Source organism: Virgibacillus ainsalahensis, assembly GCF_055380755.1.
Map to the genome: position 1 here is coordinate 3171926 of NZ_AP043943.1, position 461373 is coordinate 3633298.

The 461373-nt window shown below is 40.3% G+C and carries 445 protein-coding genes, 22 tRNA genes, 9 rRNA genes, 1 other RNA gene, 6 pseudogenes, 5 riboswitches and 3 other annotated features (2 of these 491 only partly in view); of the genes and pseudogenes, 157 read left to right on the forward strand and 326 right to left on the reverse strand.

All coding sequences use genetic code 11. From position 1 onward, the window contains the following. The 3 genes from thrB to ACZ427_RS15650 form a co-directional block, all read left to right on the forward strand. A protein-coding gene (gene thrB, locus ACZ427_RS15640; protein WP_461177013.1) for a homoserine kinase crosses the window boundary here: on the forward strand, positions 1 to 780 show its 3' portion. Its footprint begins 138 nt before the window's first position; the window shows 780 of its 918 coding nt (coding positions 139-918); the start codon falls outside the window, past its left edge; the stop codon is at positions 778 to 780. Positions 781 to 930: 150 nt separating this feature from the next. Continuing rightward, positions 931 to 1848 carry a LysR family transcriptional regulator gene (locus ACZ427_RS15645; RefSeq protein WP_461177014.1) on the forward strand — a complete coding sequence of 306 codons (918 nt, stop codon included), beginning with the start codon at positions 931 to 933 and terminating at the stop codon, positions 1846 to 1848. 99 nt (positions 1849 to 1947) lie between these two features. Further along, a complete protein-coding gene (locus tag ACZ427_RS15650; protein WP_461177015.1) occupies positions 1948 to 3081 on the forward strand; it encodes a 5-methyltetrahydropteroyltriglutamate--homocysteine S-methyltransferase in 1134 nt (377 codons plus the stop codon). A 146-nt stretch (positions 3082 to 3227) separates the two neighbouring features. On the opposite strand, the gene ACZ427_RS15655 is transcribed toward ACZ427_RS15650, so the two are convergent. The 6 genes from ACZ427_RS15655 to ACZ427_RS15680 all read right to left on the reverse strand — a co-directional run bounded on the left by ACZ427_RS15655 (position 3228) and on the right by ACZ427_RS15680 (position 9286). Further along, on the reverse strand, positions 3228 to 3911 hold the full coding sequence (locus ACZ427_RS15655; RefSeq protein WP_461177016.1) for a uracil-DNA glycosylase: 684 nt from the start codon (positions 3909 to 3911) through the stop codon (positions 3228 to 3230). Between the two features lie 22 nt (positions 3912 to 3933). After that, positions 3934 to 5130, reverse strand: a complete 1197-nt coding sequence (locus ACZ427_RS15660) for a class I SAM-dependent rRNA methyltransferase (protein ID WP_461177017.1) — start codon at positions 5128 to 5130, stop codon at positions 3934 to 3936. A gap of 92 nt (positions 5131 to 5222) precedes the next feature. Further along, positions 5223 to 5747: a hypothetical protein gene (locus ACZ427_RS15665; RefSeq protein ID WP_461177018.1), complete on the reverse strand. Its 525-nt coding sequence runs from the start codon at positions 5745 to 5747 to the stop codon at positions 5223 to 5225. Positions 5748 to 6424: 677 nt separating this feature from the next. Next, positions 6425 to 7720, reverse strand: coding sequence for an aminotransferase class I/II-fold pyridoxal phosphate-dependent enzyme (locus tag ACZ427_RS15670; RefSeq protein WP_461177020.1), 1296 nt, complete (start codon positions 7718 to 7720; stop codon positions 6425 to 6427). Between the two features lie 16 nt (positions 7721 to 7736). Beyond that, positions 7737 to 8840 carry a histidinol-phosphate transaminase gene (gene hisC, locus ACZ427_RS15675; protein WP_461177021.1) on the reverse strand — a complete coding sequence of 368 codons (1104 nt, stop codon included), beginning with the start codon at positions 8838 to 8840 and terminating at the stop codon, positions 7737 to 7739. Positions 8841 to 8989: 149 nt separating this feature from the next. Further along, a complete protein-coding gene (locus tag ACZ427_RS15680; protein ID WP_461177022.1) occupies positions 8990 to 9286 on the reverse strand; it encodes a DUF3219 family protein in 297 nt (98 codons plus the stop codon). 151 nt (positions 9287 to 9437) lie between these two features. On the opposite strand from ACZ427_RS15680, the gene ACZ427_RS15685 reads away from it, so the two are divergent. Further along, a complete protein-coding gene (locus ACZ427_RS15685) occupies positions 9438 to 9686 on the forward strand; it encodes a hypothetical protein (protein ID WP_464883456.1) in 249 nt (82 codons plus the stop codon). Between the two features lie 82 nt (positions 9687 to 9768). Here the strand turns inward: ACZ427_RS15685 and ACZ427_RS15690 are convergent, their stop codons facing one another. Both ACZ427_RS15690 and ACZ427_RS15695 read right to left on the reverse strand, forming a co-directional pair. Next, positions 9769 to 10245: an acyl-CoA thioesterase gene (locus ACZ427_RS15690; protein WP_461177070.1), complete on the reverse strand. Its 477-nt coding sequence runs from the start codon at positions 10243 to 10245 to the stop codon at positions 9769 to 9771. Between the two features lie 145 nt (positions 10246 to 10390). Then, a riboswitch (cobalamin riboswitch) is annotated at positions 10391 to 10578 on the reverse strand. A 94-nt stretch (positions 10579 to 10672) separates the two neighbouring features. Beyond that, complete coding sequence (locus tag ACZ427_RS15695) at positions 10673 to 11188, reverse strand: GNAT family N-acetyltransferase (RefSeq protein WP_461177023.1); 516 nt, start codon at positions 11186 to 11188, stop codon at positions 10673 to 10675. 294 nt (positions 11189 to 11482) lie between these two features. On the opposite strand from ACZ427_RS15695, the gene ACZ427_RS15700 reads away from it, so the two are divergent. The 4 genes from ACZ427_RS15700 to ACZ427_RS15715 all read left to right on the forward strand — a co-directional run bounded on the left by ACZ427_RS15700 (position 11483) and on the right by ACZ427_RS15715 (position 14707). Further along, a complete protein-coding gene (locus tag ACZ427_RS15700) occupies positions 11483 to 11956 on the forward strand; it encodes a YaiI/YqxD family protein (RefSeq protein WP_461177024.1) in 474 nt (157 codons plus the stop codon). Next, positions 11937 to 13076: a conserved virulence factor C family protein gene (locus ACZ427_RS15705; RefSeq protein WP_461177025.1), complete on the forward strand. Its 1140-nt coding sequence runs from the start codon at positions 11937 to 11939 to the stop codon at positions 13074 to 13076. Before ACZ427_RS15700 ends, ACZ427_RS15705 begins: the two co-directional genes overlap by 20 nt. Positions 13077 to 13430: 354 nt before the next feature. Further along, positions 13431 to 13778: a winged helix-turn-helix transcriptional regulator gene (locus tag ACZ427_RS15710; protein ID WP_461177026.1), complete on the forward strand. Its 348-nt coding sequence runs from the start codon at positions 13431 to 13433 to the stop codon at positions 13776 to 13778. After that, positions 13775 to 14707: a DsbA family oxidoreductase gene (locus ACZ427_RS15715; protein WP_461177027.1), complete on the forward strand. Its 933-nt coding sequence runs from the start codon at positions 13775 to 13777 to the stop codon at positions 14705 to 14707. Before ACZ427_RS15710 ends, ACZ427_RS15715 begins: the two co-directional genes overlap by 4 nt. Positions 14708 to 14794: 87 nt before the next feature. Here ACZ427_RS15715 and ACZ427_RS15720 read toward each other — a convergent pair whose 3' ends face one another. Further along, the gene (locus ACZ427_RS15720) at positions 14795 to 15697 is read right to left on the reverse strand and encodes a macrolide 2'-phosphotransferase (RefSeq protein WP_461177028.1); all 903 of its coding nucleotides are present in this window, start codon (positions 15695 to 15697) and stop codon (positions 14795 to 14797) included. Positions 15698 to 16200: 503 nt separating this feature from the next. On the opposite strand from ACZ427_RS15720, the gene ACZ427_RS15725 reads away from it, so the two are divergent. Next, positions 16201 to 16782: a Uma2 family endonuclease gene (locus ACZ427_RS15725; RefSeq protein ID WP_461177030.1), complete on the forward strand. Its 582-nt coding sequence runs from the start codon at positions 16201 to 16203 to the stop codon at positions 16780 to 16782. A 99-nt stretch (positions 16783 to 16881) separates the two neighbouring features. Here ACZ427_RS15725 and ACZ427_RS15730 read toward each other — a convergent pair whose 3' ends face one another. Further along, a complete protein-coding gene (locus tag ACZ427_RS15730) occupies positions 16882 to 18069 on the reverse strand; it encodes an amidohydrolase (protein ID WP_461177031.1) in 1188 nt (395 codons plus the stop codon). Positions 18070 to 18378: 309 nt separating this feature from the next. Between ACZ427_RS15730 and ACZ427_RS15735 the strand changes: the two genes are divergently transcribed. Next, positions 18379 to 18933 carry a hypothetical protein gene (locus ACZ427_RS15735; protein ID WP_461177071.1) on the forward strand — a complete coding sequence of 185 codons (555 nt, stop codon included), beginning with the start codon at positions 18379 to 18381 and terminating at the stop codon, positions 18931 to 18933. Positions 18934 to 19465: 532 nt separating this feature from the next. Further along, positions 19466 to 21043, forward strand: coding sequence for a Vga family ABC-F type ribosomal protection protein (locus ACZ427_RS15740; protein ID WP_461177032.1), 1578 nt, complete (start codon positions 19466 to 19468; stop codon positions 21041 to 21043). 16 nt (positions 21044 to 21059) lie between these two features. Here ACZ427_RS15740 and ACZ427_RS15745 read toward each other — a convergent pair whose 3' ends face one another. Then, positions 21060 to 22247 (reverse strand): amidohydrolase, encoded by a 1188-nt coding sequence (locus ACZ427_RS15745; RefSeq protein ID WP_461177033.1) that lies wholly within the window; start codon positions 22245 to 22247, stop codon positions 21060 to 21062. A 1005-nt stretch (positions 22248 to 23252) separates the two neighbouring features. Next, on the reverse strand, positions 23253 to 23894 hold the full coding sequence (locus tag ACZ427_RS15750; RefSeq protein ID WP_461177034.1) for an NAD(P)-dependent oxidoreductase: 642 nt from the start codon (positions 23892 to 23894) through the stop codon (positions 23253 to 23255). Between the two features lie 164 nt (positions 23895 to 24058). Here ACZ427_RS15750 and ACZ427_RS15755 point away from each other — a divergent pair. From ACZ427_RS15755 to ACZ427_RS15770, 4 genes and pseudogenes are all read left to right on the forward strand, one after another. Further along, positions 24059 to 24991: pseudogene (locus ACZ427_RS15755) on the forward strand (aldo/keto reductase). 547 nt (positions 24992 to 25538) lie between these two features. Then, complete coding sequence (locus ACZ427_RS15760; RefSeq protein WP_461177035.1) at positions 25539 to 25967, forward strand: MarR family winged helix-turn-helix transcriptional regulator; 429 nt, start codon at positions 25539 to 25541, stop codon at positions 25965 to 25967. Between the two features lie 3 nt (positions 25968 to 25970). After that, positions 25971 to 26909: a ring-cleaving dioxygenase gene (locus ACZ427_RS15765; protein ID WP_461177036.1), complete on the forward strand. Its 939-nt coding sequence runs from the start codon at positions 25971 to 25973 to the stop codon at positions 26907 to 26909. Between the two features lie 159 nt (positions 26910 to 27068). Continuing rightward, positions 27069 to 27671: an alpha/beta hydrolase gene (locus ACZ427_RS15770; RefSeq protein WP_461177037.1), complete on the forward strand. Its 603-nt coding sequence runs from the start codon at positions 27069 to 27071 to the stop codon at positions 27669 to 27671. Positions 27672 to 27792: 121 nt separating this feature from the next. Here the strand turns inward: ACZ427_RS15770 and ACZ427_RS15775 are convergent, their stop codons facing one another. The 3 genes from ACZ427_RS15775 to ACZ427_RS15785 form a co-directional block, all read right to left on the reverse strand. Beyond that, the gene (locus ACZ427_RS15775; RefSeq protein WP_461177038.1) at positions 27793 to 28746 is read right to left on the reverse strand and encodes a calcium/sodium antiporter; all 954 of its coding nucleotides are present in this window, start codon (positions 28744 to 28746) and stop codon (positions 27793 to 27795) included. A 191-nt stretch (positions 28747 to 28937) separates the two neighbouring features. Beyond that, positions 28938 to 29363, reverse strand: coding sequence for a DUF2935 domain-containing protein (locus ACZ427_RS15780; protein ID WP_461177039.1), 426 nt, complete (start codon positions 29361 to 29363; stop codon positions 28938 to 28940). Between the two features lie 194 nt (positions 29364 to 29557). Then, on the reverse strand, positions 29558 to 30421 hold the full coding sequence (locus ACZ427_RS15785; protein WP_461177040.1) for a VOC family protein: 864 nt from the start codon (positions 30419 to 30421) through the stop codon (positions 29558 to 29560). A gap of 186 nt (positions 30422 to 30607) precedes the next feature. After that, positions 30608 to 30652, forward strand: a riboswitch (PreQ1 riboswitch). 8 nt (positions 30653 to 30660) lie between these two features. On the opposite strand from ACZ427_RS15785, the gene ACZ427_RS15790 reads away from it, so the two are divergent. Together ACZ427_RS15790 and ACZ427_RS15795 are read left to right on the forward strand one after the other, a co-directional pair. After that, positions 30661 to 31146 (forward strand): QueT transporter family protein, encoded by a 486-nt coding sequence (locus tag ACZ427_RS15790; protein WP_461177041.1) that lies wholly within the window; start codon positions 30661 to 30663, stop codon positions 31144 to 31146. Between the two features lie 290 nt (positions 31147 to 31436). After that, entirely contained in the window at positions 31437 to 32204 is a 768-nt protein-coding gene (locus ACZ427_RS15795) for a DUF3891 family protein (RefSeq protein WP_461177042.1), read from the forward strand. A gap of 63 nt (positions 32205 to 32267) precedes the next feature. Here ACZ427_RS15795 and yfkAB read toward each other — a convergent pair whose 3' ends face one another. Continuing rightward, positions 32268 to 33392: a radical SAM/CxCxxxxC motif protein YfkAB gene (gene yfkAB, locus ACZ427_RS15800; protein ID WP_461177043.1), complete on the reverse strand. Its 1125-nt coding sequence runs from the start codon at positions 33390 to 33392 to the stop codon at positions 32268 to 32270. A gap of 273 nt (positions 33393 to 33665) precedes the next feature. Here yfkAB and ACZ427_RS15805 point away from each other — a divergent pair, with 273 nt between their 5' ends. Beyond that, positions 33666 to 35279, forward strand: coding sequence for a catalase (locus tag ACZ427_RS15805; protein WP_461177044.1), 1614 nt, complete (start codon positions 33666 to 33668; stop codon positions 35277 to 35279). Positions 35280 to 35506: 227 nt separating this feature from the next. Then, positions 35507 to 36667, forward strand: a complete 1161-nt coding sequence (locus tag ACZ427_RS15810) for an AI-2E family transporter (protein ID WP_464883457.1) — start codon at positions 35507 to 35509, stop codon at positions 36665 to 36667. Positions 36668 to 36733: 66 nt separating this feature from the next. On the opposite strand, the gene ACZ427_RS15815 is transcribed toward ACZ427_RS15810, so the two are convergent. After that, complete coding sequence (locus ACZ427_RS15815) at positions 36734 to 37177, reverse strand: SRPBCC family protein (protein ID WP_461177046.1); 444 nt, start codon at positions 37175 to 37177, stop codon at positions 36734 to 36736. 226 nt (positions 37178 to 37403) lie between these two features. Between ACZ427_RS15815 and ACZ427_RS15820 the strand changes: the two genes are divergently transcribed. Genes ACZ427_RS15820 through ACZ427_RS15835 form a run of 4 tightly spaced genes read left to right on the forward strand, consistent with a single transcriptional unit; the run spans position 37404 to position 39636 of the window. Further along, complete coding sequence (locus ACZ427_RS15820) at positions 37404 to 37787, forward strand: GntR family transcriptional regulator (protein ID WP_461177047.1); 384 nt, start codon at positions 37404 to 37406, stop codon at positions 37785 to 37787. Beyond that, entirely contained in the window at positions 37777 to 38649 is an 873-nt protein-coding gene (locus tag ACZ427_RS15825) for an ATP-binding cassette domain-containing protein (protein ID WP_461177048.1), read from the forward strand. Before ACZ427_RS15820 ends, ACZ427_RS15825 begins: the two co-directional genes overlap by 11 nt. A 1-nt stretch (position 38650) precedes the next feature. Then, a complete protein-coding gene (locus ACZ427_RS15830; RefSeq protein WP_461177049.1) occupies positions 38651 to 39421 on the forward strand; it encodes a hypothetical protein in 771 nt (256 codons plus the stop codon). A gap of 14 nt (positions 39422 to 39435) precedes the next feature. After that, a complete protein-coding gene (locus ACZ427_RS15835) occupies positions 39436 to 39636 on the forward strand; it encodes a hypothetical protein (RefSeq protein WP_464883458.1) in 201 nt (66 codons plus the stop codon). 95 nt (positions 39637 to 39731) lie between these two features. Here the strand turns inward: ACZ427_RS15835 and ACZ427_RS15840 are convergent, their stop codons facing one another. Continuing rightward, positions 39732 to 40451 carry an EcsC family protein gene (locus ACZ427_RS15840; protein WP_461177051.1) on the reverse strand — a complete coding sequence of 240 codons (720 nt, stop codon included), beginning with the start codon at positions 40449 to 40451 and terminating at the stop codon, positions 39732 to 39734. Between the two features lie 275 nt (positions 40452 to 40726). On the opposite strand from ACZ427_RS15840, the gene tatA reads away from it, so the two are divergent. Together tatA and ACZ427_RS15850 are read left to right on the forward strand one after the other, a co-directional pair. Further along, the gene (tatA, locus tag ACZ427_RS15845; RefSeq protein ID WP_461177052.1) at positions 40727 to 40933 is read left to right on the forward strand and encodes a twin-arginine translocase TatA/TatE family subunit; all 207 of its coding nucleotides are present in this window, start codon (positions 40727 to 40729) and stop codon (positions 40931 to 40933) included. 292 nt (positions 40934 to 41225) lie between these two features. Next, a complete protein-coding gene (locus ACZ427_RS15850; RefSeq protein WP_461177053.1) occupies positions 41226 to 42212 on the forward strand; it encodes an acrylyl-CoA reductase family protein in 987 nt (328 codons plus the stop codon). A gap of 81 nt (positions 42213 to 42293) precedes the next feature. On the opposite strand, the gene ACZ427_RS15855 is transcribed toward ACZ427_RS15850, so the two are convergent. The 6 genes from ACZ427_RS15855 to ACZ427_RS15880 form a co-directional block, all read right to left on the reverse strand. Beyond that, positions 42294 to 43271 carry a M23 family metallopeptidase gene (locus ACZ427_RS15855; protein ID WP_461177054.1) on the reverse strand — a complete coding sequence of 326 codons (978 nt, stop codon included), beginning with the start codon at positions 43269 to 43271 and terminating at the stop codon, positions 42294 to 42296. A gap of 678 nt (positions 43272 to 43949) precedes the next feature. Then, positions 43950 to 45407 (reverse strand): MDR family MFS transporter, encoded by a 1458-nt coding sequence (locus ACZ427_RS15860; protein WP_461177055.1) that lies wholly within the window; start codon positions 45405 to 45407, stop codon positions 43950 to 43952. Between the two features lie 142 nt (positions 45408 to 45549). Further along, the gene (locus ACZ427_RS15865; RefSeq protein WP_461177056.1) at positions 45550 to 47283 is read right to left on the reverse strand and encodes an ABC transporter ATP-binding protein; all 1734 of its coding nucleotides are present in this window, start codon (positions 47281 to 47283) and stop codon (positions 45550 to 45552) included. A gap of 83 nt (positions 47284 to 47366) precedes the next feature. Next, positions 47367 to 48968, reverse strand: a complete 1602-nt coding sequence (locus ACZ427_RS15870; protein ID WP_461177057.1) for an ABC transporter permease — start codon at positions 48966 to 48968, stop codon at positions 47367 to 47369. Continuing rightward, complete coding sequence (locus ACZ427_RS15875) at positions 48968 to 49876, reverse strand: ABC transporter ATP-binding protein (RefSeq protein WP_461177058.1); 909 nt, start codon at positions 49874 to 49876, stop codon at positions 48968 to 48970. The genes ACZ427_RS15870 and ACZ427_RS15875 overlap by 1 nt, the downstream gene beginning before the upstream one ends. A gap of 10 nt (positions 49877 to 49886) precedes the next feature. Further along, the gene (locus ACZ427_RS15880; protein WP_461177059.1) at positions 49887 to 50513 is read right to left on the reverse strand and encodes a TetR/AcrR family transcriptional regulator; all 627 of its coding nucleotides are present in this window, start codon (positions 50511 to 50513) and stop codon (positions 49887 to 49889) included. A gap of 307 nt (positions 50514 to 50820) precedes the next feature. On the opposite strand from ACZ427_RS15880, the gene ACZ427_RS15885 reads away from it, so the two are divergent. Both ACZ427_RS15885 and ACZ427_RS15890 read left to right on the forward strand, forming a co-directional pair. After that, the gene (locus ACZ427_RS15885) at positions 50821 to 51393 is read left to right on the forward strand and encodes a transposase (RefSeq protein WP_461177060.1); all 573 of its coding nucleotides are present in this window, start codon (positions 50821 to 50823) and stop codon (positions 51391 to 51393) included. 130 nt (positions 51394 to 51523) lie between these two features. Further along, the gene (locus ACZ427_RS15890; protein WP_461177061.1) at positions 51524 to 52192 is read left to right on the forward strand and encodes a GntR family transcriptional regulator; all 669 of its coding nucleotides are present in this window, start codon (positions 51524 to 51526) and stop codon (positions 52190 to 52192) included. Between the two features lie 41 nt (positions 52193 to 52233). Here the strand turns inward: ACZ427_RS15890 and brnQ are convergent, their stop codons facing one another. From brnQ to glgB, 8 genes are all read right to left on the reverse strand, one after another. Next, positions 52234 to 53589, reverse strand: a complete 1356-nt coding sequence (gene brnQ, locus ACZ427_RS15895) for a branched-chain amino acid transport system II carrier protein (protein ID WP_461177062.1) — start codon at positions 53587 to 53589, stop codon at positions 52234 to 52236. 544 nt (positions 53590 to 54133) lie between these two features. Further along, entirely contained in the window at positions 54134 to 55015 is an 882-nt protein-coding gene (locus ACZ427_RS15900; RefSeq protein ID WP_464883459.1) for an IS3 family transposase, read from the reverse strand. Between the two features lie 26 nt (positions 55016 to 55041). Further along, positions 55042 to 55350, reverse strand: coding sequence for a transposase (locus ACZ427_RS15905; protein ID WP_464883460.1), 309 nt, complete (start codon positions 55348 to 55350; stop codon positions 55042 to 55044). Between the two features lie 288 nt (positions 55351 to 55638). Continuing rightward, positions 55639 to 58068 carry a glycogen/starch/alpha-glucan phosphorylase gene (locus ACZ427_RS15910; RefSeq protein WP_464883461.1) on the reverse strand — a complete coding sequence of 810 codons (2430 nt, stop codon included), beginning with the start codon at positions 58066 to 58068 and terminating at the stop codon, positions 55639 to 55641. 13 nt (positions 58069 to 58081) lie between these two features. Further along, positions 58082 to 59506 (reverse strand): glycogen synthase GlgA, encoded by a 1425-nt coding sequence (gene glgA / locus ACZ427_RS15915; protein ID WP_461176754.1) that lies wholly within the window; start codon positions 59504 to 59506, stop codon positions 58082 to 58084. Positions 59507 to 59651: 145 nt separating this feature from the next. Beyond that, positions 59652 to 60752, reverse strand: a complete 1101-nt coding sequence (gene glgD, locus ACZ427_RS15920) for a glucose-1-phosphate adenylyltransferase subunit GlgD (protein ID WP_461176759.1) — start codon at positions 60750 to 60752, stop codon at positions 59652 to 59654. A 9-nt stretch (positions 60753 to 60761) separates the two neighbouring features. Further along, positions 60762 to 61919, reverse strand: a complete 1158-nt coding sequence (locus ACZ427_RS15925; protein ID WP_461176753.1) for a glucose-1-phosphate adenylyltransferase — start codon at positions 61917 to 61919, stop codon at positions 60762 to 60764. After that, on the reverse strand, positions 61916 to 63829 hold the full coding sequence (gene glgB, locus ACZ427_RS15930; protein WP_461176752.1) for a 1,4-alpha-glucan branching protein GlgB: 1914 nt from the start codon (positions 63827 to 63829) through the stop codon (positions 61916 to 61918). Before glgB ends, ACZ427_RS15925 begins: the two co-directional genes overlap by 4 nt. 326 nt (positions 63830 to 64155) lie before the next feature. Here glgB and pulA point away from each other — a divergent pair, with 326 nt between their 5' ends. Further along, entirely contained in the window at positions 64156 to 66270 is a 2115-nt protein-coding gene (pulA, locus tag ACZ427_RS15935; protein WP_461176751.1) for a type I pullulanase, read from the forward strand. Between the two features lie 83 nt (positions 66271 to 66353). On the opposite strand, the gene ACZ427_RS15940 is transcribed toward pulA, so the two are convergent. The 5 genes from ACZ427_RS15940 to ACZ427_RS15960 all read right to left on the reverse strand — a co-directional run bounded on the left by ACZ427_RS15940 (position 66354) and on the right by ACZ427_RS15960 (position 73262). Then, on the reverse strand, positions 66354 to 66596 hold the full coding sequence (locus tag ACZ427_RS15940; protein WP_461176750.1) for a phage holin: 243 nt from the start codon (positions 66594 to 66596) through the stop codon (positions 66354 to 66356). Between the two features lie 702 nt (positions 66597 to 67298). Beyond that, positions 67299 to 69020 (reverse strand): thiol reductant ABC exporter subunit CydC, encoded by a 1722-nt coding sequence (gene cydC / locus ACZ427_RS15945; RefSeq protein WP_461176749.1) that lies wholly within the window; start codon positions 69018 to 69020, stop codon positions 67299 to 67301. Then, complete coding sequence (cydD, locus tag ACZ427_RS15950) at positions 69017 to 70750, reverse strand: thiol reductant ABC exporter subunit CydD (protein WP_461176748.1); 1734 nt, start codon at positions 70748 to 70750, stop codon at positions 69017 to 69019. The genes cydC and cydD overlap by 4 nt, the downstream gene beginning before the upstream one ends. A gap of 152 nt (positions 70751 to 70902) precedes the next feature. After that, a complete protein-coding gene (locus tag ACZ427_RS15955; protein WP_461176747.1) occupies positions 70903 to 71916 on the reverse strand; it encodes a cytochrome d ubiquinol oxidase subunit II in 1014 nt (337 codons plus the stop codon). Then, positions 71916 to 73262 (reverse strand): cytochrome ubiquinol oxidase subunit I, encoded by a 1347-nt coding sequence (locus ACZ427_RS15960; protein ID WP_461176758.1) that lies wholly within the window; start codon positions 73260 to 73262, stop codon positions 71916 to 71918. The genes ACZ427_RS15955 and ACZ427_RS15960 overlap by 1 nt, the downstream gene beginning before the upstream one ends. Before the next feature lie 385 nt (positions 73263 to 73647). On the opposite strand from ACZ427_RS15960, the gene ACZ427_RS15965 reads away from it, so the two are divergent. The 4 genes from ACZ427_RS15965 (at position 73648) to ACZ427_RS15980 (ending at position 77740) form a co-directional block, all read left to right on the forward strand. After that, a complete protein-coding gene (locus ACZ427_RS15965; RefSeq protein WP_461176746.1) occupies positions 73648 to 74400 on the forward strand; it encodes a GTP cyclohydrolase II in 753 nt (250 codons plus the stop codon). Further along, entirely contained in the window at positions 74393 to 75493 is a 1101-nt protein-coding gene (gene ribD, locus ACZ427_RS15970; RefSeq protein WP_461176745.1) for a bifunctional diaminohydroxyphosphoribosylaminopyrimidine deaminase/5-amino-6-(5-phosphoribosylamino)uracil reductase RibD, read from the forward strand. The genes ACZ427_RS15965 and ribD overlap by 8 nt, the downstream gene beginning before the upstream one ends. Before the next feature lie 13 nt (positions 75494 to 75506). Further along, a complete protein-coding gene (locus tag ACZ427_RS15975) occupies positions 75507 to 76073 on the forward strand; it encodes a 5' nucleotidase, NT5C type (RefSeq protein WP_461176744.1) in 567 nt (188 codons plus the stop codon). A 770-nt stretch (positions 76074 to 76843) separates the two neighbouring features. Further along, complete coding sequence (locus tag ACZ427_RS15980; RefSeq protein ID WP_464883462.1) at positions 76844 to 77740, forward strand: patatin-like phospholipase family protein; 897 nt, start codon at positions 76844 to 76846, stop codon at positions 77738 to 77740. 137 nt (positions 77741 to 77877) lie between these two features. Here the strand turns inward: ACZ427_RS15980 and ACZ427_RS15985 are convergent, their stop codons facing one another. The 7 genes from ACZ427_RS15985 to ACZ427_RS16015 all read right to left on the reverse strand — a co-directional run bounded on the left by ACZ427_RS15985 (position 77878) and on the right by ACZ427_RS16015 (position 86019). Then, complete coding sequence (locus tag ACZ427_RS15985; protein WP_461176742.1) at positions 77878 to 78480, reverse strand: methyltransferase; 603 nt, start codon at positions 78478 to 78480, stop codon at positions 77878 to 77880. Between the two features lie 231 nt (positions 78481 to 78711). Then, complete coding sequence (locus ACZ427_RS15990) at positions 78712 to 78921, reverse strand: hypothetical protein (protein ID WP_461176741.1); 210 nt, start codon at positions 78919 to 78921, stop codon at positions 78712 to 78714. Positions 78922 to 79098: 177 nt separating this feature from the next. Further along, the gene (locus tag ACZ427_RS15995) at positions 79099 to 79980 is read right to left on the reverse strand and encodes a YitT family protein (RefSeq protein WP_464883463.1); all 882 of its coding nucleotides are present in this window, start codon (positions 79978 to 79980) and stop codon (positions 79099 to 79101) included. Positions 79981 to 80435: 455 nt separating this feature from the next. Beyond that, on the reverse strand, positions 80436 to 81938 hold the full coding sequence (locus ACZ427_RS16000; RefSeq protein ID WP_461176739.1) for a flotillin family protein: 1503 nt from the start codon (positions 81936 to 81938) through the stop codon (positions 80436 to 80438). Positions 81939 to 82249: 311 nt separating this feature from the next. Continuing rightward, positions 82250 to 83101: a DUF72 domain-containing protein gene (locus ACZ427_RS16005; protein WP_461176738.1), complete on the reverse strand. Its 852-nt coding sequence runs from the start codon at positions 83099 to 83101 to the stop codon at positions 82250 to 82252. A 137-nt stretch (positions 83102 to 83238) separates the two neighbouring features. Then, entirely contained in the window at positions 83239 to 84204 is a 966-nt protein-coding gene (locus ACZ427_RS16010) for a DMT family transporter (RefSeq protein WP_461176737.1), read from the reverse strand. A 225-nt stretch (positions 84205 to 84429) separates the two neighbouring features. Then, on the reverse strand, positions 84430 to 86019 hold the full coding sequence (locus tag ACZ427_RS16015) for a solute:sodium symporter family transporter (protein ID WP_461176736.1): 1590 nt from the start codon (positions 86017 to 86019) through the stop codon (positions 84430 to 84432). A gap of 470 nt (positions 86020 to 86489) precedes the next feature. Here ACZ427_RS16015 and ACZ427_RS16020 point away from each other — a divergent pair, with 470 nt between their 5' ends. From ACZ427_RS16020 to ACZ427_RS16035, 4 genes are all read left to right on the forward strand, one after another. Next, positions 86490 to 87662, forward strand: coding sequence for a galactokinase (locus ACZ427_RS16020; protein ID WP_461176735.1), 1173 nt, complete (start codon positions 86490 to 86492; stop codon positions 87660 to 87662). Between the two features lie 29 nt (positions 87663 to 87691). After that, on the forward strand, positions 87692 to 88693 hold the full coding sequence (galE, locus tag ACZ427_RS16025; RefSeq protein ID WP_461176734.1) for a UDP-glucose 4-epimerase GalE: 1002 nt from the start codon (positions 87692 to 87694) through the stop codon (positions 88691 to 88693). Further along, a complete protein-coding gene (gene galT, locus ACZ427_RS16030) occupies positions 88690 to 90180 on the forward strand; it encodes a UDP-glucose--hexose-1-phosphate uridylyltransferase (RefSeq protein WP_461176733.1) in 1491 nt (496 codons plus the stop codon). Before galE ends, galT begins: the two co-directional genes overlap by 4 nt. A 219-nt stretch (positions 90181 to 90399) precedes the next feature. Further along, positions 90400 to 90981 carry a Maf family protein gene (locus ACZ427_RS16035; protein ID WP_461176732.1) on the forward strand — a complete coding sequence of 194 codons (582 nt, stop codon included), beginning with the start codon at positions 90400 to 90402 and terminating at the stop codon, positions 90979 to 90981. A gap of 126 nt (positions 90982 to 91107) precedes the next feature. Here ACZ427_RS16035 and ACZ427_RS16040 read toward each other — a convergent pair whose 3' ends face one another. The 5 genes from ACZ427_RS16040 to ACZ427_RS16060 are packed head-to-tail and all read right to left on the reverse strand — an operon-like array spanning position 91108 to position 95179. Beyond that, entirely contained in the window at positions 91108 to 91716 is a 609-nt protein-coding gene (locus tag ACZ427_RS16040; RefSeq protein ID WP_461176731.1) for a response regulator, read from the reverse strand. After that, positions 91694 to 92791, reverse strand: coding sequence for a sensor histidine kinase (locus ACZ427_RS16045; RefSeq protein ID WP_461176730.1), 1098 nt, complete (start codon positions 92789 to 92791; stop codon positions 91694 to 91696). Before ACZ427_RS16045 ends, ACZ427_RS16040 begins: the two co-directional genes overlap by 23 nt. A 29-nt stretch (positions 92792 to 92820) precedes the next feature. Next, positions 92821 to 93507, reverse strand: a complete 687-nt coding sequence (locus ACZ427_RS16050) for an ABC transporter permease (RefSeq protein ID WP_461176729.1) — start codon at positions 93505 to 93507, stop codon at positions 92821 to 92823. Further along, entirely contained in the window at positions 93504 to 94235 is a 732-nt protein-coding gene (locus ACZ427_RS16055) for an ABC transporter permease (RefSeq protein ID WP_461176728.1), read from the reverse strand. The genes ACZ427_RS16050 and ACZ427_RS16055 overlap by 4 nt, the downstream gene beginning before the upstream one ends. Next, positions 94235 to 95179, reverse strand: a complete 945-nt coding sequence (locus tag ACZ427_RS16060) for an ABC transporter ATP-binding protein (RefSeq protein ID WP_461176727.1) — start codon at positions 95177 to 95179, stop codon at positions 94235 to 94237. Before ACZ427_RS16060 ends, ACZ427_RS16055 begins: the two co-directional genes overlap by 1 nt. 225 nt (positions 95180 to 95404) lie before the next feature. Here ACZ427_RS16060 and ACZ427_RS16065 point away from each other — a divergent pair, with 225 nt between their 5' ends. From ACZ427_RS16065 to ACZ427_RS16075, 3 genes are all read left to right on the forward strand, one after another. Next, complete coding sequence (locus tag ACZ427_RS16065) at positions 95405 to 95788, forward strand: SLAP domain-containing protein (protein ID WP_461176726.1); 384 nt, start codon at positions 95405 to 95407, stop codon at positions 95786 to 95788. Positions 95789 to 95898: 110 nt separating this feature from the next. Beyond that, positions 95899 to 96000: riboswitch (SAM riboswitch) on the forward strand. Positions 96001 to 96110: 110 nt separating this feature from the next. Then, a complete protein-coding gene (locus ACZ427_RS16070) occupies positions 96111 to 97214 on the forward strand; it encodes a 5-methyltetrahydropteroyltriglutamate--homocysteine S-methyltransferase (protein WP_461176725.1) in 1104 nt (367 codons plus the stop codon). A gap of 167 nt (positions 97215 to 97381) precedes the next feature. Next, on the forward strand, positions 97382 to 98275 hold the full coding sequence (locus ACZ427_RS16075) for a fructose bisphosphate aldolase (protein ID WP_461176724.1): 894 nt from the start codon (positions 97382 to 97384) through the stop codon (positions 98273 to 98275). A gap of 63 nt (positions 98276 to 98338) precedes the next feature. Here the strand turns inward: ACZ427_RS16075 and ACZ427_RS16080 are convergent, their stop codons facing one another. Both ACZ427_RS16080 and ACZ427_RS16085 read right to left on the reverse strand, forming a co-directional pair. Then, positions 98339 to 98581, reverse strand: a complete 243-nt coding sequence (locus ACZ427_RS16080) for a hypothetical protein (RefSeq protein WP_461176723.1) — start codon at positions 98579 to 98581, stop codon at positions 98339 to 98341. A 35-nt stretch (positions 98582 to 98616) separates the two neighbouring features. After that, on the reverse strand, positions 98617 to 99684 hold the full coding sequence (locus ACZ427_RS16085) for a VWA domain-containing protein (RefSeq protein ID WP_461176722.1): 1068 nt from the start codon (positions 99682 to 99684) through the stop codon (positions 98617 to 98619). A 435-nt stretch (positions 99685 to 100119) separates the two neighbouring features. On the opposite strand from ACZ427_RS16085, the gene ACZ427_RS16090 reads away from it, so the two are divergent. The 3 genes from ACZ427_RS16090 to ACZ427_RS16100 all read left to right on the forward strand — a co-directional run bounded on the left by ACZ427_RS16090 (position 100120) and on the right by ACZ427_RS16100 (position 102812). After that, positions 100120 to 101139, forward strand: coding sequence for a DUF3231 family protein (locus ACZ427_RS16090; RefSeq protein WP_461176721.1), 1020 nt, complete (start codon positions 100120 to 100122; stop codon positions 101137 to 101139). Positions 101140 to 101340: 201 nt separating this feature from the next. Then, the gene (locus ACZ427_RS16095) at positions 101341 to 101925 is read left to right on the forward strand and encodes a TetR/AcrR family transcriptional regulator (protein WP_461176720.1); all 585 of its coding nucleotides are present in this window, start codon (positions 101341 to 101343) and stop codon (positions 101923 to 101925) included. Positions 101926 to 101942: 17 nt separating this feature from the next. After that, the gene (locus ACZ427_RS16100) at positions 101943 to 102812 is read left to right on the forward strand and encodes a nucleotidyltransferase domain-containing protein (protein WP_461176719.1); all 870 of its coding nucleotides are present in this window, start codon (positions 101943 to 101945) and stop codon (positions 102810 to 102812) included. A 247-nt stretch (positions 102813 to 103059) separates the two neighbouring features. Here the strand turns inward: ACZ427_RS16100 and ACZ427_RS16105 are convergent, their stop codons facing one another. The 16 genes from ACZ427_RS16105 to ACZ427_RS16180 all read right to left on the reverse strand — a co-directional run bounded on the left by ACZ427_RS16105 (position 103060) and on the right by ACZ427_RS16180 (position 115090). Continuing rightward, positions 103060 to 103713, reverse strand: coding sequence for an ABC-2 transporter permease (locus ACZ427_RS16105; RefSeq protein WP_461176718.1), 654 nt, complete (start codon positions 103711 to 103713; stop codon positions 103060 to 103062). Further along, a complete protein-coding gene (locus ACZ427_RS16110) occupies positions 103710 to 104567 on the reverse strand; it encodes an ABC transporter ATP-binding protein (RefSeq protein WP_461176717.1) in 858 nt (285 codons plus the stop codon). The genes ACZ427_RS16105 and ACZ427_RS16110 overlap by 4 nt, the downstream gene beginning before the upstream one ends. Further along, positions 104545 to 104883, reverse strand: coding sequence for a YfzA family protein (locus ACZ427_RS16115; protein WP_461176716.1), 339 nt, complete (start codon positions 104881 to 104883; stop codon positions 104545 to 104547). Before ACZ427_RS16115 ends, ACZ427_RS16110 begins: the two co-directional genes overlap by 23 nt. 91 nt (positions 104884 to 104974) lie before the next feature. Continuing rightward, positions 104975 to 105832, reverse strand: coding sequence for an ABC transporter ATP-binding protein (locus tag ACZ427_RS16120; protein ID WP_461176715.1), 858 nt, complete (start codon positions 105830 to 105832; stop codon positions 104975 to 104977). After that, a complete protein-coding gene (locus ACZ427_RS16125; RefSeq protein ID WP_461176714.1) occupies positions 105832 to 106209 on the reverse strand; it encodes a GntR family transcriptional regulator in 378 nt (125 codons plus the stop codon). The genes ACZ427_RS16120 and ACZ427_RS16125 overlap by 1 nt, the downstream gene beginning before the upstream one ends. Positions 106210 to 106644: 435 nt before the next feature. Next, positions 106645 to 107226, reverse strand: coding sequence for a GrpB family protein (locus ACZ427_RS16130; RefSeq protein ID WP_461176713.1), 582 nt, complete (start codon positions 107224 to 107226; stop codon positions 106645 to 106647). Positions 107227 to 107277: 51 nt separating this feature from the next. Further along, positions 107278 to 108366 carry a HAMP domain-containing sensor histidine kinase gene (locus ACZ427_RS16135; RefSeq protein ID WP_461176712.1) on the reverse strand — a complete coding sequence of 363 codons (1089 nt, stop codon included), beginning with the start codon at positions 108364 to 108366 and terminating at the stop codon, positions 107278 to 107280. Beyond that, positions 108359 to 109042: a response regulator transcription factor gene (locus ACZ427_RS16140; RefSeq protein WP_461176711.1), complete on the reverse strand. Its 684-nt coding sequence runs from the start codon at positions 109040 to 109042 to the stop codon at positions 108359 to 108361. Before ACZ427_RS16140 ends, ACZ427_RS16135 begins: the two co-directional genes overlap by 8 nt. Before the next feature lie 154 nt (positions 109043 to 109196). Next, positions 109197 to 109955, reverse strand: coding sequence for a cytochrome c biogenesis CcdA family protein (locus ACZ427_RS16145; protein WP_461176710.1), 759 nt, complete (start codon positions 109953 to 109955; stop codon positions 109197 to 109199). Further along, positions 109955 to 110602: a hypothetical protein gene (locus tag ACZ427_RS16150; RefSeq protein WP_464883464.1), complete on the reverse strand. Its 648-nt coding sequence runs from the start codon at positions 110600 to 110602 to the stop codon at positions 109955 to 109957. Before ACZ427_RS16150 ends, ACZ427_RS16145 begins: the two co-directional genes overlap by 1 nt. A 352-nt stretch (positions 110603 to 110954) precedes the next feature. Continuing rightward, positions 110955 to 111215: a metal-sensitive transcriptional regulator gene (locus tag ACZ427_RS16155; protein ID WP_461176708.1), complete on the reverse strand. Its 261-nt coding sequence runs from the start codon at positions 111213 to 111215 to the stop codon at positions 110955 to 110957. A 184-nt stretch (positions 111216 to 111399) separates the two neighbouring features. Next, positions 111400 to 111627 carry a sulfurtransferase TusA family protein gene (locus ACZ427_RS16160; protein ID WP_461176707.1) on the reverse strand — a complete coding sequence of 76 codons (228 nt, stop codon included), beginning with the start codon at positions 111625 to 111627 and terminating at the stop codon, positions 111400 to 111402. 18 nt (positions 111628 to 111645) lie between these two features. After that, positions 111646 to 112776 (reverse strand): MBL fold metallo-hydrolase, encoded by a 1131-nt coding sequence (locus ACZ427_RS16165; protein ID WP_461176706.1) that lies wholly within the window; start codon positions 112774 to 112776, stop codon positions 111646 to 111648. Positions 112777 to 112832: 56 nt separating this feature from the next. Then, the gene (locus tag ACZ427_RS16170; RefSeq protein WP_461176757.1) at positions 112833 to 113324 is read right to left on the reverse strand and encodes a DsrE/DsrF/DrsH-like family protein; all 492 of its coding nucleotides are present in this window, start codon (positions 113322 to 113324) and stop codon (positions 112833 to 112835) included. A 167-nt stretch (positions 113325 to 113491) separates the two neighbouring features. After that, positions 113492 to 114088: a TlpA family protein disulfide reductase gene (locus ACZ427_RS16175; RefSeq protein ID WP_461176705.1), complete on the reverse strand. Its 597-nt coding sequence runs from the start codon at positions 114086 to 114088 to the stop codon at positions 113492 to 113494. Between the two features lie 447 nt (positions 114089 to 114535). Then, entirely contained in the window at positions 114536 to 115090 is a 555-nt protein-coding gene (locus ACZ427_RS16180) for a cysteine hydrolase family protein (RefSeq protein WP_461176704.1), read from the reverse strand. 118 nt (positions 115091 to 115208) lie between these two features. Here ACZ427_RS16180 and ACZ427_RS16185 point away from each other — a divergent pair, with 118 nt between their 5' ends. Beyond that, positions 115209 to 115652 (forward strand): Lrp/AsnC family transcriptional regulator, encoded by a 444-nt coding sequence (locus ACZ427_RS16185; RefSeq protein ID WP_461176703.1) that lies wholly within the window; start codon positions 115209 to 115211, stop codon positions 115650 to 115652. A 978-nt stretch (positions 115653 to 116630) separates the two neighbouring features. On the opposite strand, the gene ACZ427_RS16190 is transcribed toward ACZ427_RS16185, so the two are convergent. Next, on the reverse strand, positions 116631 to 116969 hold the full coding sequence (locus ACZ427_RS16190; protein ID WP_461176702.1) for a winged helix-turn-helix transcriptional regulator: 339 nt from the start codon (positions 116967 to 116969) through the stop codon (positions 116631 to 116633). A gap of 192 nt (positions 116970 to 117161) precedes the next feature. On the opposite strand from ACZ427_RS16190, the gene ACZ427_RS16195 reads away from it, so the two are divergent. The 14 genes from ACZ427_RS16195 (at position 117162) to mnmA (ending at position 130010) form a co-directional block, all read left to right on the forward strand. Then, positions 117162 to 118052: an SIR2 family NAD-dependent protein deacylase gene (locus ACZ427_RS16195; protein ID WP_461176701.1), complete on the forward strand. Its 891-nt coding sequence runs from the start codon at positions 117162 to 117164 to the stop codon at positions 118050 to 118052. A gap of 311 nt (positions 118053 to 118363) precedes the next feature. After that, positions 118364 to 119230: an SIR2 family NAD-dependent protein deacylase gene (locus ACZ427_RS16200; protein ID WP_461176700.1), complete on the forward strand. Its 867-nt coding sequence runs from the start codon at positions 118364 to 118366 to the stop codon at positions 119228 to 119230. Positions 119231 to 119428: 198 nt separating this feature from the next. Beyond that, the gene (locus ACZ427_RS16205; protein ID WP_461176699.1) at positions 119429 to 120274 is read left to right on the forward strand and encodes a Sir2 family NAD-dependent protein deacetylase; all 846 of its coding nucleotides are present in this window, start codon (positions 119429 to 119431) and stop codon (positions 120272 to 120274) included. A gap of 39 nt (positions 120275 to 120313) precedes the next feature. Then, positions 120314 to 120892 carry an HD domain-containing protein gene (locus tag ACZ427_RS16210; protein WP_461176698.1) on the forward strand — a complete coding sequence of 193 codons (579 nt, stop codon included), beginning with the start codon at positions 120314 to 120316 and terminating at the stop codon, positions 120890 to 120892. 71 nt (positions 120893 to 120963) lie between these two features. Further along, on the forward strand, positions 120964 to 122427 hold the full coding sequence (locus ACZ427_RS16215) for a nicotinate phosphoribosyltransferase (RefSeq protein WP_461176697.1): 1464 nt from the start codon (positions 120964 to 120966) through the stop codon (positions 122425 to 122427). A 316-nt stretch (positions 122428 to 122743) separates the two neighbouring features. Further along, the gene (rpoD, locus tag ACZ427_RS16220; RefSeq protein ID WP_461176696.1) at positions 122744 to 123874 is read left to right on the forward strand and encodes an RNA polymerase sigma factor RpoD; all 1131 of its coding nucleotides are present in this window, start codon (positions 122744 to 122746) and stop codon (positions 123872 to 123874) included. A gap of 187 nt (positions 123875 to 124061) precedes the next feature. Beyond that, the gene (locus tag ACZ427_RS16225) at positions 124062 to 124586 is read left to right on the forward strand and encodes a GNAT family N-acetyltransferase (protein ID WP_464883465.1); all 525 of its coding nucleotides are present in this window, start codon (positions 124062 to 124064) and stop codon (positions 124584 to 124586) included. A gap of 195 nt (positions 124587 to 124781) precedes the next feature. Further along, a complete protein-coding gene (locus ACZ427_RS16230) occupies positions 124782 to 124982 on the forward strand; it encodes a hypothetical protein (protein WP_464883466.1) in 201 nt (66 codons plus the stop codon). A gap of 190 nt (positions 124983 to 125172) precedes the next feature. Further along, a complete protein-coding gene (locus ACZ427_RS16235; RefSeq protein ID WP_461176693.1) occupies positions 125173 to 126048 on the forward strand; it encodes an SIR2 family NAD-dependent protein deacylase in 876 nt (291 codons plus the stop codon). An 82-nt stretch (positions 126049 to 126130) separates the two neighbouring features. Beyond that, entirely contained in the window at positions 126131 to 126979 is an 849-nt protein-coding gene (locus ACZ427_RS16240) for an SIR2 family NAD-dependent protein deacylase (RefSeq protein WP_461176692.1), read from the forward strand. Positions 126980 to 127186: 207 nt separating this feature from the next. Then, on the forward strand, positions 127187 to 127837 hold the full coding sequence (gene nadD / locus ACZ427_RS16245; RefSeq protein ID WP_461176691.1) for a nicotinate (nicotinamide) nucleotide adenylyltransferase: 651 nt from the start codon (positions 127187 to 127189) through the stop codon (positions 127835 to 127837). Positions 127838 to 127984: 147 nt separating this feature from the next. Next, on the forward strand, positions 127985 to 128527 hold the full coding sequence (locus ACZ427_RS16250) for a cysteine hydrolase family protein (protein ID WP_461176690.1): 543 nt from the start codon (positions 127985 to 127987) through the stop codon (positions 128525 to 128527). A 23-nt stretch (positions 128528 to 128550) separates the two neighbouring features. Next, positions 128551 to 128769: a DUF896 domain-containing protein gene (locus ACZ427_RS16255; protein WP_461176689.1), complete on the forward strand. Its 219-nt coding sequence runs from the start codon at positions 128551 to 128553 to the stop codon at positions 128767 to 128769. A 125-nt stretch (positions 128770 to 128894) separates the two neighbouring features. Then, entirely contained in the window at positions 128895 to 130010 is a 1116-nt protein-coding gene (gene mnmA, locus ACZ427_RS16260) for a tRNA 2-thiouridine(34) synthase MnmA (protein ID WP_461176688.1), read from the forward strand. 519 nt (positions 130011 to 130529) lie between these two features. After that, a riboswitch (SAM riboswitch) is annotated at positions 130530 to 130623 on the forward strand. A gap of 80 nt (positions 130624 to 130703) precedes the next feature. Here the strand turns inward: mnmA and ACZ427_RS16265 are convergent. The 6 genes and pseudogenes from ACZ427_RS16265 to ACZ427_RS16290 form a co-directional block, all read right to left on the reverse strand. Next, positions 130704 to 131303 (reverse strand): class I SAM-dependent methyltransferase, encoded by a 600-nt coding sequence (locus ACZ427_RS16265; protein ID WP_461176687.1) that lies wholly within the window; start codon positions 131301 to 131303, stop codon positions 130704 to 130706. A 71-nt stretch (positions 131304 to 131374) separates the two neighbouring features. After that, a pseudogene (locus ACZ427_RS16270) lies at positions 131375 to 131494 on the reverse strand (5-methyltetrahydropteroyltriglutamate--homocysteine S-methyltransferase); the annotation flags it as partial. Between the two features lie 44 nt (positions 131495 to 131538). Beyond that, the gene (locus tag ACZ427_RS16275; protein ID WP_461176686.1) at positions 131539 to 132003 is read right to left on the reverse strand and encodes a DinB family protein; all 465 of its coding nucleotides are present in this window, start codon (positions 132001 to 132003) and stop codon (positions 131539 to 131541) included. A gap of 141 nt (positions 132004 to 132144) precedes the next feature. Further along, on the reverse strand, positions 132145 to 132351 hold the full coding sequence (gene copZ, locus ACZ427_RS16280; protein ID WP_461176685.1) for a copper chaperone CopZ: 207 nt from the start codon (positions 132349 to 132351) through the stop codon (positions 132145 to 132147). Positions 132352 to 132385: 34 nt separating this feature from the next. Continuing rightward, positions 132386 to 134731, reverse strand: a complete 2346-nt coding sequence (locus tag ACZ427_RS16285) for a heavy metal translocating P-type ATPase (RefSeq protein ID WP_464883586.1) — start codon at positions 134729 to 134731, stop codon at positions 132386 to 132388. 51 nt (positions 134732 to 134782) lie between these two features. Next, positions 134783 to 135085 carry a metal-sensing transcriptional repressor gene (locus ACZ427_RS16290; RefSeq protein ID WP_461176683.1) on the reverse strand — a complete coding sequence of 101 codons (303 nt, stop codon included), beginning with the start codon at positions 135083 to 135085 and terminating at the stop codon, positions 134783 to 134785. Between the two features lie 232 nt (positions 135086 to 135317). On the opposite strand from ACZ427_RS16290, the gene ACZ427_RS16295 reads away from it, so the two are divergent. Next, positions 135318 to 135941: a DUF3298 and DUF4163 domain-containing protein gene (locus tag ACZ427_RS16295; protein WP_461176682.1), complete on the forward strand. Its 624-nt coding sequence runs from the start codon at positions 135318 to 135320 to the stop codon at positions 135939 to 135941. A gap of 289 nt (positions 135942 to 136230) precedes the next feature. Here the strand turns inward: ACZ427_RS16295 and ACZ427_RS16300 are convergent, their stop codons facing one another. After that, a complete protein-coding gene (locus tag ACZ427_RS16300; RefSeq protein WP_461176681.1) occupies positions 136231 to 138354 on the reverse strand; it encodes a heavy metal translocating P-type ATPase in 2124 nt (707 codons plus the stop codon). A 233-nt stretch (positions 138355 to 138587) separates the two neighbouring features. On the opposite strand from ACZ427_RS16300, the gene ACZ427_RS16305 reads away from it, so the two are divergent. After that, positions 138588 to 138914 carry a four-helix bundle copper-binding protein gene (locus ACZ427_RS16305; protein ID WP_461176680.1) on the forward strand — a complete coding sequence of 109 codons (327 nt, stop codon included), beginning with the start codon at positions 138588 to 138590 and terminating at the stop codon, positions 138912 to 138914. Positions 138915 to 139218: 304 nt separating this feature from the next. Here the strand turns inward: ACZ427_RS16305 and ACZ427_RS16310 are convergent. The 3 genes and pseudogenes from ACZ427_RS16310 to ACZ427_RS16320 all read right to left on the reverse strand — a co-directional run bounded on the left by ACZ427_RS16310 (position 139219) and on the right by ACZ427_RS16320 (position 142981). Then, positions 139219 to 140310 (reverse strand): annotated as a pseudogene (locus ACZ427_RS16310) (PQQ-dependent sugar dehydrogenase). A gap of 292 nt (positions 140311 to 140602) precedes the next feature. Further along, positions 140603 to 141718, reverse strand: a complete 1116-nt coding sequence (locus ACZ427_RS16315; protein ID WP_464883430.1) for an IS4 family transposase — start codon at positions 141716 to 141718, stop codon at positions 140603 to 140605. Between the two features lie 222 nt (positions 141719 to 141940). Next, positions 141941 to 142981, reverse strand: a complete 1041-nt coding sequence (locus tag ACZ427_RS16320; RefSeq protein WP_461179131.1) for an NAD(P)-dependent alcohol dehydrogenase — start codon at positions 142979 to 142981, stop codon at positions 141941 to 141943. A gap of 117 nt (positions 142982 to 143098) precedes the next feature. Between ACZ427_RS16320 and ACZ427_RS16325 the strand changes: the two genes are divergently transcribed. Further along, the gene (locus ACZ427_RS16325; RefSeq protein ID WP_461179130.1) at positions 143099 to 143503 is read left to right on the forward strand and encodes a MerR family transcriptional regulator; all 405 of its coding nucleotides are present in this window, start codon (positions 143099 to 143101) and stop codon (positions 143501 to 143503) included. Between the two features lie 624 nt (positions 143504 to 144127). Here the strand turns inward: ACZ427_RS16325 and ACZ427_RS16330 are convergent. The 4 genes from ACZ427_RS16330 to ACZ427_RS16345 all read right to left on the reverse strand — a co-directional run bounded on the left by ACZ427_RS16330 (position 144128) and on the right by ACZ427_RS16345 (position 148733). Continuing rightward, entirely contained in the window at positions 144128 to 144643 is a 516-nt protein-coding gene (locus tag ACZ427_RS16330) for a hypothetical protein (RefSeq protein WP_461179129.1), read from the reverse strand. 266 nt (positions 144644 to 144909) lie between these two features. Next, a complete protein-coding gene (glmS, locus tag ACZ427_RS16335) occupies positions 144910 to 146712 on the reverse strand; it encodes a glutamine--fructose-6-phosphate transaminase (isomerizing) (RefSeq protein WP_461179128.1) in 1803 nt (600 codons plus the stop codon). Positions 146713 to 147228: 516 nt separating this feature from the next. Continuing rightward, positions 147229 to 148404: a DUF2812 domain-containing protein gene (locus ACZ427_RS16340; RefSeq protein WP_461179134.1), complete on the reverse strand. Its 1176-nt coding sequence runs from the start codon at positions 148402 to 148404 to the stop codon at positions 147229 to 147231. Further along, positions 148404 to 148733 (reverse strand): PadR family transcriptional regulator, encoded by a 330-nt coding sequence (locus ACZ427_RS16345; RefSeq protein ID WP_461179133.1) that lies wholly within the window; start codon positions 148731 to 148733, stop codon positions 148404 to 148406. The genes ACZ427_RS16340 and ACZ427_RS16345 overlap by 1 nt, the downstream gene beginning before the upstream one ends. Positions 148734 to 148839: 106 nt before the next feature. Here ACZ427_RS16345 and ACZ427_RS16350 point away from each other — a divergent pair, with 106 nt between their 5' ends. Both ACZ427_RS16350 and ACZ427_RS16355 read left to right on the forward strand, forming a co-directional pair. Beyond that, a complete protein-coding gene (locus ACZ427_RS16350) occupies positions 148840 to 149058 on the forward strand; it encodes a hypothetical protein (protein ID WP_461179127.1) in 219 nt (72 codons plus the stop codon). 180 nt (positions 149059 to 149238) lie between these two features. Then, entirely contained in the window at positions 149239 to 149583 is a 345-nt protein-coding gene (locus tag ACZ427_RS16355; RefSeq protein ID WP_461179126.1) for a DUF1801 domain-containing protein, read from the forward strand. 213 nt (positions 149584 to 149796) lie between these two features. Here the strand turns inward: ACZ427_RS16355 and ACZ427_RS16360 are convergent, their stop codons facing one another. From ACZ427_RS16360 to sigW, 10 genes are all read right to left on the reverse strand, one after another. After that, a complete protein-coding gene (locus ACZ427_RS16360; RefSeq protein WP_461179125.1) occupies positions 149797 to 151587 on the reverse strand; it encodes a S9 family peptidase in 1791 nt (596 codons plus the stop codon). Between the two features lie 358 nt (positions 151588 to 151945). Then, positions 151946 to 152605 (reverse strand): ABC transporter ATP-binding protein, encoded by a 660-nt coding sequence (locus ACZ427_RS16365; RefSeq protein ID WP_461179124.1) that lies wholly within the window; start codon positions 152603 to 152605, stop codon positions 151946 to 151948. Continuing rightward, positions 152602 to 153666, reverse strand: a complete 1065-nt coding sequence (locus ACZ427_RS16370) for an ABC transporter permease (protein WP_461179123.1) — start codon at positions 153664 to 153666, stop codon at positions 152602 to 152604. Before ACZ427_RS16370 ends, ACZ427_RS16365 begins: the two co-directional genes overlap by 4 nt. A gap of 69 nt (positions 153667 to 153735) precedes the next feature. Further along, a complete protein-coding gene (locus tag ACZ427_RS16375) occupies positions 153736 to 155112 on the reverse strand; it encodes a sensor histidine kinase (RefSeq protein WP_461179122.1) in 1377 nt (458 codons plus the stop codon). A 68-nt stretch (positions 155113 to 155180) separates the two neighbouring features. Next, entirely contained in the window at positions 155181 to 155864 is a 684-nt protein-coding gene (locus tag ACZ427_RS16380; RefSeq protein ID WP_461179121.1) for a response regulator transcription factor, read from the reverse strand. Positions 155865 to 156328: 464 nt separating this feature from the next. Further along, a complete protein-coding gene (gene glmM / locus ACZ427_RS16385; protein ID WP_461179120.1) occupies positions 156329 to 157675 on the reverse strand; it encodes a phosphoglucosamine mutase in 1347 nt (448 codons plus the stop codon). A gap of 86 nt (positions 157676 to 157761) precedes the next feature. After that, positions 157762 to 158991 (reverse strand): CdaR family protein, encoded by a 1230-nt coding sequence (locus ACZ427_RS16390; RefSeq protein ID WP_461179119.1) that lies wholly within the window; start codon positions 158989 to 158991, stop codon positions 157762 to 157764. Next, on the reverse strand, positions 158991 to 159806 hold the full coding sequence (gene cdaA, locus ACZ427_RS16395) for a diadenylate cyclase CdaA (protein WP_461179118.1): 816 nt from the start codon (positions 159804 to 159806) through the stop codon (positions 158991 to 158993). Before cdaA ends, ACZ427_RS16390 begins: the two co-directional genes overlap by 1 nt. A gap of 224 nt (positions 159807 to 160030) precedes the next feature. Continuing rightward, complete coding sequence (gene rsiW / locus ACZ427_RS16400; RefSeq protein WP_461179117.1) at positions 160031 to 160669, reverse strand: anti-sigma-W factor RsiW; 639 nt, start codon at positions 160667 to 160669, stop codon at positions 160031 to 160033. A gap of 15 nt (positions 160670 to 160684) precedes the next feature. Continuing rightward, positions 160685 to 161248 (reverse strand): RNA polymerase sigma factor SigW, encoded by a 564-nt coding sequence (sigW, locus tag ACZ427_RS16405; protein WP_461179116.1) that lies wholly within the window; start codon positions 161246 to 161248, stop codon positions 160685 to 160687. Positions 161249 to 161461: 213 nt separating this feature from the next. Here sigW and ACZ427_RS16410 point away from each other — a divergent pair, with 213 nt between their 5' ends. Next, the gene (locus ACZ427_RS16410; protein WP_461179115.1) at positions 161462 to 161614 is read left to right on the forward strand and encodes a Spo0E family sporulation regulatory protein-aspartic acid phosphatase; all 153 of its coding nucleotides are present in this window, start codon (positions 161462 to 161464) and stop codon (positions 161612 to 161614) included. 101 nt (positions 161615 to 161715) lie between these two features. Here ACZ427_RS16410 and rocF read toward each other — a convergent pair whose 3' ends face one another. From rocF to ACZ427_RS16465, 11 genes are all read right to left on the reverse strand, one after another. Next, on the reverse strand, positions 161716 to 162618 hold the full coding sequence (gene rocF / locus ACZ427_RS16415) for an arginase (protein WP_461179114.1): 903 nt from the start codon (positions 162616 to 162618) through the stop codon (positions 161716 to 161718). Between the two features lie 316 nt (positions 162619 to 162934). Continuing rightward, positions 162935 to 164038 (reverse strand): phosphomevalonate kinase, encoded by a 1104-nt coding sequence (locus tag ACZ427_RS16420; protein ID WP_461179113.1) that lies wholly within the window; start codon positions 164036 to 164038, stop codon positions 162935 to 162937. A 9-nt stretch (positions 164039 to 164047) separates the two neighbouring features. Continuing rightward, positions 164048 to 165025: a diphosphomevalonate decarboxylase gene (mvaD, locus tag ACZ427_RS16425; protein ID WP_461179112.1), complete on the reverse strand. Its 978-nt coding sequence runs from the start codon at positions 165023 to 165025 to the stop codon at positions 164048 to 164050. A 25-nt stretch (positions 165026 to 165050) separates the two neighbouring features. Further along, positions 165051 to 166013 (reverse strand): mevalonate kinase, encoded by a 963-nt coding sequence (gene mvk / locus ACZ427_RS16430; RefSeq protein WP_461179111.1) that lies wholly within the window; start codon positions 166011 to 166013, stop codon positions 165051 to 165053. Continuing rightward, positions 166010 to 167299 carry a hydroxymethylglutaryl-CoA reductase, degradative gene (locus ACZ427_RS16435; RefSeq protein WP_461179110.1) on the reverse strand — a complete coding sequence of 430 codons (1290 nt, stop codon included), beginning with the start codon at positions 167297 to 167299 and terminating at the stop codon, positions 166010 to 166012. The genes mvk and ACZ427_RS16435 overlap by 4 nt, the downstream gene beginning before the upstream one ends. A 277-nt stretch (positions 167300 to 167576) precedes the next feature. Next, positions 167577 to 167649: transfer RNA gene (locus tag ACZ427_RS16440), tRNA-Lys, on the reverse strand. Between the two features lie 121 nt (positions 167650 to 167770). Further along, positions 167771 to 167845, reverse strand: a tRNA-Gln gene (locus ACZ427_RS16445). Positions 167846 to 167858: 13 nt separating this feature from the next. Continuing rightward, positions 167859 to 167943: transfer RNA gene (locus ACZ427_RS16450), tRNA-Tyr, on the reverse strand. Between the two features lie 59 nt (positions 167944 to 168002). Continuing rightward, a tRNA-Thr gene (locus tag ACZ427_RS16455) sits at positions 168003 to 168078 on the reverse strand. A gap of 2 nt (positions 168079 to 168080) precedes the next feature. Continuing rightward, positions 168081 to 168156: transfer RNA gene (locus tag ACZ427_RS16460), tRNA-Val, on the reverse strand. A 4-nt stretch (positions 168157 to 168160) separates the two neighbouring features. Further along, positions 168161 to 168235: transfer RNA gene (locus ACZ427_RS16465), tRNA-Glu, on the reverse strand. 207 nt (positions 168236 to 168442) lie between these two features. On the opposite strand from ACZ427_RS16465, the gene fabI reads away from it, so the two are divergent. Then, the gene (gene fabI / locus ACZ427_RS16470; protein ID WP_461179109.1) at positions 168443 to 169219 is read left to right on the forward strand and encodes an enoyl-ACP reductase FabI; all 777 of its coding nucleotides are present in this window, start codon (positions 168443 to 168445) and stop codon (positions 169217 to 169219) included. A gap of 94 nt (positions 169220 to 169313) precedes the next feature. Further along, positions 169314 to 170036: a YwaF family protein gene (locus ACZ427_RS16475; RefSeq protein WP_461179108.1), complete on the forward strand. Its 723-nt coding sequence runs from the start codon at positions 169314 to 169316 to the stop codon at positions 170034 to 170036. Positions 170037 to 170157: 121 nt separating this feature from the next. Here the strand turns inward: ACZ427_RS16475 and ACZ427_RS16480 are convergent, their stop codons facing one another. Continuing rightward, positions 170158 to 170361 (reverse strand): Uma2 family endonuclease, encoded by a 204-nt coding sequence (locus ACZ427_RS16480; RefSeq protein ID WP_464883467.1) that lies wholly within the window; start codon positions 170359 to 170361, stop codon positions 170158 to 170160. Positions 170362 to 170946: 585 nt separating this feature from the next. Here ACZ427_RS16480 and ACZ427_RS16485 point away from each other — a divergent pair. Next, positions 170947 to 171597: a TerC family protein gene (locus ACZ427_RS16485; RefSeq protein WP_461179107.1), complete on the forward strand. Its 651-nt coding sequence runs from the start codon at positions 170947 to 170949 to the stop codon at positions 171595 to 171597. Between the two features lie 371 nt (positions 171598 to 171968). On the opposite strand, the gene ACZ427_RS16490 is transcribed toward ACZ427_RS16485, so the two are convergent. The 10 genes from ACZ427_RS16490 to ACZ427_RS16535 form a co-directional block, all read right to left on the reverse strand. Next, positions 171969 to 172295 carry a hypothetical protein gene (locus ACZ427_RS16490; protein ID WP_461179106.1) on the reverse strand — a complete coding sequence of 109 codons (327 nt, stop codon included), beginning with the start codon at positions 172293 to 172295 and terminating at the stop codon, positions 171969 to 171971. After that, positions 172296 to 172445, reverse strand: coding sequence for a hypothetical protein (locus tag ACZ427_RS16495; RefSeq protein WP_461179105.1), 150 nt, complete (start codon positions 172443 to 172445; stop codon positions 172296 to 172298). It lies immediately after the preceding gene. A gap of 262 nt (positions 172446 to 172707) precedes the next feature. Further along, positions 172708 to 172780, reverse strand: a tRNA-Thr gene (locus tag ACZ427_RS16500). Between the two features lie 7 nt (positions 172781 to 172787). Continuing rightward, positions 172788 to 172862: transfer RNA gene (locus ACZ427_RS16505), tRNA-Asn, on the reverse strand. A gap of 86 nt (positions 172863 to 172948) precedes the next feature. Continuing rightward, positions 172949 to 173064: ribosomal RNA gene (gene rrf, locus ACZ427_RS16510) — 5S ribosomal RNA — on the reverse strand. Positions 173065 to 173138: 74 nt separating this feature from the next. After that, positions 173139 to 176059 (reverse strand): 23S ribosomal RNA (locus ACZ427_RS16515). A gap of 101 nt (positions 176060 to 176160) precedes the next feature. Then, positions 176161 to 176233: transfer RNA gene (locus ACZ427_RS16520), tRNA-Ala, on the reverse strand. 16 nt (positions 176234 to 176249) lie between these two features. Beyond that, positions 176250 to 176326, reverse strand: a tRNA-Ile gene (locus ACZ427_RS16525). 88 nt (positions 176327 to 176414) lie between these two features. After that, positions 176415 to 177981 (reverse strand): 16S ribosomal RNA (locus ACZ427_RS16530). The 16S, 23S and 5S rRNA genes sit together here with 4 tRNA genes alongside, the layout of an rRNA operon. A gap of 417 nt (positions 177982 to 178398) precedes the next feature. Next, positions 178399 to 178620 (reverse strand): hypothetical protein, encoded by a 222-nt coding sequence (locus ACZ427_RS16535; RefSeq protein WP_461180028.1) that lies wholly within the window; start codon positions 178618 to 178620, stop codon positions 178399 to 178401. A 400-nt stretch (positions 178621 to 179020) separates the two neighbouring features. On the opposite strand from ACZ427_RS16535, the gene pdaB reads away from it, so the two are divergent. Beyond that, complete coding sequence (gene pdaB, locus ACZ427_RS16540) at positions 179021 to 179779, forward strand: polysaccharide deacetylase family sporulation protein PdaB (RefSeq protein WP_461180024.1); 759 nt, start codon at positions 179021 to 179023, stop codon at positions 179777 to 179779. 87 nt (positions 179780 to 179866) lie between these two features. On the opposite strand, the gene ACZ427_RS16545 is transcribed toward pdaB, so the two are convergent. Beyond that, positions 179867 to 180523 carry a KinB-signaling pathway activation protein gene (locus ACZ427_RS16545; RefSeq protein ID WP_461180023.1) on the reverse strand — a complete coding sequence of 219 codons (657 nt, stop codon included), beginning with the start codon at positions 180521 to 180523 and terminating at the stop codon, positions 179867 to 179869. A 162-nt stretch (positions 180524 to 180685) separates the two neighbouring features. Here ACZ427_RS16545 and gerD point away from each other — a divergent pair, with 162 nt between their 5' ends. Continuing rightward, entirely contained in the window at positions 180686 to 181348 is a 663-nt protein-coding gene (gene gerD, locus ACZ427_RS16550) for a spore germination lipoprotein GerD (RefSeq protein WP_461180022.1), read from the forward strand. Positions 181349 to 181480: 132 nt separating this feature from the next. On the opposite strand, the gene ACZ427_RS16555 is transcribed toward gerD, so the two are convergent. Beyond that, positions 181481 to 182542: an Mrp/NBP35 family ATP-binding protein gene (locus tag ACZ427_RS16555; protein WP_461180021.1), complete on the reverse strand. Its 1062-nt coding sequence runs from the start codon at positions 182540 to 182542 to the stop codon at positions 181481 to 181483. 98 nt (positions 182543 to 182640) lie between these two features. Beyond that, on the reverse strand, positions 182641 to 183366 hold the full coding sequence (gene cwlD / locus ACZ427_RS16560; protein ID WP_461180027.1) for an N-acetylmuramoyl-L-alanine amidase CwlD: 726 nt from the start codon (positions 183364 to 183366) through the stop codon (positions 182641 to 182643). A gap of 150 nt (positions 183367 to 183516) precedes the next feature. Here cwlD and ACZ427_RS16565 point away from each other — a divergent pair, with 150 nt between their 5' ends. Then, the gene (locus ACZ427_RS16565; RefSeq protein WP_461180020.1) at positions 183517 to 183945 is read left to right on the forward strand and encodes a DUF948 domain-containing protein; all 429 of its coding nucleotides are present in this window, start codon (positions 183517 to 183519) and stop codon (positions 183943 to 183945) included. Between the two features lie 132 nt (positions 183946 to 184077). Here the strand turns inward: ACZ427_RS16565 and ACZ427_RS16570 are convergent, their stop codons facing one another. The 3 genes from ACZ427_RS16570 to ACZ427_RS16580 are packed head-to-tail and all read right to left on the reverse strand — an operon-like array spanning position 184078 to position 185244. Further along, the gene (locus ACZ427_RS16570) at positions 184078 to 184314 is read right to left on the reverse strand and encodes a hypothetical protein (protein WP_461180019.1); all 237 of its coding nucleotides are present in this window, start codon (positions 184312 to 184314) and stop codon (positions 184078 to 184080) included. Beyond that, complete coding sequence (locus ACZ427_RS16575) at positions 184295 to 184753, reverse strand: DUF948 domain-containing protein (RefSeq protein ID WP_461180018.1); 459 nt, start codon at positions 184751 to 184753, stop codon at positions 184295 to 184297. The genes ACZ427_RS16570 and ACZ427_RS16575 overlap by 20 nt, the downstream gene beginning before the upstream one ends. Further along, positions 184750 to 185244: a DUF948 domain-containing protein gene (locus ACZ427_RS16580; protein ID WP_461180017.1), complete on the reverse strand. Its 495-nt coding sequence runs from the start codon at positions 185242 to 185244 to the stop codon at positions 184750 to 184752. The genes ACZ427_RS16575 and ACZ427_RS16580 overlap by 4 nt, the downstream gene beginning before the upstream one ends. 141 nt (positions 185245 to 185385) lie before the next feature. On the opposite strand from ACZ427_RS16580, the gene ACZ427_RS16585 reads away from it, so the two are divergent. After that, positions 185386 to 186237 (forward strand): YihY/virulence factor BrkB family protein, encoded by an 852-nt coding sequence (locus tag ACZ427_RS16585; RefSeq protein WP_461180016.1) that lies wholly within the window; start codon positions 185386 to 185388, stop codon positions 186235 to 186237. Between the two features lie 30 nt (positions 186238 to 186267). Here ACZ427_RS16585 and ACZ427_RS16590 read toward each other — a convergent pair whose 3' ends face one another. From ACZ427_RS16590 to spoIIE, 103 genes and pseudogenes are all read right to left on the reverse strand, one after another. Next, a complete protein-coding gene (locus tag ACZ427_RS16590) occupies positions 186268 to 187566 on the reverse strand; it encodes an efflux RND transporter periplasmic adaptor subunit (protein WP_464883468.1) in 1299 nt (432 codons plus the stop codon). After that, complete coding sequence (locus tag ACZ427_RS16595; protein ID WP_461180014.1) at positions 187563 to 188264, reverse strand: hypothetical protein; 702 nt, start codon at positions 188262 to 188264, stop codon at positions 187563 to 187565. The genes ACZ427_RS16590 and ACZ427_RS16595 overlap by 4 nt, the downstream gene beginning before the upstream one ends. A gap of 449 nt (positions 188265 to 188713) precedes the next feature. After that, on the reverse strand, positions 188714 to 189874 hold the full coding sequence (locus ACZ427_RS16600) for a GNAT family N-acetyltransferase (RefSeq protein WP_461180013.1): 1161 nt from the start codon (positions 189872 to 189874) through the stop codon (positions 188714 to 188716). Positions 189875 to 190323: 449 nt separating this feature from the next. Continuing rightward, positions 190324 to 191538 (reverse strand): multidrug effflux MFS transporter, encoded by a 1215-nt coding sequence (locus ACZ427_RS16605; protein WP_461180012.1) that lies wholly within the window; start codon positions 191536 to 191538, stop codon positions 190324 to 190326. A 777-nt stretch (positions 191539 to 192315) separates the two neighbouring features. Next, positions 192316 to 192708: a 30S ribosomal protein S9 gene (gene rpsI, locus ACZ427_RS16610; RefSeq protein WP_461180011.1), complete on the reverse strand. Its 393-nt coding sequence runs from the start codon at positions 192706 to 192708 to the stop codon at positions 192316 to 192318. A 19-nt stretch (positions 192709 to 192727) separates the two neighbouring features. Continuing rightward, a complete protein-coding gene (rplM, locus tag ACZ427_RS16615; RefSeq protein ID WP_461180010.1) occupies positions 192728 to 193165 on the reverse strand; it encodes a 50S ribosomal protein L13 in 438 nt (145 codons plus the stop codon). A gap of 151 nt (positions 193166 to 193316) precedes the next feature. Further along, complete coding sequence (gene truA, locus ACZ427_RS16620) at positions 193317 to 194078, reverse strand: tRNA pseudouridine(38-40) synthase TruA (RefSeq protein ID WP_461180009.1); 762 nt, start codon at positions 194076 to 194078, stop codon at positions 193317 to 193319. A 16-nt stretch (positions 194079 to 194094) separates the two neighbouring features. After that, entirely contained in the window at positions 194095 to 194898 is an 804-nt protein-coding gene (locus tag ACZ427_RS16625) for an energy-coupling factor transporter transmembrane component T family protein (protein ID WP_461180008.1), read from the reverse strand. Beyond that, positions 194895 to 195764, reverse strand: coding sequence for an energy-coupling factor ABC transporter ATP-binding protein (locus ACZ427_RS16630; RefSeq protein ID WP_461180007.1), 870 nt, complete (start codon positions 195762 to 195764; stop codon positions 194895 to 194897). The genes ACZ427_RS16625 and ACZ427_RS16630 overlap by 4 nt, the downstream gene beginning before the upstream one ends. Then, positions 195740 to 196582 (reverse strand): energy-coupling factor ABC transporter ATP-binding protein, encoded by an 843-nt coding sequence (locus ACZ427_RS16635; RefSeq protein ID WP_461180006.1) that lies wholly within the window; start codon positions 196580 to 196582, stop codon positions 195740 to 195742. Before ACZ427_RS16635 ends, ACZ427_RS16630 begins: the two co-directional genes overlap by 25 nt. A gap of 217 nt (positions 196583 to 196799) precedes the next feature. Beyond that, entirely contained in the window at positions 196800 to 197153 is a 354-nt protein-coding gene (rplQ, locus tag ACZ427_RS16640) for a 50S ribosomal protein L17 (RefSeq protein WP_461180005.1), read from the reverse strand. 168 nt (positions 197154 to 197321) lie between these two features. Beyond that, on the reverse strand, positions 197322 to 198266 hold the full coding sequence (locus ACZ427_RS16645) for a DNA-directed RNA polymerase subunit alpha (protein ID WP_461180004.1): 945 nt from the start codon (positions 198264 to 198266) through the stop codon (positions 197322 to 197324). 207 nt (positions 198267 to 198473) lie between these two features. Continuing rightward, positions 198474 to 198863, reverse strand: a complete 390-nt coding sequence (gene rpsK / locus ACZ427_RS16650; RefSeq protein WP_461180003.1) for a 30S ribosomal protein S11 — start codon at positions 198861 to 198863, stop codon at positions 198474 to 198476. Between the two features lie 19 nt (positions 198864 to 198882). Next, positions 198883 to 199248: a 30S ribosomal protein S13 gene (rpsM, locus tag ACZ427_RS16655; protein ID WP_461180026.1), complete on the reverse strand. Its 366-nt coding sequence runs from the start codon at positions 199246 to 199248 to the stop codon at positions 198883 to 198885. Between the two features lie 22 nt (positions 199249 to 199270). Continuing rightward, positions 199271 to 199384, reverse strand: coding sequence for a 50S ribosomal protein L36 (gene rpmJ / locus ACZ427_RS16660; RefSeq protein WP_010095733.1), 114 nt, complete (start codon positions 199382 to 199384; stop codon positions 199271 to 199273). 31 nt (positions 199385 to 199415) lie between these two features. Further along, positions 199416 to 199634: a translation initiation factor IF-1 gene (gene infA / locus ACZ427_RS16665; protein ID WP_010095735.1), complete on the reverse strand. Its 219-nt coding sequence runs from the start codon at positions 199632 to 199634 to the stop codon at positions 199416 to 199418. Beyond that, positions 199612 to 199947, reverse strand: coding sequence for a KOW domain-containing RNA-binding protein (locus ACZ427_RS16670; RefSeq protein ID WP_461180025.1), 336 nt, complete (start codon positions 199945 to 199947; stop codon positions 199612 to 199614). The genes infA and ACZ427_RS16670 overlap by 23 nt, the downstream gene beginning before the upstream one ends. Positions 199948 to 200131: 184 nt before the next feature. After that, positions 200132 to 200776, reverse strand: coding sequence for an adenylate kinase (locus tag ACZ427_RS16675; protein WP_461180002.1), 645 nt, complete (start codon positions 200774 to 200776; stop codon positions 200132 to 200134). Positions 200777 to 200810: 34 nt separating this feature from the next. Beyond that, complete coding sequence (secY, locus tag ACZ427_RS16680; RefSeq protein WP_461180001.1) at positions 200811 to 202103, reverse strand: preprotein translocase subunit SecY; 1293 nt, start codon at positions 202101 to 202103, stop codon at positions 200811 to 200813. Continuing rightward, on the reverse strand, positions 202103 to 202543 hold the full coding sequence (gene rplO, locus ACZ427_RS16685) for a 50S ribosomal protein L15 (protein WP_461180000.1): 441 nt from the start codon (positions 202541 to 202543) through the stop codon (positions 202103 to 202105). The genes secY and rplO overlap by 1 nt, the downstream gene beginning before the upstream one ends. A gap of 30 nt (positions 202544 to 202573) precedes the next feature. Further along, entirely contained in the window at positions 202574 to 202756 is a 183-nt protein-coding gene (gene rpmD / locus ACZ427_RS16690) for a 50S ribosomal protein L30 (protein ID WP_461179999.1), read from the reverse strand. 16 nt (positions 202757 to 202772) lie between these two features. Then, entirely contained in the window at positions 202773 to 203276 is a 504-nt protein-coding gene (gene rpsE, locus ACZ427_RS16695; RefSeq protein ID WP_461179998.1) for a 30S ribosomal protein S5, read from the reverse strand. Between the two features lie 23 nt (positions 203277 to 203299). After that, the gene (gene rplR / locus ACZ427_RS16700) at positions 203300 to 203659 is read right to left on the reverse strand and encodes a 50S ribosomal protein L18 (RefSeq protein ID WP_461179997.1); all 360 of its coding nucleotides are present in this window, start codon (positions 203657 to 203659) and stop codon (positions 203300 to 203302) included. 32 nt (positions 203660 to 203691) lie between these two features. Next, entirely contained in the window at positions 203692 to 204228 is a 537-nt protein-coding gene (gene rplF / locus ACZ427_RS16705; protein ID WP_461179996.1) for a 50S ribosomal protein L6, read from the reverse strand. 30 nt (positions 204229 to 204258) lie between these two features. Continuing rightward, the gene (gene rpsH / locus ACZ427_RS16710) at positions 204259 to 204657 is read right to left on the reverse strand and encodes a 30S ribosomal protein S8 (RefSeq protein WP_461179995.1); all 399 of its coding nucleotides are present in this window, start codon (positions 204655 to 204657) and stop codon (positions 204259 to 204261) included. Positions 204658 to 204686: 29 nt separating this feature from the next. Next, positions 204687 to 204872, reverse strand: a complete 186-nt coding sequence (locus ACZ427_RS16715; RefSeq protein WP_461179994.1) for a type Z 30S ribosomal protein S14 — start codon at positions 204870 to 204872, stop codon at positions 204687 to 204689. Positions 204873 to 204902: 30 nt separating this feature from the next. After that, complete coding sequence (gene rplE / locus ACZ427_RS16720; RefSeq protein ID WP_461179993.1) at positions 204903 to 205442, reverse strand: 50S ribosomal protein L5; 540 nt, start codon at positions 205440 to 205442, stop codon at positions 204903 to 204905. A 27-nt stretch (positions 205443 to 205469) separates the two neighbouring features. Further along, positions 205470 to 205781 (reverse strand): 50S ribosomal protein L24, encoded by a 312-nt coding sequence (gene rplX / locus ACZ427_RS16725; RefSeq protein WP_461179992.1) that lies wholly within the window; start codon positions 205779 to 205781, stop codon positions 205470 to 205472. 33 nt (positions 205782 to 205814) lie between these two features. Further along, a complete protein-coding gene (rplN, locus tag ACZ427_RS16730; protein ID WP_461179991.1) occupies positions 205815 to 206183 on the reverse strand; it encodes a 50S ribosomal protein L14 in 369 nt (122 codons plus the stop codon). A 43-nt stretch (positions 206184 to 206226) separates the two neighbouring features. Further along, positions 206227 to 206490, reverse strand: coding sequence for a 30S ribosomal protein S17 (gene rpsQ, locus ACZ427_RS16735; RefSeq protein ID WP_461179990.1), 264 nt, complete (start codon positions 206488 to 206490; stop codon positions 206227 to 206229). A 24-nt stretch (positions 206491 to 206514) separates the two neighbouring features. Next, positions 206515 to 206715, reverse strand: coding sequence for a 50S ribosomal protein L29 (gene rpmC, locus ACZ427_RS16740; RefSeq protein WP_390298270.1), 201 nt, complete (start codon positions 206713 to 206715; stop codon positions 206515 to 206517). Continuing rightward, positions 206705 to 207139, reverse strand: coding sequence for a 50S ribosomal protein L16 (rplP, locus tag ACZ427_RS16745; RefSeq protein WP_461179989.1), 435 nt, complete (start codon positions 207137 to 207139; stop codon positions 206705 to 206707). The genes rpmC and rplP overlap by 11 nt, the downstream gene beginning before the upstream one ends. An 18-nt stretch (positions 207140 to 207157) precedes the next feature. Then, a complete protein-coding gene (rpsC, locus tag ACZ427_RS16750; RefSeq protein ID WP_461179988.1) occupies positions 207158 to 207799 on the reverse strand; it encodes a 30S ribosomal protein S3 in 642 nt (213 codons plus the stop codon). 3 nt (positions 207800 to 207802) lie between these two features. Continuing rightward, positions 207803 to 208144, reverse strand: coding sequence for a 50S ribosomal protein L22 (gene rplV / locus ACZ427_RS16755; RefSeq protein ID WP_461179987.1), 342 nt, complete (start codon positions 208142 to 208144; stop codon positions 207803 to 207805). 18 nt (positions 208145 to 208162) lie between these two features. Then, complete coding sequence (gene rpsS / locus ACZ427_RS16760; RefSeq protein ID WP_461179986.1) at positions 208163 to 208441, reverse strand: 30S ribosomal protein S19; 279 nt, start codon at positions 208439 to 208441, stop codon at positions 208163 to 208165. Positions 208442 to 208496: 55 nt separating this feature from the next. After that, positions 208497 to 209327 (reverse strand): 50S ribosomal protein L2, encoded by an 831-nt coding sequence (gene rplB, locus ACZ427_RS16765; RefSeq protein ID WP_461179985.1) that lies wholly within the window; start codon positions 209325 to 209327, stop codon positions 208497 to 208499. 29 nt (positions 209328 to 209356) lie between these two features. Continuing rightward, entirely contained in the window at positions 209357 to 209644 is a 288-nt protein-coding gene (rplW, locus tag ACZ427_RS16770; RefSeq protein ID WP_461179984.1) for a 50S ribosomal protein L23, read from the reverse strand. Then, positions 209644 to 210267 carry a 50S ribosomal protein L4 gene (gene rplD / locus ACZ427_RS16775; RefSeq protein WP_461179983.1) on the reverse strand — a complete coding sequence of 208 codons (624 nt, stop codon included), beginning with the start codon at positions 210265 to 210267 and terminating at the stop codon, positions 209644 to 209646. The genes rplW and rplD overlap by 1 nt, the downstream gene beginning before the upstream one ends. Before the next feature lie 26 nt (positions 210268 to 210293). Beyond that, the gene (rplC, locus tag ACZ427_RS16780) at positions 210294 to 210926 is read right to left on the reverse strand and encodes a 50S ribosomal protein L3 (RefSeq protein ID WP_461179982.1); all 633 of its coding nucleotides are present in this window, start codon (positions 210924 to 210926) and stop codon (positions 210294 to 210296) included. A 30-nt stretch (positions 210927 to 210956) separates the two neighbouring features. Next, complete coding sequence (gene rpsJ / locus ACZ427_RS16785; protein ID WP_461179981.1) at positions 210957 to 211265, reverse strand: 30S ribosomal protein S10; 309 nt, start codon at positions 211263 to 211265, stop codon at positions 210957 to 210959. Continuing rightward, positions 211265 to 211420 (reverse strand): hypothetical protein, encoded by a 156-nt coding sequence (locus tag ACZ427_RS16790; protein WP_461179980.1) that lies wholly within the window; start codon positions 211418 to 211420, stop codon positions 211265 to 211267. Before ACZ427_RS16790 ends, rpsJ begins: the two co-directional genes overlap by 1 nt. A gap of 964 nt (positions 211421 to 212384) precedes the next feature. Next, positions 212385 to 213575 (reverse strand): elongation factor Tu, encoded by a 1191-nt coding sequence (tuf, locus tag ACZ427_RS16795; RefSeq protein WP_461179979.1) that lies wholly within the window; start codon positions 213573 to 213575, stop codon positions 212385 to 212387. 121 nt (positions 213576 to 213696) lie between these two features. Further along, on the reverse strand, positions 213697 to 215775 hold the full coding sequence (fusA, locus tag ACZ427_RS16800) for an elongation factor G (RefSeq protein WP_461179978.1): 2079 nt from the start codon (positions 215773 to 215775) through the stop codon (positions 213697 to 213699). A gap of 42 nt (positions 215776 to 215817) precedes the next feature. Continuing rightward, complete coding sequence (gene rpsG, locus ACZ427_RS16805) at positions 215818 to 216288, reverse strand: 30S ribosomal protein S7 (RefSeq protein ID WP_461179977.1); 471 nt, start codon at positions 216286 to 216288, stop codon at positions 215818 to 215820. Positions 216289 to 216328: 40 nt separating this feature from the next. Then, on the reverse strand, positions 216329 to 216745 hold the full coding sequence (rpsL, locus tag ACZ427_RS16810; protein WP_461179976.1) for a 30S ribosomal protein S12: 417 nt from the start codon (positions 216743 to 216745) through the stop codon (positions 216329 to 216331). A gap of 144 nt (positions 216746 to 216889) precedes the next feature. Further along, positions 216890 to 217144, reverse strand: a complete 255-nt coding sequence (locus ACZ427_RS16815) for a 50S ribosomal protein L7ae-like protein (RefSeq protein WP_461179975.1) — start codon at positions 217142 to 217144, stop codon at positions 216890 to 216892. 243 nt (positions 217145 to 217387) lie between these two features. Further along, positions 217388 to 220993 carry a DNA-directed RNA polymerase subunit beta' gene (gene rpoC, locus ACZ427_RS16820; protein ID WP_461179974.1) on the reverse strand — a complete coding sequence of 1202 codons (3606 nt, stop codon included), beginning with the start codon at positions 220991 to 220993 and terminating at the stop codon, positions 217388 to 217390. 169 nt (positions 220994 to 221162) lie between these two features. Continuing rightward, entirely contained in the window at positions 221163 to 224699 is a 3537-nt protein-coding gene (gene rpoB, locus ACZ427_RS16825) for a DNA-directed RNA polymerase subunit beta (RefSeq protein ID WP_461179973.1), read from the reverse strand. A 611-nt stretch (positions 224700 to 225310) separates the two neighbouring features. After that, positions 225311 to 225913, reverse strand: a complete 603-nt coding sequence (locus ACZ427_RS16830; RefSeq protein ID WP_461179972.1) for a class I SAM-dependent methyltransferase — start codon at positions 225911 to 225913, stop codon at positions 225311 to 225313. Positions 225914 to 226076: 163 nt separating this feature from the next. Continuing rightward, complete coding sequence (gene rplL / locus ACZ427_RS16835) at positions 226077 to 226442, reverse strand: 50S ribosomal protein L7/L12 (RefSeq protein ID WP_461179971.1); 366 nt, start codon at positions 226440 to 226442, stop codon at positions 226077 to 226079. Positions 226443 to 226516: 74 nt separating this feature from the next. Further along, a complete protein-coding gene (gene rplJ / locus ACZ427_RS16840) occupies positions 226517 to 227017 on the reverse strand; it encodes a 50S ribosomal protein L10 (protein WP_461179970.1) in 501 nt (166 codons plus the stop codon). Between the two features lie 29 nt (positions 227018 to 227046). Then, positions 227047 to 227197, reverse strand: a sequence feature (ribosomal protein L10 leader region). A 48-nt stretch (positions 227198 to 227245) separates the two neighbouring features. Then, the gene (gene rplA, locus ACZ427_RS16845) at positions 227246 to 227938 is read right to left on the reverse strand and encodes a 50S ribosomal protein L1 (RefSeq protein ID WP_461179969.1); all 693 of its coding nucleotides are present in this window, start codon (positions 227936 to 227938) and stop codon (positions 227246 to 227248) included. A gap of 187 nt (positions 227939 to 228125) precedes the next feature. Beyond that, the gene (rplK, locus tag ACZ427_RS16850) at positions 228126 to 228551 is read right to left on the reverse strand and encodes a 50S ribosomal protein L11 (RefSeq protein ID WP_461179968.1); all 426 of its coding nucleotides are present in this window, start codon (positions 228549 to 228551) and stop codon (positions 228126 to 228128) included. A gap of 167 nt (positions 228552 to 228718) precedes the next feature. Beyond that, complete coding sequence (gene nusG, locus ACZ427_RS16855) at positions 228719 to 229255, reverse strand: transcription termination/antitermination protein NusG (RefSeq protein ID WP_461179967.1); 537 nt, start codon at positions 229253 to 229255, stop codon at positions 228719 to 228721. A 218-nt stretch (positions 229256 to 229473) separates the two neighbouring features. Further along, positions 229474 to 229647 carry a preprotein translocase subunit SecE gene (gene secE, locus ACZ427_RS16860; RefSeq protein ID WP_461179966.1) on the reverse strand — a complete coding sequence of 58 codons (174 nt, stop codon included), beginning with the start codon at positions 229645 to 229647 and terminating at the stop codon, positions 229474 to 229476. A gap of 37 nt (positions 229648 to 229684) precedes the next feature. Then, a complete protein-coding gene (rpmG, locus tag ACZ427_RS16865; RefSeq protein ID WP_461179965.1) occupies positions 229685 to 229831 on the reverse strand; it encodes a 50S ribosomal protein L33 in 147 nt (48 codons plus the stop codon). A 95-nt stretch (positions 229832 to 229926) separates the two neighbouring features. Continuing rightward, positions 229927 to 230574 carry an RNA polymerase sporulation sigma factor SigH gene (gene sigH, locus ACZ427_RS16870; protein ID WP_461179964.1) on the reverse strand — a complete coding sequence of 216 codons (648 nt, stop codon included), beginning with the start codon at positions 230572 to 230574 and terminating at the stop codon, positions 229927 to 229929. A gap of 119 nt (positions 230575 to 230693) precedes the next feature. After that, positions 230694 to 231203 carry an NYN domain-containing protein gene (locus ACZ427_RS16875; protein ID WP_461179963.1) on the reverse strand — a complete coding sequence of 170 codons (510 nt, stop codon included), beginning with the start codon at positions 231201 to 231203 and terminating at the stop codon, positions 230694 to 230696. Continuing rightward, positions 231203 to 231949, reverse strand: coding sequence for a 23S rRNA (guanosine(2251)-2'-O)-methyltransferase RlmB (gene rlmB / locus ACZ427_RS16880; RefSeq protein ID WP_461179962.1), 747 nt, complete (start codon positions 231947 to 231949; stop codon positions 231203 to 231205). The genes ACZ427_RS16875 and rlmB overlap by 1 nt, the downstream gene beginning before the upstream one ends. A 1-nt stretch (position 231950) precedes the next feature. Then, complete coding sequence (locus ACZ427_RS16885) at positions 231951 to 232349, reverse strand: Mini-ribonuclease 3 (protein ID WP_461179961.1); 399 nt, start codon at positions 232347 to 232349, stop codon at positions 231951 to 231953. A 2-nt stretch (positions 232350 to 232351) separates the two neighbouring features. Next, positions 232352 to 233749, reverse strand: coding sequence for a cysteine--tRNA ligase (gene cysS, locus ACZ427_RS16890; RefSeq protein ID WP_461179960.1), 1398 nt, complete (start codon positions 233747 to 233749; stop codon positions 232352 to 232354). Continuing rightward, positions 233739 to 234398, reverse strand: a complete 660-nt coding sequence (cysE, locus tag ACZ427_RS16895; RefSeq protein WP_461179959.1) for a serine O-acetyltransferase — start codon at positions 234396 to 234398, stop codon at positions 233739 to 233741. The genes cysS and cysE overlap by 11 nt, the downstream gene beginning before the upstream one ends. Before the next feature lie 61 nt (positions 234399 to 234459). Then, positions 234460 to 234672, reverse strand: a binding site (T-box leader). Between the two features lie 46 nt (positions 234673 to 234718). Next, positions 234719 to 236188 carry a glutamate--tRNA ligase gene (gene gltX, locus ACZ427_RS16900; protein ID WP_461179958.1) on the reverse strand — a complete coding sequence of 490 codons (1470 nt, stop codon included), beginning with the start codon at positions 236186 to 236188 and terminating at the stop codon, positions 234719 to 234721. A gap of 181 nt (positions 236189 to 236369) precedes the next feature. Further along, positions 236370 to 237473 carry a PIN/TRAM domain-containing protein gene (locus ACZ427_RS16905; RefSeq protein WP_461179957.1) on the reverse strand — a complete coding sequence of 368 codons (1104 nt, stop codon included), beginning with the start codon at positions 237471 to 237473 and terminating at the stop codon, positions 236370 to 236372. 183 nt (positions 237474 to 237656) lie between these two features. Further along, complete coding sequence (gene radA, locus ACZ427_RS16910; protein ID WP_461179956.1) at positions 237657 to 239030, reverse strand: DNA repair protein RadA; 1374 nt, start codon at positions 239028 to 239030, stop codon at positions 237657 to 237659. A gap of 180 nt (positions 239031 to 239210) precedes the next feature. Next, the gene (gene clpC / locus ACZ427_RS16915; RefSeq protein WP_461179955.1) at positions 239211 to 241637 is read right to left on the reverse strand and encodes an ATP-dependent protease ATP-binding subunit ClpC; all 2427 of its coding nucleotides are present in this window, start codon (positions 241635 to 241637) and stop codon (positions 239211 to 239213) included. A 17-nt stretch (positions 241638 to 241654) separates the two neighbouring features. After that, the gene (locus tag ACZ427_RS16920; RefSeq protein ID WP_461179954.1) at positions 241655 to 242719 is read right to left on the reverse strand and encodes a protein arginine kinase; all 1065 of its coding nucleotides are present in this window, start codon (positions 242717 to 242719) and stop codon (positions 241655 to 241657) included. A 6-nt stretch (positions 242720 to 242725) separates the two neighbouring features. Continuing rightward, positions 242726 to 243262 (reverse strand): UvrB/UvrC motif-containing protein, encoded by a 537-nt coding sequence (locus ACZ427_RS16925; RefSeq protein ID WP_461179953.1) that lies wholly within the window; start codon positions 243260 to 243262, stop codon positions 242726 to 242728. Between the two features lie 13 nt (positions 243263 to 243275). Beyond that, positions 243276 to 243743 carry a CtsR family transcriptional regulator gene (locus tag ACZ427_RS16930; protein ID WP_461179952.1) on the reverse strand — a complete coding sequence of 156 codons (468 nt, stop codon included), beginning with the start codon at positions 243741 to 243743 and terminating at the stop codon, positions 243276 to 243278. A gap of 176 nt (positions 243744 to 243919) precedes the next feature. Then, the gene (locus tag ACZ427_RS16935; RefSeq protein ID WP_464883587.1) at positions 243920 to 244573 is read right to left on the reverse strand and encodes an MgtC/SapB family protein; all 654 of its coding nucleotides are present in this window, start codon (positions 244571 to 244573) and stop codon (positions 243920 to 243922) included. 384 nt (positions 244574 to 244957) lie between these two features. After that, a pseudogene (locus ACZ427_RS16940) lies at positions 244958 to 245156 on the reverse strand (transposase); the annotation flags it as partial. A 231-nt stretch (positions 245157 to 245387) separates the two neighbouring features. Then, positions 245388 to 245503 (reverse strand): 5S ribosomal RNA (gene rrf / locus ACZ427_RS16945). Between the two features lie 119 nt (positions 245504 to 245622). Continuing rightward, positions 245623 to 248542 (reverse strand): 23S ribosomal RNA (locus ACZ427_RS16950). 164 nt (positions 248543 to 248706) lie between these two features. Beyond that, positions 248707 to 250274, reverse strand: a 16S ribosomal RNA gene (locus ACZ427_RS16955). Between the two features lie 146 nt (positions 250275 to 250420). Continuing rightward, positions 250421 to 250496: transfer RNA gene (locus ACZ427_RS16960), tRNA-Ala, on the reverse strand. Positions 250497 to 250505: 9 nt separating this feature from the next. Beyond that, positions 250506 to 250582, reverse strand: a tRNA-Pro gene (locus ACZ427_RS16965). Between the two features lie 5 nt (positions 250583 to 250587). Then, positions 250588 to 250664: transfer RNA gene (locus tag ACZ427_RS16970), tRNA-Arg, on the reverse strand. A 3-nt stretch (positions 250665 to 250667) separates the two neighbouring features. After that, positions 250668 to 250756 (reverse strand) — tRNA-Leu (locus ACZ427_RS16975). 6 nt (positions 250757 to 250762) lie between these two features. Continuing rightward, positions 250763 to 250837 (reverse strand) — tRNA-Gly (locus tag ACZ427_RS16980). A 17-nt stretch (positions 250838 to 250854) separates the two neighbouring features. Beyond that, positions 250855 to 250939: transfer RNA gene (locus ACZ427_RS16985), tRNA-Leu, on the reverse strand. 3 nt (positions 250940 to 250942) lie between these two features. Continuing rightward, positions 250943 to 251018 (reverse strand) — tRNA-Lys (locus ACZ427_RS16990). Positions 251019 to 251058: 40 nt separating this feature from the next. Continuing rightward, positions 251059 to 251134: transfer RNA gene (locus tag ACZ427_RS16995), tRNA-Thr, on the reverse strand. A 2-nt stretch (positions 251135 to 251136) separates the two neighbouring features. After that, positions 251137 to 251212: transfer RNA gene (locus tag ACZ427_RS17000), tRNA-Val, on the reverse strand. A gap of 34 nt (positions 251213 to 251246) precedes the next feature. Next, positions 251247 to 251362 (reverse strand): 5S ribosomal RNA (rrf, locus tag ACZ427_RS17005). A 119-nt stretch (positions 251363 to 251481) separates the two neighbouring features. Further along, positions 251482 to 254401: ribosomal RNA gene (locus ACZ427_RS17010) — 23S ribosomal RNA — on the reverse strand. A gap of 164 nt (positions 254402 to 254565) precedes the next feature. After that, a 16S ribosomal RNA gene (locus ACZ427_RS17015) occupies positions 254566 to 256133 on the reverse strand. A gap of 1035 nt (positions 256134 to 257168) precedes the next feature. Continuing rightward, positions 257169 to 258656 (reverse strand): lysine--tRNA ligase, encoded by a 1488-nt coding sequence (gene lysS / locus ACZ427_RS17020; RefSeq protein ID WP_461178118.1) that lies wholly within the window; start codon positions 258654 to 258656, stop codon positions 257169 to 257171. 144 nt (positions 258657 to 258800) lie between these two features. Beyond that, complete coding sequence (dusB, locus tag ACZ427_RS17025) at positions 258801 to 259790, reverse strand: tRNA dihydrouridine synthase DusB (RefSeq protein WP_461178117.1); 990 nt, start codon at positions 259788 to 259790, stop codon at positions 258801 to 258803. Next, complete coding sequence (locus ACZ427_RS17030) at positions 259783 to 260028, reverse strand: helix-turn-helix domain-containing protein (RefSeq protein ID WP_461178116.1); 246 nt, start codon at positions 260026 to 260028, stop codon at positions 259783 to 259785. Before ACZ427_RS17030 ends, dusB begins: the two co-directional genes overlap by 8 nt. Next, positions 259998 to 260510 carry a 2-amino-4-hydroxy-6-hydroxymethyldihydropteridine diphosphokinase gene (gene folK, locus ACZ427_RS17035; RefSeq protein ID WP_461178115.1) on the reverse strand — a complete coding sequence of 171 codons (513 nt, stop codon included), beginning with the start codon at positions 260508 to 260510 and terminating at the stop codon, positions 259998 to 260000. Before folK ends, ACZ427_RS17030 begins: the two co-directional genes overlap by 31 nt. Beyond that, positions 260507 to 260872, reverse strand: a complete 366-nt coding sequence (gene folB, locus ACZ427_RS17040; RefSeq protein WP_461178114.1) for a dihydroneopterin aldolase — start codon at positions 260870 to 260872, stop codon at positions 260507 to 260509. Before folB ends, folK begins: the two co-directional genes overlap by 4 nt. Then, positions 260865 to 261698: a dihydropteroate synthase gene (gene folP / locus ACZ427_RS17045; protein WP_461178113.1), complete on the reverse strand. Its 834-nt coding sequence runs from the start codon at positions 261696 to 261698 to the stop codon at positions 260865 to 260867. Before folP ends, folB begins: the two co-directional genes overlap by 8 nt. Positions 261699 to 261967: 269 nt before the next feature. Further along, entirely contained in the window at positions 261968 to 262894 is a 927-nt protein-coding gene (cysK, locus tag ACZ427_RS17050; RefSeq protein WP_461178112.1) for a cysteine synthase A, read from the reverse strand. A 114-nt stretch (positions 262895 to 263008) separates the two neighbouring features. Beyond that, positions 263009 to 263908, reverse strand: a complete 900-nt coding sequence (locus ACZ427_RS17055; protein WP_461178111.1) for a peptidylprolyl isomerase — start codon at positions 263906 to 263908, stop codon at positions 263009 to 263011. Between the two features lie 30 nt (positions 263909 to 263938). Then, the gene (gene hslO, locus ACZ427_RS17060) at positions 263939 to 264808 is read right to left on the reverse strand and encodes an Hsp33 family molecular chaperone HslO (protein WP_461178110.1); all 870 of its coding nucleotides are present in this window, start codon (positions 264806 to 264808) and stop codon (positions 263939 to 263941) included. 34 nt (positions 264809 to 264842) lie between these two features. Further along, positions 264843 to 265610 carry a type III pantothenate kinase gene (locus ACZ427_RS17065; protein WP_461178109.1) on the reverse strand — a complete coding sequence of 256 codons (768 nt, stop codon included), beginning with the start codon at positions 265608 to 265610 and terminating at the stop codon, positions 264843 to 264845. A gap of 263 nt (positions 265611 to 265873) precedes the next feature. Beyond that, complete coding sequence (gene ftsH / locus ACZ427_RS17070) at positions 265874 to 267910, reverse strand: ATP-dependent zinc metalloprotease FtsH (protein WP_461178108.1); 2037 nt, start codon at positions 267908 to 267910, stop codon at positions 265874 to 265876. A 177-nt stretch (positions 267911 to 268087) separates the two neighbouring features. Next, the gene (hpt, locus tag ACZ427_RS17075; protein ID WP_461178107.1) at positions 268088 to 268630 is read right to left on the reverse strand and encodes a hypoxanthine phosphoribosyltransferase; all 543 of its coding nucleotides are present in this window, start codon (positions 268628 to 268630) and stop codon (positions 268088 to 268090) included. 10 nt (positions 268631 to 268640) lie between these two features. Beyond that, on the reverse strand, positions 268641 to 270035 hold the full coding sequence (tilS, locus tag ACZ427_RS17080; protein ID WP_461178106.1) for a tRNA lysidine(34) synthetase TilS: 1395 nt from the start codon (positions 270033 to 270035) through the stop codon (positions 268641 to 268643). Positions 270036 to 270094: 59 nt separating this feature from the next. Beyond that, complete coding sequence (locus ACZ427_RS17085; protein WP_461178105.1) at positions 270095 to 270397, reverse strand: hypothetical protein; 303 nt, start codon at positions 270395 to 270397, stop codon at positions 270095 to 270097. Next, the gene (locus ACZ427_RS17090; protein ID WP_461178104.1) at positions 270385 to 271017 is read right to left on the reverse strand and encodes a protein kinase domain-containing protein; all 633 of its coding nucleotides are present in this window, start codon (positions 271015 to 271017) and stop codon (positions 270385 to 270387) included. Before ACZ427_RS17090 ends, ACZ427_RS17085 begins: the two co-directional genes overlap by 13 nt. Then, positions 270980 to 271717: a hypothetical protein gene (locus ACZ427_RS17095; protein WP_461178103.1), complete on the reverse strand. Its 738-nt coding sequence runs from the start codon at positions 271715 to 271717 to the stop codon at positions 270980 to 270982. Before ACZ427_RS17095 ends, ACZ427_RS17090 begins: the two co-directional genes overlap by 38 nt. Before the next feature lie 468 nt (positions 271718 to 272185). Then, positions 272186 to 274636, reverse strand: coding sequence for a stage II sporulation protein E (spoIIE, locus tag ACZ427_RS17100; protein ID WP_461178102.1), 2451 nt, complete (start codon positions 274634 to 274636; stop codon positions 272186 to 272188). 341 nt (positions 274637 to 274977) lie between these two features. Between spoIIE and ACZ427_RS17105 the strand changes: the two genes are divergently transcribed. The 3 genes from ACZ427_RS17105 to ACZ427_RS17115 all read left to right on the forward strand — a co-directional run bounded on the left by ACZ427_RS17105 (position 274978) and on the right by ACZ427_RS17115 (position 277173). Continuing rightward, a complete protein-coding gene (locus ACZ427_RS17105; RefSeq protein WP_461178101.1) occupies positions 274978 to 275424 on the forward strand; it encodes a MarR family winged helix-turn-helix transcriptional regulator in 447 nt (148 codons plus the stop codon). Next, positions 275421 to 276959: a DHA2 family efflux MFS transporter permease subunit gene (locus tag ACZ427_RS17110; protein WP_461178100.1), complete on the forward strand. Its 1539-nt coding sequence runs from the start codon at positions 275421 to 275423 to the stop codon at positions 276957 to 276959. Before ACZ427_RS17105 ends, ACZ427_RS17110 begins: the two co-directional genes overlap by 4 nt. Positions 276960 to 277099: 140 nt before the next feature. Then, positions 277100 to 277173: transfer RNA gene (locus ACZ427_RS17115), tRNA-Met, on the forward strand. A 247-nt stretch (positions 277174 to 277420) separates the two neighbouring features. Here the strand turns inward: ACZ427_RS17115 and ACZ427_RS17120 are convergent. The 17 genes from ACZ427_RS17120 to ispE all read right to left on the reverse strand — a co-directional run bounded on the left by ACZ427_RS17120 (position 277421) and on the right by ispE (position 294027). Next, positions 277421 to 277807 carry a S1 domain-containing RNA-binding protein gene (locus ACZ427_RS17120; protein WP_461178099.1) on the reverse strand — a complete coding sequence of 129 codons (387 nt, stop codon included), beginning with the start codon at positions 277805 to 277807 and terminating at the stop codon, positions 277421 to 277423. 78 nt (positions 277808 to 277885) lie between these two features. Continuing rightward, a complete protein-coding gene (locus tag ACZ427_RS17125) occupies positions 277886 to 278266 on the reverse strand; it encodes an FtsB family cell division protein (RefSeq protein ID WP_461178098.1) in 381 nt (126 codons plus the stop codon). A gap of 5 nt (positions 278267 to 278271) precedes the next feature. Continuing rightward, positions 278272 to 278871 (reverse strand): spore cortex biosynthesis protein YabQ, encoded by a 600-nt coding sequence (yabQ, locus tag ACZ427_RS17130; RefSeq protein ID WP_461178097.1) that lies wholly within the window; start codon positions 278869 to 278871, stop codon positions 278272 to 278274. After that, positions 278868 to 279170: a sporulation protein YabP gene (yabP, locus tag ACZ427_RS17135; RefSeq protein ID WP_461178096.1), complete on the reverse strand. Its 303-nt coding sequence runs from the start codon at positions 279168 to 279170 to the stop codon at positions 278868 to 278870. Before yabP ends, yabQ begins: the two co-directional genes overlap by 4 nt. Before the next feature lie 63 nt (positions 279171 to 279233). Continuing rightward, positions 279234 to 279491 carry an RNA-binding S4 domain-containing protein gene (locus tag ACZ427_RS17140; protein ID WP_461178121.1) on the reverse strand — a complete coding sequence of 86 codons (258 nt, stop codon included), beginning with the start codon at positions 279489 to 279491 and terminating at the stop codon, positions 279234 to 279236. A gap of 5 nt (positions 279492 to 279496) precedes the next feature. Further along, positions 279497 to 280945 (reverse strand): bifunctional methyltransferase/pyrophosphohydrolase YabN, encoded by a 1449-nt coding sequence (gene yabN / locus ACZ427_RS17145; protein WP_461178095.1) that lies wholly within the window; start codon positions 280943 to 280945, stop codon positions 279497 to 279499. After that, a complete protein-coding gene (locus ACZ427_RS17150) occupies positions 280942 to 282537 on the reverse strand; it encodes a putative polysaccharide biosynthesis protein (protein WP_461178094.1) in 1596 nt (531 codons plus the stop codon). Before ACZ427_RS17150 ends, yabN begins: the two co-directional genes overlap by 4 nt. Positions 282538 to 282883: 346 nt before the next feature. After that, positions 282884 to 283420 (reverse strand): stage V sporulation protein T, encoded by a 537-nt coding sequence (spoVT, locus tag ACZ427_RS17155; RefSeq protein WP_461178092.1) that lies wholly within the window; start codon positions 283418 to 283420, stop codon positions 282884 to 282886. A 137-nt stretch (positions 283421 to 283557) separates the two neighbouring features. Further along, positions 283558 to 287082 carry a transcription-repair coupling factor gene (gene mfd / locus ACZ427_RS17160; protein ID WP_461178091.1) on the reverse strand — a complete coding sequence of 1175 codons (3525 nt, stop codon included), beginning with the start codon at positions 287080 to 287082 and terminating at the stop codon, positions 283558 to 283560. 75 nt (positions 287083 to 287157) lie between these two features. Continuing rightward, entirely contained in the window at positions 287158 to 287388 is a 231-nt protein-coding gene (locus tag ACZ427_RS17165) for an anti-sigma-F factor Fin (RefSeq protein ID WP_461178090.1), read from the reverse strand. Positions 287389 to 287517: 129 nt separating this feature from the next. Then, entirely contained in the window at positions 287518 to 288078 is a 561-nt protein-coding gene (pth, locus tag ACZ427_RS17170) for an aminoacyl-tRNA hydrolase (protein ID WP_461178089.1), read from the reverse strand. Positions 288079 to 288244: 166 nt separating this feature from the next. Beyond that, positions 288245 to 288871, reverse strand: a complete 627-nt coding sequence (locus tag ACZ427_RS17175) for a 50S ribosomal protein L25/general stress protein Ctc (protein WP_461178088.1) — start codon at positions 288869 to 288871, stop codon at positions 288245 to 288247. Between the two features lie 235 nt (positions 288872 to 289106). Continuing rightward, complete coding sequence (locus tag ACZ427_RS17180) at positions 289107 to 290060, reverse strand: ribose-phosphate diphosphokinase (protein ID WP_461178087.1); 954 nt, start codon at positions 290058 to 290060, stop codon at positions 289107 to 289109. A gap of 15 nt (positions 290061 to 290075) precedes the next feature. Next, positions 290076 to 291455, reverse strand: coding sequence for a bifunctional UDP-N-acetylglucosamine diphosphorylase/glucosamine-1-phosphate N-acetyltransferase GlmU (gene glmU, locus ACZ427_RS17185; RefSeq protein WP_461178086.1), 1380 nt, complete (start codon positions 291453 to 291455; stop codon positions 290076 to 290078). A 301-nt stretch (positions 291456 to 291756) separates the two neighbouring features. Beyond that, a complete protein-coding gene (gene spoVG / locus ACZ427_RS17190) occupies positions 291757 to 292044 on the reverse strand; it encodes a septation regulator SpoVG (protein ID WP_461178085.1) in 288 nt (95 codons plus the stop codon). A 241-nt stretch (positions 292045 to 292285) separates the two neighbouring features. Then, the gene (purR, locus tag ACZ427_RS17195) at positions 292286 to 293110 is read right to left on the reverse strand and encodes a pur operon repressor (protein WP_461178084.1); all 825 of its coding nucleotides are present in this window, start codon (positions 293108 to 293110) and stop codon (positions 292286 to 292288) included. A gap of 65 nt (positions 293111 to 293175) precedes the next feature. Then, positions 293176 to 294027 (reverse strand): 4-(cytidine 5'-diphospho)-2-C-methyl-D-erythritol kinase, encoded by an 852-nt coding sequence (gene ispE / locus ACZ427_RS17200; protein WP_461178083.1) that lies wholly within the window; start codon positions 294025 to 294027, stop codon positions 293176 to 293178. A gap of 84 nt (positions 294028 to 294111) precedes the next feature. On the opposite strand from ispE, the gene ACZ427_RS17205 reads away from it, so the two are divergent. After that, positions 294112 to 294528: a hypothetical protein gene (locus ACZ427_RS17205; protein WP_461178082.1), complete on the forward strand. Its 417-nt coding sequence runs from the start codon at positions 294112 to 294114 to the stop codon at positions 294526 to 294528. Next, on the forward strand, positions 294525 to 294722 hold the full coding sequence (locus tag ACZ427_RS17210) for a hypothetical protein (RefSeq protein WP_461178081.1): 198 nt from the start codon (positions 294525 to 294527) through the stop codon (positions 294720 to 294722). The genes ACZ427_RS17205 and ACZ427_RS17210 overlap by 4 nt, the downstream gene beginning before the upstream one ends. A gap of 14 nt (positions 294723 to 294736) precedes the next feature. Here the strand turns inward: ACZ427_RS17210 and ACZ427_RS17215 are convergent, their stop codons facing one another. The 8 genes from ACZ427_RS17215 to metG form a co-directional block, all read right to left on the reverse strand. Then, entirely contained in the window at positions 294737 to 294919 is a 183-nt protein-coding gene (locus ACZ427_RS17215; protein ID WP_461178080.1) for a small, acid-soluble spore protein, alpha/beta type, read from the reverse strand. A gap of 161 nt (positions 294920 to 295080) precedes the next feature. After that, positions 295081 to 295329, reverse strand: coding sequence for a biofilm formation stimulator Veg (gene veg, locus ACZ427_RS17220; protein WP_461178079.1), 249 nt, complete (start codon positions 295327 to 295329; stop codon positions 295081 to 295083). 336 nt (positions 295330 to 295665) lie between these two features. Further along, positions 295666 to 296535, reverse strand: a complete 870-nt coding sequence (gene yabG, locus ACZ427_RS17225; RefSeq protein ID WP_461178078.1) for a sporulation peptidase YabG — start codon at positions 296533 to 296535, stop codon at positions 295666 to 295668. 183 nt (positions 296536 to 296718) lie between these two features. Beyond that, positions 296719 to 297600, reverse strand: coding sequence for a 16S rRNA (adenine(1518)-N(6)/adenine(1519)-N(6))-dimethyltransferase RsmA (gene rsmA / locus ACZ427_RS17230; RefSeq protein ID WP_461178077.1), 882 nt, complete (start codon positions 297598 to 297600; stop codon positions 296719 to 296721). Continuing rightward, entirely contained in the window at positions 297593 to 298162 is a 570-nt protein-coding gene (gene rnmV / locus ACZ427_RS17235; RefSeq protein WP_461178076.1) for a ribonuclease M5, read from the reverse strand. The genes rsmA and rnmV overlap by 8 nt, the downstream gene beginning before the upstream one ends. A gap of 85 nt (positions 298163 to 298247) precedes the next feature. Beyond that, positions 298248 to 299600, reverse strand: a complete 1353-nt coding sequence (locus ACZ427_RS17240; RefSeq protein ID WP_461178075.1) for a ubiquitin-like domain-containing protein — start codon at positions 299598 to 299600, stop codon at positions 298248 to 298250. Positions 299601 to 299868: 268 nt separating this feature from the next. Next, complete coding sequence (locus ACZ427_RS17245; protein ID WP_461178074.1) at positions 299869 to 300639, reverse strand: TatD family hydrolase; 771 nt, start codon at positions 300637 to 300639, stop codon at positions 299869 to 299871. A gap of 60 nt (positions 300640 to 300699) precedes the next feature. Beyond that, positions 300700 to 302661, reverse strand: coding sequence for a methionine--tRNA ligase (gene metG / locus ACZ427_RS17250; RefSeq protein ID WP_461178073.1), 1962 nt, complete (start codon positions 302659 to 302661; stop codon positions 300700 to 300702). A 575-nt stretch (positions 302662 to 303236) separates the two neighbouring features. Between metG and ACZ427_RS17255 the strand changes: the two genes are divergently transcribed. Beyond that, positions 303237 to 303515: an AbrB/MazE/SpoVT family DNA-binding domain-containing protein gene (locus tag ACZ427_RS17255; RefSeq protein WP_461178072.1), complete on the forward strand. Its 279-nt coding sequence runs from the start codon at positions 303237 to 303239 to the stop codon at positions 303513 to 303515. Positions 303516 to 303569: 54 nt separating this feature from the next. Here ACZ427_RS17255 and rsmI read toward each other — a convergent pair whose 3' ends face one another. The 12 genes from rsmI to ACZ427_RS17315 all read right to left on the reverse strand — a co-directional run bounded on the left by rsmI (position 303570) and on the right by ACZ427_RS17315 (position 311572). Next, positions 303570 to 304442 (reverse strand): 16S rRNA (cytidine(1402)-2'-O)-methyltransferase, encoded by an 873-nt coding sequence (gene rsmI, locus ACZ427_RS17260; protein ID WP_461178071.1) that lies wholly within the window; start codon positions 304440 to 304442, stop codon positions 303570 to 303572. Next, entirely contained in the window at positions 304420 to 304713 is a 294-nt protein-coding gene (locus tag ACZ427_RS17265) for a GIY-YIG nuclease family protein (protein WP_461178070.1), read from the reverse strand. Before ACZ427_RS17265 ends, rsmI begins: the two co-directional genes overlap by 23 nt. After that, positions 304703 to 305446 (reverse strand): tRNA1(Val) (adenine(37)-N6)-methyltransferase, encoded by a 744-nt coding sequence (locus ACZ427_RS17270; RefSeq protein WP_461178069.1) that lies wholly within the window; start codon positions 305444 to 305446, stop codon positions 304703 to 304705. The genes ACZ427_RS17265 and ACZ427_RS17270 overlap by 11 nt, the downstream gene beginning before the upstream one ends. Positions 305447 to 305589: 143 nt before the next feature. Continuing rightward, positions 305590 to 305943, reverse strand: coding sequence for a DNA replication initiation control protein YabA (yabA, locus tag ACZ427_RS17275; RefSeq protein ID WP_461178068.1), 354 nt, complete (start codon positions 305941 to 305943; stop codon positions 305590 to 305592). Between the two features lie 14 nt (positions 305944 to 305957). Beyond that, positions 305958 to 306782 carry a PSP1 domain-containing protein gene (locus ACZ427_RS17280; protein WP_461178067.1) on the reverse strand — a complete coding sequence of 275 codons (825 nt, stop codon included), beginning with the start codon at positions 306780 to 306782 and terminating at the stop codon, positions 305958 to 305960. A gap of 6 nt (positions 306783 to 306788) precedes the next feature. Further along, positions 306789 to 307778, reverse strand: a complete 990-nt coding sequence (gene holB, locus ACZ427_RS17285; RefSeq protein ID WP_461178066.1) for a DNA polymerase III subunit delta' — start codon at positions 307776 to 307778, stop codon at positions 306789 to 306791. Between the two features lie 18 nt (positions 307779 to 307796). Then, positions 307797 to 308231 carry a YaaR family protein gene (locus tag ACZ427_RS17290; protein WP_461178065.1) on the reverse strand — a complete coding sequence of 145 codons (435 nt, stop codon included), beginning with the start codon at positions 308229 to 308231 and terminating at the stop codon, positions 307797 to 307799. 41 nt (positions 308232 to 308272) lie between these two features. Then, positions 308273 to 308602, reverse strand: a complete 330-nt coding sequence (locus ACZ427_RS17295) for a cyclic-di-AMP receptor (RefSeq protein WP_461178064.1) — start codon at positions 308600 to 308602, stop codon at positions 308273 to 308275. Positions 308603 to 308616: 14 nt separating this feature from the next. Further along, positions 308617 to 309243: a dTMP kinase gene (gene tmk, locus ACZ427_RS17300; protein WP_461178063.1), complete on the reverse strand. Its 627-nt coding sequence runs from the start codon at positions 309241 to 309243 to the stop codon at positions 308617 to 308619. A gap of 1 nt (position 309244) precedes the next feature. Beyond that, entirely contained in the window at positions 309245 to 310672 is a 1428-nt protein-coding gene (locus ACZ427_RS17305; RefSeq protein WP_461178062.1) for an aminotransferase class I/II-fold pyridoxal phosphate-dependent enzyme, read from the reverse strand. A 267-nt stretch (positions 310673 to 310939) separates the two neighbouring features. Continuing rightward, positions 310940 to 311131: a sigma factor G inhibitor Gin gene (locus ACZ427_RS17310; protein ID WP_461178061.1), complete on the reverse strand. Its 192-nt coding sequence runs from the start codon at positions 311129 to 311131 to the stop codon at positions 310940 to 310942. Between the two features lie 174 nt (positions 311132 to 311305). Next, entirely contained in the window at positions 311306 to 311572 is a 267-nt protein-coding gene (locus ACZ427_RS17315) for a pro-sigmaK processing inhibitor BofA family protein (protein WP_461178060.1), read from the reverse strand. A 383-nt stretch (positions 311573 to 311955) separates the two neighbouring features. Between ACZ427_RS17315 and ACZ427_RS17320 the strand changes: the two genes are divergently transcribed. Both ACZ427_RS17320 and ACZ427_RS17325 read left to right on the forward strand, forming a co-directional pair. Further along, complete coding sequence (locus tag ACZ427_RS17320) at positions 311956 to 313587, forward strand: acetolactate synthase large subunit (RefSeq protein WP_461178059.1); 1632 nt, start codon at positions 311956 to 311958, stop codon at positions 313585 to 313587. A gap of 16 nt (positions 313588 to 313603) precedes the next feature. Beyond that, positions 313604 to 315028 carry an aldehyde dehydrogenase family protein gene (locus ACZ427_RS17325; RefSeq protein ID WP_461178058.1) on the forward strand — a complete coding sequence of 475 codons (1425 nt, stop codon included), beginning with the start codon at positions 313604 to 313606 and terminating at the stop codon, positions 315026 to 315028. Positions 315029 to 315321: 293 nt separating this feature from the next. On the opposite strand, the gene ACZ427_RS17330 is transcribed toward ACZ427_RS17325, so the two are convergent. The 4 genes from ACZ427_RS17330 to dnaX are packed head-to-tail and all read right to left on the reverse strand — an operon-like array spanning position 315322 to position 318205. Beyond that, entirely contained in the window at positions 315322 to 315537 is a 216-nt protein-coding gene (locus ACZ427_RS17330; protein ID WP_461178057.1) for a YaaL family protein, read from the reverse strand. 16 nt (positions 315538 to 315553) lie between these two features. Beyond that, complete coding sequence (recR, locus tag ACZ427_RS17335; protein ID WP_461178056.1) at positions 315554 to 316150, reverse strand: recombination mediator RecR; 597 nt, start codon at positions 316148 to 316150, stop codon at positions 315554 to 315556. Between the two features lie 18 nt (positions 316151 to 316168). Continuing rightward, positions 316169 to 316483: a YbaB/EbfC family nucleoid-associated protein gene (locus ACZ427_RS17340; RefSeq protein WP_461178055.1), complete on the reverse strand. Its 315-nt coding sequence runs from the start codon at positions 316481 to 316483 to the stop codon at positions 316169 to 316171. A 33-nt stretch (positions 316484 to 316516) separates the two neighbouring features. Beyond that, the gene (gene dnaX / locus ACZ427_RS17345) at positions 316517 to 318205 is read right to left on the reverse strand and encodes a DNA polymerase III subunit gamma/tau (protein WP_461178054.1); all 1689 of its coding nucleotides are present in this window, start codon (positions 318203 to 318205) and stop codon (positions 316517 to 316519) included. Between the two features lie 80 nt (positions 318206 to 318285). On the opposite strand from dnaX, the gene ACZ427_RS17350 reads away from it, so the two are divergent. After that, positions 318286 to 318408, forward strand: coding sequence for a hypothetical protein (locus ACZ427_RS17350; protein ID WP_461178053.1), 123 nt, complete (start codon positions 318286 to 318288; stop codon positions 318406 to 318408). Between the two features lie 81 nt (positions 318409 to 318489). On the opposite strand, the gene ffs is transcribed toward ACZ427_RS17350, so the two are convergent. The 3 genes from ffs to ACZ427_RS17365 all read right to left on the reverse strand — a co-directional run bounded on the left by ffs (position 318490) and on the right by ACZ427_RS17365 (position 320375). Next, an RNA gene (gene ffs / locus ACZ427_RS17355) (signal recognition particle sRNA large type) lies at positions 318490 to 318755 on the reverse strand. 92 nt (positions 318756 to 318847) lie between these two features. After that, entirely contained in the window at positions 318848 to 319726 is an 879-nt protein-coding gene (locus ACZ427_RS17360) for a metallophosphoesterase (RefSeq protein WP_461178052.1), read from the reverse strand. Between the two features lie 76 nt (positions 319727 to 319802). Next, positions 319803 to 320375, reverse strand: coding sequence for a YkoP family protein (locus ACZ427_RS17365; protein ID WP_464883469.1), 573 nt, complete (start codon positions 320373 to 320375; stop codon positions 319803 to 319805). A 197-nt stretch (positions 320376 to 320572) separates the two neighbouring features. On the opposite strand from ACZ427_RS17365, the gene ACZ427_RS17370 reads away from it, so the two are divergent. Continuing rightward, the gene (locus tag ACZ427_RS17370) at positions 320573 to 321622 is read left to right on the forward strand and encodes an MGDG synthase family glycosyltransferase (protein WP_461178050.1); all 1050 of its coding nucleotides are present in this window, start codon (positions 320573 to 320575) and stop codon (positions 321620 to 321622) included. A gap of 11 nt (positions 321623 to 321633) precedes the next feature. Here the strand turns inward: ACZ427_RS17370 and tadA are convergent, their stop codons facing one another. Beyond that, positions 321634 to 322095, reverse strand: a complete 462-nt coding sequence (gene tadA, locus ACZ427_RS17375) for a tRNA adenosine(34) deaminase TadA (RefSeq protein ID WP_461178049.1) — start codon at positions 322093 to 322095, stop codon at positions 321634 to 321636. Positions 322096 to 322184: 89 nt separating this feature from the next. Here tadA and ACZ427_RS17380 point away from each other — a divergent pair, with 89 nt between their 5' ends. Both ACZ427_RS17380 and ACZ427_RS17385 read left to right on the forward strand, forming a co-directional pair. After that, a complete protein-coding gene (locus ACZ427_RS17380; protein ID WP_461178048.1) occupies positions 322185 to 322718 on the forward strand; it encodes a cysteine hydrolase family protein in 534 nt (177 codons plus the stop codon). 68 nt (positions 322719 to 322786) lie between these two features. Next, entirely contained in the window at positions 322787 to 324076 is a 1290-nt protein-coding gene (locus ACZ427_RS17385) for a LysM peptidoglycan-binding domain-containing protein (protein ID WP_461178047.1), read from the forward strand. 52 nt (positions 324077 to 324128) lie between these two features. Here ACZ427_RS17385 and ACZ427_RS17390 read toward each other — a convergent pair whose 3' ends face one another. Both ACZ427_RS17390 and ACZ427_RS17395 read right to left on the reverse strand, forming a co-directional pair. Then, complete coding sequence (locus ACZ427_RS17390) at positions 324129 to 324644, reverse strand: type 1 glutamine amidotransferase domain-containing protein (RefSeq protein WP_461178046.1); 516 nt, start codon at positions 324642 to 324644, stop codon at positions 324129 to 324131. Between the two features lie 69 nt (positions 324645 to 324713). After that, positions 324714 to 325151 (reverse strand): Rrf2 family transcriptional regulator, encoded by a 438-nt coding sequence (locus ACZ427_RS17395; protein ID WP_461178045.1) that lies wholly within the window; start codon positions 325149 to 325151, stop codon positions 324714 to 324716. A 135-nt stretch (positions 325152 to 325286) separates the two neighbouring features. Between ACZ427_RS17395 and hmpA the strand changes: the two genes are divergently transcribed. Then, the gene (gene hmpA, locus ACZ427_RS17400; protein WP_461178044.1) at positions 325287 to 326516 is read left to right on the forward strand and encodes an NO-inducible flavohemoprotein; all 1230 of its coding nucleotides are present in this window, start codon (positions 325287 to 325289) and stop codon (positions 326514 to 326516) included. A 300-nt stretch (positions 326517 to 326816) separates the two neighbouring features. Here hmpA and ACZ427_RS17405 read toward each other — a convergent pair whose 3' ends face one another. After that, on the reverse strand, positions 326817 to 327335 hold the full coding sequence (locus ACZ427_RS17405) for a hypothetical protein (RefSeq protein WP_461178043.1): 519 nt from the start codon (positions 327333 to 327335) through the stop codon (positions 326817 to 326819). A 207-nt stretch (positions 327336 to 327542) separates the two neighbouring features. After that, complete coding sequence (gene acsA / locus ACZ427_RS17410; protein WP_461178042.1) at positions 327543 to 329258, reverse strand: acetate--CoA ligase; 1716 nt, start codon at positions 329256 to 329258, stop codon at positions 327543 to 327545. A 182-nt stretch (positions 329259 to 329440) separates the two neighbouring features. Further along, positions 329441 to 329540, forward strand: a riboswitch (TPP riboswitch). A 799-nt stretch (positions 329541 to 330339) separates the two neighbouring features. Between acsA and tenA the strand changes: the two genes are divergently transcribed. After that, on the forward strand, positions 330340 to 331026 hold the full coding sequence (gene tenA, locus ACZ427_RS17415) for a thiaminase II (protein WP_461178041.1): 687 nt from the start codon (positions 330340 to 330342) through the stop codon (positions 331024 to 331026). Between the two features lie 50 nt (positions 331027 to 331076). Here the strand turns inward: tenA and ACZ427_RS17420 are convergent, their stop codons facing one another. Both ACZ427_RS17420 and ACZ427_RS17425 read right to left on the reverse strand, forming a co-directional pair. After that, on the reverse strand, positions 331077 to 332300 hold the full coding sequence (locus ACZ427_RS17420) for a dicarboxylate/amino acid:cation symporter (protein WP_461178040.1): 1224 nt from the start codon (positions 332298 to 332300) through the stop codon (positions 331077 to 331079). A 115-nt stretch (positions 332301 to 332415) separates the two neighbouring features. After that, positions 332416 to 332488 (reverse strand) — tRNA-Arg (locus ACZ427_RS17425). A gap of 132 nt (positions 332489 to 332620) precedes the next feature. On the opposite strand from ACZ427_RS17425, the gene ACZ427_RS17430 reads away from it, so the two are divergent. Both ACZ427_RS17430 and ACZ427_RS17435 read left to right on the forward strand, forming a co-directional pair. Beyond that, the gene (locus tag ACZ427_RS17430) at positions 332621 to 333265 is read left to right on the forward strand and encodes a deoxynucleoside kinase (RefSeq protein ID WP_461178039.1); all 645 of its coding nucleotides are present in this window, start codon (positions 332621 to 332623) and stop codon (positions 333263 to 333265) included. A gap of 18 nt (positions 333266 to 333283) precedes the next feature. Continuing rightward, positions 333284 to 333964: a deoxynucleoside kinase gene (locus tag ACZ427_RS17435; protein WP_461178038.1), complete on the forward strand. Its 681-nt coding sequence runs from the start codon at positions 333284 to 333286 to the stop codon at positions 333962 to 333964. A 69-nt stretch (positions 333965 to 334033) separates the two neighbouring features. On the opposite strand, the gene ACZ427_RS17440 is transcribed toward ACZ427_RS17435, so the two are convergent. From ACZ427_RS17440 to guaB, 8 genes are all read right to left on the reverse strand, one after another. Further along, on the reverse strand, positions 334034 to 334321 hold the full coding sequence (locus tag ACZ427_RS17440) for a TIGR04104 family putative zinc finger protein (protein WP_464883470.1): 288 nt from the start codon (positions 334319 to 334321) through the stop codon (positions 334034 to 334036). 7 nt (positions 334322 to 334328) lie between these two features. After that, the gene (gene proC, locus ACZ427_RS17445) at positions 334329 to 335144 is read right to left on the reverse strand and encodes a pyrroline-5-carboxylate reductase (protein ID WP_461178036.1); all 816 of its coding nucleotides are present in this window, start codon (positions 335142 to 335144) and stop codon (positions 334329 to 334331) included. Positions 335145 to 335733: 589 nt separating this feature from the next. Next, positions 335734 to 335826 (reverse strand) — tRNA-Ser (locus ACZ427_RS17450). Between the two features lie 442 nt (positions 335827 to 336268). Next, a complete protein-coding gene (serS, locus tag ACZ427_RS17455; protein WP_461178035.1) occupies positions 336269 to 337543 on the reverse strand; it encodes a serine--tRNA ligase in 1275 nt (424 codons plus the stop codon). Between the two features lie 153 nt (positions 337544 to 337696). After that, positions 337697 to 337932: a binding site (T-box leader), on the reverse strand. Between the two features lie 34 nt (positions 337933 to 337966). Beyond that, positions 337967 to 338557: a pyridoxal 5'-phosphate synthase glutaminase subunit PdxT gene (gene pdxT, locus ACZ427_RS17460; protein WP_461178034.1), complete on the reverse strand. Its 591-nt coding sequence runs from the start codon at positions 338555 to 338557 to the stop codon at positions 337967 to 337969. A gap of 15 nt (positions 338558 to 338572) precedes the next feature. Beyond that, positions 338573 to 339457: a pyridoxal 5'-phosphate synthase lyase subunit PdxS gene (pdxS, locus tag ACZ427_RS17465; protein ID WP_461178033.1), complete on the reverse strand. Its 885-nt coding sequence runs from the start codon at positions 339455 to 339457 to the stop codon at positions 338573 to 338575. Between the two features lie 27 nt (positions 339458 to 339484). Then, entirely contained in the window at positions 339485 to 340822 is a 1338-nt protein-coding gene (locus tag ACZ427_RS17470; protein ID WP_461178032.1) for a serine hydrolase, read from the reverse strand. 140 nt (positions 340823 to 340962) lie between these two features. Beyond that, positions 340963 to 342432, reverse strand: coding sequence for an IMP dehydrogenase (gene guaB, locus ACZ427_RS17475; RefSeq protein WP_461178031.1), 1470 nt, complete (start codon positions 342430 to 342432; stop codon positions 340963 to 340965). A gap of 172 nt (positions 342433 to 342604) precedes the next feature. On the opposite strand from guaB, the gene ACZ427_RS17480 reads away from it, so the two are divergent. Then, positions 342605 to 343567 carry a YaaC family protein gene (locus ACZ427_RS17480; RefSeq protein ID WP_461178030.1) on the forward strand — a complete coding sequence of 321 codons (963 nt, stop codon included), beginning with the start codon at positions 342605 to 342607 and terminating at the stop codon, positions 343565 to 343567. Between the two features lie 922 nt (positions 343568 to 344489). On the opposite strand, the gene ACZ427_RS17485 is transcribed toward ACZ427_RS17480, so the two are convergent. From ACZ427_RS17485 to dnaA, 8 genes are all read right to left on the reverse strand, one after another. Further along, positions 344490 to 345704 carry a carboxylate--amine ligase gene (locus tag ACZ427_RS17485; RefSeq protein ID WP_461178029.1) on the reverse strand — a complete coding sequence of 405 codons (1215 nt, stop codon included), beginning with the start codon at positions 345702 to 345704 and terminating at the stop codon, positions 344490 to 344492. Between the two features lie 307 nt (positions 345705 to 346011). Next, a complete protein-coding gene (gene gyrA, locus ACZ427_RS17490) occupies positions 346012 to 348522 on the reverse strand; it encodes a DNA gyrase subunit A (protein WP_461178028.1) in 2511 nt (836 codons plus the stop codon). A 76-nt stretch (positions 348523 to 348598) separates the two neighbouring features. Next, positions 348599 to 350524, reverse strand: a complete 1926-nt coding sequence (gene gyrB / locus ACZ427_RS17495; RefSeq protein WP_461178027.1) for a DNA topoisomerase (ATP-hydrolyzing) subunit B — start codon at positions 350522 to 350524, stop codon at positions 348599 to 348601. 89 nt (positions 350525 to 350613) lie between these two features. Then, the gene (gene remB / locus ACZ427_RS17500; protein WP_461178026.1) at positions 350614 to 350901 is read right to left on the reverse strand and encodes an extracellular matrix regulator RemB; all 288 of its coding nucleotides are present in this window, start codon (positions 350899 to 350901) and stop codon (positions 350614 to 350616) included. A gap of 19 nt (positions 350902 to 350920) precedes the next feature. Next, positions 350921 to 352033, reverse strand: coding sequence for a DNA replication/repair protein RecF (gene recF, locus ACZ427_RS17505; protein ID WP_461178025.1), 1113 nt, complete (start codon positions 352031 to 352033; stop codon positions 350921 to 350923). A gap of 3 nt (positions 352034 to 352036) precedes the next feature. After that, entirely contained in the window at positions 352037 to 352258 is a 222-nt protein-coding gene (gene yaaA, locus ACZ427_RS17510; protein ID WP_461178120.1) for a S4 domain-containing protein YaaA, read from the reverse strand. 194 nt (positions 352259 to 352452) lie between these two features. Next, positions 352453 to 353589, reverse strand: coding sequence for a DNA polymerase III subunit beta (dnaN, locus tag ACZ427_RS17515; protein WP_461178024.1), 1137 nt, complete (start codon positions 353587 to 353589; stop codon positions 352453 to 352455). 187 nt (positions 353590 to 353776) lie between these two features. After that, complete coding sequence (gene dnaA / locus ACZ427_RS17520; RefSeq protein WP_461178023.1) at positions 353777 to 355123, reverse strand: chromosomal replication initiator protein DnaA; 1347 nt, start codon at positions 355121 to 355123, stop codon at positions 353777 to 353779. A 649-nt stretch (positions 355124 to 355772) separates the two neighbouring features. On the opposite strand from dnaA, the gene rpmH reads away from it, so the two are divergent. The 13 genes from rpmH (at position 355773) to ACZ427_RS17585 (ending at position 368900) form a co-directional block, all read left to right on the forward strand. Beyond that, positions 355773 to 355907, forward strand: coding sequence for a 50S ribosomal protein L34 (gene rpmH / locus ACZ427_RS17525; protein WP_461178022.1), 135 nt, complete (start codon positions 355773 to 355775; stop codon positions 355905 to 355907). Positions 355908 to 356036: 129 nt separating this feature from the next. After that, positions 356037 to 356387, forward strand: a complete 351-nt coding sequence (gene rnpA, locus ACZ427_RS17530) for a ribonuclease P protein component (RefSeq protein WP_461178021.1) — start codon at positions 356037 to 356039, stop codon at positions 356385 to 356387. Positions 356388 to 356487: 100 nt separating this feature from the next. After that, a complete protein-coding gene (gene spoIIIJ / locus ACZ427_RS17535) occupies positions 356488 to 357252 on the forward strand; it encodes a YidC family membrane integrase SpoIIIJ (protein ID WP_464883588.1) in 765 nt (254 codons plus the stop codon). Further along, a complete protein-coding gene (gene jag / locus ACZ427_RS17540) occupies positions 357249 to 357860 on the forward strand; it encodes an RNA-binding cell elongation regulator Jag/EloR (RefSeq protein WP_461178019.1) in 612 nt (203 codons plus the stop codon). Before spoIIIJ ends, jag begins: the two co-directional genes overlap by 4 nt. 158 nt (positions 357861 to 358018) lie before the next feature. Further along, entirely contained in the window at positions 358019 to 358279 is a 261-nt protein-coding gene (locus ACZ427_RS17545) for a hypothetical protein (RefSeq protein WP_461178018.1), read from the forward strand. 1072 nt (positions 358280 to 359351) lie between these two features. Further along, positions 359352 to 360728, forward strand: coding sequence for a tRNA uridine-5-carboxymethylaminomethyl(34) synthesis GTPase MnmE (gene mnmE / locus ACZ427_RS17550; RefSeq protein WP_461178017.1), 1377 nt, complete (start codon positions 359352 to 359354; stop codon positions 360726 to 360728). Positions 360729 to 360765: 37 nt separating this feature from the next. Beyond that, positions 360766 to 362652 (forward strand): tRNA uridine-5-carboxymethylaminomethyl(34) synthesis enzyme MnmG, encoded by a 1887-nt coding sequence (gene mnmG / locus ACZ427_RS17555; protein WP_461178016.1) that lies wholly within the window; start codon positions 360766 to 360768, stop codon positions 362650 to 362652. Between the two features lie 21 nt (positions 362653 to 362673). After that, positions 362674 to 363390 carry a 16S rRNA (guanine(527)-N(7))-methyltransferase RsmG gene (gene rsmG / locus ACZ427_RS17560; RefSeq protein ID WP_461178015.1) on the forward strand — a complete coding sequence of 239 codons (717 nt, stop codon included), beginning with the start codon at positions 362674 to 362676 and terminating at the stop codon, positions 363388 to 363390. A 280-nt stretch (positions 363391 to 363670) separates the two neighbouring features. Further along, positions 363671 to 364534 (forward strand): nucleoid occlusion protein, encoded by an 864-nt coding sequence (gene noc / locus ACZ427_RS17565; RefSeq protein ID WP_461178014.1) that lies wholly within the window; start codon positions 363671 to 363673, stop codon positions 364532 to 364534. A gap of 1211 nt (positions 364535 to 365745) precedes the next feature. Continuing rightward, the gene (locus ACZ427_RS17570; RefSeq protein ID WP_461178013.1) at positions 365746 to 366519 is read left to right on the forward strand and encodes a ParA family protein; all 774 of its coding nucleotides are present in this window, start codon (positions 365746 to 365748) and stop codon (positions 366517 to 366519) included. Further along, entirely contained in the window at positions 366500 to 367339 is an 840-nt protein-coding gene (locus ACZ427_RS17575; protein WP_461178012.1) for a ParB/RepB/Spo0J family partition protein, read from the forward strand. Before ACZ427_RS17570 ends, ACZ427_RS17575 begins: the two co-directional genes overlap by 20 nt. A gap of 166 nt (positions 367340 to 367505) precedes the next feature. After that, a complete protein-coding gene (locus ACZ427_RS17580; RefSeq protein WP_461178011.1) occupies positions 367506 to 368210 on the forward strand; it encodes a DUF554 domain-containing protein in 705 nt (234 codons plus the stop codon). 57 nt (positions 368211 to 368267) lie between these two features. Beyond that, positions 368268 to 368900 carry a transporter gene (locus ACZ427_RS17585; protein ID WP_461178010.1) on the forward strand — a complete coding sequence of 211 codons (633 nt, stop codon included), beginning with the start codon at positions 368268 to 368270 and terminating at the stop codon, positions 368898 to 368900. A gap of 73 nt (positions 368901 to 368973) precedes the next feature. On the opposite strand, the gene yyaC is transcribed toward ACZ427_RS17585, so the two are convergent. Further along, the gene (yyaC, locus tag ACZ427_RS17590) at positions 368974 to 369600 is read right to left on the reverse strand and encodes a spore protease YyaC (RefSeq protein ID WP_461178009.1); all 627 of its coding nucleotides are present in this window, start codon (positions 369598 to 369600) and stop codon (positions 368974 to 368976) included. An 85-nt stretch (positions 369601 to 369685) separates the two neighbouring features. Here yyaC and ACZ427_RS17595 point away from each other — a divergent pair, with 85 nt between their 5' ends. The 7 genes from ACZ427_RS17595 to rpsR all read left to right on the forward strand — a co-directional run bounded on the left by ACZ427_RS17595 (position 369686) and on the right by rpsR (position 374601). After that, positions 369686 to 370711, forward strand: coding sequence for a YkvI family membrane protein (locus tag ACZ427_RS17595; RefSeq protein WP_461178008.1), 1026 nt, complete (start codon positions 369686 to 369688; stop codon positions 370709 to 370711). A gap of 21 nt (positions 370712 to 370732) precedes the next feature. Then, positions 370733 to 371629 (forward strand): mechanosensitive ion channel family protein, encoded by an 897-nt coding sequence (locus ACZ427_RS17600; RefSeq protein ID WP_461178007.1) that lies wholly within the window; start codon positions 370733 to 370735, stop codon positions 371627 to 371629. 80 nt (positions 371630 to 371709) lie between these two features. Further along, positions 371710 to 371910, forward strand: coding sequence for a DUF951 domain-containing protein (locus tag ACZ427_RS17605; RefSeq protein WP_461178006.1), 201 nt, complete (start codon positions 371710 to 371712; stop codon positions 371908 to 371910). 188 nt (positions 371911 to 372098) lie between these two features. Next, positions 372099 to 373199 (forward strand): redox-regulated ATPase YchF, encoded by a 1101-nt coding sequence (gene ychF / locus ACZ427_RS17610; RefSeq protein WP_461178005.1) that lies wholly within the window; start codon positions 372099 to 372101, stop codon positions 373197 to 373199. A gap of 308 nt (positions 373200 to 373507) precedes the next feature. Then, positions 373508 to 373795: a 30S ribosomal protein S6 gene (gene rpsF, locus ACZ427_RS17615; protein ID WP_461178004.1), complete on the forward strand. Its 288-nt coding sequence runs from the start codon at positions 373508 to 373510 to the stop codon at positions 373793 to 373795. A 15-nt stretch (positions 373796 to 373810) separates the two neighbouring features. Then, a complete protein-coding gene (ssb, locus tag ACZ427_RS17620; protein ID WP_461178003.1) occupies positions 373811 to 374335 on the forward strand; it encodes a single-stranded DNA-binding protein in 525 nt (174 codons plus the stop codon). Positions 374336 to 374370: 35 nt separating this feature from the next. After that, positions 374371 to 374601, forward strand: a complete 231-nt coding sequence (rpsR, locus tag ACZ427_RS17625) for a 30S ribosomal protein S18 (RefSeq protein WP_461178002.1) — start codon at positions 374371 to 374373, stop codon at positions 374599 to 374601. Between the two features lie 268 nt (positions 374602 to 374869). Here rpsR and ACZ427_RS17630 read toward each other — a convergent pair whose 3' ends face one another. After that, positions 374870 to 375367 (reverse strand): DUF1189 family protein, encoded by a 498-nt coding sequence (locus tag ACZ427_RS17630; RefSeq protein ID WP_461178001.1) that lies wholly within the window; start codon positions 375365 to 375367, stop codon positions 374870 to 374872. Between the two features lie 227 nt (positions 375368 to 375594). Between ACZ427_RS17630 and ACZ427_RS17635 the strand changes: the two genes are divergently transcribed. From ACZ427_RS17635 to dnaB (ACZ427_RS17650), 4 genes are read left to right on the forward strand one after another with little or no spacing between them, the layout of a single operon-like run. Beyond that, positions 375595 to 376539, forward strand: a complete 945-nt coding sequence (locus ACZ427_RS17635) for a YybS family protein (RefSeq protein WP_461178000.1) — start codon at positions 375595 to 375597, stop codon at positions 376537 to 376539. Positions 376540 to 376583: 44 nt separating this feature from the next. Continuing rightward, complete coding sequence (locus ACZ427_RS17640; RefSeq protein ID WP_461177999.1) at positions 376584 to 378560, forward strand: DHH family phosphoesterase; 1977 nt, start codon at positions 376584 to 376586, stop codon at positions 378558 to 378560. Then, the gene (rplI, locus tag ACZ427_RS17645; RefSeq protein ID WP_461177998.1) at positions 378557 to 379003 is read left to right on the forward strand and encodes a 50S ribosomal protein L9; all 447 of its coding nucleotides are present in this window, start codon (positions 378557 to 378559) and stop codon (positions 379001 to 379003) included. The genes ACZ427_RS17640 and rplI overlap by 4 nt, the downstream gene beginning before the upstream one ends. A 53-nt stretch (positions 379004 to 379056) precedes the next feature. Then, entirely contained in the window at positions 379057 to 380421 is a 1365-nt protein-coding gene (gene dnaB, locus ACZ427_RS17650; protein WP_461177997.1) for a replicative DNA helicase, read from the forward strand. An 834-nt stretch (positions 380422 to 381255) separates the two neighbouring features. On the opposite strand, the gene cdaS is transcribed toward dnaB (ACZ427_RS17650), so the two are convergent. Next, positions 381256 to 381879 (reverse strand): sporulation-specific diadenylate cyclase CdaS, encoded by a 624-nt coding sequence (cdaS, locus tag ACZ427_RS17655; protein WP_461177996.1) that lies wholly within the window; start codon positions 381877 to 381879, stop codon positions 381256 to 381258. A gap of 256 nt (positions 381880 to 382135) precedes the next feature. Here cdaS and ACZ427_RS17660 point away from each other — a divergent pair, with 256 nt between their 5' ends. Beyond that, positions 382136 to 383425, forward strand: coding sequence for an adenylosuccinate synthase (locus ACZ427_RS17660; RefSeq protein WP_461177995.1), 1290 nt, complete (start codon positions 382136 to 382138; stop codon positions 383423 to 383425). Between the two features lie 172 nt (positions 383426 to 383597). Here ACZ427_RS17660 and ACZ427_RS17665 read toward each other — a convergent pair whose 3' ends face one another. Next, a complete protein-coding gene (locus ACZ427_RS17665; RefSeq protein WP_461177994.1) occupies positions 383598 to 384098 on the reverse strand; it encodes a CarD family transcriptional regulator in 501 nt (166 codons plus the stop codon). 142 nt (positions 384099 to 384240) lie between these two features. Here ACZ427_RS17665 and ACZ427_RS17670 point away from each other — a divergent pair, with 142 nt between their 5' ends. Further along, the gene (locus ACZ427_RS17670; protein ID WP_461177993.1) at positions 384241 to 384669 is read left to right on the forward strand and encodes a MarR family winged helix-turn-helix transcriptional regulator; all 429 of its coding nucleotides are present in this window, start codon (positions 384241 to 384243) and stop codon (positions 384667 to 384669) included. Between the two features lie 48 nt (positions 384670 to 384717). On the opposite strand, the gene ACZ427_RS17675 is transcribed toward ACZ427_RS17670, so the two are convergent. Continuing rightward, entirely contained in the window at positions 384718 to 385131 is a 414-nt protein-coding gene (locus ACZ427_RS17675; protein ID WP_464883471.1) for a nuclear transport factor 2 family protein, read from the reverse strand. Positions 385132 to 385384: 253 nt separating this feature from the next. Next, the gene (locus ACZ427_RS17680; RefSeq protein WP_464883472.1) at positions 385385 to 385918 is read right to left on the reverse strand and encodes a hypothetical protein; all 534 of its coding nucleotides are present in this window, start codon (positions 385916 to 385918) and stop codon (positions 385385 to 385387) included. A 172-nt stretch (positions 385919 to 386090) separates the two neighbouring features. Between ACZ427_RS17680 and yycF the strand changes: the two genes are divergently transcribed. From yycF to ACZ427_RS17710, 6 genes are all read left to right on the forward strand, one after another. Next, complete coding sequence (yycF, locus tag ACZ427_RS17685; protein WP_461177990.1) at positions 386091 to 386792, forward strand: response regulator YycF; 702 nt, start codon at positions 386091 to 386093, stop codon at positions 386790 to 386792. 5 nt (positions 386793 to 386797) lie between these two features. Then, on the forward strand, positions 386798 to 388624 hold the full coding sequence (walK, locus tag ACZ427_RS17690) for a cell wall metabolism sensor histidine kinase WalK (RefSeq protein WP_461177989.1): 1827 nt from the start codon (positions 386798 to 386800) through the stop codon (positions 388622 to 388624). Beyond that, entirely contained in the window at positions 388624 to 389937 is a 1314-nt protein-coding gene (locus ACZ427_RS17695; protein WP_461177988.1) for a YycH family regulatory protein, read from the forward strand. The genes walK and ACZ427_RS17695 overlap by 1 nt, the downstream gene beginning before the upstream one ends. Then, the gene (locus ACZ427_RS17700; protein ID WP_461177987.1) at positions 389918 to 390853 is read left to right on the forward strand and encodes a two-component system regulatory protein YycI; all 936 of its coding nucleotides are present in this window, start codon (positions 389918 to 389920) and stop codon (positions 390851 to 390853) included. Before ACZ427_RS17695 ends, ACZ427_RS17700 begins: the two co-directional genes overlap by 20 nt. Beyond that, complete coding sequence (locus tag ACZ427_RS17705; RefSeq protein ID WP_461177986.1) at positions 390850 to 391635, forward strand: MBL fold metallo-hydrolase; 786 nt, start codon at positions 390850 to 390852, stop codon at positions 391633 to 391635. The genes ACZ427_RS17700 and ACZ427_RS17705 overlap by 4 nt, the downstream gene beginning before the upstream one ends. 75 nt (positions 391636 to 391710) lie before the next feature. Continuing rightward, entirely contained in the window at positions 391711 to 392922 is a 1212-nt protein-coding gene (locus ACZ427_RS17710; protein ID WP_461177985.1) for a S1C family serine protease, read from the forward strand. Positions 392923 to 393863: 941 nt separating this feature from the next. Here ACZ427_RS17710 and ACZ427_RS17715 read toward each other — a convergent pair. Next, the gene (locus tag ACZ427_RS17715; protein ID WP_461177984.1) at positions 393864 to 394247 is read right to left on the reverse strand and encodes a DoxX family protein; all 384 of its coding nucleotides are present in this window, start codon (positions 394245 to 394247) and stop codon (positions 393864 to 393866) included. A gap of 418 nt (positions 394248 to 394665) precedes the next feature. Here ACZ427_RS17715 and ACZ427_RS17720 point away from each other — a divergent pair, with 418 nt between their 5' ends. The 6 genes and pseudogenes from ACZ427_RS17720 to ACZ427_RS17745 all read left to right on the forward strand — a co-directional run bounded on the left by ACZ427_RS17720 (position 394666) and on the right by ACZ427_RS17745 (position 398356). Further along, positions 394666 to 394962: a 4a-hydroxytetrahydrobiopterin dehydratase gene (locus tag ACZ427_RS17720; RefSeq protein ID WP_461177983.1), complete on the forward strand. Its 297-nt coding sequence runs from the start codon at positions 394666 to 394668 to the stop codon at positions 394960 to 394962. 113 nt (positions 394963 to 395075) lie between these two features. After that, a pseudogene (locus tag ACZ427_RS17725) lies at positions 395076 to 395177 on the forward strand (cadmium resistance protein CadD); the annotation flags it as partial. Positions 395178 to 395590: 413 nt separating this feature from the next. Beyond that, positions 395591 to 396142 (forward strand): TetR/AcrR family transcriptional regulator, encoded by a 552-nt coding sequence (locus ACZ427_RS17730; RefSeq protein WP_461177982.1) that lies wholly within the window; start codon positions 395591 to 395593, stop codon positions 396140 to 396142. 17 nt (positions 396143 to 396159) lie between these two features. Next, positions 396160 to 397626, forward strand: a complete 1467-nt coding sequence (locus tag ACZ427_RS17735) for a DHA2 family efflux MFS transporter permease subunit (protein WP_461178119.1) — start codon at positions 396160 to 396162, stop codon at positions 397624 to 397626. A gap of 236 nt (positions 397627 to 397862) precedes the next feature. Then, entirely contained in the window at positions 397863 to 398132 is a 270-nt protein-coding gene (locus ACZ427_RS17740) for a hypothetical protein (RefSeq protein ID WP_461177981.1), read from the forward strand. A gap of 23 nt (positions 398133 to 398155) precedes the next feature. Next, positions 398156 to 398356, forward strand: a complete 201-nt coding sequence (locus ACZ427_RS17745; protein WP_461177980.1) for a hypothetical protein — start codon at positions 398156 to 398158, stop codon at positions 398354 to 398356. Between the two features lie 741 nt (positions 398357 to 399097). On the opposite strand, the gene ACZ427_RS17750 is transcribed toward ACZ427_RS17745, so the two are convergent. From ACZ427_RS17750 to ACZ427_RS17760, 3 genes are all read right to left on the reverse strand, one after another. Further along, positions 399098 to 399766 carry an RluA family pseudouridine synthase gene (locus ACZ427_RS17750; RefSeq protein WP_461177979.1) on the reverse strand — a complete coding sequence of 223 codons (669 nt, stop codon included), beginning with the start codon at positions 399764 to 399766 and terminating at the stop codon, positions 399098 to 399100. 29 nt (positions 399767 to 399795) lie between these two features. Then, complete coding sequence (locus tag ACZ427_RS17755; RefSeq protein ID WP_461177978.1) at positions 399796 to 401004, reverse strand: CynX/NimT family MFS transporter; 1209 nt, start codon at positions 401002 to 401004, stop codon at positions 399796 to 399798. Positions 401005 to 401518: 514 nt separating this feature from the next. After that, entirely contained in the window at positions 401519 to 402091 is a 573-nt protein-coding gene (locus tag ACZ427_RS17760; protein ID WP_461177977.1) for a histidine phosphatase family protein, read from the reverse strand. 191 nt (positions 402092 to 402282) lie between these two features. Here ACZ427_RS17760 and ACZ427_RS17765 point away from each other — a divergent pair, with 191 nt between their 5' ends. Continuing rightward, on the forward strand, positions 402283 to 402615 hold the full coding sequence (locus ACZ427_RS17765) for a DUF3889 domain-containing protein (RefSeq protein ID WP_461177976.1): 333 nt from the start codon (positions 402283 to 402285) through the stop codon (positions 402613 to 402615). A 3-nt stretch (positions 402616 to 402618) separates the two neighbouring features. On the opposite strand, the gene ACZ427_RS17770 is transcribed toward ACZ427_RS17765, so the two are convergent. Beyond that, positions 402619 to 403164, reverse strand: a complete 546-nt coding sequence (locus ACZ427_RS17770) for a GNAT family N-acetyltransferase (RefSeq protein ID WP_461177975.1) — start codon at positions 403162 to 403164, stop codon at positions 402619 to 402621. A 325-nt stretch (positions 403165 to 403489) separates the two neighbouring features. On the opposite strand from ACZ427_RS17770, the gene ACZ427_RS17775 reads away from it, so the two are divergent. Beyond that, on the forward strand, positions 403490 to 404656 hold the full coding sequence (locus ACZ427_RS17775) for a TraB/GumN family protein (protein ID WP_461177974.1): 1167 nt from the start codon (positions 403490 to 403492) through the stop codon (positions 404654 to 404656). Between the two features lie 51 nt (positions 404657 to 404707). Here the strand turns inward: ACZ427_RS17775 and ACZ427_RS17780 are convergent, their stop codons facing one another. Beyond that, positions 404708 to 405067, reverse strand: coding sequence for a Lin0512 family protein (locus tag ACZ427_RS17780; RefSeq protein ID WP_461177973.1), 360 nt, complete (start codon positions 405065 to 405067; stop codon positions 404708 to 404710). Between the two features lie 250 nt (positions 405068 to 405317). Between ACZ427_RS17780 and dacB the strand changes: the two genes are divergently transcribed. Then, positions 405318 to 406835: a D-alanyl-D-alanine carboxypeptidase/D-alanyl-D-alanine endopeptidase gene (gene dacB / locus ACZ427_RS17785; RefSeq protein ID WP_461177972.1), complete on the forward strand. Its 1518-nt coding sequence runs from the start codon at positions 405318 to 405320 to the stop codon at positions 406833 to 406835. A gap of 44 nt (positions 406836 to 406879) precedes the next feature. Here dacB and ACZ427_RS17790 read toward each other — a convergent pair whose 3' ends face one another. Continuing rightward, entirely contained in the window at positions 406880 to 406996 is a 117-nt protein-coding gene (locus ACZ427_RS17790) for a Spo0E family sporulation regulatory protein-aspartic acid phosphatase (RefSeq protein ID WP_464883589.1), read from the reverse strand. A 223-nt stretch (positions 406997 to 407219) separates the two neighbouring features. Between ACZ427_RS17790 and rlmH the strand changes: the two genes are divergently transcribed. Next, the gene (rlmH, locus tag ACZ427_RS17795; protein ID WP_461177970.1) at positions 407220 to 407699 is read left to right on the forward strand and encodes a 23S rRNA (pseudouridine(1915)-N(3))-methyltransferase RlmH; all 480 of its coding nucleotides are present in this window, start codon (positions 407220 to 407222) and stop codon (positions 407697 to 407699) included. Positions 407700 to 407882: 183 nt separating this feature from the next. Here the strand turns inward: rlmH and istB are convergent, their stop codons facing one another. Together istB and istA (ACZ427_RS17805) are read right to left on the reverse strand one after the other, a co-directional pair. Continuing rightward, positions 407883 to 408653, reverse strand: coding sequence for an IS21-like element helper ATPase IstB (gene istB, locus ACZ427_RS17800; RefSeq protein WP_461177969.1), 771 nt, complete (start codon positions 408651 to 408653; stop codon positions 407883 to 407885). Further along, on the reverse strand, positions 408650 to 410236 hold the full coding sequence (gene istA / locus ACZ427_RS17805) for an IS21 family transposase (RefSeq protein WP_464883473.1): 1587 nt from the start codon (positions 410234 to 410236) through the stop codon (positions 408650 to 408652). Before istA (ACZ427_RS17805) ends, istB begins: the two co-directional genes overlap by 4 nt. 622 nt (positions 410237 to 410858) lie before the next feature. On the opposite strand from istA (ACZ427_RS17805), the gene ACZ427_RS17810 reads away from it, so the two are divergent. From ACZ427_RS17810 to ACZ427_RS17820, 3 genes and pseudogenes are all read left to right on the forward strand, one after another. Beyond that, entirely contained in the window at positions 410859 to 411524 is a 666-nt protein-coding gene (locus ACZ427_RS17810) for an Ltp family lipoprotein (protein WP_461177468.1), read from the forward strand. 439 nt (positions 411525 to 411963) lie between these two features. Continuing rightward, positions 411964 to 412986, forward strand: a complete 1023-nt coding sequence (gene istA, locus ACZ427_RS17815; RefSeq protein ID WP_464883474.1) for an IS21 family transposase — start codon at positions 411964 to 411966, stop codon at positions 412984 to 412986. 228 nt (positions 412987 to 413214) lie between these two features. Next, a pseudogene (locus tag ACZ427_RS17820) lies at positions 413215 to 413513 on the forward strand (restriction endonuclease); the annotation flags it as partial. A gap of 473 nt (positions 413514 to 413986) precedes the next feature. Here ACZ427_RS17820 and betB read toward each other — a convergent pair. The 5 genes from betB to ACZ427_RS17845 all read right to left on the reverse strand — a co-directional run bounded on the left by betB (position 413987) and on the right by ACZ427_RS17845 (position 418627). Then, a complete protein-coding gene (gene betB / locus ACZ427_RS17825) occupies positions 413987 to 415456 on the reverse strand; it encodes a betaine-aldehyde dehydrogenase (RefSeq protein WP_461177938.1) in 1470 nt (489 codons plus the stop codon). A gap of 107 nt (positions 415457 to 415563) precedes the next feature. After that, positions 415564 to 416778, reverse strand: a complete 1215-nt coding sequence (locus tag ACZ427_RS17830) for an NAD(P)/FAD-dependent oxidoreductase (protein ID WP_461177939.1) — start codon at positions 416776 to 416778, stop codon at positions 415564 to 415566. A gap of 36 nt (positions 416779 to 416814) precedes the next feature. Next, complete coding sequence (locus tag ACZ427_RS17835) at positions 416815 to 417177, reverse strand: Rieske (2Fe-2S) protein (protein WP_461177940.1); 363 nt, start codon at positions 417175 to 417177, stop codon at positions 416815 to 416817. 17 nt (positions 417178 to 417194) lie between these two features. After that, positions 417195 to 417548, reverse strand: coding sequence for a Rieske (2Fe-2S) protein (locus ACZ427_RS17840; protein WP_461177941.1), 354 nt, complete (start codon positions 417546 to 417548; stop codon positions 417195 to 417197). Beyond that, positions 417548 to 418627, reverse strand: coding sequence for an amidohydrolase family protein (locus tag ACZ427_RS17845; protein ID WP_461177942.1), 1080 nt, complete (start codon positions 418625 to 418627; stop codon positions 417548 to 417550). Before ACZ427_RS17845 ends, ACZ427_RS17840 begins: the two co-directional genes overlap by 1 nt. Before the next feature lie 388 nt (positions 418628 to 419015). Here ACZ427_RS17845 and ACZ427_RS17850 point away from each other — a divergent pair, with 388 nt between their 5' ends. From ACZ427_RS17850 to ACZ427_RS17880, 7 genes are all read left to right on the forward strand, one after another. Continuing rightward, entirely contained in the window at positions 419016 to 420233 is a 1218-nt protein-coding gene (locus ACZ427_RS17850; RefSeq protein WP_461177943.1) for an ROK family transcriptional regulator, read from the forward strand. Between the two features lie 227 nt (positions 420234 to 420460). Further along, on the forward strand, positions 420461 to 421351 hold the full coding sequence (locus tag ACZ427_RS17855) for a glycine betaine ABC transporter substrate-binding protein (protein ID WP_461177944.1): 891 nt from the start codon (positions 420461 to 420463) through the stop codon (positions 421349 to 421351). 607 nt (positions 421352 to 421958) lie between these two features. Beyond that, a complete protein-coding gene (locus ACZ427_RS17860) occupies positions 421959 to 422156 on the forward strand; it encodes a helix-turn-helix domain-containing protein (RefSeq protein WP_461177945.1) in 198 nt (65 codons plus the stop codon). Between the two features lie 57 nt (positions 422157 to 422213). After that, a complete protein-coding gene (locus ACZ427_RS17865) occupies positions 422214 to 422990 on the forward strand; it encodes a DnaD domain-containing protein (RefSeq protein ID WP_461177946.1) in 777 nt (258 codons plus the stop codon). Continuing rightward, positions 422987 to 423316 (forward strand): hypothetical protein, encoded by a 330-nt coding sequence (locus tag ACZ427_RS17870; protein WP_461177947.1) that lies wholly within the window; start codon positions 422987 to 422989, stop codon positions 423314 to 423316. The genes ACZ427_RS17865 and ACZ427_RS17870 overlap by 4 nt, the downstream gene beginning before the upstream one ends. After that, positions 423306 to 424565, forward strand: coding sequence for a replicative DNA helicase (gene dnaB, locus ACZ427_RS17875; RefSeq protein WP_461177948.1), 1260 nt, complete (start codon positions 423306 to 423308; stop codon positions 424563 to 424565). Before ACZ427_RS17870 ends, dnaB (ACZ427_RS17875) begins: the two co-directional genes overlap by 11 nt. A gap of 275 nt (positions 424566 to 424840) precedes the next feature. Further along, a complete protein-coding gene (locus ACZ427_RS17880; RefSeq protein ID WP_461177949.1) occupies positions 424841 to 426256 on the forward strand; it encodes a PQQ-dependent sugar dehydrogenase in 1416 nt (471 codons plus the stop codon). 105 nt (positions 426257 to 426361) lie between these two features. Here ACZ427_RS17880 and ACZ427_RS17885 read toward each other — a convergent pair whose 3' ends face one another. The 3 genes from ACZ427_RS17885 to ACZ427_RS17895 form a co-directional block, all read right to left on the reverse strand. Further along, on the reverse strand, positions 426362 to 426922 hold the full coding sequence (locus ACZ427_RS17885; RefSeq protein WP_461177950.1) for a hypothetical protein: 561 nt from the start codon (positions 426920 to 426922) through the stop codon (positions 426362 to 426364). A gap of 100 nt (positions 426923 to 427022) precedes the next feature. Next, positions 427023 to 427118: a hexameric tyrosine-coordinated heme protein gene (locus ACZ427_RS17890; RefSeq protein ID WP_461177968.1), complete on the reverse strand. Its 96-nt coding sequence runs from the start codon at positions 427116 to 427118 to the stop codon at positions 427023 to 427025. 21 nt (positions 427119 to 427139) lie between these two features. Beyond that, entirely contained in the window at positions 427140 to 427337 is a 198-nt protein-coding gene (locus ACZ427_RS17895) for a hexameric tyrosine-coordinated heme protein (RefSeq protein ID WP_461177951.1), read from the reverse strand. 503 nt (positions 427338 to 427840) lie between these two features. On the opposite strand from ACZ427_RS17895, the gene ACZ427_RS17900 reads away from it, so the two are divergent. Then, the gene (locus ACZ427_RS17900) at positions 427841 to 428506 is read left to right on the forward strand and encodes a cysteine hydrolase family protein (protein ID WP_461177952.1); all 666 of its coding nucleotides are present in this window, start codon (positions 427841 to 427843) and stop codon (positions 428504 to 428506) included. 25 nt (positions 428507 to 428531) lie between these two features. Continuing rightward, the gene (locus ACZ427_RS17905) at positions 428532 to 429956 is read left to right on the forward strand and encodes a cytosine permease (protein ID WP_461177953.1); all 1425 of its coding nucleotides are present in this window, start codon (positions 428532 to 428534) and stop codon (positions 429954 to 429956) included. Positions 429957 to 430273: 317 nt separating this feature from the next. Here ACZ427_RS17905 and ACZ427_RS17910 read toward each other — a convergent pair whose 3' ends face one another. Further along, entirely contained in the window at positions 430274 to 430501 is a 228-nt protein-coding gene (locus ACZ427_RS17910) for a hexameric tyrosine-coordinated heme protein (protein ID WP_461177954.1), read from the reverse strand. A gap of 390 nt (positions 430502 to 430891) precedes the next feature. On the opposite strand from ACZ427_RS17910, the gene ACZ427_RS17915 reads away from it, so the two are divergent. From ACZ427_RS17915 to ACZ427_RS17925, 3 genes are all read left to right on the forward strand, one after another. Next, positions 430892 to 432232, forward strand: a complete 1341-nt coding sequence (locus ACZ427_RS17915) for a cyclic 2,3-diphosphoglycerate synthase (protein ID WP_461177955.1) — start codon at positions 430892 to 430894, stop codon at positions 432230 to 432232. A gap of 245 nt (positions 432233 to 432477) precedes the next feature. Continuing rightward, a complete protein-coding gene (locus ACZ427_RS17920) occupies positions 432478 to 433035 on the forward strand; it encodes a LysM peptidoglycan-binding domain-containing protein (RefSeq protein WP_461177956.1) in 558 nt (185 codons plus the stop codon). Positions 433036 to 433473: 438 nt separating this feature from the next. Further along, entirely contained in the window at positions 433474 to 434130 is a 657-nt protein-coding gene (locus ACZ427_RS17925; protein WP_461177957.1) for a LiaF transmembrane domain-containing protein, read from the forward strand. 256 nt (positions 434131 to 434386) lie between these two features. On the opposite strand, the gene ACZ427_RS17930 is transcribed toward ACZ427_RS17925, so the two are convergent. The 4 genes from ACZ427_RS17930 to ACZ427_RS17945 all read right to left on the reverse strand — a co-directional run bounded on the left by ACZ427_RS17930 (position 434387) and on the right by ACZ427_RS17945 (position 438162). After that, positions 434387 to 434557, reverse strand: a complete 171-nt coding sequence (locus ACZ427_RS17930) for a hypothetical protein (RefSeq protein ID WP_461177958.1) — start codon at positions 434555 to 434557, stop codon at positions 434387 to 434389. Positions 434558 to 435209: 652 nt separating this feature from the next. Then, positions 435210 to 435521, reverse strand: a complete 312-nt coding sequence (locus ACZ427_RS17935) for a hypothetical protein (RefSeq protein WP_461177959.1) — start codon at positions 435519 to 435521, stop codon at positions 435210 to 435212. Between the two features lie 132 nt (positions 435522 to 435653). Next, positions 435654 to 437369 carry a GMC family oxidoreductase gene (locus tag ACZ427_RS17940; RefSeq protein ID WP_461177960.1) on the reverse strand — a complete coding sequence of 572 codons (1716 nt, stop codon included), beginning with the start codon at positions 437367 to 437369 and terminating at the stop codon, positions 435654 to 435656. Between the two features lie 19 nt (positions 437370 to 437388). Continuing rightward, positions 437389 to 438162 (reverse strand): gluconate 2-dehydrogenase subunit 3 family protein, encoded by a 774-nt coding sequence (locus ACZ427_RS17945; RefSeq protein WP_461177961.1) that lies wholly within the window; start codon positions 438160 to 438162, stop codon positions 437389 to 437391. A gap of 223 nt (positions 438163 to 438385) precedes the next feature. Here ACZ427_RS17945 and ACZ427_RS17950 point away from each other — a divergent pair, with 223 nt between their 5' ends. The 4 genes from ACZ427_RS17950 to ACZ427_RS17965 all read left to right on the forward strand — a co-directional run bounded on the left by ACZ427_RS17950 (position 438386) and on the right by ACZ427_RS17965 (position 442167). After that, positions 438386 to 439759, forward strand: a complete 1374-nt coding sequence (locus ACZ427_RS17950) for a WD40/YVTN/BNR-like repeat-containing protein (RefSeq protein WP_461177962.1) — start codon at positions 438386 to 438388, stop codon at positions 439757 to 439759. 35 nt (positions 439760 to 439794) lie between these two features. Further along, positions 439795 to 439929: a hypothetical protein gene (locus ACZ427_RS17955; RefSeq protein ID WP_461177963.1), complete on the forward strand. Its 135-nt coding sequence runs from the start codon at positions 439795 to 439797 to the stop codon at positions 439927 to 439929. A 121-nt stretch (positions 439930 to 440050) separates the two neighbouring features. Beyond that, positions 440051 to 441262, forward strand: coding sequence for a Bcr/CflA family efflux MFS transporter (locus ACZ427_RS17960; RefSeq protein WP_461177964.1), 1212 nt, complete (start codon positions 440051 to 440053; stop codon positions 441260 to 441262). Between the two features lie 80 nt (positions 441263 to 441342). After that, a complete protein-coding gene (locus ACZ427_RS17965; RefSeq protein ID WP_461177965.1) occupies positions 441343 to 442167 on the forward strand; it encodes an aldo/keto reductase in 825 nt (274 codons plus the stop codon). 187 nt (positions 442168 to 442354) lie between these two features. Here the strand turns inward: ACZ427_RS17965 and ACZ427_RS17970 are convergent, their stop codons facing one another. The 5 genes from ACZ427_RS17970 to ACZ427_RS17990 all read right to left on the reverse strand — a co-directional run bounded on the left by ACZ427_RS17970 (position 442355) and on the right by ACZ427_RS17990 (position 449764). Next, complete coding sequence (locus tag ACZ427_RS17970) at positions 442355 to 443455, reverse strand: M24 family metallopeptidase (protein WP_461177966.1); 1101 nt, start codon at positions 443453 to 443455, stop codon at positions 442355 to 442357. Positions 443456 to 443469: 14 nt separating this feature from the next. Continuing rightward, on the reverse strand, positions 443470 to 444867 hold the full coding sequence (locus ACZ427_RS17975) for a sodium:solute symporter family protein (protein WP_461177967.1): 1398 nt from the start codon (positions 444865 to 444867) through the stop codon (positions 443470 to 443472). 597 nt (positions 444868 to 445464) lie between these two features. Then, positions 445465 to 446634 carry an IS256 family transposase gene (locus ACZ427_RS17980; RefSeq protein WP_461180031.1) on the reverse strand — a complete coding sequence of 390 codons (1170 nt, stop codon included), beginning with the start codon at positions 446632 to 446634 and terminating at the stop codon, positions 445465 to 445467. An 821-nt stretch (positions 446635 to 447455) separates the two neighbouring features. Next, on the reverse strand, positions 447456 to 448361 hold the full coding sequence (locus tag ACZ427_RS17985) for a nuclease-related domain-containing protein (RefSeq protein WP_461177467.1): 906 nt from the start codon (positions 448359 to 448361) through the stop codon (positions 447456 to 447458). Between the two features lie 170 nt (positions 448362 to 448531). Beyond that, complete coding sequence (locus tag ACZ427_RS17990) at positions 448532 to 449764, reverse strand: MFS transporter (RefSeq protein WP_461177454.1); 1233 nt, start codon at positions 449762 to 449764, stop codon at positions 448532 to 448534. Between the two features lie 1079 nt (positions 449765 to 450843). Between ACZ427_RS17990 and ACZ427_RS17995 the strand changes: the two genes are divergently transcribed. The 8 genes from ACZ427_RS17995 to ACZ427_RS18030 all read left to right on the forward strand — a co-directional run bounded on the left by ACZ427_RS17995 (position 450844) and on the right by ACZ427_RS18030 (position 459961). Further along, positions 450844 to 452352, forward strand: coding sequence for a malate:quinone oxidoreductase (locus ACZ427_RS17995; RefSeq protein WP_461177453.1), 1509 nt, complete (start codon positions 450844 to 450846; stop codon positions 452350 to 452352). 408 nt (positions 452353 to 452760) lie between these two features. Then, on the forward strand, positions 452761 to 453666 hold the full coding sequence (locus ACZ427_RS18000) for an Rpn family recombination-promoting nuclease/putative transposase (protein ID WP_461177452.1): 906 nt from the start codon (positions 452761 to 452763) through the stop codon (positions 453664 to 453666). A gap of 334 nt (positions 453667 to 454000) precedes the next feature. Continuing rightward, entirely contained in the window at positions 454001 to 454897 is an 897-nt protein-coding gene (gene rbsK, locus ACZ427_RS18005; RefSeq protein WP_461177451.1) for a ribokinase, read from the forward strand. Between the two features lie 570 nt (positions 454898 to 455467). Beyond that, the gene (gene folE / locus ACZ427_RS18010; protein WP_461177450.1) at positions 455468 to 456115 is read left to right on the forward strand and encodes a GTP cyclohydrolase I FolE; all 648 of its coding nucleotides are present in this window, start codon (positions 455468 to 455470) and stop codon (positions 456113 to 456115) included. A gap of 43 nt (positions 456116 to 456158) precedes the next feature. Beyond that, the gene (locus ACZ427_RS18015; protein ID WP_461177449.1) at positions 456159 to 456917 is read left to right on the forward strand and encodes an SDR family oxidoreductase; all 759 of its coding nucleotides are present in this window, start codon (positions 456159 to 456161) and stop codon (positions 456915 to 456917) included. Positions 456918 to 457127: 210 nt separating this feature from the next. After that, complete coding sequence (locus ACZ427_RS18020) at positions 457128 to 457316, forward strand: hypothetical protein (protein ID WP_461177448.1); 189 nt, start codon at positions 457128 to 457130, stop codon at positions 457314 to 457316. 164 nt (positions 457317 to 457480) lie between these two features. Then, a complete protein-coding gene (locus ACZ427_RS18025; RefSeq protein ID WP_461177447.1) occupies positions 457481 to 459307 on the forward strand; it encodes an ATP-binding protein in 1827 nt (608 codons plus the stop codon). A 279-nt stretch (positions 459308 to 459586) separates the two neighbouring features. Beyond that, on the forward strand, positions 459587 to 459961 hold the full coding sequence (locus ACZ427_RS18030) for an FAS1-like dehydratase domain-containing protein (protein ID WP_461177446.1): 375 nt from the start codon (positions 459587 to 459589) through the stop codon (positions 459959 to 459961). 11 nt (positions 459962 to 459972) lie between these two features. On the opposite strand, the gene ACZ427_RS18035 is transcribed toward ACZ427_RS18030, so the two are convergent. Together ACZ427_RS18035 and ACZ427_RS18040 are read right to left on the reverse strand one after the other, a co-directional pair. Then, positions 459973 to 460176, reverse strand: a complete 204-nt coding sequence (locus tag ACZ427_RS18035) for a hypothetical protein (RefSeq protein ID WP_464883475.1) — start codon at positions 460174 to 460176, stop codon at positions 459973 to 459975. Further along, positions 460157 to 460621, reverse strand: a complete 465-nt coding sequence (locus ACZ427_RS18040; RefSeq protein ID WP_461177445.1) for a hemerythrin domain-containing protein — start codon at positions 460619 to 460621, stop codon at positions 460157 to 460159. The genes ACZ427_RS18035 and ACZ427_RS18040 overlap by 20 nt, the downstream gene beginning before the upstream one ends. Before the next feature lie 143 nt (positions 460622 to 460764). Between ACZ427_RS18040 and ACZ427_RS18045 the strand changes: the two genes are divergently transcribed. Further along, positions 460765 to 460974: a hypothetical protein gene (locus tag ACZ427_RS18045; protein WP_461177444.1), complete on the forward strand. Its 210-nt coding sequence runs from the start codon at positions 460765 to 460767 to the stop codon at positions 460972 to 460974. A 185-nt stretch (positions 460975 to 461159) separates the two neighbouring features. Here ACZ427_RS18045 and ACZ427_RS18050 read toward each other — a convergent pair whose 3' ends face one another. Then, positions 461160 to 461373, reverse strand: partial view of an HAAS signaling domain-containing protein gene (locus tag ACZ427_RS18050; RefSeq protein WP_464883476.1) — the 3' portion only. 797 nt of this gene lie beyond the right edge of the window; only the last 214 of its 1011 coding nucleotides appear in the window; its start codon lies beyond the right edge, outside the window; the stop codon is at positions 461160 to 461162.

Sequence of the window (461373 nt, forward strand, 5' to 3'; positions counted from 1 at the left end):
CCTTTATTACCTCCTGAGTTGTCATATGAGGACAATTTAATTTATAAAATTGCTAAACAAACTGCCGAACGACATAACAAACAACTGCCTGCATGTAAGGTTATTGTAAACAGCGACATTCCTCTGGCACGTGGGTTCGGCAGCAGTGCTTCAGCGATTCTTGCAGGTATTGAAATAGCAAATCAGATGTGTAACCTTTCCCTATCCATAGAAGATAAACTTCTATATGGTACAGAGGTCGAAGGGCATCCGGATAATATAGCACCTGCTCTGTTTGGCGGATTCACCGTATCCGTACAAACACTTGAACATGAAGTTGACTGGGTGCAACTGCCTCTTCCTAAGACAGATGTAGTTGCGTACATTCCTAATTTCGAGCTAAAAACAGAAGCAGCAAGAGAGGTTCTGCCAGACAACTATTACAAAAAGAATGCCATTGCGGCCAGCAGCATAAGTAACCTCTTGATAGCCGCGCTTGCAACCAGTGACTATAAACTGGCCGGAAAGATGATGGAGCAGGATCTTTTCCATGAACCATTTCGTGCAGAACTAATTCCACTTTATCATGATATCAAGAAGGAAGCTAAAGGTGCCGGGGCTTATGGTACTGTGATCAGTGGCGCAGGCCCAACAATGATTTCCTTCACACCTGATGGGAAAGGAAATGCCATTGCTGAACAAATGAAAACTTTATTACCTGAATATGAAGTTGCCTCATTAAAGATTGACCCAAATGGAGTTCAGATTAAACATTTAAATGAAATGGCTGCGGAGGAATAACCCCCCCGCAGCTTTTTTTTTTTTTATAGTATAAAAGTATATCCATATTTATTTCTGCATAAGTACGGGCTTTAGCAATTCCCTAACCTATTGCGAATGCCAAGTTTTCTAATATAATTATGAGATAATTTACCTAGGGAGGAATAAAAGATGACATTACAACAATTAAAATATTTAATTGAAGTAGCAAGAAGCCGTTCCATTAGCAAAGCCGCACAGAGTTTGTTTATTAGTCAACCAAGCCTCTCTAACGCACTAAAAGAGCTGGAGAAAGAAATGGGAATTATTATTTTTTCACGAACCAATAAAGGAATTATACTTACCAGTCAAGGCTCGGAGTTTTTAGGTTATGCAAGACAGGTGGTTGAACAGGCAGAACTACTTGAAAATCGTTATACCAATACACAATCGCCTCAGCAGCATTTCTCTGTATCAGCCCAGCACTATGCATTCGCGGTTAGTGCCTTTGTACGATTACATAAAGAATATGACCGGGAGGAATATGAGTTCACATTACGGGAAACGAGAACATATGAAATCATTGATGACGTGAAAAATCTCCGTAGTGAAATTGGTATTTTATATGTAAATGAGTTTAATAAAAAGGTGATTCATAAATTTTTAAGGGAAGGAAATTTAAAGTTTTATGAGCTCTTTGAAGCAAAGCCTCATGTTTTTATTAGCTCAAGTAATCCGCTAGCCAAAAGGGATTATGTAACATTATCTGATTTGCTTCCATATCCATACCTCTCCTATGAGCAGGGGAACTATAATTCCTTTTATTTTTCGGAGGAGATTCTAAGCACCATTTCCAGACCGAAAAATATTCGGGTCAGTGATCGGGCTACTTTATTTAATTTGCTTATTGGATTAAACGGCTATACGATTTCAACAGGGGTCATTAGTCATAAATTAAACAGTAAAGACATTATTGCAGTTCCTTTAAAAGTAGAGGAGCGGATTAATGTTGGATATATTACCCATAAAAACGTGACAAACAGTCCACTTGCCAATATTTATATCAGATATTTAAAAGAAACGATTGATGAAGAATTACAGCAGATATAGTTTAAAGCTATAGCAAATGATAGATTTTATGTGTTACGCTATATTGATTTTCCCATGGTATACTTACCTTAATTCAAATAGCATAAGGGAGAGATTTACATGGGAGTAGACATTACAAAAGAAAAAAGATCAGTAGCACCATTTCGATTTGATAATGTAGGTAGCTTTTTACGTCCTGATAAGTTAAAAAAAGCACGTGCTTCATTTGCAGAAGGAAGCCTTTCAGAGAGTGAATTAAAACGTATTGAAGATGAGTTTATTGTCTATTTAATTCAAAAACAAAAAGATGTCGGCCTTCAAGTGATTACAGATGGGGAATTTCGCCGTTCCTGGTGGCATTTAGATTTTATGTGGGGATTAAATGGAGTCAAAAAAGAAACGATTGGTCAAGGTTATATTTTTAATGATGAAGAAACCCGACCAGAAACAGCTTGCCTGATAGGTAAAATCAGCGGCGAGAACCATCCATTTGTGGAGCATTTTTCTTTTATTCAACAATATGCAACAGATGGTGTGGTAGCTAGACAAACGATCCCGGCACCAGCTCAGTTTTTTGCTGAACTACAGCGTGCGGAAAATAAAGAAGTAACAGATCAGCTTTATCCTGATACAGATGAACTTGTTGCTGATATCGCAAAGGCATACCACACCGTTATAACAGATTTATACAACGCTGGCTGCAGAAATGTTCAAATAGATGACTGCACATGGGGGATGTTGGTCGGTACAAATAATAAGGCAGCCCAACAAGTAGGCGCAAATGGAGAAGAAGTTGGGGAGTTATATTTACGTGTCAATAATTTAGCAATTGAAAATCTACCAGAGGATTTGGTGATAACCACTCATGTTTGCCGTGGAAACTATCATTCTACCTGGGCCTCTTCTGGTGGGTATGACCCGATTGCGGATCTCCTATTTGCGAAAGAAAACGTTTCTGCATTTTATTTAGAGTATGATACCGATCGCGCCGGTGATTTTTCACCATTACAACATGTAAGTGACAAAAAGCTTGTTGTTTTAGGTCTTTTCTCATCAAAAACAGGTGAATTAGAGGATAGAGAGGTTATCAAATCCCGCATTCAAGAAGCATCAAAATATGTGGATATCAACCGACTTTGCATCAGCCCGCAGTGTGGTTTCGCTTCAACGGAAGAAGGAAATATCTTAACGGAAGAACAACAATGGAACAAACTTCGCTTAATTAAAGAAGTAGCGGATGATGTTTGGGGTTAAGAACACGGGCTTCTCAAATGAATTATATTTCAAGGCTGATTTCTAAAAGAGTGGGACTACGGGCCAAATAACAACAATCAATTCGCTGCTAAACATGACCACAGCTAAATATTAGTGAAACAGCAAAGAGGTATGAACGTTTATGGTCATACCTCTTTGCTATCTGGTAGATGCCAATCAATTTCCGGACGCCCTGCATCTTTTAAAAACTGGTTCGCGCGCGAAAATGGTCTACTGCCAAAAAAGCCCTTATGTGCAGAAAATGGACTGGGATGGGGTGATTTAATAATAAGATGATGCGTCCCTGTAATCAATTCTTCTTTTGTCTGGGCATTTTTCCCCCAAAGCATGAACACAACCGGATCAATCTTTGCATTAGCCTTTCGAATCACTTCGTTGGTGAAGTTTTCCCATCCTTTCCCTTGATGGGAGTTGGCTTGTCCCGCTCTCACTGTCAGAACTGCATTTAATAATAGGACACCCTGGTCTGCCCAACTTGTCAGATATCCATGATTTGGACTTGGAACGCCAATATCTTCCTGAAGTTCTTTATAAATATTTCTTAATGAAGGTGGTACTTTCACATGAGGCCTTACGGAGAAACTTAGCCCATGTGCCTGATTTGGACCATGATATGGATCTTGCCCAAGTATAACCACCTTCGTCTTTTCATATGTCGTGTAATGAAGCGCATTAAAAATATCGTGCATATCCGGATAAACCGTGTTCTCCTGATATTCCTTTCTCAAAAATGAGCGCAACTTCATATAATAATCTTTCTCAAATTCCTTCTCCATGATGGGAGCCCAGTCATTTGTTAATATTGCCATATCATCCCTCCTTATTGACTAATTAGCCAATCTTCTTTATGACTAGCACTTTCAAATAATTACTTTGAACAAAGTTCCGATTCACATGGAAATCTGCCGGTAAGGAAAATTCCTCCAGAATCTTATATTTTGCATTACTCTCACGGAAACCCTTTTCCACAAATCCTTTGAATTTTTTCATTCCAAATGTCGCGTTATTTGTGGAAGCAATGATAATGCCGTCTTTCTCCGTAATTGAAATTGTATCTTTAATCAAGTCCGGGTAATCCTTGGATGTACTGAATGTGCGCTTTTTAGAACGGGCAAAACTCGGCGGATCCAGAACAAGTAAATCAAATTTTAGTTTTTTCCTGTTCGCATATTTAAAATAATCAAAGACGTCCATTACAATTATATCCTGCTGTTCATAATCGACTCCGTTCACACTGAACTGTTCGATTGTCTTGCTTTTACTGCGTTTCGCTAGATCAACACTTGTCGTCTTCTCCGCTCCCCCGAGTGCAGCCGCTACCGAAAAAGCTCCTGTATAGGAAAATGTGTTAAGTACATGTTTCCCTTTTGAATACGTGTGACGAATAGCATCCCGGACATCGCGCTGGTCAAGAAAAACCCCGACCATGGCTCCGTCGTTTAAATAGACTGCATAATTTATTCCATTTTCCTTCACGATAATCGGGAATTCTCCGCGCTCACCCTTCACAAAATCATCATCATCCATATATTTCCCTTTGGTATCGAAGCGTTTCTTTTCATAAATTGCTTTATAATCACCTAGTTCAGTCAGGACATTAACGACTTTCTCCTTAAATGTATAGATTCCCTCACTATACCAACTGATCAGATAATACCCGTCAAAATAATCAATCGTTAGTCCACCGATTCCGTCACCTTCTCCATTAAAAATGCGAAATGCATTGGTGTTTTCATCTTTGTAGAAAGATTGCCTTTTATTCATTGCTGTCAGAATCTTATTCCTGAAAAAGATGGCATCGATCTTTTCACCTTTATCATAGGACAGCACCCAGCCAATCCCTTTATTCTGTTTGCCATAATAGCCTTTGGCGATAAACTGGTTACTTTCATCCAGTAAATGCACAATGTTTCCTTCATTGGTTAGGGTATCAGCATTCATAATGGCATCCTTGATGATGAGTGGATATTTATTTTTGTATTGTTTTATATAATTTCTTTTCACTTTTAAATCAATTTGTTCAGACATAATGTCACCCTATCTAACTTTTCCCCTATTATCGCATGTTAAGGCAAATAGGAAAAGGATGGCCATTATTAAGATACCTTTTTCCGTTCTGTTTAGAAATATGCCCTGTCTGGATCCTCCGTATTATATTGCTTATGAAAAAGAAACTGTTCAACATATGGTGAAGAAATATTGTGAAGCAAAAATGCCTCACCAAGCTCAATCATGCATCTTCTTGCTTCTTCGACTGTTCTTTTTCGATTTACAATATCATGAAACAAGTTTATTGATAACATATTCATTTCTTCCTTATCACAAATTGCGGTGACCTCTCCCTTTGTTCGGTCAGGACGGCAGCTGCCATCATAATAGGCTATCGCGTCATATGCATCTAACGGTGTTCGGTAATCAATCGTCTGTTCAAGAAAATCAGGGTGTGGCGTAGGAAAATTATGTGGAACAGCATCCCGATGAACAATCGTTCTTTTCCAGGGACCATTGTTATACCACATTAATCTACTTCCCGTGGCTTCTTCGGGCAATCCATATTTTTCAATTATCTTTATCGCACCATTTCGCTGTTGCTCAGGCCAAATGGCGATTATATTCTCTACGAATTCAGGAAATTCATTATTCATTCTGATTCCTCCCAAAATACAAATCCTTATATTTATATGGGAACGCCTATCGTTATGTGTTTAAACAGTTACCATCTATGTTCATTTGTTCTTTTACAGTGAAAATCAGATGAAGGACTTTTGCTTGTGATACGCCCAGGAATTGTACTTCATTACCTTGATGAAGGACTTTTTGCTTGTGATACGCCCTGGAATTGTCCTTCATTACCTTGATGAAGGACTTTTTGCTTCTGATATGCCCAGGAATTGTACTTCATTACCTTGATGAAGGACTTTTTGCTTGTGATACGCCCTGGAAATGTACTTCATTACCTTGATGAAGGACTTTTTGCTTGTACTACGCTCAGGAAATGTCCTTCATTACCTTGATGAAGGACTTTTGCTTGTACTACGCTCAGGAAATGTCCTTCATTACCTTGATGAAGGACTTTTTGCTTGTGCTACGCCCCGGAATTGTCCTTCATTACCTTGATGAAAGACTTTTTGCTTGTGATTCGACCAGGAAATGTCCTTCATTACCTTGATTTCATTTAATAAACATGAAAAATAGCAAGGAGTAATTTATTTTCAATTACACCCTGCTATTTTCAAATTCAATGGTAAATTCTAAAACGGATTTTTGTTTGTACTTTAAAAGAGAACGTCTTAGAGCACTTCCAAGGCTCTGTTCTTCTTTACTATTCTGTTAAGTCCTTCATTCCTTTATAAATAAGCTCGAATATTTCCTCGATATCATCTACCTCGACGCTGGAGAAAGCAATTCGTAAATCGGTAGCATTCACAGCGATGGTACCTACTCCGTAATTGTTCAGCAAATGAACACGCAGTTCTTCTGCATCAACACCTTTGAGTTCTAAACACATGAAATAGCCGGAATTAAATGGATATACTGACCAGTAATCTGCATATTTTTCCTGGGCCAGTACCTCTTTCACTTTTTTCGCCCTTTTTTCCATTACTTCAAACTTCTGCTGTTTTTCCTGCTCAAATTCAGCTGATTGCAGTGACTCTAAAATAACGGTTTGGGAAAGATGCGAACTGCTTGAGATCGTTCCTCTAACAAGCCCTTTTGTTTTTTGTTCAAATGCATCCAACACGTCAGGATTTTCCATTCCAAATGTGATAAAACCGACACGTAATCCCCAGACATAGTTCTCTTTCGTTGCTCCATCAATCTTGACAGGCAAAATTTTCGAATCCAGACCAATTAAGCGTCCGAATAACGATTCTTTTAAGGAATCTTCATAGAATAAACCAAAATAGGCATCATCCAGAAGGACTACAAGATTGATACCAGATTGAGCGGCTTCCTTTAGTACAGAAATAATTCCTTCTGCTTCCGCTTCATGAGGTGTGTAGCCTGTCGGGTTATTCGGGAAATTAAGTACGACAATGGCTTTTCCTGTTGATTTTTGCTTCATGACAGATTCTCTGAAGGAAGATACATTAAATTTCTTTTCCTCGTCAAAAAGCGCATAAGTCTCGATATTTGCACCACGACGCACTTTAAACGTCAGGTTATAGTTCCCCCAAAATTTATCTGCAACGATTACTGAATCCTCTGGTTCAACAAACATATCTGCGGCAATGCTTAGACCATGTGTCAGCGCATTTGTAACAATCGGCATGCCGAAATCCTTCCCTTGTAATGACGGGTTGTCTTCCATTAATTTTTGCTTCCAGGCTTCACGCAAACCCTGCTTTCCTTGGGGTGGCGCATATGGGTAAATATCTTCAGGTGCATATCCACCCAGATTATCCTGAATATGTTTAAAATGCATTGGCGAACCTTCTTCTGTTGCTATTCCAAGTGTCGCATTATATTTTGGTGTTGCCGCACTTTTAGCCTCTGCACTCTGACTCAGGATGCCTTTAGGATAAAATATATTTCTTCCCAGATCTGATAACATTTCATGTAAATTTTCATTTTCTTTCGTGATTTTTTCATTCAATTGTTTAGCAAGATTATTCACTGTCGTACCTCCGTTGTTATTTTTGCAAAATTGATGTTAACTCTTCGATTAGAAATTCATTCTCTTCAGCAGTCCCTATCGAAATACGTACATGCTCCGGCGTCCCCCATGAAGGCCCATATCTTACAATAACTCCTTTTGCAAGCAGTTCTTCACTCACCTTCTGGGCTTCAGGGCCAATTTTCAGAAGGATAAAATTAGCCATCGTTTCCGTGTAACTTAAACCAAGCTCTGAAAATGCCTGGTAAAGCTTTTCACGACCGGCAATATTCGCCTCCTTGGATTTTTCAACATGTTCATCGTCCGTAATAGCTGCCTTAGCCGCAACTTGAGCTAATGTATTCACATTAAATGGTTCTTTCACTTTCAGGATACTTTGAACGATATGTTCCGGTGCTGCGCCAAAGCCAACTCGCACACCTGCAAGCCCGTAAATTTTTGAAAAGGTCTGCAACACAACTACCGGATATCCTGCTTTTACATACTCAATGCCGTCTGTATAATCTTCCGCTGACGCATAATGACTGTATGCTCCATCGAACACGATTAATATATGCTTCGGCACAGCTTCAAGCAACCGTTCAAAATCGCTTTTTGACAAATATGTACCTGTCGGGTTATTTGGTGAGCAAATATAAATGAACTTTGTATGCTCCGTGACAGCAGAGAGAATATTATCCACATTAAACTGGAAACTCTCCCCCAGCTGAACAGGTACTACCTTTGCCCCCATTAAGTGTGCCCCAAAGTCATACTCACTAAAAGATGGGAAGGGTACAACGATTTCATCCTCTTCCTCGAGGAAAGCCTCCGACATTAAAGTAATTAATTCGTCTGCTCCATTTGTAACAATCAACTGTCCTGTTGACAAATTTAATTTTGCAGCGATTACGCTTTTCAAAGCACTTGTATCAGCATCCGGATAACGGTTAAGTTCTGCTAAATTATCGGTTATTGCTTGAACTCCTTTCGGGGAAGGACCTATGGGATTTTCATTTGATGCAAGCTTAACTACTTTATCCAGCTTCAAGTCTTCCTGTACTTCCCAAATTGGTTTACCCGGAGAGTATGGTTGTATTTTTTCCAATGCCAGACGCGGTTTAATTTGATTTGAAGTCATATTCATAACATCCCTTCTGTTCGTATTTAGCTGTTTGAAAATATGAAGTAGTGCCAGTTCTTAAACAGGGACCCTGGTTACACTAAACAGCAGATAATATTCCAGCTGATAAAATATCATTCCTAATAATCTACGCTTTACATTATAACCTATCCTGCCTTCTGAATTAACTCCAAATTGAAAATTCCAACATTGTTTTCCTCATATAAATTTGTAATTGAGGTAGAATAATTTTGAATGGTGGCAGAAAAATCCAGGTTTTCATCAGGAACCTTCACTGTAAAATCATTTTCATAGAGTAAAGCTGTAACAGCATGATAGTCACTGCTTGTCACTTCAAATTCAAAGCTGATCATAAGAAGCTGCCTACCATCTTTCACAACCGTTTGCTGATTAAAGTTTTTCGTATTAATTGTCCTATTATTAAGCATTACCTTCTGATTCATTACCTTCACCTCTCTATAGTGAATTTCATTTATATAATAAGATACTAGCAGTTTCAGACGTGTAACCCCAATATTTTGTTTAGGATAATGCTGCTTATATCATAAATGAAATAATGGTATCGAAACAGGGATTGACTATGAAGTTGCAACAATGCCTGCAGCAGGAATTCCGCGTACTCGAATCATTAAACAGACAGATGGACTCTTGAAAGCGCTTGTTGATTCGAAAACAAAAGAAATTTTAGGCTGTACCTTATTCTGTGCAGAGTCCAGTGAGATCATTAATACAGTCAGGTTGGCAATGGAAGCAAAGTTACCTTATACCTTTCTGCGGGATAGTATATTCACCCACCCATCCATGAGCGAATCATTGAATAATTTGTTTACGAAGATTGGCTGAGGAAAATGGTCAAGACCTCACGTTAAAAAGGGACTTGACCAATATTTCTATACTTATCAAACTGCTTTAGCTATACATGATATCAAGTTTTCTTCTTGCTATAAATAATGCGTTTCATTCGATGCTCCTTTCTGGATGGGGCTGTTGAATATAAAAGTTTTTCTTCCTCACTCTCCGGGGACACCTTAGGGACCGGAACCGGTACTCCTTTTTCATTCACCGCTACCATTGTAAGAAAAGATTCGGTAGTTAATTTCTGCTCATCTTTTATCAAATCATGCGCAGTTACTTTAACATATACTTCCATAGAACTTGTCCCCGTATATGTAACATAAGCTTCCAATGTTAATGAATCACCGACTTTCGCTGAAGACAGAAAATCCACAGAATCAATCGATGCCGTAACAACAGCACTATTTGCATGTTTCATTGCTGTTAACGCAGCGATTTCATCAATATATGCCAGTATTTTTCCGCCAAATATAGTATCCAAATGATTGGTGTCAGGTGGAAGTACCAATCGGGTTTGAACCGTTTTAGTATCCTTTATCGCTATCATGTTCACAAACAGTCTCCTCCTTAAAAAAACAAAAAACACCTCCTGAGCCGAAGATGTTAATAACTATTTTTTACAGATTCATACACTACAGCAAATTCATTTACCATATGTACGTAACGTAACACCCTCCTATCTCCCGTAGGATTAAATGCTCTTCCTTATGGCAGGTCTCCTGACTAAGATTCAACAACTCCTTACTCGCCTTCCCAATTTAAATAAACAGTGGCTACCCGAAGAAGTCTCCTCATTACAGTGGCGGGACCGTGTTGGATTTTAACCAACTTCCCTTTTCAACTTTGCCTAAGCAACGTCACCATAAAGCAAAAGTTATTCAGTTTTGTTTAGTATAACATATTTTTCCTCAAGCCCTTGAAAACCTGCGTTTATGCACATTAAAAATTAATTTGAACGAGTAAATAAAATTCACTTAATCAACACCAACGACACTACTCCTTCGCTCCAGCATAACAACATCACGCCATACCCCATTTAATCTACCAAGACGCCTCCGAACTCCCACTTCTCTAAAACCAGCATTTCTATGTAATTTTATACTTGTCACATTCTCCGGAAAAATCCCGGATTGCAGTGTCCAAAATCCGTTTGCTTCACTTGCTGTAATTAACTCGCTCAATAACCTTGTCCCTATTCCTTTACCAGCGCTTTTTGGGCTAAGATAGATGCTTAATTCTGCTACACCATAAAAAGCAGCTTTACCGTTCATTGGGAGCAATGCTGCCCAACCGATGACATTTCCCTCTTCCTTCACGACCAGTCTGCAAGTAGGTGCGTATTTTTCATTCCATTCCTCCCATGTGGGAGATTCTGTATCAAATGTGGCATTGCCTGTGTTGATACCTTCTAAATAAATTTCTCGAACCTGGTTCCAATCGGCTTTTGACATCTTCTCAATTACTATATTTTCCTTCATCCAATCACTCATCTTCCCCTAAATAATTAAAAGAAACACAATCAATTTCTTCATCATAACCGATAATGTTTTATTTGATAATAATTTTTACATAAATTATTACCAGTAAAGAAGTAATCCATCACAGCTTTCACTTCTTTGATATAAGTAAAAAAATCGAATACAATGAAATGAACGATTAAAATTTGGCTTTCACCAAGATTTTATTGCTAAAACAACCCAAACTTATGTAGTAAGAAGTTTTTATATATGCCAAAATAAGATGAGATAAAACTTGTGCTTATGGCGAATGTTGGAGGAAAATGTATGAAGATTTATGTGGATGCAGACGCATCTCCAGTTAAAAATATCGTTGTTTCAATCGGACAACAAGCAGATATCAGTGTTGTGCTCGTAAAAAGCTTCGCCCATTTCTCTCATGATAAGGAACCGAACGGAGTAGAAACGATTTACGTCGATACAGGGGCAGAAGCTGCCGATTACAAGATTATGCAACTTGCCAAAAAGGGCGACATAATTATCACACAAGATTATGGCCTGGCATCGCTGGGACTGGCAAAAGGCTGTACTGTTCTGCATCACAAAGGTTTTGCCTACACCAACCAAAATATTGAAGCACTTTTGCAATCCCGCTACGCCAGCGCCATGGCGAGAAAAAGCGGAAAACGGACAAAAGGCCCCAAGGCTTTTACACAAGCGGAAAAAAACAAATTTGAAGAACTTCTTATCGATACAATTAGGAATTATGAGGAGGATATAAATGAAAATAGTTTCAATTGAACCGACACCGAGCCCACACTCTATGAAAATAAATCTCGACGAGCAGTTACCGGACGGAGAAACAAGAAATTATAAGCTTGGAGATGATTTGGATAAAGCACCGGAATACATCAACAATCTATTTCAAATCGACGGAGTGAAAGGTCTTTATCATGTAATTGATTTTATTGCATTAGAACGCCATCCCAAGCATGCATGGGAGGAAATCTTACCAGGTGTCCGTGAAGTATTGGGATCTGCTGAAGAAAAGCCGGAAGAATTAGGCGAAAAACAAGCTTCACATGATGATACTTATGGAGAAATAAAGGTTTTTATCCAAATGTTCCGCAATATCCCGATGCAGGTAAAGCTTGAGGACGGAGACGAAGAAAGAAGGTTCGGCCTTCCTGAGCGGTTTACAAATGCAGCAATGGAGGCATCCGCAGCTTCTGACAATATGCTGATGGAAAGGAAATGGGTAGAACAAAGCCCCCGGTACGGAGATATGGAAGAAACCGGTCAAGATGTCGTTGAAGAAATAACGGCCAGCTACAATGATGAACGGGTACAGGAATTAGTGAAGGCTGCCATTTCTGGGGAAGGTGCTGAAACCTCTTCCCAAAGAAGTGAAAAGGTGACACTTGACATGCTGGATAACCCTAGCTGGAAAGAGCGTTATGCGGCATTGGACCGAATCATCGAACCTACCTTCGATGATCTGCCAGTTTTAAATAAAGCACTAGATGATAAAAAAGCATCCATCCGTCGTCTTGCAACCGCATTTCTCGGAATGATCGAAGAACCGGAAGTGCTCCCTTATTTATATAAAGCATTACAAGATAAGGCAGTTAACGTAAGGAGAACTGCCGGTGATTGCATATCCGACCTTGGCTTTAAAGAAGCAATGCCGGAAATGATCAAAACATTATCAGATTCCAGCAGACTTGTGCGGTGGAGAGCTGCCATGTTTCTCTATGAAATTGGTGATGAAACAGCAATCCCCGTATTACAGGAAGCACTGAATGAACCGGAATTTGAAGTTCGCATGCAGATTAAAATGGCGCTCGCCCGCATTGAAGGTGGAGAAAAAGCCAAAGGATCCATCTGGCATCAAATGACACAGGCAGCAAAACAAAAATAAGCTGTTTTGCGGTTGCGGCCGGGGATTGGGTTGCGGGGTTCAAGCCCCAAGATTCGGCGTTTGGAGATCGAGGTCCGGCGTTCACGGGCTCTTGTCCTGCGATCGGGCGTTCAGGTGCTTTTGTCCTGCCCTCGGAACTCAAAGTCCTGCGCTCAAGGCCCGAAGTTCAGCGCTCGAACCCCATATAACCTTGAGCTCAGATCCTTTTGTTCGCCTTGCGTAACCTGGATTCCAACCATAGTTAAACTAGCGCAGTATATAAATGCTGCGTTGTTTTAGACTTTTTAAATATATTTTTTATACTTGATATATTTTTTATACTTAGTATAATGAAATCATACGGGAGGTAATTTCATGAATATTTGTCCCTATATTGAGTCTTCTTTTGAAATATTAGCCAGAAAATGGAATGGTCAGATTATACACTATTTATCACTTTGCAATAATGGATGCGCACATTTTTCTGAAATGAAGCGCGATTTCAACCGAATTACTGCACGGGCACTTTCATTAAAATTGTCTGAACTCAAAGAATATGGGTTAATTGATAAAAAAGTGGAGGCAGGATCTCCTGTAACAATTTCGTATGAGTTGACAGAAAAAGGACGTTCCCTGGCAGATGCATTAAAGCCTATTCAGGAATGGGCGCAACAGAATCTGGATGTTAACATAACTACAAACAATGAGGAGAGAATAAAATGAAAACAAGAAACAATATGGTCTGTGACCCGGAAACTGGAGTTTGTGGAGTTGGTGAAGAGGAAACCATGCAAACGATCGATTTTAATCAACCTAAGAAAACCATTGACCTTTATTATGTGACGGACCCGATCTGTTCTCACTGCTGGGCACTGGAACCGGTGCTCCGCCGCTTTGTCGCGCAGTATGGACAATATTTCAATTTTAAAACAGTGATGGGCGGACTATTAGAGAAATGGGGAGATGGTGTTGTCGATGCAGCAAATGGAATCGGTGGTCCTTCCGACGTTGCTGGACACTGGAGAGAAGTTGGCGAGCATTCACGCATGCCCATTGACGGTTCATTATGGTATGTGGACCCAGTCCAATCATCATTTCCGCCATCCAGGGTTTTTAAAGTAGTACAAAAGCATAGTGATAAACTGGCTAACGTATATTTGCGTAAAGCTAGAGAAGCAGTCTTTGCATTTAATAAAAACATTGGAGACGAAAAGGTATTGACTGAAATCGTAAATGAGCTAGGTCTTGATGGAGAGACGATTGTGAAAGAAGCCAATCTTTCAAGTGGCCAGGATTTATTAAATCAGGATTTCACTCTCGCAGGACAGCTTGGTGCAAGGGGATTCCCGACAATTATTATGGTTAATGAAGAAAACAAAGGTGTAAAAATTGTCGGTGCACGTTCACTTGCAGATTATGCCAACGCACTGCAGCAGGTCATTACCAACGATGTAACAATACAACCAAAGGAACAGCCTCAACTTGCGGCACTTATGGAGAAGGACGATCTGTTATTTTCAAAGGAGCTTGAAGTGATGTATGACCTGCAAGAAAATGAAGTCGATGCATTTATTCAAGAAAAACTTCCTGCTGAAAAATACAACCGTAAAGAAATCCTTGGTGAAACGTATATCGAAAAAGAGGCAAGATAAATGCAATGAAGCGTAGGAAGTTTTACATTTTCCATTCCCAAATCCAGAAGCGCCCACTCCTTAACAGAACGGACGCTTCTGTTTTCATTAATTATTTACACCCAGCGTCTGCTTCGCCATTTTTTCAAAATCCTTCAAACCGGATTTCATCGCGAATTCAGCAACACCTACAGGAGTGGCAGCTTGCAGTTCAACAATATGTTCAAACATGGACGGCCATACATACCCTCCAGCTTTTTCATAGCTTTTAATCAACGCTTTCAAAGCGTCTTCGCCAAATGCCATTAAATGTCCTACAAAGTCATTGGCTGGATCATCGACTCGGGCTTCGGTCCAGTCAATGAGTCCTGTTACGCGGGAATTTTCATCAATTAATAGGTGACCAGGGTGAAGGTCACCGTGGATAAGTGCTGTCTGATTTGGCCAAAGAGAATCATTATCCAGCCATTTCTGCCAGCGTGCCCACAATTCTTCACTTACACCAAATCTTTCCTTTACTTTATCCATTCTCAGTTGCATCGATCTCCTGATTTGCCCATGCTTTTGCACATCAAGGCCAGTTTGCCGCGCTTCTTCATGATTAACTTGATGCAGTGCAGCGATGGCTCTTCCCAAGGTCTCATGAAAAATGACCGGAATATTCTTTTCATCTATTTCCCATACATATGCTTGTTTTTCGGAATCAACTGTTCCAGCCGGAATACCTTTCAATAGTTTGTAGGCAATCAATTCCTCTGTAAAAATTGCCCAGTTTGGTGCTTCGATAGGAATTCTCGGTCCCACCAAATCCAGAATCTCTTTCTCCTTTTTAGCAGTTGGCACTACATCCTCACGCCTTGGAATTCGTAGTACCCACTTTTCATCCTGCCTGTCACTTACGAATGCCACTTGAAAATCCAGCCCTGATTCATTAAATTCAAACGCATCTTCCTGTATCTCCAGTCCGTGTTTCTTCGCTATTTCCAGTACTTCTTTATCCGTTAATGCCATTATTTACACTTCCTTTATGATTCGTTATGCGCTGAACATATTGTCCATATTTTTCACAGTTGAATCCTTGCACGCTACGATAAGTTTCGTTCCTTCTGCTTCGTATTCTATCTGTTGTCCAATCCTTTGCAACATTTCATTTGTAAGCCCACGCTGCCTTCGTGATTATCTTTTTTAATTACTAGTTTACCCATTCCCTTATTTAAGAACTCTTACACTGCATTCATCATCGTTAATTTCCCCGCATTGGTGTATCAAACCAGCGACACAACAGGAATATCATTTTACACGCTTCTTTCTTTACGTCTTGCGCTGGTTTCTCCATTTGCCCCCGTTCCAATGTAGTGCGTCTGATTCACGCAATCCAGATTGCGGGTGGTTGACTTTTTGTCGCAACCGAATAAAATTAACAAAATTCTGTCTTTCATTCACTTTCCTGCTTGCACAGGAGGGTGATACTTGCTATGATTTACTAAAGCATGTTGTGTGAAGGAGGGTGCACAATGACGCATTTAGATAAAAATAAAACCTATACATTAGAGGAATTTCTCCTTTACGTAAAGGAAGAACGAGCAGAATTATATGAAGGTATCCCTGTCCTTATGTCTCCAGCATCCTACGAACATGAAGGTGTTATCGCAAATTTGATCAGAGAAATTGGAAGTGCTCTAAAAGGAAATACATGCCAGCTATTTGGCAGTAATCTCCAGGTTGTCTTCCCTTTTAAAGACGAAAAGAAAGGAAAAGACGATGTTATTGTTCTACCGGACATTTCCATTGTTTGTGATAAAACCAAATTGCGTAACAATCGCTGTTACGGGGCTCCTGATTTGGTTGTAGAGGTGTTATCCCTCAGTACAGCCCGGAATGACCGACTGCTTAAACGAAACTATTACGAAAAAGCCGGTGTGAAGGAATATATAATTATCGATTATCAAAACAGACACATGGAAAAATATGTGTTAAATAAAGATTCATATACCTTGGAAAACGTTTATGACCAAGAAGAAAACCAAACCTTCCATTCAACAAACTTCCCTGATGTTACTTTTTCAATAGAGGATATATTTTCATTTTTAGATTAAAGCAAAGAACCATCAAACACAAATTTGTATAGTGGTTCTTTATCTATTCGATAACTTGGCCGTCACCAAGCCTTTTTGGTGACGGCCAAAGCCCACACTTTAATCCATCTCGTAATAACTGCACACCACTTGGGCGACTGCCTTTGCTGCAACCAGCAGGGAATCTTCATCAATATCAAATTTAGGATGATGATTAAAGTACGCTTCTTCCACCCCTTTTGGTTTGCAGCCAATGAAAAAGAAAGAGCTTGGAACTTTTTCAGCATAATATGCGAAATCCTCAGAACCGGAGAATTTCGGAAATTCAGCCACTTGTTTTACATCCGGGGCATTCATCCCTTCAAGACTTAATCGGACCCTTTCTGTCATTTCCGGATCATTATATAACGGCGGATAATCAGCTGTATATGTAAGTTCACACGTCACACCAAATTCCGATTCAATCCCCTTTGTAATACGGTGCATTTCCTCCTCAATCATTTCCTGTGTTTCCGCTGTCATATAACGAACATCGCCTTCAATTTCAATTCGATCCTTGATTACATTAAAACTTCCTTTTCCATCAAAGGAGCCGATAGTAACCACACCCATTTCAAATGGATTCAAACGGCGGCTGACAATCGTTTGTACTGCTGTAACAAAGTGTGATCCAGCAATAATTGCATCGTTTGCCATATGCGGGGATGATCCATGTCCACCCTTCCCCTGAATCGCCAATTTAAAATAGGATCTGCCTGCCATGGTATAACCACCTCTATATCCGACTGTTCCTGCGGGATTTGTTGGAAACAGGTGAACGCCAAAAATATTATCCACATCATCCAAAAGCCCCGACTCTACAATACTCTTCGCACCACCCGGTGGTGTTTCCTCCGCATGCTGATGAATAATTTTGATCGTGCCTGCAAGCGATGACTTCAATTGAATGAGACAGTCGGCAAGTACCAGCAGGTATGCTGTATGCCCGTCGTGGCCGCATGCATGCATTACCCCAGCATTCTTTGATTGAAAGGGTACATCCGTTTCTTCGGTAATTGGTAAAGCATCGAAATCCGCCCGTAAGCCAATTGTTTTTCCCGGATTTTCCCCTTTGATGGTGACAACAATTCCATATCCATTCCCCACATTTCTCTGGATTTGTACATCCTTATCTTTGTAGAATTCAGCAATGTAGTTTGCTGTTTTTTCTTCTTTGAAAGAAAGCTCCGGATTCTCATGCAAATAACGGCGAATTTCAATCATTTCTTCGGTTCGATCTTCCAGCATTTTCATTAATTGATCGCGCATGTTTTCTCCTCCTTGGTAACATTTAGCTATAGTTATATTCTATCGGAGTGCATAACAGTCAGCAAATGAATGTACCGGTAAGGGTTTCCCCATCAATTTAATAAAACGGACGATCTATTTTCACAAGCATCCGGAAAAGTAAACGCTGTTATACGCCTTCAGACCTATCATTAAATATTACTCAGGCTGCTTATTCCGATTACAAAAACCCTTTAATATAATAGAAGAACAACAACCGAGATGCCAAATTTCAGACTTTCATAGGAGGAAGGTTTTCATGATCAACATGCAAGGAGATTTGATTTTATGATGGAAGAAAAAAAGATATATATCCTTTTGACAGACACAGGGACACTATTTACCAGGATGATCAAACTATATACAAAAAAGCCATACAATCATGCATCCATTTCCTGTGATTCCAATTTATCGACAGTTTACAGTTTCGGGAGAAAAAAACCCCGTAATCCATTTATCGGAGGATTTGTCAGGGAAAATACGAAAACAGGGCTATTCAAACACGCCAGAGGTGCCATCTATTGTTGTACAGTGAATGAAGAGCAGATTCAAAAAATCAACAACTATTTACAAAAATTAGATGAACACAAAGATCTTTATCGATATAACTTCATCGGTTTGTTTGGCGTTATGCTGAATAAACCGGTTAAAAGAGAAAATGCATTCTTTTGTTCTCAATTTGTTGCTACTGTATTGAAGGAATGTGACATTATTACCTTTCAAAAACCATTATCACTGGTAACACCACATGATTTACAGGAGGCGGAAAAATTTCAATTCGTGTATCAGGGTAAGCTGGCTGATTATGATATGGAGGAAAAGCATGCAATCATGACAAATCCTTGAATTAATGTGGTTCCAATTGAAATATGATTCATGGCTTTATATTCTTTTACTTATAATACATTGTAATGAAAAAAGCGAACGTAACATGATACATCAGGAAAATATTGATAAACTTTCGTGATTTTTATAATTCTACTGTCTATAGACATACACCATTATTTCATTTATAATAACGTTAACTAAAAACGTAAAGGGTGAACCAAGAGAACATGAAGTACTAATCCTATTTTTTCCGAAAACATTCAAGTGAAGGCATAACCGATAGACAGAATTATTCTGTTCTTTTCGTATGCCATCAGCTGTATTTTTCAGAATAGGATTGGATTTACATGTTTGGATTGGACAACAAATAGAGTGATCTCTTTTTGCTGTACACCTGTGCCTCCTATTCTGAAAAAAGATAGGAGGCATTTTTGGCAGTTAAGAAAGCATAGAACTATCTTACTGCATAAGTGCAACTAAGGCCTTTCGCAACAAGAGCCTACGAAAAGCCAAGTTTTCTAATCTCCCAAAATAGATTGGAGATGATTGGATGATTTTATTAGAAGCCAATAACTTAAAAATGTACATTAAAGATCGCCTGTTAGTCGATGCAGAGAAACTACGTATTCAAGCGAAAGACCGGATTGGTTTAGTCGGTGCCAATGGGAGCGGAAAAACAACATTATTGGAGGTACTGGCAGGAAAATCGCTGCCAAGTGAAGGGATCATAGATTCACAGGCAACACGTGAACTACTCCCACAATTGAAAAATACAAACACGACAAAGAGTGGCGGAGAAGTCACACAAGATTATATCAACCGCGCTCTCGCAAAAAAAGCAGATATACTGCTTGCAGATGAACCCACAACAAATCTTGATACAAAACATATGGAAAAACTCGAGAAACAGCTGACAAGCTGGCAGGGTGCTATCGTTATTGTTTCACATGACAGGGCTTTTCTTGATTCGATTTGTAAAGTGATATGGGAACTGGATGATGGAACAATAAAAGAATATAAGGGAAATTATTCTGAATATGTCACACAAAAAGAATTAGAAATTAGGCAGCAGGAAAACGCCTACGATCAATATATCAAAAAGAAAAAACAACTGGAAAATGCGCTGGAAATGAAAGAACAAAAGGCACAAAGAGCAACGAAAAAGCCAAAAAATGTCAGCGCTTCAGAAGCAAAGATAACAGGCGCAAAACCTTATTTCGCCAAAAAACAAAAGAAGATGCAAAAATCCGCTAAGGCGATAGAGACCCGGATGGAGAAGCTGGAGAAAGTAGAAAAGATAAAGGAAATCACTCCAATTAAGATGAATCTGCCAAATGAAGAAACTTTCAAGGGCAGGATTAATGTACGTGCAGAACATTTATCTGGTTCAATCAATGGCCGAATCCTTTGGAACCAGGCAAGCTTTCATATACGGGGCGAAGACAAGTTGGCCATCATTGGAAATAATGGCAGCGGGAAAACGACACTGATGAAGAAAATAATGAATGAAACAGAGGGCATCAGCCTTTCCCCTGGTATAAAGATAGGCTATTTCAGTCAAAATTTAGATGTACTGGATACCGATAAATCTATTCTGGAAAATGTAAGTTCTACCTCAAACCAGGATGAAACCCTGGTTCGGACCGTCCTGGCCAGACTCCACTTTTACCGGGAGGATGTCTACAAAAAAGTGGACGTTCTTAGCGGTGGGGAGCGGGTTAAAGTAGCCTTCGCAAAATTATTTGTCAGTGATATTAACACCCTGTTATTGGATGAACCAACCAATTTCCTTGATATTGAAGCAGTCGAAGCATTGGAAGAACTGCTCATGAACTATGAAGGAACAGTATTACTCGTTTCTCATGACCGGCGCTTCATCCAAAACATTGCTTCACGTATTCTGGCAATTGAAAATCAGGAAATTCAAGTGTTTGAAGGAACCTATGAAGCATACAAAAATGATATACCACAGGTAGAAGCTGATCCTTCCGAACAGGAATTAATGGTAATAGAAAATCGAATAAGCGAAATTCTAGGCAAGCTCAGTCTCGAACCGTCTGAAGTATTGGAAAGGGAATTCCAACAACTATTAAAAAGAAAAAATAACCTCAATAACGGCAGAAATTAATCTGCCGTTTTCTATTTTAATTCAAATCATAGTAACTACAAACAACCTGTCCGACTGATTTTGCTGCAACTAAGAGGGCATCTTCATCAATCTCAAATTTCGGATGATGGTTGAAATATGGTTCTTTTACCCCTTTTGGTGTACAGGCAATGTAGAAAAAACACGCCGGAATTTTTTCAGCATAATATGCAAAGTCTTCAGATGGTGCGAGTCTTGGAAATTCCTTCACTTCTTTAATATCCTTATCGTTCATGCTTTTCAAACTTTGTGCCACCATCTCTGTAACTTCAGGATCGTTATATAACGGTGGATAATCAGCAGTGTATGTGAGTTCACACGCCACATCAAACTCCACTTCAATCCCTTTTACTATCCGTTTAAATTCTTTGTCAATTACCTTCTGAACTTCCTCATCCGAATAACGGATATCTCCTTCCAGCTCGATACGATCTTTAATTACATTGAAAGTTCCTTTCCCATCAAAGGAGCCGACCGTAACGACACCAGATTGCATCGGATTTATTCTGCGGCTGACGATGGTTTGAATTCCTGTCACAAAATGAGCGCCTGCCACAATCGCATCATTGGCCTTGTGAGGAGAAGAACCGTGCCCACCTTTTCCTTGAATGGTCAATTTAAAATATGTTCTTCCGTTAAATGAATAACCACTATGATACCCCACAACACCGGCCGGGCCTAATGGGAGTACAAGAACGCCGAATATATTATCCAGGTCATCCAGTACGCCTGATTCCATCATACTTTTTGCTCCGCCGGGAGGTACCTCTTCTGCATGCTGGTGAATAATTTTTATGGTACCATGCAGCTCATTCTTTAATTGGATAAGACAATCCGCCAGAACGAGCAGGTATGCTGTATGAGCATCATGTCCGCACGCATGCATGACTCCTTCATTTTTGGATTTGAACGGGGCGTCGGCTTCTTCGGTAATTGGAAGTGCATCAAAATCTGCCCGAAGTCCGATCGTTTTCCCCAATTGCCCGCCTTTAATCGTTATTATTATTCCATAGCCATTTCCTATATTTCTTTCTATTTCCACATCTTTGCCTTCATAAAAATCAGCGATGTAGTTGGCAGTTTTTTCTTCTTCAAAAGAAAGCTCAGGGTTTTCATGTAAGTAACGGCGGATTTCAATCATTTCATTTTCACGTGATTCCAGCATTTTCAGTAATTCACTTCGCATCATTACTGACTCCTTTTACATATGTTATACATTTTCTGTAAAGTCACACATCATTATGGAGGGTTGTACATTGCTGTGATAAGCTGTAATTTCCTCTATTCGAATTATCCCCGTTTTGCTATCATTTAACCACACGAAAGGCATAGCGAAAGCAAAAAACTCACAGTGGCGTTCTTGCCACAGGTTTTCTAATTAATTGAGACCACAGTTACTCACCCCATCGAAAAGACTTGGGACTGCGATTACTCATCCCATCAAAAAGACTTGGGACTGCGATTACTCGCCCCACCGAAAAGATTTGGGATTGCGATTACTCATCCCATCAAAAAAACTTGTTGCTTTTGGCATAAAAGATATAAAAGACGAAGTAACTTTATCGTGGTTTTGCTTCTTCCATTTCTTTTGAACCCGAGTGCTATCACAATCGCTTTGGCAGAATACTTCGCTTTCCATGGGCGGCTTCAGCCTCGTGCTATTCCCACAGTTTACGTATTCTGCCTACGCTTGGAATGGTGTTCTGATTATAGAAAGGATAAAGTTCATGAACTCTATGTTTCATGGACATTTTCTCCCTGAAAAAGAAAGCTATTCTAAGCTGCTTAAAAAATGCGAGACTCCTTGAAAATACAAACCAATTTTCTTCGTGCGGTGTTGATTCATGAAGATAATTCAGGTCCAACGGGAAAAGGAACAGTCTGAAGACCCCGCAGCGGTGGTCTTCCGCGAGGAGGCTGAAGCGTTCCCCGTGGAAAGCGAGTATTTTTTAAGCAGCGCTATATTAGCACCTATTTTGTAAGGGATGAGAGGAAATCACTGTTAAATTACGTCGTCTTTTATATCAACTGTGACGTTAAAAAGCAACAAAATTTACCAAAAGGGCATTCTGGTTAAATTAGCTGTTTAGATTATAGATGTTGACAGCATACTCTTAGCCGCCATGTTGGTTTCTTATATCGCAAAAAAGGATATCTCAAAAGTTCAGCTTTCAAGATACCCTTTTTTTATTTATTCCGCTTCTGATACAACCGTAAACCTTTCATTTATATGCAGTGGTTTCTCTATCTCATCTACCACCACAATTGCGTAATCTGCATAACTTATATAGCTATCGCCTTTTGCATTCACGATAAGATTGTCTTTTCCTTTTTGATAGGATCCTGTTCGCTTCCCTTGTGGATCAAAGACTGCCGCCGGGCTGATAAATGTCCATTTGATGCCACTTGACTGCTGCAAGTCTTCTAGATTTTTCCCCTGGTTGGATGCTGTAGGATAAGCATTGTTCGGAAAATCCGCGGTGTCCTTCAGCACTGTCGTTTTCTCTTCATCGACATATAAACTTCCTGCCCCGCCGACAACCAGTAATCTCGTCTCAGGTAAGTGTGTCATAAGATCAATCAGCACTCTTCCAACATCTACGTGCAAATGCTCTTTCCCTGGTGAGGACCCAAAAGCATTCACGACCACATCAAAAGATTTCAGATCATCTACCTTCAAATTAAATACGTCTTTCTCAATAACAGCAATGTCTGTTTCCTGTAATTTAGAAGCATCACGTACAATTGCGGTTACTTCATTTCCTCTATCTATAGCCTCTTTCATGATAAGACTACCTGCTTTTCCGGTTGCTCCAATGATACCTACTTTCATGCTAGATCCCTCCATTTTCTCTTTGTTATACTAGTTTCCGTCATTGCCAAATTTAAAACACCTTAAGTGCTCTTGTTTGCATAGTAAATCAGCTCCTTATACAATTAAACCAATAAAAATAATTAGAAATTTACTTTTTTGGCTACTATAGGAGGAATCAAATAATGGCAACGAAAGTACAGCTTGGCAAGACAGACTTATATGTAAATCCAATTGGCCTCGGTACAAATGCGGTAGGTGGACATAACCTTTATCCAGATTTAGACGAGGAATTGGGAAAAAAAGTCGTACGAACTGCAATTGATTCTGGAATGAACTTTATCGATACAGCATTTAGCTACGGCAATGGACGTTCTGAAGAATTAGTTGGAGAAGCAATCAAATAAACAGGTAAACGAGATGAAGTTATCCTTGCTACAAAAGGTGCGCAAAGGTTTGAAGGTGAAGAAACAGTCATTGATAACTCACCAGCCTTCTTAAAACAAACAGTAGAAGATAGTTTAAAACGACTGCAAACAGATTATATCGATTTATTCTATATTCATTTTCCGGATCAAAATACACCGAAATACGAAGCGGTCGGGGCATTGAAAGAGTTGAAAGATGAAGGTAAAATCAGAGCAATCGGAACATCCAACCTTTCCATGGATCAGTTAAAAGAAGCAAACCAGGATAGCTATGTCGATGTTTTCCAGGGCCATTACAACCAGTTAAACCGTGATGCTGAGAAGGATTTTCTGCCATACGCTGCAGAAAATGATATTTCATTTGTTCCATTCTTTCCTTTTGCAGCAGGGCTTTTAGCTGGTAAATATACAAAAGATACGAAGTTCAACGACTTCCGCTCTAAAATGCCTCATCTCCAGGGCGAAGCTTTTGAGAAAAACCTGGAAAAAGTAGAACAATTAAGGGAAATCGCAGACGCCAAACAAGTGGAAGTACCCCATGTCGTTCTTGCCTGGTACTTGACACGCGCATCCATTGATACTGTCATCCCTGGGGCGAAGAAACCGGAACAGGTGCTTAATAATTTAAAGACACTGGAAGTTGGATTAACCAAAGAAGAAATTCAAGGAATAGAACGGATTTTTTCCTAATATCAAAAAACTGCTCATTCCTGAGCAGTTTTTTGTAACCAACTGACTACTATTTTACTACAGTAGTCTCTTTTTCTGTGCAGCTGGCAGCTTCTGATGCCCAATAAATATTTCTTAACATTCCTCTACAAGATCTGTGTCCTCTTTCCCTATGACGGTATTAGTTAACAATTGGGGAATCTAATCTTCCAAATACAATAATTGAATATTAAACGTATGCCTTATACCTCTTGCAAATGATACCTGAGAAGCAACTAGTCTTCCCCAGCCAGCAATTTGTCCTTTCCACCCAAAGAAATATCAAAAAGGTCTATTCTTGCTTTTTGAATATTGTTGTGCAAATTCTATACTTCCTTAATATCATATCCAGTTCTTACATATCTTTAGCAAATATAAACATATTAACGGTATATCCCCCTGTATTTCACTTCTATTGCTATTCAAACGCCGGGGATTGACATCTCTTTTAAAATAATATATTATGAATTCAATATAGTTTTTTTCAGTTTAATTAGATTAAATATTTATTACGTTGGAGGTAACAAAAGTGAGTGAAAATTTATCTCTAAAAACATTTGTTGTATTAATGAAATCATCAAAAGCAGTGATGGAACAAGTAAAAAAAGATATAAGCAGTTATGATATGAAAACATCTGAATTCACCATTTTAGAAGCTTTATACCATAAAGGGGAGCTGACCGTGAAACAGATTTCTGAAGCAGTGCTCATCAATACCGGCTCCATCACCTATGTCATTGATAAGCTGGAATCTAAAGGCCTACTGGAACGCCGCCCTTGCACAGATGACCGTCGTGTTGTCTTTATTCATATCACGGATCGCGGAAACGAGCTAATGGATGAAATTTTTCCAAAGCATCAAAAAGTCATTGAGAATCTATTTTCAGATATAACTGATGATGAAAAGGCAACGATTATTGACTCCTTAAAAAGGGTTGGGCAAAAAGGGGAAATGTAAAAAATGAAAAAAACAGCAGGTATACACCATATAACAGCTATTGTAGGCCACCCACAGGAGAATATTGATTTTTATGCAAGTGTGTTAGGACTCAGACTGGTTAAAAAAACAATTAATTTTGATGACCCTGGTACGTATCACCTCTATTTCGGCAATGAAGGTGGCACACCAGGTACGATTATCACCTTTTTCCCCTGGGCAAATGCTCGTCAGGGGAAAATTGGCGATGGCCAGGTAGGGGTGACATCTTATGTCATTCCAACTGGATCTCTAGCGTTTTGGGAAAAGAGGTTGGAGAAATTTAATATTACATTTGATAAATCCACGCGCTTTGGAGAGACATCATTAAGATTTTCTGATCCGCATGGGCTTCAGCTGGAACTTGTGGAAAGAGATGATGGCGAACAAAACACCTGGGACTTCGGGAACATTACTCCTAATGTAGCAATTAAAGGCTTTGGAGGAGCAACATTGCTGTCAGCTCAACCAAATAAGACAACCCAATTGCTTCAGAATGTAATGGGATTGGAAAGAGTCGGGGAAGAAAGTGGGTTGATTCGTTTCAAATCCTACGGCGATATCGGTAATATCATCGACGTAAAATCCGTTCCAGATACGAGAGGGCAAATGGGCGTCGGTATTGTACATCATATTGCATGGCGGGCAAAAGATGATGAAGACCAATTAGATTGGAAAAAATATCTTGGGGAAAATGGCTATGGCGTTACACCCGTTCGTGACAGAAACTATTTTAATGCCATTTACTTCAGAGAACACGGGGAAATTCTGTTTGAAATCGCTACAGATCCCCCGGGATTTGCACATGATGAGCCCCATGGAACAATGGGACAGGCATTGAAACTTCCGGAACAGTATGAAATGTACCGTGACCAGCTCAACCAGACATTAATCCCAATCCAAATAAGAGACCTGGATAATTAGAAAGAAGTTTTACTTTGCTTTCCTTGAATCCAAATAATCATACAGAAAGAGAATGATAAACTGTTAACAGGAAGTATTGTACGCAGGGGTTCAATGGAAAGACCGAAGTAACCCCACCTTGGCCTTGTATGAGGCAAGACAATAGAAAGGAGAAATACAATGAAACATATTTTTCAAAAAGGAAATGACCAGGTAAAACCAACTATTCTTTTACTCCACGGAACTGGAGGAACGGAACAGGATCTTCTTCCACTGGCAGAGCAGATTGATGCAGATGCAAATGTGCTGAGCGTTCGAGGAAATGTTTCTGAAAATGGTATGCCACGATTTTTCAAACGTCTAGCGGAAGGTGTATTTGATGAGGAAGACCTTATGTTCCGCACGAAAGAATTAAATGAGTTTCTTGATGAAGCAGCACAAAAATATGAATTCGACCGTCATAACATTGTTGCGATCGGATACTCAAACGGCGCTAATATTGCAGCAAACCTGCTATTCCATTATCAGGCTGCCTTAGCAGGAGCGATTTTGCACCATCCAATGGTTCCCAAAAGAGGTGTTGATTTACCGGATCTATCAGGCAAAAATGTATTCATTGGTGCTGGTACAAATGATCCGATCTGCCCGGCTCAGGAATCTGAGGAGCTAAAGTCCTTGTTGGAAAACGCTGGCGCCCGAGTTGAGATTCATTGGGAAAACAGCGGGCACCAGTTAACGATGGGTGAAGTTTCAGCAGCTGGAAAATGGTATCAAACAGTATAATATGATTGAAAACCGTTCTGTCTCTTTTAAAGACAGGACGTTTTTTTGCCTGGAAGCTAAGAAAATATACACTTTCTCACTGAATAAAGTGCGGGGATTGGCGAATATCCAGCTTTTCTCATTAATTTCGAATAATAATATAAACAAGATAAATGACATAAATCGCAGCAAGGATGATTCCCTCCGTTTTGCCGATTTTAAAGTTCGTTCTTGAGAAAACAAGCAATATTACGGTAAGTATAATCATAATCATTACATCCATGAAAACTTTACCATTAACCGCCAGTGGAGAAATAACAGCCGAGGCACCAAGTACAAATAATATGTTAAAAATATTACTTCCTACAATGTTACCGAGTGCAATTTCACTTTCTTTTTTCAATGCTGCAGAAATGGATGTTACAAGCTCAGGAAGGGATGTTCCTATCGCAATAATTGTTAAACCAACAAGTGTCTCACTCATTCCCAGTGAATAGGCTATCTCTGTACCATTATCCACAACCAAATCACCGCCAAACACAATTGCAGCAAGTCCAAGCAATGTGAAAACGATGCTTTTCCCCCATTTTATGTCCTCAGAAACTGCCTCATCCGCCGTATCCCTCCGACTTTTCAAGCCAATCTCAATGACGTAATACATAAAAATAGACAGAAACAGTAAAAAGATTAACCCATCACTGCGTGTTAATAAATTACTACCCAATCCTTGTAATATAATATCACTCATAAGAACAAACAATACTCCACTTGCCAATAAAGTAAAAGGAATTTCCTTTCTAACGGTTTCCCCTTCTACTTTTAAGGGATAAAGAAAAGCAGCAACCCCTACTACAAGTGTCAGATTAAAGATATTACTCCCTACCACGTTACCCAATGAAACATCTGCACTTCCTTCCAGTGCTGCAATAATACTGACTGTCGCCTCAGGGGAACTTGTTCCAAAAGCTACAATCGTCAAGCCGATTAAAATAGGCGGTATACGAAGCAGCCTTGCAATATTGGAGGAACCATCCACAAAAAGATCCGCTCCTTTAATGAGCAATGCAAAACCAGCAATTAATAAAATATAAGTCATTGATGCTCTTCCTTTATAACAGTATTTTTCTAGTAGTTTTTCCTATTCATTTCCTATTATTATAAACGAAAAAAGTTAAATTAAAATAATGATGTTAAAGGTGTTCTTATTTAATTTCCAAAAGAAAAAGCCCTTTATAATGGCTACCCCATTAATAAGGACTATTTCGTATTATTTTTATATTGACAGAATTACTGCTGATACAGGATTGTTTGTGCGACTCCAATAAAATACTCTGATTCAACAATAATATGATTCAATACAACCTTGGCTGTTTGATTGGTGCTAATAGGTTGACTTTCCTCCATAATTGTACGGCAAAATTCAATAAAGGCTTCACTTTGCTGCAAACAAAAAGTAACAAGCTGCATAATATCCTGATGAAGTGCTTGAGAAACCTGTCCATTTGAACGATTTACTGTCTCAATATATCTTGTTACTCGCTGATGTGCTTTCGCAAATTCTTTTTCCCAATCTTTTAATGCCTCTACATATTTCTGTTCAAGATTTCCCACAAGCTCCCTAATAACAACAGTATGTTCTTCTTCCTGATGTTTCCAAAACTCGGCCTCATCAAGAACACGTAAAGGCATCTGGTTCCCATAGTAATACTGCATTAATTACCCTCCATCCTATTTAACATCACTTCATATATATGTACAAGATGTCCAATGAAGAACAATAATTTAACATATTAAAAAAGGTCAGATTAAATCTAATCTGACCTTTTTTGTTCTCCAGCTATGCGGCTCTCTTCATTATTTACTATGATATTGAGTATTTCCTCCCAAAAGTGAGCCGTTTACATTTTTTAAACATTCACTCTCATCTGTATTGTATTACCAGATGGATCTTTCACAACATAATAATCATTTGCTTGAGTTACACCCGCACCAATCTTCTTTAATCGATCAACCGCTTCTCTTCTTACAGTCTCATCCGGAAATACAATCGTGTACCACCTTAATCCCGCACTATTTGTTGCCGGCTCTGGTGCGCCCGTTCCATTCCAGACATTTAATGCAATATGGTGATGGTAGCCACCGGTTGATGTAAAAAGCGCACCAGGGAAGTTTGTAACAATGTTGAAGCCAAGCCCCTGCATGTAGAATTCTTCCGTCTTTTCCAGTTCAGCAACATGCAAATGGATATGTCCCATTACTGTATCTTCTGGCAGCATATTCCATTCTTTATCACTTTCCGCAAGGAGCCCATCTCCATCCAGAGGCTCTGTACTCATCGTTACCTCGCCTTCTTTCCAATTCCATTCGGAAGACGGACGGTCACGGGCAATTTCTATTCCATTCCCATCCGGATCGGAAAAATAAAGTGCTTCACTTACAATATGGTCAGATGCTCCCAACCTTAATTGGGGGCCTCCCTTCTTAATAAGATTTCTTAGAAACGCTGCAAGGTCCGCACGTGATGGCAGAAGAATTGCAAAGTGAAATAATCCAGTGGTCCTTCCCTCTTTCGGTACAACATCTTCAGGTTGCTCAATCGTGAGTAAAGGTGTTTTCCCATCTGCTGTTAACACAGCTTTACGACCAGACTGTTCGAGCACTTGAAATCCGACAACATTCTTATAAAAAGTAAGTGAATTTTCCAGATCTGTTACGTTAATACTAACTTCACCAATATATGTCACCGGTTTTTCAAAAAACTTCTTTTCCATATTTATCTTCCTCTTCCTTCAATTTTCTTTTATATAAACACTTTTATTACAAGTCTTCACTTGGTTACTTTATGTAAGTATTATATTTCCTATTACACGTATTGTCAACTGACTTCTCTTCAATTTAAGCATGGCATTGAAATCCTCTTTTCATTCCTGTCTTTTTGTACTATACTAGTTTAGTTGCAAAACGTGGTTCGTAACCATCCCACGAAAAAAAACTAGGGAGCGAATGAAATATGAAATCGAAAACACTGGTAGTAAATGCCGTGTTGGCAGCATTGTATATTGCTGTATCCATGGTAATTCAGCCATTTGGATTTACGAATGTGCAATTCCGTATTTCCGAAATGTTTAACCATCTTATTGTTTTTAATAGAAAATACTTTTTCGGGATCGTATTGGGTGTGTTTTTAACCAATTTGCTTTTCTCACCGTTAGGAATTTACGACCTGGTATTTGGTGTGGCACATTCTGCTATTTCTTTGGGAATTATTATTTTTCTTGCAAAGTATATTAAAAACATTTGGATATTGCTGATTGCCAACACGCTCGTCTTTACATTCAATATGTTTATCATCGCATTCGAATTAAACTTGGCTCTTGCCCTGCCATTCCTGTTCACATGGCTAACAACAGCTGCAGGTGAAATTGTTGTACTCGCTGCGGGTATACCGATTATGTATGCATTAAATAAACGTTTACGCTTTGATAAACTTATATAGATGATGTACTTCACCATTCATTGCGGATGGTGAAGTTATTTTATGTAGATAAAACCAGCAAGGTGGCTAAGCGCATGCGTTGTTTTTCATACAAAAGTAAAACTTTCTTACTGTATAAGTCCGTTTTGGCTTTTGTCACAAGTTGGTAAAAGCCAAATTTTTCTAATACTCTTCCCGTTCCAGCCTATTTCATTATTAAAAACTGGCTCATTATATTTTGCCACTCCAACATTTTTGATTATACTTAGAATATACATGATGGGTAAAATGAGTAGAAAGGATGATCGTTGATGATAGTCAGGGAACGCACGAATGAATTTGTAATGATTGAACAGGATCACCATGCCCAGGTTTCAGGAAAGATCATGGCTAAATGGAAGGATGCATTATTTCAAGGGACAGAACAAAGAAAATCTGTGGAATATGCGATTCATATGCATGATTACGGCTGGAAGAATTTTGACAGGAAACCTTTTTGGAATGATAAACATCAAAGCCCTTACTCGTTTAACGATTTTCCTGATATTCCTAAAGTTATCCTTTATAAGCATGGGGTCGATGTGGTAGAGAAGGAAGACTCCTATGCAGGCCTACTTTGCAGTGAACATTATAAACAATTCCTGATCAATGAACCAGGGGATGAAATTCAGGTTTTTGTTAAGCAGGAAGAAGAGCGGGAAGAACGAATCATAGAGTCACTGGGTCAATTCAACAAACGTTTGTTTAACTTTCATTATGGTCTTGTTCTTCTTGGTGATGGTCTATCTTTATATGCCTGTTTAAACGAGCCCCTAGCCTCAGAAGAAAATGTGCATCCTTTCTTTAAGAAAGGTATACCTTTATCCTCTGATCTGGAACTGGGAGATACAATGCAGCCCCGTTGGGTAGATGAACATACGATTGCACTTGATCCATTTCCTTTCGAGGAGCCGATTGATATTAAAATCAAACAAAAAATCGTGGCGAAGGAGGCCATTTCAGCACAGGGGTTAATTGACAGTTATGAGCAGGCCCCTTTTGAGGAAGTCTCCATACGCTTAATAGCTGAAGAGAATTAATTTCTAATGCCACTGTCGATTGATTTTTGCGCCTTCGTCATACCCGGCGCAAAAATCTTCTTATTACATTCGAATCTTCGCTTCCCTCTTCCCAAAATCAATATCCGGATAATATGCATTTTTCACCAAAACATTTGGGCCGAGACATTTGACTGCTGAACAATGGCAGTTCAGACTTTTGGCAGTCTTTGACTCCAGCCATCGTGAATAGGCTTCTGGTAATGCGCCTGTTTGAATATTTCCCAATGAAGATTCATCCGCAAAGTCCGTTACGATAATATCTCCTGTAAATATATTTACATTTAGACGGGAGCGCCCATCCGGATCATTCCTAAGTGAAATATTTTTTTCCTTGTACAATCGTTTAAGTAAATTTAACGCTTCTTCCGAGGAGCTGCAAGCATAAAAAGGTAGTGTGCCGAACAACATCCACATCTCTTGATTACGGTAATCTAAAAGACGCTCAATACCTGTACGCATTTCATCCAATGTAAGTGTTTCCAGATTGCTGGCGAAATCTACCGGGTACATTGGGTGAATTTCGTGCCTCGCACATCCCATTTCATTAACATGATCATGGATCTCTTCAAGATATGGAAAGGTCCGCTTATTCAGCATGGTTTCTGCAGATACCATAACCCCCTCATCCGAAAGTCTTTGTGAATTTTCCACCAATCGATCAAAATACTTCTTTCGATTTTCCAACGAGGGTTTGCGTTCCATACGTGCAAATCCGGTTTCCGCAAATTCCTCCACTGTTCCCCAATTATGAGAAATATGCAGGACATCGAGAAATGGGGTGATTTGCTCATAGCGATTATAAGGCAGCGTCAAATTTGAATTCATCTGTGTTTTTACTCCGCGGCTATGTGCATATTCCAGCAAAGGAAGGACATAGTTTCTTACTGATTTTTTGTTCATCATCGGTTCTCCACCTGTGATACTTAATGTACGGAGATGCACAACTTCATCCAACCGTTTGATAAGCAAATCCATTGGGAGCGCATCCGGGTCGCTTGGCTGCAAGGTGTAGCCGACTGCACAATGGGCGCAGCGCATATTGCACATGTTTGTTGTTGTAAATTCGATATTTGATAAAGTCATTTCACCATGTTCTTCAACATCCCTATAGGCTTCCCACGGGTCATTGGCAGGTGTCATGGATTGAAATTTCTCTTTAGGTATCATTAATAAAAACTCCTTTTCTTAGAAGGTCAAACCAATAAATTTATACTTTTTGACATTGCAAACAATACCTACCTCATTTTAACACGTTTACCTATTCCCTCCATCTCCTTTTCAAATCAATTGTATTCAAATTTCTTCAGTTCCTGTTCGTCCTTTTTATTCATATCTAATTTTCTCAAAAAACGGGCATGATTTCCACGCAGGTCGGCAACACTGAGGATAGTGAAATGAAGAATCATTATAATCAAACTATATGAAAAAGGATGGTAATAAATGGCCGATAATCAATCAAACAACCGTAAAAATAAAACAAATATAGAGAACGAAGACACACTGACAACAAGACAGGGGCAGCCGGTTACAAACAACCAGGACATAAGAACAGTTGGGAGTCGGGGCCCTGCTACGCTCGAGAATTATGATTTTATCGAGAAAATAAGCCATTTTGATAGAGAAAAAATACCGGAACGGATTGTCCATGCTCGTGGCGCTGGAGCCCATGGATATTTTGAAACATATGGCTCGGTTGGAGATGAGCCTGTTTCGAAATATACACGTGCCAAATTGTTTCAGGAAAAAGGGAAACAAACTCCGGTATTTGTACGTTTTTCAACCGTCGTACATGGAACACATTCTCCCGAAACTGTACGTGATCCACGTGGTTTTGCAGTTAAATTTTATACAGAGGATGGTAACTGGGATCTGGTTGGAAACAATATAAAAATCTTCTTTATCCGGGATGCCATGAAATTCCCTGACATGATCCATGCATTCCGACCCGACCCTGTTACAAATATACAGGATAGTCAACGCTTCTTTGATTTTTGTTCGAATTCACCTGAATCGTTTCATATGGTTACATTTATTTATTCACCTTGGGGGATTCCGGCAAATTACCGGATGATGCAGGGATCAGGAGTTAACGCATACAGATGGATAAACGATGAAGGAGAAGCTGTACTTATTAAATATCATTGGGAGCCAAAGCAGGGCATAAAAAATCTGACGATGAAAAAAGCTGCAGAAATTCAGGCTGAAAACTTTAACCATGCAACACAGGATTTATATGATGCAATTGAACGTGAAGAATACCCGGAGTGGGAGCTTTTTGTTCAGATCATGAGTGACGAGGAACATCCGGAACTTGATTTCGATCCACTCGACGATACAAAATTATGGCCTGCAGATAAATTTCCATGGTTACCGGTCGGAAAATTGATTTTAAACAAAAATCCGGAAAATTATTTTACAGAAGTGGAGCAGGCATCATTTGGTACAGGCGTGCTTGTGGACGGTCTTGATTTCTCCGATGATAAAATGCTACAGGGAAGAACGTTTTCCTATTCAGACACCCAGCGCTACCGGGTAGGTGCAAACCACCTGCAGATTCCGATTAATGCTGCTAAGAAACGGGTGGCGACAAATCAGGAAGGTGGCCAATCACGATATGAGAATGATAAGGCTCCCGGCCAAAATAAACATGTTAATTATGAACCGTCTTCATTAGGAGGCCTGCATGAAGCGGTACAAACCGGGAAGGAACATACACCTGAAGTTGAAGGAAAGCTCGTGCGTAAACCAATTGAACGGAATGATAATACAAAACAGGCTGGAGAAACGTTCCGGATGTTTCAGGATTGGGAGCGGGATGAATTAATCAATAACCTCGTCGGGGATCTTTCTGAATGCATCCAGGATATCCAGGATAAAATGATTGCTCTTGCTGAAGAGGCAGATGAGGAATATGGCCGCCGGCTGCGTGAGGGGCTGGAAGAGGCAAAAAAAATGAAAAAGGATGGCTCCAGCATGAATCCGCTTGGCAACAAAGATGCGGAAAAAGCACCTGATCAGGCAGTAGAAAAAGGACATGACGCCGACCCTTATTAATCAAGGGATAGAACGGGTCTGACTCCTCGTAAAATCGGGGATCAGACCCATTTCTTTTGGTTAATCTCATTCGGAGTCATGAATTTCCTGAGACGATATAGTATCCTGTTAAGCTTCTCTATTACATTCCTAGCAGAGGAGTATATCATGAAATCGGCATACTATTGTGATAAAATATGAATAGTAACTTTCCTTTTATAAGGATTGAGGAACGCTAGGAAAGGATAATGACAATGAATCGTTGGGACACCTCGCCATTCTTCCGCTTCTTTGGCGGAAAAAATCTATTATACTTATTTGCTCTTTTACTTCTCATCGGGCTGAATATTCTTATCTTTACAGAAGTCTCGTTTATCTTTCAGCCGATTGCAGTTCTCATCGGAACAATCGCCCTTCCTTCTATTCTGGCTGTCATAGCGTTTTATTTACTTCGTCCGCTCGTCAGATTACTGGAGAGCTACAGCATAAAAAGGGGTTGGGCAATATTAATTGTTTTTATTGCACTTATTGGCGCGATTGCCTTACTCATTTTGCTGATTGTCCCCTTCCTGCAGCGGCAAATCACGAGTCTTGTTGATGAGTTTCCACAATATCTCCTGCAGATGGGAAACGGATTAGATCAATGGCTTAGAAGCTCTATTTTTGCCGGCTATTATGAGAACCTGTTTGCAAATATTGATACGTTATTTCAAAACCTTTTGGAAAATCTGTCCACATATGCCGGCAACACAATCGAAGGGATAACCGGTTTTATTTCCCAGGTTGCCACCATCGTAATTGCTATCGTGACAGTTCCCTTTATTCTATTTTATTTATTGAAAGAAGGGGAGAAATTTCCACGAAGAATCATACAGTTACTTCCCCCAAAATTACGCCCGGAGTTTAAAGAAGTCTTTGATGACATTGATCATCAGTTGAGTTCTTACATCGTGGGTCAAATATTGGTCAGCCTTAGTATTGGCGTAATGCTGTATATTGGGTTTCTGATTATTGGTCTTGATTATTCGCTGCTGCTAGCCGCAATCGCCAGTGTAACGAATTTTGTACCGTATCTGGGCCCTGCAATCGCGATTATCCCAGCATTAATTATTGCTGTGGTGACATCACCATTTATGTTTTTCAAGCTAGTCATTGTATGGACGATTGTACAATTACTGGAAGGTAAATTAATCTCGCCGCAAATAATGGGCAAAAGGCTCCACGTACATCCTATAACGATTATATTTGTTCTATTAACTGCAGGAAACTTGTTTGGAGTCGTAGGAATCCTCCTCGCAATCCCAGGTTATGCAGTGCTTAAAGTTATTGTAAGTCATCTGTTCATTCTATTCCAGCGCCGCCATAACAGGTATGCTGAAGAAAACAATCATTATGAGATTAAAAGCTGACCGGGTCAAAACGCTGTTTGATTCGGCTAATCCAAAGAGGGCTGTCCAAAAGGTTCAGCCCTTATTTTAATGGAAAAAACTTTCCTCAGATAATTGCTTGATTTTTTGTTTTGCTACAGCTGCAAACTCCGCTGATGCTTCATAATAATCTTTGCCGTTGTGCAATAACGCAAAATCTCCATGTCTCATTCTAAGCCTTGTACCATCACCATGTATCAATAGCTGATAAGCATATTTGATCTCCCCGGCTTTTGGCACTGCTCTCCAATTGGACATACACAAATCTAACTGTAATTCTTTATTTTTTTCTGCTTTAATCACTGTATGTTTCCAAAACCCGCCACTGGGTAAATTCCATTTCATTTCAGTTCCAACCTCCACCGTCTCTTCCGGGAAATTCTCCGGCAAATCATCCCATTTTCTTATATATTCCGGCTTTGCGAGTATATCCCATACCTTTGAAGGCGGCGCATGAATAATAATTTCATCCGTTACTATCAAAGTACTCATAAGCTGTTTCCTCCTGTTATCTAATGTATCGTCACGGCAAATTATTTCTCTTTTTATAGTATATTACCAAGCCCAACACTTATCCTCTTTCGTTTCAGTCAGCTCAAGACTCCAACATTTACGATTGACAAAATTAATATATGGTATTATGGTTATACACATAAGTATATAACCATAATACCATATCAGTATATATACAATTAAGAAGCAAGGTGGTGACGCTCCGTTGAATAAGACATTTGATAATAATAAACCGATCTTCATGCAGGTACGAGAACGTATCGAAGATCAAATTGTGAATGACCAATTAAAAGAAGGGAATCAGGCACCATCCACAACGCAATTGGTAAATTTCTATAAAATCAACCATGCTACTGTATCAAAAGGTGTCACTCAGCTGGTGGACGAAGGGATTCTTTATAAAAAGCGAGGTGTTGGCATGTTTGTCGCAGAAGGGGCCAAAGAAAAGCTGCTCCAAAAACGAAAAGAAGCATTTGTTGATAATTATGTCGTTCATTTAGTCCAGGAAGCGGACAAATTGGGAATATCGGAGAACGAGGTATTCGAATTAATTAAACAGGTAAAAGGAAGTGAAATAAATGACTTTTGATGTAGTAATGAAAAACTTATCCTTAAAATACAAAAATTTTGAAGCACTGAAGGATATCTCATTTAAGCTTGAGCACGGAAAAATATATGGACTTCTTGGCAGAAATGGTGCCGGGAAGACTTCTCTTCTCTCCCTCTTAGCCTCGTTCCGGGAAACAACAGAAGGTTCCATTAAAATTGGCGGGGAAGAACCGTTTGAAAATGCCGGTATCATGCAACATATATCCTTTTTATATAATGCAGATCTTTCAGAAGAAACGGAAAAGGTAAAGGGGATGCTCGAAATTGTGGAAAGATACCGGCCTTATTATAATGCGGAATATGCGAAATATCTCGTAAAACAATTTAAGCTACCCTTAGATAAACCGGTCAATCAGCTTTCGAAAGGGATGCAATCTGCGCTGGGTGTGACGATGGGTTTGGCAAGTCGGGCTCCTATAACGATTTTCGATGAAGTCTATCTTGGCATGGACGCACCAACAAGAGAAATTTTTTATCAGGAATTATTGGATGATCAAGCAAAACATCCGCGTACGTTTATCGTATCCACCCATCTCGTTTCTGAAATGGATTATCTATTTGATGAAGTGCTTATTATTGATCAGGGCAAGCTTGTACTGCAAGAAGACTATGAAACTTTGGCTTCACAAGGTGCTTCTATTACCGGGGCGTCTCAAGAAGTAGATGCGTTTGTTAGCGGAATGGAACAATTGAACCAGCAGCAATTAGGTGGAACAAAATCTGTAATGGTATACGGGGCACTCAGTGATAAGCAGATAAAAGAAGCACAGAAAAAGGGATTAGAAGTTGGTCCTGTTTCGCTCCAGGATTTATTCATACATTTAACAAAGGAGGATGGTTAGATTGAATCAAAAATCCATTTTCCCTAAAATTGCAACTGACCTGTTTTCCGTGCAGCTTATCTGGACACTTTGGTTTATAGGTTTTGTTTTAGCAGCACGTATCATAACGATTATTGTTCTTGTAAATACCGGCAATTCAATGGGAAACTTTTTACATTTTGCCCATGGATCCACCAAAATTTATATGCTCGTTATCGGGATTATATCCATCTATGGCTTTCTGGAATTCTATGTGAATCATGGAGTAACGAGGAGAGACTATTTTAAAGGATCATTCTTAGCAGCTGCAGGAATTTCCATGGCTCTTACTTTAATCTCTGCTACCCTGACTGGTGTAGAATATATTATTCTGGAACTTACAAATATTTCATCTGTAATTGAACCAGTAACAGGAGATAACCAAATTGGCTTTTATATACCAAAAGAAATTTTCGATTCATCCATCCTGTTAAACAGCACGAATTGGCTGTTGTCCATGATAATGTTCGTGTTAAATATACTAACCTTTTATGTCATTGGGTGGATTATAGGAGCAGGATACTACCGCTATGGGTGGATCATCGGGTTTGGATTTGTTGCAATTGGCATTGCTTCTATTTTTACTTCAGATTTACTCTGGGGCACAGAAATAGAAGAACCACTGTCCAACTGGCTGCCCTTTGATTCGATTAATTTACCGCTTTATGGATCTATCATAGGAAACATTATATTAATAGGGATTCTGCTGTCGGCTATACGACTGCTTACAAAAAGAATAGCAATTAAGATGTAAGGACAAAGGAGAATATGATGAAGTTTTTCAAGATAGTTTTTGACTGGATGACAGTAATCGGTCTGGTGTTATTATTGGGACGAATAATTACGGCTGTATTCTTATTACTGGATATACCGTTTACAACCTTTTTTAAGGATTACAGTCTTATTTCGATTGTTACTTTAATCATTGGTTTGATTGGTCAGCAAATGATGAAATCCAATAAAAAATAAACCTATTCAAAATACGTTCATTAAGTACATAGGTACTTAATGAACGTATTTTTTGCGGCATACTTGAACCACTGTTTTGTGACCTCAGGGATTTTTTAATCATCAGGAGCATTCAAATAACGCATTCGATATGCATTCAACGCTGTTTCTCCCAGCGTATCCATAAGATTATGGTTTGCATATGCTCCTACAATTGCGCCAAATCCGGGGACCAATTGAAGCATTTTAATTAAGTCTATATAATCACGATATTCCTGTTGAAATACATGCCAATCCATATCAACAAGTTTCTCCTTTTCCTTTTCCCAATTTTCTAGAATATAGAAAGTTTCCTTCCTTCTTTCATCACTGGAAAAAGCGAGTTGGAATACGTGTAGAATGAATAAACGTTCTTCATATTCCCTTGTATCATGCCCATAGATTGCTGCTACCTCAAACAAGAACTTCATTTTAATTGATAAAAGTAATGGAAAATCAGCAAGCCCCAGAAAGATGCCCCCTGCGCCAGTTCCAGCTCCTTCAATGACTGCAGTTTTTCGGTAAGATGTCAACTTCTCCTTAATGAGCTCATCGCGTTTATACAGACTTGTTTCACTTGATTGCAGCTTGCCTGTTGTGACATGTGAGCCGACTAAAGTTGCCTTTACCATATTTTTGATACTATCCGTAATAATTTTATGGGCTTTCTCAGGAATCATTCCATTCACTTTCGTTTGTGCCTTTTTCGATAATTGATTAAAGAGACCAGATCTTTTCAACACTTTTCTTCGCCAGGCCTTTAGGTCATTGACCACTTTCTCATCATATTCTTTCATTTCAATCATCCTCTTACTTTCGCTTGTATATCAGATATACGTTTTATCAAGAGAAATGATTCAATTTTATAAGCTTTTTCATTTCACTTTGATTAATTATACAATAAGCAGATATCATTAGAATTCCAGCAAAGGACTGGTAATTAATGTTTACGAATTTAATAATTGGACAGAATAAACAATGCGATTGCTAAATACGTATCGACTAATAAAAAAACCTTCTTGAACACATACTAAAACAAGCGTGTCATCCCAAAACAAAAGGAGTTAGCAAAATGGGCTTTACAAGTATAGGTATACCAGGTTTGATTCTCATTTTAATCATTGCTTTGATTATTTTCGGACCGAAAAAGCTTCCGGAAATCGGATCTGCTTTTGGCCAAACTCTTTCCGAATTTAAGAAATCAGCGCACAGTCTGATGAGTGATGAGGAAACAAAATCAGATGAGAAGGAAACGGCAGATCCACAGAAAGGAAAATAGTTATCTACACTTGGTAGTAAAGGCGAACAGAGTACTGTTCGCCTTTTTATACATCCATTAACTTCTCTACCGCAACAAACTCCTAAAGTATTTTCATCTATCCTACCTTGGTAATTTGGAATATACTTCATATTGACGCATAGAGTAAAAATGAATGCCAATGCGTTTTATTTTCCCGAAAAAGGGAATTAGATATAAATACGTTTAGAAAATCTGGTCTGTCGTCATTAGTTCCAATTATGCTGCAGGGAAACTTCATCCTTTCCCAACTGCCAAAGAAAGGAATGATAGAATGGAAAAGTTTAATGCACTTGTACTTGATCAAACAAATGAACAAACCAGCCTGGATATCAGAAATTTAACATTGAATGATTTGCCTGATGGTGATGTTGTCATCGAAGTTGCGTTTTCAAGCATTAATTACAAAGATGCAATGGTTGGCATTAATAACCAGATGGTCAAATCTTATCCTCATGTGCCGGGTATTGACTTAGCCGGTACCGTCATTGATTCAAAGGATAGTCGCTTTAAATCAGACGATGAGGTGATTGTTACGAGCTATGCTTTGGGTACAGGACATGCCGGAGGATTTAGTAAAGTAGCACGGGTTCCGGGTGAGTGGGTTGTCCCACTTCCCAAAGGGTTAACTCTTAAAGAGGCAATGATCCTTGGTACAGCCGGACTTACAGCTGGTTTATCCATACAGAGACTGGAAGATAATGGCTTAACTCCAGGCAAAGGTTCCGTACTTGTTGCAGGTGCCACAGGTGGGGTGGGCAGTCTTTGTGTTGATATGCTAGCGAAAAATGGCTATGACGTTACAGCAAGCACAGGGAAATCCAGTGAAGCGGAATACTTGAAAAAATTAGGTGCAAAAGAAGTTATAGACAGAGAAGCGGTCACGGATACAGACGGTACCCCAACCCGCAAGAAAAAGTGGGAAGCCGCCGTGGATCCAGTAGGTGGAGAGACACTTCAGTATATTTTGAGCAGCCTGAAATACGGAGGATCTGTAGCCACCAGCGGGCTAGTAGGGGGTATCGAAGTTTCTACAACCGTACTTCCGTTCATTTCAAGAGGAATAAACTGGCTCGGGATCGATTCTGTACAATGTCCAATGGATTTGCGCAAGAAAGTATGGAACCGTTTAGCAGATGATTTAAAACCTACCTTTCTCAATGAAGACATTGTCAATGAGGTGTCGTTACAGGAAGTCCCCCATGTGTTGGAAGAAATCCTGGAAGGAAAGGTTCGGGGAAGAACTCTTATTAAACTTTAAATATGAAAAAAGTAAAACCAGAGGCCTGGAATTCCTCCTGCCTCTGGTTCATCAATAATCAGTAGTGATATATGTTTGAACTTATTCCACAAAATCCCCTTGGATAAATTCTTCTTCGCGCTTGAAGTTAATTCGAATGGCTTTTGAATCCGTTGGGTCTGCAGAGTCAGCAACATGAAAATGGATATGTGGTTCACTGGAATTTCCAGAGTTTCCTACTATTCCAAGCAGCTCACCTTGTTTGACTTCATCCCCTTCCTTGACTTCAATTGATTGGTATTTGAAGTGAGCAAGATAACTGTATTCCTCATTACCATGGTCAAGGATGACATAATTGCCCATAGATGACTCCTCATTCATTTCACCAACCGGTTTATTATCTTCCACATCATTTTCTACTTTAACGACCGTCCCATCAGCTGGGGCAAGATATTCCTTACCAAATGCATAATAGCTTTCGTTTTTGGTTGGATCCCCTTCGTAGGTGCTGTTTTCGTTCATGATCAAGAAATCGTAAGCATAGCGCTGATTTTCATATTCATAATGGTAATTCAGCAAACTGTTCGTACCGCCCCAAACAACGAACCACTCATCCTGAAAAGGCAAATCAAATACTGTTTCAGTATATACTTCATCTGTTTTCGGGTAGACCGCGAGTGGCATAACCTGGAATCCCTGCAGAATATCATGCTCATCAAAGACTGCCACCATCCCTTTGGAACCACTGTCATCTGTCCAAACATATTGCTGCCCGCCATCAACATAAGGAACCTCAGATTGTAATGTATATGTAGTAACTCCTTTATTAAATTCTTCACCTATCTCCTGCAGTTGCTCCAGGGACACTTCATCCTGAAATGCTTTGCTCATCTGACCGTACATCCTCTCATAATCCCCTTCCAGGAAAACATCGGATAATTCTTCTGGTTTCATCGGTTCCTCCCCTTCATTTGTTTCTTCTTCCTGATTTTCTTCAGCACCTCCTTCTCCATTGTTACAAGCGGTTAAGAAAACAGTTAAAAAAACAACCAATATAAAAAACACCCTCAGATATCGCAATCATGCCCCTCCTTGTTGTGTCTTAATATTACTACGGATAAGTGCTGGGAGAGGTTTCAATATGGACCTTATATTAAAACAAGAGTTCGATGTGATTCACATAAGAAATGTCCTTCATATGCTTGATGATGACCATTTATCTTGTGATTCGCATAAGAAATGTCCTTCATTTCCTTGATGATGACCATTTATCTTGTGATTCGCATAAGAAATGTCCTTCATTTCCTTGATGATGACCATTTATATTGTGATTCACATAAGAAATGTCCTTCATTTCCTTGATGATGACCATTTATCTTGTGATTCGTATAAGAAATGTCCTTCATATGCTTGATGATGATCATTTATATTGTGATTCGCATAAGAAATGTCCTTCATTTCCTTGATGATGACCATTTATCTTGTGATTCGCATAAGAAATGTCCTTCATTTCCTTGATGATGACCATTTATCTTGTGATTCGCATAAGAAATGTCCTTCATATGCTTGATGTCATTTAATTAACATGGAAAAAATAGCAGGGGATAATTTATTTCAAATCACTCCCTGCTATTTTTATTCCAACTTAAATTCGATGCTAAATTCTAAGCGATTTACTTCGTCTTTTTCTTGTTTGCACTTTAAAAGAGTCCGACGTTTAGCCGGACTCAATCCTTTCATATCTCAAAAATTCTAATACTAATCCGCATTCACACCAGTCATTTCTTTTTCTTTTTTTGGAGATCTCAGGAATAATGAAAGGACTAACGCAATAAATGCGAGAATTGTACTTCCCATAAATGCCCATTCAAATCCTTCAACTTGTGCCAGTTGTGGTATCAGGCTTCCAGAGGTATTTACTCCAGGCTGATATTGCTGGGCTCCCACACTAACAAGCGTGACAAGGATTGCCGTCCCAATGGCTGCAGAGATTTGCTGCATTGTATTCGCCATTGCAGATCCATGAGCATACCATTTAACCGGCAATTGGTTCAGAGCCGATGTCATTACAGGCATGAGGGTAAAGGAAAGCCCAAACATCCTAATTGCATATACCACTGTTAAAAAAGTGAACGAGGTTTCCAGTGACAATTGGGTGAATAGAAACGTTGTTACCGTTACAATTGTAAGACCGGTAATCGCCAGCCACTTTGCTCCAAACATATCAAACAGGCGTCCTGTGATTGGTGACATAATTCCAATGACGATTGCACCTGGAAGAAGCATTAAGCCGGATTCAAGTGGTGTAAATCCAAGCACATTTTGCATAAATAAAGGAAGCAGGGTTTCTGCACCAATCAGGGAAATCAGTACAGCCATTGTAATGATAATCGCAAGTGTAAAAATATGAAATTTAAAGACACGGAATTCCAGCATTGGTGCTTGCAACGTGAACTGTCTCCATATAAATAGCCCAATCACAACCGCTCCACCTATAATGCAAAGAAGTACCACAGGACTAGTCCATCCCCTCTCTGCTGCAGTACTAAATCCATAAAGAAATCCTCCAAACCCGAACGAAGATAAAATAATGGAAGCAACATCAAGCTTTGGTTTGCCCAGTTCTGTCACATTTTTCAAGAAAATGGCAGCCACCGTAATCGTAATAGCAACGATTGGCAAGACAGTGAAAAACAAGGCTCGCCATTCAAAGTGCTCCAATAGCCAGCCGGAAAGCGTCGGTCCAATTGCCGGTCCAAAGGAAATGACAATCCCAATCATGCCCATTGCAGTTCCACGGCGTTCAATCGGAATAATGGCCAGAAGCACCGTCATTAATAACGGAAGCATAATTCCTGAACCGGAAGCCTGAACAATTCTTCCTAGGAGAAGGATAGAAAAAGCTGGCGCAACGGCGGAAATAAGTGTCCCTGTACCAAACAGACCTATTGCCGTTAAGAATAAAGCACGTGTAGAGAAACGCTCAATTAAATAAGCTGAAATCGGGATCATGATTCCATTTGTCATAAGAAATGCTGTCGTCAGCCATTGAACTTCCCCTTGTGTAATTCCAAATGCTTCCTGAATGGTCGGTAAGGCTGTTGCCAGTAATGTTTCATTTATAATCCCCATGAATGCACCAATTAACAAAGAGGCAATCATGGCCGCTTTTTGACCTTTGGGTAAATCCCATGATGTGTTCGCGGTAGAACTCATATATTAAACTCCTCTCTTACTTTTCATTGTTTAGCATTTTCAATTGAAATAGATAAGAAATTATACATCTACAAGCCATTTTAATCAAATCATTTGTTGTCAGCACAATAATAAGAGGCCCCCACTTTTAGAGGCCTCTTATTCAAGTCAATTGTTGGTCTGCAAATTCACGATACAACGCATGTGATGCCGTCAGCTCCACATGGGTACCGCTACCTGTTACTTGTCCCTGCTCAATAAAAAGGATTTTATCCGCATCAACGATGGTAGATAACCTGTGGGCGATAACGAAGGTTGTGCGCCCTTCCATCAACCGGGTTAATGCCTGTTGGACAACCTTTTCCGATTGGCTGTCAAGACTAGCTGTTGCCTCGTCCATCATCAGAATTTTAGGGTCTCGCAGGAATGCTCTGGCAATATTAATCCGCTGACGCTGGCCACCGGACAGTTTGATACCGCGTTCCCCAACTTTTGTATCCAGTCCTGCTGAAAAAGATTTAATAAATTGATCAGCATAAGCCATTTCAGCCACTTCCCACAGTCGTTCCTCTGGTATATTATCGGCATTATGTAATCCATATGTCAGGTTTTCACGAATGGTTCCGGCCATCATGGCGCTTTCCTGTGAAACATATCCAATTTGACTACGCCATGATTTCAAGGACAACTCGTTTATTGATGTGCTGCCAATTAGAATTTCCCCGGATGTTGGCTCATAATACCTTTCAAGCAAACCAAATAATGTAGTTTTCCCGCCACCACTTGGACCGGCAAATGCAATCTTTTCCCCTGGCTTAGCTTCAAATGACACATTTCTGATTACAGGTTCTGCTTCGTTATAACCGAAAGACACATTGGAAACCTGAATCGATTCATTGCCAATTTCTTTCTCTATTCCTTCCTGCCCTGCTTCTTGAGGCAATTCCAAAATTGCAATAATCCGCTCTGTTGCCCCTTTCGCTTTTTGCAATTGGGTGAAGAACATGGCAAATGTTGTAATCGGAAAAATGATTTGAAACAGGTAAAGCAGGAATGCAACAAGGGAACCGGTGGACATCGAACCCTCTGCCACACGGATACCTCCATAACCGATAATAACTACAACGACAAACATAACTATCATATACATCAGTGGACCAATCAAGGCAATAATCCGAGCTTCTTTCAAACCAAGCCCCAGCATTTTTCCAATACCGGATATACCTTTCTTTTCTTCCACGCCTTCAGCTGTTGAAGATTTCATTAATCGAATTTCAGCCAATGTTTGTTGAATACTCCCTGTAAAATCAGCTGTTTCATCCTGAAGGCTGCGTGATATTCTTGCCATTTTATTTCCTAATGGAAGCATTATAACCACCGTAACCGGTACAGAAATCATCATTAATAGTGTCATTTTCCAATCCATAATAAACAGTATAATGACAGCTCCTATAATCGATATGATTCCTGAAATGAACTGCGGAAAATGCTGGGAGATTAAATCCCGTACAATACCTGTATCATTAACCACACGACTGACTGATTCACCACTCGCATTTTTATCAAAATAGCTTACTGGCATGCGAATAAGCTTTAACCACATGAATTCCCGTAATCTCGCCACAATTCGCTGCCCCACTGCAGCCAGCAGGTAAGTAGAAAACCCATCAATAACCGCATGCAAAATAAATGCTAACACAATAGCAATAATGATTAGCGGGCTTAGAGATTCCAATGAAAATCCATCCACAAGCTCCCGTGTGAGCAATGGTATCGTAAGTCCTACAAGTGTTGTAATAAGACTGCCTATTAAACCCAATGTCAGTACCATTTTTGGGATATTTGTTGATAATATAAGGGATATAAAAGGCTTTAGTCCCCTTTGTTGTTCTTTCATGATATAACTCCAATCTTTTTAGCGGGGGTCTGTCCCCCACTACATTAACGCTTTAAAGTGATGGGGGACAGACCCCAAAAAATCTATCCTTCTATATCCCGCTTCCTATATCCTATGAAACCAGCAATCACTAACACAGCCGCAATGATTGTCAGAACAATAACCGGCATGGTTTCCATTTCTTCTACTGGAAGCTGGGGAATATAGCCGAACGGAGAGAGCTTTCCAACCCAGTCCGGAAATTGAAATAACCCTCCTAAATATAGCACAATGAAGGAGTAAAATACATAGAGCCAAATGAGGCTGGTGAGCTTTGGCAGAAAACCAATGAGCAATACAGCAATACCAATCATGACAAGTATTGCCGGATAATATACGAGTGCTGCTCCATAGATTGTTCCAAATTCAAAGCCGTCTTCCATGACAGCATCTCCTGCAGCCCAAAGACCAATTGCAGTAAGTGAAAGCATGATAAATCCATTCACCATAGCAATGAGAAGGTAACCGCCCATCAGCCTTATACGGGAAACAGCTCTTCCAAGTAAATGTTCAACGCGATTTTTCTTCTCTTCCCCATAAAGTTTATTTATTGCCATCACAGGAGGCACTGTTGCAAGTAAAGCCATTATGATCATTAACATGGGGATAAATTGCTCCGTTAATGTATACCCTTCCTCCTGCATCAGCATCTGCTCCATCATCTCATTACCTGAAAAAAATGCTTCCAGATCACCTAAAACAGAGCCATAGGAAAGTCCCATCACAAACATACCAACAGCCCAGGAAATTATTCCCGTACGCTGCAGCTTTAAACTGAGACCAATAGGAGTTTGCAGAAAGGCCGAAGCATATTTCCTGCCCGGTTTTGACGGAAAAAAACCAGCCCCCAAATCCCGAATGGCATTCAAATAATTTGCCAAGATGAATAGAATGATAGATACACCAATCATCAACAGCATCGGCCACCAATTATTATTCGAATAGATTTGCGTCTGGGGAACCCAACCTAAGGGAGAGATCCATGATAATGCTTCGTTACTTACATCAGCAACAGCGCGGATGAGATAGGCGATAAGCAACACGGCGATGGAATAACCGATTGTACCACGGGAGCTCTCTGAAAGCTGGGCGAAAATTGCTGTCACACCGGCAAAGAAAATACCGGTTGCGCCTAATACTGTACCGTATAGTAAAGATCCTTCCACCCCCATGCTTTCTATACCTAATGCATATAATCCAAAACCCGTAATCAGTGCCAAAATCACATTCGTTGCACTTATAACCAGTAACGTTGCATTTAGATTGGATAATCTCCCGACTGGCAAGGACCGGATCATTTCAATACGTCCATCTTCTTCATCTGCCCGCGTATGGCGAGACACTAATAAAATACTCATAAGTCCGGCAACAATCGCTGTAAAAAGCAGCATTTGATGTGCTGACATCACTCCAATTGTATAGTTATTCAAATCTGCCGGACCTACCATCGCTGTCATCGCGGGATTTTCCATTGTCTGAGCCATCCCAACTCTATCTTGCTCAGAAGGATATAAATCCGCAAAGGCAATAGGAACAATAAGCGTAAAGAATGTAATTCCAATTAACCATAATGGAATACGAATGCGATCCCTTCTTAGAATCAGCCTGGAAAGTGATCCGGTATTTTTAGAGATTGACCCGGCCATCAGGATACACCTCCTGCCTCAGTCTCACTCTTATTATCATAATGACGCATAAATAAATCCTCCAGGGTTGGTGGTGCACTTTCTAATTTCACAATGCCAAATTCACTTACATGCCTAATCACATTGTCCAATTCTTCTGTATCCACCTGAAATGACAACCCTTGCTCTGTTTCTTCCAAAGCATGAACACCGATTAATTGATGTAAACCAGAAAGTGGCTCCTTCGTTTCGACAAGCAAATTTGTACGTGTTAAATGACGCAGTTCACTTAACGTACCTGTTTCAATCATTTTCCCTTGGCGAATAATACCAACCCTGTCACATAATTTTTCTACTTCTGATAAAATATGACTGGACAGCAGAACACTCTTCCCTGCTCTTTTTACATCGAGGACACACTCCTGGAAGACCTGTTCCATTAATGGATCAAGACCAGACGTCGGCTCATCCAGGATATAAAAGTCTGCATCGGAAGCAAAAGCAGCAACCAATGCAACCTTCTGCCGGTTCCCTTTGGAATAGGTTCTGCATTTTTTGGTGGGGTCAAGGTCGAATTTTCTAATTAATTCTTCGCGTCGGTTTTTATTATTACCTCCACGTAACTTTACAAATAGATCAATAACCTCTCCGCCAGTTAAGTTTGGCCATAAATTTACATCACCAGGAACATATGCAATCCGCTTATGAATGTCAACAGCATCTGACCATGCATCTTTGCCGAAAATTTCTGCCTTTCCCTCTGTTGCCTTTAAAATACCGAGCAGCACACGGATGGTTGTTGATTTTCCTGCGCCATTTGGTCCAATGAAACCATATATTTCTCCTTCATTCACTTCCAGGTTCACTCCATCTAACGCGGTAAACTTTCCGAATTTTTTGGTTACATTACTAACCTTTAACAAACTCATTTTATCCCTCCTATTGGTTATAAAAACTCGTTTTTAATACGTCCAGGTATTCATAAAATTCATCCCAGTATGGCGTTAAATCGACGTAAGCAATTTTTTTATCTTTAAAGTGTGCCATTAACTCATTCTGATAACCTTCTATGGACCATCTAATGAGCTGAAAAGCTTTGTCTACATTAATATCATTGCGAAAAAGACTTTTATCGATATTCTCATAAATCATGGCATTTCCTTTTTTCTGGAATTCTATTAGGTGTGCATGTAATTCTGCAGGTATTTCTTCTTCCTCATTCAAATAAACAACACTTATGAAATTACTGACATTTGGATTTTCTTGCTGATATTCCCACTTAACCTGAGCAATCTGTTTTAAGCGTTCGATGAAGTCCCGTTCTTTCGTATCGATAAGATAAATATATTCATGAAGAAGGATGTTAATGGCATAATCAATCAGATAATGATAAAGATCCTTTTTATTATTGAAATAGTGAAAAAGCATCCCCTTTCCTATGCCGGCACTTTTAACGATTTGATTCGTTGAAGCCTTTTCATATCCATTTTCCGCAAACTCCTTCATTGCGGCATTCAAAATTCGCTTTTGTTTCTGAGTATCAAGGTTTTTAAATGTCTCATTCACATCAGCTCAACCCCATTTCATTATTTTAATGCTAATTACCAACCGCACAGACCACATCGGTCGATTACATAATAACACCATCGACCACCTTGGTCAACTGGGGGTCTGTCCCCCACTGCGCTAAATCGTTAAAGTAAAAACTATAAAACCGTATATTACACTATAATTCTCTCGCTGTTTTTAACTTTTCCATAAATAATTTTGAAATTCTCAATGGGTACTGGGAGCCAAAATGACTTATTCCCTCTTTGTTTAAACAGCTCAATTAGAGTATCATCAAGTTATCTTAGAAAAGGAGGCCCATTAAATGGCTCGAAAACACCGGGTATGGTTTCCAGGTGCGACCTACCATATTACAGCCCGTGGAATTCGTCGTGATAATATATTTTATGATTATTACGATTATCAGCATTATATAAATCTTCTCGGCTTATGTAAAAAGGACATTTCATTTTCTCTTCATGCATATTGCCTCATGCCAAACCATATTCACCTGCTTCTTGAAACAAAAAAAGAACCGCCTGGCACCATCATCAAATTCATCCATTCCCGTTACGCCATCTATTTTAATAAACGGTATGATTTAAGTGGTCATGTATTTCAAGGCCGTTACCACGGAAAACTGATTGATACAATCCAGTACTTTCTTCAGGCAAGTAAATATATCCATTTAAACCCAAAAGAAGCTAAAATGATGCTTAAACCTGAACAATATCTTTGGAGCAGCTATCATTATTATATAGATGATGCCAAAGACCATCCGTTACTAGAAACCAAACGAGTTTTATCATACTTTCAAGAACCCCAAAAGGAAAATTACTGTACCTATGTGGAAAACAAAGAACTCACTTCCGCAGGGACCTGGCCCTCACCACTTTAACGCTTTAACGTAACGGGGGACAGGCCCCTCACTTACAGGCCCCTCACTTAAATGCGATATATTGTATATCAATTTTATTCATTTTCGTGTATACTATATTTACATTACTTACTTTAAAGGAGGGGTTACAATGCCCATACCAAGTAGCCATTCAAAGCCAATTCGTCAATCGGCAAAGGAAAACGCATTCAATCAACTCCAGCAATGGATTATTGATGGAACACTGCTCCCTGGTGAGAAATTGAATGATACCGAACTTGCAAATGCATTAGGTGTCAGCAGAACTCCAGTACGTGAATCGCTGCAGCTTCTTGAAGTACAAGGTTTTGTAAAAATGTACCCGGGAAAAGCAACACAGGTGACTGAAGTGGAAAGAGAGTCGATTAAAGACCTTCTTCCTCCATTAGCAATGCTTCAAGCATTATCCGCTGAACTGGCCATAGAAAACCTTACAAAAGATGTCATTACATTGCTTAAAGAAACTAACAAAAGATTTGCAGAAGCAATTCGTTCGGAAAGCTATTATGCAGCTTTAAAAACCGATGAAGAATTTCATCAAATTATCGTAGATACAGCCAATAACTCCTATATTCCCGGCCTAATTGAATCACTGCAGCCACATGTCAGAAGGCTATTTTTCCATAATTCGGTTGGTTTAGCAGATAGGTCCATTGAAGAGCATGACAAAATCATAGAATTAATGAAGCAGGGTGAGAAAGAACAAGTTTCTTCAATAATGAAAGGAAATTGGTTACGTACAATCGAGGAGTTCCCTGTAGAAAATAGACAGAGAAAATAAAAGCCGGCTCCCTCTTATATGAGGAAACCGGCTTTTGTTTTTTATGCATTCACGGTAGATAATTTTTGTACACGAGCAATTACACCTGTAATCGCAATAACAATTACCGCCGGCAATAGCCATCCAAGGCCCTGATTATATAGTGGCAGTGTCTGTTCATAGAAGTTAACGACAGGTACCATCCAACTAAAATAATCAATTCCAAGTGAGTCACATAGTGATTTTAAACCGTCAAATACACTAATCAAAAATGTCACGGCAATGGTCGAAACATATACCATACGCGCATGATTAAATAATGGAGAAATGAACGTCAATAACATAAGCACAATTGCCAGAGGATATAGGAACATCAAAACAGGGATAGAATAAGTTATAATATTTGCCAATCCGAAATTTGCAATGATAAATGTGATTGTCGCAAAGAATACGACCAATGTTTTATAGCTAATTTTTGGGAATAGTGTATGAAAGTATTCCGCATTTGCTGTTGTTAATCCGATTGCTGTTGTCAAACAAGCAAGCGTAATAGCAACTGCCAGCAAAATAGATCCTATTGTCCCGAAATAGTAAGATGCGGCACTGCTAAGAACAGGCCCACCAGTTTCAAATATTCCAAAAACCCCAGTACTTGTTGCACCTAAATAAGCAATTCCAACATAGATAGAACCAAGCAATAAGATTGCCACAGTACCTGCTTTTGCTGTTGTAGTAAGTATTCCTTTTCTGGATGTTACACCCATGGAACGAATAGCACTTATTACGATAATACCAAATACCAGCGAAGCAAGTGCATCCATCGTATTATAACCTTCCAGGAATCCAGTTACGAATGCCCCACTTGCATAGGCTTCCTGAGGTGCCTCAAAGGTTCCCATCGGCTGAATAAAGACCATGATCAAAAGAATGGCTAGCAGAACAACAAGACCAGGTGCTAAAATTTTCCCCACATTGTCAACCAGCTTTGCCGGTTTCAATGAAAACCAGAGTGTCGCTGCAAAGAATATCAGTGTAAAAATAAGTAATCCGAGTTGTGCATTTCCCTCACCTACAAATGGCATGATACCTACTTCATACGCCACTGTACCAGTACGTGGAGCTGCAAAAAATGGTCCAATCGTCAAATAAAGAAGTGACGTGAAAAATATGGCATAACCCGGATGAACTCTACTTGCAAGTTCCTGAAGGTTTTTACTTCCAGAAAAGCTCATTGCGATGATACCCAGTAACGGTAGGCCAACCCCTGTTATTAAAAAGCCTACTATTGCCGGCCAAAGGTTAGTGCCGGCATTTTGACCAAGCTGCGCAGGGAAAATCAGATTTCCTGCACCGAAAAATAGTGCAAATAGCATAACTCCGATTGCTGTATAAGATGAAAATGACAGTTTTTCCTTCATGTTGCTACCCCCTATGATTGTTAATATAAATGCAGATGCTATTTTTAAATCAGTTAAAATCTATATGCAATATATTAGTGAAACCTATCATACTATCTTTTTTAGAGAAATGCAATATATCACAAAATATTTTTTGATAATTTCCGCAAATTTTGGATCTTCATCTCCCCCTCGGCAGGCGCGTTCCTTCATTGCGCTTATGAAGTAGGATAGTTCTATACTTCCTGATACCAAAAAAAGCCATTTATCCACAATAAGCGGATAAATGGCTTTGCTTTTATTTTGTAAATCGTTCCTGTTGTTATGGTTATATTACTAAGATACTAAGATCCAGGCAATATTCGAGTGATGGTTCACATGATTTGGGCGATGATCAATTCCTCGAGGGTGATGTCTCACTCGATTCGGGCGATGATGGACTTCTGTCAATAAAGTGGACAAAAACAGATGCAAAATTGAACCATTTTATTACTTCCGCGCGACTCTCTCCAAGTCGCTTGGATGCCTCTGCGTAAGGGAACGAATCATAAACCGATGCGTTCCCTTACGCAGAGGTTTTTTGTTCATTTTCGATCTCTGCTTTGTGGCCCATTTCATAGATCTTTTCTCGTTCCATTGGGCTCAAATAATCAATTGACGAATGCATACGTTTCTCGTTATAAAATTTGATGTAAAATTGAATTGCTAACATAGCTTCAGCTTTTGTGGGAAATACATGCTTATACAAAAATTCTTTTTTTAAAGAAGCGAAAAAACTCTCCACACAGGCGTTATCATAGGGATTCCCCTTCCGGCTCATACTGACTTTGGCAACAGATTCTTCAAGCGTGTTCAAATAAGCGTTAGCACAGTATTGAGATCCTCTGTCTGAATGGTGGATTAATCCTTCCTCAGGCTGACGTAGGGCAATTGCTTCCTTTAAGGCGTCCAGCGAAAGCTGCTGTCCCATGTGATCATCCACTCGATAGCTAATTATCCGACGTGCATAAAGATCCATAACCGGATTTAAGTACAGAAACCCTTCCCCTGTATGAACGTAGGTAATATCTGTCGCCCAAACCTGATTTGGTGCTTCGGGCTCAAATTCTCGATTCAAATGATTCGAAAAGGTCGGCTGTTTGTGACCTGAATCGGTCGTGTGAACGAACTTTTTCGGCGGCGTGGCATAAAGATCCAACTTCCTCATCCGGTTCGTCACTTTCTTTTTAGAGACATCAATATTGTCCCGGTCACGAAGCTTTTTGTGAATGCGCGGACTCCCATAAAAACCATGATTATCATGATAGTGAAAAAGAATACGCTCATCCAAATAACGATTAAACGCTTCTCGCTCTGTTTCCGCCCGTTCTAACCGTTTCACATATTCGTAATAACCAGAAGTCGACACACCAAGAACTTCGCACATCTTCGTAACGGTGTGCTCCATGCGATGATCATGGATAAATGCGAACCTTACTCCTTTTCCTGCGTGAAGATGTGCATCGCCTTTTTTAGAATCTCATTCTCCTCTTCCATTTCCAATCTATTTTGACGTTCCTTTTCATACAAATCCTTATATTCCGAGGCCGTGAGCAGTTGGTTCTGCTTCTCTTTCTCCGCCCTTTTTCGCCTATCTCTATACGCCTGAACCCATCTCCTTATAGTTCCATAAGGGATATCCAGCTTATTACTTATGTCAGTTTGTTTGTGACCATCCAGGACAACCATTTTCGTCACATATTCCATAAACTCAGTGCTATAAGTCTTGTATTTTTCAGCCATAGTGAACACGTCCTTTTAGATTTAGGTTTGATTAAAACATGGATCAATCCCTGTGTCCACTTTTTATACTAACTCTAATGATTACTTCCTCGAGGGTGATATTTCACTCGATTCGGGCGATGATCAATTCCTCGAGGGTGATATTTCACTCGATTAAGGTGATGATCAATTCCTCGAGGGTGATATTTCACTCGATTCAGGCGAATGATTACTTCCATGAGGGTGATAATCACAGAAACCTGAACGGCATCTCACAAGGTTTTAGACAACGATATTCCGCACCACCACCTAAACCTGTTTCAGTTTCCATATGTTTGTTGCGTATTGTTTAATCGTCTGATCACTCGAAAATTTTCCCGAATGAGCAATATTGGTCACACTCCGATTGAGCCATGTCAGCCGGTCCCTGTATGTCTGCTCCACTATTTCATGTGTTTCGATATACGGTTCGAAGTCCTTCAACACGAAGTATGGATCATTATGGGAAAGAATATTATAATAGATATCTTTAAATTCCATTTCCTGTGAACCAAATTCTCCCTGATTCAGTTGATCCATAATTCTTCTGACCCTGTCATCCGTGTTGTAAACGTCTGTCGCGTTATATCCTCCATGGTGGTAGTAGTCCAATACTTCTTCTGCTGTTAAGCCGAAGATAAACATATTCTTGTCTCCAACAAGGTCGTTGATTTCAATATTGGCACCATCCATTGTTCCAAGAGTCAAAGCACCATTCATCATCATCTTCATGTTTCCTGTACCGGATGCTTCCTTACTGGCAGTGGAAATCTGTTCACTAATATCCGCTGCCGGAATGATTTTTTCGGCAAGGCTGACATTGTAGTTTTCCAGAAAGATGACTTTCAGTTTCCCCCGAATATCCGGATCATAGTTCACAATGGAAGCAACTGTATTAATCAATTTAATTACTTCTTTTGCCAAATGGTAACTTGGTGCAGCTTTTGCTCCGAAAATAAAGGTACGTGGAGTCATATCCTGCTTTGGATTTTCCTTTAACTCATTATATAAATAAATGACATGAAAAATGTTGAGCAACTGCCGTTTATATTCATGGAGTCGTTTAATCTGTACATCAAATATGGATTGATCATCCACTAAAATACCGGTCCGTTCGTGAATAAAAGCTGCCAGTGCTCTTTTATTATCATGTTTCACCTTATCGAACTTTTCCAACAGTGGACGGTCCTTCGTATATTTCAATAGGCTGATCAATTGCTTCGGACGTTTAATCCATTGTGGACCGATTACCTCTGTTATTAATTCAGCCAATTTGGGATTCACCTGTAACAGCCATCGCCGATGCGTGATTCCATTTGTCTTATTATTAAACTTATCAGGGGTGTGAGTGTAGAAATTTTTCATTTCCTGTTTTTTCAAAATTTCCGTATGGATCCGGGCAACCCCATTCACACTAAAACTTCCGGCAATTGCAAGTCTTGCCATATGCACCTGATCATCCGCAATGATTGCCATTTCAGGGATTTTTTCACGCAGTTCCTTATGATCAAACCAAATCCCTTTGCAGAAACGCTCATTAATCTCATCAATTATCATGTAAATTCTTGGAAGGAGATAGTTAATCATTTCTTTTGGCCATGTTTCCAGTGCCTCACTCAATGTTGTATGATTCGTGTAAGCAAAGACTTTTGTGGTTATTTTCCATGCTGCATCCCAGCCTAAATGTTCCTCATCCATTAAAATCCGCATCAGTTCCGGGATCCCCAAACTCGGGTGTGTATCATTAATTTGAATAACTACTTTTTCTGGTAACCTGCCAAGTGGCATTTTATAGTTTTTCTTAAATTGATGAATAATATTTTGGATACTGGAAGAGACAAGAAAATATTGTTGCTTCAATCGCAATTCTTTTCCTTCATGACTTGAATCATCCGGATATAAAAAACCAGTAATTTGTTCAATAGAATGCTGATGCTCCAGATCATGATAAAATTCCGATTCACTTTCTATTATTTCTTCATCTTCGTGATAAACCGGCTCTGCACTCCAAAGCCTTAATGTGTTAGCCACTTCATTCTGGTATCCGACTACCGGAATATCGTACGGAACTGCCATCACTTTATCTGTATTTTCATATTTGAATTCCAACGATCCATCGTTTTTCTTGAACATATGTACATTCCCTTGAAAATGGATGACAATTGCTTCATCTTCTTTCCGGTTTTCCCAAGGGTACGGATCTTTTAGCCAATAATCCGGAAGTTCCACCTGGTTGCCATGAATAATACGCTGTTCAAATAAACCATAACGGTATCTGATGCCATAACCATGCCCTGGATAATGAAGAGAAGCAAGCGAATCAAGGAAGCATGCCGCCAAACGCCCCAATCCTCCATTTCCCAAAGCTGCATCATGCTCTTGAGCATAGACTTCCTCCGGATCATATCCCAGCTCCTCCAGCGCCTGATTTGAATTATGCAGCATTCCACAGTTAAGCAGATTACTTTCAATTAAACTGCCGATTAGAAACTCCATGGATAAATAATATACCTGCTTCACTTTTTTTTCTGTATATTTCTTATTTGTGTTCAGCCAGTCATTTCTGATTTCATCATTTACCAGTGACGCAAGCACATAATAGATATCTTTAGTGGTGGCATCCTTTACTTCTATCCCTTTTTCTTTTCTCAATTTAATCGTGATCTGTTCCTTTATGGTATCTGCTGTAAGCTGAGGCAAGAGCGCTCCACTCCTATCCATATATTGGTGTTAACTGTTCATACATTTCACTATATTCCCGGGCAGAATCCTTCCAGCTGAACTGACTCATATTTACATTCCTGGATAGTTGCTGCCACGATTCAGGATTATGATAGACTTTATGAGCGTACCGTAATACATTCAGTAAATCGTGTGCATTATAATTCGGAAAACTGAATCCATTCCCTTCTCCGGTCAATTCGTTATAAGATGAAACCGTATCCCTCAGACCGCCTGTTTCCCTAACAATTGGTACTGTTTTATACTGCAGGGAAATGAGTTGGGCCAAACCACAGGGTTCAAATTTTGATGGCATCAAAAAGAAATCAGCACCTGCATACATATGTCGTGCCAATCCTTCATCAAATGTTAACATTGCTGCAGCTTTTTGGGGATGCCGGTCAGCAACTCCTCGAAAATAGTCTTCAAATTCCTCTTCTCCGGTACCTAAAAGAATAAATTGCACATCATCCTCAAGGAATTCATCTAAAATACGCTGAATGAGATGGACACCTTTTTGCTCCGTGAGACGGCTAATCATTACGTAAAGCGGCATATCTCCATTAACAGGCAGTCCGGCTTTTTCCTGAAGGGCAATTTTATTTTCCCTCTTCTTCGCTCTGGAGGAACGATAATTTACAGGGATAAGTGAATCTGTTAAAGGATTGTATTCTTTTGTATCAATACCATTGAGCACCCCGGTCAGATCATCCGCTCTTTCACGAAGAATGGCATCAAGCCCTTCACCATAGTATGGATCTTTTATTTCCTCTGCATAACTTGGACTGACAGTAGTAATTCTATCCGCATGGAACAATGCACTTTTGAGACAGTTCAACATTCCGTTCCATTCCATGCCTCCAATATGCTCTCTGGATAACTGAAAAAAATCATCAAACGTTCCAAGCGGCATTACACCCTGGTATTGAATATTATGAATCGTAAATACTGTACTCATCTCTTCAACCGGCTGCATAATATGAGCCAGAGCGACAGTCATTCCTGCCTGCCAGTCATGTGCGTGGAGGATATCGGGTTTAAAATCGATGTGAGCAAGTGCCTCAATCACTGCCCGTGAAAAAAACACAAACCGCTCTCCATCATCGTAATATCCATAGACACCTTTACGTGTAAAATAATAATCGTTGGCGATGAAATAATAGACAATACCGTTATAGGTTAATGAATAGATATCCGCTTCCTGATTTCTCCACCCAAGTTCAACATCCAAAGAGGTATGATATGCCATTTTATCCCGCCACTCCGCGGAAATTTCATCATAAAGCGGCAGAATTACCCGGGCTTCTATTTGTTCATGCTGCTTCAAGCTTTGGGGCAGAGAACCGATTACATCTGCAAGCCCCCCGGTTTTAACAAACGGTGTACATTCAGAGGCAACAAACAGTACCTTCTTCATTTGATTTCTCCTTTTTTAAAAGATAAGATATATAATTTTTGGCAGAGAACAATTATATTAGATTACCTGCCACGTCCAGCTCCAGCGCCTACCCCTCTTGCCTTAGGATGACTAAGGCGCCCTGAGCTTTTGTCCGATCAACTATTTAGTAAACAATCTGCCTTTTTGCGACTACATATGGTTTATCTCTTGAGCCAATAAGCTTCTGGTCTGCTGTCACATGTACATCTTTATCCAAAATCACATTTTCCAGGTGAACACCATCTTCAATCGTACAGCGCTGCATAATAATGGAATTCTTTATGGATGCACCCTCTCCTACTTTTACACCTCGAAACAGCACACTGCGTTCTACATTACCGTCAATGACACAGCCATTTGCAAAAATGGATTGATTCACAACGGCATTATTACGGTATTTCACCGGTGGATAATTTGAGATTTTTGTCCGGATAAAATTAGTCTTGTAAAATAACTCCTTGTAATTCTCTTCCGCTAATAGATTCATATTATGCTGATAATAACTGTTAATTGTATTGATAAACGCATTGTACCCTTGATGCTCATATACCTGAATATTCAAATCCGCAAGTTTATCCTTAATTCCATGAATGAAAAAGTTATCATGGTGGTAAGCAATACAATAATCTACCAAATCTATCAGCAGATCTTTATTAATGATATACACACCAGTAAATAACCTTGGGTTCCTCTTGTCGTTTGTAATATTCTGGACCCACCCCAAATCATCTGATTCAATCCGGAAATATGGATCATGTTCCGGTCGTACCTTCTCAACATCTGTGGACACGAGCGTCACATCAGCCTCGCTTTCCAGATGTGCAGCAAAGGCATCCTTGTAATCCGTATTGGAAATGAATTGACTGCCACTAATCAGAACATAATCTGATTTTCCTCGGAGCAAATAGTCACGGTTATTATGGAAAAAACGTAAATCTCCTTTGGACATATCCGTCGGATCATTCCAGTCAGGAGGAAGGATAAATAACCCTCCATGCCTCCGGTCCAGATCCCAATTTTCACCTGTTCCAAGATGATCCATCAAAGAACGGTATTTATCCCGCACGAAAATTGCTATTTCATCAACATTTGAATTAACCATATTCGAAAGTGTAAAATCAATCAGCCGGTAGCGTCCCCCAAAAGGAATGGTTGCCGCATTGCGGAAATATGTCAATTCATTAAAAACATGGTGTTCATTACCCAGATTTATTAGACCCATCATTGTTTTCACTTAAATTTCTCCTCCTGTAACTGATGTCATCTGATTTAAGGTGTCCTGATCAATCACCAGCGGTTCCTCAGCTATCTCCACTTGAATGATTGTTCCATCCGGTATCACTGTATTTTCCATGACAATGACCCGATCAAGGAGCACATTTTTCCCAATGACCACCCCCGGATGCAAAATGGATTGACGAATGATTGCATCAGACTCAACTTCTACATTTCTGAATAACACCGAATTTTCTATAGTACCGTAAACCCAGCAGCCTGAATTAATCAGCGAATTCTTTACAAGTGCTGTCTCCCCAAGATATTGTGGCGGGTAATTGGATGCTTTCGTGTGTACCCTCCAACTATTATTCGTCAGAGATGGGGGGCCTCCATTTTCATCAAGAAGATCCATATTTGCTTCCCAATAACTCTGAACGGTACCGACATCTTTCCAATAACCTTCAAAGCGATAAGCAAACATTCGGCGTTTGTCCTCAAGCATTCCGGGTATGATGTCCTTTCCAAAGTCATGGCTGGAAGATGCATTTTCTGCATCCTCTTTTAAATAGGATTTTAATATTTCCCAAGAAAAAATATAGATACCCATTGATGCCAGGTTACTTTGTGGCTTCTCTGGCTTTTCCTCAAATTCATAGATTTCCAGATTTTCCGTTGTGTTGAGGATGCCAAATCGGGAAGCCTCCTCCCATGGTACGGATATAACAGAAATAGTCGCCTCGGCACCAGTTTGTTTGTGCTTTTCCAGTAATCGTTGATAATTCATCTGATAAATATGGTCTCCCGAAATCACAAGCACGTATTTCGGATTGTACTGATCGATATAATGAATATTTTGATAGATAGAATCTGCCGTTCCCGAGTACCAGTCTCCTCCGTTTTTCGCTGTAAAAGGGGATAGGACGGTTACGCCGCCATTACGCCGATCCATATCCCAGGGTTTTCCATTTCCGATATGCTTATGGAGCTCAAGCGGAGAATATTGTGTCAACACACCCAGTGTCTGAATGCTTGAATTGGTGCAATTACTTAAGGTAAAATCAATGATCCTGTATTTCCCGCCAAATGGAACTGCCGGTTTTGCCAGATTGTTAGTTAATGCTCCTAACCGTTTTCCCTCTCCTCCAGCTAACAACATCCCTACACATTCCTTCATTCTGCATCCTTCCCTTCATTTGTTAGTCGAGTAAATACTGCAATACCCAATGGCGGAACTTTTATCTTCAAATGGTGATCCAAACCATGCCACCTCTCAGGAAAGCTGAAATGCTCTGCTTCATTTATCTGACCGGAGCCCCCAAATTCTACCCTGTCCGAATTAAAGATTTCCTGATAGGTTCCTGGAGTTCGCACACCGACTTTATAGTCATAACTGACATGGGGAGTGAAATTACAAACAATCACTCGCTCACTATCTGAACCCTTGCTTTTTCTGAAAAAGGCAATAATACTTTGATCAATATTGTGTGGGTCTATCCATTCAAACCCCTCCGGATCGTGATCTAATTCATAAAACGCTGTATTTTCAAGGTAAAAATGATTCAATGCTTTCACATAATGGAACATTCCTAAGTGAAGCGGATATTCCAACAAGTGCCAGTCCAATTCTTGCTTATCCTTCCATTCTGCATATTGGGCAAGTTCACCACCCATAAATAACAACTTCTTCCCTGGATGTGCCATCATATAGCCATACAGTAACCTTAGATTGGCAAACTGCTGCCATTGATCTCCAGGCATTTTATCGAGTAAGGACTTTTTTCCATGCACCACTTCATCATGGGATAAAGGTAAAAGGAAATTCTCTGAATTGGTGTACATAAACGAAAAGGTAAGCAAATTATGATGCCATTTGCGATGAACCGTCTCTTTTTCCATATATGTAAGCATGTCGTTCATCCAGCCCATATTCCATTTGAAATTAAAGCCGAGTCCGTCTGCATACGTTGGTGCCGTCACAAGGGGAAGATCGGAACTGTCCTCTGCCAGCATCAGGGTATTTGGCTCATAGGAAAAAACAACCTCATTTAACTTGCGAATAAAAGCGAAGGCTTCCAAATTTTCTTCTCCACCATATGAATTGTAAATTTTCTCTTCGCCATCGGATTTACCAAAGTTCAGATAAAGCATGCTGGCTACCGCGTCTACGCGAATCCCATCAATATGGTACTCCTCCAGCCAGAAAAGGGCATTGGAAATCAGGAAACTCTGTACTTCAGGACGTCCGAAATCAAAAGTCAATGTTCCCCACGATCTTTTTTCAGCCTTGTTCGGATTGGAATATTCAAAAAGGGCTTCCCCATCAAACTCTCTGAGTGCAAAGTCATCCTTGCAAAAGTGACCAGGCACCCAATCCATAATGACACCAATATTTGCCCTGTGGCACTGATCAACGAAGTATTTGAAGTCTTCTTTAGATCCATATCTGGAAGTCACTGAAAAGTAACCGGAGATCTGATACCCCCAGGAAAGATCGTATGGATGCTCGGCAAGCGGAAGCAATTCGATATGGGTGTAACCCAGTGACTTCACATATGGAATCAATTCTTCAGCAAGTTCACGGTAAGTGTAAAATTCACCAGACTCTTTCGTTTTCCATGAACCTAAATGAACTTCATAGATGGAAACAGGGGAAGTATATGGATCGAAAGTTTCTTTTTGATTTTGCCAGACCTGGTCCTTCCATTCATAGGTAAGAGATTCTGGAATGATGGATGCGGTCAAAGGACGTAGCTCGGATTGAAGTGCATAAGGATCAGCTTTTAATATCACATGATCAGCAGAAGTTATAAGCTCATATTTGTAGGGTAATCCAGCGGAAATACCAGTGAAGAATCCTACCCATAACCCTTCATCATTCACCTTATGAAGTTCATAGTTTTCTCCTTTCCATTCATTAAAGTCACCGACAACACGGACGTTTTTCGCATGTGGTGCCCAGACAGCAAATCGAAAGCCTTGTTCCTCTTCCCATTCCAGGGGATGACACCCCAGAAACTGTTGACTGCGATAATTTGTACCTTGGTGAAATAAAAAGATTTCCTCTTCAGAGATGGTGTAGAACAAGATGCTTCCTCCTTTTGTATATTGTAAAATAACTGTAGTTTTGGATAAGTTTGGGATGAATAAAGTAAATTATAAAATCTATGGGTGGGTAATACAAGGAGTTAAAGGTTATTTTTCTGAAAATTCGTTCGACATTTTATTTATCGTTAACGTTTTCATTGTCAGTACTTGTCGAATCGATTCAACTTATTGTCAAAAAGGTTTAATGAATGGAAGATACGGCTATTATTTTGTTTAAGTAGAACTTTTCTAAGCTATAAGTTATCCTGATTAGGAATTATGGCATATACTAAAACAGATAAAGGAAAATCGAAGGAGTTGCTGTTGTGGAAACCCGTGTAGCCTGGATTGATGACATTCACAAATTAACTGTCATCTCCAACGATATAGATGAACTGATTCAAGATGAAAATCCACCCGTCATTTATTGGGAAGACAAAGAAAAATACTTTCAGACAAAAATGGAAGAGAAGATAGAACATTCCATTGTACATGTAAGCTTTTTTGAGGACCTTCCAATGGGAGAAAACCTTGTTCTTCTATGGGGGGGAATCGAAATACCTGTATATCCAGGCGCCATTGTACGCACAGATTGGTTTGATTATCATTACGGAGCACCCGACGCAGAGCTTGGGGCCATATATGAAAACTCTGCAACAACATTTGCTGTCTGGGCACCGACAGCAATTTCTGTAAAATTATCCCTGGGTGAGCAACAGCTTCTGTTGAGCAAACCGGAAAATGGGGTATGGAAGCTAAAAGTGAATGGTGACTGGCATGGATTTGCCTATGATTTCGAAATCACCGTCAATGGAAAAAAGACCCGCTGTAACGACCCCTATGCAAAAGCGTTACTTGCCAACAGCGAAAAAAGTGTTGTCATTGATTTGTCCAGAACAGTACAAGAAGACAACCGGCCACGATTTGATAATCTGCAGGATGCTATTATTTATGAACTCCATGTCAGAGATGCAACCGTACATGACGGAAGTGGTATAAAAAATAAGGGTAAATTTTTAGGGTTGACAGAAAAAGATACCTCAAATAGTAATGGCTCCTCCACTGGCTTTTCTTATATTAAGGAATTAGGCTGTACCCATGTGCAGCTCCTGCCAGTAAACGACTTTGCACGAGTAGATGAATTAAATCCAGATAAGGAGTATAACTGGGGATATGACCCCCTCTATTTTCAAGTCCCTGAGGGCGGTTATTCCACCTCGCCGGATGACCCGCTCGTAAGGATCAATGAATGTAAAAAAATGATTCAATCCTTCCATCAGGAAGGGCTCTCCATCATTCTTGATGTTGTATATAATCATGTATTCATTATGGAAAATTCATCTTTTGAAAAGCTTGTCCCAGGTTATTATTTCCGTTACCACGCGGATGGAACGCTAAGTAACGGAACCGGAGTGGGCAATGATTTTGCCTCAGAGCGGAAAATGGCACAGAAATTTATTCTGGATACGATAGACTTCTGGCTAAAGGAATACCACGTGGATGGATTCCGGTTTGATTTAATGGGCGCAATGGACATCGAAACAATGCAGAAAATTCAGCAACGTTGTGGAGAAGAGAAAATACCAATTATGCTGCTTGGTGAAGGTTGGGATCTCCCTACTGCTCTTGAGTCGAGCAAAAAGGCCACTTCGGCTAACTCCAGGGAATTGGTGAGCACCCGTTTTTTCAATGATTATTTTCGTGATTCACTAAAAGGAAATTTATTTGATGCCACTGATAGTGGTTTTGTAAATGGAAATGGCCACTTTATCGAGAGAATGCCAAATCTCGTTACCGGGTCAGCGCTTGATGAGTTTGGAGAGTCTGTTGTAGCTGACGTGGATCAAACCATCAATTATGTTGAATGTCATGATAACCATACCCTTTGGGACAGGCTGCTTCTCACCAATCCAGAAGAAATCGAGATGAATCGAAAGAAAATCCATCAACTGGCAACAGGGATTACACTCCTAAGTCAGGGCGTTCCGTTTCTTCATGCCGGCCAGGAATGGTTCCGAACCAAGCAGGGAGATGAGAACAGCTATAATTCTGGTGATGGGATTAATCAATTGGATTGGAATCGGCGGGAACAAGAAGATGAAACGATACAACTTATCAAAAATCTTATCTCTATTCGAAAAAAATATGATGTTTTCCGAATGACTTCCAAACGGGAGATAAGGAGAAGGTTCCATCTTTTGGAGACACCACACCCACTTTTCGGATTTACACTACTTGGTGATAATGAGGACTTCGCCATTTATGCAAATCCAACGAAGGATGAACACGAGCTACACCTCCCTTCATCAGGTAATTGGAAGATCGCAGCAACAAACGCGTTCGACCAGAAGCAAGAGCAGTCAGAAATAAATGGAGAGTTTACGTTTATTTTGCCATATGAATTAATTGTTTTGAAGAAATTATTAAATGGAAAGCATTAGAAAGAAGCTAATCGGAGCATAGCCGGTTAGCTTCTTTTTTTATTTCAGATTAGAATCATCCATGTGGAAATTCCAGATAATCTCTATGGCTCCTTATCCTTTCTGGGCTTACGATAACTGAGGGCATTAATGCTGTCATTCATCCCGCTGGTTGTTGGGTCAGATATAACACCACTGGCCACCAGTACAAGCAAGATAGCATCAACATACGCTTCATATCGCCCAGCACTAAGTAACTCCAGATCCTGAACAATCAAACCAATCAATCCAAAAATTGCCACCCAGAATGGATAACTGAAAACACGTACTTTCCAGTTGATTTTCATGGTTGTTACCTCCTTCACTATTATCTATGCAGACAAAGTATTCGCAGTAACTGCATTTGTTCCAGAGAAACATCCATTTTTTTGTTTGTGGAAAGATTAGTTCGGTGCCTGTGGCATATGGTGCTGCGCTCATGGCCGGTGGTACTGCGTTCGCATACTGTAGTACTGCGTTCATGGCCGGTGATACTGCGCTCTCGTCCTGTAGTACTGCGTTCACGGCCGGTGGTACTGCGCTCGCAACCTATAGTACTGCGTTCGCGGCCGGTGGTACTGCGCTCGCAACCTATAGTACTGCGTTCGCGGCCGTGATACTGCGCTCGCATCCTGTAGTGCTGCGTTCGCGGCCGGTGATACTGCGCTTGCATCCTGTAGTACTGCGTTCGCGACCCTAAGTACTGCGCTTGCATCCTGTAGTACTGCGTTCGCGACCCTAAGTACTGCGCTTGCATCCTGTAGTACTGCGTTCGCGACCCTAAGTACTGCGCTCGCAACCTGTAGTACTGCGTTCGCGGCCGGTGATACTGCGCTTGCATCCTGTAGTACTGCATTCGCGACCCTAAGTACTGCGCTCATGGCCGGTGGTACTGCGCTCGCATCCTGTAGTACTGCGTTCGCGACCCTAAGTACTGCGTTCGCATCCTGTAGTACTGCGCTCGACACCAAAAGTACTGCGCTCAGGCCAGGAAGTCTGCGTTCATCACGCTACAATAAATTCTTTTCAATCTCTTTCATTTTGTAAAAATAACCCTGATGATCCATCAACGCCTCAAATGTTCCAGATTCGATAATCCTGCCTTCTTCCATGACAATTATCTGATCTAGTTTCTCAAGACCTGTTAAACGGTGACTGATAAGCACAAGTGTGTCATTTTTCGCCTGTTCAAAAAGCTGCTCATAGATAGATTGCTCCGTAAGGGCGTCCACAGATGAGGTTGGTTCATCAAGCAGCCATAGACGTCCTCCTTTCAGCATTGCCCTGGCAATAGCAAGTCTTTGTTTCTCCCCTCCCGAGAGGTTTTCACCTTTTTCAAAGACAGAATCATCCAGGGAAAAATGCTCAAGCTTCACCTTTTCTAACATGATCTTCAATTGCTCATCAGTCAAATCATCTCCTGCAAGAAGCAAATTTTCCCGGATTGTGCCATAGAAAAAGTGGTTTTCCTGTAGCATAACATTTGCCGCTTCCCAAATATTTTCCGCTTTAATCCAATCAATGGAAACATCATCATAACGAATATCTCCCTGATTGGCAGAACTTATTTTCAAAAGCAGCTGCATCAGTGTTGACTTTCCAGAACCACTCGGCCCGACGATGGCTGTTTTCGAACCTGCCTTCAGTTTTAAATCAATGTCTTTCAATGCTGTTCTCCATTCATCAGGAAAAGAAAATGTTACATTATGCATGTCAATAGACGGCGCATGCTGATAAGAAAGCTGTTCCTCAGGTTCTATTTCTTTTTCACCTGGATTCTCCTCTTCCCGTACAACGGAAAAAAGACGTGTTGCTGCACGTTTGCTGTCCTGCATGTGAATGGGAAAGACAGCCATTGGTCCAGCATCTTCAAAAACAGTTAAAGAAATCATTACCAGCATAGCAAGCAGGATTCCTTCAAGTTCGCCTCCCGCAACGAGATAAGATCCCAGTCCCAGCACGACCCAGGAAATGAATAGTGATATAAACGTATTTACCGACTGACTGTATAACTTGTTGACACCTTCCATTTCCTGTTCGTTGATATATGCATCTGATGATCTAATCAGTTTATCTTCTTTTTCCTCCAACTTCTGATAGATTTTCAAATCACGAAATCCATGAAGGAGTTCCGTCACTTCCGTTGATAACGCTCCCCTTCCCTCTCTTACATGACTATCAATCTTTGCCTGCTTCATCGCAAATAAAGCAGGCACAACAAAGGTTGTAAGAATAAGACCGATAAACAGAACCACTGCCACAGATAGTGAAAAGAATGTGGTAAATAGAACGGTTGTTAAAAACACCATGACCAATACGATGGGCGGATAAAAGACGCGTAAAAAGTAATTTTGCAGGCTCTCCACATCTCCAACAATTCTGGAAAGCAAATCACCGCTTCGGTATTTTTGAAAGATCCCCGGTGCTAATGGTTCCAATTTTTCAAAGAAGGAGACACGCAAGTTACTTAAAATTGTAAATGTTGCCCTGTGGGAGAAATACCTTTCTGCATAACGGCTTAAAGCTCTCGTAAACCCGAGCAGCTTCACAGTAGATGTTAGAATAATTAACGCATATAAAGGCGGTGTAAGGGCCGCTTTCGAAATCAGGTATCCACTGGCAGCAAAAAGCCCGACAGCAGCTATCCCTGCAATAAAGCCGGCAACAATTGAAATAAAGATATCCCTTTTCTCTATCATCACTAATTTCGTAACAACAGCTAAATCCTTCATGATGCGTCACCTCCCTGCTGTACTGTCACCATATCCCGGTATTCTCTCACTGTTTCAATAAGCTCCGTATGGGTACCTGAAGCAACCAGTCTTCCATTCTCAAGGAAAAGAATAGTATCCGCATTCTTAATCGTATGAAGACGATGCGCCACCGTAATGACTGTAGCATCCTGCGCCAACCGATGCATCGATTCTTGAAGTATGCTTTCGGTTTGCAGATCCAGCCCTGTTGTTGGCTCATCAAAAAGAATGACTGTTGGCTTTTTCAGGAAAGCCCTGGCAATGGCAAGCCGTTGCATCTCGCCACCAGAAAGGCCTCTTCCTCCTTCACCCACGAATGTCTCATAAGCCTTTTCCAATGATTTGATCATTACAGAGATACCCGCTTGTTCCGCGGCCTGTTCAATTTCTGCCTGGGTAGCGTCGAAATTAGCACCAACTGCAATGTTTTGTGCAATTGTTCCGGAAAAAATATACGGATGCTGCGATATATAGCTTAATTGATCAAACCAGTCCTGCTCTTTATATTGAGCCATCGGTTTTCCGTTAAGATGTATATCACCTTTAGAAGGAGCCATTAAACCAGCAATTCCATGAAGCAGGGTCGTTTTACCTGAGCCTGTTCTGCCAACAATGGCAACTTGCCCATAAGCAGGTATTTCTGTACGTATATGATCCAATGCAAATTTTCCCTCGCCATAACTGAAACCAGCGTCCTTCAGTTCAATAATTGGCGGTGTTGTTTCTGATAAAAAACTTGCCTCTCCCCAAGTAATTCCCTGCTCATCATCTGCCAGTTCATCCTCCACCTTTTTCGCCGCGCCCATACTGCTTCTTCCATTGTGAAAGGCATTACCGAGTTCCTTCAAGGATGTATAAAACTCCGGAACAAGTACGAGCACGAAAAAAGCGGTGAAAAAGGAGATACTTTCATAAATAATTAGCTGGATAGCCAGCTCAAGTGCCACAATACCAATGCTGAGCATGGTAATTACTTCTAACATAAAAGAATTTGTAAAGGCAACCTTCAAAATCTCCATCGTTGCTTTTCTAAAGCCGAGACTACTTCTTTGAATTTCCTCTTTCTGCTGTTTTGCCTTTCCGAATAGTTTCAGTGTTGTCAGTCCCTGCAGGGTATCCAGGAATGTTCCTGAAAATGCCGCAAGCTTGTCCAGTTGCTCCTCTGATTTTTTCTTTGTTTGCATGCCAATAATAACCATGAAAACAGGAATAAATGGAGCAGTAATTACCATAATAAGTCCGGAATTGATATGTTGGGTGAAGACGACAATGAGAATCAAAAGCGGAATAAAGGATGTTTGGATCATTTGAGGAATATATTGGCTGAAATAGCTGTCTATTTCATCAACAGCATCCAGCATAACACTGACTTTTCGACCGGACTGCCCACGCAAGGAAGCCTCTACGGGCGAGTTTGAAAATTTATTTAACAGGGACTTTCTAAAATCACTTTTTACCTTTGCAGCTAATTTGACGCCTGTGCGTCCATTCAAATAATTGAACATCGTTCTTGCAAGCATAACAAGCAATAACCCTCCCAGGAATGGCAGGATTTCTGTAAAAGCCTTTCCTTGAAGAAAGACGCTATCCACAATTGCAACAAAAAGATATGCTTGGATAATTATCATAACACCTGACAGCACAGATGAGAGAAGCAAGAACAACATGCTTCTCTTCTCTGTTGAAAGCTTATTTTTCAGTTCATTCATACCTGTTCATTTCCCCTAACTTAAGAAGTCACATAGGCGTTAGAAAACTTGGCTAAACGCCCAAGCCCTTGTGGCGAAAACATTAGCCCGCACTTATGCAGTAAGGAAGTTTTATACTTCATAACTGCTAAGAAAATATTTTATCAAAACCGTTATTTCTTCCCTTTTACATAGTCGGCATTAAATAAAAACAGTTTAAAGACGAGAATCAGGGATGGTATCAATAACAATAATCCGCCAATAAATGCTGCCACTAAGGCAATTCCCATGGATTCATGGGTGGCACTGTCATGAATGTTGATATAAGGATCGAGTATATACGGGAAATGCCCGATGCCATATGCAAAAAAGGCAAAGAAGAATTGCAGCATGGTACTAATAAACGCAAGCCCGTATTTTCTTCCCGAATAAAGCAACCACATTGTAAGCATGAAAAACGCCACAGACAGACCCAGCATCCACCAGAGATCCATCATATTTTGAAAATGTCTTTCATTATGCTGACTTAAGAAAATGAATGTCGTTAACCCTGCAATGATTGTAGGCGTACTCCAGAACAGTGCGTAATCTCGCACAAGCTTTAATGCCGGTTTATCATTTGCCCGTGAGGCATAAAAGGTTAAAAACGTAGCACTGATGAACAATACGGATACAATAGCCAACCCTACGATACTCCATGACAATGGACTCGTAAACAGTTCGAGATACTGCAGTGATACGACACCATCTTCTTCTATGATAAATCCACCTTCGGATAAAGTTAAAGCAACAGATAGCGATGCCGGGATTAGTAATCCGGTTGCGCCGTATAAAAACATGTAGACATTACTCTGTTTGGAACCATAATTTTCAAATGCGTAAAAAGATCCCCTAATGGCGAGCAGTATAATCGCAATGCTTGCCGGAACAAGCAATGCAGAGCCATAGTAATGGGCAGTGTCCGGGAAGAATCCGATAATACCGACAAAGAAAAACACAAAGAACACATTGGTTATTTCCCATACCGGTGACAGATATCTGGAAATCAGCTTGTTAATGATATGATCTTTCTTTGTCATTTTCGCATAATATGCAAAAAATCCAGCACCAAAGTCCACAGAAGCAATGATCAGGTAACCATACAGAAAGATCCATAGGACAGCAATACCAATCAGTTCATAACTCATTATTCATCACCCTTTTCTATGCTTGGGTATTTCTTCTCAAGTTCTTCCTCAACTGGGTTATTACGGAATATCTTTCGCAATGTAACGACACACAATGTCCCTAACACAATATACAAACCTAGGAACAGAAAGAACATGAGACCGATATATGGGGAAGAAGTTGCTGCTTCATCTACCGTCATATAGCCTCGTAATATCCACGGCTGGCGGCCGAATTCAGCATAGAGCCAACCGAACTCTATCGCAAGAAATGCCAATGGTCCACTCAGTACGAGAAGCCATAACAACACCTTATTATGTTCATTCCATTTTTTCACCCTGCTGACAATCAAATAAAGCAAAGAAATTCCGACAAGCGCAAAGCCAATTAAAACCATTAAATCAAACAAATAATGCACAAAAAGTGGCGGTGTTTCCTCCTCAGGGAACTCTTCCAGACCAGTCACCTCCGCATTAAAGTCACCAAACGCTAGAAAGCTTAAAAACTTTGGTATGCGAATCTCGCCCACTGCTTCATGTGCATCATTGAGCCATCCAAACAGAATCAAATCCGCTCCCTCTTCTGTTTCAAAGTGCCACTCGGCAGCAGCCAATTTTTCCGGTTGGTGTTCTGCCAGGAACTTCGCAGAGGTATCTCCAGCCAATGCGGTTAATACACCGAATATGAAAACCAGTGTCACCATTAGCTTTAATGCCTTTTTATGATAATCAGATGCCCGTTTCTTTAATATTGAAAAGGCCGCTATTGCCGCCAGCATAGCAGCAATGGTTAAGTATGCGGAGCTTAATACGTGAAAGACCTTCGTTGGTGTAGCAGGGTTCAGCATCGCAGCAATCGGATTAACCGCAGCAAATTGGCCACCTTCCATCGCAAATCCATCTGGTGTATTCATGAAGCCATTTACCATCGTAATAAATACAGCCGACATTCCTCCACCAATTACAACCGGTAAAGATAACAGCCAGTGGGTATATGGTTTTTTAAAACGATCCCACGTATATAAGTAAATCCCTAAAAATATTGCCTCAAAGAAAAATGCGAAAACTTCCATAAATAACGGCAGTGCAATCACATTTCCTGCCAATTGCATAAAGTCAGGCCATACCAAGGATAATTGCAACCCAATGGCAGTTCCGGTCACCACACCAATGGCAACTGTAATGACAAATCCGCGGGCCCAGCGTCTGGCCATCATCAGATAATGCGGATCCTTCTTCCTGATTCCAATAAATTCTGCAATGGCAATCATTAATGGAACCCCGACACCTATGGTAGCGAATATAATATGAAAACCGAGTGTCAATGCAGTAAGCATTCTACTCATCAAAACCGTATCCATTTCCAGCACTTGAAAAACCTCCCTGTAAAATCATTTATCAAATTCACTACTGAACATATATTTAGTCTTTTTAACTGCGACAAATCAAGATTGCTCCAGATGTTTAGTTTAACTAACTTTTATTGGCAGTATACAAACTAGTATAATCCATTTTATCATGGTAAAAGATGCTTCCGATTGACAATTAAATGACATTCAGAGAAACCCTGCACTCCAAAAAGATTGAATGGAGATTTGTTGATGGACTTTTATACCCTCATTCCTCTCTTTCGCATTTTTCACACATTCTCTTTTGAATAACTATAGAATAGAAGGCATCACTTTGAGAAAAATAAATTGATGATATACGACTTTTTCATTATACTAAGGTGAAGTGAAAGGAGACAGTACAATGGGTATCAACCTTGAATCTAAAGTTTTTTCCGTTTTAAAAGATAAAATTCAATTAATCAAAAATAATGACAGTGCGATATATTTAGTGGGGCCAATTCAGCTCCCGGTCAATCTATATGGAGAAACTATTGTATTCCAATGGTACTGTTGGCTAAATTATGATGAAGTTACCGAGGATTACGAAAAAATCATTGATCGCTTAGCCTCTGCAAACCTGGCAGAATATCAGCAGTCCAGTGTACTCGTATACGGAGACTTTGAAAATTCGGATGATGCACTGATCCGTATGCATTCCATCTGTCATACCGGTGACATTTTTGGAAGTAAACGCTGTGACTGCGGCTTTCAACTGAAAGAGTCGATGAAAAAGATTACAGAGCATGGAACAGGCGCATTGTTTTATTTAGCCAACCATGAAGGGCGCGGCATTGGGCTGTTCAGCAAAGCAATGGCCTATGTGCTTCAGGAAAACGGATATGACACAGTGGAAGCGAATGAAAGTCTAGGTTTTGTCAATGATGCCAGAAACTATGATGACGCCATTCGAGTTCTTCAAACTTTACGCACGAAACCTGTAACACTTATTACAAATAATCCGAAAAAACTTGAAGCATTGAAAAACGCGGGTTTATCCGTTTTAGGAAGAACACCTTTATGGGGTGATATTTCCGAATATAATAAAAAATATTTACAGACGAAAATCAATAAATCCGGTCACATAGAAGATGAAGGGACCTGTCCAAATGACTAATCATGAATTCTATATGGACCTTGCTTTAAACAATGCAAAGGCAATGAAAGGCCAGACTGATCCAAATCCGCTGGTAGGTTCTGTCATCGTCAATGACAATCGAATTGTAGGAATAGGTACCCATCTAAAGGCTGGAGAGCCGCATGCTGAAATCCACGCACTCCGTATGGCCGGTGAAAAAGCAAAAAACGGAACAATTTACGTGACGCTTGAGCCTTGCTCACATCATGGAAGGACCGGTCCATGTGCAGAAGCAATCGTTGAAGCAGGAATAAAAAAAGCCGTTATTGCCACGCTTGACCCGAACCCGTTAGTTGCAGGCACTGGTGTCAAGATACTGGAAGATGCCGGAATCGAAGTGGATGTCGGTGTGCGTGAGGAAGAGGCTCGTATAATGAATGAAGTATTCAATAAATTCATCATGCAAAAGAAGCCCTTTGTAACACTGAAAGCCGGAATTACGTTAGATGGAAAAGTTGCAACACATTCCTTCAGCAGCAAGTGGGTTACATCGGAAGAAGCCAGACTTGATGTCCACCAGTTACGAAGTGAAAACATGGCAATCCTTGTCGGAATAAATACCGTAATGAAAGACGACCCTATGCTGACTGCCAGAATACCGAACGGGCGAAATCCAATCCGCGTTGTTTTGGATTCCACTTTAAAAATTCCATTAGACTATCAACTCATTACAGACAAACAAGCTGAAACATGGATCTTTACAAGCCGGAAATATGACAGGGAGAAGCGAAAAACACTAGAAGACTCAGGAATAGCCGTAATCGAAACAAGTGGTTCAACATCGGTCAATCCAAAGGAAGTCGTCCAGATTTTAGGAGAAAAAGGTATATCTTCTGTATTTATTGAGGGTGGCGGAAATATCAATGCTTCTTTTTTAGAAAACCAGTTGATTGATAAAGTCGTCCTTTATTTTGCACCGAAACTGGCAGGCGGGAAAGACGCCCCTACTTTCCTTGAGGGTACAGGAATTGATCAGATGAAAGATGCTGTAGAACTAACGGATACAGATATCATTAAAATCGGCAAAGACTTTAAGTTTACCGGATATCCAAGCCACTATAATGAAAGTTGAGGGGGGATGGAATATGAGATTTGGTTTTGATATTGATGATACGTTAATCAACCTGAGGGAGCATGCATTTAACATTTATAAAGAGAAGTTAAATAAACATGTTTCCCGTGACGATTTTTTAGAATTAAGACGGGTGGAAATCCATGAACTCTTTGGCTTATCAGAAGAACAGGGCAAAGAGATGTGGAAAGATTCAATGGAAGAAGTCTATTACACTACCTGTCTTCCATTTCCAGGCGCAATTGAAATGCTTGATGAGCTAAAAGAGCAAGGACATGAGATATTCTATATTACCGCAAGACCAAAAGGGCATGGGGAAAGAACAAAAAAATGGATGAAAGAGCAGGGATTCCCTATCCGGGATGACAGGTTTTTCTCCGGAATGAAGGATAATGAAAAGGTGCATATCATTAAAGATTTGCAACTTGATTATTATGTTGATGATAAACCTGTCGTTCTTGAGACACTGACCGATCAGCCGACAAGTCTATTCATCAAGGATCAGTCCTATAATCAGGAGATGATAAATCTCCCAAGGATTACAGACTGGGCTGATTTTAAAAAGCTAATTAAAAAGTAACTTAGATAAGAAACCAACATGGCCGCTAAGAGCACACGGCCACCATCTATAATGAAAACAGCAATTTAATCAGAAAACTGTCTCCATATGCTTGGGGCCGCGATTACTCATCACATCGAAAAGACTTGTTGCTTTTGACACAAAATATATAAAAGACGAAGTAACTGCTGGGTTGATTTCCGCTGCGGACCGTTACTTTCCGCGGGCACGGCTTTAGCCTCCTCGAGAAACCCACTCTGCGGGGTCTTCAGCTCGTGCTGTTCCCGCAGGAGTCAACGGTCCGCAGCTCCAATCAACCATCACATAAGTGCTTAATGAAGTTGTAATGCACATATCAGCGAAGGAAATATACGGAGACTCCTGCTCAGAACAGTGGCCAGAGTGAGACCCCGCAGAACGGAGTTCGAGGAGGCTCACGGGTCACCCGCGGAAAGCGTAGTATATTTCCGCAGCGGTTAAAAAGCACCAACCACAATTTCAAGTTACTTCGTCTTTTATATCAACTGCGACGTTAAAGAGTAACAAAATTTACGAAACGAGCCAACCAGAATTTTCATACAAAGTATTGTTTGTTTCCCTTTGGAGTAATTCCAAAGGGAAATATTTATATGTAAAAGAAAACAGCCAGGCACCAAATGTATCATTTTCGACTAGAATAAAAACATCAGCTCCTGTAATAAATCTGTCCATTCTGTTGAATCAATCCCAATCCAGTATTTTGATACATTTTCTATACAAATGCTATACTATAATTACATAAAGTAAGGGAAGTGTATGAATTGGAAGATAACATAGGCCTTATTTTGGAAGGCGGTGGAATGAGAGGGGCATATACCTCCGGCGTGCTTGATTTTTTTCACGATGAAGGAATCGATTTCCCACTCGTCACATCAGCTTCTTCAGCTGCAATTATCGGTAGTTCTTATATTGCGAAGCAACGGGGCAGAAATTACGAAATACTAATGGAAATGGGAAAAAACCATAAATCTATATCATTTGAACGAATGATCCGCGAAAAGGAATTATTCAGTATGGATTTTATTTTTGATAAAATACCGAATGAGCTAGTACCTTTTGATTATGAATCATTCTCAAAGGCTGCATCCAAATTTATTATTGGAACAACAGATTTAAATACAGGAAGTACCGTTTACCATGATTCCTACGGGTCAAAAGAAGACTTGTTGAGCATTATCCGTGCCTCCTGCTCGTTACCTATACTTGCACCAAGTATTTCTTATAAAGGAAATAACTTAATGGATGGTGGGATTGGTGAAGCTATTCCGATTAAACCATCCATTGATCGTGGATACCGAAGACATGTTGTAATCCTTTCAAGAAATAGAGGATATATAAAAAAGGCTACTAAATTAAATTGGCTCTATAAACGGGTATTTAAAAAGCATCCGGAATTTGCGAAATTATTAAAAGATCGGCATATCCTGTACAACAGGACCATAAAAACGCTGTTGGAAATGGAAAAACGTGGGGAAGTGTTTCTCATACAACCCGAAGAACCGTTAAAAGTAAGCAGAATTGAAAAAAGCAGTGAAAAGCTGGACCAATTATATATACAGGGATATACAGAAGCAAAAGAGAAAAGCTGGGCATTGCAACAGTTCTTTACGAAGCAAGCGCCATACTATGAAAAAAACATGACTTCATAGTTTTTCAAACGTAGACGGATAAAACGAAAAAAATACTTGCAGTTGCTTCCCCACTTCTCTTCCTGGTTTTACCCCCAAGATTGAAGTCGGGAGGGTCAAGGCACGACCTGAGCTTTAGTTCTTTTCATATAAATCGGCTAATAGATTAATTTATAAATAAGAAACCTTTCGTCCGGATTCCATTCATATGACCCCGGTATGATTATTTCCTTCTTCAATTCAAAAGCGGTATCATTTTCTAAATAATGAATGTAATCCTCTGAAGCATAATATAAAATTAATTCAATTTCTCTTGCTGCTCGCTCCATTGAAACCAGTATATTATTGATAGTCTTCATAAAAATCTGGACGGAAAATGGATTAAAAAAATAAAAGCAGTTGTCTGATGCATCAATCTGGTACTCTTCTGCCAGACAGCAATAAAAATGGATGTCATCGGGACTTTTTTTCTTTGCATACCGATTACGGTTTTTTAACGCTTTCTGGTAGAAGCTCTCATTCATTTCCACCCCTTTCACAGTTGCCTGGTAATAATAATCGATAAAAAAGGTTAATCGACCTTTACCACACCCAAAATCAACCAACTGATCACCGGATTTTAATTCGTAGTTTTTATACAGGACCTCAAGCGCCTTATAAGGCGTCGGTTCATACGGGTAATGATGGATTGAATCTGGAAAGCCTTTCTGCTCTCCTCTGGTATGTATGTTCAACAGTTTATCAAAGTAGTATTCCTTCATAGTTTTGCTCCTATTTTAAGTAGATATGTGGATCTCATGTATTCCTTCTTATGTTATTTTATCGCTGATATTGAAACAAGTCTATTATTTAACAGCGTACCACTGGCGGCACATACTTTCTTGAATGAAACTAGTCGTAAGTATTGTTGCTCTTTAGCGTCCAGTTGATATAAAAGACAAGGTAACTGCTGGGTTGATTTCCGCTGCGGTTAAAAAGCACCAACCATAATTTCAAGTTACTTCGTCTTTTATATCTTTTCTGATTGGCTCTTTTGGTGGGATGAGTAATCGCAATCCCAGATCTCTTGGTGGGACGAGTAACCGCAGTCCCAGATCTTTTGGTGGGACGAGTAACCGCAGTCCCAGATCTTTTGGTGGGACGAGTAACCGCAGTCCCAAGCGTATAGGAGACATTCTTATAGTTAAGTTTGCTGTTTTCATTATAGACGGTGGAAGCATGCTTGTTTCCTAATTGCTAAAAAAAGCTGACCCAATGGCCAGCCTTTTTATCTATATCATGAAATACTAAGTCTTCTTTACTTATGTCTACCTCACTAGACCACGTGAACACTAATTCGGTTATCCAAATGATTACAGAAATCGCCTTAGCGCTTGGTCTTACTCCCTAGCTGTCTGCCCCGCTTCTTCAGATTCTGCATGCTCAGCAATCTGGTCTGCAATAGGAGTAGCAAAGAAAGTTCCTCCCGACACATCTTTAACGTTATTAACGACAACAAAAGCATTTGGATCAATTTCTCTGATTAGTTTTTTTAAATAAAGAAGTCTTTGAGATTGTACAATAACATAGATAATTTTTTGATCTTGTTCCATATATCCACCACTACCATTAAAAACGGTAACACTTGAGGCCATCTCATTGGTTATTTGCTTAGAAATTTCGAGACTTTTAGGCGATATAATATTGACGGCTTTCTTTGCATCAAACCCACCAAGAACGTAATCACTTGCCACTTTTCCAACAAATAATGAGATGATTGTATACAAGGTATAAAGTGGCCCAATAACAAAGATCCCTGCCAAAACGATAAGCGCATCACCAATAAATGTGGTTAAAACGATATTTAATTCAAACCGCTCATGAAGAATTCGTGCAATAATTGATGTTCCTCCAATCGAACTCCCTGCTTGTATAATCAAACCAAAGCCAACACCCATTACAAGTCCCGCAAATATTGCTGCGACTAAGGGATCTTCAAGTGGCTGCCCAAGGTTTTCGGTTAAATATACAAACAAAGATAAAAGCGGAACATTAATAATCGTCTTATACACTATATGTTTCGGGAGATATTTAAAGCTGACTCCCAGTAACAATATAAAAATGATAAACGTAATAATACCTGGAGAAAATTCAAACGCATAATATAAAAGCAAAGATATACCCAGTATACCTCCATCAGCTATTTGATTGGGCATAGCTAATAAAGTTGTTGAAAGTGCGCAAAGCAAGGTTCCTATTACAATATAAGCAGCCTGCCTCAAAATGTTCACCTCTTTTTCTATTCATGTTAGAGCTTAAATGATGCATCTTTAGCATAGCTTTCGTTTAAAAAGCCTATGTACATTTATTCCCTTTTCCTTTGAACCCTAACCTTTCCAATTATCTACGCTGCAGGAAACTAAAAATGGAAAGATTCACAATAAATGACAGAAAAAGCGCCCCACTTTTACGGAATAAGTGCGGAATATCTGCAAGATTATTTTTCTATGATTTGACAGCTGTTCGGCTGCATTCGGTACTTTCACCCAGTAAATACATGTGCTGTCACTCGGCAAAAAAGGTACCATCCTATCAAATGGGATGGTACCTTTTTTACATATGCATTTTCTAGGAATCTTCTTGTATTCCAACTGAACCGTGCATTTATTTTTCTTTGTTTAGTAGTTTATTTTTTTAGAACGGGATTCTAGTTGTTATCCATGGAGCGAACTCACATTTATTCTCTCGTTGAATGTGTATCTTCGTCCATCGATTCCGTTATTGCATCTTCTTCCGTTGATGGTGATTCTTTAGTTGCCGATGACTCCTGATAATGATTCATATAATCAGAATCAAAGTTATTGATAGTTCCACGAGATACATAACTTTCCAACATGGCTTTCAAGTCCATACCAGTAGCTTCCTTCAATGATTCCTGAATACCCAGCATCGTAGAAGTAACACTATTAGCTACTTTTGAAGTTCCTCCCATGGAACCAGATCCCCCCATATCAATGACCTTCATATCCTTAATTTGAGATATAGGAGCAGATACTTTCTCGGCGTATTCAGGTAGGACATTGATAAGCATCTCTATGATTGCAGCTTCACCGTATTGTTCCATTGCTCTTGCCATACGTTCTTTAGACTCAGCTTCGGCAATACCACGTTGGCGTATAACCTCTGCTTCTGATTCCCCTTTAATTCTCTCTTTTTCTGCTTCTGCCTCAGCCTTTTTCGTTGTTTCATAGGCCTGGGCATCGGCGATGGAGCGTCGGCGTTTATTTTCTTCTTCTTCCAGCTCTACCGCACGTTGTTTTTCAATATATTGAACTTTCAACTCTTCATCTTTCACTTGCTGGGCTAGCCTTTGTGTTTCAAGCTCACCCGCCTGTTCTGCATTAGCCCGTGCACGGTTCGTTTCTTTCTGGAATTCAGCTTCTTTAATATCTTTTTCATTTTTGGATTGTGCTACTGCTGTAAGACGGCGGTTCTCTTCATCCTGCGCTTCCTGATCATTCTGCGCTTGATAAATACGTGTTTCCTTTTGCGCATCGGATTCTGCTTGGTTCGCCAGTTTTTGTACTTCTGCAATGTGAGGGCGGCCTAAAGCATCAATATAACCATTCTCCATATCTACATCCTCAACATCATTTAAAGCGAAAGATGTAATTTCAAAACCCATTCCCTTAAGATCGGCTTCCGCAATTTTTTTCACTTGCGTATTAACTTCTTTAAAATCGTTATAAATTTTTTCAATCGATAAGGAAGCAATTATCGCACGAAGATGTCCATTTAATACATCCTTTAATTCGGATTCCCGTTCATCCTGTTCTTTCCCAAGAAACTTTTCTGCAAAGTTTGCCATAATCTCTAACTCACTTCCGATACTGATGACAGCTGTACTAACAACACGGACAGGGATACCTTCCTTCGTATACGCCTTATCGGAATCGACTTGTAGCTGAAAAGATGTCAAATCGATAGGTGTAGAGGTCTGGAACATCCGGAGGCGATAACCACCACCACGGATAATTTTAACGGAACGTCCATTGTCATCCTCGAACACATTCTTCTCTTCCTTTGGATCCCCAAGCTTTGGACCGGTAACAATAAGTGCTTCATTAGAACTGGCGGTTTTATAACGGAGCCTGAACATAATAAGCATCGCTATTCCCCCAATAAGAACAATAGCACCAACAACGCCGAGAATAATTAATAATATTGCGTTTTGAAACATATTTAACATTCACTCCTTTATAAGTTTGCGTATTTCATACCGAATTTCCCCCGGCAAAAGTTTCAGTATTTAAATAATTATTTTTTAGGGGAAATTAGAAAACCTGATTTTCCTTCAAGTCTTTATGGCGATAAAGCCTTGATCTGAGCTGATGCAATAAGATTGTTTTAACTGCTAAAAAAGTTATTGAATCTGAATTATATATATGCAGCTTTCTTCATAAACTTTCGTTTGCCAAAAAAGGCGACAAAAATTCGTTATTGAATTTAAGGTCGCCTTTACTATGATTTTATGACTCTGGCAGAACTAGGCTAAAATAACTCCATCTGCTTTGAAGAAAGCCCCTCATACTCAATACCCAGCATTGATTGAAATTCCTTTGCATTGCCGGCCGCGTCTCCACCGGAATTATTATTAAATAAAACAATGATATCTTTTGTATCCTTTGACAGCTCCTGGATTCTCTTTTTCCACTCTAATAATTCTGCTTGATTGTATTTATACAGATAGCGGACTTCCCGCCAATTAGTGTCAGCGCTATTTGGTTTATTCCATCCATGAAAATTCCTTCCGTGCAAACGAATAAGTGTCATATCTGGATGCGTAGCCTTGGAAACGATAGGAATAGACCCATCCCCTGCCTGTGGCTCATCGGCAATAGAATGAATCCAGCCTTCCTGTTGCATAAAAGAAAGTGTATCTCCCCGATACCTGGTGTTGAACCAGGACTGGTTTCTAAATTCCAAAGCAACCGGAATATCCTCCATCATTTTCCTGCAGTACCTTAAATAATTTACATTCTCTTTGCTACAATCAAACCATGGTGGAAATTGAAAGAGAACCATTGCCAGCTTCCCCGCATCCTGATAAGGCTTTAAAGATTCCTTGAATGCCTGAAACATCTCTGGTTTTGTTTCAAAGGGGATATCACCGCGCTGATGGCCCGTCATCCCCTGATATGCCTTTACAACAAAGCGGAAATTCTCAGGTGTTTCACTGACCCATTTGGAAGCATTTCGATAAGGCTGCACCGCATAAAACGATGCATCTACTTCCACAACCGGAAAATGACTGCTGTATTCGGATAGCTTATCTGTTGATTTCACCTGAGGCGGATATAGAGAATAATGGTCTCCCCATCCTGTTAAACCAATATAAATCATCCTCAAACCCTCCATATTTTCCATCATAGCACAGAAGAAGACAGATTTGGAAAGAGGAGGGTATTGCCCTCATAGCCGTCATGTTCATCATAATGTGGGGTGATTGAGTGGGTAACTTCTCTAGTTCCACCGCCCAATCATGTCATTTTCTCCGAATTATTAGTTGTAGATTTGGGTCGTCTTCTGCTTGCCCGTCCTTTATAATTAACAGCTATAATTCCTACCGCTACCAGTGTCAGCGCACCTACAATAAATAAATTCAACTTTTCACCAGGTATAAACATTGCTGATAAAATTGCTCCTGAGACCGGGGTGATAAATTTAAACATACTTATTTCGCCGGCTTTGTTATATTTCAAAATGGAATACCATAAAGCGAACGCGGCAGCTGAAAGCAGAGCTGAATAAATGAATAAAGCCCAACCAAAAGGTGTAAATGTGATCGCATCCTCACTCATACGGGGTATCCCGACCACTAGCAACATTCCGGCTCCAATCGTTAATTGCCAACCCGTCAAGGCAAATGGATGAATCCCTACAGCCAATTCTTTTGCCATGATTGTACCAATCGCGCTCGTTAAAGCTGCCAGGATCATGTATCCTTCACCTGTAAATTGAAAGCTCAGCTGGAGTTCCTGTCCCCAGTTGGCGACAATCACACCACCGAAACCAGCTATCAGGCCAATTGCCTTTTTCCAATTCAAGCGATCATTACGGTAGAAAAAATGTGCCAAAATGACCACAAAAAAAGTTCCGCTTGATACGAGAATCGCACCCTGCATGCCTGAGACCTTTGCAAGGCCATTATAAAAAAAGTAATATTGCAATGCTGTCTGTATAAGGCCAAACAACATCAGAAACATAAGCTGACGAGGAGTTACCATTAACTGTTTTTTATTAACAAAAAACAAACCAACAAGTAAAATCACTCCAGCCAGCAAGAAGCGCCACCCGGCAAATACCACTTTGGCAATCGTGTCATCCGGTGCCATCTGCAACTCCTCATAGCTGATTTTTAAAACAGGAAAAGCACTCCCCCATAATATTGAACAAAAAATGGCGATGCTGGCCACAACCCATTTCTTTTTTAAAATGTGATCCATCTATGTCATCTCCTACGCTGTTTTCACACATAATCTTATCTATTATAGCGTAGAAGGACGAAGTGGGTCATCTGTTTCAGCTCGGATGGAACTCTCTCATCTCAACGCCAAGCCTTTGAGCGAATGCCAAAGTCCGCACTTATGCAGATAGGAACGTTTTATACTTTCCTATCTGCCCAGAAAAGGAATTTACCCCACCAGGCAAATTCCTTTCCCTTCTTTCTACTATTGTGCAATACCAGCACTTGAGAAGATAACATATATGATAACCATTACGGCAATTGCAGCGAAGCCGACTGGGTAGAGAAGCTTCCATGGTGTTAAGTCAACCGCTTTTTTATCTTCCAGAGTGAAAGCCGTGTCACGCGGTTTGAATTTGCCGATAATCAGCATCAATACGGAACATATAACAAATAAAATGGCCAGGATATGCAAGTAGTGCACACCAGTATCCCAGAACAGCTGGGTAATCGCATAAACTGTAATAAACAGTCCAAGCGCAATTTTTGCGGCAATGGCCGGTACACGTTTTGTCAAATAACCGATAATTAGAATGGTAAATATTGGAACATTATAGAAACCGTTCACCATTTGGAAATATTGGAAAAACCCTTGTGGCATCAAATCAATCAATGGCGCCATACACATTGCGAAAATGGCGATTATTGTACCAAATACTTTACCATGACGTATAAGTACATGGTCAGAAATTTTCGGTTTTACATATGGCTTGTAAACATTCAACATGAACAGGGTGACAGTTGAGTTTAAACCTGAGTTAAAGGATGACAAAATTGCTCCAAACAACACTGCAGCAAAGAAGCCGACTAGCGGCAATGGCAGCACATGGTTGACAAGTGCACTATAGGCGTTGATAGGATCCAGATCATCGCCAAGTAAATTAAATGCGATAATTCCAGGTAAAATCAAAATAGCTGGTCCAAGTATTTTTAGAAATGCTGCAATCAATAAACCCTTTTGGCCTTCTTTTAAGTTTTTCGCAGCAATCGCACGCTGCATAATATGCTGGGCAGTTCCCCAGTAGAATAAATTCACCAAAAGCAAACCGGTAAACATCGTAGAAAATGGAAGGGGTTCTTTCTCCTTGCCTACTGCATTTAATTTTTCGGGTGTATTCTCCATAATTGTCTGGAATCCAGCGATTGGTGAGCCATCTCCTAAAAAAGCAAGTCCCAGTACAGGGATAAGCAGGCCACCGATTAATAAACCGATTCCATTTATTGTGTCGGAAACAGCAACTGCTTTTAGTCCACCAAAAATAGCATAGATTGATCCGATAATTCCGATGATCCAAACGGTAAGCCATAATGCAGCCGTATCGCCTACTCCAAACATCCCCTGGACATCAAACATCTCGCGTAATGCCACTGCACCAGTGTATAAAATCGGTGGCATCAGGTTAAGAACATAACCAAATAAAAACAGAATGGTTACAAAAAGTTTCACACCAGGATCGAATCGTTCTTCCAAGAAATCCGGAATGGTTCTGATCCCGCCTTTTAAATAGCGTGGAAGCAGGTAAAACGCTACCAAAACAAGTGCTAAAGCAGAACCAACTTCCCAACCCATGGAGGCAATGCTGAATTCATAGCCTTCCGCGTTTAATCCAACTAGCTGTTCTGTCGACAGGTTGGTAAGCATTAACGAACCGCCGATAACCCAGCCTGTTAAGCTGCGTCCACCAAGAAAGTAGCCATCAGAAGTGGTAAGATCTTCCTTGCGGGTTTTAACATAGGAGATAATTGCAACTAATGCTGTAAAAAATACAAATGATGCTATTGTTATAAATGTCATTGATGAATACCCCTTTTCTTATGCCTTTCTGATTTGTATACGAATCTGTCATTCTATTAATCCGCTTACAAAATACATACTGAATTTGTTTCTTTGTAAAATAGCAATTCTACTTCCTTGTGTGATATGTACTCCTTTTCTTAAACTTAATTAAATTAATTAACTTTTAATATCCTATCATTCAGTATGACAACAGTCAATCTACTTTTTCAAAACTCAGCAAACCATGGGTACATTCTACAAATATTCAAAGACCCTCCCATATCTCAGCTGCTGATAAGATGAATTATAATACCTTAGATTTCTAACTGTTTTAAAAAGCGTTATAGAAGAGTTATAGAAAAATTATTTCCTCACCGATTCTTATTGAAATTACCTGAAATTCATAGTATCATCAAATTAATTAAATTAATTAATTAAGTATAGATTGTTTACTTTAATCGTATTGTTTTTTAGAGAGGGGTTCATTTATGACCAACACAAATCTTATCAGCAACTTCCAATCTACTTTCCAAACAATAGAAACGCCTGCGTGTTTCTTTGCCCCTGGGAGAATTAATCTAATCGGGGAGCATACAGACTATAATGGCGGACATGTCTTCCCTGCTGCTATTTCGTTTGGGACCTATGCCGTAGCAAGGAAGCGGGATGACCAGCGGCTGCGGTTTTATTCACTTAATTTTTCCGAGAAAGGTATAATAGAATGCGATCTTAACAACCTGGATTATGATGATAAGCATGACTGGGCGAACTATCCGAAAGGTGTAATCAAGCTGCTGCAGGAACAGGGGCATGTGATTGATACCGGAATGGATATCTTATTCTATGGAAATATCCCGAATGGCGCGGGCCTCTCGTCTTCTGCATCCATTGAAATGGTGACAGGTGTTTTACTTGAAGAACTTTTCGGACTTACCATTGACCGAATTGCGTTGATTCAGCTTGGCCAGCAGGTGGAAAATAACTATATTGGTGTAAACAGTGGGATAATGGATCAGTTTGCTATTGGTATGGGGAAAAAAGATCATGCGATACTGTTGAACTGCCAAACACTAAATCACCGCTATGCCCCGATAAAGCTCGAAGAACATGTCATTATCATTATCAATACAAACAAGCAGCGGACACTAGCAGGTTCGAAATACAATGAACGCCGCGAGCAGTGTGAAGCAGCACTTGCAGACTTGCAGACAAAGCTTGATATCAAAAGTCTTGGCACCCTAACCAATGAACAGTTTGAGGAGCACAAACATCTGATTAATGATGAAGTGAACCGGAAGCGCGCGCGCCATGCAGTGACGGAAAACAGCCGTACATTAGAAGCGCTTGAACAGCTGCAGCAGGGAAACCTGAATGAATTCGGGCGGTTGATGAACGCCTCCCACCAGTCACTGAAAGAAGATTATGAGGTGACTGGAAAGGAGCTTGATACACTAGTCGAAGCCGTCTGGCAGCAGGAAGGTGTTGTTGGTGCGCGGATGACGGGTGCAGGATTTGGTGGATGTGCGATAGCAATAGTGGAAAAAGAGAAGCAAGCAGAATTCCCTGAAAAAGTGAATACCATATACCGGCGTATAGTTGGCTATGATGCCACATTTTACCCTGCAGCGATTGCCGATGGTGCGAAACAGCTTAACAAATAGACAATCTCTTAGAAAGAAAGGAGCTTTTTATGAGCATTTTAGTATTGGGAGGAGCAGGCTATATTGGCTCCCATGCCGTTTATCAATTAAAGGAACAGGGACATGATGTTGTTGTTGTCGATAACCTGGAAACAGGACATCTTCAAGCCGTTCATCCAGAATCCACTTTCTATCAAGGAGACATCCGATCGATTGACTTTTTACATGATGTCTTTAAAAAAGAAACCATTGAGGCGGTCATCCATTTTGCTGCAAATTCCCTTGTTGGCGAGTCCATGGAAAAACCGCTCAAGTATTTTGACAACAACGTCTATGGAACGCAGATACTGTTGAAGGCAATGGTAGAACATGACGTGAAGCATATCGTATTTTCTTCCACCGCTGCAACCTATGGCGAGCCGGAAAGGGTGCCAATCACGGAAACAATGCCGACAAGGCCGACGAATGCTTATGGAGAAACAAAGCTGACGATGGAAAAGCTGATGAAATGGACGGCTGCAGCACATGGAATCACCTATGTTTCCTTGCGCTATTTTAATGTCGCAGGCGCAAGGGAATCTGCGGTAATTGGCGAAGACCACCGCCCGGAGACCCATCTTGTGCCGATTATTTTACAGGCAGCACTCGGACAACGCGAGCATATTACCATTTTCGGAGAAGATTATGACACAGCGGATGGCACGTGCGTCCGGGATTATGTTCATGTTGATGATTTAATCGGTGCTCACCTGCTCGCTGTGGATTATTTAAAAAATGGCGGAGCGAGCGAAACTTTCAATCTTGGCAGCAGTCAGGGCTTTTCCGTCAAAGAAATGATTGATGCAGCACGAGCGGTGACTGGTAAGGAAATTCCGGCAGTTAGCGGACCGCGTCGTGCAGGTGATCCAAGTACCCTTGTCGCAAGCTCGGAAAAAGCGAAAAAAATCCTTGGCTGGAATCCTCAGCGTACCTCTATCGCAAAAATTATGGAAGATGCCTGGAGATGGCATTCCACCTATCCAAACGGCTATGAAACGGATGTGAAGTCATGATTTATGCAACTATCTCAAGTTTAATAGAAAAAGCAATAGATGCAGAGCTTATTAAGGAGAACGACCGCATTTATGTACGGAATCAGATAATGGCCCAGCTTGGTTTAATTTCTTTTCCAGCAGGGTTGCACCAACAAGTCGATGGATCGATTCCCGATCTTATGGAAGCAATTATTGATTGGGCTGTGACTGAGCATGTGATTGAAGATGTTTTGGACGACAAAGAAATATTGTCTGCAAATATAATGAACTGCTTTGTCGCAAGACCCTCTGTCGTGCAGGGAACTTTTGACGAAAAATACAAGCAATCACCTGAGGCTGCAACCGATTATTTTTATGATCTAAGCAAAAACAGTAATTATATTCAGATGAATCGAATCCGTAAAAATATCCATTTTCAGGCAGGCAGTGCCTACGGATCTCTTGATATTACAATTAATTTGTCAAAACCGGAAAAGGATCCTGAACAAATTCGACGGGAACGGGAAACGAAGCAGGCAGTGAACTACCCAAAATGCCTACTCTGTGTAGAGAACGAAGGATATAATGGACGGACTGGACACCCGGCACGTGCCAATCATCGGGTGATCAACGTGCCACTGCTTGGTGAAAACTGGTATCTGCAATACTCACCGTATGTGTATTACAACGAACACAGTATTTTACTAGCAGAAGAACATCGTGACATGAAAATTGACAAGGCTGCGTTTGAACGTTTGCTTACTTTCACGGAAAAATTCCCGCATTACTTTATCGGTTCGAATGCTGATTTGCCAATTGTTGGAGGCTCTATTTTAAGTCATGATCACTATCAGGCAGGCCATTATGAATTTGCCATGAAAAATGCGGAGCATGTACATGATTTTGAACTGAAAGGATATCCAGAGGTGTCAGCATCTACGTTGAAATGGCCGTTATCTGTGATCCGCCTGCAAGGAGATAACCCAAAGCTGTTGGCAGACGCTGGCGATCATATTTTAGCCGTATGGAAGAAATATTCTGATGAAAAAGCGGACATCCTTGCATTTACAGGGGGCACACCGCATAATACGATCACTCCGATTGCGCGCAGATGTGGTGAACGATATGAACTGGATCTGGTGCTACGGAATAACCGTACCACCGAGGAACATCCGATGGGGATTTTCCATCCACATGCCGATGTCCACCATATCAAAAAGGAAAACATCGGTCTAATCGAAGTACTGGGGCTCGCTGTACTTCCGGCAAGGTTGGAGAATGAGCTTAGAGAACTGAAGAAATTTTTACTGGATCAGTCAAGTGAAGTAGCAGAATACCACCAGGAATGGGCGGCAACATTGAAGGATAAATATGGTGTAGTCAATAACCCTGCTGAAGTGGATGAAATTGTTGAAAAGGAACTCGGAAAAAAATTTGCAAGAGTTTTGGAAGATGCCGGCGTATTCAAACAAACAGACGCTGGATTGGCTGCCTTCCAGCGATTTATTTCAGCAGTGAATGGATAATATGGTAAACTTGGATTCAGCTGGTCAGACAAAAATAAAGTTTGGGTTCGGGACTGCGATTACTCGTCCCACCAAGAAGACTTGGGACTGCGATTACTCGTCCCATCAAAAAGACTTGGGACTGCGATTACTCGTCCCACCAAAAAGACTTGTTGCTCTTGATTTAAGTCACGTAATAGTTGCACCTTTGTGAGGGTTCATAGATATGGAGGGAAACATATGACAAAAAAACTTATCTTAGCGTCATCATCACCACGAAGACAGGAGCTCTTAAGTCAGGTAAAAATTCCTTTTACCATTCGAAAACCACAAACCGATGAATCACTGATCAATACAAATGATCCACTGGAAAAGGTAAAACAACTAGCCTTACTGAAAGGCAGGAATGTTCCCATTGAACAGGAGGATGAAGTGATTTTATCTGCGGATACCATCGTTTCTTACAATCAACATATTTACGAAAAACCTGAGAACAAAGAAGATGCTTATCAAATGATCAAGAAGTTAAGTGGGGCCGTGCATGAGGTATTTACCGGTGTAATGATACGCTCATCCGATAATGAACGTGTATTTGTTGAACAAACAAAGGTAGAATTTTGGCCTTTAACAGAAGAAGAAATTGATTGGTATGTATCCACGAATGAACCGTACGATAAAGCGGGTGCCTATGGAATTCAAAGTATTGGAGCTATGTTTGTGAAACAAATTATTGGGGATTACTACAATGTCGTTGGCTTGCCTGTTTCCAGTGTAGTCAGGGAACTTAAGGGATTTTCTATCTATCCGGAGCATACAAATTAACTTAACTCCCCGACCGAAAATGCAGGTGAACCTTGGTGTAATTAGATAAGCCCACCATCCATTGCTATAGTTGACTTTTGATTACTCTTTTTGAAGGCATAAGTTACACCCTGCCTGCTTTTTGGTTCAGTCTCTCCTTCTCTTCCAATAATAAATGGCCAGTTGTGTCCGATCACGGATTTCCAGTTTATCTAAAATAACAGATAGCATATTTCTAATAGTTCCGACACTTAGGAAGAGCTGTTCAGCTATTTCTTTATTCGAAAGCCCTTGTGCTATTAGATCAACAATATCGGCTTCTCGTTCTGTTAAACCTTTCAATAATTCGTTGTCTGGTTCCATAATTGTTTTTAATACATCTGCATCCAAAACCGTTGACCCTGCTTTTAATGCCCTTATTTGCTGGGCCATATTTTCAATGGATGACGATTTTAATAAATACCCCTCTGCCCCAGCTTTTAATGCCAGCCTAATATTTTTCTCATCCTGAAATGTAGTTAACATGAGAATTTGAGTAGTTGGCCACTGTTCTTTTATTCGCTTTGTACTTTCAATCCCATCCATTACCGGCATTTGAATATCCATTAAAATAACATCCGGATGATTGTGGCAAAAATCGATTGCTTCCTGACCATTGCCCGCTACACCGATTACATCGAAATCCTTTTCTTTGCCAAGCAATAGCTCCAAGCTCCGGCAAACCAGTGGATCATCATCCACGATTAGTAGTTTCATCTGTTACCTCCTTATCTAAAGGAATTACGCAAACAAGGAAAAAACCATTTTTCCTGCCGGTGGATAAGCTTCCACCTAAAGACCTGGCCCGTATTTGCAAGCTTCTTAAACCGCCACCTGCCTGATGACTCTTTACCGTTGTCCCATTATCCTGAATGAACAGACGTACAATAGATTCTGTTACCTGCAGATCTACCCCAACTTTTGTAGCATTGCTGTGTCTGGCAACATTGGTTAAACCCTCTTTTAAACAGGACTCTAACAGTCCCCATATATGAGCCGGTACCAGTAACATATTACCTGATTTTTGAAACTGGATCTCCATCAGTTGAAAATTTTGCACAATGTATTCCAGGCTTTCAACACCAATCAATGTAGTTGGAGTCATATTATGAACGGTCTCTCTTAAATCTTTCGTACTGCGCTCCAATCGCTGTTTGACTTCCTCGAGAAGTTTCTCCGCTTCTTTTGTATCCTGGACATACGCATGGGCTTGTAGTGCTAGCACTGCACCAGTCAAATCATGCCCTAAATGATCGTGAAGCTCTCTGGATATCCGGTATCTTTCCATCAGTTCTGCATGATGTGATGCATTTTTATTAGCTTCCAATAAATCTGCTTTCATCTGCTCCAGCTCATACCTGGATTTTCGTTGTTCATCCGTTTCCAGCCTAAACTTCTGCTGATTCTTTAACATGAAGTACGAAAAGGCTCCAAAAAAGTAGGCCTGGAGAAAATACCAATAAATAAGGTTTGATGATGTGGATAAGAAAAACACACCCAGAAAAAGCAAAACAGATAGCAGCCATTTCCCTTTTAATACAAGCTCGAATAGCGGCAGCGCCAGTCCAAAGTAACTAATATCGGAATAAGGAAAATATAAAAAGCAAAAGAATAGATCAAACAAAACCGTCCAGACAGGCAAAGAAAAACGCCAGCGTAAACTCACCATCATTAACAGTAGAAGGATCAGGACGAATGTATGGATGGTGGAATCCGCAATTACCCATAAATGAATAAGCAAAACGATATTCAGAAAACGCCATACATTTATATATAACATCGGTTCTTTCATTACATTCACCCTAATCTATCTAGTAAACGCTAGTTAATTTTTCTTACACTGCCAATGATCATAAAAACGATTGTATATAGCCATAATACGCCATTAATTAGCAGAAATTCAGAAACACTTTCTCCAAAAACGATCCAATCAAGCCCTTCGACAAGCCAGTACGTAGGAAATATAACAGCAATCCGCTTTAACAGATCAGGAAACATTTCCAATGGAACAATGATGCCGCTCACTAAAACAACCAAGATGATAAGTGACATATAAATTAGAAATGATGTATCCTTATTACGATAAATGGAAATCCATGCTAACGCAATAGCTAATGAAGTAAAGCTGAAAGAAACATATAAAAGTAATAGCCAGCCTGGTTGATAAAGTTCATGCCCAAAAAGCACGCCACCATAAACAACAATAATACATTGAAGTATTAAAATGAAAACATAAGCTAAAAGGTTTTGACTTAAATATTGAAAATGGGTAACCGGTGCTACCGCCAACCGTTTAACTACTCCTTTTGAACGATCCTCAAGCATAATGGTTGCTAAACGGATACCGACAAATAAAAGCAATATTCCAAAATACTGGTAACCATAAGGAAGAAATGGCCAATATTCTCCTTCAGGGAAAAAAATACACGCGACGGGAAAAAGCATGAGGAAAGCAATATTTGTTTTGTTACTGAAGCTTCTTTTTAAAGCAAAATGAAAAATTGTCATATTATTTTCCTCCTTCCCATAACAAGCATTAGAATAAAGAGAATGACCGTCGCAATCAGGAGAATATTAGCTGGAAACCACGCTTCTGCCACGTTAGCGTTCTTCATCTCATAAATCGCTTCTATCGATAAAGTTAGTGGATTTACATAAGTATTGACAAAGTCAAAAACTGCGGTTTCCGGCATCGGGAAAAATAACCCCGCCAAAACAACAAAACCAACCCCATACACTTCACTTAACCGTTCTGCAACCTTAAAGTTTTTCACGGAGAATGTGAAGATCAAGCAAACAACACTGGATAAAATCGCCATTAGGGAAATGATATAAATCGCCCATAGCCAGTTTCCCCAGGTGACCCCCAAAACAAATTGCGAAAAGGCCATGAGAATAATACCCAGTAAAATGGAAAATATGATCCCACACATCATAATGGAAAAAGCATACATGGTTTGATTAAAGGGCAAAGAATAAATTCTTTTTTTGTTTTCCGTAAAGAAATCAATATAAATATAATTCATTACAACCGAACCACCAAATAACTGAAAGACAAGCACCATCGTAATTGCATTTTCATTTATATAAGGTTCTCCTGCGTCTGTTTCAGCACCTGAAAGAATGAAAGAAAAAACGGAAAGTAGAATAATGGGCACTACAAGCAGCAGGATTAAAACAATATAGTTTCTGAGCATTCTTAATGCCGTAAATTTGATCGTTGAAAGAACCCTCATTATTCTCCCCCCTGATCCCTAAGCTGCTTCCCAGTTAACGTCAGAAAAACATCCTCTAAATCTGGCTTATCTGATTGGATTCCAATTACTCCAGCGTGCTCCTTCACAAGTGAGATGATTCGATCTAGATTACCAGAATTAAAGGCAGAAATTACAGTTATCTGACTTCCTGATACCATAACCTTTTTCACTCCGGTGATTTTTTCCAGGCGGTTTACTGGAACGCTGTCAGAATTGGTCACATCGATTTTTACTTTTTCTTCGTGTTGAATCGTTTGAATCAATTCATCTACTGTGCCTTCTTTTATAATCTGCCCCTGATCCATAATCACCACTCTGGAAGCAATTGCTTGAACCTCCTCCATATAGTGGGTGGTATATAATATTGTCGTACCATTCTCCCTTAACTTTCTCACCGCTTCTAAAATATAATTTCTTGATTGTGGATCAATACCGACAGTTGGTTCATCCATAATTAAAAACGTTGGCCTGTGTGTCAATGCACACGCAATATTTAATCTTCGCTTCATACCACCGGAAAATTTGGCCGGTGTCTGTTTGGATTTATCTCCCAAACCGACAAATCGCAATGCTTCTTCCACTCGAATCTTCTTATCTTCTCCTTTTAGACCATAGACACCTGCAAAGAATTGTAAGTTTTCCTTTGCCGTCAACTCTTCAAATATTGTGATCTCTTGAGTAACAAGCCCTATTTTTCCTTTATTCTGATTGGAGAAGGGATTTTTGGATTGACCGAATATACTAACCTCTCCGCGCTCAAAAGGCGTCATTCCAATCAATGTCTGAATTAATGTCGTTTTGCCTGCCCCGTTTGGACCAAGCAAACCAATAATTTCCCCTTCTTGTATATTCAGGTCTATATAGTCCAGCACAACATTTGACCCGTATCGTTTTACAACATTTCGCATAGAAGCAATCGTCATATTTTACATCCTTTCTTTTATTATGTTTTAAGTATGATAATTTTCATGTCCTTTGAATAGTTACATTTGTCATTGAATATTAGAACGCTGCTATGCCATCCAATGAGAGTAGGTTTGTTAGCAAAGTCTGTATTCTTATCGTTTGTTGTTTTGTCATAAAAAATATAAACTGTCTATATAGTCTGAAATTCGCCCCGAATATGACCGAATAATGAGGTGTTAACGATGCAGGAACTCCAGTTTGAAGAAAAGTGGGAGCAGGCGCTTCCTGACAAGGATAGAGAAAAGATTATAAAAGTTTTTGAAGAAACAAAGAGACAGGTAACAGATGAAGTTACTTACATCCCTCTATGGAACGCGACCAATTATCTTGGGGATCTATTAATCAGTGTCCTTGTCCAAAATGGGACCGATGAAACGATTAAATTTGAAAATAAAACCCTGACCTTTAACCAGCATAACCAAACAATTGCCAGCAATGTATTTACAATTCCAAGATTAGAGATTCCCGCAAAAACAAGTGTCCCATGGGCGTTTATTTTTCCAAAAGATAAAATGGAAACAGCTGCAAATATGGACATCCCGGGTAAAATCGAAGCACCATTATAATGCAATTGCTTCTAAATCAACTAAGATTTTATTTAATTTTTTCAATTTTCGTATTGACATACTGTTTAAATATCTGTATCTTTAACATTAATAATTAAATAAGTAACACATTCTTATCCAGAGAGGTGGAGGGACTGGCCCTTTGAAGCCTCGGCAGCGGACTAATTATAAGTACTGTGCCAATTCCAGCAGAATTTACTTGAAGATAAGAAGAGCGAACATTTCGTAACCACAAGCCTCTTCTTATAAAGAAGGGGATTTTTTAATTGCAGAAACGCTTTCGATTATCTTCACAAATATTTTTGGGAAAGAGGGAGATTAAATGACAAAGACAACAGTAAAAGCACCATTTCGAGCAGATCATGTAGGAAGTCTATTACGACCGGAACGCATCCACCAGGCACGTAAAGACAGAGAGACAGGAGTCATTTCAACAGAAGAACTGTACCAAATTGAAACAGAAGAAATTAAAAAAATTGTTGATAAGCAGATTGAAGTTGGTTTGAGTGCCGTGACAGACGGAGAATTCCGTCGCCGTTTCTGGCACACAGACTTCCTAGAGGAACTAAGTGGTGTGGAAGGATATGTACCGGAGCACGGATTTAATTTCGTTGGTGTGGAAACAGAAAAATATGATGTTCGTATTAGCGGAAAAGTATCCTTTAATGAGAACCATCCACATATTCAACAGTTCAAGGATTTTAAAGAAATCGTTGGTGATCGTGCCATTGCAAAACAAACCATTCCAAGTCCGAACCAGCTCTTTAATGCAGGTATTCCAAATTTTGAAATCTATCCCGACATTGAAGACTTTGCAGGAGACGTTGTCCAGGCGTATCGTGATGCTATCAAAGCTTTCTATGATGCAGGTTGCCGTTATCTTCAGCTTGATGATGTATATATTGCAGGTCTCTCTGCACCGGACATCCCTTTTGCAGACACCGAATTATCACGTGAGGAACGTATTGATTTAGCGATACGCGTGTTAAATGGAGTATTGGAAGGACAGCCGGAAGATTTAACGATTACAACACATCTATGCCGTGGAAACTATCAGTCTGCATGGGCGTTTGAGGGCAGCTACGCAAAAATCGCACCTACCTTCTTTGCCAAAGAAAAAGTGGACGGGTTCTTCCTGGAATACGATGATGATCGTTCTGGAAGCTTTGAACCGTTGAAACATATCCCAGACGGCGGACCACGTGTAGTTCTTGGTGTGTATACATCCAAGTCCGGTGAACTGGAGGATAAAGCAGTCATTCAGTCTCGTATTGAAGAAGCATCTAAATATGTGCCGCTTGAACAGCTATGCATCAGTCCACAATGTGGCTTTGCATCGACTCACCACGGGAATAAATTAACAGAAGATGAACAGTGGGCAAAATTAAAATATATTGTCGACACAGCAAAAGAAATATGGAAGTAATTTCCCTTTCCCCTTCTGTCTAAAGGACATGGGGGGCATCTTATGGATAAACTGGTTTTAGACTTCCTCATTTTTAGCCCAACCATCCGTAAAGTGATACAATGAGAATGTGGGAGTTTCTTCTGCCTTGTAGAAAAAAATCTGACGACTGAAAAGGAGTGGAGTAAATGCAGGAAAATCAATTAGAAAAAATCAAGAACGGAAAAGGATTTATCGCAGCACTGGACCAAAGTGGCGGTAGTACTCCAAAAGCATTAGCGAGTTACGGTGTTTCTGAAAATGATTATTCAAATGAAACGGAAATGTTCGATCTTGTACATGCAATGCGTACACGAATCATTACCTCACCTGCTTTTGATCCTGAGCATATTCTTGGAGCCATTTTATTTGAGCAAACAATGGATCGTGAAATCGAAGGCAAATACACTGGTGACTATCTGGCTGAAGAAAAAGGTGTTGTACCATTTTTAAAAGTCGACAAAGGATTGGCTGACATCTCCAACGGCGTACAGAAAATGAAACCAATTGATAACTTGAAGGAAACACTAAACCGCGCGAACGAACGCCATATTTTTGGTACAAAAATGCGCTCAGTCATTAAAGAAGCAAATACTGGGGGAATTAAAGAAGTCGTTGACCAGCAATTTGAGATAGGAAACCAAATTATTGAAGCCGGGCTTGTACCAATTATAGAGCCGGAAGTAGATATCCATAGTAAAGACAAAGAACAATCCGAAGAAATATTAAAAGATGAGATATTGAAGCATTTGAATAATTTAAATGCAGACCAGAATGTCATGCTGAAATTATCAATCCCAACAACTCCAAATGCGTATAAAGAATTAATCGATCATCCACGTGTTGTACGAGTTGTTGCACTTTCAGGCGGTTATTCCCTGGAAGAAGCAAATGAAAAATTAAAAGAAAATGATGGATTAATCGCCAGCTTCTCAAGAGCGTTAAGCGCAAACCTGAATGTCAATCAGTCTGATGAAGAATTCAATGCAACGTTAAAAGAAGCAGTTGAATCCATCTATGATGCATCTGTTAATAAAAATTAATCACATAGAAAGAGGGACTTGGCATTGAATTGAAAGGCCAAGTCCCTTTTTTTCTGCATCTCCCTAATCCATATTTCTTAATTCCTGTCTCTCATCCAGTCCTCGCTCCCGTACCTCCTGTCTGATATCCAGGCCTTTTTCGCGAGCTTCCTGGCGCATGTCGAGAAATTCACTCCGGATATGCTGACGCATGTTCAAAGCACGGTCGGAAAGGAGGCTTCGGATTTCTATCGCATCCACGTCTTCCATAATCTCTTCCATATACCGTGTCAGGTCCTTCTGCCTGCTTTCTTCCTCATTGTTCAAATCGACCGCCTCCGTGGAGTATTCATTGGAGAGGTCTACATATTCACTGACCTGTTCATAGTTGGTCGAAACATTTTCACTGACCCAGTCATACCATTCATCGATAAGAGCACTCCGTTCTTCCTCGAAGGTCCTGCTGCAGCGATTGCTTCCAGAGCCTCCCGTTCAGCTTCCTCAATGTCAAAACCAATGATATTGACAATGGCGCCAATATCAGAGGACTGCATCGCCTCTGCCTCGGCGACTGGATCACCTCCGCAGGTTTCCTTTCCGTCACTCACTACGTAAACGACATTCTGAACATCATCACCTTTAAGGTTTTCCAAGTCTGCCGCTGCTTCTTCCATAGCCAGCCCAAGCGGTGTATAGCCGGTCGGAGAAAACGCCTGCAATGCCTCGGTGAAATTTTCCTCTTTGTATTCCCCTAGAGAATACACTTCTTCAGTAGTAGAACAGGATTTTTCTTTCCCGTCCAGCTGGTTGGTTCCAGCATGACCGTATACACGCAGTGATACATTAGCATGTTCGGGGAGGTTTCCTGCAAAGTCGGCAATGGCGTCTTTGGCCAGATCCATTTTCACCCCGCCATCCACCTGTCCCGCCATACTTCCACTAGCGTCCAGAAGAATTTGTACATTCATATCCGGTATGTATGCTGCTTCTTCATCTCCTGGTTCCCCGTCAGGCGCAGCTGTGATTTTTTCAAATTCAACATCCACCGTGTCGAGGGTCCCCTGATATTCACGGTAGTCACCTGCAGTCAGTCCAACAATACCGTGGAAATATTCTTCCGGTTCCAGTCCCTCCGGCCACTGATCGATCTCAGCTTTTACTGCTTCTTCATTGAAATTCTCTCCACCATATTCACCTGGCCCTGCATTCATCCAGGCGATGGTATCGTCGGATTCAATTTCAAATTGGTCATATCCCAAAGAATCCACTGGTTCCGGTTCAATTTCCGATTCCTCTTCAGTATCTTGTTCAGTTACCTCTTCCCCGTCAGCGGAGCTTACTTCCGATTCCGATGAGGTTCCGTCACTTTCACTACATCCAGCCAATAAAATAAAACTAAATAATACGATGGCATATACGATTTTCTTCATTTCCTTGCACACAGGAAAAATGATTCTGTGTACGTCCCTCCTTTGCCTTGATATTTTTTATTTCTAAAAATTATTTTACCAGTAATCACGCAATGTTCAACCGGCTTAGTTAATATTCCTCATGACTATACATGGGGATATTTGACGCCTACATCAAATCAACCATATTTTCTTCCACTTTCCTAGACTGAAAATGGAAGGTGAATCTTTGGTGAAATTTGCAGCCTGCAATCCATTTCTGTAGTTGACTTTTTGATGAACCCTTGCATTTTTGGTACTATCCTAAAATATTTTTATCTGATAACCCTTCTATTGGTTGATCCCTTCTGCTTTTCCCTTTAAAGTTGATTTGCTTATATTGTATAAATTTTTCTAATAAAATAAATCAACCTTGTACATAATAACGGATGTATACTTAACTACTGGAGGTTCGTAATGAGTGAAAAGAAAATAAATCTAACATCCGCTGAGATTGGTACGCTTTGGACTGGATATATGAATGATAGTATGTCGAAATGTATCTTAAGTTTTATGTTGAAATATATTGAAGACCCAGATATAAAACCTGTTGTACAGTATGCTTATGATATTTCTTCCAATCATCTGCAACAGTTACACGGTATTTTTCAAATTGAAAATTATGCCGTTCCAAACGGATTTACCGAACAAGATGTAAATATGAATGCTCCATGGCTCTTTTCTGACATGTTTTGTTTAACCTATGTGAACCATATGGCGAAAGTAGGAATGCTAACGTACAGTGGTGCTGTCTCTATGAGTGCCAGAGAAGATATACGAGATTACTTTACACAGGGTTTAACGGAAACAGCTACACTTTTTAACCGTTCAAGCGAAGTTGCCCTTTCAAAAGGAATAAATACTAGACATCCTTATATTGAAGTTCCTAAAGAAACGGATTACGTAGATAGTAAAAAATATTTGAGTGGCTTAAATCCTTTCAGTGATAAACGACCATTAAGTGCCATTGAAATTTCCCATTTGTATCAAAATGTAGCAACAAACTCGGTAGGTGTGAAATTGTGCTTATCTTTTGCTCAAACATCACCATCTAAAGAAGTACAAGATTTTATGCTAAGGGGAAAAGAGATCTCTCAGAAACATATAAAGGTTCTTGTTGATACACTCATGAAAGATGATATTGAATCTCCACAATTACCTGATGTAGGTGTAAGTAACTCAACAACTCAAGCATTTTCCGACAAGTTAGTGATGTTTCATATGACACTTATCACGTCCGCTGGAATAGGGAATTATGCCACTGCTGCGGCTACCAGTCAACGGAGTGACTTAATGGTTAATTATGAACGGTTATCCTTGGAAGTTTCCCGATTAGCCAAAAGTGGAGCTGATATTATGATTAAACACAATTGGCTGGAACAACCACCAGGGATTAAAGATCGGATAAAATTAGCAAAGAACAAAGAAGATAACTGAACCTAACGAACTGCACCCCAATTGTTAGATATTAATAACAATTGGGGTGCAGTTTTTTCTATCTGGCCATATACAAAAACAAAAGTGTTTTCTTCATAAAATGCATATTTTGTACATAAGCTTGAAACTAAACATAAGTGTATAGTATTATCAAATCATAAATTAAACACATTTGTTCAATTTGAGGACCGGTGATATCATATGCCAAAGGTAAGTGAATCTTATAAAGCTGAAAAGAAGAAAATGATCGTACAGGCTTCTAAAAATGTATTTGAAACGAAGGGATATCACAACGTCAGCATGAAAGATATCATTCAGGCAGCCAACGTTTCCCGGGCTACAATCTATTCTTATTTTAAAAATGTAGAAGATATATTTTTAGCTGTACTAGATGAGGTTGATCATCATGAGCCATCTATTCAAAGTAACCATAATGGATTATTAATAGAGCACTTAAATACATGGCTTGAAGAATATATTGTTCCCCAATTATCCAGTCAATCTCTAGTTCGCGCACGATCAGAATATTTTTATGTTGTAGACACCCCTGATTTTTACAGCAATAGATATATCAAATTAAAACAAGGAATCAAATTAATGATTCATCAAAGTACGGATCACATTCATTCTGAATTCGAGAATACCATTGCCAGTTATATCATTTCCTTTGTAGATGGATTATTGGTTAATGCTTCCCAACTTCATCATGAAGATTCTTTCGATGCAACAGAACAAATAAAGCTTTTCTTAATATCTTTAGATCTATATATCAAAAAATTACAATAGTATAGGAGGTATGTTAAATGACTGCAGACAAAGTGATCGATAAGATTAATGATAAAATTCAAGAGGTTACAGGAGTTACAGGTGTTGTATTAGGTGGTTCCAGAGCACGTGGAACATATACGCATGATTCCGATATAGATATTGGTATTTATTATGATACTTCACAAGGGTTTGATCCAAAACGCTTAAATCCTTTGGCTTATGAACTCAATGATGACAAGGAACAAAGGAATTTAATTACAGAGCTCGGTGAATGGGGAGATTGGATAAATGCAGGAGGATGGCTTGTTATAGACGGTTACCATGTTGATTTAATTCTTCGTGATATTCATCGTGTAGAAAAAGTCATTGAAGATTGTCATAAAGGGCTCATTTCTATGCATTATCAAACAGGACATCCTCATGGGTTTAGTAATGCCATGTATATGGGAGAGTTAGCAATATCTAAAGTAATATCTGCCTTTGATACAAATTTCGAGCACCTTAAAGAAAGATCCGAGCAATATCCTCCAAAAATGAAAGAAGCAATCATTCAATTTTTTTCATTTGAAGCTTCCTTCTCACTCATGTTTATGGAAGCCAATATAAATAAAGATGACCTTTCTTATATGATGGGACATGGCTATCGAGCTATTGCTTGTCTTAACCAAGTTTTATTCGCTAAAAATGAAGCATATTGTATTAACGAAAAAAAAGCTGTTAAAATGGCCACCACCTTTCCAATTAAACCGACTAATTACAAGGAAAGAATAGATGAGATAATTACGTTGATATCAACAAATAAAAAACAAAATGAAGAAGCCATTGAAAAGTTAAAATTTCTAATCAAAGAAATTGAGAATTTAGAACAAAAGCGCAAGCGCCTTGGTCACCCCCGACAAGCTTAAGTAAGAACTCACAGTGGCGTCCTTTGCCACAGGGAGTTCTTACTTAAGACCTCGAGGGGGTAGGCGCTGGAGCTGGACGTGGCTTATAATCTAATATAAATATTTCATGCCAAAATTTTATACATTCTTATCTTCTCTTCATCCAATTTCACTTCATAATGTGGCCGCTTCAAAAGGAGCGTACTCATTTTCGGTTAGTGTACCTGTTAAACCAGCAGCTAATGCAATGCAGGTTTCTCCTCTCTCATTAAAACTCTTTTCGTTTATAGATTTGAATGGAAATGACATAGGAAACGACCAATAGAATAAAATTGATAATCAAAAAGCTTGCTGAAAAGAGTAGGTCCTGGTTCAACCCTTGTAACACATCAAGGGGCGTGATAAAAAGATCGTAGACAAAAGCACTCAGGAAAAAGACACCAAGTCCAGCTATCATACCAGCCATAGCAACGACCTCGGCTTTTTCAGTACCAAGCAAGTATGTCAATGGATAGGCGACAAAACCCATCGTACATGTCATCCCCAAGATGTTCATCACCGAATAAATGTACCCTGCACTTGGCGTTTGCCCGAAAACAAACTGTGCAAGCACAAACGCGATACACGCGATAAGCAGTCCAGTGAGTGCTAATACCGAGAAAAACAAATAGTGACTTTGAACAACGCGGCTTCGCTTAACTGGCAACGTCAACACATATTTGTTCCAGCCCGACTTCGACTCGTGTTTTAACACTTCAAGCGCAGATGATGCCATAAAGATGACGGGTAAAAAAGCCGCCAAACGTTGAATCACTGGATTATCAAAAAATATCAGGACAGTGGCAAGGATGAGACCAAGGGGTACATAAGTCCAAATCGTCTTTTCAACAGAATAATATTGATTTAATAACAAACCTTTCATGCTTTTTCACCCCGCATTAGTAGCAATGTAATATCATCTATGGAAAAGTTTTTTGTCTTCATAGAAGGTGGAACGTCCTCCTTGTTCGAGACAAGCACGTCGAGGGATTCACTATTCTTTTGATACGCAATAACGATGTCTTCCTTAATCATTCTATATTGGTCGTGCGTACACTGTACGATCGCATAATGGTTTAGGAGTTCTTTCTTTTCAACACGTAACAAAATCTCTCCCCCCTTAATAAAGATGAGAGCATCTGCGATTCTTTCGATATCACTTGTAATATGAGAGGAAAGCAAAATGCCTCGTTTTTGATTATGTACAAACTCACCTAAGACCCTGAGCATATCGTCTCTCCCACCTGGATCAAGACCTGCTGTCGCTTCATCCAATATTAGTAGTTTCGCATCGTGGGAAAGAGCGACAGCAACAGAAAGTTTCATCGACATTCCCCGGGAAAACCCGCTAATCTTCTTTTTCTTTGGCAAAGAAAAAAAATCAATGTAGTTAAAAAACGCTTCTTTATCCCAATACTCATATATTTGCTGGAACACGTTTCCTAACTTATATACCGTTAAGTCACCCGGTAGTTTCATGGAATCAAAGACAACACCAATATCTTCTTTGATGTGCACGTGATTGGCATCCATTTCTTCGCCAAAGATTTTAATTGTTCCATTGTCTTTATGCAGCGTCCCTAAAATCGATCCCATTGTCGTAGACTTCCCTGCCCCATTTTCTCCGATAAATCCAACAATTGAGCCATACGGAATCGAAAAAGAGACATCCTTTAATCCAAACGCAGAATCAGCGTAAGTTTTTCGTAAATTTTCAACCTCTAAAATGGCCGCCATATTCATCCTCCGCCTCCCCTTTTGTATCTTCATCTTTGTCATTTAATAAAACACGAGAGAATAAATCCCAAATGATACCTACCACCACTAATATTCCGAATAATGCAGTCAGCACATTAAACTCGTACGAATCAAATGGCGCAAATCGGTCCACAAACCAGCCATCTGGAACAAGCTCATCCACCCGTTCAAATGCACTATCTCTCCATCCCGGCTCCCAAGACAATGGGTCAACCATGTATATGATAATCAGCAATACACCAAACCCAAGCAGTGAAAGTCCACTTCTCTTCAGCCATGAAATCAATCGATCCATTATCCATAGCCTCCCTACACTGATTTGTTTTGAACACCCCGAGTTGAGACTGGCCACAACACTAGTAAACAGAGCGTCGGTCTTCCAAGGATTAGACTTTTCCCACGGTATACACCATTATGTCCTCTAATGAAGCACGCTCCATCACGACATGCTCGCCCATTAACAACCTGACATTCTCGCCTTGATTCGTCAGGCCTTCAAATCCGACAGGCGTTTCACGGACTTGAAGAAACAACTTGCGAATATCTCCGTCTAACAGATCCTTCGCCCCTCGAACAATGTAATGCTCCTCCATGATGGTCTCCTTATTCTCACTGAATACAACTTTTCCATTGTAAATAAATGTAATGTAGTCGGCGATTTGCTCCAAGTCCGTCGTGATGTGCGTTGAGAAAAAGACCGTCTTCTCCTCGTCCTGCATGACTTCTGCCAATATATCGAGAATTTCTCTGCGACTCACAGGATCCAATCCCGATGTCGGTTCATCTAAAACGATTAAATCAGCATGGTGCGACAGAGCAATCGCAATTGACAGCTTCGTTCTCATCCCTTTCGATAGCTGGACAATTTTCCGCTTCCATGGAAGATCGAGGCGCTCCATGTAATTCGCAAACACCTGATCATCCCAATTCGTATAGAAAGGTGCAATTACCCGCTTCATTTTTTCAATCGTCAAATGCTCATACAGTTGATAATCGGCGTAAACAAAACCAATCCGCTGCTTGATCTCCTTCATCTGCGTCGCATAATCTTTACCAAACACTTTTATCATGCCTGAATCCGATTGAAGGAGGTTGAGCATCAACTTAATTGTCGTCGTCTTTCCCGATCCATTTGGACCGATAAAGCCCGTAATAAATCCCTTTTTCACTGAAAAGGAAACGTCTTTTAACGCAAAGTCTTTATACGCTTTATTCACATCAATGAGTGTTACTGCGTCCTCCACTACTCCCCCTCCTCATAAAGCATTGCTAGTAATTCTTGTAGTTGTTGTAGGGAGATATTCAAATTCCTGCTTTCTGCAACAATCTCAGCCAGCCCCTCTTCCACCATCTTGAGACGCTTTTCTTGAATCAGATCATTGCTCTGACCAGCCACAAACGAACCCTTCCCCACAAAGGATGTGATGAATCCTTCCTTCTCCAGCTCATCATACGCCCGTTTAGTCGTAATAACACTGATGCGGAGATCCTGAGCAAGACGACGCATTGATGGCAACGCATCGCCTTCTGCCATTTCATTACGCAAAATGCTTTGTTTAATTTGGTTCTTTATCTGTAAATAAATCGGTTCCTGTGAAGAATTCGATAAAATGATGTCCATAATAACCTCACAATTGTAATCTTTGTTTATATTGTATATGTATTATATATACAATGTCAACAATGATTGACGGATATTTTTATTATCAAATATAATTAGGCTTCCGTTCACAAGCATTCTTAATTTTTAACCATGGTTGATAGTGTCTACACCTGTCTCTGTACCCCCAACCTTCCTAATCATTGATCAATTTCAGATGTTTTTTAGATACAAAAATACCCCTTTAGATAACCGTATCTCCAAAGGGATAAAACATCGCGACTTTATTTCAAAGCCACAAACTCTATTTATTTACAATAAAGTTGTTTAAAAAGGATATTTACTCAATTGCGCAGCATTGCTGAACAAAGGTTGCTCCACCGATTCGTATCCAATTTTGTTACAATTTTTAAGCCCGATAATCTAAATAAACCCGGCTCAGTAACGTCAAACGTTCTACTCAACTGCATTTGCTCGCTCCATGATTTCCTGTACTATCGAGTTTTTTGCATCTGCGTAGTGTTGTACATGTCGCCATTTAAGCTGAGCCAGATTGCGCTTTACTCGTGCGTAGTTGTCCCGGTCGAAGTTGTTGGTCCGCAGCCAATCACGGAAGAGCAACATTCGGTCGACCTCAGACGCTCCTTTGCTGAATACGTGCAGATTGATGTCTGTATCAGGGCCCTTGAACAGACGGTGCTCAAACCACTCTGGTTCCCGAATACGTAATATATAGCCAGCTTCCTCCAAATCCGAGACATAGTTCTTCTCCTCAGCAGCGTCCGTTACAACTAGTAGAATATCAATAATTGGCTTAGCACACAGTCCCGGTACTGAGGTTGATCCAACGTGCTCCACTTGCAATGCCTTGTTGCCGAGTACAGAGCGAATCCGTTTAGCCTCTCGTTCGAATAGTTTTGGCCAGCGTGGATCATACTCCAAAATGGTGATCTTCGCATTATGAGGTTTACGCGCTCCAACAGTAATCTTCTCAAGATCCTCATCACTTTTAGGCGTTAAATTTGAACGTTCATGCATTGTGGACAATTCATTCACCTCTTTTAAAATTTATTTCAGTTTTCCATTTTTTTAGGTTTGACTCCAAAGAGGCAGCGTAAACCAAAACGTATGGAAATTTCCATACGACTCTACACCAATCTTCCCACCGTGATGTTCAATAATCTCTTTGGATATGGCGAGGCCAAGACCTGTTCCCCCTGAATAATAACTTCTGGATGTGTCCGTCCGGTAAAACCGTTCAAATATCCTGTCCAGTTCCTCCGCAGGAATTGGTTGACCCTGTCCGGCAACCGACACCCGGTATGCGTTGTTCAGTGTTTCCCCTTTAACAAAAATCGGATCTGTTCCCTGGTAATATCGAATCGCATTATCAAGTAGATTACCGATAACCTGTGAGATGCTACCATCATCCACATTGGCAACGCCATGTTTGGAATCGACAACCACCGAAATGCCCGCATTTTCCAGTGTCCAATGAAACATCTCAACGGATTGCTCGATAGTAAGATGCATATCGATCGGAGCTTTTTCCAAGAACGTTTGATTTGAAATATAGTCCCATTCCTTCAATTGCTCCAGTTGTTGAACCATACTGGTTAGCCGCTGAGATTCGTCATAGAGTGCTTTATACAGTTTTTCATCCCCGTCAATCACACCACTGCTTAACGCATTTAAATACCCGTTTAAATTTGATAAAGGGGTACGGAATTCATGCGACAGATCTGAAATAGCTTTCTGACGATGCTCCTCATTCATTTTTAACTGGTGTACCATATCATTAAAATGACCAATCAATTGACCTGTCTCATCCTTGGATTTCACATCGATCGGGTCCGGATAGTGCCCTGTTTTCATACTTTTTGTCGACTCAATCAATTTATTTAATGGCTCCGTCAATTTTCTAGTTATATAAAAATGGGTTATACTTCCGATTACGATAGCGGTAGCACTGAAAATCCACAAATATTGAAAGAGTACTGATTCAAATTGTCCCTGTTTTTGCGCATTCATCGACCCCATTCCATCAGCCAATGAACATGCAGTATGATAGATAGACCACCCGCTCAGCACAATAAAAGCGGTAATAACAATTGTATTGGTGATGGATAAACGCCACAGAAACCGCTTGGGCAACCAGGACTTTCCAAATTTATTCATCGGCAAATTTATACCCCATTCCCCGGACGGTTAAAATTCGTTTCGGATGAGATGGTTTGTCTTCAATTTTCTCCCGGAGTTTTTTGATATGTGCATCAATCGTACGATCCAATATTGTCTTATCAGCATATGGGTACAACTGGTTAATCAAATCTTCCCTGGAGAGAACTATATTTGGATTTTCCATAAAATAGTAGAGCAGATTAAATTCATGTTTAGTCAGGTACAGTTGTTTGTCAAAAAGCAATACTTCACCTTTGCGCGGTTTAATGCAAAGTCCCCCATATGCTATTTTTTGGCAAAACTGTCCGGTCCTTCGTAAGACCGCTTCAACATGAGCAACCAGCTCATCAGGATCGAATGGCTTTGTTAAATAATCATCCGCACCCATTTTCAAACCGTTGATTTTATCATGTGTGCGCGCTTTTGCGGAGACCATTATAATTGACACTTCATTCCGTTCCTGCTCCCTCACCCATGTACAGAATGCTTCTCCACTCATTTTGGGAAGCATTAAATCAAGCAGGATCAGACAAGGATGATACGTCAAAAATGCCTGCTTAGCCTCTTCTCCATCTACAGCCTCAATAACATCATATCCCGCTTTTTCCAGGTAAATGGTTATTAGTTCACGAATCATCTTGTCATCTTCAACCACTAAAATGGTTTGTTTCACCATGACCACCTCAAGTTAATTGTACTATATCTGATATCTGGATTTAATTCATCTTCTCAAGCTCTGAAGCCTTCATTCAAAATTCAAAATCATACACCACTAAGGAAATCATTCCAACAATTATCATAATAACAATTGATTTTTCCGCGAACTATTATCCTAATTTAGATAACCACGTACCCTCCACCAAATCAAGTAGGAAACCTGCAATACGCGGCATCAGCCCGAAAAATAACACCAGACCCATAATAATCATAATCACTGCTCCAACTTTCATAATCACTTGGCTATGTCTGGCAATCCATTTTGTTGAACCGAGGTAATACGTCAACAAAAGAAACGGTAATGAAAAACCAACCACATACATGATCGTGTAAAATACACCCTGACCAGGATTACTAGCGGCCAGAAGCAGAATTGATCCGAAAATCGGTCCTATACACGGCGTCCATCCTGCCGCAAAGCCAAGCCCAATAAAAAATGTCCCGGCATACCCCGCTGGCCTTTTGGAGAATTGATACCGTTTTTCCTTCATCAATGATGGAATGGTAATCCAGCCGGCAACAAATAACCCCATCACAATAATAAGAATTCCGGCAATACGCTGAATAAGCAGTCCAGATTCTCCAACAAGTAAATCCTGTGCCCACTTACCTAAAAATGAGGCACTGGCACCTAAACTGATAAATACCAAGGAAACCGCCAACAGAAAAATGAGCGAATGACTTAACAGCTGTCGGCGTATTTTAGTATTCTGATCTCCCTGCAATTCTTTCACACTAATACCGGTGATATACGACATATAAGCCGGAAAAATCGGCAGCACGCACGGTGACAGGAAGGATAAGGCGCCTGCACCCACCGCCAGAAACATTCCAACGACTAACATTGTATCTGCTTCGATTCCACCCACTAGCATCTCCTCTTTCTTTTACAAAATAGAATAAATGAAAAACCGATGGCGAAAACGAGTCCCAGAAACCATGGCGTCATCATATAGCCGAATATAGTCACAAACGGCTGAATAAACCATAATAATAGAACTCCTAGAGACCAAACAGTTAATATAACAAGGATTAAAGTACTTGACGCAACACGATTTTGCATAAAAATAAATAATAACAAGAGAACGGTCAGTAGAATCAAATACCCAAAGGCAAATTGATTATCGTTCCAAATGTATTGGATAAATTCATATGCAAAAGACGCCGTCAATAATACGAAAAGGAAAGATTTCAGGAACAACAGTGTATCCAAATACCACTTTGATGATTTATAAAAAAACAACGCCCCACTGAATAATACAGCCAGATAAAAAGAATCTGAATCACTGGGATATGCCAATATAGACATTGGATCTTCCATAAAAACAGGAAAATTCAATATAATTTTTCCTATCCACACAAAGATGACCAGGTTAATGAGCTGTGAAATCATTTCTTCCAGGTAGTCCTTTCGTTGTTCCTTTGACAAACCACCAAAAATAACCAGGATAATAAACCCAACCCCGATGCTGAAAACCATCATTCCTATCGACATTAATTTACTCGCAATCACCACAAAATGATTCCTCCCATTTGTACGCGTATCTTATAATACATGACCAATATGAAAATTTGATGAATATACTTTATTAGACAGAAAAAAAGCAATCAAGGCGCGACAAATAAAAAATCCTCCATTGCTTTTATCAGATATTTATTTGGACCTGCCTTTAAGTGCGTGTTCAAAAAGTTGCCGAATTAGAAGCAAGAAGGGCGAGGCGACGAAATTTTGAGTCACTGAACGTATGCTTTTTAATACGTGAGTAGCGGAAAAACAAGCCAACGAAGAGATTTGCCACTTATCATTCTGTGACTTTTTGAACAACCTCTTTAATGCATAATTTTACGGGTTCAATTGTATCAGTTGGTTACCGGCTTTTTACAAGCAGGTTTACCGCTTCCTTTATAATATCCTCAGAATTTTCACCAGATTCCTTCTCCTCACGAATGCACTCTTCCAGATTTCTGCTGACAATTAATGCGATAGCACGATCAAGCGCATTTCTGGCAGCAGACATCTGATTCACTACATCACGGCATTCTTTTCCCTCGTCCATTGCTTTTAACAACCCCTTGACTTGGCCTTCAATACGTTTAACTCTATTTTTTACCTGATCATCATAGTTCATAATGGATACTTCCTTTCTATTACACAATCATTATTTATTTTCTACTTTTACTATATACCCCAACGTGTATAATCGCAAAAAAATGTGTTAAACAGCTTTAAATATCAGGATAAAAAACCAGGCTTATCATTACAGGAAGGTTTTGTTGCACTTAGCCGGGAGACCCAACGTTTGCTTGGGTCTCTTATTCCTTCTTAATCCAAAATTTGAAAACACCGTTTTCTTCTGTATCCTGCAATAGTTCATGACCGCGTGATTTCGCCCATGCGGTCAGGTCACTTTTGGCCCCTTTATCCGTAGCGTGAATTTCCAATACTTCACCAGAATTAATTTCTCCGATAGCCTTTTTCGCCCTTACTATGGGCATTGGACAAGCCAATCCTTTTGCATCTAATAATTTTGTAGCTTCCATCTTCAATTCCTCCTTAAATTATCCCGCTACTGCACAACGGTTTGGACCAGCTTCCATTTCTTTTTGCTTTTCCTGATCCGGGTTTATTTTGCCCATATTTGTTTTCCGGATGGTTTCATGCGCATTTGGCTGTGGTGGAAGATTTTCTGTAACCATATTTTTGAATTCCTTCTTATCCTTTATTTGAAGTCCTGAATTTTCCCTATATAAATCACCTAAGCGAGCAGCGACCTTAGCTCCATCACCCATCTCTTCTACAGAAGAATAGTGTGCGGGCAGTACAATCAAATCTTTTGAAAGATTTCTGTACCGGTCATAGAGGGTATTACGAAGATCATCCACCCACTCTTCCGCCAATCCGGCTAAATCCGGGCGACCTATTGATTTCACAAATAATATATCGCCACTCAACAAATACATTTCATCTACAATAAATGAGGTACTGCCAATCGTATGTCCAGGAGAATAGATTGGTTGCACATCAACTGTCGTATTTCCCACCGTAATATCGGAACCTTCTTCTACCGGTGTATAGTCAAATGTCACTTCCATTGCATCTTTAGGCGGTAAGTGATAAGTTGCTCCCACCTGTTCTGCAAGACTTCTTCCACCAGAAATATGATCTGCATGCAAATGTGTGTCGATAACGTAGTTAATTTTCACACCAAGCTCTTCAGCAAATTTCTCATAAAAACCAGTCATTCTGGCAGCATCAACAACCGCTGCTTCCCCATTTGATTCTATAAAATATGATAGACAGCCTTTACCCAGACGGACAAACTGGTAGAGTGTTCCACCTTCTCGCAGATCACCGATTTTCACAGGCTCCAGGTGTTCACTCCATGCTTTCATACCTCCTTCTAGACTATACACATCCGTAAAAACTGTATCTTCAAGCAAATCAGCTACCATCTGGGATGATCTTCCTTTTGCACAGGCAACAACAATTTCCTGGTCCTTTTCAATATGGGCTGAAACAGGTTCAACACTATCCATCAGGTTAAAGTAAGGCTCGTTGACAATCTCAATATTTTCCCCTTCAATTTTCCATTCCTCAAATTCGTCCGTATTTCGCACATCCAAAATAAAGGTCTCTTCCTGTTGAACAATCCTTTTCGCGAGTTCTTGCACTGTAATTGTTTTTGGCATCTTTTTTCCTCCCCGTATTATACTCTGCCTCATCTTCCCAATCTGCTTTTTAACTGCTAAATAAATAAATTCACATTACCATCTTCAGCATCGCCAATATATGCACCAACTCCCGCATATTCGATTTCATCCAGTAGTTCTCCTTTTTGAAGACCAAGCAAATCCATTGTCATGGTACATGCAATTAGCTTTACACTTTGTTCCTGAGCCATGTCCACTAACTGTGGCAGTGGCATCGCATTGTGCTTTTTCATCACGTTTTTAATCATTTTTGGTCCCATACCCAAATAATTCATTTTGGATAGCCCCATTTTATCAGTTCCTCTTGGCATCATTTTTCCAAACATTTTTTCCAGGAAATTCTTTTTTACCAGAACCTGATTTTCTTTCCGGAGTGCATTTAACCCCCAGAATGTATGGAATATAGTCACCTCATGATCATACGCCGCCGCACCATTTGCAATGATATATGCAGCCATCGCCTTATCATAATCCCCACTGAACAAGACGATTGTTGTTTTCTTTTTTTCTTCCACTACTGTGATCATCCTTCCCATTTGCTGTTTTATTACCGGTACCTGTACGGGTATTAATTTACTTTTAAAAATAGGGATCGCTTCATTTGCCGAACCCTTATTGAAAATATGACATATACATCATATACCCCTATAGGTATCCTTGTCAAGCTTATTTTTTCATTGAATAACAGGATCAACTATTCCATCTTTGCCAATTCCTGAATCATAAGGTCATAATTCATTGCACCCATTGCAATATATTGTATATGACCACTCGAATCAACCATATAGGAAGTTGGATATGCCATTACCTGATACATATCAGCAACATCGGAATTTTCATCCATCAGGACTGGGAACGTCATTTCATATTCGTTCACAAACGACCTGACATCCTCTATGCTTTCTTCCGTATCTGTCAAATCAACTGCTAAAATTTCCACATCCTCATTGTTATACAATTTTTGAAAGTCGGGGATTTCTGCTCTGCATGGCGGACACCATGTAGCCCAAAAATTGACGATGACACGCTCGCCCCGATAATCAGACAAATGTACCGTTTCCCCCTCAAGTGTCTCTAATTGAAAGTCAGGAGCAATTTGCCCAACAGAAATCCCAATTTCATCGGACTCCTCGACCTGACCCTCTTCCCCGGCAGGAGTTGGTGATGTGATTTTGGCACCGTCCGAACTATTATCTTCCTGAACAGCCGTATCATCCGTTGAACTTACAAAATCATAAATAGCCCATCCAACCATGCCTACAATAACAAAGACAAGAATTGCTTTTTTCATTGCTTGTAACCTCCATACCTTCTTGATACTGAATAATTATGTAAACTTGATATTAAGGAGAAAACCCTGTAATTCGTGTGATGACTCAGACTTCACTTGACAGATAATCATTTTATTCGAACCATGATTCCTCTATTAATCACAGTACTAAACCAATATGAAAATTTGATGAAAATTATACATATGATTGTAAAACCTTGAAGCGCAATGAAATAAGCATCATCAAACCACTGTTATTTCATTAAATGTCTTCCGATATTTACCTTTCTTTTTTACTAGGGCTTTTTAAAAGGCTCATTATTCTGCCAACCTTGAGCGTCTGAGAGGCGGATTGGTAAAACTTGCTGGTAACGTATGCGGCGTGCTTTTCAACCACCCAAGTGAAAAAACTTTATCCATATCAAAAAGAGGAGATTGCTTATAAAACAATCTCCCCTTCGCATTTAATTAATTGTTTTGTTGCAGGAAATTCTCGGTCGAAATTACATTGGCATACATGCCGTTAAGTGCACTGACAAACCCATAATGAACCTGTTCTGCTGGAACGACCTTATCTTGATAAGATAACTCCCTAGTCGCACATGCATCTTCAATTAGTGTAGTTTCAAAACCTAGATCAACTGCAGCCCTAACTGTTGCATCAATACACATATGCGTCATCATACCTACAACGATTACCTTGGTTACACCTTTTTCTCTTAACTTGCTTTCTAAATCAGTCTTCAAAAAGCTGTTAGGGAAATTTTTCACGGTAATATTTTCGTGTTCTAATGGTAAAACAGTTTCATGTAGTTCAACTCCCTCTGTATTTGGAAGAAAGAAGCCTAACTCTGGACTACTTGCGATATGCTGAACATGAAAAATATTATCTTTGTTATTTTGTCTAAACCAATCAAGAACTTTAGCAGCATTAGCAGCTGCTTTATCAGGGTTGCTTAACTCCATCTTTCCATTTGGAAAATAGTCGTTTTGAATATCAACAATAATTAAAGCTGTACTCATTATTATCACCTCATTTAATTTTTTGTTACAATATAATGATAAATGATACCCCGATTTCTATCGATACTTTGATGAAACACTTTTACAGCAAATCATTTCATGGTGAAAGGAATTTATTATGGAACTTGATAACATTGATTTTCAGATCCTGCGGTTACTATCCGAAAATTCACGTATTCAATGGAAAGACTTAGGTGAACAAATTCATATGACAGGACAAGCAGTAGGTAATCGTATAAAAAAACTAGAGGAAAGTGGTGTAATTAAAGCGTACTCTATAATAGTAGATGAAATGAAATTAGGACAGATCTTTACAGCATTTGTCATAATTTATATGAAAACAGCAAACCATGATTCATTTTTACGTTTTATTAAGGAACGAAAAGAGATAGTTGAAGCTCACCGAGTATCGGGAGAAGGATGTTACCATATGAAAGTAAAAGTTAATACGCAAGAACAATTAAATCTTTTTCTTAATGAAATACTCAGGTTTGGCAACTATTCTTTATATCTATCCATACAAGAAATTAAACAACATAATCTGTTGAATACAATGTTATAAAAATGCTTGTTTTCTCAGGTGAGGTTTGTAAATAAAGTGTTTATTTACATTTAATGATAATTGGTATTCGTTAAGAAACTAGCATGGCGGCTAAGAGCATGCCGCCACCATCTATAATGAAAACAGCTAATTTAACCAGAAGGATGTTCTATAAAAGATTAGGACTGCGATTACTCGCCCCACCGAAAAGATTTGTTGCTTTTGACACAATAAAGATAAAAGGCGAAGTAACTGCTATGTTGATTTCCGCTGCGGACCGTTGCTTTCCGCGGGCACGGCTTCAGTCTCCTCGAGAAACCCACTCTGCGGGGTCTTCAGACACGTGCTGTTCCTGCTGGAGTCAACGGTCCTCCGCTTCAATCAACTATCTTAAAAGTGCATAACTATTACGTGACTTAAATCAAACAATAAATGCGATAAGTTGCAGTGCACAATCCCAATCCAGCGAAGGAAATACACGAAGACTCCAGCGGGAAAGCGAAGACGCCTGAGACCCCACAGCGAGCGTTCTTTGCGAGCGAGGAGGCTCAGCGCGAGCCCGCGGAAAGCGTAGTGTATTTCCGCAGCGGTTAAAAAGCACCAACCATAATTTCAAGTTACGTCGTCTTTTATATCAACTGTGACGTTAAAGAGCAACAAAATTTACGAAAAGAGCCAACCAGAAAAAGGTATAATCTTGGTTGATGGTGGATAACAGTTGTTTTCATACAAAGTAAAAGTCTTTACATTCTATCAGACTTTGCGGTTGGTGGAATTCATTGAGTTGAAGAATATATTTCATATTTTACTGAATAGAAGAAATAGCCAGATTCTACAAAATTTGTAATATTAAAAAAGAATGTCTCCGAAATACAACAAGAAGAATACATAATCAATATTAGATTTAAAACCCGGGATGAAAATTAACTTCTCCCGGGTTTTTCCTTTTGTTCTTTCTTTTATACTGATTGAAGTTAGCATAAGTAACCTTTATGTTCTTTATTTAGGGGGTTGATTATGCTCTCCCCACTGGCACATTTCCTGAATAATAGGCCAGAGTGTTTGGCCTTTTTCAGTAAGGCTATATTCAACCTTGGGAGGAATTTGTGGATATTCCTTCCGATGAATAATACCATCATTCACCATTTCTTTTAGTGCAGTGCTTAGTGTTTTGTAGGTTATTTTACCTAACATACGCTGCAGTTCATTATAGCGTACAGCACCATTTTTGGATAAATGGTAAATGATTTGCAGTTTCCATTTCCCGCTAATTATGGAAAGTGTGTAGCCGAAAAAAGGTTCTTGACTGTCATCAATATTAACTTTAGTTATTTTCACGTTTACACTATCCTCCTAGATAGTATGCGTCAAAAATGTGCATACTTGTTATTTAATTTATATCAACTATATAATATATTTAGATTCAAGTAAAGCTGTGTTCCAAAACAAAAATATATATGACACCCTCGATTTTTCAATTTGTGTTTGGAAGTGGGAATGCTTTGAGACATGATTGGAGGAATTATTAGAATGCTAGATCAACAATATCAAGACCATATAGCAATATTACTTCAAAAAATGGAAGAAGCTGAGGCGGTTGTGGTTGGTAGCGCAGCTGGAATGTCGGCTGCTGCCGGGTATAACTGGTATCAGACAGACGAAATCTTTCTGAAGTATTTTGGGAAATTTGCAGAGAAGTATGGGATTGAGAATATTTTTTATGGCTTTTATTACCGTTTTGAGACAAGGGAAGAACGCTGGGCTTATATTGCTACTTTAATCAAGTTTGTATATGAGACGCAAGCTGGTCAGCCCTACCTTGATTTAAAACAACTGCTTCAAGACAAAAACTATTTCGTGCTTACAACGAACCAAGACACTCAGTTTTCAAAGGTTTTCCCTGAAGAGAAAGTGTCTGCGATTCAAGGGGATTGGCGTTATTTTCAATGTAGTCATCGTTGTCATGATCAGGTGTATTTAAATAAAGAGCTGGCCCGGAGCATGTATCGAAACATTGAGGGAACTAGAATTCCTACTGCATTGATTCCAACTTGTCCAACATGTGGGCAGGATATGGAGCCGTGGGTTCGTTCTCGTATATTTTTGGAAGGAAGCTTTTTTAGAAACGAATTAGTTAAGTTTCAAGCGTATCTTATGAAAAACAAATATAAGAAAATTTTATTTCTGGAATTAGGCGTAGGAACGATGACGCCAAAGTTTATTAAAGAGCCATTTTGGGAGATGACTTATCGTTTGCCCGGTGCATCCTACATTAGTGTTAATCCTAAAGATGCTGTAGTTCCAAGAGCGATAGAGGAAAAAGGCCTTGCAATTAAAGAAGACATTGCCCGTGTACTTCAAGATGTCTTGAAAGAGAAAGAAAAAATAAACCAATGGGATGTTACTAGTAATCCCTTTTGATACTTGGTGTAAGTAAAAAGTCTATAGAAAAGTCGCTCTGTGATTGGCCAACAATTTTATTGGACTAATGAATTACTTTCAGTAGCTTAACTTCTTCTTTATATCCACACTATCTAATGAGATAGTATATGTCAAAAAAGTGCATACTTGTTTCTATTTGTATACCAACTATATAATGTATTTATAATTTTAAAAAGGGAATTCGTAGTGAAGAAAAAAATATACTTTTGGATCTAAATATTTGAGATATATGTTAGAAATTTGGATTTTTTTCGACTACGAATAAAAATCATTAGGAGGATAAGTAAACGATGCTTTCACAACAATATCAAGACAATATAGCCATATTACGGCAAAAAATTCAAGAAGCTGAAGTAATAATAGTTGGCGGTGCTTCTGGTATGTCTGCGTCTGCCGGATATAACTGGTATCGAGACGATGCAATGTTTCGAAAGTACTTTAACGCATTCGCTGAAGAATACGGAATCGATAACATCTTTGGCGGATTTTATTATAAATTCCTCACTGAGGAGGAACGGTGGGCATATCTTGCCACTTTAATCCACTTTGTAGCGGATGTCCCCCTTGGACAACCTTATAAGGATTTATATAAAATTCTGCGTGATAAAAACTATTATATTCTTACGACAAATCAAGACACCCAATTTTCACAAGTGTTCCCAGAAGAAAAAGTCAGTGCAATTCAGGGTGACTGGACACATTTACAGTGTTCTGGTCCCTGTCATGACGAAATTTATCCTTATGCGGAACAGGCAAAGGAATTGTGTAACCACATCGAAGGGACGAAGATTCCATCTAGCATGGTTCCAAAATGTCCGGAGTGCGGTGGTCCTATGGAACTGTGGGTACGTTCCTTTGTATTTTTAGAAGGAGATAAATATAAAAGCGAGATCAATAAATATCGTAAATATCTTCTAGAAAATCAAAATAAGAAAGTTCTCTTTTTGGAGCTGGGTGTCGGTCAAATGACCCCGATGTTCATCAAAGAACCTTTCTGGAATATGACGTACAATTTGCCGGATGCGTACTATATTACCATCAATCCAAAGGATGCATTACTGCCGGAGCAACTGAAGGATAAGGGACTCGCCATTCATGAAGATATTGCACAGGTACTGCAAGATGCGCTGAACGAGAAGGAAAAAGTAGGTCAATGATACGCAAGTAGAAAATCCATTTTCCCAAATGACGTATATGTGGCCAAACGCTATCTTAAGTACGTATTAATAAAGCCAGAGACCAACACCTGATATCTAAAAAATTAAAGCAAAAACGATAGATGGGGATATTGCACATGTATTGCATGTTCTTGCTTCGAGTCGTTCGGTAGAATTTTATAAGGATGTGAAAGTCATATGAATGAGAAATATAATGAAATTATAACAAAAATTAAAGAGGCCGATGGAATTATTATCGGTGCAAGTAATGGCCTTTCCATTTCGGAAGGGTATCATATCTTTGCAGAAAATACAGCCTTCCTAGAGAACTTTGGCGATTTCCGTGAAAAGTATGGTTTTCGCAGTATCATACAAGGATGCTTTTATCCATTTCCTTCTGAGGAAGAAAAGTGGGCATTCTTCAGCCGAATGTACGATTATTTTTTATATGACCAGGAAGCCAGTCCAGTTATGAAGAATCTCTATGAACTGGTAAAAGATAAGAATTATTTTGTGGTTACCTCTAATATCGATGATCATTTTAGACAAACAGGATTTCCACAGGAACGTCTTTTTGAAATAGAAGGAAATTGCCGGAATCTGCAATGTACTCATGGTTGCAATAATAAAATTTACCCAGGCGACGACATCCTGAGCGAAATGGCTCAAAAACAAGAAAATGGAAAAATCCCTCAAGATCTTATTCCCAGGTGTCCGGAGTGTGGCGGCCCAATGCAAGTTCATCTCGAAGTTGATCGTAACTTTCTGAAAGGTGAAGCGTGGCAAGCTAGTTATCAAGTTTATCAGGATTTTATTAAGAATGCGCATGGTAAAAAGATGGTTTTGCTGGAATTGGGTGTGGGTGCAAGAAATCAATTGATTAAAGCTCCATTGATGGAGTTAACTCAACTTGAGGAAAATGCTACCTATATTACCCTAAACAAGGGGAGAGAACTTTATATTCCAGATGCAATTGCTGACAAATCGATTGGTGTCGGTGGCAATATTGCGGAAGTATTAGAACAATTAGTACTGATGAAATAAGGGAGCTTAACTTATTAGAACCGGAGGAGGGAATAAAAGATGTTTCTAGCGAATATTCTGGATGATCCTGTCTGCAAGCCAATCAAAAAGTCTTATGAACGATGGTATAAATATATGGAGAAAAACGTGGAGTTTTGGCTACCGGAAAGTGAATCGCATACGAAAAATCATTGCGCTCGTGTACTATTGCTGGCACTCAATATTGGCCATCAAAAAGGTCTGAGTGATGTGGAAATGGATAATTTAGGAATGGCGGCTATTTTCCATGATTCCCGCCGCCTAGATGATGGGATTGATAAGGGACATGGTAGTCGTGCTGCAGCGTATTATAAAGAATATTGCCGTGAGCATGATTTGCATTTCGATGAGCAAACCTACTATATCATCTATTACCATGATCAGGATGATGTACTTGGTTTGTCAGAGATTGCAAAGTCGCCTAAATTAAATGAACGGGGCGTGCTATTGTATCAGATTTTCAAGGATGCTGATGGACTGGATCGCTTCCGTTTGGGCCCAGATGCTTTAGATGTTAGTATGCTGCGGACAAAAGAAGCACACAGACTTGTTGAATTTGCAAAAGATCTCTTACGTAAAAGTAATGAAACTAATTCATGAATAGATAGACATAAAGTTTATTTATTGTCAGGAAGTCCAAGCATATTAAGTTAGTTTAGGAGGAAATTGTTATGAACAACTATATGGATGACAGTTTCGCCCTTCATACGGACCTGTACCAAATTAATATGGCAGAAGCTTATTGGAAGGACAATATCCATAACAAAAAAGCTGTATTCGATTTGTATTTTCGAAAATTGCCATTCGGAAACGGGTATGCGATATTTGCTGGGTTAGAACGAATCATCGATTATCTCCAGACATTTCATTTTTCTGAAAGTGATTTGGATTATTTGGAGGTGCTAGGCTACCCGGAAGACTATGTTGATTTTTTGCGAGCCGTACGTTTTACAGGAACTGTTCGAGCTATGAAAGAAGGAGAGGTTGTATTTGGCAACGAACCAATTCTTCGTATCGAAGCACCGTTAGTCGAAGCGCAACTAATCGAAACAGCCTTGTTGAATATCGTAAATTATCAAACACTTATCGCCACCAAAGCTTCTCGGGTTAAACAAGTCGTGGGAGATCAACCCGTTTCAGAGTTTGGTACGAGACGTGCACATGAATTCGACGCTGCATTATGGGGGACAAGAGCGGCTTTCATTGGTGGGTTCTCTAGCACAAGCAATGTTCGAGCTGGAAAACGATTTGGTATTCCAGTTTCCGGGACACATGCTCATTCCTATGTTCAAGCGTATCAAGATGAATATATTGCTTTCCATAAGTACGCAAATAGTCACAAAAATTGTGTCTTCCTAGTAGATACGTATGACACTCTAAAATCTGGTGTTCCTACGGCAATTAAAGTTGCAAAAGAGCTGGATAGCAACATAAATTTTGAAGGTATTCGATTAGACAGTGGAGATTTGGCTTACCTCTCCAAAGAAGCAAGAAAATTATTAGATCAGGCAGGATTTGTTGACACGAAAATTTATGCTTCGAATGATCTCGATGAATATACCATTATGAATTTAGAGGCACAAGGAGCTAAAATCGACGCGTGGGGAATTGGTACAAAAGCTATAACCGCCTTTGATCAACCAGCTTTAGGTGCTGTGTACAAACTGGTCTCCATTGAAGATGAAAACGGACAGATGACCGATACGATTAAACTTTCTGCAAGCCCTGAGAAAGTCACGACACCAGGATTAAAAAAGGTACTCCGCATTATCAACAACCATACGAAAAAGTCTGAAGGAGATTATATCGCCTTAGCTAACGAACAACCAGAAATAGAAACCAAACTCCATATGTTTCACCCTGTGCATACGTACATTGGAAAATTCGTCACTAACTTTACAGCCAAAGATTTGCACGAAGATATTTTCAACCATGGCACACTTGTGTATGAATGTCCGCGTGTTCAAGAAATTCAATCTTATGCCGGGCAACAACTAAACCTTTTATGGGAAGAGTACAAACGTTCTTTAAATCCTGAGGAATATCCAGTCAATTTAAGTCAGGCTTGTTGGGACAATAAAATGAAAAATATAGAGGAAGCAAAAAAACACAGCCAAAAATTGGTGCCCTTTTAAATGGAAAAACATATGTTACTGTTTAGACAACGTTTAATTAATGGCTTTGGTCAAAGAATATACCCCAATCTCCCCTCATTAGTCATCCTTGTCTTAGTCGGTATGGCGCCTGAGAAGAATCCTTAGTCAAAAGTGACATTGGGATGACTGTTTCAATTTGACAGATAATGAAGTATAAACTTCCTTAACCTGCATAAGTGCAGGTTAAGGTATGACCCAATTAAACTTAAGAAATTTGCACTGAAAATTATTGAATTGCAGTAGCAATTAAAGAATACAAATTGAAATTTAATAGCAGTTGAAAGGAGGGGGACTCATGGCCGTAAATAAGCCTTTACAGACAAAAGAGAGTGAACATGAACTGACACTTGACCAAGCAAAAGATCAGCTTCTTGAGTTGGGGAAGAAGCGTGGAGTGTTAGCTTATGAAGAAGTAGCTGACGATTTATCCAATTTTGAACTTGAGTCGGATCAAATGGATGAATTTTATGAGTACCTTACAGAGCAGGGTGTGGAAATTATCGGTGATTCGGAAGAGGATCCGAAAATGCAACAAATTGCCAAGGAGGAAGAATATGATTTAAATGATTTAAGTGTTCCACTTGGTATAAAAACGAATGACCCTGTTCGTATATATTTAAAGGAAATTGGCAGAGTAGATTTATTATCAGCAGCTGAAGAAATTGATCTTGCACATCGAATAGAGAATGGCGAAGAAGAGGCAAAAAGACGTCTTGCCAAAGCAAACCTTCGCCTGGTGGTCAGCATTGCCAAACGATATGTCGGACGAGGTATGTTATTCCTTGATTTGATTCAGGAAGGCAATATGGGTCTGATTAAAGCAGTAGAAAAATTTGATTATAGCAAGGGTTTTAAGTTTAGTACGTATGCAACATGGTGGATTCGGCAGGCAATCACCCGTGCAATTGCGGACCAGGCAAGAACGATCCGGATTCCAGTTCATATGGTTGAAACCATTAATAAGCTCATTCGGGTGCAGCGTCAGTTGCTGCAGGATTTGGGTCGTGAACCAACACCTAAAGAAATCGGTAAGGAAATGGATTTGTCACCGGATAAAGTAAGAGATATTCTGAAAATTGCGCAGGATCCTGTATCGCTGGAGACACCAATTGGTGAGGAAGACAATTCACAGCTTGGTGATTTTATTGAGGATCAGGAAGCAGTCTCTCCATCAGACCACACTACCTATGAGTTGTTGAAAGAACAACTGGGAGATGTGCTTGACACGCTTACCGATCGTGAGGAAAATGTACTGCGTTTACGGTTTGGACTTGATGATGGCCGGACACGGACACTGGAAGATGTTGGTAAAGCGTTTGATGTTACAAGAGAGCGTATCCGTCAAATTGAAGCTAAAGCATTGAGGAAATTAAGACATCCAAGCCGCAGCAAACAACTGAAAGATTTCCTAGAAACTGCAAAGTGATTTAAGTATTATACAGGATTTACGCTGAACCAATTATATCAGTAGTTGTATGTTCGACTAGTGCAATGCAGCTGAAATATGGAATCAGTATTTCAACCACCGCAAATAGAATACACTCGCTTTCCGGGGCGGCTGATGAGCCTCCCTGCCCCGGCGAGGGGTATGTCGACGAAAGGTGAAGAAGAGAATGATTAATTTAATTAGTTTGAATAAAACTAATGTAATGCCGAAAGTAAAGAATTTATATATTAATGAGTTCCCAAAATATGAACGTCTGCCTTTTTGGCTTTTGATATATAAATCTAAAAAGAAAAATAGTGATTTTTATGCAATTTATGATGACAGTGAATATGTTGGTCTCTTGTATTTAACATATTACAAAGATATTGTTTATGTTTTTTATTTAGCTATTGATCCGTCACAACAATCAAAAGGTTATGGGAGTAAGATATTACAATATTTGAGGAAAATTTATAAAGACAAACGTCTGCTTTTAAATATAGAAAAAGTTGATAGTTCTGCTGATAATTATGAGCAGCGATTTAAAAGAAAGAGATTTTATGAGAAGAATGGTTTTAAAAATACTAATTTTGAAATTGAAAAAAAAGATATTGTTTATGAAATTCTGTATTTAGGGGAAGAAGTTTATGAATATGAATATCATGCTTTATTCAAATCTTATTTAGGTAGAATATTAAACTTTATTCTTTAAGCAGAGTCTTAATTTTATATCATGTGCTGTCGTTTTGTTATCTTTTTCTTATCTTGATACGGTTTTTTGTTTGGGAGCATGAGGTGAAAAAGGCGGTTGAAATATTAAATTTCAAAGGGATTTTAAAAAATGCACCTTAAAAATGGAACCCTATAACACTTTGTTTCCAACTTTATTTGTAATATGCAGATTTTTATGGAATGGCAAAAAAGTCGGGTGCTGGAAATGACCTTTCAATTTGCCAATAAAATAATCAAAGGTAGCCTTATCATAACAAATGGTAAAGCTATTTTTTTATTGGAGAGAGAGGAAAAAGGAATTGTGATTAACGAAGACGTTGCCCGTGTATTGCAAGATGCTTTGATAGAAAAGAAAACATACTATCTTTATAGATAGTATGTGTTAAAAAAGTGCATACTTGTTTGTTTGTCTATACCAATATATAATACATTTGAGTCCAAGTAAGGGTGGGGTCGAACGTGAAGAAAAAATATCTCCCTTTAGATTCATCCATTGTTTTTGAGGGATGCTATATAAATCAATAATTTTCAACTATGAAGAAAAATATTAGGAGGACAAATAAAATATGTTATCACAACAATATCAAGACAACATAAGTACATTACTAAACAAAATCCAAGAAGCTGAGGCGATTGTGGTTGGTGGTGCTGCTGGGATGTCTGAGGCTATCGGACAAAGTTTTTATCATACTGATGAAAATTTTCTCAAACATTTTGGGAAATTTGCAGATAAATATGGTATTAAAAACCTTTTTGAGGGCTTTTATTACCGTTTTTCTACAAAAGAAGAACGGTGGGCTTTTCTTGCAACTGAAATAAAATTTTTATATGATGCCGAAGCTGGTCGCCCTTACCTTGATTTATTGCAACTACTTCAAGACAAAAATTATTTCATTGTTACAACGAATCAAGACGCACAGTTTTCCAAGACTTTCGCTGAAGAGAAAGTTTCCCCAATACAAGGGGATTTGCGTTATTTTCAATGCAAATCTCGCTGCCACGACCAGGTTTATTATAATAAAGAGCAGATCGAAAGCATGTATGCAAACATTGAAGGAACTAGTATTCCTACAGAATTGATTCCGAAATGTCCAAAATGTGGAGGAGATATGGAACCATGGGTTCGAGGTTTTGAGTTTCTAGAAGGAACCACTTACCAAAGTGAATTAAAAAAATACAATGAGTTTCTTATCAAAAACAAAGATAAAAAGATTCTCTTTCTGGAATTAGGCGTTGGAAGAATGACACCGATGTTCATTAAAGAGCCATTTTGGAATATGACTTACAGTTTGTCAGATGCCTACTACATTACCATTAACCCTAAAGACGCAATAGTTCCTCTAGAGTTAAGTGAAAAAGGGCTTGCCATTAAAGAAGATATTGCCATTGTCTTACAAGATGCTTTGAACGAGAAGGAAAAAAGAGATGCGGTTATCGGATAAGTGCGGAGCAATCCGGCTTCGCATGACACGAATTTATTAAGCAAAATAGATTCATAAAAATTTCAGAAAAATGGAGGATCATATGGAAGAGAAATATCAAGAAGTTTTAAGCAAAATCAAGAAGGCTGACAGCATTCTAATCGGTGCAAGTAACGGCCTGGCCATTTCGGAAGGTTATAATATTTTTGCAGAGGATTCTTCCTTTCTGGAACATTTTGGCGATTTTCGTAAAAAGTATGGTTTTCGTAGCATCCTACAGGGATCTTTTTATCCATATCCTACCGAGGAAGAAAAGTGGGCATTTTTCAGCCGAGTGTATGCCTACTTTTTAAACAACAAGGAGGCTAATCCTGTTACGAAGAACCTTTATGAACTGGTGAAAGATAAAAATTATTTTGTGGTTACCTCTAATACAGATTCCCATTTTACATTGGAAGGATTTCAAAAGGAACGCCTTTTTGAAATAGAGGGCAATAGTCGGTATTTGCAATGTTCCAATGGTTGCCATAATCGAATTTACCAAGGCGATGAAATATTGAGTAAAATGGCTCAAAACCAAGAAAATGGAAAAGTTCCTTCAAACCTTATTCCTAAATGTCCAGAATGTGGCGGCCCAATGCAAGTCCATGTCGAAGTCGATCGGAATTTTCTAAAGGGCGAAGAATGGCAAACTAGCTTTCAGGCTTATCAGGATTTTATCGAGAAAGCTTATGATAAGAATTTAGTCCTGCTGGAATTAGGCGTAGGAGCAAGAAATCAATTGATTAAAGCTCCATTTATGAATTTAACTAGCTTAGAAGAAAATGCTACCTACATTACTCTGAATAAAGGAGAGCTTTATATTCCAGATGTCATTGCTAATAAATCCATTGGTATCGACGGTGATATTGCGGAAGTGTTAGAGAATTTAGTGCAGCTAAAACAAGCCTGATTTACCTTAATAAAAACACAACCGAGAATTTATGCCCTTATAAGGAGAAAACATAATTTACCGGTGGGATAAAATTGGTTTGATGACTTCAAAGGATTTACACCAAATGCTGCATCATGAATCATCCTTTACTTTGTCGGTATGGAATGTAAGTGACATTGGGATGAACATAAGTTGCAAAGTTTTACAGAAAAGGGGTTGATTGGCATGAAGATTGGTATTTATGGTTCATCATTTGACCCCATCACGAATGTTCATTTATGGACTGCATCCACAGTTCTTCACCGAGCAAAATTAGATAAAGTGATTTTTCTTCCTTGTGCAAGCAATCGTGCTGACAAACAATTGCAAACGGAGGATGAGCATCGTTGGAATATGATTCAACTTGCCATTAAAGACAACCCGGTATTTGTGGCGGACGATTATGAAATTTCCTTGCGTGCAGGGATTGGAAAACAATACACGTTTTATACAATGGAATATTTCAAATCCAAATTTCCAAATGATGATGTCTTTTTCATTATGGGGGCGGACGTGTTACGTGATATCGACAATCAAGATGTTCCCGTCCACAGACGGTGGCGTTTGCGTGAAAAATTAATCCATTCAAACAAATTTATCGTCATGGCCAGGGATGGTATTGATATGACGAAAGTGATTTCAAAAAGTCCATTACTAAGAAATCATGACGATGGTTCACGATTTCACTTAATTGATAAAGGATTAGCGATGGAAATCAGTTCAAGCTACATTCGCCAAGAATTTGCATTAGGTGGTGAACCAAGGTATTTACTTCCAGAAGCTTGTTATCGATACATTCTAGAACACAACTTATATCGGAAGATTAAACACAAGTAACAATGATCAAACGGTCGTTGCCTATGACGCCTTTTTCCATTTCGAATGATAGTGATGTACATGACATGATCTGATGAATAATCAAATGTAACTGGACGAATAAAAGGATTGCATTTCAAAATAATTACTTTTGGGAGTTGATTAAAAATGGCAAAAGAAGCTTTATTAATTGTTGATATGAGTAATGATTTTGTAGCTGATAATGGAACATTAACTGTTGGTAAGCCAGCACAAGAAATAGTGCCTTATATTAAGGATTTGGCAACCAAATTTTTAGATGAGGGAAATGTTGTTGTCGTATCAATGGACGCACATCAACCAAATGACCCACACTTTGAGTTATGGCCACCACATAATATTGCAGGTACAGAAGGGCAGCAATTGTACGGTGACCTATATGATTGGTTTCAAGATAATAAAGATAATGAGCATTTAATTTATTCGCCTAAAACGAACTACAATGCATTTTTTCAAACAGATTTGGCTGAAACTCTAAGAAAATCAGGAGTAGAAAAGGTTCACACTGTTGGAGTAACTACGGATATTTGTGACTTTTTAACGGTTGCAGGAGCAGACGCAGAAGGATTCAAAACAGCTATTCATAAACGAGGTGCAGCAACATTTACTGACCTTGGGGAAACAATGGTAAACCATATGAAACGTTGCTTCCATACGGAAATTATCGATTAAATAAAGTTAGGCAGGTGATAAACATGATTGAATTTCTACCACGAATTAATGAATTAGCGAAAAAGCAACGTGAAGAAGGGTTAACCAATGCTGAAAAAGTCGAGCAACAAGTACTTCGTGAAGATTATTTACGTGCCATACGCGGACAAGTTCTCCATACTTTCTCAGGAATGAAGGTAGTGGATCCGCTTTTAAATGATGTAACACCCGAAAAAGTTCGTAAATTAAAAGTAAAAGATTGAAGATAGGTAGTATTTATTAGAAAACTTGGCATTCGCCAATCCTTTGTGGCGAATGCCCTAGTTGCACTTATGCAGTAAGAAAGTTTTATACTTTCTTAACTGCTAAAAAGACAGGAGGTTAACAAATGGATAAAGCACCAAAAGACACACGTGTCGTTGTAGGAATGTCAAGTGGAGTCGATTCTTCTGTTGCAGCGTTGCTTTTAAAAGAGCAAGGCTATGACGTGATTGGAATATTCATGAAGAACTGGGACGATACAGATGAATTTGGTGTTTGTACGGCTACAGAAGACTACGAGGATGTTATCCGCGTCTGCAATCAATTGGATATTCCCTATTATGCGGTGAATTTTGAAAATCAATATTGGGATAAGGTATTCACCTATTTCCTAGACGAATATGAGGCGGGAAGAACGCCAAATCCTGATGTGATATGCAATAAGGAAATCAAGTTCAGGGCATTTTTAGATCATGCCATGAGCCTTGGAGCCGATTACGTGTCTACAGGACATTATGCACGTGTGGTTAGAGAAAACGGAAAAGTTCACATGTTAAGAGGGAAAGATGAAAATAAAGATCAGACTTATTTTCTTAATCAATTAACAGAGGAACAGTTAGATAAGGTGTTATTCCCGCTAGGTAATCTGGAAAAAACAAAAGTAAGAGAATTAGCTGCCAAAGCTAATTTGACGACTGCATCCAAAAAAGATTCTACAGGCATCTGCTTTATTGGTGAACGAAATTTCAAAGAGTTTCTAAGCGGTTATTTGCCTGCTCAAAAGGGGGATATGGAAACATTCGACGGTAAAGTTGTCGGACATCATGATGGATTAATGTATTATACCATCGGGCAAAGGCGTGGGTTGGGAATCGGTGGAGATGGCGATCCTTGGTTTGTCATTGGAAAGGATGTGGAAAGGAATGTCCTATATGTTGGACAAGGCTTCCACCATGAAATGCTATACTCCGACAGCATCATTGCTGATAATGTAAGTTTGATTTTCAATGGGGATATGCCTGATACATTTGAATGTACTGCAAAATTCCGTTATCGCCAACCAGACAATAGAGTAACGGTAGAACGGTTGGATGATTCCAAAGTTAAAGTCATTTTCCACGAAAAGATTCGAGCTATAGCACCTGGACAAGCAGTTGTCTTCTATCAAGGGGAAGAATGCCTCGGTGGAGGAACGATTAACCAAGTATACCGCGAAAACAAACAATTAACGTATGTAGGATAAACAGGAAAAGAAACTAAATGAATATTAATCAGCTATATAAGATGAAAAATTAGTAGATAAACAAATCTGCATGGTGCTAAATAAAGATGATTTGTTAGTGTAGATTTATAATAAAGACGTGACGTTTGTAAAAAAGATGCGACGGATTAAGGATTTAAAGATACTAAATTGGGCTAATTTTTAACTTCGTGGAAGCATTCTCTACAGTAATTATTTATCATATTCAACCGATTTTAAATTCACCTAAACTTAGCCTCGAGATAAAAACAGGCATCCGAATTATTGATACGGATGCCTGTTTTTCGCTATTCTCGTCCAAAATAGGGTCCTGTATGGCGATTTAAGATTTAATAACAAGCCCCTAGACCATATTCTTTTCATAACAGCCACCAAAACACTTAAATCTATGCCCCCTTAATCCATAGCTATCTGTATTCTTATTGGTGCACTATCTATTAATAACAATCGATAACTTATAATTCGCATATTCATTTAAATCTTCCAAAAATATAATTGTATTTTTTATTCAGAGAGGTGGAGGAAGTGCCCATTGAAACCTCAGCAACAGACAATTTATACTGTGCTAATTCCAGAGGCGTATTGAAGATAAGAAGAGAGAAACTTACTGCGCAAGCCCTCTTCTTATTGATTTTAAGAAGAGGGTTTTTTTCATGCCAGGTAAACAACTATTTATCATTTCTTTATCACGGCCTGAATAACATGACCTAACCCCACATGTCTTTTTCCTTCATCCCGAATCGCTTCACCGTAATAAAAATGGATACATTTGTAATTATTAATCCAATCCAGAATTTCTACTGGATCATATAACATGTCAAGAGATGGTGGGCCACCTGTTTGGTACTCAAGTTGATCCTTAGAGTAAACTTCAAAAATGACATACCCACCGGGTTTCACTGAATCAATCATGTTTTCCAGCAAGAATGGTTGATCTGTTTTTGGAACATGCCCAAATACCATAATGGCAGCATCAAATTGATTGGTTTTCACTTTTTCGTTCGTCAAATCAATCATAACGGTTTCTACGTCAACATGATTTTGGCTCGCCAATTTTTTCGTTTTCTCAAGACCAATTGTCGATTGATCATAAGTCGTTATGTCATGACCAAGTTTGGCTAGGTAAACCGCATTCCGGCCTTCCCCTTCTGCAAAACAACCCACTTTTGAATGATCTGGAATGAGATCCCTCATGTCGTGTATAAATACATTTTCTCTTTCACCATAAACAAAATCTTCATCTGAAAAACTACTATCCCAATGTTCTTTTGACATTATTATTGATCTCCTTGCCTAAGTATCATTAAAAAACGTGCAGATTATAAGGTCATACGTTTTTCTTAAAATTATTTCCAAACATCCCAGGCAATTTCAATGACGTGTCGTAACTTTGCCTACTATTGTTCTTCCGTCAGCATGTTACCTTCTTCTGTCAAGGCAAACCCACACGATGTACTAAGACATATTATTTCTTTCACTTTAAATAACCAGTTATTGTAATATTCTTTTTTTACTCTGCCACACGGTTTGCTTTTTTCAGCCCTTTAATCGCTCCCACATGCATTCCTTCATGATACGTCGTGAAATCTAAAATCTCGCCGATGGTAGATAGTGACTGGAACGGTTTGGCAGCTTTTTCATCTAGCTGTCCGGCTAAAGTTTCCTTCAATTTTGCCGGCTGTTCTTCAAGAAGTTGTTTCACCTCATTGAGTGTTGGTACCTCACCTTGCCAATCAGCTGGCTTTGTCCCCGGGGCAAACAGTTCAGGATAATGGGAAGGCATTTCAATATCTTTCCCACCAAATTGCGAAAGCAAAACATTTTGCACCGTGTAAATATGGCCTAAGTTCCAACGGATCGTGTTGTTGAATCCTTCTGGCATTTGATCTGCCTGTTCTTCCGTTAAATCTTCCATTTCATTCAATGTATTTTGCCTGATTAAGCTGATTTGCTTAAAAACCATTTCTTCGTTCATTTTTGCATCATGCCCCTTCCCTTAATCTATTAAAAATTATACACGAACTCCATATCCTTCTCTAATTTCCAGCTTGCTTTAATTTTTTTACATGAAAAAGCTGATTTCCCAAACAGAAAACCAGCTTTTTCATGCTTATATTTAGGCACTAACATCATAGCCTTGATCCTCAACAGCTTCCTTTATTGTCTCAACATTTACTTTTGATTCGTCAAAAGTAACATCTACATTACCCGCTTCTAAATTAACTTCAGCTGCTGATACGCCATCTAATTTATTTAATGCACCTTCAACTGACATTTTGCAATGACCACATGACATACCTTGCACATTTAACGTTTTCTCCATGACCTTTTCACCTCCTTTAAAGTTGCAGAAAAAATTATATCTTAACTCTCTTTAAACGAAGGGAGTTAGAAACAACACTTACAGAACTTAATGCCATTGCTGCACCAGCAACCCATGGCGCAAGTAATCCTACTGCTGCAATTGGAATTCCCGCTGTATTGTAGCCAAAAGCCCAGAAGAGGTTTTGACGGATATTTCGAATCGTCGAATGGCTGATTTTAATTGCCTTCGGTATGAGTAATAGCTCACCACCAAGAATTGTAATGTCAGCAGCTTCAATGGCCACCTCTGTACCAGTTCCAATGGCAATCCCAATATCAGCGATTGCTAATGCAGGAGCATCATTCACCCCATCCCCAACCATTGCAACTTTTTTACCTTGCAACTGAATTTCTTTTACTTTATCCGCTTTTTCTTCAGGTAACACTTGGGCTATTACTTGGTCGATGCCAACTTGTTTTGCAATTGCTTGTGCAGTTCGCTCGTTATCCCCTGTTAACATGATAACTTCTAAGCCTTCTTCTTTTAATTCTTTTATTGCTTGTGGGGCTGTTTCTTTAATTGTATCTGCAACCGCAACAATTCCGCGGTACTTTCCATCAATAGCAATTAACATCGCTGTTTTTCCATCAACTTCGTAATCGATTAATTCTTGTTCCGCGCTACCAATATCGACTTGGTGATCTTGCATTAGTTTTCGATTCCCTACAAGAATTTGATTGCTGGAAATCGTAGCTTCGATACCGTGTCCAGGTATAGCATTGAAATCATTCACTTCACCTAAATCAATATTTTTTTCTGTTGCATAAGCAACAATGGCTTCTGCAAGTGGATGCTCTGAACCTTTTTCCGCACTAGCGAGTAACTGTAATGCTTCCTCATCACCGGTAAAGTTTGTTACTTCAGGTTTTCCTTTTGTGATTGTTCCCGTTTTATCCAACACAATGGCATTTAAAGCATGGGTACGCTCAAGATGTTCTCCACCTTTAAAAAGAATGCCATTCTCTGCACCTTTCCCTGTGCCAACCATAATGGATGTTGGTGTTGCAAGTCCTAGCGCACACGGACATGCAATTACAAGAACAGCAATCGATGCGACTAAAGCAGGTTCAATTTGACCAGGCTGGACAAACGCAATCCATACAGTAAATGTTAGAATGGCAATACCTACAACAATCGGTACGAAATAGCCAGAAATGACATCGGCTAATCGTTGGATTGGCGCTTTCGATCCTTGTGCATCCTCGACTACTTTCACAATCGATGCAAGTGCCGTATCTTTACCAACCTTCGTTGCATGCATTTCAATCGAGCCATTTTTGTTTATCGTTGATCCGATGACGCCAGAGTCTACATCTTTTTCAATCGGGATGGATTCCCCCGTAATCATCGATTCATCTACAGATGTTCTTCCCTTTACAACTGTACCGTCTACAGGTATTTTCTCCCCTGGTTTTACAACTAACCTTTCACCAACGACAACTTCCTCTACTGGAGTCATAATTTCCTCGCCATTTCTTATAACACGAGCCTCTTTTGCCTGTAAATTAAGCAAAGAAGATAGTGCATTCGTTGTCTGGCTTTTTGCTCTTGTTTCCAAATACTTACCAAATAAAATCAGCGTAATGATTACAGCACTAGTTTCAAAATACAAATGCGGTTCGTACGCTGGATTTCCGATGGTCCTAAATGCTTCGTATAAACTATAGAAATATGCTGCACTCGTACCTAATGCAACAAGCACATCCATGTTTGCTCCACCATTACGAAGGTTCTTATATGCACCTACATAAAATTGCCAGCCGATGATAAATTGTACTGGTGTTGCGAGTGCAAATTGGAACCACGGATTCATGAATATATCCGGTATAGACATATTAAATAAATGAACCAACATTGTTATTACTAGCGGTGCAGTTAACACGGCCGAAATAATTAATTTCGTCTTCATATTTTTAATTTCTTTTTCTTTGTGTGTTTGCTTTTCTTCTGCTTCCGCTTTCGGTTTCGCGTCATAACCCACATTTTTGATTTTATCAATGATTGCCTTCGCATCTACGAGTCCTGGGTTATACTCTACAGATGCCGTTTCTGTTGTTAAGTTTACATTTGCAGATTTAACCCCATCTTGCTTATTCAATACCTTTTCAATACGGGTCGAACATGCAGCACAGGTCATTCCAAAAACATCTAATTCTGTTTTTTCCATTAAAACCCCATAGCCAACTTTTTCAATTTTATTCGAAATATCCTCGATGGAAGTTTTTTCTGAATCATAGTCTACTGATGCCTTTTCTGTTGTTAAATTAACCTGAGCTTCTACACCATCCATTTTATTTAAAACTTTTTCAATACGACTGGAACATGCAGCACAGGTCATTCCTGTTACACCAAGCGTTGCATGTTTTTTATCACTCACAATAATCCCCCCTTATTTAGAAAACTGCTTCAGTACACTCATTAATTCCTCAATCGTTTCTTCACCTTCACCTTGTTTAATCGCGTCACTGACACAATGGTTAATATGTCGTTCAGTGACAGCGAAACCTACATTTTTTAACGCGGATTGAATGGCGCTAATTTGTACTAAAATATCTACACAATATCGATCATCTTCCACCATTTTCTGTATTCCACGAACTTGACCTTCTATACGTTTTAAACGGTTAATCGTTTTTTCCTTTTCAGCTTCTGTTCTTGGGGTACTTGGGTGATCACGTAAGAACTTATCCAAATGAATCACTTCCTTTTCTGTTATAATTATACTATACCCCCACACAGTATATTTGTCAACAGAAATACTTACTATCTGCATATGTGCAACGAAGGCATTCGCCTGTTTAATTCCGCACTCCCCACTTTATAGCCTTGAAAAAATCTTATCATTCCCAGCCGGCTTGCATACAAGGACATTATCCCAACTCCCGCATAAGCTATAATATACTCTTATGTAAAGGATGGATAAAATGGTCACTTCAACATTACCTGTAACGATACAAACGATGGTTATAAAACAACAAGGTACAACGATTTATTACCCGAGTGTAGTCGGCTTACAGGATCAGCATGTGCAGCAAAGGATTAATCAGACGATTGTTCAACTCATGCAATTTCTAGTACATCAGCAATACGAACAGCAAGGAGCCAACACATTCACAGAAATGATTGGTACATTTGAAATTAAAACGAATGAGCGGAATATCCTTAGCCTGACACTAACCAATTACGCAATTGCATATCATTATGCGCATGGGCTTACACTTATGAAGTCACTGACCTTCGACACACAAACAGGGGGAAATTACACACTTCAAGATTTGTTCAGACCCGGAAGCAACTACACCGATGTTCTCTCCAGAATAGTACAGAAGCAGATCAAAGCAAGAGACATCCAGCTACTGGGTGATTTCCCCGGCATATCTCCTAACCAGGATTTTTATATCGCAGACAAAGCACTTGTCCTGTATTTTCAGACCTATGAAATCACCCCGGGCTATGTTGGTCTCCCGATGTTCCCAATCTCTGTTTATGAACTGCAGGATATCATAGATGAAAATGGACCGCTCGGAAGAATGGCAGCAAATAGTTAAAACAAGAAGACCTCATTGATTTTTAAAGGAATATTCTTCACGTTTAAATATATAATTAGAAGGCACTCTAAACCTTGGGATACTGTTGCCAAAGTTTGGAGTGCCTACATATAACATATGGCGATTCATCGATATTCATTGCTAATGATGTAGATGTTTTGGCAGAGGAAGAAATACATCTAGTCATTAATTTAAGCTCTAAAGCTTAGGGGGACGGTTCCTTTACTTCCTCAATAACCAATCACGTGCTTCCTTTCAGCAGCGGTACGACTTTATTACAAATTTACACTTAAGCTTTTAATAATTTTGCATTTATCGCAACAATGATGGTACTCAAACTCATCAATACCGCCCCTACTGCTGGACTTAATACAATACCAATCGGGGCCAGCACACCTGCTGCCAGTGGTATGGCAAAAATGTTATACCCCGTCGCCCACCAGAGATTCTGAATCATTTTCCGATATGTTTTTTTCGATAAATCCATTAATGCCACAACATCATTCGGGTTACTTTTTACAAGCACCACATCAGCTGTTTCCATTGCTACATCCGTACCTGCGCCGATAGCAATACCTAAGTCAGCTGTCGCAAGTGCCGGTGCATCGTTTACACCGTCACCTGTCATAGCAACCTTCCAGCCTTTTTCTTTTATTTTTTTGACCTGATTCGCTTTGTCATCCGGTAAAACTTCTGCATAGACTTCATCGATATCCAATTGTTTTGCTACCCAGTTTGCTACTTTCTTATTGTCACCTGTAAGCATAATCGCATGAATGCCATCTTCTTTTAATGATACGATTGCTTCTTTTGCCGTTTCACGAACGATATCTGCTAACGCAATCATCCCGATCAATTCGGCCTCAAGTAAAACAAATACGACGGTCTTTCCTTCTTCTGACATTTCATTAAACAACTGCTGATCATAACTAAAATTATTATTATTTACATAACCCGGACTGACAACATTTACTTTTCTTCCATCCACTTTTCCTTGAATTCCTTTTCCAGTTATCGATTCGAAATCAGCTAATTTCCCTAACGCAACCTCCTGCTCTTTCGCTTCCTTCACAATTCCAGTTGCTATCGGATGTTCAGAGTTTTGTTCTACAGTGGATGCATATTTCAAAAGATCTCCTTCGCTATATCCCTCACTAGGTACGATATCTGTTACACCAAATTCACCTTTTGTCAGTGTACCTGTTTTATCAAAAACAACTGCATTCAAATTACGTGCCCCTTCAAAATTAGCACGGTTTCGGATTAACAATCCTTTTTTGGCAGAAATAGATGTAGAGACTGCTACAACAAGAGGTGCCGCTAACCCCAGCGCATGCGGACAGGTAATCACCATAACTGTAACCATCCGTTCAATGGCAACATCAAAAGAGTACCCTAGAAGCAGCCAAATGAATAAGGTTACAAATCCAGCAGCTAATGCAAGGTAAAATAACCATTTAGCTGCCCTGTTCGTTAAATCCTGGGTTCTGGATTTTGATTCCTGGGCTTCTTTTACCATCGTAATAACCTGAGATAAATAGGAATCTTCCCCTGTTTTTTCAACCTGTACGGTAAGTGATCCTTCCTTATTAATCGATCCGCCGATAACTTCATCACCTTTATCTTTTTCAACCGGAACAGATTCCCCTGTGAGCATAGACTCATCAATAGCCGAATTCCCATCAGCGATCGTTCCATCTACAGGAATCTTTTCGCCCGGTTTTACAAGTACCCGGTCATTATTTTTCAGTTTGGATAAAGGCACATCCTGTACTTGATCATAATCATCTAATCGATGTGCTTCGTTTGGCATAAGTTTCACCAGCTGTTCAAGCGCATTAGATGCCCCCATCACAGAACGCATTTCAATCCAGTGACCCAATAACATAATATCAACCAATGTTGCTAGTTCCCAGAATAGCTGATCACCTTCCCAGCCAAATACAACCATGGTGCTGTATCCGTACGCTATGGTAATAGCAAGTGCAATAAGTGTCATCATTCCGGGATTCTTATCTTTCAACTCACTGATTCCACCTGTTATAAACGGCCATCCACCATAGAAGAACACTACTGTTGATAATGCAAATAAAATATACATATCACCAGTAAAACGCCAATCGACTCCCATAAAATCTTGGATCATAGGCGATAAAGCGAGAATTGGAATGGTAATAATTAAAGAAATAAAGAATCGTTTTTTAAAATCCCCGACCATATCACCGTGATCATGGTGCCCATGACCTCCGTGACTGCCATGGTCATGAGCATGACTTTGATGCCTGTCATGGCTATGTTCTTTACCATCATGATGGTCATGGGTTACTTCGTGATTATGTGCATGGCTATGATGGTCATGGTTGTGATGTTCATGTTCACTGTGCTTATGTTTTTCGTCCTCCTGTTTTGCCATTGATATCACTCCTTGTAATTGTCCTTACATATTTTGCACAATGTTTCTATTTCTAATTTCTAGCCCACCATACGATACCCCTGTAAGGTAAAGTTAAAACCAAAATATTGTAAGGCTACTAGCATAAAAGATTTGTGCAGTGTATATGGAATTTTTTTGCTCCGTTTATATTTATATATAGTTGGGAAACTATACACATGTAATCAAAAATTACTAAAATGGAGGTTTCATTAATGGCACATGAACAATATCAACAACTATTACAAACTTTACATGAATGCATGACAGCGTGTAATCACTGTTATGATGCATGCTTAAAAGAGGACGATATTAAAATGATGGCAGAGTGCATCCGGTTAGATAGAGAATGCGCTGATATTTGTGCTTATTTAGAACAAGCAATCTCAAGAGGTACACCTTTTGTTTCTGAATTAGCTTCTGTATGTGCTACTATTTGTGAGGCTTGTGGGAATGAATGTAAAAAACATAATCATGATCATTGTCAGAAATGTGCGGATGCCTGCTTTAAATGCGCAGAAGCATGTAGAAGTGTTGCTTAAAAAACATTGATTCTAAAAAAATTGCCCAAATAGGCATCTACCTATTTGAGCAATTTTTTATCCAAATATAACATATCATTCATTAACCACTAATGCCTAATGGCCAAGCGTAATATCGTATCTTTTTATAAACAGTACGACTTTATTTTAGACTTCCAAATGTAGCTTTGGAATAACTACATTGAGTTAATAGCCCATGTAATTCTTTATCCTCACCTGAAATCAAGGTTACCTTTCTTACAAAAATCTATAAACTCTTCCATGTCCATTTTTTAGAATCACCTTTCTTTTATTGGTTAGTAATTTAATTGGATTGGGAAAGTGAAATTCTGTATAACTTATCGTCATTTTTTTGAGGAGTTCCCCGGCCATCTGAATTGTTGCTAATGATATAAAGGTAATTATCTTCAATTAGTACATCCCGAATTCTGCCAAGACCCGTTATAACTTCACGGTATTCACCTGCTTCAAGGTCAAATTCTAAAACAGCAGTTCCTCTTAATGCTGCAGCGTACAATTTACTATTATTATAACCGATTCCAGACGGTGCCCAAGTTGATTCATCTCCAGAAGGGAATAGTGGTGTTACCATCCCATCTTGTTCCTCATAGCCTTCGATAATTGGCCAGCCATAATTTTGACCGGCTTCTATTCTATTTCTTTCATCATTTGCATCGTTTCCGTGTTCACTAGCATATAACGTTCCATCAGGTAACCAGGTAATTCCTTGAGGATTTCGATGACCATAACTATATACGTATGAATCTGAAAACGGGTTATCACTTGGTATGGATCCATCGAGATTCATTCTTAGAATTTTACCACCTAATGAATCGAGAGCTTGTGCTATTTCACGTTCAGAAGCATCCCCAGCTGTTGCATAAAGTTTCCCATCCGGGCCAACTTTAAGTCGTCCTCCATGATGGTAGGAACCACTTGGAATTTTATCGAGAAGCAAACTCTCTTGCCTCCAAACATTATCTTCCAAATGAAGTGTTATAATGCGATTAAATTGTCCTGAACTGTCTTCATATGTATAGTAGGCATAAGCTAAATTCGATTCCTGAAAGTTGGGAGCAAGCACAAGTCCTAATAGCCCAGCTTCTGAAGCTGTTGCAATTTCTTTCTCGAGTTCTACACTTTGTCTTTCCATTTCAACATTTTCTATTTTCACGATGGATCCAGATCTTTCTGCAGATTAGAAAGTATTATTCATTTTTTCAATTGACCAGGGAACGTCGAGATTTTCCGCAACCACTTCTAATTCATTATTTTCATGCTGACTTAGTGAAGTGTTTTGCTCGTTATTGTTATGTACTGAATCTTGTTGATTACTTGAAGAACATCCAGTTAAAAAGAGAATAAAAACCAAATATATACTAAATAATTTTTTCAACGCCAAATCACCTTCCCTGCTAGATATGGTAGGTCAAAAATTTCATAATATATTTTTTTTGTTAATTATCGTTTATTTATTTCACTTACAATTTGAGTTAACTCTAGGTAACAATATTGATAAGCTATTTATCTAGTTATTTTTTTTCACTAGCGTTGCATAAATATAGTTGTAATTTTCAGTTATATGTTTTTTTCTAACAGAGCCAAAAAACTAAATACCCAACTAAAGGTGGCCCATCCATTTTTTAAAAATTTACAATTAGGCTAAAGTGACAGCGATGTTTTCTTTATTAAGAAGCACCCTTCCCTTCAATTTTCAAAACCCAGATATAAGCTGGTTTCCATAAGGATGCTTTTAGAAAACGGCTGATTTGTAAAATCGTTCGTTTACTTTTCGTATTGGTTTGAGCAAGTACATTTAAACAATAAACAATAAGTGCGATAAACACTTGATTGTGAATCGCGGCTTCACTTTGACCGTAGAACTTTTTGATATTTAGGTGCTGTTTAATCCATTTGAAAAACAGTTCGATTGTCCAGCGTGATTTGTACATTTCCGAGATTTCCTCTGCGCTCAAATCAAAACGGTTTGTAAATAATTGGAGTACATTTCCTTTTGAATCTTCAACATTTAGAAGGCGAAAGTAATTCTCAGTACGATTTTGTGTCGTACCAATTAACACCATTTGATCCGATAAAACAGCTGAACCATCCGGTAGTTTAAAGTCGTCAACTACCCGTATCACAGCATTTTTTCGAAGCCTAGTAAGGAAAAAGTAACCATCATATGTCATCTGATCGAAGCGCTCATAATCCAAATAGCCTCGGTCAAAAACATACATGCATTCTTTATCATCGACCAGAACTTCAAGCTGATTACGATCATGTTCTTTTGCGTTCGTTAAAACAACTTTTTCCGGATACGATATCCCATTTTCCATAAATACAAGGCGAAGATGTAGCTTTACACCAGCTTTTGTTTTCCGGAATTCAGCCCACCTATGGTTCGTTAAATTAAGTGGAAGCGTGCTTGAATCAATGATTTTCAGTGGCATTGCAAGCTTGGAATAATGCGTTTTCTCATGAATTTGCGTCACTAAATCAAGAAAAATTCGTTGAAATAGATCTGGATTGATACCATTTAACCGACGCGAAAGCTGAGAAACACTGATAGAATCAAGGTCGATTTCCTTCTGAAGCTGATCGTCGAAAAGAGAATCGGTTAATGCGTGTAAACTTTCGACCTCTTGTAGCTGAGAAAAAAGTAGTAATTTTAGAAATGACTCTGTCGTTAATTTTTTTGTATAGTAATCTAATTTCATCGTTTTCACATTTTCTTCAACTAATTGAATATTAATTGGTGAAAACCATTGCCCAAACGAGGTTTTTCGTGTAATCTTATCCATGAGTTTTGTCCTTTATTAGTGGATTTGGACGGGTTACCACCTGACTATATCCATTATAAAGGACTTTTTCTTTGCACAACAGTAAATTAGTGAATATTATGAGTCTTTTTAATTTTTGTTTTAAATTAATGCAACGCTAGTGATTTTTTTTCAAAATATAAAAGGTGCCCCAAAAGCTGGGCTTTTAAGACACCATAAAATTATCATAAAAACTGACGTAAATCACATTGTACTTTTGCTAATCACGAATCGATACTTCACATCGGAAGCTAATACTCGTTCATATGCTTCGTCAATTTGATCGGCCGAAATTACTTCAATTTTAGGAACAATGTTATGTTTCCCGCAGAAATCTAACATTTCCTGTGTCTCACGGATGCCTCCAATCATTGAAGCTGCAAATGAACGTCGCTGACTGCTAAGAGAGAACAAACTTAATGACAATGGCTCGGCGGGAGCACCAACATTTATTATCGTACCATTCAACGTTAACAGGGAGAGATAAGCATCCATATCGATCTTTGCACTTACCGTGTTAATAATTAAGTCAAAAGATCCGGCAAGTTTTTCAAATGTTTCTGGATTGCTAGTGGCATGATAGTCTTTTGCACCGAATGCAAAGCCATCTTCCTTTTTATTCAATGTTTGTGACAGAACGGTAACTTCTGAACCCATGGCATGTGCAATTTTAACAGCCATATGACCAAGGCCGCCCATGCCAACAACTGCTATTTTCTTACCTGGACCGGCGCCCCAATGATTTAGCGGTGAATAGGTTGTAATACCAGCGCAAAGTAATGGTGCTGCAGCATCCAATCCAATGTTATCAGGTATTTTCAGTACGAAGTCCTCCGTTACGACAATATGGGTAGAATAGCCACCCTGCGTATCTTGACCGTACTTGTCAACAGCTGCGTAGGTGTCTACTTTTCCATTGAGGCAGTATTGTTCTTCTCCTTTACGGCAGTTCTCACATTCGCCACAGGAATCAACCATACAGCCGACCCCTGCCCGATCACCGACTTTATACTTTGTCACCTCAGATCCAACACCTGTAACAATACCCGCAATCTCATGCCCAGGTACCAGAGGATAGTTCACAGGACCCCATCCCCCATGAGCAGTATGGATGTCAGAGTGACATATGCCTGCATACTTAATTTCAATCAGAACATCATGCGAATCAAGATCACGCCTATTAATTTCAGCAGCTCGAAACGATTTATCTGGACCGTCTACTGCTCGCGCTTTAGCTGTTATCATTTGTTTAACCCTCCATTAACACGATTGTTTAAGAGAATTCACTTATTTTTCTCTTTCAAAATTAGGATAAACCCTAGAGTTAACTCGAAGTCTAAATAAAAAGGGAGATAAACGACGATGAAATATTCTATCAGCGAAGTTGCAAAAAAATTAAATCTCACAGCATATACCTTCCGTTACTATGACAAGGAGGGACTAATGCCTTTTGTAGAACGGACACCTAACGGAACTAGGGTTTTTAAAGAATCCGATATAGATGCTTTAAAAGTAATTGAATGTCTAAAATCAACAGGAATGCCTATTAAGGAAATTAAAAGATTTATTGATTGGTGCTCGGATGGGGATTCCACATTGCAAGAAAGACATGACATGTTCTTGGAACGAAAAGCTGCTGTAGAAGCACATTTGGAAGAACTAAATAAGACAATGGAACTTATAAATCATAAATGTAAATATTACAAGACTGCATTGGATGCAGGAACGGAAGATATTCATAAAAACAATAAAATAGAGACTTTTTAATTAACTATATCCATGACAAAAATCCTTTCCTCCCCAAAACACCCAATTTTCACCTCTTTTTTCTCTTCTAGGTTGTATAGATATTCAGCTATTTTAATTGAGTTCGTACTAGAATGGAGAGAAGAATCAAAATAAAAGAAGAGTTAAACCATATTATACAAGGGATTGGGGGGCTATTGGACAAACGAGAAAACTGGACCCTAATATTGGATCCAGTCTGAATTTGTATTGATATTTTATTGAAAAACCGTTTGGATAATGATTGGGAAAACCATCGAGTACATATTGTTTCTCCACTGTTCTTTCTCGATTCCTTGCCGTTAGGATACCAACTTTTTAGCAGTAGGGAAGAACTTTTTAGCATGAAAACCGACTTTAAGGAAGGGATATAGAAACTTGTTGCTTTGAAATAAAGTTTGGTCAAAAATAAAGCTCAAACCGGCATTTTAAGGAAAACCCAAATAATTCGTTTTGAAAAAAATTGATCAAAACGGATTATTTCCCCGTGAATTAATATACAATTTTTATAAAAAAGTTTGATCATTTACTGTTTGAGTTATTCCGTTAAAGCGCATAATAACAGGATAAAAATCAAAAGACCTCCTGCTTCAATCACTTTTCTTTTTAGAGGTCTATAAATTCCCCGTCTTCTACTATATGTATTTTTGCTTCTTCTAATTTATATTTTGTTTCTCCTTCTGTGCTATATTTTAAAAGTAATGGTTGCTTCGAATCTGGATCATTCCATGATAGAATCATTTCAAAATCATGATCCTCATCATTTAGACTATAACTGCCCTCAACAAAATAAACGTTTTTATATAATCTACCAGTAAATGCACTTACAATGTTTTGTCTGTCATCATCATTTTCCTCTATTTGATAATGTTGATCTTCCTCAGGAAATTGAATGGCATTATTTTCTTCATATTCGATAACAAAGTCCTTTACTGCGGAAATAATCATGTTCCGATCCATTTCTACTAAACTACTTTCATTTTCTTTATTTCTCTTTTCTTCTTGGTTCTCTTCTTGATTATTTTCTTGGTTAGCATTTGATTTTTCATCATCGTTACTACAAGCTATTAGTATAAAACTGCTTGCAACAAAGAGAGCTATAAGCTTTATGTATTTCTTCATCATGTATCCCCTTTTCTTTATTTTAATAATGGAAGCATAACTTCATGTTATTTGAATTATGGTATTATAACGAATTTTATTATTCTTTAATCTGGCCCTGTTAATGGAATAATCCTTAATTTTATTGTAACCATAAAAACCCCTTAGGACAACGCAAAATCCAAAGGGGTAAAACGGTGCAACTTTTTTATAAACAGTTAATCTTTTTTATAAACGGTTAAACTTTGTTTTAAAATCCACAAAATTTTTTATTGAGACACTATCGATTACTCCACTGTAACACTCTTCGCCAAATTCCTCGGCTTATCAACATCACACCCACGATGCAGGGCTGCATAATATGCCAATAATTGCATCGGAACAACACTAACAAGCGGTGTCAGCAGTTCATGTACATGTGGTAACACAAATGCATCATCATCCTGCTCGAGACCTTTCATGCTGATAATCATCGCGTTTGCCCCACGCGCAACAACTTCCTGCACATTTCCGCGGATGGAATAGTTCACGTTTTCCTGTGTAGCAAGCGCGATAACCGGTGTTCCTTCTTCAATCAACGCAATGGTTCCATGTTTCAATTCTCCACCGGCAAATCCTTCTGCCTGAATATAGGAGATTTCTTTTAATTTCAATGCACCTTCCACAACTACATTATAATCAGAACTACGCCCGATAAAGAATGCGTTACGTGTTGTTGGCAGGTAATCCCGTGCCAGCTGTTCCATTGCATCTTTCTGATCTGTTAATAGTTCCATTGCATTTGCAACAATCGCAAGCTCCTGCAATGGTTCGAAATCCATTTCAAGACCTTTTACCTTTGCAGTGTCCACTGCGAGAATTGCCAGTACGGCAATTTGCGCAGTATATGCTTTAGTTGAGGCTACCGCAATTTCCGGTCCTGCATAAAGATTCAGTGTATAATCTGCTTCACGAGAAAGGGTGGATCCCGGTACATTTGTAATCGTTAATGCCGGGTGTCCCATTTCTTTTATTTTCACTAATACAGAACGGCTATCCGCTGTTTCGCCACTTTGTGATATAAACACAAATAACGGTTTTTCGGACAGCAGAGGCATGTTATATGAAAATTCACTTGCTACATGTACTTCAACAGGGATATTTGCCAATTTTTCAATGAACTCTTTACCGACCAATCCTGCATGATAGCTGGTTCCTGCAGCAATGATATAAACACGGTCAGATTTCTGCATTGCATGACGGATATCCGCATCAAGCTTCAATTCATTGTTTTGATCCTGATACTTGTTAATGATTTTACGCATAACAATTGGCTGTTCATCAATTTCCTTCAGCATAAAATGCGGATAGGTCCCTTTTTCCATATCACTTGCGTCAATTTCTGCCGTATAGGGTTCACGGTTAACGACCGTACCATCAAGTTTTTGAACTTCCACAAAGTTACGGCTAACAAATACGGTTTCCTTATCATGAATTTCAAGGTATTGATCGGTCACTTTCAATGTTGCCATTGCATCACTTGCTACAACATTGAACCCTTCACCTAAACCAATCAATAATGGGCTTTTATTTTTAGATACATATAACGTGTCCTGATCCTCATTATCAATTAATCCAATTGCATAAGAACCTTTTAAAAGATTCATTGCCTGACGAAATGCTTCAGCAGTATCTTCATTTTTTTCATAAAGTTTTTCGATTAATTGAACGATCACTTCTGTATCTGTTTCACTGACGAAAGATACGTCGCTCAGATATTCCCTTTTTAAATCCTGATAATTTTCAATAACACCATTATGAACAAGGGTAAATCTCCCAGACGCGCTTTGATGTGGGTGAGCATTATTCTCACTTGGTACACCATGTGTTGCCCAGCGGGTATGGCCGATTCCCATTGTTGCATGAATAGAGTCATCTACACTTTCCCTAAGTGTTGCAATCCTTCCTTTAACTTTCGTCAGATTCACGCCTTCATTATTTAATACTGCAATACCAGCTGAGTCATAACCCCGGTATTCCAGTTTCTCCAGCCCATTTAATAAAACTTCTTTTGTATCGTTTTGTCCGATATATCCTACGATTCCGCACATATCGTTGTTCCTCCTTGTATAGAAGGGGCAACAAGCGAACCGCTAATTTAGGGGCGCGCATTTGCTGCCCCTTTCTCGTGATTGTTATATCACATCTTCCTTTATCCTTTGGCCAGTAAGTCGCCTTACTGTTTTGAGGAATACAGTATATCGATTGAGATGTACAATCGGGAGGAATCCGCCGAATTTCTCGATTAACCTCCACCTCGTCAACTATTCTTCATCACCGCGCGAAAAATAGCCCTGGCGCTTTTCTTGCTTACTTACAGCTATGCTCCTTTCTATTTTTGACTGAAATACTGTCACCTTTATTTGATTACCTTAAAGATCCTCAATTAAACATGCAGGTAAACAGCACACCTCATTTTACCTGATACTATGTTGCTGGTCAATATCTTTGTAGTAGGCAGGAAAGTATAAAACCTTCCTGCCGCGTGAGTAAATGCAGTGTAGCGACAAATAGTTTTTTCTAAGAAGGTGTGTGTTAGTTTATGAATAGATAACTAATTTGTTCATTTAACTGAATTGACTAACATCCTTTTTAACCCGTTTGTAATAGCACAGTGATTTTATAATAAAGATGCCAAATTCAACGAGAACCAAACCAAAAATAATAAACATCATCACATCTGTCTTATCTACGCCATACTTTGCTGCCAGATTAATATTTAAAATGATAATACCTATATACAAAACCAGCAAGGGAATATATAAAGCGGAATATGTAATTGCAACACGTCTGGCATGTCTCAGCATATGTTCACTATCACTATATAACTCAGGACGTACTTCTCTTTCCTTATACGCCTGCGCCCATATGGACCATTTGTTGAGGAGCGAATGATTAGTATACATCAGCTGCCATCCCGCTTCCCGATGCATGTCAAAATAACCTTGGTTTGTCGTGTTCTGGTAGTCTGCACAATAGCTTACTTTTCTTGGATTCCCTTTTATAAAAAAGAAGGTAATTCCAGCCTTGTTAACCCGGTACAGGTGGAACCCTTGCTCTTCCATGGATTCCAACCATTTTTCCAGTTTATCCGGACCATACATCCAGCCTATTTTTCGCTTTACAATCATTCTACCGGACTTTTTCAATTCCTTTTCTTCTAACCGATTAATTGATGTATCGAATGCCGGTTTCGCAGTTCCCGCCCCGAGTCGCTTATTCGTTTTATAAATTTTGACTGTCGAATAAATGGTTAGTGACCAGATTATTAGACTAACTATTATCGTCACAAACCACATCGGACTGCCATGGATGGTGATCGTTCCATCGGCGGAGAAAAGCATAAGTGCTGTCATAAAAATTGGAAATAAAGATGTAAAAATCATGTAGAACAATATTCCGCCATAAATATACATGATTTTCCTATTGTGATTAATAATCCCTTCCCGCACCGGTTCTGATTTAATATCTTCCACCGGTTTCTCATTCGCAATCACATACCAATTTCGATGGTTGAATACTTCCTGCCATCCTTCGTCAGCTAAGGCAGTTGGCAGCACACCGAACGTTTTATCAAATCCAATGGTATACGTCATCTGCTTGGGGGTTCCTTCTTCAAAATAAAATTTGCGGCTCCACGGATTGAATTTTATAAAAACAAATCCCTGTGCAGCCATGAAGGAAAGCCATTCTTCTGTCTTCTCCACATCATAGCTCCAAAATGGCGTAAATACTTTTTTCATCACAGAAAGTCCCCCTCATATTTCAAGGCATTTTTATGAAGTTCTTTTAATCGCTTGATTTCGCTTATGATTAATTTCTTCCCAATGGTGGTAATCTCATATGTCTTCTTTCTTTTTTCATCAGCATAAACGGTGATGACTCCATCCCGTTGCATTTTTGTAAGGGTTCCGTAAATTGTACCTGAACCTAAACGAATACGGCCGTTTGTTATCTTTTCAACATGTTTAATAATTCCATACCCATGCCGCGGTTCTGTCAATGATAGGAGAATATAATAGGCGGTTTCTGTCATTGGTATGTATGTTTTCAATACTTTTTCAAGCCTCATTTCGGCCACTTCCTGCTTCATTATGTCATGGTGTGACTATATCGCATCGTGACATATATGTCAATTAGCGAATCATGTGGAGGCGATGTTTGCGGAGTTTCGGGGGATGCGCTTAATCATGGGGGCGATGTTTGCGGAGTTTCGGGTGATGCGCTCAATCATGATGGCGATGTTTTCAGACTTTCGGGCGATGCGCTCAATCGTGAGAGCGATGTTTTCAGACTTTCGGGGGATGCGCTCAATCATGATGGCGATGTTTTCAGACTTTCGGGGGATGTGCTCAATCGTGAGAGCGATGTTTTCAGACTTTCGGGGGATGTGCTAAATCGTAAGGGCGATGTTTGCGGACATGAGGGTGGTGCACCCAATCATGATGTCGATACTTTCGACCATGAATGCAATTTGTAAAACTTATGTTAAAATACATATAAAGATTACATAAAACAGCAGGATGAATATACAAGATACGTAAACTGATATTATATAAAGAAGGAGAGTGTCAGAAGTGGTCAACAGAAGCAAAAAAGTCGATGAATTCATTGAAGCTTTATCAGAGGAAAATATTAAGGATATAACTAACAACTTGCGCACCCTTATCTTTGAAACAGACGAGCAATTCGCGGAAGAAATGAAATGGGGAATGCCATCTTACAGTAGAAGTGGCAATATTTGCTACCTTCAGCCATCCAAAAAGCATGTTAATTTAGGATTTTATTCTGGAGCGATGCTTAAAGATAAAGACAACCTGTTAGAAGGAACAGGCAAACAAATGCGGCATATTCGCATTAAAAAATTGGAAGATATTCAGCCGGAAAAAATTAAATCATTAATCCAGGAGGCTATTGAATGAAGGGCTTGATTAAATAGTCGATAAAGGCAAGTCTAAACAAATGAGATTAAGATGGACGGTTTATAGGGCTCAAGGAATTGGTCGAAACCGGAAACGTTAGCTATAAAGGATAAACGTGCACACTTCAGCAAGTGTGTCTTTTTTTTGCAGTATTGCATTAATCCAGGCAAAAACAGCGTAAGGACCATTCCCAAGTCCTTACGCTGCACTTCACTATTCTTGATGCTTCTCCAAAAAGTCCAGCATCATGCTATAGACTTTAATCTCATTTTCCTTTTTCGAAAATCCATGTCCCTCATCTTCCATAACGAAGTATTCCACATCACGGCCTTTTTCTTCCAGCTTAGCAACGATTTGATCGGATTCCTCTTTAACAACCCGCGGATCTTTTGCCCCCTGGATGACGAGCATTGGTTTTGTCATACCATCCAAATAGGTCACTGGTGAATCACGGGTAAAGCGTTCTTTGTCCCGTTCAGGGTCTCCAAGCCAGCGTTCCATGATTGGCTTCCAGTGTGGCGGCACCGAGTTTACGAACGTGAATAAATCGGATGGACCGAAAATATCAACAACTGCTTTGAAATATTCCGGATGGCGTCCATGCAGGAGAAGTGCCATATAACCACCATAGCTTCCACCGACGAGGAATAATTTATCCGGTTCTGTAATCTTGTTTTCAAACAGCCACTCAATGCCGGCAATATTATCAAGTCTTGGTCCTTCTCCCCAGTCCTGTTCAACCATTTTCACAAAAGAAGAGCCATATCCTGTACTGCCCCGGAAATTCGGTGCGAAGATGGTGTACCCGCGGTTCAGGAAGCTCTGGAACATGGCACGGAACATTTTTCGCTCGGATGCCTGTGGTCCTCCGTGTGGCCAAAGGATTGTGTAGCCATTATCATTTTCCGGTTTGGCCTGAAACAGCAAGGATTCAATTTCCATGCCATCAAATGATGGATAGGAAACGACCTCCGGCTCTACCATGTCCTCACTGCTGAGACCAAGCACACGATTATTGGTAAGCTGTTTCCATTCTTTTCCGTCTGCTGACTGGAAAATATTCAGTGGAAGTGTTGCGCTTCTTCCAAGCATATAAAGATTTCCTGCTTTCGTAACCTGTACTTTTTCAATGACGTCTATTGGTGTGGAAAGTTTTTCAATATTTTCTGTGTCTGGTTTGTAGCGGTATAATACGTCCTCCACCCCTTTTTCCGTAACAAGGTAAAAGACTTGATTTTTCTTATCCCATTTTACTGTCTCTATGCTTTCATTTTCGATAGATGATACAGAATTGAAGGCTTTTGTATCCAGATCGAATTTAGCAAGATAATTATAATCACTTTCATAATCGGTAACGAAATAAATTGTTTTATTATCTGTAAAAACCGCATCCTTGATAACATGAACCTTTTTCGGATCTGGTGTCAGATCATACATTTCATCACCGACTTTAACCATACCGATGATATATGTATTCGCAAACATTCGTAAATACACAAAAGCCTTTTCATCCTCAGAAACTTTCACTAGATGAGTTGGAGAAACCTCGCCTTCACTCAGCAGGGTATCCGTATTGTCCTCCAAATTGCGCACACGTGCATTCAGGAAAGATGGATTCCCTTCAGAGGTATTATAATAGATCCGTTTCCCATCCTCACTCAAATGCGTGAAGAAATATTTTTCCGCCGGGTCACCGGTAATCAGAGGACGCGGCAATCCTCCTTCATTGGGGAGTGCGTAAATCTGATGGTTCTCATCCCCATCTTTATCATATCCTGCCAGCACAAATCGATTTTCCGGGTCGAATTGAATAAAGCTGGTAGACTCATCATGATGGGCAAATAAGTATGGAAAGGTATTCGGTAAATCCATTGCCCATAAATTCACCTTTCCATTTAAATTGGAGCTGAAAATAATCCGCTTCTCATCCTTACTTACTGCAAAATCTGTAATCACATACGTACGAAAAAACTGCTCTACTGTCGGTGTGGGAAATTTTATCATATCCATCCTCCTCAAATTCATTGCTTTCCTATGTATGGTCCAGGATGTTTGATTAGTAATTATTGCAGTTAAAGCGCACTTTTTTACCACAATAATAATTAATTAATAATTCAATTATATATGAAATGTACATGTTAAACTAGAGGAATTTTATGAAGGTGTGAGATTAGTGGGGAGATGCTGGAACGAGCGAGAGCGCCGTCGATTTGAGCGAGCGGAATGCAAATCGAGCGACAGCACTTTTCTCACTCGATTCGATCATGCATCGCTTGATTCCAACGTCTGCCGCTCGATTTAGCATGCCTCCCCCGCTCGTTTCATCCAAAGCGTCGCTCGAACACAACTAAAAAATACAAATTTAACTTTCCAACCGGCCATCTCGAATTTCAACAACCCGGTCACATACATCCAGTACGCGTTCATCATGTGTGACCATGATTCCGGATTTGCCACGATTTTTGATTTCATCTGCAAGCATTTCGACGACTTCACGCCCCCGCTTGGAGTCCAGGCTTGCGGTTGGTTCATCTGCAAGAATGAGTTTCGGGTCATTGATCAGCGCGCGGGCGATGGCCACCCGCTGACGTTCACCACCAGAAAGTTCACTCGGATAATTATTTGTCCGGTGGGCAAGACCAAAATGCCTCAATAAATCTGTTCCTCTTGCCTGGCCCTTATTTTTTGCGATCACATTAATCACATTCAGCTGATCCTTCACTTTGAGATATGGTATCAGATTAGCTGCCTGAAAAACAAAGCCAATCTTCTCCAGCCTTCGATTGTTTATTTTTTTCGCTGAAAGTTCTTTGATGTTTTCTCCATCAAGTAAGATTTCCCCACTTGTTGGTGATAACAATGCTCCGGCAATTGACAGCATCGTACTTTTACCAGAACCGGACGGCCCGATGATCGCAATGAATTCGCCTTGTTTCACCTCCAGTGATACGTGATCCACTGCTTTGAATTCTTTGGGACCGTCTTTATAAACTTTTGATACATTCTCCATTACAAGTGTCATTTTCCTGCCCCCTCAATAGCTTCAATTGGATCTATTTTTACAACTTGGAAAAGTGAAACCAGCGCACCAATAACTGATACAATTAAAATCAATATAGAGGTCTCAAGCATCTCATCAGCTGTCAGCAGAAACGGCATGTCCTCAGGTAACAAAGCTTCGACTCCCAATGTCAGCCCAATCGCCACGGCAATACAAACGAAGGAAATAAGCACAACCTGGCCGACTAAGTTTCTCAAAAGGTAGGAAGTTTTAGCGCCCAATGCCTTTAATACACCAAACTGGTCACGTTTTTGTAATGTGATTACATAGAAAAATGCTGCAAGAACAAACGCTGCGATAACAAACATGAAGATGATCATCATGTTCAGTGAGGCCTGTTCCTGGGAATAGCTTGGAATTCCCTGAAGTGCCTCATCTTTAGTAACCACATCATAGGTACTTCCTAATTTATTTTTTATTTCATCAATATTTGCTTCATCTGCCTGAATGGTGACAACGTTTATGTTCTCAGACTCACCGCCATCCATATAGACGACCGATGTATGGCTGTAGCGCTGATTTTCCGTGAAACCTGCAATTGTAAATACACTGTCTTCACCAAATTCCAGTGTATCTCCAATTTCAACTCCTTCCCGCTTCAGGGAATCATCAACAATTACTTCATTTTGACTTTCCATTACATTCCCTTCACTGACAGGTGGTATCAGCATCCCATCCGCTTCCGTAACAAATAAAGCAACATCCTCATTTTGTTCCGTATTATTTACAGATGCATTCATCATTCGAATCGATAAAGGAGCCGCTTCTTTTACACCATCTATTTCAGCCACTTCTTCCTGCGCTTTCTTCGGGATAAAGGATTTTGTCATCTCCAGCTCCGCATCCGGGTCAATCAGGATATAATCCGCCTCTAAATCTTGAATAGCCGATGCATTATCTGCCGACAAACCCTGCGCCAGTCCTGAAATAATAAAAATCAGTAAAGCTATCAGCACCATAATCAGGCCAATTAATACATATCGGAATTTCGCATAAAATAATTCCCTTATTGCAAGAAACATGTTTATCACTCCTATTCTTTCCATACGTTAAGTATACGGATGGAATATGAACAGAAGATGAATAAATCATTACGCCTTTGGCAGGCTGACAGTGAACGTGGAACCTTTTCCAGGCTCACTGTCCACCATGATTGTTCCATGATGTAATTCGATGATTTTTTTTACAATGGAAAGGCCAAGCCCTGTACTACTCTTCGTTCTTGTTCTTGCTTTATCCACTTTATAAAACCTGTCAAATAATTGAGGGAGATCTTCTTTTTCAATGCCGATCCCCGTATCTTCTACGATAACCTGTGTCTCTGTTTTATCACGAAAGGCCATAATCGTAATTGTTCCACCGGGGTTCGTATAGCGAATGGCATTTTCCACTAAATTCATCCAAACCTGCTGAAGTAATTTCGGATCCCCTACAATTTTCGTAGGGGATACATTCATTTCGATTGCTACTTCCTTTTCACGCCATTGCCACTCCGTTGCCTGCATGACTTCTTTCAGCTGATCCGCCACATCATAGGCCAACATCTCTCCCTCTACCTCACTGTCCAATGAAGAGAGGGTAAGCAGTTGTTTACTTAATAGGGATAAACGTTTACTTTCCTTCTCAATAATCGTTAAATAATGTGAGTGTTCTTCTTCGGTCAGGTTTTCCTCTCTTAGTGTCCTGGAAAATCCCTGGATTGAAGTAAGTGGTGACTGAATTTCATGAGAGACACTTGAGACAAATTCCTGCCTCTTTTCCTCGGTACTCTCCAAGCTGTCACTCATTTTTGTGAAATCATTTGCAAGACGACCTATTTCATCATGCCTGTTCACATCAAGTTTCAAGTGATAATTTCCGGCAGCTATTTTCTTTGTCGCCTCTGTCAGTTTTTTGATTGGTTTGACAACAAATCTGGTGCTGATTAATACCATTAAAAAACTAAAAAGCAATGTTAATACAAGCAAAACTGCGAGGAATATCCGCATTTCTCCAAACTGCTGTGTCGAGTCAGGACGAACAAATAACGCATACGCCTGTCCATCTACCTGGATTGGGACCCCTATTGTATTCGCTAAATCATTGTCAAAAAATCCAGTTATAAATGGCCTCCAGGGGTAGTTTGCAATGCCATGATAGGTTTCGCCACTTAAAACGGCTTCGATATCGCTCTGCTCCATATCCGTTGAAGCAAATGATTTTCCAAATGTCTGTGCTTGTCCATGCTGATCAACCAAATGAAATTTATAACCAAGATCAGCCATCGATGTTAAGAAATCGGGTAACGGCTGATTGTTGTTTCGCTCATAGATAGCTACAATGTTTTCTGTAATATGTGTCACTTTTTGGTCATTTTCAGGCTTTAAATAGAATTGATAATAAATATTCGACACGGCAAAAGCAATGATTGCACTTGCAATCATAATCGCCATCGTTATAATAATAATCCGCACATAAAGTGTCCGCATGGTGGTGGCCTCCAATCTGTCTGGTCCGGCTCATTGTACAGAATTTTTATGAACAGCAAATGAACGAATCATTCCTCATCCACTGTAACTGTCAGCTTATACCCTAACCCTCTGACGGTCTGAATCGAAAAGCCATGGCTATCTTTTGTAAACCTTTCACGCAATCGCTTAATATGTACGTCTACTGTCCGGTCATTGCCTTCAAAATCATTGCCCCAGACCAGATCAATTATCTGTTCGCGGGAAAATATCCGGTTTGGATAACTAGCCAGTTGTGCCAGCAATTCAAACTCTTTTAATGGTAAAATGATTGTTTTACCACTGGACTGGACTTCATAGCTTTTTCGATTTATGGTGGTCCTTCCAATATGAATGTTCTCTTCATTTATCATCTGAAACCTGCGAAGCAATGCTTTGATGCGGAAAAGGACTTCTTTCGGTTCAAAAGGCTTTGTAATATAATCATCTGTGCCTGCTTGAAAAGCCGTTTCTTTATCCTTCATTTCTCCCTTGGCCGTTATCATCAGGACAGGAATATCATAGAACTTCCGGATTTCCCTGCAAAGCTCATAGCCATCCACGTTCGGCATCATAATATCAACAAGCGCAAGATGAATACGGTGCTGTTCCAACAGTTGCTGCGCCTCTTCTCCATCTGCCGCTTCGATTGTTTTATAGCTTTCTTTTTGTAAATAAAAACGTAACAGTTCACGAATATGCGGATCATCATCAACGATTAGAATGGTTATCATGACTGGTCTCCTTTTTTATTTTTATCGTATCATATTTGAGGAGTGTGTATGGTATCGATGGCGGAGCGAGGAAGGAGGGGAGCGTGTATGGTATTGAGAACATCGCCTTATTCTTATCTAACATCGACCTTTTGTTCGTGAACATCGCCTTCTCCTCATGCTGCATCAACCTTGTCTACGTAAACATCGCCTTTATTTCATAGAACTTCGCCCCCGGTACCGGCAGCATCGACTCAATCTCATATATCATCGACCTTTTCCACCGCAACATCGCCCCGGCTTTTAGCATCAACCTACTTCGCTTTTAAATCGAGCGAGCGTCAACAAGATTCGCAAGACGGCGCTTTTCTAGCTCGATTCTGCCTGGATCCCGCTCTATTTCCGCTTCACTCCTCTATCCAATCCTCTTCAAAAAACATACAAAAACCGCCCTCATCACAGAGAGCGGCCTTCTATCAGTTATTCTATTCTTTCATACCAAGCAAGCTATCAATTACTTTTACAACCTGATTAACATATTTCTCACATTCTTCTTTTGTTGGTGCTTCCACCATCACACGAACGAGTGGTTCAGTTCCAGATGGACGAACAAGTACGCGTCCTTCGTCTCCTAGTTCCTGTTCCACCGCTTCGATTTCATTTTGAATTTGCGGATGTGTCAAGGCTTCATTTTTATCAATGACTTTTACGTTTTTCAGCACTTGCGGGTAGATTTCCATCTCATTGGCAAGCTCTGATAACGGCTTACCTGTTTCCTTCATGACATTTACCAGTTGCAGCGCAGAAAGCATACCATCACCAGTAGTATTGTAGTCAAGGAAAATGATATGGCCTGACTGTTCCCCACCAAGGTTATAGCCGCCTTTACGCATTTCTTCCATGACATAACGGTCGCCTACCGATGTCTTATCACTACGCATACCATTCTCTTGCAATGCTTTATAGAAACCGATATTACTCATTACCGTTGATACAACCGTGTTTTGTCTAAGGACACCTTTGGAATTCATATATTTGGCACAGATGAACATAATCTGGTCGCCGTCTACGATTGTTCCATTTTCATCAACAGCAATCAGTCGGTCACCATCTCCATCAAAGGCAAGTCCAATATCAGCGCCCTTTTCTTTAACAAATGATTGCAAGCCTTCCGGATGTGTTGATCCTACACCTTCATTGATATTTAATCCGTCTGGTGATGATCCAATCGTGAAGATATCTGCTTCAAGGTCGGCAAATAAATGGGTAGCCAAACCGGATGTCGCCCCATGTGCGCAGTCGAGTGCAATTTGGAACCCTTCAAAATCATTATCAATCGTATCTTTCAGGAAGGAAAGGTATTTCTGACCACCTTCAAAGTAGTCATTAATCACCCCAATATCTGCCCCCGTCGGACGTGGCAGATCATCTTCGCCATCGATTAGACGTTCGATTTCATCTTCCTGATCATCTGAAAGTTTAAAGCCATCCGGCCCGAAAAATTTAATCCCATTGTCCTCCACCGGATTATGTGATGCAGAAATCATAATCCCCGCCTGGGAACTTGTAGCTTTTGTTAAATAAGCAACACCAGGAGTTGAGATGACACCGAGACGCATCACTTCTGCCCCGATGGACAGCAATCCAGCTAGAAGAGCACCTTCGAGCATATGTCCTGAGACACGGGTATCCCGTCCGATCAAGATTCTCGGCTTCTCCGTTTCCTTTGTTAAAATATAGCCGCCAAAACGCCCTAATTTAAATGCCATTTCTGGAGTGAGTCCTTTATTTGCCACCCCTCTTACGCCATCTGTTCCAAAATATTTTCCCATGATACCTCTCCTTTACTCTCCAAATCAATCTTATCAAGTGAGAGTGATGGTTACTTGTTCTATTCGTAAGACCATCTCATCTGCGATCAATTAATTTCAACAGCAATTTCTTCATATTCTCCAGTTATCGTCAAATTCTCTGAATCCGGCCCTTCAATGGTTACAGGCACAAGATGCTCTCCTGCAACCATTTCATTCAAATTAATAGATAAACCAAAATCATCCGGACTCAGCTCACCGACCTCGGATGCATCACCTGTAACGGTTATATCCATTTCCTCGGTTGCCGGATCCGTAAAGCTAATATTCTGTTCTTCTCCCAATCCTTGTTCTTCAACAGGGACATCTTCAAATGTTGCTGTTTGTTCCAATTCAACCTCAACTTCGATTGTTTCCATGTCCGGGGCAATTGCTCCGTCTGGAAGAGCCAGGCTTGTCTCAATAGTTCCCGACTCGGTTATCTCGGATAAATCAATTTCTTCCGTTGATACTTCTTCTATCTCTTCAAGGATACTGCTTCTTGCAAAAATTTCTGCTTCGTCTACAGTAGCAGAAATGGATTCCATTTCATAGCCCTCTGCCAATTCCCCGGTTGTTGCAACATTAACAGGGACCGTTTTACTCGGATTGTCAATTTCTGCAGATACCTCAACATTTTCCGGTTCTACCCGAACATCTAATTCATTGCCTTGTCTGTCATAAACATTCACAGGCACTTCCCGGCTATTTATCGCTTCATCCTGTTCAGCAACATCAATATATACATTTACCATACCGATTTGGTCAATCACACTTTGTGAACTTGTAATGGTCACCGATTCAGGGTCAACTTCGTGTTCACCAAGCTCATATCCATCAGGCATCTCGTCTGTGTTCAGAAATTCCGCACCCACCTGAAACTCCTGGGTTTCTCTTTCCTCAATCTCTACCTCAATCGTTTTTGGTTCAATATAGACCTCTAGTTCAGTTGGCATATTTTCATATTCAATTTCTACTAAGTGTTCTCCTGCATCAAGTCCCTGCAGGTCAACATATACATCAAAGTTTTGCCGGATAGTGGTCGGGGTCAAAATAGCCTGTGATCCTTCCAGTGAGACAGAGACAAATTCAGGCACCCCACTGACCACATAATTTTCCTGATCCATTCGTATATCTAACGGAACTTCATCCAGTGTCTGCACTTCATCCGATCTGCCGGAAAATGTCGAATCATTCGAGGAGGTGTTCACTTCCACGTTTACGAAAACGTATAACAATATAGCGAATGCCAATGAAAGAACCCGGATAAACCATTTGCTTTTAAACCAATTATCCATTATTGTTCCCCCTTCCGTTTCTTCGGCTTCTTCTCAGGGGTTTTCGGATGTAATGATAAATTATTCCGTAATATCTCACGAAGTCTTTCTTCATTCACTTCCCTAAATAACTCACCATTTTTTGTACAAGAAATATTTCCTGTTTCCTCAGATACAACAATTGTAAGGGCATCGGTAACTTCACTGATTCCCATTGCCGCACGGTGCCTCGTTCCTAATTCCTTGGAAATGAACGGGCTTTCTGAGAGTGGGAGATAGCAGGCTGCTGCAGCAATCTCGGAGTCTTTTACAATAACAGCTCCGTCATGAAGCGGTGTATTTGGTGTGAAAATGTTTGTTAAAAGCTGATGCGTCAATTTTCCGTTGACTGGTATACCTGTTTCCACATATTCCCCAATCCCGGTTTCGCGTTCGATGGAAATCAATGCTCCAATCCGCCGCTTTGCCATATATTTACTGGATTGAATGATTGCTTCAATATTACTTTCAATGATTTCTTCTTCCGTCCTGGCACTTCTTGCAAACAGATTTCCTCTGCCAATCTGTTCAAGTGCTCTCCTCAGTTCAGGCTGGAATAAGATGATAATGGATAAAAAGCCCCATAAAATCGCCTGGTTTGTAATCCACTGCACCGTTTGTAGATCGAATAAGATACTGATTAGCCAAACAGCCAGTACAACAGCGATCCCTTTTAACAATTGAATCGCTTTTGTTCCCCTGATTAGCATAATCAATTTATATAATACATACCAGACGAGAGCGACATCTACGCCTATTCTTAGCAGTTCTATGAGATTAAGTCCCCCATCAAGCATGCTTACACTTCCCTTTGTACAAAAAAATTTTCCTTTTCACTATGTATATCTATCGTTTAATTGTTTACATTATAACATATTATTGCCATTATCTCGCCTATAGAGAACACCCATAAGGAAATTTTTTAAACAATAAAAAATCCCGAATAAAAGGGGACCTTTATCCGGAACTTATTTCCATATGGGAGCTATTCTGATTCAATTTAAACAGCGCCAGTCAGGGGTTAAAAATCAAAAACCCCCCGAAAGAAACTCTTCATCTGGTACCACATCCATTCGAATGCCCTGTCGATTGTTTTCAGTTCTCCATTCACTTCACCTACAGATGCCATCAATCCTTCTCCGTCAATTGGCTCGTCGTTATTGATAAGTTCTCCGTTAACCAATGTTACATTCCCGTCAACAGTACCTTCAATTATCAGATTACCGTTTTTGACAAGCAAATCACCTTGTACCGTGACATCTGAAGGAACAATTACGGTATCTCCTTGAATAATCAGGTTTTCCTGTTTCGAAACAACAAGCTCACTGTCCTGATTCCATGTTGAAACTAAACTGCCGATCATAAAAATCAAAAATATTGCTGCAGCTGTAAGTACTGGATGTGATTTTAACCAGCGTTTATATTTAACCGGCTTCTTTTCAACTGGCAGGTTTTGCATTACTTTATTTGTAAAATTTGCAGGTGCCTCTATATGCTCCGTACTCTGAAGTAGTGTGATTGTTCTTTTTAGCTCATGAAAATGTTGCTGACAAGCTTCACAGTCTTCTAAATGGGTACGCAATGCTGTCTCTTCCTGTTGTGTTAAGTCTCCATCTAAATACTTATGCATAAGCCCTATGGCTTCAGGTCTACACTTCATCTAAGTCACACTCCTTTACACATGGCGAAGCTTCTTCCGTAAAGCTTCCCTTCCCCGATGAATTCGCGTTTTCACTGTTCCGAGCGGGATATCCAGAGTGTCACTGATTTCCTTAAGGGAGAATTCCTCCAGGTATCTGAGAATAATGATACTCCGATATTTTGGTGGAAGCTCTGATATTTCTTTATGGATATAGCGCTGCATTTCGAGACTTTCCACTTCTTCACCCGGAAGAGGGCGATCAGCGGCCAGCCGGGAATACATGTCCAGTCCTTCGGTTCCTTTGACTTCAGCATCGAGGTAATAATCCGGTTTTCGTTTTCGGATCCGGTCAATCGTCAAATTCGTGGCGATCCGATACAACCATGTTGAAAATTTCCTCCGTTCATCAAAGGAGTGGATATTTACATATGCACGAATAAATGCTTCTTGTGCAATATCCTCCGCTTCGTGTGCATTTCCAAGCATTCGGTAGCAATGTTGATAAATTTTATTCTGATAAAAAGAGACAACATCCTCAAAAGCGGATTGATCTCCCTTTTTCACTTGTTTTATTCTTTGTTTAATCATTTGATCCATAAGGTTACCTCCGCTTACTATGCGGTATTTATGTTACGAATAAGAATCGAAAAAGGTTTCACTTTGTTTCAATTATTTTTGATTTCGGTGGGTAGAACAGAATTTTTATGTATAAAATACCTTTAAAATCAACCTTTTTAATCATAAGATGTTTATTCTTGTGCTCTATTGGGTATTTTCATAATATATTATACTAGATTGGAGGGGAATTTTGTGAGTAAAATCCGATTACTGGAAAAAATAGAAGAATGTCGAAAGGAAATGATATCCTTAAGCGATACGCATGAACTAACTTCTGATGCTGTTATATCTTCCAGTATGAAGTTGGACAAGTTAATCAATGAATACCAAAATAGCGCGCAATGACGCTTAAATAGTATATATAAACAGGAGGAAAAAGACATCAAACTTCTCAAGAATCGAGATTTAATGTCTTTTTTTAGTGCTAACCTTTTAATTTAAATGCATTATTTCAATTTCTCACCAAACAAGGACCCCATCAAACCGACAGCAACCGTTGCTGTTTTGTTTTTCTCATCCAGAATTGGATTCACTTCTACAAACTCAGCAGATGTCAGCAACTCTGCTTCTGCCAGCATTTCCATGGCCAAATGGCTTTCACGATAAGACATCCCGCCAATAACAGGCGTACCTACACCTGGTGCTTCAGATGGATCAAGACCATCAAGGTCAAGACTGAGATGCACACCATCTGTACGGTCTTTTAAATAGTCAATCGTCTCTTCCATCACTTTCGGCATTCCCATTCGATCGATTTCATGCATGGTGTATACTCTGATACCTTTTTCCCGAATCAAGTCTCTTTCCCCAGGATCAAGCGATCGTGCACCGACAATCACCAGATTTTCAGGTTTTATTTTTGGAAGATAGCCATGAATGTTCGTTAATTTCTCATGTCCGATACCCAAACTGGCTGCCAGTGGCATGCCATGAATATTACCGGATGGTGATGTTTCACTGGAATTTAAATCCCCATGTGCATCATACCAGATGACACCCAGATTCTCGTAATGCTTGGATATACCTGCAAGGCTCCCAATAGCAATACTATGATCTCCTCCCAGGACCAGTGGGAAACGATCTTTTACTATTTCCTGATCGACAATTTCTGCAAGTTCCTCATTTGCTTTGATGACCTGCTCCAGGTTTTTTAAGTTGCTTTCAGTAACTTCATTTTTCGTATCCGGACGCTCAATGGAAATATCCCCTAAGTCATGGATATCCTCTTTTAATGCTTGCAATTTTTCAATGGCACCTGCATACCGCATCGCGCTAGGCCCCATATCAACACCACGGCGGCTCTGACCCAGATCCATTGGAACTCCAATAATCGACATATTGTTTTTCATTCTGATCGCCTCCTTTAATCTTTATTGTAGCTAAAAAATGCCGAGTGACTCAACTCGACATTTTAATGTATAAATATGCAAAACAAAAGCTTGATAGTATACCTGCACTCCAAATTGCTCCGAGGCATCTATTTTTTCTTTTAATCTTAGGCTATATTCTAATATTTTTTGCTTTTGACATAAAAAACGATAAAGTGCGAAATAACTTGAAATGAAGGTTCATGCTTGTCCCCCGCGCGGAAATCAACATAGCAGTTACGTCAGATCTTATATCAGCTGCGAGGGCTGCAGCGCAACAAAATTTACGGAATCAGCCTTATTCTACTATCGCAGCTCCGTGTTCATGTGGCTTGATAGACAGTGGTTTAATCCCTGCTTCTGACCATTTAAGCATGAGCTTCTCTGCTTGTTCTTTTGAGGGCATGAATGCAATTCCGCAATCTCCGCCGCCTGCACCGGAAGGCTTACCAGCTCCGCCAAGTTCCTCAGCTATATCACATAATGTTGCAAGCAAAGGTGTCTCGATCGCCACATCGGCTTTTTCTCCAACGTCTGCCAATGCCTGTCTGTTTTGTTTCACACCTTTTAATAAAAGGGGCGTATCTTTCTCTTGCATACCTTGAAGGAAGTTTCCGACAGCTTCCTCACTGCGATTAAGAAATTGTTGAAACTGCTCAGCGTTATCTATTTTCAGTTTCAAAATTTCATCGACAAGTTTCTTAGTGGAAGCCGGTTTTCCTGTCCAGCCAATACACACATGTATATTTTTCGGCAAATTCACCGGTTCAACGGAATGATAAATCCAATTTTTTTCCAGAAGCTCTGTCAGTGTCTTCGCATTCTCATATTCCTTCTTTAGCCATTCGGCCTGAAAAGAGGAATATTGAAGAAAACCACCATACGAAGATGCTGCCACGTCAGCTCCTGAACCATTCCCCTGTGTATTTATATGAGAAATAGAAGCGAGTTTAAAAATCAACGCGGGATCCGGATCTTCCGGTAGGAATTTCTTTAAGATTGCAGAGATGACAGAGGTTACGACAGCTGCACTTGAGCCAAGGCCGTATTTCACGCCAGATTCATCATCCAGTTCACTCTTTACGGATAATGTAAAAGGCGTTGGAGTAATGCTGTTTTCTTGTAAATATGTAGAAGCAACTGTCATTGCATCCTGAACAAATCGGACGCGAGGGTCACCCGAGTGAATCACCACTTTATTATTTTCATAGCCCCAAGTGAGTTCGTGTAATTGAAAATCTTCCAACGTGAGGTAATTCAAATCACTATCCTCCAGGCTTGTATAAACAAAACGGTCTACTGCCATGACAACTAAATCGTAGTGGGGTTCAAGCACTGCAAACTCCCCGGCAATCATCAGTTTTCCAGGCACTTTCACCGTCATTGATGTATTCGACAACATGTTCAACCCCTATAGATAGGTTACTCCCTGACCTGATTTGCTTAAGCGGACATCTGTTACACCAGGTATATCACGGAGTGTCTTTTCGACAGTTTTTTCGTTTTCCGGTAAATAGAGTACTTTCACATTTGGTCCTGCATCAATTGTGAAATATGCAGGAATTCCTTCCGACCGCATTGCCTGAACCTTTTGCATGACTGCTAATGTTGTATCATGCCAATACGTGAACGGTGGATTGGCCCCAAGCGTTGTCGCATGCATTTTCAGGCAGTTTGCTTCTGCGATCTCTCCCACTTTCTCAAAATCGCGAGCAGCAATGCCCGCTTTGATTTGTGTTAAATCCTCAGGAATGCTATTAATCCAGCCATCATAAAAAGGCGAGGTTTCCACAGTTCGCTTCATCCCTTCACGGCTCGACACTTTTTTCATCGTTGAAGAAAGTACAACAGCCGCAACCCGAACATCCCAGTGATCAGCCGGTGCTACCGGTACGGCATATGAATCCGATCCATCAGCCAATTCGCCCATCTCCCATTGAGCAAAACCGCCATAAATGGACCTGCAGGCAGAACCTGAACCTTGACGGGTAAGTCTGGATAATTCCTGAGGACTTAAATCCAGTCCAATTGCACGGGAACCTGCAGCAGCAAGTGCTGCGAAACCGGAAGCAGATGAGGCAAATCCCGCCGCTGTCGGCACTTCATTGATGGATTGAACATCTGCATATAAATGCTCTTTTCCTGCAGCTTCCCGAATAAGGTCAAGGAATTGCGTTACCCGGCTGTATTGTTCACCTGCAACAGTTTCATCATTTAATGTGAAATGATCTTTTGCCAAGTCTTTCGTAAAATCCACCGTAGTGGTCGTATAAAAACCGTCCAATGTAAGGGAAAGACTACTGTTTGTTGGTAAAATGAGCGAGTCATTCCGTTTTCCCCAATATTTAATTAAAGCGATATTTGTATGTGCTTTAGCAGTAGCCTTCATGATTCTTCCCCTTTAACTGTTTATCTTATTTATCTTTTTTCAGTACAAATGGCCACACCGCATGGGCCCCTACTTTTCTCAATTTTTCCGCAAGCTGTCTGGAATGTACCTCATTTTGTGCCAATGCAATAATACATCCACCATTTCCGCCGCCAGTTAATTTCGCTCCCAAAGCGCCTTCCTGTCGGGCAAAATAAATGAGTTTATTCAAACCTGCATCACTCACGCCGAGCAGCTCCAATTCTTTTTGTGCTTCGTTCAGCATTTGGCCAAGGAATTGCTTGCCTGCCTTTTCCAATGCATGTTTTGCCTGATGGGTAAGCTCCCCTATACGGTCAAGCTTTCGCTGGATCCGTTTTGGTGCAGACTTTAATAAGTCAGAAACACTTTCGACTGCAAGACGGGTATCCCCAATTCTACCGGAGTCTGCAACAACAAAATGAAAGTCTTCGCTGAGCTTGATAAAATCAATTGGATGCTCTTTTTCATACCAAACGGAAGACTCAGACGTGATGGTCAATGTATCAATCCCGCTTGGTTCCCCATGTGCATGCGTTTCTGCAATATTGGCCAACTGCAATAATTCTTCGTTCGTCCATTCCTTACCTGCATAGGCAAATAAGGACCGGATGACAGAAATCGCCACGGAAGCACTGGATCCAAGCCCTTTACCATGCGGAATCGATGAATTAATACGAATCAGCAAGTCCTCACAAGGTACCTCGAGGTAATCCAATGTCTCTTTCACACACGTTCGTATTCCACTTAAATTCTCAGGAACGGAATCAAGTGGTCCATAATAAAAAGAGCTATCCAATTTCACAGAGCCGGGTACATATTCAATAACCGTTTCGACACCAACTAATGGAAAGGGAATGGCGATGGCAGGCTGTCCGTGTACAACTGCATGCTCCCCAATCAAAATTAGTTTACTATGAGCTATCCCTATAGCTGTTTGTTCTGATGTTGTTACTTTTTGTATACTCATTTTTTATGTTGTTCCACCAATTCTTTAGCTTTTCCGACACGGATATCTTTTTCGTTGACTAATTGTTCTGCAATCACATCAATCATCTCCCCAGAAGCCCCTGCTGCAATCGCAACAGAGCGAGAATGTAATGCCATATGACCTTTTTGAATACCATCCGTTGCCAATGCTTTCAAAGCGCCAAGGTTTTGTGCCAATCCGACAGCCACAATCACTTGAGCCAATTCCCGGGCAGATTCGACATCCAGCATACCAAGTGCTACCTTCGACATTGGATGAACTCCTATAGATCCACCGACAGATCCAACAGACATTGGTAATTCCAGTTCACCAACCAGATTACCTTCTTTGTCAACAGACCATGTCGTCATGGAGCTGTACTGTCCACTTCGGGCTGCATAAGCATGTGCACCGGCTTCTACCGCCCGCCAGTCGTTCCCTGTAGCAATCACAACTGGATCAATCCCGTTCATAATTCCTTTATTATGCGTAACTGCACGGTAAGGGTCAGATGCCGCAAATTCATACGCATGTACAACACCGTCACGCACTTCTTCCCCCGAGAAGTCTCCTGTTTCCAATAATGCAGGAGGAATCACGCAGCGCGCTTGCGCCAGACATTTATCCGCATAATTTGATAAAATCCGCAAATAGACCTTACCTTTTGTTAACTCTTCCACAATCGGAGCTAATGACTCCACCATCGTATTGATGATATTCGCTCCCATTGCATCACATGTATTAATATATAGATGTAATACAAGCATTTGCCCGTATTTTGAATCGGATGCTTCATTTAATAGCCGAACTTCCAGGTCCTCTGCACCGCCGCCTCTGGCAACAATGCTTGGGTAAGCATCATTTGCACTTTGCAACAATGTTTCTTTATTGTTTAAGATAGCTTCTTTTGCCGCTTGAATATCAGGCGATCCCACTACCTGAATCTGACCAATCATCACTCTTTCCGTAGCTTCTGTGGTAAAACCGCCGGCAGTTCTGACGATTTTAGCAATATGGCTTGCAGAAGCAACAACGGAAGGTTCTTCAATCGCCATCGGTACAGTATATTCTTTCCCATTTATAAGGAAATTCAATCCTAAACCGAGTGGTAATGAAAAAGTTCCAATCACATTCTCGATCATTTTATCTGCAGTTTCTGCAGGTAGTGATTCTTTTGAAGATAGTGCAGCCATTTCTTCATCTGAAAAGGTATGCAGGTCTTTTAATAATTCTCTGCGCTCATCGACAGACTTATTATAAAAACCCGGGATCCTAGAAGTCTTCATATGAAATCATCCTTTTTTACAACTTAATTATCTATAAATGACGTCCTATAACTGGTAATAAAAAATTCAGGTGATACTATTATAACATGTATTTACCTATATGGTTTATTAGAAACCTTTGGATATTTACATGAACTTAAAAAATCACTCTATCCATTATGTGAAAAATTGGCCTAAAATGCAAATAAACAAGGTTGTCTTCTGACTGAGGCGACCTTGTTTATCGAGTATTGAAATATACATATGTTTTACGTTTTATTTCCCATTTAAAGCGTGATGAGCCATGGAGGATTCGAACCTCCGACCCTCTGATTAAAAGTCAGATGCTCTACCGACTGAGCTAATGGCTCATGTTTCTAAGCTTTCTTATTGATGTGAGAGCATTCAACTATGTAATCGAAAATTCCCTAAAAATGCGTGTTCAAAACGGAGGATAAAAAAGGCTTTGAACAACCTCTACAAATAAAAAAGTGGCTGGGCTACCAGGATTCGAACCTGGGATACACGGGATCAAAACCCGATGCCTTACCGCTTGGCTATAGCCCAACAATCATAAAAGTGGTGGAGGGGGAGAGATTCGAACTCCCGAACCCTGAGGGAGCGGATTTACAGTCCGCCGCGTTTAGCCACTTCGCTACCCCTCCGTAATTATTGTGACCATTGCTACCTTTATTTATACAAAGAAAATGATTGACATAGAAAATGGTGCCGGCCAGAGGACTTGAACCCCCAACCTACTGATTACAAGTCAGTTGCTCTACCAATTGAGCTAGGCCGGCAATGGTGGAGGATGCAGGGCTCGAACCTGCGACCCCCTGCTTGTAAGGCAGGTGCTCTCCCAGCTGAGCTAATCCTCCATGTTGGTGACCCGTACGGGATTCGAACCCGTGATACCGCCGTGAAAGGGCGGTGTCTTAACCACTTGACCAACGGGCCATAAAAAGTTACAAATTTCTACATTTACAATGGTTTTTCGAAACCAACGAATTTTATTATAACCAGTTATACAACCTTTGTAAAGAGGAAAATGTATTTTTCTTAATAAAATTTTTCCGGCGCACAAAAACCCCTTATAATTATCATTTCTTTAAAGGGAACAATTAGGTATAATGTACAAAAGAAACATAATTTGGAGGTTTAAACATGTCAGGTTTATTAGAAGGAAAAAATATCGTAATCATGGGTGTCGCCAACGAGCGTAGTATTGCTTGGGGCATCACGAAGTCATTACATAATGCTGGTGCTAATTTAATTTTCACAAATAGACAGGAAAGATCCTATCAAAAGCTGGTTAAACTGCTTGAGAAAAATGATATCAAAGCAAAACTGATCGTTTCCTGTGATGTGGCAAGTGACGAAAGCATCAAAGAAGCATTTGATGAAATCAAAGGGAAAGCCGGTGTCGTTCACGGATTGATTCACTCTGTCGCTTTCGCAAATCGCGAAGAACTGCAAGGAGAATATGCAGAAACTTCACGTGACGGTTTCTTGTTAGCGCAGGAAATCAGCGCATACTCACTGGTTGCTGTGACAAATGCTGCGAAAGAAGTGATGACAGAAGGCGGCAGTATTGTAACACAAACCTATCTTGGCGCTGAACGTGTCATTAAGAACTACAATGTAATGGGTGTCGCAAAAGCATCTTTAGAGGCCAGTGTAAGGTACTTGGCAGAAGATGTAGGAAAATACGGCATTCGTGTCAATGCGGTCTCTGCAGGTCCAATTCGCACCCTATCCGCCAAAGGAGTATCCGGCTTTAATGAAAAAGCAGGAGTCATTGAAGAAGTAGCTCCTCTAAGGCGAAATGTCGATCAGGACCAGGTGGGAGACGCCACTTTATTTTTCATGAGTGAACTCTCCCGAGGAGTAACTGGAGAAGTTTTACATGTAGATTCCGGTTTCCATATCATCGGAGGCTAAATTTCAGACAGTATACGCATTCTGACAGACACTTCTACCATATAATTGTAGCAAGTGTCTGTTTTTAATAAGCGAAAACAAATGGGGAGATTTTATGAGAGAATGGTTCACCAGTCTGGACGGGGTTCCTTTTGAAGCATTTGGGACCAATCATGTCATTATGCTGATCATTTACATAACAGGCATTATCCTACTTTTAACAACCTATAAAAAAATCATTTCCAATCAATTAATGTACAACGCAGTAAGGTGGATTTTATTTGGTCTGCTGGTATTATCCGAGGTGTCTTATCAAACGTGGACAGCAGTAAATGGAATCTGGAGTTTAGCCGAACACACGCCAATGCACCTTTGCGGAATCGCGGGAATAACCGGGGCAATCGCGCTCGTTACCCATAACAAAAAATTAATCATCATCACCTTTTTCATTGGATTTATCCCTGCATTTTTAGCACTGGTCACACCTGAATTGCCTTATGATTTCCCACACTTTCGTTTTTGGAAATTTTTCGTTCATCATATAGCTATTTCATGGACAGGTATTTTCCTAGTTGTCACAAGCAATGTGAAGATTACATTTAAATCCATGCTGGAATCCTATGGTTACTTAATTATGTATGCAGCCATCATCGGATTCATCATTAACCCATGGCTGGATGCGAATTATCTGTATCTCTCCGCCACCCCTGAAGCAAGCACACCACTTGATTTACTTGGCAGCGGGATAGGCTATTACATCAATCTTTGTTTACTGGGATTAATTGTTTTCACAGCACTTTACGGACTTTATAAGTTATTTAGACGTATTGAAAAATGAGAAAGCCTAGAGGAATGTGACCATGGGAAACTATTGTTTAATCAAAATAAGCGCCTAACCCCAGTGATTAAGGTTAGACGCTTATTTATATTAATGAAGCTTAAGACCACACATTTATACGTTAAAGTATTTCCCCCACATCTATCGCCAATTCCTGAAAAAGAATTGATTTCAACGCATCTTCCCTTGAAAAGAATAAAGGTTTCCCGTATTGATTGTTTTCGTCTAAATCATAAACTTCAATTAATTCATTGAGCGTATCAACGATCCAATATTCCTTTACACATGCCTTTTCACACAAATTACGCTTTTTCATTTTATCCATTTTTGCGCTTGATGGAGATAGGATTTCAACAAATCTGGAGAACCAGCACAGCCTTTATCATCTAGTTAATACATTACTTCTTAAGCTGATAATCAACATCCTTCATAGTAACCCTCATTTACAGAATGATTCTATTTCTATTATACATATGTAAGTATCAAATACCACCTACCAATTCAAATGGTGTTTGATGCCACTAATATAGTATAGGGGTTATTTAAGTAATATTATCGAGGTCATTGTGCTTTCGTTTTTGCTACATTTCAAAAAATGTTCTTTCACCGCTTCTTTCATCATAAAAATAAGAATGAGGTGGAGGAATGACAAAGCAACAGCTCACTATATACTTTCAGCTATACATGTCGGATAGTGGTTGGAGTAAGTTTCTCATAAGGGAAGAAAATGCGAGATGAAAATATACTCAAGGACGTGGCGTATTCCGATGTGGACTTGCCCGGTTTTTATATTGTCGCCCGTTCATATTTCATCATCCAGTATTGTCCCAGCTATTTTGCTACATGGATTTGTTTTCCTTTGCCCGGAGAGATAACTGTATCATTTCAAAGGTCAGGGGGGAGAAAATAATTGGAATGGATCGAGATTTTGCTCAAAATTCTAGTGATCAATTTAATCTTAAGCGGAGATAACGCTGTTGTTATCGCAATGGCAAGCCGCAACCTCCCGAAAAATTTACAAAAGAAAGCAATTCGCTGGGGAACGATCGGTGCGATTGCTTTACGAATTCTATTTACGTTTCTGATGGTGTACCTCCTGCATTTGCCATTCATTCAATTTATTGGCGGGATCCTTCTTTTATTTGTTTCCTATAAACTATTGGTGGACAAGCACGAAGAAAAAAAGATAAAGGTCGGAAACTCCCTGCAGGACGCCGTTATGATTATTATTCTTGCTGATTTAGTCATGAGCTTGGATAATGTGCTTGCACTTGCAGCCGTTGCGAATAACGATTTACTCCTTATCATGATTGGCATCACGCTCAGCATCCCCATCATCCTCACCGCGAGCCAGTTTATGATGAAGCTAATGCAAAAATATACAATCATCATTTACGGCGGTGCCGGACTTCTTGCATGGACAGCAACGAGTATGATGTTAAAGGAAGCCCCCATACTCGTCTTTCTTGCAAGTATTGGATTATCGGAGCGACTGTTTTTAGTGGGGATTACGCTGTTTATCTTGTTGCTGGGATGGTTCAGACGAAAACAAATGATGTGAACCCAGGTTCGAGCGATGCCTTTCCAAATCGAACGAACACAGAGAATCAGCGCGGCTCGTTCGACTAAAAAGCAAGCGTAGACAATCAGAGAGACCAGGCTGATATATGCGCCTAGTCTCTTCTCACCTTTCGCTAGCCAAGTAACAGTCCTAGGAGTAACGCAATCCCAAGTAATATGAGCATAAAGATAATGGTCCCAAAGACTTTTTTATTTCTCATCATTCTCCCCACTTTTGTTATGGCGCTTTGTAATGTACTTATATTATTAAGTTATTATTTTTTGTGATGGAATGTGACAATGGGTGGAAAGTAGTGTTTAGGATCTTTAAGCATTGTCCTTTTTCATTTGGGGGAGAATGTGAACATTACTTTACCATGTCTGTAGAAGGGTTGTTCTCAATTGCGTTGATCTTACGCTACCTCTAAAAGAATTTAGGGGATAAACATTTGATTCATTAAAAACCGCATCCCAAATCTCATCTTGATAATCTAACCACATAATAGAAATTACATCCGAATCAAATCGATGTTCTGTAGCTTTAATTCCACACAGTTTACTTATAGATTCCTCCGTTATAGATTCATCTCCCTTAGGTCTGCCAAAAGGAATATTTATATGTGTTTTCAAACCAGCAACTAATTGATTAAACAGTGTCTCATAATAATTTTCCATTGTTTGTGATTCAGTTCCATTCATTTATTTAGAATGTACTTCTACTATATTTGTTCCTCCATCTAGTTCCATATTAAATTCTGGGGTAGGCTTCTCATTCCTTTCTGAAATAGCTGTTATACCTGCTTCAAGCAAATATCCATATGCTCTAATTTCACCAAGTGTACTCGACACAGTCGAATAATCCTTATGGTCCAAAACCCTCTTTTTTTATCCTAGTCGAGTGAATTTCATAATTCAGGTTCATAATTCACTCATATAAGTTAAATTAAATTTTCCATAATCACCCAAACTGGTATATAAATACAAAAATATCCGATTATAGCTTATGCTAAGCCGCTGGCAGCAGAAGAAATGAAAAGTATGGAGATAAAGTAATATAATGAAGATAAAAACAAAAAACGCTCAATCCCTTACAGGACAAGCGTTAACTGAGAGCTTCCAATCCGACTCGAACGGACGACCCCTTCCTTACCATGGAAGTGCTCTACCTGCTGAGCTATGGAAGCATAGAAATGGCTCCACAGGCAGGATTCGAACCTGCGACCGATCGGTTAACAGCCGATAGCTCTACCACTGAGCTACTGTGGAATAATTTTCTTAAGTATTTCATTTATTACTAATAGTGTATGTATTATACCATTTTTATATACATTTTTAAAGTATATAAAAAAGCAGCCTGGCGGCGTCCTACTCTTGCAGGGACAATGTCCCAACTACCATCGGCGCTGGAGAGCTTAACTTCTGTGTTCGGCATGGGAACAGGTGTGACCTCTCCGCTATTGCTACCAGACAACCTTTTAGCGGTATAATTTTTCATACCCTGAAAACTAAATAAGAGTTAAAACAACGGACATCGTAAAGAAGTTAGTTAAGTCCTCGATCGATTAGTATTCGTCAGCTGCACATGTCACCATGCTTCCACCTCGAACCTATCAACCTCATCGTCTCTGAGGGATCTTACTCACTCGAAGTGATGGGAAGTCTCATCTTGAGGGGGGCTTCATGCTTAGATGCTTTCAGCACTTATCCTTGCCACACGTAGCTACCCAGCCATGCTCCTGGCGGAACAACTGGTACACCAGCGGTGTGTCCATCCCGGTCCTCTCGTACTAAGGACAGCTCCTCTCAAACTTCCAACGCCCACGACGGATAGGGACCGAACTGTCTCACGACGTTCTGAACCCAGCTCGCGTACCGCTTTAATGGGCGAACAGCCCAACCCTTGGGACCGACTACAGCCCCAGGATGCGATGAGCCGACATCGAGGTGCCAAACCTCCCCGTCGATGTGAACTCTTGGGGGAGATAAGCCTGTTATCCCCGGGGTAGCTTTTATCCGTTGAGCGATGGCCCTTCCATGCGGAACCACCGGATCACTAAGCCCGACTTTCGTCCCTGCTCGACTTGTAGGTCTCGCAGTCAAGCTCCCTTCTGCCTTTGCACTCTGCGAATGATTTCCAACCATTCTGAGGGAACCTTTGGGCGCCTCCGTTACCTTTTGGGAGGCGACCGCCCCAGTCAAACTGCCCGCCTGAAACTGTCTCCGAACCGGTTCACGGTCCTGGGTTAGAAAGTTCATACAGCCAGGGTGGTATCCCACGGGTGCCTCCACGTAAGCTAGCGCTCACGCTTCTCAGGCTCCCACCTATCCTGTACAAGCTGCACAAACATTCAATATCAGGCTACAGTAAAGCTCCACGGGGTCTTTCCGTCCTGTCGCGGGTAATGTGCATCTTCACACATCGTATAATTTCACCGGGTCTCTCGTTGAGACAGTGCCCAAGTCGTTGCACCTTTCGTGCGGGTCGGAACTTACCCGACAAGGAATTTCGCTACCTTAGGACCGTTATAGTTACGGCCGCCGTTTACTGGGGCTTCGGTTCTACGCTTCGCACGTAAGTGCTAACGCTTCCCCTTAACCTTCCAGCACCGGGCAGGTGTCAGCCCCTATACTTCGCCTTTCGGCTTCGCAGAGACCTGTGTTTTTGCTAAACAGTCGCTTGGGCCTATTCACTGCGGCTCACTCACAAGTGAGCACCCCTTCTCCCGAAGTTACGGGGTCATTTTGCCGAGTTCCTTAACGAGAGTTCTCCCGCTCACCTTAGGATTCTCTCCTCGCCTACCTGTGTCGGTTTGCGGTACGGGCACCTATGATCTAACTAGAGGCTTTTCTTGGCAGTGTGAAATCAGGAACTTCGGTACTAAATTTCCCTCCCCATCACAGCTTGAAATTGTTGGACGGATTTGCCTATCCAACTTTCTCACTGCTTGGGCGCACACATCCATCGGTGCGCATTCCTTATCCTACTGCGTCCCCCCATCGTTCAAACAATCATGAGGTGGTACAGGAATATCTGCCTGTTGTCCATCGCCTACGCCTTTCGGCCTCGGCTTAGGTCCCGACTAACCCTGAGAGGACGAGCCTTCCTCAGGAAACCTTAGGCATTCGGTGAAAGAGATTCTCACTCTTTTTTCGCTACTCATACCGGCATTCTCACTTCCAGGCGCTCCACCAGTCCTCACGGTCTGACTTCACGGCACCTGGAACGCTCTCCTACCATTGTTCAAAGAACAATCCGCAGCTTCGGTGATACGTTTAGCCCCGGTACATTTTCGGCGCAGAGTCACTCGACCAGTGAGCTATTACGCACTCTTTAAATGATGGCTGCTTCTAAGCCAACATCCTGGTTGTCTGGGCAACTCCACATCCTTTTCCACTTAACGTATACTTTGGGACCTTAGCTGGCGGTCTGGGCTGTTTCCCTCTCGACTATGAACCTTATCACCCATAGTCTGACTCCCAAGGTAAAGTAGCTGGCATTCGGAGTTTGACTGAATTCGGTAACCCGGTGAGGGCCCCTCGTCCAATCAGTGCTCTACCTCCAGTACTCTATCTCCTTGAGGCTAGCCCTAAAGCTATTTCGGAGAGAACCAGCTATCTCCGTGTTCGATTGGCATTTCACCCCTACCCACACCTCATCCCCGCATTTTTCAACATACGTGGGTTCGGGCCTCCAGTCAGTGTTACCTGACCTTCACCCTGGACATGGGTAGATCACACGGTTTCGGGTCTACGACCGCATACTGCATTCGCCCTGTTCAGACTCGCTTTCGCTGCGGCTCCGTGTCTTCCACTTAACCTTGCATACGATCGTAACTCGCCGGTCCATTCTACAAAAGGTACGCCGTCACCCATTAACGGGCTTCGACTACTTGTAAGCGCACGGTTTCAGGTTCTCTTTCACTCCCCTCCCGGGGTGCTTTTCACCTTTCCCTCACGGTACTGGTTCACTATCGGTCACTAGGGAGTATTTAGCCTTGGGAGATGGTCCTCCCGGATTCCGACGGAATTCCTCGTGTTCCGCCGTACTCAGGATCCACTCCGGAGGAAATTCCCTTTCGACTACAGGGCTCTTACCCGCTATGGCTGATCGTTCCAGATCATTCGTCTAAGGAATTTCTTTGTAACTCCTGGTGGAGTGTCCTACAACCCCAGAAAGCAAGCTTTCTGGTTTGGGCTGATTCCGTTTCGCTCGCCGCTACTTGGGAAATCGCGTTTGCTTTCTCTTCCTCCGGGTACTGAGATGTTTCAGTTCCCCGGGTCTGCCTCCTGTGCCCTATGTATTCAGACACAAGTCCTGTTCCATTACGAACAGTGGGTTTCCCCATTCGGAAATTCTCGGATCGTAGTTTACTTACAACTCCCCGAGACATATCGGTGTTAGTCCCGTCCTTCATCGGCTCCTAGTGCCAAGGCATCCACCGTGCGCCCTTATTCACTTAACTAGCGTTACTGTGAATAAGCGTACGAATTTAAATTCGCCTTCGCTTTATTTCAAAAAAATTGATGTCGTTGTTACTCTTATTTAGTTTTCAAGGTACAAAAATGGAGCCTAGCGGGATCGAACCGCTGACCTCCTGCGTGCAAGGCAGGCGCTCTCCCAGCTGAGCTAAGGCCCCGTGTAATTTAAATAGATGGTGGGCCTGAGTGGACTCGAACCACCGACCTCACGCTTATCAGGCGTGCGCTCTAACCAGCTGAGCTACAGGCCCATCTATTATTATGTCATATTGTGTAAGAAAAATTAATCTCTCAAAACTGAACCAAACAACCGAGTATGTTTCCGTAATATATCCTTAGAAAGGAGGTGATCCAGCCGCACCTTCCGATACGGCTACCTTGTTACGACTTCACCCCAATCATTGGTCCCACCTTCGGCGGCTGGCTCCAAAAGGTTACCTCACCGACTTCGGGTGTTACCAACTCTCGTGGTGTGACGGGCGGTGTGTACAAGGCCCGGGAACGTATTCACCGCGGCATGCTGATCCGCGATTACTAGCGATTCCGGCTTCATGCAGGCGAGTTGCAGCCTGCAATCCGAACTGAGAATGGTTTTATGGGATTTGCTTGACCTTGCGGTTTCGCTGCCCTTTGTTCCATCCATTGTAGCACGTGTGTAGCCCAGGTCATAAGGGGCATGATGATTTGACGTCATCCCCACCTTCCTCCGGTTTGTCACCGGCAGTCAGATTAGAGTGCCCAACTAAATGCTGGCAACTAATCTCAAGGGTTGCGCTCGTTGCGGGACTTAACCCAACATCTCACGACACGAGCTGACGACAACCATGCACCACCTGTCACTCTGTCCCCGAAGGGAACTCGGTATCTCTACCGATAGCAGAGGATGTCAAGACCTGGTAAGGTTCTTCGCGTTGCTTCGAATTAAACCACATGCTCCACCGCTTGTGCGGGCCCCCGTCAATTCTTTTGAGTTTCAGCCTTGCGGCCGTACTCCCCAGGCGGAGTGCTTAATGCGTTAACTTCAGCACTAAGGGGCGGAAACCCCCTAACACCTAGCACTCATCGTTTACGGCGTGGACTACCAGGGTATCTAATCCTGTTCGCTCCCCACGCTTTCGCACCTCAGCGTCAGTTACAGACCAGAGAGTCGCCTTCGCCACTGGTGTTCCTCCACATCTCTACGCATTTCACCGCTACACGTGGAATTCCACTCTCCTCTTCTGTACTCAAGTCCTCCAGTTTCCAATGACCCTCCACGGTTAAGCCGTGGGCTTTCACATCAGACTTAAAAGACCGCCTGCGCGCGCTTTACGCCCAATAATTCCGGACAACGCTTGCCCCCTACGTATTACCGCGGCTGCTGGCACGTAGTTAGCCGGGGCTTTCTGGTTAGGTACCGTCAAGGTGCCGCCCTATTTGAACGGCACTTGTTCTTCCCTAATAACAGAGTTTTACGATCCGAAAACCTTCATCACTCACGCGGCGTTGCACCGTCAGACTTTCGTCCATTGCGGATGATTCCCTACTGCTGCCTCCCGTAGGAGTCTGGGCCGTGTCTCAGTCCCAGTGTGGCCGATCACCCTCTCAGGTCGGCTACGCATCGTCGCCTTGGTGAGCCATTATCTCACCAACTAGCTAATGCGCCGCGGGCCCATCTGTAAATGACAGCATAAATGCCGCCTTTCAACTTCCACTCATGAGAGTAAAAGTGTTATCCGGTATTAGCTCGCGTTTCCGCGAGTTATCCCAGTCTTACAGGTAGGTTGCCCACGTGTTACTCACCCGTCCGCCGCTCGTTCCACAAGCGCACACCCCGAAGGGTGATTGCTTGCTTCCCGCGCTCGACTTGCATGTATTAGGCACGCCGCCAGCGTTCGTCCTGAGCCAAGATCAAACTCTCCAAAAAAGTTTGAAATAAGATTAACACCAATCAATCTTATATACTTAGCTTTTCTCAGAAGCGTTAACTTCTGATTTGTTTTAAGAAAAACAGGTTATGTTCTTCTTGACATACTGGTTGTTTTGTTCAGTTTTCAAAGATCAATTTTGCTCTTGTCGTTTTTTGCGACAAGATATAATTTATCATGTCTCGACTTAGTTGTCAATAGGTTTTATTAAATGATTTTTTTCGCTTGAAATAAAAACCGTGTCGAAATGACAACAGAAATAAATATAGCATGTTTATAAAACAAGGTCAATAGAAAAACTAAAATTTATCGTTAAAAAAGCAAAAATAAAAAAGAAGCTTACTTTCACGTCCTTTTTCTAAAGGTAAATTAACCCCGGATGACTGCTGGCACACGGAGTTAATTCATCTCTTCTCTTATTGATTTTCGCTTCGCTTTGGCATGTATTTAATACATTCCTGCTCGCTTGCTACCCTGCGGAATAATTGAAATAAAACTTGATATCTCTCTCTCATTGCCCGTTTAACCATATGATCAATTCTGTGATCTTCAAGGTCCATAAGCAACTCTTCCAATTCCCGCTTCAACAGATACTCAATTTCTTTCTGTTCCATTTCGTTAATCAATAATCCCAACATTTTATTCACCTCTAACCTTCTGCAACGAGTCATATAATTTTGCTTAGCAGAATTGAACTCCCTTTTTATACAGCATCAGCTGCGTTCAATTTCACCCTATTTCAGTTTATTAAGCTCTTTTTCATTTGGTACTACCTATATGTATTCGTGAAAAATGTAGAATTCCGTCGGTTAATCTCTTATTTTATACAATTTTATTCAAAATACACATCTATACGCAAAAGAACTTAAAAACTTTTTCCGGGTCCTTTTTTAATATACCCCGATTTTCGGGTTTTTCATCCTTTTTTCTACAATTTTTTTATTCCCCATATTTTCTGTACTAAGAGATAGCTTGTTCTTATTCTGCTTTTCATTCATATACATTAGATAAGAAGGACAAGATATAAGGAGGATAATGATGCAGCATTTTTATACGTTAAAATTCAGTAGGTGGAAACGCTGGCTCGTCGTTGTATTATTTGCATTGTTCACAGCAACATTTGTCTGGTTTGAACGCGATGGCACATTCTCCGTATTTTCAGGAGATGAACCTGCCGCTTTATCCAAAGGAAATGCCGATGAACCAAACATCGCTTTGACATTCAATATCAGCTGGGGAGAGGAAAAGGTGTTTGATATTTTGGAACAGCTTAAACAGCAACAGGTACAAGCTACTTTCTTTGTCAGTGGCGAATGGGCGGAGCGTCATCCGGATATCATCGAACAAATTGCGGAAGACGAGCATGAGGTTGGCATGTTGGGATATCGTTATAAGAGTTATCTCGAACAGGAGACTGATCAGGTAAGGAAGGATTTAGTGCAGGCACGGGAAGTTTTTGAAAAACTCGGATTTGAGGATGTCAATCTGTTGCGAACACCAAGTGGACATTTTAACAAAGAAATCATTGAATTGGCTGAAGAGATGAATTTCCAGGTGATTCACTGGAATGTAAACCCAAGTGATTGGAAAAACCCGGGGACTGATGCGATTGTCGACACAGTAATGCAGGAAACGACAAATGGTGACATTGTCTTGCTACATGCCTCAGACGCAGTAAAACAGACAGCTGAAGCCTTAAAGACAATCTTACCCGGTTTAAAAAATAAGGAATTTCAGTTTGTCCCAATGACGGAATTGATCAATCAAGCACAGGCAGACCCCGAATTAGTGGAATGATGATGTTAAATAAAAATGTGTCCCCCCTGAAATAATAAAAACCCTGACAAACAGCTTAAAACAGCCATTCTCAGGGTTCCTATAAATTCAAGCTTTACCCGGCTTTGTGTTTTTAGCCGGGTTATTCTTTTGCTTCGTGTTATGCTTTGCCTGATCTGTTTCTTTGCCCTGCAGGCGGTGCAGCATCAGCAATTGGTACGTATTACATGCCAGCAGTGGGAAAATCATTAATATTGCATAATCAATTCCCTCCACTTGCATGCCGGGAATCCATTCCACGGTAGTCATCACAACCATAAAGAACAGTGCAGGGACAAATGCCATTCTTTTCGTTTCTTTTGCTTTAATTTTGGCAATGTACCAACTGTATCCCAGCATAGCAGCGGCCATCAGTATATACCAAAAGATGGAGATTCCATCGGTTGCTCGATATGGGAAATATACTAAGTCGAATATGACAAAAGCGATTAATACGACTTGAACCGCCGGCCAATAGATACGAAACACACCTAACCCTAATCGATTAAGAAATAAATAGGCAAAAAATCCGGTTTGACTAACAGCTGCAAAAACAAATCCAATTCCTAAAAAGAACACGAGTAATCCGAACAATTCCCAAATATTAAACGGATTCAAATAATAGGCATATTCCTCAGCCTTCACAAAAAAGCTGGTAACAAGTCCCACCAGTCCTCCGAGCATAAATGTTTTAAAAAGGAAATTCACTAATTTACGACTATTCAATCCTGTTTCCTCCCACTATATATGTAAAGCTTTATTTTACCATCATCTACAGGCTTGCTTCCATAGGTATTCTACCATGACAGCGCACATTTTTCCTTAAATTCGTGCATACTTTATAATTTTGTCACTCATATTAAAGGTATGAGGGAAGGAGAATTTCTAATGATGCGCAAAATTTTTATGATAGCTCTGGGATTGTCCTTCATTTTATTAAGTGCATGTAATGGCGAAGGCGCTGCAAGCAATGAAGGAGAATACGATACAACGAAAAAAATGGTTGTTGATATATTACAGACAGAAGATGGAAAAAAAGCACTTCAGGAAATAATGGCGGATGAAAAATTGAAGCAGGAACTTGTTATCGGTTCGGATGTTGTCAAACAGTCCATCAATGAAACCCTCGTTTCCGACAAAGGAAAAGAAATGTGGTCCACTTTATTTGAAGACCCCAAATTTGTAGAGGGATATGCCAAATCGATGCAGGAAGAACAACAGAAGCTGTTAAAAAGCTTAATGAACGATTCCGAATATCAGAAGCAAATGCTTGAATTACTGCAGGATCCAAAAATGACCGAGCAACTGCTGACTGTTTTACAAAGTCAGCAATTCCGCTCCCATCTGGAAGAAACCATCCAGCAAACACTGGAAACACCAACATTCCAGGCTAAAATACAGGAGATACTCCTAAAAGCTGCCGAAGAACAGAGTAAGGGCCAGGAAGGTGGCGGCCAAGGTTCTCAAGGCGGTAATGGCGGAGGAGGTTCCGGTGGAGGCTCTGGTGGAGGTTCCGGCGGCGGAAACGGCGGAGGTGGCGGTGGCCAATAACCAGAATTTAATGACCTGGTTGATTGACACGCCTGCACCTGCATCGTTCGTTAACCCGGCTTTTCTGTCCTCACAACCTGATTATCCCGCTTATTTCCAACAAAAAGAGGGCACCCTCAGGCCCTCTTTTATTTATTCTTCATCCATATTTGCAACGATTTTGGAAGCAATCTTATGGTATTCTTTTCCGATTGGATGATCTTCCTGATAAATTGATGGTGCGAACTCATCTTCATTCTCATAAGGCTGTTGAAGTGGTAATTGGCCAAGCACTTTTGTTTGCAATGCTTCTGCCAGCTTTTCTCCACCGCCTCTTCCAAAAACATACTCTTTCTTTCCTGTGTTTTCACTTTCGAAGTAGGCCATGTTCTCCACAACGCCTAGAATTTCATGCTCTGTTTTCATTGCCATCTGACCGGCACGAGCCGCTACAAATGCTGCAGTCGGATGTGGTGTTGTCACAATAACTTCCTTACTTGTCGGAAGGAGTTCATGCACGTCCATCGCAATATCACCTGTACCTGGTGGCAGGTCAAGCAGCAGATAGTCGAGATCTCCCCACTCCACTTCAGAGAAGAAGCTGTTCAGCATTTTCCCAAGCATTGGGCCGCGCCAAATGATTGGTGAATTATCTTCCACAAAGAATCCCATGGAGACCACTTTTACACCAAAACGTTCCACTGGAATGATTTTTTTGCCGCGGACAACAGGCCGGTTCTCTATTCCCATCATATCAGGGACACTGAATCCGTAGATATCGGCATCGATAATCCCAACCTTTTTTCCGAGACGCATCAGGGAAATAGCCAAGTTTACGGTAACGGTTGATTTACCGACACCACCTTTCCCACTTGCAACAGTGACGAATTTAGTGCCCTTGCTTCCACCCATCAGGGATGCTTCTTTATCCTCCTCAACTTCCGGTTGATATTTTTGAATCACATCCTCAGGTAATTGTTCAAAGCGCAGGCCAACTGTGGTTGCACCATTTTTCTTCAGAATGCCTACAATTTCCTGCTGGAGCTGCATCTGTTCAGCAGTATTTGTTTTTGCAATTCCTATTTTTACACTGACATGCTTTTTATCTTCTTTTATCGTTACACCTTTAACAGCGTCGAGTTCTTCAAAGGTTCTATGTAAAAACGGATCGTTTACCGAATTTAGCAGTTGGATAACTTCTTCTTTTGTTAGCATATTGTCACCATCCCTTTTCTCTAGCTTATAATACCCAACTTTAGTATAACACAAATCACAAAGAATCTAAGTGATTTGAATTGGGATGGGATGCGTTTTCATTCTTCGTCTGCTTCAGGTTCTTCTGTGGAATATCGCAAAATGCCTTCATAGATGCTTGCAGCCATTTTCTGTTGGTAATCATCCTGCTTCAACAATTCCCGCTCTTTTTCGTTCGATAAAAATCCAATTTCCACAAGTGCCCCGGGTACCTCGGCATTTTTCAGCAAATACATGCCATTAATTGCTAAGGGTGCGCGGTTTGTATTTTCTAAATTACGGATAATCTCGGATTGAATCATGGTAGCCAGATGTCTGCTTTCGTCATATTTCGGGTGATAGAATGTCTGTGCACCGCTCCAGCGGGTTGATGGGAGGGCGTTTAAATGAACGGTCACAAAGAAATCCGCTTCCTTTTCATGGATAAAGTCAAGCCGATTGCGGATATCTTCCGCTTTTCTTCGAGAAAGGCCACTGGTATTTTCATCCGCAAGATCTTTGTCCTCTTCCCTGGTTAAATAGACAAGCGCACCAGATTGCTGCAGGTAGCTTTGCAGTTTTTTCGCTACCTCCAGGGAAATTTCTTTTTCAACTGTCTCATCAGCTCCAACCGCTCCACCATCCGGACCACCATGCCCAGGATCAATTACAATTGTTTTGCCGGAAAGCGGTAAGGACCATGTTTGCCATGTCGTATCTGCAGTTTGTTGAATTGGGAATTGAATAAGAAATGCCAAGAGTAAACAACCCGCCACCCATAATGCATATTTGCCCGCACGTTTCATATACATTCGCCCCTTGTTATCTTTGCTTTCATTATTTTATGGGACGAGGTACATGTTTATGACTCTCCGAGGCAATACTTAGAACGTTTATTTATATCGAAAAAGTGGTATGATGAAAGAAATGATTTATAAGAGAGAGGAGTTAGTTAAATGGATTGGTTAGGAATTGGCGTTCTTGTCATTGGGGTTGCATTTCTCGTATTGGTTCTTCTTCTAATAAAACCACTGAATAAACTGTCCGGTGTATTTGGTAATTTGCAGAAGACAACCGATGACTTACCGCAAACCGTAAATGACATTACATCACAGACAAAAGAGGCACTTGGAGCTGGGGTAGATACACTTTATCAGGTCAATAATCAGGTGAAGGAATTAAGCCCACTCTTCTACATTGTCGGAGACGCAGGGAGAGCCACAAATCATCTGTCTACATCCATGGTCAATGCTGTTACGAAAATGGAAACAAAGACACAGGATGCAAGTGATCTGACCCATTATAAAAACCTGGAAGGAATATATGGTGCACTCACACTCGGCTATATGCTCTTTCAGAAACGAAATGATTTTACTTCTAAATAAACAAAAGCTCAGGAAGCCTTGAACACCCTAAGGCATAGCTTAAGTAAGAACTCAGGCGAGGGAGTCGCCCCGAGCTGGACGTGGCTTATTATAAAAATATCCTCCTGTCATATTACCGGCAGGAGGATATTTTTATTCACTCACTTTTTTATGAATCTCTTGTTTGATGTCACCCAGTTCATTTGCACGTTTTTGTCCATCTTCATATAATTTCCGTTCAAAACGCCGGATTTTTTCCGTGATTGGTCGGTGTTCCTCCCGTTGCTGCCGCTTCGAAATCGATCGTTTCAGAAACCAGCCAAGTCCAGCAGCACCTATGGCAACTGCAGCTGCCGGAAGGTTCCCTTTTCTATTTGCTGTTTTGCCCATTTCCGGACGCTCCTTCTTTTTTCATCTTTCTGCGTTTTTGCAGCAAATAGTAGCCTAGCGCGAATGATCCGTATACGCCCCCAAGATTATTCTTGTTCGAGACTTCTTTACTGTCATTCGTCTTATGTTTCATTGTTTCTGTCACATCCACCAGAGAAGAAGAGAATTTTCTCGTGACATTCCCAACATCTCCCACAATATAAAACAGTGGGCTTAATTGTTGCATTTTATCATTTACATCCGCTAATGTATGATTGCTTTCACTGATAATATTGCCTGTTTCCCTCATTACATCATCCATTTGGTCTGGCAACTTATCGACTGTTTTCTCGATTCCTTTAAGTATACCCGCAAGGTTTTGAAGTGTATGCGCGATGAAAATAGTCAATATTAGAAATGCTACTCCGATAATAAGTACACCTATTCCAGTTAATGTCATCGATTATCCCCTCTCTTTGCGTCATCGACCGGTACAATTTGAGCATTTTCATCCTGTACCATTAGTTCATTTTTGTCTGATTGTCTCTTATCTTTCCATTTGGAATAAACCTGAAATGCCCCTTCACTCCATTTGATTCCTTTAATGAACGGCTTTAACTTTTTCTGTAATTGCTCGCCAGTAAGCTGGTCCGAGTTATTTTTATACAATTGGTTAACAGAATTGACAGAAGTTCCGACATTTTCAAGGGTATCGAAAAGACTGTCGGTTGCTTTCAATTTTTCCTCCATATCATCTACAATCTTATCTGTTTCATAAACAGTCTCTCGTAGTTGAGGAGTAATATGTTGAAGTTCCTTTTCTACTTCGCCCAGGGTATTTCCAAGTGAATGCAATGTATCAGCTACGCGTTTTAATACAAGGGAAATATAGATGGTGACCCCTGCGAATGCGATTGCGCATAGTAAAATTCCTAAATAGACTACTCCCATTAACGTTACCCTCCCTTTAAATGCATTATACCACCAGCGCCTGTAAATAAAACGTAATAAGCCTAAAGCAAATCAGATAATGATTAAATCTTCATAAACCGGGGTAAAGAATAGACATAATCACCTATTGGAGGAGCGCATATGTCGAAACTTAAAAATTACATGTCAGAATTTATAACAAAATTCCAGGAAGATAATGTTCCATTATTAGCTGCTGCTCAAGGCTATTATTATCTTCTGGCAGTGTTCCCGCTACTCATTGTTGGATTTACCATCATTCCTTTTTTTAATATAAACCCGGAGCAGGCTTTAAGCTTTATCGGCAATATTCTGCCTGGTGAGATTGCCTCCATTTTTGAAGAAAATATTGTCAGCTTTATCGAAACCCCAAGGGGCGGACTGCTTACAGTCGGTATCATCGGTGCATTATGGTCCGCTTCCAATGGCATCAATGCATTTATTAAAGCATCCAATGAAGCCTATGATGTAGAAGAAACGCGTTCTTTCTTGTTTGTCCGTTTGCTTGCATTGGGGCTGACGCTCGGTATGATTGTTTCATTGGTTGTAGCAATTACCTTACCGATGTTCGGAAATGTCATCCTTGGTTTTGTCGAATCCATGCTGGGACTCTCCGGTTCAATGAGCATATTACTGCAAATTGCACGCTGGGCCATCAGTATTATTGTTTTGACGTCGTTGCTTGTCCTATTATACCGGTTTGCGCCAAATAAAAAAATTCCATTTAAACATATTGTACCCGGAGCATTTGTTGCTAGTATTTTGTGGCAGTTAACTTCCTTAGGATTCTCATTCTATATTAGTAATTTTGGTAATTACTCAGCAACTTATGGAAGTATTGGTGGTATCATCATATTAATGATCTGGTTCTTCCTTACCGGCTTAATCTTAATGGTCGGTGCCATCGTAAATGTGTTATATCACAGAAAACAGATTGCGCAAAATGTCGAAAAACAACGTGCTGCAAATATCTAAGTCAGAGAGGGTGCTTTCATGCACGCTCTCTTATCTGGACAAAAGACCGATCACAATATTTTTTCCCCAGTGCTCCCCATTAAATACATATTTCCAGGGAACTTCTCTTAACTGCAATGGCGTAATAAAGGTTGCGTCATCACGGAATTGCCCCGATGGATCCTGTGCCACCCATTCACCGACAGCTGCCCCGTTTGTTATCTCATACATATTATCGGTATAAATACCGGTATCAACAGCCTGCCGCAGTAATTTCCCTTCGTCTGTCAGCTTCCAGACAAATCCATTGAACACAAGCTCTTCATAAAGAGCAGTAGCATTCTCTGAGGCTTCCAATGTGATTGCTAAATTCGCATGGTACCCAGGTAACAAATCTTCCACATCCGCTTCTTCACGAAAAGTCACTTCAAACGGATAGACACTCTCACCTTCAATTTGCACAGTCTTTGGCGACTCGCTCACACTACCGATTTCCCCTTCGATTAAGGCATCTGTTTTATCAAGCCTGACTTTGACCGGCATCCCCTCCGCTACTTCAGTTCTTTCCGCTTCATTCAATTCACCCTCTGCCTGGAGCTGGATGTTTTCAATCGTAATGAGCGGGTTATCAAGTGAGTCAGAGACTGATTTCACCCTGCCTTCATATGGACTTTCGTATGTAATGGTATCCCCTGTTGAGTGGAGCGCATCCAATCTGGACTGTGCCCCTTCTAATTGAGCGGTTTTTTGGGCAAGTTCTTTTTCCTTTTCAATAATATATTGTTCTTTTATCAATTCTGCATCCGCCGGTTCTTCCTGTTCAAGGACAATCGTGATTTCCTCTGAAGAAACAGGCTCGTCCGAACTAAATGAACCTGGCATAGACCCGACAGACGGGGGCGTTGGAGGAAGCGATGGTGGTGCGGATGTTGATGGTGATGGTGATTCCTCAGGGACCTGATACATTTCCATCCGCGTCATTGCCGCCTCAATTGCTGCTATTTCTCCATTAAGTGTCTCAACTTCTTGCATCAGATCAGACTCCGCCTGTTGAAAGTTATCAACCTGATAGGCATATAATGGATCACCAGGACTTACCTGACTCCCTTCTTCCACGAAGAATTGCTGAAAGCTGCCAAGGCTCTCATCAAAATAAAGCTGTTCCTCATCCGTAGATACCAACACACCAGACTTGTACAGCTGGTTTTCTAAGTCTGTTTCAAAGGCTTGCGACCATTCGCTAATATATGCCTTTTGCTCCACTTTTCCTTCCTCATCCAAGTAAACCAATATAACATTGATTCCCACAAAAAGAATAGCTAAGGTTAGAATTATTCTTCTTCTCATCATCCGAACCACCCACTTACGATGAACGTATCAGCATAGGCGAATAACGCCGCCAAGCACCAATATATAATATGTAAAACGATAACACTTACCCATAACCAGCGTTTCTTCACGGTTGACATCGTACTGAGATATTTAACCTGGAAGCCGATAATCCATAATTGGAAAAGTGATAGTGCCCCAAAAAAGTAAATCATCCACGGCGTCTCCGTAAAATAAGATGTAATGATTCCAAATGACATTGGTGAAACATACCAGTCCAATCCACTGATAAGCATCAGCAATATCCAGGTGAGACGTTCGATAAGCATTACAAGAAGTACCACTTGCTGCATGATTATGAGTTTATGATAAGGTATCTCTGTCAGCAAATAGAAAAGCAATGTAGGAATAAACAAGATCATAACAGCTAAGATTACCGCAAATCCTACGCGTCCCATTATAAATTCCAGTTTACTGATTTCATATTCTGCCGGGCTCAGTGATGTAGCATAGCCCGATAAGATATCTGAACCTAGACCAAGATAAGCCATCCACGCATACATAATTACACTGAGTAAAACTAGTAATCCGCTGACTTTCCATAGATTATGTATTTTTTCCGCCCTACGAATACGGAATAAATGGTCATTCATGGAAAAAAGGATTTTAAATAGATTGATATAATAGATCATTTCTCTACATTCCTTTTCTGCATCCATTCTCAATATTTCTTCAATTCTAACGCAAAAATTGATAAAATTCTATCTTATTTACGTCATTTTACAAATAATAGGAAATTATACCCTTTTTGAAAAGATAAGAAACCAACATGGCTGCTAAGAGCATGCCGTCACCAACTATAATGAAAACAGCTAATTTAACCATAAGACTGTTTTGTATACCCGGCAGGATGTCGCATTTTATATCAACTGTGATGTTAAAAGAAATCAAAGTTTCACTAAAATAGCATACCAGAAAATGTAATAATCTTGGTTCCTGGTGGTTATGCTCAATAGCTTTTTCCCGTTCTAATAATCATACAAAAGTATATAATTTTAACAGCATATTAATTCCTTGATAGTAAATGCCACGCCCAAGTTGGAGCGCCCCCCTTAAGGTCTTAAGCAAAAACTCAAGGGGGGATTCAAGACGCCTTTAGTTTTTGTTCTCAGAAGAAATCTGCCAGAAAAGTTTGCTGATTTGGAATGATGACTTCGAGCTGCTTCACTTCTTCCTTTTCAGCATGCAGCAGTCCAGCTTCATAATAATCAACCGGCCGCATGTAACCGAAAAGCATCCCAGCCAGGATTTGAACAGAGCATTGAACGGCCTCTTCTCCGGCATCCGCCCCTATATTGCTAATTTCTGTACTCTCAGCCATTTTGTTTATGTAATAGGTACCACTATTCTCCGGGAAAAATTCATCTTCTACCGCGATTGTGAGCTCTCCATTTCCCTGAAAAGGATATTCTTCCAAAAAGCGTCTAACGTCGACAATCCGTGCCATGAAATAAGGATTTATTTTCTGCTCAAACCGCGGTTCCTCAATATAGAGGCTGAGGTTGTCATGTTCTGGTGCAATCATTTCGACTGTTTCTGCCATCGAATCATGATTCCCGATGAATTTTAGTAATTGCTTATAACTGTTCAAATTAAGGTAAACCATTTCCTTAACCGTAAGAATACTCTTTTTGACTTCAAACCGCACATAACCTTCCGCATTACCTGCTTCATCATAAGCAACCGCAATATGATCCTCATCTTTAAGCACTCGCTGTGTCCACCATTTCTCATCACGTGTGAGCATACCGTTATATTTCTTAGCATATTCCGTATACAACCGGTGCAATAATGGAATATCCTCTTTGATCCGGCGTACATATCCGTTAACATCCCAGTCTTTTTTTAACTTTTCCAGCGGCATGCTATAATGTTTACGCGAAAATGCATGCTCCCAGCCATACTTCCGGTAAAAGGGAAAAGCAAATGGATGTAGTAAGGACACCGCCTGTCCATTTTCCTTCATCTCCTTTAGTGCACGATAAAGAAGATGTTTCACCATCCCATTCCTGCGATATTCGGGCCATGTTGCGACCCCACTGATACCGCCCATCTTAAACGGCTTTCCTTGGATATATACCGATAATGGAATAAGATGAAGTTTGGCAGCAAGCTGTTCTCCCTCAATCCAGCCCCAAATCGTATGCCGCTTCGCCTCTTCTTTCTTATTTTTCAATTGTTCTTCTGACAGGTTGTATTGAAAAGCAAATTGGGATAGGGAGAATATCTCATCATAATCGCTTTCCAATAATAGGTGAATGTTTTCCAAATTTGGTGCCTCCTTTGTAGAAATAATTATGTATAAGGTAACATCATGTTTTTCAAACTTTCACATCCAATGAAAGCTCAATTAAGTGTAATTTGCATTTTTGGATTTCCCTTATTATTTCACTTAAATTCCCCATTACTTGTGAGATAACTTTAGCTCATCATTGTACTTTTTCCCTTCCACCAGCGAAAGTCCGAAAGCTTCTCTTGCTTTTTTGACTGCTTCCACATCTTTGCCCCCCCTTCTATTAAGTTATGTAAATCATTTATTGATAGGATTTTCAGATATTCCAGATTGGTTGGCTAATTGGTCTACGGTGTATTTCCACCCTCTAATACGGCTTTCTAATGTAATTACCTTAAACAATAAATAACTTACTATCATCAAAGTTATACTTAGTAGTATATACTCCACCGCTCGAAAACCTCCTCATCGTTTACGTGAAATCCTTAAACTCCCTTAAGTACCATACTCGATTTCAAAAACAACATCCAGCCAACAAGTGAGATAATGGAACAACTAACCATAATGAGCCCAAGTCCACTTACAAAGTTTCCCCATGGCAATGTTGCTAAAATCATCCCAGCAGACCCCGCCACATTGTATCCGAAGTGAATTAGAGATGCGGCACTACCAGTATCTTTCTCTTGTTGGTCTAAAAGAATGTTTATAACAAGTGGCTTCATCATACTTTGCATAGCTGAGTATGGGATAAATGACAGCAGTAACACAATCGGTGCAAACTTTCCAAAAAACAGCACAGCCAATCCGCTTATTAATCCAATAATAAATCCTGCTGTCAGTATTTTTTTCGAAGCAATTTTTTCGCTTAATTTTATGTAAAGCATTGGACCTAAAACTAATGCTGCAGAATTAATAGCAAAAAATATACTGTATTGTGTCTCCGTCAGATTAAAATAATCGATATACATATAAGCACTTACTGCAATGTATCCCATAAAAGCAAGGGATGTCAGGGAATTAATTAATAAAAAACTTGTAAAAACCTTGTTTCTTCCAACAAGAAATAACCTTCCAATCGTACCCGAGATTTTCCCCTGATACCGGGCATCTTTTGGCAATACCTCATCCATCATTATTGTTGCAATAAAACAAACGAAGCTAATACCACCCAACACCCAAAAAGTAACGCGCCAGGAGAAATAGGAGACGATAACGGCACCGATAATTGGTGCAACCATTGGTGCAATAACTGTCATCGACTGAATTGTGGCAAGAACCACATTTCGGATTTTCCCATCAAAACTATCTTTAACTAACGCAGTTGATACTGATACCATACAACCTGCGCCTAAAGCCTGAAGAATTCGAAAGATGACAAGTTGTGAAATTGAAAATGAAACGGCACATAATATACTGGACAGAATATAGATCGCCAACCCTGTCAATAATACACGTTTTCTTCCGTATTTATCACTTAATGGGCCAAATATAAGCATTCCAACAGCAAAGAAAAAGAAAAACCCCACTAATGTTAAATTAAGAACACCAGCAGACGTATTAAATACTTCTGTCATTGTAGGAACAGCTGGTAAATACATGTCCGTTGAAAGGGGTGCTGTCATATTTAAAACCGTAATTAACCCTATTAACCCTTTTTTCTTCAAATGCTTTTGTTCAACTAATAAAGCACGATCTTCCACTCGAATCCCCCTAGTCTTTAAAAAATTTCTAATATAGAAATCTTTCAATTTTTATATAGTAACTCTGAATTATATCATAAAATTAGATGTAGTCCATCTAAAATGCATGGGAAATTATGAACTATACCACTATATCATTCCGTTTTAGAAAATTGACTTTTGCCAGGCCTTGTGGCAAAAATATTAGTCCGTACTTATGCCGTAAGAAAGCATATACTTTTGTATGAAACAACTGTTATTAGAACAGGAAAAACTATTCGGTTTAACCACCAACAACCAAGATTATATCTTTTTTGATAGGCTCTTTTGGTAAATTCTTGTGCTCTTTAACATCGCAGTTGATATAGAATGCGAGAATCCTTGAAAATACAAATCAATTTTCTTCGTGCGGTGTTAATTCATGAAGATAATTCAAGTCCTATGGGAAAAGAACAGTCTGAAGACCCCGCAGCGAGTGACCTTTGTGAGTGAGGGGCTGAAGCGTTCCCCCATGGAAAGCGAGTATTTTTTATGCAGCGCTAGACTAGCACCCATCTTATAAAGGATGAGAAGACATCACTGTTAAGTTATGTTGTACTTTATCGTTTTTGTGTCAAAAGCAACATATCATTTCGATGGGACGAGTAATCACAGTCCCAATCTTTTAGAGAACAGCCTTCTGGTTATATTAGCTGTTTTCATTGTAGATGGTGGCATGCTCTTAGCAGCCATGTTGGTTTCTTATCTACCAAAAAAGCTCCCAACCAAATTGGTTGAGAGCTTTTGCTGTATTGATTATTAACGTTTTGAGAACTGTGGAGCTCTACGTGCAGATTTAAGACCGTATTTCTTACGTTCTTTCGCACGTGGATCACGAGTAAGGAATCCTTCACTTTTAAGTGAACCGCGGTATTCCGGATCTGCTTTTAGAAGTGCCCGAGCGATACCGTGGCGGATAGCACCAGCTTGGCCAGTAAATCCTCCACCATCGACGTTTACTACGATATCATACGTACCTTCTGTTTCTGTTGTAGCAAGCGGCTGGTTCATAATAAGAAGTTGTGTTTCATATGGGAAATAGTCTTTTGCAACACGCCCATTAATTGTAATATTACCAGTCCCTGGTACCAGACGTACACGTGCAGTTGATTTTTTACGACGTCCTGTTCCGTAATATTGTACTTGTGCCAATTGATTAACCTCCTTTTAATTACCCACGAAGCTCATAGACTTCTGGTTTTTGTGCTTGGTGATTGTGCTGTGAACCTGTGAATACGTGCAATTTTTTACCCATTTTGCGGCCTAATGGACCTTTTGGAAGCATACCTTTAACAGCAAGCTCAATCATTTGCTCAGGGTATTTTGTACGCATTTCGTTAGCATTACGTTCTTTCAATCCACCTGGGTGGTTTGAGTGTCTGTAGTACATTTTGTCAGTCAGTTTATTACCAGTCAATTCTATTTTATCCGCATTAATGATGATAACATTATCACCAGTGTCAGCATGTGGTGTGTAAGTTGGCTTATGCTTCCCGCGAAGGATTGAAGCAACTTCACTTGCCAGACGGCCTAAACGGGCGCCCTCTGCATCCACAACAAGCCATTTGCGTTCGATATTATTTTCATTCGCCATGAAAGTTGTGCGCATGATCATTTTCCCTCCATATATCAATGTTTCATTTTCATTCGTTATTTTTATATTCTCAACATAATTAGATTCCGGGGCTAATCATGGTTTAGAAATAAAATGCCATATATCATCATATACTAACCTATCTTAAAAGTCAAGAAATGAAAAATTATTTCCCTGGCTTTTTTTCATCGTATTTCACATTCCATAGATAGAGTCCTTGTGGCGGAATTGTTTCGCCCACCAATTGACGGTCTTTCTTTGCCAGCAGGTCCTCGATAGTCTTTGCTTCACGTCTCCCCTGACCAATATCCAATAGGACACCAACAATAATGCGTACCATATTATACAAAAAGCCGCTTCCCCTGAAAATAAACTCTATTTCATTGCCCTGCTTCTCACAGGTTACCTGGTAGAGCGTTCTTTCCTTACTTCCTTTTGTGGTTGCTTTTGCTGAGGAGAATGTCGTAAAGTCATGCGTACCCTCCAGGTGGCTGCATGCCTCCTGGATCGTTTCTATATCAAGCTTATATGGAAAATGATATGCATAGTTTCGTTTGAACACATCGGGTTCTTTTGTATTCCAGATAAAATATCGATATTCCTTTTCCGTCACATCAAAACGGGCATGAAAAGACGAAGGTACGATGCTTACCGCCTTTATATACAGATCGTCTGGCAGTAGTGTATTAAGTGCACGCTTCCAATTGTCCATAGGGATGTCGTATGGCGATTCAAAGTGAATGGCCTGACCCAGGGCATGGACGCCTGTATCTGTCCTCCCAGAGGCCTGTATGCGCACATGAGATCCTTTGTGCATTTTGGTTAATGCTTTCTCCAATTCTCCCTGTATGGTGCGCTTCTTTGGCTGGATTTGAAACCCTGAAAATCTGGATCCGTCGTAGCGAACAATACATTTAAGTTTTTTCATAGTTATATGGCCTTTCTTATGAATAGCTTCTTGTGATGAATAATACTGCTATTACAGCAATAAATAGGAAATAGATCCAAATATCACGTTGCTCAATTTTTAATTCCCTCAATTTTGTACGTCCTTCACCGCCTTGATAGCCCCTTGCTTCCATAGCCATCGCTAATTCCTCTGCCCGCTTAAAGGCACTGACAAACAATGGCACCAATAATGGCACGACTGCCTTTGCCCGCTCTTTTATTGTGCCTGTCTTGAAATCAACACCACGGGAGGCTTGAGCCCTTGATATTTTGTCCGTTTCCTGCATCAGTGTCGGAATGAACCTGAGAGAAATGGACATCATTAACGCTAGCTCATGAACCGGGAATTTGAACCTTTTCAATGGATGCAGCATGTCTTCAATCGCATCCGTGATTTCAATCGGTGTTGTCGTTAATGTTAACAGGGATGTTACCAGTATCAGCAGGAAAAAGCGCATCGATATTGCAAAACCCTGGATAACCCCACCGGTATAGAATTCAAAGATAAAGAAATCGAAAAACAGCGTTCCTTCTTTCGTAACAAATAAGTGCAAAATAAATGTAAATATAATTAAAAACCATACCGGCATGAGACCCTTCATAATAAACCGGATAGGAACGCGTGATGTAAACATACTCGCTAATGCGAAGAGTGTAATCATCGCATAGCTTAAAATCGTATTTGCGAAAAATACAATAATCACAAAAAAGAAGATGATTGTAATTTTCGTCCGGGGGTCTAATCGATGAACGAGTGAGTTTCCTGGAACGTACTGTCCAATAATTAATGCATTGTTCATGAGGAAGGTACCCCCTTGACTATCTTCTGAATCGATTCTGCCAATTCCTGAATAGTCTGTCGTTCAAATGGAATGGACGTTTGGAATTTCTGTTCAAACCGGTCTATAAATTGGACCATTTCGGGGACATCAAGCTGTACATCGTTCAATGCCTTCTTTTGTGTAAACACTTCCTCTGGCTTACCTTCCATGTACTTGGTTCCTTTGTTCAAAATAATCACATGATCTGCATATTTCACCGCATCTTCCATGCTATGCGTAACAAGTACGGTAGTCAGTCCCTGCTTTTTATGAAGATGGTAGAACATGTCCATGATTTCTTTTTGTCCACGGGGATCCAAGCCTGCTGTCGGTTCATCCAGCACGAGTACTTCCGGTTTCACGGCGAGCACCCCTGCAATAGCAACCCTGCGCATCTGTCCTCCACTTAAATCAAAAGGGGATCGCTCGAGTAAGGATTCCGGCAGACCGACAGCTGGTACGATTTCTTTGATACGCTCTTTGATTTCATTTTCCGATACACCAAAATTTTCAGGACCGAATGCAATATCCTTTTCGACGGTTTCCTCAAATAATTGATGTTCCGGGTATTGAAATACAACACCGACACGACTGCGCAGTTCTTTCATATTCTTCGGTTTGTCTTCCTTTGTTAAATGAAAATCACCGATGGTAACTTCCCCTTCACTCGGCCGGACAAGTCCATTTAAATGCTGAAGAAGAGTCGACTTCCCTGACCCGGTATGGCCGATAACGGCAACAAAGGAACCCGATGGAATATAAAGGGACAGATCGTCGATAGCCTTATGTGCAAATGGTGAATTTTGCTGATAAATATAACTTACATTTTTGAATGTAATGTCCATAGATCCTCCAACAATTCCTTATGATTTAATGGTCCTTCCTGTGTGACGGGAACACCTGCCGCTTTTAGTTCATCCGCGAGAATCGCAATAAATGGCACATCGAGTCCAATTTCTCTGAGAGCATCCTTTTTCGCAAAAACTTCACGAGGCAACGCTTCATCCCAAATCTCCCCTTTATTCATTACAATAACGCGATCTGCTTGAACTACCTCCTGCAAATCATGAGTGATTGTAATTAAGGATAAATCATTTTTCGTTCTTACCTGAGAAACGGTATCCATGATCTCGGTACGACCACTTGGATCAAGCATGGCTGTCGCCTCATCCAAAATGATTACTTGCGGAGAAATGGCCAGTACTCCCGCAATTGCTACACGTTGCTTCTGCCCTCCGGAAAGTCGGTGTGGTTCTGTCAGATGATAATTCTGCATTCCAACAGCTGCCAGATTTTCATTAATCCGTTTCACCATTTCCTTACGCTCAATGCCCCTATTTTCCATTCCAAATGCTACATCATCCTGGACGGTTGTACCAACAAACTGATTATCTGGATTTTGAAAGACCATCCCGACATCTTTTCGAATATCCCATATCGTCTCCTGGTTTACCTGCTCACCATCGATTATTATTTCTCCCTCCTGGGGAAATAATAATCCATTCACCAGTTTAGCAATTGTCGATTTACCTGAGCCATTATGTCCTATAATAGCTACCCATTCTTTTTCATAGATTTCAAACGAACAATTTCTCAGCACCCATGGCTCTTCTTCTCCATATCGAAATGAAACATTTCTGAACTCGACTATTTTCTTTCTCATCATGTGTGCCTCCTCTGACACCGAACAATATTCCTCTACGTTCGGGTGATGTTAGGGAAATTCGGGGCGGTGCTATCATAAATCCCGACGATGTTCTTGCATATTCGGCTGATACCCCCCTGGAGTGAGGACCGCTTCACTTTATCTTCTACAAAAAAAGGGCTTGGATTCACCTCGTTGAAGAGATTCAGTCCTGCCCTTGACGCATATTGTTAGATTAAACTAGTTCAACAATTGCCATTTTTGCCCCGTCACCTTGACGAGCTCCTAGTTTAAGTACACGAGTGTATCCGCCTTGACGGTCTTCATAACGCGTGGCAACATCATCGAAAAGTTTTTGTATAACACTTTCGTCTTCGCTTGCTTCCTGGTTATATAGGAATGCAGCAGCTTGACGACGCGCATGAAGATCTCCGCGTTTACCAAGTGTAATCATTTTATCTACTACAGATTTAAGTTCTTTCGCTTTTGCTTCTGATGTTTCAATCCGTTCATGAATAATTAAATCAGATGCAAGATTGCGAAGTAAAGCCATACGCTGATCTGTTGTACGACCTAATTTTCTAGCCATGTACTATCCCTCCCTTTCTTGACAGATAAGAAAGTGTAAAACTTTCCTACTGCATGCGTGCAACTAAGACTTGGCGATAAGCCCAGTTTTCTTGTTGTTTGGTGGATGAAAAAATGAAGATTTAACATGTTAACAGCTGCTTAACTGAAGAAAGAGAAGCTGCTGTTATCAGTCATCATCACGTAAACCTAAGCCAAGATCAGTTAATTTAACTTTTACTTCTTCTAATGATTTACGGCCTAAGTTACGGACTTTCATCATATCTTCTTCCGATTTATTTGCAAGCTCTTGAACTGTATTAATTCCAGCACGTTTCAAGCAATTATAGGATCTGACAGAAAGATCAAGTTCTTCAATTGTCATTTCCATGACTTTTTCTTTTTGATCTTCCTCTTTTTCTACCATAATTTCAGCTTTTTGTGCCTGGTCTGTTAAACCTACAAATATATTAAGATGTTCTGTAAAGACTTTAGCTCCCAGAGAAACAGCTTCCTCAGGTCGAATGCTTCCATCTGTCCATACATCCAATGTTAGTTTATCGTAGTTTGCAATTTGACCTACACGTGTATTCTCTACTTGGAATGTAGAACGTGACACTGGTGTAAAAATAGAATCTATTGGAATCACACCAATTGCCTGGTCATCTTTTTTGTTCTCTTCAGATGGGCGATAACCGCGTCCGCGCTCTGCCGTAATTTTCATATGCAAACTGCCATTGCCATTAATCGTAGCTATAGGCAGTTCTGGGTTTAATACTTCCACATCACTATCATACGTTAGGTCTGCAGCCGTAACTTTTCCTTCACCCTGCACATCAATCTCTAATGTCTTCTCTTCATCAGAATAGATCTTTAAAGCCAGTTTCTTCAGATTCAAAACAATTGTTGTTACATCTTCGAAAACACCATCAATCGTTGAGAATTCATGTAGCGCTCCGTCGATTTGGACTGATGTAACAGCAGCACCTGGAAGTGAGGATAACAGGATACGACGCAAGGAGTTTCCAAGTGTGGTACCATATCCACGTTCGAGCGGTTCGACTACGAATTTCCCAAATGTAGCATCCTCGCTGATCTCTACCGTTTCAATTTTTGGCTTTTCAATTTCGATCATCCAATAAAACCCTCCTTTAAAACGTCGAAACCCCGGTTAGACATATGTCCAACCGAAATTCCCCAAATAGGCAGTTGGCGTTTCTGCACTATTGCCTTTCACATTCGGACTCTTTTGTCTTGGATGCTTCATACAAAGGTGTTTCCCCTTATACTTTTAGCTATCATAACCCATTATTGACAGGGTGACAAATTCTATACGGTATAATTATACACGACGACGTTTTGGTGGGCGGCAACCATTGTGAGGAACTGGTGTTACATCAACAATTGCCGTAACTTCCAAGCCTGCTGCCTGAAGTGAACGAATTGCTGCTTCACGACCAGCTCCAGGGCCTTTTACAGTTACTTCCAATGTTTTCATGCCGTTATCTACTGCAGTCTTTGCAGCAGTTTCAGCAGCCATTTGTGCGGCAAAAGGTGTTGATTTACGGGAACCTTTGAAACCAAGAGCTCCTGCTGAACTCCAGCCAATTGAATTTCCCTGCGTATCCGTAATTGTAACAATTGTGTTGTTAAATGTTGAACGGATATGTGCGACACCTGATTCAATATTCTTTTTCACGCGACGCTTACGTGTATTTGTATTACGTGCCATTTATTTTATCCTCCTTCCGTTACTTTTTCTTGTTAGCCATTGTACGACGTGGACCTTTACGGGTACGTGAATTGTTTTTGGTTTTCTGTCCACGAACCGGTAACCCACGACGGTGACGAACTCCTCTGTATGAGCCGATTTCAATCAGACGTTTGATATTTAGTGATGTTTCACGGCGAAGATCACCTTCAATTGTACGCTCATCAGTTGCTTTACGGATTTTACCTAATTCATCCTCTGTTAAATCACGAACGCGCGTGTCTTCTGAAACGCCTGCTTCTTTAAGGACAGCTTGCGCAGTAGTTTTTCCAATTCCATAGATATAAGTTAATGAAATAACTACACGTTTATCACGCGGAATATCTATACCTGCAATACGTGCCATAAGCATTAGCACCTCCTATTATTTAGCCTTGTTTTTGCTTGTGTTTCGGATTTTCGCAAATCACCATTACTTTGCCTTTACGTTTAATAACTTTACATTTTTCACAGATTGGTTTTACAGATGCTCTTACTTTCATCATCTTTACCTCCTTTTATATCGGAGCTCGCTTATTTATAACGGTACGTAATTCGTCCTCTGGTTAAATCATACGGAGAAAGTTCAACCGTTACTTTATCACCTGGTAGAATGCGGATGAAATGCATACGGATTTTGCCGGATACATGCGCCAATACTGTATGGCCATTCTCAAGCTCTACGTTAAACATCGCATTCGGCAGAGTTTCCGTTACGGTTCCTTCTACTTCAATTACATCGTCTTTCGCCATCGTGTTGATCTCCCTTCTTCAAATCAGTCACAACCTCATTGACAAATTTAGCTATGGCAAATCGCAATTTACCATTTGTGACACGACCAGTTTCTAGAAGGCTATTTTGGACTTCCGGGGAAATGTAATCCATTGATTCAATATGACTTAAGTTCTTCTTCTTTGGTCGATCATATTTACGTTTTTCCCCATCTGCCAGCAGAACATACCGATCTTCAACCTTTTTTATAACAATCGCATACTGTCCCGCTTCACGTCCCTGCATAATACGAACAACTTGACCTATTAGCGGAATCGAATCATCTTCGTTCAACAACGATCACCTTCACTTAGGCTATAGTTTATATTTTACCTTTTAAAGAAAAGGATCATTTATTCTTCACCCTGTGCCACTATAAGATGAAACATTACACGTTTGTATCTGTTACTACGATAATATTATATCTTTTCATAGATAGAATTGCATCTATTCTACGCCAGAAAATACAGCCAAAAGCTTATTTTTCGATGTGATTTCGGATATCGCGAAAGACTTCATCAATCTCCTGATCTCCATCTACGGTAACAAGATATCCTTTAGCCTGGTAAAAATCCAATAACGGCTTTGATTGCTCTATATTGACAGAAAGCCGTTTTTTAACCGTTTCAGCTTTATCATCATCTCGTTGTATTAACTCAGAACCATCTCTGTCACATATACCCTCTTTTTCAGGAGGATTATACATCACATGATAAGTAGCTCCGCATGTTGGACAAATTCTACGACCAGTTAGGCGCTCCACTAATTTTGATTCCGGTACATCTACATGCAGTACATGGTCAATTGTTTCATTCATGTCTGATAAAATTCCCTCTAAGCTTTCCGCTTGTGCAACGGTCCTTGGAAATCCATCCAACAGAAATCCGTCTTTACAGTCATCTTTATTCAGACGCTCTCTAACAATCCCTACCGTTACTTCATCAGGCACAAGTTCTCCCTGATCCATGTATTCTTTCGCTTTTTTTCCAAGGTCTGTACCCTCTTTGATAGCTAGTCGAAACATATCTCCTGTTGAAATATGAGGGATGTTATATTTTTCATTTATTTGCTCAGCCTGTGTACCTTTTCCGGCACCAGGGAGACCCATTAAGATCAAGTTCAACAACTTTCCCCTCGCTCTCATTGGCAGTTGGATCTTACTTGATAAATCCTTTATAGTGACGCTTCACCAATTGACTTTCCAGCTGTTTCATGGTTGTTAAAGCTACCCCTACAACGATCAGTAAACCTGTACCGCCAATCTGTACGGAGGTTGGCAGGTTTGCTACACCGCCTAGAATCATAGGCAGAACGGAAACCGCTGCTAAGAATAGTGAACCCACAAACGTCAAACGATATAAAACACGAGTCAGGTAGGTTTCTGTATTTTGACCAGGACGAATACCCGGGATATATCCACCTTGTTTCTGTAAGTTTTCAGCCATTTGCTCCGGATTAACCTGAACAAATGTATAGAAATAGGTGAATGCAATAATCAGAACTACATATATCGCCATACCGATTGGCTGGGTGTAGTCGAAAACCATTTGAATTGTAGAAGCGATCTGGTTCCCTTCAAAGAAACTGGCAATCGTAGTAGGTGCCATAATAAATGCAATTGCAAAGATTACCGGGATAACTCCGGCAGCATTTACTTTAATTGGTAAATGTGTAGAGTGTCCGCCTACCGGTGAACGATTAACAAGTTTCTTCGCATATTGAATTGGAATTTTACGTAATGCTTCGTTTACGAACACAATTCCAACTGTAACAGCTATAATAACCAATACAATCAAAGTGACAATGATAATATTGATAAACAATTCATCCCCAGGGTTAACAAAATACTGGGTATATAATTGTCCGACTCCATTCGGAACTGCTGCTACGATACCTGCAAAAATCAATATTGAAATTCCGTTTCCAACACCATGCGCTGTAATCTGTTCCCCGAGCCACATTAAAAATGCTGTACCACTTGTCAATACAACTGCAATCAGCAAGAATTTAACAACACCGGGATCCTGGATTAACATACCCCCAGCCATTGCGTTAAATCCAATGGACATCGCAATTGCCTGGATGAATGCAAGAACAATTGTGGCATAGCGTGTTATTTGCGCTATCTTTTTACGGCCCATCTCACCTTGTTTTTTCAGTTCTGTGAGCTTAGGTGCAACGTCCATCTGCAAGAGTTGCATAATGATTGATGCCGTAATATATGGCATAATCCCCATGGCAAAAATGGAGAAGTTTTGTAGTGCTCCTCCACCAAAAGTATCCAGAAAACCGAAAACATTTTGCTGGTTCATAAAATCAATTGCAGCTGGATCTGTAAATGGAACAGGTATAAATGTTCCAATCCGAAATATAATTAACATTAATAATGTGAAAATTATTTTCTGCCTAATATCTTTAACGCGCATAAGATTGGAGATCGTACGGAACATTAAATCACCTCAGTTTGACCGCCCGCTGCCTCGATTGCTTCTTTGGCAGAAGCAGAGAACTTGTGAGCTTTTACTGTTAGTTTCTTTTCGACAGAACCTTTGCCTAGCACTTTAATACCGGCTTTCAGTTTACTGACGACACCTTCTTCAAGTAAGAGCTCAGGTGTAATTTCTGTGCCGTCTTCAAAACGATTTAGCGCGTCTACGTTCACAATCGCAAATTCTTTTCGATGGATGTTTGTAAATCCTCGTTTAGGCAAACGTTGGAATAACGGCAATTGGCCACCTTCGAATCCTGGACGAGTACCTCCACCCGAACGTGCCTTTTGTCCTTTATGTCCTTTGCCGGATGTTTTACCATTACCGGATGACATTCCGCGACCTACACGGTTTCTGTTTTTGCGACTTCCTTCTGACGCCTTCAATTCATGAAGTTTCATGCGAGCACCTCCTTTTTTACACTTAAGTGTTTATACTTCTTTTACCGTCACAAGATGAGATACTTTGTCAACCATACCTCTAAGAGCTTGCGTATCTTCATGTACAACGGATTGACGAATTTTTTTAAGTCCTAAAGCTTCGACAGTTTTACGTTGTCCTTCTTTTCCACCAATAACGCTGCGTGTGAGGGTGATTTCTAATTTTTTAGACATAGTGTTTCCCTCCTTATTATCCTAACAGTTCTTCGACAGACTTTCCACGTAGTTTGGCTACGTCTTCTGCACGTTTCAAATTTGATAAGCCGCTTAATGTTGCACGAATCATATTGATTGGTGTATTTGAACCTAATGATTTCGTTAAAATATCACCAACACCAGCCAATTCAAGAATCGCACGAACAGGTCCGCCGGAAATAACTCCCGTACCTTCAGTAGCTGGTTTCATTAATACATTACCAGATCCAAAGCGTCCATGGATTTCATGCGGAATAGTAGTTCCGACGATTGGTACTGTAATCAGGTTTTTCTTTGCATCATCAACTGCTTTTTTGATTGCTTCTGGTACTTCCTGTGCTTTACCTGTACCGAAACCTACATGGCCATTTTTATCTCCAATAACTACTAATGCTGCAAAGCGGAAACTACGTCCACCTTTTACTACTTTCGCAACACGGTTGACCGTAACAACACGTTCTTCTAAATCTAATTTATTTGGGTCAATGTTTGTGCTCATGAAATGATTCCCTCCTTTATCGATTAAAATTCCAGACCTGCTTCACGAGCAGCATCTGCCAATGCTTTTACACGTCCATGATAAAGGTAGCCTCCGCGATCAAATACAACCGATTTATAACCTTTATCCTGGGCACGTTTCGCGATCGCTTCTCCAACTTGCTTAGCTGCATCTACATTACCAACTTCTGCGTTAAGCTCATTATCTTTTGTAGAAGCACTTGCAACTGTGTTTCCTTTATCATCATCGATTAATTGTACATAGATGTGTTTATTTGAACGATACACGTTTAGACGAGGACGTTCCTCTGTTCCAAAAATATTTTTTCGGACACGTTGATGTCTTCTTTTACGCGTAACATTTTTGTCAGGTTTTGTGATCATCCAGCTCACTCCTTTCTGTTCCCTAACTTGCCTTACTTAGCAGTTTTACCTTCCTTACGGCGTACATATTCATCCTTGTAACGAATACCTTTACCTTTGTAAGGTTCTGGTGTTCTGATTGCTCTAATATTTGCAGCAACTGCACCAACTAATTCTTTATTGATACCTTTAACAACGATTTCTGTGTTTTTAGGAACTTCGATTTCAATACCATCGATCTCATCGAGTTCAACCGGGTGAGAATATCCAGCATTAATTACTGTTTTATTCCCCTGTTTTTGCGCACGATACCCAACACCAATAATCTCAAGGGATTTTTCAAAACCTTTATGGACACCCTCTACCATGTTATTGATCAGGCTGCGGGTAGTACCATGCAATGCACGATGATCTTTATGGTCACTTGGACGTTCAAGTGTAATCACATTATCATCCATGTTAATTTTTATATCTTGGTTTAATTCTCTTGATAGTTCACCTTTTGGCCCTTTAACAGTAACCGTATTACCATTGAATTTAACTTCAACGCCTTCAGGGATTTCAATTGGTCTAAGTCCTATACGAGACATTCCATGCACCTCCTCATCAAAAAATGTTAATTACCAAACATATGCAAGAACTTCGCCACCAACAGCTTGAGAACGTGCTTCTTTGTCAGATAACACTCCATTGGATGTTGAAACGATAGCTATACCTAAACCATTAAGCACACGAGGTACTTCTGCAGCTTTAGCATAGACACGCAGTCCTGGTTTACTAATACGTTTGACACCTGTTATTACACGTTGATCATTTGTACCGTACTTAAGGAAAATACGCAGAACACCTTGTTTGTTGTCCTCTACAAATTCATAATCTGATACGAATCCTTCACGTTTGAGGATATCAGCGATCTCTTGTTTCATTTTAGAAGCAGGAAGCTCCAATTTTTCATGGCGCACCATGTTAGCATTACGAATACGAGTCAGCATATCTGCGATTGGATCTGTCATAACCATTAATCATTACCTCCTTCCCGAATCGGGGTTTACCAGCTTGCTTTTTTGACACCAGGAATTTGACCTTTATAGGCAAGTTCACGGAAACAAATACGGCAAAGTTTAAATTTACGAATTACGGAATGTGGGCGACCACAACGTTCACAACGAGTATATTCTTGAACTTTGAACTTTTGCGGACGTTTTTGTTTCGCAATCATTGATTTTCTAGCCACAATTTTCCCTCCTTATATTAGCTCAGACGCTTATTTTTGGAAAGGCATGCCAAGTTGAGCTAAAAGTTCACGTGCCTCTTCGTCCGTATTGGAAGATGTAACAATAACAACGTCCATACCACGAACCTTATTTACTTTATCATAGTTAATTTCCGGGAAAATCAATTGTTCTTTGACACCTAATGTGTAGTTGCCACGACCATCAAAAGCTTTTTTTGAGATACCACGAAAATCACGTACACGTGGAAGTGATACTGCAATAAGCTTTTGTAGGAATTCGTACATACGCTCACCGCGAAGTGTTACTTTTGCACCGATCGGCATTCCTTCACGAAGGCGAAAACCAGCAATTGATTTTCTCGCACGAGTAACAACAGGTTTTTGACCGGAAATTAGTGCAAGCTCTTCAACAGCGCTATCCAATGCTTTGGAATTTTGAACTGCGTCACCAACACCCATGTTGATTACAATTTTCTCAACGGATGGTACTTGCATTACAGATTCATAATTGAATTTATTCATCAAGGATGATGTTATTTCATCTTGGTATTTTTGCTTGAGTTCATTCATCACGAGTGCCCTCCTTTCGCCTGAAAATTATTTATCTAATACTTCTCCGGATTTTTTAGCGATACGGACTTTCTTTCCATCACGTACTTCATACCCAACACGAGTTGGCTCACCGGATTTTGGATCTATTGGCAATACATTAGAAACATGGATTGATCCTTCGATATCGAGGATTCCACCTTGAGGGTTATCCTGGGAAGGTTTTGCGTGTTTTTTAACGATATTAATTCCTTCTACAAGAACACGTTCCTTCTTCGGGTATGCTTCTAAAATAACGCCCTCTTTACCACGGTCTTTACCGGATAATACTTTTACTTTATCACCTTTTTTTACATGCATGCTTAACGCACCTCCTTGACAGGTTTTTACTGTTTATAAAACTTCTGGGGCTAGAGATACGATTTTCATGAATTTTGCATCACGTAACTCACGTGCGACAGGTCCAAAAATACGAGTTCCTCTTGGACTTTTATCATCACGGACGATTACTGCTGCATTTTCATCAAAACGAATGTATGACCCGTCTTTACGGCGCGCACCAGATTTAGAACGTACGATGACAGCTTTGACAACTTCACCTTTTTTGACAACGCCCCCTGGTGTTGCTTGTTTGACAGTGCAAACAACTACATCACCAATATTAGCCGTTTTGCGTCCTGAGCCGCCTAATACTTTAACAGTCAATACTTCACGAGCACCAGAGTTATCTGCAACTTTTAAACGAGATTCCTGTTGAATCATAACACTGTGACCTCCCTTCGGATACCTTCCGAGCGAACTTAATTTATATAATTACCGATTCTTCAACGACTTCAACCAGACGGAAGTGTTTGGTTGCTGACAGCGGACGAGTTTCCATAACGCGAACAACGTCTCCGTTTTTCGCCTGGTTGTTTTCATCATGAACTTTTAATTTTTTAGAGTCTTTAACACGTTTTCCGTATAATTTATGAAACTTGTAGGTTTCAACTAATACAGTGATTGTTTTATCCATCTTGTCTGAAACGACACGGCCTGAATATACTTTACGATTATTACGTTCAGTCATTTGAGGCTTGCCTCCTCTCTAGGATCAGTTATTTACACTTAATTCCCGTTGACGTACAACAGTTTTCATACGAGCAATTGACTTTCTAACCTCACGAAGGCGTGCAGTGTTTTCCAATTGACCAGTTGCAAGCTGAAAGCGTAAATTAAATAATTCTTCTTTTAATGATTTAACTTTTTGTTCAATTTCGGCAGTGGTTAGTTCTCTGATTTCATTAGCCTTCATTGATTTCACCACCAATTTCTTCACGTTTTACAAATTTTGTTTTAATCGGCAGTTTGTGAGCTGCAAGACGCAACGATTCACGTGCAACTTCCTCAGGTACACCTGCGACTTCAAACAGAATTTTTCCTGGCTTCACTACTGCTACCCATCCTTCAGGAGCACCCTTACCGGAACCCATGCGGACTTCCAGGGGTTTTGCAGTATAGGGTTTATCTGGAAAGATTTTAATCCAGACTTTACCGCCACGTTTCATGTAACGAGTCATTGCAATACGAGCAGCTTCAATTTGACGACTTGTAATCCATGAAGCCTCTACAGCTTGTAGACCGTACTCACCAAAAGCTACTGTAGTTCCACCTTTTGCTTGGCCTCTCATTTTTCCACGATGTTGTCTACGATATTTCACACGTTTAGGCATTAACATAACGCGCTGCCCCCTTCCTTATTTGTTTGATTTAGTTGGAAGGACTTCTCCACGGTAGATCCACACTTTGACACCTAATTTACCATAAGTAGTGTCAGCTTCTGCTGTACCGAAATCTATATCAGCACGTAAAGTGTGTAGTGGTACTGTACCTTCGCTGTAATGTTCCGCACGAGCGATATCTGTGCCGCCCAGACGTCCGGAAACTTGAGTTTTAATTCCTTTAGCTCCTCCGCGCATTGCACGTTGAATTGTTTGTTTTTGAGCACGACGGAATGAAATACGATTTTCTAATTGACGAGCAATATTTTCAGCAACCAAAGTTGCGTCAAGGTCAACCTTCTTGATTTCAACAATATTGATGTGAACACGTTTGCCAGTCAAACTGTTCAATGATTTACGTAGAGCTTCTACTTCAGAACCGCCTTTACCGATTACCATACCTGGTTTACCAGTATGAATTGTAATGTTTACACGATTTGCTGCACGTTCGATATCGATAGAAGAAACAGCAGCTGTGCGCAAGCGGTTTTCAAGATATTCTCTGATTTTAATATCTTCATGTAGTAAGTCTGCATAGTCTTTACCAGCATACCATTTTGACTCCCAGTCTTTAATGATGCCTACGCGAAGACCTGTTGGATTTACTTTTTGACCCACTGACTATCCCTCCTTCTTTTCTGTTACAACCACTGTTACATGGCTTGTGCGTTTATTTATTTTACTTGCACGTCCTTGAGCACGTGGACGGAAACGTTTCAATGTAGCACCTTCATTTACATATGCCTCTGAAATGACCAGATTATCTGAATCCATTTCATAGTTGTGTTCTGCATTTGCGATTGCAGAGTTTAGAACTTTTTCTACAACCGGAGAAGCACCACGTTGTGTATGACGTAAAATTGCAACTGCTTCGCCAACATTTTTTCCTCGAATTAAATCAACGACTAATCGTACTTTACGAGGAGCAATGCGAACTGATTTCGCAACGGCTTTAGCTTGCATGTTGAATGCCTCCTCTCATTAGCGTTTTGTTTTCCTGTCATCGCCGCCGTGTCCTCTGTACGTACGGCTTGGCGCAAATTCACCTAATTTATGTCCGACCATATCTTCTGTGATATATACTGGTACGTGTTTACGCCCATCATATACAGCAATTGTATGACCAACAAAAGTAGGGAAAATCGTTGAACGGCGTGACCAGGTTTTTACAACTTGTTTTTTATCCGTTTCATTTAAATTCTCGATTTTATTCATTAAGTGGTCATCTGCAAAAGGTCCCTTTTTTAAACTACGACCCATGGATAAACCTCCTTCCCTGGTTGAGAGACGGGTGTTTCCCGTCAATTACATAAGTTTATTTTTTACGTTTTCGAACAATATACTTATCTGTTGGTTTGTTACGTGTACGGGTTTTCTTACCAAGTGTTGGTTTGCCCCAAGGTGACATTGGTGATACACGTCCGATTGGTGCGCGTCCTTCACCACCACCATGCGGGTGATCGTTCGGGTTCATAACAGAACCACGTACAGTTGGGCGCACGCCCTTCCATCGGGAACGTCCTGCTTTACCAACGCGAATAAGTTCATTTTCAATGTTACCAACCTGACCTATAGATGCGCGGCAAGTTGAAAGTACGAGACGAACTTCTCCTGATGCTAAACGAACTAATGAGTATTTACCTTCACGTCCAAGAATCTGTGCTTCTGCACCGGCAGAACGAGCGAGCTGTCCGCCACGGCCTGGTTTCAATTCAATATTATGAACGATTGTACCGATTGGAATGTTTACAAGTTGAAGTGCGTTACCTAACTTGATATCCGCATCAGCACCAGATTTTATTTCTTGCCCTACTTTTAATCCTTTTGGAGCAAGGATGTAACGTTTTTCTCCGTCAGCATAATGAATTAATGCAATGTTAGCTGTACGGTTAGGGTCATATTCAATTGTAGCAACGCGTCCAGGTATACCATCTTTATCACGTTTGAAGTCGATAATACGGTACTGACGCTTATGACCGCCGCCATGATGACGAACTGTTAACTTCCCTTGGTTATTACGTCCGCCGCGCTTGTGCAGTGGAGATAACAGGGAGCTTTCCGGTGTATCTGTAGTGATTTCGCTAAAATCAGCTGTTGACATATTACGTCTTCCATTTGACGTTGGTTTGAATTTTTTAATCGCCATCTTGTTTTCCCTCCTTCGCGAATTTTTTATTAAGCCTCAAAGAATTCCAGCTCATCGCTGTCTTCAGAAAGCTGTACGATAGCTTTCTTGCGGTCTGCACGGTAACCACCGTAACGTCCCATTCGCTTAAATTTACCTTTAATATTCATTGTATTTACATTTATTACCTTCACACCAAAAACCAATTCAACAGCAGCTTTAATCTCTGTTTTGTTTGCTTTTGGATAAACTTCAAACGTATATTTTTTATCTGCCATCAAATCAGCGGAATGCTCTGTGATGACAGGGCGCTTAATAATATCACGTGGATCTTTCATTATGCAAGCACCTCCCCTGCTTTTTCAGCTGCATCTTTCGTTACGATCAGCTTGTCATGCGTAAGCAAGTCAAGTACATTCAGTTCTTCTACAGTCATTACATTAACTGTTTGAAGGTTATTAGCTGAACGGATAACTGCTTCGTCTTTGTCAGCAGTGACGATTAATGTTTTTGTTTCAACATTTAGTGCGTCGAGCATCTTAATTACTTCTTTCGTTTTAGGCACATCGATTGCTAAACTATCCAAAACTACCAGGTTTTCTTCTTTTACTTTAGAAGAAAGTGCAGACTTAAGAGCTAAACGACGTACTTTCTTAGGCAACTTATAACTATAGCTGCGTGGAGTTGGGCCAAATACAGTTCCGCCGCCAACCCATTGCGGAGAACGGATAGAACCTTGACGTGCGCGCCCAGTCCCTTTTTGACGCCATGGTTTACGACCACCGCCACGTACTTCTGAGCGGTTTTTAACAGCGTGTGTACCTTGTCTTAATGATGCGCGCTGCATTACAACCGCTTCATGTAAAACATGTGTGTTTGGTTCGATGCCGAAAACGGAATCGTTTAATTCCACATCCCCAGCGTGTGAACCGTCTTGTTTTAATAGTGCTACTGTAGGCATGACATATCCTCCCTTCATTTATGTGATTAGTTAGCCTGTAATGCACTCGTGATTTTTACGAATGATTTTTTTGCACCAGGAACATTACCTTTAACTAATAGTAGATTACGCTCTGAATCTACATTAACTACTTCAAGGTTTTTAATTGTTACCTGTTCAGATCCCATTTGGCCTGGCAATTTCTGCCCTTTGAAAACACGCGCCGGATCTGCTGCCATCCCAACTGAACCTGGGCTTCTATGAAAGTGTGACCCATGGGTAGATGGACCGCGGTTTTGATTGTGACGCTTGATAGCGCCCTGGAATCCTTTACCTTTTGTTGTTCCTGTTACATCAATTTTTTCTCCAGCCTCGAAAACATCAACGCTGATTTCTTGACCAATTTCGTGTGCATCAAGATCTGCGTTACGGATTTCACGAACGTAGCGCTTAGGGCTAGTGCCCGCTTTTTCAGCATGACCTTTTTCCGCTTTGTTTGTACGTGATTCCTTTTCATCTGCAAAACCGATTTGTAGTGCCTCGTAGCCATCATTTTCCAGTGTTCTTTTCTGTAATACTACATTTGGCTCAGCCTGAATAACTGTAACAGGGGTTAGCTCTCCTGTTTCAGAGAATAGCTGAGTCATGCCGATTTTACGACCTAAGATTCCTTTCGCCATCCGTTACACCTCCTATATTTAACAATACTTTTATAATTTAATTTCAATATCCACACCAGATGGTAAGTCAAGACGCATTAACGAATCAACTGTCTGTGGTGTAGGACTAACAATATCGATCAAGCGTTTATGTGTACGCATTTCGAATTGTTCACGTGAGTCTTTGTATTTGTGCACCGCACGCAATACAGTATAGACAGATTTATCTGTAGGTAATGGAATCGGTCCTGAAACACCTGCTCCGGAACGCTTCGCAGTATCTACGATTTTTTCAGCAGATTGATCTAAAACACGATGATCATATGCCTTTAAACGAATTCTAATCTTTTCTTTTGCCATTATTTTCCCTCCTTCTCGCCCATATTATTATAGACATTCTCCACAGAAATTTCTAGACAACCCGCCATGGCAAAGGGGCCGGGTGTGCCAACAACCTTCTGCTTCATCGCCTTAAAATGACCAACATTAATATTATATAGAAAAATGTCAGCCAATGCAACACCTTTTTTTGATTACAAAGTGATTGCACATCAATGTATTATACATACTTATCCCCTTAATTGCAAGGGGAGAATTGATTTTTTTCATTAATCATGAATAACTTTATGATTTTAGCATAGTATCGAACTTTTAACAGGGCTAAAAAGCACTTTCAACTGACCATTTAATAGCTCTATGACCGAGGCTCGCGATGAGGGAGCTTCTCTCCAACCTTCAATAGCTCCTTTGCACGACTTGGTTTTAAACCACTTTGTTTGAAAACAGCTGTTATTAGAACAGGGAAAGTTATTTAGTATAACCACCATCAACCAAGCAACCAAGTTTACACCTTTTTCTGATTGGCCTTTAACGTTGCAGTTGATATAAAAGACGACGTAACTGCTGGGTTGATTTCCGCTGCGGACCGTTGCGCACCTTAGGGCAACGCTTCAGCTTCCTCGGAAGCAAAACCACTTCCTGCGGGATCTTCAGCTGTTGCTTTTCCCGCAGGAGTCAATGCTCCTCCGCTCCAATCAACCATCTTAAGAGTGCATGACTATGTTTGTTATATAATTAGGCTAATATAAGTGTTTTATGAAGTTGCGGGAGCATCTAACCAGCGAAGGAAATACACGGAGACTCCAGCGGGAGAAAGGCATCGGTGAGCCCCCGCAGTGCGACAGCATGAGGAGGCTCACCAGCCGCCCGCGGAAAGCGTAGTGTATTTCCGCAGCGGGTAAAAGCATCGACCTCATTTCAAGTTACTTCGTCTTTTATCGTTTTTGTGTCAAACAGCAACATTTTTTAATGGGGCTAACTGGACTCCCTTATCTTTTAGAGAACAGGATTCTGGTTAAATTAGCTGTTTTCACTAAAGATGGTGACGGCATGCTCTTAGTCGCCATGTTGGTTTCTTATCATACATGATATAAAAAAAGGACAGCGTTGTACGCCGTCCTTTCTTTAATAGAATTTCTATTATTTTTCGATAGTAGTTACAACACCTGAACCTACTGTGCGTCCACCTTCACGAATTGAGAAACGAGTTCCGTCTTCAATTGCGATTGGTGCAATTAATTCTACAGTCATTTCTACGTTGTCGCCAGGCATAACCATTTCTACACCTTCTGGAAGTGTGATAACTCCAGTTACATCAGTTGTACGGAAGTAAAACTGTGGGCGATAGTTACCGAAGAATGGAGTGTGACGTCCACCTTCTTCTTTTGATAATACATAAACTTCAGCTTTGAAGTTTGTATGTGGAGTAATTGAACCAGGCTTTGCCAAAACTTGGCCACGGTTAATATCTTCACGTGCAACACCACGTAACAATGCTCCAATGTTGTCACCAGCTTCAGCATAGTCAAGAAGCTTACGGAACATTTCTACACCTGTTACAGTTGATTTAGTTTTATCTTCAGCAAGACCGATGATTTCAATTTCATCTCCAACTTTAACTTCACCACGTTCAACACGGCCTGTTGCAACCGTACCACGACCAGTAATTGAGAATACGTCCTCAACTGGCATCATGAATGGTTTTTCTTTGTCGCGCTCTGGAGTAGGAATGTACTCATCAACAGCTGCCATTAACTCAACGATTCTTTCTTCATAGTCTGCATCGCCTTCGATAGCTTTTAATGCAGAACCTTTGATAACTGGTACATCATCACCAGGGAAATCGTATTCTGTTAATAGATCACGAACTTCCATTTCTACTAATTCTAATAGTTCTTCATCGTCTACCATGTCTGTTTTGTTAAGGAAGACAACGATAGAAGGTACCCCAACGTTTTTAGAGAGCAGGATGTGCTCACGAGTTTGTGGCATTGGACCATCAGCAGCAGATACTACCAAGATCGCACCGTCCATTTGTGCAGCACCAGTGATCATGTTTTTAACATAGTCAGCGTGACCTGGACAGTCAACGTGTGCATAGTGACGAGTGTCAGTTTCATATTCTACGTGAGATGTTGCAATTGTAATTCCACGTTCTTTTTCTTCCGGTGCACCATCAATTTGGTCATAAGCCATTGCAGAACCTTTACCGGATTTCTTGTGCATAACTGTTGTGATTGCAGCAGTTAATGTAGTTTTACCATGGTCAACGTGTCCAATTGTTCCAATGTTAACGTGACTTTTCGAACGATCAAATTTTTCTTTACCCATTTATAGTTCCTCCTTTAAATATACAAAAGTGTTTTTCATTTATTTTCAGCTAAGAAATAATTTCTGGGATTATCTTTTAGCCTTTACTGAAAGTTATACTTTAGATTCAGGAAAAAATCAATTATTCACCAGAATTTTTCTTGATAATTTCTTCAGAAATACTTTTTGGTACTTCTTCATAGTGATCAAAAGTCATGGTGTAAGTTCCGCGACCTTGAGTGTTTGAACGCAATGCTGTTGCATAGCCAAACATCTCAGATAATGGTACAAAACCTTTTACAAGTTGTGAATTACCACGTGCTTCCATGCCTTCCACGCGTCCACGACGGGAAGTTACATCACCCATAATATCACCCATGTATTCCTCAGGAATGACGATTTCAACTTTCACCATCGGCTCAAGGATAACCGGCTGCGCTTTTGTTTTTGCAGCTTTCAAAGCCATGGATCCAGCAACTTTAAATGCCATCTCGTTAGAGTCAACATCATGGTAGCTTCCATCATAGAGTGTTGCTTTAACATCAATTAGCGGGTAACCAGCTAATACACCATTTTCAGTTGCTTCTTTAATACCAGCTTCAACTGAAGGAATATATTCACGTGGTATAACACCACCGACGATTTTGTTGATAAATTCAAAGCCGGCGCCTTCTTCGTTCGGTTCGAATTTAACCCACACGTGACCATATTGCCCGCGTCCACCAGACTGACGTACGAATTTCCCTTCGACTTCAGCAGTTTGACGGAATGTTTCACGATAGGCAACCTGTGGTGCACCCACATTTGCTTCTACTTTGAATTCGCGTTTCAAACGATCGACAATGACATCAAGGTGAAGTTCACCCATACCAGAGATGATTGTTTGACCAGTTTCAACATTTGTTTCTGTTTTAAAGGTTGGGTCTTCTTCGGCAAGTTTACCTAAGGCAATACCCATTTTATCCTGGTCGGCCTTTGTTTTAGGTTCAATAGCGACAGAAATAACCGGCTCAGGGAATTCCATGGATTCCAGGATTACCAGATCTTTCTCTCCACATAGTGTATCCCCTGTAGAAGTGTCTTTTAAACCAACCGCTGCAGCAATCTCACCACTATATACAGTGGAGACTTCTTCACGGGAGTTTGCGTGCATTTGCAGGATACGTCCCACACGTTCACGTTTATCCTTCACAGAGTTTTTCACATATGAACCAGAATCTAAGGTTCCGGAGTATACGCGGAAGAATGTTAATTTACCAACATATGGATCCGTCATTACCTTAAAGGCTAAAGCTGAGAATGGTGCTTTATCATCTGACGGGCGAGTGACTTCTTCTTCTGTACCAGGGATGATACCTTCAATCGCTGCAACGTCGGTTGGTGCAGGAAGGTAGTCAATTACACCATCAAGTACTAATTGTACACCTTTGTTTTTAAATGCTGAACCGCAGAATACCGGATAGAATTCAACATCCAATGTTGCCTGACGAATAACCTTCTTCAGTTCCTCGTTGGAGACCTCTTCCCCTTCCAAGAACTTCATCATCAAGTCTTCATCAAGTTCGGATACTGCTTCAACCAGGCTTGCACGCAGCTCATCAGCTTTTTCCTTATATTCTGCAGGGATTTCACGAGCAGATGCACGTGTACCTAAGTCATCCTCATAATAAAATGCTTCCATTGTAATTAGGTCAATAATCCCTTCAAATTGGTCCTCAGCACCAATTGGCAGCTGAACAGGGTGAGCATTGGCTCCAAGACGGTCAGTAAGTGTGCTTGTAGCGTATTCGAAATCCGCGCCAACTTTATCCATTTTGTTAATGAATACAATTCTTGGGACACCATACGTAGTAGCCTGGCGCCATACTGTTTCCGTTTGCGGTTCTACACCTGATTGTGCATCAAGAACAGTTACCGCACCATCAAGTACCCTTAGTGAACGTTCAACCTCTACAGTGAAGTCTACGTGTCCAGGTGTGTCAATGATGTTTATACGATGGTCTTTCCAAGAAGCAGTTGTTGCTGCGGATGTAATGGTAATCCCGCGCTCTTGCTCCTGCTCCATCCAGTCCATCTGCGAAGCACCTTCATGTGTTTCGCCAATTTTATGAATACGTCCTGTGTAGAAAAGAATACGCTCAGTAGTAGTGGTTTTACCTGCATCAATGTGCGCCATAATACCAATATTACGCGTCTTTTCCAAGGAGAACTCTCTAGCCATGTATTCTTCTCCTTCCTCTTGAAAGCTTGTATTAGGTTTATTCTACCAGCGATAGTGTGCAAATGCTTTGTTGGCTTCAGCCATTTTATGCAATTCTTCTCGTTTTTTCACTGAAGCTCCTGTATTGTTAGAAGCATCCAGGATTTCGTTAGCAAGACGTTCTTCCATCGTCTTTTCTCCGCGCAGGCGTGAGTAGTTAACGATATAACGTAAAGCTAGAGCCTGACGGCGTTCAGGGCGAACTTCCATTGGAACCTGGTAGTTTGAGCCACCTACACGGCGAGCCCGAACCTCAAGTACCGGCATAACGTTTTTCATAGCCTGTTCAAATACTTCCATCGCGTTTTGTCCACTGCGTTCACTTATAAGTGTGAAAGCATTATATAAAATCTTTTGTGCTTTCCCTCGTTGACCGTCAATCATGATTTGATTGATTAAACGAGTTACTAATTTTGAATTATAAAGTGGATCCGGCAAGACATCGCGTTTAGGTACTGGTCCTTTACGTGGCATATGTCCCCCTCCTTTCCTATCTATTTATTGGGTTCAAAGCTTACTTCTTTTTAGGTCTTTTTGTTCCGTATTTAGAACGTCCTTGCGCGCGTCCTTCAACACCTGCAGTGTCAAGTGCACCACGAACGATATGGTAACGCACCCCAGGTAAGTCTTTCACACGACCTCCGCGCAACAGTACAACACTGTGCTCCTGCAAATTGTGTCCGATTCCAGGGATATATGCAGTTACTTCCATGTTGTTTGACAAACGTACACGGGCATATTTACGAAGTGCAGAGTTTGGTTTCTTCGGTGTCAGCGTACCAACACGAGTACAAACACCACGTTTTTGTGGAGAATTCTGCTTTGTAATTTTCTTTTTAAAGCTGTTATACCCTCTGTTAAGTGCTGGAGAGTCATACTTCTTAGGTTTGTTCACGCGACCTTTACGTACTAGTTGATTAATAGTAGGCATGAATGTTTCCTCCTTTCCTTTATCCATATTTAAGTTTCAAAAATGAGTCCTGGCAGTCACCCGCATTCAAGCTTTTGTAATGCCACACTTCCAGGTGGTTCATTTTTGAGCAAAAACAAAGCCTTCGCGGTGTCCCCGCCAAAACTACTGTTGTTTTATTGCTACAGTGGATGCTCCAACTTCTATACCACAAGCGTTCCCGAGTTTTTCCATTGAATCTACCCGTTTGCATGGTATGTTCTTTTCTTTTGCAAAACTTGCAACTTTTTGTGTTATTTGCCTGTCAGCATCATCAGCAATAAACACTTCACTTATTTCAGCATTCTTCATAGCTTTAAGTGTTTGTTTAGTTCCAATAATTATGCGTGATTGAACTTGAGTCACTTTTTCATAAGACATTCCTCTATATCCTCCAAAGTAACAAGTATATCAGAAGCACCTTAAGTATTCTATCACCCGGATCATTTAATGTCAATATAGAATATTATTTTTTTGGTGCTTCTGAATTTATCACTTGTTGATTCTATCTCTGTCCATCACATTCTTTAAGACTCTTAGAAAACTTAAATGAAACTGTGTTATTAAAAAGGCTGACATTATAACGTTTGACTAATCTCACGCAAGAGCCGGGACCTTTTTTAATTACTGAACTGTTTCTTCTGTTTCATCTTTCTCTTCTACAGGTTCATCCAAATCTGATTCCACATTTCGGTATTGCTGCATTCCTGTTCCTGCTGGTACGAGCTTACCGATAATTACATTTTCTTTAAGTCCTAATAGCTCATCACGTTTCCCTTTAATCGCTGCATCTGTCAGGACACGGGTTGTTTCCTGGAATGATGCTGCAGATAAGAAGGAATCTGTTTCCAATGACGCCTTCGTAATACCAAGCAATACAGGCTTCCCTGTTGCAGGCTGCTGTCCATTATTTAACACTTTGTGGTTAGCATCTCTGAATTGGTGCAGTTCAAGTAAGGATCCCGGAAGTACATCTGTCTCTCCAGCGTCAACCACGCGAATTTTACGCATCATTTGACGAACCATTACTTCCACGTGTTTGTCACCAATTTCAACACCTTGCATGCGGTATACTTTTTGCACTTCTTTAAGCAGATAGTCCTGGACGCCTTCTACCCCTTGAACACGCAGAAGATCTTTCGGATCGATAGAACCTTCTGTAAGTGCCTGGCCTGCAATTACTTCGTCACCAACCATTACCTTCACACGTGCATTATATGGAACCGGGTATGAGCGCTGTTCCACATCGCCTTGAATAACGATTTCCTGCTTATCCTTAACTTCCTTAATTTCCTGAACAGTACCGTACATTTCAGTAATAACCGCTTGCCCTTTCGGATGACGCGCTTCGAAAATTTCCTGGATACGCGGCAAACCTTGTGTGATATCGTCACCGGCAACCCCACCTGTGTGGAATGTACGCATTGTTAACTGTGTACCTGGCTCACCGATAGATTGTGCGGCAATGATACCAACTGCTTCGCCCACTTCTACTTCAGCACCTGTTGCCAGGTTACGTCCGTAGCATTTTTTACAAACGCCATGTTTTGTATTACATGTAAAGGCTGTGCGGATAACTACTTCCTCAATACCTGCTTCATCAACCTGTTTCGCCTGGTCTTCAGAAATGACTGTGTCCTTATCAATAATTATTTCACCTGTTTCAGGGTGTTTTACTGTACGGAATGCAGTACGTCCGATTAACCGGTCGATTAATGGTTCGATTAGCTCGTTTCCGTCTGTAAGAGCTGAAACTGTCAGACCGCGGTCGGTTCCACAATCTTCTTCACGTACGATCACATCCTGTGCTACGTCAACAAGCCTTCTTGTCAGATAACCAGAGTCGGCGGTTTTCAGCGCTGTATCTGCAAGTCCTTTACGAGCACCGTGAGTAGAAATGAAATATTCCAATACGGTTAAACCTTCACGGAAACTTGACTTGATCGGTAATTCAATGATTTCCCCGGCTGGATTCGCCATCAACCCACGCATACCAGCAAGCTGCGTGAAGTTCGAGGCGTTACCTCTCGCTCCGGAATCACTCATCATGAAGATCGGGTTTCTCTCACTTAAGGATTGCATTAATTCTTCCTGAATTGTATCTTTTGCCTGTGACCAGATTGCTATTACTCGGTCATAACGCTCTTCATCTGTAATCAGACCACGGCGGAACTGTTTCAGTACCTTATCAACTTTTTCTTGCGATTCATCAAGAATCACTTGTTTTTCTGGTAATACTACTATATCTGAAACCCCAACCGTCATTCCGGCTCTTGTTGAATATTTGAATCCAAGGTCCTTCATACGGTCAAGCATTTTAGAAGTTTCACTGATTTTAAAGCGTTTGAATACTTCTGCGATGATATCCCCAAGAAAACCTTTTTTAAATGGTTTAACAACATCCTGTTTTTTAATTTCTTCCTGAATGTCTGTTCCATTTTCCAGAAAATATTTATCAGGTGTTTTAATTTCCAGGTTTTCTAGTGTCGGTTCGTTAATATATGGGAAAGAATCCGGCAATATTTCATTAAAAATCAATTTTCCAATGGTTGTCAGCAATAATTGGTTCTGCTGTTTTTCACCAAATGTTTTGTTATTTAAGCTGGACGCGTGTACCGCAACTCTGGTGTGCAGATGTACATATCCGTTTTGGTAGGAAAGCAATGCTTCATTTATATCTTTAAACACTCTTCCTTCACCAACAGCTCCCGCGCGCTCCATTGTCAGGTAATAGTTTCCTAATACCATATCCTGTGACGGTGTAACAACAGGTTTACCATCTTTAGGATTGAGAATGTTTTGCGCTGCAAGCATTAGAATACGAGCTTCTGCTTGAGCCTCTGCAGATAATGGAACGTGTACCGCCATTTGGTCACCGTCAAAATCGGCATTATATGCTGTACATACTAATGGGTGCAGGCGAATGGCACGACCTTCTACCAACGTAGGTTCGAATGCCTGAATTCCTAATCTGTGCAGGGTTGGTGCACGGTTTAGAAGTACCGGATGTTCCTTGATTACATCTTCCAATACATCCCAGACATCCGGGTGTACCCGTTCAATTTTCCGTTTTGCAGATTTAATGTTATGGGCAATTCCCCGTTCTACCAGTTCTTTCATAATGAAAGGCTTAAACAGTTCAAGTGCCATCTCTCTTGGTAAACCACATTGGTACATTTTCAAATGTGGTCCGACTACAATAACTGAACGCCCGGAATAATCCACACGCTTCCCTAACAAGTTTTGACGGAAGCGCCCTTGCTTCCCTTTCAACATATGAGACAAGGATTTTAGTGGTCTGTTACCAGGACCTGTAACAGGACGACCACGACGACCGTTATCGATCAGCGCATCGACCGCTTCCTGCAGCATACGTTTTTCGTTTTGGACGATAATACTTGGCGCTCCGAGATCGAGTAATCTTTTCAATCGGTTGTTACGGTTAATAACACGGCGGTATAAGTCGTTTAAGTCAGATGTTGCAAAGCGTCCGCCGTCAAGTTGTACCATCGGTCTGATCTCTGGTGGAATAACCGGTAATACATCTAAAACCATCCAGGAAGTATCATTTCCTGAGTTACGGAATGATTCAATAACTTCCAGTCGTTTAATTGCACGGGTTCTGCGTTGCCCTTGCGCCGTTTTTAATTCTTCTCTTAAAACATCCACTTCTTTATCAAGATCGATATCCTGCAAAAGCTTGCGTATTGCTTCTGCACCCATTTGGGCTTTAAAGGATTTACCGTACTTATCATAATACGCCCGGTATTCTTTCTCTGATAAAAGCTGTTTTTTCTCCAAAGGAGTATCCCCTGATTCTGTTACGATATACGCAGCAAAATAGATAACTTCTTCCAACGCGCGTGGAGACATATCTAAAACAAGACCCATACGGCTTGGGATCCCTTTAAAATACCAAATATGTGATACTGGTGCCGCCAATTCAAGGTGCCCCATACGTTCACGGCGAACTTTTGCCTTCGTCACTTCAACACCGCAACGATCACAGACTACACCCTTATAGCGTACACGCTTGTATTTCCCACAATGGCATTCCCAGTCTTTCTGCGGCCCGAAAATCCGCTCACAGAACAGACCGTCTTTTTCAGGCTTCAACGTACGATAATTAATTGTTTCAGGTTTTTTTACCTCGCCATATGACCAGGAACGGATTTTCTCTGATGAAGCTAAACCGATTTTCATATACTCAAAATTATTTACATCCAGCAAGGGGCCTACCTCCCTTTTAGTGTACGATTTTATCCATCGTCTATCTTCGGCCTTTCCTTTATGGTAAAAGCCCTAGTTGCATTTATACAGTTAAGAAGGTTAAATCCTTCTTAACTGCTAAAAAAGCTGGTAGTCAGCTCAGATTTACTGAGCCAACACCTGCTATTCATTAATTTTCTCCAACTTCCAAGTTCAGCTTGCTTGCAGCTTGCGTCTCTTCTTCTTCCAGATCACGCATGTCGATTTCCTGTTCGTCACTTGAAAGCATTTTGACATCCATTCCAAGACTTTGAAGCTCTTTGATCAATACTTTGAACGATTCTGGAACTCCAGGTTCAGGAACGTTGTCACCTTTAACAATGGACTCATACGTTTTCACACGTCCGACAACATCGTCTGATTTCACCGTCAATATTTCCTGAAGTGTATGTGCGGCACCATATGCTTCAAGCGCCCATACCTCCATTTCCCCAAAACGCTGTCCACCAAATTGCGCTTTACCGCCAAGTGGCTGCTGCGTTACGAGTGAATAAGGGCCGGTGGAACGTGCGTGTAATTTATCATCAACCATGTGTGCCAGTTTAATCATGTACATCACACCCACAGACACACGATTGTCAAACGGTTCCCCGCTTCTTCCATCATAAAGGACTGTTTTCGCATCCCTTGGCATACCAGCCTCATCCAGTGTATCCCATACATCCTGTTCACTTGCTCCGTCGAATACCGGTGTTGCAACATGAAGGCCTAGCTGTCGTGCAGCCATACCCAGATGCATTTCGAACACCTGACCAATATTCATACGGGACGGAACACCTAATGGATTAAGCATAACATCAATTGGTGTACCATCAGGTAAGTAAGGCATATCTTCTTCTGGTAAGAGTTTTGATATTACACCTTTATTACCATGTCGGCCAGCCATTTTGTCCCCTTCATTGATCTTACGCTTCTGTACAATATAAGCACGGACTAACTGGTTTACGCCTGGTGGTAATTCATCGCCGTCTTCACGGTTGAAAATCTTCACTTCCAATACAATGCCACCAGCACCATGCGGGACTCTCAGGGATGTATCACGGACTTCACGTGCCTTTTCACCAAAGATCGCATGCAACAGACGCTCTTCAGCAGATAATTCCGTTACCCCTTTTGGTGTAACTTTACCTACTAGGATGTCTCCGTCCGTCACCTCTGCTCCAACACGAATTATCCCATGCTCGTTAAGGTCTTTAAGTGCATCCTCCCCAACGTTCGGTATATCCCTTGTTATTTCCTCAGGTCCAAGTTTTGTATCCCGTGCTTCCGATTCGTATTCTTCAATATGAATCGATGTGTATACATCGTCTTTGACCAATCTTTCACTCATAATAATCGCATCTTCATAGTTGTAACCTTCCCATGTCATGAAACCTACGAGAACGTTTTTGCCTAATGCAAGTTCCCCATCTTCCATGGAAGGCCCATCAGCGAGAACTTCGCCTTTTGTGACACGGTCACCTTCACTTACGATAGGACGCTGATTATAACATGTTCCCTGATTGGAACGAATGTATTTTTGCAGGCTGTACTGATCTACATCGCCCTGTACTTCTTTTCCATCAACTTCAGAAATACGGCGGATTCTCACTTCGTTTGCCTGCACTTTTTCCACAATGCCGTCGTGGTTATTAATAATCGCAGCACCAGAATCTTTACCATTGACATATTCCATTCCAGTACCAACAATTGGCGCTTCAGGTTTCATCAAAGGTACAGCTTGACGCTGCATGTTTGCACCCATCAAAGCACGATTGGAGTCATCGTTTTCCAGAAATGGTATACATGCTGTCGCTGCAGATACAACCTGTTTTGGCGAAACGTCCATATAATCAATTTTTTCACGTCTTACAACGGTGTGATCCCCACGAAAACTTGCGATGACTTCTTCCTCTGTAAAGGTAGCATCTTCGTTTAATTTCGCGTTCGCCTGTGCAACGATGTAATTATCTTCTTCGTCTGCTGTCAGGTAATCAATTCGCGCGGAAACTTTACCTGTTTCCGGGTCAACTCGACGATACGGTGTTTCGATAAAACCAAACTCGTTTACCTTCGCATAGCTTGACAGGGAGTTAATCAACCCGATGTTCGGACCCTCTGGTGTTTCAATCGGACACATACGCCCATAGTGAGAGTAGTGAACGTCACGAACTTCAAAACCGGCTCTTTCACGGGTTAAACCACCGGGTCCCAATGCAGAAAGACGACGTTTGTGCGTCAGTTCCGCCAGTGGATTGGTTTGATCCATAAATTGTGATAGCTGTGAGCTTCCGAAAAACTCTTTAATCGATGCAATCACAGGACGTATATTGATCAGCTGCTGTGGCGTAATACTGGAGGTGTCCTGAATAGACATCCTTTCACGCACCACGCGTTCCATACGGGACAGCCCGATACGGAATTGGTTTTGCAGTAATTCCCCTACTGAACGAAGGCGACGATTTCCCAAATGGTCAATATCATCCGTATCTCCTACCCGATGCAATAAGTTAAAGAAATAGCTTACTGAAGATAAAATATCAGCTGGAGTAATATGTTTTATATCATTACTTACATTTGCATTTCCAATAACATTTAGTTCTTTCTCACCATCTGGGTCAGTTGGATCGACAATTTTAATAGATTGAACTGGTATTTGGTCTTCAAGCACACCATCATGTGGCTCAAGAACCTTTTCACCAAGTCTTACTTCTTCATTTTCCAAATATGGAATGATTTTATCTAATAACTTACGCTCCAGTTTATCACCTTTTTGCGCCAAAACTTCGCCAGTCTCCTGATCGACAATAGTTTCAGCTAAAACTTGATTAAACAAGCGGTTTTTCAAGTGCAGTTTCTTGTTCATTTTATAACGACCAACGCGTGCCAGATCATAGCGTTTCGGATCAAAAAATCGTGAGACAAGTAAGCTTTTTGCATTTTCTACTGTAGGTGGCTCTCCAGGACGCAAGCGTTCGTAGATTTCCAATAATGCCTTTTCAGTAGTTTCTGTGTTATCTTTTTCGAGCGTACTTTTAAGGTACTCATTGTCACCAATCAAATCGATAATTTCCTGATCTGTACCAAAGCCAAGCGCTCTTAAAAGCACGGTAATCGGCAGTTTTCGTGTACGATCAATCCGGACATAAGCGACGTCTTTTGCATCTGTTTCAAATTCCAACCATGCACCACGATTTGGAATGACAGTTGCTGCTACACCTCTTTTTCCGTTTTTATCAATTTTTTCATTAAAATAGACACTAGGTGAACGCACAAGCTGAGATACAATAACTCGTTCAGCTCCATTAATTACAAACGTCCCAGTACCTGTCATAAGGGGGAAATCTCCCATAAATACTTCTTGCTCTTTTACTTCACCTGTTTCATTATTGATTAAACGAACCTTCACGCGAAGCGGAGCATTATACGTAACATCTCTTGATTTTGATTCATCCACGTCATACTTCGGATCACCTAAACTGTAATCAACAAATTCAAGTGACAAGTTTCCCGTGAAATCTTCAACAGGAGAAATGTCTTTAAACATTTCCCTCAAACCTTCTTCAAGAAACCACTGATAAGAAGCGGTTTGAATTTCGATTAAGTTTGGCAATTCCAAAACTTCGCTGATACGCGCATAGCTCCTGCGTTGGCGGTGCCGTCCATACTGAACTAGTTGACCTGTCAACTGCTTCACCCCTTAAATCAAGCATTTTGTTGTAGATTCTACTACTAAAATGATTCTTATATTTTAGAAGACCTGGCTTATCACCAAGCCTTTTGATTAGATAACCCGGCCTTTGCGATGCCTTTGCAGCAAAAGCCAAAGGCGCACTTGTGCAGTAAAAAAGTTTTATCTCTTTTTAACTGCCAAAAAATTCACTTGCCTTATACAGGAAGAAAGTTTATACTTTTTTCACTGCGATACAAATAGACTTCTTCCTCAAATCTTTAGCATTCAATTAAAATCTTGTCCTGTCAAATGCGCTACTATCTGACCGACATTCGAAGAAACCTGTAACATGGAGTGATTACAAGCTTTATAAATATATTCCAATGTTTATTCACACAGATTTTTTCAGCGGTATTAGAAAACCTGGGTATCGCCAGTTCCTTAATAGGAAGTTTCATACTTTCTTAACTGCTAAACAAAGGCAGAAATCCCATTGTTACACCTTCCTGATTTTACCATCATTTCCGGTTAACCGACGAAATATACGTTCTAATTCATAAAAATTCCTCTTGACAAAGAATCCCCATGTTAGCATTTTCCTATCATATCATAAGTAAATTACACCGTCAAACATTTATAGCTTTCAGTATAATATAACCTTTTTCTCTAGCAACTACTTGTACGTCCCCAAATATTTGTTCTAATTTATTTTTCGCTGACGGTGCGCCTTGTTTTTTTTGAATAACTACCCACAATTCCCCATCAACACACAAAGCGTCTTTTGATTCCTCGAATATCTGGTGCACGACTTTTTTTCCAGCTCTAATTGGCGGATTGGTTACGATAGCAGCAAATGAGCAGTCTCTTATGCCGGAAAATCGGTCACTCCGGATAAACGCCGCATTTTCAACACCATTTTCAGCTGCATTAAGGTGGGCAAGTGTCAGCGCCCGTTCGTTAACATCCGTCATTACCACCTGTCGTTTCGGAAAATGATCTGCTAAGGTAATCCCTATTGGGCCATACCCGCAACCAAGATCCAGAAAATCACCAGCGACAAAAGGCTCACTGAATTGCTCAATCAGCAACCGCGAACCAAAATCTACTTCATTTTTTGAAAACACACCAACATCACTGGTGAATGTATACACTTTCTCTTTTAATTGATAACTCCATGTCTTGGGTGAACTTTCGGATTGGGGTTTTTGTGAAAAGTAATGCTCAGCCATTTGGGCACCTACTTTTTAATAGAATAGGGAAGTTTCGAAAAGCCGAAACCTCGGAAGCTAAAGTTGTGCTTCCTTTCAAAAGGTCCACTTTTCTCAGGACTTTATTAAATAAGATATAGAAAGCCCGCCGTAATACGACGAGCTTTAATGGAATTAATTGGTACTACTTAACTTCTACTTCAGCGCCAACTTCTTCAAGTTTACCTTTAAGTTCTTCAGCTTCTTCTTTTGCAATAGCTTCTTTAACTGGTTTTGGTGCGTTATCTACCAAGTCTTTTGCGTCTTTAAGACCAAGACCAGTGATCTCACGTACCGCTTTAACAACTTTGATTTTTGATGCTCCAGCACCTGTAAGTACTACATCAAATTCAGTTTGTTCTTCAGCTGCTTCTCCTCCAGCTGCTCCACCTGCGACTGCAACTGGTGCTGCAGCTGTTACTCCAAATTCTTCTTCGATTGCTTTTACTAGATCATTAAGTTCCAGTACGGACATTTCTTTAATTGCACTAATCATTTCTTCATTAGTCATGACTTAATTCCTCCTAAATTCATATTATTTTATAGTTTATACGTTTATATCGGTACGTTCTTGAGCGTAATAGATTATTCGCCTTGTTCTTCTTTTTGGTCAGCCACAGATTTTGTAGCATATGCAAGGTTACGGATAGGTGCTTGAAGCACATTAAGCAACATAGAAACCATGCCTTCGTAATTTGGCAGGTTAGCAAGCTCTTTAAGTTGATCAAGGGTTGCTACTTCTCCCTCAATTACGCCACCTTTAATTTCCAATGCATTGTGTTCCTTCGCAAAGTTATTAAGAATTCTGGCCGGTGCAACGATATCATCATTACTGAATGCAACAGCATTCGGACCAACCAATAGATCATTTAACTCTGTTAATTCCGCAGCTTCCACTGCACGACGCGTCATTGTATTTTTGTACACTTTAAAATCAATACCTGCATCGCGTAGTTCTTTACGTAACTGAGTTACTTCAGCAACACTAAGACCACGGTAATCAACCACAACAGACGTTTGACTTCCACGGAATTTTTCAGTGATTTCATCTACAATCTGTTTCTTTTGTTCGATAACACTTGACATTTTTCCACCTCCTATTGACATTCATCATACCGTCCACAAGAAAAGCTCCCATGTAGACATAGGAGCTTAATATAACAAACGACAAGCCATAAAGGTTTATCTTATCTGCTTATAAACACCTCGGCAGGATATTAAGCGACTTCTCGCCCCTGCTGTCTACGGTACAACGTATTCTTTTTTACAACAAAAATCATCATAGCAAATGTTTCTGGAAAAGTCAATACCTAATTAGCGATAATCAGAAACATCCACTTTAATTCCAGGTCCCATTGTTGAAGTGATTGAAACATTTTTCAAATATGTTCCTTTTGCACTTTGCGGTTTCACTTTCACAATCTGTTCTGCCAGGGCCGCGAAGTTATCAGCTAATTTTTCATTATCGAAAGAAAGTTTTCCGATTGGAACATGAATGTTAGCAGATTTATCTACACGATACTCCACTTTACCTGCTTTGATATCTTTAACAGCTTTTTCTACTTCGAAAGTTACTGTTCCTGTTTTAGGGTTTGGCATTAGACCTTTTGGACCTAAGACACGACCAAGTTTACCAACTTCAGCCATCATGTCAGGAGTTGCAACTATTACATCAAACTCGAACCAACCTTGATTGATTTGAGTAATATAGTCCGCTTCACCAACATAATCAGCACCAGCAGCCTCTGCTTCCTTCGCTTTTTCACCTTTTGCGAAAACAAGCACACGTTGTGTTTTACCAGTCCCGTGAGGCAATACCATTGCTCCACGAATTTGCTGATCTGCTTTCTTAGGATCTACTCCTAAACGAAATGCAGCTTCAACTGTTTCATCGAAGTTTGCTCTGGAAGCTTCTTTTGCCAGGGCAATTGCTTCATTTATCTCATATGATTTTGAACGATCAACAAGTTTTAATGCTTCTTGTTGTTTTTTACCAATTTTAGCCATTTTTATTTCCTCCTCTATTGTGGTTATAACGGTAAGACCTCCCACTTATAAAAGCTGAAAGAACAACTTTTATAAAGCTCAGAATGACAGACACTTCAGGAGAAATCTCCGAAATGCTGTCATACTAACGAAAAAGGCTGCAGGTAATGGCATACCATTAAACAGCCTGTACCGTATTAAAATTTAATTAATCTTCAATTGAGATACCCATACTGCGGGCAGTTCCTTCAACCATGCGCATCGCTGCTTCTACATCAGCGGCGTTAAGATCTTCCATTTTAGTTTCTGCAATTTCTTTTACTTGATCGCGTTTTACATTAGCGACTTTATTACGATTCGGCTCTCCAGAACCAGTTTCAACACCTGCAGCTTTTTTCAATAAAACAGCAGCTGGTGGAGTTTTTGTAATAAATGTAAATGAACGGTCTTCAAATACCGTGATTTCAACAGGAATAATCATACCCGCCTGATCTTGCGTGCGTGCATTAAATTCTTTACAGAATCCCATGATATTCACACCTGCTTGACCTAGTGCCGGTCCAACTGGCGGTGCCGGATTAGCTTTTCCAGCAGGGATTTGCAATTTCACTAATTTGATTACTTTTTTAGCCACGAGACACACCTCCTTAAAGTCCGTGATGTGGTAATAGGGTTCCAGTCCGGTCCCCTCCCACTCATATTTACCCATGCACTTTAATTCACGAGCATGAATAACAAGAAAATTTTAGCACAGATCATAAAATAATGCAAGGCCTTCCGTTTGCATTTTCTTAATAAAGATTAATTTATTTTCTCGATTTGTGAAAAATCAAGTTCTACAGGGGTTTCCCGTCCAAACATATTGACGTGAACCTTCAATTTCTGTTTGTCCAGATCAATATGCTCAATCGTGCCTGCAAAATCTGCGAATGGTCCATCGGTTACGCGGACGTTCTCTTTCAGTTCAAAATCAACTTGAACAGGCGCTTCCTTTACACCCATGCGCTTCAATACTGACTCTACCTCTTCAGGCAGTAGGGGGGTGGGTTTCGCTCCGCCGCCACTGGAACCGATAAAGCCTGTTACACCAGGTGTATTCCGCACAACATACCAGGAATCATCTGTCATAATCATTTCGGTCAGGACATAGCCTGGAAAGGATTTCTTTTTGACAACCTTCTTTTTTCCATTTTTCACTTCTGTTTCTTCGTCTTCCGGAACCATCACACGGAATATTTTATCTTCCATGCCCATCGTTTCGACTCTTTTTTCCAAGTTCATTCTGACTTTGTTTTCATACCCGGAATACGTATGAATGACGTACCAATTTTTCTCCATTTGAACAGGACAATGTAAGTTGCCCTTCCCTCCCTCTGTTTATTAATAATGAATGTATATAAGCTGAATGAGCCTCGCCAGGTTTCAATGGACAAAGAAATGTCGATCTTACTTAAAACGGGCGCTTCGCTTTATTATTTAAACCAATTTAAAAAACCCGTATCCCCGGGTTTTTGTCTAAGAAGTATTATTTTCATTATAGCATGATTATACCATTATTATTCAAAAAAAGCATTTAAGCCTTGTGAAATTCCTAAATCTACTACAGCAAAAAAAGCAGCAACAAATATCACTGTTGCGATTACAGTAATTGTATACGTGGTCAATTCCTTACCCTTTGGCCAACTTACCTTTTTCATTTCTCTAGATACATTCTTTAGAAACTTAAACATGCCTGTATCCTCCCAAACTCTACCTGTAACCGGGTTATTATTTTGTCTCGCGATGCAATGTGTGCTCCCCGCATGTTTTACAGTATTTTTTCATTTCCATACGTGCGGGTTTTGTGGATACATTTTTATTGGTGGAATAATTTCTGCTGAAGCATATTGCACACGCTAAAGTTACTTTGTTCATTTTATCACCCCGTTAAAGGGATTTTTACATATAACAATGTAGCACGGCTATAGTGGTTGTGTCAATGTGGTATTACAATACAAACCACAACCCTGCTATCTAAGTCGGCTCGTTTCGATAATATGTTCCAGTTTCCGCTTTACACGTTGGAGTGCATTATCAATCGATTTGACATGCCGTTTTAATGCAATGGAGATCTCTTGATAGGTCTGGCCTTCTAAATAAAGCTGGAGCACTTTCTTTTCCAACCCGCTTAACAACTCTGATAACTTATCTTCCATGTCACCGAATTTCTCTCTGTTTACGATTAATTCCTGTGGATCGATGGCTTTTGACCCCGCAATAACGTCGAGTAATGTCCTGTCTGATTCTTCGTCATACATTGGTTTATCCAACGAGACATAGGAATTAAGCGGGATATGCTTTTGCCGTGTTGCCGTTTTAATCGCAGTAATAATCTGCCTTGTTACACAAAGTTCAGCGAAAGCTTTAAAAGAGGATTGCTTGTCCTGGTCATAATCTCTTATCGCCTTATAAAGACCGATCATGCCTTCCTGGGTAATATCCTCTTTATCAGCACCAATTAAAAAATAAGTACGTGCTTTTGCCCAGACAAAACTTCTATACTTATGTATCAAATAATCCAGAGCATGGCTGTTCCCCTGATGAATCAGCTTTAAAATCCCATCATCATCAAGTGTGCTTAGACTGTTGCTTTCTATCTCCAATTGCTTGACACTCACCAAGAATTACCTCCCACGCGTTGCCTTGTCAACATTAAAAACATTATACAGTAAGCGCTTTAAAAGAGTCAACAGCAGGAGAGTGAAGAGAACATGCAATTTAGCGGGGTTTTACTTGTTCAGATATCGCCCCTGCGCCATTTTTCGAATTTTTCCAACACATCTTCACTTAGAGCAATTTTTGTTTGGGCTTTCACTTTTTTATGACTTTCAATGCTTTCTTTTATATCCTTTTCAATATTTTTTAATTCGATAAGAAGCTCTCTTACTGGTTTACGTAAAGCCCCTCTGCCGAAAATAGTGCGTTGTTCTGCATAATCATTCGTGGCTACATATACTTGATTTTGAACATTTTTCAATTCTTTGACGAGTTTTTCTATACATTCATCTGCGGTTTCCTTCTCTTTTGTAAAAACAATCTCCACTTGATGTGTTTTGAGCTTCGACGCAATTCCACGTACATAATAGGCATCAAATACGATAATCACACGACGTCCAGAATATGCTTGGTATTCAGCCATTACATCAATTAGTCGATCCCTGGCCTGTGCCATATCTATTTCCTTCAGCCGCTGCAGTTCCTCCCATGCCCCAATTACATTGTATCCGTCAACTACCAGAACATCCATCATCCGTCACCGAGGGGAGCCCTTTTGCGGTAGACTTCGTAAAGCAACAGACTGCACGCGACAGATGCGTTTAAAGAGGAAACGCTCCCCCTCATCGGGAGACTTACTGTCCAGTCACATTTTTTACGTACCAATCTGCTCATGCCCTTTCCTTCATTTCCTATTACCAACGCAAGGGCGAGTTTTCCATCTAATACACGGTAGTCTTCTGTCGCATTTGCCTCTGTACCCACCACCCATACATTTTGTTCTTTTAACTCATCAATTGTATTGGCAATATTTGTAACGCGGACAACAGGGATGTGTTCCAAAGCTCCTGCCGCAGTTTTTGCAACGGTAGCCGTCAACCCGACCGAACGGCGTTTTGGTATAATCACACCATGAGCACCCGTTGCATCGGCTGTACGTAAAATTGACCCTAAATTATGCGGATCCTCTAGCTCGTCCAGAATAATAAAGAAGGGAGGTTCATTCTTTTTTTCCGCCTTCTGAAACAGGTCATCTATATCAGCATATTGATAGGACGCTACATAGGCAATCACACCCTGGTGATTTCCTCCATTAAGCTGATTCAGTTTGTTTCTGGGTACTTTTTGGACTATTGTTCCTGCAGCCTTTCCCTGTTGTATTAATTTCCCCTGAACATTTGGATTTAACTGGTCCGATATAAGCACTTTATTGACGGATCTTCCGGACTTCAATGCTTCAATAACCGGATTTTTACCAATAATCATTTCCTGTTCCATCTCAAACATTCCTCCTTTCAATAAAGTGAATAGCATCATACAATAATTCCGCTAATCGTTCTTCATTCTTGGACAGATGATGATAGCCGATTAGCGTTTCAAAAGCTGTACTGTATCGGTATGTTTGTACACTTGTATTTTTAGGGGTAGAACCGGATTTTGCATTTCTACCCCGCTTTGCAATCAGTTCTTCCTCCTCTGTAAGCATCTGTGTTTCAATCCAGTGCAGAATAATCGCAGCCTGTGCCTTGCCAGAAACAAAGGTAACCGCTTTTTGATGGAGTTGATTCGGTTTGACCTGGCCCAGCCTGAGCAGATGCTCTCTGACGTAAACTTCATAAACAGCATCGCCCATATAAGCTAGAGCCAGACTTTTCATCTGTTTTACATCAAGTTCCATTGTTAGCCTCTTTTCCAGCGTACCCCTTGGGCTGTATCCTCCAGAATAATATTCTTTTCTTTCAACATATCCCTGATTTCATCTGCACGGGAAAAATCGCGTTTTTTTCTGGCCTCGCTTCTTTCCTGAATAAGTGCATCTATTTCTTCATCAAGCAGTGCATCTTCCTGCTCCAACGTAATGCCAAGCACCTCAAGCAATACTTGAATGGCTTCCTGGAAGGCTTCAATAACTTCAGTTTGTGTCTGCTTAGATTCCAGGTATACATTTGCTTCCTTTGTTAAATCAAATAAAACAGAAATTGCATTCGCTGTGTTAAAATCGTCATCCATTTCCGCTTCGAACTGCTGTTTGAGCTCCTTAACTTTTTCAAGCCAACCGTCTTCACGAACTAAATTCATGCTCGATTGCTTGCGGTGCTCCAGGTTCATATAAGCTGTTTCGATGCGATCCAGACTGTTTTTGGCAGCTGACAGCAATTCTTCCGTAAAATTAATCGGGTTCCGGTAATGAACACTCAACATAAAGAAACGCAAAACCTGTGGATCATGCTGTTCAAATAGGTCACGTGTCAGCACAAAATTTCCGAGTGATTTCGACATTTTTTCATTATCAATATTAATATACCCATTATGCAGCCAATATTTCGCAAAAGGGCTACCATTTTCCGCTTCGGACTGGGCGATTTCATTTTCATGATGTGGAAAAGTCAGGTCCTGCCCGCCAGCGTGGATATCAATCGTTTCGCCAAGGTATTTCTTTGCCATTGCCGAGCATTCAATATGCCATCCTGGCCGTCCTTTGCCCCAAGGAGAGTCCCAGGCGATTTCCCCTTCTTTTGCATTTTTCCATAAAGCGAAATCAAGGGGATCTTCTTTATTTTCGCCGATTTGGATTCTGGCACCGGAGCGCAGTTCATCGATGGACTGATGAGACAGCTTCCCATATCCGTCAAATGCACGGGGCTTAAAGTACACATCGCCGCCCACCTCATAGGCAAAATCTTTTTCGATCAGCCCATCGATAAAGCGGATGATATCATCCATTGCTTCCATGACCCTGGGATTGTATGTCGCCTTTTTCACTCCCAGTGCACCGACATCCTCCAGATATGCGTCGATATACCGATTGGCAACCGTTGAAACATCTTCATCCAACTCGTTAGCCCGCTTAATAATTTTGTCATCGACATCGGTGAAATTTAGTACGTAATCAACCGTAAATCCCTTATATTCCAGGTACCTCCGTACAGAATCAAAGACGATCGCCGGGCGGGCGTTTCCGATATGAATATAGTTATACACGGTCGGTCCGCATACATACATCTTCACTTTTCCCTCTTCCAATGTCTGAAAATCTTCTTTTTGACGTGTTAATGTGTTATAGACTTTAATCGACATATTGCTTACCCTCTTCCATCTTAGCAATTTCAGCTTTTAGTTGATCAATTTCCACTTGTAGTTGTGCACAACGGTCCGCAACAGGGTCTGGGATTTTATGATGATCCAAATCTCTTCTTACTTTTTCCCCGTTCTGCTTCACGACTTTCCCGGGAATTCCAACAACTGTGGCGTGGGCAGGAACGTCCTTAAGTACGACTGAGCCACCGCCAACTTTTGCGCTCTCGCCAACCGTTATAGAGCCAAGTATTTTTGCTCCGGTAGAAATGAGTGCATTATCCTCAATCGTTGGATGGCGTTTTCCCTTTTCATTCCCTGTACCTCCCAAAGTCACACCTTGAAAAACAGTTACATTATCTCCGATTTCGCAGGTCTCTCCGATGACGACACCCATTCCATGGTCTATAAAGAAGCGCCGCCCGATTTTCGCGCCCGGATGGATTTCAATCCCTGTGAAAAAGCGGCTGACCTGTGAGATAACCCGTGCAATAAAAAACAAATTTTTCTTATAGAAAGCATGAGCTACCCGGTGTGACCAAATCGCATGCAAGCCGGAATATGTTAAACATACTTCAATATACGTCCTTGCTGCCGGATCCTGTTCAAACACAACATCCATATCTTCCTTCATTCGCTTGAATATCCCCATTGGTTTCAACCTCCCCCTATTAAATATTTACTATAAAAAAAGCGTCTCTGTGTATATGCTACACAGAGACGCTTCCAAGCGCGGTTCCACTCTGTTTGAGGGGACTCCCCCCAACTTTTGCTCTCATAACGGAAGAGTTCCGCCGTTATGTACTACATTTCCATAACGGACTCGAAGGGGCACTTCAAAAACAATGCTTAAAATCACTCGCAGCAATTGTGATTCTCTCTGGGTAAGTCATATGTTTTTTACTTTTCCTTGTTAACGTTCTATATTTATATATTCTTACTATATTACATTTCTAGGCTGATGTGAATAAATTAAGCTCCCAATTGTTTTAAAACCTTATCCAATCTCGCCAAAATAACATCTTTACCCAAAAGCTCGATTGCCAGTGGAAGCTCTGGACCATGGGCTTGTCCAGTTGTAGCAACACGGATTGGCATGAACAGTTTTTTACCGCGATGCCCTGTTTCCTTTTGTGTTGCTTTAAACTGTGCTTTGATTGAATCCTTGGTGAAGTCATCCAAGTGGATTAATTTATCAGTGAATACCTGCAATACTTCAGGAACCTGCTCCTGCTGTAGTACATCCATGGCGCCCTCATCCAATGCGAGCTCTTCATTGAAGAAAAGCTCTGTCAGTTCGACAATTTCAGCCCCAAAACGCAGTTGTTCTCTATATAAAGTAATTACCTTCTCTGCCCATTCCCGACTTTCTTCATCCATATCTTCAGGTAACCTGCCTGCTTCAATCAAATGCGGCATAGCAAGATCAATTACTTTTTCAAGATCGGATGCTTTGATATATTCATTGTTCATCCATTTTAATTTATGACGGTCAAAAATGGCAGCAGATGTTGACAAACGTTCCGGATCAAAGATTTCAATCAGTTTTTCTTTATCAAAAATTTCCTCTTCGCCAACTGGTGACCAGCCCAATAATGTAATAAAATTAAATAATGCTTCCGGTAAATAACCCAGGTTACGATATTGTTCAATGAATTGCAGGATATGTTCATCACGCTTGCTTAGTTTTTTACGTTCTTCATTTAAAATCAGCGTCATATGGCCATATTTCGGGGGAACCAAACCAAACGCTTCGTAGACCATCATCTGTTTTGGAGTATTGGAAATATGCTCCTCCCCACGAAGAACATGACTGATTTCCATCAGATGATCATCTATTGCAACAGCAAAATTGTATGTTGGCATCCCATTTTTCTTTACAATGACCCAATCACCGAAATCACTTGATTCAAACGTAATATTTCCACGGACAATATCATTGAATGTGAACGTATGATTAGCAGGGACCCGCATACGAATACTAGGCTTGCGTCCTTCAGCTTCAAATTGGGCAATTTCTTCAGATGTTAAATTGCTATGTGCTCCAGCGTATTTTGGAACTTCTCCGTTGGCACGCTGCTTTTCACGTTCGGCCTCAAGCTCTTCCTCGGTCATATAACATTTATATGCCAAGTCTTTTTCAAGTAATTCATCCACATATTTATTGTATAGTTCCAGTCGTTCAGTTTGACGATACGGACCATAATCGCCGCCAACGTCAGCCCCTTCATCCCATTTGATACCTAACCAATTAAGAAATTTCATCTGGCTTTCTTCTCCGCCTTCAACATTTCTTTTATCATCTGTATCCTCTATGCGAATGATAAATTTCCCGTCAAAATGTTTGGCATATAAATAATTAAAAAGTGCTGTGCGCGCATTACCGATATGCAAATGGCCTGTTGGACTTGGTGCATAACGTACACGAACTTCTTTGGTCATGGTGTTACCCCTTTCGTTTATAATTAGAGAACCTTGTTTATCTTAAAAGCATTAACCGTTCGCCTTTGCCCGAACTTATACAGTAAGAAGGTCTAACCCATTCTTAACTGCTCAGAAAAAGTGATAACAATCATCATGTTATCACTTTTTTATACAGTATCCTCTATAAGTTATACCTTTTTTATTGCGCTTTTTCAAGTAATTTTGGTTTTGCAAAAATCATTCGGCCAGCGGATGTTTGCAAGACACTTGTAATTAGTACCTCAATTGTTTTGCCGATATAATTTCTGCCTTCTTCCACAACAATCATCGTACCGTCATCCAAATAAGCAATTCCCTGGTTTTGTTCTTTCCCATCCTTAATTACTTGAACGACTAATTCTTCGCCAGGAAGAACAACCGGTTTAACAGCATTGGCAAGATCGTTAATATTTAAAACCGGTACACCTTGAAGATCACACACTTTATTTAAATTAAAATCATTTGTCACAACAATTCCATCTGAAACCTTTGCCAGCTTTATCAGCTTGCTGTCAACTTCATGAATGTCCTCGAAGTCACCTTCATAGATCTCTACCTCGACAGGCAATTCCTTTTGAATCCGGTTAAGTACATCCAGCCCGCGACGACCTCTGTTACGCTTTAATGCATCAGAAGAGTCGGCAATATGCTGCAGTTCGCCTAATACAAACTGCGGAATTACAATGGTTCCTTCCAGAAAGTTTGTCTGGCAAATATCAGCAATCCGGCCATCAATAATCACACTGGTGTCCAATATTTTTGCCTTTGGTATATAATCTGTTTTTGCACTTTCTGTACTGTCAGCAGGTTTACGTTTTTCCCGTTCTTTTTTATTGATATTTAATAAATTCACAAATTCATCCCTGCGTCTGAACCCGACCTGGAAACCGAAATATCCCAGTAAAATCATAATAAACAATGGCAGTACCTGTGAAACTACCTCGATATTAATATCCTGGAGTGGCATATTGACAAAATAGGCAATAACCAGCCCAAGGATTAATCCCACACTGCCAAAAAATAAATCAACTGCCGGAAGTTTTATCAATGCATCCTCGACCCATCTGAGGAAACCGACAATGTAGCCTGCAAGCCAATAGGAAAGAAGAAAGAAAATAATTGCTCCGATTATCATACCCAGATAAGGGGATGCGACCCAGCTTGCATTTGTAATATCTAATAAGTTAATAATATATGGGATATATAAATACCCAACGGTACCACCTAAAACAATAAAAAATAAATGAACAATCTTTTTTAACACCACTGTCACCTCCTAACCTTATTATTACCTTTTGAAACTAAAAATAACCTTCTATTATTAAGAAAATCCTATTAAATCAACTAAATCATAGCACAAGGTGTGTCAACTATCAATTTGTTAAACGTTAAATTTTATCACAAACAATTTATAATAGCAATTGATTCACCAGAATTCCAGATAGTGCTATCTGGCTAAACCGGTATCCAGTGCCTCCTGTACCGTATTCACGCCAACGACCTGGATATTATCTGGAATCTTCCAGCCATCGAGGTTTTTCTGGGGGCAAATAACCCGTTTAAAACCTAACTTAGCCGCTTCCTGAACACGTTGTTCGATACGGGAGACACGTCTTATTTCCCCTGTCAGCCCGACTTCCCCGATAAAAATATCCTCCGGCTGTGTTGGTTGATCACGGAAACTCGAAGCAATACTGATGGCGATTGCCAAATCAATAGCAGGTTCATCAAGTTTCACACCGCCTGCTACTTTAATATATGCATCCTGGTTCTGAAGCATTAATCCAACCCGCTTCTCCAAAACCGCCATTAACAGAGGAACACGGCCATTATCAATGCCTGTAGCCATCCGGCGTGGATTTCCAAAACTGGTAGGTGATATCAATGCCTGAATTTCCACAAGCACCGGCCTTGTACCCTCCATGGAAGCAACCACCGTAGATCCGGAAGCCCCTTGTGAACGTTCCTCCAAAAATATTTCCGAGGGGTTCATAACTTCTTTCAAACCCTCTTCCTTCATTTCAAAAATCCCCATTTCATTTGTGCTTCCGAAACGATTTTTGACACTGCGCACAATGCGGAAGGTGTGATGCCTTTCCCCTTCGAAATAAAGCACCGCATCAACCATATGCTCTAATAGCCTCGGTCCTGCGATTGCACCCTCTTTCGTTACATGGCCAACAATGAAAATCGGAATACCATTTGTTTTTGCTATCCTCATTAGTTCACTTGTACACTCACGAACCTGTGATACACTTCCCGGTGCGCTGGAAACCTCATCCCGGAAGATGGTCTGAATGGAGTCGATGACAACAAAGGATGGTTTAACTTCCTCAATTTGTTTTGCAATATCGAATAAATTTGTTTCAGCAAATACATACAATAAATCTGCTTTAACGTTCAGGCGATCTGCACGGAGTTTTGTCTGACGTGTCGATTCCTCTCCTGATATATATAATACAGGGAGCTGCTTTTCAGCGAGCTGTGAAGATATTTGCAACAGCAGGGTCGATTTTCCAATACCTGGGTCTCCGCCGATTAAAACAAGAGAACCTGGTACAATTCCACCACCAAGCACCCGGTTGAATTCCGTCATCTTTGTCGTTACCCGCGGTTCTTTCTGTGATTCAATGGCAGTGATTTTCTCAGGCCTGCTTACAGTTGTCGCACCGCCTCCAACTGGACGCATATTACGAACATTTGATGCCTCGATTTCTTCGACCAGCGTATTCCAGTTATTACATCCTGGACATTTACCCATCCATTTAGCTGACTCATAACCGCAATCCTGGCATACATACTTATGTTTACGTTTAGCCAAAACTTTCTACCCCTTCACTTATATATTATATAAAATTTCGGAGGCTGGCAGGTTACAGCCTCCTATCAATTCATATAAAAATTTACACAGACATGCCACAATTCTCAGAAGAATAAAGCGAAAAGCTAGAAGATGATTTTCTTCTAGCTTTGTAAACCACCTGCAGCTTTCATACGCTTTTTATGGAAGTACAATAAATTCCCCTTTGTTATTCAAACCGATTTTAACTTTTTCGCCTTTTGTAATTGTTTCTTTCAGAAGTTCTTCAGACAGCAGATCTTCAACATTTTTCTGAATCGATCTGCGCAATGGGCGGGCCCCATATTCCGGATTAAATCCTTCATTTGCAATCTTTTCTATCGCTTTGTCAGTTAATGAGAATTCAATGTCCTGACCTTTCAGGCGTTTCTTCAATTCCTCGACCATCAGTGTAACAATGCTCTTCATGTGTTTTCTCTCTAGAGAATGGAAAACAATGGTCTCATCAACACGGTTCAGGAACTCCGGACGGAAAGCCTTTTTCAATTCTTCCAAGACCTTAGAACGCATATCCTTATAGTCCTGATTTTCATCACCAAGATTAAATCCGACATGTTTGTTACGGCGAAGTTCACTTGCCCCAACATTTGATGTCATGATAAGAACCGTATTGCGGAAATCTACGACGCGTCCTTTTGAATCCGTCAACCTTCCATCTTCTAAGACCTGCAGTAAAATATTGAAAACTTCCGGATGTGCTTTTTCAATTTCATCAAGCAAAACGACGGAATATGGCTTTGTACGAACTTTCTCCGTCAGCTGGCCACCTTCTTCATGACCAACATATCCTGGAGGTGAACCAACCAGACGGGAGGTGGAATGTTTCTCCATGTATTCTGACATATCAACACGAATCATTGCCTCTTCATCGCCGAACATGGATTCTGCCAAGGCGCGGGCCAGTTCTGTTTTACCGACACCAGTTGGACCAAGGAAGATAAATGAACCAATCGGACGTTTCGGATCTTTTAATCCGGCACGGGCACGACGAATAGCTTTGGATATTGCATCAACAGCTTCTTCCTGACCAATTACCCGGTTATGCAACGTCTCTTCCATGTTTAACAGGCGGTCGCTTTCATCTTTTGTAAGTCTTGAAACCGGCACTCCCGTCCAAATGGATACAACGCTCGCAATGTCCTCTACGGTTACTTCTGAATCTGTTTGGCCCTGTTTTTCTTTCCATTTCTTTTTCGTTTCTTCCAACTCTTCACGTAATCGCTGCTCCGAATCACGTAACGATGCAGCTTTTTCGAATTCCTGGCTTTGTACAGAAGCATCTTTTTCCTTACGTACATCATCCAGCTTCTGTTCCAGTTCCTTTAGATTCGGTGGAACTGTATAGGAACGCAGGCGTACTTTTGACCCGGCTTCATCAATCAGGTCAATTGCCTTATCCGGCAGGAAACGATCTGTAATGTAGCGGTTGGATAGATGTGCTGCCGCTTCAATTGCATCATCCGTAATCGTTACACGGTGGTGTGCCTCATAGCGATCACGCAAGCCGGCCAAAATTTGCACCGTTTCATCCAATGTCGGTTCATCTACTTGAATCGGCTGGAATCTGCGCTCTAGCGCCGCATCTTTTTCAATGTATTTACGGTACTCATCCATTGTTGTTGCACCAATACATTGCAATTCCCCACGTGCCAGAGATGGTTTTAGAATATTTGATGCATCAATTGCACCTTCTGCACCACCTGCACCAATTAGTGTGTGCAATTCATCAATGAAGAGCATAATATTTCCTGCCTGACGGATTTCCTCCATCACTTTTTTCAAACGGTCTTCAAATTCACCACGGTATTTCGTGCCAGCTACCACGGTTCCCATATCCAGGGTCATGACACGTTTATCCCTTAGTGTTTCCGGTACTTCATTATCAATGATCTGCTGTGCCAATCCCTCTGCCACGGCAGTTTTACCAACACCAGGTTCACCAACCAAAACAGGGTTGTTCTTCGTCCGGCGGCTTAACACCTGGATCACTCGCTCAATTTCTTTGCTTCGACCAATGACCGGATCAATTTTACCTTCTTTTGCAATAACGGTTAAATCTCTTGCCAATGAATCAAGTGTCGGTGTATTTGCATTGGATTGCTGTCCGCGGCCTTGGCGTCCACTCTGGGATTCATTGCTTCCAAGCAGCTGAAGCACCTGTTGCCTTGCTTTATTCAAGCTAACACCCAGATTATTTAGTACACGGGCGGCAACACCTTCCCCTTCACGGATAAGCCCTAGAAGGATATGCTCTGTTCCCACATAAGAATGACCCAGTTTTCTTGCTTCATCCTGAGACAGTTCCACAACTTTTTTTGCTCTTGGTGTGTAATGAATCGATTGCATCGGTTGCTTTCCAACACCGATTAACTCCTCAACTTCTTCCTGAATCTTTTGCACCTCTACTCCTAGCGATTGCAGGGCTTTTGCTGCAATACCTTCCCCTTCGCGAACAAGTCCTAAGAGAATATGTTCGGTACCAATATTATTATGGCCGAGTCGGACTGCTTCCTCTTGAGATAAAGCTAATACCTTCTGTGCTCTTTCTGTAAATCTTCCAAACATCATATACTATTTCCTCCAATCTATTTCTCTAATTGTAATCGTTCACGGATCAGTGACGCCCGAAGTACATCGCGTTCATTTGCAGAGAGTGTCTTGGATGCATAATGTTGCAGGAATCCCGGCTGGGTAAGGATTACTAATTCATTAAGTATATTTCTGGATACGTTTTTTATAAGGCCTAAATCAATACCCATCCGAACATTCGATAAACAAATTGCTGCTTCTTTCGATTCGATGATTCTGCTATGTTCCAGAACCCCGTAAGAGCGATAAATGCGATCCTCTATTTTGGTAGGGGATTGTTCCATCAGACTGTCCCTGGCATTTCTTTCATGTGCTATTAATTGTTTCACAACACTTTGTAAATCTCCAACGATATCCTCTTCTGATTTTCCGAGGGTAATCTGATTGGAAATCTGAAATATATTTCCCAGTGCTTCACTGCCTTCTCCATAAATCCCCCGGACAACAAGACCAAGCTGGTTAATAGCCGGAATCATTCGATTGAGTTGTTTTGTTATCGCCAATGCAGGGAGGTGCATCATAACAGAAGCCCTCATTCCTGTACCAACATTTGTTGGACAGCTCGTCAAGTATCCCCTTGTTTCATCAAAAGCATAATCAATTTTCTCCTCCAGCCAATCGTCCAGCTCGAAGGCTTTATCCAATGCTTCCGACAATTGAAATCCAGGAAAGTAAAGCTGCAGACGAATATGATCTTCTTCGTTAACCATAACCGATACCTGTTCGTTTTTAGAAATAATCACTGCTGAAGCTTGCGTTTTCTTTGCCAAATGTGGACTGATTAAATGCTTCTCAACCAACACACGTTTCTCGACAGTAGTTAATTCCTTGATTGAAATAAACGAAAGATCTTCATAGTCCTGAAAAGACTGATGTTCGTATTCCTCTCTGAAAAAGTTGCGGATTTCTTCCAGACTTTCCTGATCTGCAAGAATAGGGTATGAAACATCAGAAAAATTTCGGGCTAAACGGATGCGGCTGCTTAACACAATATCACTGTCCGGTCCCTCTTCACGCATCCATGGGCTGATTGCTTCCTTCATGAATTGCTGTAATGTCACGGATTGTCACCTGCTTCCATCTTCATTTTCATTTTTCAATGCTTTAATCTTATCCCTTACTTTGGCTGCTTCCTCAAATGCTTCCTCTTCGATTAGCCCCTGAAGTTCCTCTTTATAGCTGGCAAGCTGCTTTTTCTTTTTTAAATCGCCCCCCTGGCGTTTGGGGATTTTCCCGGAATGCTGGGTGTTCCCGGAATGCACCCGGCGAAAAATCGGATCAAGTTTTGAAGCGAATGTGTCGTAACAGGATGCACAGCCAAATTTTCCAACACGCTGAAACTCTGAAAATGTCATTTCACATTGTGGGCATTGCAATTCCTTACCTTGCTTAAATGTATTATTTTGCTGATTATCTACAAGTGCAGAATCGAAATTAAAGAAATCTGCCAGAAGATTGTGAAGGGAGTATGTCTCATCCGGTGAAGACATATAGCCTTTTTCCTTTGCACAAACACCGCACACATGTACAGTGGTTTTGCTGCCATTGACAACCTTGGTAAGGTGCAGTGTAGCCGGCCGCTTTTGACATTCCTGACATTCCATGCAATTTGCCTCCTTACTTATTTAGATATTTTAATGTGGAAAGCATCGCAGTCAGAACACGAGCGCGAACCTCATCCCTCAGTGGCAATTGAAATGCTAACGTCGTTCGGTCAACCGCACTTAAAATAATTTTTGCTTCCCGTTCGGTTACCAATTTCTCTTCCAAAAGACGTTCAATAACATTAATGGCCGAAGCTTGAGTCACGGTAGGATTTATCATTTCTATAATTTCATCAATAAGTTCAGATTTTTCCTGATGAATCACCCTCATAATTCGGATGTAGCCGCCGCCTCCACGCTTACTCTCTACTATATACCCTTTTTCCACAGTAAAACGCGTCTTAATCACATAATTGATTTGCGAGGGGACACACTGAAACTGATCAGCAATTTCGCTGCGCTTAATCTCTATGGCATTTTGCCCTTCTGTTTGTAAAATCTTCTTCAAATATTGCTCAATCACATCTGAAATATTACTCATTGGGCGTCCCTACCTCCTATTCCAATCACCCTTTGACTTTGACTATCTTTGACTATATTTTTATTATACGTCAAAATTGCCAAGATGCAAATACAAAGTTCTATGTACAGTTTAGACAAAAAGTGAAAAGAAAAAACCTTACAGCATATTTTATGTGTAAGGTCTTGGATGGTATTTTAGCTGAGTTCTGAAATATTTATGACGTGTTCAACTTTGGATATCCTTTCGAACAGGGAAACTTGCTCTGTCATCGGTACACTATCCATTTTTATAAAAATTTTTCTGTTATTATTTTCCGATTTAACAATCTCTACATTTTTAATTGTTAAATTATATGATTCAATCACTGCAATGATTTCACTTATTTCCAAATCCACAGAAGCTATAATTTCAATTAAGTTAGAGGAATTCACCTTGGTAAACAGCTTTTCAAAGTTGTTGAGAAAGACCAGACTAATTAAGATAATAAACGTGGTAAATAAAGCTGCGCCATACATCCCCGCGCCAACGACCAGCCCTATCCCTGCAACCGTCCAAATAGAAGCTGCAGTCGTTAATCCACGGATCGTTCCGCCATAGACTATTATCGTACCTGCTCCGAGAAAACCAATTCCGCTGATAACATAGGAAGGAATTCTTGCCGGGTCAAAACGTACATTATCATATTGTACTATAAATGCCTCAAAACCGAAGATAGATAATAACATCATTAAACAAGCTCCAACACCAACAAGAATATGGGTGCGAAAACCAGCTGAGTGATTGTTCATTTCACGTTCAAAACCAATTACTCCAGATAAAACCAAGGCAATCAGTATACGTATTATCATCACATCAATGTCTTCACTGAATATTTGATCGATATATGCCTTCAATTTCCGCATCTCCTTTTAAAGGTAATCACATTCCTTTTTAATAAGTTTTAAAACCATTATAGCCTAAACTAACTTTCATACTAAATATATGATTATCGAAAAGATTTATTAAAGATAGGAATTAAAATACTTCTTGTCGCGTGATTTAAAACCATTATTCTAATTAGTCTTTTGTAAAGTTTGTTGTTTTGCATGAAGACCGTAAAAGAAAATATTTGGTATCAGCAGCATTTTCCTTACGTCTAAGAAAAATGTAGAGCTCGACTTTTTGGTTCATTGTCAAAAGTGGTGTTGGAAAATGGCTTCCACCATCTTTTTTTGATTTATGCTAAGTTCATTTTATAACCTCTTGTTGCTACAGAATTTATTTCTCATTCGATTAAAGCTCTTAATCCCGAATGAATTATGCTTTAACACCTTTATCGTGTTAACCCCCTCTATATACTGTTATTAAAAGGATACTAAACGATTGTAAGATCTTTATTTTCCAACGTTGAAAGGTTTCCCTGACGCGATGAAACGCTTCTATTTTTGAACGTTTCATTGATCTTCCATCTTTCTATTAGGTAAAATAGCACAATTTCTTTTTTTCACATACAAGCGATAACGGTTTCGAATCTTTCACTATGTCTTTCACTGAAATATATTGTACGGATGTACTTAATAAAACAGGGCCCTAAATAGACCGGTTTCGATTTTAGATAACAGTCTTCTAAGTAGATAATAAAAAGCTAAGATACATTTTTGTATCTTAGCTTTTTATGTTTATGCCTGGCGGCGTCCTACTCTTGCAGGGACAACGTCCCAACTACCATCGGCGCTGGAGAGCTTAACTTCTGTGTTCGGCATGGGAACAGGTGTGACCTCTCCGCTCTTGCTACCAGACATTCCTCAAAACAAGGACAAGATATATTATATGCATTTTTAAATAAAAATGCAAGGGTTTTTTTGATTTATACCCTAAAAACTAAATAAGAGTTAAAACAACGGACATCGTAAAGAAGTTAGTTAAGTCCTCGATCGATTAGTATTCGTCAGCTGCACATGTCACCATGCTTCCACCTCGAACCTATCAACCTCATCGTCTCTGAGGGATCTTACTCACTCGAAGTGATGGGAAGTCTCATCTTGAGGGGGGCTTCATGCTTAGATGCTTTCAGCACTTATCCTTGCCACACGTAGCTACCCAGCCATGCTCCTGGCGGAACAACTGGTACACCAGCGGTGTGTCCATCCCGGTCCTCTCGTACTAAGGACAGCTCCTCTCAAACTTCCAACGCCCACGACGGATAGGGACCGAACTGTCTCACGACGTTCTGAACCCAGCTCGCGTACCGCTTTAATGGGCGAACAGCCCAACCCTTGGGACCGACTACAGCCCCAGGATGCGATGAGCCGACATCGAGGTGCCAAACCTCCCCGTCGATGTGAACTCTTGGGGGAGATAAGCCTGTTATCCCCGGGGTAGCTTTTATCCGTTGAGCGATGGCCCTTCCATGCGGAACCACCGGATCACTAAGCCCGACTTTCGTCCCTGCTCGACTTGTAGGTCTCGCAGTCAAGCTCCCTTCTGCCTTTGCACTCTGCGAATGATTTCCAACCATTCTGAGGGAACCTTTGGGCGCCTCCGTTACCTTTTGGGAGGCGACCGCCCCAGTCAAACTGCCCGCCTGAAACTGTCTCCGAACCGGTTCACGGTCCTGGGTTAGAAAGTTCATACAGCCAGGGTGGTATCCCACGGGTGCCTCCACGTAAGCTAGCGCTCACGCTTCTCAGGCTCCCACCTATCCTGTACAAGCTGCACAAACATTCAATATCAGGCTACAGTAAAGCTCCACGGGGTCTTTCCGTCCTGTCGCGGGTAATGTGCATCTTCACACATCGTATAATTTCACCGGGTCTCTCGTTGAGACAGTGCCCAAGTCGTTGCACCTTTCGTGCGGGTCGGAACTTACCCGACAAGGAATTTCGCTACCTTAGGACCGTTATAGTTACGGCCGCCGTTTACTGGGGCTTCGGTTCTACGCTTCGCACGTAAGTGCTAACGCTTCCCCTTAACCTTCCAGCACCGGGCAGGTGTCAGCCCCTATACTTCGCCTTTCGGCTTCGCAGAGACCTGTGTTTTTGCTAAACAGTCGCTTGGGCCTATTCACTGCGGCTCACTCACAAGTGAGCACCCCTTCTCCCGAAGTTACGGGGTCATTTTGCCGAGTTCCTTAACGAGAGTTCTCCCGCTCACCTTAGGATTCTCTCCTCGCCTACCTGTGTCGGTTTGCGGTACGGGCACCTATGATCTAACTAGAGGCTTTTCTTGGCAGTGTGAAATCAGGAACTTCGGTACTAAATTTCCCTCCCCATCACAGCTTGAAATTGTTGGACGGATTTGCCTATCCAACTTTCTCACTGCTTGGGCGCACACATCCATCGGTGCGCATTCCTTATCCTACTGCGTCCCCCCATCGTTCAAACAATCATGAGGTGGTACAGGAATATCTGCCTGTTGTCCATCGCCTACGCCTTTCGGCCTCGGCTTAGGTCCCGACTAACCCTGAGAGGACGAGCCTTCCTCAGGAAACCTTAGGCATTCGGTGAAAGAGATTCTCACTCTTTTTTCGCTACTCATACCGGCATTCTCACTTCCAGGCGCTCCACCAGTCCTCACGGTCTGACTTCACGGCACCTGGAACGCTCTCCTACCATTGTTCAAAGAACAATCCGCAGCTTCGGTGATACGTTTAGCCCCGGTACATTTTCGGCGCAGAGTCACTCGACCAGTGAGCTATTACGCACTCTTTAAATGATGGCTGCTTCTAAGCCAACATCCTGGTTGTCTGGGCAACTCCACATCCTTTTCCACTTAACGTATACTTTGGGACCTTAGCTGGCGGTCTGGGCTGTTTCCCTCTCGACTATGAACCTTATCACCCATAGTCTGACTCCCAAGGTAAAGTAGCTGGCATTCGGAGTTTGACTGAATTCGGTAACCCGGTGAGGGCCCCTCGTCCAATCAGTGCTCTACCTCCAGTACTCTATCTCCTTGAGGCTAGCCCTAAAGCTATTTCGGAGAGAACCAGCTATCTCCGTGTTCGATTGGCATTTCACCCCTACCCACACCTCATCCCCGCATTTTTCAACATACGTGGGTTCGGGCCTCCAGTCAGTGTTACCTGACCTTCACCCTGGACATGGGTAGATCACACGGTTTCGGGTCTACGACCGCATACTGCATTCGCCCTGTTCAGACTCGCTTTCGCTGCGGCTCCGTGTCTTCCACTTAACCTTGCATACGATCGTAACTCGCCGGTCCATTCTACAAAAGGTACGCCGTCACCCATTAACGGGCTTCGACTACTTGTAAGCGCACGGTTTCAGGTTCTCTTTCACTCCCCTCCCGGGGTGCTTTTCACCTTTCCCTCACGGTACTGGTTCACTATCGGTCACTAGGGAGTATTTAGCCTTGGGAGATGGTCCTCCCGGATTCCGACGGAATTCCTCGTGTTCCGCCGTACTCAGGATCCACTCCGGAGGAAATTCCTTTTCGACTACAGGGCTCTTACCCGCTATGGCTGATCGTTCCAGATCATTCGTCTAAGGAATTTCTTTGTAACTCCAATGGAGTGTCCTACAACCCCAGAAAGCAAGCTTTCTGGTTTGGGCTGATTCCGTTTCGCTCGCCGCTACTTGGGAAATCGCGTTTGCTTTCTCTTCCTCCGGGTACTGAGATGTTTCAGTTCCCCGGGTCTGCCTCCTGTGCCCTATGTATTCAGACACAAGTCCTGTTCCATTACGAACAGTGGGTTTCCCCATTCGGAAATTCTCGGATCGTAGTTTACTTACAACTCCCCGAGACATATCGGTGTTAGTCCCGTCCTTCATCGGCTCCTAGTGCCAAGGCATCCACCGTGCGCCCTTATTCACTTAACTAGCGTTACTGTGAATAAGCGTACGAATTTAAATTCGCCTTCGCTTTATTTCAAAAAATTGATGTCGTTGTTACTCTTATTTAGTTTTCAAGGTACAAATAGAGAGTTTTCACTCTCTCAAAACTGAACCAAACAACCGAGTATGTTTCCGTAATATATCCTTAGAAAGGAGGTGATCCAGCCGCACCTTCCGATACGGCTACCTTGTTACGACTTCACCCCAATCATTGGTCCCACCTTCGGCGGCTGGCTCCAAAAAGGTTACCTCACCGACTTCGGGTGTTACCAACTCTCGTGGTGTGACGGGCGGTGTGTACAAGGCCCGGGAACGTATTCACCGCGGCATGCTGATCCGCGATTACTAGCGATTCCGGCTTCATGCAGGCGAGTTGCAGCCTGCAATCCGAACTGAGAATGGTTTTATGGGATTTGCTTGACCTTGCGGTTTCGCTGCCCTTTGTTCCATCCATTGTAGCACGTGTGTAGCCCAGGTCATAAGGGGCATGATGATTTGACGTCATCCCCACCTTCCTCCGGTTTGTCACCGGCAGTCAGATTAGAGTGCCCAACTAAATGCTGGCAACTAATCTCAAGGGTTGCGCTCGTTGCGGGACTTAACCCAACATCTCACGACACGAGCTGACGACAACCATGCACCACCTGTCACTCTGTCCCCGAAGGGAACTCGGTATCTCTACCGATAGCAGAGGATGTCAAGACCTGGTAAGGTTCTTCGCGTTGCTTCGAATTAAACCACATGCTCCACCGCTTGTGCGGGCCCCCGTCAATTCTTTTGAGTTTCAGCCTTGCGGCCGTACTCCCCAGGCGGAGTGCTTAATGCGTTAACTTCAGCACTAAGGGGCGGAAACCCCCTAACACCTAGCACTCATCGTTTACGGCGTGGACTACCAGGGTATCTAATCCTGTTCGCTCCCCACGCTTTCGCACCTCAGCGTCAGTTACAGACCAGAGAGTCGCCTTCGCCACTGGTGTTCCTCCACATCTCTACGCATTTCACCGCTACACGTGGAATTCCACTCTCCTCTTCTGTACTCAAGTCCTCCAGTTTCCAATGACCCTCCACGGTTAAGCCGTGGGCTTTCACATCAGACTTAAAAGACCGCCTGCGCGCGCTTTACGCCCAATAATTCCGGACAACGCTTGCCCCCTACGTATTACCGCGGCTGCTGGCACGTAGTTAGCCGGGGCTTTCTGGTTAGGTACCGTCAAGGTGCCGCCCTATTTGAACGGCACTTGTTCTTCCCTAATAACAGAGTTTTACGATCCGAAAACCTTCATCACTCACGCGGCGTTGCACCGTCAGACTTTCGTCCATTGCGGATGATTCCCTACTGCTGCCTCCCGTAGGAGTCTGGGCCGTGTCTCAGTCCCAGTGTGGCCGATCACCCTCTCAGGTCGGCTACGCATCGTCGCCTTGGTGAGCCATTATCTCACCAACTAGCTAATGCGCCGCGGGCCCATCTGTAAATGACAGCATAAATGCCGCCTTTCAACTTCCACTCATGAGAGCAAAAGTATTATCCGGTATTAGCTCGCGTTTCCGCGAGTTATCCCAGTCTTACAGGTAGGTTGCCCACGTGTTACTCACCCGTCCGCCGCTCGTTCCACAAGCGCACACCCCGAAGGGTGATTGCTTGCTTCCCGCGCTCGACTTGCATGTATTAGGCACGCCGCCAGCGTTCGTCCTGAGCCAAGATCAAACTCTCCAAAAAAGTTTGAAATAAGATTAACACCAATCAATCTTATATACTTAGCTTTTCTCAGAAGCGTTAACTTCTGATTTATTTAAAGAAAAACAGGTTATGTTCTTCTTGACATACTGGTTGTTTTGTTCAGTTTTCAAAGAGCGAAAAAATATTGGTGGAGCCTAGCGGGATCGAACCGCTGACCTCCTGCGTGCAAGGCAGGCGCTCTCCCAGCTGAGCTAAGGCCCCTTAACTAAATGGTCGGGAAGACAGGATTCGAACCTGCGACCCCATGGTCCCAAACCATGTGCTCTACCAAGCTGAGCTACTTCCCGTAAAATGGCGCGCCCGAGAGGAGTCGAACCCCTAACCTCTTGATCCGTAGTCAAGCGCTCTATCCAATTGAGCTACGGGCGCGAATGGTGCCGAGGGCCGGACTCGAACCGGCACGGTAGAAACCTACCGCAGGATTTTAAGTCCTGTGCGTCTGCCAATTCCGCCACCCCGGCGTGGCTTGGAGCGGAAGACGGGATTCGAACCCGCGACCCCCACCTTGGCAAGGTGGTGTTCTACCACTGAACTACTTCCGCCTGGCATTGAAAATAAATGGTGCGGGTGAAGGGACTTGAACCCCCACGTCCGAAGACACTAGATCCTAAGTCTAGCGCGTCTGCCAATTCCGCCACACCCGCAAATGGTGAGCCATGGAGGATTCGAACCTCCGACCCTCTGATTAAAAGTCAGATGCTCTACCGACTGAGCTAATGGCTCGTACTAAAATGCACCATTTAAATATTATTAAATTAAGAAATGGTGCCGGCCAGAGGACTTGAACCCCCAACCTACTGATTACAAGTCAGTTGCTCTACCAATTGAGCTAGGCCGGCAATGGTGGAGGATGCAGGGCTCGAACCTGCGACCCCCTGCTTGTAAGGCAGGTGCTCTCCCAGCTGAGCTAATCCTCCAATATATGCTTGTCATTCTAAAATTAATATATATGCCTGGCGGCGTCCTACTCTTGCAGGGACAACGTCCCAACTACCATCGGCGCTGGAGAGCTTAACTTCTGTGTTCGGCATGGGAACAGGTGTGACCTCTCCGCTCTTGCTACCAGACATTCCTCAAAACAAGGACAAGATATATTATATGCATTTTTAAATAAAAATGCAAGGGTTTTTTTGATTTATACCCTAAAAACTAAATAAGAGTTAAAACAACGGACATCGTAAAGAAGTTAGTTAAGTCCTCGATCGATTAGTATTCGTCAGCTGCACATGTCACCATGCTTCCACCTCGAACCTATCAACCTCATCGTCTCTGAGGGATCTTACTCACTCGAAGTGATGGGAAGTCTCATCTTGAGGGGGGCTTCATGCTTAGATGCTTTCAGCACTTATCCTTGCCACACGTAGCTACCCAGCCATGCTCCTGGCGGAACAACTGGTACACCAGCGGTGTGTCCATCCCGGTCCTCTCGTACTAAGGACAGCTCCTCTCAAACTTCCAACGCCCACGACGGATAGGGACCGAACTGTCTCACGACGTTCTGAACCCAGCTCGCGTACCGCTTTAATGGGCGAACAGCCCAACCCTTGGGACCGACTACAGCCCCAGGATGCGATGAGCCGACATCGAGGTGCCAAACCTCCCCGTCGATGTGAACTCTTGGGGGAGATAAGCCTGTTATCCCCGGGGTAGCTTTTATCCGTTGAGCGATGGCCCTTCCATGCGGAACCACCGGATCACTAAGCCCGACTTTCGTCCCTGCTCGACTTGTAGGTCTCGCAGTCAAGCTCCCTTCTGCCTTTGCACTCTGCGAATGATTTCCAACCATTCTGAGGGAACCTTTGGGCGCCTCCGTTACCTTTTGGGAGGCGACCGCCCCAGTCAAACTGCCCGCCTGAAACTGTCTCCGAACCGGTTCACGGTCCTGGGTTAGAAAGTTCATACAGCCAGGGTGGTATCCCACGGGTGCCTCCACGTAAGCTAGCGCTCACGCTTCTCAGGCTCCCACCTATCCTGTACAAGCTGCACAAACATTCAATATCAGGCTACAGTAAAGCTCCACGGGGTCTTTCCGTCCTGTCGCGGGTAATGTGCATCTTCACACATCGTATAATTTCACCGGGTCTCTCGTTGAGACAGTGCCCAAGTCGTTGCACCTTTCGTGCGGGTCGGAACTTACCCGACAAGGAATTTCGCTACCTTAGGACCGTTATAGTTACGGCCGCCGTTTACTGGGGCTTCGGTTCTACGCTTCGCACGTAAGTGCTAACGCTTCCCCTTAACCTTCCAGCACCGGGCAGGTGTCAGCCCCTATACTTCGCCTTTCGGCTTCGCAGAGACCTGTGTTTTTGCTAAACAGTCGCTTGGGCCTATTCACTGCGGCTCACTCACAAGTGAGCACCCCTTCTCCCGAAGTTACGGGGTCATTTTGCCGAGTTCCTTAACGAGAGTTCTCCCGCTCACCTTAGGATTCTCTCCTCGCCTACCTGTGTCGGTTTGCGGTACGGGCACCTATGATCTAACTAGAGGCTTTTCTTGGCAGTGTGAAATCAGGAACTTCGGTACTAAATTTCCCTCCCCATCACAGCTTGAAATTGTTGGACGGATTTGCCTATCCAACTTTCTCACTGCTTGGGCGCACACATCCATCGGTGCGCATTCCTTATCCTACTGCGTCCCCCCATCGTTCAAACAATCATGAGGTGGTACAGGAATATCTGCCTGTTGTCCATCGCCTACGCCTTTCGGCCTCGGCTTAGGTCCCGACTAACCCTGAGAGGACGAGCCTTCCTCAGGAAACCTTAGGCATTCGGTGAAAGAGATTCTCACTCTTTTTTCGCTACTCATACCGGCATTCTCACTTCCAGGCGCTCCACCAGTCCTCACGGTCTGACTTCACGGCACCTGGAACGCTCTCCTACCATTGTTCAAAGAACAATCCGCAGCTTCGGTGATACGTTTAGCCCCGGTACATTTTCGGCGCAGAGTCACTCGACCAGTGAGCTATTACGCACTCTTTAAATGATGGCTGCTTCTAAGCCAACATCCTGGTTGTCTGGGCAACTCCACATCCTTTTCCACTTAACGTATACTTTGGGACCTTAGCTGGCGGTCTGGGCTGTTTCCCTCTCGACTATGAACCTTATCACCCATAGTCTGACTCCCAAGGTAAAGTAGCTGGCATTCGGAGTTTGACTGAATTCGGTAACCCGGTGAGGGCCCCTCGTCCAATCAGTGCTCTACCTCCAGTACTCTATCTCCTTGAGGCTAGCCCTAAAGCTATTTCGGAGAGAACCAGCTATCTCCGTGTTCGATTGGCATTTCACCCCTACCCACACCTCATCCCCGCATTTTTCAACATACGTGGGTTCGGGCCTCCAGTCAGTGTTACCTGACCTTCACCCTGGACATGGGTAGATCACACGGTTTCGGGTCTACGACCGCATACTGCATTCGCCCTGTTCAGACTCGCTTTCGCTGCGGCTCCGTGTCTTCCACTTAACCTTGCATACGATCGTAACTCGCCGGTCCATTCTACAAAAGGTACGCCGTCACCCATTAACGGGCTTCGACTACTTGTAAGCGCACGGTTTCAGGTTCTCTTTCACTCCCCTCCCGGGGTGCTTTTCACCTTTCCCTCACGGTACTGGTTCACTATCGGTCACTAGGGAGTATTTAGCCTTGGGAGATGGTCCTCCCGGATTCCGACGGAATTCCTCGTGTTCCGCCGTACTCAGGATCCACTCCGGAGGAAATTCCTTTTCGACTACAGGGCTCTTACCCGCTATGGCTGATCGTTCCAGATCATTCGTCTAAGGAATTTCTTTGTAACTCCAATGGAGTGTCCTACAACCCCAGAAAGCAAGCTTTCTGGTTTGGGCTGATTCCGTTTCGCTCGCCGCTACTTGGGAAATCGCGTTTGCTTTCTCTTCCTCCGGGTACTGAGATGTTTCAGTTCCCCGGGTCTGCCTCCTGTGCCCTATGTATTCAGACACAAGTCCTGTTCCATTACGAACAGTGGGTTTCCCCATTCGGAAATTCTCGGATCGTAGTTTACTTACAACTCCCCGAGACATATCGGTGTTAGTCCCGTCCTTCATCGGCTCCTAGTGCCAAGGCATCCACCGTGCGCCCTTATTCACTTAACTAGCGTTACTGTGAATAAGCGTACGAATTTAAATTCGCCTTCGCTTTATTTCAAAAAATTGATGTCGTTGTTACTCTTATTTAGTTTTCAAGGTACAAATAGAGAGTTTTCACTCTCTCAAAACTGAACCAAACAACCGAGTATGTTTCCGTAATATATCCTTAGAAAGGAGGTGATCCAGCCGCACCTTCCGATACGGCTACCTTGTTACGACTTCACCCCAATCATTGGTCCCACCTTCGGCGGCTGGCTCCAAAAAGGTTACCTCACCGACTTCGGGTGTTACCAACTCTCGTGGTGTGACGGGCGGTGTGTACAAGGCCCGGGAACGTATTCACCGCGGCATGCTGATCCGCGATTACTAGCGATTCCGGCTTCATGCAGGCGAGTTGCAGCCTGCAATCCGAACTGAGAATGGTTTTATGGGATTTGCTTGACCTTGCGGTTTCGCTGCCCTTTGTTCCATCCATTGTAGCACGTGTGTAGCCCAGGTCATAAGGGGCATGATGATTTGACGTCATCCCCACCTTCCTCCGGTTTGTCACCGGCAGTCAGATTAGAGTGCCCAACTAAATGCTGGCAACTAATCTCAAGGGTTGCGCTCGTTGCGGGACTTAACCCAACATCTCACGACACGAGCTGACGACAACCATGCACCACCTGTCACTCTGTCCCCGAAGGGAACTCGGTATCTCTACCGATAGCAGAGGATGTCAAGACCTGGTAAGGTTCTTCGCGTTGCTTCGAATTAAACCACATGCTCCACCGCTTGTGCGGGCCCCCGTCAATTCTTTTGAGTTTCAGCCTTGCGGCCGTACTCCCCAGGCGGAGTGCTTAATGCGTTAACTTCAGCACTAAGGGGCGGAAACCCCCTAACACCTAGCACTCATCGTTTACGGCGTGGACTACCAGGGTATCTAATCCTGTTCGCTCCCCACGCTTTCGCACCTCAGCGTCAGTTACAGACCAGAGAGTCGCCTTCGCCACTGGTGTTCCTCCACATCTCTACGCATTTCACCGCTACACGTGGAATTCCACTCTCCTCTTCTGTACTCAAGTCCTCCAGTTTCCAATGACCCTCCACGGTTAAGCCGTGGGCTTTCACATCAGACTTAAAAGACCGCCTGCGCGCGCTTTACGCCCAATAATTCCGGACAACGCTTGCCCCCTACGTATTACCGCGGCTGCTGGCACGTAGTTAGCCGGGGCTTTCTGGTTAGGTACCGTCAAGGTGCCGCCCTATTTGAACGGCACTTGTTCTTCCCTAATAACAGAGTTTTACGATCCGAAAACCTTCATCACTCACGCGGCGTTGCACCGTCAGACTTTCGTCCATTGCGGATGATTCCCTACTGCTGCCTCCCGTAGGAGTCTGGGCCGTGTCTCAGTCCCAGTGTGGCCGATCACCCTCTCAGGTCGGCTACGCATCGTCGCCTTGGTGAGCCATTATCTCACCAACTAGCTAATGCGCCGCGGGCCCATCTGTAAATGACAGCATAAATGCCGCCTTTCAACTTCCACTCATGAGAGCAAAAGTATTATCCGGTATTAGCTCGCGTTTCCGCGAGTTATCCCAGTCTTACAGGTAGGTTGCCCACGTGTTACTCACCCGTCCGCCGCTCGTTCCACAAGCGCACACCCCGAAGGGTGATTGCTTGCTTCCCGCGCTCGACTTGCATGTATTAGGCACGCCGCCAGCGTTCGTCCTGAGCCAAGATCAAACTCTCCAAAAAAGTTTGAAATAAGATTAACACCAATCAATCTTATATACTTAGCTTTTCTCAGAAGCGTTAACTTCTGATTTATTTAAAGAAAAACAGGTTATGTTCTTCTTGACATACTGGTTGTTTTGTTCAGTTTTCAAAGAGCGAAATTTGTTCGTCGCTTTAAAACAGCAACTTTTTAAATATATCATTTCTGCTTATCGAAGTCAATAACTTTTTTTAAAAAGTTTTTTCGATTGCGCCACTTCTTGTTTCGGCGACTTGATTAATATACCACATCGCCTCAAGTGAAGTCAAGTGTTTTTTTGAAAGCAAAATCGTTTGTTGCATTTGTTAAAGCAACGATATTAAATTTACCATGATTCATTATAGAAATCAAGCAGATTTTAAAAAGAAATAACTGGGAATAATGATTCATACTTTTTAGTTAACTATCTTAGGAATCACAGGTTATCCCTACGCCTTTTAAAGCAAGGAATCATATGAAGAATGCAGTCGCTTATCACACCATGTTACGGCCTGCTTTTCCATTCTCCCTCATGAACAAATGAATAAATGAAACTTGTACATAAGGGGGGAGTCCTATATAAAATACCCATATTATTAACGATTTAAACCTAAAATATGGCTAATCCCAAACCAATACAATTATCTTTGCAGTTGCACTCATACTTAACCTTTTTCTCAATACATTTGAAAACTTGGCTAAACGCCCAAACTTTCATGGCGATAAAGCCAAAAATATTTCTTAACCGGAACAAAAGCACATGCGCCTTGATCACCCTAAGGCAAGAGGGAGTTCGACTAAAAGCGCCACATCCGTGGCAACGTCGAACTGACCCACGTCCTGTGGGCTGAAAGCTTGAACTCGGGCATGCGCATTCTTGACTCATGAGAGAGTTTGCAGCTTTTGACCTCAGGCGGGGTAGGCGCTGGTGCTGGCCGAGGCGATTAATGACAAGGAATTGATATGTTGCCAAAACTTTATACTTATCTTTCAAAAAAAATAACCCATCATAAAGATGAGTTATCTTTTCATAGTACTTATTTATTTCGCATTTGTGGGAAGAGCAGAACGTCACGGATGGATGCTGAATTTGTTAGCAGCATAACGAGACGGTCAATACCAATTCCCAATCCACCTGTTGGAGGCATTCCATATTCTAATGCTTCGAGGAAGTCATCATCCATTAAATGCGCTTCATCATTTCCCGCATCTCTTTCTTTCACCTGTGCTTCGAAACGTTGTCTCTGATCAATCGGATCATTTAATTCACTAAATGCATTTGCATGTTCACGGCCAACAATAAATAGTTCGAACCGGTCGGTAAACCGTTCGTCTTCTTTATTTTTCTTTGCTAAAGGAGAGATCTCTACTGGATGTCCATAGATAAATGTAGGTTGTATTAATGTTTCTTCCACCTTTTGTTCAAAGAATTCATTGAGGATATGGCCGAATGTCATAGAATCTGTAATTTCGATACCATGCTCTTTTGCGAGTTCACGGGCTTTTTCATCGCTCATTTTTTCCCAGAAGTCCACACCTGTTTCTTCTTTGACCGCATCTGCGATATGAAGTCTCTTCCATTTTGGCGCAAGATCTATTTCATAATCACCGTAAGCGATTGTTGTTGCTCCTAATACTTCTTTTGCAATATGTGCAATAACATTTTCTGTTAATTCCATAATATCATGATAATCTGCATACGCTTCATATAACTCAATCATCGTAAATTCAGGGTTATGTCTTGTAGAAACTCCTTCATTACGGAAGACTCGTCCAATTTCATAAACCTTTTCCATTCCACCAACAATCAAACGTTTTAGATGCAGCTCAATCGCTATACGCATATATAACGGAATATCCAATGCATTATGATGCGTCAGGAATGGACGAGCGGATGCTCCCCCGGGGATGCCGTGCATCATTGGTGTTTCCACTTCCAAAAAACCCTGACCATTCAGGTACTTCCGCATTTCCTGAATGATTTTACTTCGAAGTATAAATGTATCCTTGCTCTCCATATTTGTAATCAGATCCAGATAACGCTGGCGATAGCGCTGCTCAACGTCTTTCAATCCATGATACTTTTCAGGCAACGGGCGAAGTGATTTCGTCAACAACTGAAATTCCGTTGCTTTTACGGATAGTTCACCAACATTTGTTTTGAACATCACACCAGTAACGCCAACGATGTCCCCCATATCAACCGATTTAAAAATCTCGTATGCTTCTTCACCAATCGCATCTTTACGGACATAGAGTTGAATTTGGCCACTTAAATCCTGCAGATGGGCAAATCCCGCTTTTCCTTTTCCACGTTTAGTCATTACACGGCCTGCAATGGTAACCGGTGATTCCCCTTCTTTTTCTTTCAGCTCTTCTTTTGAAAATTTATCGTATAACTCCACCAATTCTGTTGCCGTATGGGTCCGGGTAAATTTTCCACCGAATGGGTCCAGCCCCTGCTCACGATACGTATTTAATTTATCCCGGCGTACGTGCATTTGCTCATTTAATTCTTCCGACATCATTAATCACTCCAGTCATAGTTATATGTAAGTGTAGTATATAGAAAAAAATCATTTCTTTCACGTTTCTTTCCTTTTGGCGATAGTAAAACGTATAAAAACCTGCCAGCATCCTGCCGGCAGATTTCCATACATTTAAAACTCTTACGAAACGCGCATTGCTGCTTCCAATTCATTGGCATACGTATACAAAATCTCTACTAATTGCTCGCGAGTTTCTGCGTGATTGATCTGTTTCCTTACTCCGCCGTTTCCTTTTAGACCCTTTAAATACCACGCTGCATGTTTTCGCATTTCCATGATGGCCACTTTTTCACCTTTAATCTGAATTAAACGCTCCATGTGAAGCATACATACCTCTATTTTATCATTTGGTGATGGACTTTCAATCAACTCTCCCGTTTCCAAGTATTTAACGGTTTGATATATAATCCACGGATTCCCCAGTGCTGCACGTCCAATCATTACAGCATCCACACCCGTTTCGTCCAGGCGTTTTTTAGCAACTTGCGGACTGTCGATATCTCCATTCCCGATAACAGGAATATTTACGGCGTCTTTCACCTGTTTAATAATATCCCAATCTGCATATCCCTCATACATCTGCTTTCTCGTTCTGCCATGGATACCTATTGCCTCTGCACCGGCAGCCTCAATTGCTTTTGCATTATCAACTGCGTAAATGTGATTTTCATCCCATCCTGTGCGCATCTTGACCGTAACAGGCTTCTCCACATTCTCCACTACCGCCTTCACCATCCGGTAGATTTTATCCGGGTCAAGCAGCCAGCGTGCACCTGCTTCAACTTTTGTAACCTTTGGTGCCGGGCATCCCATATTGATATCGATAATTTCCGCATTGCTATTCTGGTCCACATACTGTGCAGCCTCAACAAGTGATTCTCTTTCCCCGCCAAAAATCTGCAGGCTCATCGGCATTTCTTCTTCATCAATATAAAGCATTTTCATTGATTTCTTGTTTTTATTGACAATTCCTTTGTCACTGACCATCTCAGCAGTAATCAGTCCTGCTCCGAATTCTTTGACTGTCAGTCGGAATGCATAGTTACTGACGCCGGCCATTGGCGCTAAAGCAACACGATTCGGGATTGTAATATCGCCAATTTTATACATGAGTGCTTCCTCCTTCTCTTTCATTTTCCTGAACTTCTGCCAGGGTCAAATCTTCCTTCTTTATCGTTAAAGCTGCTGCAATCTTCTCCAATAATTCATCGGTTAATTTTCTGGTGCCTCGTTCTGCACCACCAATTACCGAAACGGAAACATTCAATGTATCTGCAAATTCCGTTTGTGTATAACCCTTTAACTTACGAAAACCTTTTATCCTTCTGCCGACTCGCTGTTGGTCCATTTCTTTACATCCTTTATGTCTGTTTCTGGAAGTCTATCTATAAAATCCACGATGCGCTTATCCCGTCCCGGTATCATTACGCGTGGTGCAATTTCGTATAATGGAATAAGCACAAATGCGCGTTCATGCATTCTTGGGTGTGGTATCATTAATCTTTCCATTTTACTATTTTCTTGATTATACAGCAAAATGTCAAGGTCTATCGTTCTTGGACCCCATCTGATTTCCCTTCTTCTCCCCAAATCCTGCTCGATTTGTTGGCAGCTGTCCAATAACTCCAGGGAAGAAACTGAGGTATCTACTTCAATGACCATATTTAAAAAGTCGGCCTGATCTGTAAAACCAACTGGAGCTGTTTCATAAATGGATGATTTTTTCACCACAGTAACAGTAGAAAGGTTGTTCAATAATTCCAACGCCTGATTCAGATGTGCCTCTCTTGGCTCAATATTTGTTCCTAATGCCAGGTATGCTTTATTCATTTCGATTTCTCCCTATATATTTCAACAGCTACCGATTCATAATGGCCCGGAATTGGAGGATCCGGCTTTATCACCTTTACATTGCAGGCAATTAAAAGCTCAAAGTCTGCCAACAACCTGGCTGCAATAGTTTCAGCAACTGCTTCAATCAGATTTTTTGCTTTTCCCTCTACAATCTCTTTTACAAGCTCATAGACCTGTCCATAATCAATCGAATCATTCATATCATCTGATTGTCCAGATTTTTTTACATCGAGGAAAAGTTCTATATCTACATTAAATCGTTGACCGAGTTTATTCTCTTCTGGAAACAACCCGTGGTATCCATAAAACCCCATGTTATTCAACAGAATTTTATCCATTTTCATTTCCACCTTCCACACGTAGCATGGCATCTGTCATTTTTGCAAGTTCTGCATTTGCTTTCACATTATGAACGCGAACGATTTGGGCGCCTTTAACAATTCCCAGGCAAGTGGTAGCTCCAGTGCCATTATCCCGTTCTTCTGCCGGGAGATCCAGCACTTCCCCGATAAACCGTTTGCGGGATGCGGCAAGCAAGAAAGGATAGCCTAAACCCACTAATTGTTCCAATTTATTCATGACTACCATATTATCTTTTGCTGTTTTAGCAAAACCAACACCTGGATCCAAAATAATATTTTCTTTTTTCACTCCAGCTTTCAGAGCAATATTAATACTTTCGTTTAAATCATTCTTTATATCATCGATTAAGGAAGTGTAATTCATATCTGTGCGGTTATGCATTAAAATAATCGGGACATCGTATTCTGCTGCGACTTTTGCAATTCCTGTGTCTTTCTTCGCTCCCCAGATATCGTTGATAATATCAGCACCGGCCCTTACTGCCTGTCTTGCTGTTTCCGATTTGAATGTATCAATAGAAATGGGCACATTTATATGTTTCTTTACTGCCTTAATCATCGGAACAACTCGTTCTATCTCTTCCTGCTCTGAGACAGGTTTATGACCAGGACGTGTTGATTCCCCGCCGATGTCGATTATATCAGCTCCTTGTTCTACCATTTCCAGTGCCCGCTTTACGGCCGCTTCAGTCGTTGTATATTTCCCCCCGTCTGAAAAAGAATCCGGGGTCACGTTTAAGATTCCCATAATATATGTACGTTCCAATAAATTGAATGATTTTGTCGGTGTTTTTAAGAACATTTAATTGAACAACTCGCTTTCTGATATGTATACATTATTTAATAACTAGCTTATCACAATTTAAAAAACTTGGCTTCACGTGAAGCTGTCGTTCTGCCTTGGTGTGGAACTGCTCGACATAACAGCTGGACAGCTCGTTTTATTACTGACTGATGCAGTTCTTTCGGCCAAGTATGAGGGCTTAAACATTTTACCAGTTCCCTTTTTAAAATAGAAAAAGGCAGACATCTTGTGTTACCGATGCCTGCCTTATTATAACTTCTTTTCAATTATTCATTATCAAATTGATATAGCGGTGTTGATAAATAACGTTCCCCGTTATCAGGTAGAATAGCCAGGACTTTTTTGCCTGCGCCTAATTGTTTCGCAACCTTTTTCGCTGCAGAAACTGCTGCTCCGGAAGATACTCCACCCAGAATCCCGTTTGTTGTTGCAACTTCACGAGCGGCAGCGTACGCTTCATCATTTGATACTCGAACTACTTCATCATAAAGTTCGGTATCTAAAACTTTTGGAACGAAACCTGCACCAATTCCCTGAATCTTATGCGGCCCAGGGGTTCCGCCTGATAACACATCGGAATCCTCCGGTTCTACAGCGTAAAGTTTTACTCCGTCAAAGTTATCTTTCAAAACTTTACCTGCACCAGTGATTGTTCCACCTGTCCCGATTCCAGAAATAAATGCGTCCAGTCCATCACTCATTTGTTCAACAATTTCTTTCCCTGTTGTACGGGCATGGACTTCCGGATTTGCTTCATTGTTAAATTGCTGTGGCATGAAATAACCGTTTTCTTTTTGTAATTCCTCCGCTTTGGCAATTGCACCTTTCATCGCTTCTGCGCCTGGTGTCAACACCAGCTCTGCACCATATGCACGAAGCAGGTTGCGGCGTTCTTTACTCATTGTATCAGGCATTACCAAGACAGTTTTATACCCTTTTGCTGTAGCAACCATCGCTAGCCCAATACCAGTATTCCCGCTTGTTGGTTCAATGATCGTGTCGCCTTCTTTTAGGGAGCCATCCTTTTCCGCTGCTTCGATCATTGCTAAAGCGATACGGTCTTTTACTGAACTGCCGGGGTTCATAAACTCTAATTTTAAATAAATATCTGCACTATTTTCATCTGTAGATCCATTTAATTTTACAATTGGAGTTTCCCCAATCAAACCTGCAATATTATTAGCAACTCTCATAAAATTTCCTCCCAATTCCTAGTTATTTGATATGATTTATTACTAATGTACTGCTTTCTCCTAAAAATGTCAACTAAAATCCTAGAAAAAAGGTAGTGATATTTCGACATTCATTTATTCTTCAAAAATCCATTCGATATCTAACTCTTCCCATAATGGACTTGCTGTAAGTGACTGATCCATTTCATTCAGTGCCAGCTCGCTTTGGACGTATGGCTTTATCTCATCATAGGTGAATTCAATTTCCGGTAGTTTGCGGTGAACATAGAGAATAGCCGCACCACCGGAATCTGCTCTAAATGGCTCACTATAGGAATGTTCCTCCATATCATTTGCTATTTCTTCATAGCCTCCGGGAAAAAATTGGCTGTCTCTATTAATGAAACCAAGATATCCCCCATCCTGTTGTGTTTCTTCATCAATAGAATATTCCTGTGCCAGCAGTTCAAAGGTTGCTCCGTCATTTAGTTCATCCCACACCTTTTCAGCTGTATCCATGTTATCTACAATAATATGGGAGAGCTGCATCGATGATGAAAAATTGTATTGGTTGCCATATTCGTCATAATAGTTTTGCACTTCTTCTTCCGGAATAGACTCCTCCTCCGTCAAAAGCTGTTCCAACTGATAACGGTAGCGAATATCCTCACGCCAGCCTTCTTCCTTTTCAGCAAAGGTTTCTTCTGACATGGGTCCCTGCATCGATGTTAGCAACGCTACTTCCCTGTTAATAACCTTTTCACTAACTTCTATATTTTTTTCTTCTGCCAACTGCTTTACAACCGACCGGTCAATCATTGTTTTTAATCGACTTTCACCATGTGTACTACGTAAAGACTGCACCCAATCTGTATAGGAAATCTCTTCTCCATCAATGGTAGCTACTGGTTCTCTTGTATTAATATTTCCTCCGCCATCTCCATTACCAGTGGATTCATTGTTCCAGAGAAACAATGTGGCAATATTCGTGATGGCAAGCACCACGATTACGCCAAGCGTTAACTTTTTCGACATGGATGACTTCCTTCCCCCTGTGTAAGTGTTCTATTGCTTTAAGGCTTCAAGTTCCTTTTCTGTAAAATGGTAAGTCTCATTGCAAAAATGGCAGCTTGCTTCTGCCCCGTGGTCTTCATCAATCATGTCCTGGACTTCCTCTGTTCCCAATCCGGAAATTGCCTGTGCAATCCGTTCTTTTGAGCATTTACAACGGAATTCCAATGGCATTTTCTCGTGTATTTTTACCTCTTCTTCTCCAAACAGACGATGCAAAATCTCTTCCGGTGATTTTCCTTCACGAATCAGGGAAGAAATCGGAGGAAATGATTGAATTTGTTCTTCCAGTTGTGTAATGACTTCTTCATCTACCCCTGGCATTACTTGAACAATAAATCCGCCTGCAGAAAGAATCGTATGATCAGGATTAACCAGGACGCCTGCACCTACAGCAGAAGGGATCTGCTCAGAGTTAGCAAAATAATAGGTGAAATCCTCACTAATTTCCCCTGAAACAATCGGAACCTCTCCCGTAAAATAATCTTTTAACCCCAAATCCTTTGTCACACTAATACTTCCTTGGGTACCAACAGCACGGGCAACATCCAATTTACCTTTTTCATTTAAGTCGAAATCAACATGCGCGTTGCCTACATAGCCTCGGACGTGGCCATTTGCGTTCCCATCTGTAATGATCGCACCCATCGGACCGTTTCCCTGTACCTTTACTGTGATGGTATCATCACCTTTATGCATTGCACCCATCATTGCTGTAATGGTAAGTGTCCGTCCTAAAGCAGCTGATGCAGTCGCCCAGGTGTCCTGTCTTCTCCGGGCTTCTTCTACTGTTTGTGTTGTTGATGCTGCATACGCCCGGACCAAACCTTTATATGTTGTGGCTTTGATTAAATAATCTTCCATGATAACAACTCCTTTGATGATGTAAAAATATATCTCACGTATTACTTTGGTAAATGATGTACAACCCTTTTAGTGTTAAAAAAGAATCGACATAATCAATGGTTTCTGATTCATCGGCGATTAACGTAGAATGCCCCCCTGTTGCAATAACTTTAGGGGATTTATCCATCTGTCCTTTTATACGGTTTACAATACTGTCAACCTGTCCGACATAGCCGTAAAAAACACCGGATTGCATGGCCTCTACCGTGGACGCCCCAAGCACATTTTCCGGTGCCTGAATTTCAATTTTGGGAAGCTTTGATGCTTTACTGTAGAGGGCCTCCATCGATATATTAATCCCAGGGGCGATGATTCCTCCATAGTATTCTTCACTTTCGTTAATATAACAAAACGTTGTGGCTGTACCAAAATCAATGATAATAAGCGGAGCACCATATTCCTTAATGCCTGCTACCGCATTGACAATCCGGTCTGCCCCAATTTCTCCAGGGTTAGGATAGGCCATTTTCAAAGATGATTGTACATTTTCTTTTCCAATGATTAATGGATCCAGGTGAAAATAATTTTTAGCCATTTTTTCCAATGCAAACATAATTGGTGGAACCACCGAGGAGATTATCACCCCGTGTATATCTGAAAACGTAATTCCTTTATAATCAAACAGTGAATGGATCAGCATCCCGAATTCATCTTCCGTTTTATACCGGTCTGTCTTGATCCGCCATTGATGTTTCAATATATCCTGTTCAAATACACCAAGTACTGTATTCGTATTCCCAACATCAAGTACAAACAACATTTGCTTACCATACCTTCCTCTGTTAGCAGCAGCTTCTTTTTTATTATAGTCTCTTTTCGTGAATTTTGTTGCTCTTTAGCTTATATAAAAGCCTGACTGATTGAAGTAGTTTTTCTTTTTTTAATATACCATACTTTGATTTGTATTAGAATTTAGATGAACCAACAGGGAAAACGTTAAATAACCTGGCTTGAGGAAGATGTTTCACACTTTTTCCTATCAAAAGAAAAGCAGCTTACCTTTCCTAGGCAGCTGCTTGCATATTATTCTTTTTTATCATCATCAGCAGAAGGCTTATTGTCTGTAGTGATTTGTTTCTTTTTTTCTTCCTCAGACATTGTTGGTTCTTTTGGCTCTTCTGGTTTTTCCTCTTGGGATGATTCTTCTGTATTCCGTTCTTTTTCTTCCGCTTCTTTTGATTGGATGTTTACTCTTACATCTTCATTTGATTCATCATCTTCTTCCGGTTCAGGAAGTATACCATGATCAAATAATGATCGGATTTGTTTAGCATCCAATGTTTCGACCTCAAGAAGGGTTTTTGCTACAAGCTCAAGCTTATCTTTGTTCTCGGTTAGAATTGTTTTCGCCCGGTCGTAACAATAATTAATAAAGTTTTGCATCTCTTGATCAATATCATGTGCGATTTGATCACTGTAGTTCTGGTCATTTCCAATATCCCGGCCAAGGAAGACGTCATTACCGCCACCGCTGGTAAATTGAAGCGGACCAATCTTATCACTCATACCAAATTCAGTAATCATTTTACGGGCAATTGATGTTGCACGCTGGAAGTCATTCGCAGCGCCTGTACTTACTTCCCCGAACATGATTTCTTCCGCCACACGTCCACCGAGCAGTCCAGTGATCTTATCAAACAACTCCGGTTTTGTCATAAAGTAACGATCTTCTCTCGGTAGCATGACAGCATAACCGCCTGCCTGACCACGAGGGACAATGGTAACCTTATGCACCATGTCTGCATCATCAAGTACCATCCCGATAATGGTATGTCCACTTTCATGGTGTGCTACAATATCCCGTTCTTTTTTCGAAATGACCCTGCTTTTCTTAGCAGGTCCTGCAATCACACGATCAATCGCTTCATCAACATCAATCATGCTGATTTTCTTACGATCAGCCCTGGCCGCGACGAGAGCTGCTTCATTTAACAGGTTTTCCAAATCCGCACCGGAAAATCCTGGTGTACGCATTGCAATGGTTTTAAAATCAACTGTCTCATCCATTGGCTTGTTTCTGGCATGAACTTTTAACACATCTCGACGTCCGTTTACGTCAGGACGATCTACCATGATTTGACGGTCAAAACGTCCCGGACGGAGTAATGCAGGGTCAAGAATATCCGCACGGTTTGTTGCAGCGATAAGAATGATACCTTCGTTTGCACCAAAACCATCCATTTCAACAAGTAGCTGGTTTAACGTTTGTTCACGCTCATCATGTCCACCGCCAAGGCCTGCACCACGCTGCCGGCCAACTGCATCGATTTCATCGATGAAAATGATACATGGTGAGTTTTTCTTCGCGTTTTCAAATAGGTCACGTACACGGGAAGCACCAACACCAACAAACATCTCCACAAAGTCTGAACCACTGATAGAGAAGAATGGTGTGCCAGCTTCACCTGCAACGGCACGTGCAAGCAAGGTCTTACCTGTACCAGGAGGACCCACAAGAAGTACCCCTTTAGGAATACGTGCACCTACTGCTGCGAATTTACGTGGGTCTTTCAGAAATTCAACAACTTCAACAAGTTCTTGTTTTTCTTCATCTGCACCCGCAACATCTTTAAAGCGGACTTTTTTCTTATCTTCTGTATACATTTTCGCCTTACTTTTACCAAAGTTCATGACACGGCCACCGCCGCCACCGCCACCTTGGGCACGACTAAGTATAAAGAAGAAGATTAAACCTATAATTAGAAACGGAAGCATCATGGTTAAAAAGCTCATAAATGCACTTGGCTGTTCCTCTTGCTCTATGTTAAGCACACTTTGCTCCGTAGCCTGTTCTGTGATGGACGCAATAATTTCTGTATTATCCGGTACCTGTGCAGTAAACTGCTGGCCACCATCGACTAGCGTTCCTGTAAAACGGATAACATTATTTACTGGCTGGTAAGTCATCTCTTCGATCTCACCATTATTTAAAGCATCGTAAAATTCCTGTACGTTGAATTGTTGTGTCTCTTCATTTTGTCCTTGAAATACTCCAATAATCCCTATGATTATTAAAAATATAAGTATCCAAAAAAACACATTCCGAAATATCCGGCTCATTGCCTACCTCCTCCCAAGCGGGGAAAAACTATATAACATCGTACCATATGAAAAAGTTATTATACAACTAATTTAACCTTATTTAACCAATTACTTTTTTGGGGTTTTCGATTGTTGTTTTACATGGGATCCACAACGTGAAATATACTCGCTTTCCACGGACGAATCATCACTATTTTATTCTGCCCCATATACTTCAGGTTTTAATACTCCGATATATGACAGGTTACGATATTTCTCATCGTAATCGAGACCATACCCTACCACAAATTCATCAGGAACTTCAAACCCAATCAGGTCTGCTTCTATAGCCGCTGATCTTCCAGATGGTTTATTAAGTAATGTCACAATCTTGATCGAGTTTGCCTTACGGTATTTAAATAAATCAACCAGATAGCTTAATGTCAAGCCACTGTCAATAATATCCTCGATTATTAACAAATCACGGCCTTCCACCTTTGTATTAAGATCCTTTTCGATTTTCACTTCTCCTGAAGATCGTGTGCCGCTGCCATAGCTAGATACATCCATGAAGTCCATTTCCAAATGTATTTCAGTACGGCGCAGGATGTCTGACATAAATGGCATTGCCCCTTTCAGGACACCGATAGCTAATGGGAATTTCCCATCATACTCTTCAGCAAGCTGCCTGCCAAGCTCCTTACATTTTTCATTTATTTCTTCTTCAGATATTAATATTTCCTTAATATCATTATGCATGTTTGTCCTCCTACACGTCTCTATTTTCATAATATATTTGAATAGTGGAGCTTCCCTGTGTCTGACTTAAAGGTTGTCCCTTTTTCAACCCAATCAGCCAGAGAATCTCTCCATTACTATCGGTTAAAACCGGCCATTTATCTCTTTCTGCTTTTGGAATCTTTTCGTCGATGAAAATGTCTTTTATCTTTTTACTGCCGTCTAAGCCTTTCCAGCGCATTCGATCTCCTGGTTTCCGATTTCGAATATGTAATGGTAATGCAACCTGCCCTAAATTACAAACATAGCTATGCCGGCTTTCCTTGTCATCATACTCCATATAACGGGCCATAACCACTGATCCATCCGGCAAGTCAATACGTCCCGGAATTTTCAGTGTTTCATGAAAGGTATGGTCAAGGGGATGCTTGAGAAAGTAGAACTTCAGCTTCTCATAAGACTTCTCCAACTTTAAATCGAAAGGGAAATCGATTTTGATATTTCCTTTATCACCATTTAGCAGCGTGAAAAATTGTTCTTCATGAACATAGGATAAATCCTTAGGTATTTTATCATACAGATAATTTAATATTAGATGAAAGACACGTCTTTGTAAAGCACGAGGTTGTCTATGAAAAGCATTGATTTCCAGTGTTGCTGATTTGCTTCCTCCACCTGCAAAATTAACGGTATTTGCGAAGACTTTCTCTGCTTCAGCCCGCAAGAAATGCTCATCTTCATGAAGTGATTCACTCAAATGCTGTACTGTTGTATGTATATTGCTATTTTTTTCTTTTAGTCGTGGTAATATGTTAATCCTGTAAAAATTCCTTGTATATGTTGTTTCATTGTTTGAAGGATCGATTCTGGGAGTGATGTGATGTTTAGTGCAATAAGCCTCAATTTCCTCTTTTGTGACAGGCAGGAAAGGACGAATGATTGATCCTGTTGCGAAAGGGCGTCTCACAGGTATGCCTGAAAAAGAGCTTGAGGTTGCAGTGCGCGCAAGTCCCATCAGCATCGTTTCCACCTGATCGTCCCCATGATGCCCCAGTGCCAGATAACTCGCTTCAAATCTTTCCATTTGTTCGGCAAAAAACTGATAGCGTAATTCACGCGCTGCAATTTGTGTCCCAACCTGCTTGTTCTTCTTGTAAGCAGGTACATCTAGTGACGCTCCGATGAATTGAACATCCCATCTGTCACACATTCGCTTCACAAACTTGAGATCTGCCTTTGACTCTTCTTTCCTAAGTTGATGATCCACTGAAACCGCTACAAGCTTTAACTGCAACAAGTCCCGGATGGAAACAAGATAATGAAGAAGTGCCATGGAATCCGGGCCTCCGGAAACACCGACAAGTACCGTTGCATTCTCTGTCAATAATTGATGTCTTTTTATAAATTCCGTAACAGAATGTTTCATTACATGCCATCTCCATGATTAGAAATTACATTTACTCTCTATTAGTATACCTTTTTCAACTATAAAAGTAGAGAAAAAAGATAGTAAATCAATGCCAATACTGCAATCCCACCTGTTTCCATAAAGAAAGGGGCCTGGTTTCCCTCTTTTTTGGACCTTCTGCGCTTCTTGGAAGGTTGTATAACATTTGCGATATCAAACCGCATTTCAGAACTGGATTTATACTTCCCAAGGACAGCTTTTTGAAGCGAATTACGATAGGGTGCCAATGCTTTTACGGCCTGAATCTTTTTCAGCAGTGTTTTTTCAGGATCGGATCCCTTTTCAAACCGTTTCGGGTAATATACATTTAAAAAGACCATAACAAATGCAAATAAATCATAGCTCGGCTCAGCTCTTCTTGAACCAAGTCCCCAATAGCCCCGGTCGTAAAATTCTGTATATTCTTTAACAGAGCGACCGATTTGTGTTGTGCCGCCAACATCACCCATCGAATTCTGGGAGGCGAATGAAGTACAAGAAGATTTTCCGTCTTTAAGTCTCCAAAAACCCATCCGGATAGGTGTAGGCGCTCCAGGTCATCAAGCAGTTGAAGCATAAATACACCAATCCATTCTTTCCCATTATTACTAATAAAAGAGGCGATTGTTCTGCCATTTAAATATTCCATGACATAGAAGGAATAAGTGGCACCATAAGGAGAAACCCAATCGTCCACATCCAACAAATAAGGTCCAAGACGATTTCCTTGGACCTGCTTTAATGACTTCAGCACGTTGACTTCTACCGTCATTGATGCGCTTTTTTCACTTATCTTGAGAGCAGCTGGCTTGCCTTGGACTTCACATAAATATACTGCCCCAATTGCACCAGATCCAAGCTTCTTTCGGACCGTATAGCTCTGGTTATGCCACTTCCCTTTTATAATTGTTCCAGGTTTTAATTCAATACCCTGCTTCTTCCACGCCTCGCTCATCTTCATCCCTAAAGCTCCTTCGTAAGCTCTTCTTCCCAAACTGATACATTGCTTCACGTATTGCCGGACCTGTTGGAGTGATTCCTCCACTCGAAAGTTTCGGAAAAACCGTCGCTATCGCATCCAATTTGGGCGACCAGTCCAGCACTTTTTGTGTGTCTTTTCGCTTTCCAGGAAAATTGAAAATGCTGAATCGATTACGCCCAATACGTGCATTCAGACTTATCGAAAGATCAATCAGTGCCTCTTTCACTGTTGGCAGTTTGTCATACATACTTGCACTCGTATCAACTAGGACAAGTACTTCCAAATCACAGGTTTCGCCCATATCTTCTACTACTTCCATAATTTCCCCGCGTTTTTCCGGTTCCAGTTCTTCAAGGGATTGATTTGAACCTAAAATTTGCTTTAATTCCTTGTTAACAAACCCCTGTAGTGTTTGTGTCATTGCTTGTTTTGTCACCATTTGAACCGTTTGCGATAACGCCTGCTTATAAACAAGCTGACTTACCCCACCGCCGGAAAGTGCAACACCTTCTACTTCCTCCAGCCCTTGTGGGTCTTCTGTATCCTCATCCAATATGCCAATTACATTTACCGTAATGCCCTGTTCATACGCCAATGCCGCAGTTGCTAAAGGATCTTCCCCTTTATTTGAGCAGCCGTCCGTAATCAGTAGAATCTGTTTCAGTGTCCCTTTTTTCACAGCTAATACCTCCCAACTATTCTGTAGCATCATGGACAGAAATTGGGAAAATTAAACATAATAATAGCTCAGGAAACCTTGGAACACCTTAAAGCAAAAGGTAGTTCGATTAAGTGTGCCATGAACAAACCTACGTCGTGTGGGCTGAAAGCTTTAACTCAACACATGCCGAGTTTTTTGCTCACTAGGGGGCTCTCAAAAACAACTGTTATTAGAACGGGAAAGTTATTCAGTAAAACCGCCATGAACCAAGATTATTCCTTTTTCTCGCAGGCCCTTTCAGTGAAAATTTGTCGCTCATTAACGTAGCAGTTGATATAAAATGCGACGTAACTGCTGTATTGATTTCCGCTCGGACCGTTGCTTTCCGTAGGGGGAAAAACAGCATCAACATTCTTTTACAGTTATGTCGCACTATCGTTTTTGTGTCAAAAAGCAATGTTTAATAAAATATCTACCCCGCCGATATTACAATGCTTTATCCTGATAAACCGGGACAGTTGCCCATTTCGGTGCATTTTTTGTAACTTTGGTCACCAGTACGGTCATATCGTCAATTATTGCACCAGATCTTGTCCGGATGACTTCTTCCAATAATAGATCTGCGATTTCCTGCGGGTCTTCGGTACTCATTTCACGGACTTTCCTTTTCACCCATAGATCCGTATTCTCCACATGCTTCGGCCCATCAAAGATCCCATCACTCATCATGATTAGAATGTCCCCATCCAGCAGCTGATCACTAACAATATCAACATCGAATTCCCGCACAATACCAATTGGCAAATTACTCGCTTCCACTTTCAGCATTTTATCTCCACGCTTTATGAAGCTTGGTGTTGAACCGATTTTCAAAAACTGTACATCTGCATTATGCAAATCTATGACTGCAAGATCCAATGTGGCAAACATTTCATCTGTTGTCCGTAATGCAAGAATCGAATTGATCGATTTAATTGCAACCTTCTCTGGAATACCTGTTTGTAAAATTCGCTGGAGCAAACGGAGTGTCTCCACACTTTCTTCCTTTGCCCGTTGCCCATTTCCCATTCCATCACTTATTGCCATTGCGTACTTACCAGCGCCGAGCTCTATGGTTGTATAGCTGTCACCGGAAATCAGCCCACCGCCTTTTGCTGCATTTGCTGCACCAGTTTCGACAACAAACTCTCTAGCGGAACCGAATGCCAGATAACTGTAACCATGTGGCAATGGGGAAATTTCCTCCTGTTTTACAATAATCATTTCATCCAAAATATCAGACAACACTGGCGCAATTAATTTAGATCCTTCCCCGTGGTAATCATAAAAAACCGCCGTTATTTCTATATCTACATTTCCTTTTTCCAATTGATAAATATCCAATTTCTCTAGTTCAATTCCCATATGTTTCAGTGCATGAATAATTTGTGTTTCCTGCTGTTCATGATGTTGTCTTTCCTTTAAGATTTCTTTTGCAAAATCCTCCATCACCTCAGACACACCCTGCAACTGATCTGCAACCAGCCGTTTACTTTCCGTTACCTGCTGCTTCAGTTTACGGTTTGCTTCAAAAAATGACATTTCCTCTTTCATTGCACCCACAACTTTTTTCGGTTTCACACAGTAATTCTCAAATTCACGGGTCACTTTGCGGTTTGGCTCATAACCGTCTGTTATATCCTCCTTCATCTCACTCATCAGGGAATACGTATGATCAAACTGTTTCTGCCAGCAGCGTTCCTTCATAAAACAGGTCTGACATGTCTTTTCTGTCACCTGACTCAAAAAATAATCGGTTTCCCACTCGGTCTCGCTTTCATCTTCTTTTGTGGTATCTGTCGTTGAGAAGCTTTTCGACAGAGCCTGAAACACGTCAGAAAATTGCTCCACCCGTTTGGCTGTTACATTCCGGACCTTTTGTAAGTATTGCTCTTGTTCATTTGTGTGCTCCTCTGTCCCGGGAATATAGCGGGCCAGTCCTTTAATAAGGCTTGCCGGGGTTAATAAAAAGAAAACGATTGCAACGGAAGATTCAATAATAGAAGGAGCAAGTGCAGAAGCATTTCCGTAAATTCCTATCAAAAATGTCCCCACTAACAGCCCGACTGCTACACCTGGTTTTTTTCCTTCTTTTAGCAGACCTCCCAACAGCCCGGAAAAAGCAAGAAGACTCATTTGATAAAGATTGGCGACATTCGCTAAAGACAATATCAGCCCTGCTACAACGCCGACGGTTGAACCAATGGCTGCACCTCCAACAAATGCCAGCAATAATACAAAGTAACGCGAAAAAATTTGTTCAATAGAGGCATCATAGATTTCCCAGCCGATGGTTCCGGTTAATATCGAGGCAATGAGTATAATCATACAGACGATTTCCTCATTTTTTAATGTGGGTTTAAATCTTTTTGGTGATAATAATGGGATACTTTGCATAAATATTAATACCAGGACAGTCCCCAACACCCCTTCTACAATTAACAGCATCCATTCATATGAGGTAAGCTGATTATTAACCGAATACAAAAACAAACGCGGTGCTGCCGTAGAAAAGAAAACAACCAACGGAACAATAACCTGTTGATTTTTTGCATGCTTAAACAATCCTGCAAGCACGATAAACACAAGCATTGCCAGTGCGAGGAAAATGCTGTGTCCTACAGAAACGGTAAGTGCGCCGGCAAATACAGCCAGCATTGCTTTTGCTGTTTTTTCCTTATGTACAAACCACATTGTTGCGATAAAAGCTACAGCAAAAGGCGAAACGACAGATAATATGACAGCTCGTCCCAATAAAAACCCGACCATAAAATAGAGCCATCCCTTGTCGAGTAACATTGCTTTTGTCTTAGAAGTTATCCTCTTGTGGATCCTCTCCATCCTGTTTGACCTGTTCACCCCAAACGTTTTTGATTCCACTCTTGGCATTGATTCCATAAGTAAAGCCCCTCCCTCTTTTTGTTATTAAACCACAGTATGCTTCTTTTTTTTGTCAAACCATCAGAGCAAATCCAATAAATCGTTCGACTGCTTTCTAGATAACAAGCATGTTTCAACACGAACGGATGTATGAGATTTTTTCATTATATGTATCCTGAAGGGTAAAATGTGGAAATATGCATACTTTATGACTTTGCCGAATAGGCTGAGGTTATGCCGAAAAATAAGAATATTTCTTTATTAAGCATACCTATTGCAAACCAAATTTTTATTTTATATAATTGTTCTTGTACGAACTATTCGCCTGTGAACTTTTTGGTAACCGAAGGAGATAAGACATGGATAAGGAAGAAAAGATCAGCAACATTATTTACTCTTTTCGTGAGGTAAATAAGTTTTTTTATAAACAGATGTGGCATCATGCGAATGAATTAGGTGTTACTGTTGTACAGCTGCAAATTATGAAAATACTATCGGAACAGCCTGATATGAGTCTACTGAAGCTGACGAAAAAAATGAATATCGGCAAAAGTACTGTCAGCAGTACAGTCGATCGGCTGGTGAAGGCAGATTATATAAAAAGAGAGCAATCTGAAGCTGACAGAAGGGCAATCGTCCTTAATCTGACGGAACTGGGAAAAACAAAAGAAAGAGAAGGACATGCGTTATTTTACAAACGACTCAGCAGGTTAGATGAGATAAGTGATGAAGATACGGAAAAGTTATTTGAACTTCATCAGTTAATAAAGGAAAAGATTAAAGTAAACGGAGATGAGAAGAATTGAAAGATAGAACAGCCTTCGTAGATGCAACAGAAGTACCAAAAGGCCCAATTATCTTTGTAATGGTTTTGGGAGCTTTTGTTGCTATTTTAAACCAAACGCTTTTGAATGTGGCACTTCCGGTCATGATTGTGGATCTGAGAATGTCAGCAAACGCCGCCCAATCACTAACGACGATCTTTATGCTGGTAAATGGTATCTTGATTCCAATTACCGCTTTTTTAATGGAGAAATTTTCAACAAGGCATCTGTTTCTGACCGCAATGTCATTTTTTGCCCTGGGGACACTGATTTGCGGAATATCATTTTCATTCCCGTCCCTTCTTGCAGGACGCATTGTGCAAGCTGCCGGCGCAGGGATTATGATGCCATTATTAATGAATGTCATTTTAAGTTTATTCCCTGTTGAAAAGCGCGGATCTGCAATGGGTTTAATTGGATTAGCAATGATGTTTGCACCAGCAATCGGCCCCACCCTTTCTGGTCTCGTTGTGCAATCCTATTCGTGGCGTGTATTATTTTACATTGTCCTGCCAATTGCAATCATTGATATCATTTTGGCGTATTTCCTATTACGAAATGTAACGAAATTAACCAATCCGAAAGTTGATATACTATCAATTATTTTATCTACCTTCGCATTTGGTGGATTACTTTACGGATTCAGCAGTGCCGGGGAGATGGGCTGGAGCAGTCCGCAAGTATTCGTGCCACTTGGTTTGGGTGCTCTTGTCATGGTCTTCTTTGTTACGAGACAGCTTCGTATGGAAACACCGATGCTTGAGTTTAGAGTGTTTAAATATAATATGTTCTCATTAACGACAATCATCAATGTTGTTGTGACAATGGCATTGTTTGCGGCAATGATTCTAATTCCAATCTATTTACAGAACATCCGGGGATTTTCGCCATTGGAATCCGGGTTGCTGTTATTGCCTGGTGCAATCATATCTGCATTTATGTCACCAATTACCGGAGCGCTTTTTGACCGGATTGGTGCAAAACCATTGGCATTGGTAGGGCTGGGACTTACTGCACTTACAACATTTTTATTTGCCAACCTTACCGATGAAACAGGCTATTACTATATGATGTTTGCCTATAGTGCACGAATGATCGGGATATCGATGATTATGATGCCAATCATGACAGCAGGATTAAACCAGCTGCCAAGAAACTTATATTCACATGGAACAGCAATGGCTAATACATTGCGACAGATGTCAGGGTCAATCGGTACAGCATTTCTGGTAACGGTTATGAGCAGCCAGACAGCGAAACATGTTGCTGATTTCATGCCTGCTGCCAGCACACCAACTGACCAGCAGTTACTGAATATCGAAAACCTTGCAACCATTGAAGGGATTAATGATTCATTTATGGTTGCAACGGCATTTGCGATCGTCGGATTCCTATTATCCTTCTTTATTAAGAAGGTTAAACCCGCGGACGAAGAGGAAGAATATACGCGCCAGGCCCAAAATACAGAACAGCCAAAAGTACATGCCGTGCAGGAAGTAGGCGCAGGAAATAGATAGATAGTAATGTGCTGCCCCTAATTTGGGGTAGTATACTATTTTACGTTGATGCAGATAGAAACATTTTTAATCTCTTATTTGCAAAAAACATTGACAAAAACTCGAGATCTGTAGTATGATATTTTCTGTTGACTGATTTTGGCGGCGTAGCTCAGCTGGCGAGAGCGTACGGTTCATACCCGTGAGGTCGTGGGTTCGATCCCCTCCGCCGCTATCAAAGAAATTGAAAGAAATCCCTGGATAAAGAGATCGTCTCTAACCAGGGATTTTTTTATAGTTGTGATTTAGGAAGATTATCAATAGGATAATGGAAATAATCCTCCAGTTAATGATGTGTCAATTGTTGGCCGGATAATCCGAATATAAATACCAATGGCCAATGCAAACGAAAAAGCAGGTATCTTATTAAGATTACCTGCTTTTTCCCATTTTTATAGAGCATTATAAATAGACAGCAACTGCTATCCCCTTTTAGCACCTCGACCCCCGCGTTTGGATTCCGTGTGCTTCTTTAAAGAGGCTAAACGGTCTTCCGAATCTTTGAGGAAACGGTTCATTTTTGATTCAAAGGTTTCCGTACGTTCACGACTATCTCTTTGTGGGCGTTTTGGTCTATCTTTTGCTTTTTTAATGGACAGACCAATTTTGCCATCCTTTTCAACATTAATGACCTTTACCGTAACTGTATCACCAACGGTAAGATGGTCATTAATGTCTTTCACATAGTTGTCGGCAACTTCACTAATATGGACCAGTCCAGTCTTACCTGCTTCAAGTTCAACAAACGCTCCAAAATTAGTAATACCAGTTACCTTTCCCTGCAGCTTGCTGCCTACTTCGATTGACATAAAAAAAATGCTCCTCCTTAAAAGATTAAATATAAATATATAGTTCTTCTATATTATAGCCAACCACATTAAAATGTGTCAATATGAGGGATTCTCGGCAGGGATATTAAAGATCAATTCACCTTTTTTCGAGAAGAAATAGTTCGTTCGAGCTATATCCAGCACATAATCCTCATCATTTAACAATTCAATTTCTTCATTCATATTTGCTTCCTGTTTTTTAAGATCAGCTAATTTCCCTTCCAGCTGATCATATTCTTCCACTTTCTCTGCATGAAGCACCCGCTGCTGAATATGGTATGCCGCCATGCTCCCAACCGCAATCATCACGATGATAGAAAATAACATAAGACGACGGGTTAATCGCTGTTTTTTCCGTTTCTGCCTTTCTACTTGCGCATCATAGCTTTTCATGTAGTTGGAATCTAATCTTGTAACCGTTTTTTCCTGCGAAGACAAAGCCCCTACCTCCTCTTTGAGCTGATATACTTCCTGCATTTTATATATATATTCTTCATTGTACTATAAACTCCTGCAATTTTGTGCAGTTTTTTTTGTAAACTTTCTGGCAGCATTTGATAGATGAATTGAAGCAGCCATTTTATTGGAGCGATGACGACCTTTAACATAAAAAGGAGGATGGATCCGATAAGCTTTGCTATCCAGGCAATAATCGTTAAAAGCAGTACGACAATCCAAGTAATCGGGTGGATAATCAGTGCTTGTACCACTTTTTTACAGAAACGGTATATCCCAGCTATAATAAGAATGATTCGTTCAAGTATCCGTTTATAAATACCGGCTGCAAATACCTGATACATGGCAAAACCCAATAGACCTGCCAGAAATATGTACAGCCTCAGCTCCCCACCATTTACTCGAAATAGAACGTAAAAGATAATAGCTGTTTGTGTAAGCCAGAAAACAACCTCTATCAAATAGGAAAAGATTATTCTCTGTTTCCAATACATCGTAAAGCGTCGGAAGGTATCTTGTATTATACCCAGATAAAAGCCACTTAAAACCATGGCAATCATTGTCATGAATTGAACACTGAGTGTCATCTGAATAGCTTGCTAAAGAATCCTTTAGCTTTCTCCTGCTGCTCGTCTACATAGGAAAGCTCATACACCTTACCTTTTATCGTTACAACTCCTTCTCCGACGTCCAGATTTTTCAATTGTAAATTTTGTCCGCGGACAATTAAATAGCCCATCACTGTTTCCAGAAGGAATTCTTCATTATCAAAACTGTCTACTTCTTTGACCCCTGTAATCTCCAGGTTTTTACGATTATTCATTTTAACAAAGTGATCATTCTGGACACGTGTTACCGCTTGTTTTGGTTCATAATAATTATTCATCGTAATTGCCCCTCCTTATCATTATTACTTTATGAAAGGAGGGACAGGTCTAGAACTTTATTTTTACTCAGGCTTTTCCTCTTTAACTACTTTATAAAGTGTTTCAGCTTCATCTTTACGTACATTCTCTCGCAACGAGGTTATTTCAATCGTTACAAGTTTCTGACCAAATTTAATCACAAGCTCATCCCCGACAGAGAGGGTTGATGCTGCTTTTGCTTTATTTCCGTTAATCGTAATTCGGCCCTGATCGGCAACTTCCTTTGCCAGTGTCCGACGTTTAATTAACCGGGATATTTTCAAAAATTTATCCAGTCTCAATTCTATCACTCTCTTTCTTTCGCCTGAACCCATAAATCATCCATTTCTTTCAGAGATGTCGTATGAATATCCTTTTCCTGCCTGTTTAATTGTTCCTCAATATAGCTAAAGCGTGACAGGAATTTATGATTTGTCCGGTTCAGTGCATTTTCCGGGTTTATTTTATAATACCTTGTTAGATTGACCAGTACAAATAGTACATCACCAAATTCTTTTTCCATTTCTATTTTATCATCGGATTCGATTGCTTTATGAACTTCATTTAATTCCTCACTCAGCTTGTTCCAGACTTCTTTGACCTCGTCCCATTGGAAACCGACCTTCGCTGCTTTTTTCTGCAGCTTAAACGCTTTGGCTAAAGCTGGCAGATGTTTCGGGACACCGTCCAATACAGATTTGCGCTCGTCTCCCTTTTCTTCTTTTTTCAATGCTTCCCAATTTTTATATACATCATCAACGGAATCTGCCGTTATATCACCAAAGACATGCGGATGGCGGTGAATCATTTTATCTGTAATCGAACCGATGACATCATCCACCATAAAATAGCCGTCATCTTCGCCAATTTGACTGTGCAGCATGACCTGCAGAAGAATATCACCAAGTTCCTCGATTATATTTTCATCATCTTGATTATCAATCGCATCAATTAATTCATATACTTCCTCAATCGCATGTTCTCTCAGTGATTCATGTGTCTGTGCACGATCCCATGGACAGCCACCTGGAGCCCGGAGTGTGGCAATAACTTCTCTCAACCGCGGGAATGTATGATTCAATAAATCCGGTGCAGCTGGTGGTACATAAACACTCGTCAAATTACTGATTTCATTGGAATGATCCAGTTCTTCCAACGGAATTGTTTTGACTTTTTCATGGCTGCTCCCCGCCGCTTCAATAATCGTAACCTGATAGTCATATGGCAAGTCCTCCAATAGAGCCAGTTTTACCTCAGAAGCAATAAAGCGGTCATATACCTGGCAAAAAATAAGGTGATGACGATATTGGAGCTCACTGCGTTCAAAAGCTGTCCCATCAACAAATTGAAATCCATCGATGGGATCGATTTTCAATGATGTAAATAAATCGTCTAAAAAGCTCTGCCCGCCGACAATGTCCACTTCTGTTTCATTTTGTTCAAGTAAAAGCTGCACTGTTTTTTCCGCAAGCATCGGATGTCCAGGAACTGTGTAGATAACCGGTTCTTGTCTCGCTTTTGTGAGTAGGGCAGTTGCAATATTTTCATAAACATCTGCAAACTTCTCTTTCGCTTCATAAATATGATCGAACGATTCAAAGGCTGCTCCTTCCTGCTTCAAAGACCGGATAACCGGATGATCGAGGGTGCGTGTATAGATATTTCCTGGTGCATTGATTAATTTCTTATAGACACCCAGGGACAGTTGATCGATGTCTCCCGCCCCCAGACCAATGATTTCAATTTTATAACTCATTTCATGTTCCTCCCTTTATGAATGCGAATGAAAAAGGATGCAAATGGCAGCATTTTCAATTCACTTCTTGTGAACGCCCGTCCTTTTAACAATGTGAAGATAAAAATAATGCCTCCAGTCATTGCGATAAATAAAACATAGATTAATAATGTCATTCGCGATAGCACTACTGTACCTGCAAAGACAGCGTCAAGTACAATAATATAAATCACCATGGAAAGTGACGCTTTTATCAGGGTCTGCCAATTAATCATCTGGAAAAATTTCAAATCCGGTAATTTCCGTTTCAATTGAAATAAAACTATCACACATAATGCAAGCAGGCTTAATACGGTTGTAATGGCACTTCCGGTTATTCCCCAAAAAGGAACAAGCAGCTGGTTGCCAATCCATTTTACAAAGAAAGCTGCCAGGATAAACATGGCAGTTCGTTTCAGGTAGCCCAGCCCCTGCAGAATGGAAGAAGCGGTGATGGCAAGTGAACAGAGAAAGATAGAAAGAATGAGAATTCGCAAGTTACTTGTCCCCTGATCATTTTTAAACAGTAATTGATTTACTTCAGGAAAAATAGCAATCAACCCTATTGTAGCCCCAATCGCCAAATAAAAACCAAAAAGGAGGGCCCCCCGAATATAATGATAAAATGTAGTTGGATCCGTCTTTAGCTTCTGTTTCGAGATTGTCGGAACAAGTGCCAGGGCAAAAGATGAGCCAAGGACGGTTCCAAGTTGGATTAATGGCTGTCCGCGGTCAAACACACCTTTTGCTTCCATTGCTTCCAGATGGGTGAATCCATAATCCATTAAACTGGGAATTAATGTAAATGTATCTGCAAATTGGATCACGAGAAGTACCATGTGATTCAGGGCTGCCACGACTCCCAAAGTCAGGATCGTTCGTACATAATAATTCCACGGAATATCTGTACCTGCAGATTCCCTGGAGACTGGCTTTTTCCATATAAAGAAAAGACTAAGAATGATAATTGCCGTAATTGCACCAAAAATGGAGGCAAGCGCAGCAGCCTGTCCAATTTCATATAAACTCTGACTCGTGCTAACTACCACAATCGCAGCTGCAATGATAATAAATACACGAATAAATTGCTCGCCTATTTGTGAATAAGCGGTCGGCTTCATATAGTAATTCCCCTGAAAAGCCCCTCTTAACAAGGCTGAGAAAGGGACCAGTAAAAAGGCAAAGCCCGCAAGTTGATAACTTTTCGATAAACGATAATCACCTACCCACCGTGCCAATTCATCTGCATTGAATAACAGAAACAGGGATAGCGCTCCATTGATTATAAGCAGAATCAGAAAAACCGGGATATAAAAGCCCTTAAAGGAAAGGCTTTTACCCGCTGCTTGAAGGTCTACTGCCATTTTTGATATTGCTGAAGGAAACCCGTATAAAGAGAGGACCATCACAATACCAAGGATGGGGTACACTTGTTGATAAATGTAAAAACCGACATCGCCTGTCAGGTTCTGCAGTGGGATCCGGTAGCCGGCACTTAAAATTTTACTTACAAGTCCTGCCAATGTTAACAGCAGCGCACCCTTTACCAGCCGGTTTGATTCATTCTCACGCATATATAACGTCCTTTTTTCGTTAACGCAAATTTTATTCAATTATAGCATACATAAGGGTTTATACGGACAGGGGCAGGTCGATACTGATACTATCACGCAGAAAATTCAGCTGATCGTGTTAAAGACACCAACCACCATTGGTTTTATGTCGCAGTCTACCGTTTTTGTGTCAAAAGCAACATATCTTTTCGATGGGGCGAGTAATTGCAGTCCCAATCTTTTAGAAAACAGCCTGCTGGTTAAGTTAGCTGTTTTCATTATAGATGGTGCTGGCATGTTGTTTCTGACTGCCCAAAAAAACAGGCAAAAATCAGTATCACACTGATATTTGCCTCCATGTTAAGTATTATTCCATTTGCTTTGCTAAAAAGCCTGCAGCTGTTTCAGCTGATTTTTGTTCAACCTTACTAACTTTTCCATCGTCGTTGGAAAAAACAATCACACAACCGATGGAATCTCCATTTGCGATAATCGGACTCATGCAATATGAACTCAGTTCCTGCTCTTTCCCATCGATGATTTCCATATGACCAGCTTGTGTTTCAAAGACATTCGACCGATTTTCGATTATTTTTGCCATTTCAGAACTGATATTTTTACTTAAATAATCTTTTTTTGATTCTCCGGCCACCGCAATAACTTCATCCCGATCGCAAATTAGAACTGGAAACTGGAGTGAATCGAATAATGCTTCGGCATATTCCTTTGCGAAATGGCCCAATTCATTGATAGGTGAGTATTTTTTTAAAATAACTTCGCCCTCTCTATCCACAAAAATCTCCAATGGATCTCCTTCACGGATACGTAAGGTCTTTCTGATTTCTTTTGGAATAACAACTCTTCCTAAATCATCAATACGTCGTACAATTCCTGTTGCTTTCATGAGTAAAATCCTCACTTTCTTATGATGATGTTTGCCTGCATACCACGTTGCTAAATACTATCTAAATGTGAAATAATCACCAGCTTTGGTTTTAGTATGAAACATCTCATAAGAACTATGCATAAGATACCAATTTTTTATCCATTTCTATCCACCGTCGCCAATTTTTCGATAAAATCTTCAACGATTTCATAGCGTTTTGGCTCGGTATCACGTGTCCATTTAAATGTTATCTTCAATTTATTATTCTCCGTACCGAGCTGAACACCCCGTCCAAAATCATTTGCCAGTTCGAAAAGTTTGGAACCGTCAATCTGCTGACTCCGGTCTTCATCAACGAGCATCTCAACTTTTTGCTTCCTTTCACTAATGGATTCCACACGTTCTTTTTTGGCATACATTTTCATGGAAGAAACGACAAATAAATTTGCTACTTCTTCTGGGAAATCACCGAACCGATCCATTAGCTCATCTTTCAAATCATCCAGGTCCTCAGAAGTATCAAGATTCTGGAATTGCTTATAGATATCTATTTTCTGCTTTTCATCTTTGATATAGGTTTCCGGAATATAAGCATCAAGCCCAAGCGCAAGCTCTGGTTCAAATGGCTGGATGTCTTCAATTTCCCTGCCGGTTTTACGTGCCTCAATCGCTTCTTTAAGCATTTGCGAATACATGTCAAAGCCGACTGAATCAATGAATCCATGTTGCTGGGACCCAAGTAGGTTACCGGCACCACGTATAGATAAATCGCGCATCGCAATTTTAAAACCGGAACCAAGCTCCGTAAATTCCTTAATTGCCTGCAGCCGCTTTTCTGCCACCTCTGTAAGTATCTTATCCTTTTTATAGGTGAAATAGGCGTATGCGATACGGTTAGATCGTCCAACACGTCCACGAAGCTGATAAAGCTGACTTAAGCCCATGCGATCCGCATCATTAACAATCAATGTGTTTACATTTGGTATGTCCACACCTGTCTCAATAATCGTTGTACTGACAAGCACATCGAATTCACCTTCTAAAAATCCGAATATGACATTTTCCAACTCTGCTTCGTTCATTTGTCCGTGGGCGACCCCAATCCTGGCTTCGTCGACAAGCATCCCAAGATCGCGCGCAACTTTATCAATATTTTCCACCCGATTATAGAGGAAGAACACTTGCCCGCCTCGAGCCATTTCCCGTTCAATCGCTTCCCGCATGAAAATTGGGTTATACTCCATGACATACGTTTGTATTGGAAAGCGGTTTTCCGGTGGTGTTTCAATGACAGACAGATCACGGACACCAAGCATAGACATGTGTAATGTTCTTGGGATCGGTGTTGCTGTCAATGTCAATACATCCACATTTGTCTTGATTTGTTTGATTTTCTCCTTATGTTTCACACCGAAACGCTGCTCCTCATCGACAATAAGCAGTCCCATCTGACGGTACTGCACATCCTTCGATAATAAGCGATGTGTTCCGATGACAACATCTATCGTGCCATTTTTCAAACCTTTGATTGTTTCTGTCTGCTGCTTTTTCGTACGGAACCTGCTTAACAGCCCAATATTTATCGCATGCTCCTGAAATCTCTCCCTTATCGTTTCATAGTGCTGTTGGGCTAAAATAGTTGTTGGAACTAATAAAGCAACCTGTTTCCCATCGGCAACTGCTTTAAATGCTGCACGGATAGCGACTTCCGTTTTCCCATAACCAACATCCCCGCAGAGTAATCGGTCCATTGGCTGTTCTCTTTCCATATCCTGTTTGATTTCTTCGATACAGCGGAGTTGATCGTCCGTTTCCTGGTATGGAAAAGATGCTTCAAATTCCCGTTGCATTTCGGTATCTTCCGAAAATTTGTATCCTTTCTTTGCTTCCCGTTCTGCATACAGTTTGATTAAATCCTCGGCGATATCCTCAACAGATGACTGTACTTTTTGCTTCACCTTTGTCCATTCCGTACCGCCCAATTTATACAGCTTCGGTTCTTTACCTTCCGAAGCAACAAACTTTTGAACCAAATCAATCTGATCAATCGGCACAAAAAGTTTATCATCACCGGAATATTTGATGAGCATATAATCTTTATGCAAGTCTTTCAGTTCAAGTGTTTCAATCCCCAAATATTTCCCGATTCCATGATTCGCATGAACGACATAATCTCCGACTTTTAATTCCTGGTAGCTTTTTATACGTTCGGCGTTGGAAACCTTTTGCTGTTTTCTCGGCCGTTTGGTCCTTTTTTTGAACAGCTCATTTTCTGTAATCAGTACAAGTTTATGCAGTGGCAGCTCAATCCCGCTGCTAATATTCCCTACAGCAATCGTTGGTCTTTTTACAGGCAACTCCAGTTGATCGGAAACAGTAGCTTCGATATCATAGTCCGCAAATATGGAATGAATTTTTTCTGCACGTTTTTCGTTCGGTGCTAAAACAACAACGGAATTGTCCCCTTTCTCCCAGCGCTGCAACTCACTTTTGAATAGATTTATCTGTCCATGAAACTCTTGCATCGCTCTTGTTGAAAGGTCAATGATGTTTTGCGGATTTGTATTGGGAATATGCCTCAGAAATACGGATGTATATAGCCTTGGATGTTCAACTTTATCCCAGATGGATTGCCAGTCAAACGAAAATTTGCTGTTTTTCACCATTTTATTGGCTTCCAACAGACTGCTGTACCATTCCGCCTCTTCCGTATCCAGGTTTGTTGCCGTTTCCTGAATTCTGCTCATTTCATCAAAAATGATCATGCCCTCTGATGGCAGATAATCTAGTAAACTAGCAGGATCCTGATAAAGGTAGCCGATGTATTTATACATCTCCTGAAAGTGCTCCAATTCTTTCATCCGCGTAATATCCTGCTGTACTGCTTCAATTATTGTTTCTTTCGCCTCGGAGGTTTTCATTTTTTTCAATGAGCTTGATAACGCGTCCTCCACCCTGTCAGCAGCTGCAAGCATATCCGAGTCTGTAAGTAAAAGTTCTGTGGCAGGCCCTACCATCACTTCTTCCAGTTTATCCAGGGAGCGCTGTGTTTCTGCATTAAAATAGCGTATAGAATCGATTTCATCATCAAATAATTCTATACGTATCGGATTACTTTCCGTTATTGGATAAATATCAATGATGCCGCCCCGCTTCGAGAATTCTCCCGGGGATGCGACCATCGCCGTTCGTTCATACCCCATGTCTACCAATGAAGATAGATATGCATCGATATCAATCGCTTCTCCATATGTAAACTTAAGCTGGTATTTGCTCCAATAGTCTGGTGGAGGCAAAATCCGCTTTAATGCAGCAACCGGAGCGATTAAAATACCTGATTGCTTTTCTGACCACGCTGTCAGTGCATCAATCCGCTGACTTCTTAATTCCGGACTAGCTATTGCGATTTCAGAAGCGATGAGTTCATTAACCGGATACAAGTGCACACCATTTTCGCCAATCAGCTCAGATAAATCATCATATAACTGCTGTGCCTGAACCAATTGATGTGTCACAAGCAAAATCGGCTTATTCATTGATTCACTGATAAGTGATACCAGCAGGCTCCTTGCCGACCCGGAAAGACCAGCAATAAGCTGTTCCTTCATCCCTCCGGATAATCCCTTTAGTATCGATTGTATATCTTCATTTGATTTTAAATAATTATTAATCCCTTTCATCGTTAAACCCCCACGTATTCCGTACGTAAGCGCAAAAATGCCTTGGTGCAATCACCAAAGCTTTTGTTGCTTATTTTATTGTATAAAAAAATCCAGTTCATGGTAGTGAGGATGATTACCCAATGTCTCTTCACAATTCTCACAGATTGCTTGAATGTGTACATCCCCATTATCCTTATATTTTATCATGTCTTCTTTTTCCTTACTTGTCAATTGGTCAAAACCTAACATAGACGTGTCTATAACCTGTTGCTCCAATTTGCCGATGACCCCTCCGCAATGCCTGCATTTATAGACGATAGACATAGAAAAACCTCCTCGAATAAACCTTATAGAGGTTGTTCAAAAAGTCAGCCGATTATTAGGCAGCTTCTCGAACACACACTATTAGAAAGTTTATCCGAAAAGCACAGTTTTATACTTACCTAAGCGCCATTAGCTGTTATATTCATTCATGACTTCAAGAAAAGGAGTTTTTAGCCAGGCTTCACAGGCATCAGCAGCTTTTTTAATACTCACATTGACATCTTCCTGTTCTTCTTTCGGAAACGAGCTTAAAACATAATTCACAACAGGAGTCGGGTTTGTCGGTCTGCCAACACCGAAACGAATTCGTTTAAAGTCTTTTGTTCCCAGATGATCAATCGTCGACCGCAGGCCATTATGACCACCATGACCGCCTTTTTGACGCAGACGGATTTTCCCTGTTGGTAAATCCAGGTCATCGTAAATGATAAGCACATCTTCCAGATTGATATCATAATAGTCCATCAATGGGCGAATGGATTCTCCTGAAAGGTTCATATACGTTTGTGGCTTAAGAAGAAAGACTTTTTCTCCTTGAACATGTTCCATGGCATAACTGCCATTAAACTTCTTTTTATTTAATTCCCAGCCATAACGATCCAGTAATTCATCTATAATCATAAATCCAATATTATGACGGGTATCCTGATATTTTTTTCCCGGGTTTCCCAACCCTACAATACACTTCATTTCGCTTCTTCCTTTTTAGATGGTCTTAAAGTCACCGAATTGTAGACGGTGTCTTTTGGAACAAACATTTTAAAGTTCTTTGGCAATACAACAATCCCTCCCCTAAGTAACGCTTATTTTTTACGGTTCTTAGGAGGAGGGGGATGCTATCATTTATCTCATTTTATTATTTTTCTTCTTCTTTAGCATCTACCAGCTCAGGCTCTGCATTTTCATCAGGAGCTTCTTCTGTTTCATCCAATGTGTCTGGTGGCAGTACTGTTGCAATTGTCGTATCCGGTTCTTCTGTAAATTCATATTTACCTGATGTAGGAAGATCGGAAATTGCCAGGCTGTCACCAACTTCAAGCTGGGTGATATCTACTGCTATTTCTTCAGGAATATCAGCCGGTTTAGCGCGAACCTGCAGTTCATATAATGGCTGCTGTAATACGCCTCCATCTTTTGATCCTTGTGCTTCTCCGTCTAAGCGGAGTGGTACAGCAACATCTCTTTCTTCAGACATGTTTACAGCATAAAAGTCCACATGAACCAATTCGTCCTTAAGCGGATCCATTTGATAGTCATGGAGCATAACATTTACTGCCTTTTCTCCTTCAACATCAAGTGAAATAATTGCGTTTCTTCCTTCATCACGAACTGTTTTTAGTAAATCAATGCTATCAACCGAAATCGTTTGGTTCTCCTTTTCTTTCCCGTAGAGAACAGCAGGTACTTTACCACTGTTTCTGATTTCTTTTGTTGCAGACTTTGTATAATCTTCTCTTTTGGCTGCTTTTAATTTTACTGCCATGTTCATCATCCTCCAAAATATTTAATATTTAATAGAAAACCTATACATATTACCAAAAGTGGCATAGGCCTTAAATTTTCGTATACTTTTATTCAAAAGATATATACCGTTTCCGTTTTTAGCATGTTCTATACTTTCTTCACTGAAACGGTACTTACAGAGAATACCCCAAAAACTGCTTGTTTAAACCTAAGTTAACATTTTTCCGTGATGAAGGTTGTCGTATGAAAGCAATTTAGTCAAATAGAATGCTTACAGACTGTAGCTCGTGAACACGTATGATTGCTTCACCGATAAGTGGTGCAACAGATAATTCCTTGATTTTATCAACCTGTTTTCCCTCTGAAAGCGGGATAGAGTCTGTGATAACCAGTTCCTTGATTTGTGAATTATTGATTCGCTCCACTGCTGGGCCGGAAAGCACCGGATGTGTACAGCATGCATAGACTTCCTTCGCGCCTTGTTCAATCAGGGCGTCAGCTGCTAATGTAATTGTTCCAGCAGTATCAATGATATCATCAATCAGGATTGCTGTCTTGCCTTCGATATTACCTATGATGTTCATAACCTCTGAAACGTTCGGGCGCGGACGTCTTTTGTCAATGATTCCAATTGGAGCTTTCAGGCGGTCTGCCATTTTACGGGCTCTTGTTACCCCACCATGGTCAGGTGAGACGATTATAATATCTTCCAGACTTTTTGCTTCAAAATAATCGGAAAGAATCGGTACACCTTGCAAATGGTCTATTGGAACATCAAAGAACCCTTGAATTTGTGGTGCATGCAGATCAAGTGTGATCATCCGCGTTGCTCCAGCTGTTTCCAACAGATCTGCTATAAGCTTAGCTGCAATTGGCTCACGTGAACGGGCTTTTCTATCCTGTCTTGCATATCCATAATAAGGCATCACAATATTAATGGATTTCGCAGAGGCACGCTTTAATGCATCAATCATAATCAGGAGTTCCATAAGATGTTCATTTACCGGAGAACAGGTTGACTGCACGACATATACATCACAACCACGAATACTTTCCTCAATATTGATTTGAATTTCACCGTCACTAAAACGCGAAACTGTACATTGACCAAGTGACGTTCCAATATGGTTTGCGATTTCCTCTGCCAGCTTGGGATTTGAGTTCAATGTGAATACTTTCAGAGACTGATCTTTATAGATGGACGCCATGAAATAAACCCTCCGTTAATCTTTTTGTCTGTTTTTTAATTTTGTTGCATATCCTTCCTTATTTGACTGTCTAGCTCTTGCAACGGATAAGGCGTCTTCCGGTACATTTTCCGTAATGGTGGAGCCCGCAGCCACATAGGAGCCTTTTCCAACGGTAACTGGTGCAACCAGGTTGGAATTACAGCCGATAAAGGCATCATCTTCTATCGTGGTCAAAAATTTATTTTTTCCATCATAGTTCACTGTTATTGTACCACAACCGACATTCACATTGCTCCCAACTTGCGCATCGCCAATATAGCTTAAATGGGAAACCTTGCTGTTATCTCCAAGTTCAGTTTTCTTGATTTCTACAAAGTTGCCCAGTTTCGCGTCATTGCCGATTGCTGATTCCGGCCTGACATGTGCATATGGACCAACTTTAACACGATCACCAATTTTACTGTTATTTACAACACTTTGCTTTACAACTGTCGCTTCACCTATATAACTGTTGGAAATTTCCGAGTTCGGTCCGATTTCCGCATCTGATTTAATAGTTGTGTTTCCCTTTATGATTGTACCTGGATAAATGGTAACATCCGATTCTATCACGACATCCGATTCAATATACGTATGATCCGGGTCGATAATCGCTACACCATTTCTCATATGATTTTCGTTAATACGTTTTTTCATTATTTTTTCTGCTTGAGCTAACGCGACCCGATCATTCACGCCTAATGTTTCATCGAAATCCGGTGTTGTAAAAGCAGTCACTTTATCTCCCCGATTGCGCAGGATTTCAATGACATCCGGCAAATAATATTCAGCTTGTGTATTATCATTGGAAACGTTTTGTAATGCATCAAAGAGTTTTTTATTATCGAAGCAGTATGTACCTGTATTAATTTCATTCACAAGAAGTTCACCCTCAGTTGCATCTTTGTGCTCAACAATACGCTCTACTTCATTCGCCTCATTGCGAATAATTCGTCCGTAACCTGAGGGATTCTCTGTCTTCGCAGTTAAAACTGTCGCTCCCGCCCCTTCCTTCTCGTGACGATCAAAAAGGGCCTGGTATGTTTCCTTTGTGATTAATGGGGTATCCCCGCAAACGACAATCGTGGTGCCTTCTTTATCATTTAATAAATCCTCTGCCTTCATAACCGCATGGCCGGTACCGAGCTGTTCCTCTTGTACAACGAACTCGCTCTCATCACCTATATGCTCGATTACTTTATCTGCACCAAAACCGACAATGGTAACCGTTTTATCTAATTGTACTGCTTTCACTTGTTCTAATACGCGCTGTACCATCGGACGGCCAGCTACGGGATGCAGTACTTTATATAATTTGGATTTCATTCTTGTTCCTTGTCCTGCTGCCAGAATAACAGCATATCGATTTGTCATGAGGAAACCTCCATTATTTCTATTTATCCAATAGTAATATATCGTAAAAAGCAGATGATTTCAATAGATATCACGATGTAGAGGTGGGGGTTTCACAATTTTTCACAGGGTATGTACCATCTGTTATTAACATTATTTTTTTTACTGCTGTAGACCAAAATACTTAGATAACAAAGGATTATCACGTACGTTTTATAGTAAAATCCTTGGTAGCATTTAAGCTCCAGGAAAGTTTCACCTCTAAATTGCAAAAAAAAGAAGACTAATCGTAAAAGATTAGACTCCTTTGTTGATCATGATTTTAGGAAGCCCCAGCTTCCTCATATTCCACATCTGCCCCTGCACGTCGATATTCCTCCAAAACAGCATCTTGGATTTTTCCACGTGTACCGGAATTAATCGGATGTGCAATATCCCTGAACTCACCATCAGGGGTACGTTTGGATGGCATTGCCACAAATAGTCCATTATTTCCATCAATCACCCGGATATCATGGACAACAAATTCCCCATCCAATGTAATTGAAGCAATTGCTCGCATTCTACCCTCTGTGTTGACGCGGCGTAATCTAACGTCTGTTACTTCCATGATGTTTCACCACCTTTTCCCTTTTGAACTTAACTAACTAGTTCAACAAAACATTTGGAATTCCTGCCAGATAATGAAAAAAATTAAAATATTTTTTAGAAAACTTTGCTTTTCGCCGGGATTTTATGGCAAATAGACTTAGATACATTTATACAGCAAGAAGTTTACACTTTTTCAACTGCGTAAAAGGCATAAATTTCCAAATGGGATGTGGTTTGCTCCGAGTTTATCAAATATTGGATTAATTCGTATGGTTTTCAATGAAGTTTCCAGGATGAACTTCAATATCCCTCTGTTTGATGTCAACGTTGGTTATTTTAACGAGCGATGTATACTCTTCCACGATCCGTTCTTCTTCCTCGTCATCTGCTTCTGCCAGGACACCAATCGCCTTCACATTTGCATCAAATTCCTCCAATAAGTTCATAATCCCTGTAATCGTACCGCCGGCCTTCATAAAATCATCGATGATACAGACATTTGAACCTTCCGGGAGGCTGCGTTTTGGTAATACCATTGTTTGGATTTTGCGTGAGGATCCTGAAACATAATTGATACTTACAGAGGACCCTTCTGTAACTTTAGGGTCTCTACGTACAATAACTACAGGTACACCAAGAAAGGAAGCTACCGCATAGGCCAAAGGAATCCCTTTTGTAGCAACGGTAACCACTACATCAATATCCATTTTTGAAAATACAGATGCAAATACGCCACCAATTTCTCTCGTTAATCTTGGATCACCCAATATATCACTCATATACAAGTATCCACCTGGAAGAATGCGAACAGGATCCTCCAGTTGATACTTGAGTTTATCAATAAATTGAACATTTTTCTCATGGGAAAATTGAGGAATATATTTAACGCCGCCCGCCGCTCCGGATGTTCTCTCCAAATATCCCAATCCATCATTTTTCAAAACACTATTAATAATATCCAGGTCTTCACTGAGAGATGACTTGGATGATTCATATTTTTCCGCAAAGTATGGTAATTGCTGTTGTACCCTGGGATTTTCCAGGAAAAAATTGGTCAATGCAACTAAACGGTTACTTCTTTTCATTTATACACCTCAAAGACGAATATTTATATCTAAATATACCATCTTTATACGTATTTAGGCAACATCTATCCCAATAAACGAACGACATATACTTCTTCACAAAACCCGCGCATGCTATTATAAATCCGCTGTGCCTTACTATGATGCTGAACCAGCCCATAAACGGTCGGTCCACTCCCGCTCATCAATACACCTGCTGCACCTGCGTTTTTCATTCTCTCTTTTATACGCTGTACTTCCGGATGGACGATTAAGGTGATGTCTTCCAGTGAGTTTCCAATGTTGGAACACATTTTCATAAAATTCTTGTCCATCAAAGCTTCAATTATCCCTTTCGTATTAGGGTGTGAAAGTTCATCAACTTTTATCTGCTGAAAAATAGTTCGTGTCGACACACCAATGTTCGGTTTTGCTAAAACAACATAGCATGAAGGAGGGGAAGGCAATGTTTCAATGATTTCACCTTTTCCCTTTGCGATTGCCGTATTTCCATGAACGCAAAATGAGATATCAGAGCCGAGAACTGATCCAAGATTCGCTAATTCTCCCAGCGACCTGTCCAATCCCCATAATCTGTTTAACCCACGCAATACTGCTGCAGCATCCGTGCTGCCACCTCCCAGGCCGGCTGAAACTGGAATGCGTTTTTCAATGTTAATACGGACACCCGTTTTAATTCCGTACCTTTTTTTAAAAATAGCTGCTGCTTTATAAGCCAAATTTCGTTCATCACTTGGAACATATCTGCTTTCCAAAGCAACCTCAATTCGATTTCTGTTCAGGGAATGCAGTTCAATCCGATCCGCCAAATCGATTGTTGTCATGACCATCTCAACATCATGATAGCCATCCCCCCGTTTTGCCAGAACATCAAGTGATAAATTAATTTTGGCCGGCGCCTTCTCAAAAAGTGTCATCACCGTCACCTTCTTGTAAATAGATAAACAAATTGTAACACATAAAAAAAGTAGAGGCGACTTGTTACGCAAAGAGGCTAAACGTTGGGGCTAAAACTTTCTAGTGGTGCGGGCTTAATTGATATGGCGTCCGGATACTCAAGGGCGATGTTTATTCAGATTCAGGCGATGCTCGGTGGATCGAGGGTGATGTTTATTCAGATTCAGGCGATGCTCATTGGGGCGAGGGTGATGTTCCTTCAGACTCAAGCGATGCTCATTGGACCGGGGGTGATGTTTAGTCAGATTCAGGTGATGCTCGTTAGACCGAGGGCGATGTTTATTCAGATTCAGGCGATGCTCGTTGGACTGGGGGTGATGTTTATTCAAATTCAGGCGATGCTCGTTGGACTGGGGGTGATGTTTATTCAGATTCAGGTGATGCTCGTTGGACTGGGGGCGATGTCTCAACAGATTCAGGCGATGCTCGTTGGACTGGGGGTGTTAATCAGATTCAGGTGATGCTCGTTGGACTGGGGGCGATGTCTCAACAGATTCAGGCGATGCTCGTTGGACCGAGGGTGATGTTTCTTCAGATTCAGGTGATGCTCGTTGGATCGAGGGTGATGTTTCTTCAGATTCAGGTGATGCTCGTTGGATCGAGGGTGATGTTTCTTCAGATTCAGGTGATGCTCGTTGGGTCCTCTTTATCATAAAAAAAGCAGCCCATCTAAGGACTGCCTTTGTCTTGCATGTTTTGCTCGGCTATTTCAATCGCCCGTTTCACCATGTTTCCGGCGTCACGGGATTTGATGCCTCCCCAGCCCTCCTGCTGCACTGTGTCGTAAAACCCTAACTCTTTGGCAATTTCTTCTTTCAAATGGTCTGACATGATTCCACGTCGCCTAGCCATGAAAGAACGACCCCTTTCTGTTATGAGCTTTAACTTACGACATTCATAGCATGTGCAGGAAACCAGAATAAACACAAGTGATATGTATCCAAAAAAGGAAATAATAAGCAAAAATAAAGCAGTAGGCAATTACTTGTCTACCGCTGCTTCGTTTATTACTATTACTGCTCTTCCAATAACGGAAAGCTTAATTCTACCGTTTCTGTTAAAACGTCTGCATAGCTGTATGAAACACGTTCGAATGCATTTTCGTCTTGATCCAGCTCAACGACAAAAACAGAAGGATACATTTCTGCCAATACACCAGTTCGCTCAATTGTTTTCCTTCTGCCTCCGTTGGCTCTCAATCTCAATCTTTTACCAACATTACTTTCAAGACCTTGCTTTATTTCGATTAATGTTTTAGCCACTACACTCCACCTCACTGTATTTACCATACCATAAGCTTGTATAATAGTCAAATAAAATATTATATTATAACAGTATAGTATTTTTAATGTCAACAAAAAAATATCCTTTATTGGTTATTATTTGTAGTTATTTTTAATTTATGTATATTTCTTTACAATTTGTATACTTTTTTACTTATGCTGTTTTCTAAAAGACTTGGGACTGCGATTACTCGTCCCACCGAAAAGACTTGGGACTGCGATTACGCTTCCCACACTCAAGAAAGCTTTACCTTTTTTTAATGCCGATAGAAAAAAATTATCTTGTCCCCGCTTCTCAATGGAGACAAGATATATTCAGTCCGTCGATTCCTCTTCCAGATAAGGAAGCCCTGTACGAAGCAACCCTCTTGTTTCAACACCGCCCATTCCTCTGTCACCTGTCAGTGTATTGCGGATTGCATCCCAAACGCTCACCTTTTCCATAAATGATGTATACGCTATTTTAGCCGCAATATATACGGGATCGAGTGCATGAATATTAATCCGTGTCGGAGAGCTGGCAAAATTTGCACCCGCTCGTATCAGGGATTCAAAATGAGACTGACACGCCCCTGCAAAAATCACAAGCTGATCCAATTGCGGGTTCATTCTTCTCGCTTCTCGTACAGTCTCAGCAAAATATTTGGAATGCCTGTAAGCACGAAGGTCATTTTTTGTGCCCTTATTTTTGGAAAAGGCATCATGACCGGTTATTACGATAATATTGGGCTGTATTTTTTCCACTAATTCTCCAATTTGCAGTGGCATATCCTTTTCATGTAAATGGACACCATGAACCTGCAAACCCATCCGCTGGTACAATTCAATACATTTTCTTAAATAATTTTGGTCCCCATCTAAATGAAGCACTTTGGCAGGTAATTGAAAGTAATTAGATGTATAGTGATAACCATCTGTTGATTGATACTCTCTTTTCTCCCGCTGCAATTGATAATCCTGCCTGAACAGGCGATAGGAGAATTCTTCCTGTTCTCTGACCTTTTTCCGTCTTTTCTCTAACTCCCGTATTTGTACCTTCACCACATCGTCTGTCGGGGCGTCTGCCTCTAATCGAATATCTTCTCCATATAATTTCAGTGTATCTTTTCTTACTTCTGCTACCCGAAACAACAAATCATGATTATAGGATTTCCTTGTCACTAATTCGCCTGTCATAAAACTCATACCATCACCCTATCGTCTTGCATTCCTCCTATAGACTATGAAGGCGATAGTCTATCCGTGCAGATTAGAAACTTTGGCTTTTCGCCAAGCTGTAGTGCCAGCATCTTAGCACGAATTATACAGTAAGGATGTTTTATGAATCAAAAAAGAGCTATTACTGTATCATCAGCAATAGCTCCTTTCTCATTGTTTATCCGCATTGTAAAACGCATTCGCCAATATCGCGAATTCTTCCATATCCAGAGATTCCCCACGCCTTGTGCCATCTATATTGATCGTATCAAGCATTGTTGTAATTGCTTCTTTATCATGTTTCCCTTTAAAATGACTCGTTAAATTATTGCGCAATGTCTTCCTTCTTTGTGCAAAGCAGGCCTGTACAATCGTAAAGAAGTAATCCTCATCTTCTACATGTACTGGTGGTTCATTTCGGGGAACAAGCTTTAGTATACTCGAATCAACATTTGGCTGTGGCATGAAGACGCTCTTGGGGACATTCATTACAACCGCTGCATGTGTATAGTATTGCACGGCAATCGTCAGAGAACCATAGCTTTTGTTGTTGGGTTTTGCTGCCATCCTTTCAGCAACTTCCTTTTGAATCATTACCGTAATACTTGCTGCAGATAAGTTCTCCCGTAAAAGCTTCATCAGAATCGGAGTTGTAATATAATAAGGGAGATTTGCCACAATATGAACAGGCTGCCCCGGACTAAAACTTTCCTCCATTACTTTTCCTACATCAGCTTTTAATATATCCTGATGTAAAACCTCAACATTATGATAATCTTCCAGGGTATCCTGCAGTATCGGCAGAAGCCGCTGATCCACTTCAAAGGCAACAACCTTATCCGCATGTATGGCCAGCTGCTCGGTTAACGCACCGATTCCCGGTCCAATTTCAATCGCTCCTGTTGCCCAACCAATCCCTGCATGTTTTATGATATTTTCAAGAATATTAACATCCACTAAAAAATTTTGTCCAAGGCTTTTTTTGAAGGTGAATTTATACTTTTCCAAAACTTCCTTTGTTCGGGTCGGAGTTGCTATATGCTTTTTAGACATTTTCATTTTCCTCCTGTTGTAACTGACGGATTGCCTGTTCGAATTGCATTTTCGTAATTTGAAACATCGTTAACCGCTTTAATAACTGTTTCCCGTTCGTATGTCCGATTTGCAGCAGCTCACCAAGCTTCTCTCTGCGAACACTGGCACCCTGTCCGCCAATGAGCCCGTGACGAACCAGTTCTGCTTTGGTAATTTCACTTTTATTTAGTTCCGCTAATTCATAAACATCTTCAAGTGCCTGTTGAATCGATTCTTTCGATGCGTGTTCGATCCCAAGGCTTTTATTCTTAGGGTGCTTTGCTCTTGCTTTGTCTCTTGTTAAAAAAGCATGCTTGCAGCCTGGTACTGCCTGATCAATAATATGACGAATCCGGTCGCCTGGATAATCGGGATCTGTAAAAATAATTACTCCCCGCTTATCCTGTGCATGCTGGACTTGATTCAAGATCTCCTTATTAATAGCTGAACCATTTGTTTCGATTGTATCTGCATCTGCTGCCTGCTGGATTTTTGTTGTATCATCTCGTCCTTCAACGACGATTATCTCTTTTATCTTCAATAAATAATCCTCTTTCCATTAAATAATGCTCCTACCATCATATCATGGCAGGAGCATTTATCCTATATTCAGCAAAATTTAAATGTTAATCAAGAACTTTTACCTGAACTGTCTTTTTACCCCAGGCATATGCTTCTGATTTCGTTGGAACGTGAATATCAATACGGTTTCCAACAATATGCCCACCGGTATCACTTGCGATTGCTTCACCATATCCTTCTACCCAGACCCTTGATCCTAAAGGAATAACATTTGGATCAACTGCGATGACTTTCTTGTTCGGATTGGCATTCAGATCAATTCCTGTAGCAGTATAACCGGAACAACCATCACAAAATGCTGTATATGCACTAGCAGTCATTGTATATACTTTTTCTCCTGATGGTTTACTTTCTGTTTTATTACTATTTGACATTTTGGTTGTCTGCACGTTCTCGTTTTGATCGGATGATTTTGCCTTCTTGGTTGTTTCTTTTTTATCTGTTGATTTTGCAGCTGTTTTTTGCTTAACATCTGATTTAGGTTTCTCATTTGATAATGTAACAAGGTTTTGTTCTGGTACTTCTGCTGGTTCTGGTTCCATCGTACCAATAGCTACTACGCGATTCGCACCTTCTTCCAGCACTTCTTCACTGATTAGTTCGCGATCGACTTCCTCACCATTTTCATAGGTTACTTCATATTTTTTGGCAACCTTGCCTTCCTGACCTTGTGAAATCACATTTTCTTCCCCTTTTGGAAGAGAATTATCCTCTTTTGTTTCTGTTTCAAATGCGACTTTTTCAGTAACTTTATCCGTTTTTGTTTCCACACGTACAATGGAAATATCCGTATCTTTTGTTACGTCTTCACTGATAGCCGGTTTAATTTGATCCACTTCATTCAGTTTTATTTTATTTTCATTCAGTACATCTTCAACTGATCCGCCTGTCGACCAGACCGTCTTCTCTTTGCCACCATCATTGATTGTGACTTCGTACGCCTGATTCACTTCTATATGTAGTCCATCTTCAGTTGCTTCTGTGCCTTCATGGGAAATATCATCATGCGCAGCAAATGAAAGGCTGTTCTCTGCCAAAAATTCTTCAATTGTATCAGCTGTCGTGTAATATTCCTGTTCTTGCCCGTCTATTGTTACGCTAATGTTCTTTGCTGTCTTGTAATCAATTTCCATGCCACCTTCTACCATTGCATCCAAATCATGTGATAAGGTGTCATGCTCTCCAACCGCAATTCCTACTTCCGTAAGCAGTTCCTCTACTGTATTTGTGTGTGTGTCCACTGTCTGTTTTTCGCCGTTATCTGAGATTACTACCTCTGCTTTCGTCGCTTCAAATAGTACAAACCCTGCAAATAACACAAGTGCCAAAACACCAATACTGCTTGAAATAACCAGCTTCATTTTAGATGCCGGCATTAGCTTATGAATTAATTTCATGCTCCTGCCTCCCTCTCAACGTAACCGATTATAGTAAACTGGTATGGAGGAGACAAGGTTATTCCCATTACGTTTCTTTTACAATCCTATTACAACGGACAGTTTTCTAAAAGGGATTTTCTTGATTAACTGGCCCATCCCTTTGCTGCCACTGATTTCGACATTACCATTCCAAGACATAAAAATAGAGCCGGATTTTTCTCCGGACTCCATAATTAAACATTATTTTCCTGAATTATTACAGGCAATCGATGTTATTTTACAAAATCTAATCGTTTATTCCAAAAAATGCAAAGGCGTTTTCTGTCGTAATTTGACTGATTTCCTCAAAAGACATATTCCGAAGTTCTGCGATTTTTTCTGCAACCAATGTTACGTAGGCAGGTTCGTTCCGCTTTCCCCGATTCGGGTGTGGTGCAAGAAATGGTGCATCTGTTTCCACCAACAGGCGATCGAGTGGAACCTGGGCGGCAACCTCTTTAGGCAATGTCGCATTTTTGAATGTCACCGGCCCTCCGAGGGAAATATAAAAATTCATATCCAGGCAGGCCTGTACATATTCGACGGAATCATTATAACAGTGCATGATACCGCCGACTTCCTTCGCATTTTCTTCTTGCAAAATCTCAATGATATCCTCTGTCGCTTCTCTGTTATGGATAATAATTGGCATATTTAGTCTCTTCGCAAGACGAATCTGTCTGCGGAATACTTCTTTCTGTATATCTTTCGGGGATTTATCCCAGTGATAATCCAACCCCATTTCTCCGATGGCAACGACTTTCGGATGTGCAGATAGTTCCTCAATCCAATCTAGATCCTCATCCGTCATATCAATTGCATCAACCGGATGCCAGCCTACTGCAGCATAAATTGTTTCATTTTGTTCGGCAATTTCAATCGCAAGTGGAATTGTTTCCCGGTCAAAACCAACGACCGTCATATACGTTACACCAGCATCAAATGCCCGTTGTATTGTCTCATGGCGATCTTCAAAAAATTGTTCGGCATTTAAATGTACATGTGTATCAAAAAGCATCTTTTGCCTCCTAATGATAGAAGACCAGCAAATGAAAACAATGCTGGCCTTCTTAAAAATTTATTTTACGACAGAACCATTCGGCAGAGATTCCTCCACAGTAGCAAGTGATAATTTACCATTTTCATCCTCACCGGAAAGAATCATTCCTTCAGACATTTCCCCACGTAGTTTAACCGGTTTTAGATTGGTTACACAAATTACTTTTTTGCCAACTAAATCTTCCGGTTTGTAATGTTCGGCAATACCTGAGACGATCTGGCGTTTTTGAGTTCCCAGATCAACCTGTAATTTGATTAGCTTGTCTGCTTTTTTTACAGCCTCTGCCTGAACAACTTCAGCAACACGCATATCAAGCTTCATAAACGCATCAAATTCAATTTGATCTTTTTGCTCCGTTTTCTCTTTTTTCGCAGGTTTCTTTTCTTCCTGTACAGGCTTTTTCATCATTGCTTTAATTGTTTCGATTTCCTTTTCAACATCCAAACGTGGAAAAATCGGATCACCTTTTTGTACACGGGTTCCTATTTTAATCTTACCAGCAGTATAGATACTATCCCATTCTTTCAACGTTTCGTCGGTCACATTCAATTGACGGAAAATCTCTGTTGGTGCTTCTGTAAGAAATGGACGCAGCATAACAGCAGATTTTCTTAATGATTCTGCGAGATGTGCCATCACATTCCCAAGCCGCTCTTTATTTGCTTCATCCTTTGCCAGTACCCACGGCTCTGTTTCATCAATGTATTTGTTGGTACGGCTAATATATTGCCACAGGGATGACAATGCCACAGAGAACTGCATGTTTTCCATTGCTACTTCCACTTTATCGACCGTTTCTTTCGCAAATTGCTCAAGCGAAGCATCTACTTCTGTTTCTGAAGCTTTATATGCAGGAATTTCCCCATCAAAGTATTTTTGAATCATCGCTACAGTACGATTTAACAGGTTACCAAGGTCATTCGCCAAATCATAATTTGTACGTTCTACAAATCCCTCTGGAGTAAAAACACCATCTGATCCAAATGGAACTTCACGCAACAGATAATAGCGCAGCGCATCCAGCCCATAACGATCTGTCAGGCTGACAGGATCCACGACGTTCCCTTTTGATTTTGACATTTTTCCGTCTTTCATCAAAATCCATCCATGGGCAAATACCTTTTTCGGCAGGGGCAAATCAAGTGCCATCAGGATAATCGGCCAATAAATTGTATGGAAACGTACAATTTCCTTACTCATTAAATGTACATCTGCCGGCCAGTATTTATTGAAGTTCTCTTCATTATCCGAGCCATAGCCAAGTGCTGTAATATAATTTGTTAACGCGTCGACCCAAACGTAGATTACATGCTTCGGGTTGCCTGGCACTTTGATGCCCCAGTCAAATGTGGTACGCGATACGGCCAGATCCTCCAGACCCGGTTTGATAAAGTTGTTCAGCATTTCGTTTTTACGGCTTTCCGGCTGGATGAATCCCGGATTCTCATCATAAAATTGCACTAGACGATCAACATACTTACTCATTTTAAAGAAATAGGATTCTTCTTTCACTTGATCAACCGGACCGCCGCAATCCGGACAATGACCGTCTACCAGCTGGCGTTCGGTGAAAAAGGATTCACAGGAAGTACAGTACATACCTTCATATTGATCCAGGTAAATATCTCCCTGTTCTACCAACTTGTCAAATATTTTAGCTACCACCTTTTTGTGGCGCTCCTCTGTCGTACGGATAAAATCATCATTTGATATTTTTAATTTTTTCCACAGGTCCTGAATTCCGCTTACAATTTCATCTACGTATTCCTGTGGTTCCACACCATTTTCTTTTGCCTTTTTTTGGATTTTTTGACCGTGTTCATCGGTGCCGGTCAGATACATGACATCATAGCCGCGCATCCGTTTATATCGTGCAATCGCATCACCTGCAACTGTTGAATAGGCATGACCGATGTGTAAGTTTCCACTTGGATAATAAATCGGTGTTGTTATATAAAACGTTTTTCCATTTTCCGACATGGGTTTACCTCCTTTGTTCCAATTCATCATTAGATTTAAAAACCTGGCAAAGTGCCAAGTTTTAGTCATGTCTTTTAATAGCTATTACACACCAGGAAAGGGTTACGCTTTCCCAACTGATAAAAAAGATATTTCCATTGTATCTATTATAACGCAATTTGCCAAATCCAGTGCAACCATCGTATTTACTGTATCCATTCGGCATCCATTTAGAAAATTTTCTAACTTTTTACAAAAATTATATTGACACAACATTGGTTTGTTGGTAATCTATTTTTAAATAATGTCGAAAAATATCGGTTTTTTTATATGACTTGGCTTTCACAATTACGCAGTTGATATAAAATGCGACGTAACTTGAAATTATGGTTGGTGCGATTACACGCTACAGAAATACACTACAGTCCCATATCTTTTAGAGAACAGATTTCTAGTTAAATTTGCTGTTTTCATTATAGATGGTGGCACATGCTCTTAGCCGCCATGCTGATTTCTTTACTGCTAAACATAAAAAATCAAATTGGCAGCAGAGTGAGATCTGCAGCTTTCAAGCTTGGAAGAGGGGAGAAAAAGGAATGAAGTCTACTGGAATTGTACGAAAAGTCGATGAACTTGGCCGTGTTGTTATACCAATTGAACTACGCCGCAATCTTGATATTCATGTAAAAGATGCGATGGAAATCTACGTTGATAATAACAATATTGTGTTGAAAAAATACGAGCCAAATATGACATGCCACCTTACTGGTGAAACTTCTGATAATAATTTATCTTTAGCCAATGGAAAGCTTGTGCTCAGCCAGGATAGAGCACAGCAATTAGTCGAAGAAATACAATCAAGATTAGAGAAATAAACCCTAGAAAGAGCTGACATATGGTTATCCAATGTCAGCTCTTTGAACTGTTACTTAATCAATATGATAGGCTTGATAGACCTCGCGCTTGGGCAATTGTCGATCTACTGCTGTCTGCTTAATTGCATCCTTGCTCCTAAATCCGCTCACTTCTATATAATGGTTGACATGATCCAATATGGATAAGTGGCTCCACCATAAGGGCATATCAACTTCTTCTGTCGCATAATTCCCTTCCACAACAAGGCAGAATTCACCCTTGGGTTCATGTTCATCTGCCCATTTTGGGAGTTCTTCTGTTGTTCCACGAGCATATTCTTCAAATCGTTTCGTCAATTCTCTTGCAATGGTAATATTTCGATTTCCAAGCTGGCTCTGCACCGCTTTTAATGTATCTTTTAACCGATAGGGTGATTCATAAAACAGCAATGTCGCCGATAATCGCTTTAACCGAGTTAACTCCGCTTCTTTATCCTTTTTCTTCCGTGGCAAAAATCCGTAAAAGTAAAACTCGTTTGCCGGCAATCCAGAGCCTACTAATGCACAAAGTGCCGCATTTGCACCAGGCAGGACGACAACCGGTTGATTTCTTTCAATCGCAGCCTGTAGGAGTTCATAACCAGGGTCTGAGATTCCCGGCATGCCAGCATCACTGACAATCGCAATGGATTCACCATTTTCCACACGTGTAAGCAACTGTTCTTCACGTGACAGCTTATTATGCTCGTGATAACTGAGCAACGGTGTGGTGATTTCAAAATGATTGAGCAATTTTTTTGTGTTTCTCGTATCTTCTGCAGCAATCAACGTAACATGCTTCAATATTTTCAAGGCACGGTACGTAATGTCCTCCAGATTTCCAATTGGTGTCGGAACAACATAAACAACAGCCTTTGTTTCATCATTAAAACTCTTCTGTATGTTCATACGCCATCACTTCCTTCAGCCTTTCCCGGATCAGTCTAACCTTCTCTTTACGGGAAAGTTGTTTTATGCTGTATTCCTTCTGCATCGCTTCTTCCTTTGTTGGGAACTTCTCGATATAAACAACATGAAAAGGACCCCGTCCACGAGTATACTTTGCGCCTCTCCCATCGTTGTGCATTTTCAGCCGATGCTCCAAATCATTCGTATACCCTGTATACAATGTATTATCCCTGCATTTTAACATATATACAATGTGTTCTTTATCTGCCATAAATAATATCCTCTGCTTCTTCTGTATAAGTCCCGTTCTCATTATAAATATACAATGGTGGCAACGTTTTTAAATCTGCTTTCCCATCTCGGGTCCCTTCAATTAACAGCATATTTGCATCTTTTCCCTTTTTTGGATAAACAAACTGCAGCCGTTTCGGTTCCAGCTTGTATTTCCTAAACAAAGCTATAATATCAACGAGTCGCCCAGGCCTGTGGACCATTGCTACCTTACCACCAGGTCTGACATGCAGCTTACATGCCTTAATTACATCTTCCAATGTACAAAAAACCTCATGCCGGGCTATTGTTAAATATTCATTCTCATTATACTCCCTTTTTGAAGGTGTGCGAAAATATGGAGGATTGCATGTCACCACATCGAAACTACTCTGGCCCAGTACAGGCTGCATCTCCTTCAAATCCCCATGAATCATGGAAATCTGGCCGCTGAGATCATTTAACCGTACATTCCTTTCAGCCATACTAAATATACGCTTTTGAATTTCTACACCGGTAATCTGTGCTTTCGTTCGTTTCGATAATAACAGAGGGATCACACCGTTTCCTGTGCAAAAATCCAAAATCGACCCCCGTTTTATCGGTACATATGCGAAATGTGCAAGCAAGACGGCATCCAAAGAAAAAGAAAAGGCTGTCGGACTTTGAATAATCTTCATGCTTTCATCTGCAAGTAAATAATCAAATCGTTCATCATCTTGTAGCTTTACCATCATTATTCCTCACTATTTAGAAAACTTGGCTTTTCGCCAATCCTTTTATGGCCACTTAGCCTGAATTTTGCAGTAAGAACGTTTTATACTTAACTGCCTAAGAAAAGCTGTCCCGAATTTCGAGACAGCTGTCAATCTTTACTTTATTTTGTTTTGTTTAAAAAATCAAGGCAGAAGATACAATCTTCATTTTGTCTCGGACTCCCGAATTCCAGGTTACAGATATGGAAGCCTTCTTCATACAATCTGGCCAGGTTATCGTAACCCTCACCGGGAAAACTCACTTTTTTGGTAGCAGTTTTTTCACTGGTTGTCTTTCCGCTCTCTTCTTCCGGATGATCCAAGTGCTTTCTTAGATTATGGTTTTCCATAGCAAGGCGGTGATTTTCTTCCAGTAATTGACTTAATTGACCTTTCAAGTCACCAAGTTGTTCATATAACTTACCAATACGTATTTCCATATCGGAAACTTGATCAAATATTTGTCTGTTCTTCACGCCCACTCACCCCATTATTCTGTGGCTTGTGCTAAAATGCCTCCATCGATTAATTCATCTAATGTATATTCAATGATGCGTTGATCCTCCAGAAATTCAATTTGCACAAGACGTTCCAGAATGTTTAGTCCAGCAACTTTTCCTTTTCCATATGGTGTATCAATAGCCTGCCCGATATCCGGTAGTTCACGCTTCGCAGTTTCATAATTATCATTCTCGTATTTCAAACAGCACATCAGCCGGCCACACAACCCGGAAATCTTTGCCGGGTTCAGCGATAAATTCTGATCTTTTGCCATTTTGATAGATACTGGCTCAAAGTCCCCTAAAAAGGTGGAACAGCAAAGCATTCTGCCGCACGGTCCTATCCCGCCAAGCATTTTCGCTTCATCCCGGACACCAATTTGACGAAGCTCTATGCGTGTCTTGAACTGTGATGCCAGATCTTTGACCAAGTTACGGAAGTCCACCCGTCCATCCGCAGTAAAATAGAAAATGATTTTGTTGCGGTCAAATGTATATTCTACATCTACTAGATTCATATCCAGTTTATGTTCCTTAATTTTAGCTGTGCAGACGTTATGAGCCTTCTCCGCATGCTCCTGGTTTTCGGCGACAATTAATTTGTCTTTTTCATTCGCAATCCGGATGACCTGTTTTAATGGAAGGACAACATCCTCTTCGTCCACCTGTTTCTCTGTAATAACTACTTTTCCAAACTCGACACCACGAACGGTTTCCACAATAACATAATCATCAACGGAAATATCGTACGCTGCCGGATCGAAATAATATATTTTACCCGCTTTTTTAAAGCGGACACCAATAACTTCAACCAATTCATATCACCCCTGTATGTGAAGTGTAAGCTGTTCTATCACTAATGTAGGATGAACATTCCGCTTTAATTTACTTTTTGCTTTTAATACCGCATTGAGCACGGTTACCAATTTTTCCTGTGAAAAAGACATTGCAGCTTTTTCAAGTATTGAATCTTCCGGGGAGAAAAATACAATACCGTCTTCATTACTAATATGGTAATAAAGAATATCTTTAAAAGCCAGAAGCAATAGATCCAGACCCTGCTCCTGCTCGTTTCTTTCCTTAAAATGATTCACCCAATGGTTATGAACAAAAAGAAATGTGTCTTCCGGATGGGTTAAAAACATTTCTATCAATTGTACCACTAACTTTCTGGCCTGCGCAAACCACTCATCTTCACTCCAGGCGAACGCATCATCCAGATTATTCGTTAGTGCACTCATTAAAACCGCATTCCCTCTTGTCATCCCTTCTTCCATTAAACGGGTTTGAAATATCGCCGGATTCAGCGGCTGTAAATCAATCACCTGACATCTTGACCGGATTGTCGGGATAATGACTTGACTATTTTCTGTCAGCATAATTGCTGTTGTCTGTTTGCTAGGTTCCTCCAAAAATTTTAAGATCCGGTTGGCTGCATTCAATGTTAATGTGTCAGCACCTATTATGATATAGACTTTTTGATTGGATTCAAGCCCAGAATAAGTAAACTCTTTCTGTAGATTTTTAATCTGTTCTATTTTAATCGACTGCCCTTCCGGCTTAATCCAGTGAACATCCGGATGATTGCCGGAAGCAATACGCTTACATGCATGACATTCATGGCACGGCTCTACGCCGGATTTATTTTCGCAAAATAATCCCTTTGCGATCAGCAGAGCAATGGCCTCTTTACCTGTTCCGCGCGCCCCCTGAAGCAAATATGCATGAGAAATACGGCCTTTTTTAATGCTGTTCGTAATGATTTTACTCGCCAATGGCTGCACTTCAGCCAAATCAGACCATGTTTTCATGTCGGGATCCTTCCATTCCTAACGATATATGTTAATCAGTAAACCTTTGACCTCACCAATCAGGCTAAGGATGTTTACTGTCTTCTTTTCGTGGTTCATCACTTCTTCAGTTAATTCAATTAGTTTTTCATCAACTTTTTTTACAATTGTTAGATTACGGTTTCGCCCTTCCATAGAGAAGCTGTGGAATTTCTGTAAATCCAATCCATTCGATACAGTTTCTTGTAAAAATCCTTTTACTAAACGTTTGAATGTCGCAAGCTCACGAAATGTACGGTAACGGGCAAGCTTGTCTCCCTGTATGGTAATGTTCTTCATTAGCTGCTGCAATTCCTGTTGTTTCAATTGTTCGGTTTGGGACTGAACCATTTTTTGAAAGGTTTGTGCATCAGCCGCAACCGGGCGCGTGTAAGTTGTTTCTTGTTTTGTTTGCATTTCATGGCTGATCTTCATATGCTCAGTCCCTTATAACTTTTCTTTTTGATTCATTTTTCCTAAAACTGGAAGAATGATTCAATTGGCAGAATAAATACAGTAGCTCCACCGACTTCAACTTTCACAGGTTTTGGAATATAGGAATCCGCATTACCGCCCATTGGTGAAATTGGAGCAACCATCTGCTCTCGATGGGAGCAATTCGCTTTAATAATCTCCATTGCCTCATCGACATGGGCATCTTCACAACCAATCATAAGCGTCGTGTTGCCTTCTTTTAAAAATCCGCCGGTTGTTGCAAGCTTGGTGGTTTGAAAGTTTTCTTCACCGAGTGCATTAACGAGGCGGTTTGAATCTTTATCCTGAATAACAGCGATGATTAACTTCACATTGCATACCTCCCTTATTTAAGATATGTAATAATATGGTTAATTGCCTCTCTCTCAACCGCTTCTTTCGGTTGATCAGCATCGATTGTCTGAATGCGGTCAGGGAATTTCCGCTTGAGAATATGATAAGCCTCATATACCTTTTCGTGAAAATGTATTTCTTCCAGATCCAAACGATTCCTTTCTCTATCTTTATTCAATAAGATGCGCTCTAAACCCTTTTTTGGCTCAATATCAAAAAACAAGGTCAAATTCGGCATACAATCCTTAATGGCAAATTGATTGATGGCAAATACTTCATCAATGCCAAGTCCCCTTGCATACCCCTGATATGCCAGACTGCTGTCGACAAATCGGTCACAAAGGACAATTTTCCCCTCCTTTAGTGCAGGCAGGATTTTCTCAATCAGATGCTGCCTCCGTGCAGCCGCATACAATAATGCCTCGGTCCTCTCTTCCATTTCTGTGTTAGCAGGATTAAGAATGACCTTCCGTATTTGTTCTGCAATCTCGATACCTCCGGGCTCACGTGTGACGAGTACATCATACCCTTGTTCACTTAACTTCTTATTTAAAGAATGGAGAATCGATGTTTTGCCGGCACCCTCGCCACCTTCAACTGTTATAAAATGTCCGTTCACGTCATCTATCCCCTTTATTTCTATATATCCTGATGCCTGTATTACGCTGCTGAATCCTGACACCCTTTCGAAGCAATTGTTCGATTGTATCAATATGTGCTGCTGTGATTCTTTCTCCTTTTAGAATCAAAGGAATGCCCGGCGGGTAAGGGATCACTGCTTCTGCTGCAATCTCTTTGATTCCTTCATGAAAAGGAACGTGTATATATTCGAAGTGATTCATTTCCTGATAGGACAAAGCCAATTCCTGAATCGGTTCAAAAAAAAGCTTTGCTATTTCTATTGTAGCATGATTGACATTATTTTTTAATTGTTCGTTCACAGTTTTTACCGCTTTTTTCAATTGATTCATTTTTTGAAATGGAGAAAGCCCATGAATAAACAAAACCTGGGATTCTGTAGCAAGTTCCGGATAAATGTTCTCCTTTTCAAAAAGACTCGCAACATCTTTTGCAGAATAGCCACGCTTTACATGTAACGTTATTTTGAGTGGATCATCTGAAGGGAGTATCTTCCAATAATCAGATGTCTGTAGAACCTCCCTTACATTTGTAACACTTTGAATGATGTCTTCTATCTCTTTTTCCTTCAGGTTCGCTAAGAAGGAACGTGCAATATCCAGTGACGCCATCAATGGATAGGAGGGACTGCTCGACTGGATGATTTGCAGATAGTGAGCAACCTTTCCTTTCGATACAAAATCAGACTTTATATGTAAAAGAGAAGCCATTGTCATTGCAGGCGCGACTTTATGTGCGGACTGGACAACAACATCTGCTCCTAATTCTAATGCAGAAGGAGGAAAAGGATTGCCTAATGAAAAATGAACACCATGGGCTTCATCTACTAAAACAGGGATTTGATGTTCATGTGCCAAATCTATCATTTGCTTGATATCATAGGCTCGGCCAAAGTAATCCGGATATGTGAGGATGATTGCTTTTGCATCTGGATGCTGTTCTATTGATTCCCTCAATGTAGCTATATCCGGGCTTGTATAACGATTCACAGTGGGATCTATTTCCGGGGCAATAAATATTGGTCTTGCTCCACTTAACTCCAACCCGTTCATAATAGATTTATGGCTGTTACGTTGTACAATTATCTCTTCCCCGGCAGAACATGCCGCCAAGATCATTGCCAGGTTCCCTGCAGTACTTCCGCCAACAAGAAAAAATGTATGATCTGCTTGAAAAAAATCAGCTGCAAGCATTTCTGCTTCAGCAATAGCCTCAGTTGGTGCATGAAGGTCATCAAGCCCTGGGAGCTCCGTCATATCCAGTCGCAAAACAGCATCAAAATACTCCCTGATATCTTCAGGAAAAACCTCCCCGTTTTTATGTCCAGGAACATGAAAAGAAACCGTATTTTTCCTTGCAAAATTCTTCAGCTTTTCAACTAATGGCATCCTACTCTGATAATGGCTCATGTCAATCCTCCGTCCCTTATGTATTAACATAATAGTAGACCAAAAAGAAAAGCGCAAGCGCCTTGAACACCCCAGACAAGAGGAAGTTCGAGGAGACTCACGGGTCACCCTAAGGTGCGCGTGGTGTATTTCCACAGCGGGAATTAGAGAACAGCCATCTGGTTAAATTAGCTGTTTTCATTATAGAGTGGTGGTATGATTTTATTCGCCATATTGGTTTCTTAACTGCCAACAAAAAAAGCCTTTGCAAGCAAAGACTTATGCATTCTAGGAATATAATTTTGGCTTCGTGACATTTTTTAATTTTCTCAGGTAGTAGTTATACTTTTCTTCCCGTGGCTCTGTGTGAATCATATTATGTTCACATTCTCTGCAAATGAACATCGTATACAAATGAATTCCCTTGGCCTTTTCTTCCTCACAGATTCCACAACGTTCGAAGTAATTAGAATGTTTCATTTCCCCACCTCCGTTAAAAATTAGTATCTCCCAATCTAACGGAATATATACAAGGAAACTTTGAAACTTTTATACTTTTTGAATCAGAACTTTCTTTCCACACGGATAAATGCTAAAACAATGCGAAAAGTTTAAGCCGCTCCTAACGCAGGACGGCTTATATTGCGTACTCTTTTAAGGAATCAAAAACAACTGGATTGCGGCCAGGGAGGCCAATCCAAATAACCCGAGGAAACCCGATACAATAACCGTAAATAGATTAATAGGGATATGCAATCCGATTGCTCCGCCAAATACATTAAAGAAAAATAAAAAGAGTATACCAATTCCCAATTTCACTGTTGCTTGTCCAATAAAGCGCATCGGCTTAGATGGGGCACCGACAATTAACAACAGTACAATTAAGCCAATCATTATGGAAATTACAATTGTTGAACTCAACTCAAATCAACCCCTTTTCCTTGTCCCCTTTTTATTACATATGCTGCAAAAGGAGGAAAAAGAACTTAAAATGTTTGTCTTCCCTGTAATATAGGCGGTTTATTTAACCTTCTGCCTCTGGGCAGTATCCAAAAACGTGTACCTGAATTAACTGTTTAAGAGAAAAGTACAAAGAAGTAAGGGAAAAACAGGAACGTTAGAAAACTTAGCTTTTCGCCGAGCCCCTTGTGGGGAAAGCTAAAGCTCGCACTTATGAAGTAAGAAAGTTTTATAGTTTCTTATTGCTAAAATTTACGTTTCTGTTTTTTAATTCCTACTAATAATATATCGTCTTTTTACAGAAACTAAAGATAAATTGAAAAAGGATGGAAGGGTGTGTCTATATGAAAGTAGCGGAACTACTTGTTAAATGTTTAGAAGAAGAGGGGGTGGAATATGTTTTTGGTGTCCCTGGTGAGGAGAACATCGATGTCATGGATGCCCTTTATGACTCGGCCATTGAATTTATTGTAACGAGACACGAAACAAGTGCAGCATTTATGGCCGGGACATATGGAAGGCTGACAGGAAAACCCGGCGTCTGTCTAGCCACACTGGGCCCGGGTGCAACAAATTTGATGACAGGTGTAGCCAATGCCAACATGGATCACTCTCCATTAGTTGCTATTACAGGACAGGCCGGGTTGAACAGACATCATAAAATCTCCCACCAGTATTATGATCTTGTAGCCATGTATCGGCCTGTAACGAAGTGGAACGCACAAATTAAGTCAGCTGAAATCACCCCGGAAGTAGTCCGAAAGGCTTTTCAAGCAGCTGGACAGACAAAGTGGGGAGCAGCGCATATTGACCTTCCGGAAGACATTGCAGGAATGGAAGTAGAGGCATCTGTGATAAAACCTACTGCCAGGCCCCATACCGAAGCAACAAAGGAAGTCATCAAACAGGCGATTGAGATTATGAAAAAGGCAAAGCGCCCACTAATCCTTGCTGGAAATGGAATTTCAAGGCAACAGGCCATACAGGAAATGCGGAATTTTGTCGATAAATGCCAAATCCCTGTTGTCCAATCCTTTATGGGAAAAGGAACAGTGTCATGGCAAAATGACTTGAGCCTGCTCACGGCAGGAATCGGGGGAGATGATTACATTACTTGTGGTATCGACAGCGCTGATTTGATCATTACGGTTGGATTCGATATTGCAGAATATGCACCTAAGGATTGGAATCCAGATGGTAAGACAGCTGTGATTCATATCGATACGGTTGAATCCGAAATAGATGAGCATTATCCCGTTACCCTTAACGTTTTAGGAGACCTTAAGGCAAATCTAAAGCAATTAGAAGAAATGATTGAATCCCGTAATACAGATATGCAATGGGTAGCCGATGTAAGGAAACAGATGCTGGAAGAATTGGATAACTTTAAAGCGGATACCACCTTTCCTGTAAAGCCGCAAAAAATTATTTCCGATTTACGTGCGGTTTTAAACGAAGAGGATATTGCTATTTCAGACGTTGGCGCTCATAAAATGTGGATGGCAAGATTATTCCATAGCTATGAGCCAAATACTTGTCTCATATCGAACGGCCTTGCATCCATGGGAGTCGCTGTCCCAAGTGCTATCGCAGCTAAACTGGCCCATCCAAAATGTAATGTCGTAGCGGTCTGCGGTGATGGATCTTTTCAAATGACAGGGGCTGAACTCGAAACAGCAATGAGGCTGAACCTGCCAATCATTGTTTTAATGTGGAGAGACGATGGATACGGACTGATTGAATGGCATCAATTAAAGAAATTTGATCGTTCCTCCTATATTAAATTTGGCAACCCTAACTATGTCCAGCTTGCCGCATCTTACGGGTTTGAAGCGATGAAAATAAACAAGGCAGCGGAGCTAAAACCGGCCCTGGAAAAAGCAATAAGTCTGAACAAACCTGTTTTTATCGATTGTCCGGTTGATTACAGCGAGAACATGAAACTGACGGAGAAAATGGGAAATATAATTTGTTAAGAAGGGAGATCATTTCATGATTGGTTCCATTATCAATGGCAAGGAACTTTCAAATAGCCAGAACACTCTTGATGTTATCAACCCATATACTCGGGAAACAGTAGAAGAAATTGCCTTAGCATCACAGAACGAAGTAGAGGTAGCTATAAATAACGCTTTTGATACATTTCACAGCATCATGAAAAAGATGCCGGCATATGAGCGATCTGATATTCTACGTAAAACTGCCGACTTGCTGGAGGAAAGATCAGAAAAATTTGCTCAAACTATTAGGAAAGAAGCAGGAAAACCGATTCAGTCCAGCAGAGGGGAAGTCCAGCGTGCGGTACAAGTTATCCGCTTTGCATCCGAAGAGGCGAAACACATCGCAGGAGAGGTCATACCAATGGACGGGGCAGTGGGTGGAGAAGGAAGATTAGGATTGGTAAAACGCATTCCGCTCGGTGTGGTGGGGGCGATTACTCCTTTCAACTTTCCATTAAATCTGTCGCTGCATAAAATCGCACCAGCTATCACAGCAGGGAATACCGTTATTTTTAAACCAGCGGAAAACACACCGGTTTCTGCGTATATGCTCAGCAAATTGTTTCAAGAAGCTGGTCTCCCGGATGGTGCACTCAATCTTATTATGGGCAAAGGGGATGCAGGCGAGGCGCTTGTCCAGCATGATAGGGTTCACAAAATATCTTTTACCGGCAGCCTCCCGGTTGGCCGATCGATCAGGGAATCTGCTGGGTTTAAAAAGGTCACACTTGAACTGGGCTCCAACTCTCCAAATATATTGTTTGACGATGCCGACATCGAAGAAGCAGTCAAACTATTGGTCAAAGGAGCGTTCGCCTTCTCCGGGCAAGTATGTATTTCCGCCCAGCGAATTTATGTCCAAAAAAGCATCTATGAATCCTTTCTCGAGAAGTATATTAATGAGACAAGGGAGTTAAAAGTAGGAGACCCGGCGGAGGAAGCGACAGACATTGGACCGATGATAAACGAGGAAGAAGCAAAGCGTGCCAAGCGATGGATTGATGATGCACACGAAAATGGCGCAACCGTCGAAACGGGCGGGAAGCAGGACGGAACAATCGTCACCCCTACCATAATGACAAATGTGAAGCAAAACATGAAAATTATAGCAGAAGAAGTATTTGCACCAATCGTATCGGTTATCCCATTTGAGACCGAAGCGGATGTGGTCACCTTCTCCAATAATTCCATTTACGGTTTGCAAGCAGGAGTTTTCACGAAGAACTTAGACCGAGCACTCCGTGTTGCAGATAAGCTTGAAATGGGTGGTGTGTGGATTAATGAAATTTCCACCTACCGCCAGGATAATCACCCGTATGGGGGTGTGAAACAAAGCGGCATGGGCAAAGAAGGGGTGAAATATGCTGTAGAGGACATGACGGAATTAAAGTTTATTGGCATCAAAGTAAAAGAATAGGTAAAGGCTCCGCACAAGTAATATGCTTTTCTAAAGGAAGACAGATGAACAAAAGTTCAGGAAACCTTGGTCACCCTAAGGCATAGCTTAAGCAAGAACTCAACATGCGCATTCTTGGCTCATGCGGGAGTTCGCAGTTTTTGACCTCAGGCGGGGTAGGCGCTGTGTTGACCGGGGCGATTACTGACAAGGAATTGATATGCTCCCAAAAATTTATACTTATCTTTCAACAATAAGACAAGGGACACTTTACCCTATGTCCCTTGTCTAAACCTGTGTATTCTATTAGCCTATCAATCATACCGCCTCGCACTAACCTTCCGATGCCTCGCTTCGCGCAATAAAAATAAATACTTCGCCTGGGCGAGGGCTGCTCTCTGGTGGTTGCTGTATGGGGTTTCGATACTTCTCTCTACAATTGCTTCAATGTCTTTCCATTCTCTTTCTAATACGAAAATCGCATCCAATAGTTCCCTATCAATATCTTGCTTTTTTAGTTTCTTCCCCATGAGCTTCACCTAGCTTCTATAAATCTCTTCTGCCCTCTAACGCTTTAGATAATGTCACTTCATCGGCATATTCCAAATCACCGCCAACCGGCAGACCATGGGCGATACGTGATGTTTTGATTCCGGATGGTTTAACAAGACGAGATATATACATCGCTGTTGCTTCCCCCTCAATGTTCGGGTTTGTAGCAAGGATGATTTCCTTTACTTCTTCATCTTTTAATCGATTTATCAAATCAGGCACATTGATGTCCTCTGGTCCAACACCGTCCATTGGTGATATCGCACCATGAAGGACATGGTATTTCCCGTGAAATTCTTTCATTTTTTCCATGGCGATGACGTCTTTTGGATCCTGGACCACACAAATAATTGAGTTATCCCGTGACGTATCCGAACAGATTGCACATGGATCCTGATCGGTGATGTGACCGCAAACCGTGCAGTGTGTTAACTCACGCTTTGCATTGACCAATGCTTTTGCAAAGTCCATCACATCATCTTCTTTCATATTTAGAACAAAAAAAGCCAGACGGACTGCCGTTTTCGGTCCGATACCCGGCAATTTTGTAAAACTGTCTATCAATTTTGTTATTGGTTCTGGATAATACATCTAATTGCCTCCTAGAACTTAGAACATCCCAGGCATATTCATCCCCTTCGTGAACTGTCCCATTGTTTCATTCGACTTTTCATCAATTTGAGTAATTACATCATTCGTTGCAGCAAGGATAAGATCCTGCAGCATTTCAATATCATCTGGATCTACGACTTCCTCTTTGATTTGAACATCTGTAATTTCCTTTTTACCATTTGCAACAACGGTCACCATTCCACCGCCTGCAGACGCCTCAAAACTCATTTCATGCAGTTCGTCCTGTGCTTTCATCATTTTTTTTTGCATCTTTTGCATTTGCTTCATCATGTTATTCATATTTCCCTTCATGGAAAATACCTCCTTTTAGCTAACGATTATTTTTTAATCATGTATTTCCAACAAGTCATCTCCCACAAGTTTTCTTGCTTCTTCTACAAGTGGATCTGGTTGTTCTTCTTCCTTAGGTGCTGCTTTTTCCTGCTTACTTATATAGTCCGTACGCACTTCCTTCCATTCTTTTTCAGGAATTGGAATGATGGTAAGCTGTTTATCCATCACATTGGCAAGTACGGATTCAATTGTTTCCCGATTATCAAGAAATAGGGCACAATGAATTTCATATTTAAAGGCAACAACAATTGTCTGTTCGGATGCTGCTGCCGGTTTACTGTCCTGTATGGTCGCATGGGCAGGTGCACTTGTTGTTTTTAATCGACTTAAAAAGTTTGCCCACTCAGATTGCACACGCTTCAGTTCAGCCTTGGCAGCTTCTTTCAATACATCGCGGATTTTTTCATATGGAATTTTATAGCTGTTTTTTGTCCCTCTGGATTGGGGCTTTCTCGGTTCCCTTTGAGGCGCAGGCTGTGCGCTCACGACCGGATTTTCTTTCAGCATGGCTAATTCTTTTTCCAATTTGGCCATTTTATTTGTCAGCCTTATAACAGCATCAGAATCAGCATTGCTCGATGATTGTTCCTGTTCATGATAGCGATTCGTGATCGTCAATAGTGTAATCTCAATAAATACTTTTGGATTATTCGTCCATTTTATTTCCTGCTGGCATTCATTCAGTTGCACAATGGCATCCTGAATCCACTCAATGGAAATATCCGCTGTCAATGCATGAAAGCTTTCATCTGCTCTGGCCCGTTCCAATAAGCCTTCCAGTGATGGAGCGCTTTTATACAATAGTACATCGCGCATAAAATAGATCAGGTCATAAATGAATCGCCCTGGATCTTTTCCGCTTTGAATCAACTTGTCCAACAGCTCAAGAGCCTTGTGAACATCCTTTTCATGCATAGCTTTTACGATATCTGTCAGAATTGCCTGGGATACACCGCCTGTAACAGCTAAAACGTCATCCAGCTCTACACTGTCCTCACTGTAGGAAATGGCCTGATCCAGGATACTTAACGCATCACGCATACCACCTTCTGCAGCTAAAGCGACAGTTTCCAGTGCTTCAGATGAGACTGTGATATTCTCGGCATCAATGACGATTTGCATCCGGTCCACAATAGACTGATTGGAAATGGGTTTAAAGTCAAAACGCTGACATCTGGAGAGAATTGTCAATGGGATCTTGTGTGGTTCCGTTGTTGCCAGAATAAACACAACATGCTTTGGTGGCTCTTCCAGCGTTTTTAAAAGTGCATTAAAGGCATTCACAGAGATCATATGCACTTCATCAATAATATATACTTTATAAGGAACTGAGCTTGATGCATATTTTACCTTATCACGGATTTCACGAATATCATCAACACTTGTGTTGGACGCCGCATCAATTTCAATCACATCAGAAATTGAACCATCCTGAATTCCACGGCATGCCGCACATTCATTACATGGCTCTTTGACCGGTGAACGTTCACAGTTGATTGTTTTCGCAAAAATTTTCGCTGCACTTGTTTTCCCTGTTCCGCGAGGGCCGGAAAATAAATAGGCATGCGAAAATTTCTCCTGGGCAATCGCATTCTGCAGTGTGCGTGTAATATGTGTTTGTCCCACAACGTCGGCAAAATTTCTCGGCCGCCAGACGCGGTATAGCGCTTGATAGCTCATTATACATTTTCCCCTTTAGAATCTCTATCTAATTATACCCGATTTAAGGGGTGAATGTGAACCTTCAGGATGAACATTTCATGAAAGTTTGCTGTGGTGGAGCTTGTGATAGTGTTGCAGAACGTTTAGGTGAAGTCTTTATGCCTAAGGATGATGGTTACCGATGGTTGGAGCTGGATGTGCATTTACTGACAAGGAATTGATATGCTGCCAAAATTATATACTTATCTATTAAAGAAGCCCCTGCTGGATATAATCCAGCAGGGGCTTCTTTAATATGTATGCCGTGCACCCATTGTTGATGCGACGTCCCTATGCGTTACTTAAGTTCATGGCTCGGCCTAGGCACTCCCGCGGCACACAGAAAAGACCACTTACTGCTGCTTCCTTCCGGACCTGACAGAATTCATGGGTTCCTGTTGCGCAGGACCTAAGCGTCAACACCAATCCCTTAAGGCAGGCCATAAAATCGCCTCACCTCGAATGGGAATTCGACCTCGCTATAGCGGATTGCGAGTACAGGGCACCGCTACCTCCCCGCTTAGCACGACATTAATCATTATAATCAATTTTGCTGTAAAATGCAATGATAATTAAAAGACAAGTAATGGAAATTCCACATAAAATTAATTGTAACTTAATTCATCCTGCTATTCCTTTAGAATTCTCCACTTCCATACCTTCCTTCTCATCTATCTGTTGCTGTAGACGTAATTGATGGAAGGTGATTTCCGGTCTGCTTCCAACACGAATGTTAACACCGGTTTGGCCAAGGCCTTCACTAATATAAAACGAATTTCCGTTATATTGATGGAATCCTTTTACCATCTTCATTTTTACTAATTTTCCCATTTTCACAAGATGGTATGGCTTGGGCCAATGAATCTGTCCACCATGAAAATGTCCGGAAAGCAGATAATCAAAGGGGTGTCCCTGCATCGTGAGAATGACATTCGGATCATGTGTCAAAACAAGATTATATCCTTTTTTCAGATTTTCATATGACTCTGGGAGATTACTATGGCCTGTACCATAATCGTCAATCCCAATAATATTCAGAGCTTTCCCGTCAATATCAATCCTGTCATTTTCATTTTGAAGGGTTTTAATTCCATAGTCATTCAGCAAGTCTTTTAGTTGCTTGAAATAGCCATCACGCAATACATAATCATGGTTACCAAAAACAGCATAGGACCCATATGCAGGGTTTAATTGATTCAACACCTGCAAATATGGAACAAGTTTAGGTATACTCCGCTTCCGGTCAAGGAAATCTCCCGTTAATGCAATGATATCAATCGGTTTTCCTTCCAGCTTTTTGAATAATTGTTCAGGAGTAATCGAAATGTTTTCTATATGCATATCCGAAAGATGCAATATTTGTAAGTCTGTTTCAGCTTCCGGGTGAGAATCTTCATTCAGTTTAATATGATTTATTTCAACGGCATGTGTATTTTGATAGCCTTTATATAAAAAATAAGCGGACAGTATCGTCAATATAGCAATAATAATAAGATACAATTTTAAATCCCTCCTCCTTTGATTATACATGGAAAGAGAAGGGATTTTTAGTTGAAAATTATGGATAACTGTCCTTTCACATTTGGTGGTACTGATTAAACAAACGATTTTTTGACATAAATAAGTAAGTCGGAGGCGGTTTTTCTTTATTGGAAGCTTTTGAGGAAGACAAAAAAAAGATGGGTGTAAGCGCCGCTTGTTTGAATAATTTATAATACGTATTATGAATCGGGAAGGGCTCAAATCCTAATTTTCTACTCCCTCTATTCAACATAGTAATACCGATTAGCCCTTTAATTTCAGCAGCACAATCCTGCAACTGGATATACCGGGCGACAAGCGGGAGGGATTCCTGTACATTTTTATAAATCGTCAGAGCTTTTTTAATTTCGCTATCCACCCCTTGCAGCTTCCTCAGTAGTTCGACATTATGCAGGTGGATTTTTACAAGCAGGTCATTTTTATTGATTACTGTTCCATCCAATAAGGTTACTGTCCTTCCTCTATACCTTGATAGGCGAACCCGCATAATTGTTTTATCCCCACTCTTTTTTTCAATATACTGTAACCTTGTAAACCGGTAATATAATGGATCTATTATATTCCAGGCTGATAAGCAATAATCTTTGATATTCATGCTCATTCTCATTTGCGTTCTCCTCGCTACCATGAATTAAAAAGACATACTTATTTTGGATTGGTTGCCAGCCAACTATTACTGGTAATTTCAGGTTTGTGGAATGAAACCGCTCCTGTTTCACAAACTAAACGAAAGAAGGCGAGGAATGAGCTATGTACCGCATTTTATTTATGCCCTTACTTCGAATACCCTCAGGGCATCACCATGTGGCTGACAGTATTATGATTCAATTAAATCAATCATCAAAAAAATTCCAGTATGAAAAAGTTGATATTCTATCCTATAGCTTTGGTGAGCTGGAAACGTTCATTTCATCTTTTTATTTACATTGGATTCATAAGCTTCCGGGACTATATAGTCAAATATATAGATATGCTGCGATGAATAAGGGAAGAGCCAACAAACGATTTCATCTTTATGAATGGTTATTTTTTAAAAAAATGGAGCAATTAATCGAGCAAACAAATCCGGATATAATCATTTGTACACATGCCCTGCCATCTTATCTTCTCCAACAATTGAAAAGGAAAAAACGATGGACAGGTACGGTCATCAACGTATATACGGATTACTTTATTAATAATCTATGGGGAGTGGAAGAAATTAATTACCATTTCGCTCCTAGTGTACAAGTTAAAAATGAATTAATCAGGCAGGGAGTAAAAGCCAACCGGACGTTTGTTACCGGTATTCCTATTCATCCGCTTTTTAAAAGTATCAAAAACACAAGTATAAAAGATGGTAACTACATTGTTTTAATAAGCGGGGGGAATATGGGGGCTGGAGCTATCCAACAGCTTCTTGACCGATTAAATCCATCCGGATCTGTCCACTATAAGGTCCTTTGCGGTAAAAATAAGACGCTGTTTCAATACATTCAAGACTTGAATCATTCCCACATTGAGCCAGTTCCATATCTCTCATCAAGGGAAGAAATGAACCAGTTATATGATATAGCTGATGCCATCATCACCAAGCCCGGTGGCGTTACGATTACAGAAAGTTTATGGAAAATGCTGCCCATTTTTGTGTATGAGGCTTTACCAGGACAGGAAGAAATCAATTTAAATTTCTTAAAAAGTCAGGGGTTGATATTTCATTTGGAAAATTGGGAGACATCCTTCCATCTCGAAAACGAGATAATAAACCAATTAGATACAGCCTTACCACAATTTTATAAACGATTGGCTGCCTATTATGGTTATATTGAGAAAAAGGATGTAGGGGGAATTATCAGGAAAATACTGCAGGACTAAAAACATCTCATTCATTTCTTTTTTCTGCTACGAAGCTCTCTGAAAAAATCTCTTAAGAGCTGACTGCATTCGTTCTCCAGCACCCCACTTGTAAGCTCTGCCTGATGATTAAAACGCACCTCATCCAGCAAATTCATTAATGTGCCTCCACAGCCAGCTTTTGGATCAGGTGCACCGTAAACAACACGCTTGATACGCGATTGCACAATTGCGCCTGCACACATCGGACAGGGTTCCAATGTCACATAAAGGGTGCAATCTTCCAAACGCCAGCTGCCTATTTCCTTATTTGCCTGCTGAATGGCGATCAACTCGGCATGGGATAATGTCTCCTGTGTCGTTTCACGAACATTATAGCCTGTGGCAATGATATTTCCTTCGTACACAATGACTGCACCAATCGGTACTTCATTTATTTCACGTGCCTTTTCCGCCTGTTCCATGGCTGCACGCATAAATTTTTCATCTGCCATAATAATCACTACAATCTGTAAAAGTTTTAAATCGTAAAAATAGGAAATAGTAGGTTATATAAATCATATATCCATTAAAGGAGAATTTGATGAAACAATCACTTGAAAATACTGCTGTATTGTTTGTCGATGTCATCAATACATTTGATTTTGATGGTGGAGAGGATCTGCTCAAACACACCAATGAAATTCTGCCTGACTTAAAGAAACTAAAGACGTTTGCGAAAAAAAATGATTTGCCTATCATTTATGTTAATGATCATTACGGTCACTGGCAAGCAGATTATCATAAACTGATCAATTATTGTAAAAATGAAAACAGTAAACATATCATCGATGCACTGAAGCCAACAGACGATGATTATTTCTTAATTAAACCACAACATTCAGCATTTTTCCAAACTCCTCTACAATCACTGCTTAATGACATAAATAAGGATCATTTGATTATGGCCGGATTTGCCGGGGATATCTGCATTTTATTCACAGCGAAGGATGCATATATGTACGGATTTAATATGCATATCCCGGAAAATTGTATGGCTTCTGAAGAAAAGGAAGGAACAGAATATGCATTATATTTAATGCGGACAGTAATGAAGGCAGATATAGCGCCAATTTAACCAGCATATTTCAGATCCCTCTTCGCATAAAGTGTAAGTAGCACTTTACGTAGGAGGAGGGAATTTTTATGCAAATACATGTTGTGCAGCAGGGAGATACATTGTATCAAATTGCCGGTACATACAGTGTAACCCCAGATGTGCTGATTGATGCAAATGAACTGGATGCACCAGATCAGCTTGTAGTTGGCCAAACGCTTGTCATTCCGATTAACAGTCAGTTTTATTTTGTTCGTTCTGGTGATAGCTTTTATTCCATTGCGAAACGCTTCGGCATTTCCTATCAGGAATTAGCACAAAGAAATAATTATCCGATTGGGAATATACTTCCTGCAGGCTATCGTTTATATATACCACCCCAAGTGAAAAGGGAAATTACATCACTGGCATATATCGAACCCTTTGGTGATACAGTTTCCGAAACATTGGAAAATTCCGCAGAAAAAAATGCACCCTTTCTGACATATCTGGCTCATTTCAGCTACAATGTAAACCGTGATGGCACACTTACAGACCCACCCATGGGAAACTTGCAGCAAATTGCAACAGCCAATAATACGGCATTATCGCTGGTTGTAACCAATTTGGAAGAGGGAGCGTTCAGTGGAGAACTGGCGCATATTTTTTTAACCGTTCAAGCCGTACAAAATACGTTATTGGACAGCATTATCAATACAGCAACCACAATTGGATATACTGACGTACACTTTGATTTTGAATTTATACTGCCAGAAGATAGAGAGGCCTATAATAACTTTTTGCGTAAAGCCAAACGGCGGATTTCAGAAGCAGGGTTGTTAATGTCTACAGCTCTGGCACCAAAGGTTAGTGCAACACAGGAAGGGGCTCTCTATGAAGCACATGATTACGGGGTACACGGGGAAATTGCCGACTTTGTCGTGTTAATGACGTATGAGTGGGGGTACAGCTACGGACCACCAATGGCTGTGTCACCTATTAATGAAGTGCGACGGGTTGTCGAATATGCATTAACTGAAATTCCTGCAAATAAAATTATGCTGGGACAGAATTTATATGGCTATGATTGGACACTTCCATTTGAGCAGGGCGGCCCAGCAGCTCAAGCGCTAAGTCCACAGCAGGCGATTACACTGGCAAGAGAAGAAAATGCAGCCATTCAATACGATAACGAGGCACAGGCGCCTTTTTTCATATACACAGATGAACAGGGGAATCGGCATGAAGTATGGTTCGAGGACGCGCGGTCGGTTCAGGCAAAATTTAATTTGATTAAAGAATTAGGCTTGTTTGGTATTGCCTATTGGAAACTCGGGCTGGCCTTTCCGCAGAATTGGAGATTATTAGAGGATAACTTTACAATTACAAAATTGGAATAGTTTTAAAAGCCCTAATCGCTTGGATAACGACTAGGGCTTTTGCATGTTTACCTTATTTTAAGAGATTCAGGGATTCCCGATTAAATGCCGGAATATCATCAGGCTGACGACTTGTCACCAATTGATCTCCGCATACAGCAACTTCTTGATCGACAAGTTTTGCACCTGCATATTCCATATCGACTTGGATGGACTTAAATCCTGTTGCTTTGCGTCCTTCCAGAGATTTTGCCGTGATTAACAGCTGTGGTCCATGACAAATGGCAAATACAGGTTTCTTCTCGTCCATGAATTGCTTGGCGAATTTCACAAAACGGTCATCCGCACGTAATTGATCCGGAGAAAAGCCACCTGGAATAAATAATGCATCAAAGTCATTCACATTGACATCATCGATGCCCTGATCAATCTTTATCGTTTCGTCCTTATTTTTCCCTGTTACTTCTTTTCCTTTTTCTTTTTCAATTGTAATAACTTCATGGCCAGCATCTTTAAATGCTTTTACTGGATCGGTATATTCTACATCTTCGAACATATCTGTGATTACTGTAGCTATTTTCTTACTCATGAATAATCCGCTCCTTTATAACGTGTTACATAAAAATATCTTCCCAACATTATCAGGATTAAAACACATTTAATTCATTCCCATCAATTCACGTAGCTCATTTTCATTTGTAACTAAATCTTTTATTGTATATTGGTCAAGCACCTGAAAGAATGCATGTAATGCCTTATTTAACGCATGTTTCAACGTACACCCAGGTGAGATTACGCAATGATTGGCGCCTTTATCAAAGCATTCCAGTAAAGCAAAGTCATTTTCCATCTGACGTACGACATGACCGACATTAATCTCTTCTGCTAGTTTGGCCAGACGAATTCCGCCATTTCTCCCCCTGATTGTCTCCAAAAACCCCATTTTATTTAATTCAAAAACTATTTTTCCTAAATGATGCTGGGAAATATTGTAGACTTCAGAAATCTCCTTAATACTGGCAAGCTCCCCATCTTTTTTCATTCCAGTTAAAATTAATACGCGCAGTGCGTAATCGGTATATTTTTTTAATTGCATGTTTATTCTCCTCGTTTCGTACTTCACAATATTGTAACACATAACTGTTTTATCCTATTGAAGTTCATATAATTTTCAGTATACAATAAAGATGTATTCATAATACATGTTTAAATCATAAAGGGAGTGCATAGTATGGCAACTGAAACTTCTATTGGCTTGGATCAGGAAACAATGGATATTGTAAAAGCTACTGTACCTGTATTGCAAGAACATGGGACCGCTATCACAAAACGATTTTATGAACTGATGCTGGAAGAACATCCAGAATTAAAAAACATATTTAACATGACAAATCAGCGAAAAGGCGATCAGCCGAAAGCACTGGCTAACACGGTGTATGCTGCAGCCCTGCATATCGATAATCTGGAGGCTATTTTACCTGTAGTAAAGCAGATTGCAGAAAAGCACCGCAGCCTGAATATTAAACCGGAACATTATCCAATCGTCGGTAAATATTTATTGATGGGGATGAAAGATGTACTCGGGGATGCTGCGAGTGATGAAATTATTGATGCATGGGCAAAGGCCTATGGTGTAATAGCTGATGTATTCATTTCTGTAGAAAAAGAAATGTATGAAGCAGTAGAGAAAAGTCCTGGCGGCTGGATCGATTACCGTGATTTTAAAGTCATGAAAAAAGTAGTGGAAAGTGATGTTATTACTTCCTTCTATTTAAAACCGGCAGATGGAGGAGCTTTCCCTATATATAAACCGGGACAATACATTACAGTGAAAGCAGAAATAGAAGGGGAGCCAAATACACATCTGCGTCAATACAGCTTATCCTGCTCACCTGGAGAGGAGATGTACCGGATCAGTGTAAAACGTGAAGACGCGATAGGGGATAACCCGGCAGGTATCGTATCGACTTTTCTGCATGAACAGGTAAATGAAGGAGATACTCTTCCAATTAGTGCACCAGGCGGAGATTTCTTCCTTGACCAGAATGATACCAGACCGCTTGTGTTAATGAGTGGTGGGGTCGGACTTACACCAATGATGAGTATGCTGGAAACAGTAATTAAAACACAGCCGGATCGCGAAGTCATTTTTATTCATGCAGCAAGAAGTGGCAGTATTCATGCAATGAAAGACAGGGTAAAAGAAATTACCGAAAATCACGAACAGGTTACGAACTATGTCGTTTATGACCATCCTGAAGAAGGAGAATACTGTGATAAGGAAGGACATATTGACTATGAATGGTTATTCTCTGTTCTTCCAACAAGTAACACAGCATTTTACTTCTGTGGACCAAAGGGATTCATGCGCGCAGCCTATCAAAATCTAAAAAGATTAAATGTAGACGATGCGGATATCCATTACGAAGTTTTTGGACCGGCAGAAGATATTACTGCTTAATAGAGTAGGGAGAGGAGGCTTGTGGAAATCAGCCTCCTTTTTTAACAGTTAAGAAACTAACAACCTTCATTTCAAGTTACGTCGTATTTTATATCAACTGGAGGTTAAAGAGAAAAACATTTTACCAAAAGAGCCAATCAGAAAAAGGTATAATCTTGGTTCATGGTAGTTATATTGAATTAATTTTTTCCTGTTCTAATAACAGTTGTCTTCATACAAAAATATAAAACTATACTGCATAACTGCGGGCTAATGTCTTCGCTATAAAGGTTTGGCGAGAAACCAAGTTTTCTAAAATTCTTATCTGTTCATAAAGCCCCCACACTTTTTCATACTTCGGTAAATTTGGGTTGGTGTAACATAGGATTTCTTTGTCATATCAAGGCCTCTTGCAGTGAGGTCAATATTACCCTCACTACCAAAATAGTACGCCTGCCATATAAATTTGGAGCAATAATTCTTTTCAATGTCATTAAGTATTCGTGAATAGGTGTACCTGTTGACTTTATCTATATTTTTCTTCGCCCATTTACCTGCTTTCCTGGCAAAATGAGCATTTTTATATCTCAGGATTGTCAGCCTTTCTCCTTTTTTATGTCTGCTGAGATAGATTGGCATACTATCTGAGTGGCCATATCTTCTTCTTGCATTGACATGGTAAATTCTGAAGTCTTCACCAACAATGCCTTCATGGCCAACGACAAAAGAGGATCGGGCTGTTTTATGTGAATAGATAACATCCCCTCGCTGCATAGGAATAGATGTGCCTGGATAAATATGGACAGGGTCATCGGTAATTGCTTGATCTTCCTTCTTCATTCGTGTATTTTCCTCTCATCTCTTAATCGAAGCCTTTATTCATTATAGGCTATTTTCTAATAGTTTGGGGCTGCGATTACGCGTCCCACCATTATCTTGCTTGATTATAAACAAAATTTGCAAAAAAGGCCTTTAAAGATTGGTGTTTTCCTATTAGGCAAAAAAACATTGACTTTCGCCAACACGACGAAAGCCAATGTTTAAAAATTATTCTTCCAATGTGGAAGTATCACCCGTTGGAAGTCCGAGTTCCCATGATTTCAGAAGACGACGCATGATTTTACCACTGCGTGTTTTCGGAATAGAATCTTTTACTTCCAGTTCACGTGGTGCAGCATGTGCACTTAATCCTGTCTTGACAAATTGCCGTACTTCTTCACGTAACTCCTCTGAATTTTCATAGCCATCATTTAATGTAATGAATGCTTTGATAATTTCTCCGCGTTCCGGATGCGGTTTTCCGATAACACCCGCTTCAGCAACAGCAGGATGCTCGATTAATTTACTTTCAACCTCAAATGGTCCAACACGTTCACCAGAAGTATTAATCACATCATCCAGGCGTCCCTGGAACCAGAAGTAGCCATCTTCATCCATATATGCACTATCTCCAGAAACGTACCAGCCATTGATAAAATAGCTTTCAAATTTCTCTGGCCGGTTCCAGATTGTGCGCATCATTGCAGGCCAACCTTCTTTAATCGCAAGGTTTCCCATTTGATTTGGCGGCACTTCATTTCCTTCGTTATCGACAATCGATGCTTCAACACCAGGGATTGGTTTTCCCATCGAGCCGGAACGGATTTCCATAGATGGGAAATTCACGATTAATTGGGCACCAGTTTCCGTCATCCACCATGTATCATGAATGCGCAGGTCAAATGCTTCCAGTCCCCATGTAACGACCTCCGGATTTAGTGGCTCACCAACACTCATAATGTGACGAAGGGAAGACAGGTCATGTTTTTTCACTGCTTCTTCACCAGCACTTACCAATTTACGCAGGGCGGTAGGAGCTGTATACCAGACTGTCACATTATATTTAGCCAGGGTGCCGTACCAATCATCTGGTGTAAAACGTCCACCCCGCACGACATTTGTTACACCATATAGCCATGGAGCAAAAATACCATAACTGGTTCCGGTTACCCATCCCGGGTCAGCTGTACACCAGTAAATATCATCCTCTTTTAAATCGAGTACCCATTCAGCTGTAGCATAATGCTGAATCATTGCATTGTGTACATGATAAACCCCTTTTGGTTTCCCTGTGGAACCTGATGTATAATGAAGCAACATGCCATCCTCTAAATCTACCCACTCTATGTCAAAATCCTCCGAGGAATCTCCCATTTCTTTTTTATAATCAATATATTTTTCAGCTGATTCATTATGTTCCCCAACAAGTACGATTTTTTTCAAATCAGGTAAATCATCCTGGGGAACTCTTTCTAAAAGCTCAGGAGTGGTAATTAACATTTGTGCTTCACTATCTTTCAGGCGATCACTTACAGCCTGCTCCATAAATGCCTCAAACAACGGACCTGCAATTGCACCAGTCTTTAAGATTCCAAAAAATGCCGCATAGAATTCAGGGCTTCTCGGCATGAATAAAAAGACGCGATCCCCTTTATTAATATCATATTTTTTTAGGATATTGGCAAACTTATTACTTTGCCTCCGAAGCTGATCAAACGTTACTTTCTCTTCTCTTTCTGGTGCGGAATATAATAAAGCAGTTTTGTCTTTCTTATGCGGGTCTTCTGCATGGCGATCTATCGCTTCGTATGCCATATTAACTTTCCCGGTTTCATTCCAGCTAAAGTTTTTCTTTACTTCGTCCCATGAAAAGGTCTGACGAAACTTTTCATAGTTTTGTAGATTATGATTTCCTTCACGTGCAGGTATTTGCTGTACCTTCATTCCATCACCTCATTTTAAAATTTGCAACCGGTTACAATTATGACTACATAAAATTATTCAAACATTTCGGTAAGTAATTTCTATTTTAGAACATTTTATGACATTTTTACAAGTGTTTTGATTAAAACTATCTTTTTTGCTTTCTTTTATTTTGTATGTTTAAATGAATAAGAATAATTAAATATTTTCACTAGGGGAGCAATTAAATTGCTGAGAGAGTAAACTCGACCCTTTGAACCTGATCTAGTTCATACTAGCGTAGGAAAGTGGTGTATCCATACATATATGGATTTATAATGATATCAACCCATTCCTGCCTGCGCAGTGAATGGGTTTTTATATTTGTGAGTGTTTTCTAGTACTTTGTTGCTCCGTAACCTTCGCAATGGATATAAAATGCGACGTAACCTAACAGTGACTTCCTCTCATCCTTTACAAAATGAGTGCTAGTCCAACGCTGTTTAAAAAACACTCGCTTTCCACGGGGAACGCTTCAGCCTCGGGCCAACACGAGGTTGGTCACATAGGCGTTGCCCTAGGACGGGGCGTTCTTAGCCTATGTTCTTTAATTCACCGCTGCGGGGTCTTCAGACTGTTCCTTTCCCGTAGGAGTCTCGCATTTTTTTTAAGCAGCTTAGAATAGCTCTCTGTTTAAGAGAGAAAACGTCCATGAAACATAAATTCCATAAGCTTTATCCTTTCTATAATCAGAACACCACTCCAAGCGTAGGCAGAATGCGTAGACTCCTGTGGGAATAGCACGAGTCTGAAGACCCCGGAGGAAGCGTTCTTTGCTTCTGAGGAGGCTGAAGCCGTGCCCACGGAAAGCGAAGTATTCTGCCGAAGCGATTGTATAACACTTGATTAAAAAGGAATGGTAGAAAGCAAAACCATGGTAAATCTATGTCGCATTTTATCAATTTTGTGTCAAAAGCAACATATCTTTTCGATGGGACGAGTAATCGCAGTCCCAGGTCTTTTGGTGGGGCGAGTAATCGCAGTCCCAGGTCTTTTCGATGGGAAGCGTAACCGCAATCCCAAAAATTTCAAAAACAGAAAAAATAAAAAGGAGTTGGAGTATATGACAGCATTATTTTCAGATCGTCTATGGAGTAGGGTGGAGCCAATTTGGGAGTCCTATCTGGAGCATCCATTTGTAAAAGGAATTGGGGAAGGGACACTGGACAAAGAAAAATTCAAGCATTTTATGAAACAGGACTATATCTATCTTATCGAGTATGCACGACTGTTCGCTCTAGGAAGCGCAAAAGCACCAAATTTATCTGTAATGACAACATTTGCAAACCTTCTACATGACACAATGAATGTGGAGATGGATTTGCATCGGAAATATGCCAGTAAGTTTAATATTACTGAACAGGAGTTAGAAGAAACAAAGGCAGCTGCAACGACCACTGCATACACAAGCTATATGTTAAATGTATCTCAAAAAGGGGGAGTGGAGAATGTTGTGGCAGCAGTACTTACCTGCGCCTGGAGCTATCACTATATAGGTAAACATTTAGCAAAATTACCAGGAGCGCTCGAACATGAATTTTACGGAGAATGGGTCGAAATGTATTCCTCTGAAGCATTTACAGCCTTAACGAATAATACAATTGATCTGATGAATGAAATCGCAAAAAATAAACCGGAACATGAACTTGCCGCGTTGGAAGAAATCGTCGTAAAGACAAGCCATTTTGAGTATATGTTCTGGGAAATGGCAGAAAACCTGGAAACATGGCCCCTGGATACTATTGGGTAGGCATAAGAAAATGAAGAAAGGAGCTGTACCTAAAGGGTCAGCTCCAATCATTATTCTGTTTGTAATTCTTTTCGTTTTTCATTTTCTGAGATAATATACGCACATGCTGCATCACCTGTAATGTTCAATGAAGTTCGAAGCATATCCAGTAATCGGTCCACACCAATAATCAGTGCAATACCTTCTACAGGCAAGCCAATCTGATTCAATACCATCGACAGCATAATCAATCCCACACTAGGCACACCTGCTGTTCCTATGCTTGCAAGTGTAGCCATCAGGATAATCATAAGAATTTCCGTAAATCCTAGAGAAATCCCGTATACCTGTGAGATAAATACAGTTGCGACTGCCTGCATAATCCCAGTACCATCCATGTTAATGGTAGCACCAAGTGGCTGGACAAAACTGCTGATTGACTTCCTGATGCCAAGACTTTCCTGAGCAGTTTTCATGGACACAGGCAGGGTAGCACTGGAACTTGATGTACTGAATGCAACCGACATCGCAGGGAAGAACCCTTTATAGAATTTGAGTGGATTTCCTTTTCCAATCCCCCAGATAGCAAGACTGTACGTAACTGCACCATGTATGAGCAGTGCCAGAACAACAGCAACCATATACATTGCCATTGACCCTACAGCATCCAGACCTGCACCCGCAATAGCAGACGCAATCAGGGCAAATGCTCCGTATGGCGCTGTTTTCATAACGATATTTACAAGCCAAATCAAAATCTCATTTGCCTGTTCAAACAAATGCAGGATTCCACTTGTCTTTTCACCAAGGTAGGCCAGTGCGATACCAATAAACAAGGCAAAGGCAATAATTTGCAGCATATCACCAGATGCCAATGAAGCAATCGGGTTATCTGGAATAATATTGATCAATGTCTCCATAACAGGAGGCGCTTCTTCTGCTTCATATTCAGCATTACTTACGTCAAATACTCCTTCAGCCCCGGGTTCCAGCAAGTAACCCACTCCAATACCAATTGACAGGGCAATAGCAGTAGTGACTATATAAAAAAGAATGGTTTGAAAGCCGATTCTTCCAAGTTTTGAAGGATCACCTAAGCCAGCAGTCCCTAGAACAATGGAGACAAAAACAATCGGAACAACAACCATCATGATCAGATTTAAAAATATTTCACCAACTGGTGTTAATAAATACGTATCGATAGGGGAGGCGATTCCCTGTGGTGTGAAGGTTAACCCCATACCAACTATTATACCGAGAATAAGTGCAATAATAATCTTCTTTGTAAGACTCATATCCCTATTTTCCCCTTCCTTATTTAATATAATGCAATGACTAGTTAAAATTATGCTTAAATGTTGAATACCTATGTGTGAAAAGATAAGAGAGAAAAGGCGAATTTGGGGATAACGGCCCCGGCAGGATTCGAACCTGCGGCACATGGTTTAGGAAACCAATGCTCTATCCCCTGAGCTACGGAGCCAAATTAAAGCGCAACATGATTCATTATACAGAAAAATAATCAAAATGAAAAGTGGCAATTTCATACATAGCAGTCTGCCTGCATCTGTGATAAAATTAATTGCATCTGTCTACAGGGATAGGAGGAGGAGTTATGACAGAAGTTCCTTTTATTGCAATAGAAGGACCGATTGGTATTGGAAAAACATCCCTCGCAAAAAAACTTTCTGCTCACTTTGATTTTCATTTACTGCAAGAAATCGTCGAGGAAAACCCATTTCTCGGCAAATTTTATGAGGATATCGAAGCTTGGAGCTTTCAGACGGAAATGTTTTTTTTATGCAATCGTTTCAAACAATTGGAAGATATTGAGACAAAGTTTTTAAAAGAAAATAAAGCAGTTATTGCTGATTATCATATATCGAAAAACATGATTTTTGCAAAACGTACATTACAGGCCGATAAATTCGACAAATATGAGCAAATCTATCACATCCTGACAAAAGACATGCCTGTCCCAAATATGATGATTTATTTGCATGCAGGGCTTGACACCATTTTAGAGCGTATTCGAAAACGGGGAAGGGATGTCGAAAAAAATATTAAATCTTCTTATCTTGGGCAACTTGCAAAAGATTATGAGGATTATATGGATGAATTTGAAGCGATGCATCCAGAAATTCCGGTTATCCGGATTAATGGCGATGCATACGATTTTGTACGTCATCAAAATGACTTGGATTCTATCATTGATAAAGTAAATGAACAATTAAAAGAAGCGACAAGTGCGAAAAGTTAAATAAAGGGGAAAGAAACAATGAATTTAAGAGAAAAATACCAGATTCCACATGACAGTATTATCACGGTTGCAGGAACTGTCGGAGTTGGAAAGTCTACCATGACCAATGCATTGGCAAATGCACTTCATTTTAAAACATCATTGGAAAAAGTGGATGCCAACCCGTATTTGGAAAAATTCTATGCTGATTTTGAACGCTGGAGCTTCCATCTGCAGGTATATTTTTTAGCAGAACGCTTTAAGGAACAGAAGAAAATTTTTGAGTATGGCGGTGGCTTCGTCCAAGATCGTTCTATTTATGAAGACACAGGGATTTTTGCAAAAATGCATTATGAAAATGGTACAATGTCAAAAACTGACTATACAACCTATTCAAATCTATTTGAATCCATGGTAATGACTCCATATTTTCCACACCCGGATTTGCTTATTTATTTGGAAGGTTCATTTGATGAGGTTGTGGAGCGAATACAGGAAAGAGGACGTGAAATGGAAAAGGCTACACCGGTTTCTTATTGGGAAGAAATGTACCGTCGCTATGAAGATTGGATTAATAACTTCAATGCATGTCCGATTTTAAGAATTAATATTTCTGATTATGACTTAATGAATAAAGAAGCGTCGATTGAGCCGATTTTAGAGAAGGTTGGACATTTCATCCAGCACGGAAGGAAAAGAAGTGCGCGGGAATTGATATAGGAAGATGCAGGGTGTTCCGTATTTAATTGGAGCACCCTTTTAATGATTAGCAGTCTGGCACTTTTCCTATCATAGGTCTCCCTTCCTTAACCTCGTTCGAAAGGGGAAAGTAAGAAAATGTATAAATAGGAGAATGACCGCCAGGAAAATGATCCAATTCATTGGGATATCAAGTGTCACCCCAACGATGATGATTAATGGGGCAAGCAAAAATGTGAATACACTGTATTTTCCGCCTTTGGCATCATAATAGTTCTCTTTATTACAATAGGGACAGATCATACTTATCCGAAACAAATTTTTCAATGTCTCCAAATAACTCCATTGTTTTTTGCAATGTGTACATGCAGGCATCATAAACCTCTTATTCGTTCCGGCCTAATTCAATGGAACGTTCACGCGCGCTCTTCACGCATTCCATGATTGTTTTTTCAAAACCATACTTTTCCAATGTTTCAATACCGGCCGCTGTTGTCCCATTTGGGCTCATGATTTTTTCCCTTAAAACAGCTGCAGACGCACCAGGAGTTTTGAGCATTTCTCCTGCACCCACGATCGTTTGGACAATAAGCTCACTGGCCGTCTCCTTATCAAGTCCTACTTCAACAGCAGCCTTTTCCATCGACTCAACTAAATAATAGATATAGGCGGGTCCGCTTCCGGAAATACCTGTAATGGTGTGCATATCTGCTTCATCCACAATTGCTGTTGTGCCAATTGTATTAAATAGAGCCTCTGTTTGTTTTACATGCTCTTCGGTCGCATATTTACCTGCTGAAATAGCTGTTGCCGAGTACCCAATTGATGCGGAGGTATTTGGCATGGCCCGGGCGACTGGTGCCACATTTTCAAGTAATGTTGAAATATAATCAGTGGATACTCCGGCGATTATAGAAATAATTAACTGATTCGAAGAGATGTATGGTTTAATGGAATCCATTGATTTTTTTAGATCATAAGGTTTGGTAGCAAGAATGATAATGTCCTTATCCTGAATCACTTTTTCTTTATCTGTTGTTGCTTTTATTTGATATTTTCGTTGAATTTGCTCCAACCTGTCTCTATTGCTTTTATTCGTAACGGTAATCTGATCACTTGGCAATATTTCAGCCTTTATAATCCCTGATATGACAGCCTCTGCCATCGATCCAGCACCAATGAATGCAATTTTCTTGTTCATCTTGCCTACCTCCTTGTTTAGAAATCCTGTCTTGTCACCATGCTTTAGGCATGTGCCTTATGATTTGACTTATATAGTAGGAAAGTTAAACCTTCCCAACCTTTAAAAATGAAAAACTCTTTCCATCCTGTATGTTAAAAGGACGGAAAGAGTTTCCGCGGTACCACCTAAATTGGCATGCTCCTCCTCGGAGATGCCCATCTTCTATTGATAACACAGTTTGCTGCGGTTAGTTTTTACTAACGACTCCCAGGTAGGTTCGTACATGCCGGCTTCGATGGAACCTTTCAGCAGATGAATTCCACTCTCTTTCGAACAAACATTGTATTACTGGCCTGTTCATTGTCTTCTAATTTTTATCTTATTATGTTGTACTATATGGTTTTTATTCGATAATGTCAAGCTTGCTATGATGCCATTTTTCTATCTTTTCATTTCATATTTTATATAATGAAAAAGCAAACATCAATCATTTGAATCATTCCGTTCATAGAAATGGGTTGTATTATATATTTAGCTTATAAAATAGAAAAAACCGCTGCAGGTGCAACGGTTTTGTTATCTCCAATTTTATGCGCTAAATTATAAATGGAGGAGGTAGAGGGATTCGAACCCCCGCGCGGTTTGACCCGCCTTTCGGTTTTCAAGACCGACCCCTTCAGCCAGACTTGGGTATACCTCCGTGATGACGACAAGAATTAATATAACATGTGTAATTTTGATTGTCAATAATGTTTCTACATTTTTTTGCTACTTTTTATTCCAGGATCTTTTCACGAATTTTGTTGCTCCTATAATGTAGCAGTTGATATAAAATGCGACGTAACTTGAAATTATGGTTGGTGCGATTACATGCTTCGGAAAATACACTACGCTCGTAAGATGCTTTCCAACTTCATCAAGAGACTTATATTGCCAGATTATATAACAAACATTGCCATGCACCCTTGAGATGGTTGATTTTCGCTGCGGACCGTTGACTCCTGATCAGAACAGCACGTGTCTGAAGACCCCGCAGAGAAAAATATACTCACTTACTCGCTTATTATTATGATACATCTACTGTTTTTTTATTCTTTTCCATAAACAAATAAGAGAGAGGATAAATTGTCCTCTCTCTATTTTTACTTCAATACTTTCTTGCCACCCATGTATGGCTGTAATACTTCAGGAATCAACACTGATCCATCTTCCTGCTGATAATTCTCCAAAATTGCCGCAACGGTTCGGCCGATAGCAAGCCCGGATCCATTTAATGTATGAACAAATTCCGGTTTTCCTTTTGCATCTCTACGGAAACGGATGCCGGCACGTCTTGCCTGGAAATCTTCAAAGTTGGAGCAGGAAGAAATTTCACGATAGGTTTCCTGACTTGGAATCCAAACTTCAATATCGTATTTTTTTGCTGCAGTGAATCCTAAATCGCCTGTACACATGCTCATCACCCGATATGGTAATTTCAGCAATTGTAATACTTTTTCTGCATTCGCTGTTAAAGTTTCCAATGATTCATAAGAATCTTCGGGTTTTGCAAAATGAACAAGTTCTACTTTGTTAAATTGGTGCTGACGGATAAGCCCGCGAGTATCCCGCCCGGCAGATCCCGCTTCGGAACGGAAATTGGCACTATATGCAACATACTTTTTAGGTAAGTCTTCAGATGATAAGATTTCATCACGATGGTAGTTGGTTACAGGAACTTCCGCCGTTGGTATCATAAAATAATCCCAGTCCTCAAGTTTAAAAACATCTTCTGCGAATTTAGGCAGCTGACCAGTTCCAGTAAGACTAGCACGGTTTACAATCTGTGGTGGCATCATTTCGGTATAGCCATGTTCATCTGCATGCAGATCCATCATAAAGCTCATTAATGCACGTTCAAGCCGTGTACCAAGTCCTTTATAAAAGACAAAACGGCTTCCGGTTACCTTTCCTGCACGTTCGAAATCCAGGATATCAAGATTTACAGCAATATCCCAGTGCGGCTGTGCTTCATTGGGAAACTCCGGGATATTGCCCCATTTTCTTGCTTCCACGTTGTCATCCTCATCTTCTCCCACCGGTACACTTTCATGGGGAATATTCGGGATGGAAAGCATAATGTGTTCAAGCTGTTCTTCTTTCTCTTTCAGCTCTTTATCCAGTGCGGAAATCTTGTCCCCAACCTCACGCATTTCGTTAATTGCAGGTGTTGCATCCTTTTTCTCTTTCTTTAAAACGGAGATTTGCTTGGATGCTTCATTTCGTTTTGCTTTTAGTTTTTCCGTTTCTGCAATCAGATTCCGGCGTTTTTCATCAAGCTCTTCAAACCTGTCCAGTTCAGATAAATCTTCCCCCCGATGACTTAATTTTTCTTTTACTTCTTCAAGGTTATTGCGTAGAAATTTCATGTCCAACATGTGTAATTCCTCCTTATATTTATATATTAGAAAACCTGGCATTCACCAAGCGTTTAACGGCGAGTTCCTGCTGTACTTATGCAGTAAGAAGGTTTTATACCTTTGTATGAAATATTGGTTTCTTACTGCCAAAAAAAACTCCCGCCCCTACACTGTAGGGACGAGAGTATATTTTCCCGCGTTGCCACCCTTGTTGAAGAGATGAACTCTTCCGGCTCACAGCTTTTAACGGTGCTTCAACCGGGTTTACTTACTAGTGGAGGTGAAAAATCTCCACATTCAATAAACCAGTTCAAGGATGGATTCCCAGTACCCCAACATCGGTTCACACCTGCCACCGACTCTCTATAGAAGGATGTACTGTTACTACTTCCTATCGTAACTTTTCCTTTTTAATTATCTTATATCATAGCTAATTTCCCATCAGGATGCAAGTGTTTGTAATGATTGTTCCACCATACCAACAAAATATGCAATACATCGATTATCTTCTGTCAGCTCCGGATGGAATGCGGTACATAAATAATGCCCTTGTTTTGCTGCGACAACCCGTCCTTCATAGGATGCAAGAATCTCAACCTCCGGACCAGCTTCTGTCACATATGGTGCACGAATAAATACGGCATTGAAATCATCAGCTACGTTTGCAATTTCCATCGCTGCTTCAAAACTTGCAACCTGACGGCCAAACGCATTACGGGCCACTGTTATATCCATTAATCCAAGGTGAGCATTTTCCTGTCCCTCTATGGCATTTGCCATTAGAATGAGTCCGGCACATGTGCCAAATACAGGTTTCCCTTGCTTTCCAAAATTTTGGATTGCATCGAAGAAGTCATAGCTGTCAATCAGACGGCGCATTGTGGTACTTTCGCCACCGGGAAGAATCAATCCATCAATATCTTCAAGCTGTTCTTTACGTTTTACTTCGATTGCTTCAGCTCCGCTTTCTTCCACAGAACGGATATGTTCACGAATTGCACCCTGTAGAGCAAGTACACCAATCGTAGTCACAGGATACACCTCCTTTTATTCGCTTCGGTCCTGCATGCGATCTTCTGCAGAAATTGTACTCATTTCAAGTCCTTTCATAGCTGTACCAAGATCTTTGGAAAGCTCTGCAATTAATTTATAGTCTTGATAATGCGTAGTTGCTTCAACAATTGATTTAGCAAATTTTGCTGGGTTCGCTGATTTGAAGATTCCAGATCCAACGAAAACGCCATCTGCACCTAATTCCATCATTAGTGCTGCATCCGATGGTGTGGCAATACCACCTGCTGCAAAGTTAACAACAGGCAAGCGCCCTTCTTCACGTATCTCAAGCATTAAGTCATATGGTGCACCAATTTCTTTTGCATAAGTCATCACTTCATCTTTAGACATCGAAGAAAGCTTGCGAATCTCCGATTGTACCTCACGCATATGACGAACCGCTTCAACGATATTCCCAGTACCAGGTTCTCCCTTTGTACGGAGCATGGAAGCACCTTCACCGATTCTGCGGGTTGCTTCTCCCAAATTACGGCAGCCACAGACAAAAGGAACGGTATAAGCCGATTTATTCAAATGAAAAACATCATCTGCAGGTGTTAATACTTCACTTTCATCGATATAATCCACGCCCATTGATTCAAGGACGCGAGCTTCTACAACATGTCCGATACGTGCTTTTGCCATAACCGGAATGGATACGGCATTTAATACTTCCTCTGTTATTGTCGGATCAGCCATACGGGCAACTCCACCTGCTGCACGGATATCAGATGGAACACGTTCCAAAGCCATTACTGCTACTGCCCCAGCTTCTTCGGCTATTTTTGCCTGCTCGGCGTTAACAACATCCATAATTACGCCGCCTTTTTGCATTTCAGCCATGCCTCGTTTTACACGTTCTGTTCCTGTGTTTACCATATCTGTTTCCCCCTGTATTATGTTTTTTTATGAAAATAATCCTTTAATCCAGTCTACAGCTGTAGTAAATAAATTACTGAAAAAGTCACCAATGGCTCCTAATGTCAGCATAAACCAATTATCTTTCTCTACAGCCTCATCTGCCACTAATGTAACAGAATCACTGCTTTCAGAAAATATGTAGCCATAGTCCGTTTCACCATCATAGACAATCTCGGCTGTACCGAGCTGTTCACCCTGTTCAATTGGTGCAATTAATTCCCCATCTTCGTTTAACTTCTCTTCATCAAGGGTATATTGAAGCGAATACAGTTCTTCTTCTCCAGATTTGATCGGTATAGAAAAACCTTCAGCTATCGAAACATTTAGTTCATTTTCTTTCCCTTTTGCTACAGGAATTACAGATTCATTCTCTTTCTGATATCCGGCAGGGAACAGTTCCTCTGTTTGGAAATTATCATAACCATAATCCATCAGTTTAGCTGTTTCCTGGAAACGTTCTTCTTTGCTATTGGTTTTCATTACTACTGAAATCAGTCTCTGTCCATCACGTTCAGCTGTTCCGGTAAAGGTAAATCCGGCAAGTTCTGTGTTACCTGTTTTCAAACCATCCATGCCTTCATAGTGGAACTGCTCAAGGTATGTAGCTTCATGTGGAAGCATCCAATTTAAATTTTCGACAGTGTAATCTTCAAACTCTACTTCTGTCATACTGGAAATTTCCAATGCTTCCTCAAAATCATTTACTAAATGATAAGCGAGCAATGCTGATGATCTTGCTGATAATAAATTTGAACCATTCGGGTCAGTTCCTTCGGGGCGATTATCACCTAAGGAGGAGTTGTCCAATCCGCTCGAATTCACAAATTTATAATCCGTCAGATTCAGTTCTTCAGCTTTTGCATTCATCATCTCTACAAATGCTGTTTCCGATCCGGCAATTAGCTCTGCTAGTGCTATGGTTGTAGCATTATCGGAAAAAACAGCCATTGCTTCGTATAATTCCCGTACCGTATAATCCTTATCCTGCGTCAAACCCACACCGGAAAATAATGGATTTGCAGAAATACTGTAGGGATAATCACTGATTTGTGTCGTTGTATCCCAGCTTATTTCGCCTTCATCAATTGCTTCGAGGACCAAGTACTCTGTCATCATTTTTGTCATACTGGCCGGCGGAAGCTCTGCATCCGGGTTTTTTGCATATAATACTTTTCCTGTTTCTGCATCAACTAAAATAGCCGATTCAGCATTTAAACTTAATTCATCTTCTGCCTTGGCAGTAAAGGGCTGTGTAACTACCGATGTCATCATTACTAATGCAATCAGCAATAATGAAAAACTCGCTTTTCTATTGTATTTCAACTTTCCGTACCTCCACTGTATTTTAAACGTCTGTTTGCATCCTTACGATTAAATAAGTCGCACTTAATTATTTTACCACAGAAAAAAATAAAAAAATAGACGGGGAACCATCCCCATCTTATTTTTTTATAAAGCTGTGATTAGAATGTGTAATTTGGTGCCTCTTTCGTGACTTGAACATCATGCGGATGACTCTCACGCAGACCTGCGTTCGTAATTCGGATGAAGCGTGTATCATTGCGCAGGGCATCAATCGTTGCAGTACCGCAGTATCCCATTCCTGCACGTAAGCCACCGATAAGCTGGTGAATGGTATCTGCGAGTGGACCTTTATATGCAACCCTGCCTTCAATGCCTTCTGGAACAAGCTTTCTGTTATCAGAGGACTCCTGGAAGTAGCGATCTTTTGAACCGGATTTCATTGCACCAACAGAACCCATTCCCCGATATACTTTAAATTGTCTTCCCTGATAAATTTCCGTTTCTCCGGGACTTTCTGATACTCCTGCAAACATACTGCCAAGCATGACAGCATGTGCCCCGGAAGCAAGTGCCTTTACGATATCGCCGGAATATTTGATGCCACCATCTGCAATGACAGGGACATCATATTCAGCCGCTGCAACTGCACAGTCATGAACGGCAGTTATTTGCGGTACACCGACACCTGCCACGACTCGTGTTGTGCAAATTGATCCTGGCCCGATTCCAACTTTGACAACAGATGCTCCTGCTTCAATTAAAGCCCTCGTTGCTTCAGCGGTTGCGACATTTCCTGCGATAATATCCAGATCCGGATACACCTTTCTTACTTCTTTCAATTGCTCTAAAACACCTTTAGAATGCCCATGTGCTGTATCTATTACAATCACATCAACACCCGCATCGACAAGTTTTTCAATTCGTTTCATCGAATCCCCGGTAACGCCGACTGCTGCAGCAACGATTAACCTTCCCTGTGAATCTTTTGCAGCATTTGGAAATTCAATTGCTTTTTCAATATCCTTGATTGTAATTAGCCCTTTTAAAATGCCTTCATCATCCAAAAGTGGCAATTTTTCGATTTTATATTTCTGCAGAAGTTTTTCAGCCTCTTCTAAAGTCGTCCCTACTGGGGCTGTGACAAGATCCTCACTTGTCATTACTTCTGAAATCATAATCGAATAATCCTGAATGAAACGCAGATCACGATTCGTCAAAATACCTACTAATTTTTGTTCTTCGATTGTATTAACAATCGGCACACCTGAAATGCGGAATTTACCCATGAGGTGTTCAGCATCAAACACCTGATGCTCCGGAGTCAGGAAGAAAGGATTTGTGATAACACCACTTTCCGAACGTTTTACCTTGTCCACCTGTTCAGCTTGATCTTCAATCGACATATTTTTATGAATGACACCAAAGCCACCTTGGCGAGCCATCGAAATAGCCATCGGCGCTTCTGTTACTGTATCCATACCGGCACTGATGAAAGGTGCATTCAGTTTCAAGTTAACCGATAAATCTGTATGAAGCTGTACTTGGTTTGGCAATACCTCCGATTCAGCTGGCATCAACAATACATCATCAAATGTTAAACCTTCTTTTGCAAATTTATCTTCCCGCATTTTTATCCTCCTTTGAAATTAAATGTGTATGGAATCTATTTAATTGGTTATACTACGTAGGTACTACTATTTTCATTTACTTTACGTCATCAATAGATGTTTTTCAACCACATTGTAAAAGTAAAAATATTCAAATTTTTAAAATATTTAGCGGGGTGGGGGGTAAAGCATAATGAAGTTTCAGTCATTCGATGCTTTTTATACAAACCTGCAAAACTTGCAAACAAGCCAAAACTACTTAAAAAACTGTTATCGACTGCTACCAAACATAGATGCCGAGTCAAAGAGCTTTGAAAACAGTGCTACATTTATGTATTACCTTGAACATGGGCAGCTTTTTTTAAAAGAGGGGGAAGAGGTTGATGTCAGATTAAAGCCGATTTTGTATTTTTATGGAATGGTCCACCTGCTGAAGGCATGTTTATTAACAAGAAGGCCGGACTACCCAGAGTCGACTGCAATCCTGGCCCATGGCGTGACAGCCAGAAAGCGGAAGAAAAAGCAATACAGCTTTTTTTTGGATGAAGTGAAAATCCAACAAAACGGCTTATTCACCTATACCTACCAGCATTTATTCGCTTCTAAACATCCTCCGTTTACAAAAGTCAAAATGGATATCTTGCTTGAGTTAATTCCGGAAATGAATGATTTTTTCTTGTGGCAAAAAAAGGAGAAAAGTGTGGAAGTAGGGGAGGTTGGAAGAACAACATTAAACTTCCCTTTAGATCTATTGGACAGCTATCATTTAACGGAAAAGGCATTTATCAATCGTATCAGCCATTATTTACCACCTATCAAAAATACAGGAAAAACAAAAAAATACCTTGTTATAAAACTGGAAAAATCCATTGGCACATCATCCATAGGACCATTTTATTTCCATCTGCTAAAACAGAAAATTTACTTTCCATATGATCGGGGACATTTTGTTCAAATACCGGAAATCATGATTCACTATCTGCTGTTATATAACTTGAGCATGATTTCAAGATACGAAACCGAATATTGGGGAGAGCTGTTTTCCACAAAATACGGACAGGATTATTCCATCATCTTCCATTATTTAACAGTGGCAGCTGAGAAAATACCAATTCTGCTTGGTAACCTTTTAATAGAAAGGGCCTCATTATACTAATGAGGACCAGATTTTTATAGCGATAAAGCTTTAGTAATGCAGTAAGATAGTTTTATACTTTTGTATGAAAACAACTGTTATTAGCACGGAAAAAATTATTCAGTATAGCCCAAGATTATACTTTTTTCCGGTTGGCTCTTTTAATAAATCTTGTTGCTCTTAAACGTCGCATTTGATATAAAAGACGACGTAACTTTATCATGGTTTTGCTTTCTTCCATTCCTTTTGAACCCGAGTGCTATCACAATCGCTTCGGCAGAATACTTCGCTTTCCGCGGGCACGGCTTCAGCCTCCTCGCGGAAGATCGCCGCTGCGGGGTCTTACGTAAAGTGCTGTTCCCACAGGAGTCTGCGTATTCTGCCTACGCTGGGAGTGGTGTTCTGGTTATAGAAAGGATAAAGCTCATGGAATCTATAATTCATGGAGGCTTTCTCACTCAAATAGAAAGCTATTCTAAGCTGCTAAAAAAATGCGAGACTCCTACGGGAAAAGGAAAAGCTGAAGACCCCGCAGTGAGCGAATTAAAGAACATAGGCTAAGAACGCCCCGTCCTGGGGCAACGCCTATGTGACCAACATCGTGTTGGCCCGAGGCTGAAGCGTTCCCCGTGGAAAGCGAGTGTTTTTTAAGCAGCGCTGGAGTAGCACTCATTTTGTAAAGGATGAAAGGAAGTCACTGTTAGGTTACTTCGTCTTTTATATCTATTGTGTCAAAAGCAATATATCATTTCGTTCGATGGGACGAGTAACCACAGTCCCAATCTTTTAGAAAACAGCCTTCTGGATAAATTAGCTGTTTTCATTATAAAGTAATGGCATGCTATACGCCGCCATGTTGGTTTCTTAACTGCTAAAAAAATGCTTGTAGAAAACCGGAGGATCTCTACAAGCTGAGCCTCGTTATATTATAATGAGGCTCTCTTTACCATTGATTATTTTTATATTTACGGTAGTAATTCACCTGGCGAAGGAATAAATACAATTTTCGCTTTAGATTCCTGTCTTTTTTATAAAAGAGGGGGTTTCCCCAGTTTCCTTCTTTGATGAGACGTTTAACATCTTTTTGTACCGTTCCATCGTCTACAAATTTACGGAGCACAATTTTAGGTACAACCGTAAATAAATATTCTTTATCTATATAGGTGAGGGGCTTTTCTTTACCATAAATCACATCATCAACGATATACTCAGCCATGTTATGTCCAAGGGGCGTTACGTAATAGCTGGACCTTCCCTGGCGGATGTTTACCTCAAACACCTTGAATTTCCCATCACGTTCATCATATTTCAAATCGAAATTTGCAAAGCCTACATAACCGACTGCTTCTAGAAAATGCTGCAGTTTTTTCATCATTTCTTCGTTATAGCGTGAAATGACAGCTGTATAATTGCCAATCGCAGTAGCTGTATGTTCCTGCAGGACAACCTGTCCAAAGGTAACAAGTTGTGTTTCCCCTTTGGAATTTATATAGATGACAGAATCCCACATGTATGTATCATCACCTGGAATATAATCCTGGATGATAAGTTCATCTTGATAGCCGCTTTGTGTAATGGTATCAATAACCTCTTGAACCTCTTCTTTTGAGTTCACTCGATACACTTTCTTCTGTCCTGGGAAACTGTTCTTGTAATATTCAATGCCATTACTTGGCTTAATGATGACCGGATACATCATTTCCTGATCGAATGTTTCGTCTCCACTACAATCATAAAAATACGTGGTTGGTGTGTCAATGCCATATTCTGCACACAATTTATAGAAGTTCGATTTGTTCTGCAACTGATTCATTAACTTCTCCGTAATATAACTGAAAGTATAATATGCTTTCAGTTCTTTTTCATTTTCTATAATCAGACGAACATAGGCATCATTGGTACCTACCAAAAGCAGTTTTTTATTTTCTGATTTAAGCTTCTCGGCCACAGTGGTGAGAATCGGTACAAATTGACCATCATCAGCGAGCGCTGGATGAATTTCAATTTTTTCAATGACCGAACTTAAATTTGTGAAACCCATTTGCTGTTTACCGATTAAGATTGGCTTCACGCTATATTTTTCATGGAAAGAAATTGCCATATTATATGCATTTATGTCTGTTCCGATAATGACTGGAATAAAAGGTAGATTCTTCATGGTTCCTCCTGTGTGTCATGTTAGAAACTTATTATATCATTTATAGTCTTTTAATTAGAAGCATGAGGCGCTATTTTCCAACTTAAAAGTGATTTAGCTATACCAATCGATGTATCTTTACAGAGATAAAATGAAAATACATTCAGTGAGGACTTTTCTTCCTCACTGAATGTAACTTGACCTCACCGGAAGAGGTAAACCGGTTCATTGCCCATTTCACCTCCTCCGTGAGCAGTTTATGATGGCTCGCTCAAGGCGATCCATGCTGGTTTCTTAACTGCCCAGAACAAAGGGCTCATTCCCCCCATTATTCTTCGTCTGTTTCTGTCTCTACTGTACTATCCTCTGTATCTGTTGAATCAGCTTTTTCCATCGTTTCTTCCGTTTCTTCTTCATCGATTCTTGCTACGGTAGCTACTTCTTCATCATCCTGCAGACGAATTAAGCGTACTCCCATTGTATTTCTCCCCGTTTCGGAGATATCACTAACCGGGATACGAATTAATACACCTGCTACGGTAATCAGCATAAGGTCTTCTTTTCCAGAAACTGCCTTTACTGCAGCAACCTGGCCAGTTTTATCTGCCAATTTACAAGTGAAAATTCCTTTCCCGCCACGGTTTGTCCTGCGGTATTCTTCCTCTGGTGTCTGTTTTCCATAGCCTTTATCTGTCACATGAAGGATGTTCGATCCTTCTTCTAGAATCTCCATCGATATGACTTCATCTTCGCCTCTCAGTGAAATACCTTTTACACCCGCGGCTGTTCTTCCCATGGAACGGATTTGTGACTCTTCAAAACGGATAAGATAACCATTTTTCGTTGCAATCATCATATCTTTCGTTCCGTCAGTTAACCGTACAGAAATTAATTCATCTTCTTCACGCAGGCCAACAGCAATTAAACCACCCTTACGAATGTTTTTAAACTGCGTCAGTGATGTCCGTTTGGATATTCCGTGTCTAGTTGTAAAGAATAAATAATAATCTTCACTGAATTCGCTCACGGAGATGACTGCATTCACCCATTCACCCTTTTCCACTTGAAGCAGGTTAATGATTGGGATACCTTTTGCAGTTCGGCTGAATTCAGGTACTTCATAGCCCTTGGTTTTATATACCTTTCCTTTATTGGTGAAGAAAAGCATCGTGTCATGGGTAGAGGTTGATACAAGGTGTTCGACGAAATCATTTTCATTTGTACCCATTCCTTGAATACCGCGGCCTCCCCGTTTTTGTGCACGGTAGGTCGATGCCGGCAGACGTTTGATATAGCCCTGATGTGTAAGGGTGATGACAATATTTTCCTCAGGTATTAAATCTTCATCCTCGAAGAAGCCTGGGCCGCCAGCCATAATTTCTGTTCGGCGTTTGTCATTATATTTTTCCTTTAATTCCGTAAGCTCTTCCCGGATGATTTCTAATATTTTTTCCTCATCCGCTAAAATAGCCTTCAATTCATCAATAAGCTTTGCCAGTTCCGCGTATTCATCTTCAATTTTTTCACGTTCCAGACCGGTCAGTCGCTGTAAGCGCATATCCAGAATAGCCTGTGCCTGCTTTTCGGTAAACTCAAATCGTTCCATTAAACCTTCTCTGGCAATGTCAGTTGTTTTTGAATTACGGATCAAGGTAATTACCTCGTCCAGGTGATCCAGTGCAATCCGTAGTCCTTCCAGTATATGTGCACGTGCCTCTGCCCTACGTAACTCAAATTGCGTACGCCTTGTGATGATCACCTTTTGATGTTCTAGATAATGCTCCAGGCATTGTTTGAGTGTTAGGACTTTCGGCTCTCCGTCAACAAGTGCCAGTGTATTTACTCCAAAAGTGGTCTGCAGGGCCGTTTGTTTATATAAATTATTTAAAACCACATTTGCATTCGCATCACGGCGAAGTTCGATTACCACCCGCATTCCATTACGATCGGACTCATCACGTAAATCGCTAATACCTTCGATTCTTTTCTCACGGACATGATCTGCAATCTTCTCAACCAATCTAGCTTTATTCACCTGGTAAGGCAATTCAGTAACAAGAATTGTTTCCTTGCCATTTGCATCTTCCTCAATATTTACTTTCGCACGAATTGTGATGGAGCCCTTACCGGTTTCATAAGCCTTACGAATACCGCTTCTGCCAAGAATTTGTCCAGCTGTAGGGAAATCCGGGCCATGAATATAATCTTCCATCAGTTCATCAATAGTAATCTCCGGATTTTTGCTGACTGCAAGAACCCCATCAATGGTTTCCCCCAGATTATGTGGAGGGATATTTGTTGCCATACCAACGGCAATCCCAGACCCGCCATTCACAAGCAAATTCGGGAAGCGTGCAGGGAAGACAACCGGCTCGCGTTCTGCACCATCATAGTTATCCTGATAATCAATTGTATCCTTATTGATGTCACGTAATAATTCCATAGAAATCTTGGACATTCTTGCTTCGGTATAACGCATGGCAGCTGCCGAATCACCATCAACAGACCCGAAATTTCCATGTCCGTCCACAAGCATATAGCGGTAGCTGAAATCCTGTGCCATTCGGACCATTGTTTCATATACAGCGGAATCCCCGTGCGGGTGGTACTTACCAATTACTTCTCCAACAATACGGGCTGATTTTTTATATGCCTTATCAGAATGCATACCAAGGTCATTCATAGCATATAAAATACGGCGATGGACCGGCTTCATTCCGTCACGTACATCCGGTAATGCTCTTGAGACAATTACACTCATTGCATAATCGAGAAAAGATGTACGCATTTCTTTGCTAATATTGATTTCCTGAACGTTTGGACGTTGTTCCTCTGCCATTACAATTACCTCCTACCACTATTTACTTCAATAGTGATTTACCTTCAAAATTACAATTTCCGTGCAACATCTATTTTTAGATATCAAGATTCTTTACATATTGAGCATTTTCTTCGATGAATACCCGTCTTGGTTCCACTCTGTCGCCCATCAGCATATCAAAGACCTGATCCGCATCGATGGCATCAGCTAAATCGACCTGCAGCAATGTTCGGTTTTCCGGATTCATCGTCGTATCCCAAAGCTGTGTTGCATTCATTTCTCCCAGACCTTTATAACGCTGCAGACCTGGCTTTGGAGCTTTTGGAATTTCGCTTAAAATCCGTTCCATATCCCTGTCGTTAAATGCATAATAGGAAGCTTTCCCTTGTTTTATCTGATAAAGCGGCGGCTGTGCAATATAAATATAGCCGTGCTCAATTAATGGACGCATATAACGGTAGAAAAATGTTAATAATAATGTTCGTATATGAGCACCATCAACATCGGCATCTGTCATAATAATGACTTTGTGATAACGTGCCTTTGTAATATCAAAATCCTCGCCAATCCCTGTACCGAGTGCTGTAATCATTGCCCGCACTTCTTTATTGGAAAGGATTCTATCCAGGCGTGCTTTTTCTACATTCAAAATTTTACCACGTAATGGCAGGATTGCCTGAAAATGGCGATCCCGCCCGGTTTTAGCTGATCCACCTGCAGAATCACCCTCAACGATGTACAGTTCACTGATTTTCGCATCCCTTGAGGAACAATCAGCAAGTTTACCTGGAAGATTGGATACTTCCAGCGCACCTTTTCTTCGTGTTAATTCCCGTGCCTTTTTCGCAGCCATACGGGCGCGAGAGGCCATCAGTCCTTTTTCCACGATGATTTTACCGACAGTCGGATTCTCGTAAAGGAACTTGGAAAATGTTTCACTGAAAACAGAATCCGTAGCAGTGCGTACCTCACTGTTTCCGAGCTTAGTTTTTGTTTGTCCTTCAAACTGTGGATCCGGGTGCTTGATCGATACGATTGCGGTCATACCTTCACGTACGTCATCTCCAGAGAGATTCGGATCATTTTCTTTGAATAAATTATTTTTCCTTGCATAGTCATTAATTACTCTGGTTAGACCAGTTCTAAAGCCAAATTCATGTGTACCGCCTTCATAGGTATGGATATTATTGGCAAAGGAATACAGGTTGCTGGCAAAACCTTCGTTATATTGAATTGCAATTTCAATGGATATTCCCTGATTTTCACCTTCCGCATAGAAGGGGTCATGAAGGACTTCCTTTGTCCGATTAATATATTCCACATAGGAGCTGATTCCACCTTCATAATAATAGCTTACAGGCTCCTCATCTGTTCGTTTATCCTCGATGGAGATAGTGAGTCCTCGATTTAAAAAGGCCAGCTCACGCAAGCGCTGGGACAATATTTCAAAATCAAAGGTTGTCGATTCCGAAAAAATCTCCGAATCGGGGGTGAAATGTATTTCTGTTCCAGTAATATCAGTGTCTCCGACAGTTTCAATATCACCTTGAGGAACACCTTTTTCAAAACCTAAAAAGTAAATTTTGTTATCCCGGTGTACATATACCTCAAGACCGCTCGACAATGCATTAACAACTGAGGCACCAACACCGTGGAGCCCTCCGGAAACTTTATAGCCTCCGCCACCGAATTTACCTCCAGCGTGAAGGACAGTCATAATTACTTCCAGCGCTGGTTTCCCAGTTTTTTTCTGTATATCAACCGGAATTCCCCGACCATTATCCTTAACGGTTATGCTGTCGTCTTTTTCCATGATGACTTGAATATGATCGCAATATCCGGCCAGTGCCTCATCAATACTGTTATCGACGATTTCCCATACGAGATGGTGTAATCCTTTCTCACTCGTTGTACCAATGTACATCCCTGGTCGTTTACGGACAGCTTCAAGACCTTCAAGTACCTGAATCTGATCTGCGTCATATGCTTGGTTCTCCATGTTTTTGTCTTCCATTGACATAATTTCACCTTCATTTCTTCATACTAAGGGAACAAAATTTCCTAATCGAATTACTTTGATGCGATTTTGGTCCTTGCGTTTTTCTAATTTTATTCCGCTTCTTCTATCTCATCTGAAAAATCATCCAGTTTGCTGATTGTAGAAATCATGCTTGCACGTTTTTTTAATGTGGGTACAGATAGTGTACTGTAATAAATAAAATCTCTCGTAATCATGACAGATTTTGCATCCACAGTTGGTCCGACTACTTTTTTTTGCTTGGTCTGTTCCGTCATCATCTCCTCCATAATGGAAGAAGAGGATATTAACTGATAATCAACGATGGCAATAACATCCTGTGATCGAATAACATTATCATTCCCGATATGAATAAACATGCGTCTCAACCCCCTTAGGTCAGGTGACTACGTTTCCGTCTTTTATGCGAAATAATTCTGCTTGTTTCAACGTCTCATGATTGATACCATCCACACTTGTCGTAGATACAAAGGTTTGAACTTTCCCCTGAATCGTATTTAATAAATGGGATTGTCTGAAATTATCCAACTCACTTAATACATCATCAAGCAACAAAATTGGATATTCTCCGATTTCATTATAAATGAGCTCTATTTCTGCCAGTTTCACAGATAAAGCAGTGGTACGCTGCTGCCCTTGTGAACCGTAGACCTGAATGTCTTTTTGGTTAACATAAAAAATCAAGTCATCCCGATGTGGGCCAATCAGTGTCGTACCACGTTCTATTTCTTTTTCCTCTATTTCATTAAACCTATTTAGGTAGATTGTTTCTATTTTCTCCTTATTTGCCTCTTCTGATACCTCAATCGTGGGATTATACTTGATTTCAAGCTTTTCCAGCTCACGGGTAATCCCATAATGAATTGGAGAGGCCCATTTTCTTAGCAATTCCAAAAAAACAAACCGCCTCTCCAATAAGGACGCGGCATGTTCCGTTAACTGGTCTGTTATGACATGTAACAGACTTCTGTCCTGTATCTCCCTGCGTTGCATCTGCTTTAATAGATGGTTTCGCTGTTTTAATACTTTTTGATACTGTCCCAAATGATAAATATACCGCGGCTGAATCTGCCCCAGTTCCATATCGATAAATCGTCTGCGTGTTTGTGGTGGACCTTTGACTAGTGTTAGATCCTCCGGGGCAAACATGACAACATTCATTGCACCAATATAATCACTCAGGCGTCTTTGCTCAATCCGGTTCAGCTTGGCTTTTTTCCCTTTAGCAGAAACAATGAATTCAAGCGGAAAGGATTGATTTCTCTTTGTGACTCTACCTTCTATTTTAGCATAATCCTTTTCCCAATGAATCAATTCTTTTTCATGGGTCGTACGATGTGATTTGGTTAAAGCAAGTACATGGATTGCCTCCATCAGATTAGTTTTGCCCTGTGCATTTTCGCCGATAATGACATTAATCTTATCATCAAAGGAAATATCAAGTTCCTGATAGTTTCGATAGTTTTTTAGTTTAAGCTGTTCAATATGCATGCATTAATCCTCTTTTTTGACAATATAGGATCCGATGCCTTCCACTTTCACTATATCCCCCGGGTAAAGCTTTCTTCCACGGCGGTGTTCCAATTCATCATTTACCAGCACACCTTCGTCCTGCAAAAATGCCTTAACCATCCCTCCGGATTCAAGGATATTTGCAAGCTTTATAAATTGTCCTAATTGAATGTAATCTGTATTTATTTCAATTTGTTCTTGCAATTTTTTCACCAAATTTCATTCGATATTTACGTGCATTGTTCTTAAAAATGCTTCTATACCTATTTTACTAAAGTTTTGGCATAAAGCAAAGGAATCCCCCATAATTATGAGAAAAACGCTTATTTAAGCTTAAAATGGCTTCTATAGGGTTGAAAAAGCTCTTATCTTTATCTGATAAGAGCTTTTCTTACTTTTTAATACGTTCGTACTGGCAGAATCAATTGGAGAATGGGATCTTGATTTGCCGGACGAATAATAAATGGGCGCATGGCACCGGTGAATTCTATTTTCACTTCTTCATATTCAATAGCTCTCAGTGCTTCTATCATGTACTTTGCACTGAAGGAGATTTTCAATTCCTCTCCTTCGATAGATGAAACAGCAATTTCCTCAGTCACTGTACCAACCTCCGGCGAATTACTTGTAATCTCAACCAATTCGCCTGCTATTGTCGTTAAACGGACCACATTATTACGTTCTTCTTTTGCGAGAAGGGACGCACGGTCAATAGTACTCAGTAAATCCTTCGTTTTTACATGCAACACAGTTTTGCTTTGTTCCGGGATGAGACGTGATGTTTCCGGGTAATTTCCGTCAAGCAGGCGGGAAAGGAAATTCAGATGTTTTGTGCGGAATAAGATCTGGTTATTGGTTACACTTATTTCAACCGCTTCTTCTGTATCATCAAGAATTTTGTTTAATTCACTCAAACTCTTTCCAGGTACAACAATACTAGGAAAATTTGTATTTGCTTCTTTTACCGGTATCTCACGAGCTGCCAGGCGGTGACTGTCTGTTGCTGTTAAAGATAACGTATTATCTTCCAGTATAAGTTTGACCCCTGTTAAAATAGGTCGGGTTTCCATGGTTGAAACGGCAAAAACGGTTTGTTTGATCATACTTTTCAATAGATCTGTAGGCATTTCAAAACTATCATCCGTTTGCAGTTTAGGCAGATGTGGATATTCTTCTGCATCTTGACCATTTAGATTAAATTCCGCTTTTCCGGAACGAATTGTTATTTTTAAATTTTCATCAGCTTCTATTTCTACTGTTTTTTCTGGAAGTTTACGAACAATGTCAGGAAAGTATTTTGCTTGCAGTACAATACTTCCTTCTTCAATTTGCTCCACATTTACATTTCCATCTTCTTCAGCTGGTATATAAGATTCAATGGAAATATCCGAATCACTTCCTGTTAATGTTAATCCATGCTGCTTTGCTTCAATTTTCATTCCCGTCAATATTGGAATTACAGTTCTGGATGAGATAGCTTTCATTACATCCTGGACACTTGCAATTAATTGATCACGTCTAACAATAAATTTCATGAAATAAATCCTCCTAATGGAAGTTCTTATATATTTATTTTTTAATAATAATACAGTAATAACAGTAATAGGGGCTGTTACTATGTGGATAAGTGAGTTTTATACCATTTAACCCAAAGTTATCCACTGTGGACAAATTGTTCATAAGTGCGTAACGTTCTTCACACTGTACACAAGTGGATAACCATCAAAAGGTTTTTAATTGTTCTTTTAGTTCTTCGATTTCTCTGTTTAGGGCAGTATCATTTTCCAGCAACTTGGCTATTTTTTCGTGCGCATGAATGACAGTAGTATGGTCACGTCCGCCAAATTCCTCACCTATTTTTGGTAATGAAAAGTCAGTGAGCTCCCTGGAAAGATACATAGCGATCTGTCTCGGGAAAGCGATGGATTTCGTACGTTTTTTCGCGATGAAATCTTCCAGACGAACATTGTATTTTTCCCCTACTGATTCCTGTATCCCTGCAATCGTAATGACTTTTGGTGTACTGCTTGGAATAATATCCTTTAATGCATCTGCTGCAAGGGAGGCATCTATATCCTGATTAACGAGAGAAGAGTAGGCAACAACGCGTATTAATGCACCCTCAAGTTCACGAATATTTGTATCAATCTGATTGGCAATATAGAGCATTACCTCATTTGGAATGTCCAGTCCTTCCGCTTTTGCCTTTTTCGTAAGGATGGCAATCCTCGTTTCCAAGTCTGGTGGGGTAATATCGGTAATTAGCCCCCATTCAAAACGTGAGCGCAAACGATCTTCCAATGTCGGGATTTCTTTTGGTGGCCGATCACTGGATATGATAATCTGCTTGCTTTCTTCATGTAGTGTATTAAATGTATGGAAAAATTCTTCCTGGGTTGATTCTTTCCCGGCTATAAATTGAATATCATCAATTAAGAGGACATCAACATTGCGGTATTTGTTTCGGAAATTAATCGTTTTGTTATCCATAATTGCATTAATGAACTCATTAGTGAATTTTTCAGAAGTCATATAGACCACTTTTGCGTCAGGGTTATGCTCCCTTACATAATGTCCGACAGCATGCATTAAATGTGTTTTACCTAATCCGACACCACCATAAATAAAAAGCGGATTATAAGCTTTAGCGGGGGCTTCAGCAACAGCCAGGGACGCAGCATGTGCGAAACGGTTCCCCGCACCAATGACAAATGTGTCAAAAGTATATTTTGAATTCAGCATGGACTTTGGCCCATCTCCATTAGGCGAGCCATTCGATTTTGGCTTTGGTGTGGGATCCATCTCATCCAGCTGTGGAGCAGAGTCCGGAACAATAAATTTTGTATTCAGTCGTGTACCGGTAATTTCCTCGAGAATATCTGAGATGAGGTCTGTATATTGATTTTCAAGCCAATCCCTAGCAAATTCATTTGGTGCAGAAATGATTAGAACATTTTCTTTCAGATCTTCTGCTTTTGTGTTTTTCAACCATGTATCAAAACTTGGTTTACTGATTTTCTCCTCGATTTTTTCCAATGTAGCTACCCATAGATCATCGACATTTTCCAAACTGATTTCACTCCTTTCGAACATTAATGACAGAAAAAGCCTCTCTCAGATCTCTATGAAATGGAAAGGCAAATGAGATTCTTAGAAAACTTCGCTTTTAGCCAAGCTTTTTAAACAGCTTACTGCGTGTGAAAGTATAAAACGGGGGTAAGCAGAGATTATAGAATGTGGACAAGAAAATCTGTCAGTGAACGCAATTCATCAGGTTATATACGTTGTCCACATTTTTGTTGATAAACTTATTAACGGTAGTGTGAACAAGTATCCACATGTTGTCCACAGATTGTGGGTAAGTCAATACCCGAATTTTTATTCATAAGAGTTAAACACAGTTATGATATCAAATAAAACCGTATAGTGCAATGGTTTTTCGACAGTTATCCACAAATACTAAGCCTTGTATATAAAATTCATCCACACCCCTATATTTTGTGATTATCTTGTCGATAGTTGTTGTGGATAGAAAAAAATGGTCGAAATTTGCCCAACATTGGGCTGTGGATAAAACTTGAGAAGAAAAAGATGAAATTACAGTTGACAGATGGGAGGGGTTTTACTTATAATTACAAAGACTGTCTATGGATAGGGTTAAATTTTAAATTTTGATATACAGGGTTTTGAGAAATCCCCTTAGGGAGGTGCAGGAATAATGAAAAGAACATTTCAACCAAATAACCGCAAACGTAAAAAAGTCCACGGTTTTCGTCAGCGTATGAGCACAAAGAACGGCCGTCAGGTTTTAGCGCGCCGTCGCCGTAAAGGAAGAAAAGTATTGTCTGCATAGGCCACTGAAATGTCAGTGGTCTTTTCTACTTTTAATAAGAATCAGAAAGGAAAAGAACCACTTTTCCTTTACATAGATTAACTGGATGACATGCTTATAGCTTGTAGATCGCAGTAAAGGTGAGCGTTTATGAAAAAAGAGTTTCGTATAAAGAAGAATGAGGAATTCCAATTTACATTTCAATATGGAAAGTCTTTTGCCAATCGGCAGCTTGTTATATACTATGTTAGAAAGCCAAACCAGAACCATTTTCGGATTGGCCTTTCTGTCGGAAAAAAAATTGGAAACGCTGTAACGAGAAATCGAATTAAAAGGTACCTGCGCCAGGCATTTCAGGAAATGGAAGTGCGATTACCTGAATCCTATGATATTGTAATTATTGCTAGACAGCCGACAAAGAATATGGGTTTTCTGGAAATAAAAAAAAGCTTAACCCATTTATTATATAAAGAACAGTTACTAAAAAATGCTAAAAAATAGTGACATTAAAATAGAATCCTATATGCAGTTAAGTTAGAATGACATGTAGAGTGATTTAGTAAGTGGTTTGATAGGAGGAAAGACATTGCGTAAAAAGTACATGTTGCTGCTGATGTTAGTCGGGGCAATGGCAATATTGTCAGGTTGTATGCAAATTGAAGAGCCAATCACTTCAGAGAGTGAAGGAATCTGGAACACGATATTTGTATATCCGCTTTCATGGGTGATTATTAATATAGCTGAAATTTTCAGTGAGAATTATGGATTGTCGATTATCGTTGTAACGCTGTTAATCCGTACATTGCTTATGCCTTTAAATGTTAAACAATTAAAGAGTTCAAAAGCTATGCAGGAAATTCAGCCCCAACTTAAGGAGATTCAGAAAAAATACAGCTCGAAGGATCAGAAAACACAACAAAAGCTCCAACAGGAAACAATGGAGCTATTTCAAAAGAACGGGGTTAATCCGTTAGCAGGGTGTCTGCCGATTTTAGTGCAAATGCCGATATTGATTGCAATGTACCATGCAATTATGCGAACAGGAGAAATCAGTACCCATTCCTTCCTATGGTTTGAATTGGGCTCACCGGATCCTTTCTTTATTTTGCCGATTTTAACAGCAGGATTTACATTCCTGCAGCAGAAATTAATGATGTCAACAAATACCAGTATGAAAGACAACCCACAAATGGCACTGCAAATGCAGGTTATGCTTTATATCATGCCGGTCATGATTGGTGTATTCGCGGTCTTTTTCCCATCGGCATTGGCATTATACTGGGTAACAGGTAACATCTTTATGGTTATTCAAACACTGCTTATTAATAAACCAATGATGAGCAATAATGGAGGAGACAAAAAGTGAAAGAAATAACTGCTAGTGGCCAAACAGTTGAAGAAGCGGTTCAGTCAGCGTTAGAGCAGTTAAACACCACGGAGGACCATGTTGAGATTGAGGTAATTGATGAAGGCAAAAAAGGAATACTCGGCTTTGGAGCAAAACCGGCAATTGTTAAAGTTGTGATTGCTAAGAATTCAATCGAGGATACGGAAGCATTTATTAAAGAAGTAACGAATCATATGAATCTAGATGTAGAGATTGTGACAACCATTGAAGGTAATCACGTAACTTATGAATTGCAAGGGGAGAATATTGCGATTTTAATTGGAAAACGTGGTCAAACCCTGAATGCCTTGCAATATTTAGTGCATCTTGCATTAAACAAGGACAACGAACAGTTTTATTCTGTTACGGTTGATGCAGAAGGATACCGTGGACGAAGAAAAGAAACACTTGAATCTCTGGCATTGAAAATGGCGGATAAAGCAATGCAGTTAAATAAAAAAGTTGCTCTTGAGCCGATGCCGGCATTTGAACGAAAAATCATTCATAATAAATTACAAGGTATGGAACAAGTTTCGACATATTCCGATGGCGTCGAGCCACATCGGAATATTGTGATAAAACCATAACCAAATATTGATGGAAAGCCCCGGGAAACCGGGGCTTTTTTATAAGAAGTTGTTCAAAAAGTCTATGTATAGGTAAAGAATGAATAAAGAATACTATGTATAGAATCAAAAAGTGCGATGATGATAGGTTAAGGATTGAATAAAAAGGAGTTTGATCAATGAATAATTTTTCCGGAACGATATTCAGTGGGGATTTTGATGAAGATCAGGAAACCTTTTATCTTACACAAGTGAAAAATATTTCCACCCAATCTACCTTATCTACGGATCAACTGACACAGCTTTATCAATATTTGAAAAAACAGGAAGACACATGCACGATTACAGTGAATGACCAGATGCCCATTCTTCTGCAAGCAGATGAAGTTGCCCAGCTGCTAAAAGAACTCGATATTGTTATGGAGCAGGTGAATGCTTAAGTTTTTGAGATGTAGAGCATACTACTAAAAAATATGTATATGTTTAAGGATATGTTAGAAAACTTGGCTAAACGTCCAAGCTTTTATGGCAATAGAGACTAAGCCCGTACTTATGCAGTAAGATAGTTTTATACGTTTGATATGAAAACAACTGTTATTAGAACCGGAAAAATTATTCAGAATAACCCCATGAACCAAGATTATATCTTTTTCCGGTTGGCTCTTTTGGTAAATTTAGTTGCTCTTTAATGTCGCAGTAGATATAAAAGACGAAGTAACTTTATCGTGATATCGCTTCTTCCATTCCTTTTGAACCCGAGTGCTATCACAATCGCTTCGGCAGAATACTTCGCTTTCCGTGGGCACGGCTTCAGCCTCCTCAGAAGCAAAGAACGCTTCTTCCGGGGTCTTCAGACTCGTGCTATTCCCACAGGAGTCTACGTATTCTGCCTACGCTGGGAGTAGTGTTCTGTTATAGAAAGGATAAAGCTCATGGAATCTGTGTTTCATTGACGTTTTCTCTCTTAAACAGAAAGATATTCTAAGCTGCTTAAGAAATGCGAGACTCCAACGGGAAAGGAACAGTCTGAAGACCCCACAGCGAGCCGCCTTTGCGAGTGAGGAGGCTGAAGCGTTCCCCGTGGAAAGCGAGTATTTTTTAAGCAGCGCTTGACTAGCACTCATTTTGTAAAGGATGAGAGGAAGTCACTGTTAGGTTACGTCGTCTTTTATATCTTTTGTGTCAAAAACAGCAAATCTTTTCGGTGGGACGAGTAATCGCAGTCCAATCTTTTAGAGAACAGCCTTCTGGATAAATTAGCTGTTTTCATTATAAAGTAGTAGTGGCATGCTCTTAGCCGCCATGTTAGTTTCTTAACTGCTAAAGAAAAAACGTTTATCCACATGTGAATAAACGTTTTTTTCAATCACACGAAATTATTTTTGTGGATAAGTTTATTTTTGAATGAAATTATGGTATTCTAGTTTGTTAGTGACGATAAAAGTGTCGTTACTAAATAATATAATAAATAATTATTTATCATATAGATATCAAATGTTGGAGGTGAAAGCGATGGAGACAGATACAATTACTGCCATATCAACCCCGACCGGTGAAGGGGCAATTGCGATAGTAAGATTGAGCGGACCTGAAGCGATTTCGATTACTGCCCAGGTTTTTCAGGGAAAAGATTTAAAAGCGGTGGATTCCCACACCATTCATTACGGAAAAATTATTGATCCGGAAACGGGTGACGTTGCTGAGGAAGTAATGGTTTCCGTCATGCGTGCGCCGAAAACATTTACTCGTGAAGATGTTGTCGAAATTAATTGTCATGGTGGAATGGTTGCCGTTAATCGTGTGCTGGAAATTATTTTGTCGAAAGGACCAAGACTTGCGGAACCAGGTGAATTTACAAAACGTGCATTTTTACATGGGCGGATTGACCTTTCACAGGCAGAAGCGGTAATGGATCTTATTCGGGCAAAAACGGATAAGGCAATGTCCGTGGCATTGAAACAGATGGACGGCAGACTGTCCGGTCTTATACAGAAATATCGACAGGAACTCCTGGAGACTGTTGCGCATGTTGAGGTAAACATTGATTACCCGGAATATGATGATGTGGAAGAAATGTCACATGATATGATGCGTGAGAAAACAAATGAAGTGTATAAGGAAATTGAAGAACTGCTTAATGTAGCGAAACAAGGGAAAATATTAAGAGAAGGACTTGCTACAGCAATTATTGGCCGTCCGAATGTAGGGAAATCTTCACTGATGAACACACTCGTACAGGAAAATAAAGCTATCGTAACAGAAGTACCCGGCACGACTCGTGATATTATCGAGGAATATGTCAATGTTCGTGGTGTACCGCTTCGATTGGTAGATACAGCAGGAATCCGGGAAACAGAAGATATTGTCGAAAAAATTGGAGTAGAACGCTCCAGACAGGTACTGCAGGAGTCCGATCTCATATTATTTGTGTTAAACTATAATGATGAACTGACTAATGAAGATATAAAGCTTTTTGAAGCGGTAAAAGGTTTGGAATATATTGTAATTATCAATAAGACTGACTTGGAGCAAAAGCTTGATTTGGATAAAGTAAAAGAGCATACGGAAGGAAATCCTATTATTACCACTTCATTAATTGAAGAAGAAGGAGTGGACGAATTGGAAGCAGCAATTGCTGAAACCTTCTTTTCCGGTGATATTGATACCGGTGATTTAACGTATGTATCCAATATAAGGCATATTCAATTACTGAAACAGGCAAAACAGGCCCTGGAAGACGCAATGGAAGGGATAGAACTTGGGATGCCGATGGACATTGTACAGATCGATGTAACCCGTACATGGGAATTTTTAGGCGAAATAATTGGAGACACGGCAAGTGACAGCCTCATCGACCAGTTATTCTCACAATTCTGTTTAGGAAAGTAAGCAATTAAACAACTATTTATAAGAAAGGGTGAAACAAATGACTTATGATGCTGGACATTATGATGTTATCGTCATTGGTGCAGGACACGCAGGCGTTGAAGCTGGCCTTGCAGCAGCACGAAGAGGCGCAAAAACGCTGATGCTCACACTGAACCTGGATATGGTTGCGTTTATGCCATGTAATCCGTCACTTGGCGGACCGGCAAAAGGGATTGTTGTGAGAGAAATTGATGCTCTCGGCGGTGAAATGGCGAAAGTTATTGATAGAAATCACATCCAAATGAGGATGCTGAATACAAGAAAAGGTCCTGCTGTACAAGCATTGCGTGCACAGGCCGATAAACCGATGTATATTAAAGACATGAAACAAGTGATCGAGGGACAGGAGAACTTAACCCTCCGTCAAGGAATGGTAAATGAATTAATCGTGGAAGACGGTGTGTGTAAAGGGGTTATAACCGAATCCAAAGCAGCATATTCCGCAGAAACTGTGATTGTTACAACAGGAACTTTTATGCGCGGTAAAGTGCTGATGGGTGATTTGGAGTATGAAAGTGGTCCAAATAACCAACGTGTTTCCGTGAAGCTTTCCGAAAATCTGGAGAAGCTTGGTTTTGAACTGACGCGATTCAAAACAGGTACACCACCACGTGTAAACAGCAATACCATTGATTATTCCCAAACGGAAATTCAACCGGGTGATGAAAAGCAACAGGCGTTTTCCTATGAAACAACGGAATATATTACCGATCAGATTCCTTGCTGGTTAACATATACAAATGAATTCACCCATGAGGTGATTAATGATAACCTGGAGCTTTCAGCAATGTATTCCGGCATGAAACGCGGTACAGGACCACGTTACTGTCCATCTATTGAGGATAAAATCGTTCGTTTTAATGATAAACCACGTCACCAGATTTTCTTAGAACCAGAAGGAAGAGATACAGATGAAGTGTATGTTCAAGGATTATCGACTTCTCTTCCTGAATCGGTACAACATGGAATGGTGCGCAGTGTAAAAGGCCTCGAAAATGCGGAAATTATGCGTGCCGGCTATGCGATTGAATATGATGCAGTAGTTCCGACACAACTATGGCCAACATTGGAAACGAAAAAAATCCCAGGCCTTTATACAGCTGGACAAATTAATGGAACATCCGGCTATGAAGAAGCAGCTGCACAAGGGATTATGGCAGGTATTAATGCTGCTGCAAAAGTACTTGGCAAAGACCCGGTTATTTTGGATCGTTCCCAAGCTTATATTGGTGTATTGATTGATGACCTTGTAACAAAAGGAACCAATGAACCATATCGCTTGTTAACATCCCGTGCGGAGTACCGCTTACTGCTACGTCATGATAATGCAGATCTGCGGTTAACGGAAATCGGCCATGATATTGGTTTGATTCCTGAAGAACGTTACCAAAGATTTGTTGAGAAAAAACGTTTGGTCGAAGAAGAGAAAAAACGGTTAAGCAAAATAATCATTAAGCCGTCCGATGAATTAAATGAGATTATGAAAGAAGTTAGGGGAACACCATTAAAAGAAGCGATAAAGGCTTATGATCTCATGAAACGTCCTGAGCTAAACTATGAAACGGTGGAGCGGATGATTGAAACAAATCCGGAACTTTCAAAAGAAGTGAAGGAACAGGTAGGCATTCAAATCAAGTATGAAGGATATATTAAAAAAGCAAACGAACAAGTTGCCCGTATGCTGAAAATGGAAGATAAAAAAATTCCGGAAAATATTGATTATGATGATATTAGCGGACTTGCTACAGAAGCAATTCAAAGGTTGAAAAAGGTTCGTCCATTGTCAGTAGGGCAAGCCTCCCGAATATCAGGAGTGAATCCTGCCGATGTGTCCATCTTGCTTGTGTATATTGAGCAGGGAAATATTGCTCATATTGCCAACTAATTTTAAGGGGATTTTTAAAATATGAACCCAAAACAATTTGCTATTAGCTTGAATGAAAAAGGAATTGAATTAAGTGATCGGCAACTGAATCAATTTTCTATTTACTTTCAAACATTGGTGGAATGGAATAACAAAATTAATTTGACAGCATTAACAGATGAAGAAGATGTGTATTTAAAGCATTTCTATGACTCAATATCAGCAGCATTTCACTATGATTTTACGGGTAATTTGCATATTTGTGATGTGGGTGCAGGGGCCGGTTTCCCCAGCATCCCACTTAAAATATGCTTTCCGGATCTTCATGTGACGATTGTGGATTCATTACAGAAGCGGATTGGTTTCCTCAACCAATTGGCAACAAAATTGGAACTGACAAATGTTGCGTTTCATCATGATCGGGCAGAGAATTTCGGAAAAAATGCAGATTTCAGGGAGTCGTTCGATGTTGTTACAGCTAGAGCAGTTGCCCGAATGTCTGTATTAAGTGAATTATGTCTGCCTTTGACGAAAAAGAACGGTGTATTCATCGCAATGAAGGGTGCTCAGGCAAACGAAGAATTGAAAAATGCTGAAACTGCAATCAAAATTTTAGGTGGAGAAATAGATCAAGTTCATACGTTTTCCTTGCCGAAAGAGGAAAGTGAACGATCGATTGTAATTGTAAATAAGGAAAGGAAGACACCAAAAAAATATCCAAGAAAAGCTGGTACGCCAAATAAAGACCCGATCGAGTAAAATTGGCGTACTCAGCTTTTTTACTATATAATAATAGATGTAGAAAACTCATCCGATTCTATTCTTTTTCTTTTTTAATATCGCATGTGGTAAAATGGGCTCAGAAAGGTCGAGTACTATTTGTTCACAGCGGTTTTTTAACAGTTAATTAAGTATATATAAGGTCTGATAGATTCATATTTTTTACATTTCATTTCCATTGTTTCACGTGAAACAATTTTATATACATAAATGTAATACCAGTATTAAAAGTAGTTTGAATAAAAAGGTGGTGTCTGATGTGGTAAGTCCTTTTAATCGGATTTTTGGTTTGGGAGATAAGTCAGATTCTGATGAACAAGAAAAAACCTACAATTCAGATGAAGTGATCCAGATTCCTATTGATAAAATAGAAGCGAATCGATATCAACCCAGGTCAATTTTCAGTGAAGAAAAAATAAAGGAACTGGCGCAGACAATAAATACACATGGAATGATCCAACCAATTGTTGTTCGGAAATTGGAGGGAGAAGAAGAGAAGTATGAACTGATTGCCGGTGAACGCAGATGGCGTGCTGTTCAATCATTGGAATGGGAAAATATATCCGCAATCATTCGGGAAATGACGGATGCAGAAACCGCTTCCGTTGCTTTGATAGAGAATCTTCAAAGAGAAGAACTGACGGTCATTGAAGAAGCGAATGCTTATGCTAGATTATTGGAACTCCATTCATTAACACAGGAAGCCTTAGCTCAAAGGTTGGGTAAAAACCAATCAACGATTGCAAATAAGCTCCGTTTGTTAAAGCTTCCAGATGAAGTACAACAGGCGTTATTAAATAAAGAAATTACCGAGCGTCATGCAAGGGCGTTAATTAAGGTAGATGATCCTGAAAAACAGCTGAAGGTGCTGTATGATATCATAGAACAGGACTTAAACGTAAAACAAACAGAAGAACGGATCACTAATATGAATAAGCCAAAAGAAGAGCAAAAGAAAAAGCGTACGAAATTAAAGGGCTTTAATAAGGATATCCGAATTGCCATGAATACTATACGCCAATCACTGAGTATGGTGTCAGATACAGGGGTAGATGTAGAATCTGACGAAGAAGAATTGGATGACTATTATCAAATCACAATTAAAATACCGAAAAAGAAATAATATTTTTATATTCACAGTTAATAAAGTATAAAACTTTCTTACTGCATAAGTGCTGGCTTTGGCAAATCGCCTAACCTATAGCGACTGCTAAGTTTTCTAATAAATGAAACCCATCTTTCAAGAGAAGGTGGGTCTTTTCATAAGTTAAACTATTAAAATCTTTATCGTATACGTGTGACTTGAAAAGACGAGTTTTCTATGAAGATAAAAAACCAGCATGGCGGCTAGGAGCATGCTGCCCCCATCTATAATGAAAACAGTTAATGTAACCAGAAGGCTAATAGATTTGCACTGCGGTTACGCTACCCACTGAAAAGATTTGGGACTGCGATTAATCGTCCCACCGAAAAGATTTTGGGACTGCGATTACTCGCCCCATCGAAAAAACATGGGGCTGCGATTACTCGCCCCACCAAAATGATTTGTTGCTTTTGACACAAAAGATATAAAAGACGAAGTAACTGCTGGGTTGATTTCCGCTGCGGACCGTTGCTTTCCGCGGGCACGGCTTCAGCCTCCTCGAGAAACCCACTCTGCGGGGTCTTCAGCTCGTGCTGTTCCCGCTGGAGTCAACGGTCCTCCGCTCCAATCAACTATCTTAAAAGTGCATAACTATTACGTGATTGCAATAAAGCAATAAATAAATGCTATAAGTTGCAGTGCGCTAACCAGCGAAGGAAATACACGGAGACTCCAGCGGGAAAAAAGGCATCGGTGAGACCCCGGAGTGCGATAGCACGAGGAGGCTCACCAGCCGCCCGCGGAAAGCGTAGTGTATTTCCGTAGCGAGTAATCGCACCAACCATAATTTCAAGTTACGTCGTCTTTTATATCAACTGCGACATTAAAGAGCAACAAAAAAATATAATCTTGGTTCATGGGGTTATCTGAATAACTTTTCCGGTTCTAATAACAGTTGTTTTCATATAGAAGTAAAAACCTTTTTACTGCACAAGTGCGGACTTTGGCTTTATTGCCATAGAAGGTTGGGCATTTAGCCAAGTTTTCTAATATTAAAATCCAAACAAGGACACATTATCAGATTCATGGGGGAAATTTAAGATTCCAAGCATTATTCCTGTTTACGTTTTAATAACATTGCATCAAAAGTATAGTCGCTTTTGCCGAAAAAATGATAGAATAGAAGATATTGTACAATCAAGTAAATAATGGATGTAATTTGCAAGTTTCTAAAATAGGTAGGTGTCAACATGGGAAAAATATTGTCCATCGCAAATCAAAAAGGTGGCGTAGGAAAAACAACTTCATCTGTTAATTTAAGTGCATGCCTTGCTCAGTTAGGGCATAAGGTTCTATTAATCGACACAGATCCACAAGGCAATGCAACCAGTGGCGTTGGTGTTAATAAAGCGGATATGGATCAATGTATTTATAATGTTCTCGTTGAAGGATTACCGGCAGAGGAAGTTTGTGTTTCAACAAAAATTAGCAACTTAGATATTATACCTGCTACGATCCAACTTGCTGGGGCAGAAATTGAACTTGTACCAATTATTTCAAGAGAAATCCGGTTAAAGTCAGCATTGGAAAGCCTCAAAGATCAATATGATTACATTATTATAGATTGTCCACCTTCATTAGGATTATTGACGATTAATGCATTAACATCTTCTGATACGGTAATGATTCCGGTTCAATGTGAATATTATGCCCTGGAAGGTTTAAGTCAGTTGTTAAATACGATACGTCTGGTGCAAAAGCATTTAAATAAAGAATTAATGATTGAAGGCGTATTACTGACAATGCTTGATGCAAGGACAAATTTAGGGTTACAGGTAATTGATGAGGTTAAAAAATATTTTCAGGATAAAGTCTATAACTCTATCATCCCAAGAAATGTACGTTTAGGAGAGGCTCCAAGTCACGGACAGCCGATTATTACGTACGATCCAAAATCAAGAGGTGCAGAGGTCTATCTTGAATTGGCAAAGGAAGTGATTGCTAATGGCGAAAGGGTTGGGTAAGGGACTTGATGCCTTTTTCCCTGACATTGAAAAGCAGGATAATGATTCAATACATGAAATCGCAGTGAAGGAATGCCGGCCAAATCCATATCAGCCCAGAAAAACATTTCATGCCGATGCAATAGAGGAATTAAAGGAATCTATTTTAGAATATGGGATTATTCAGCCATTAATTGTCCGAAAAAGCATTAAAGGGTATGAAATTGTTGTAGGGGAGAGACGGCACAGAGCTGCAAAAGAGGCAGGCCTGGAAACAGTCCCTGTCGTCATCAAAGAACTTTCAGATGAGAAAATGATGGAACTGGCATTACTGGAAAACCTGCAGCGTGAGGACTTATCTCCAATTGAAGAAGCCCATGCCTATGCAAATTTAATGAATGAATTAAAAGTAACGCAGGAAGAGTTATCAAAGCGACTGGGAAAAAGCCGGTCTCATATTGCAAACACTGTGCGGTTACTGTCTTTACCGGATCAGGTAATAGCATACATTAGTAATGGCGAGTTATCCATGGGACATGGACGTGCATTACTTGGACTGAAAGACAAAGATAAAGTAGTCCCGATAGTTAAAAAGATAAGACAGGAAAAACTGAATGTTAGACAAGTTGAAAAGCTAATTACACAGCTGAATGAAAAGCCCACTCCTAAAAAGGGAAAACCGAAGAAGGACATTTTTATTCAGGAAAGAGAATCCATGTTACAGCAACGGCTGGGAACAGGTGTTAACATTAATAAGGGCAAACGAAAAGGAAAAATTGAAATTGAGTTTCATTCTGATGAAGATTTGGAACGTATCATAGAAGTTCTCGAAAAACAATAAATGAATTGCTAAGAATGAAAGACTGACGCTATTAGTAGTGTTAGTCTTTTGTTTACTTATTGGGAAGACATGAAGTTATATTGTTTCACGTGGAACATTGTAAAAACCTTCCGTATTGGTTTAATATTGATTTATACATAAAATTACGAGGTATGGAGATGGGGAAATGGCTTTATTTGGAACATTGGTAAATGGAGTGTTGATAGTTTTAGGAAGTTTGTTTGGATTGTTTTTCACTAAAATACCGGAGAGATATAAAGAAACTGTGATGCACGGTATCGGGCTTGTTGTTCTATTAATCGGTTTACAAATGGCCTTTTCAACAGAAGAAATTATTGTAGTGCTCCTAAGCTTGCTTTCAGGAGCACTCCTTGGTGAACTTATCCATCTGGAAGAAGGACTGAATCGGTTTGGTGAATGGATCGGAAGCAAATTCACAACTACCCGTGATGACTTTAGCATATCTCAAGGTTTCGTTACAGCATCCTTGATTTTTGTTGTTGGTGCGATGTCTGTAATTGGAGCGTTGGATGGGGGCTTGAGGGGAGATCATGAGGTTTTAATAACAAAAGGTATACTTGATGGATTTGTGGCACTTGTGTTAACCACAACGTTAGGTTTTGGTGTCATATTGTCCGTTTTTCCTGTTTTACTTTATCAGGGCGCAATTGCATTATTTGCAACACAAATCGAAAAATGGCTGCCAGAAAGTTTTTTAAATGGATTAATTGTCGAGTTAACCGCAGTAGGTGGTTTGCTGATTCTCGCTATTGCACTAAATATGTTAAATATCACAAAAATACGGATTGGGAATCTATTGCCGGCAATTGTCACAGTCGTTATAATCTATTATATCTATCAATTGTTCTAATAGACAGCAATGGGATAAAGCGCTCAGAAATAAAGTAGACTATAGAGGGGATTCATTATGCAGCAAGTCCTGAAAACAATATATGAAGGAATAATGGTTCTTCTTGTTATGTTGACTATCGCAACAATCTGGACAGAGGATACATATAATACAACAATCAATTGGATTGTATGGGGCGTTTTTGTTTTCGACTTTTTCATCCGGTTGATAATGACGGAGGAAAAATGGAACTTCATTAAACAAAATCCATTCCTGGTTATTGCTATCATTCCGTTTGATCAATTTTTTCAGGTGGCCAGAATTGTCCGGATTGTCTATTTGTTCCGTATAAAGACAATCACGAAATATTATATATCTCCTTTTGTTGAAAAGTTAACCTACCGATCCTTGTTGCTTGTAGGATTGATTATTTTATCTTTGCTGCTGGTTGAATCCGTAGTTGTTTGGGATTTGGAAAGTTCTATTAATACCTATGCGGACGCACTTTACGTTATAATTGGACATCTAATGTTTTTTGGACGGGAAATTTTTGTGACTGACAACACCATTACAATTTGGCTCCTAACAGGCACTTCCATCATAGGAGTGTTAATTCAGGGTCTGGCACTGCAATGGGTATTTACAAAGGTGGATAGCTTTTATAAAAATCGAAAGGCCAAAAAACAGGAGCAAGTAAAAGAAATCAATTAGCTTATAACCATATACAAAAAACAACGAGCCCTTTTAATGAGGGCTCGTTGTTTTTTATTATATAAAAGGGGAGTTACATATATTTTAACTTACCCTGTTTCTGCTTCTGTAAAACCACTGCAGGCATAGAATAATTATATGTCATTTGTTGATCCATACAATCTAACAATTCAGCTACTTTATTAGCCATGTCCATAACAATGGATAATCGTGTATTTTGCAGGACGGAATACTCCATAAAACCACTGACATTAACAATACCGGTAATATGTATATCACCAATGGAAGGAAGTGATTTATTCAAGGCAGCCCCCGGTTTTACCGGCCCTTTACTGGCTGTCAATTCTCCAATTGTTGCTGATTTCCCCAAGCAAGCATCTATCGCAATAATATAGGGGTTTTTATGTGCTTCTTTAATAAGATGGATATATTCTTTTAAATTAGTCGCATGCACCGGATGTTTTAGTGTGCCATAAACGGTCATATGTTTTGGTTTCATTGCAGAAAAGGCAGTTCCTGCTAAGGGGCCAAGTGCATCCCCGGTAGAACGATCTGTCCCGATACAGACAACCACATATTCGTGTGGGGATTCCGGGAACCATGTAATTATTTTCTTACTCATATTTTCAAGAAGGTCAGGATCTGTATGCAGCATACGAAAATTCTCATGTTGGGACATAAAACGCTTCTTAAGATTCATAGCTTATCCTCCACAATCATATTGGTATAGTATACGGATTTTTTTACCGATCTATACATAAATTCAAAAAATTGGAGGAAAAGGCATGATAAAAGCTGGTCTGAAATGGATGTTTTTAATAATCGGAACAACAATAGGTGCAGGGTATGCCTCGGGAAGAGAGTTATGGCAATTTTTTGGACATGAAAGCGGACTGGCTATTCTCATGTTTGTCATTTTTTTCTCTGTGTCCAGTGGTGTCATCATGAAGATTAGCCGTGAGCAACAATCCACCCATTACCTTCCAGTATTGCGGGATATTGTGGGAGCAAGGTTGACTGGTATTTATGACGTGATGATATTTTTATATCTGTTTACAACAACGGTCGTGATGATTGCAGGAAGCGGAGCAACTGGACAGGCGTTTAACTTCTCCTATTGGTGGGGTATAGGTATTATGGTAATTGCCCTAATTCTGTTATTTCTTAAAGGAATTAATGGATTACTGGCAATGAATCAGTTTGTCTTACCACTTTTACTGGGGGGTCTGTTGTTTATCCTTCTATTATTTACGAGGGATCAGGGGTTGGAATTATTTTCCCATTGGCATGAACAACGAAACTGGGCGGCAGCTTTTCCATTTACTGCATTGAATATTCTGCCAATGATCGCGGTACTGGGTGCAATAGGTAATAAAGTCAAATCCAAACAGGAGATATGGATTGCCTGTGGGGGAAGTGGCCTTATATTAGGTGTTATTTCCTATGTATATAATAATAGCTTAATACAGATAGCGGATGAATTGCTTTTATATGAGATTCCGTTATTCGCAATACTTAGAGATTATCCATTTGAGATGCTAATATTTATGGGAATTCTTCTCTGGTTTGCGATTTTCACAACGGCAGCTGCCGGTATTCTTGGAATTGTAACAAGAGTTCAAGAGTATATAAAGAAACCGTTAGGCTTGATTGTAGTGGTAACCTTAGCTACAATGATTCCATTGACAACATTAGGTTTTTCTACATTGATTAACTATATTTATCCAGTTTACGGAATATTAAATTTGTATGTATTAACACGATTATTGTTGTACCCAATTTGGAATAAACTGGAAAATAAAAAGACGTAGCAATAAATTGGAGGTTTTAGAATGGATGAAGTCAATACCCAAATTACATCATTATGGGATTATTTAACAGGTCCTGAGCTATGGACAACTATTGCTTCTGGAGCATTAAGAATCCTTGCCATAATAATACTGGCTGTAATCATTGTAAAGGTTATCAGAAAACTTGTAGACAGACTTTTTTCAAACAAACAGAAAGGGCCTATCCGAATTACCGAACGACGGGAAAACACACTTAAAAAACTCATTAAAAGTGTTGTCGCTTATTTCGTGTACTTTGTAGCAATTGTTATGATTTTGGGTGTGTTTAACATTGAGATTGGGCCATTAATCGCTGGTGCCGGTGTAGTCGGACTGGCAATTGGTTTTGGTGCACAGAACCTGGTTCGTGATATTATTTCCGGATTTTTCATCATCTTTGAAGATCAGTTTTCTGTAGGGGATTATATAGCAGTATCCGGTATAGAAGGTACAGTGGAAGAAATCGGCTTGCGGATAACAAAGGTACTAAGCTGGACAGGGGAAATGAATGTTTTGCCGAATGGTAATATTACGCAGGTAACCAACTATTCCGTACACAATGGGCTTTCCATCGTGGATATTAATGTACCGTATGAAAGCAATGTTGATGATGCAGAACAAATTATTAATGAAGTTGCTGCAACATTACCGGAAAAATATGATTTCATTGTAGGTACGCCGGAAATTATTGGTGTACAAAATCTTGACGTTTCCCATTTTGTTATTCGAGTGATTGCGGATACGCTGCCTGGTTTTCAATGGGCTGGAGAGCGGAATATTCGCAAAGAAGTACAGGACAAACTATACAAATCAGGAATTGAAATTCCATCACCTCGTGTCGTAATGTATTCACGTGATGAGCAGGAAGAAATGAATAAAAACCGCGGGCTCGGACAGTAATTTTTTGCTATAATGGAAGTAACATTTATGCAGTAAGAAAACTTTGCCCTTTCTTATCTGTGAAAAAAGGAGAACACCAAATGGCAGAAAAACAATTTGGATTGAATGATGTGGTACAGATGAAAAAGCCGCATCCATGTGGGGAGAACCGCTGGAAAATTATTCGTATGGGAATGGATATCCGTATTAAATGCCAAGGCTGTGGGCATAGTGTAATGATTCCTCGCAGAGAGTTTACGAAAAAAATGAAAAAAGTACTGGAATCCGCAGAAAATAGTTAAAATTGACTATTGGACACACAAAATAGTAAAATAGGGGTATAAAAAGATAAATTAATAGGGTAAATGACAAAAATAGGCATCCTTTTGTTGCCTATTTTTGTTTTTTGCAAACTTGTCTTATTTTTAAAACCTATCTATAATTAGATTACGCGTTCATATGAATGGAATCCTTAAGGAGTGAAAGTTGTATGTCTTTGACAGCAGGAATTGTCGGACTTCCAAATGTAGGGAAATCTACGCTTTTTAATGCAATTACACAGGCGGGAGCAGAAGCGGCAAATTATCCATTTGCTACGATCGACCCGAATGTCGGAATTGTGGAAGTACCAGACAACCGCTTAGATAAATTAACAGAATTAGTAAAACCGAAAAAAACAGTACCTACAGCATTTGAGTTTACTGATATTGCAGGTATTGTGAAAGGAGCAAGTAAAGGGGAGGGATTGGGCAATCAATTTCTGTCCCATATTCGCCAGGTTGATGCAATCTGCCAGGTTGTGCGCTGTTTTGCAGACGATAATATTACGCATGTATCAGGAAAGATTGATCCTATTGATGATATTGAAATCATTAATTTGGAACTTATCCTCGCAGATTTGGAAACCGTTAATAAGCGTTTCCAGCGGGTGGAAAAACTAGCGAGGCAGAAAGATAAGGCAGCTGTAGCGGAACTTGATATACTTGTGAAATTAAAAGAAGGTCTTGAAGAAGAAAAACCGGTACGGGCTTTGGAATTTACTGAAGACCAGTGGAAAATTGTCAAAGGTCTCCATTTATTGACAAGTAAGCCAACCCTGTATGTAGCAAATGTAAGTGAAGAAGAAGTCGCTGACCCTGAATCCAATCCAAATGTACAAAAGGTAAAAGCGTATGCTGCGAAGGAAAATGCAGAGGTTATTGTAGTTTGTGCAAAAATCGAAGAAGAAATTTCTGAACTGGATCAGGAGGAAAAAGAGATGTTCCTCGAGGATCTTGGGATTGATGAATCCGGTCTTGATAAACTGATTAAAGCCTCATACAATCTCTTAGGTTTGGCTACGTACTTTACAGCAGGTGAACAGGAAGTGCGTGCATGGACATTTAGAAAAGGCATTAAAGCCCCACAGGCAGCAGGGATTATCCATACAGATTTTGAACGGGGATTTATCCGTGCAGAAACGGTTTCCTATGATGATCTTATGGAAGCAGGGGCAATGGCACAGGCACGTGAAAATGGAAGAGTGCGCCTGGAAGGTAAAGAGTATATTGTAAAAGACGGCGATGTCATACATTTTCGTTTTAATGTGTAGGCAGTTTTTTAAAAGTTCGATGCTATACTTGGTTCTTGGATGAAAGAAAATGCTGATGGCTGATAAAACATGGACAGAGAAAATATGCGAGAATCCTGGAAAATGCATACGCATTGAAAAGCGAGTATATTTTCTTCTGTGGCTATGATATGAAACTAAAAGGTGTAAAACGTATAATTGGGATCTCTCGAAGGCTTGTTTTTTTGAAATAAATTTGGTATAATTCTCTATTGTGAGTAATTATTATCGATTACTCCTTGCCACTATAAGAAAATGGTGGCCGCTAAGACCAAAAGGAGGTGTAACGGATGAGAAAATACGAAATCATGTATATCGTCCGCCCAGACATTGAAGAGGAAGCTTTGACAGCGCTTGTTGAGCGTTTTAATGGCATCCTGACAGATAATGGAGCGGAAATTGAAAAAGTGGACGAAAAAGGTAAGAAGCGTCTTGCTTATGAAATCCAAGATTACCGTGATGGATATTATGTACTCATTAACTTCAACGGTGGCGAAGAAGCAATCAATGAATTTGATCGCCTGGCGAAGTTCTCTGATGACATTATTCGTCATATTGCTATTCGAGATGAACAATAATAAGGAGTGGTTCTGATGTTAAATCGTGTCGTACTTGTAGGCAGGTTAACGAAGGATCCTGATTTACGTTATACACCAAATGGCGTGGCTGTAGCCAATTTTACGATTGCAGTGAATCGGCCTTTTTCCAATCAGCAGGGAAACCGGGAAGCTGACTTTATTAACTGTGTCGTTTGGCGCAGACCAGCTGAAAACCTGGCAAACTACATGAGAAAAGGCAGCATGATCGGTGTTGATGGTCGTGTTCAAACACGTACATTTGAAGGACAAGATGGGAAAACTGTTTTTGTGACAGAAATCGTTGCAGACAGTGTACAATTTCTAGAATCTAAAGGTGCCTCTCAAGATAGAGGGCAGGATACTTCAGGATTCCAGCAAAACAGAAATCAGAACCAATTTCAAAACCAAAACCAAAATCAATTTCAACCAAATCAAAATCAACAAAATCAAAATCAACAAAATCAGAACCAGAATCAGGACGACCCATTCAAAAATAATGGGGAGCCTATTGATATATCAGATGATGATTTGCCGTTCTAAAACGGATAAATTAAAAAATGAAGGAGGGTTTTCTCATGGCAGCTCGTCGCGGACGCGCAAAGCGTCGTAAAGTGTGTTATTTCACAGCGAATGGTATTACACACATTGACTATAAAGATGTTGATTTGCTAAGACGTTTCATTTCTGAACGCGGAAAAATTCTTCCACGTCGTGTAACTGGAACTTCTGCAAAATATCAGCGTAAACTAACTATCGCAATCAAACGCTCTCGTCAAATGGCTTTATTGCCATATGCAGCTGAGTAAAATAAAACCTTCAAATCCTTGCTTACCGCTGGATTTGGAGGTTTTTTAATTCTTTTCGTAAATTTTGTTGCTCTTTAACCTTCGCAATTGATATAAAATATGCTGAATCTGGGTTGATTTCCGCTCCGGGTAGTCGCTTTCCGCGGGCAACGCTTCAGCTTCGGGCCAACACGATGTTGGTCACATAGGCGTTGCCCCAAATGTCTTCGGTGGGGCGAGTAACCGCAGTCCCAGATCTTTTTGATGACAGGCATAATGTATTAAGAGTTTATTTTCTCTTCCTGCGCTTGGGATAAACCGAAATGATCTTGACCAGTAATGCAAATGAATAGATAAATGACAGTAGCAAATAGTTGTCACTGACAGAAACGAGCAGGGCGATGACCGTATAGAGAAGAAATGGAATGGTTGTCGTATATGCACTCATTTTCCATAGCATGCCGAAGCGCAGTTTCCGCTGTGTCAGTTTTGCAATCAATGTACCGATATAAGCAATCAGACAAAGGGATAAGAACACGATTATGGTCAAAGGCAAGTAATAAAACATGAAGAAATATATCAGCTTAAATATGACGTTCATATCATGGCCAAGGCCGCTAGTTGCTGTCAGCTGACTGATTAAAGATGGAACAGATACAAGAAATAATAAGATAAACATATATCCGACGGTAATGTCCATTCCGATACGATTAAGCTTGAAGATTGCGTTTTTACTTGGAAGTTTGATACTATGTACAAATGCTTGCAGGAAAATCATATTTTTCATCCTTATTATAAAGTCTACAGTTTTCATTATAATCGAAATTAGTCATAAAAGCGCGTAAAATGAAAACGGATGGTAATATAATCGAGGTAGAAATGACAAGGAATTTTAAAGGACAAATTATTGCCCGGGAAATATATATATCGACGGACTTCGACAACCCTTTCAAGTAAAATCATGTTATCATGTAGTAATGGGAAATTGTAATATGTCTTAGAAGAGGTGCAAGAATGAATCAATCAAAGAAAATCACGGATGGAGCAATGCTAACTGGAATTTTCATGGTGTTGTTGTTAATAAGCGCCTTTGTTCCTGTTCTAAATATTTTCAGTATGCTTCTATTACCGGTTCCTTTTATTATATATGCCGCAAGATATGATTGGAAGCCGACGTTATTAATGTTCGCAGTAGCAACAATCATCACATTGGCTTTAGCTACTGTTTTCTCACTGCCATTAGCTGTTTTAATGGGACTGGGTGGATTAATGATTGGAAGTGCCATTCATCAGAATGCTTCAGCTTATGAAACATGGGCACGGGGTACATTCGGGTTTATTATTGGTCTTTTATTTGCTTTTGTGTTCACCCAATTTATTTTTCAGGTGAATTGGATTGCAGAGCTTGAAAGATTATTTACAGAATCAATGCAGATGAGCACAGAACTCCTGAAACAATTCGGAGCTGCGGGACAAGCCGGGGAAATACAAGAAATCATGCAGGAATACGTTAGCTATTTAACGGAATTATTTCCTGTAATGCTTGCTATCTCAGCAATCGTTTTAGCGTTTATCAGTCAATGGATTGCTTATAAACTCATCAATCGAATTGAGAAAAGGAATTTATATTTTCCTCCTTTTCGCAAGTTGCAATTTCCAACTGCGCTAATTTGGATTTATCTTGCTGCGTTAATTTTTTCCTTTATCGAGATGGATTCATCCAGTATTTTCTACCTGGCAGCAGAGAATGCTATGGTATTAACTGGGCTGTTAATGGCAATACAAGGATTTTCCTTCATCTTCTTTTACGCACATCATAAAAAAATGTCCAAGGCAATTCCGGTATTAAGTATTGTCTTAACATTGCTTTTTCCAATATTTCTCCTTTATTTCGTGCGTATTTTAGGTATAATTGATATAGGCTTTAGGTTAAGAGAACGCATGACAGATAAAGAATAACGTTTGAAATAGACAGGTTGTCACGTAAATAGGAGCTGAATGGTATGCCGGATTTACACAAAAAACCAACATTAAGCAGTCATTTATGGATTATCTATTTACTTTCCATTATATTGTTGGTGGTCATATGGTATTTTCAATGGAGACTTGGTCTCATTATGACATTATTTTTGGCTGCTTCTTTTTACTATAGTATCCGTACCGAAAGAACTTTGCTCAATGAGACAGAGAGATACATCTCAACGCTCTCCCACCGGATTAAAAAGGTTGGTGAAGAAGCGTTATTGGAAATGCCATTTGGTATTATCCTTTATAATGAGGATTTCACCATCGAATGGGCAAATCCTTATATGAATAAATTTAGTAAAGAGGATAGTTCGCTTGTAGGAGATTCTCTCAATATCCTCTCTGAAGAACTCATTCCTAAGATAAAAGAAAACAAGGATAAGATATGGTTTGAACTGAGTGGATATGAATTTCAGACAATCGTTAAAAAAGAAGAGCGTTTATTATATTTATTTGATCGAACGAAACAGTACGAATTACAAAATTTATATCATAATGAACAAACGATTTTAGCGATTATATTCCTTGATAATTATGAGGAAATCACCCAAAACATGGATGATACCGCGAAGAGTCAATTAAACTCTGAGGTAACTTCTGTTTTAAATAGCTGGTCAAAAGAAAATGGCCTTTATTTGAAACGAACTTCACAGGAACGTTTTGTAGCTGTAGGGACGAAGGAAATCCTTCAACAGCTGGAAAAGGTAAAATTTGATATCTTAGATGTAGTCCGGGAATTAAGTGGAGAACAGAATAATCCTGTTACGCTCAGTATCGGTGTAGGGACAGGTGATGTATCCTTGCCGACACTTGGTGAGCTCGCCCAATCGAGTCTTGATCTCGCACTTGGACGAGGCGGCGACCAGGTTGCTATCAAGGATGACACAGGGAAAGTCCGTTTCTATGGTGGGAAAACAAACCCGATGGAAAAACGAACCCGTGTACGAGCACGTGTTATTTCCCACGCATTAAAGGAACTTGTCAGAGTGAGTGATAATGTCATTATTATGGGACATAAATCACCAGATATGGATTCACTCGGTGCGGCAATAGGAATTTTAAATATTGCCAAGGCAAATGATGTAAAAGGGCATATTGTATTTGATCCGGATGACTTGGATACAGGTGTACACCGGCTTGTTGATGCAATTAAAGAAGACACAGACCTTTGGCAGCATTTCATTGACCCAGAAGAGGCAGAGGAAATTACCGGGAGCAGAAGCCTTGTAGTCGTTGTGGATACACATCGGCCATCCATGGTGGCAAGTGAAAGCCTGTTGCATCAGACAGAATATAAGGTGGTTATTGATCACCATCGCCGCGGCGAAGAATTTGTTGAGAATGCAACTTTAGTATATATGGAGCCATATGCATCTTCGACTGCAGAGCTTGTAACAGAGCTTCTGGAGTATCAGCCGAAAACATTAAAACTAAAAATGCTTGAAGCTACTGCATTATTGGCAGGGATTATTGTCGATACAAAAAGCTTTTCATTGCGAACAGGATCACGGACATTTGACGCAGCATCCTATTTACGTTCCAAAGGTGCTGATACGGTGCTAGTACAACGGTTTATGAAGGAAGATCTTGATCTTTATGTAAAGCGTAGTAAATTAATCGAGCGTTCAGAGGTCTACAGGGATGAGATTGCAATCGCAACGGCTGCACCAGGGGTAACGTACGGACAGGTATTAATCGCTCAAGCGGCCGATACCCTTCTGACAATGAGCGGTATCGCAGCGTCCTTCGTTATTTCCGAGCGTGACGATGGCAGAATAGGTATAAGTGCCAGATCACTGGGGAATGTCAATGTACAAGTGATTATGGAAAGAATGGGTGGTGGCGGTCATTTAACGAATGCAGCCACACAAATTGCAGATACGAACCTGGAGGATGCTGAAGGGTTATTGAAAGATATTTTAGATGAATATTATGAGGGGAGAGAAACAGAATGAAAGTAATTTTCCTTAAAGATGTAAAAGGCAAAGGCAAAAAAGGGGAAGTAAAAAACGTATCCGATGGGTATGCACGTAATTATTTATTGAAAAATAAAATTGCCGAAGAAGCAACACCAGGGAATTTGAAGGCTCTGGAAGCACAACAGCGCAAAAACGAACAGGAAGAACAAAAGGAAAAAGAAGACGCAATGGATTTAAAAGATACATTAGCAGATCTGACCGTTGAATTAAAAGCAAAATCAGGAGATGGCGGACGACTCTTTGGTTCCATTACAAGCAAGCACATTGCCGAAGCACTAAACAAAGAACATGGCTATAAAATTGACAAACGGAAAATTGAACTGAATGAACCGATTCGAGCGTTAGGCTATTCCACCGTACCTGTAAAACTGCATCCAGAAGTATCCGGTTCGATTAAAGTCCATGTGACAGAGAAATAAGGGTAAGTGACAACAAAGAAAAAAGCTCTTGAGCGAAAGGAGGGGACCTCACGATGAGTGAATGGAATGAACGTACACCACCACATAATATTGAAGCTGAGCAATCCGTCATTGGTGCAATATTTCTGGAGCCGGAGGCGTTTTCTGCTGCTTCGGAGATATTGGTAGCTGAAGATTTTTATCGTGCAGGTCACCAGCGTATTTTCGCAGCGATGATGCAACTGGCAGATAAAGGTGAACCAATTGATGTTGTAACAGTGACGACATTTCTGCAAAACGCCAAACAGCTTGATGAAGCTGGAGGGGTAACCTACCTTACTGAAGTGGCCGGGAGTGTACCAACTGCGGCTAATATTGAATATTATGCAAGAACTGTGGAAGAAAAAGCATTGCTTCGCCGCCTGATCCGGACAGCGACAGATATTGTTACATCCGGTTTCGAAAAGGAAGACGAAATAGAAGATGTATTGAATGAAGCAGAAAAAAATATATTAGAGGTATCCGGTCGTAAAAACTCCGGTGCTTTTAAAGCAATAAAAGATGTGTTGATCGATGTCTATGACAACATTGAACAGCTACATCAGGCCAATGGAGATGTCACAGGGGTTGCGACGGGATTCCGTGACCTTGACCGGATTACTTCCGGTTTTCAGCCAAATGATTTAATCATTATCGCAGCCCGTCCCTCTGTAGGTAAAACAGCATTTGCCCTGAATGTTGCCCAAAATGTTGCTGTTAACAGTGATGAGAATGTTGCGATTTTCAGCCTCGAGATGGGCGCTGATCAGCTCGTCCAACGTATGCTGTGTGCTGAGGGGAATATTGATGCTCAACGGTTGCGTAACGGACAGCTTCAGGCAGATGACTGGAGTAAGCTGACAATGGCGATGGGGTCTCTGTCGAATGCCGGCATCTATATTGATGATTCTCCCGGCATCCGTGTCAGTGAGATCCGTTCCAAATGCCGCCGCCTGAAACAGGAAAACGGACTTGGGATGATTTTGATCGATTACCTGCAGCTTATCCAGGGGACTGCGGGGTCACGTGAAAACAGACAGCAGGAAGTTTCAGAGATTTCCCGTTCATTAAAAGGGTTAGCGCGTGAACTGAATGTCCCTCTGATTGCTCTTTCCCAGCTCTCCCGTGGTGTGGAGTCACGTCAGGATAAACGCCCGATGATGTCTGACTTGAGAGAGTCCGGAAGTATTGAGCAGGATGCTGATATCGTAGGTTTCCTGTACAGGGATGACTACTATGATCAGGAATCCGAGAAACAGAATATTATCGAAATTATCATTTCCAAGCAGCGTAACGGTCCAGTCGGTAATGTGGAGCTTGCGTTTGTGAAGGAATATAATAAATTCGTGGATCTGGATCACCGGTATTCGGAGAGCGATGTGCCTCCGGTTCCCGTGTAGGATTGAAAGAAACAGCCTTTTTGGAGGCTGTTTCTTTTTTATTGGCAGTTAAGAAACCAACATGGCGGCTAAGCGCATGCCGCCACCATCTATAATGAAAACAGCCAATTTTAACTAGAAGGCTGTTCTTTAAAAGATTGGGCCTGCGATTACTCGCCCCATCGAAAAGCTCTGGGACTGCGGTTACTCGTCCCACCAAAAAGATATGTTGCTTTTGACACAAAAGATATAAAAGACGAAGTAACTTTATCATGGTTTTGCTATCTTCCATTTCTTTTGAACCCGAGTGCTATCATAATCGCTTCGGCAGAATACTTCGCTTTTTAACGGGCACGGCTTCAGCCTCCTCGCGGAAGATCGCCGCTGCGGGGTCTTACGTAAAGTGCTGTTCCCGCTGGAGTCTACGTATTCTGCCTACGCTAAGAGTGGTGTTCTGATTATAGAAAGGATAAAGCTCATGGAATCTATGTTTCATGGGGGCTTTCTCACTCAAATAGAAAGCTATTCTAAGCTGCTTAAAAAATGCGAGACTCCTTGAAAATACAAACCAATTTTCTTCGTGCGGTGTTGATTCATGAAGATAATTCAGGTCCTACGGGAAAAGGAACAGTCTGAAGCCCCCACAGTGAGCGGTCTTTGCGAGTGAGGAGGCTGAAGCGTTCCCCGTGGAAAGCGAGTGTTTTTTAAGCAGCGCTGGAGTAGCACTCATTTTGTAAAGGATGAGAGGAAGTCACTGTTAGGTTACGTCGTCTTTTATATCAAATGCGACGTTAAGGGGCAACAAAATTTACCAAAAACTTGGGCGAAAAGCCAAGTTTTCTAAGTCCATAACATTTACACAAGTCCGTTCATACGTATGGGATATAAATTTCCATCCAATGCAAAGGTTGCTCTCCCGGTTTCCTCTGACACAACCAGTACCAGTGCATCTGTCTGTTCAGAAAGTCCGAGTGCTGCACGGTGTCTCGTACCCAATTTCCTCCCTGATATCAGATGTTCTGATAATGGAAGCACATTGGCGGCAGAAGTAATGGTATCATTACAGATTAAAACAGCACCGTCATGTAATGGATTTCCTGTGTAAAAAATAGATTCCAGCAACGGATAGGACAGCTCAGCATTTAGTGTAATCCCGGAATGGATATAAGCATCCAGCTTTTCGTTGCGTTGGATGACAATTAAAGCACCATGATTGCGATCAGATAAGTGCTGTATCGTTGTAGAGAGCACTTCAAATTGATCTGTAAAAGGTGCCAAATAGGATTTTAAATAATAAGAAGCAGTGGATGCCTGGATATCATGAAATATCGTATGAACATCCTCAAATTCATGTAAAACACTGCATTCTTTTGTTTCAATCGTATGAATCATGTGATGAATCTCTTTAGAAAGCTTCTGTAAATTTCCTTTTAGCTGACCGATCATCGACTTAGATAGTTGTGGCTCAATAGAAGTCATTTTCCACCCCACACATTAATGTATTCTTGAATACTTTTTACGAAAAGATGTGTTTTATGCGTGGATTGCTTGTTAACCTACTTAAATGAAATATACAGTTGGACATATAGAAATTAATATTTAACCGAACAATTGCTAATAATATTTAACTATTGTTCGTATTTCAGATTGACTTCTTCCTTGATTATTGATAAACTTACTTTTGGAAATAATAAATAACATATATTGATAATTAATTACTTAGTGGAGGTGCGCTATGTCCTCAGTAGTCGTAGTTGGAACACAGTGGGGCGATGAAGGGAAAGGGAAAATAACCGACTTTCTATCACAGAATGCCGAAGTGGTTGCCCGTTATCAGGGTGGAAACAATGCGGGGCATACAATCAAGTTTGACGATGTGACATATAAATTGCATTTGATCCCATCCGGAATATTTTTTGATGATAAAATCTGTGTGTTAGGTAATGGCATGGTGATTGATCCAAAAGCATTTGTAGAAGAAATTGCTTATCTGCATGAACGCAATGTATCAACAGATAACCTGCGTATCAGTAATCGTGCACACGTTATCCTGCCATACCACTTAAAATTGGATATTTTACAGGAAGAAGATAAAGGCGATAATAAAATCGGCACAACAAAAAAAGGAATCGGCCCTGCTTACATGGATAAAGCGGCAAGAAGCGGTATCCGTATTGCTGATCTGATGGATAAAGAAGCATTTCGTGAAAAATTGGAACAAAATTTAAAAGAGAAAAACCGTCTGTTTGAAAAAGTATATGAAGTGGATTCAATTCAGGTGGAAGATATCCTGGAAGAGTATTATGAATATGGTCAGCAGCTGGCGAAATATGTATGTGATACTTCAGTCGTCTTAAATGATGCATTGGAAGATGGACGTCGTGTTCTATTTGAAGGCGCACAGGGTGTCATGCTGGATATCGACCAGGGGACCTATCCATTTGTAACATCATCCAATCCGATTGCCGGTGGTGTGACGATTGGTGCAGGTGTCGGCCCGTCAAAAATTAAGCATGTTGTTGGTGTATCAAAAGCTTATACAACCCGTGTCGGTGATGGTCCATTCCCAACTGAACTTCATGACGAAATTGGTGATCAGATTCGCGAAGTTGGACGTGAGTATGGAACAACAACAGGGAGGCCACGTCGTGTCGGCTGGTTCGATAGTGTCGTTGTCCGCCATGCGCGCCGTGTGAGCGGGATTACAGACCTGTCACTGAATTCCATTGACGTTTTAACTGGAATTGAAACATTGAAGATCTGTACAGCTTATCGTTACAAAGGGGAAATCATGAACGAATTCCCTGCAAGTCTTTCCGTTTTGGCGGAATGTGAACCTGTTTATGAAGAAATGCCTGGCTGGACAGAAGATATTACTGGTGCAAAAGATTTGGGAGATCTCCCTCCAAATGCACGTCATTATCTTGAGCGCATTTCTCAATTGACCGAAATTCCATTATCCATTTTTTCCGTTGGTCCGGATCGTTCACAGACAAATGTTGTACGCAGTGTATACAGCAATTAATTTTTAAAAGCTGTAAGGAACCATGGAGAAAATTAGCATACAAAAACGCCTGGGTTTAAAAAACCAGGCGTTTTTGTGTAAGGGTCTTTTCGTACAAGAGCCTACTTTGTATATAAAAAATCCCAGATCAAAGTTGAACTGGACCTTTACTGAATAAATTTTAAACTGAAAGCTACGCTGTTTTTTTGATCATGCTGTTGATCTTATCAGATATTTTTTCAAAGGAAGTATCCATGGAAACAGCTAATTCTTTGAACATGATGCTTTGTATACTAGTTAAAAGCTTCCGATCCTGAATTTGCATTTTAAGTTTGTTTTTATAAACTTCTTGTTCCTTCCTCATTAATGTATTTACAACTTTGGAAATTTCCTTACGATCTCCTGTATTTACAAGACTATTATATTTTTTATTCCGCTGTCTTGCATCCTCTATCCATTGAACACCAGGTTCCTGGAAGGATTGTACTATCCTCTCCGCATCCGCTTTATCCATAATCGTCCGCATTACTGCCTGATTACTATCTACAGGAGTGCTTATCGTTAATCTTGAATCTTCAACCGGATGCATCACATAATACGTCCTTGTGACATCATTATAGGTTTTCTCACAAATGTCATCAATTTCACATAAGCCATGTGTAGAATAAATAATCAAATCTCCAACATTAAACATTCGGTGTGCCTCCAATTAATAAATTGTCAACTCGGTTTACAATACAAGTATACCCCTTTCTAACAAAAATGTCAACTTAATTGACAACGGGCATCAGTTTTTGTATAGTAATTATCGAAAAAAGTGGATAGGGGTGAATTGGTTGAGTGTTGAATTAAAAGAGTTGGATTTAATTGATGTGTTGAGTGAGCGTCATTTAGAGCTTCGGAAAGTAACAGAGAATTTGTGGAATGACAGAAGTAATATGAAGTTATCAAATTCCGAGTGGTTCATTATGGCAAGAATTTATAAAAAACAACCTACCATCGCGTATGTTTCAAAAAATGTAGACATTTCCAGACAGGCAACGCATAAATTCATTAAAAACCTCGAGGGTAAGGGATTAGTTGAAATTAGTAATATGAAAAACAATAAAAAGGACAAATGCATACAATTAACCGAATTAGGAGAAGCATGTTATGAAAAAAATGAAGCATTGAAAGCAGAGCTGGAGAAAAAAATCGCTGATAATATTGGACATGAACAATTACAGCTTCTTAAAGATATCCTGAAAACGGATTGGGGATTATAACGAACCATTAACTATAAAAGAAAAAGAGCTGCAAAACAGCTCACATGCTTAAGATTCTTTGATGATATAGGAGGTAATTTCTTTTATTTTTGAGTTTTTTCCTGCACTTGAAAAATTGTATATGTCACAAAAATCATAATTTCCCATGCCTTCTACATCCAGGGAGCCATTAACTGCTGCAGTTTTGCCATGGGTTATAATATTTTTGATATGTATCTCATTTATTTTTCTATCTTCCATTTGTTTCATCATATCGTTGAATTGTTTATTTCCATGGATCATTTTATCACCAATCATATTCCAGTTAATATCATCAGCGATATGATTAATTATAAAGTCGGTATCGTTTTTCACAAAAGCTATGTTGAATTCCTGAAGTAGCTTTTTTCTGGGCGAGTTGCCACAATCTTCACGACAGATGATTTTTATGCCTTCGCTTTCTGAATTAGATATATTCACCATTTCCAACCTCCCGTAACAATCTTTTTTATATTAATGTACAAGCTTTTCCCTAAAATGTTTATACAATCCATCTATGCTATCCCCGGTAAACCCTGCCTATAATGCATTATTTACCCAATTATCTATATTCCATTCATACGATTAATGCGATATAAAAGTTTCATTTACAGGTCGTTCTCTCGCCTTTGCGGCAGTGATTATCGCCTGCGGGCTAGAGTTCATCGCCTGAATCTATGCAAACATCGCCTTCGAGCTAGTGATCATCACCCGAATCTTGGAGAACATCGCTCCTGCGGCAGTGGTCATCGCCTGAATCATGGAGAACATCGCCCCCCGGGCCAGTGGTCATCACCCGAATCCATCCAAACATCGCCCCCGGGCTAGTGATCATCACCCGAATCATGGAGAACATCGCCCCCGGGCTAGTGATCATCACCCGAATCACGAAAAACATCACCCCTGGGCTAGAGTTCATCGCCTCTGGCGTGATCATCGCCTGAATCATGAAAAACATCACCTCCGTGCCAGTGGGCATCACCCGAATCAATGCAAACATCGCCTTCGAGCTAGTGATCATCACCTGAATCATGGAGAACATCGCCCCCGGGCCAGCGAGCATCACCCGAATCATGAAAACCATCGCCCCCTGGCCAGTGGTCATCACCCGAATCACGAAAACCATCGTCCCCAGGCCAGCGATCATCACCTGAATCCAGCCAACCATCGCCCCCAAGCCAGTGATCATCACCCGAATCATGAAAAACATCACCCCCAAGCCAGAAGGCATCACCCGAATCCCACAAACCATCACCCTCTCCACTGCATCCGATTCAATGGATGTAACGTCAACCCGAGACTTTTAAGCAAAAGTACGGTAAAATGGTTGGAGGAATCTAGTTTTCTATAACTTAAAAATAAAACCTGAATTTTCATTAATTGGAAAAAGGATGTGGCAATTTATGAGTCAGAAGATATTAGTAGTAGATGATGAACAGCCAATTGCAGATATATTACAATTCAATCTGGAAAAGGAAGGGTACCAGGTTGTTGTAGCAAATGATGGAGATACAGCAATAGAACTTGCTGAATCTGAAACACCTGATTTAATTTTATTGGATATCATGCTGCCGGGAAGAGACGGGAATGAAGTTTGCCGTGAGATCCGAAAAACACAAGTCATGCCGATCATTATGTTGACGGCAAAGGATTCGGAAATTGATAAAGTACTGGGGCTTGAACTCGGTGCGGATGACTATGTGACAAAGCCATTCAGTAATCGGGAATTGATTGCCCGAGTGAAAGCAAATCTGCGCAGACAGCAGGTACCGGACGATACGGTGAAACAAACGAAGGATATCGTTATTGGAGCATTGGTTATTCACCCGGATGCCTATGTCGTATCAAGAAATGGTGCTGAAATTGAACTGACCCATAGGGAATTTGAGTTATTGCATTATTTAGCACGTCATATTGGACAAGTAATGACAAGGGAACATTTACTTGAAACCGTATGGGGCTATGATTATTTTGGGGATGTTCGTACAGTGGATGTAACTGTACGCAGACTTCGTGAAAAAATTGAGGAGAATCCTAGTAACCCAATGTGGATTGTGACCCGCAGAGGAGTAGGATATTATTTACGTAACCCTGAGCAGGAGTAGGTGCAATGAATAAAGTTGGTTTTTTTCGATCGATACAGTTAAAATTTACGATTATTTATATCTTGCTGTTGCTTGTAGCCGTTCAAGTTATTGGATCATTTTTCACAAATGAATTGGAAGCAGAGCTGCTGGAGAACTTTGACAGGTCCATTAATGATCGTGTTGAGTTGCTGAGCTATAATCTGGAGCAGGCATTTAATAAGGAACGAACAGAAAGTGAAGATGAACCAACACTTCAAGAGGAAATCCAGGGTATTGTCAATGATGTGGAAACCACGGGTATAGCAACACTTGAAGTGGTAAATAATCAAAGTCGTATCTTAGGAACCACTGATTCGTTTAATCAGGGGGCTTTAGGAAAAAAAACAACCAGGGACATGGTACAAGATGTTCTGTTCTTTGACAGCCAACAGAAAAATACCGAAGTAGACCCGCAGACTGGTAACCGGGTGCGTGTGCTGGCAGAGCCGATATTTGATAACGAAGAAAATGTTATAGGCGTTATTTATCTGCAGGCATCTCTTGAAGGTGTATACAGTCAGATGCAGGATATTAATGACATCTTTATACAGGGTTCCATTTTGGCAATTATTGTTTCCGCGGTTATTGGAATCATTGTAGCACGAACGATTACAAAACCAATTTCTGAAATGCGAAGCCAGGCACAAACGATGGCAAAAGGGGACTTTACCCAAAAAGTTAATGTATACAGTAGAGATGAGATTGGCCTGCTCGCAACAACATTCAATGATTTGAACTCAAGACTGAAACATTCCTATGCGACAATTGAAGAAGAACAGTTTAAGCTCAGTTCGGTATTATCCAATATGTCTGATGGGGTAATTGCAACAGACAATACTGGAGCAATTACGTTAATGAATGATGCTGCGGGAAGATTGATCGGGCAAAATCCGGATGATATTACCGGTGATTTTTTAATCGATGTATTACAGCTGGAAGAAAAAGTCGTGGATATTACCGAGTTACAGGATAGCGGATCTATGATTATTGATTTTAGTGAGGATGAGTTTTTCCTAGTTCGGGCGAATTTTTCTACAATCATCGATGAAAAAGATGAAATTACAGGCTTTATTTCCGTTATTAGTGATGTGACAGAGCAGGAAAAGGCAGAGCAGGACCGCCGCGAATTCGTTTCCAATGTTTCGCATGAACTGCGAACACCACTGACAACAATGAAAAGTTATATTGAAGCATTAACAGATGGTGCATGGCAGGATAAAGAGATTGCCCCGAGATTTTTAGGGGTTGCGCAAACCGAAACGGATCGGATGATACGCATGGTCAACGATCTTCTTCAGTTATCAAAAATGGATGCCGAGGAATATCCTCTGCAAAAGGAAAAAACAGAATTTGTTCCATATTTCCATCAGGTTATTGACCGCTTTGATATGAATATTCCGGAACATATTACCCTTATAAGAGAATTACCAAAGGGCAGCTATCATGTATGGATGGACAAAGATAAAATGACACAGGTGCTGGATAACGTTATTTCTAATGCGATTAAATACTCTCCTGAAGGTGGGAACATCCGCTTGAAAGTAGAAAACAAGAAACATCATCTGCTTGTCAGTGTTCAGGACGAAGGTATGGGCATCAGTTATGATAAGGTGGAAAAAGTCTTTGAACGCTTTTACAGAGCGGATAAAGCAAGAACAAGAAAGCTTGGGGGAACAGGACTCGGTCTGGCTATCTCCAAAGAATTAGTGGAGGCCCATCATGGGAAAATTTGGGCAACGAGTAAAGAAGGTAAAGGGACGACTGTTCTCTTTACACTTCCGCTTATGAAGCAGAAGCGGAGGGGTGTGTAATGAATCTGGAAAATATAAAATCCTTTGTATTGATCATTTTAATTGGAATCAGCCTATTGCTTAGTTTCGGATTATGGACCTATCAGCCAGATTATGATACATTAAACAGCTCTGTGCAAGTAAGAGAAGCAGATATAGGTGGAGAAGAGGAAGAAAAACGGAGTGTCATTTCACCATCGTCCATTATTTTCCATGGGAATGAAAATCACTTCGGTTTTACGGAACCGGGGGACCGCGAAGATTTGTATAATAATATGCAAACATGGGAAATGGATGATTTTACAACAGGTGAAGCGAGCGGACGAAATGCTCAGACCTACGAAGTGGAGGTTATTTTCCCTGATGACCTTCCTTTAGAGTTATTAAGCAGTCTCTTTTCATTGGATGATGGTGATATAGAATTTCCGAGCTGGTCCTTTGATCGTATGTATTTTACGTTTAATGAACAAACCTCATCATTAAATGTTCAAATTATATCGGTTGATGGGCAACAACAGGCAAATGCAGTCATTAGTAATCCCAATAATTATGAAACATTATGGAACTATATTTACACACTGGACGACCTGAGTGCGTTTGTTCAATTTGACGAGGGTGAATCGGCAATCTATATTCCAAAGCAGTCAAAGACTGCCCAGCAGCACTCATTGGTTGTTAACACGATTGAAGCAAATACAATGGTATATGCGCTATTTGATGATCCTTCTTTAGTAAACCGGAATTTTAATAATGGCGATACTTATTATAATGATGAGCAGCGAGGAATGCGCGCTTATCAGTATGGCAGAAACATGGAATTTTACAATCCAACTTCAGAAAGCTTTCAACAGATGCCTGAAGTCGAATTGCTGGACAATAGTATTTTAAGTATCAATGACCATAGAGGGTGGACGGACGATTACAGATTTCTGAATATGGAATCACTGAGTAACACTGTTCGCTACCAAATGTACTATAAAGAATACCCTGTTTTTAACAGTTCCGGTCTGGCCATGATTGAACAGGAATGGAGGAATATGGGGCTGCATCAATATCGCAGGCCATTATTCAGTTTAAATTATTCCGATTCTGTGAGTGGTGATGAAATGGTATTGCCTTCAGGTAATGAAATCATTTCTTATTTGAACAGTTCCACTTACAATTTGGAAAACATCCAGGATATTAAACATGGTTATAAATTAATATATCAGACGTACGAGTCGGTAAACCCTTCTGTATTGCTTGAGCCCACCTGGTATATGAATTATGAAGGAACCTGGGTGGAAATTACACTGGAAGAAGGGGGATCTGAGGATGCAATGGAGCAAAATTAAAACCCTGTTTATCCTCTGTTTCCTTGTGCTGAATGTTTATTTATTATACCAATTCATGCAGAAACAGGATGTTACAGACTTAGAAGTGCTGGAGAATCAGGAAGCATCGATTGAGGACAGGCTGGAAGCGGAGAATATTACCGTTGGTGACATAGATATGGAAGAGAAAGAAGAACCTTATATTTCGGTAAAACCAAAAACATTCACCGAAGAGGAACGCAATCAGATTAGTAATTTGGAAAATCAGGAATCTGCTGTAATTGCCGATAATTTTCTCGTATCCTATTTAGAAGATCCTGTGTCAGTTCCAGAAGATGCGACAGCTCAGGGTATCTATTCCATTGTCGGCCCTTATCTTCTATATCCGGAGGAATATGAGTTTTGGGAATGGGATGAGGAATTGAATGCTCTTATCTTTTTCCAGCAAAAAAATGACCGTCCTGTCTACTTTAATCAGAGTGCAGTATTACTTGTTTTTTTAAATGAAGAAAATGAGATGATCTTCTACACACAAACAATGCTTGGTGAGGCGGAAACACAAACCAGTAACAGATCGGTGAAACAGCCAAGACAGGCGATTGAGGTTCTATTGGATTGGAACGAATTGTACTCCGGAGATGAAGTCACACATGTGGATATCGGATATATGACAAGGATGCCATTACCTGATGGTGATCAGGTATTTGCTCCAACCTATAACATTACGGTGGAAAATGATAGTGAAGAACGTAACTACCTGTTCAATGCACTTGAAGGTCTTCCGTCCCCACAGGATGAAAAAGAATTTTATGAAGAATCGATCATGAACAGTATTACCAATATCAGTGCATTAAATGATGAGAATGAGATAAAGGAACCGGTATTACAGATATTGAATCAAAAGCTAGGAGAGGAAAATCGGAGTGAGTCTCAATGACATTACGTTTTAGTGTATTAGCATCCGGGAGTACCGGAAATGCATTTTATATCGAATCAGCACAGGAAAAATTTCTTGTAGATGCCGGACTGAGCGGGAAGCAGATGGACCGGTTATTTTCGGAAATACAAATAGATCCGTCACAGTTGTCGGGGATTTTAGTGACCCATGAGCATAGTGATCATATTAAAGGACTGGGGATTATTGCAAGGAAGTATAATCTGCCTATCTATGCCAATGATAAAACATGGAAGGCAATGGAAAATTCAATCGGGAAAATTACATTGGATCAGAAATTTCATTTTGGCATGGAAGAAGTGAAAACATTTGGCGATATGGATATCGAATCATTTGGTGTTTCCCATGATGCCGCGGAGCCGATGTTTTACACGTTTCGACATGATGGGAGGAAAATAGCACTTGTAACAGATCTTGGCTATGTTTCCGAACGAATAAAAAAGACAGTTGAGGATGCCGATGCATATATTTTTGAAGCAAACCATGATGTGGAAATGCTCCGCATGGGCCGTTATCCATGGAATGTGAAGCGCCGGATATTAGGCGATTCCGGGCATGTTTCCAATGAGGACAGTGGCCTTGCCCTTGCAGATATTATTACGAATCGTACGAAGCGGATTTATCTGGCTCATTTAAGTATGGATAATAATATGAAGGAACTGGCCCGCATGTCTGTGGACAATGTACTGCGCGAGCGTGGAATCAAACTTGATTTATTCGATACCGATCCAAAATCTCCAACGGCATTATATGAAGTTGGGTAAACATTTTTTGTTTATTTTTATAGGTAGGAAGGAAATACTATACAAAATGAACTAATAAATGAAGGGATAGAGCAGATGGGATACTATAATCAGCATTACCCACCAAACCCACACCGAAAGAAGCGGCGTGGCCGGGGCGCCGCGCTTTTTGCAGGAATCATGATTGGCGTCATTTTAGCTATCATTGTCATTCCTAATTTCATGGATTCAAACAATACAGCACAGATAGGGTCAGACGAAGCTAATATCCAAACAGAAGAGAATAATGGAGACGGCACTGTCAATACGTCGGTGACGGTTGATGTGACCACCGAGATAACGGAAATTGTGGAAGAAGTCACTCCGGCAGTTGTCGGCGTGATTAATCTGCAAAGCGGAGGCGATTTCTGGCAGCAACAGCAGGGGGAAAATCAAGCTGGCGAAGGATCTGGAGTAGTATATAAGAATGAAGATGGAGTAGCCCATGTTGTTACAAATCAGCATGTGGTTGATGGTGCTGACACCGTTGAGGTTGTTTTGGCTGATGAAACGCGAATTGAAGCAGAAATCGTCGGTGGGGACCTGTTCTCTGACTTGGCTGTCTTGCGGATGGATGGGTCAGAAGTGGAACAGGTTATCGAAATAGGGGCCTCGGATAATGTAAAGGTGGGTGAACCGGCGATTGCAATTGGGAACCCCTTAGGCCTTATGTTTTCCAGTTCGGTTACACAGGGCGTGATCAGTGGAACCCAACGTACCATTCCACAGGACTATAATATGGATGGACGGGCCGATTGGCAGGCTGAAGTCATCCAGACAGATGCAGCAATCAACCCGGGAAACAGTGGAGGAGCACTCATTAATATATCTGGACAACTAATCGGAATTAATTCGATGAAAATAAATGAAGCAGCTGTTGAGGGACTTGGATTCGCCATTCCAGTAGACATAGCCATGCCGATTGTACAGGAGCTGGAAGAGACAGGCGAAGTAACCCGTCCATTTATAGGTGTAGAAATTTATTCACTGGATGAAGTGCCACAATCCGAATGGCAAAGCACGTTGAACTTGCCAAACGAGGTAGAGGCCGGTGTTTATGTCTGGAGTGTAGAAAGATTATCTCCAGCTGACGAGGCAGGCATGGAACAACTGGATGTCATTACAGAACTTGATGGTGAGCCAATAGCGAACATGATTGATTTAAGAAAAATTCTATATCAGCAGAAAGAAATTGGCGATGAGGTTGCAGTTACCTATTACCGTGATGGTGAGCAAATGGAAACAACAATAGAGTTGGGATCACAATAAAAATGAGGGCTATCTTCTTTGATGGAGGATAGCCTTTTTTGGCAGTTAAGCCAACATGGCGGTTAAGCGCATGCCGCCACCATCTATAATGAAGACAGCTAATTTAACTAGAAAGCTGTTCTCTAAAAGATATGGGGCTGCGATTACTCGTCCCATCGAAATGATTTGGGATTGCGATTACTCATCCCATCAAAAAGACTTGTTGGTTTTGACATAAAAGATATAAAAGACGACGTAACTGCTGGGTTGATCTCCGCTGCGGACCGTTGCTTTCCGCGGGCAACGCTTCAGCTTCCTCGGAAGCAAAAACCACTTCCTGCGGGATCTTCAGCTGTTGCTTTTCCCGCAGGAGTCAACGGTCCTCCGCTTCAATCAACCATCATAAGAGTGCATGGCTATGTTTGTTATATAATTAAGCAATATTAGTGTTTTGATGAAGTAGCAAAGCATCTAACCAGCGAAGGAAATACATGAAGACGTTGAGACCCCACAGCGAACGTTCTTTGTGAGCGAGGAGGCTCAGCGCGAGCCCTAAGGTGCGCGTAGTGTATTTCCGTAGCGGTTATGGACACCAACTACCATTGATTTTATGTCGTATTATATATCAACTGTGATGTTAAAGAGCAACAAAATTTACCAAAAGAGTCAATCATAAAAAGGTATAATCTTGGTTTGAATAATTTCCATACTAAATCGTTCTATCAAACTTACCGTTCAATCCATAAAGAAAAAGGGAATTACCACCAATTAATCCACAATTTGCGTAAAGTTATGCACAACCTGTGTATAGTTTTGTGTATGGAAATCAAGATATTGTATAGAACATAAATTTCTATACCAAATAACGGAGAACATTTGTGCATATGTGCATAATAATGTGGATAAGTGGATGATTTTCCAGAAATCCACCAATTATCCACTGATTGCTAACAGTTTATTCTTTATTCATGCACAGCCCGTCCACGAACCTGCTGCCAAATCAGTAATAATAAAATAATCATAACGATATCCAGTCTGGCCTCAAAGGCAAATGGTAAAAACCCTTCACTCATTAGAATAGGAATTTTTGCAAAGTAGAGTGCACCGAGCATGATAAAGATGAGGGGAGCTACTGCCTGTCTGACATACATCCTGCCGATGATCAGTGCGCCACATCCTATCTCAATGATGGCAACAAGAAATAAGGTTGTTTCCGGAAAAGGCAGCCCGAGATTGTAAAAAGTCTCTTTAAAATCACTGACAAGCAGTTTCATAATTCCTGATGCAATAAACACATATCCAACAGCATAGCAAATCCATCGCGTCATGTTCATATTCATCCGCATGAAGAAATACCCCCAGGTTATTTATATCTCATATATATGCAAGCCATCTGCCAACCTTGACAAGCTTTTAAAAAACATTCAAATTGGATTGCCAAGCCCTCTGCTTTAATCTATAGCAGTCGTGAAAAGGAGTGCGGATTATTTACGATTTGCATAATTTATAAATGCAAAAAAGGAATCTCTTCTACGGCTTTTGACTAGAACAGAGCTTTTGTTAACAATTTTGCATAGGAGCTATTGAAACTTAACAATTTCAATCTAATGAGTTATGATGGACGAAACAGCGGACAGAAGAAAATGAAAATAAAAGTTATCCACAGATGTGGATAGTCTGTGTGTAAGTAAAGAATTTTCATATAATTGCTACTTAACATACTAAAAGGAAATCCATGGAGAAACTACTAAAAGGAGGTTGAAAATGGAACGATTAAATGAAGAACAAATTGCCAAAGAGTTGGATGGTTTACCTGATTGGAAGCGAATGGATGAAAAGTGGATCGAACGTAAATATCGTTTTAAAAATTACCTGGCAGGTATACACTATGTGGATAAGATAGCGGAATATGCCGAGAGTAAACAGCATCATCCGTTTATTTCCATTGACTATAAGGTAGTCACATTAAAGATATCATCCTGGCAGGCGAAAGGATTAACAGATCTGGACTTTGAAATGGTAAAGCATTTTGATCTTTTGTATGAACAAGTAGAAAAATAATATCCGAAAATACTGTGCAGATTATGTCGATATTTCCCGGGAAATGATGAAATCCCTCTTACTTTTAGTAAGGGGGATTCTCTTATATTATATAGGGTTATATTTGATTAAGGCTATTAGTTGTCCTCGGCGTTGAGGAATTAATTCCTCAATAATGGGTTCTAGAATTGTTTGGATTATTTTCACTTTACCTGGGTATTAAAGTTTGGATTAAGATTGCTGGAGATTTACATTATGTTTGAGAATGGTGCCATTCATTCTTTGATATCAGGATGTTAATGGATGGCTGTTTTCTAAAAGATTGGACGGGCAAAGCTCTATCAAGCGTAGTGTATTTCCGTGGCGTGTAATCGCAGTCAACCATGAGGATAAAGACAACAACATTTATAAAACGAGCCTAAATGGAGACGTTATAGGAAGGGAGCTAAGCAAAAAATTAGCACCCTTCCTTTTTCTTTTATGTTGGCGTTTACAACCTTGTTAATATGGTTCCTTTTTTAAATTTAATCAAGTGGGGAACGCTTTCACTGCACACATAATAAAAAAGATTTACAAAAAAGACTAGAAATTTATAGAGTTTTTTTGTTAATATAAACAAACTGGTTGGTATGGGGGGTGTACCACGGAAATGAATACTAAATCGCTGATAATTGAAAATGCGACAGCGCTATTTCAGAAAAAGGGATATAAGGGAGTAGGATTAAATGAAATCCTAAGAAAATGTAACATTACAAAGGGATCCCTTTATCACCATTTTCCGAATGGAAAAGAAGAATTACTGATCACTTGCCTTCAGTCTATGGAGGAAGCGATCACGACGGACATTGCGGTTACCTTCAAAAAATATTCAACTACGTTAGAAGCTACACAGGCTATGATAGAGAAATTAGTAGCTGATTTTCACCGTGAAGGTACAATTACTGGTCATACGTTTAACAGCATGGTCAGTGAAATGGCAACAGTAAGTGAACCAGTGCGAAGAGCCTGTTCAAATCTTTATACAAAGATTCAAGGAATTATATTAAATAAGTTATTGGAAGAGGGTTATTCGAAGGAAACAGCCAACTCCATTTCGCTCATGATGGTGGCTTCTATTGAAGGGGCTATTATCCTTTGTTTAACGAAACAAACCAGTGAACCTCTGACAGTAATTCCTGAAGTATTACAACGACTGGTTTAACCTTAAGGAAAAAGGGGATTATTATGGAATCGAAAGTTCAAGTAAAAAGTCCAAAGTCTATGGCATTTATCTTAATGTTAGGTGCCTTTATTGGATTATTTGGTGAAACAGCTTTAAATATGGCATTAACAGAAGTTATGGAACAATTTTCAATCAACGCAGCTAAAGCGCAGTGGCTAACTACAGGTTATCTATTAACATTAGCAATTTTAGTACCGATCTCAGCACTTTTAATGAAATGGTTTTCGACGAGACAATTAGTTTTAGGAGGGCTGATTCTTTCGCTGTTGGGAGCAATTTTAGCAGCGTTGTCTTTAAGTTTTCCTATGTTATTAGCAGGTCGTATCGTTCAAGCACTTGGAACGGGTATTTTATTACCTGTTATGCTTAGTGTTGTTTTACTCATTTTCCCGGTTCATAAGCGCGGAATGGTAATGGGGATTATGGGTCTGGTTATTACAACAGCTCCAGCGATAGGGCCAACACTTTCCGGTGTCATTATCAGTACACTAGGCTGGTCCTATATTTTTTGGTTTAGTGCTATTTTTTATGTCTTATTGTCTTTGTATGCACTAATTAAAATTGAGAATGTTTCGGAAATTACAAAGCCTAAAATCGATATTTCATCTATTCTTTTATCAACCATTGGTTTTGGAGGATTAATTTATGCTTTAAGTACAATGGCAGAAGAGCCCTTCTCATCTCCTTTAGTATGGGGACCATTACTTGTAGGAGTTGTTGGACTCATTCTATTTGGAGCCCGTCAATTGACAATGAAAGAACCTATGGTTAATTTACGTGTCTTTAAATATCCGATGTTTGCGTTAGGAACTTTGATTATGTTTCTTAGTATTTTAATCATTTTATCAACGGCTATTTTATTGCCACTTTACTTAAAAGGTGCTCTATTATTTAGTGCTATGGTGGCTGGTTTATTATTACTCCCAGGTAATGCAATCAATTTTATTCTGTCACCGATTGTCGGTTCTTTATTTGATAAATGGGGGCCGCGTTATTTCGTAATCATTGGTTTCATCCTGGTACTGCTTGCAAATATAAGTTTTGTCACAGTTATTTCTGCAACGACTCCTGCTTGGCAAATCGTTGCATCGTTTATGCTTTTATTTGTTGGATTAACCATGACGACAATGCCATCCCAGACAAATGGTCTGAATCAATTGCCACCTGAGTTATATGCAGATGGATCTGCGGCAATGAATACATTGAACCAAGTCGCTGGGGCGGCAGGTACTGCAATTGCTATTACTGTATTTACAGCTGGCCAAAACAGTTTTGTAGCTGGTGCTCCAGATGCTGCTCAATCTGAAGTAATGGCTGCTGGAATACAATATGCCTTCTACTTCATTACAGGAATTTCAGTAGTTGGATTGATATGTTCTTTCTTTGTAAGAAGTAGCACTGAATCTGTTGTGAAAACAGAAGAATCAGAGACAACGGTGGAAGCAACAAAGATTGAAGCGTAAGTATTTATATAGACTCTAATTTAACTCTCGGCAGCAACGTTCATTATTGATGTTTTAATGATGATCGTTGCTGCTTTTAATTTTTCTACCTCATCACATCTGAAAAACACAGTGCTTTCAAAGGAATCTGATAAAGCTCTGAAGCTAGTTAAAGAATTAGTCAACCTTCAATAAACGCATAACCCAGTGAAACTTTACGCAGTAATAAACGTAGAAAATACAAGGGGGTTTTAACAATGAAGAAATATATTATTTTTGCCATAAGCTTCATATTACTATTTTCATTATTCCAGGTTTTATCTGGAATGTTTCTTACGTTAACATATACTCCAGATATATCAGAGGCCTGGAATAGGAGTGCTGATTTATCTCAGGAAGTTGTGATAAAAGGTAGTGGCAGCTCTTTCTTACTAACATTGTCTATTGCTTTTCTTTCTGCCACCATTGCTTATTTCATTCCGAAAAAAATCACAAAAAACAACAGCAATAACAAAACGAATAGATGAGTTTCTAAAGAAGGTGAATGCATATGAAAATTAAAAACATCGATTGGGCTTTATTTACCGGTTTCTTTGTTGGAATAATAATTTTCATTACGGAGTTCTTTTTTCCTGATACCAGTTCCCTCACATCAATCATTGTTGCAGGACTGGCTGCCTTCATCGGTGGTTTGATTGGGTATAAGCTATTTCCAAAAGCAAGAGATCGACGTGGAAATCATGGATCATAAAATATAAAGGAAAAGGATTAGAGATTTTTCTAAGTGGTTCACTTAGCGTGGAGAAAATATCAAATAACATAAGAAATAGCGAGGAGATGAACGACCGAAAGAAGAGGAAAAGCTATTATTCGGTCACTCATCGGGTTGATGAATGACCGAATGCAGAAGAAAAGCTGTCATTCAGTCACTCATCAAGGTAATGAACGACCGAATGCAGAAGAAAAGCCGTCATTCAGTCACTCATCGAAGTGATGACTGACCGAATGCAGAAGAAGAGCTGTTATTCGGTCACTCATCGGGCTGATGACCGACCGAATGAAAAGGAAAAGCCATCATTCAGTCACTCATCGGGTTGATGACCGACCGAAAGAAGAGGATAAATCGTCATTCGGTCACTCATCGGGTTGATGACCGACCGAAAGAAGAGGATAAATCGTCATTCAGTCACTCATCGGGTTGATGAACGACAGAAAGAAGAGGATAAGCCGTCATTCAGTCACTCATCGGGTTGATGACCGACCGAACGCAGAAGAAAAGCCGTTATTCGGTCACTCATCGGGTTGATGAATGACCGAATGCAGAAGAAAAGCCGTCATTCAGTCACTCATCGAGGTAATGACCGACCGAATGCAGAGGAAAAGCCGTCATTCAGTCACTCATCAAGATAATGACTGACCGAATGCAGAGGAGGAACCTTCATTCAGTCACTCATCCTTAGATTTTCCCGAATTCTTTTAGCTCCTTCATGATTTACCAAAGATTCCACGGATATTCATTTGGTGGTTGGGATTGTATTTTAATTTCTTCTTTTTTCGTTGGATGTGCAAAAGCAAGCATTTGTGACCATAGGGCAATTTGCTGTCCAGGTTGATTGACTTTCTTGCCATACTTTTGATCTCCATAAAGCGGACAATTTCGGGAGGAAAGCTGGACTCGTATTTGATGTGGCCTTCCTGTGTGAAGCCGGATTGATAGCAGGCTTAAGCCCTTCTTACTTCCAATTACTTCATATTCCAATACTGCTTTCTTTGCATCTTTACGATTGGGTTGTGTGGTATAAACGATATTCTGGCTGCGGTCTTTTATCAGGTAATCTTCCAATACATCACGATTTTTCTGAGGCTTTCCCCGTACGACCGCTAAATATCTTTTTTCTACTGCATTTCTACGAATGACATCGGAAAGACGGGATGCTGATTTTGATGTTTTCGAAAACACCATCACGCCCCCAACAGGCCGGTCCAATCGATGGACAAGTCCAAGATAAACATTGCCAGGTTTCTGATAGCGGATTTTCAAATCTTCCTTTAAATAAGAGAGTAAATCCTGATCATTCGTACGATCTCCCTGGACAGGTACATTCACCGGCTTTTCCACGAAAAGTAGATGATTGTCCTCATAAAGAATAGGAACATCCATATATATAAACTCCTTTTTTCCATTTTTTATTATTCATTTATTGTTACCGGTCTGCCACCAAGCCACCCGGCAATAAGAAGAACGATGGAAATAATTAATAACATCAGTAACGGAGCAGTCCAGCTTCCTGTTACGTCGTGTAACCCACCAAATAATACGGGTCCAAGTGCAGCAAGTAAGTAACCGAATGACTGTGCCATTCCTGATAATTCTGCTGCTTCATATCCATCTTTCGTTCGTAATGTAAAAAACATCATCGATAAACTAAATCCGCTTCCACATCCAATTCCCATCATGATAACTGAAATAATAATCAAACCAGGATGGCCACTGAGTAAACCTGCTATACCTACCATGAAAATAATCCCTGTAATTGCACCTAATACTTTTTGATTGTTCATTTTATCCGCAATAACCGGCATGAGAAATGTTAAAGGAATAAGAGAGAATTGCATCAAAGACAGCATCCAGCCTGCTTCACTCGAAGAATACCCATTTAATTGTAAAATTTCCGGTAACCATGTCAGCATCGTATAAAACATGAGCGATTGGAAGCCCATGAAAATGGTCACTTGCCAAGCTGTAAAAGACGTCCACATATTTGTTTTCTTTCTTGTATTATCCACATCGGGTTTCGGTAATTCCTGTGGATTTGCCAACTGTGGAAACCAAAAAAAGATCGCAATAATAACTAAAATTGCCCAGGCCCCTAACGCCCCTTGCCACCCAAAATTTCCTATATTTGATAGTGGCACACTAAATCCTGCTGCTAACCCACCAAATATATTCATAAAAACGGCATAAAGACCTGTCATTAAACCAATTTTAAGTGGGAAGCTCATTTTAATATAACCTGGTAATAGAACATTCCCAAAAGAAATTGCAATCCCAATTAAAGCAGTACCGATAAACAAGGTTCCTACACCAGTAATGGAACGCATAATAATTCCAATTAAAAGTATAATCATCGAGAAGAAAATTGTCTTTTCCATTCCGAAGCGATTGGCTACTTTTGGTGAAAACGGAGAAACAAATGCGAAAGCGAGTAGTGGTAATGTCGTAATGATTCCCACTACTGCGTTACTTACTCCTAAACTATCACGAATAACAGGAACTAACGAGCCAACGGATGTTAATGGAGCACGTAAGTTAGAAGCGAATAATAGTATGCCGAGAATTAATAAAAATTTGCCCATATCTTTATTTTTTCTTTCTGCAGCATCTAAGGACTCTACCATTATTTTTCAAACTTCCTTTCATGTATTTGTTTAGTTTAACGCTGAAATTTGGAAAGTTCAAACGACCCCACGTATGGAATATGCTTATATGGGCTTATTTCTTTTCCAAAAGATTGGCACGACGAATGCTCGCCCTATCAATTTGTTGCTTTTGACACAAAAATGAAATTTTGCAACAGAGGACGAGACAGGTGGAGAAGTCTCGAATGACGAATTTTTCACTGAAGGTGATGAGGAACTTCAACCAGGTCAGGAAGTTAAAGGACATCTTGTCTGTACATCTAGGGTAGACGAAGCAGATATCTTTATTTGCAGTAAGAAAGTATAAAACTTTCTTACTGCATAAGTGCGGGCTTATGAGCTTTAGCCTAACCTATAGCGAATACCAAGTTTTCTAATGAAATATGAATTTACAGCAGATGAAGAAACTCATTTCGAATTACCTAATCCGAAAATTAATAAGATGACAAAAGCTCCGCCACTGAAGTACTGCAGCGGAGTTATCATCTCGAAATCAGAATGACAAATGCTCAATCTGATTGTAATTCTTCACATTCCATTGATCCTGCTGAAAATGAATGTTGCTGATGCAGGCATTCATCAGTTTTGTCTTACCAGAACCAATTTTTCCATTGGAAATGATGGATAGAATGGCATTGATGACAGCACCATGAGCGACAAGCAATACCCTCTTGTCCGGATGCTCGATTGTAATTTTATCAATACCAGCCATTACCCGGCTGTGGAAATCCTCAACTTTCTCCTGATTGGGATAGCGTTTATCCGGGTATTGCGTTTTTCTTTCTTCCAACATCATTCCCTCTGCATCACCAAAGGACCGCTCTGCAAAATCCTCCATCACAGCAAATGGTAAATCTAAATAAGTATTAATGATTTCCGCCGTACGTTTTGCCCGTTTCAGTGGGCTTGCGATGATCACATCATAATCGGAAGCATTTAAAAATTTTCCGGTTTCCTCTGCTTGTATGATACCCGTATCATTTAAAGGAATATCCGTTTTCCCCTGGAGTTTTCCATAAAAATTCCAGTCCGTCTCCCCGTGTCTGACGAGGCAAATTGTTGTCATGTTGGCACCCTCCTCATAATGTTAAAATTTTGTTGTTCATTAACCCGGTAGTTGATATAAAATGCGACGTACCTGCGAGCCCGCGGAAAGCGAAGTGTATTTCCGCAGCGGTATGTTACGTCGCACTATATCGGCAGCCTTGTTATAAAATAAAACGCATTGCACATCCTATGACAAAGGAGGATATGCAGATGAAACGATTCGTCTTGGCTTTTAGCATGTTACTTTTAACGGTAAGTATTGTTCAACTTCCAGTGCAAAACAGTGCCATCGCGCAAAATGAACCCCCGGCCTATGCAAAATGGAGCAGAATTGCGATAAAGGAAACCATATCAAAGTATCCGGATGCAGATGTCATTGATTATCTCCATATGGGCAGAGAATCACAGGATGACGCCACCATTGAAAAATTTAAGTTATGGCTAAAAAAAGATAGCCAGGAATTTGGTGTTTTTGTAAATGTGGAATTTAACCTGGAAACAGAAGAGGTTCTTCATATCTCTTTTGAGGAAACCGATCGTTAACTATTAACGGCTGCCCCAGTCCTGTTTCAGCATGCCATAAATCACATGGTCCACATAATGATCATACAGCCATTCCCCCTGGCGGATCTGTCCTTCCTTCATAAAGCCGAGCCTCTCTGGGATAGCCCGGCTTTTTTTATTTTCATGGGCTGCACGAATGTCCACTTTATTCAGCTCCAGCGCATGAAAGGCATAATGCGTGATGGCATGACAAACTCTTGTCATGATTCCACGCCCTTGTGCGTCATGGGCGAGCCAATAGCCGACATATCCAATTTGATTGGTCCAGTCAAAAGCATTAAATCCCGCAGTACCGACAAGTTTTCCATGATAGAAAATGCCACATGTCAGCCCTTTCTTATCTTCAAACAGTTTAATTTGATGTTCAATGAATCCACGGGAGTCATCCACGGTTGTTGTCCCATCAACCCATGGCAGCCATTCCCGCAAGTACTCCCTAGAAGCATCGGTTAAACGGAATAGCTCTTCCGCATCCTTTACGTCAAGAACCTTCAAGACGATTTCCTCATCGACCTCAAGTAACCACATGGGATCTCCCCCTCTTCCAACTTTATTTATGTTGTAAATATAATACCATATTCATCGTCTGAAGAAATAGAATCACTGTTATTCGATATAAAAAGAGACCGTCTCAGACGCCTTTTCTTTTAAAAAGCTGGTGAAACGATGATTGATTGACATCCCTATCTACTCATTCTTTTATACGTATTTTCATAAGCGTAACAGGGAATCTTATACTGGATAAGTTCTACAACATTCAAATCTTAAAGTACCCTCTGATTAACGGTTGCTCCCTGGAATGATGTATAATGATGGAAGTTAATTAATTTGGATGGGATAAGGAAGGTACCACATGGCTGAAGAGAATATTACCCGAATACATATAGATGATAAAGAACTGATTCTTATTGGAACGGCACATGTATCAAGAGACAGTGCCCAGCAGGTAAAGGAAGTAATTGAAGCAGAAAGCCCGGATTCGGTTTGTATCGAATTAGATGAAGGCCGCTATAATTCCATCATGGAGGATAACAAATGGAAGGATATGGACATTTTCAAGGTAATCAGAGAAAAGAAGGCAACATTGCTTCTTATGAACCTTGCAATCTCCTCTTTCCAAAACCGGATGGCTAAGCAATTTGGCATCAGCCCGGGTCAGGAGATGATTCAGGGAATCGAATCAGCGAAAGAAGCCGATGCCGAGCTCGTTTTGGCTGACAGAAATATTCAAACGACCTTTTCAAGGATTTGGCGAAATATCGGGCTGAAGGGAAAGGCCATGCTTTTAATGCAGGTGATTGGTGGCATTTTCAGTAAGGAAACCATTTCCGAAGAAGAATTGGAGCAGATGAAATCAGAGGATACGCTGAATGCGATGCTTCATGAGTTTACCGTAAGCTTCCCAAGATTGAAAAAGCCATTGATTGATGAACGTGATCAATACCTTTCCCAAAAAATAAAAACAGCACCTGGAAATAAAGTGGTGGCTGTTTTAGGGGCTGCCCATGTGCCGGGTATCACCGAGCAAATTCACCAGGATCATGATTTAAAACGACTGTCACAGGTACCAAAGAAATCAAAAGCGCCTAAGGTCATTGCCTGGTCGATTCCCATTATCATTCTCGCTATTATCGCATATACGTTCTATGCAAATCCATCTGCGGGAATGCAGCAGACGATCAGCTGGGTGTTATGGAACGGATCCTTTTCAGCTATCGGCGCAATTGCTGCACTCGGTCATCCATTGACCGTACTCACAGCCTTTGTTGTTGCACCAATAACCTCCCTGAATCCACTGATTGCAGCAGGCTGGTTTGCGGGGCTGATGCAGGCCTATATCAAACGCCCGAATGTTGGCGATTTTGAAAAACTGACCGAGGACGTCTTTAGCGTAAAAGGGTTCTGGAATAATAAAGTAACCCGAATTTTGCTTGTTGTTGTCCTGGCGAATGTCGGAAGTTCATTAGGGACATTTATTGGCGGTGCGGACGTTATCCGTTTATTTTTCCAAAATTTATAAACAAAAAAGAAGCCTCTCTGTCCAATAAGAGAGGCTTTCGTTTATCTGTAATTAATATCCTACTTCAACTGCTGCATTGACGATATACATCAGGTCATTTTCATCCTTCTTGTCTTCTAAAATAATTCCGCTTGATGTTGCCATTCCGCCTTCGGTAACATCTACGGTCACTTCCCCATACGGAATCACTTCTTTTATCTTTTCCATATCGATCTTATCGCGATCAAGTGGTACGGCAACCCTTACATTTACTTTCATATTATTCAAGTTCTGATCTGGCAGAACTTTCTCGATGCCTGGCATGGAGTTGTACCAAATCGAATTCTCTGTGGCACGAACAGCTGCTTTCGTAATATCCTGTCCGTGTACGTCTATACCTGTTCCTGTTTGGACAAATAGTACTTGATTCATTTTATACACACTCCCTATATAGAATTCCTATCAAAATTTCCTTCCTTCTTCACTACATAAAACTCTTACCCGGGATTAATATCTCCAAAACACATAACATAATATAGGTACAAGGACTATCCGTCTAAATTCGCTTCTTTTAATATCCCCTGAGTAAATGGATTGGTTTTCCTATAGAACGCTTTTTTCATAACAAACTTAATGTATAATTGGAATTATTCATAATTTAATGAAAAGGATGTGGCAGTAGATGAAGTCAACGAAAGGCTTATTGTTTTTTCTTATTGCAATCATGATCTTACTAATGCCATTGATGGATCAGGGGAAGGAATTGTTTGTCAACGCATCCGAAGAATCAAAAACAACGGAAGAAATACATGAAACAGGAACATTGGAAGAAAAACTGGAGGCCATCTTGACTGATGATGGACTGGATAGAGCGGTAACCGGGGTGAGCATCCGAAAAGCGGACACGGGTGAAATCCTGTTTTCTCAAAATGGGGACACACGTTTACATCCTGCATCTAATATGAAGTTACTGACAGGAGCAGCGGCGATGGAGACGCTTGGTCCGGACTATCAATTTTCCACGGAAGTATGGACAGATGGAGAAGTAAGAGGAAAAGTACTGCATGGAGATGTATATGTGAAAGGAAAAGGTGACCCCACACTAAGAAAAAAGGATCTCGATCAATTTGCAAAGGAATTGAAGGAGCAGGGCATTCATAAAATAAAGGGAAATCTAATCGGAGATGATACATGGTATGATGACGAGCGCCTGTCACAGGACTTGAACTGGTCGGATGAACCTTTTTATACCGGTGCCCAGGTGTCTGCACTCACACTTGCGCCAGATACGGATTATGACTCCGGTACAGTGGTTGTCGAGGTAACCCCTGATGCAGAATCTGGAGAGAAGGCAAAAGTGCGCCTTACACCAGAAACCGATTATGTCACGATTGTAAATAACACGGAGATGGTAGAGGCCTCAGAAGAAAAGGATATTTCCATTGAACGGGAGCATGGGACGAATAATATCATCATCGAAGGGACCATGCCAATCGATGGCTCTGACTCAAAATCCTGGGTGTCTGTGTGGGAGCCGACCGGTTATGTGATGGATGTCTTTAAAAAATCACTAAAGGAAAATGGTGTTACCTTTGCAGGTCAAACAGAAATTGGATTTGATGCGACACCTGAAGACGCTACGCTATTGTCTTCTAAGGATTCTATTCCCTTGAAAGAGCTGTTCACCCGCTTTATGAAATTAAGTAATAATGGGCATGGCGAAACCTTAACAAAAGAGATGGGGAGAGTCGTACATGGAGAAGGAAGCTGGGATGAAGGACTTGAAGTAATGGAAGCGTTCGCCGCAGATCACGGTGTTGATGAAGACGCGATTCTGCTTCGCGATGGTTCAGGTATGTCACATAAAAATTATATTCCTGCGAATGGAATGTCTCAGCTGCTTTACGTGATCCAGGAAAAAGACTGGTACCCGGCATTTGAACGTTCCCTTCCCGTAGCGGGTGACCCGGAGCGTTTCGTTGGTGGTACATTGCGTTACCGAATGACAGAAGGACCGGCCCAGGGAAATGTAAAGGCAAAAACCGGATCACTTACATCGGTTTCAACATTATCCGGTTATGTCACCTCAACAGATGGTGAGCCATTGATTTTCTCCATTATGATTAATAACTACTTGGAGGATCAGGCATCAGAAATTGTAGATGAGATAGCCAGCACACTTGCCGCGCATGAGTTTTAACCACAAAGAAGCTGTTCCTCCGTGTTTGGAGGGACAGCTTTTTTTCATCTTACATGTTGTTTGTCCTGGAGTTTGTCCAATTTATTAAGCAATCTATCTAGCTCTTGGGATATATGAATGACTTCCTCATTATTTGCATTTGTTTCAAAAGCCTTATACATCTTAGATCTCAGTTGCTCAATCTTGGTTTCCAGTTGTGCTCTTTGATCCAATAAAACCTACTTCCTTTCAATGATAGTAGATTCCCACTATTCACCAGGGTTAAACATCAATTTTCCTGAGAGAGGAAAGTTTTTATATTACGGGTGGGAGGGGCAGTTGGAATTCGTAAGTTGATAGGGTAAACTTGTAAAAAAAGACGAAAGAAGAAGGATGGAAAGATTCATGAAAATCTCTATTGTTTCAGTAGGAAAACTGAAGGAAAAATACCTCAAGCAAGGCATCCAGGAGTATTTGAAGCGGCTTGGAGCTTACGCAAAAGTAGCTATTACTGAAGTTGCAGATGAAAAAGCCCCGGAAAACATGAGTGAAGCGGAAATGCTGGAAGTGAAACGCAAGGAAGGCGAGCGGATTTTGGCACAAATCAGCCAGGACACCTATGTGATTACACTTGAAATCAACGGGAAAATGCTGACATCCGAACAGCTGGCAGCTAAAATGGACGAGCTTGCGACATATGGGAAAAGCAAGATAGCATTCGTAATTGGCGGTTCCCTTGGAATCAGTGAGGACGTGCAGAAGCGGAGCGATCTATCCCTGTCCTTTTCCAAGATGACATTTCCCCATCAGCTGATGCGACTGATTTTGCTGGAGCAGGTGTATCGGGGGTTTCGGATTATTAGGGGGGAACCGTATCATAAATAGTGGTAAAACAAAGAGTGGAAGTTGTCATTAAAGAGGAATGGTTAGATAAAATCTTATAAACATTATATTAATATAAACTGAAAGAGCACATTTCTGATATGCAGAAAGTGCTCTTTTTTAAGGTACTAAACATTTGATTAACATTTGTGTAACCGTCAAGTGAAAATGGACACTTTTTGCTAATTAATTTTGAACACTTTTTTCCATAAAAATGGAAGAACGATGTTTCATTCGATAACTATCATCATTCTGGAAATGAATAACTTCCACACGATGTAAAAGCCTGTCTAAGATGGCTGTTGTAATACCGGGATCCCCTAATAATTCTCCCCACTCATTCGGTCCCTTATTTGATGTTAAAATCACGGATGCCTTATCGTAAAGATCGTTAATCAGATGAAAGAATAGATTTGCTTCCCGCGTATCCATTGCCATAAACATCAGATCATCAATAATGACAAGATTGGCGTCACGAATGCGTTTCATTCTCGTCTGAGATTTTCTAGTGACTTCTTCGGTCTTCAACGTATGAATGAGTTGACCCATGGAAATAAAAGAAACCTTATACCCTTGGTGGATAGCCTCTATTCCCAGACCAGTTGCCAAATGGGTTTTCCCCACGCCAGGTGGGCCTAGAATAATCAAATTGTACAACTGGTCCAGCCATGTAAACTCTGTTAATTGATGGAGCTGTTTCTTGCTTAGAGATTGCTGCTGTTCTAATTGAAACCCATCTATTGTCTTGTAAAAAGGGAATGCTGCCCATTTCAAGCGTTTTTCAATTTGTTTCTCTTCGCGACGTTTCTGTTCATATGCGGTTAGATGTTGTAAGAAAACCCGGTATGTCCAATCTTCTGATTCGGCTTGTTGAATCAGAGAAGGCAAATAATTTGCCGTCTCTGATAACCGTAATGTGCGCAATTGTTGCTGTAACTGTTCAAGGGATTGCGTCATCCCATTGCCCCTCCTTTCAACACATCCAGATAACGATTCAACTCTCTTGACTCTGGCTGTATGTCAATTAGCGCAGGATCAACATCATGTAGTGTCTTGATTTCCTTAACCGCACTTATCTGACTGGCATTATTTTGATGCTGACGCTGAATAAATGCCACCACATCACTAAACTCCGTTGCGCTGTATAATCCGCGTTTCACACATTCTGACAAAGCTTCGTTTCGGATTACTTGATCCACCGCTTTCGATGCTTTTAACACAATCTTCAACTGATCCCGCATATAACGCGGATATCTTTGATGAATTTCCTTTAGGAATACAGTAGCTGCTTCCTTGTCCGTAAATTCATTGGATACAGTGGCGATATAAGCTGGAATGCCTTTGGAGCGATCCCGAACATGTTGTGTATCCTGAATAAGTTTGCCTTTTTCGGAAGAAATGAGATGATCGGCGATGATAGCCCCATCCGCTTTCTCCCGTATGACTAGATGCGCTTCATCGGTTACCTCGATAGATACCTCTTTGTTTTTTTCATAGGTTCCGATAGGGACTGAATAGCGATTCGATTGATATACAATCGTGTTGTCCTTACGTACTGTTCTTGTTATACTTGAATCAATATTTGTTATAGTAATTTCTTTGATGACCGGTCTGAGGTGTTGCCTTTCCAATGCGAACACATCTACTGGTCTCTTTTTTGTTGTATTATGAACATTTATGTTTCCTGTTCTATCCAGCCAGGATAAACAATGCTCATTCCATTGGTCTATATTTTGAAATACTCGATTTTTAGCGAAATTTTTCTTGACAAAGCCAACCACATTTTCGATTCGTCCTTTACTCTCCGGATCAGCTCTCCTACAGACAAACAAATTCAGTTTTCGCTCATCGCGATAAGCCTGGAACTCACTTGTAAGAATCAAATCTCCGGCATTCTCACTTACAACGAGCAGGGAATCCTGATCATAAACAAGTTCATAGGGAATACCACCGTAATACTGGAATACACGCTCATGCATTTGAACCACATCTTTTGTTGTAAATGGCCTGTCCAGCCATTCCACATATTTATATCTGGAGTGCGAGAGCACGAAACTGATAAAGTATAGCTTGACTTCCTTTCCTTGAGGCGTTTTTTGTTTGGTTTCCCCAAAATCCACTTGAGCTTGTTCCCCCATTGGTGGATCAGGTATTGCCTGATAGAGCCGTTTCACTTCTGTTTTAGGAATGCCATATTTTTCACGAAGTTCTTTGACATAGTTTCTTACAGTGCTATCACCAACAACCAAATCTGGATATCTCTCTTTTAACCAATCATGAACCTGTGAGGCTGATAAGTCAGGATGCTCACTTAGCCATGTATGAATTAGTATTTCATATGGATCCAGCCTTTTTGTCCGTGTTTTTGTAGAAGCCATCCATTCCGCTATTTCTTCGGGTGACTTTTCCAAATATTTATAAACAGTCGTTCTGGATATCCCCAACTTTTTGGCGATGCGCCGTATCTTGAATCCTTGTTCTTTAAATTGCTTGATCTTCATATACATTTCTAGAATTTCCACCTTTTCAACTTCCTCCATTACTGATAGTCAACATGATTGATTATATCGTAATGAAGTGAATTTTTAATGGGGAGATCGACCAGGTGACGCGATGCATTTGACAGGTGCCGCCCCTCCCGGGGCAGCACCTGTCAAATGCAAAATAACCTACCCCACTATCTCAATAAAGTGTCCATTCTTATTTAGCAGAAATGGTCTATTATAGTTTAGCAGTTACAATTTGTATGACATCCAATCATATTATGGATTTTAATTGTTCTATGGCTTCCATTTGTTCTTCAATGTTATAGACAAGATAATGGTTAATGATATGGATAAATATGAGTTGGCAGAGATAATGGATAATATTAAACTCGGAAAGTGATAAGGATGGATTTGTTCATAGATATTATTTAAGTGAAACAACCAAAGGGATTATTAATGCATTATATGATGATAAAAAAAGTGGTGGCAGAAAAAAAGACGAAAAGCAAAAGATGTTTGGCAGGTTAAAGGCAAAGCATTCCATCTTTTATAAGGTAATATAGTATTATAGGGAATTCGCGAAGATGATCACTCGTGTGGGTGTTTTTCATATTGCATAAATCTTCCGTATCTAGGATAATAGACTCATATTAAAATATGAGGGGAGTAAAAAGAAATGGATAATTTATTTTTGATTTTGGCTTTGTTATCATTAATTGCTATTCCAGTTGGTTTAATCAAACCTAAGTTACTTAAAATGAAAGGTCGATTAAAGGCTTTAGTTTTGACAGTTGGTGCTACATTTGTCTTTTTTATTTTATTCGGAATTACAGCAGATGTAGAAACTGAAACAGAAGAGGCTGTTGATGACATAGAAAATGTTGAAGTTGAAGAAAATCAGGAAGAAACTGAAACGGAGGAAACAGTTGAGGAAACTCCTGATGAAGAAGTTGATACTGAACCAGAACCAGAACCTGAAGAAGATGTGGTTCAAGAAGAAGTCGAGGTAGAAGCTGAACCAGAAGAAGATGATGTTCCACGTGAACACCGAAATGCTTTACAGTCCGCTCAAAATTATATCGACACCATGCCGTTTTCAGAAAAAGGACTCTTTGAACAGTTAACATCTGAATATGGAGAGCAATATCCAGAAGACGCTGGTCAATACGCTATAGAAAATGTTGAAGTAGATTATAACGAAGAGGCTCTTGAATCGGCAGAAAACTATCAAGAACTTATGCCAATGTCTGACCAAGAGTTATTGGATCAACTCACATCAGAATATGGGGAACAATTTACAGAAGAACAAGCACAATACGCTCTTGATAATTTATCGGATTAAATAATAATTTATAGACACTCTTAACTGGGTGTCTTTTTACGTGAGTCATATTTCATAAATATTCCAACTCAATCATAATAAACCTATACATAGTTATAGGGGGAGATGATTGAAAAGAATATTATTGTTAGGACTTATTTTATTGTTAGCTGCATGTGGTTCTGATGGTATTTATCATTCTGAGGATGTTCAGCTTTGTTACTATATGATGAATTCAAAGGAAGTGTAACTGCTAAACTATAATAGACCATTTCTGCTAGATAAGAATGGACACTTTATTGAGATAGTGGGGTAGGTTATTTTGCATTTGACAGGTGCTGCCCCGGGAGGGGAAGCACCTGTCAAATGCATCGCGCCTGGTCAATCTCCCCATTAAAAATTCACTTCATTACGATATAATCAATCATGTTGACTATCAGTAATGGAGGAAGTTGAAAAGGTGGAAATTCTAGAGATGTATATGAAGATCAAGCAATTTAAAGAACAAGGATTCAAGATACGGCGCATCGCCAAAAAGTTGGGGATATCCAGAACGACTGTTTATAAATATTTGGAAAAGTCACCCGAAGAAATAGCGGAATGGATGGCTTCTACAAAAACACGGACAAAAAGGCTGGATCCATATGAAATACTAATTCATACATGGCTAAGTGAGCATCCTGACTTATCAGCCTCACAGGTTCATGATTGGTTAAAAGAGAGATATCCAGATTTGGTTGTTGGTGATAGCACTGTAAGAAACTATGTCAAAGAACTTCGTGAAAAATATGGCATTCCTAAAACAGAAGTGAAACGGCTCTATCAGGCAATACCTGATCCACCAATGGGGGAACAAGCTCAAGTGGATTTTGGGGAAACCAAACAAAAAACGCCTCAAGGAAAGGAAGTCAAGCTATACTTTATCAGTTTCGTGCTCTCGCACTCCAGATATAAATATGTGGAATGGCTGGACAGGCCATTTACAACAAAAGATGTGGTTCAAATGCATGAGCGTGTATTCCAGTATTACGGTGGTATTCCCTATGAACTTGTTTATGATCAGGATTCCCTGCTCGTTGTAAGTGAGAATGCCGGAGATTTGATTCTTACAAGTGAGTTCCAGGCTTATCGCGATGAGCGAAAACTGAATTTGTTTGTCTGTAGGAGAGCTGATCCGGAGAGTAAAGGACGAATCGAAAATGTGGTTGGCTTTGTCAAGAAAAATTTCGCTAAAAATCGAGTATTTCAAAATATAGACCAATGGAATGAGCATTGTTTATCCTGGCTGGATAGAACAGGAAACATAAATGTTCACAATACAACAAAAAAGAGACCAGTAGATGTGTTCGCATTGGAAAGGCAACACCTCAGACCGGTCATCAAAGAAATTACTATAACAAATATTGATTCAAGTATAACAAGAACAGTACGTAAGGACAACACGATTGTATATCAATCGAATCACTATTCAGTCCCTATGTAGCACATGACCTGATGACGTTTATAAGGCAACACAATAGAAATCTTAATAATTGAATTGAAAATGGGGGTACAGCCGTTTTTGCATTAGATGCTTGTGCGATAAAATCCTGTAATTAGGTGACGATACTGCTTTTCACAATATTTACTGAATGCCCATTAAAATTACCGTATTGAAAGATAGAAATTATATTGAATTATTTTGGGGTCTGACCCCAAAAATAGATGTATTAGCTATAAAGATACCTTTGGATTTGAAAAGCTATTATTAAGGTGCAAGTAAAGCATCAAAAATCTTCCGCACTAGTACCCGATATTCAGCAACTATTAGGTGCAAATCCAAATGATGCTAATAGTTCATTTGTTTCAACTGGTGGATTCACGTCACAAGCTGAAGTGGTTGCTAAGCATAATTCTGTAAGATTAGTAGATTTGGTTGTGAAATGGTATGGGAATATGCCGAATGATGTTAGGGCATTGTTGCCGTTGCAGAAGATATACGTTCCTGAATGGTTAGGTTATTTAAGGTAGGTTAAAGATGGAAAAGTTAGCAAAAAAGGTCTTATTTCTATTAAGGTACAATCACAATAGAGAGAATTGGAATTGTGGTTTAGAGATGAGTTTGTTCATTTTAAATTCAATTGCGATGAATCGTGGTAGTAAGAGCCCATTGTTTCTTAAAGTTTAATACATCTAATTAAATTGAACAGGATAATTTTTTTTATAGAACGCTTTCTTCGTAAACTTTCTTCTCCAAATGCTTTATATGAATTCATCAAAATTCTAATTGACTTCGTATCTGAAATATCATACTTTCTAGCTAGTAGCGTATATCCTAATGGTACTTCAAGATATTCCTTCACTACCATTAGTTTAAATTCATAACTATATTTCGCCATAATAAACACCCCAAAAGCGAGTTTTCTTACTTTAACTTTTGGGATGCAGTACCTAGTCAGAGATTTTTTAAATATATCTTTTCCACATCATGGTGATAGTAAAATTTAAAACCAATTCATTGGTTTTGGATCGATATTCCAAAACACATGTTTAACTTCTGTGTATTCATCTAGTCCAGGAGTGCTAAGCTCACGACCAATACCGGATTGTTTGTAGCCGCCCCATGGAGCTTGCGCGAAAAATATATTAAAATCATTAATCCAAACGGTTCCCATGCGCATTTTTGCTACACAGCGCTCTGCTTTGGCAATATCTTTTGTCCATACGCCACCTGATAGGCCATAAATAGAATCATTTGCGAGTGTAATTGCTTCTTCTTCTGTAGCAAATTTTTCAACGGTAATAACTGGCCCGAAGCCTTCATTTTGCACAACATCCATATCTGTTGTGCAATTTGTAAGAATCGTAGGTAGATAGAAAAAGCCGTTTTTGAGTTCGGGATCATCTGAACGTTTTCCGCCTACTTTTAAGGTTGCGCCTTCTTTTATTCCATTTTCTACGTACGTGCTTACTTTTTCCAAATGTTCGGCTGAAATAAGTGGCCCCATTTGGGTTGCTTCATCAAATCCACTACCTAACCGAATATTTTTAACGCGTTCCACAAGTGTATTTATAAATTTATCATGAATGCTTTCTTCTACAAGAAGTCTTGTTCCAGCAGAACAGATTTGCCCCGCATGAAAAAATACAGCATTCATGGCGTAATCGATGGCAGTATCAAAATCAGCATCAGCAAAAACAATGTTCGGGTTTTTCCCACCAAGCTCCAACGCAATTTTTTTCATATTACCACTTGCCGCTTGCATTATTTTTTGCCCCGTTTGGAGGCCACCTGTAAATGAAATTAAATCAACATCTGTACTACTGGAGAGTTCAGCGCCAATGGTACTTCCTGCACCTAAGACGAGATTTGCGACCCCCGTTGGGACACCAGCTTCCTCTATTAGTTCAAACACTTTAATCGTTGTTAGAGGCGTAATTTCACTTGGCTTCATGACAAGTGTATTGCCAGCGACTAAGGCTGGAGCTAGCTTCCAAGATGCTTGTAGTAACGGATAATTCCAAGGGGTAATTTGTCCGCATACACCGACAGGCTCTCGTACTGTTTTACTAATCGTATTTGGAATTGGAGAGGTGATCATTTCTCCGCCATCTTTGTCAGCCAAATCGGCATAATATTTAAATACCGACGCAATACCATCCATATCATCACGGCTTTCGTCCACTGTTTTACCAGTATCCAGCGACTCTAAATGGGCCAATTCTTCTTTATCTCTTTCTATGAATGTCGCAATCTTGCGCACGATGTCTCCACGCTCTGTAGCTAAAGTTGTAGACCATTCACCATGATCAAATGCATTTCTTGCTGCTTCAATGGCTGCCTTTGCATCTTCTTCTTTACCTTCAGAAACACGAGCAATAATTTCTTGATTGAAAGGGTTAATAATATCTCTTGTTTCATTTGATATAGAATGGACCCATTCACCATTAATATATTGTTTTTTGATATTCAATAAAATCACTCCTGTTAAAATATATAGATTCTCTGCATTCGCCGTGTCAGATGGTTCAAGGTTTTTCTTGGTCCGTCATTTGCTTTTCTTTTGTGTTATGAAGCATATTAAAGCTTTTTTAATATAGTATTTGGATTCGCTAAATCAGTTGGATCTATAATTTTTTTCGTTTGTATAAGGCGACGGATTTTTATCACATTTTTTGGTTCATTGAAAATTATTGCTGCCTCAATAGCCCCAGCTTCGTCAAGAAAAAAGTACGTAAACTTATTATCTTTAAAACTTCCTCTTAATAAGGTTTTAGACCATACACTAGAATGACCAACATATTGAATCCGATTGTTATATTGATCAGACCAGAAATACGGAACACGATCATATGGAACTGATTGATTTTTAACCATGTTTTGGGCAACTACTTTCCCATGGTTAACTGCATGATCCCAATGTTCAACGTGAATATGCGTACCTTTATATGGCCAAACCGTACAATCACCTGCTGCATATATAGCTGGTACGGAAGTTTCCCCAAACTCATTAACTACATATCCACGATTTGTTTCTAATTCATCATGATTTAAGGTTAGATTTGGTTCTACCCCAATACCTACAACAACTGCTTGACACTCCAATTGACGACCGCTAATTGTAACAATCTCTTTAACTTCGGTATTTCCATTAAAAGCGGCTACTGAATCATTTGTAATCATCTTAACACCGTTGGATAGGTGTAAATTAAGAAAATACTCGCCTATTTCGTCCCCAAAAATTCGACTCATGGGAAGATCTGACCTTTCAATAATTGTCACATCTATGCCTAGACTTCTACACGATGAAGCAAGTTCTGCCCCAATAAATCCTGCACCTACAATAACAAGTTTATTAATATCTGCTATAGCCTTCTTAATACGTTGTGCATCTGACATCGTTTTTAGATAGTAAATATTTTTTAGATTACTTCCATCAACTTGAAGCTGTCGCAAATTAGATCCTGTTGCTAAAAGTATTTTCTCCCCTTGAAACTTTCTTCCGTCCTTCGTGATAATTTCTTTTTTTTCGACATCCATTCGTTCTATTTCAACGCCTAATTCTAGTTCGATGTTTAACTCCTCGTACATGGAGGGGGCAAACAGTAAAATATCAGATTCTGTTGCTTCTCCGAGCATGTATTCTTTAGATAATGGTGGCCGATCATATGGCATTTCTTTTCCTTTATCCAAAAGTACAATTCTGCCTTGATATCCCTCTTTACGTAGGGTTTCAGCTGCATATGTTCCGGCTAAACCACCACCTACGATGATCATTGGTTTTTCATTTGACATACTGATCCTCCCACATTCTAGACTATTGCCTAAGGGCTAAATTTTAACCCAAACACTACCGTCGACTTCCTTAACTTCATACGTTCCTAACGGTATATCAGTAGGTCCTTCTAGTGCTACGCCAGTACGCATATCAAAGCAGGCAAAGTGAAGGGGGCAATAAATAAGGTGTTCCTCTGTATCTCCTTCAGCTAATTCCGCATACTGATGTGTGCATATTCCATCTACGGCATATACTTTACCTTCTACCCTTGTAGCAAGAATAACTTTATTGTCAACGACGACTTCAACTGGTTCATCCTCAATAAAGTCATCACTAATCCCTAAAACAACTAGATTTCCATCTCCATCGATTTTCGGATCCTCCATCTTCCTATTAACATCCTCTGTTCTTTTCATTTAAGATTCTCCATTCTTTACTTTATGATTACATCATTACCCTCAACATGAACTTTAAAGTCTCTCAATTTCAATTGTGGATCAGCTAATAACCTACCCCGATCCGTAATATCGAATTCCATTCCATGCCATGGACAACGCAAAACTTCTCCATCTTTTATTGTGCGATACTCGCCATGTGTATCGGTAAAGGCCGAAGTACTACACAACTTTCCTTTTGACATCGGTGCACCTTGGTGAGGACACTGATTCAAAAACGCATAAAACTCCCCAGTTTTAGAACGACATAAGGCAATAGAATGCTTCTTATATGTAACTTCCATTATTTCACCGGGTTGTAAATCATTCTTTTGACATACGATTTGCCCCATTAATCTAGCACCTCTTTCTTTGCGGGTAGTTTATTATACAATTTTCTAGCGTTTCCGTTATAGATTTTTTCTAAAATATCTTCACTTAGACCACCAGGTAACGCTGTATGTGGATTATCATAATCCCAATGAGGATAGTCGGTTGAAAAGCAAATCATTTCGTCGCTTCCCATCATATCCATATAATTCATAAGTTCATCCCTAGTCATGTCATCCATTGGCTGTGTCGTAAATTTAAAATGTTCTCTTATAATTTCACTGGGCATACGTTTAATCCACGGAACTTCAAAACGAAGTTCTCTATACTGTTTATCCATTTTCTTCATTAATGGTGGTACATGAGTGAAACCACCTTCAATTAAAATGCATTTTAAATTTGGGTACTTCTCAAAAACACCGTTAAAAACCATGTTAACAATCAAATTCATATGCGATGTTTGGATTAGACTATGCCACTCAATAAAATAACGCGGAAATTTTCCATAATAAATAGGGGGTTCATTATGGTGCATGGCAATCGCTAGGTTATTTCGTTCAGCAGCTTCATATATCGGATGATAATAAGGGTCTCCCCACATAAAGTCATCGATTGGTAATAGGACTTGCACTATTTTCGGATGGGAACCAACCCGGTCAATTTCTTTAGCAGCCTCTAGTGGTTCGTTAGCATTGATGTGTACAGATCCATACAAACGGTCATCTTTTTCAAGCCAAAGATCAATCTGTGCGTTATTATAAGCTGTCGCTAGTGCTGTCGCCATTTCATACCATCCATGCATGGATGAAGGACCGGGATCGAGGTTACCGCCTAATATAGCAAATTCATGATTATCTACTTCTAGTAAATGTTGTTTCATAAATTCTAAATCTGAACCTGCGGGACGACCATCAGGTACCTGTGCATCAGCCCGATTCAAACCAGCAATAGCGGGTTGTGTATAAGGAAGATGCTTCTCTTGTTTCCAACCTGCATTTTTAATGTAATGGTTCCATGGTTCATTAAGATAAGGCAACAAATCTTCGTACGGAATATGTTCGTGAACGTCCGTGTCAATTAATGAAAACTTTTTTTTCGTCATAATAATACCTCCTGATAAAGTGAAATACTTTAGCTATTAAATTAACCATATCATACTTAATACCAAAATGGAATAATGTTTTAAAGGTCATTTCGGTGGGTCGAGTAACCGCAATGGTTTTCGATGGGACGAGGAGTGCGCAGTCCCAGTCCCGGGACGTCGTATTTTTAACCGAACTTCCCCTAAGGCATCCGCCATAGCATAAAGCGAATGCCAAGTTTTCTAAAAAAATGTATTTTATGATATGATAATATGAATTTAATGTTTGTCTTTAATTTGGAAATGTTAGATTTCATTGCGTCCATGAACCACAGATTGGTATGCTGACATATATTTTTTTACGCTTTAATGAACAATATAACTATAAAAATGAAAGGTGTGGATCAAGTTGATTAAACGTTTTATTCAAGCATTATCGCAAAAAGAAAAAAGCATTAAAGAGTTGTATCAATTGATTAAAGAACACGGTTATCTTTCTAAAAATGAATTAATGACCTATACAGGAATCACCTCAACAACTTGTTCTCGGTTGATCAATGAAATGATTCAATCACAGTTAATTGCTAAATCGGGTTATGGAGAATCAAGCGGAGGACGAAAACCTGATTTGTACAAAATAAAGCCAGAAATCTATCACTTAATTGGAATCGATATTAATAGAAGTGAGACAAGAATATTATTGTTAGATCTAAGTTTAACTATAAAATCTGAAGCCAGTTTACCAATGAGTGAAAGTACTAATCCTGAAGTTACGATTAATTTTATCGAATCAACAGTACATAAAATGCTAAGAGAAAGAAATATGGAGAAAGAAGATATTCTAGGGATTGGCATTGGAACGATTGGGCCTTTAGATCAAAAAAGAGGAATTATTATTGATCCGAGCGATTTTCCTACAAGAGATTGGGTTAATGTACCAATTGTTGACGAGTTAGAGGAAAAACTAGGAATAAAGACGTTGATTGATTATGGGGTCAATACAGCGATACTTGCTGAAATAGAGAATAAAGAGTTTAAACAATTTAAAAATATTGTATATATCATCAAAGGTGGAGGAACGCGAGTAAGCCTAAAAATGGATAGATACCAAATACAAGGCTCAGATAATTTTAGTATGTTTAATCATGGGCATATGATAGTGGATATTAATGGCAAGAAATGTAATGTTTGTGGAAATTATGGTTGCATTGAAGCATATTCTTCCATATCTTCAATAAAAAAAGAGGTGGTATCACAGTTACAACAAGGAAAGGAGTCCATGCTTCAACATCAATTTAAAAACAATAAAGACATCAAATTTGAAGATATATATCATGCTGTCAATCAAAAGGATCCGTTATGTTCCCAAATTATTAAAAAAGCGGCTTTTATTACAGGAGTGGGAATATCAAACATATCTAATCTAATACTTCCAGAACTAATTATATTAAGTGGACCGACATACACAAAAATGGATTTATTTTATAAAACTTCTATACAATCTTTTTATAATTGTAATAAAGACGGGTCCTCGGACCATCAAGTAATGTTCAGCAAAGGTTTATTAGGCGACAATGCGGCAGCTATTGGAGCTGCCAATATGATTTTTAATTATTATTTATCTTAACTTTATTCATTTAACAAAAGGGTAACTAGGAAATAAAGTCGTCAAAACAACTCGAAACCTTTATACCATTTCGGCATGAAGTGTGTTAAGATTTTTATAGACTATCTAAATAGGTTCAATAGCAATTGATTATTATTAAGGAGGGTGGATTCTTTCCTATTTAAAAGGAGATATTTGTTTAGATAGAAATTATAGGAAAGCAATAAAAAGTTTTGGAGGTTTTAAATGTGAGGAAATTAACAATAACTTTATTAGCATTCATATTGGGAATGGTGCTTTCTGCATGTAGTGACACGAGTGATACCAGTGAAAGTGAAAATGGTGAAAAAGAAATTGAACTGGATGAGATTATCGGAATTGAACCAGGCTCCGGTACAATGAATATGGCTGAAGAGACGGTTAAAGAATATAATCTGGATATGGAATTAGTCCCTAGTTCAGAACCAGCCATGATGACAGAACTACAAGAAGCTATTAAAGAAGAAAGGCCGATTGTTGTTACCCTATGGCAACCGCATTGGGCGTTCGATAAATATGATTTGAAGATTTTGGACGATCCCAAAAAAATAATAGGTGTAGAACAAAAAATACATACTATCGTTCGTCAGGGACTAAAAGAGGAACATCCATCGGCATACCAATTCTTGGATAATTTTCATTGGGAAATAGAAGACATGAACGCAGTGATGGCAAAGTTCGGACAAGATGAAGATGTGGAACCTCGCGATGCTGCTAAAGAGTGGATTGAAAATAACCGAGAAAAAGCTGAATCTTGGATGGAAGATGTTGAACCAGTTGAGAATGAGCCAATTGAATTAGCTTACATTAATTGGGATACAGAGCTTTCATCAACGAATGTTGTTGCACTTTTACTTGAAGAACTTGGCTTTGATGTCACATTGACAGCACTCGATATGGGTATTGCATTTCAATCGGTAGCCCAAGAAGAAGTCGACGGAATGTTAATTGCATGGCTACCTGGAGGAGCATCTACATATATGGACGAATATGCAGATGAGATTGTTGATTTAGGACCAAATTTGGAAGGCGCCAAACAAGGTTTTGTTGTACCAGCATATATGGATATAGATAGCGTTGAGGACTTACCAACAAAATAATCATACTTATGTAAAATGTAAAAATTACGAGACTAGTGTTTATCACAAGATTTTAAAGGTTTATCAGAAAATTTCTAGGATAAAACCGTCTGTTTATAAATGTGTTTCCATTCTAAGGAAATATTTTATAATGCAGGCGGTTTATTTTTTAATAGTAAAGAAAGCATTCCTGTAATAAAGCAAAATGAGGATTGAACAAAAAAGCCCTCTTGGTATGATGCGAGGTGTCCACAGCTGATCAGCAAAAATGGACCCTTAAATTAACCAAGGTGGACTTATCATGAATTATAAGAAAAAATTAGAAAAAAAGGGTCTGACCCCAACGGCAAAAACCGCTAGTATTAAGGGTGAGGCGAACCGTATCCTAAGTAAATAGGATTTTCAAGCTGATGCCTAATCCCCACCACTTTATGAAAGCTAGAACATTTACACTAGTAAAAGCAGGCTGGCAAACAGAATATTGAAAAATGGGAATCATTCGCCTCTGATGTCGCCATCAAACACTAACAAAATTTAAAATAAAATAAATAATCCAACCCAAAACACCCCCTTTTACACTTTCATTTCGATTATAGGTATGAAAGAACAAAAAGGAGGTGTTTTTAGCATGGAAAGAAAATCGATGACAGTGAAGGAAATGGCTTCGTATCTTGGGGTACATCTGGATACGGTGTATAAAATGGCAAGATCGAATGAGATACCGCATTTCCGTATTCGCAGTAAAATTCTTTTTTCACAGGAAGCGGTTGATGCGTGGATTGAGGAACAGCAAATACAGTCGAAAGGAAGCAGAGACTACTCCTAGAAGGTGGCGGTCAAAAAGTTGGAAAACGATTTAATAATGAAAGGAGATTTTTTAAAGATGAACTATATAAAACAGTTAAATGCATTCAAGGATTACTTGTCATTCAATGAAATACCGCCAACGGCAATTCTGTTGTGGCACACGTTAATGATGATTAACAATATGGCTGGATGGAAGCGCCGATTCAATGCTTCGAATGCCTTAGTCATGCAATATGGTGGGCTGTCAAAGCAGCGACTATCTGAGGCACGGGCAGTACTCGTAACGTGTGGTCTCATCTATTATGAACGTGGGGCGAAGGGGCGAGCGCCAGTTTATGAAATGGTTTTGCTCGGTGGCTCGCGTAATGAGGAGGGAATGTCTAGCTTGCAGGCTTCCACTCCACATCCGGACCTATCAGCGGACCCATTGTCGGACTTATCCGGGGACCAATTGCCGGACGAATCCCGGACCATACATAAACAGAAACATAAACAAAAGAGAAGAGGAGGAGAAGCGTCACCGAATCCATTTTCCTTTTACGACCAAAACTTTTCAACCCTGAAACCAGCTGGTAGGGAGGTCATTGCTCGTTGGTGTACAGAGAGCGGTGAGTGCCTAGTGTTAGAGGCAATGCAGATTGCTGTTATGCATGGTGGTAGAACTTTAAAATATATCGAGAAAATTTTAAATGAATGGTCACGGGCAGGGCTAAGCAGTCTGGAACAGGTGCGGGATTTTGAAAAACAAAAGGGATCTAAACAGGAGCGTAAGCGGTCTGTACCGTTCTGGAAGAAAGCCCATGCAGAAAACAAAAATGTGCTCCGTAAACTAAGAGAGGAGATGTTGGCATGACAAAGGAAGAAGCGTTTGATGTACTAGAAATAATTCAGGAATTCTATCCAAATGTGACGATGGGAGAAAGGAAAATAAGGGTATTCATACCACAACTACTGAAGATGGATTATGAAGGTGTGATAAGGAATTTGTCCGCCCATGTTGTCTCCCATCAGTATGCTCCAACGCTTATGGAGATTGCTTCCTATCTAGAGGAGCCGAATATGCATTTGGAGGAGCTGCGTGCATGGCAGGAGGAGGCTGCAAGGGTTCCTGAGGAAACAAAGCGTCAGTTTCAAGAGGCATTGAACAAATTGGTGGAGGCATGCCGCCATGCCGATTAGGAATTATGAAGCGGAAGTGGCAGTGCTTGGTTCCGTGCTGCTGGATGGGGCGCTTTTTAAGAATCTGGAAGTGCAGGAGGAGCACTTCCACGACTTTCGGCATCAGCAAATCTATCGGGCGATGAAGCTCGCATCAGATCAAGGAGAATTCATCGATTTGGTAGTCGTTACCACAAGGCTTGGAGATGCGATCGAACAGGTTGGAAACACCGCTTATTTACTGGAAATGACGGAAAGCGTGGCGAGTACGGCTGCCATCAAGCATCACGAACGACTCATTTTCGATGCGTACCGGCTGAGGAAATCGAAGGAAAGTGCGATACAGTACTTGAAAAATCCGTCTGATGAGGAATTGGACGTGCTGATTGAACAGCTGCAGACGTTTCAAGAGTCGGGAGCAGTTATCCAGGAAAAGTCGGTCTATAACCACCTGATGGAAATTGCTGATGAGATGTTCCATCCAGAACGTGTGCAGCAAGGGTTTATTACATCGTATGAGCAGCTTGATAATATGACTGGTGGTTTGCAGCGCGGAGATTTGTTGATTGCAGCGGCGAGGCCATCCGTTGGGAAGACAGCATTTGCACTTAATTTGGCTGCGGGGCATTGCAAGCAAGGTGGAATGTCACAGATTTTTAGTCTGGAGATGGGGACGAAGCAATTATTGCAGCGAATGCTATCTGCAGAAGGTGCAATCAATGGCCGGAAATGGAGGACTGCGGCGTTTTCCGCGGAAGATTATGAACGGGCAATCCAGGCGATTGGGGTAATATCGAATTGGGATCTAGAGGTCTATGATAAGAAAAATACGTTACTTGAAATACGATCAGCTATCCGCAAAAGACTTCACGATTTCCCAGATGGCAACCATCTTATCATCATTGATTATTTGCAGTTAATCGCGCCAGCAAAACAGCGAGAACGACGGGATCTCGAGGTTGGGGAAATCACACGTGAGCTGAAGCTATTGGCGATTGAATTGAATATACCAATTCTTTTAATCTCCCAGCTATCGAGAAATGTGGAGTCACGCCAAGATAAGCGCCCACTTATGTCTGATTTACGTGAGTCGGGCAATATCGAACAAGATGCAGATGTCATTTTCTTCCTCTATCGTGAGGATTACTATGAGCGTAATTCTGAGCAAAATCGGATGGAAGTCATTATTTCAAAACACCGGAATGGGCCGACTGGAACGGTGGAGTTGGCATTTGAGAAGGAGTATGGGTGGTTTGGAGATGTTGGGTAGGTAGGAGGAGAATATGTTGTTTTATACCGGTTTGAGGTGCATCTGTCGGTTTCACAGCCGCGGTTATGAACCTATTTACGGTTGGGATTGCTGAGCTTCCGACATTTTCATATTATTTTACTTTATAAACCGGTTCGGTGAGCCTGGAATCATTCGCATCCCCTTATATTATGGTGTCATTACCTGTTCAGATTCCCCGGTCATGATTTAGTACTTATAGAACAGTTCTAATCATATTCTTATAAAAGAAAACAATAAGAAAGGGGTAAAGTTAGTTGGAAAAGGTTAAAGTTAGTTTGCGGCCCATTGTAAACAAGATAAATTTACCCACTGTTTTAAAAACAACGATACTTCCAGGCGACTCGATGGAAAGGTTATTTATTGCAACCCAGGTAGGAGAGATCTTTTACACAGGAAACTCAGGATTAAGAACTTTTTTAGATATTCACCCACGAATCATAGAACTAGGTGCTTCTGGTGGTGGATATGATGAGCGTGGGTTGTTAGGGTTAGCGTTTCATCCTGAATTTTATTATAACGGTCTGTTTTATCTCCATTATTCAGTAGCTGGAACACAAGGTCCAGGTGCTCATCCTACTAATTTTAAACCTGACCCGTGTGATCCTAGAACCTTAAATCTAAAGTGGAGACATAGAGAAACTCAATATGATCATATTGATACGGTTGAAGAATGGATTTTGCAATCGAATGGCGGGCCTCAAAAACGACGGACATTAATTAATTTACGAAGACCATTTTCTAATCATAATGGTGTTAATAGCTTAAACTTTTCACCTGAAACAGGAAGGCTTGTTTTAACAACCGGAGATGGTGGGTCAGGCTATGATCCATTTAACTTAAGCCAAGATGACCTCGAAATTGCTGGTAAAATAATTGAAATAGATATAAATAAGAATGTATACATCAATAATCCACTCATTGTCACACGTTTTGATGAACTTCCCTTAAGCTCTCAGGAAACACTCACGGTAATTGCCAAAGGTATTCGCAATATACCAGGGATTTCATATCAAAGGTATTATGATCATTATATGAAATATGTGGGAAATGTCGGACAGGATTTGGTAGAGTCGATTTTTTCATTCGTTCATTATAAACCAATACCTGTTACTCAACTTGTTCAAGCTTCTTTAAGAAACATCGAACCTGACCAAGAAGGATTTATTAACTTTGGTTGGCGAGGATGGGAAGGTGTTTTTCCTACTTCGATTATAAGAAACTGCTCTGAGGATTCGACTTTGGATGAGAAAACAATTGCTTATTACAATGAGGCAATTAAAACTTCAGTGAGGCGAAATCAGCCTTTAACTAGTTATTTCCATAAAGATCCCAGGCCTGATAAGTTTGGAGGAACTGCACTTACAGGAGTCGAAGCTTATATGGGGAATAGAATCCCCGGTTTAACGGGAAGTGTTGTGTTTACCGATCTCGCCCGGAAAGAAGGATCTCAAATTCCAGCTAAAGGTGTTTTAGCTTATACAAGGGTAAGAAACGATTGTAAACAAAGTGATTTTTGTATTATTGAAACCGATGATAATTTTGGGTCCGGGTCTGCTTATTATGTTAGTCTGGGAACGAATCGAGACCAAACGAGATTATATTTAGGGGTTTATGGCTCAATGAGCGTGACTGATTTTAACCAAGGCACCATTTTTGAAGTAGTTCCATGAATCGTTCCATTCTATAAATCTCTTTCATGGATGGAGCTAATCAAATAGAATTAAAGCCAAGGATGCGGGGTCCCTTAGTTCTAGGTATCAAAATTTGTAGAATCACTAAATGATAATCATTTTTATCCTTTTAAAAATGATTAAAGAAATTTCAACCCATAACCAGCTATAAAGAAAAGCAAATAAAAAGATACTTCCAGTTGTGAGAAATGAAAAGGAATCAGAGACAGTTGGACCTAAAATTGGAAAACGAAAAATAAATAGTAAGCTCATCATTCCTAACATTAAATGTATTGCACCAGTAGCAATAATACTTATTCGTTTCCTAAAAAAATAAAAAGATACCCCAATGCCAAGTCCTAACAATCCTGTTGTGAAAGGAAATACAATTAGTTCAGTTGGCTGTAGGATAAATAATAACACAATCGTTAGAAAGTAGGACATTACTCCAGATGGAATGGAAAACATGGAACATAAAAGAATTGGTGCAGTGGCGAGCGGACTTATAAAATATCCTATACCTGGTAAAAAGCCACCAGCAGCTTGGAGAATAGCAGCAATACCGGCAAAAATAGAAACTAAGACGAGCCTCATCGTTTTTTTATGCTTATTGAATCTTATTTGAGATAAACGAACCTCATCAGAAATAGGTTTAAACAAATACACATTTCCACCTCATTCTAAATAGTTAGGATGCCTGCCACTCCCCGATTATGCCTTTATGGGCTTCCTAGATTATGTTTAGCGAGGGCCTGACCCTATATCCTTATTTTTTCCAATAATTATTTGCTGCGGCAACTGTTTGAAAATGGACGGCAATAACCTGTGAGGTAAATGTAAGGCTATCTGCGTCTTTTGGCAGTTAAGAGAGTATAACACTTTCTTACTGCATAAGTGCAACTAAGGCATTCGCCACAAAGGCTTGGCGAATGCCAAGTTTTCTAACATATTTTGGTCGTAACTTTTTTCGAACATCAGCAGAAGGTTGGGTATAGGCCACACCTTTTCTTGCCAATAAAATTGCTAATTCAAACCCCTCTTGCGGTGTATCTGTTTTTAAACTGTTAAGCCAGTTATTCATAAAAGTTATTCCCCTTTATGCTCATTTATAAAAATAGCCGCTTTAACTTTGATAGGCTTAACCTGGTGCCCATCAAGTAACATGCTACATTTTATGCACACTTTCGCCTATCGTTCATTGTAGAGGTGGAACAACAGGCTTATGGTAAAGACTAGATCGATTTAAATTTAACAGTTCAGCCTGTTGGGAAATAGGCAGTTCGCTGTCTTCCCATTCCGCCATTTCCATGCGCTCTTGTCTAGTCACGGTAGATGCCAGATTTTTTTGATCCACGACAATTGCGTGGTTAATTTTCCGACTTCCGCTCCCAATCAGAGAACGGGACGAGGAACCTGTCCCTCCGTCCCAATACCTTTGTTAAACCATTAAGCCATTTGCCCTTAATGGTTTTTTGCGTTATGATCATAATCATGTTTTAAAGAGTGATTCGGTTAATTGGATTCGTAATATATTTGAATTTTAATCGGGATCTTTCAATAATCTAAAGAAAGGAGTAAATATGATTGGATGTTAAAAAAACAGCTTTATTACTCATTGATTTACAAAAAGAGGACGGCACTTCCGATGTGGTAGGAATGAATGGAATTCTACAGAACACAGCTAAACTTATCAATACATGCCGAGACATGAAAATCCCCGTTATCTATACGCGTCATATCAACCGAAGCGATGCAGTTGGTTTGGCAAATGGAGAGCCTCTTAACGAGGATGGAACACCTTCCTATTATAATTCCCATACTGATTCTATTGAAATTCCGGACAGCATCAAACCGGAAGCAAATGACATAATTATTGATAAATATCGGTATAGTGGTTTCTTTGAATCAAATCTGGATCTGATGCTAAAAGGTTTGGGTGTACAGCATTTGATCCTTGGTGGTGTACTCACAGATGTCTGTGTTCTCGCTACAGCAATGGATGCCTATTACCGTGATTACCAGATCAATATAGTGGAAGACATATGTGGTACAACTACAGAAGGCGCACATATGGCCTCCATGTTAATGATGACGAATTGGATATATGATATAAAGGTTTTTGAGACAAAGCAATTACGTAAGAAGTTGAACGGAGAAAATTATCAACTATGGGAATCAACAGCCCCAGATCAATTACAATTTTCCCCGGAGAACATGAAAGAAGTATTTTCAAAGTTAAAATCTAATTAAGCTTTAAATATGAAGGGGTGGAAGTGTGGGAGAAAGAAAAGGTGAAACACCCAGAGCGAACGAACAAGATGATGGTACAACAGACCAGATGGATGAAATATCCATTGAATATCATGCAACCGAAGAGGTCCCAATGAGTCAAAGAAATATGGGGTTTTGGGACATGGTGTTTTTGTGGATTGGTGCCAATTCAAACAATGCATCTTGGTATTTAGGTGGATCGGTTGCCGGCGCAGCATTTGGTGGAGCCATTATTGTTGCATTGGTTGCCAACCCGATTGCATATGTAATTCTTGCAGTTGTAGGGTATATGGGATATAAAATCGGTATTTCTACGATGGCATTGACCAGGCCTGCTTTTGGAATTAAAGGAAGTATGCTGCCAACTGTTTTAAATATGATTGTATTTATAGGCTGGGCAGTTGTTAATACTTTTATCGCAGTCATATCCATGAGCTTTATCTTTGGTGATTTATTTGGTTGGGCTGCTTTTGGTGAACCTGGCAGTACTGGACCAATGATCTTAGGAATTATTATAATGAGTCTATTAAACTTAATTGCTGTTTCCCTTGGCAGGAAATCTATTAAAGTGGTAGAAAGAATCGGTGTCGTCATCATTCTGTTTTTAGGGATTTGGATGACAGTCATCGTATTTCAGACACATCCGATTACAGACATCATGAGTTGGAAACCCTCAGCTGAAAATAAAATGCCAATTGGTACTGCCATCGATATAATGGCAGCATTTAGTTTGGCATGGGTGCTTGGAATTGCTGAATTCACAAGGTATACAAGGACACCAAAGGCAGCGACAGTCGCACCATTATTGGGGGCAACTACCGCATTAATCTGGTTTGTTTTTGTTGGAGTAGTTGCAACGATTGGTGTCACGTTAACAACAGGTGAATTTAACCCGGACAATTCAGATCCAAGTTCGCTTGTAAGTAGCCTGGGTCTTGGTTGGGTCGCATTGCTGATGATTATCGTAGCATGTGTCACTACAAATGTGGTCAACTTAATGGCAGCAGGAGTTTCAGTAACGAATGTAACGAAGAAAATTAAGCCATTGCATGCCATTTGGGTAGTTACCATTTTAGCAGGCTTTCTCATGCTTATCCCTTTATACATGTCCAGTTTCCTTGATGCTTTTATGGGCTTCTTAGATTATATCGGAATGGCCTTAAGTGCCTTGTTAGGTATACTGATTGCAGACTATTTCTTTGTGCAAAAGAGGAAATATGAGGTTGCGCAATTGGAACGAGAAGGCGGAAAGTATTGGTACTTTAAGGGAGTAAATATAAAGGCAATCACAATTTGGATCGTTGGAGTTATTTTTTACTTGGTGATTAACCCATTACCCTTATTTACAAATACTGTTGGAGCAGTATACCCTACGATTATTTTGACGGCTAGTTTATATTTTATTGTTTCAATGGCAAGAAGGAACTAGATAGATTCGCATTATTTTTATGTCTGTGTATCCCTAACCTTTCAATTGGCTGTGAAAACAATTCTCAATAAACGCAGGAAGCACCCCCGATATTATTTACTATTCGGGGGTTTTGCTGCAATAAGATTCATAACCGCTGTTAACTGAAGACTAGGCAGGAATATTAGGAGAGCGCGAAGAATTCATGTCTGGCGCCTAACATGTTTTATTAAACCATCCTGGAAGAACAAAGGCTAACTTTTCGGGAAAGAAAGATGGTCAGGTTAGATCCTCCATGCATTAGCGCTTTTGTTTAGCGAAGGTCTGACCCTATATTCTTATTTTTTCCAATAGTTATTTGCTGCGGCAACTGTTTGAAAATGGATGGCAATAACTTGTGACGTAAATGTAAGGCTATCTGCGTCTTTTGCATATTTTGGTCGTAACTTTTTCCGAACATCAGCAGAAGGTTGGGTATAGGCCACACCTTTTCTTGCCAATAAAATTGCTAATTCAAACCCCTCTTGCGGTGTATCTGTTTTTAAACTGTTAAGCCAGTTATTCATAAAAGTTATTCCCCTTTGCTCATTTACAAAAATAGAAAATAGCCGCTTTAACTTTGATAGGCTTAACCTGGTGCCCACCAAGTAACATGCTACATTTTATGCACACTTTCGCCTATCGTTCATTGCAAAGGTGGAACAAACGATTATAATTAAAGTTTTTTCTTTATAAGGCGGCCTATCTTTTACCTATAATAATAGTTAAATACAACATTCGAGAATGCTCCTTAAAAATCGATTCACATATGTCTTTCAAGTTGCTTATTAACTCTCATCGCATCATATCCATTCGCAAACATGTATATAATTTTTATAAATTTTAAATTTCCTATTGTATAATTATACAATAATGTTTATAATTATAACAATTCATTAATTATAGGAGAGAGTGCTATGGAGAGAAAAAATATTATAATTATAGGTGCGGCAGGAAGAGATTTTCACAATTTTAATACGTATTATCGTGATAATGAGGCATATAACGTTGTTGCTTTTACGGCAGCACAAATTCCGGATATCGATGGACGTAAATATCCAAGTGAATTAGCGGGTGAACTTTATCCAGAGGGGATTCCCATTTACTCACAAGATCAATTATCAGAGTTGATTAAAGATTTACATGTGGATGAGTGTGTTTTTGCGTATAGTGACATTAGTTACGAAGATGTGATGGGCGTAGCTGCGATTGTGAATGCAGCGGGTGCTAACTTTACATTGCAAGGGCCAAACAGCACGATGTTAAAAAGTAATAAGCCCGTCATTTCCGTTTGTGCAGTACGAACTGGAACTGGAAAAAGCCAAACATCAAGAAAAATTATTGAAACGCTGTTGGAGCATGATTTAAAAGTCATTGCAGTGAGACATCCGATGCCTTATGGCGATTTAAACGCACAACGTGTTCAGCGCTTTGCGACCGTTGAGGATTTGAAGGAACATAATTGTACGATTGAAGAAATGGAAGAATATGAACCACATGTGGCAAGAGGAAATACGGTGTATGCTGGCGTTGACTATGCAGATATTTTGGAAACAGCTGAAAATGATCCAGATGGCTGTGACGTTATTTTATGGGACGGGGGAAATAATGATTTCTCTTTTTTCGAGCCTGACTTAGCTGTTACTGTCTTGGACCCACATCGTCCTGGTCATGAGCTAAAATACTATCCTGGTGAAGTGTGCTTAAGAACAACTGATGTGTCCATCATTAACAAAGTAGATAGTGCAGCAGAAGAAGACATTCAAACCGTAGAAAATAATATAAAATCTGCAAGTCCAAATAGCACCATTATTAAAGCGGAGTCAACGATTACGGTCGATCAGCCGGAGCTTATTGCTGGGAAACGGGTGTTAGTCGTTGAAGATGGCCCGACGTTGACACATGGAGAAATGAAACTTGGCGCAGGTACTGTTGCAGCGGAACGTTTGGGTGCGGAGGAAATCATTGACCCACGTTCATTTGCAGTAGGTACACTAACGGAAACATTTAATAAATACCAACATATTGAAAACGTCCTTCCAGCGATGGGATACGGTGAACAGCAATTGAAAGATCTTGAAGAAACGATCAATAAGGTTGACTGTGATGCAGTGATTATAGGGACACCTATTGATTTAACTCGTGTCATTTCCATTAATAAGCCGTGTACACGTGTGAATTATGATTTAGATGAAATTAGCGATCCGAATTTAAGCAATATCTTAAAAGATTTTATCCAAGAACATAAGCTTGTGTGATGAACATAATTAGAAAAAGACTAGCGACATATTAGTTGTTGCTAGTCTTTTTAAATGTGCGTTTAGGAACTGTCCCTGTATTTCTTTTTCCTTCGTTTTTAGCATATCTAAACTATTTTGGCGTTCAGCAATGCGTAACAATTCAATTTCGGGCAACATATAAATATTACAAATATATTACGTTTAGATTACAAAATAAAGGGAATTGAATTTATGAAAGACATTTTACACCTAGGAGGGTAATTATGAAAAAAGTGAAGTTTCTCGCGCCGCTCTTAGCTTTAGGAATGATCTTGGGATTAGGTGTAAGCACTGTCCACGCTGAAAAGACAACAATAACTATGGAAAAAGGCGACACACTCTGGAGTATTGCACAAGCTTATGAAGACGTTACGGTCAATGATTTATATGAGTGGAATCCAGGTATTACAATTCGTAATATTCCAGTGGGTACGGAAATTACAATGGAGACAGATTCGAATAAAGATATGCCAAATGAAGTTTTTCATACGGTTTCCCCAGGAGACACGCTTTATAGCATTGGTAACCTTGAAGATGTGATATTAGGAGATTTATATGCCCTGAACCCTAACATTGAACCACAGAACTTACAAATTGGATCAAAAGTCAGAATAAACAGAAGCGATGGTTACAGTAAAGAATATTACACCATAAAACCAGGAAGTACACTTTTTACCATCGCTAATATTCATACAGGCGTAACGTTAAAAGATTTATATGACTTGAATCCAGGAATTAACCCTCAAAACTTGCAAATCGGATCAGAAATTCGTGTGAAATAGTAGCTTAGTTGTCTGTTATTTCCTGTGTTTCAATCGAATCATTTCAAGAAAAAGTGTCATGTGCAGGTACTTTTAACATGACACTTTTTGCTATGTCCAAATAAATCACAATATTGGCAGTTATTAAGATCATTGCAGTTACTCTTGTTACAATCACCTGGAAGTGTCTGCCTGGTTTGAAATGAAAATGTGTTTTTAAAAATAGCAAGTGATTGATTGAGCTTATTTTTCTATAACTTAGAAAATCAGCCGCTCTGTTCACATAGTGCTTCGATCCGTAAACGCATCCCCACCATGCTGTTTAATATTGACATATCATTAAATTATCTGAATAATGAGAGGAGAAGTTAAATTATGATTCTGTTAATGTGAAAATTTGTTCGCTCCAATCATTAAAAAACACCACAATACATAAAATGATGTTAGGGAGGTATGTCCATGTCTGGAAGAGTTTGGATCGGTCTGTTTTTTCTATTGTTTGGTTTTGGTTTCCTTTTGCATCAAGCAGACGTCATTGACTTGCCGCATCTACTGTCTGTTGGGTGGCCGCTCATCCTAATTATCATCGGTATTATTCAACTAATCAATCGTACACATTCTTCTGCAGTCTCAGGTCTCTTGTTCTTATTCGTCGGGGGATTATTTTCCCTAAATCAATGGTTTGATTTGAACTTAATTTCTTATTTATGGCCGCTTATTTTCATTGTTATTGGTATCATCATTATTTTTACCCGGGTCAAACGTGAGAAAACTTCTCATACGAGCGAGAGTTTAAACACATTCGTGCTGTTTTCAGGTGCCGAGATTAAGAGTCAATCGAAAAACTTTCAAGGTGGAAGTGTGATGACGATATTCGGTGGTGCGGAAATTGACCTTCGTGATGCGGTTATCGCAGAAGGAGCTTCGCTTGACGTAACCTCTGTTTTGGGAGGGGCAAGCATTATGGTGCCGGATAATGTTCATGTTGAAATGTCTGGAAGCCCGATCCTTGGTGGATGGGAAAATAGTACAAAGAACCATGGAGAAAATGAAGAAATTGCCATATTGAAAATTAATTGCCTTACAATTCTCGGAGGGGCAGAGATTAAAAATTAAGGAGATTCTATGAGAATAGAAGGAAGATAATCCCTCACATGCTGGCTAAGCGTGACGAGGGATGTTTTTATGATGAGTAGCTAATGAAAGAAGCAGGCGAGGAAAGGGCGATGACACCGGGGATGTCTGTTTAAAGAAAAAAGAAGTTAACAACATACGATATAGGTTGTTAACTTCTTTTCATTGCCTCGGACAGATCCACTTTCTCTATCAGAGAGCGGGACGAGGAACCTGTCCCTGCGTCCCACCAATGAAATTAATTATATTTTTTCTCTTCTAATTCTAGTCGTTTTCTTTCTAAATTTAATTTTTCTTTTTCTAACTTCAAGGTTTCCTCTTTAAATTTATAATATTTTTTGGTAGAAAAAATCCCCATAATTAAGCTAACAATTACAATTATCGCTATTACGTATAAGAGTAACTCCATATTTTCCTCCCCCTTTTAGGCCTTTTTTATTTTACAGCACATTCAAAACTATATGTATTTGGTGCTTACCCCCAAGCTTTTTTAGGCGCTGAATTAACAATAGCACTATCTAAAATAGGACGTCCGCTTTCACCCCAACGTTTATCAATTAAGTATTTCTTTTCTTACCAGTATGTAGTAAGATTTTTAATAAATAACAATCCCCAAATAACTCCACGAAATTTGAGACTAACACTTTTAAGGTTATTTTACTATAGTCTAGAAGGTGGTCCAATAACAGCAGAAGAAATTTCTGAAAGGAAGAATGATTTATTGTTCTTTAAACCAAGTAAAAACCCAGATAAAACAAGTGTTAATATAGCTTTGTTCTGTTCATTTATTTATTGGTCAGGATTTTTATTAATCAATAGCTTTCTTGAGATATTTAACAAAGATATAAAAATAGATTCATTTTTGTTGTTAATAACAGGGTTAATAGTTTTTTTCACTAGTGAATTTATAGCAAAATACATAAGAAAAAACAAAAATTAAATATCTTTTTCTCTCAATAAAAAAACAGCGTGATCTAAGCCACGCTGTGACAGGTTCCTTGTCTCGAGCGAGTGGGACAAGGGACCTGTCCCTTTGTCCCTAGGACGAGGAACCTGCGTCCCTATTCTGCACCGCGGTCTTTATCGAATTCGCGATCATTGCCTTTTTCAAGCTCCATGTCTGTTTCTTCCGGGTCTTCTTCATGTTCGCCTGATTCTTTATCGCTTATATTATCTTCATTAATTTCATTTGTGTCGGTCTCATCATCATATTCTTTTTCGGGTTGATTATTAACATCTTCTTGCTCATTTATCTCATTATTATCATTATTCTCGTTGCCACCGTTGTCATCGTCGTCGCCCATATTACAGCCTGCTAGAAACCCTACAGAAAGTACTGTTGTCATCAGAAGGAGCTTCCATTTGCTATTCATGTCCTAACCTCCTTAAAAATATTTGTTGCTACACTTACTATGCACCAAAGTTAAAATTTTAAACTTTTATAGGAAGCAGATTATGTATCTGAGCTTCCCATAAATTTTAAGGAGGAAATGGAAGAAAGTGCTTTATACGAGCGAACCGCCTTCTTTAAGGTATCTTTCAATCCCCTCTGATGCCCGGTAAGACAAGGCACCTATCGTACCGGTTGGATTGAAGCAGCTATTATGCGGGAAGGCACTGGCACCGATAACAAATACATTATCTGCATCCCACATTTGCATATAATTGTTAACGGCTGACGTTTTCGGGTCATCCCCCATGATCACGCCGCCTGTATTATGGGTATTCGTATCGACATTAACATTAAAAGGTGCTTGTTCACCAACGGTATCGATATGATCTGGTCCCATTTCTTCGGCAATTGCACGTGTGACATTGGATATATATTTAACCAATTCTCTATCTTGCTCCGTATAATCATACGTCATACGTAGTAAAGGCATGCCGTAAATATCTTTGTACGTAGGATCAAGATCAAGGTAGTTTTCACGGTGTGGCAGACTTGCTCCTTGTGATTTGACTTGCAAAATACTGTTGGTATATTTAATGGATTGCTGTTTAAATTCTGACCCCCATGAAGGTGTCCCGACTGGTGCATTGTTATTGGCGATTGGTCGGTTTCCATATTGCGTGGAACGGATACCTGCACCATGCAGGAAGTTTAAGTCGGAATGGTCAAAATTATCGCCGGTATATTCCGGAATCTCAATCCCTAAAGCACCAGCTCCAGCATAAAGGTTCCATTTACGATCATTATAGAAAAGCGTAGAATACCCGGAACTTACCTGGTAACAATAATTTTTACCGATTACTCCTTCTCCTGTATCCGGATTATATGGTGTTCCAAGATTAGAGTTAAGCAGCAGCCTTGCATTATTAAAAACATAGCTTGTGACAACAACAACCTCAGCAGGCTGTTCATACTCTTCACCAGTAAAGGTATCCACATAGGTTACCCCTGTTGCCTTTTCACCATCGTTTAAAATGCGGGTCACATTGGCATGTGTACGAAGATCCAGTTTCCCTGTTTCTTTTGCAACTGGAATAACGGTAACAACTGGATCGGCCTTTGCGCCGTACTCACAGCCAAAGTTTTCACAATACGCACAATACTGACAAGCGGAGCGAGAAATACCATCTGGATTCTCGTAGTTTTCCGAAAGGTTTGCAGAAGGCATGATATAAGGCTTATAGTCGAGCTTTTTAGCAGCCTTTTCAAATTCTTCTAAAACAGGAGTTTTTAACATTGGCCCTGTTGGATATGGATTGCTTCGCGGTCCATACAGATCCACCGTTTCACCAGAAATGCCTGCCATTTTTTCAAAGGTATCGTAATAGGGTTCGATTTCATCATAGGTAATGCCCCAGTCTTGAAGTGGCACTTCCGATTTAATTTTGTTTGAACCATACCGTTCTTCTGTCTTGGATTTAATTTCAAAATCATATGGAAGGAAACGATAGGTTTGTCCGTTCCAGTGACTCCCAGCGCCTCCTACCCCTTCACCAACAATAAACGTTCCATATTGACGCATGGGAAGTGCTCGCATTTCCCGATTATTACGAGAAGTAATCGTCTCCTTTGATAAATCCTGCATCATTTCTTCTCGATGCTGGAAGCGGAGTTCGTCGTGTACCATTAAATAATCGCTCAATTTCCTTTCTTTTCCACGTTCCAGGCCAACCACTTCAATGCCTGCTTTTGTTAATTCTGCAGAAATAATACTGCCGGCCCAACCCATTCCTACAACAACTACAGGTACTTTAGGCAGTTTTGTTGCCATATCTGTCATCCCTTTCTATCTATGAGTGTCCCATATGACTTTGGAGGCTCTTTGGCTCCAACTCAATAAATTCTTCACTATCAACTTCTTTGTTATAATTCATACGTGTACCAGGATAATCCCGCATGGCCCAGCCTTCCATTTCTTTATTACCGCCATACATTGGGTCTGCATAAACGCCTTCAAGGGTTAATGTCCGAAGTAATTTGAAAAATTCAGCGGAAGATACCCCGGATAAGTCATTTGCTTCACCATTCTCAAATGCTACTAATACTTCATCTTGTTGAGATGCCTCAAGGTTAACAAAATCATTATCAAATTTCTCATTGCTGAAATTATCCAGCTCTTTTAAACCTAATCGAAACAAATCCTTTCGAAGAAGCCTGACTTGTTCGCCCTGTGTTGGCTCTGGATCATACCATGGACCCATTCTATAATCATTTGCATTAACGCCCCATTTACTGGCAAGCTGATGATCAATATAAATAGCCGCATTTAACTCCTTTGCACCCGGCCCTGAATCATCCGTTGGGAAGATACGTTCCGTAGCAGCCATTGTTGCCTGATATTCATCAGGGTAAAAATACATCAAGGCTACATTTGGGTTAGCTGGCGCGGTTTGTTCCGATTCTGTCTGCTCATTGGTTTGTGTACCATTGTTCCCAAACCAGCTTCCAACGGCACCACCAACAACAAGGCCCCCGACGGTTAAACCTGAATTTTTCAGAAAAGAACGCCGTGAACTTTTCGCATTCTGTTTTTCTTCTACATTACCTTTCTCTTTGTCTGACACGATAGAACCTCCTATTTAAAAACATATGTATCTTTTTTTACCCAATAATTATTCAACAGTCTATCCAAAGTAGTTAAAAATAAACATCATTGGGACGGGGGGACAGGTTCATTGTCCCACTCTCTGATTGGGACAATGAACCTGTCCCCCCCGTCCCTTCCAATGAGGTTAATATGCTATAATAAAGATAAAAAAACACATTTTGGTATAAGGGAGAATTCGGATGTTTTCTAATAAAAAGCGGACCGTGTCAGCCGTTATTCTGCTGCTTCTTTTATTAGTAGCAGGTGCGGGTATTTATTATTATTTTTTTTACGAAGAAGATTTGAATCAGCCGCTGCCGATGAGCGTTACGGTTGATACAGAGGATCAGGAGCCGGAGGATATTGCCTATCGCTTCTGGTTTGATTATATGCAGGCATACCAGGGGGACCATGTAAATTCCTGGAGGAGACTGACTGACGTTCGTTACAACGAATTTCAATTATTGGCTGGGGATGAAGAAGCGTTTGCCGTTTCGGTTACATTCTGGGCCCAGTTGGAAAAGAAAAAATGGTCCACGCATCATAGTTGGGGAGAAGTACAAGAGGACGGGACGGTAGAAAATATTGAATGGACGTTCCGGATTAAGAAAACGGGAGAAAATAAATATACATTGTTGCGAATTGACGATATATCCAATGCCGTTGGCGACTTACCTCCAGTTGAAGATACATATCAAAAGGAGGCTGGAATCGAAGTCCCTGATGAGGAAAATTACTACCGCATTGAAAATGACAAGCTTGAAGTAACGTATGATAAAGGTGAGAATTGGACGGAGGTTCCGGTTACAATTGATAAGTTGTTTGAAGGAGATTACAACGGTCCGGAATATGAGTTAATTGAAGACAGTTATATGGTTACACCGGAAAGGACAGCTTTTATCGTTGGCGGCCTTCAAGATATAAAAGTATTGCAATCAACGGACCAAGGAAAAACTTGGAATGAATCAACGGTTCCCAGCCCGTTCCAGGCGATACGGATGCGCATTCTTGATTTTGTATCCGAGACAGATGGCTTTTTGATTTTAACCGGAGATCGCACCATGAGTTGGGAAGGCAATATCATTTTCAAAACAAATGATGGTGGAACAACATGGGAAGAGGCTGGGAGTGTACCCTCAACACGGCAGGTGACTAGCGGCGGATTTATCGACAAGAAGCTTGGATTCGTTTCGTTCGGATCTATTTCCAGAAACAATAATCCGGAAGTACCTGACTTGTACCGGACAGAAGATGGCGGACAAACGTGGAATCACGTAGATATACCGATCCCAGCGGAGTATGAAGGAATTTTCACTGTCGCAGAAATCCCTACATTTGACGGTTCCCAAGGTACATTGCTCGTAAATCAGGGGCCAAACGGAGATTATCAAGGCGGAAAGGTACTGGCTCGGTTTGTATCCGTGGATAATGGAAAAACATGGTCATTCGCCAACCTGGTCGATCCGGAGGGGGACGCGGGGACAGGTTCCTTGTCCCACTCTGACTGGGACGAGGAACCTGTCCCTGCGTCCCGGAAGAGGGAAATGCTTGCAAATTCACCAAAATCGTTATAAGTTTAACTAATTGATAGATTAGTGGAGGGGAACTTGTGAGTAAGAAGCCTATTTTATTATTAATCGGTATGATTGTTTTCATTGCAGGCCTGGCAGATATTAAATATAAAGGATTAGTTTATCGTCTTTTACCCGAATCGATTCAGGTATATTTAGATGATATTTTTTAGTTAAGGGACGTGGAACAGGTCTGTCCACTGTCCCAGTCAGAGAGTGGGACAAGGAACCTGTCCCTCCGTCCCCCGAGAGAGAGGGGCAAAGCCGTCCCCGTTAGAAAGGTGTTTTTGTTTTATGCTTCATAATCCAACAGGAAAAGAGCGTTTGGGGTTAGCTTTTCTTCTCGGCATGCTTGCAATATTAGGGCCGTTAAATATCGATATGTATTTACCGAGTTTCCCTGAAATTGCCGATGATTTAGGTGCTACCGCTTCGCTTGTACAGCTTAGTTTAACAGCGTGCTTGCTCGGGCTCGCGATTGGTCAGATGATTATTGGACCAATCAGCGATGCCCAGGGGAGAAGGAAGCCTTTATTAATATCCATTTTTTTATTTGCGTTATCTTCCCTTCTCTGTGCATTTGCGCCCAATATTACCACATTGATAATTGCTCGATTCCTGCAAGGTTTCACCGCTTCAGCAGGGATTGTCCTTTCTCGTGCTGTTGTTCGTGATGTATTTAGTGGAAGAGCGCTTACGAAGTTCTTCGCGCTTTTAATGGTGATAAACGCAGTGGCTCCAATGGCTGCGCCGATAGCTGGTGGAGGAATCTTACTTTTGCCTTTTGCAAGCTGGCAAACCATTTTCTTCTTTTTAAGTTTACTCGGATTATTAATTGTTTTGACTGTTGCGTTAAAATTAAAGGAGACATTACCAAAAGAAGAGCGAATACCAAGCTCGGTGGGACATTCTGTTCGTACGATGGGTAATTTGTTGAAAGATCGTTCTTTTATTGGTTATGCATTGACTGTGGGATTTATTCACGGGGGAAGTTTTGCATACGTATCAGGAACTCCTTTTGTGTATCAGGGCATCTATAATGTGTCTCCTCAAGTTTTCAGTATTCTTTTTGGCATCAATGGGCTGGCAATTATTACAGGGAGTTTTATCATCGGACGCTTTGGTGGAATCATTCATGAAAGAAGTTTGCTTCGAGCTGCAGTAATCATTGCTGTAAGTGCAACCTCCATCCTTCTTATCATGACGATAATTGAAGGACCGCTGGCAATGCTTGTAATACCAATTTTCATTTACATGACATCCATGGGTATGATCCTGACAAGCTCTTTTACACTTGCGATGGAAAAACAGGGACATCGTGCGGGAAGTGCAAGTGCTTTATTAGGCATGCTTCCGTTATTACTTGGAGCAATTGTCTCTCCTCTCGTAGGTATTAATGAAACGACAGCAGTACCGATGGGAGCAATACTGTTTATTACCTCTCTGATTGGTTCGATCGCCTTCTTTAAGTTAACAGAAAAGGAAGGCCGGGATGTACAGGGGTAAGGGTATATTAAATATAATTTCGCAAAATCTTGTGTTAGACTGAAACTAATAATGGCACGCCATAGAAAGGAAGCGATTATATGCAATTCAAAACGCTAAACAATGGACAGCGCATACCACAACTTGGCTACGGTGTATGGAAAGTCCCTAATGATGAGGCAAAAACAGCAGTAGAACAGGCAGTAAAAACAGGCTATCGCTTAATTGATACCGCTAAAGTTTATGGAAATGAATCTGGTGTTGGCGAAGCACTCGCCAACACCAATGCGGCACGGGAAGACCTGTTCATTACCACCAAAGTATGGAATGCAGATCAAGGCTATGACAATACCTTGAAGGCATTTGATGAAAGTCTTGAAAAACTGGGACTCGATTATGTTGACCTTTATCTAATCCATTGGCCAACACCAAAGTATGATACGTATGTAGAAACATACAAAGCATTAGAAAAACTATATAAAGATGGACGTACAAAGGCGATCGGTGTATGTAATTTTGATATTGAACACCTCCAGCGGATTTTGGATGAGTGTGACGTGAAGCCAGCTGTTAACCAGGTGGAATGTCACCCTTATTTACAGCAAACAGAGCTGAAGAAATTTTGTGAAGCGCACGACATTCTACTGGAAGCATACAGCCCATTAATGAACGGGACCAATGTGATGCAGGACAATACAATTAAGGAAATAGCGGATCAGTATGGAAAAACACCAGCCCAGATCATCCTTCGCTGGCATCTTCAATCTGATGTGATTGTCATTCCTAAAACGGTGACTCCTTCACGTATGGAAGAAAATTTAGATGTCTTTGATTTTGAACTTCGTGAAGCAGACATGGAAAGCATTGCAACATTAGATCGCAATGAGCGAAATAACGCTATTCCGAGTGAAAATAATGACCGGTAAATGACAAATGGGGCCTGATCTCTTTTTCGTCTGGATTAATGACGAACCGCGTGGATGCCAGGCTTTCCAGATAAATTAGAAAAGAGCCAGCGTGAAATTAAATCACCTGGCTCTTTTTTCTGGGGACGTGGGGACAGGTTCCTTGTCCCATTCAGAGAGCGGGACAAGGAACCTGTCCCTCCGTCCCTTATTCAATTATCTGTAATTCTTTAGGAAATTTTGTTAGTGTTTCATAACCATCTCTTGTCACAAGTACATCATCTTCTATCCTTACACCACCGACCCCCGGAAGGTAAATCCCCGGTTCAATCGTGTAGACCATTCCTTCTTTTATGATTCCATCATTCAGATGACTCATGGAGGGAAATTCATGGACGTTGATTCCCAGGCCGTGTCCAATACGGTGTGGGAAGGACTCTCCATACCCTGCTTCCGTAATAACATCTCGGGCAGCACTGTCTAGATCGCCTATACGATTACCTGGTTTACTTTGTTCCAAGGAGGCTTGTTCTGCTTGGAATACCGTCTGATAAATTTCTCTTTGTTTGTCTGTGATGGATTTAAATGCAACGGTGCGTGTGATATCTGAGCAATAGCCATCAAGTACGACTCCTAAATCAAACAGAACCATATCACCGGCTTTTAATTTCCGATCGCCTGGATTTCCGTGCGGGTTTCCGGATTTTTCGCCAAATAGAACCATGGTCGAAAAAGACATTTCACGGATTCCCTGCTTTTTCAGTTCATATTCAATTTTTGCTAATACTTCCATTTCACTAATGCCTTCCTCGAGTGCATCGATTCCTGCCTGGACTCCATAATCAGCCATTTTTGCAGCGCGACGAAGGATGGCAATTTCTTTATCATCTTTCACGACACGCATGTCATTCAATTTTTCTTCTACCGAAATGATAGTTGCGTCAGGGAAGAAAGCTAGAAATTCCTTGCTCCGTCCGTACGTAAGAACTTCTGTTTCAATCGCAACTGTTTCTGCTTTTTCCAGATTCTTTTTTTGCAATGCCGTTTTAATGAGCTCCCATGGATTTTCGTGATCAGCATATCCGATAATCTCGTATTCCCAGCCCGCATCTTTTAATTGGCCTACTTCCATTGCAGGTATGACAAACACCGGTTGTGCCTGTTTGAACACAAAGATCCCCATCAAACGTTCATGTGGATCTGTATAAAAATCAGATAAATAAAAGACATTTTCAGGTGAATTGAAAAAAGCTGCTTCAATATTTTTCTCATTCATCCATTCTGTTACTTTGGATAACCGTTCTTGCATATTGATCACTCCTCTCAACGATTATGCATCGTTTTCTTTTGCGTTGCTAATGTTACAACGATTAATACAATAAATGCGGCAGGAACTGAAATAACAGCACTATTTAATTCAGAAGGTTTACCAAGAATAATTTCCCATACTAATGTTGTCACAACACCTGTAATCATGGAAGATATACCACCGGTTGCATTCACACGTTTCCAGAAGAATACTGCCAAAATTGCTGGTGTTATACCTGCACCATAAACCGTGTACGCATACATTTGGACTTCTAATACAGTAGGGAAAAATTGAATCAATAAATAGGAAAATGCACCAAGGATGACAATAAACACTTTTGTCATGGCTAATTGCCGTTCATCTGAGGCGTGTTTATTAATATATTTTCCATATATATCATACGTCAAATTTGTTGCTGCGGAAAGTAAATAGGAATTACCTGTTGTAATAATAAAAGCAGCGGCTGCAGCAAGTAAAACTCCCCCGATTGCTATCGGCATTGCAAGCGTAGTCGCCATTAATGCCATTCCCGGATCAATATCAGGGAATAAAGAACGTGATGCGAATGCAATGAGTGAAATGGCTGGCGAAATAATCAGCATAATGAGCAGCCAGCCGATTTGGGCCTTCCTTGATGAGGCATCTCCCTTTGATGATGCTAAACGCTGATACATGTTCTGGTCACCAAGTAAAAGGAATAAGGAAGGTAAAAGGTAACCCATTAGCTGGATACTTGTTAGTCCTCCTGTTGCAGTCAAATGAGATTCCGGAACATTTTCAACGATTGAATCCCAGCCACCGGCAACTCCGAAAATGACTGGTACGGTAATGATTAAACCACCCACCATTAAAAATCCACTTAAAGCATCTGTTTGTGAAACAGATTTAAGCCCGCCGATCGTCGCAAGAAATATGATTAAAAAAGCAGCAACGATTGTACCGATTTCTACACTCATTCCAGTTGTAAGATTTAGAATGAAACCGAAACCTTTCATTTGGTAGGAAACGATACCTACATATGCTAAAAGAACAATAATACTGGCAAGATTACGGGCAGAAGTACCATATTTTTCTTCAAGGATACCTGAAATCGTATATTTCCCAAATGCTCTAATCTTAGGTGCCGCTACATAAAGTGTAAGAATACCGATTAACGTTGGTATCATTAACATCAATGCAGGAATTATACCGAAACTATAAGCAACAGATGTTTCTCCACCGGATATACTTCCACTCCCAGTCCATGTAGCCAGTAAGGTCCCCATCAAGACAAACGGCCCCAAGCTCTTTCCTGCCAGGATAAAGTCTGTACTATTTGAAACCTTCTTTGACATATATACTCCCAGCCCGATCATTATTACAGCATAGATTCCGATAAACCATAATAATTGGGGGTTTGCCTGAAGTTCCATTCCATCATTCCTCCTATATCTTCGTATTTTAGACTATCGTTACTATGTGCAAGTGATAACGTATTATGTATAGTATTGTGCTATATTTCCACTACATAATTGGTATTTTAACACAGCAAATAAAGTATAAAAAACCGCTGCTATAACTGTTGCGGAGAACCATATCATAAGTAAACGGGGTTTTATGAGATTTTTAGAGAAACGCCATGGTGAAGGACAAAAGAGAGTTGTGATGTATGTGAAATGTCCTTCATGTTGGCATGAAGGACAAAAGGGAGTTGTGATGCATGTAAAGTGTCTTTCATTGTTGGTATGAAGGACAAAAGGTATTTGTGATGCATGTGAAATGTCTTTCATAGCTGGTATGACGGACAAAAGGGAGTCATGACGCATGTGAAATGTCTTTCATAGCAGGTATGAAGGACAAAAGAGAGTTGTGATGCATGTGAAATGTCTTTCATAGAGTCAAGTACCTTTTATTGTGTAAAATTCTATTTACAAGTTTACAACCACTTTATAGTATTTAGTTGAATTTGTTTTGGAAAGGAGGGGTACCCCTCCTTTCCAAAACAAATTTTCGCGCGCGATCAGGCCATGCTAGTCCCTTTTGAATATGGGTCTTTTCTTTTGCTCTTCTTCTTCATAATCCATTAATACAGCTCCAATCAGACGGAATGCTGATTGCGTATTAGGGAAGATACGTATCACTCTTTCCCTGCGTCTTACCTCTTGATTAAGTCGTTCGAGGGAATTTGTACTACGAATAAACTTTTGGTATTCTTGTGGTTCATTTAGATACTGAATGGCATCATCAAAACCATTCTCCAGGTTATCAATAACTTTATTCAGCTTAGAATTATCTTGGTAACGACTTACGAAATCATCTTTTCGTTTTCTTGCTTTCTCAGGTGTAGTTACATCAAAAATTTGTTTTAATTCTTCCTTTACATCATTCATGCTTTTCTTTGGCAGCTCATCAATAAGATTCTTCTTAAAATGAACGGTACAACGCTGCCATGAAGTTCCGATAAACACCTTCGGAATAGCTTTTTTTAGTCCGGAATGAGCATCTGAAATAACCAATTTTGGTGATTGTAAACCACGCGCGATGAGTTCACTTAAAAATTCATTCCAGGCTTCGTAGCTTTCTTCATGACTTACTTTTAAACCTAGTACTTCTCTTTTATTTCCTTCGTTAAGCCCAGTAGCAATATAAACCGCTTTAGATACCACTTTATGATGCTCACGAACTTTGATATACATAGCGTCTACGTATATATACCGATAGTATTCGGTGCCTAAAGAACGATTTGCCCATTCATTCACAATGGGATCCAGTTTCTCCGTGAGTGAGGATACAAAGGACTTAGAGACATATTCACCACACAATTGTTCCACAACATTTTTTACCTTTCGAGTGGACACACCGTTGACGACCATTTCAAGCATAGATAAAGCAAATGCCTGATCACAACGTCTATATTTTTCAAATGCAGTAGTTGAAAATTCCCCACTGCGAGTACGAGGTACATGTAACTTAACCTTTCCAATACTCAACATATAATCTCGATCATAGTAGCCATTCCGATAATCTTGACGTTCATCTGAACGTTCATAAGCACCGGCTTTTAAATACTCATCACGTTCTTTTTCCATGTACTCGTTCAAAACTAGAACAATAGTTGATTTAACAACGTTATCAATGTTCGAATTCATTAATGATTCTTTTAAAAAGTCCATATCTAGGTTAAACTGTAACTGGGTCATCATTAATTCCTCCTTGTTTTTCGTGGTTGTTAAACATTGTATCATAGGAATTAATGTGGCCCTTTTTCCTTTTTACACAATTATACGGACTTAATCTTTCATAGCTGGCATGACGGACAAAGGGGATTTGTGATGCATGTGAAATGTCTCTCATTGTTGGTATGAAGGACAAAGAGAGTCATGACGCGTGTGAAATGTCTTTCATAGCTGGCATGACGGACACAAGGAAGTCATGACGCATGTTATGTGTCTTTCATAGCAGGTATGAAGGACAAAGAGAGTCATGACGCGTGTGAAATGTCTTTCATAGCTGGCATGACGGACACAAGGAAGTCATGACGCATGTTATGTGTCTTTCATAGCAGGTATGAAGGACAAAGAGAGTCATGACGCGTGTGAAATGTCTTTCATAGCTGGCATGACGGACACAAGGAAGTCATGACGCATGTTATGTGTCTTTCATAGCAGGTATGAAGGACAAAGAGAGTCATGACGCGTGTGAAATGTCTTTCATTGTTGGTATGAAGTACAAAAGGGAGTTGTGATACAAGTAAAATGTCTTTCATTGTTGGTATGAAGTACAAAAGGAAGTTATGACTCATGTAAAATGTCTTTCATAGCTGGTATGAAGTACAAAAGGAAGTTATGACGCATGTAAAGTGTCTTTCATAGCTGGCATGAAGGACAACGCTACGAAAATAGCTGTAAGAAATGTCTTTCATCCGGTAAATGAAGGACAAAATTAATTAGAAGCCAGTAAAAATGAAACTCAATATAAACACTACAGCATCGATCGTTAAGGAGCGATTATTATTCCTCTGTTACTCGTAGTAAGCCCATTGATGAACCCCCACTATGTTAAAATTCGCTGCTAAAATCCTTCTAATCCTCGTTTTGGATGGTACCACTTGACACCATTCGTGAATTACATTTGTAGTGATCTTTTGATCTGGAAAGAGAAGCCTAAATTCCTTGACACTCCGCGTTACGGCATTAGCAACTATTTCTTCGTTTCCACATTCCTCACATATACATTTCCTTCCCTCTACAAAAATTGAAAATGAATTGCATCTAATACAAGTAATTCCCTTTCGTAATGCTTGATAATTATAGGGTGGTAACTGACTAAATGGAGATTCGGCAGTATGTAGTGATATTAATTTATCAGCTAACAGCTTGTGTTGTCCGCTTAACTTTGAATGTGTGATATTTTCTTTTTTAAAGTAATTATTCAATTGATTTGGTAGAATAAATGGTTTATCGAGAGGTGCTTGGTATAGGGTGAAATCAGGATTGATAAAGACAACGGAGGCATCGATTTGGGGATTAAATCCAAGACGACGGAATAATTGACGTAAAAGGGATTCACTTCTACTCAGCTGATGGAGAGGATTAATAATTTCAGCTTGTGGTAACTTGAATAATTTATCTGATTCGTAATAATAATCTCCTTCATAATTTTTAATTTCGTATAGGTAAACTTTGTCTGACTTAATAATTAGAGAGTCAATTTGGAAGGTGGTGTTATTTATAGAAAGCAGTAGATCATTTAATATATAGCATTCACATTGGAGCTTCTCCGTTAATGAATCAAATAACACCTCTCCTTCATAGCCCTTTTTCAGGTTGAAATAGTATTGCCTATCCTTGCTGGACAAATTCATTCGAGTATTTAATAATTGCAGAATTGATAATTCAGAAGGTTTCGTTCGAGATTTGTAAGGCATCATCCATGTTCCTTTCTTATTATTTAGGTAACTTTATTCTTATTATACATTACAGCGTTTATATTTTTGGGGGGAATTTGTTTGATGCCAGTATAGCTTCGTAGACACAACCTGGTTAACGATGGGGCAGTTCAACACCGGCCCATCGAAATTAAGAGAGATGTAAGCTTTCAGTTGTTATACCACTCCCGCACTTTCTGGTCGGTTGGCAATAAAAAGGTGAGAAAGCCCAGTAATGGTAATAAGGATGCCGAGATCATTGTTGGCGTTAATCCAAATAAATCGATCAAGGAACCAAGTGCAACAGCACCAACCGCTCCCATACCGAATGCCAGCCCGACGATTAGCCCGGACATTGTACCGATTTTTCCGGGAACGAGTTCCTGTGCGTACACAACCGTTACGGAAAAACTGGTCATTAAAATCAGTCCGATAATTGCTAAGAGAACCATCGCCATAACCGGTCCAACGTATGGTAACAGAATTGTCAGGGGACTTGCAGCAACGAGCGAGAAGAGAATCACATTTCTTCTGCCAAACGAATCTGCTAAAGGACCGCCGATGAACGTGCCAATTGCTCCCATGGCCAGAAAGATAAATATGTAGACTTGTGCATTAGCAATCGTGATTTGATAGGTTTCCATCGTATAAAAGGCGTAGAAGTTTGCAATGGCTGCTTGATACCAGGACCTTGCAAAAACGATGAAAACTAAAAGAAAGATGGCACTTTTAATCGCTTTGGAAATTGCTTTGTCCGGCTTTGTAGCCACGGTTTTTTTTCTGTTTGCCGTGATAAGCTCCATTTGCCCTTTATACCATTTCGCAATATATATTAAGAATATGACTGCCAGTGCCGCAATCAAGGTGAACCAAAGCGCACCTTTTTGACCAAGTGGTACGAGAATTAATGCCGTGATGACAGGTGCTAATGCCTGGCCAGAATTCCCGCCAACCTGAAAAATCGACTGTGCAAGCCCCCGTTTATTGCCTGCAGCAAGATAGACGACACGGGAACCTTCCGGATGGAAAACAGCAGATCCCAAGCCGATGAAAATGACACTCCCCAGTACGATCCAGTAATTTGGAGCCAGCGCTAAAGCGAAAATCCCGAGCATACTGCTTACAAGCCCAATTGGCAGCGCATAAGGAACAGGCTTCCTGTCCGTAAATGTTCCGACTGCAGGCTGCATAACGGAAGCAACCATATTTAATGTGAACGTAATGAGCCCAAGCTGTGTAAAGGTTAGACCCATGGACCTTTCTAAAATCGGTAACATAGCAGGAATGACAGCTTGTAATGAGTCATTCAACAAGTGACATGCTGCGATGATGAATAGAACGCGGTATACGGTTTTATTTTCGCCATGGGAAGTATTGGCTTTCTTTGGTATTGCTTTTTCCATGTGATGTCCTTCCTTCCAGGGTACTCTTTATATGGCTATTTTACAGTGTGAAAAATAAATTTCAATTCTTTTGAAATAGTGGTTAACAGTGAAAGATAGATAAAAATTCAGTTGTCAAGTATTACTTGACAACTGCAAAAGAGGAACTCTATTATTTTCCCACCATAAGAATAAGAAAAGTATTGATATAATCAGTCCTTGGCTGGATCCGGAATTAATTGAAGGCCGGTTCAATAAGGGACTAATGATTACGCTCAATAACGATACTGACGTTCAAATTACTTTTGGTTATATAGGAAGTTTACAAAACGCACATCAGTGGTATAATAAGTTAAGAAGTTCATAAAATAGTAAAAACCGCTCCATGTTGGAGCATGGAACGGTTACAATAGACCAACCCCATCAAAGGGGGAGGCACAGTAAGAGAAGAAATGATCCCTCCCGGCCTACTCGAGCACATGAGGGATCATTTTCTGTTATCGGACATTATTAATGCAATTAACGTCCCGAATAATATCATCAGTGTTAATGCACTTTCCATATCCATTGGCAACACCCCCTTCTTGGGAGATATCCCAGAAGGTAATACGGTGTGCCTAACCCTCATGTGAAGCAGATCTATTGTTAATCGTATCATAACACATTAGATCGTTTGTTCCCATTAAATAGGTGTATTTCTTTAAAAAAGCTGTTCTTTCAATAGAACGGCTTTCTTTTTATGCCTATTTTCTAGCTATAGTCACCGCTTATTCGGGCTATTGTATGAACAGTGACAAATGTGTAAGCTGCCTTTTATGAATATAATCAGTTTTTCAAAGGAACGGACATAGTGAAAAAGAAAGGATAGCTTACTGGGAAGAAATAGTGAAATAATAAAGCTTAAGGCATGTATTTCCCCCTGATGACCTTTTCAAGAACACGTAACTATCATATAATAGTAGATAAATAGTTTAATCGATAAATAAATCTGATAAAATTTAATTAAGGTATAATTAATAGTAATCAGAAAAAGATGTGGTGCTTAAATTAAGTGCACTTGCATCCTTTACGTAAATCTTAGATATAAGGAAGGTTATAATATGAGCAGTAGAGAAACGAAAACGGACGTTATCTTAATTGGTGCCGGAGTTATGAGTGCGACGTTGGGCGCGATGTTGAAAGAATTGGTACCAGAAATGAGAATCACAGCGTTTGAGAAGCTTGCAAGTGCTGGACAGGAAAGTTCTAACGAATGGAATAATGCGGGAACAGGACATTCCGCACTGTGCGAGCTTAACTACACTACGGAAAAACCGGACGGATCGATGGATATTAACAAAGCGATAAAAATTAATGAACAGTTCCAGGTTTCCAAGCAATTTTGGTCTTATCTCGTAAAAAACAATTTAATCGATAATCCTCAGGACTTTATCATGCCATTGCCTCATATGAGTCTGGTACAAGGGGAGGAAAATGTGGATTTTTTAAAGAAACGTTTTGAAGCGTTGTCAAATAATCCTCTGTTTGAAGATATGGAATTCTCCGATGATCCGGAAAAACTGATGGAATGGATTCCGCTTATCATGAAAGAGCGTACATCGAATGAACCAATAGCGGCAACAAAAGTGGAAACTGGAACAGATGTCAATTTTGGAGCGTTAACCCGCAAAATGTTTGACCACTTAGAAACTAGAAATGTCGATATTAATTACAACCATAGTGTTGAGGATATTAAACGTACGGACGATGGTGCATGGGAAGTGAAAGTACATGATAATGAAAACGGTGTAATTGAAAACCACACTGCAAAATTCGTCTTTATCGGAGCCGGGGGTGGAAGTCTGCACCTGCTGCAAAAGTCCGGTATTCCTGAGGGGAGACATATTGGCGGCTTCCCGGTAAGCGGGATTTTCATGGTGTGTAATAATCCAGAAGTTATTGCTGGGCATCATGGAAAAGTATACGGAAAAGCGAAGGTCGGTGCGCCACCAATGTCTGTTCCGCATCTTGATACAAGATTTATCAATAATAAGAAATCATTGCTCTTTGGGCCGTTTGCAGGATTTTCTCCGAAGTTCCTTAAAACCGGTTCCTTGCTTGATTTGGTAACTTCCGTAAAACCGAATAATGTTCTGACGATGTTGTCAGCAGGTGCAAAAGAGCTCCCTTTGACAAAATATCTAATCCAGCAGGTTCTGTTATCGAAAGAACAGCGTATGGAAGATTTACGTGAATTTATTCCGAATGCTAAATCCGAGGATTGGGATTTAGTAGTAGCCGGCCAGCGTGTACAAGTTATCAAAGATACAGAGGCAGGTGGCAAAGGAACGCTGCAATTTGGAACCGAAGTCGTTACTGGTGGTGAAGGAACGGTTGCAGCACTACTAGGTGCCTCTCCGGGTGCTTCTACAGCTGTGAACGTGATGCTTGAGATAATGAATAAATGTTTCCCTGAATATATGAACGAATGGGAGCCGAAAATTAAAGAAATGATCCCTTCTTATGGCATGTCACTGGCTGAGAATCCAGCGCTTCTGAACGAAATTCATACATCAACAGCGCAGATGCTTGGTTTGGAAGAAGATAAAAAAGAACCAATTCTGGCATAGGGGAAATCCGATTACAGAAAAGCATCATTTGCCGTTTCGGCAAATGATGCTTTCTTTATTTTGGAGGGACATTCACTGTAATGTGGGTATCATCAACAACGAGGAGAGACGGGAAAAGGGCGAATACTCCTCTATTTTTATTTCCTCCATGTTGTTATTCTTAAATAATTGCTTTTTATAACGCTTTGTTTTGCAAAGGGCTGCAAAGATATTTTCACAAGGAAGGCTGATGACCAGGTGAAAGATAATAAGGAAGCCAAAGGTGGATCAAAGAGACAGTGAGAATAAAAAAAGGAGTTCAAATTATGTCAGAAAGAACACTTGTTTGTTTATCTGTAATTGTGTATACTATTTGTAGAAACCTACACCTCAGTATTCCCTCCATATAATTGAAAGGACGTGTTGCCAGTGTCATTTGTCACCGCAGTACGTGAAGAGCGCCCCAAGTATACCCACCATGATCAGCTGTTTAAAGAATTAATCAACACATTTTTTGCGGAATTTTTGGAAGTGTTTTTCCCCGAAGTCCATAGTCATATTGATTTTAGTTCGATTAAGCTGTTATCCAGTGAGATGTTCACAGATATGATAGAAGGGGAAAGTCGGCATGCGGATATTGTTATTGAAGCAAACTTAAAAGGACAGGATACACTGATTATTATCCACGTTGAACCACAAAGCTTCAGTCAGCCTAATTTCCATGAACGGATGTATCACTACTTCAATTTGTTGTATAATAAATACAGGAGACCGATTTTGCCGATAGCAATTTTCAGTTATGATGAAAATCGGTATGAACGTAATGCATTTACCATGGAATTTCCCTTTTTTCATGTATTGAGCTTTCATTTTTTAATGCTGGAATTACGGAAAATGAACTGGCGAGACTACTTACAATCAGACAATCCAGTCGCGGCAGCTTTATTAAGCAAAATGAATTATGCGAAAGAAGAAAGGATACAAGTTAAAAAGGAATTTTTGAGAATGTTGGTAAATATGGAATTGAACCCGGCCAAAACACGTTTGATTAATGGTTTTTTTGAGACTTATTTAAAACTTGATGAACGAGAGGAGGCGGTGTTAATGGAAGAGATTAAACGAATGGACGATGGGGGAAAGTTGCTGGAACTACCAAATTCGTGGGAAGAAAAAGGCATAGAAAAGGGAAAAGAAGTAGGTAAAAAAGAAGGAAAAATAGATGAAAAAAGAACAATTGCACGGGAAATGTTAAAAGAAGGTTCATCCATAGAGTTCATTGCCAAAGTGACGCGGCTTGATAAAGTGGAAATTGAAAATATAAAAAAAGAAATCTGATTTGAAATATGTCCAGCTATACTGGTTTGTACCAAGTCACTAATATAAGGTTCCCTCCAGTTCATTGCTTATTAGATATTACCAAGTCCTTTGAAAAGGCTACTGCCCCCTGTTGACGCAAGTTTAGGCAGTTTTTTGATAAAAGCACATCAAAAAACTGCCTTTTCATGTTTAAAAATGTTGGTTATCGGTATTTAGATTATTTCGGATTTTTCCCTTGATATCACGAGTAGAGTTCAATCTCTTTTTTATAGAATTCAAAGAAGAGATGACGGGGAAAAGAATTTAATGTGCAGCTTATTGAACGACAATCAACATTAAAAGGAGGGATATGATGACTGCTAAATCGAATGTATGCGTTGTTGGGAGTATTAATATGGACTTGACGGTAACAACCGATAAGATGCCGATGCAGGGAGAAACAGTGATCGGTGATGCGTTTTTTACCAATCCTGGAGGTAAAGGTGCGAATCAGGCAGTAGCGGCTGCACGCATTGGGTCCAATGTGCGTTTCATCGGAGCTGTCGGTGAGGATTCTTTTGGAGAAACACTGCGACAAAATCTCACAAGTGAGGGTATCGAAACAGAAGGAATTGAAACGATTTCAGATGTAGCTACCGGAACAGCGACCATTATTCTATCAGAGAATGATAATCGTATCATTGTTGCTTCAGGTGCCAATAACCATGTGACACCTGAACTGGTAAGGAGGCATCGTGCCCTAATTAAAAATAGTGACATCGTTTTGCTCCAGCTTGAAGTACCAATGGAGACAATTGCGTCAACAATGGAGGCCGCTCAAGAAAATGGTGTTCCGGTCATTCTGAATCCTGCGCCGTTTCAACCACTCCCGGAAAACGTTCTGAAAGGAGCTGCTTATTTGACGCCAAATGAAATTGAACTTGCATCAATGAAGGAAGATCCGTCATATGCGTCCATTCAGGAAAAGTTGATTGTTACCCGTGGTGATAAAGGGGTGTCATTTGTTGACAACGGAACAGACCGTGATATCGGCGGGCATCGTGTTCCTGTAACAGATACAACTGGTGCGGGGGACACATTTAACGGAGCATTGGCTGCAGAACTTGCTGGTGGTGTTGCACTGGATGAAGCTGTCACCGCGGCAAACGCAGCAGCAGCCTTGTCTGTCTCAAAAATGGGAGCGCAGGGAGGGATGCCGGTGAAGCGAGAAATCCAGGAATTTTTACGGGGAAGGAAGAGGCTGGATTGAAGAAAACAGGGAAATAAATAATAAAGGAGGCAGCCCAACTTTATAATATGAAGCTGCCTCCTATTTAATTAGGACGATAAATGAGTATTATTCATCCAGTAAAAAACGGTCATCCTATATATTCCTTTTACGAATACCAGATGATAAGTCATTTACATTAATAAGTTCAAAATCGCGTTCCTTAACCATGTAATGATCAAAAAAGCTCAAATCAATGCCTGTTATTCGATGAAAGCCCATTTAACTTAGAATTGAATTAAAGATATGATTTTTTTATAAATATTTGTATCTATGAAAATAAATATTTTTTTTATAGTGTAGGTTTGAGGGTCAACAGACTATTGGTTTTAATGGAGATCTTAAATCTTTACTCGAAGGGAGTATGAAGTAAAAAGTTCTAAAAACAACGGGTTTACAAAAAATCAGCCAAACCGTTCTATTGACCAAACGGAAGGGTATACTTTATTCTATATATATTAAACTAAATGTTAAAGTGTAATCGGCAGGATGAGAAGCTGGATTACGTTGTTTTATTATAGAAGGTTTTATATAGAAGAGGGGTAAATGCAGATGTCTATCACTGAAAATACATTCATGACCCAAAAGTACCGCGAGCTTTTTGGAGAAAATACAGGTGATATCGAAAAAAAGATCAGTCAATCGCAACATGTGACCGAGGCCCTCAAAGATTTAATCGAGCTTTGCGGGGATGATCCGAACAGGGAAGGATTGGAGGAAACCCCGGAAAGAGTACTGAAGGCTTTTCTTGAGTATACAGAAGGGTACAAGGAAGATCCAAAGACTCATTTGGAAAAGGTTTTTGACGTGGACCATCAGGAATTGGTAATGGTACAGGATATCGAATTGTACTCCATGTGTGAGCATCACTTTGCTCCATTCCTTGGAGTTGCTCATGTCGGCTATATCCCGAACAAGAAAATCACCGGACTTTCCAAAATCGCCCGGATGGTGGAGGGTTATGCGAAACGATTTCAGGTTCAGGAGCGCCTCACCAACCAGATTGCTGATGCCATGGAAGAGGTACTTGATCCTCAAGGTGTCATGGTCGTCATTGAAGCAAAGCATATGTGTATGTGTGGCAGAGGCATTCGCAAACCAGGTGCCTCTACGACGACTAAAGCAGCGAGGGGACTATTTAAAGAAGATGCGAGTCAGCGTATGGAATTTCTGTCCCTACTTGATCGGCAATCAAAATAAAATGGCCAGATGTATAGCAACCGGATGAAAGCGGGGGATACTTTTGAGGCATGCAGTGATTACAGCCGGATACAAAGGGCTTGGAAAGAAGGTGACAGAGCAATTTCTTCAAGATGGTTGCTCTGTCACTGTTAATTATCGAAATGATTCCGCCAGAGTGGAAGAATTAAAGAAGGAATGGGAAGCCTATAGCTCTCGTCTGCAATTTGTCCAGGGCGATATCACGAAAAAAGCGGATATCGAAAACATTGTTGAAGAGGCAATGAACCGGTTTGGACGTATTGATTATCTGATTAATAATGCAGGCCCTTACATAGGAGAACGAAAAAAACTGGTCGATTATGAGGATAGCGAATGGTATGAATTAATCGAAGGAAATTTAAGTGCAGTTTTCCATTTTTGCAAATTGGTTGTGCCGGTAATGCGAAAGCAGAAGTTTGGAAGAATTATCACGTATGGTTTTCAGGAAGCAGAACATGCACCAGGATGGATCTATCGTTCAGCTTTCAGTGCCGCTAAAGTGGGACTGGTATCCTTAACAAAATCCCTGGCTCTTGAGGAGGCGGAACATGGCATTACCGCTAACATGATTTCACCTGGGGATATTGCCGGAGAGATGAAGGAAACGGATATACAGACGGCAAGAGAAATGAAAAATGGGAATACACCGATTGGCAGATCAGGTACAGGCCAGGATATAGCCAGGTTGATTGCATTTTTATGTGAAGATGATTCCGACATGATCACAGGAAGTATAGTCCCGGCAACAGGCGGTATTGATGTGATTAATCGGAAAAGATAGCAAGCAAGGGGACATGTGGTTCTCTTGCTTTTTTTGTGATGACGGCATGGGGAAGGTGATAACTTTTATAATTATGTTAATTTTCTGTTAGTAAAATGGTATAATCATAGTTGATGATTTACTTTCCGAGTAAGATTTTATTTTTAATTCGAATAGGTCGAAGTATATTATACGGTTGGCCGTTCTATTTGGATTAGATGGAGGTAAAAAATGAATTGGCCCGTATTAAAAGATTTAAAGACAGTAATCGGTTTTGCAGCATCCATTTTATTAGGAGTAACTGCGATAATTTTAGCGGTAAACAGTAAAGATTATTGGGTACCTTTTGTTGTGGTTTCATTAATTCTCATGTTTCTTAGTGCATTTCGAGCCGATAAAATAGGCAAGAGCAATTCATGAAGGTTGGGTGGGATTGTTTCGTATGGGTGATTATAAACGGAAAAATCACTCAGAGGGGGGATTTTTATTTGATTAGAATGTTTTTTGGAGTTAATGTAGAATCAGTAATATAACGCATAATTAATGTATACACCTTTGTATTAAATTGAAAAGAGGTGTCGTTTTTGGATAATCAAGAACTACTAGACTTAATAAAGGACATTCAATCATTTAAAAGTGAATTTGATCATGTTGAATTAAAAGCTGGTCATAAGGGTCCACCAAAAGTTCATGATACATTATCTTCTTTTAGTAACAAGGTTGATGGTGGTATCATTTTGTTCGGAATCGATGAAAATGAGGATTATGACATTGTAGGTGTTTATGATATTGAAGATTTACAAAAACAAATTATGCACCAAACAAAGGATATGGAGCCAGAGGTAAGGGCAGAATTCGTTCCGATGAAAATAGGTGGAAAATATGTACTTGCTATCATTGTTCCTGAATGTTCTGCTGACTTAAAGCCATGCTATATAAAAACAAAAGGTATGAGGAAGGGCTCTTATATTCGTGTAGCTGATTCCGATGAACTAATGAATGATTACGAAATCTACAATTTAGTTGTGTCACGTGGACAAGCAAAAGAGGACAGGTCCTTGGTGCTGGATTCTTCATTAGACGATTTGGATCATGAAGCAATTAGAAAGTTAATTGAAAATGTAAAAATTACAAAACCAAAACTTTATCGATTGATTAAAGATGTTTCATATGAGGAAAAGCTGAAAAAATTAAACCTTGTTGACCAACAAGGACAGAGGTTTATACCAACTTTAGCTGGGCTTCTTGTTTTTGGATTGTATCCTCAGCAATATTTTCCTTCACTTGGAGTAACTTTTTTAGTGCTTCCACATAAAGAAATGGGGATGCTCGGTTCTAAAGGAGAACGGTTTCTAGATAATAAAAAAGTTGAAGGTAGTATTCCGGAGATAATTGATGAAGTTGAAACCTTAATAATGCGCAATATGAAGCAAAGAACAATTATTCAGGGGTTAAGTCGATTAGACATATGGGAATATCCGGAAGATGCTATTAGAGAGGCTGTTAGAAATGCAGTGATTCATCGCGATTATAGTGAATTAATGCAATCGAATTATATTCAAGTAAGAATGTATCCAGATCGAATTGAAATTGAAAGTCCAGGTACTTTGTATGGTGACGTAACAATTAATAATTTGATAACAAGTACAAAAGCGAGAAACAGTGTCATTATTACACTTTTAGAAGACCTTAAAATTATTGAAAATCGTGGTTCAGGAATTGATACGATGATACATACAATGAAAACTGCTCATCTTGAACCTCCGCAGTTTAAGGAAACTAGAAACAGTTTTATTGTTACATTTAAAAATCATAATTTTATTGATGATGAGGCTATCAGTTGGCTAAACGCATATACCGATTTATCAATGAGTGATCGTCAAGTGGCAGCACTTGTTTATATAAGAAATAATGAAAGGATTACTAATCGGGAATATCAAGAATTAAATAGTACCGATAGTGTAACCGCAACGAAGGAATTAAAATATTTATTACAGAACGATTTAATTATTCAAAATGGTACACGTGGTGGAGCTTATTATACATTGGCAGCAAATGAACAGAGAAATAAAAGTAACTCTGGTCCTAACTCCGGACCTAGTGAAGAAAACTCCGGACCTAATAATAATAACTCCGTACCTAGTAAACAAGAATTGATAAATATTTCAGAAGTGGCAAGAGAAAAAAAACGATTAGATTCCATACAAATGAATGAATTGATATTAAGGCTTTGCCAGATAAAATCATTAACACTACAAGAACTAAGTGAATTATTAAATAGAAAACCTGACCCACTTAGGAAAAATTATCTTTCAAAATTAGTTAAAGAAGAAAAATTGGAATTACTTTACCCGGATCAAATAAATCATCCTAGACAAGCATATCTAACAAAAAAGAATTATAAGAAATAAAATATGGTGTTTAAAATGATTTGTACTACTGTATTTTTGAAAAAACGTCAGAGTAACTAACATTGCTTTGACGTTTTATATCTTTCTTTCTCGCTCCAATAATAATAGGAAAAGGTATGTTGGGTTTTCACATCGATTTAGATCATATACTTTTATCTTCCTTCATTGCATGTATTTTTATAATCATCGCTTATACCTTGTTTAGATTGTGTGCTTCATTTCATTATTAGCGCTTGGAAAAATTGATAGATTTATGAGTATAGGACAGGAGGAAACAGGATGATAAAAACAGGTGACGTTCTTACATGGGAGAGAACATTTACAAAAGAAGATGTGTTGGAATTTGGCCGAATTTCCGGTGATTTGGGTGAGCATCATGTAGAATCTGACGAAGATGGGCGTTTAATGGTTCAAGGGTTATTGACTGCAAGTATAGGAACAAAAATTGGTGGCGATTTAAACTATATTGCAAGAGAGATGGTCAATGAATTCATGCGGCCTGTTTTTACCGGAGACACGATTACGTGCGAAACAACGCTTACAGATGTTGTGCAGGCAGAAGGTCGAAAAAAAGTGAAAATGAAGTCCGTATATCGTAATCAAAAAGGTAAGGAAGTAATTATAGGGACAAGCGATGGGATTATTAGAGACTAGGAAAAATTGCCTCATTGCCCGAAGAAGTGAATAAAGCTGACGTGAGGTATGATAAAAACACTTTCAACACCCAAACCAGTTATCTGGATAATCGCAAAGTCCCTGACAGCATGACTGCCATGAATGTCAGGGAAGACCATTGCTGAATTTTGGCTGGAAAATTTATTGCCGTACCACTCGCCACTGTCTCCTGCCTTATTTTGGCGGGAGTTCATCTGTATGCAAATAAGGCTTTAATTTTTGCAATTCATGTTCCGGTAACGCCTCTTCGATCATTGGAAAGATAACCCGCTCTTCTTTACGAATATGGGTCGTTAATAATTCTCCGAGCTTGTTCATTAGGGGAACTATATTCGCTTCACATGTAAGAATTTGATGTACATACGACCGGATGGTTACATGTTCCAACAAGTTATCCGTTATTTCAGGCTGCTCAATCGACTCATATTGTGCATATACAGGCAGCAGGATTTCCTCTTCATCCCGAAAATGCTGATTCCCATTCGTTTCCCAAAAATAGTCAAGCTCATTTTTCAATGCATCTACGGTCATTTCACTTTTTTCTGTTCCTGCTTTTCTCCATTTTAATGCAAGAAATAATGCGTGATGATGATGGTGTGAAAGTGGATATAATGCCTCATGCCGTTTAATTCCTGCCATAATTAAACCCTCCTCAGCCAGTTATTCTGTTAATTCCAGTATATATCTTTTCCGAAATTTTAAATGTGATATAAATCATAGTTGGATATTATGTTAGTATTGGTTTTGTATGCAATAGCTTATGTGATGAAAGGAAGTTTAGAATGGAAGTAATTTTAGCCGCTGCTTTCTCGGCTGTTATCATATTTATTACAATTTTTTCGATGATTAAAATATTAAATATTGCTTATAAACGAGGGGAAATCTCTTTAAGGAAATACAAGGTTTTCGTAATTATTTCGATTGTTATTGGTATCTTTGCAGTTATTGTTTTGTACTACGGATATCAAATAATATTTGAGGCAGTCCTGTAATTATTTTTTCACGTTACCTTTATATCTTCTGAATCTTAGAAAACTTGGCTTTTCGACAAGCCTTAAGGCGAAAGGCCAAAGCCCGCACTTATGCAGTAAGAAAGTTTTATACTTTCTTAACTGCAAATAAAACCACGCTATTGATCATGTGTCATAACCAATAACGCGGCATTTAAAAATAAGCTTTACCTGGCTTTAAAAACCTTGATCCATCCAGCAATAATATCCCAGAAAAAACCAATTATCAGGAGAATCAGTGTCCAAAGTGTAAGTTGTTCCCAAATCATACGAATCGTTTCATAGCTTTCACTTCCTTCTGTTACCAAACCATGTTGCACAAGTTCGTTCATGAAATTGGGATTCCAGAATGAAGCGCCGGTAATGATGAAAATGATTAGT

Bases quoted from the DNA above. Each gene is read 5' to 3' on its own strand.
- ACZ427_RS17390 (WP_461178046.1), bottom strand. From the start codon at position 324,644: ATGAGTAAGAAAATAGCTACAGTAATCACAGATATGTTCGAAGATGTA.
- galE (WP_461176734.1), top strand. From the start codon at position 87,692: ATGAGCATTTTAGTATTGGGAGGAGCAGGCTATATTGGCTCCCATGCC.
- dacB (WP_461177972.1), top strand. From the start codon at position 405,318: ATGAAGTCAACGAAAGGCTTATTGTTTTTTCTTATTGCAATCATGATC.
- ACZ427_RS18045 (WP_461177444.1), top strand. From the start codon at position 460,765: ATGGAAGTAATTTTAGCCGCTGCTTTCTCGGCTGTTATCATATTTATT.
- ACZ427_RS17760 (WP_461177977.1), bottom strand. From the start codon at position 402,091: ATGACAACAATTTGCCTCGTCAGACACGGGGAGACGGACTGGAATTTT.
- ACZ427_RS17865 (WP_461177946.1), top strand. From the start codon at position 422,214: ATGAACTATATAAAACAGTTAAATGCATTCAAGGATTACTTGTCATTC.
- ACZ427_RS16165 (WP_461176706.1), bottom strand. From the start codon at position 112,776: ATGCCAAAAACAATTACAGTGCAAGAACTCGCGAAAAGGATTGTTCAA.
- metG (WP_461178073.1), bottom strand. From the start codon at position 302,661: ATGTCGGAAAATGGAAAAACGTTTTATATAACAACACCGATTTATTAT.
- ACZ427_RS16200 (WP_461176700.1), top strand. From the start codon at position 118,364: ATGCTTTCACAACAATATCAAGACAATATAGCCATATTACGGCAAAAA.
- ACZ427_RS15965 (WP_461176746.1), top strand. From the start codon at position 73,648: ATGGGTATCAACCTTGAATCTAAAGTTTTTTCCGTTTTAAAAGATAAA.
- ACZ427_RS16045 (WP_461176730.1), bottom strand. From the start codon at position 92,791: ATGAAAGAACCGATGTTATATATAAATGTATGGCGTTTTCTGAATATC.
- ACZ427_RS15645 (WP_461177014.1), top strand. From the start codon at position 931: ATGACATTACAACAATTAAAATATTTAATTGAAGTAGCAAGAAGCCGT.
- ACZ427_RS16595 (WP_461180014.1), bottom strand. From the start codon at position 188,264: ATGGATGCAGAAAAGGAATGTAGAGAAATGATCTATTATATCAATCTA.
- ACZ427_RS17395 (WP_461178045.1), bottom strand. From the start codon at position 325,151: ATGCAATTAAAAAAATATACCGATTACGCACTGCGCGTATTAATTTTA.
- ACZ427_RS16185 (WP_461176703.1), top strand. From the start codon at position 115,209: ATGGAACTTGATAACATTGATTTTCAGATCCTGCGGTTACTATCCGAA.
- ACZ427_RS16060 (WP_461176727.1), bottom strand. From the start codon at position 95,179: ATGACGATTGCTTCTATGCGAAATGTTGTAAAACGATACGGGTCAAAT.
- ACZ427_RS16320 (WP_461179131.1), bottom strand. From the start codon at position 142,981: ATGATAACAGCTAAAGCGCGAGCAGTAGACGGTCCAGATAAATCGTTT.
- ACZ427_RS16370 (WP_461179123.1), bottom strand. From the start codon at position 153,666: ATGTTTCTTGCAATAAGGGAATTATTTTATGCGAAATTCCGATATGTA.
- ACZ427_RS15825 (WP_461177048.1), top strand. From the start codon at position 37,777: ATGACTTTTGATGTAGTAATGAAAAACTTATCCTTAAAATACAAAAAT.
- rpmG (WP_461179965.1), bottom strand. From the start codon at position 229,831: ATGAACAAAGTAACTTTAGCGTGTGCAATATGCTTCAGCAGAAATTAT.
- ACZ427_RS16125 (WP_461176714.1), bottom strand. From the start codon at position 106,209: ATGGACATCATTTTATCGAATTCTTCACAGGAACCGATTTATTTACAG.
- spoIIIJ (WP_464883588.1), top strand. From the start codon at position 356,488: ATGTTGCTGCTGATGTTAGTCGGGGCAATGGCAATATTGTCAGGTTGT.
- nadD (WP_461176691.1), top strand. From the start codon at position 127,187: ATGAAGATTGGTATTTATGGTTCATCATTTGACCCCATCACGAATGTT.
- ACZ427_RS17950 (WP_461177962.1), top strand. From the start codon at position 438,386: ATGTTTTCTAATAAAAAGCGGACCGTGTCAGCCGTTATTCTGCTGCTT.
- rsmG (WP_461178015.1), top strand. From the start codon at position 362,674: ATGAACCCAAAACAATTTGCTATTAGCTTGAATGAAAAAGGAATTGAA.
- ACZ427_RS15695 (WP_461177023.1), bottom strand. From the start codon at position 11,188: ATGAGTGATTGGATGAAGGAAAATATAGTAATTGAGAAGATGTCAAAA.
- glgD (WP_461176759.1), bottom strand. From the start codon at position 60,752: ATGATGGGTCTAATAAATCTGGGTAATGAACACCATGTTTTTAATGAA.
- ACZ427_RS17755 (WP_461177978.1), bottom strand. From the start codon at position 401,004: ATGGTAGAGTCCTTAGATGCTGCAGAAAGAAAAAATAAAGATATGGGC.
- ACZ427_RS17665 (WP_461177994.1), bottom strand. From the start codon at position 384,098: ATGTTTAATGTTGGAGATTTGATTATTTATTCTACACATGGCTTATGT.
- ACZ427_RS15990 (WP_461176741.1), bottom strand. From the start codon at position 78,921: ATGAAAACAGCAAACTTAACTATAAGAATGTCTCCTATACGCTTGGGA.
- purR (WP_461178084.1), bottom strand. From the start codon at position 293,110: ATGAAAAGAAGTAACCGTTTAGTTGCATTGACCAATTTTTTCCTGGAA.
- ACZ427_RS17995 (WP_461177453.1), top strand. From the start codon at position 450,844: ATGAGCAGTAGAGAAACGAAAACGGACGTTATCTTAATTGGTGCCGGA.
- rpsR (WP_461178002.1), top strand. From the start codon at position 374,371: ATGGCAGCTCGTCGCGGACGCGCAAAGCGTCGTAAAGTGTGTTATTTC.
- ACZ427_RS16175 (WP_461176705.1), bottom strand. From the start codon at position 114,088: ATGAAAAAAGCAATTCTTGTCTTTGTTATTGTAGGCATGGTTGGATGG.
- ACZ427_RS15815 (WP_461177046.1), bottom strand. From the start codon at position 37,177: ATGAGTACTTTGATAGTAACGGATGAAATTATTATTCATGCGCCGCCT.
- ACZ427_RS17090 (WP_461178104.1), bottom strand. From the start codon at position 271,017: ATGAAGATGAGCGAGGCGTGGAAGAAGCAGGGTATTGAATTAAAACCT.
- rlmB (WP_461179962.1), bottom strand. From the start codon at position 231,949: ATGGAACAGGAAATGATTATTGGTAAAAATCCGGTTATTGAAGCATTG.
- cwlD (WP_461180027.1), bottom strand. From the start codon at position 183,366: ATGAAACGTGCGGGCAAATATGCATTATGGGTGGCGGGTTGTTTACTC.
- ACZ427_RS17775 (WP_461177974.1), top strand. From the start codon at position 403,490: ATGGCTGAAGAGAATATTACCCGAATACATATAGATGATAAAGAACTG.
- ACZ427_RS17350 (WP_461178053.1), top strand. From the start codon at position 318,286: ATGAAAGTTTGCTGTGGTGGAGCTTGTGATAGTGTTGCAGAACGTTTA.
- cdaS (WP_461177996.1), bottom strand. From the start codon at position 381,879: ATGACTTCTATTGAGCCACAACTATCTAAGTCGATGATCGGTCAGCTA.
- rpmJ (WP_010095733.1), bottom strand. From the start codon at position 199,384: ATGAAAGTAAGAGCATCTGTAAAACCAATCTGTGAAAAATGTAAAGTT.
- ACZ427_RS16110 (WP_461176717.1), bottom strand. From the start codon at position 104,567: ATGGCGGCCATTTTAGAGGTTGAAAATTTACGAAAAACTTACGCTGAT.
- ACZ427_RS17770 (WP_461177975.1), bottom strand. From the start codon at position 403,164: ATGTGGTTACTTGAGGTCGATGAGGAAATCGTCTTGAAGGTTCTTGAC.
- rsmI (WP_461178071.1), bottom strand. From the start codon at position 304,442: ATGAACATACAGAAGAGTTTTAATGATGAAACAAAGGCTGTTGTTTAT.
- ACZ427_RS16015 (WP_461176736.1), bottom strand. From the start codon at position 86,019: ATGACATTTATAACAATAGCATCATTTGTATTTTTTACAGCATTAGTT.
- ACZ427_RS16180 (WP_461176704.1), bottom strand. From the start codon at position 115,090: ATGAGTACAGCTTTAATTATTGTTGATATTCAAAACGACTATTTTCCA.
- tenA (WP_461178041.1), top strand. From the start codon at position 330,340: ATGACAGCATTATTTTCAGATCGTCTATGGAGTAGGGTGGAGCCAATT.
- ACZ427_RS17365 (WP_464883469.1), bottom strand. From the start codon at position 320,375: ATGAGAATGAGCATGAATATCAAAGATTATTGCTTATCAGCCTGGAAT.
- dnaN (WP_461178024.1), bottom strand. From the start codon at position 353,589: ATGAAATTTATTGTTAGACGTGATCAATTAATTGCAAGTGTCCAGGAT.
- ACZ427_RS17480 (WP_461178030.1), top strand. From the start codon at position 342,605: ATGAAGTTTCAGTCATTCGATGCTTTTTATACAAACCTGCAAAACTTG.
- holB (WP_461178066.1), bottom strand. From the start codon at position 307,778: ATGAAAACATGGTCTGATTTGGCTGAAGTGCAGCCATTGGCGAGTAAA.
- ACZ427_RS18030 (WP_461177446.1), top strand. From the start codon at position 459,587: ATGATAAAAACAGGTGACGTTCTTACATGGGAGAGAACATTTACAAAA.
- ACZ427_RS16875 (WP_461179963.1), bottom strand. From the start codon at position 231,203: ATGGATGTTCTGGTAGTTGACGGATACAATGTAATTGGGGCATGGGAG.
- ACZ427_RS16275 (WP_461176686.1), bottom strand. From the start codon at position 132,003: ATGAACGAAGAAATGGTTTTTAAGCAAATCAGCTTAATCAGGCAAAAT.
- rplJ (WP_461179970.1), bottom strand. From the start codon at position 227,017: ATGTCAAGTGTTATCGAACAAAAGAAACAGATTGTAGATGAAATCACT.
- ACZ427_RS16085 (WP_461176722.1), bottom strand. From the start codon at position 99,684: ATGAAGAAAATCGTATATGCCATCGTATTATTTAGTTTTATTTTATTG.
- tadA (WP_461178049.1), bottom strand. From the start codon at position 322,095: ATGGCAGATGAAAAATTTATGCGTGCAGCCATGGAACAGGCGGAAAAG.
- ACZ427_RS16095 (WP_461176720.1), top strand. From the start codon at position 101,341: ATGCCAAAGGTAAGTGAATCTTATAAAGCTGAAAAGAAGAAAATGATC.
- ACZ427_RS17440 (WP_464883470.1), bottom strand. From the start codon at position 334,321: ATGATGCCTGCATGTACACATTGCAAAAAACAATGGAGTTATTTGGAG.
- istA (WP_464883473.1), bottom strand. From the start codon at position 410,236: ATGGAGGAAGTTGAAAAGGTGGAAATTCTAGAAATGTATATGAAGATC.
- ACZ427_RS16360 (WP_461179125.1), bottom strand. From the start codon at position 151,587: ATGATAAAATTTCCCACACCGACAGTAGAGCAGTTTTTTCGTACGTAT.
- nusG (WP_461179967.1), bottom strand. From the start codon at position 229,255: ATGGAGAAAAATTGGTACGTCATTCATACGTATTCCGGGTATGAAAAC.
- sigW (WP_461179116.1), bottom strand. From the start codon at position 161,248: ATGGATCAAATGATTAAACAAAGAATAAAACAAGTGAAAAAGGGAGAT.
- yabQ (WP_461178097.1), bottom strand. From the start codon at position 278,871: ATGACACTCAGTGTTCAATTCATGACAATGATTGCCATGGTTTTAAGT.
- ssb (WP_461178003.1), top strand. From the start codon at position 373,811: ATGTTAAATCGTGTCGTACTTGTAGGCAGGTTAACGAAGGATCCTGAT.
- ACZ427_RS16000 (WP_461176739.1), bottom strand. From the start codon at position 81,938: ATGTTTCAAAACGCAATATTATTAATTATTCTCGGCGTTGTTGGTGCT.
- mnmE (WP_461178017.1), top strand. From the start codon at position 359,352: ATGGAGACAGATACAATTACTGCCATATCAACCCCGACCGGTGAAGGG.
- ACZ427_RS17780 (WP_461177973.1), bottom strand. From the start codon at position 405,067: ATGAATCAAGTACTATTTGTCCAAACAGGAACAGGTATAGACGTACAC.
- ACZ427_RS16205 (WP_461176699.1), top strand. From the start codon at position 119,429: ATGAATGAGAAATATAATGAAATTATAACAAAAATTAAAGAGGCCGAT.
- ACZ427_RS16565 (WP_461180020.1), top strand. From the start codon at position 183,517: ATGGATTGGTTAGGAATTGGCGTTCTTGTCATTGGGGTTGCATTTCTC.
- glmU (WP_461178086.1), bottom strand. From the start codon at position 291,455: ATGACAAATCGATATGCTGTTATTCTGGCAGCAGGACAAGGAACAAGA.
- ACZ427_RS15780 (WP_461177039.1), bottom strand. From the start codon at position 29,363: ATGCAGTATTACTATGGGAACCAGATGCCTTTACGTGTTCTTGATGAG.
- ACZ427_RS17240 (WP_461178075.1), bottom strand. From the start codon at position 299,600: ATGAAATTAATTCATAAGCTAATGCCGGCATCTAAAATGAAGCTGGTT.
- ACZ427_RS16075 (WP_461176724.1), top strand. From the start codon at position 97,382: ATGCAGGAAAATCAATTAGAAAAAATCAAGAACGGAAAAGGATTTATC.
- ACZ427_RS16305 (WP_461176680.1), top strand. From the start codon at position 138,588: ATGGCACATGAACAATATCAACAACTATTACAAACTTTACATGAATGC.
- ACZ427_RS15775 (WP_461177038.1), bottom strand. From the start codon at position 28,746: ATGACTTATATTTTATTAATTGCTGGTTTTGCATTGCTCATTAAAGGA.
- ACZ427_RS15765 (WP_461177036.1), top strand. From the start codon at position 25,971: ATGAAAAAAACAGCAGGTATACACCATATAACAGCTATTGTAGGCCAC.
- rpmH (WP_461178022.1), top strand. From the start codon at position 355,773: ATGAAAAGAACATTTCAACCAAATAACCGCAAACGTAAAAAAGTCCAC.
- mfd (WP_461178091.1), bottom strand. From the start codon at position 287,082: ATGAAAGGGATTAATAATTATTTAAAATCAAATGAAGATATACAATCG.
- rsmA (WP_461178077.1), bottom strand. From the start codon at position 297,600: ATGTCTAAAAAGCATATAGCAACTCCGACCCGAACAAAGGAAGTTTTG.
- secE (WP_461179966.1), bottom strand. From the start codon at position 229,647: ATGTTTAAGTTTCTAAAGAATGTATCTAGAGAAATGAAAAAGGTAAGT.
- ACZ427_RS16375 (WP_461179122.1), bottom strand. From the start codon at position 155,112: ATGCGGACACTTTATGTGCGGATTATTATTATAACGATGGCGATTATG.
- ACZ427_RS17830 (WP_461177939.1), bottom strand. From the start codon at position 416,778: ATGTCAAATGAAAAACCAATGATCATCGTAGGTGGTGGTTTAGCCGGA.
- ACZ427_RS16325 (WP_461179130.1), top strand. From the start codon at position 143,099: ATGAAATATTCTATCAGCGAAGTTGCAAAAAAATTAAATCTCACAGCA.
- ACZ427_RS17895 (WP_461177951.1), bottom strand. From the start codon at position 427,337: ATGAATAACTGGCTTAACAGTTTAAAAACAGATACACCGCAAGAGGGG.
- ACZ427_RS17730 (WP_461177982.1), top strand. From the start codon at position 395,591: ATGAATACTAAATCGCTGATAATTGAAAATGCGACAGCGCTATTTCAG.
- rplX (WP_461179992.1), bottom strand. From the start codon at position 205,781: ATGCATGTAAAAAAAGGTGATAAAGTAAAAGTATTATCCGGTAAAGAC.
- cydD (WP_461176748.1), bottom strand. From the start codon at position 70,750: ATGAATGAACTGAAAAATAAGCTTTCAACAGAGAAGAGAAGCATGTTG.
- ACZ427_RS17720 (WP_461177983.1), top strand. From the start codon at position 394,666: ATGGAACGATTAAATGAAGAACAAATTGCCAAAGAGTTGGATGGTTTA.
- ACZ427_RS17845 (WP_461177942.1), bottom strand. From the start codon at position 418,627: ATGACGAAAAAAAAGTTTTCATTAATTGACACGGACGTTCACGAACAT.
- ACZ427_RS16330 (WP_461179129.1), bottom strand. From the start codon at position 144,643: ATGAAGAAATACATAAAGCTTATAGCTCTCTTTGTTGCAAGCAGTTTT.
- folE (WP_461177450.1), top strand. From the start codon at position 455,468: ATGTCTATCACTGAAAATACATTCATGACCCAAAAGTACCGCGAGCTT.
- ACZ427_RS17030 (WP_461178116.1), bottom strand. From the start codon at position 260,028: ATGGACCAACAGCGAGTCGGCAGAAGGATAAAAGGTTTTCGTAAGTTA.
- ACZ427_RS16130 (WP_461176713.1), bottom strand. From the start codon at position 107,226: ATGCATGAACGTTCAAATTTAACGCCTAAAAGTGATGAGGATCTTGAG.
- glmS (WP_461179128.1), bottom strand. From the start codon at position 146,712: ATGTGCGGAATCGTAGGATATATCGGACAAAACGATACAAAAGAAGTT.
- ACZ427_RS16105 (WP_461176718.1), bottom strand. From the start codon at position 103,713: ATGAAAGGTTTGTTATTAAATCAATATTATTCTGTTGAAAAGACGATT.
- ACZ427_RS16925 (WP_461179953.1), bottom strand. From the start codon at position 243,262: ATGGAATGTCAGGAATGTCAAAAGCGGCCGGCTACACTGCACCTTACC.
- rplP (WP_461179989.1), bottom strand. From the start codon at position 207,139: ATGTTAATGCCTAAACGTGTGAAATATCGTAGACAACATCGTGGAAAA.
- ACZ427_RS16115 (WP_461176716.1), bottom strand. From the start codon at position 104,883: ATGGATCGATTGATTTCATGGCTGAAGAGAAGTGGACTTTCACTGCTT.
- ACZ427_RS17765 (WP_461177976.1), top strand. From the start codon at position 402,283: ATGAAACGATTCGTCTTGGCTTTTAGCATGTTACTTTTAACGGTAAGT.
- ACZ427_RS15785 (WP_461177040.1), bottom strand. From the start codon at position 30,421: ATGGAAAAGAAGTTTTTTGAAAAACCGGTGACATATATTGGTGAAGTT.
- glmM (WP_461179120.1), bottom strand. From the start codon at position 157,675: ATGGGAAAATATTTTGGAACAGATGGCGTAAGAGGGGTGGCAAATAAA.
- copZ (WP_461176685.1), bottom strand. From the start codon at position 132,351: ATGGAGAAAACGTTAAATGTGCAAGGTATGTCATGTGGTCATTGCAAA.
- rpsF (WP_461178004.1), top strand. From the start codon at position 373,508: ATGAGAAAATACGAAATCATGTATATCGTCCGCCCAGACATTGAAGAG.
- ACZ427_RS16195 (WP_461176701.1), top strand. From the start codon at position 117,162: ATGCTAGATCAACAATATCAAGACCATATAGCAATATTACTTCAAAAA.
- ACZ427_RS15730 (WP_461177031.1), bottom strand. From the start codon at position 18,069: ATGCGCGATCAATTAATGAAAATGCTGGAAGATCGAACCGAAGAAATG.
- ACZ427_RS15875 (WP_461177058.1), bottom strand. From the start codon at position 49,876: ATGAGTTTGTTAAAGGTTAGTAATGTAACCAAAAAATTCGGAAAGTTT.
- yfkAB (WP_461177043.1), bottom strand. From the start codon at position 33,392: ATGATACCTAAAGAGAAATTTCAATCCATGACACCTGCCAATGACCCG.
- ACZ427_RS17745 (WP_461177980.1), top strand. From the start codon at position 398,156: ATGAAAATTAAAAACATCGATTGGGCTTTATTTACCGGTTTCTTTGTT.
- ACZ427_RS15900 (WP_464883459.1), bottom strand. From the start codon at position 55,015: ATGGAGCACACCGTTACGAAGATGTGCGAAGTTCTTGGTGTGTCGACT.
- ACZ427_RS16020 (WP_461176735.1), top strand. From the start codon at position 86,490: ATGACCAACACAAATCTTATCAGCAACTTCCAATCTACTTTCCAAACA.
- ACZ427_RS17750 (WP_461177979.1), bottom strand. From the start codon at position 399,766: ATGGATGTTCCTATTCTTTATGAGGACAATCATCTACTTTTCGTGGAA.
- istB (WP_461177969.1), bottom strand. From the start codon at position 408,653: ATGACGCAATCCCTTGAACAGTTACAGCAACAATTGCGCACATTACGG.
- rplN (WP_461179991.1), bottom strand. From the start codon at position 206,183: ATGATTCAACAGGAATCTCGTTTAAAAGTTGCAGATAACTCTGGTGCT.
- ACZ427_RS16490 (WP_461179106.1), bottom strand. From the start codon at position 172,295: ATGAATGGAACTGAATCACAAACAATGGAAAATTATTATGAGACACTG.
- galT (WP_461176733.1), top strand. From the start codon at position 88,690: ATGATTTATGCAACTATCTCAAGTTTAATAGAAAAAGCAATAGATGCA.
- ACZ427_RS16590 (WP_464883468.1), bottom strand. From the start codon at position 187,566: ATGATGAGAAGAAGAATAATTCTAACCTTAGCTATTCTTTTTGTGGGA.
- clpC (WP_461179955.1), bottom strand. From the start codon at position 241,637: ATGATGTTTGGAAGATTTACAGAAAGAGCACAGAAGGTATTAGCTTTA.
- ACZ427_RS17810 (WP_461177468.1), top strand. From the start codon at position 410,859: ATGGATAATTTATTTTTGATTTTGGCTTTGTTATCATTAATTGCTATT.
- ACZ427_RS15840 (WP_461177051.1), bottom strand. From the start codon at position 40,451: ATGAAAGAATATGATGAGAAAGTGGTCAATGACCTAAAGGCCTGGCGA.
- ACZ427_RS15740 (WP_461177032.1), top strand. From the start codon at position 19,466: ATGATTTTATTAGAAGCCAATAACTTAAAAATGTACATTAAAGATCGC.
- ACZ427_RS17710 (WP_461177985.1), top strand. From the start codon at position 391,711: ATGGGATACTATAATCAGCATTACCCACCAAACCCACACCGAAAGAAG.
- ACZ427_RS17435 (WP_461178038.1), top strand. From the start codon at position 333,284: ATGAATTTAAGAGAAAAATACCAGATTCCACATGACAGTATTATCACG.
- ACZ427_RS17405 (WP_461178043.1), bottom strand. From the start codon at position 327,335: ATGAAGAAGGAAGATCAAGCAATTACCGATGACCCTGTCCATATTTAT.
- cysK (WP_461178112.1), bottom strand. From the start codon at position 262,894: ATGAGAGTTGCTAATAATATTGCAGGTTTGATTGGGGAAACTCCAATT.
- ACZ427_RS15650 (WP_461177015.1), top strand. From the start codon at position 1,948: ATGGGAGTAGACATTACAAAAGAAAAAAGATCAGTAGCACCATTTCGA.
- ACZ427_RS16830 (WP_461179972.1), bottom strand. From the start codon at position 225,913: ATGGCTGAGCATTACTTTTCACAAAAACCCCAATCCGAAAGTTCACCC.
- ACZ427_RS16250 (WP_461176690.1), top strand. From the start codon at position 127,985: ATGGCAAAAGAAGCTTTATTAATTGTTGATATGAGTAATGATTTTGTA.
- ACZ427_RS17740 (WP_461177981.1), top strand. From the start codon at position 397,863: ATGAAGAAATATATTATTTTTGCCATAAGCTTCATATTACTATTTTCA.
- pth (WP_461178089.1), bottom strand. From the start codon at position 288,078: ATGAAGTGTATTGTAGGGTTGGGAAACCCGGGAAAAAAATATCAGGAT.
- ACZ427_RS17580 (WP_461178011.1), top strand. From the start codon at position 367,506: ATGGCTTTATTTGGAACATTGGTAAATGGAGTGTTGATAGTTTTAGGA.
- ACZ427_RS16575 (WP_461180018.1), bottom strand. From the start codon at position 184,753: ATGACATTAACTGGAATAGGTGTACTTATTATCGGAGTAGCATTTCTA.
- ACZ427_RS16035 (WP_461176732.1), top strand. From the start codon at position 90,400: ATGACAAAAAAACTTATCTTAGCGTCATCATCACCACGAAGACAGGAG.
- ACZ427_RS17325 (WP_461178058.1), top strand. From the start codon at position 313,604: ATGATTGGTTCCATTATCAATGGCAAGGAACTTTCAAATAGCCAGAAC.
- ribD (WP_461176745.1), top strand. From the start codon at position 74,393: ATGACTAATCATGAATTCTATATGGACCTTGCTTTAAACAATGCAAAG.
- ACZ427_RS15890 (WP_461177061.1), top strand. From the start codon at position 51,524: ATGCCCATACCAAGTAGCCATTCAAAGCCAATTCGTCAATCGGCAAAG.
- ACZ427_RS16285 (WP_464883586.1), bottom strand. From the start codon at position 134,731: ATGACCTGTGCTGCATGTTCCAGTCGTATTGAAAAAGTTTTAAATAAA.
- ACZ427_RS16240 (WP_461176692.1), top strand. From the start codon at position 126,131: ATGGAAGAGAAATATCAAGAAGTTTTAAGCAAAATCAAGAAGGCTGAC.
- ACZ427_RS15690 (WP_461177070.1), bottom strand. From the start codon at position 10,245: ATGATAGCGATAAAGGATACTAAAACGGTTCAAACCCGATTGGTACTT.
- ACZ427_RS15705 (WP_461177025.1), top strand. From the start codon at position 11,937: ATGAAAATAGTTTCAATTGAACCGACACCGAGCCCACACTCTATGAAA.
- ftsH (WP_461178108.1), bottom strand. From the start codon at position 267,910: ATGAGCCGGATATTTCGGAATGTGTTTTTTTGGATACTTATATTTTTA.
- ACZ427_RS15835 (WP_464883458.1), top strand. From the start codon at position 39,436: ATGATGAAGTTTTTCAAGATAGTTTTTGACTGGATGACAGTAATCGGT.
- ACZ427_RS15805 (WP_461177044.1), top strand. From the start codon at position 33,666: ATGGCCGATAATCAATCAAACAACCGTAAAAATAAAACAAATATAGAG.
- ACZ427_RS15715 (WP_461177027.1), top strand. From the start codon at position 13,775: ATGAAAACAAGAAACAATATGGTCTGTGACCCGGAAACTGGAGTTTGT.
- ACZ427_RS15685 (WP_464883456.1), top strand. From the start codon at position 9,438: ATGCCTGCAGCAGGAATTCCGCGTACTCGAATCATTAAACAGACAGAT.
- rplQ (WP_461180005.1), bottom strand. From the start codon at position 197,153: ATGGCTAGAAAATTAGGTCGTACAACAGATCAGCGTATGGCTTTACTT.
- spoIIE (WP_461178102.1), bottom strand. From the start codon at position 274,636: ATGGAATCAATGCCAAGAGTGGAATCAAAAACGTTTGGGGTGAACAGG.
- proC (WP_461178036.1), bottom strand. From the start codon at position 335,144: ATGAACAAGAAAATTGCATTCATTGGTGCTGGATCGATGGCAGAGGCT.
- ACZ427_RS15860 (WP_461177055.1), bottom strand. From the start codon at position 45,407: ATGAGTTCTACCGCGAACACATCATGGGATTTACCCAAAGGTCAAAAA.
- infA (WP_010095735.1), bottom strand. From the start codon at position 199,634: ATGGCGAAAGACGATGTAATTGAAGTAGAAGGAACCGTAACGGAAACT.
- ACZ427_RS18040 (WP_461177445.1), bottom strand. From the start codon at position 460,621: ATGGCAGGAATTAAACGGCATGAGGCATTATATCCACTTTCACACCAT.
- ACZ427_RS16930 (WP_461179952.1), bottom strand. From the start codon at position 243,743: ATGAGTAATATTTCAGATGTGATTGAGCAATATTTGAAGAAGATTTTA.
- ACZ427_RS17575 (WP_461178012.1), top strand. From the start codon at position 366,500: ATGGCGAAAGGGTTGGGTAAGGGACTTGATGCCTTTTTCCCTGACATT.
- hpt (WP_461178107.1), bottom strand. From the start codon at position 268,630: ATGCATAATGATATTAAGGAAATATTAATATCTGAAGAAGAAATAAAT.
- cysE (WP_461179959.1), bottom strand. From the start codon at position 234,398: ATGGGGATATTCAAGCGAATGAAGGAAGATATGGATGTTGTGTTTGAA.
- ACZ427_RS18035 (WP_464883475.1), bottom strand. From the start codon at position 460,176: ATGAACTCCCGCCAAAATAAGGCAGGAGACAGTGGCGAGTGGTACGGC.
- ACZ427_RS17585 (WP_461178010.1), top strand. From the start codon at position 368,268: ATGCAGCAAGTCCTGAAAACAATATATGAAGGAATAATGGTTCTTCTT.
- ACZ427_RS16645 (WP_461180004.1), bottom strand. From the start codon at position 198,266: ATGATCGAAATTGAAAAGCCAAAAATTGAAACGGTAGAGATCAGCGAG.
- ACZ427_RS17790 (WP_464883589.1), bottom strand. From the start codon at position 406,996: ATGTATAAGGCTTTTGAAACAAATGCAAATAATGAGGAAGTCATTCAT.
- rplR (WP_461179997.1), bottom strand. From the start codon at position 203,659: ATGATCACAAAACCTGACAAAAATGTTACGCGTAAAAGAAGACATCAA.
- ACZ427_RS16935 (WP_464883587.1), bottom strand. From the start codon at position 244,573: ATGATAATACGTATACTGATTGCCTTGGTTTTATCTGGAGTAATTGGT.
- ACZ427_RS15660 (WP_461177017.1), bottom strand. From the start codon at position 5,130: ATGTCTGAACAAATTGATTTAAAAGTGAAAAGAAATTATATAAAACAA.
- mvk (WP_461179111.1), bottom strand. From the start codon at position 166,013: ATGAGTATACAAAAAGTAACAACATCAGAACAAACAGCTATAGGGATA.
- rpsK (WP_461180003.1), bottom strand. From the start codon at position 198,863: ATGGCACGTAATACAAATACACGTAAGCGTCGCGTGAAAAAGAATATT.
- ACZ427_RS16535 (WP_461180028.1), bottom strand. From the start codon at position 178,620: ATGTTGGGATTATTGATTAACGAAATGGAACAGAAAGAAATTGAGTAT.
- ACZ427_RS17150 (WP_461178094.1), bottom strand. From the start codon at position 282,537: ATGCGTGAGAATGAATCAAACCGGCTGGTAAAGGGTGCGCTGCTGTTA.
- ACZ427_RS15770 (WP_461177037.1), top strand. From the start codon at position 27,069: ATGAAACATATTTTTCAAAAAGGAAATGACCAGGTAAAACCAACTATT.
- tilS (WP_461178106.1), bottom strand. From the start codon at position 270,035: ATGAAACATTCTGTTACGGAATTTATAAAAAGACATCAATTATTGACA.
- ACZ427_RS15665 (WP_461177018.1), bottom strand. From the start codon at position 5,747: ATGAATAATGAATTTCCTGAATTCGTAGAGAATATAATCGCCATTTGG.
- ACZ427_RS16315 (WP_464883430.1), bottom strand. From the start codon at position 141,718: ATGGATAAGATTACACGAAAAACCTCGTTTGGGCAATGGTTTTCACCA.
- ACZ427_RS17705 (WP_461177986.1), top strand. From the start codon at position 390,850: ATGACATTACGTTTTAGTGTATTAGCATCCGGGAGTACCGGAAATGCA.
- folB (WP_461178114.1), bottom strand. From the start codon at position 260,872: ATGGATAAAATTCTGTTGAATAACATGGGGTTTTATGGATACCACGGG.
- rocF (WP_461179114.1), bottom strand. From the start codon at position 162,618: ATGAAAAACAATATGTCGATTATTGGAGTTCCAATGGATCTGGGTCAG.
- ACZ427_RS16340 (WP_461179134.1), bottom strand. From the start codon at position 148,404: ATGAAAAAAGTATTTACGCCATTTTGGAGCTATGATGTGGAGAAGACA.
- gyrA (WP_461178028.1), bottom strand. From the start codon at position 348,522: ATGGCAGAGGAACAACGTCCAAACGTTCAGGAAATCAATATTAGCAAA.
- ACZ427_RS18020 (WP_461177448.1), top strand. From the start codon at position 457,128: ATGAATTGGCCCGTATTAAAAGATTTAAAGACAGTAATCGGTTTTGCA.
- rpsE (WP_461179998.1), bottom strand. From the start codon at position 203,276: ATGAGCACAAACATTGACCCAAATAAATTAGATTTAGAAGAACGTGTT.
- ACZ427_RS16235 (WP_461176693.1), top strand. From the start codon at position 125,173: ATGTTATCACAACAATATCAAGACAACATAAGTACATTACTAAACAAA.
- ACZ427_RS17215 (WP_461178080.1), bottom strand. From the start codon at position 294,919: ATGGCTAGGCGACGTGGAATCATGTCAGACCATTTGAAAGAAGAAATT.
- fusA (WP_461179978.1), bottom strand. From the start codon at position 215,775: ATGGCTAGAGAGTTCTCCTTGGAAAAGACGCGTAATATTGGTATTATG.
- rplL (WP_461179971.1), bottom strand. From the start codon at position 226,442: ATGACTAATGAAGAAATGATTAGTGCAATTAAAGAAATGTCCGTACTG.
- rplD (WP_461179983.1), bottom strand. From the start codon at position 210,267: ATGCCTACAGTAGCACTATTAAAACAAGACGGTTCACACGCTGGGGAT.
- ACZ427_RS16350 (WP_461179127.1), top strand. From the start codon at position 148,840: ATGCGCTTAATCATGGGGGCGATGTTTGCGGAGTTTCGGGTGATGCGC.
- ACZ427_RS15750 (WP_461177034.1), bottom strand. From the start codon at position 23,894: ATGAAAGTAGGTATCATTGGAGCAACCGGAAAAGCAGGTAGTCTTATC.
- brnQ (WP_461177062.1), bottom strand. From the start codon at position 53,589: ATGAAGGAAAAACTGTCATTTTCATCTTATACAGCAATCGGAGTTATG.
- ACZ427_RS16170 (WP_461176757.1), bottom strand. From the start codon at position 113,324: ATGATCACAGTAGTGGAAGAAAAAAAGAAAACAACAATCGTCTTGTTC.
- rplB (WP_461179985.1), bottom strand. From the start codon at position 209,327: ATGGCGATTAAAAAATTCAAACCAACGTCAAATGGAAGACGTAATATG.
- ACZ427_RS17910 (WP_461177954.1), bottom strand. From the start codon at position 430,501: ATGAATAACTGGCTTAACAGTTTAAAAACAGATACACCGCAAGAGGGG.
- rplF (WP_461179996.1), bottom strand. From the start codon at position 204,228: ATGTCTCGTATAGGACTTAGACCAATTGAAATCCCTGAAGGCGTTGAA.
- rplI (WP_461177998.1), top strand. From the start codon at position 378,557: ATGAAAGTAATTTTCCTTAAAGATGTAAAAGGCAAAGGCAAAAAAGGG.
- ACZ427_RS16570 (WP_461180019.1), bottom strand. From the start codon at position 184,314: ATGGGCAAAACAGCAAATAGAAAAGGGAACCTTCCGGCAGCTGCAGTT.
- ACZ427_RS17085 (WP_461178105.1), bottom strand. From the start codon at position 270,397: ATGGTCTTTTTAAATGTATATTACCCGAAACGGTTTGAAAAGGGATCC.
- rpsJ (WP_461179981.1), bottom strand. From the start codon at position 211,265: ATGGCAAAAGAAAAGATTAGAATTCGTTTAAAGGCATATGATCATCGT.
- ACZ427_RS16010 (WP_461176737.1), bottom strand. From the start codon at position 84,204: ATGGATCACATTTTAAAAAAGAAATGGGTTGTGGCCAGCATCGCCATT.
- ACZ427_RS17930 (WP_461177958.1), bottom strand. From the start codon at position 434,557: ATGGAGTTACTCTTATACGTAATAGCGATAATTGTAATTGTTAGCTTA.
- ACZ427_RS16585 (WP_461180016.1), top strand. From the start codon at position 185,386: ATGTCGAAACTTAAAAATTACATGTCAGAATTTATAACAAAATTCCAG.
- ACZ427_RS17840 (WP_461177941.1), bottom strand. From the start codon at position 417,548: ATGGGGCAAATCGTATGTCAAAAGAATGATTTACAACCCGGTGAAATA.
- ACZ427_RS16345 (WP_461179133.1), bottom strand. From the start codon at position 148,733: ATGAGGCTTGAAAAAGTATTGAAAACATACATACCAATGACAGAAACC.
- ACZ427_RS15810 (WP_464883457.1), top strand. From the start codon at position 35,507: ATGACAATGAATCGTTGGGACACCTCGCCATTCTTCCGCTTCTTTGGC.
- ACZ427_RS15725 (WP_461177030.1), top strand. From the start codon at position 16,201: ATGACGCATTTAGATAAAAATAAAACCTATACATTAGAGGAATTTCTC.
- acsA (WP_461178042.1), bottom strand. From the start codon at position 329,258: ATGAAGGTACAGCAAATACCTGCACGTGAAGGAAATCATAATCTACAA.
- ACZ427_RS16295 (WP_461176682.1), top strand. From the start codon at position 135,318: ATGGTCACTTCAACATTACCTGTAACGATACAAACGATGGTTATAAAA.
- ACZ427_RS16300 (WP_461176681.1), bottom strand. From the start codon at position 138,354: ATGGCAAAACAGGAGGACGAAAAACATAAGCACAGTGAACATGAACAT.
- yycF (WP_461177990.1), top strand. From the start codon at position 386,091: ATGAGTCAGAAGATATTAGTAGTAGATGATGAACAGCCAATTGCAGAT.
- yabP (WP_461178096.1), bottom strand. From the start codon at position 279,170: ATGAATAATTATTATGAACCAAAACAAGCGGTAACACGTGTCCAGAAT.
- ACZ427_RS17065 (WP_461178109.1), bottom strand. From the start codon at position 265,610: ATGTTGTTTGTACTTGATGTTGGGAATACGAATACAGTACTTGGTGTA.
- pdaB (WP_461180024.1), top strand. From the start codon at position 179,021: ATGCAGCATTTTTATACGTTAAAATTCAGTAGGTGGAAACGCTGGCTC.
- ACZ427_RS16215 (WP_461176697.1), top strand. From the start codon at position 120,964: ATGAACAACTATATGGATGACAGTTTCGCCCTTCATACGGACCTGTAC.
- ACZ427_RS17485 (WP_461178029.1), bottom strand. From the start codon at position 345,704: ATGAAGAATCTACCTTTTATTCCAGTCATTATCGGAACAGACATAAAT.
- rlmH (WP_461177970.1), top strand. From the start codon at position 407,220: ATGAAAATCTCTATTGTTTCAGTAGGAAAACTGAAGGAAAAATACCTC.
- ACZ427_RS17310 (WP_461178061.1), bottom strand. From the start codon at position 311,131: ATGAAACATTCTAATTACTTCGAACGTTGTGGAATCTGTGAGGAAGAA.
- ACZ427_RS15870 (WP_461177057.1), bottom strand. From the start codon at position 48,968: ATGGCCGGGTCAATCTCTAAAAATACCGGATCACTTTCCAGGCTGATT.
- rplE (WP_461179993.1), bottom strand. From the start codon at position 205,442: ATGAATGAACTCAAGCAAAAATACCAAGATGAAATAACATCATCCTTG.
- secY (WP_461180001.1), bottom strand. From the start codon at position 202,103: ATGTTCCGTACGATCTCCAATCTTATGCGCGTTAAAGATATTAGGCAG.
- folK (WP_461178115.1), bottom strand. From the start codon at position 260,510: ATGAATAAAGCATACCTGGCATTAGGAACAAATATTGAGCCAAGAGAG.
- ACZ427_RS17270 (WP_461178069.1), bottom strand. From the start codon at position 305,446: ATGGTAAAGCTACAAGATGATGAACGATTTGATTATTTACTTGCAGAT.
- ACZ427_RS15735 (WP_461177071.1), top strand. From the start codon at position 18,379: ATGGAAGAAAAAAAGATATATATCCTTTTGACAGACACAGGGACACTA.
- ispE (WP_461178083.1), bottom strand. From the start codon at position 294,027: ATGACACTTTTTGAGAAGGCGCCGGCCAAAATTAATTTATCACTTGAT.
- ACZ427_RS15790 (WP_461177041.1), top strand. From the start codon at position 30,661: ATGAAATCGAAAACACTGGTAGTAAATGCCGTGTTGGCAGCATTGTAT.
- ACZ427_RS16420 (WP_461179113.1), bottom strand. From the start codon at position 164,038: ATGTTGTCGAATACATCAATGACGGTGAAAGTGCCTGGAAAACTGATG.
- ACZ427_RS17680 (WP_464883472.1), bottom strand. From the start codon at position 385,918: ATGCCTTCTGGCTTGGGGGTGATGTTTTTCATGATTCGGGTGATGATC.
- ACZ427_RS16090 (WP_461176721.1), top strand. From the start codon at position 100,120: ATGAGTGAAAAGAAAATAAATCTAACATCCGCTGAGATTGGTACGCTT.
- ACZ427_RS16160 (WP_461176707.1), bottom strand. From the start codon at position 111,627: ATGGAAGCTACAAAATTATTAGATGCAAAAGGATTGGCTTGTCCAATG.
- ACZ427_RS17835 (WP_461177940.1), bottom strand. From the start codon at position 417,177: ATGAAAAGAACAGAGGATGTTAATAGGAAGATGGAGGATCCGAAAATC.
- tatA (WP_461177052.1), top strand. From the start codon at position 40,727: ATGGGCTTTACAAGTATAGGTATACCAGGTTTGATTCTCATTTTAATC.
- ACZ427_RS16065 (WP_461176726.1), top strand. From the start codon at position 95,405: ATGCAGGAACTCCAGTTTGAAGAAAAGTGGGAGCAGGCGCTTCCTGAC.
- ACZ427_RS17970 (WP_461177966.1), bottom strand. From the start codon at position 443,455: ATGCAAGAACGGTTATCCAAAGTAACAGAATGGATGAATGAGAAAAAT.
- glgA (WP_461176754.1), bottom strand. From the start codon at position 59,506: ATGAAGAAGGTACTGTTTGTTGCCTCTGAATGTACACCGTTTGTTAAA.
- ACZ427_RS17870 (WP_461177947.1), top strand. From the start codon at position 422,987: ATGACAAAGGAAGAAGCGTTTGATGTACTAGAAATAATTCAGGAATTC.
- mvaD (WP_461179112.1), bottom strand. From the start codon at position 165,025: ATGAAGGCTACTGCTAAAGCACATACAAATATCGCTTTAATTAAATAT.
- ACZ427_RS17660 (WP_461177995.1), top strand. From the start codon at position 382,136: ATGTCCTCAGTAGTCGTAGTTGGAACACAGTGGGGCGATGAAGGGAAA.
- rplO (WP_461180000.1), bottom strand. From the start codon at position 202,543: ATGAAACTTCATGAATTGAAGGCGTCAGAAGGAAGTCGCAAAAACAGA.
- gerD (WP_461180022.1), top strand. From the start codon at position 180,686: ATGATGCGCAAAATTTTTATGATAGCTCTGGGATTGTCCTTCATTTTA.
- ACZ427_RS17640 (WP_461177999.1), top strand. From the start codon at position 376,584: ATGCCGGATTTACACAAAAAACCAACATTAAGCAGTCATTTATGGATT.
- rnpA (WP_461178021.1), top strand. From the start codon at position 356,037: ATGAAAAAAGAGTTTCGTATAAAGAAGAATGAGGAATTCCAATTTACA.
- spoVG (WP_461178085.1), bottom strand. From the start codon at position 292,044: ATGGAAGTAACAGACGTTAGATTACGCCGCGTCAACACAGAGGGTAGA.
- rpsS (WP_461179986.1), bottom strand. From the start codon at position 208,441: ATGGGTCGTAGTTTAAAAAAGGGACCTTTTGCAGATGACCACTTAATG.
- pdxS (WP_461178033.1), bottom strand. From the start codon at position 339,457: ATGGTAAACACAGGAACAGAACGTGTAAAACGAGGCATGGCTGAAATG.
- yabG (WP_461178078.1), bottom strand. From the start codon at position 296,535: ATGAGTTTTATGACAGGCGAATTAGTGACAAGGAAATCCTATAATCAT.
- ACZ427_RS16435 (WP_461179110.1), bottom strand. From the start codon at position 167,299: ATGAAGACTTCTAGGATCCCGGGTTTTTATAATAAGTCTGTCGATGAG.
- ACZ427_RS16210 (WP_461176698.1), top strand. From the start codon at position 120,314: ATGTTTCTAGCGAATATTCTGGATGATCCTGTCTGCAAGCCAATCAAA.
- ACZ427_RS16390 (WP_461179119.1), bottom strand. From the start codon at position 158,991: ATGGATAATTGGTTTAAAAGCAAATGGTTTATCCGGGTTCTTTCATTG.
- ACZ427_RS17385 (WP_461178047.1), top strand. From the start codon at position 322,787: ATGCAAATACATGTTGTGCAGCAGGGAGATACATTGTATCAAATTGCC.
- ACZ427_RS15720 (WP_461177028.1), bottom strand. From the start codon at position 15,697: ATGGCATTAACGGATAAAGAAGTACTGGAAATAGCGAAGAAACACGGA.
- ACZ427_RS16100 (WP_461176719.1), top strand. From the start codon at position 101,943: ATGACTGCAGACAAAGTGATCGATAAGATTAATGATAAAATTCAAGAG.
- ACZ427_RS16580 (WP_461180017.1), bottom strand. From the start codon at position 185,244: ATGGGAGTAGTCTATTTAGGAATTTTACTATGCGCAATCGCATTCGCA.
- walK (WP_461177989.1), top strand. From the start codon at position 386,798: ATGAATAAAGTTGGTTTTTTTCGATCGATACAGTTAAAATTTACGATT.
- ACZ427_RS16475 (WP_461179108.1), top strand. From the start codon at position 169,314: ATGAGAGAATGGTTCACCAGTCTGGACGGGGTTCCTTTTGAAGCATTT.
- mnmG (WP_461178016.1), top strand. From the start codon at position 360,766: ATGACTTATGATGCTGGACATTATGATGTTATCGTCATTGGTGCAGGA.
- ACZ427_RS16230 (WP_464883466.1), top strand. From the start codon at position 124,782: ATGGAATGGCAAAAAAGTCGGGTGCTGGAAATGACCTTTCAATTTGCC.
- ACZ427_RS17120 (WP_461178099.1), bottom strand. From the start codon at position 277,807: ATGTCAATCGAAGTAGGCAGCAAGCTGCAGGGAAAGGTAACTGGTATT.
- ACZ427_RS15885 (WP_461177060.1), top strand. From the start codon at position 50,821: ATGGCTCGAAAACACCGGGTATGGTTTCCAGGTGCGACCTACCATATT.
- ACZ427_RS15865 (WP_461177056.1), bottom strand. From the start codon at position 47,283: ATGAAAGAACAACAAAGGGGACTAAAGCCTTTTATATCCCTTATATTA.
- ACZ427_RS15905 (WP_464883460.1), bottom strand. From the start codon at position 55,350: ATGGCTGAAAAATACAAGACTTATAGCACTGAGTTTATGGAATATGTG.
- cydC (WP_461176749.1), bottom strand. From the start codon at position 69,020: ATGAAGGATTTAGCTGTTGTTACGAAATTAGTGATGATAGAGAAAAGG.
- rbsK (WP_461177451.1), top strand. From the start codon at position 454,001: ATGACTGCTAAATCGAATGTATGCGTTGTTGGGAGTATTAATATGGAC.
- dnaX (WP_461178054.1), bottom strand. From the start codon at position 318,205: ATGAGCTATCAAGCGCTATACCGCGTCTGGCGGCCGAGAAATTTTGCC.
- rpsL (WP_461179976.1), bottom strand. From the start codon at position 216,745: ATGCCTACTATTAATCAACTAGTACGTAAAGGTCGCGTGAACAAACCT.
- tuf (WP_461179979.1), bottom strand. From the start codon at position 213,575: ATGGGTAAAGAAAAATTTGATCGTTCGAAAAGTCACGTTAACATTGGA.
- ACZ427_RS17320 (WP_461178059.1), top strand. From the start codon at position 311,956: ATGAAAGTAGCGGAACTACTTGTTAAATGTTTAGAAGAAGAGGGGGTG.
- ACZ427_RS15985 (WP_461176742.1), bottom strand. From the start codon at position 78,480: ATGAAGGAATACTACTTTGATAAACTGTTGAACATACATACCAGAGGA.
- ACZ427_RS16155 (WP_461176708.1), bottom strand. From the start codon at position 111,215: ATGAACTATGATGATCAGGTAAAAAATAGAGTTAAACGTATTGAAGGC.
- gyrB (WP_461178027.1), bottom strand. From the start codon at position 350,524: ATGTCAATGGAAGACAAAAACATGGAGAACCAAGCATATGACGCAGAT.
- fabI (WP_461179109.1), top strand. From the start codon at position 168,443: ATGTCAGGTTTATTAGAAGGAAAAAATATCGTAATCATGGGTGTCGCC.
- ACZ427_RS17265 (WP_461178070.1), bottom strand. From the start codon at position 304,713: ATGGCAGATAAAGAACACATTGTATATATGTTAAAATGCAGGGATAAT.
- ACZ427_RS15710 (WP_461177026.1), top strand. From the start codon at position 13,431: ATGAATATTTGTCCCTATATTGAGTCTTCTTTTGAAATATTAGCCAGA.
- ACZ427_RS16555 (WP_461180021.1), bottom strand. From the start codon at position 182,542: ATGCTAACAAAAGAAGAAGTTATCCAACTGCTAAATTCGGTAAACGAT.
- dusB (WP_461178117.1), bottom strand. From the start codon at position 259,790: ATGTATAAAATTGGCGATATTACAATCCCGAATCGTGTTGCTTTAGCG.
- ACZ427_RS17420 (WP_461178040.1), bottom strand. From the start codon at position 332,300: ATGAGTCTTACAAAGAAGATTATTATTGCACTTATTCTCGGTATAATA.
- ACZ427_RS15700 (WP_461177024.1), top strand. From the start codon at position 11,483: ATGAAGATTTATGTGGATGCAGACGCATCTCCAGTTAAAAATATCGTT.
- ACZ427_RS17340 (WP_461178055.1), bottom strand. From the start codon at position 316,483: ATGAAGGGAAATATGAATAACATGATGAAGCAAATGCAAAAGATGCAA.
- ACZ427_RS16480 (WP_464883467.1), bottom strand. From the start codon at position 170,361: ATGGATAAAATGAAAAAGCGTAATTTGTGTGAAAAGGCATGTGTAAAG.
- ACZ427_RS17545 (WP_461178018.1), top strand. From the start codon at position 358,019: ATGAATAATTTTTCCGGAACGATATTCAGTGGGGATTTTGATGAAGAT.
- spoVT (WP_461178092.1), bottom strand. From the start codon at position 283,420: ATGAAAGCAACAGGAATTGTACGACGTATTGATGATTTAGGAAGAGTT.
- hslO (WP_461178110.1), bottom strand. From the start codon at position 264,808: ATGGAAGATTATTTAATCAAAGCCACAACATATAAAGGTTTGGTCCGG.
- ACZ427_RS17165 (WP_461178090.1), bottom strand. From the start codon at position 287,388: ATGTCTATCGTCTATAAATGCAGGCATTGCGGAGGGGTCATCGGCAAA.
- ACZ427_RS17600 (WP_461178007.1), top strand. From the start codon at position 370,733: ATGGATGAAGTCAATACCCAAATTACATCATTATGGGATTATTTAACA.
- ACZ427_RS17380 (WP_461178048.1), top strand. From the start codon at position 322,185: ATGAAACAATCACTTGAAAATACTGCTGTATTGTTTGTCGATGTCATC.
- folP (WP_461178113.1), bottom strand. From the start codon at position 261,698: ATGTTCTTAAAAACACCGACAAAATCATTCAATTTATTGGAACGTACA.
- remB (WP_461178026.1), bottom strand. From the start codon at position 350,901: ATGTTTATTCATATCGGGAATGATAATGTTATTCGATCACAGGATGTT.
- rpmC (WP_390298270.1), bottom strand. From the start codon at position 206,715: ATGAAGGCTAATGAAATCAGAGAACTAACCACTGCCGAAATTGAACAA.
- lysS (WP_461178118.1), bottom strand. From the start codon at position 258,656: ATGTCGGAAGAATTAAATGAGCAAATGCACGTACGCCGGGATAAATTA.
- ACZ427_RS15680 (WP_461177022.1), bottom strand. From the start codon at position 9,286: ATGAATCAGAAGGTAATGCTTAATAATAGGACAATTAATACGAAAAAC.
- ACZ427_RS17055 (WP_461178111.1), bottom strand. From the start codon at position 263,908: ATGTCGAAAAAGTTAACGCTTGGCGTAATCGTGGTGCTTGCCATCACG.
- recR (WP_461178056.1), bottom strand. From the start codon at position 316,150: ATGTATTATCCAGAACCAATAACAAAATTGATAGACAGTTTTACAAAA.
- ACZ427_RS16070 (WP_461176725.1), top strand. From the start codon at position 96,111: ATGACAAAGACAACAGTAAAAGCACCATTTCGAGCAGATCATGTAGGA.
- ACZ427_RS17255 (WP_461178072.1), top strand. From the start codon at position 303,237: ATGAAGTCTACTGGAATTGTACGAAAAGTCGATGAACTTGGCCGTGTT.
- rplA (WP_461179969.1), bottom strand. From the start codon at position 227,938: ATGGCTAAAATTGGTAAAAAACAACAAGAAGCATTAAAACTTGTTGAT.
- hmpA (WP_461178044.1), top strand. From the start codon at position 325,287: ATGGCAACTGAAACTTCTATTGGCTTGGATCAGGAAACAATGGATATT.
- ACZ427_RS15975 (WP_461176744.1), top strand. From the start codon at position 75,507: ATGAGATTTGGTTTTGATATTGATGATACGTTAATCAACCTGAGGGAG.
- yabN (WP_461178095.1), bottom strand. From the start codon at position 280,945: ATGAGTTATAAAATTGAAATCATTGGTCTGGGGGCGGGAGACATCGAT.
- recF (WP_461178025.1), bottom strand. From the start codon at position 352,033: ATGCATATTGAACAGCTTAAACTAAAAAACTATCGAAACTATCAGGAA.
- ACZ427_RS17245 (WP_461178074.1), bottom strand. From the start codon at position 300,639: ATGCTTTTTGATACACATGTACATTTAAATGCCGAACAATTTTTTGAA.
- ACZ427_RS16815 (WP_461179975.1), bottom strand. From the start codon at position 217,144: ATGTCTTATGAAAAAGTGACTCAAGTTCAATCACGCATAATTATTGGA.
- dnaB (WP_461177997.1), top strand. From the start codon at position 379,057: ATGAGTGAATGGAATGAACGTACACCACCACATAATATTGAAGCTGAG.
- ACZ427_RS15850 (WP_461177053.1), top strand. From the start codon at position 41,226: ATGGAAAAGTTTAATGCACTTGTACTTGATCAAACAAATGAACAAACC.
- ACZ427_RS16050 (WP_461176729.1), bottom strand. From the start codon at position 93,507: ATGACAATTTTTCATTTTGCTTTAAAAAGAAGCTTCAGTAACAAAACA.
- ACZ427_RS16005 (WP_461176738.1), bottom strand. From the start codon at position 83,101: ATGATTTATATTGGTTTAACAGGATGGGGAGACCATTATTCTCTATAT.
- ACZ427_RS16630 (WP_461180007.1), bottom strand. From the start codon at position 195,764: ATGGACATTACATTCAAAAATGTAAGTTATATTTATCAGCAAAATTCA.
- ACZ427_RS17105 (WP_461178101.1), top strand. From the start codon at position 274,978: ATGGATAAGGAAGAAAAGATCAGCAACATTATTTACTCTTTTCGTGAG.
- rplV (WP_461179987.1), bottom strand. From the start codon at position 208,144: ATGCAAGCTAAAGCCGTTGCGAAATCAGTTCGCATTGCTCCTCGTAAA.
- rpsQ (WP_461179990.1), bottom strand. From the start codon at position 206,490: ATGACTGAACGTAATAATCGTAAAGTATATTCAGGCCGTGTCGTTTCA.
- yyaC (WP_461178009.1), bottom strand. From the start codon at position 369,600: ATGAATCTTAAGAAGCGTTTTATGTCCCAACATGAGAATTTTCGTATG.
- ACZ427_RS15940 (WP_461176750.1), bottom strand. From the start codon at position 66,596: ATGAAAATCAACTGGAAAGTACGTGTTTTCAGTTATCCATTCTGGGTG.
- ACZ427_RS16265 (WP_461176687.1), bottom strand. From the start codon at position 131,303: ATGTCAAAAGAACATTGGGATAGTAGTTTTTCAGATGAAGATTTTGTT.
- ACZ427_RS16135 (WP_461176712.1), bottom strand. From the start codon at position 108,366: ATGAATAAATTTGGAAAGTCCTGGTTGCCCAAGCGGTTTCTGTGGCGT.
- ACZ427_RS16055 (WP_461176728.1), bottom strand. From the start codon at position 94,235: ATGAGGGTTCTTTCAACGATCAAATTTACGGCATTAAGAATGCTCAGA.
- ACZ427_RS17175 (WP_461178088.1), bottom strand. From the start codon at position 288,871: ATGGCAGTAAAATTAAAAGCAGCCAAAAGAGAAGATTATACAAAGTCT.
- ACZ427_RS17920 (WP_461177956.1), top strand. From the start codon at position 432,478: ATGAAAAAAGTGAAGTTTCTCGCGCCGCTCTTAGCTTTAGGAATGATC.
- rpmD (WP_461179999.1), bottom strand. From the start codon at position 202,756: ATGTCTAAAAAATTAGAAATCACCCTCACACGCAGCGTTATTGGTGGA.
- truA (WP_461180009.1), bottom strand. From the start codon at position 194,078: ATGAAAAAACTTAAATGTATTGTTCGCTACGACGGATCCAGATTTTCA.
- rpsM (WP_461180026.1), bottom strand. From the start codon at position 199,248: ATGGCACGTATTGCAGGTATAGATATTCCGCGTGATAAACGTGTAGTT.
- cysS (WP_461179960.1), bottom strand. From the start codon at position 233,749: ATGTCGATTAAAGTCTATAACACATTAACACGTCAAAAAGAAGATTTT.
- mnmA (WP_461176688.1), top strand. From the start codon at position 128,895: ATGGATAAAGCACCAAAAGACACACGTGTCGTTGTAGGAATGTCAAGT.
- rpoD (WP_461176696.1), top strand. From the start codon at position 122,744: ATGGCCGTAAATAAGCCTTTACAGACAAAAGAGAGTGAACATGAACTG.
- ACZ427_RS17695 (WP_461177988.1), top strand. From the start codon at position 388,624: ATGAATCTGGAAAATATAAAATCCTTTGTATTGATCATTTTAATTGGA.
- ACZ427_RS15655 (WP_461177016.1), bottom strand. From the start codon at position 3,911: ATGGCAATATTAACAAATGACTGGGCTCCCATCATGGAGAAGGAATTT.
- ychF (WP_461178005.1), top strand. From the start codon at position 372,099: ATGTCTTTGACAGCAGGAATTGTCGGACTTCCAAATGTAGGGAAATCT.
- guaB (WP_461178031.1), bottom strand. From the start codon at position 342,432: ATGCGGGAAGATAAATTTGCAAAAGAAGGTTTAACATTTGATGATGTA.
- ACZ427_RS17915 (WP_461177955.1), top strand. From the start codon at position 430,892: ATGGAGAGAAAAAATATTATAATTATAGGTGCGGCAGGAAGAGATTTT.
- ACZ427_RS17630 (WP_461178001.1), bottom strand. From the start codon at position 375,367: ATGAAAAATATGATTTTCCTGCAAGCATTTGTACATAGTATCAAACTT.
- ACZ427_RS17675 (WP_464883471.1), bottom strand. From the start codon at position 385,131: ATGGTGAATATATCTAATTCAGAAAGCGAAGGCATAAAAATCATCTGT.
- ACZ427_RS17860 (WP_461177945.1), top strand. From the start codon at position 421,959: ATGGAAAGAAAATCGATGACAGTGAAGGAAATGGCTTCGTATCTTGGG.
- ACZ427_RS15925 (WP_461176753.1), bottom strand. From the start codon at position 61,919: ATGAAGGAATGTGTAGGGATGTTGTTAGCTGGAGGAGAGGGAAAACGG.
- ACZ427_RS17595 (WP_461178008.1), top strand. From the start codon at position 369,686: ATGATAAAAGCTGGTCTGAAATGGATGTTTTTAATAATCGGAACAACA.
- cdaA (WP_461179118.1), bottom strand. From the start codon at position 159,806: ATGCTTGATGGGGGACTTAATCTCATAGAACTGCTAAGAATAGGCGTA.
- ACZ427_RS16225 (WP_464883465.1), top strand. From the start codon at position 124,062: ATGATTAATTTAATTAGTTTGAATAAAACTAATGTAATGCCGAAAGTA.
- ACZ427_RS16365 (WP_461179124.1), bottom strand. From the start codon at position 152,605: ATGACACTTGTAATGGAGAATGTATCAAAAGTTTATAAAGACGGTCCC.
- ACZ427_RS15795 (WP_461177042.1), top strand. From the start codon at position 31,437: ATGATAGTCAGGGAACGCACGAATGAATTTGTAATGATTGAACAGGAT.
- ACZ427_RS17975 (WP_461177967.1), bottom strand. From the start codon at position 444,867: ATGGAACTTCAGGCAAACCCCCAATTATTATGGTTTATCGGAATCTAT.
- rsiW (WP_461179117.1), bottom strand. From the start codon at position 160,669: ATGAAGTGTAGACCTGAAGCCATAGGGCTTATGCATAAGTATTTAGAT.
- ACZ427_RS17925 (WP_461177957.1), top strand. From the start codon at position 433,474: ATGTCTGGAAGAGTTTGGATCGGTCTGTTTTTTCTATTGTTTGGTTTT.
- ACZ427_RS17990 (WP_461177454.1), bottom strand. From the start codon at position 449,764: ATGGAAAAAGCAATACCAAAGAAAGCCAATACTTCCCATGGCGAAAAT.
- gltX (WP_461179958.1), bottom strand. From the start codon at position 236,188: ATGACCAAAGAAGTTCGTGTACGTTATGCACCAAGTCCAACAGGCCAT.
- ACZ427_RS17940 (WP_461177960.1), bottom strand. From the start codon at position 437,369: ATGGCAACAAAACTGCCTAAAGTACCTGTAGTTGTTGTAGGAATGGGT.
- ACZ427_RS16635 (WP_461180006.1), bottom strand. From the start codon at position 196,582: ATGAGAAAGAAAATAGTCGAGTTCAGAAATGTTTCATTTCGATATGGA.
- rplM (WP_461180010.1), bottom strand. From the start codon at position 193,165: ATGCGCACAACTTTCATGGCGAATGAAAATAATATCGAACGCAAATGG.
- ACZ427_RS17700 (WP_461177987.1), top strand. From the start codon at position 389,918: ATGCAATGGAGCAAAATTAAAACCCTGTTTATCCTCTGTTTCCTTGTG.
- serS (WP_461178035.1), bottom strand. From the start codon at position 337,543: ATGTTGGACATGAAATTTCTACGCAATAACCTTGAAGAAGTAAAAGAA.
- ACZ427_RS16885 (WP_461179961.1), bottom strand. From the start codon at position 232,349: ATGGAACTTGATGTAAAACAGATGAAAAGTCTGGCTCTAGCTTATATG.
- ACZ427_RS16255 (WP_461176689.1), top strand. From the start codon at position 128,551: ATGATTGAATTTCTACCACGAATTAATGAATTAGCGAAAAAGCAACGT.
- ACZ427_RS16625 (WP_461180008.1), bottom strand. From the start codon at position 194,898: ATGAACAATGCATTAATTATTGGACAGTACGTTCCAGGAAACTCACTC.
- hisC (WP_461177021.1), bottom strand. From the start codon at position 8,840: ATGACTTCAAATCAAATTAAACCGCGTCTGGCATTGGAAAAAATACAA.
- ACZ427_RS17305 (WP_461178062.1), bottom strand. From the start codon at position 310,672: ATGAGCCATTATCAGAGTAGGATGCCATTAGTTGAAAAGCTGAAGAAT.
- ACZ427_RS15955 (WP_461176747.1), bottom strand. From the start codon at position 71,916: ATGAGTTATGAACTGATTGGTATTGCTGTCCTATGGATCTTTCTGTAT.
- ACZ427_RS17290 (WP_461178065.1), bottom strand. From the start codon at position 308,231: ATGAAGATCAGCCATGAAATGCAAACAAAACAAGAAACAACTTACACG.
- ACZ427_RS17715 (WP_461177984.1), bottom strand. From the start codon at position 394,247: ATGCGGATGAATATGAACATGACGCGATGGATTTGCTATGCTGTTGGA.
- ACZ427_RS17960 (WP_461177964.1), top strand. From the start codon at position 440,051: ATGCTTCATAATCCAACAGGAAAAGAGCGTTTGGGGTTAGCTTTTCTT.
- ACZ427_RS17605 (WP_461178006.1), top strand. From the start codon at position 371,710: ATGGCAGAAAAACAATTTGGATTGAATGATGTGGTACAGATGAAAAAG.
- ACZ427_RS17980 (WP_461180031.1), bottom strand. From the start codon at position 446,634: ATGACCCAGTTACAGTTTAACCTAGATATGGACTTTTTAAAAGAATCA.
- ACZ427_RS17635 (WP_461178000.1), top strand. From the start codon at position 375,595: ATGAATCAATCAAAGAAAATCACGGATGGAGCAATGCTAACTGGAATT.
- ACZ427_RS16040 (WP_461176731.1), bottom strand. From the start codon at position 91,716: ATGAAACTACTAATCGTGGATGATGATCCACTGGTTTGCCGGAGCTTG.
- ACZ427_RS15745 (WP_461177033.1), bottom strand. From the start codon at position 22,247: ATGCGAAGTGAATTACTGAAAATGCTGGAATCACGTGAAAATGAAATG.
- rplW (WP_461179984.1), bottom strand. From the start codon at position 209,644: ATGAAAGATCCACGTGATATTATTAAGCGCCCTGTCATCACAGAGCAT.
- ACZ427_RS17935 (WP_461177959.1), bottom strand. From the start codon at position 435,521: ATGAATAGCAAATGGAAGCTCCTTCTGATGACAACAGTACTTTCTGTA.
- ACZ427_RS17330 (WP_461178057.1), bottom strand. From the start codon at position 315,537: ATGGGGAAGAAACTAAAAAAGCAAGATATTGATAGGGAACTATTGGAT.
- ACZ427_RS16380 (WP_461179121.1), bottom strand. From the start codon at position 155,864: ATGATAACCATTCTAATCGTTGATGATGATCCGCATATTCGTGAACTG.
- rpsG (WP_461179977.1), bottom strand. From the start codon at position 216,288: ATGCCACGTAAAGGACCAGTACCTAAACGCGATGTCTTGCCGGATCCA.
- ACZ427_RS17180 (WP_461178087.1), bottom strand. From the start codon at position 290,060: ATGGCGTCCATCTATAAAGATCAGTCTCTGAAAGTATTCACATTGAAC.
- ACZ427_RS17985 (WP_461177467.1), bottom strand. From the start codon at position 448,361: ATGCCTTACAAATCTCGAACGAAACCTTCTGAATTATCAATTCTGCAA.
- rplC (WP_461179982.1), bottom strand. From the start codon at position 210,926: ATGGCGAAAGGAATCTTAGGTCGTAAAATCGGCATGACTCAGCTATTC.
- rpsH (WP_461179995.1), bottom strand. From the start codon at position 204,657: ATGGTTATGACAGATCCAATCGCAGATATGCTGACTCGTATTCGTAAT.
- ACZ427_RS17570 (WP_461178013.1), top strand. From the start codon at position 365,746: ATGGGAAAAATATTGTCCATCGCAAATCAAAAAGGTGGCGTAGGAAAA.
- ACZ427_RS17965 (WP_461177965.1), top strand. From the start codon at position 441,343: ATGCAATTCAAAACGCTAAACAATGGACAGCGCATACCACAACTTGGC.
- dnaB (WP_461177948.1), top strand. From the start codon at position 423,306: ATGCCGATTAGGAATTATGAAGCGGAAGTGGCAGTGCTTGGTTCCGTG.
- ACZ427_RS17430 (WP_461178039.1), top strand. From the start codon at position 332,621: ATGACAGAAGTTCCTTTTATTGCAATAGAAGGACCGATTGGTATTGGA.